Origin of the sequence: Mesorhizobium sp. B2-4-14, from assembly GCF_006442155.1 — a bacterium.
In the GTDB taxonomy this organism is placed as follows: Bacteria; Pseudomonadota; Alphaproteobacteria; order Rhizobiales; family Rhizobiaceae; genus Mesorhizobium.
Genome location: NZ_VFVA01000001.1, coordinates 1 through 362,263, shown reverse-complemented (window position 1 = coordinate 362,263; position 362,263 = coordinate 1). Strand labels below are relative to the sequence as shown.

General features: G+C 63.2%; 339 protein-coding genes, 3 tRNA genes and 5 pseudogenes. 143 read left to right on the top strand and 204 right to left on the bottom strand.

Annotated features, from left to right (window positions below; translation table 11 throughout):
• A partial coding sequence (locus tag FJ938_RS01740; protein ID WP_246673129.1) for an invasion associated locus B family protein occupies nt 1–569 on the top strand: 569 nt, incomplete at its 5' end.
• Between the two features lie 90 nt (nt 570–659).
• On the opposite strand, the gene coaBC is transcribed toward FJ938_RS01740, so the two are convergent.
• The 3 genes from coaBC to ubiE form a co-directional block, all read right to left on the bottom strand.
• Complete coding sequence (gene coaBC, locus FJ938_RS01735; RefSeq protein ID WP_210241954.1) at nt 660–2,132, bottom strand: bifunctional phosphopantothenoylcysteine decarboxylase/phosphopantothenate--cysteine ligase CoaBC; 1,473 nt, start codon at nt 2,130–2,132, stop codon at nt 660–662.
• A gap of 87 nt (nt 2,133–2,219) precedes the next feature.
• The gene (gene ubiB, locus FJ938_RS01730; protein ID WP_140609572.1) at nt 2,220–3,794 is read right to left on the bottom strand and encodes a 2-polyprenylphenol 6-hydroxylase; all 1,575 of its coding nucleotides are present in this window, start codon (nt 3,792–3,794) and stop codon (nt 2,220–2,222) included.
• Between the two features lie 70 nt (nt 3,795–3,864).
• Nucleotides 3,865–4,641 (bottom strand): bifunctional demethylmenaquinone methyltransferase/2-methoxy-6-polyprenyl-1,4-benzoquinol methylase UbiE, encoded by a 777-nt coding sequence (gene ubiE / locus FJ938_RS01725; protein WP_140609574.1) that lies wholly within the window; start codon nt 4,639–4,641, stop codon nt 3,865–3,867.
• A 133-nt stretch (nt 4,642–4,774) separates the two neighbouring features.
• Between ubiE and FJ938_RS01720 the strand changes: the two genes are divergently transcribed.
• The 3 genes from FJ938_RS01720 (at nt 4,775) to FJ938_RS01710 (ending at nt 7,321) form a co-directional block, all read left to right on the top strand.
• Nucleotides 4,775–5,749, top strand: a complete 975-nt coding sequence (locus tag FJ938_RS01720) for an adenosine deaminase (RefSeq protein WP_140609576.1) — start codon at nt 4,775–4,777, stop codon at nt 5,747–5,749.
• Between the two features lie 163 nt (nt 5,750–5,912).
• Entirely contained in the window at nt 5,913–6,542 is a 630-nt protein-coding gene (upp, locus tag FJ938_RS01715) for a uracil phosphoribosyltransferase (protein ID WP_095199484.1), read from the top strand.
• 215 nt (nt 6,543–6,757) lie between these two features.
• A complete protein-coding gene (locus FJ938_RS01710; RefSeq protein ID WP_140609578.1) occupies nt 6,758–7,321 on the top strand; it encodes a TIGR02281 family clan AA aspartic protease in 564 nt (187 codons plus the stop codon).
• Here the strand turns inward: FJ938_RS01710 and deoA are convergent, their stop codons facing one another.
• The 6 genes from deoA to FJ938_RS01680 are packed head-to-tail and all read right to left on the bottom strand — an operon-like array spanning nt 7,322 to nt 13,586.
• The gene (gene deoA / locus FJ938_RS01705) at nt 7,322–8,641 is read right to left on the bottom strand and encodes a thymidine phosphorylase (RefSeq protein WP_140609580.1); all 1,320 of its coding nucleotides are present in this window, start codon (nt 8,639–8,641) and stop codon (nt 7,322–7,324) included.
• Nucleotides 8,641–9,450, bottom strand: a complete 810-nt coding sequence (locus tag FJ938_RS01700) for a purine-nucleoside phosphorylase (protein ID WP_140690638.1) — start codon at nt 9,448–9,450, stop codon at nt 8,641–8,643. The genes deoA and FJ938_RS01700 overlap by 1 nt, the downstream gene beginning before the upstream one ends.
• Nucleotides 9,451–9,496: 46 nt before the next feature.
• A complete protein-coding gene (gene cdd, locus FJ938_RS01695) occupies nt 9,497–9,889 on the bottom strand; it encodes a cytidine deaminase (protein ID WP_140690614.1) in 393 nt (130 codons plus the stop codon).
• A gap of 58 nt (nt 9,890–9,947) precedes the next feature.
• Nucleotides 9,948–10,919 (bottom strand): ABC transporter permease, encoded by a 972-nt coding sequence (locus FJ938_RS01690; protein ID WP_140609586.1) that lies wholly within the window; start codon nt 10,917–10,919, stop codon nt 9,948–9,950.
• A 1-nt stretch (nt 10,920) separates the two neighbouring features.
• A complete protein-coding gene (locus FJ938_RS01685; protein ID WP_140690612.1) occupies nt 10,921–12,060 on the bottom strand; it encodes an ABC transporter permease in 1,140 nt (379 codons plus the stop codon).
• Nucleotides 12,057–13,586 carry an ABC transporter ATP-binding protein gene (locus FJ938_RS01680; protein ID WP_140690610.1) on the bottom strand — a complete coding sequence of 510 codons (1,530 nt, stop codon included), beginning with the start codon at nt 13,584–13,586 and terminating at the stop codon, nt 12,057–12,059. The genes FJ938_RS01685 and FJ938_RS01680 overlap by 4 nt, the downstream gene beginning before the upstream one ends.
• A 212-nt stretch (nt 13,587–13,798) precedes the next feature.
• Between FJ938_RS01680 and FJ938_RS01675 the strand changes: the two genes are divergently transcribed.
• Nucleotides 13,799–14,008, top strand: coding sequence for a SlyX family protein (locus FJ938_RS01675; protein ID WP_140690608.1), 210 nt, complete (start codon nt 13,799–13,801; stop codon nt 14,006–14,008).
• Nucleotides 14,009–14,022: 14 nt separating this feature from the next.
• Entirely contained in the window at nt 14,023–14,409 is a 387-nt protein-coding gene (locus FJ938_RS01670; protein ID WP_140690605.1) for a hypothetical protein, read from the top strand.
• On the opposite strand, the gene FJ938_RS01665 is transcribed toward FJ938_RS01670, so the two are convergent.
• From FJ938_RS01665 to FJ938_RS29295, 4 genes are all read right to left on the bottom strand, one after another.
• Nucleotides 14,404–14,865: a GNAT family N-acetyltransferase gene (locus FJ938_RS01665; RefSeq protein ID WP_140690603.1), complete on the bottom strand. Its 462-nt coding sequence runs from the start codon at nt 14,863–14,865 to the stop codon at nt 14,404–14,406. The genes FJ938_RS01670 and FJ938_RS01665 overlap by 6 nt on opposite strands.
• Before the next feature lie 117 nt (nt 14,866–14,982).
• Nucleotides 14,983–15,972 carry a BMP family ABC transporter substrate-binding protein gene (locus FJ938_RS01660; protein ID WP_140609598.1) on the bottom strand — a complete coding sequence of 330 codons (990 nt, stop codon included), beginning with the start codon at nt 15,970–15,972 and terminating at the stop codon, nt 14,983–14,985.
• Nucleotides 15,973–16,178: 206 nt separating this feature from the next.
• The gene (locus FJ938_RS01655; RefSeq protein ID WP_140609600.1) at nt 16,179–16,502 is read right to left on the bottom strand and encodes a hypothetical protein; all 324 of its coding nucleotides are present in this window, start codon (nt 16,500–16,502) and stop codon (nt 16,179–16,181) included.
• Nucleotides 16,503–16,647: 145 nt separating this feature from the next.
• On the bottom strand, nt 16,648–16,803 hold the full coding sequence (locus tag FJ938_RS29295) for a hypothetical protein (RefSeq protein WP_181168739.1): 156 nt from the start codon (nt 16,801–16,803) through the stop codon (nt 16,648–16,650).
• A gap of 310 nt (nt 16,804–17,113) precedes the next feature.
• On the opposite strand from FJ938_RS29295, the gene FJ938_RS01650 reads away from it, so the two are divergent.
• From FJ938_RS01650 to FJ938_RS01645, 3 genes are all read left to right on the top strand, one after another.
• A tRNA-Ser gene (locus tag FJ938_RS01650) sits at nt 17,114–17,203 on the top strand.
• A gap of 673 nt (nt 17,204–17,876) precedes the next feature.
• A complete protein-coding gene (locus tag FJ938_RS29290; protein ID WP_181168979.1) occupies nt 17,877–18,047 on the top strand; it encodes a hypothetical protein in 171 nt (56 codons plus the stop codon).
• A gap of 18 nt (nt 18,048–18,065) precedes the next feature.
• On the top strand, nt 18,066–18,356 hold the full coding sequence (locus FJ938_RS01645; protein ID WP_140609602.1) for a hypothetical protein: 291 nt from the start codon (nt 18,066–18,068) through the stop codon (nt 18,354–18,356).
• A gap of 672 nt (nt 18,357–19,028) precedes the next feature.
• Here the strand turns inward: FJ938_RS01645 and FJ938_RS01640 are convergent.
• Nucleotides 19,029–19,226 (bottom strand): hypothetical protein, encoded by a 198-nt coding sequence (locus FJ938_RS01640; RefSeq protein WP_140609604.1) that lies wholly within the window; start codon nt 19,224–19,226, stop codon nt 19,029–19,031.
• Nucleotides 19,227–20,122: 896 nt separating this feature from the next.
• Here FJ938_RS01640 and kdpF point away from each other — a divergent pair.
• From kdpF to FJ938_RS01600, 7 genes are read left to right on the top strand one after another with little or no spacing between them, the layout of a single operon-like run.
• Nucleotides 20,123–20,212, top strand: a complete 90-nt coding sequence (gene kdpF, locus FJ938_RS01630) for a K(+)-transporting ATPase subunit F (RefSeq protein WP_140609606.1) — start codon at nt 20,123–20,125, stop codon at nt 20,210–20,212.
• Between the two features lie 20 nt (nt 20,213–20,232).
• Complete coding sequence (gene kdpA, locus FJ938_RS01625; protein WP_140690601.1) at nt 20,233–21,936, top strand: potassium-transporting ATPase subunit KdpA; 1,704 nt, start codon at nt 20,233–20,235, stop codon at nt 21,934–21,936.
• 7 nt (nt 21,937–21,943) lie between these two features.
• Nucleotides 21,944–22,165 carry a hypothetical protein gene (locus FJ938_RS01620; RefSeq protein WP_140609610.1) on the top strand — a complete coding sequence of 74 codons (222 nt, stop codon included), beginning with the start codon at nt 21,944–21,946 and terminating at the stop codon, nt 22,163–22,165.
• Entirely contained in the window at nt 22,162–24,255 is a 2,094-nt protein-coding gene (gene kdpB / locus FJ938_RS01615; RefSeq protein ID WP_140690599.1) for a potassium-transporting ATPase subunit KdpB, read from the top strand. The genes FJ938_RS01620 and kdpB overlap by 4 nt, the downstream gene beginning before the upstream one ends.
• Before the next feature lie 11 nt (nt 24,256–24,266).
• Nucleotides 24,267–24,830 carry a potassium-transporting ATPase subunit KdpC gene (gene kdpC / locus FJ938_RS01610; protein ID WP_140690597.1) on the top strand — a complete coding sequence of 188 codons (564 nt, stop codon included), beginning with the start codon at nt 24,267–24,269 and terminating at the stop codon, nt 24,828–24,830.
• Between the two features lie 56 nt (nt 24,831–24,886).
• Nucleotides 24,887–27,616, top strand: a complete 2,730-nt coding sequence (locus tag FJ938_RS01605) for a sensor histidine kinase KdpD (protein ID WP_140690594.1) — start codon at nt 24,887–24,889, stop codon at nt 27,614–27,616.
• On the top strand, nt 27,616–28,305 hold the full coding sequence (locus FJ938_RS01600) for a response regulator transcription factor (RefSeq protein WP_140690591.1): 690 nt from the start codon (nt 27,616–27,618) through the stop codon (nt 28,303–28,305). The genes FJ938_RS01605 and FJ938_RS01600 overlap by 1 nt, the downstream gene beginning before the upstream one ends.
• A gap of 24 nt (nt 28,306–28,329) precedes the next feature.
• On the opposite strand, the gene FJ938_RS01595 is transcribed toward FJ938_RS01600, so the two are convergent.
• The 6 genes from FJ938_RS01595 to FJ938_RS01570 all read right to left on the bottom strand — a co-directional run bounded on the left by FJ938_RS01595 (nt 28,330) and on the right by FJ938_RS01570 (nt 33,136).
• Nucleotides 28,330–29,766 (bottom strand): MFS transporter, encoded by a 1,437-nt coding sequence (locus tag FJ938_RS01595; RefSeq protein ID WP_140690589.1) that lies wholly within the window; start codon nt 29,764–29,766, stop codon nt 28,330–28,332.
• A 214-nt stretch (nt 29,767–29,980) separates the two neighbouring features.
• Nucleotides 29,981–30,463: a DUF992 domain-containing protein gene (locus FJ938_RS01590; protein WP_140690587.1), complete on the bottom strand. Its 483-nt coding sequence runs from the start codon at nt 30,461–30,463 to the stop codon at nt 29,981–29,983.
• Nucleotides 30,464–30,604: 141 nt separating this feature from the next.
• Nucleotides 30,605–31,081: a DUF992 domain-containing protein gene (locus FJ938_RS01585; protein ID WP_140690584.1), complete on the bottom strand. Its 477-nt coding sequence runs from the start codon at nt 31,079–31,081 to the stop codon at nt 30,605–30,607.
• A 193-nt stretch (nt 31,082–31,274) separates the two neighbouring features.
• Nucleotides 31,275–32,117 carry a tetratricopeptide repeat protein gene (locus FJ938_RS01580; RefSeq protein ID WP_140609626.1) on the bottom strand — a complete coding sequence of 281 codons (843 nt, stop codon included), beginning with the start codon at nt 32,115–32,117 and terminating at the stop codon, nt 31,275–31,277.
• 191 nt (nt 32,118–32,308) lie between these two features.
• The gene (gene rpsU, locus FJ938_RS01575; protein WP_008874389.1) at nt 32,309–32,572 is read right to left on the bottom strand and encodes a 30S ribosomal protein S21; all 264 of its coding nucleotides are present in this window, start codon (nt 32,570–32,572) and stop codon (nt 32,309–32,311) included.
• A gap of 177 nt (nt 32,573–32,749) precedes the next feature.
• Nucleotides 32,750–33,136: an SET domain-containing protein-lysine N-methyltransferase gene (locus tag FJ938_RS01570; protein WP_140609628.1), complete on the bottom strand. Its 387-nt coding sequence runs from the start codon at nt 33,134–33,136 to the stop codon at nt 32,750–32,752.
• Between the two features lie 414 nt (nt 33,137–33,550).
• Between FJ938_RS01570 and FJ938_RS01565 the strand changes: the two genes are divergently transcribed.
• The 8 genes from FJ938_RS01565 (at nt 33,551) to FJ938_RS01530 (ending at nt 41,370) form a co-directional block, all read left to right on the top strand.
• The gene (locus FJ938_RS01565; protein ID WP_140609630.1) at nt 33,551–34,804 is read left to right on the top strand and encodes a sarcosine oxidase subunit beta; all 1,254 of its coding nucleotides are present in this window, start codon (nt 33,551–33,553) and stop codon (nt 34,802–34,804) included.
• On the top strand, nt 34,804–35,226 hold the full coding sequence (locus tag FJ938_RS01560; protein WP_140609632.1) for a hypothetical protein: 423 nt from the start codon (nt 34,804–34,806) through the stop codon (nt 35,224–35,226). Before FJ938_RS01565 ends, FJ938_RS01560 begins: the two co-directional genes overlap by 1 nt.
• A 12-nt stretch (nt 35,227–35,238) precedes the next feature.
• Complete coding sequence (locus tag FJ938_RS01555) at nt 35,239–35,550, top strand: sarcosine oxidase subunit delta (protein ID WP_023810124.1); 312 nt, start codon at nt 35,239–35,241, stop codon at nt 35,548–35,550.
• Nucleotides 35,547–38,540 (top strand): sarcosine oxidase subunit alpha, encoded by a 2,994-nt coding sequence (locus FJ938_RS01550; protein ID WP_140690582.1) that lies wholly within the window; start codon nt 35,547–35,549, stop codon nt 38,538–38,540. Before FJ938_RS01555 ends, FJ938_RS01550 begins: the two co-directional genes overlap by 4 nt.
• Complete coding sequence (locus tag FJ938_RS01545) at nt 38,533–39,114, top strand: sarcosine oxidase subunit gamma (protein WP_140609636.1); 582 nt, start codon at nt 38,533–38,535, stop codon at nt 39,112–39,114. The genes FJ938_RS01550 and FJ938_RS01545 overlap by 8 nt, the downstream gene beginning before the upstream one ends.
• A gap of 59 nt (nt 39,115–39,173) precedes the next feature.
• Nucleotides 39,174–39,413, top strand: coding sequence for a hypothetical protein (locus FJ938_RS01540; protein ID WP_140609638.1), 240 nt, complete (start codon nt 39,174–39,176; stop codon nt 39,411–39,413).
• A 79-nt stretch (nt 39,414–39,492) separates the two neighbouring features.
• Nucleotides 39,493–40,272 (top strand): ThuA domain-containing protein, encoded by a 780-nt coding sequence (locus FJ938_RS01535; protein WP_140690580.1) that lies wholly within the window; start codon nt 39,493–39,495, stop codon nt 40,270–40,272.
• Between the two features lie 45 nt (nt 40,273–40,317).
• Nucleotides 40,318–41,370 carry a Gfo/Idh/MocA family oxidoreductase gene (locus FJ938_RS01530; protein WP_140609643.1) on the top strand — a complete coding sequence of 351 codons (1,053 nt, stop codon included), beginning with the start codon at nt 40,318–40,320 and terminating at the stop codon, nt 41,368–41,370.
• Nucleotides 41,371–41,436: 66 nt separating this feature from the next.
• Here the strand turns inward: FJ938_RS01530 and FJ938_RS01525 are convergent, their stop codons facing one another.
• The 6 genes from FJ938_RS01525 to FJ938_RS01505 form a co-directional block, all read right to left on the bottom strand.
• The gene (locus FJ938_RS01525; RefSeq protein ID WP_140609645.1) at nt 41,437–41,673 is read right to left on the bottom strand and encodes a DUF680 domain-containing protein; all 237 of its coding nucleotides are present in this window, start codon (nt 41,671–41,673) and stop codon (nt 41,437–41,439) included.
• A gap of 185 nt (nt 41,674–41,858) precedes the next feature.
• Nucleotides 41,859–42,503 carry a TetR/AcrR family transcriptional regulator gene (locus tag FJ938_RS01520; RefSeq protein ID WP_140609647.1) on the bottom strand — a complete coding sequence of 215 codons (645 nt, stop codon included), beginning with the start codon at nt 42,501–42,503 and terminating at the stop codon, nt 41,859–41,861.
• Between the two features lie 90 nt (nt 42,504–42,593).
• On the bottom strand, nt 42,594–42,725 hold the full coding sequence (locus FJ938_RS30230) for a hypothetical protein (RefSeq protein WP_281407056.1): 132 nt from the start codon (nt 42,723–42,725) through the stop codon (nt 42,594–42,596).
• On the bottom strand, nt 42,722–43,756 hold the full coding sequence (locus tag FJ938_RS01515) for a phosphotransferase (RefSeq protein ID WP_140690578.1): 1,035 nt from the start codon (nt 43,754–43,756) through the stop codon (nt 42,722–42,724). The genes FJ938_RS30230 and FJ938_RS01515 overlap by 4 nt, the downstream gene beginning before the upstream one ends.
• Entirely contained in the window at nt 43,753–44,238 is a 486-nt protein-coding gene (locus tag FJ938_RS01510; RefSeq protein ID WP_280175382.1) for a MaoC family dehydratase, read from the bottom strand. The genes FJ938_RS01515 and FJ938_RS01510 overlap by 4 nt, the downstream gene beginning before the upstream one ends.
• Before the next feature lie 39 nt (nt 44,239–44,277).
• Nucleotides 44,278–45,093 carry an SDR family oxidoreductase gene (locus tag FJ938_RS01505; RefSeq protein WP_140690576.1) on the bottom strand — a complete coding sequence of 272 codons (816 nt, stop codon included), beginning with the start codon at nt 45,091–45,093 and terminating at the stop codon, nt 44,278–44,280.
• A 114-nt stretch (nt 45,094–45,207) separates the two neighbouring features.
• Here FJ938_RS01505 and FJ938_RS01500 point away from each other — a divergent pair, with 114 nt between their 5' ends.
• From FJ938_RS01500 to FJ938_RS01475, 6 genes are all read left to right on the top strand, one after another.
• Nucleotides 45,208–46,449, top strand: coding sequence for an acyl-CoA dehydrogenase family protein (locus FJ938_RS01500; RefSeq protein ID WP_140690573.1), 1,242 nt, complete (start codon nt 45,208–45,210; stop codon nt 46,447–46,449).
• A gap of 59 nt (nt 46,450–46,508) precedes the next feature.
• The gene (locus FJ938_RS01495; protein WP_140690570.1) at nt 46,509–47,546 is read left to right on the top strand and encodes a zinc-binding dehydrogenase; all 1,038 of its coding nucleotides are present in this window, start codon (nt 46,509–46,511) and stop codon (nt 47,544–47,546) included.
• A 392-nt stretch (nt 47,547–47,938) separates the two neighbouring features.
• A complete protein-coding gene (locus FJ938_RS01490) occupies nt 47,939–48,928 on the top strand; it encodes a glycosyltransferase family 87 protein (protein ID WP_246673128.1) in 990 nt (329 codons plus the stop codon).
• On the top strand, nt 48,921–49,904 hold the full coding sequence (locus FJ938_RS01485) for a glycosyltransferase family 2 protein (RefSeq protein WP_140690567.1): 984 nt from the start codon (nt 48,921–48,923) through the stop codon (nt 49,902–49,904). The genes FJ938_RS01490 and FJ938_RS01485 overlap by 8 nt, the downstream gene beginning before the upstream one ends.
• A complete protein-coding gene (locus tag FJ938_RS01480) occupies nt 49,901–50,710 on the top strand; it encodes a ChbG/HpnK family deacetylase (RefSeq protein ID WP_140690564.1) in 810 nt (269 codons plus the stop codon). The genes FJ938_RS01485 and FJ938_RS01480 overlap by 4 nt, the downstream gene beginning before the upstream one ends.
• Nucleotides 50,707–51,117, top strand: coding sequence for a GtrA family protein (locus tag FJ938_RS01475; RefSeq protein ID WP_140690561.1), 411 nt, complete (start codon nt 50,707–50,709; stop codon nt 51,115–51,117). Before FJ938_RS01480 ends, FJ938_RS01475 begins: the two co-directional genes overlap by 4 nt.
• Nucleotides 51,118–51,129: 12 nt before the next feature.
• Here FJ938_RS01475 and FJ938_RS01470 read toward each other — a convergent pair whose 3' ends face one another.
• From FJ938_RS01470 to FJ938_RS01460, 3 genes are all read right to left on the bottom strand, one after another.
• Entirely contained in the window at nt 51,130–54,261 is a 3,132-nt protein-coding gene (locus FJ938_RS01470) for an efflux RND transporter permease subunit (RefSeq protein WP_140690558.1), read from the bottom strand.
• Nucleotides 54,258–55,418, bottom strand: a complete 1,161-nt coding sequence (locus FJ938_RS01465) for an efflux RND transporter periplasmic adaptor subunit (protein WP_140690555.1) — start codon at nt 55,416–55,418, stop codon at nt 54,258–54,260. The genes FJ938_RS01470 and FJ938_RS01465 overlap by 4 nt, the downstream gene beginning before the upstream one ends.
• Before the next feature lie 272 nt (nt 55,419–55,690).
• Nucleotides 55,691–56,518, bottom strand: coding sequence for a MurR/RpiR family transcriptional regulator (locus FJ938_RS01460; RefSeq protein WP_140690552.1), 828 nt, complete (start codon nt 56,516–56,518; stop codon nt 55,691–55,693).
• A 136-nt stretch (nt 56,519–56,654) separates the two neighbouring features.
• Here FJ938_RS01460 and FJ938_RS01455 point away from each other — a divergent pair, with 136 nt between their 5' ends.
• From FJ938_RS01455 to FJ938_RS01390, 14 genes are all read left to right on the top strand, one after another.
• Nucleotides 56,655–57,479, top strand: a complete 825-nt coding sequence (locus FJ938_RS01455) for an N-formylglutamate amidohydrolase (protein WP_140690549.1) — start codon at nt 56,655–56,657, stop codon at nt 57,477–57,479.
• Nucleotides 57,480–57,490: 11 nt separating this feature from the next.
• Nucleotides 57,491–59,047, top strand: a complete 1,557-nt coding sequence (locus FJ938_RS01450) for an amino acid permease (RefSeq protein ID WP_140690546.1) — start codon at nt 57,491–57,493, stop codon at nt 59,045–59,047.
• 88 nt (nt 59,048–59,135) lie between these two features.
• On the top strand, nt 59,136–60,506 hold the full coding sequence (locus FJ938_RS01445; RefSeq protein WP_140690543.1) for a glutamine synthetase family protein: 1,371 nt from the start codon (nt 59,136–59,138) through the stop codon (nt 60,504–60,506).
• A 90-nt stretch (nt 60,507–60,596) separates the two neighbouring features.
• Nucleotides 60,597–61,049, top strand: a complete 453-nt coding sequence (locus FJ938_RS01440) for a hypothetical protein (protein ID WP_140690540.1) — start codon at nt 60,597–60,599, stop codon at nt 61,047–61,049.
• Nucleotides 61,046–61,465: a type II toxin-antitoxin system VapC family toxin gene (locus tag FJ938_RS01435; RefSeq protein WP_140690537.1), complete on the top strand. Its 420-nt coding sequence runs from the start codon at nt 61,046–61,048 to the stop codon at nt 61,463–61,465. The genes FJ938_RS01440 and FJ938_RS01435 overlap by 4 nt, the downstream gene beginning before the upstream one ends.
• A gap of 13 nt (nt 61,466–61,478) precedes the next feature.
• Nucleotides 61,479–62,864, top strand: coding sequence for an aldehyde dehydrogenase family protein (locus FJ938_RS01430; RefSeq protein ID WP_140690534.1), 1,386 nt, complete (start codon nt 61,479–61,481; stop codon nt 62,862–62,864).
• 18 nt (nt 62,865–62,882) lie between these two features.
• Nucleotides 62,883–64,055, top strand: a complete 1,173-nt coding sequence (locus FJ938_RS01425; protein WP_140690531.1) for an iron-containing alcohol dehydrogenase — start codon at nt 62,883–62,885, stop codon at nt 64,053–64,055.
• Nucleotides 64,056–64,298: 243 nt separating this feature from the next.
• Nucleotides 64,299–65,405 carry an ABC transporter substrate-binding protein gene (locus FJ938_RS01420; protein WP_140690529.1) on the top strand — a complete coding sequence of 369 codons (1,107 nt, stop codon included), beginning with the start codon at nt 64,299–64,301 and terminating at the stop codon, nt 65,403–65,405.
• A 186-nt stretch (nt 65,406–65,591) separates the two neighbouring features.
• Nucleotides 65,592–66,386, top strand: coding sequence for an ABC transporter permease subunit (locus FJ938_RS01415; RefSeq protein ID WP_246673132.1), 795 nt, complete (start codon nt 65,592–65,594; stop codon nt 66,384–66,386).
• Nucleotides 66,383–67,174: an ABC transporter permease gene (locus tag FJ938_RS01410; protein ID WP_140609687.1), complete on the top strand. Its 792-nt coding sequence runs from the start codon at nt 66,383–66,385 to the stop codon at nt 67,172–67,174. The genes FJ938_RS01415 and FJ938_RS01410 overlap by 4 nt, the downstream gene beginning before the upstream one ends.
• A gap of 30 nt (nt 67,175–67,204) precedes the next feature.
• Nucleotides 67,205–68,269: an ABC transporter ATP-binding protein gene (locus tag FJ938_RS01405; protein WP_140690523.1), complete on the top strand. Its 1,065-nt coding sequence runs from the start codon at nt 67,205–67,207 to the stop codon at nt 68,267–68,269.
• A 343-nt stretch (nt 68,270–68,612) separates the two neighbouring features.
• Entirely contained in the window at nt 68,613–70,166 is a 1,554-nt protein-coding gene (locus FJ938_RS01400; RefSeq protein ID WP_140609691.1) for a sodium:proton antiporter, read from the top strand.
• A gap of 187 nt (nt 70,167–70,353) precedes the next feature.
• Nucleotides 70,354–71,268, top strand: a complete 915-nt coding sequence (locus FJ938_RS01395) for an endonuclease/exonuclease/phosphatase family protein (RefSeq protein ID WP_140690520.1) — start codon at nt 70,354–70,356, stop codon at nt 71,266–71,268.
• Nucleotide 71,269: 1 nt separating this feature from the next.
• Nucleotides 71,270–72,115 carry an EamA family transporter gene (locus FJ938_RS01390; protein WP_140690518.1) on the top strand — a complete coding sequence of 282 codons (846 nt, stop codon included), beginning with the start codon at nt 71,270–71,272 and terminating at the stop codon, nt 72,113–72,115.
• A gap of 7 nt (nt 72,116–72,122) precedes the next feature.
• On the opposite strand, the gene FJ938_RS01385 is transcribed toward FJ938_RS01390, so the two are convergent.
• The 14 genes from FJ938_RS01385 to FJ938_RS01320 form a co-directional block, all read right to left on the bottom strand.
• Nucleotides 72,123–73,340 (bottom strand): MFS transporter, encoded by a 1,218-nt coding sequence (locus tag FJ938_RS01385; protein ID WP_181165584.1) that lies wholly within the window; start codon nt 73,338–73,340, stop codon nt 72,123–72,125.
• A gap of 90 nt (nt 73,341–73,430) precedes the next feature.
• Nucleotides 73,431–73,748, bottom strand: a complete 318-nt coding sequence (locus FJ938_RS01380) for a Dabb family protein (protein WP_140609698.1) — start codon at nt 73,746–73,748, stop codon at nt 73,431–73,433.
• A 12-nt stretch (nt 73,749–73,760) separates the two neighbouring features.
• Entirely contained in the window at nt 73,761–75,389 is a 1,629-nt protein-coding gene (locus tag FJ938_RS01375) for a choline dehydrogenase (protein ID WP_140690515.1), read from the bottom strand.
• Between the two features lie 12 nt (nt 75,390–75,401).
• Entirely contained in the window at nt 75,402–76,163 is a 762-nt protein-coding gene (locus FJ938_RS01370) for a 3-ketoacyl-ACP reductase (protein WP_140690512.1), read from the bottom strand.
• Nucleotides 76,164–76,430: 267 nt separating this feature from the next.
• Nucleotides 76,431–77,942 carry a GMC family oxidoreductase gene (locus FJ938_RS01365; protein ID WP_140690509.1) on the bottom strand — a complete coding sequence of 504 codons (1,512 nt, stop codon included), beginning with the start codon at nt 77,940–77,942 and terminating at the stop codon, nt 76,431–76,433.
• 4 nt (nt 77,943–77,946) lie between these two features.
• Nucleotides 77,947–79,062: an ABC transporter ATP-binding protein gene (locus FJ938_RS01360; RefSeq protein WP_140609706.1), complete on the bottom strand. Its 1,116-nt coding sequence runs from the start codon at nt 79,060–79,062 to the stop codon at nt 77,947–77,949.
• A 4-nt stretch (nt 79,063–79,066) separates the two neighbouring features.
• Entirely contained in the window at nt 79,067–80,011 is a 945-nt protein-coding gene (locus tag FJ938_RS01355; protein ID WP_140690506.1) for a carbohydrate ABC transporter permease, read from the bottom strand.
• Nucleotides 80,008–80,964, bottom strand: a complete 957-nt coding sequence (locus tag FJ938_RS01350; RefSeq protein ID WP_140609710.1) for a sugar ABC transporter permease — start codon at nt 80,962–80,964, stop codon at nt 80,008–80,010. Before FJ938_RS01350 ends, FJ938_RS01355 begins: the two co-directional genes overlap by 4 nt.
• Before the next feature lie 69 nt (nt 80,965–81,033).
• Entirely contained in the window at nt 81,034–82,287 is a 1,254-nt protein-coding gene (locus FJ938_RS01345; protein WP_140690504.1) for an ABC transporter substrate-binding protein, read from the bottom strand.
• Nucleotides 82,288–82,346: 59 nt separating this feature from the next.
• Nucleotides 82,347–83,858, bottom strand: coding sequence for an aldehyde dehydrogenase family protein (locus FJ938_RS01340; protein WP_140690501.1), 1,512 nt, complete (start codon nt 83,856–83,858; stop codon nt 82,347–82,349).
• Between the two features lie 15 nt (nt 83,859–83,873).
• Entirely contained in the window at nt 83,874–84,650 is a 777-nt protein-coding gene (locus FJ938_RS01335) for an enoyl-CoA hydratase/isomerase family protein (protein ID WP_140690498.1), read from the bottom strand.
• A complete protein-coding gene (locus FJ938_RS01330) occupies nt 84,643–86,244 on the bottom strand; it encodes an acyl CoA:acetate/3-ketoacid CoA transferase (protein WP_140690495.1) in 1,602 nt (533 codons plus the stop codon). Before FJ938_RS01330 ends, FJ938_RS01335 begins: the two co-directional genes overlap by 8 nt.
• Nucleotides 86,241–87,257, bottom strand: coding sequence for a Gfo/Idh/MocA family oxidoreductase (locus tag FJ938_RS01325; RefSeq protein WP_140690492.1), 1,017 nt, complete (start codon nt 87,255–87,257; stop codon nt 86,241–86,243). Before FJ938_RS01325 ends, FJ938_RS01330 begins: the two co-directional genes overlap by 4 nt.
• A complete protein-coding gene (locus FJ938_RS01320) occupies nt 87,254–88,312 on the bottom strand; it encodes a LacI family DNA-binding transcriptional regulator (protein WP_140690489.1) in 1,059 nt (352 codons plus the stop codon). Before FJ938_RS01320 ends, FJ938_RS01325 begins: the two co-directional genes overlap by 4 nt.
• A gap of 236 nt (nt 88,313–88,548) precedes the next feature.
• Here FJ938_RS01320 and FJ938_RS01315 point away from each other — a divergent pair, with 236 nt between their 5' ends.
• The gene (locus FJ938_RS01315; protein WP_140690486.1) at nt 88,549–89,706 is read left to right on the top strand and encodes a dihydrodipicolinate synthase family protein; all 1,158 of its coding nucleotides are present in this window, start codon (nt 88,549–88,551) and stop codon (nt 89,704–89,706) included.
• Between the two features lie 1,435 nt (nt 89,707–91,141).
• On the opposite strand, the gene FJ938_RS01300 is transcribed toward FJ938_RS01315, so the two are convergent.
• The 3 genes from FJ938_RS01300 to FJ938_RS01290 form a co-directional block, all read right to left on the bottom strand.
• Entirely contained in the window at nt 91,142–91,960 is an 819-nt protein-coding gene (locus tag FJ938_RS01300) for a sterol desaturase family protein (RefSeq protein WP_140609724.1), read from the bottom strand.
• Nucleotides 91,961–92,540: 580 nt separating this feature from the next.
• Nucleotides 92,541–92,615 (bottom strand) — tRNA-Val (locus tag FJ938_RS01295).
• Between the two features lie 116 nt (nt 92,616–92,731).
• A complete protein-coding gene (locus tag FJ938_RS01290; RefSeq protein ID WP_006199474.1) occupies nt 92,732–93,094 on the bottom strand; it encodes a response regulator in 363 nt (120 codons plus the stop codon).
• Between the two features lie 163 nt (nt 93,095–93,257).
• On the opposite strand from FJ938_RS01290, the gene FJ938_RS01285 reads away from it, so the two are divergent.
• Both FJ938_RS01285 and hisN read left to right on the top strand, forming a co-directional pair.
• A complete protein-coding gene (locus FJ938_RS01285; RefSeq protein WP_140690481.1) occupies nt 93,258–94,199 on the top strand; it encodes an N-formylglutamate amidohydrolase in 942 nt (313 codons plus the stop codon).
• Between the two features lie 311 nt (nt 94,200–94,510).
• Entirely contained in the window at nt 94,511–95,284 is a 774-nt protein-coding gene (gene hisN, locus FJ938_RS01280) for a histidinol-phosphatase (protein ID WP_140690478.1), read from the top strand.
• Nucleotides 95,285–95,353: 69 nt separating this feature from the next.
• Here the strand turns inward: hisN and FJ938_RS01275 are convergent, their stop codons facing one another.
• Nucleotides 95,354–96,331, bottom strand: a complete 978-nt coding sequence (locus tag FJ938_RS01275; RefSeq protein ID WP_140690475.1) for an alpha/beta hydrolase — start codon at nt 96,329–96,331, stop codon at nt 95,354–95,356.
• A gap of 480 nt (nt 96,332–96,811) precedes the next feature.
• On the opposite strand from FJ938_RS01275, the gene FJ938_RS01270 reads away from it, so the two are divergent.
• A complete protein-coding gene (locus tag FJ938_RS01270; RefSeq protein WP_140690472.1) occupies nt 96,812–97,279 on the top strand; it encodes an Hsp20 family protein in 468 nt (155 codons plus the stop codon).
• A gap of 123 nt (nt 97,280–97,402) precedes the next feature.
• Here FJ938_RS01270 and FJ938_RS01265 read toward each other — a convergent pair whose 3' ends face one another.
• Nucleotides 97,403–98,455, bottom strand: coding sequence for a low specificity L-threonine aldolase (locus tag FJ938_RS01265; RefSeq protein WP_140690469.1), 1,053 nt, complete (start codon nt 98,453–98,455; stop codon nt 97,403–97,405).
• A 468-nt stretch (nt 98,456–98,923) separates the two neighbouring features.
• Here FJ938_RS01265 and gltB point away from each other — a divergent pair, with 468 nt between their 5' ends.
• Both gltB and FJ938_RS01255 read left to right on the top strand, forming a co-directional pair.
• Nucleotides 98,924–103,660, top strand: a complete 4,737-nt coding sequence (gene gltB / locus FJ938_RS01260) for a glutamate synthase large subunit (RefSeq protein ID WP_140690466.1) — start codon at nt 98,924–98,926, stop codon at nt 103,658–103,660.
• A 141-nt stretch (nt 103,661–103,801) separates the two neighbouring features.
• Nucleotides 103,802–105,256, top strand: a complete 1,455-nt coding sequence (locus tag FJ938_RS01255; RefSeq protein ID WP_140609735.1) for a glutamate synthase subunit beta — start codon at nt 103,802–103,804, stop codon at nt 105,254–105,256.
• A 66-nt stretch (nt 105,257–105,322) separates the two neighbouring features.
• Here FJ938_RS01255 and FJ938_RS01250 read toward each other — a convergent pair whose 3' ends face one another.
• Complete coding sequence (locus tag FJ938_RS01250) at nt 105,323–106,558, bottom strand: DUF459 domain-containing protein (protein ID WP_140690463.1); 1,236 nt, start codon at nt 106,556–106,558, stop codon at nt 105,323–105,325.
• 123 nt (nt 106,559–106,681) lie between these two features.
• Nucleotides 106,682–107,905: a lytic murein transglycosylase gene (locus tag FJ938_RS01245; RefSeq protein ID WP_140690460.1), complete on the bottom strand. Its 1,224-nt coding sequence runs from the start codon at nt 107,903–107,905 to the stop codon at nt 106,682–106,684.
• Between the two features lie 199 nt (nt 107,906–108,104).
• Between FJ938_RS01245 and galU the strand changes: the two genes are divergently transcribed.
• Nucleotides 108,105–109,019, top strand: a complete 915-nt coding sequence (galU, locus tag FJ938_RS01240; protein ID WP_181165503.1) for a UTP--glucose-1-phosphate uridylyltransferase GalU — start codon at nt 108,105–108,107, stop codon at nt 109,017–109,019.
• A 111-nt stretch (nt 109,020–109,130) separates the two neighbouring features.
• Here the strand turns inward: galU and FJ938_RS01235 are convergent, their stop codons facing one another.
• A complete protein-coding gene (locus FJ938_RS01235; RefSeq protein WP_181168978.1) occupies nt 109,131–110,915 on the bottom strand; it encodes an outer membrane beta-barrel protein in 1,785 nt (594 codons plus the stop codon).
• 207 nt (nt 110,916–111,122) lie between these two features.
• On the opposite strand from FJ938_RS01235, the gene FJ938_RS01230 reads away from it, so the two are divergent.
• Entirely contained in the window at nt 111,123–112,124 is a 1,002-nt protein-coding gene (locus FJ938_RS01230; protein WP_140690455.1) for a KpsF/GutQ family sugar-phosphate isomerase, read from the top strand.
• A 160-nt stretch (nt 112,125–112,284) separates the two neighbouring features.
• Here FJ938_RS01230 and FJ938_RS01225 read toward each other — a convergent pair whose 3' ends face one another.
• The 12 genes and pseudogenes from FJ938_RS01225 to FJ938_RS01170 all read right to left on the bottom strand — a co-directional run bounded on the left by FJ938_RS01225 (nt 112,285) and on the right by FJ938_RS01170 (nt 126,570).
• A complete protein-coding gene (locus FJ938_RS01225) occupies nt 112,285–112,749 on the bottom strand; it encodes an NfeD family protein (protein ID WP_140607267.1) in 465 nt (154 codons plus the stop codon).
• A 24-nt stretch (nt 112,750–112,773) separates the two neighbouring features.
• Nucleotides 112,774–113,724 carry an SPFH domain-containing protein gene (locus FJ938_RS01220; protein ID WP_140607266.1) on the bottom strand — a complete coding sequence of 317 codons (951 nt, stop codon included), beginning with the start codon at nt 113,722–113,724 and terminating at the stop codon, nt 112,774–112,776.
• A 120-nt stretch (nt 113,725–113,844) separates the two neighbouring features.
• Nucleotides 113,845–115,052: pseudogene (locus FJ938_RS01215) on the bottom strand (FAD-binding oxidoreductase).
• Nucleotides 115,053–115,104: 52 nt separating this feature from the next.
• Nucleotides 115,105–116,166, bottom strand: coding sequence for a ferrochelatase (hemH, locus tag FJ938_RS01210; protein WP_140690452.1), 1,062 nt, complete (start codon nt 116,164–116,166; stop codon nt 115,105–115,107).
• Between the two features lie 145 nt (nt 116,167–116,311).
• Nucleotides 116,312–118,366, bottom strand: a complete 2,055-nt coding sequence (locus FJ938_RS01205; RefSeq protein WP_140690449.1) for a bifunctional metallophosphatase/5'-nucleotidase — start codon at nt 118,364–118,366, stop codon at nt 116,312–116,314.
• Nucleotides 118,367–118,577: 211 nt separating this feature from the next.
• Entirely contained in the window at nt 118,578–118,955 is a 378-nt protein-coding gene (locus tag FJ938_RS01200) for a hypothetical protein (protein WP_140607262.1), read from the bottom strand.
• A gap of 181 nt (nt 118,956–119,136) precedes the next feature.
• Nucleotides 119,137–120,582 carry a homospermidine synthase gene (locus FJ938_RS01195; RefSeq protein ID WP_140690447.1) on the bottom strand — a complete coding sequence of 482 codons (1,446 nt, stop codon included), beginning with the start codon at nt 120,580–120,582 and terminating at the stop codon, nt 119,137–119,139.
• 112 nt (nt 120,583–120,694) lie between these two features.
• Nucleotides 120,695–121,627, bottom strand: a complete 933-nt coding sequence (locus tag FJ938_RS01190) for a DUF3445 domain-containing protein (RefSeq protein ID WP_140690444.1) — start codon at nt 121,625–121,627, stop codon at nt 120,695–120,697.
• 30 nt (nt 121,628–121,657) lie between these two features.
• The gene (locus FJ938_RS01185) at nt 121,658–122,320 is read right to left on the bottom strand and encodes an aminotransferase class IV family protein (protein ID WP_140690441.1); all 663 of its coding nucleotides are present in this window, start codon (nt 122,318–122,320) and stop codon (nt 121,658–121,660) included.
• Entirely contained in the window at nt 122,269–123,426 is a 1,158-nt protein-coding gene (locus tag FJ938_RS01180; protein WP_181168982.1) for an aminodeoxychorismate synthase component I, read from the bottom strand. Before FJ938_RS01180 ends, FJ938_RS01185 begins: the two co-directional genes overlap by 52 nt.
• A 169-nt stretch (nt 123,427–123,595) precedes the next feature.
• Entirely contained in the window at nt 123,596–124,369 is a 774-nt protein-coding gene (locus FJ938_RS01175) for a proton-conducting membrane transporter (RefSeq protein WP_140607257.1), read from the bottom strand.
• 362 nt (nt 124,370–124,731) lie between these two features.
• Nucleotides 124,732–126,570, bottom strand: coding sequence for a M3 family oligoendopeptidase (locus FJ938_RS01170; protein WP_181168977.1), 1,839 nt, complete (start codon nt 126,568–126,570; stop codon nt 124,732–124,734).
• Between the two features lie 173 nt (nt 126,571–126,743).
• Here FJ938_RS01170 and FJ938_RS01165 point away from each other — a divergent pair, with 173 nt between their 5' ends.
• The 3 genes from FJ938_RS01165 to FJ938_RS29285 all read left to right on the top strand — a co-directional run bounded on the left by FJ938_RS01165 (nt 126,744) and on the right by FJ938_RS29285 (nt 131,026).
• Nucleotides 126,744–128,279 carry a sigma-54 dependent transcriptional regulator gene (locus FJ938_RS01165; RefSeq protein ID WP_140607256.1) on the top strand — a complete coding sequence of 512 codons (1,536 nt, stop codon included), beginning with the start codon at nt 126,744–126,746 and terminating at the stop codon, nt 128,277–128,279.
• 495 nt (nt 128,280–128,774) lie between these two features.
• The gene (locus tag FJ938_RS01160) at nt 128,775–130,583 is read left to right on the top strand and encodes a DUF882 domain-containing protein (protein WP_181168976.1); all 1,809 of its coding nucleotides are present in this window, start codon (nt 128,775–128,777) and stop codon (nt 130,581–130,583) included.
• Nucleotides 130,584–130,849: 266 nt separating this feature from the next.
• Nucleotides 130,850–131,026 (top strand): hypothetical protein, encoded by a 177-nt coding sequence (locus FJ938_RS29285; protein ID WP_181165494.1) that lies wholly within the window; start codon nt 130,850–130,852, stop codon nt 131,024–131,026.
• A 153-nt stretch (nt 131,027–131,179) separates the two neighbouring features.
• On the opposite strand, the gene FJ938_RS01155 is transcribed toward FJ938_RS29285, so the two are convergent.
• Nucleotides 131,180–131,821 carry a 2-dehydro-3-deoxy-phosphogluconate aldolase gene (locus FJ938_RS01155; protein WP_140690433.1) on the bottom strand — a complete coding sequence of 214 codons (642 nt, stop codon included), beginning with the start codon at nt 131,819–131,821 and terminating at the stop codon, nt 131,180–131,182.
• 189 nt (nt 131,822–132,010) lie between these two features.
• On the opposite strand from FJ938_RS01155, the gene FJ938_RS01150 reads away from it, so the two are divergent.
• The 3 genes from FJ938_RS01150 to FJ938_RS01140 all read left to right on the top strand — a co-directional run bounded on the left by FJ938_RS01150 (nt 132,011) and on the right by FJ938_RS01140 (nt 134,861).
• Nucleotides 132,011–132,940 carry a rhodanese-related sulfurtransferase gene (locus FJ938_RS01150; RefSeq protein WP_140690634.1) on the top strand — a complete coding sequence of 310 codons (930 nt, stop codon included), beginning with the start codon at nt 132,011–132,013 and terminating at the stop codon, nt 132,938–132,940.
• A 102-nt stretch (nt 132,941–133,042) separates the two neighbouring features.
• The gene (locus FJ938_RS01145) at nt 133,043–133,783 is read left to right on the top strand and encodes a tellurite resistance TerB family protein (RefSeq protein WP_140690431.1); all 741 of its coding nucleotides are present in this window, start codon (nt 133,043–133,045) and stop codon (nt 133,781–133,783) included.
• A 322-nt stretch (nt 133,784–134,105) separates the two neighbouring features.
• Nucleotides 134,106–134,861 (top strand): SDR family oxidoreductase, encoded by a 756-nt coding sequence (locus FJ938_RS01140; RefSeq protein WP_140690428.1) that lies wholly within the window; start codon nt 134,106–134,108, stop codon nt 134,859–134,861.
• A gap of 33 nt (nt 134,862–134,894) precedes the next feature.
• Here FJ938_RS01140 and FJ938_RS01135 read toward each other — a convergent pair whose 3' ends face one another.
• Nucleotides 134,895–135,269: a YciI family protein gene (locus FJ938_RS01135; protein WP_140690426.1), complete on the bottom strand. Its 375-nt coding sequence runs from the start codon at nt 135,267–135,269 to the stop codon at nt 134,895–134,897.
• A gap of 152 nt (nt 135,270–135,421) precedes the next feature.
• Entirely contained in the window at nt 135,422–136,606 is a 1,185-nt protein-coding gene (locus FJ938_RS01130; RefSeq protein ID WP_140690423.1) for a pyridoxal phosphate-dependent aminotransferase, read from the bottom strand.
• An 82-nt stretch (nt 136,607–136,688) separates the two neighbouring features.
• On the opposite strand from FJ938_RS01130, the gene FJ938_RS01125 reads away from it, so the two are divergent.
• The 4 genes from FJ938_RS01125 (at nt 136,689) to denD (ending at nt 139,704) form a co-directional block, all read left to right on the top strand.
• Nucleotides 136,689–137,375 carry a GNAT family protein gene (locus tag FJ938_RS01125; protein ID WP_140690420.1) on the top strand — a complete coding sequence of 229 codons (687 nt, stop codon included), beginning with the start codon at nt 136,689–136,691 and terminating at the stop codon, nt 137,373–137,375.
• A 75-nt stretch (nt 137,376–137,450) separates the two neighbouring features.
• Entirely contained in the window at nt 137,451–138,419 is a 969-nt protein-coding gene (locus FJ938_RS01120; protein ID WP_140690417.1) for a cation diffusion facilitator family transporter, read from the top strand.
• 85 nt (nt 138,420–138,504) lie between these two features.
• Nucleotides 138,505–138,714: a hypothetical protein gene (locus FJ938_RS01115; RefSeq protein WP_140607247.1), complete on the top strand. Its 210-nt coding sequence runs from the start codon at nt 138,505–138,507 to the stop codon at nt 138,712–138,714.
• 12 nt (nt 138,715–138,726) lie between these two features.
• Complete coding sequence (gene denD / locus FJ938_RS01110; protein ID WP_140607246.1) at nt 138,727–139,704, top strand: D-erythronate dehydrogenase; 978 nt, start codon at nt 138,727–138,729, stop codon at nt 139,702–139,704.
• A 43-nt stretch (nt 139,705–139,747) separates the two neighbouring features.
• Here denD and FJ938_RS01105 read toward each other — a convergent pair whose 3' ends face one another.
• From FJ938_RS01105 to FJ938_RS01090, 4 genes are all read right to left on the bottom strand, one after another.
• A complete protein-coding gene (locus FJ938_RS01105; RefSeq protein ID WP_140607245.1) occupies nt 139,748–140,920 on the bottom strand; it encodes a nickel/cobalt transporter in 1,173 nt (390 codons plus the stop codon).
• Nucleotides 140,917–141,585, bottom strand: coding sequence for a DUF1007 family protein (locus FJ938_RS01100; RefSeq protein ID WP_140607244.1), 669 nt, complete (start codon nt 141,583–141,585; stop codon nt 140,917–140,919). The genes FJ938_RS01105 and FJ938_RS01100 overlap by 4 nt, the downstream gene beginning before the upstream one ends.
• 88 nt (nt 141,586–141,673) lie before the next feature.
• Nucleotides 141,674–142,573 carry a LysR family transcriptional regulator gene (locus tag FJ938_RS01095; RefSeq protein WP_140690414.1) on the bottom strand — a complete coding sequence of 300 codons (900 nt, stop codon included), beginning with the start codon at nt 142,571–142,573 and terminating at the stop codon, nt 141,674–141,676.
• Between the two features lie 105 nt (nt 142,574–142,678).
• Nucleotides 142,679–143,875, bottom strand: coding sequence for an amidase (locus FJ938_RS01090; protein WP_140690411.1), 1,197 nt, complete (start codon nt 143,873–143,875; stop codon nt 142,679–142,681).
• A gap of 540 nt (nt 143,876–144,415) precedes the next feature.
• Between FJ938_RS01090 and odc2 the strand changes: the two genes are divergently transcribed.
• On the top strand, nt 144,416–145,549 hold the full coding sequence (odc2, locus tag FJ938_RS01085) for an ornithine/lysine decarboxylase (protein WP_140607241.1): 1,134 nt from the start codon (nt 144,416–144,418) through the stop codon (nt 145,547–145,549).
• Between the two features lie 160 nt (nt 145,550–145,709).
• Nucleotides 145,710–146,378 (top strand): N-acetyltransferase, encoded by a 669-nt coding sequence (locus tag FJ938_RS01080; protein WP_246673127.1) that lies wholly within the window; start codon nt 145,710–145,712, stop codon nt 146,376–146,378.
• Between the two features lie 81 nt (nt 146,379–146,459).
• Here FJ938_RS01080 and FJ938_RS01075 read toward each other — a convergent pair whose 3' ends face one another.
• From FJ938_RS01075 to flhA, 7 genes are all read right to left on the bottom strand, one after another.
• A complete protein-coding gene (locus FJ938_RS01075; RefSeq protein ID WP_140690409.1) occupies nt 146,460–146,744 on the bottom strand; it encodes an SCP2 sterol-binding domain-containing protein in 285 nt (94 codons plus the stop codon).
• Nucleotides 146,745–146,963: 219 nt separating this feature from the next.
• Nucleotides 146,964–147,485: a hypothetical protein gene (locus tag FJ938_RS01070; protein WP_140607239.1), complete on the bottom strand. Its 522-nt coding sequence runs from the start codon at nt 147,483–147,485 to the stop codon at nt 146,964–146,966.
• Between the two features lie 29 nt (nt 147,486–147,514).
• Nucleotides 147,515–147,940 (bottom strand): hypothetical protein, encoded by a 426-nt coding sequence (locus FJ938_RS01065; RefSeq protein WP_140690406.1) that lies wholly within the window; start codon nt 147,938–147,940, stop codon nt 147,515–147,517.
• 12 nt (nt 147,941–147,952) lie between these two features.
• Nucleotides 147,953–148,492 (bottom strand): rod-binding protein, encoded by a 540-nt coding sequence (locus tag FJ938_RS01060; RefSeq protein ID WP_140690630.1) that lies wholly within the window; start codon nt 148,490–148,492, stop codon nt 147,953–147,955.
• A 112-nt stretch (nt 148,493–148,604) separates the two neighbouring features.
• On the bottom strand, nt 148,605–148,997 hold the full coding sequence (locus FJ938_RS01055) for a hypothetical protein (protein WP_140690403.1): 393 nt from the start codon (nt 148,995–148,997) through the stop codon (nt 148,605–148,607).
• A gap of 1 nt (nt 148,998) precedes the next feature.
• Nucleotides 148,999–149,751, bottom strand: coding sequence for a flagellar biosynthetic protein FliR (fliR, locus tag FJ938_RS01050; RefSeq protein ID WP_140690400.1), 753 nt, complete (start codon nt 149,749–149,751; stop codon nt 148,999–149,001).
• On the bottom strand, nt 149,748–151,835 hold the full coding sequence (gene flhA / locus FJ938_RS01045) for a flagellar biosynthesis protein FlhA (protein ID WP_140690397.1): 2,088 nt from the start codon (nt 151,833–151,835) through the stop codon (nt 149,748–149,750). The genes fliR and flhA overlap by 4 nt, the downstream gene beginning before the upstream one ends.
• Nucleotides 151,836–151,951: 116 nt before the next feature.
• Here flhA and FJ938_RS01040 point away from each other — a divergent pair, with 116 nt between their 5' ends.
• The 9 genes from FJ938_RS01040 to FJ938_RS01000 all read left to right on the top strand — a co-directional run bounded on the left by FJ938_RS01040 (nt 151,952) and on the right by FJ938_RS01000 (nt 160,853).
• Nucleotides 151,952–152,251 (top strand): putative quinol monooxygenase, encoded by a 300-nt coding sequence (locus FJ938_RS01040; protein ID WP_140690394.1) that lies wholly within the window; start codon nt 151,952–151,954, stop codon nt 152,249–152,251.
• A gap of 190 nt (nt 152,252–152,441) precedes the next feature.
• Complete coding sequence (locus FJ938_RS01035; protein ID WP_140607233.1) at nt 152,442–154,223, top strand: chloride channel protein; 1,782 nt, start codon at nt 152,442–152,444, stop codon at nt 154,221–154,223.
• Between the two features lie 170 nt (nt 154,224–154,393).
• Nucleotides 154,394–155,053, top strand: coding sequence for an XRE family transcriptional regulator (locus FJ938_RS01030; protein WP_140690391.1), 660 nt, complete (start codon nt 154,394–154,396; stop codon nt 155,051–155,053).
• Between the two features lie 39 nt (nt 155,054–155,092).
• Complete coding sequence (locus FJ938_RS01025; protein ID WP_140690388.1) at nt 155,093–156,169, top strand: PotD/PotF family extracellular solute-binding protein; 1,077 nt, start codon at nt 155,093–155,095, stop codon at nt 156,167–156,169.
• A 22-nt stretch (nt 156,170–156,191) separates the two neighbouring features.
• Complete coding sequence (locus FJ938_RS01020) at nt 156,192–157,061, top strand: ABC transporter permease (RefSeq protein ID WP_140690385.1); 870 nt, start codon at nt 156,192–156,194, stop codon at nt 157,059–157,061.
• The gene (locus tag FJ938_RS01015; protein WP_140690383.1) at nt 157,061–157,858 is read left to right on the top strand and encodes an ABC transporter permease; all 798 of its coding nucleotides are present in this window, start codon (nt 157,061–157,063) and stop codon (nt 157,856–157,858) included. Before FJ938_RS01020 ends, FJ938_RS01015 begins: the two co-directional genes overlap by 1 nt.
• The gene (locus FJ938_RS01010; RefSeq protein ID WP_140690380.1) at nt 157,855–158,970 is read left to right on the top strand and encodes an ABC transporter ATP-binding protein; all 1,116 of its coding nucleotides are present in this window, start codon (nt 157,855–157,857) and stop codon (nt 158,968–158,970) included. Before FJ938_RS01015 ends, FJ938_RS01010 begins: the two co-directional genes overlap by 4 nt.
• 25 nt (nt 158,971–158,995) lie before the next feature.
• Nucleotides 158,996–160,381, top strand: a complete 1,386-nt coding sequence (locus FJ938_RS01005; protein ID WP_140690377.1) for an FAD-binding oxidoreductase — start codon at nt 158,996–158,998, stop codon at nt 160,379–160,381.
• 103 nt (nt 160,382–160,484) lie between these two features.
• Entirely contained in the window at nt 160,485–160,853 is a 369-nt protein-coding gene (locus tag FJ938_RS01000; protein WP_140607227.1) for a cupin domain-containing protein, read from the top strand.
• 28 nt (nt 160,854–160,881) lie between these two features.
• On the opposite strand, the gene FJ938_RS00995 is transcribed toward FJ938_RS01000, so the two are convergent.
• From FJ938_RS00995 to FJ938_RS00840, 32 genes are all read right to left on the bottom strand, one after another.
• Nucleotides 160,882–162,525 (bottom strand): MFS transporter, encoded by a 1,644-nt coding sequence (locus FJ938_RS00995; RefSeq protein ID WP_140690374.1) that lies wholly within the window; start codon nt 162,523–162,525, stop codon nt 160,882–160,884.
• A gap of 191 nt (nt 162,526–162,716) precedes the next feature.
• Nucleotides 162,717–164,585: an asparagine synthase (glutamine-hydrolyzing) gene (asnB, locus tag FJ938_RS00990; RefSeq protein WP_140690371.1), complete on the bottom strand. Its 1,869-nt coding sequence runs from the start codon at nt 164,583–164,585 to the stop codon at nt 162,717–162,719.
• Nucleotides 164,586–164,758: 173 nt separating this feature from the next.
• Entirely contained in the window at nt 164,759–165,025 is a 267-nt protein-coding gene (gene fliQ, locus FJ938_RS00985; RefSeq protein WP_140690368.1) for a flagellar biosynthesis protein FliQ, read from the bottom strand.
• A 13-nt stretch (nt 165,026–165,038) separates the two neighbouring features.
• Nucleotides 165,039–165,446 carry a flagellar hook assembly protein FlgD gene (gene flgD / locus FJ938_RS00980; RefSeq protein WP_140607223.1) on the bottom strand — a complete coding sequence of 136 codons (408 nt, stop codon included), beginning with the start codon at nt 165,444–165,446 and terminating at the stop codon, nt 165,039–165,041.
• Nucleotides 165,446–165,889, bottom strand: a complete 444-nt coding sequence (flbT, locus tag FJ938_RS00975) for a flagellar biosynthesis repressor FlbT (protein WP_140690366.1) — start codon at nt 165,887–165,889, stop codon at nt 165,446–165,448. The genes flgD and flbT overlap by 1 nt, the downstream gene beginning before the upstream one ends.
• Nucleotides 165,886–166,233 (bottom strand): flagellar biosynthesis regulator FlaF, encoded by a 348-nt coding sequence (gene flaF / locus FJ938_RS00970; protein WP_140607221.1) that lies wholly within the window; start codon nt 166,231–166,233, stop codon nt 165,886–165,888. Before flaF ends, flbT begins: the two co-directional genes overlap by 4 nt.
• A gap of 29 nt (nt 166,234–166,262) precedes the next feature.
• On the bottom strand, nt 166,263–167,306 hold the full coding sequence (locus FJ938_RS00965; RefSeq protein WP_140690363.1) for a flagellar hook-associated family protein: 1,044 nt from the start codon (nt 167,304–167,306) through the stop codon (nt 166,263–166,265).
• Between the two features lie 3 nt (nt 167,307–167,309).
• Nucleotides 167,310–168,764 carry a flagellar hook-associated protein FlgK gene (gene flgK, locus FJ938_RS00960; protein WP_140690360.1) on the bottom strand — a complete coding sequence of 485 codons (1,455 nt, stop codon included), beginning with the start codon at nt 168,762–168,764 and terminating at the stop codon, nt 167,310–167,312.
• A gap of 27 nt (nt 168,765–168,791) precedes the next feature.
• On the bottom strand, nt 168,792–170,048 hold the full coding sequence (locus FJ938_RS00955) for a flagellar hook protein FlgE (RefSeq protein WP_140690358.1): 1,257 nt from the start codon (nt 170,046–170,048) through the stop codon (nt 168,792–168,794).
• 79 nt (nt 170,049–170,127) lie between these two features.
• Complete coding sequence (locus FJ938_RS00950) at nt 170,128–170,796, bottom strand: response regulator transcription factor (RefSeq protein WP_140607217.1); 669 nt, start codon at nt 170,794–170,796, stop codon at nt 170,128–170,130.
• Nucleotides 170,797–171,017: 221 nt separating this feature from the next.
• Nucleotides 171,018–171,605 carry a transglycosylase SLT domain-containing protein gene (locus FJ938_RS00945; protein WP_246671429.1) on the bottom strand — a complete coding sequence of 196 codons (588 nt, stop codon included), beginning with the start codon at nt 171,603–171,605 and terminating at the stop codon, nt 171,018–171,020.
• Nucleotides 171,535–172,623, bottom strand: coding sequence for a flagellar hook-length control protein FliK (locus FJ938_RS00940; protein WP_246673126.1), 1,089 nt, complete (start codon nt 172,621–172,623; stop codon nt 171,535–171,537). The genes FJ938_RS00945 and FJ938_RS00940 overlap by 71 nt, the downstream gene beginning before the upstream one ends.
• 281 nt (nt 172,624–172,904) lie before the next feature.
• Nucleotides 172,905–174,254 (bottom strand): chemotaxis protein MotC, encoded by a 1,350-nt coding sequence (locus FJ938_RS00935; RefSeq protein WP_140690355.1) that lies wholly within the window; start codon nt 174,252–174,254, stop codon nt 172,905–172,907.
• Nucleotides 174,251–175,591, bottom strand: a complete 1,341-nt coding sequence (locus tag FJ938_RS00930) for a MotB family protein (RefSeq protein WP_140690352.1) — start codon at nt 175,589–175,591, stop codon at nt 174,251–174,253. Before FJ938_RS00930 ends, FJ938_RS00935 begins: the two co-directional genes overlap by 4 nt.
• Nucleotides 175,588–176,208 carry a hypothetical protein gene (locus tag FJ938_RS00925; protein ID WP_140607213.1) on the bottom strand — a complete coding sequence of 207 codons (621 nt, stop codon included), beginning with the start codon at nt 176,206–176,208 and terminating at the stop codon, nt 175,588–175,590. The genes FJ938_RS00930 and FJ938_RS00925 overlap by 4 nt, the downstream gene beginning before the upstream one ends.
• A gap of 3 nt (nt 176,209–176,211) precedes the next feature.
• On the bottom strand, nt 176,212–177,861 hold the full coding sequence (gene fliF, locus FJ938_RS00920; RefSeq protein WP_140690349.1) for a flagellar basal-body MS-ring/collar protein FliF: 1,650 nt from the start codon (nt 177,859–177,861) through the stop codon (nt 176,212–176,214).
• A gap of 131 nt (nt 177,862–177,992) precedes the next feature.
• Nucleotides 177,993–179,063: a flagellin gene (locus FJ938_RS00915; RefSeq protein ID WP_140690347.1), complete on the bottom strand. Its 1,071-nt coding sequence runs from the start codon at nt 179,061–179,063 to the stop codon at nt 177,993–177,995.
• A gap of 281 nt (nt 179,064–179,344) precedes the next feature.
• Nucleotides 179,345–180,325 (bottom strand): flagellin, encoded by a 981-nt coding sequence (locus FJ938_RS00910; protein ID WP_140607210.1) that lies wholly within the window; start codon nt 180,323–180,325, stop codon nt 179,345–179,347.
• 252 nt (nt 180,326–180,577) lie between these two features.
• A complete protein-coding gene (gene fliP / locus FJ938_RS00905) occupies nt 180,578–181,309 on the bottom strand; it encodes a flagellar type III secretion system pore protein FliP (protein ID WP_140690344.1) in 732 nt (243 codons plus the stop codon).
• A complete protein-coding gene (locus tag FJ938_RS00900; protein WP_140690341.1) occupies nt 181,306–181,800 on the bottom strand; it encodes a flagellar basal body-associated FliL family protein in 495 nt (164 codons plus the stop codon). The genes fliP and FJ938_RS00900 overlap by 4 nt, the downstream gene beginning before the upstream one ends.
• A 14-nt stretch (nt 181,801–181,814) precedes the next feature.
• Nucleotides 181,815–182,522 carry a flagellar basal body L-ring protein FlgH gene (gene flgH / locus FJ938_RS00895; RefSeq protein ID WP_140690339.1) on the bottom strand — a complete coding sequence of 236 codons (708 nt, stop codon included), beginning with the start codon at nt 182,520–182,522 and terminating at the stop codon, nt 181,815–181,817.
• Nucleotides 182,519–183,103, bottom strand: a complete 585-nt coding sequence (locus FJ938_RS00890; protein WP_140690336.1) for a MotE family protein — start codon at nt 183,101–183,103, stop codon at nt 182,519–182,521. The genes flgH and FJ938_RS00890 overlap by 4 nt, the downstream gene beginning before the upstream one ends.
• A gap of 3 nt (nt 183,104–183,106) precedes the next feature.
• A complete protein-coding gene (locus tag FJ938_RS00885; RefSeq protein ID WP_226890705.1) occupies nt 183,107–184,195 on the bottom strand; it encodes a flagellar basal body P-ring protein FlgI in 1,089 nt (362 codons plus the stop codon).
• Between the two features lie 149 nt (nt 184,196–184,344).
• Entirely contained in the window at nt 184,345–184,881 is a 537-nt protein-coding gene (flgA, locus tag FJ938_RS00880) for a flagellar basal body P-ring formation chaperone FlgA (protein ID WP_140690330.1), read from the bottom strand.
• A 6-nt stretch (nt 184,882–184,887) separates the two neighbouring features.
• A complete protein-coding gene (flgG, locus tag FJ938_RS00875; protein ID WP_140607203.1) occupies nt 184,888–185,676 on the bottom strand; it encodes a flagellar basal-body rod protein FlgG in 789 nt (262 codons plus the stop codon).
• Between the two features lie 11 nt (nt 185,677–185,687).
• The gene (locus FJ938_RS00870; protein ID WP_181168975.1) at nt 185,688–186,011 is read right to left on the bottom strand and encodes a flagellar hook-basal body complex protein FliE; all 324 of its coding nucleotides are present in this window, start codon (nt 186,009–186,011) and stop codon (nt 185,688–185,690) included.
• Entirely contained in the window at nt 186,008–186,424 is a 417-nt protein-coding gene (gene flgC, locus FJ938_RS00865; protein ID WP_140607202.1) for a flagellar basal body rod protein FlgC, read from the bottom strand. Before flgC ends, FJ938_RS00870 begins: the two co-directional genes overlap by 4 nt.
• Before the next feature lies 1 nt (nt 186,425).
• A complete protein-coding gene (gene flgB / locus FJ938_RS00860; protein WP_140690327.1) occupies nt 186,426–186,806 on the bottom strand; it encodes a flagellar basal body rod protein FlgB in 381 nt (126 codons plus the stop codon).
• A 145-nt stretch (nt 186,807–186,951) separates the two neighbouring features.
• Nucleotides 186,952–187,683 carry a hypothetical protein gene (locus FJ938_RS00855; RefSeq protein ID WP_140690324.1) on the bottom strand — a complete coding sequence of 244 codons (732 nt, stop codon included), beginning with the start codon at nt 187,681–187,683 and terminating at the stop codon, nt 186,952–186,954.
• Nucleotides 187,664–189,064 (bottom strand): flagellar protein export ATPase FliI, encoded by a 1,401-nt coding sequence (gene fliI, locus FJ938_RS00850; RefSeq protein WP_140690322.1) that lies wholly within the window; start codon nt 189,062–189,064, stop codon nt 187,664–187,666. Before fliI ends, FJ938_RS00855 begins: the two co-directional genes overlap by 20 nt.
• Nucleotide 189,065: 1 nt before the next feature.
• Nucleotides 189,066–189,791: a flagellar basal-body rod protein FlgF gene (gene flgF / locus FJ938_RS00845; protein WP_140607198.1), complete on the bottom strand. Its 726-nt coding sequence runs from the start codon at nt 189,789–189,791 to the stop codon at nt 189,066–189,068.
• 2 nt (nt 189,792–189,793) lie between these two features.
• Nucleotides 189,794–190,915 (bottom strand): DUF1217 domain-containing protein, encoded by a 1,122-nt coding sequence (locus FJ938_RS00840; RefSeq protein ID WP_140607280.1) that lies wholly within the window; start codon nt 190,913–190,915, stop codon nt 189,794–189,796.
• A gap of 147 nt (nt 190,916–191,062) precedes the next feature.
• On the opposite strand from FJ938_RS00840, the gene motA reads away from it, so the two are divergent.
• Genes motA through FJ938_RS00810 form a run of 6 tightly spaced genes read left to right on the top strand, consistent with a single transcriptional unit; the run spans nt 191,063 to nt 195,896 of the window.
• Entirely contained in the window at nt 191,063–191,938 is an 876-nt protein-coding gene (gene motA / locus FJ938_RS00835) for a flagellar motor stator protein MotA (protein WP_140607197.1), read from the top strand.
• Nucleotides 191,939–191,970: 32 nt separating this feature from the next.
• Complete coding sequence (locus tag FJ938_RS00830) at nt 191,971–192,918, top strand: FliM/FliN family flagellar motor switch protein (RefSeq protein ID WP_140690626.1); 948 nt, start codon at nt 191,971–191,973, stop codon at nt 192,916–192,918.
• Nucleotides 192,919–192,935: 17 nt separating this feature from the next.
• Nucleotides 192,936–193,322: a flagellar motor switch protein FliN gene (fliN, locus tag FJ938_RS00825; RefSeq protein WP_140690319.1), complete on the top strand. Its 387-nt coding sequence runs from the start codon at nt 192,936–192,938 to the stop codon at nt 193,320–193,322.
• Between the two features lie 46 nt (nt 193,323–193,368).
• Nucleotides 193,369–194,379, top strand: a complete 1,011-nt coding sequence (locus FJ938_RS00820) for a flagellar motor switch protein FliG (RefSeq protein WP_140690316.1) — start codon at nt 193,369–193,371, stop codon at nt 194,377–194,379.
• A 3-nt stretch (nt 194,380–194,382) separates the two neighbouring features.
• The gene (flhB, locus tag FJ938_RS00815) at nt 194,383–195,465 is read left to right on the top strand and encodes a flagellar biosynthesis protein FlhB (protein WP_140690315.1); all 1,083 of its coding nucleotides are present in this window, start codon (nt 194,383–194,385) and stop codon (nt 195,463–195,465) included.
• A complete protein-coding gene (locus FJ938_RS00810) occupies nt 195,462–195,896 on the top strand; it encodes a hypothetical protein (protein WP_140607193.1) in 435 nt (144 codons plus the stop codon). The genes flhB and FJ938_RS00810 overlap by 4 nt, the downstream gene beginning before the upstream one ends.
• A 24-nt stretch (nt 195,897–195,920) precedes the next feature.
• On the opposite strand, the gene FJ938_RS00805 is transcribed toward FJ938_RS00810, so the two are convergent.
• Complete coding sequence (locus FJ938_RS00805; protein ID WP_140690312.1) at nt 195,921–196,691, bottom strand: helix-turn-helix transcriptional regulator; 771 nt, start codon at nt 196,689–196,691, stop codon at nt 195,921–195,923.
• Nucleotides 196,688–197,398 (bottom strand): helix-turn-helix transcriptional regulator, encoded by a 711-nt coding sequence (locus FJ938_RS00800; protein WP_140607191.1) that lies wholly within the window; start codon nt 197,396–197,398, stop codon nt 196,688–196,690. The genes FJ938_RS00805 and FJ938_RS00800 overlap by 4 nt, the downstream gene beginning before the upstream one ends.
• Before the next feature lie 504 nt (nt 197,399–197,902).
• Between FJ938_RS00800 and FJ938_RS00795 the strand changes: the two genes are divergently transcribed.
• Nucleotides 197,903–199,096 (top strand): TMEM43 family protein, encoded by a 1,194-nt coding sequence (locus tag FJ938_RS00795; protein ID WP_140690309.1) that lies wholly within the window; start codon nt 197,903–197,905, stop codon nt 199,094–199,096.
• Nucleotides 199,097–199,168: 72 nt separating this feature from the next.
• Here the strand turns inward: FJ938_RS00795 and FJ938_RS00790 are convergent, their stop codons facing one another.
• Complete coding sequence (locus FJ938_RS00790) at nt 199,169–200,200, bottom strand: histone deacetylase family protein (protein WP_140690307.1); 1,032 nt, start codon at nt 200,198–200,200, stop codon at nt 199,169–199,171.
• A 24-nt stretch (nt 200,201–200,224) separates the two neighbouring features.
• Entirely contained in the window at nt 200,225–200,878 is a 654-nt protein-coding gene (locus tag FJ938_RS00785) for a TetR/AcrR family transcriptional regulator (RefSeq protein ID WP_140690306.1), read from the bottom strand.
• A gap of 260 nt (nt 200,879–201,138) precedes the next feature.
• On the opposite strand from FJ938_RS00785, the gene FJ938_RS00780 reads away from it, so the two are divergent.
• From FJ938_RS00780 to FJ938_RS00745, 8 genes and pseudogenes are all read left to right on the top strand, one after another.
• Nucleotides 201,139–202,818, top strand: coding sequence for an amidohydrolase (locus tag FJ938_RS00780; RefSeq protein WP_140690303.1), 1,680 nt, complete (start codon nt 201,139–201,141; stop codon nt 202,816–202,818).
• A 142-nt stretch (nt 202,819–202,960) separates the two neighbouring features.
• Nucleotides 202,961–204,055 carry an ABC transporter ATP-binding protein gene (locus tag FJ938_RS00775; RefSeq protein ID WP_140690299.1) on the top strand — a complete coding sequence of 365 codons (1,095 nt, stop codon included), beginning with the start codon at nt 202,961–202,963 and terminating at the stop codon, nt 204,053–204,055.
• The gene (locus tag FJ938_RS00770) at nt 204,055–204,975 is read left to right on the top strand and encodes an ABC transporter permease (protein WP_140690296.1); all 921 of its coding nucleotides are present in this window, start codon (nt 204,055–204,057) and stop codon (nt 204,973–204,975) included. The genes FJ938_RS00775 and FJ938_RS00770 overlap by 1 nt, the downstream gene beginning before the upstream one ends.
• Nucleotides 204,968–205,768 carry an ABC transporter permease gene (locus tag FJ938_RS00765; protein ID WP_140690293.1) on the top strand — a complete coding sequence of 267 codons (801 nt, stop codon included), beginning with the start codon at nt 204,968–204,970 and terminating at the stop codon, nt 205,766–205,768. The genes FJ938_RS00770 and FJ938_RS00765 overlap by 8 nt, the downstream gene beginning before the upstream one ends.
• Before the next feature lie 20 nt (nt 205,769–205,788).
• Entirely contained in the window at nt 205,789–206,823 is a 1,035-nt protein-coding gene (locus tag FJ938_RS00760) for an extracellular solute-binding protein (RefSeq protein ID WP_140607183.1), read from the top strand.
• 63 nt (nt 206,824–206,886) lie between these two features.
• Nucleotides 206,887–208,083 (top strand): serine hydrolase, encoded by a 1,197-nt coding sequence (locus tag FJ938_RS00755; protein WP_140690290.1) that lies wholly within the window; start codon nt 206,887–206,889, stop codon nt 208,081–208,083.
• 34 nt (nt 208,084–208,117) lie between these two features.
• A complete protein-coding gene (locus FJ938_RS00750) occupies nt 208,118–209,299 on the top strand; it encodes a serine hydrolase (RefSeq protein ID WP_140690287.1) in 1,182 nt (393 codons plus the stop codon).
• A gap of 128 nt (nt 209,300–209,427) precedes the next feature.
• Nucleotides 209,428–211,751: pseudogene (locus tag FJ938_RS00745) on the top strand (Tex family protein).
• On the opposite strand, the gene FJ938_RS00740 reads toward FJ938_RS00745, so the two are convergent.
• A complete protein-coding gene (locus FJ938_RS00740) occupies nt 211,752–212,663 on the bottom strand; it encodes a LysR family transcriptional regulator (RefSeq protein WP_140607179.1) in 912 nt (303 codons plus the stop codon).
• A gap of 102 nt (nt 212,664–212,765) precedes the next feature.
• Between FJ938_RS00740 and FJ938_RS00735 the strand changes: the two genes are divergently transcribed.
• The 11 genes from FJ938_RS00735 to FJ938_RS00695 all read left to right on the top strand — a co-directional run bounded on the left by FJ938_RS00735 (nt 212,766) and on the right by FJ938_RS00695 (nt 226,745).
• The gene (locus FJ938_RS00735; protein ID WP_140690284.1) at nt 212,766–213,962 is read left to right on the top strand and encodes an acyl-CoA dehydrogenase; all 1,197 of its coding nucleotides are present in this window, start codon (nt 212,766–212,768) and stop codon (nt 213,960–213,962) included.
• Between the two features lie 344 nt (nt 213,963–214,306).
• Complete coding sequence (locus FJ938_RS00730) at nt 214,307–217,666, top strand: transglutaminase family protein (protein ID WP_140690282.1); 3,360 nt, start codon at nt 214,307–214,309, stop codon at nt 217,664–217,666.
• Between the two features lie 6 nt (nt 217,667–217,672).
• Nucleotides 217,673–220,078: a circularly permuted type 2 ATP-grasp protein gene (locus FJ938_RS00725; protein ID WP_140607176.1), complete on the top strand. Its 2,406-nt coding sequence runs from the start codon at nt 217,673–217,675 to the stop codon at nt 220,076–220,078.
• A 59-nt stretch (nt 220,079–220,137) separates the two neighbouring features.
• Nucleotides 220,138–221,022 carry a transglutaminase family protein gene (locus FJ938_RS00720; protein ID WP_140607175.1) on the top strand — a complete coding sequence of 295 codons (885 nt, stop codon included), beginning with the start codon at nt 220,138–220,140 and terminating at the stop codon, nt 221,020–221,022.
• Nucleotides 221,023–221,169: 147 nt separating this feature from the next.
• Nucleotides 221,170–221,460, top strand: coding sequence for a glycosyltransferase (locus FJ938_RS29755; RefSeq protein ID WP_246673124.1), 291 nt, complete (start codon nt 221,170–221,172; stop codon nt 221,458–221,460).
• A gap of 6 nt (nt 221,461–221,466) precedes the next feature.
• Complete coding sequence (locus tag FJ938_RS29750) at nt 221,467–221,709, top strand: hypothetical protein (protein WP_246673123.1); 243 nt, start codon at nt 221,467–221,469, stop codon at nt 221,707–221,709.
• A 28-nt stretch (nt 221,710–221,737) separates the two neighbouring features.
• Nucleotides 221,738–222,109 carry a hypothetical protein gene (locus tag FJ938_RS29745; protein ID WP_246673122.1) on the top strand — a complete coding sequence of 124 codons (372 nt, stop codon included), beginning with the start codon at nt 221,738–221,740 and terminating at the stop codon, nt 222,107–222,109.
• 102 nt (nt 222,110–222,211) lie between these two features.
• Complete coding sequence (locus FJ938_RS00710; RefSeq protein ID WP_140690279.1) at nt 222,212–223,303, top strand: DNA topoisomerase IB; 1,092 nt, start codon at nt 222,212–222,214, stop codon at nt 223,301–223,303.
• A 98-nt stretch (nt 223,304–223,401) separates the two neighbouring features.
• Nucleotides 223,402–223,776, top strand: a complete 375-nt coding sequence (locus FJ938_RS00705; protein WP_140607173.1) for a YciI family protein — start codon at nt 223,402–223,404, stop codon at nt 223,774–223,776.
• Complete coding sequence (locus tag FJ938_RS00700) at nt 223,773–225,047, top strand: RNA polymerase sigma factor (protein ID WP_140690276.1); 1,275 nt, start codon at nt 223,773–223,775, stop codon at nt 225,045–225,047. Before FJ938_RS00705 ends, FJ938_RS00700 begins: the two co-directional genes overlap by 4 nt.
• A gap of 183 nt (nt 225,048–225,230) precedes the next feature.
• Nucleotides 225,231–226,745 (top strand): aldehyde dehydrogenase family protein, encoded by a 1,515-nt coding sequence (locus FJ938_RS00695; RefSeq protein WP_140690273.1) that lies wholly within the window; start codon nt 225,231–225,233, stop codon nt 226,743–226,745.
• A gap of 272 nt (nt 226,746–227,017) precedes the next feature.
• On the opposite strand, the gene FJ938_RS00690 is transcribed toward FJ938_RS00695, so the two are convergent.
• The 4 genes from FJ938_RS00690 to FJ938_RS00675 form a co-directional block, all read right to left on the bottom strand.
• On the bottom strand, nt 227,018–227,914 hold the full coding sequence (locus FJ938_RS00690) for a hypothetical protein (protein ID WP_140690271.1): 897 nt from the start codon (nt 227,912–227,914) through the stop codon (nt 227,018–227,020).
• 125 nt (nt 227,915–228,039) lie between these two features.
• Complete coding sequence (locus FJ938_RS00685; RefSeq protein ID WP_140690268.1) at nt 228,040–228,357, bottom strand: hypothetical protein; 318 nt, start codon at nt 228,355–228,357, stop codon at nt 228,040–228,042.
• Nucleotides 228,358–228,474: 117 nt separating this feature from the next.
• Nucleotides 228,475–229,275 (bottom strand): endonuclease/exonuclease/phosphatase family protein, encoded by an 801-nt coding sequence (locus FJ938_RS00680; protein ID WP_140607168.1) that lies wholly within the window; start codon nt 229,273–229,275, stop codon nt 228,475–228,477.
• A 97-nt stretch (nt 229,276–229,372) separates the two neighbouring features.
• A complete protein-coding gene (locus FJ938_RS00675; RefSeq protein ID WP_140690265.1) occupies nt 229,373–230,821 on the bottom strand; it encodes a phosphatidylserine/phosphatidylglycerophosphate/cardiolipin synthase family protein in 1,449 nt (482 codons plus the stop codon).
• 349 nt (nt 230,822–231,170) lie between these two features.
• Between FJ938_RS00675 and FJ938_RS00670 the strand changes: the two genes are divergently transcribed.
• Entirely contained in the window at nt 231,171–231,659 is a 489-nt protein-coding gene (locus tag FJ938_RS00670; protein ID WP_246673130.1) for an invasion associated locus B family protein, read from the top strand.
• A gap of 739 nt (nt 231,660–232,398) precedes the next feature.
• Here FJ938_RS00670 and FJ938_RS00655 read toward each other — a convergent pair.
• The 3 genes from FJ938_RS00655 to FJ938_RS00645 all read right to left on the bottom strand — a co-directional run bounded on the left by FJ938_RS00655 (nt 232,399) and on the right by FJ938_RS00645 (nt 234,082).
• Nucleotides 232,399–232,695: a DUF1236 domain-containing protein gene (locus FJ938_RS00655; protein ID WP_140607164.1), complete on the bottom strand. Its 297-nt coding sequence runs from the start codon at nt 232,693–232,695 to the stop codon at nt 232,399–232,401.
• Between the two features lie 716 nt (nt 232,696–233,411).
• Nucleotides 233,412–233,630, bottom strand: coding sequence for a hypothetical protein (locus FJ938_RS00650; RefSeq protein WP_140607163.1), 219 nt, complete (start codon nt 233,628–233,630; stop codon nt 233,412–233,414).
• A gap of 218 nt (nt 233,631–233,848) precedes the next feature.
• A complete protein-coding gene (locus FJ938_RS00645) occupies nt 233,849–234,082 on the bottom strand; it encodes a hypothetical protein (RefSeq protein WP_140690254.1) in 234 nt (77 codons plus the stop codon).
• A 123-nt stretch (nt 234,083–234,205) separates the two neighbouring features.
• Here FJ938_RS00645 and FJ938_RS00640 point away from each other — a divergent pair, with 123 nt between their 5' ends.
• Entirely contained in the window at nt 234,206–234,757 is a 552-nt protein-coding gene (locus tag FJ938_RS00640; RefSeq protein WP_348642262.1) for an inorganic diphosphatase, read from the top strand.
• 710 nt (nt 234,758–235,467) lie between these two features.
• Nucleotides 235,468–235,686, top strand: coding sequence for a hypothetical protein (locus FJ938_RS00635; RefSeq protein ID WP_140607161.1), 219 nt, complete (start codon nt 235,468–235,470; stop codon nt 235,684–235,686).
• A gap of 482 nt (nt 235,687–236,168) precedes the next feature.
• Here the strand turns inward: FJ938_RS00635 and FJ938_RS00630 are convergent, their stop codons facing one another.
• The 5 genes from FJ938_RS00630 to FJ938_RS00610 all read right to left on the bottom strand — a co-directional run bounded on the left by FJ938_RS00630 (nt 236,169) and on the right by FJ938_RS00610 (nt 241,228).
• Nucleotides 236,169–236,450 carry a DUF982 domain-containing protein gene (locus FJ938_RS00630; protein ID WP_140607160.1) on the bottom strand — a complete coding sequence of 94 codons (282 nt, stop codon included), beginning with the start codon at nt 236,448–236,450 and terminating at the stop codon, nt 236,169–236,171.
• A gap of 21 nt (nt 236,451–236,471) precedes the next feature.
• Nucleotides 236,472–236,771 (bottom strand): DUF982 domain-containing protein, encoded by a 300-nt coding sequence (locus FJ938_RS00625; protein WP_140607159.1) that lies wholly within the window; start codon nt 236,769–236,771, stop codon nt 236,472–236,474.
• A gap of 276 nt (nt 236,772–237,047) precedes the next feature.
• A complete protein-coding gene (locus FJ938_RS00620) occupies nt 237,048–237,578 on the bottom strand; it encodes a DUF1003 domain-containing protein (protein WP_140690251.1) in 531 nt (176 codons plus the stop codon).
• 179 nt (nt 237,579–237,757) lie between these two features.
• Nucleotides 237,758–238,702 (bottom strand): alpha/beta hydrolase, encoded by a 945-nt coding sequence (locus tag FJ938_RS00615; protein WP_246671420.1) that lies wholly within the window; start codon nt 238,700–238,702, stop codon nt 237,758–237,760.
• Nucleotides 238,703–238,906: 204 nt separating this feature from the next.
• Nucleotides 238,907–241,228 carry an FdhF/YdeP family oxidoreductase gene (locus tag FJ938_RS00610; protein ID WP_140690622.1) on the bottom strand — a complete coding sequence of 774 codons (2,322 nt, stop codon included), beginning with the start codon at nt 241,226–241,228 and terminating at the stop codon, nt 238,907–238,909.
• 469 nt (nt 241,229–241,697) lie between these two features.
• Here FJ938_RS00610 and coxB point away from each other — a divergent pair, with 469 nt between their 5' ends.
• Genes coxB through FJ938_RS00590 form a run of 4 tightly spaced genes read left to right on the top strand, consistent with a single transcriptional unit; the run spans nt 241,698 to nt 245,767 of the window.
• A complete protein-coding gene (gene coxB, locus FJ938_RS00605) occupies nt 241,698–242,675 on the top strand; it encodes a cytochrome c oxidase subunit II (RefSeq protein WP_246673120.1) in 978 nt (325 codons plus the stop codon).
• A complete protein-coding gene (ctaD, locus tag FJ938_RS00600) occupies nt 242,672–244,603 on the top strand; it encodes a cytochrome c oxidase subunit I (protein ID WP_140690242.1) in 1,932 nt (643 codons plus the stop codon). The genes coxB and ctaD overlap by 4 nt, the downstream gene beginning before the upstream one ends.
• The gene (locus FJ938_RS00595; protein ID WP_140690239.1) at nt 244,600–245,202 is read left to right on the top strand and encodes a cytochrome c oxidase subunit 3; all 603 of its coding nucleotides are present in this window, start codon (nt 244,600–244,602) and stop codon (nt 245,200–245,202) included. Before ctaD ends, FJ938_RS00595 begins: the two co-directional genes overlap by 4 nt.
• Before the next feature lies 1 nt (nt 245,203).
• Nucleotides 245,204–245,767, top strand: coding sequence for a c-type cytochrome (locus FJ938_RS00590; protein ID WP_140690237.1), 564 nt, complete (start codon nt 245,204–245,206; stop codon nt 245,765–245,767).
• Here FJ938_RS00590 and FJ938_RS00585 read toward each other — a convergent pair.
• The gene (locus FJ938_RS00585; RefSeq protein WP_181168974.1) at nt 245,752–247,116 is read right to left on the bottom strand and encodes a cytochrome c; all 1,365 of its coding nucleotides are present in this window, start codon (nt 247,114–247,116) and stop codon (nt 245,752–245,754) included. The two genes, FJ938_RS00590 and FJ938_RS00585, sit on opposite strands and share 16 nt — an antisense overlap.
• A 357-nt stretch (nt 247,117–247,473) precedes the next feature.
• Between FJ938_RS00585 and FJ938_RS00580 the strand changes: the two genes are divergently transcribed.
• Nucleotides 247,474–247,689, top strand: a complete 216-nt coding sequence (locus FJ938_RS00580) for a hypothetical protein (protein WP_140690234.1) — start codon at nt 247,474–247,476, stop codon at nt 247,687–247,689.
• 18 nt (nt 247,690–247,707) lie between these two features.
• Here FJ938_RS00580 and FJ938_RS00575 read toward each other — a convergent pair whose 3' ends face one another.
• Nucleotides 247,708–248,061: a low affinity iron permease family protein gene (locus tag FJ938_RS00575; RefSeq protein ID WP_348642261.1), complete on the bottom strand. Its 354-nt coding sequence runs from the start codon at nt 248,059–248,061 to the stop codon at nt 247,708–247,710.
• Nucleotides 248,062–248,152: 91 nt separating this feature from the next.
• Here FJ938_RS00575 and FJ938_RS00570 point away from each other — a divergent pair, with 91 nt between their 5' ends.
• The 5 genes from FJ938_RS00570 (at nt 248,153) to FJ938_RS00550 (ending at nt 251,057) form a co-directional block, all read left to right on the top strand.
• The gene (locus FJ938_RS00570; RefSeq protein WP_140690232.1) at nt 248,153–248,506 is read left to right on the top strand and encodes a DUF768 domain-containing protein; all 354 of its coding nucleotides are present in this window, start codon (nt 248,153–248,155) and stop codon (nt 248,504–248,506) included.
• Nucleotides 248,507–248,657: 151 nt separating this feature from the next.
• Nucleotides 248,658–249,146 (top strand): hypothetical protein, encoded by a 489-nt coding sequence (locus FJ938_RS00565; protein ID WP_181168973.1) that lies wholly within the window; start codon nt 248,658–248,660, stop codon nt 249,144–249,146.
• Nucleotides 249,143–250,363 carry an Nramp family divalent metal transporter gene (locus FJ938_RS00560; protein WP_140607150.1) on the top strand — a complete coding sequence of 407 codons (1,221 nt, stop codon included), beginning with the start codon at nt 249,143–249,145 and terminating at the stop codon, nt 250,361–250,363. The genes FJ938_RS00565 and FJ938_RS00560 overlap by 4 nt, the downstream gene beginning before the upstream one ends.
• Nucleotides 250,363–250,722: a hypothetical protein gene (locus FJ938_RS00555; protein ID WP_140607149.1), complete on the top strand. Its 360-nt coding sequence runs from the start codon at nt 250,363–250,365 to the stop codon at nt 250,720–250,722. Before FJ938_RS00560 ends, FJ938_RS00555 begins: the two co-directional genes overlap by 1 nt.
• 2 nt (nt 250,723–250,724) lie before the next feature.
• Nucleotides 250,725–251,057 (top strand): hypothetical protein, encoded by a 333-nt coding sequence (locus FJ938_RS00550; RefSeq protein WP_140607148.1) that lies wholly within the window; start codon nt 250,725–250,727, stop codon nt 251,055–251,057.
• Between the two features lie 19 nt (nt 251,058–251,076).
• On the opposite strand, the gene FJ938_RS00545 is transcribed toward FJ938_RS00550, so the two are convergent.
• Entirely contained in the window at nt 251,077–251,955 is an 879-nt protein-coding gene (locus tag FJ938_RS00545) for a cytochrome c oxidase assembly protein (protein ID WP_140607147.1), read from the bottom strand.
• Nucleotides 251,952–252,332 carry a hypothetical protein gene (locus FJ938_RS00540; RefSeq protein ID WP_246673119.1) on the bottom strand — a complete coding sequence of 127 codons (381 nt, stop codon included), beginning with the start codon at nt 252,330–252,332 and terminating at the stop codon, nt 251,952–251,954. Before FJ938_RS00540 ends, FJ938_RS00545 begins: the two co-directional genes overlap by 4 nt.
• Before the next feature lie 292 nt (nt 252,333–252,624).
• Here FJ938_RS00540 and FJ938_RS00535 point away from each other — a divergent pair, with 292 nt between their 5' ends.
• Nucleotides 252,625–253,200 carry a sigma-70 family RNA polymerase sigma factor gene (locus FJ938_RS00535; protein ID WP_140607145.1) on the top strand — a complete coding sequence of 192 codons (576 nt, stop codon included), beginning with the start codon at nt 252,625–252,627 and terminating at the stop codon, nt 253,198–253,200.
• Here FJ938_RS00535 and FJ938_RS00530 read toward each other — a convergent pair whose 3' ends face one another.
• From FJ938_RS00530 to FJ938_RS00485, 10 genes are all read right to left on the bottom strand, one after another.
• Nucleotides 253,201–253,386, bottom strand: a complete 186-nt coding sequence (locus FJ938_RS00530) for a hypothetical protein (protein ID WP_140607144.1) — start codon at nt 253,384–253,386, stop codon at nt 253,201–253,203.
• A 280-nt stretch (nt 253,387–253,666) separates the two neighbouring features.
• Nucleotides 253,667–254,587 carry a class I SAM-dependent methyltransferase gene (locus FJ938_RS00525; RefSeq protein ID WP_140607143.1) on the bottom strand — a complete coding sequence of 307 codons (921 nt, stop codon included), beginning with the start codon at nt 254,585–254,587 and terminating at the stop codon, nt 253,667–253,669.
• Nucleotides 254,584–255,579, bottom strand: coding sequence for a GNAT family N-acetyltransferase (locus FJ938_RS00520; protein WP_140607142.1), 996 nt, complete (start codon nt 255,577–255,579; stop codon nt 254,584–254,586). Before FJ938_RS00520 ends, FJ938_RS00525 begins: the two co-directional genes overlap by 4 nt.
• Nucleotides 255,576–256,640, bottom strand: a complete 1,065-nt coding sequence (locus FJ938_RS00515; protein ID WP_140607141.1) for a glycosyltransferase — start codon at nt 256,638–256,640, stop codon at nt 255,576–255,578. Before FJ938_RS00515 ends, FJ938_RS00520 begins: the two co-directional genes overlap by 4 nt.
• A 12-nt stretch (nt 256,641–256,652) precedes the next feature.
• Nucleotides 256,653–257,585: a beta-xylosidase gene (locus FJ938_RS00510; RefSeq protein ID WP_140607140.1), complete on the bottom strand. Its 933-nt coding sequence runs from the start codon at nt 257,583–257,585 to the stop codon at nt 256,653–256,655.
• Nucleotides 257,578–258,339, bottom strand: a complete 762-nt coding sequence (locus FJ938_RS00505; RefSeq protein WP_140607139.1) for a TIGR04290 family methyltransferase — start codon at nt 258,337–258,339, stop codon at nt 257,578–257,580. The genes FJ938_RS00510 and FJ938_RS00505 overlap by 8 nt, the downstream gene beginning before the upstream one ends.
• A 1-nt stretch (nt 258,340) precedes the next feature.
• Nucleotides 258,341–259,144 carry a sugar phosphate nucleotidyltransferase gene (locus FJ938_RS00500; protein WP_140607138.1) on the bottom strand — a complete coding sequence of 268 codons (804 nt, stop codon included), beginning with the start codon at nt 259,142–259,144 and terminating at the stop codon, nt 258,341–258,343.
• The gene (locus FJ938_RS00495; RefSeq protein ID WP_140690229.1) at nt 259,144–260,244 is read right to left on the bottom strand and encodes a glycosyltransferase; all 1,101 of its coding nucleotides are present in this window, start codon (nt 260,242–260,244) and stop codon (nt 259,144–259,146) included. Before FJ938_RS00495 ends, FJ938_RS00500 begins: the two co-directional genes overlap by 1 nt.
• Before the next feature lie 13 nt (nt 260,245–260,257).
• On the bottom strand, nt 260,258–260,854 hold the full coding sequence (locus tag FJ938_RS00490) for a histidine phosphatase family protein (protein WP_140607136.1): 597 nt from the start codon (nt 260,852–260,854) through the stop codon (nt 260,258–260,260).
• Entirely contained in the window at nt 260,851–261,954 is a 1,104-nt protein-coding gene (locus FJ938_RS00485) for an inositol-3-phosphate synthase (RefSeq protein ID WP_140607135.1), read from the bottom strand. Before FJ938_RS00485 ends, FJ938_RS00490 begins: the two co-directional genes overlap by 4 nt.
• Before the next feature lie 239 nt (nt 261,955–262,193).
• Between FJ938_RS00485 and FJ938_RS00480 the strand changes: the two genes are divergently transcribed.
• Nucleotides 262,194–263,855, top strand: a complete 1,662-nt coding sequence (locus FJ938_RS00480; protein ID WP_246673118.1) for a hypothetical protein — start codon at nt 262,194–262,196, stop codon at nt 263,853–263,855.
• A 10-nt stretch (nt 263,856–263,865) separates the two neighbouring features.
• Here FJ938_RS00480 and FJ938_RS00475 read toward each other — a convergent pair whose 3' ends face one another.
• The 9 genes from FJ938_RS00475 to FJ938_RS00435 form a co-directional block, all read right to left on the bottom strand.
• The gene (locus FJ938_RS00475; protein WP_140690226.1) at nt 263,866–264,051 is read right to left on the bottom strand and encodes a hypothetical protein; all 186 of its coding nucleotides are present in this window, start codon (nt 264,049–264,051) and stop codon (nt 263,866–263,868) included.
• Nucleotides 264,052–264,261: 210 nt separating this feature from the next.
• Nucleotides 264,262–265,308, bottom strand: coding sequence for a UDP-glucuronic acid decarboxylase family protein (locus tag FJ938_RS00470; RefSeq protein WP_140690223.1), 1,047 nt, complete (start codon nt 265,306–265,308; stop codon nt 264,262–264,264).
• A gap of 23 nt (nt 265,309–265,331) precedes the next feature.
• A complete protein-coding gene (locus FJ938_RS00465) occupies nt 265,332–266,441 on the bottom strand; it encodes a glycosyltransferase (protein ID WP_140690220.1) in 1,110 nt (369 codons plus the stop codon).
• Complete coding sequence (locus FJ938_RS00460; protein ID WP_140690219.1) at nt 266,438–267,532, bottom strand: glycosyltransferase; 1,095 nt, start codon at nt 267,530–267,532, stop codon at nt 266,438–266,440. Before FJ938_RS00460 ends, FJ938_RS00465 begins: the two co-directional genes overlap by 4 nt.
• The gene (locus FJ938_RS00455; protein WP_140690217.1) at nt 267,529–268,659 is read right to left on the bottom strand and encodes a glycosyltransferase; all 1,131 of its coding nucleotides are present in this window, start codon (nt 268,657–268,659) and stop codon (nt 267,529–267,531) included. The genes FJ938_RS00460 and FJ938_RS00455 overlap by 4 nt, the downstream gene beginning before the upstream one ends.
• Nucleotides 268,660–268,661: 2 nt before the next feature.
• Nucleotides 268,662–269,723, bottom strand: coding sequence for a glycosyltransferase family 4 protein (locus tag FJ938_RS00450; RefSeq protein ID WP_246673117.1), 1,062 nt, complete (start codon nt 269,721–269,723; stop codon nt 268,662–268,664).
• Between the two features lie 23 nt (nt 269,724–269,746).
• Nucleotides 269,747–271,039, bottom strand: a complete 1,293-nt coding sequence (locus FJ938_RS00445; RefSeq protein WP_140690213.1) for a TIGR04295 family B12-binding domain-containing radical SAM protein — start codon at nt 271,037–271,039, stop codon at nt 269,747–269,749.
• Nucleotides 271,036–272,100: an NAD-dependent epimerase/dehydratase family protein gene (locus tag FJ938_RS00440; RefSeq protein WP_140690210.1), complete on the bottom strand. Its 1,065-nt coding sequence runs from the start codon at nt 272,098–272,100 to the stop codon at nt 271,036–271,038. The genes FJ938_RS00445 and FJ938_RS00440 overlap by 4 nt, the downstream gene beginning before the upstream one ends.
• Nucleotides 272,097–273,203, bottom strand: coding sequence for an SDR family NAD(P)-dependent oxidoreductase (locus FJ938_RS00435; RefSeq protein WP_140690208.1), 1,107 nt, complete (start codon nt 273,201–273,203; stop codon nt 272,097–272,099). Before FJ938_RS00435 ends, FJ938_RS00440 begins: the two co-directional genes overlap by 4 nt.
• A 188-nt stretch (nt 273,204–273,391) precedes the next feature.
• On the opposite strand from FJ938_RS00435, the gene FJ938_RS00430 reads away from it, so the two are divergent.
• From FJ938_RS00430 to FJ938_RS00420, 3 genes are all read left to right on the top strand, one after another.
• Complete coding sequence (locus tag FJ938_RS00430; protein ID WP_140607125.1) at nt 273,392–273,664, top strand: hypothetical protein; 273 nt, start codon at nt 273,392–273,394, stop codon at nt 273,662–273,664.
• Between the two features lie 60 nt (nt 273,665–273,724).
• Nucleotides 273,725–274,747, top strand: a complete 1,023-nt coding sequence (locus tag FJ938_RS00425) for an SDR family oxidoreductase (RefSeq protein WP_140690207.1) — start codon at nt 273,725–273,727, stop codon at nt 274,745–274,747.
• A 363-nt stretch (nt 274,748–275,110) separates the two neighbouring features.
• Nucleotides 275,111–275,482, top strand: coding sequence for a hypothetical protein (locus tag FJ938_RS00420; RefSeq protein ID WP_140690205.1), 372 nt, complete (start codon nt 275,111–275,113; stop codon nt 275,480–275,482).
• Between the two features lie 262 nt (nt 275,483–275,744).
• Here the strand turns inward: FJ938_RS00420 and FJ938_RS00410 are convergent, their stop codons facing one another.
• The 3 genes and pseudogenes from FJ938_RS00410 to FJ938_RS00395 form a co-directional block, all read right to left on the bottom strand.
• Complete coding sequence (locus tag FJ938_RS00410) at nt 275,745–275,984, bottom strand: hypothetical protein (protein ID WP_140690203.1); 240 nt, start codon at nt 275,982–275,984, stop codon at nt 275,745–275,747.
• Nucleotides 275,985–276,146: 162 nt separating this feature from the next.
• A pseudogene (locus FJ938_RS00400) lies at nt 276,147–276,311 on the bottom strand (glutathione-dependent formaldehyde dehydrogenase); the annotation flags it as partial.
• Nucleotides 276,312–276,370: 59 nt separating this feature from the next.
• Nucleotides 276,371–277,156, bottom strand: a complete 786-nt coding sequence (locus FJ938_RS00395; protein WP_140690201.1) for an SDR family NAD(P)-dependent oxidoreductase — start codon at nt 277,154–277,156, stop codon at nt 276,371–276,373.
• Between the two features lie 429 nt (nt 277,157–277,585).
• Here FJ938_RS00395 and FJ938_RS00390 point away from each other — a divergent pair, with 429 nt between their 5' ends.
• Nucleotides 277,586–278,017 (top strand): hypothetical protein, encoded by a 432-nt coding sequence (locus FJ938_RS00390; RefSeq protein WP_140607119.1) that lies wholly within the window; start codon nt 277,586–277,588, stop codon nt 278,015–278,017.
• Between the two features lie 54 nt (nt 278,018–278,071).
• Here FJ938_RS00390 and FJ938_RS00385 read toward each other — a convergent pair whose 3' ends face one another.
• Entirely contained in the window at nt 278,072–278,653 is a 582-nt protein-coding gene (locus FJ938_RS00385; RefSeq protein ID WP_140690199.1) for a response regulator, read from the bottom strand.
• 416 nt (nt 278,654–279,069) lie between these two features.
• Between FJ938_RS00385 and FJ938_RS00380 the strand changes: the two genes are divergently transcribed.
• Both FJ938_RS00380 and FJ938_RS00375 read left to right on the top strand, forming a co-directional pair.
• Nucleotides 279,070–282,180 carry a CheR family methyltransferase gene (locus tag FJ938_RS00380; protein WP_140690196.1) on the top strand — a complete coding sequence of 1,037 codons (3,111 nt, stop codon included), beginning with the start codon at nt 279,070–279,072 and terminating at the stop codon, nt 282,178–282,180.
• A 5-nt stretch (nt 282,181–282,185) separates the two neighbouring features.
• A complete protein-coding gene (locus FJ938_RS00375; protein ID WP_140690194.1) occupies nt 282,186–282,566 on the top strand; it encodes a response regulator in 381 nt (126 codons plus the stop codon).
• Between the two features lie 437 nt (nt 282,567–283,003).
• Here FJ938_RS00375 and FJ938_RS00370 read toward each other — a convergent pair whose 3' ends face one another.
• Nucleotides 283,004–283,309, bottom strand: coding sequence for a hypothetical protein (locus FJ938_RS00370; protein WP_140690192.1), 306 nt, complete (start codon nt 283,307–283,309; stop codon nt 283,004–283,006).
• A gap of 122 nt (nt 283,310–283,431) precedes the next feature.
• Nucleotides 283,432–283,596 (bottom strand): hypothetical protein, encoded by a 165-nt coding sequence (locus FJ938_RS29280; protein WP_181168915.1) that lies wholly within the window; start codon nt 283,594–283,596, stop codon nt 283,432–283,434.
• A 612-nt stretch (nt 283,597–284,208) separates the two neighbouring features.
• On the opposite strand from FJ938_RS29280, the gene FJ938_RS00360 reads away from it, so the two are divergent.
• Nucleotides 284,209–285,186, top strand: coding sequence for an ATP-binding cassette domain-containing protein (locus FJ938_RS00360; RefSeq protein WP_246673116.1), 978 nt, complete (start codon nt 284,209–284,211; stop codon nt 285,184–285,186).
• Between the two features lie 158 nt (nt 285,187–285,344).
• On the opposite strand, the gene FJ938_RS00355 is transcribed toward FJ938_RS00360, so the two are convergent.
• The 11 genes from FJ938_RS00355 to FJ938_RS00305 form a co-directional block, all read right to left on the bottom strand.
• Nucleotides 285,345–288,332 carry an NAD(P)-dependent oxidoreductase gene (locus FJ938_RS00355; RefSeq protein ID WP_140690174.1) on the bottom strand — a complete coding sequence of 996 codons (2,988 nt, stop codon included), beginning with the start codon at nt 288,330–288,332 and terminating at the stop codon, nt 285,345–285,347.
• Nucleotides 288,333–288,687: 355 nt separating this feature from the next.
• The gene (locus tag FJ938_RS00350; protein WP_140690172.1) at nt 288,688–289,686 is read right to left on the bottom strand and encodes a 4-hydroxyproline epimerase; all 999 of its coding nucleotides are present in this window, start codon (nt 289,684–289,686) and stop codon (nt 288,688–288,690) included.
• A gap of 19 nt (nt 289,687–289,705) precedes the next feature.
• On the bottom strand, nt 289,706–290,566 hold the full coding sequence (locus FJ938_RS00345; RefSeq protein ID WP_140690170.1) for an ABC transporter permease subunit: 861 nt from the start codon (nt 290,564–290,566) through the stop codon (nt 289,706–289,708).
• Nucleotides 290,563–291,411 (bottom strand): ABC transporter permease subunit, encoded by an 849-nt coding sequence (locus tag FJ938_RS00340; protein WP_140690167.1) that lies wholly within the window; start codon nt 291,409–291,411, stop codon nt 290,563–290,565. The genes FJ938_RS00345 and FJ938_RS00340 overlap by 4 nt, the downstream gene beginning before the upstream one ends.
• A gap of 15 nt (nt 291,412–291,426) precedes the next feature.
• On the bottom strand, nt 291,427–292,518 hold the full coding sequence (locus FJ938_RS00335; RefSeq protein WP_140690165.1) for a glycine betaine/L-proline ABC transporter ATP-binding protein: 1,092 nt from the start codon (nt 292,516–292,518) through the stop codon (nt 291,427–291,429).
• A 75-nt stretch (nt 292,519–292,593) separates the two neighbouring features.
• Nucleotides 292,594–293,445 (bottom strand): glycine betaine ABC transporter substrate-binding protein, encoded by an 852-nt coding sequence (locus FJ938_RS00330; protein WP_140690163.1) that lies wholly within the window; start codon nt 293,443–293,445, stop codon nt 292,594–292,596.
• An 82-nt stretch (nt 293,446–293,527) separates the two neighbouring features.
• The gene (locus tag FJ938_RS00325; protein ID WP_140690161.1) at nt 293,528–294,859 is read right to left on the bottom strand and encodes an FAD-binding oxidoreductase; all 1,332 of its coding nucleotides are present in this window, start codon (nt 294,857–294,859) and stop codon (nt 293,528–293,530) included.
• Nucleotides 294,856–296,373, bottom strand: coding sequence for an aldehyde dehydrogenase (locus tag FJ938_RS00320; RefSeq protein ID WP_140690159.1), 1,518 nt, complete (start codon nt 296,371–296,373; stop codon nt 294,856–294,858). Before FJ938_RS00320 ends, FJ938_RS00325 begins: the two co-directional genes overlap by 4 nt.
• Nucleotides 296,366–297,277 (bottom strand): dihydrodipicolinate synthase family protein, encoded by a 912-nt coding sequence (locus tag FJ938_RS00315; protein ID WP_140690156.1) that lies wholly within the window; start codon nt 297,275–297,277, stop codon nt 296,366–296,368. Before FJ938_RS00315 ends, FJ938_RS00320 begins: the two co-directional genes overlap by 8 nt.
• A gap of 476 nt (nt 297,278–297,753) precedes the next feature.
• Entirely contained in the window at nt 297,754–298,440 is a 687-nt protein-coding gene (locus tag FJ938_RS00310) for a GntR family transcriptional regulator (RefSeq protein ID WP_140690153.1), read from the bottom strand.
• A 153-nt stretch (nt 298,441–298,593) separates the two neighbouring features.
• Nucleotides 298,594–299,592 (bottom strand): helix-turn-helix domain-containing protein, encoded by a 999-nt coding sequence (locus tag FJ938_RS00305; RefSeq protein ID WP_140690150.1) that lies wholly within the window; start codon nt 299,590–299,592, stop codon nt 298,594–298,596.
• A gap of 130 nt (nt 299,593–299,722) precedes the next feature.
• Here FJ938_RS00305 and FJ938_RS00300 point away from each other — a divergent pair, with 130 nt between their 5' ends.
• A complete protein-coding gene (locus FJ938_RS00300; RefSeq protein ID WP_140690148.1) occupies nt 299,723–301,720 on the top strand; it encodes an FAD-dependent oxidoreductase in 1,998 nt (665 codons plus the stop codon).
• A 156-nt stretch (nt 301,721–301,876) separates the two neighbouring features.
• On the top strand, nt 301,877–303,529 hold the full coding sequence (locus tag FJ938_RS00295; RefSeq protein WP_140690145.1) for an ABC transporter substrate-binding protein: 1,653 nt from the start codon (nt 301,877–301,879) through the stop codon (nt 303,527–303,529).
• 211 nt (nt 303,530–303,740) lie between these two features.
• Here the strand turns inward: FJ938_RS00295 and FJ938_RS00290 are convergent.
• Nucleotides 303,741–304,020: pseudogene (locus tag FJ938_RS00290) on the bottom strand (leucine zipper domain-containing protein); the annotation flags it as partial.
• Nucleotides 304,021–304,225: 205 nt separating this feature from the next.
• Nucleotides 304,226–305,257 (bottom strand): LacI family DNA-binding transcriptional regulator, encoded by a 1,032-nt coding sequence (locus FJ938_RS00285; protein ID WP_140607107.1) that lies wholly within the window; start codon nt 305,255–305,257, stop codon nt 304,226–304,228.
• A gap of 362 nt (nt 305,258–305,619) precedes the next feature.
• Here FJ938_RS00285 and FJ938_RS00280 point away from each other — a divergent pair, with 362 nt between their 5' ends.
• From FJ938_RS00280 to FJ938_RS00260, 5 genes are all read left to right on the top strand, one after another.
• The gene (locus FJ938_RS00280; RefSeq protein ID WP_140607106.1) at nt 305,620–306,522 is read left to right on the top strand and encodes a substrate-binding domain-containing protein; all 903 of its coding nucleotides are present in this window, start codon (nt 305,620–305,622) and stop codon (nt 306,520–306,522) included.
• A gap of 160 nt (nt 306,523–306,682) precedes the next feature.
• Nucleotides 306,683–308,227 carry a sugar ABC transporter ATP-binding protein gene (locus tag FJ938_RS00275; protein ID WP_246673115.1) on the top strand — a complete coding sequence of 515 codons (1,545 nt, stop codon included), beginning with the start codon at nt 306,683–306,685 and terminating at the stop codon, nt 308,225–308,227.
• Complete coding sequence (locus FJ938_RS00270; protein WP_140690139.1) at nt 308,224–309,219, top strand: ribose ABC transporter permease; 996 nt, start codon at nt 308,224–308,226, stop codon at nt 309,217–309,219. The genes FJ938_RS00275 and FJ938_RS00270 overlap by 4 nt, the downstream gene beginning before the upstream one ends.
• 15 nt (nt 309,220–309,234) lie before the next feature.
• A complete protein-coding gene (locus FJ938_RS00265) occupies nt 309,235–310,182 on the top strand; it encodes a sugar kinase (protein WP_140690136.1) in 948 nt (315 codons plus the stop codon).
• Nucleotides 310,179–311,486, top strand: a complete 1,308-nt coding sequence (locus tag FJ938_RS00260) for a D-tagatose-bisphosphate aldolase, class II, non-catalytic subunit (protein ID WP_140690133.1) — start codon at nt 310,179–310,181, stop codon at nt 311,484–311,486. Before FJ938_RS00265 ends, FJ938_RS00260 begins: the two co-directional genes overlap by 4 nt.
• A gap of 505 nt (nt 311,487–311,991) precedes the next feature.
• Here FJ938_RS00260 and FJ938_RS00255 read toward each other — a convergent pair.
• From FJ938_RS00255 to FJ938_RS00225, 8 genes are all read right to left on the bottom strand, one after another.
• On the bottom strand, nt 311,992–314,658 hold the full coding sequence (locus FJ938_RS00255) for a nitrate reductase (protein WP_140690131.1): 2,667 nt from the start codon (nt 314,656–314,658) through the stop codon (nt 311,992–311,994).
• Nucleotides 314,659–314,662: 4 nt separating this feature from the next.
• The gene (gene nirD, locus FJ938_RS00250; RefSeq protein WP_140690129.1) at nt 314,663–314,992 is read right to left on the bottom strand and encodes a nitrite reductase small subunit NirD; all 330 of its coding nucleotides are present in this window, start codon (nt 314,990–314,992) and stop codon (nt 314,663–314,665) included.
• Nucleotides 314,993–314,997: 5 nt separating this feature from the next.
• Nucleotides 314,998–317,448 (bottom strand): nitrite reductase large subunit NirB, encoded by a 2,451-nt coding sequence (nirB, locus tag FJ938_RS00245; protein WP_140690126.1) that lies wholly within the window; start codon nt 317,446–317,448, stop codon nt 314,998–315,000.
• Nucleotides 317,449–317,467: 19 nt separating this feature from the next.
• The gene (locus tag FJ938_RS00240; RefSeq protein ID WP_140690123.1) at nt 317,468–318,769 is read right to left on the bottom strand and encodes a nitrate/nitrite transporter; all 1,302 of its coding nucleotides are present in this window, start codon (nt 318,767–318,769) and stop codon (nt 317,468–317,470) included.
• A 60-nt stretch (nt 318,770–318,829) separates the two neighbouring features.
• Nucleotides 318,830–319,000, bottom strand: a complete 171-nt coding sequence (locus tag FJ938_RS29275; RefSeq protein WP_181165486.1) for a hypothetical protein — start codon at nt 318,998–319,000, stop codon at nt 318,830–318,832.
• A 359-nt stretch (nt 319,001–319,359) separates the two neighbouring features.
• Nucleotides 319,360–320,598, bottom strand: a complete 1,239-nt coding sequence (locus FJ938_RS00235) for a CmpA/NrtA family ABC transporter substrate-binding protein (protein WP_181168981.1) — start codon at nt 320,596–320,598, stop codon at nt 319,360–319,362.
• Between the two features lie 2 nt (nt 320,599–320,600).
• Nucleotides 320,601–321,203, bottom strand: coding sequence for an ANTAR domain-containing response regulator (locus FJ938_RS00230; protein WP_140690119.1), 603 nt, complete (start codon nt 321,201–321,203; stop codon nt 320,601–320,603).
• Between the two features lie 455 nt (nt 321,204–321,658).
• Nucleotides 321,659–321,735: transfer RNA gene (locus tag FJ938_RS00225), tRNA-Met, on the bottom strand.
• A gap of 240 nt (nt 321,736–321,975) precedes the next feature.
• On the opposite strand from FJ938_RS00225, the gene FJ938_RS00220 reads away from it, so the two are divergent.
• A complete protein-coding gene (locus tag FJ938_RS00220) occupies nt 321,976–322,941 on the top strand; it encodes a Gfo/Idh/MocA family oxidoreductase (protein WP_140607095.1) in 966 nt (321 codons plus the stop codon).
• 66 nt (nt 322,942–323,007) lie between these two features.
• On the opposite strand, the gene mnmA is transcribed toward FJ938_RS00220, so the two are convergent.
• Nucleotides 323,008–324,198, bottom strand: a complete 1,191-nt coding sequence (gene mnmA / locus FJ938_RS00215) for a tRNA 2-thiouridine(34) synthase MnmA (RefSeq protein WP_140690117.1) — start codon at nt 324,196–324,198, stop codon at nt 323,008–323,010.
• 285 nt (nt 324,199–324,483) lie between these two features.
• On the opposite strand from mnmA, the gene FJ938_RS00210 reads away from it, so the two are divergent.
• Nucleotides 324,484–324,759: a DUF1153 domain-containing protein gene (locus FJ938_RS00210; protein ID WP_006203587.1), complete on the top strand. Its 276-nt coding sequence runs from the start codon at nt 324,484–324,486 to the stop codon at nt 324,757–324,759.
• 88 nt (nt 324,760–324,847) lie between these two features.
• Here the strand turns inward: FJ938_RS00210 and FJ938_RS00205 are convergent, their stop codons facing one another.
• On the bottom strand, nt 324,848–325,774 hold the full coding sequence (locus tag FJ938_RS00205; RefSeq protein WP_140690115.1) for an NADP-dependent oxidoreductase: 927 nt from the start codon (nt 325,772–325,774) through the stop codon (nt 324,848–324,850).
• An 89-nt stretch (nt 325,775–325,863) separates the two neighbouring features.
• On the opposite strand from FJ938_RS00205, the gene FJ938_RS00200 reads away from it, so the two are divergent.
• Nucleotides 325,864–326,262, top strand: a complete 399-nt coding sequence (locus FJ938_RS00200) for a helix-turn-helix domain-containing protein (RefSeq protein WP_140607092.1) — start codon at nt 325,864–325,866, stop codon at nt 326,260–326,262.
• 108 nt (nt 326,263–326,370) lie between these two features.
• On the opposite strand, the gene FJ938_RS00195 is transcribed toward FJ938_RS00200, so the two are convergent.
• Nucleotides 326,371–326,748, bottom strand: a complete 378-nt coding sequence (locus FJ938_RS00195; RefSeq protein WP_140607091.1) for a flagellar export protein FliJ — start codon at nt 326,746–326,748, stop codon at nt 326,371–326,373.
• Nucleotides 326,749–327,199: 451 nt separating this feature from the next.
• Here FJ938_RS00195 and ctrA point away from each other — a divergent pair, with 451 nt between their 5' ends.
• The gene (ctrA, locus tag FJ938_RS00190) at nt 327,200–327,895 is read left to right on the top strand and encodes a cell cycle two-component system response regulator CtrA (RefSeq protein ID WP_006203583.1); all 696 of its coding nucleotides are present in this window, start codon (nt 327,200–327,202) and stop codon (nt 327,893–327,895) included.
• A gap of 108 nt (nt 327,896–328,003) precedes the next feature.
• Here ctrA and FJ938_RS00185 read toward each other — a convergent pair whose 3' ends face one another.
• Both FJ938_RS00185 and FJ938_RS00180 read right to left on the bottom strand, forming a co-directional pair.
• The gene (locus tag FJ938_RS00185; RefSeq protein WP_140607090.1) at nt 328,004–328,372 is read right to left on the bottom strand and encodes a response regulator; all 369 of its coding nucleotides are present in this window, start codon (nt 328,370–328,372) and stop codon (nt 328,004–328,006) included.
• Nucleotides 328,373–328,621: 249 nt separating this feature from the next.
• On the bottom strand, nt 328,622–329,251 hold the full coding sequence (locus FJ938_RS00180; RefSeq protein ID WP_140690113.1) for a histidine phosphotransferase family protein: 630 nt from the start codon (nt 329,249–329,251) through the stop codon (nt 328,622–328,624).
• A 389-nt stretch (nt 329,252–329,640) separates the two neighbouring features.
• Here FJ938_RS00180 and FJ938_RS00175 point away from each other — a divergent pair, with 389 nt between their 5' ends.
• Nucleotides 329,641–330,177, top strand: coding sequence for an EipA family protein (locus FJ938_RS00175; protein WP_226890392.1), 537 nt, complete (start codon nt 329,641–329,643; stop codon nt 330,175–330,177).
• Nucleotides 330,178–330,333: 156 nt separating this feature from the next.
• Nucleotides 330,334–331,485, top strand: a complete 1,152-nt coding sequence (locus tag FJ938_RS00170) for a hypothetical protein (RefSeq protein WP_140690108.1) — start codon at nt 330,334–330,336, stop codon at nt 331,483–331,485.
• A 33-nt stretch (nt 331,486–331,518) separates the two neighbouring features.
• On the opposite strand, the gene FJ938_RS00165 is transcribed toward FJ938_RS00170, so the two are convergent.
• The 5 genes from FJ938_RS00165 to FJ938_RS00145 all read right to left on the bottom strand — a co-directional run bounded on the left by FJ938_RS00165 (nt 331,519) and on the right by FJ938_RS00145 (nt 335,185).
• Nucleotides 331,519–332,316, bottom strand: coding sequence for an RNA methyltransferase (locus FJ938_RS00165; protein WP_140607086.1), 798 nt, complete (start codon nt 332,314–332,316; stop codon nt 331,519–331,521).
• Nucleotides 332,317–332,423: 107 nt separating this feature from the next.
• Nucleotides 332,424–332,768, bottom strand: coding sequence for a metalloregulator ArsR/SmtB family transcription factor (locus tag FJ938_RS00160; RefSeq protein WP_140610792.1), 345 nt, complete (start codon nt 332,766–332,768; stop codon nt 332,424–332,426).
• A 156-nt stretch (nt 332,769–332,924) separates the two neighbouring features.
• Nucleotides 332,925–333,704: a HugZ family protein gene (locus tag FJ938_RS00155; protein WP_140610788.1), complete on the bottom strand. Its 780-nt coding sequence runs from the start codon at nt 333,702–333,704 to the stop codon at nt 332,925–332,927.
• 27 nt (nt 333,705–333,731) lie between these two features.
• A complete protein-coding gene (locus tag FJ938_RS00150) occupies nt 333,732–334,493 on the bottom strand; it encodes a 3-hydroxyacyl-CoA dehydrogenase (RefSeq protein WP_140610787.1) in 762 nt (253 codons plus the stop codon).
• Nucleotides 334,494–334,648: 155 nt separating this feature from the next.
• Nucleotides 334,649–335,185: an N-acetyltransferase gene (locus FJ938_RS00145; RefSeq protein ID WP_140610786.1), complete on the bottom strand. Its 537-nt coding sequence runs from the start codon at nt 335,183–335,185 to the stop codon at nt 334,649–334,651.
• Nucleotides 335,186–335,450: 265 nt separating this feature from the next.
• Here FJ938_RS00145 and FJ938_RS00140 point away from each other — a divergent pair, with 265 nt between their 5' ends.
• Nucleotides 335,451–336,440 carry a glutathione S-transferase family protein gene (locus FJ938_RS00140; protein WP_140610785.1) on the top strand — a complete coding sequence of 330 codons (990 nt, stop codon included), beginning with the start codon at nt 335,451–335,453 and terminating at the stop codon, nt 336,438–336,440.
• Nucleotide 336,441: 1 nt separating this feature from the next.
• On the opposite strand, the gene FJ938_RS00135 is transcribed toward FJ938_RS00140, so the two are convergent.
• Nucleotides 336,442–336,936, bottom strand: coding sequence for an NUDIX domain-containing protein (locus tag FJ938_RS00135; RefSeq protein WP_140610784.1), 495 nt, complete (start codon nt 336,934–336,936; stop codon nt 336,442–336,444).
• Nucleotides 336,937–337,007: 71 nt separating this feature from the next.
• Between FJ938_RS00135 and FJ938_RS00130 the strand changes: the two genes are divergently transcribed.
• Complete coding sequence (locus tag FJ938_RS00130; protein WP_140610783.1) at nt 337,008–337,937, top strand: metallophosphoesterase; 930 nt, start codon at nt 337,008–337,010, stop codon at nt 337,935–337,937.
• Here the strand turns inward: FJ938_RS00130 and FJ938_RS00125 are convergent.
• From FJ938_RS00125 to leuA, 4 genes are all read right to left on the bottom strand, one after another.
• Nucleotides 337,921–338,535 carry a hypothetical protein gene (locus FJ938_RS00125; protein WP_140610782.1) on the bottom strand — a complete coding sequence of 205 codons (615 nt, stop codon included), beginning with the start codon at nt 338,533–338,535 and terminating at the stop codon, nt 337,921–337,923. The two genes, FJ938_RS00130 and FJ938_RS00125, sit on opposite strands and share 17 nt — an antisense overlap.
• A gap of 112 nt (nt 338,536–338,647) precedes the next feature.
• Entirely contained in the window at nt 338,648–339,451 is an 804-nt protein-coding gene (locus FJ938_RS00120) for an alpha/beta fold hydrolase (RefSeq protein WP_140610781.1), read from the bottom strand.
• A gap of 322 nt (nt 339,452–339,773) precedes the next feature.
• Nucleotides 339,774–341,537 carry a hypothetical protein gene (locus FJ938_RS00115; RefSeq protein ID WP_140690106.1) on the bottom strand — a complete coding sequence of 588 codons (1,764 nt, stop codon included), beginning with the start codon at nt 341,535–341,537 and terminating at the stop codon, nt 339,774–339,776.
• Nucleotides 341,538–341,776: 239 nt separating this feature from the next.
• Nucleotides 341,777–343,453 (bottom strand): 2-isopropylmalate synthase, encoded by a 1,677-nt coding sequence (leuA, locus tag FJ938_RS00110; RefSeq protein ID WP_181168980.1) that lies wholly within the window; start codon nt 343,451–343,453, stop codon nt 341,777–341,779.
• Between the two features lie 511 nt (nt 343,454–343,964).
• On the opposite strand from leuA, the gene FJ938_RS00100 reads away from it, so the two are divergent.
• On the top strand, nt 343,965–345,131 hold the full coding sequence (locus tag FJ938_RS00100; RefSeq protein ID WP_140690103.1) for an ATP-grasp domain-containing protein: 1,167 nt from the start codon (nt 343,965–343,967) through the stop codon (nt 345,129–345,131).
• A 5-nt stretch (nt 345,132–345,136) separates the two neighbouring features.
• A complete protein-coding gene (locus FJ938_RS00095; protein ID WP_140610791.1) occupies nt 345,137–345,913 on the top strand; it encodes an alpha/beta hydrolase-fold protein in 777 nt (258 codons plus the stop codon).
• A gap of 23 nt (nt 345,914–345,936) precedes the next feature.
• On the opposite strand, the gene FJ938_RS00090 is transcribed toward FJ938_RS00095, so the two are convergent.
• The 6 genes from FJ938_RS00090 to FJ938_RS00065 form a co-directional block, all read right to left on the bottom strand.
• On the bottom strand, nt 345,937–347,040 hold the full coding sequence (locus FJ938_RS00090) for an AbrB family transcriptional regulator (RefSeq protein ID WP_140690101.1): 1,104 nt from the start codon (nt 347,038–347,040) through the stop codon (nt 345,937–345,939).
• A gap of 95 nt (nt 347,041–347,135) precedes the next feature.
• Nucleotides 347,136–347,522 carry a type II toxin-antitoxin system VapC family toxin gene (locus FJ938_RS00085; protein ID WP_140610776.1) on the bottom strand — a complete coding sequence of 129 codons (387 nt, stop codon included), beginning with the start codon at nt 347,520–347,522 and terminating at the stop codon, nt 347,136–347,138.
• On the bottom strand, nt 347,519–347,764 hold the full coding sequence (locus FJ938_RS00080) for a type II toxin-antitoxin system prevent-host-death family antitoxin (protein ID WP_140690616.1): 246 nt from the start codon (nt 347,762–347,764) through the stop codon (nt 347,519–347,521). The genes FJ938_RS00085 and FJ938_RS00080 overlap by 4 nt, the downstream gene beginning before the upstream one ends.
• Before the next feature lie 77 nt (nt 347,765–347,841).
• The gene (locus FJ938_RS00075) at nt 347,842–348,150 is read right to left on the bottom strand and encodes a putative quinol monooxygenase (RefSeq protein WP_140610774.1); all 309 of its coding nucleotides are present in this window, start codon (nt 348,148–348,150) and stop codon (nt 347,842–347,844) included.
• Between the two features lie 63 nt (nt 348,151–348,213).
• On the bottom strand, nt 348,214–348,996 hold the full coding sequence (locus FJ938_RS00070) for an SDR family oxidoreductase (RefSeq protein ID WP_140690099.1): 783 nt from the start codon (nt 348,994–348,996) through the stop codon (nt 348,214–348,216).
• Nucleotides 348,997–349,057: 61 nt separating this feature from the next.
• On the bottom strand, nt 349,058–349,495 hold the full coding sequence (locus tag FJ938_RS00065; RefSeq protein ID WP_140690097.1) for a DsrE family protein: 438 nt from the start codon (nt 349,493–349,495) through the stop codon (nt 349,058–349,060).
• Nucleotides 349,496–349,595: 100 nt separating this feature from the next.
• Here FJ938_RS00065 and FJ938_RS00060 point away from each other — a divergent pair, with 100 nt between their 5' ends.
• The 3 genes from FJ938_RS00060 (at nt 349,596) to FJ938_RS00050 (ending at nt 351,393) form a co-directional block, all read left to right on the top strand.
• On the top strand, nt 349,596–350,696 hold the full coding sequence (locus FJ938_RS00060) for a hypothetical protein (RefSeq protein WP_140690094.1): 1,101 nt from the start codon (nt 349,596–349,598) through the stop codon (nt 350,694–350,696).
• 68 nt (nt 350,697–350,764) lie between these two features.
• Complete coding sequence (gene vapB, locus FJ938_RS00055; RefSeq protein WP_140690092.1) at nt 350,765–351,010, top strand: type II toxin-antitoxin system VapB family antitoxin; 246 nt, start codon at nt 350,765–350,767, stop codon at nt 351,008–351,010.
• Complete coding sequence (locus tag FJ938_RS00050) at nt 351,007–351,393, top strand: type II toxin-antitoxin system VapC family toxin (protein ID WP_140690090.1); 387 nt, start codon at nt 351,007–351,009, stop codon at nt 351,391–351,393. The genes vapB and FJ938_RS00050 overlap by 4 nt, the downstream gene beginning before the upstream one ends.
• Before the next feature lie 2 nt (nt 351,394–351,395).
• On the opposite strand, the gene FJ938_RS00045 is transcribed toward FJ938_RS00050, so the two are convergent.
• From FJ938_RS00045 to FJ938_RS00020, 6 genes are all read right to left on the bottom strand, one after another.
• Nucleotides 351,396–352,343 carry a cation diffusion facilitator family transporter gene (locus tag FJ938_RS00045; RefSeq protein WP_140690088.1) on the bottom strand — a complete coding sequence of 316 codons (948 nt, stop codon included), beginning with the start codon at nt 352,341–352,343 and terminating at the stop codon, nt 351,396–351,398.
• Nucleotides 352,344–352,348: 5 nt separating this feature from the next.
• The gene (locus FJ938_RS00040) at nt 352,349–354,538 is read right to left on the bottom strand and encodes an anthranilate synthase (RefSeq protein WP_140610769.1); all 2,190 of its coding nucleotides are present in this window, start codon (nt 354,536–354,538) and stop codon (nt 352,349–352,351) included.
• A 231-nt stretch (nt 354,539–354,769) separates the two neighbouring features.
• The gene (locus FJ938_RS00035; RefSeq protein ID WP_140610768.1) at nt 354,770–355,825 is read right to left on the bottom strand and encodes a succinylglutamate desuccinylase/aspartoacylase family protein; all 1,056 of its coding nucleotides are present in this window, start codon (nt 355,823–355,825) and stop codon (nt 354,770–354,772) included.
• An 86-nt stretch (nt 355,826–355,911) separates the two neighbouring features.
• Nucleotides 355,912–357,090, bottom strand: coding sequence for an MFS transporter (locus FJ938_RS00030; protein WP_140610767.1), 1,179 nt, complete (start codon nt 357,088–357,090; stop codon nt 355,912–355,914).
• Between the two features lie 753 nt (nt 357,091–357,843).
• Nucleotides 357,844–359,220: an FAD-containing oxidoreductase gene (locus FJ938_RS00025; protein WP_140690086.1), complete on the bottom strand. Its 1,377-nt coding sequence runs from the start codon at nt 359,218–359,220 to the stop codon at nt 357,844–357,846.
• Nucleotides 359,217–359,678, bottom strand: coding sequence for a DUF4126 domain-containing protein (locus FJ938_RS00020; protein WP_140690084.1), 462 nt, complete (start codon nt 359,676–359,678; stop codon nt 359,217–359,219). Before FJ938_RS00020 ends, FJ938_RS00025 begins: the two co-directional genes overlap by 4 nt.
• Nucleotides 359,679–359,821: 143 nt before the next feature.
• Between FJ938_RS00020 and FJ938_RS00015 the strand changes: the two are divergent.
• Nucleotides 359,822–360,378 (top strand): annotated as a pseudogene (locus FJ938_RS00015) (sugar O-acetyltransferase).
• Nucleotides 360,379–360,392: 14 nt separating this feature from the next.
• Here the strand turns inward: FJ938_RS00015 and FJ938_RS00010 are convergent.
• A complete protein-coding gene (locus tag FJ938_RS00010; RefSeq protein WP_140610764.1) occupies nt 360,393–361,373 on the bottom strand; it encodes a helix-turn-helix domain-containing protein in 981 nt (326 codons plus the stop codon).
• A 126-nt stretch (nt 361,374–361,499) separates the two neighbouring features.
• Here FJ938_RS00010 and FJ938_RS00005 point away from each other — a divergent pair, with 126 nt between their 5' ends.
• A complete protein-coding gene (locus FJ938_RS00005; RefSeq protein WP_140690082.1) occupies nt 361,500–362,144 on the top strand; it encodes a cysteine hydrolase family protein in 645 nt (214 codons plus the stop codon).
• Nucleotides 362,145–362,263: the final 119 nt, after the last annotated feature.

Below are 362,263 nucleotides of genomic sequence, written 5' to 3'. Positions count from 1 at the left end.
ACGCGTATCTTGTGGCGATGCTGGGTGCGGCCTGCATCGCCGGTCTGCCGGCCATGGCGGCGCAAACGAAGGGCGACAAGGCAACTTCGGCTGCAAATGCCGCCGCCAGTGCGCCGCAACTGCCTGGCGGCGCGTCGGCCTTGTCTGAAACCCATGGCGACTGGACGGTCAATTGCCAGGTATCGGGCACTGCCAAGGTATGCAGCCTGTCGCATCAGCAGTTCAACAAGCAGAGCAACCAGCGTCTGCTGGCGATCGAGCTGTCGAGCAAGAGCGGCGACGACGCGAGCGAAACCCTTGCCCTGCCGTTTGGCCTCGCGCTCGCCAAGGGTGTCACCCTGACCGTCGACAACCAGAAACTCGATGGCAGCCTGCCGTTTAACACCTGTCAGGTGGTCGGCTGCCTCGTGCCGGTGGCATTCGATGCCAACGTCACGCCGCTGCTCAAGTCGGGCACGACCCTCAAGATCGACACTTTCGCGGCCGACACGGGACAGCAGGTGAGCTTTTCCATTCCGCTCAACGGCTTCGGGGGCGCGCTCGCCCGCACGGCGGAGCTTTTTGGCTAACTGACGGGGAGAGGGTCTCCGGACCGGCGAAGCTGAGGCATCGCCTTGCCGCCGTCGAGCGGCAGGCGGTGCGTGCGTCGCGCGCCTTGGTTAGACGACGATCGTTTTGAGGCGCTCGGCGATCAGGGTGGCGAGCCGTGCCGCCACCTCGTCCTTGGTCATTTCGGGCCACTCTTCGACGCCGGTCTTCGAGACGATCCGGACCCGGTTGCGATCGCCGCCCATGACGCCTGAAGGGCCGATGCCGCTTTCGTGCGAGACGTCGTTGGCGACGATAAAATCGGCGCCTTTCTTCTTCAGCTTGGCCTCGGCATTGCGCAAAAGGTCCTGCGTCTCGGCGGCGAAGCCCACGACCAGGCCGGGTCGCTGCTTGTGGTGGCCGACCCCGGCAAGGATGTCGGGGTTCTCCACCATACGAAGCACCGGTGGCCCTTCGCCCGCCACCTTCTTGATCTTTTCGCCGGCGGAATTTTCGGAGCGCCAGTCGGCAACGGCAGCGACGAAGACCGCGGCGTCGGCAGGCAAAAGCTGTTCCACAGCATCGCGCATCCCTTGCGCGCGCTCGACGTGAATGGTCTTCACGCCGGCCGGATCGGCAATGGCGACCGGGCCGGAGACCAGTCGCACATCGGCGCCCAATCTTGCCAGTGCCGCCGCGATGGCGTGGCCCTGCTTGCCGGACGAACGGTTGGCGATGTAGCGCACCGGGTCGATCGGCTCATGCGTCGGGCCGGAAGTGACGATGATTTTCTTGCCAGCCAAAGGTTTCGGACTGAGATCGAGCAGCGCCTCGATCGCGGCGACGATCTCCAGCGGTTCGGCCATGCGGCCTTCGCCCGCCTCATTGCTCTCAGCCATCTCGCCTTTGGCAGGGCCGACAAAGGCAACGCCGTCCTTGGCCAGCGTGGCGCGGTTGCGCCGCGTCGCAGGATGCGCCCACATCCTCGGGTTCATGGCCGGTGCCATCAGCACCGGTTTGTCGGTGGCGATCAGCACGGTGGATGCGAGGTCGTTGGCGTGGCCATTGGCAAGCTTGGCCATCAGGTCGGCGGTCGCAGGCGCCACCACCAGCAGGTCGGCCTCGCGTGACAGCCTGATGTGGCCGACATCATGCTCGTCATTGCGGTCGAACAGTTCGGTGAAGACATGATCTGCCGAAAGCGCGCCGACCGACAGCGTGGTGACGAACTCCCGCGCGGCTGACGTCATCACCACCCGCACCGCGGCACCGCGCTCGCGCAGCCGCCGGATCAGGTCCAGCGCCTTGTAGGCTGCAATGCCGCCGCCGATGATCAGCAGGATGCGCTTGCCGGAGAGACTGCCGCGGGCAGAAATCCTGGCTGCCGTTGCGATGGCCGGGGCCGTCGAGCCCTGTGAGGCGGCCAGGTCGTGCAGGGCTTTCTCAATCTGGTCGAGGCGACCGGTCGGCAGGGCCTGCCCGTCAACCGCGGCCCGGATCATGACTCGTGCCTGCTCTTCCATGGAACGGTCGTTTTCCGCCGCCAGTCGGCGCAGCAGTTCCTTGACCTCATCGCCGAGGTTGCGAATGGTGATGCTTGCCATGTGATTGCGCTCTGCTCATCTTCCGATAGCAATGATAGCAATGCAATCATATCGCAGCAAGCTACGGACAGTGCTGACGCGGCGGAGCTAAATCAGCTTCCAGGCAATATAGACCAGTGTCAGCGCGATTACCCACAGCGCGACGCGGCCCGAACGGCTGTACCGGGCCTCGGCCTTGCCGATGGCGCGGGCGGTGGTTTCGTCGAAGCGCAGCCCGTGCTCGGCCATCAGATCGATCTCTCGCGACAGCCGATCAGTGCGCGCCGCAAGCTCCGGCGCCTGGCGGGCGAGCGTCAGCAGCGCCTTGGCGCCATCACGCGCATCGATCATCATGCCGCGCGGGCCGAGATTCCCGGCGATCCAGCCGCTGACCACCGGCTCGGCCGTCTTCCACATGTTGAAGACCGGATCGAGCGTACGCGCCACGCCCTCGACCACCACCATGGTCTTCTGCAGCAGGATCAGTTCCGGTCTTGTCGCCATGTCGAAGAGTTCGGTCACCTCGAACAGCAGCGTCAAAAGCTTGGCCATCGAAATGGTCTCGGCCGGCTGGCCGTGGATCGGCTCGCCGATGGCGCGGATCGCCTGCGCGAAGGCCGCGACATTGTGCTGGCGCGGCACATAGCCGGCCTCGAAATGCACCTCGGCGACGCGCAGATAGTCGCGCGTGATGAAGCCGTAGAGGATCTCGGCGAGGAAGCGGCGCTCCTTCTTGCCGAGCCTGCCGGCAATGCCGAGATCGACGGCGACGATGGTGCCATTCGCTTCGACGAACAGATTGCCGGGATGCATGTCGGCATGGAAGAAGCCGTCGCGCAGCGTATGGCGCAGGAACGACTGGACGAGATTGGCGGCGATCGCCTTCAGGTCGTGGCCGGCGGCTTCGAGGCCGGCGATGTTGTTCATCTTGACGCCTTCGACCCATTCCATGGTCAACACGTCGCGGCCGGTGCGTTCCCAGTCGACATAGGGTACGCGAAAACCGGGATCATCCCTGGTGTTTTCGCCAAGTTCGGAGAGTGCCGCGGCTTCGAGGCGCAGGTCCATCTCGATCTTGGTGGTTTGCGCCAGCGTCTCGGTGACCTGAACCGGCCGCAGCCGGCGTGACGAGGGGATGTACCTTTCCTGCAGGCGGGCGGCGAGGAAATAGCTTTCCAAGTCGTGAAAAAAGCGGCGGCGCACACCCGGCCGGATCACCTTCACCGCCACCTTGCTGGCAGCACCTTCGTGGAGGGTTTCGGCGGCGTGGACCTGGGCGATGGAAGCGGCGGCGACCGGGTCGCCGAATTGCGCGTAGAGATCGGCCACCTTGCGCCCGAGCGACGCTTCGATGGCCGCGATCGCCTCGGCCCTCGGGAAGGTGTGCATCTTGTCTTGCAGCATGGCAAGATCGAGCGCCATGTCATTGCCGACGACGTCGGGCCGCGTCGCCAGGAACTGGCCAAGCTTCACATAGGACGGGCCGAGCCGGACCACGGCCTTGGCCAGCCGGTCGCTGCGCTGATAGGCGAGTGCGCGGCGACGGGTGAACAGCCGCGCCAGCCGCCAGCCGAATTTCGGCAGGCCGGACAACTCCTCGCCGGGCAAGGCGGCGACGACGCCCTCGCGCACCAGCACCCAGCCGGCCCGCATGAGCCGAAATCCTGCGCTGACCGTGCTCATGGCTGCGCTCGCCCCGCCGATCCGTTGAACCGGCACTGAGCGCATCGAGCGGGGTAGATATGCGACGGCCTCAAAGCTTCCAGCCCGAATGCAGGGCCGCTATGCCGCCGGAATAGTTGCGGAAGGAAACACGCTCGAAGCCAGCGCGGGAAATCATTGCCGCGAAGTTCGGCTGGTTGGGGAATTTCGCGATCGATTCGACCAGGTAGGAATAGGGCTCGCCGTCGCCGGTGACCATCTTGCCGATCCTGGGAATGGCGTTGAACGACCAGGCTTCGTAAGCCTTGTCGAGCAGCGGCATCTCGACCTCGGAAAATTCCAGGCACAGGAACCGGCCGCCAGGCTTCAGCACGCGGAACGCTTCGCCGAGGGCGACATCGATGCGCGGCACGTTGCGGATGCCGAAAGCAATGGTGTAGGCGTCGAACGTGGCATCCGCGAAGGGCAGTTCCTCGGCATTGGCCTCGACGAAATCGGTGTTGCCGGACAGGCCTTTCTTCTCGGCCCGGTCGCGGCCGACGGCGAGCATCGAACCGTTGATGTCGAGCACGGTGGCATGAGCGTGGCCGTGGCTGGTATCGACGATGCGGAAGGCAATGTCGCCGGTGCCGCCGGCAACGTCGAGCACGCGCCAGCCCGCCCGCTTGGGCGGATTGAGCCAAGTGACCATGGCATCCTTCCACAGCCGGTGCAGGCCACCCGACATAAGATCGTTCATCAGGTCGTAGCGGTTGGCGACCTTGTGGAAAACATCGTTGACCAGGGACTGCTTCTCGCTTTCCCCTACACGCTTGAAACCATAAGAGGTTTCCATGCCGCCGGCGGCCGTGGTTCTCTCACCAGACATTTTTTTGATCCGTCATAAAACCGGCGGGACCATAGCCGATCGATGGTGCGGGCGCTATTGTTTAAGGCGCGGTGTTCAGCCGCGCTTCCAGGTGGCGGTTTTCAAGACCTGGACTGACCGACGGGATGTTTGAATGCCATTGAAAGCGGAACTGCACTGCCACATTGAAGGGGCAGCGGCGCCCGAACTCGTCATCCGCCAGGCGCAGAAATACGGCAAGGATACCTCGCCCTATATCCAGAACGGTTCCTTCGTCTGGCACGATTTCACCTCCTTTCTCGCCGCCTATGATTTCTCCTCCGATCTGTTCCGGACCGAGGAGGACTATGCGCGGCTGGCCGACCATTATCTGACCAGCCTCGCCCGCGACGGGGCGATCTATTCCGAGGTCTTCACCTCGCCCGACCATGCGATCAAAGCCGGGCTGTCGCCCAAGGCCTATACCGACGCGCTCGGCGAAGGCATGCTGCGCGCCAAGGCCAAGACCGGCATAGAGGGCCGCATGATCGTCACGGGCGTGCGCCATGTTGGCGTCGAGTCGATCGAACAGGCAGCGCGTTTCGCGGCGCGCTGCGGGCATCCGCTGGTCACCGGCTTCGGCGTCGCCGGCGATGAGCGGATAGGCGACATGGAAGACTATGTCAGGGCTTTCGAGATCGCTCGCGAAGCCGGGCTCGGCATAACCGTCCATGCCGGCGAACTGACAGGCTGGGAAACCGTACAGGCCGCGCTCGACCACATCCGCCCCTCCCGCATCGGCCATGGCGTGCGCGCCATCGAGAACCCGGAGCTTGTCCGGCGCATCGCCGATGAGGGCGTCGTGCTGGAATGCTGCCCCGGTTCCAACATCGCGCTCAAGGTGTTCGACAGTTTCGCCGACCATCCGTTTCCCGCCCTGCGGGCCGCCGGCTGCAAGGTGACGCTCAATTCCGACGACCCGCCCTATTTCTGGACCTCGCTGAAGCGCGAATACGATATCGCCGCCGAGCATTTTTCAATGAGCGAAAAGGCGCTGGCGGCGGTCACCAGAACCGCTATCGAAGCGGCCTTCGTCGACAGGAAGACCAAGGCGATGCTGCTGGGCCGGTTGGACGCGAAGGTGCGGTGATCGCGATAGTGAGTAGTCAGTACTCAGTAGTGGGCAGTTTGGCCGTGCACGCATCGAGCGGTTGAAGGCCGGCGCTTTCCTCAGGCGGGGACTCGCAAATCGGCTCACTATTCACTACTCACTATTCAACCACCCACCGCGAACCACCACGTCGGAGCACATCATGAAGGGCGTCACCGTCGTCGATCATCCGCTTGTCCAGCACAAGCTGACCATCATGCGCAAGAAGGAGACCTCGACGGCCGGCTTCAGGCGGCTGCTGCGCGAGATATCGCTGCTGCTCGGCTACGAGGTCACCCGCAACCTTGAACTGACCACCACCACCATCGAGACCCCGATCGAGGAGATGGAAGCGCCGACGCTGGAGGGCAAGAAGCTGGTCTTTGCCTCGGTGCTGCGCGCCGGCAACGGCTTGCTGGAAGGCCTGCTCGACCTGGTGCCCGCGGCTCGCGTCGCCCATATCGGTCTCTACCGCGACCACGAGACGCTGGAAGCGGTCGAGTATTTCTTCAAGGCGCCGAGCGATCTCGCCGACCGGCTGGTGATCGTCGTCGATCCGATGCTGGCGACCGCCAATTCGGCGATCGCGGCGATCGACAAGTTGAAGGGGCGCGGCGCCACCAACATCCGCTTCCTGTGCCTGCTGGCGGCGCCCGAAGGCATCGAGCGTTTCACCAAGGCGCATCCGGACGTCCCGGTCTTCACCGCCTCCATCGACCGCCAGCTCAATGAGAAGGGCTATATCATGCCTGGGCTCGGCGACGCCGGCGACCGTATGTACGGGACGAAATAGCAGCTGTCGAAGCGGTTCAGCGTTCGATTGAATCGTTGACCCGCTTTTGTCTTTGATTTCTCAATTCCGGACGGAAAACCGCTGTGCCCTTTTCCTGGAATTGCTCAAAGCCGCAACCAGGTTTACCGATTGTTTACGCAAGGATGCGGTTTCGGAGAGCGTTAAAGCGCCAAACACCATATCCGGACTAAGGATCAGCCCTCAAAGGTTGACCCATGCTGCGAACACTTCTCATTCTTGGTGCGTCCGCCGGAATAGCCGCATCCATCCCGATGATCTATCAGTCAAATCCCCAGCTTATCGAGGGATTGCTGAGATCGGCGATTACCGCCAAGCCGGCCACGGAGACCCAGCCGGACCTGAAGCTGGCGGCGATGCCGGACAAGCCGGCTGCAGCGCAACCGCTGGGCCGCAAGTTCGTGGTCGAGGCGGACGCGCGCGGACACTTCACCTCGCAGTTCAAGCTCAACGGTCGTCAGGTCGACGGCATGATCGATACCGGTGCGACGCTGGTTGCCATCAACACCTCGACGGCCCGCAGGATCGGCCTGTCGCTGAGCCCTTCCGATTTCACGCGCCAGGTCAACACCGCCAACGGCACGATCAAGGCTGCCGTGGTCACGGTCGATCGGCTGCAGATCGGCGCCATCCAGGTGGAAGACGTCCAAGCGGTCGTGCTCGACGACAAGGCGCTTCAAACCAATCTCATAGGCATGAGTTTCCTCACGCGGCTCCAGAAGTACCAGGTCGAAAACGGCTCCCTGCTCCTCGTCCAGTAGTTAACCGCGAGGCAGGATCCGCCGGATGACGGTTTTGTCCGCCGGCGGTTTCGAAGCGCCGATCGCATAGGCCGAAAGCACGGCCGCTGCTGCCGCCTCGGCATCGGACGGGGAGCGGGCATGGATCAGCGCCAGCGCATCTCCGGCTTGTACTTCCGCGCCAATGGGCAGCAGCCTGGTGATGCCGACGGTGGGATCGATCCTGTCGTCGGGCCGGGTGCGCCCGCCGCCCAGACCAACCACCGCAAGGCCGATATCGCGGGCGGCTATGCTTGTGACGAAACCCTGCGTCGTCGCCTTGACCGCGAATTCCGTTGCCGCCTCCGGCAAATATTTTTCCGGCCTCTCGATGAAATCCGCGGGGCCGCCGAGCACCGTCACCATGCGGGCGAAGGTGGCGGCGGCGCGCCCGCTGGCGAGCGTCTCGGTGGCGCGCCGCATGCCATCCTGGTTGGACGACACCAGTCCCGCCGACTGCAGCATTTCGGCCGCCAGCGCCAGGGTCACGTCCTCCAGTCGCCGGTCGCGAAGACGGCCGGTCAGGAAGTCGACGGCGTTGCGCACCTCGACGGCGTTGCCGGCAGCCGAGGCCAGTGGCTCGTTCATGCCGGTGATCAGGGCGGACACTTTCAGCCCGGCGCCGCTGGCGACCTCGACCAGACTGTTGGCGAGCGCGGTCGCATCACGCGACTTCTCCATGAAGGCGCCATTGCCGACCTTGACGTCGAGCACCAGAGAGCCCAGGCCGGCGGCGAGCTTCTTCGAGAGGATCGAGGCGGTGATCAGCGGCACCGATTCCACAGTGGCGGTCACGTCGCGGATCGCGTAGAGTCGGCGGTCGGCAGGCGCGAGGTCGGCGGTCTGGCCGATGATGGCACAGCCCGTTTCCAGTACCGCCTGGCGAAACAATGCAATGTCGGGCTGGCTGATATAGCCGGGGATCGCATCCATCTTGTCCAGCGTGCCGCCGGTATGGCCAAGGCCACGCCCCGAGATCATCGGGACGTAGGCGCCGCAGGCGGCGACGATCGGCGCCAGCATCAGCGAGACATTGTCGCCGACACCTCCGGTCGAATGCTTGTCGGTGACCGGGCCGGGCAGGTCCGACCAGTCGAGCACATCGCCGGAATCGCGCATGGCCAGTGTCAATGCCACGGCCTCGTCCCGGTTCATGCCGTTGAAGAACACCGCCATGGCAAAAGCCGCGGCCTGGCCATCGGTGACGGCACCTGACGTCACGCCGTCGATGAAGGCGGCGATTTCGCGAGCCGAGAGCCTCTGGCCGTCTCGCTTGTGGCGGATGATTTCCTGCGGAAGCATCAGTTCTCCAGGAGCCTATCGCGGAACACGCGCTGAAGAACCGTTGCCAGCCGTGACCCGCCAACCGGCGCCATGTCCTTGGTCTCCTGGTGCGAAAGTTCGGCTCCGGTCATGCCGGCGGCAAGGTTGGTGATGACCGAGCAGGCGGCGACCCGCAGCCCAAGGAAACGGGCCAGAATGACTTCCGGCACGGTCGACATGCCGACCGCGTTGGCGCCCATGATGCGCGCCATGCGGATTTCGGCCGGCGTTTCGAAACACGGCCCGGAAAACCACATATAGACGCCCTTGTGCAGAGCGGTGCCGGTCGCGTCCGCCGCGCGCTCGATCGCCTTGCGGATGCCGGCATCATAGGCTTCGGTCAGGCCGACGAAGCGGCGGTCGCTCGGCTCGCCGATCAGCGGGTTGGTGCCGGAGAAGTTGATGTGGTCCGTGATCAGCATGACGGAGCCCGGCGGCATGTCCGGATCGAGCGAGCCGGCGGCATTGGTGAGGATCAGTTTTGTGATGCCGATGCCGGCAAGCACTTCCAGCACCGGACGCATCGCAGCCGCGTTGCCGTGCTCGTAGTAGTGGGCGCGGCCGGACAGCATCAGCACCGGCGTGCCGGCAAACAGTCCCGCCACCACCTCGCCGGCATGGCCGCTGACGTCGCTCCTGGGAAAGCCGGGCAGGTCGGCATAGGAGACGCGGATCGGGTTCTCGATCCGGTCGACAAGGACGCCGAGGCCTGATCCCAGCACCAGCGCGGTCGATGGCGCCAGCCCGTCCAGCTTCTCGATGAGATGATCCAGCGCCTTTTCCGTCATTTCAGCCAGCCCGTGGTTCAGCAGATGCTTCATTTCAGCCAGCGCTTCACTTCAAAATGTCGCCGCGGAAGCCGTAGGGGAACATGTCGCCCATGGTCACGGTCTCGGCCACACCCGTGTCGTCGCAGAGATAGAGCTTGGTTTCAGGGCGGCAGAATTCGGCCAGCCGCTGGCGGCAGCCACCGCAAGGCGTGCATTTGGCTATGCGTTCGGCAAGGACGGCGATTTCGACGATCTTGCCGCCGCCGCCCATGATGTAGTGGCCAAGCGCGGTCGTCTCGGCGCACCAGCCCTCCGGATAGGAGGCGACCTCGACGTTGGCGCCGGTGAAGATGCGTCCGTCCTCGGTACGCAAGGCGGCGCCCACGGGAAACTTGGAATAGGGCGCGTAGGCCTTGGCCATGGCGGTCTTGGCCGCTTCGAACAGATCATGCGACATTCAGTTGTTCTCTCCCACGATCTCGTTCAAAAGCCGCCCGCCAGTGGATTCCGTCCGCTCAGCGCTCCTTGACATAGGGCACGCCGCCGGCGCGGGGCGGGATCGCCTTGCCGATGAAGCCGGCGAGCAGGACGACGGTGAGGATATAGGGCAGGGCTTGCATGAACTGCACCGGCACCTTGCCGATGATGGGCAGCGGCGAGCCCTGCAAGCGGATCGACAGCGCGTCGAGGAAGCCGAACAGAAGGCAGGCGAACATGGCGTTGACCGGCTTCCACTTGGCGAAGATCAGCGCGGCCAGCGCGATGTAGCCCTTGCCGGCGGTCATGTCCTTCACGAAGCCGCCATTCTGCACCATCGACAGATAGGCGCCGGCGACGCCGGTGAGGATGCCGGTGCAGATGAGCGCTCTGTAGCGCAGCCAGGCGACGGAAATGCCGGCGGTGTCGACGGCGGCGGGATTTTCGCCGACGGCGCGCAGCCTGAGGCCGAAGCGGGTGCGAAACAGCACCCACCAGGTGAAGGGCACCATAAGGAAGGCGAGGTAGACCAGCAGCGAATGACCGGAGATCAACTCCGCATAGATCGGGCCGATGATCGGCACATCCCTGACGGCATCGGCGCCAGGCCAGATGATCGCTTCGAACCGTTCGCCCGGCTGCAGCGCCGGCGTGCGCCCGCCCTGCTGGAACCAGGCCTGGCCGAGGATGATGGTCGATCCGGCGGCGATGAAATTGATCGCCACGCCCGAAACGATCTGGTTGCCGCGATGGGTGATCGAGGCGAAGCCGTGCACCATGGCAAAGGCGACCGAGATCAGGATGGCCATGCCGAGGCCGAGCAAGGCCGAGTGGAAGACCGACGCCGCGGCCGCGCCCGCGAATGCGCCAACCAGCATCTTGCCTTCGAGCCCTATGTCGAAGATGCCGGCGCGTTCCGAATAGAGGCCGGCAAGGCACGCCAGCAGCAGCGGAACCGAGAGGCGGATGGTCGAGTCCAATGTCTGGACGATCGCGTTGAACACGTCCATCTCAGGCGCCCTTTCCCTTGACCGCTTCCATGCCGACCGACCGTGGGCTGAACGAGGCGAACAGCGCCTGGATGTAAGGCCTGAACATATGTTCGAGTGCGCCGGCGAACAGGATGACCAATCCCTGGATGATGACGATCATGTCGCGGCTGATCGCCGGCATCTCGAAGGCGAGTTCGGCGCCGCCCTGATAGAGCATGCCGAACAGGATCGCCGCCAGCACGATGCCGACTGGGTGCAGGCGCCCCATCAGCGCCACGGCGATGCCGACGAAGCCGGCGCCGGAGACGAAGTCGATCGCGACATTGTGCTGGTCGCCCATCACCGGATTGAGCGCCATCATGCCGGCGAGCGCGCCTGAGATCATCATCGCGGTGATGATGATGCGGGTTTCCGAAATGCCGGCGTAGCGCGCCGCCTTCGGGCTGTGACCATAGGTGCGCATCTCATAGCCGAGCCTGGTGCGCCAGATCAGCAGCCAGACCAGGAAGGCCATGACCAAGGCCAGCAGGAAGGTGACGTTGAGCGGGGCCGAACGGATCTTGGCGCCGAACAGCTCGATGATCCAGTTGAGTTTGGGCAGTTCGGCTCCGGCAAGGAAGTTCCGGGTTTGCGGGGCTTGCGACCCGGCCGGCTTCAACGGCCCCACCAAAAGGTAGACCATGATCGAGGCGGCGATGAAGTTGAACATGATGGTGGTGATGACGATGTGCGAGCCACGCTTGGCCTGCAGATAGGCCGGGATCAGCGCCCACAAGGCGCCCACAAGCGCCGAAGCGACGATGGCCAGCGGGAATGTCAACCACCAGGGCAGCACGCTGTCGAAGGACAGGCAGACGATGGCGATGCCGAGACCGGCGATGTAGGCCTGCCCCTCGGTGCCGATGTTGAACAGGCCGCAATGCGCGGCCACCGCCACCGAGAGCCCGGTGAAGATGAAGGTGGTGGCATAGAAGAGGGTGAAGGCGATGCCTGTTCCCTTGCCGAAGGCGCCCTGGACCAGGATGATTGCGGCGCGGAACGGATTTTCGCCGACCAATAGCACGACGAAGCCGGCGACGATGAAAGCCACGGCCAGATTGATCAGCGGGATCAGCCCATAGTCGGCCCAGGCCGGCAATTTGGCGTAAGGCGTGCTCATGCGGCGGCCTCCTGCTCGACCCCGGCCATCAGCAGGCCGAGCTCGCCTTCGGTCGCTTCGGGGCCGCGTTCGCCGACGATGCGGCCGGCAAACATCACCAGGATGCGGTCGGAGAGCGAGCGGATTTCGTCGAGCTCGACCGACACCACCAGCACGGCCTTGCCCTGGTCGCGCATGGCGATCAGGCGCTTGTGAATGAATTCGATGGCGCCGACATCGACGCCGCGCGTCGGCTGGCCGACGATCAGCACGCCGGGATCCTGTTCCATCTCCCGCGCCAGCACGATCTTCTGCTGGTTGCCGCCTGAAAAATTGGCGGTCTTCAGGCGCGGATTGCCGGGACGGATATCGTATTTCTCGATCTTGTCCTTCGCATCGGCCATGATGGCGTCGACATTGAGGAATGGCCCTTTGAGATAGCGGGGGTCGTCGTGATAGCCGAGGATGGAGTTCTCGTTCTCCTCGAAGGCCAGCACCAGCCCGACATGATGGCGGTCCTCCGGCACATGCGCGAGGCCGCGGTCGCGCAATTCGCCGGGATCGGCCTTGCCCGTCAGGTCGATCGGCTTGTCGTCGAGCATGACCGAGCCTGAAACGGCATGCCTGATGCCGGAAATCGCCTCGAGCAGCTCGGATTGGCCGTTGCCGGCGACGCCGGCGATGCCGACGATCTCGCCGGCGCGCACGTCGAAGGAGATGTCGTCGACCATGGTGACGCCACGGGAATCCCTGACCGTCAGGTTCTTGACCGCGAGCTTGACGGCGCCGGCTTCCGCTTCGCCCTTTTCGACCCGCAGAAGCACACGGCGCCCGACCATCAGTTCGGCCAGTTCCTCGACGGTGGTTTTCTTCGTCTCCCGGGTTGCTACCATCGTGCCCTGGCGCATGACCGACACGGTGTCGGTGATGGCCATGATCTCGCGCAGCTTGTGGGTGATCAGAACCACCGTCTTGCCCTGTTCCTTCAACTGCTTGAGGATGCGGAACAGATGGTCGGCCTCGGCCGGCGTCAGCACGCCCGTTGGCTCGTCGAGGATCAGGATCTCGGCGCCGCGATAGAGCGCCTTGAGAATTTCGACACGCTGCTGCAGGCCGACCGGCAGTTCCTCGATGATCGCGTCGGGATCGACTTCCAGCCCGTATTCGCGCTCCAGCCGCTCCAGCTCGGAACGCGCCTTGGCGATGCTGCTCTTCAAGAGCGCATCGTTTTCGGCGCCGAGAATAATGTTCTCCAGCACCGAGAAATTGTCGACCAGCATGAAATGCTGGTGCACCATGCCGATACCGAGTGCGATCGCGTCGTTGGGCGTCTTGATCGACGCCGGCTTGCCGCCGACGCGGATCTCGCCGCTGTCGGCCTGGTAGAAGCCATAGAGGATCGACATCAGCGTCGACTTGCCGGCACCATTTTCACCGACGATGCCGTGGATGGTGCCGCGCGCGATCTCCAGATTGATGTCGCGGTTGGCGCGAACGGCGCCAAAACTCTTGTTGATGCCGATCAGTTCGATTGCGGCTTGCGCCATGCAGCCTGTCCCACTCTTATTTTTTTATCGCTTGGTCAAAATGCCTAGCATGACGCTCCGCCCATGCCAATTGGCCGAAGCAGCGTCCACTCTCGACAAATCCCTGCGCGCTTGTCAATTTCGAACGTGGCCGAAGCTCTCACATTCGCTAATATGGCGAAGCCGAATTGAAACCGCGGCGCAAACATCGCGGTACAAACTGGGGACTTTGCATGACCACGCCCGACGACCGGCTGACAACGCTGGAAATCCGCGCCGCCGAGCAGGAAAAGACCATCGAGGAACTGTCGGGCCAGATCGCGGAGCAGTGGACAGTGATCGAGCGCATGCAGCGCAAGCTCGACGCGCTGACCGAGCGTTTCTTGGCGCTCGAGGAGCAAGCGGGGTCAGACGTGCCGGTGACCAAACCGCCTCACTGGTAGAGTGGAGGGGAGCCATGGCCGGGGAGGGCGATCGCATCGCAAGGGCCGGCGACTATGTGCTCGGCTTGATGAACGATACCGAGCGCGAACGGGCCGAGCATGATCTCGAAATCGATCCTGCCTTCCGAGACGCCGTGGTGCGGATCGCCGAACGTATGCATCTCTTCGATCGCGGTCGGCCAGCGGAAGAAGCGGACCGCTGGAAGCTGATCACCACACGCATTGCCGAACTGCCGCAGATGCGCTCCGCCGGCCTGGACGACGTCAAGCCGGTGGTCCATGGCCTTGCCCGGAAGCCACATGGGTTCGGTGTGCATTGTCTTGGCGGCCGGTGCGGGATGATCATTGCCGCTGCGCTGATTGCTGTGTTCGTGTTCGGCTATCTGATGGGAAGATTATAGGCCAAGTCCACGCGACATCAGCAGCATCGTCTCGCCATCCTGCTCGAATGTCTCCACCCAAGTCCAGCCAAGAGCCGCGTAGAAGTCGCGCGCTTCCCAGGTGTAGAGATAAAGCGTCTCGACACCGACGGAGACCGCATGCGCTTCGATCGCATTGACCAGCGCCGTGCCAATCCCTTTGCCTCGATACGGGGTGTCGACGACAAGGCCCGCCAGCCAAGGCGTCAGATCGTGCGCCGGTTCCAACTCGTCGCGCACAAACAGGCAGGTGCCGACCGGCACACCGTCAATCCGGACAACCAGGGCCGCCTCGAACCCGTCGCCTGCAAGCAATTTTCGAAGTCCTGCCGCATCGTCTTCAAGCGTCCTTCCCGTGCCTTCGAAAAAGGCCGCGAGGCGCAGCCGCGCCACGGTCTCGATGTCGTGGTCCTGCATAGGTTCGATTGTCAGCTGCATCGCTCTCTCGAATGTCATTCCCTCCGGACGGATTGAAGCGTCGCCCCATCCAGCAAGAACAAACCGCCGGGCTTTCACCCGGCGGTCTGCAAAATCATGGCTGAAGAGCGCTGCCGATCAATAGGGGCAGGCGTTGTCGGCCGTGTAGTCGTGCACCTGGATCTTGCCGGCGATAATGTCGGCCTTGGCCTTTTCGACAGCAGCCTTCATCGCGTCGGTCACCAGCGCCTTGTTGTTGTCGTCCATGGCGTAGTCGACGCCGCCTTCCTTGAGGCCGAGGTTTTCGACGCCGCCCTTGAAAGTGCCGTTCTTGCCGTCCATGAAGGCGGTGTAGACTGCCACGTCGACGCGCTTCATCATCGAAGTCAGCACCTTGCCGGGCTGCAGGCCGTTCTGGTTGGAATCAACGCCGATGCCGAGCTTGCCGGCATCAGCCGCCGCCTGCAGCACGCCGACGCCGGTGCCGCCGGCCGCGGCGTAGACCACGTCGGAGCCCTGGTCGATCTGCGTCTTGGCGATTTCGCCGCCCTTGGCCGGATCGTTCCAGGCGGCCGGCGTGTCGCCGGTCATATTCTGGATCACTTCCGTCGCACCGGCCGCCTTGGCGCCACCGACATAGCCGCATTCGAATTTGCGGATCAGCGGGATGTCCATGCCGCCGACGAAGGAGACCTTCTTCGACTTCGAGGCCATCGCCGCCATGATGCCGACGAGGTAGGAGCCTTCGTTCTCCTTGAACACCAGCGAGCGGACATTGGGCAGGTCGACGGCATCGTCGATGATGGCGAAGTTGAGATCGGGATATTCGGCCGCGACCTTCTTCAGCGCATCCTCCCAGGCGAAGCCGGCCATGACGATCGGGTTGTGGCCGTCCTCGGCGAAGCGGCGCAGCGCCTGCTCGCGCTGCGAGGCATTGGACACCTCGAATTCGACATAGGGCGTGCCGGTCTCGGTCTTGAACTTCTCGGCGCCGTGATAGGCCGCTTCGTTGAACGATTTGTCGAACTTGCCGCCCAGATCATAGAGGATGGCCGGCTGGACATCCGCGGCAAAAGCCGGAAGAACCATTGCGGTTGCGGCCAGAAGGCCGAGAACGATACGTTTCATGTGATCCACACCCTGTCGGTTATTTTTTCCGTTACGCCCCGCCCGCCTGTCCGGTTCTGCGGCAGGCATGCGACGTCAGCCAGGAGTGTACTGACCTCCCGCTCGGCGGCAATCTGGCACGGCCCGAAACAAAATTCACGCGGAATTTTGACCCTTTGGAAAAGCGTGCCAAGGGCAAGCCGTGCCGGCAGTTTGGTCCTTGCGGATCAGTTGGCGGCGAACTGACCTGCACGCCGCTGCCGCTTGTAGCCGATGGCGTAGAGCAGGAAGGCCAGCACCGCGAACACGGCAAATCCCGGCTGGTTGAGCACCCAGGCAATGGCGCCATCCCACAGCAGTGGACTGGCTTTGGCGCGGACGAAGGTTTCGAAGGCCGCCCTTGTGTCCGGCGAGACGGCCAGCCAGCTGGCGTTGAGCGGGGTGAGCACAAGGGCCGAAGCCGCCACCGTGCGGGTGGTGTCGAGCACCGCCATGATGACGGAAACCGACAGCGCGACCATGGCAGCAAGACGAAAGATGAAACGAAACATCAAGGCTCTCCCCCGGCCGATCCTGGACGCTTTCCAGGAACCTTCGGCACGTGTCCCGAAACGAGAAATAGAATGGGGATGGCTTGCCCGCAACCGCGATACGCGAATTTGAAGGCTCGGGCTTCCTCTTCCTACGCCACCGGCCCTATGCGGCCGGCCGACGCCTATGCCGGTGAGCGAGCCAGACGGCGAGAATGCCGCCGGCGATGGCGCCGACCACCAGTCCGGCCAGGCCGATGAAGGCGGCGAAATAGCCGCAATCGCCCTCGAAGCAGCTTATCCCGGCGACATCGGCGATCACCGAACCGGCGAAGAAGCCGCCCCTTGCCTGTGCACATCATTCGGGTGCCGTCGTCTCAAATTCGGGTACGACGGCGGCTTTGCGAAACGCTGTGTGGTCGGCAAAGCGAATAGACTGCCGTTATGGCTTGGCATTCGGCGCGGGATCGACTAGATGAGCCCCGCGCCTGTTGCTTTGACGGCTCAGGTGCCGGGGAAGGATGCCCGTTGGTTGGACGGCATCCATGGCGCGGAAGCTCCGCGCCGCAGGCCCAAGGAGATGCATCTCCCCAACCCGCACGGCGAAACCGGCCGGCGCGAAGGCAAAGGACGGAGAGGTGGCCGAGTGGTTGAAGGCGCACGCCTGGAAAGTGTGTTTACGGGAAACCGTAACGCGGGTTCGAATCCCGCTCTCTCCGCCATTCTCACGACTGTGGCATTTACGCCGGCAAAATCAAATGGTTAGTGGAATTGGTTATTATAGCTTCGACCAACTACTTAGACCAATCTGGAGCAATCGCCGGGCCCGTCAGCCAACCTTTCGCCTGTCCTCGTATCACTCAAGCTCCTGCCACAGGTCTCCTCGCACAGCCTCACCGCCTTGCCTCGAATCCAAAGTTAACTCTTGGCACCTAAAAAGCACCAATGATCAAGGCTGCGGTCTTTTCAATTGGGTGCGTGATCGCATTAGGTCTTTGGATCAGCGGTCTAAGAGCTTGGTCTTCCAGCATCGCCTCTCAAAAAGCCCGTCGCCACAGAGACAGCGGTATAACCCTTTGGCTGGCATTATGTTCATGGGCCGCCATGATAGGCGTGCTGTTTGCTACAATTTATGTAATTAAATCAACTTAATTTGGTCGGTCGCTTACTTGGGAAGAGCTTCGCGGTGCGCGTAGTGGATTGAACCCGGGGGGCGACAGCCGCTCCTCGGTCAAACCGCTGGGTGTTCTCTGCTTATTTGGAAAGCAGGTCCCGGGCAAGAATGTGGTGGGAGCTTGGGACGTCCCGCCTACCCTACACCTCGGCCCGGGCGCCTAGCGAATTCTTCCTCGTGGCAAAAGACGTCCTTTCAGGTTGGGCAAAAGGGCCGAGTGCATGATTACCGAGCAGCGGGGTAGCCGGCTGATGTGTCACCAGAAGAAAGAGGGCGGGCATCTGATCAACCCGGACGCGCTCAGCTCGAATCGCAAGTTTGTTTTGCAGCGCGCGGGAACCGACCCGAGTCAGTACACGTTCTTCCGTTACGGTCACAACCTTGGTGAATGACCTACGGAGGATATTCAAATGAACATCAAAGTGCTCAGTATGGGCGCAATTGCGCTCGCAATGATGGGTAGTACTGCAATAGCTGCTTCTACGAGCGGCGGCACGTCAGCACTCGATGACCCGGCCAAGATGTCGCCGTTCTTCACCGATGCCGGCATGAAGTCAATGAAATCCGAAAAGGATTTCAAGACCGCGTGGACGGCCATGAAACCCGATGAGCGTAAGGCGGTGCTGAAAGACTGCGGCGATGCCGCTGTTAACAAGTCGCACGCAGAGTTCTGCGCGATGGCAAAGAAGATGGGTGGCTAACGTTTGACGTTTGCGGGAAGGCCCGGTTCGATCATCCAGAGTGTCAGTCCAGATGGACGAGCCGGGCTCGCGCCTCATTAGAGTCGCGACCGCGACACGCCCTGGCGATCATCCGCACCCAGTTCATGGTGCCGTCCGCTTTTTTTCCCCCAGCCAAGGCATTTGATGATCGCTCCTAAGGTCCATCATGCCCACAGGCCGAACCGCCGCTGCCGTACCTCATGGTGATGTTTGTCGCACCGACGGTAATAGCAGCCATCCGCGAGGAACTAGTGTTGTCGGACGTTGTTCGAGGAATTTCGGCACACCGGCGCGTAGAGCGTATCGAAGTACGTCTTCAGGTACGCCTTGAACTGCGTTAGCGTGGTGTACTTGGGGATGTTCGAGGTCGTACTGTCACCGATCCAAATCCTGTCAGCGTCAATCGCGTGGCTTTGAATTAGCGAGGATGCCAGCCTTGATATTGCCGACCTTGTTGTCGAGAAGCCCGGCGTCTCGCTGGGAAACAGTGCGGCAAAGCTTCGCCTGTTTGCGAAGCGCCAGACAGCCGAGAATGAGACAGCCGGGAATGCGGCGCAGCCCTGGATGATGGCGAATTTCAGAACACAATCGGCGGATCGCTCATAGCAACCGCAACATAGCCCTTCCATAAGGCGGGCACGCGTCTTGCCGTCACCCTTTCGGATGCGCGTGTCGGGGTGCCGGCCTGGGGCTCGCCGCTTCAGGTCCGTTCGCCGCTCGCGCGGCAAGGCGCAGCGCTCTCAGCCTGGCTGTCTTTTCCTCGCGGGCTGCCCGCTCTGCATCGATCAAGATCTGCGATTCACGCTTGGCGCGCTCGTCACGCTGGGTGTCGACTTTTGCACGAACCATGTGCCGCTACTCCGTCCTGGGAGGCACCGTTTTCGGAACAATCGCCGCCTCCATCGTCCTCAAGCCCCATGGTGCAGCGTTGCGGGGGGGGCGACGATTACAAATGATAATTGGGAAACGTTTGTCATCGGTGCTCGGGCTGAAAGCTGTCAGTCACACCACCTGGAAGAGACGACAAGCGATGCCTCGAAGATATGGCGTCCGCCCTCGTCGCGTACCTTGACGGGGATGGCCGTATGATCATTCTCGGTCATCTCGTCGCGGACGAGGTGGGATGCGGATCGCTTCTCGCCGCATGCGCTCGCGGGTTTCGAAGACCTGGCCGTCACCGTCCATCGTCAGCCCGTCGCTATTGTAGAGATCGAGATAGTATCTGGGCATGATGCGGCTGGACCTCAGGCTGACGGGTTTATGAGATTCGACCGACAATTCGCGGGCCGGGTGGTTGTTCCATCAGCGGGGGTGTTTGTCAGCGAATAAGCGCACTCTAACGGATGTTAATGCCCGCCATCGCCCGAACGCCCAGTGCTTGCCGCAAGGCGTGGTTGCGCGCCGCAACCCACCAGATCCAAATCGAAACGCCGGTTCGCTGACGGCGACGAGGCGGCAAAACCTTTATGAAATTCCTATTTCTTTCCGCCTCGCGCCGTCTCGAACCTTTATGGCGATCGGGCCCATATTCCCTTGAGAAAAACGTCGGACGTGGCCGCCACTTGAAGTGCGGCGCACTGTTTCGACGTGGGTGCCGAGCTGGCCAGGCTAGGGCGAAGTAGAAAAGTGGAAGCAAGGAACAAGAACAATGGACATCGTTTTTCTGGGGATGGGGATTTTGTTTTTTGCCCTGTCCTTTGCCTACGTCAGAGCCTGCGATGGAATTTGAGCTGAAGGACCGGACCATGCTTTTCGATTACATCCTCGGTGGCGGCGTGACGGTGTTCCTGCTCGCCTACCTGACCTACGCGCTCGTTCGTCCAGAACGCTTCTGAAGGCACGGAAAGCCACAGCCATGACACTGAACGGTTGGATACAGATCCTGGTCTTTTGCGGGATCATCGTTTTGCTTGTGAAGCCGCTTGGCTTCTATATGCACCGCGTCTTCAACGGTGAGCGCACGCCGCTTTCACCCATCTTCGGCCCGCTGGAGCGCGGGCTCTACCGCATTTGCGGAACCAGCGAGCGAGAAGAACAACACTGGGCCGCCTATGCGGTGGCCCTGCTGCTCTTCAATCTTGCCGGCTTCCTGGTGCTCTATCTCCTGCAGCGCCTGCAAGGCAGCCTGCCCTACAACCCCGCAGGCATGAGCGCGGTGGGCCCGGCGCTTGCGTTCAACACGGCCGCCAGCTTCGTAACCAACACCAACTGGCAGAACTACGGCGGCGAAAGCACGATGTCCTATCTCGTGCAGATGGCCGGCCTGACGGTCCAGAATTTCGTTTCGGCGGCAACCGGCGTCGCGATCGCGATCGCGCTGATCCGAGGCTTCGCCCGCGCCTCCGGCAGATCCATCGGCAACTTCTGGGTCGATATGACCCGATGCATCCTCTACGTGCTCTTGCCGCTCTGCATCGTGCTGACGCTGGTTTATGTCTGGCTCGGCATGCCGCAGACGCTTGGGCCCTATGTCGACGCCACCACGCTGGAGGGCGCCAAGCAGACGATCGCGCTTGGGCCGGTCGCTTCGCAGGTGGCCATCAAGATGCTTGGCACCAATGGTGGCGGTTTCTTCAACGCCAATGCGGCGCATCCGTTCGAAAATCCCGACGCGATTTCCAACCTGATCCAGATGGTGACGATCTTCGCGCTCGGCGCTGCTCTCACCAACGTCTTCGGCCGCATGGTCGGCAACCGGCGGCAGGGCTGGGCGATCCTGGCGTCGATGGGCGTTCTGTTCACCGCCGGCGTCGCCGTCTGTTACTGGGCGGAAGCCGCGGGCAATCCGCTGGTGCACGCGCTGGGCATTGACGGCGGCAATATGGAAGGCAAGGAGACCCGCTTCGGCATCGCGCTGTCGGCGCTGTTCGCGGTCATCACCACGGCCGCGTCCTGTGGCGCCGTCAATGCCATGCACGACAGTTTCACCGCACTCGGCGGCATGGTCCCGATCATCAACATGCAGCTCGGCGAAGTCATCGTCGGCGGCGTCGGTGCCGGTTTCTACGGCATCCTGATGTTCATCCTGATCGCGGTCTTCGTCGCCGGGCTGATGGTGGGACGCACGCCCGAATATCTCGGCAAGAAGATCGAGGCCAAGGAGGTCAAGATGGCGATGCTGGCGATCCTGTGCCTGCCGCTGGCGATGCTCGTCTTCACCGCCGCCGCGGTGATCCTGCCGAGTGCCGTCGCGTCCATCGCCAATGGCGGCCCGCATGGTTTCTCCGAAATGCTCTACGCCTACACGTCGGCGGCCGCCAACAACGGCTCGGCCTTCGCCGGCCTCAGCGGCAACACGCCCTGGTACAACGTCACGCTCGGCATCGGCATGCTGATGGGCCGTTTCCTGGTCATCGTCCCGGCGCTCGCCATCGCGGGTTCGTTGGCGGCGAAGAAAACCGTGCCGGCCTCGGCCGGCACCTTCCCCACCGACAGTCCGCTGTTCGTCGGGCTGCTGGTCGGCGTCATCGTCATCGTCGGCGGCCTGACCTTCTTCCCGGCGCTCGCCGTCGGCCCGATCGTCGAGCATCTGGCGATGATCCACGGGCAGACCTTCTGAGGCGGACATGTCCATGTTCAACATCAGACGTCCGAATGGCCGGCATCGGCCCGACGGTGAAGGTGAAAGGGGCGGCAAGCCTCCTCCCTTTCCGACGATGTCGACGTTCCTCGGACTTGCCATCGTCATGATCGCCCTTTGGTTGCTGGCCTACGGGCTTCCGCATCTTCTTCAGGCGCCCGATCGGTCGGTGCCGACCAACAACAGCGAAGCTGGAGCTTCAAGATGAGACACTCAAAATCCGCGAGCATCATGGATGCACGCATCCTGTGGCCCGCCATCGGCGGCGCCTTCCGCAAGCTCGATCCACGCACGCTGGCCCGCAATCCGGTGATGTTCGTCGTCGCGGTGGTCACGGCGCTGACATCAGTGCTGTTCGTCAAGGATCTCCTCACCGGCGGTGGCGATCCGCGCTTTACGCTGCAGATCATCATCTGGCTGTGGTTCACGGTGCTCTTCGCCAATTTCGCCGAAGCCGTCGCCGAGGGGCGCGGCAAGGCGCAGGCGGATTCGCTGCGCAAGGCGCGCACCGAGATGCAGGCCAAGCTGCTGACCGGCGAGGACCGCACCAAGTTCCAGACGGTGCCCGGCACCAGCTTGAAGGTCGGCGACGCCGTGCTGGTCGAAGCGGGCGACATCATCCCATCCGACGGCGAGGTGATCGAAGGCGTCGCCTCGGTCAACGAGGCGGCGATCACGGGCGAATCCGCGCCGGTGATCCGCGAATCCGGCGGCGACCGCTCGGCGGTCACCGGCGGCACCCAGGTGCTGTCCGACTGGATCCGCGTCCGCATCACCGCCGCCGCCGGACACACATTCCTTGACCGCATGATTTCGCTTGTCGAGGGCGCCGAGCGCCAGAAGACGCCGAACGAGATCGCGCTCAACATCCTGCTCGTCGGCATGACGCTGATCTTCGTGCTGGCCACGGCGACCATACCGAGTTTTGCTTCCTATTCGGGCGGCTATATTTCGGTCACCGTACTTGTCGCTTTGTTCGTGACCCTGATCCCGACCACGATCGGCGCGCTGCTGTCGGCCATCGGCATCGCCGGCATGGACCGGCTGGTGCGCTTCAACGTGCTGGCCATGTCGGGCCGCGCCGTGGAAGCGGCGGGCGATGTCGACACGCTGTTGCTCGACAAGACCGGCACCATCACGCTCGGCAACCGCCAGGCGACCGAGTTCCGTCCGGTCAAGGGCGTCACCGAGCAGGAACTGGCCGACGCGGCGCAGCTTGCCTCGCTCGCCGACGAAACGCCGGAGGGCCGCTCGATCGTCGTGCTGGCCAAGGAGAAATACGCCATCCGTGCCCGCGACATGGCGACGCTGCACGCGACCTTCGTGCCGTTCACCGCGCAGACCCGCATGAGCGGTGTCGACATTGACGGCTCCTCGGTGCGCAAGGGCGCGGTCGATTCCGTGCTCGCCCATGTCAACCGGTCGACCGTCGCTGCCCGTGGCGCGCGCCCCAGCAGCGACACCGTGCGCGACCTGCAGGCGATTGCCGACGAGGTCGCAAAATCCGGCGGCACGCCGCTGGCGGTCGAGCGGGACGGGCGCCTGCTCGGCATCGTTCACCTCAAGGATATCGTCAAGGGCGGCATCCGCGAGCGTTTCGCCGAGCTGCGCAAGATGGGCATCCGCACGGTGATGATCACCGGCGACAACCCGATGACGGCGGCGGCCATCGCGGCGGAAGCCGGCGTCGACGATTTCCTTGCCCAGGCGACGCCCGAGGACAAGCTGAAGCTGATCCGCGACGAGCAGGCCAGGGGCAAACTGGTCGCCATGTGCGGCGACGGCACCAATGATGCGCCGGCGCTCGCCCAAGCCGATGTCGGGGTCGCCATGAACACCGGCACGGTCGCCGCTCGCGAGGCCGGCAACATGGTCGATCTCGACAGCGACCCGACCAAGCTGATCGAGATCGTCGAGATCGGCAAGGCGCTGCTGATGACGCGCGGCTCGCTGACCACTTTCTCCATCGCCAACGATGTGGCCAAATACTTCGCCATCATCCCGGCCATGTTCGCCGTCTTCTACGTCGCGCCTGGCCAAACCGCCGGCCCGCTGCAAGCGCTCAACATCATGCATCTGGCGACACCGCAGAGCGCCATCCTGTCGGCCATCATCTTCAACGCGCTGATCATCATCGTTCTGATCCCGCTGTCGCTGCGCGGCGTCAAATACAGGGCGATCGGCGCCGGTGCGCTGCTCAGCCGCAACCTTCTCGTCTATGGCCTTGGCGGCATCGTCGTACCGTTCGTCGGCATCAAGATAATCGACCTGGCCGTCACGGCCCTTGGCCTCGCATAAGGACAATTCCGATGCTCAAGCAAATCAGACCCGCGATCGTCATGATCGTTTTCTTAACCGTGCTGACCGGCCTGGTCTATCCGCTGGGTATGACCGGAATCGCGCAGGCGCTGTTCCCGAAGCAGGCCAATGGCAGCCTGATCGAAAAGGATGGCAAGGTGATCGGCTCCGAACTGATCGGCCAGGCATTCGCCAGCGACAAGTATTTCCATGGCAGGCTTTCGGCCGCCGGCAATGGCTATGACGCCAGCGCCTCCGGCGGCTCCAATCTCGGCCCGACCAATCCCAAGCTGATCGAGCGCATCAAGGGCGATGCCGGGAAGCTGAAGGCGGAAAACCCGAACGCGCCGGTGCCGATGGATCTCGTCACGACGTCCGGCAGCGGCCTCGACCCGCAGATCAGCCCGGAGGCCGCCTATTTCCAGGTTCCCCGCGTGGCCAAGGCCAGGGGCATCGACGAAGCCAAGGTCAAGGCGCTCGTCGACGGCCGGGTCGAGAGCCGGGAACTCGGTTTCATGGGAGAGCCTGTGGTCAACGTGCTGGCGCTCAACATGGCGCTGGACGCCGCGAAATAGTTGATGGCAGGTGCAGGGATCGACAGCATCCCCGGCGCCATTCATGATCGGTTCCGATGCCGGAAGACAGCAGCAGCGAAAACAGACCTTCCCCCGATGCGCTGCTCGAGCATGCCGAGCGGGAGGGGCGCGGCCGTCTGCGTATATTCCTCGGTGCGGCACCAGGTGTCGGCAAGACTTACGAGATGCTGATGTCGGGCCGTGCCAGGCTGGCCGACGGCATCGACGTGGTGATCGGCGTCGTCGAGACGCATGGCCGTCGGGAAACCCAGGCCCTGGTCGAGGGTTATGAAGTCATTCCCCGCCGCAAGGTCCACTACAAGGGGCGTATTCTCGACGAGATGGACATCGATGCCATCCTCGCCCGGCGCCCGGCGCTGGTCCTCGTCGACGAGCTCGCCCACACCAACGCGCCCGGCAGCCGCCATCCCAAGCGCTACCTCGACGTCCAGGAAATCCTGGCGCGAGACATCGATGTCTACACGACGCTCAACATCCAGCATGTCGAAAGCCTGAACGACGTCGTCGCCCAGATCACGCGGGTCAGGGTTCGCGAGACGGTTCCCGATTCCATCATCGACCAGGCCGACGACGTCGAAATCATCGATCTGACCCCCGATGACCTGATCAAGCGACTGCAGGAAGGCAAGGTCTATTTCCCCAACACCGCGCAACGCGCCATCGAGAACTATTTCTCGCCGGGCAATCTGACGGCGCTGCGGGAGCTGGCGCTGCGCCGCACGGCCCAGCGCGTCGACGAGCAATTGCTCAACCACATGCAGGCGCACGCCATTTCGGGGCCGTGGGCTGCCGGGGAACGGGTTCTCGTCTGCGTCGACGCGCGTCCGGGCGGTGCTGCCCGCATCCGCTATGCCCGCAGGCTGGCCGACCGGCTTCGCGCGCCATGGACGGCGCTTCATGTGGATACGCCTCGCTCGGCCGGCATGTCCGAGGAAGACAAGGACCGCCTCGCCACGCTGCTGCGCCTTGCCGAGCAGCTCGGCGCCGAGGTGACGACCATTCCCGGCCAGAACGTCGCGCAGGATATCGTCCGCCACGCGACGGCGAACAACTTCACCCATATCGTGGTCGGCAGGCCGACCCGGTCGCGCTGGCGCGAACTGATCGAGGGATCGCTCACCCATGACCTGATCCGCAACGCCGGCGACATCAGCGTCCATGTCATTTCCGGAACCGAGCGTGATGCCGAGGCAAGTTCGAGAAGCGTCAAGGCGGCCGACGAGCAATTGCAATTCCAGATCCGGCCCTATCTCAAGGCTACCGCTTTTGTCGCCGGCTCGCTCGCTTTCGCCGTCCTGCTCGACCAGTTTCTCGACGTTCGCAACCTCGCGATCATCTTCCTCATCGGGGTGCTGACGTCGGCCGTCGCCGGTGGTCTCTGGCCGGCCCTGTATGCCTGCGTCGTCAGCGCCGTTGCCTTCAACTATTTCTTCCTGGAGCCGCGCTACACGCTGACGATCCGGGATCCGGAGAGCATTGTCGCGCTCGGCGTGTTTCTGGTCGTCGCCGTCATCGCCAGCGACCTGACGGCCCGCGTGCAGCGTCAGGCGGTCGCCGCACGCTCGCGGGCGCGGGCCACGGAAGACATCTATCTGTTCTCCAAGAAGCTCGCCGGCGCCGGTACGCTCGATGACGTTCTCTGGGCCACCGCCTTCCAGATCGCCTCGATGCTGAAGCTGCGCGTGGTGCTGCTTCTGCCCGAAGACGGCACCATAACCGTCAAGGCCGGTTATCCGCCCGACGACACGCTGGCCGAGGCCGACATCGCCGCCGCCCGCTGGGCCTGGGAGCACAACCGTGCCGCCGGGCGCGGCGCCGACACGCTGCCCGGCGCCAAACGCCTCTATCTTCCCTTGCGCACGGGGCGCACCGCGCTCGGTGTCGTCGGCCTCGACAATGACAAGCAGGGCCCGCTGCTGACGCCCGAGCAACAGCGCCTGCTCGACGCGCTGGCCGACCAGGCTGCGGTGGCGATCGAGCGCATCCAACTGGTCGCCGACGTCGACCGGGCCAAGCTCGCCGCCGAGGCCGACCGGCTGCGCTCGGCCCTGCTGACCTCGATTTCGCATGATCTGAAAACGCCGCTCTCGGCCATCATGGGGGCGGCCGGCACGCTCAAGGAATTCGCGCCTGATCTCCCCGAGCAGGACAGGGCGGAGCTTCTGTCGACGGTGATCGACGAGTCGGAACGGCTGAACCGCTTCATCGCCAATCTGCTCGACATGACCAAGATCGAATCCGGTGCGATGGAGCCGAACTGTGCCCTCCACTATGTCGGCGATATCGTCGGCACGGCGCTCGACCGCGCCCGCAAGATCACCAGCGAACACAAGATCACGGTCGATATTCCGCCTGACCTGCCGATGCTGAAGCTCGATCCCGTGCTGTTCGAACAGGTCCTGTTCAATCTTCTCGACAATGCGTCGAAATATTCGCCACCCGGCTCGACGATCGGTGTGCAGGGATGGACCGACAATGGGTCCGTCGTCGTGCGGATCATGGATGAGGGACCAGGCATTCCGGCGCAGGATCTGGAACGCGTGTTCGACACCTTCTATCGGGTGCGCAAGGGCGATCAGGTGCGCGCCGGCACCGGGCTCGGCCTGTCGATCTGCCGCGGCTTTGTCGAAGCGATGGGCGGCACGATCTCGGCCGCCAATCGCAGCGACCGTCCCGGTGCCGCTTTCACCATCAGGATGCCGGTGCCGGCCGAAGCGCCCGAGGCCGACAATCGCGGCAACGGGCCCAGCGTGGATCAGCTTTGATGACGAATTCGAATGTCAGGATACTGGTTGTCGATGACGAGCCGCCGATCCGCAAGCTGCTTCGGGTCGGCCTCGCCAGCCAGGGCTATGCGGTCAGCGAAGCGCCGAACGCCAAGGTGGCGATCGAGCTGATGGAACAGGAAAAGCCCGACCTGGTGTTGCTCGATCTCGGCCTGCCGGGCATGGGTGGCCATGAACTCTTGCGCAAATGGCGTGACGAGGGCGTCGACATTCCCGTCGTCATCCTCTCCAGCCGCACCGACGAGGCGGGCATCGTCAACGCGCTCGAACTCGGCGCTGACGACTATGTCACCAAGCCGTTCGGCATGAACGAACTGGTGGCGCGCATCCGCGTGGCGTTGCGGCACAAGTTCCAACAACAGGGCGAGAAGCCGGTTTTCCAGAGCGGCGACCTCTCGGTCGACCTGGTCAAGCGCATCGTCAAGGTCGAGGACAGGGAGATAAAGCTCTCGCCGAAGGAATACGACATCCTGCGCATCCTGGTGCAGCATGCCGGCAAGGTGCTGACCCACCACTTCATCCTCAAGCAGATCTGGGGAGATTCCACCGACGTGCAGTATCTCAGGGTCTATGTCCGGCAGCTCAGGCAGAAGATCGAGAAGACCCCCGACCAGCCGCGCTACATCACCACCGAGACCGGTGTCGGCTACCGCCTGCGTGTCGAATGAGACGGCGCTTCGATTGAACCCGCGTCAGCCGATGGCTCCCAGCGGCCGGTTCGCGGTCGCCGACGTCCGCATGGCGGCGAGACAGCCGAGCAGCCCAAGCGGCACGAAAGCAAGAAATAGCCAGCTCGCGACATTGGCCGCAGCGTCGTGGTTCAGTCCTTGCGAAAAACCGCTGGCATTGGCGACGATGCCGGCAAGGGCCGCACCCACGGCATAGCCGATCCGCTGCATGGTCGGCACCGCGGCCGAGGCGATGGTCTGCTCGTCGTCCGGGGCCGAGGCGACGATAACGCGGGTCAGGAACGGCCAGGCCACGCCGAAGCCGCCGCCTTGCAGCAGGGCGCAGACCAGGATCAGCGGGATCGAGCCCAGCGGTATCGTGTAGGCAAAGCCCGCAATGCCCGCGGCGATCATCAATGCGCCACAGACGATGATCAGCCGCTCACGCTGCGGCGGTGCGTTGGCGACGAGGATCGACAGGATAGACCAGGCGATCGATTCGGCGGCGATGATGTAGCCGGTGGTCAGCAGCGGAATGTCGTGCAGGCTGGTCAGCAGCAGGGGTCCGTAGACGCCGAAGGAGCAGGTCGCGATAGAAAAGGCGGCGACCATGGTCATGCCGGCGCCGACCGGTGTGCGCCACGAGAACAGCCGCGCCGGGAAAAGCCGCGAGCGCGGCTTCAGCCCGTCGATGTAGAAAAACAGCGCGAGACCCGCCAGGCCAAGCACGATCAGCAGCGAGGAGCGCAGCGGGGCGATATCGACGCCGGCCGAGGCGATCAGCACCACGGCGATGGCAAGGCAGCCGAGCGCCGCGAACGGAAAGGGCGGGGCCTTGCCGGCGCTTGTCGCTGGTTTCTTCGCCTCCGGCGTGTCGAGCACGAGGAAGCTCGCCAGCGCCATGGCGGTGCCGCCCAAGGTGAAGACGCCGAAGGCCCAGCGCCACGACAGGAGCTCGGTCATGATCGCGCCGAGCAGCGGGCCGCTGAACGCCGCGACGCCCCAGATCGCCGACATGATGCCGAAAAGCTGCGGCCAGATGGCGCGCGAAAACAGCCGCTCGACCGAGACGAAGGCCAGCGACACCAGCGCGCCGCCACCCAGCCCCTCGATCAGGCGGCCGGCAAGGAACAATTGCATGGACGGCGAGGTGGCGCAGATCAGCGCCCCGGCGGCGTAGAGCAGCGCCGCGACCACCATGGTGGTGCGCAGCGCTACATAGCTCACCAGCCGTCCGGCGGCAGCACCGGCGACGATGGCGCCAAGCTCGTAGATTGCCAGGGACCAGCCGACGAGCTGCACGCCGGCCAGTTCCCCGACCATGGCCGGCATGACGGTCGCCACCATCGTTTCATTGGTGGCGTGAAGCAGGATGCCGAGACTGATGAAGCAGAAGCGCGCCAGGTCGCCGCTCGCCCACAAGGCGCGCCAGTCGACCCTATTTGTGCTGATTTCAGCCATCTTCACCCCCGCCTCTGCATATCTCGACGCCGGCGCGTGGCACCAGAAGCCAGCAAGGCTTTCCGGCAGGACCATGCGCATCGGGATGGTGCGCCGCACCAGGCGTCGTTTGCCTGGGCGGGCTTGTAGAACCTCAACCGCGCTTGAGCTCAAGCGGTTTTTTGAGAGTGCGTTACGCGGCCGTCTCCCGCGATTGGCCGCGTTCGCGAAGCAATCAGTTCTCGGTGCTGCGCAGCTGGAACTGGCTGACGCCGATGGCGAGATTCATGCCGGTCTGGGTCTGCAGGCTGAGCGGCTGGAGGGTGAAGGCCTGCGAGGAGCCGCCGACCAAAAGATTGGCGCCGGCGCCGACGGCCGCCGTCACCTCGGCGCTGGGGCCGATATAGTCGCCCGCCAGCGCGCCGGGCGCGTAGATGTTCTTCAGCGGTGTCAGCACCAGCCATTGCATCACCGCCTGCTTCGTCGTGCCGATGTCGAGGCCGTATTTGTTGACGGCGCCGAAATAGGCTTCCGGCGCGAAGGTCTTGTCGGTCGGGGTGAAGGTGCAGCTCAGATCCTTGCTCGAGCCGAAAATGAAGCCGGTGCCGCCCCCGATGGCGCATTCGAGCGTGCCTAGCTCTATTCCGCCGTCCTGCGCTTGTGCCGCGCCGGCAAGCACAGTTGCGATCACGGCAGCGGCAATGGCTGTCTTCGGCATGGCGGTCCCCCAATCAAACGGCGCGGAACCATCCTATCCGGTTCCGCGCCGCAGGGTGAGGGTTAGTGGAGCCTGCAGCCGTCCTAACGCAATTCGGTAGGGAGACCCGTTTCACACTTCTCCTGGAGTTGCTCCGTCCATTCACTTGAGCGAATGGATCAGCTCAAGCGAGGTCACGGCCACGGCAAGATTGATGCCGGTCTGCGCCTGGACGCTGAGTGGCTCCAGCATGAAGGCGCTATCCAAGCCGCCGACCAGCAAATTGGCGCCGCCGCCAGTGACGACGCTGGCCTCGGCGTTCACGCCATAATAGCTGCCGGCAAGGTCGCCGGCGTCGCGGTCGTGGGTCGCGGCAAGAACCGCCCAGACGAGCTGGCCCTGATGCGTCTTGCCGAGGTCGACGCCGAGCTTGGAGATGACGCCGGTGTAGATCTCCGACGGCCCGTGATGGTGGGGACGGAAAACGCAGGACACACCCTTGTTGGACGTCACGATGTAGCCGGTGCCGCCATCAATGGTGCAGTCGAGCGTGCCGAGTTGCAGCTTTCCGGCACTGGCCGGAGCGGCAGCAAACACGGTCGTGGCGAGTGCCGCGGCGCAGACGAGTCTCTTGATCATGGGGGAGGGTCCTTTCGCAAAATGCTTCGAAATAACGGCTTGGGTGACCAGTCCGTTCCGCCGAAAACTTGGCGCGAACAAGGCAAGGGCTAACGGCTTGTTGCGGGGGTTAACGCGCGGTTGATTGGCGGCGATCCGCCGCGGTGCGTGTCCTTTCGGACACGCAACCTGACCCACAATACTTAGCCGGCTATCAGCTGACGCGAGCGAGGCCGTCCTTGGCCGGCTGGTAGCTGGGGTTGAGGCGCACGGCTTCGTGATAGGATTTCGCCGCCTTCGCCTTGTCGCCGCGCTTCTCATAGATCAGCGCCTGGTTGGCCCAGGCCTCGGCATTCTGGCCGTCGAGCTTGATGGCCATGTTGAAATCGGAGAAGGCATTGTCCTCGTCGCCCGTCGCCAGGTAGGAGAGGCCGCGCCCGTTGTAAGGCTCCGCGGCATCAGGGGCCAGCGAGATGGCGGTCGAGAAATCCTCGATGGCGAATTTGTGCTGGCCCTGGCTCTGATAGATCAGGCCGCGATTGTGATACGCGCGGGCGTCCGTGGTGTCGAGCTGGATCGCCTTCTGGAAATCGTTGAAGGCATCCTGGGTGCGGCCCGCCTTGCGATAGAGATTGCCGCGGCCGATATAGGCGGCATCATAGTTGCCGTTGATCTGGATCGAGCGGTTGTAGTCGGCAAGCGCTGCTTCCTGATTGCCGAGGAAGCGCTGGATGAGCGCGCGGTTCGAATAGGCCTGGTAGAAATTCGGATTGAGCTGGATAGCCTGGTTGAAGTCCTTGAGCGCCGCCTGGTACTGGCCGCCCCGGCCATAGGCCGAGCCTCGCACATTGTAGCCTTCGGGATCCTGGGGATTGCGCTGGATGACCGCCGACAGCGAGGAGATGTTCTCGCTCGACCCCTGCGCCTTGTCGATGTTGTTGAACTCGCCGGCGGGGCCCGACGTCTGGCAGGCGGCAAGCACCAATCCGGAAAGCAGGGCCGCTGTCAGGGCGAAACCACGCAATGCGGTCCCCCGCTCCACGCTTGTTGCGTTCATGTCTGCCCTGTCCTCACTTGCCGCGTCGTTCAGGTCCGGATCCCCCCTCCGGGCCGGTCACAATGTCATAAAGTGTCAGAGCGTATCCTGTGCGCCCAGGCGGGCGCATGTGGCTCTAAACAAAAAGGTGGCGGCGATTCCGCATCGCGCCACCTTGGTATCCTTCGAAAAGGACGAAATATTGGCGATAATCAGCGCGGCGGACGCGCTGCACCGGCAGCACCGGCAGCCACCGGACGCGGCGTCATCGGCAGCAGGCCTTCGCGCTGTGCGCGCTTACGGGCCAGCTTGCGGGCGCGGCGCACGGCTTCAGCCTTTTCGCGGGCGCGCTTCTCGGAAGGCTTCTCGTAGTGACCGCGCATCTTCATTTCGCGGAAAATGCCTTCGCGCTGCATCTTCTTCTTCAGCGCGCGAAGCGCCTGATCAACGTTATTGTCGCGGACGAGTACCTGCACGGGCAATCCTGTCTTTCGGGTTTGATATCAATAGGCAGGCGGCCATAGCCACTAGCCTCCGCAGCGGTCGACACCACGAATTGTGGCGGCTGATAGCAGAATCAGACCGCGCTGTCCACAGCCGAAATGAAGGACGGCGGCCTAATCGCCACGAATGGACAAGAGATAGGGGGCCGACTACGCCGTGGCCAGATGCAGCCGCTCAAAATCCTCGAAGAACTCGCCATAATCACAGGTGATCTCTTCGCCAATTGCAATGTCGCGGGTGGCGGTCGCGCCGCCATATTGCGAAAAGTCGGTGTTCGGCGTCGCCGAATGGTTCATGAAGCGGCCATTGTCGACCTCATAGACCATGAAACCCGGCCGATCGGGACTCGGATAGGCGTAGCGGTCGAGCAATTCCTTCAGAGGCGGCGGCGCCGCCTCGTATTTGTCCATCGGGATCAGCCGGTCGAAATCGGGATCGAGGCGCCAGATCGAGGCGCCTTTCCGGATCGGCTCGGCGGCGAACATGCCGACGCCCTCGATTGCGCTCGCGGCGACGTAGGTTCGGATCAGCATCATGGTTCCAGGACCTTTTTCGGCAAGAAGACCCGTTTCGACAGGAAACGAGATCGTCAAATCGCGCCAAAAAAGCAAGCCCGGCGGACTGGTAAAAGTGACGGACGGCCTCATCGCCTTGAAGCCCTTTTACGTCCGGCTGATCGAGATCGCCGTCGGCAAACAGCGCGATGCCCGTGGTGAAGCTCGAGGCATCGGATGGCCTGGCGGTAGCCGGGATCGGGCGGGCGACCCGAAACCGGCCAATGTGCCGATGCCTAGCGGGCGTCTTTTTCACCACGGCGCAAAACGGCAAGCGCCGTCGCAAACAGCGCAAGGGTGGCAGCGCTGTTTCGCTAGTGATACACCTCGCGCGCCGGGGCCGAGTGAATGCCCCTGCGCCATTTTGCGAGACCTTTTTGGCGAGAGGCTGGGACGTTGAAAAAATATTCGGTATTCGCCATCGCCCGCGAGGCCATGCGCGGCCATAAGGGCTGGGAGGAGCAATGGTCCTCGCCCGAGCCCAAGAAGGAATACGACGTCATCATCGTCGGCGCCGGCGGCCATGGCCTGGCCACCGCCTATTATCTCGCCACGGTGCACGGCATCACCAATGTCGCGGTGCTGGAAAAGGGCTGGCTGGGCGGCGGCAACACCGGCCGCAACACCACCATCATCCGCTCCAATTATCTCTATGACGAGAGCGCCGGCATCTATGACCACGCGCTGAAGCTGTGGGATGGACTGAGCCAGGAGCTCAACTACAACGTCATGTATTCGGCGCGCGGCGTCATGATGCTCGCCCACAATGTGCACGACATCCAGGTGCTGAAGCGCCATGTCCATGCCAACCGGCTGAACGGCATCGACAATGAATGGCTGACACCAGAGCAGGCCAAGGAATTCTGTCCGCCGCTCAACACCTCGAAAGATGCGCGCTACCCGGTGGTGGGTGCGGCGCTGCAGCGCCGTGGCGGCACCGCGCGTCATGATGCCGTCGCCTGGGGCTATGCGCGCGGCGCTTCGGCGCGCGGCGTCCACATCATCCAGAATTGCGAGGTGACCGGGGTCAAGCGGGCACCGAACGGCGCGGTCACCGGCGTCGAGACGACACGCGGCTTCATCGGCGCCAAGAAGGTCGGCGTCGTCGCCGCCGGACACTCCTCGGTGATCATGAACATGGCCGGTGTGCGTATGCCGCTGGAGAGCTATCCGCTGCAGGCGCTGGTGTCGGAGCCGATCAAGCCGGTGGTGCCCTGCGTGGTGATGTCGAACACCGTGCATGCCTACATCTCGCAGTCCGACAAGGGCGAACTGGTGATCGGCGCCGGCACCGACCAGTATGTCTCCTATTCGCAGACCGGCGGCCTGCACATATTGCAGCATACGCTCGACGCCATCTGCGAGATGTTCCCGATCTTCACGCGCATGAAGATGCTGCGCTCGTGGGGCGGCATCGTCGACGTGACGCCCGACCGCTCGCCGATCCTGGCCAAGACGCCGGTGCCCGGCCTCTACGTGAATTGCGGCTGGGGCACAGGCGGCTTCAAGGCGACGCCGGGCTCGGGCCATGTCTTCGCCCACACCATCGCCAAGGACGATCCGCATCCGATCAACGCGCCCTTCACCATCGAACGCTTCCGCACCGGCCGTCTTATCGACGAGGCGGCAGCGGCGGCGGTGGCGCACTGATGATGGCCGAAATGGCTGTCGCGATGCCGCTGATGCTGGCGGGGGAACAGGGGATGTTCCATTTTCCGACGCCGGAAGAAGTGCGGCTGCAGCCGATCAGCCGCGCCGGCAACGAGACCGCATGGCCGTTTTCGATCGACGAGGGAATGCTCGCCTGTGTGTGGAGCGCCGGCCAGAAAGTCGTGATGTTCTTTGAAGGCCGGCCGGAAGGCCTGGACGAGGACGAGAATTTGAAACCGCGCGGCGTCATCGTCACCACGGACCCGATGCAATTGACACTCGGCAACATGGCCAATCGCGACCTGTTTCGTGCCTCGGCTAGCGTCGAGGAGCGGCTGCGGCTCGTCGCTCCCTTCATGACAATGGGCCAGAAGCTTTGCGACCAACCCGCCGGCGCCCGCGTCGGCCATGGCGAATTGTAGGATCAACGAAAAATGCTTCTCATCCGCTGCCCCTATTGCGAGGAAGAGCGCCCGGAACTCGAGTTCCGCAACGCCGGCGAGGCGCATATAGCGCGTTCGGCCAACATGGCCGGCGAGAGCGACGACGATTTCGAGAAGTTCTTCTTCATCCGCTCGAACCCCAAGGGCATCATCTACGAGCGCTGGCGGCACATGCATGGCTGCGCCCGCTTCTTCAATGCCGTGCGTGACACCGTGACCGACAAGTTCGTCATGACCTACAAGGCCGGCGAGCCGAAACCCACCAAGCTGCCCAAAAACTCCAACGAAGTGGTTGCCAAATGAGCGGCGCATTCCGCATTCCGAGCGCCGGTCGCCTCAGCCAGGCCAAGACCGCGCGGTTCAGCTTCGACGGCCGGTCCTATAGCGGCATCGAGGGCGACACGCTGGCCTCGGCACTGCTTGCCAATGGCGTGCATCTGGTCGGTCGCTCGTTCAAATACCACCGGCCGCGCGGCGTGCTGTCCGCCGGCGCGGAAGAGCCCAACGCGCTGGTGCAGATCGTACGCGACGACGCGCGCAAGACGCCCAATGTGCGCGCGACCGTGCAGGAGCTCTATGACGGGCTCGCCGCCAACTCGCAGAACCGCTGGCCGTCGCTCGCCTTCGATGTCGGCGCGGTCAACGACATCGCGTCGCCGATGTTTTCGGCCGGCTTCTACTACAAGACCTTCATGTGGCCGAAGGCGGCCTGGAAGAGCCTCTACGAGCCCAAGATCCGCGAAGCCGCCGGCCTTGGCGTTTCTCCGAACAAGCCTGATCCCGATCATTATTCCTCGCGCTATGCTCATTGCGACGTGCTGGTGCTGGGCGGCGGTGCCGCCGGCATCGCGGCGGCACTTGCGGCGGCCGAGACCGGCGTACGCGTCATCCTGGCCGACGAGCAGGCCGAGTTCGGCGGCAGCCTGCGTTTCGAGAGTGGAGCGAAGATCGATGGCCAGGACGGTTTTGCCTGGGCGCAAGCGGCCATCGCCAAGCTGAGCGCGATGGACAATGTCCGCGTGCTGCCGCGCACCACGGCGTTCGGCTACTACGCACAGAATTTCGTCGCCCTGGTCGAGCGCGTCAGCGATCATTTGAAAGCCCCTGGCCATGATCTGCCACGCGAACGGCTCTGGCAGGTCCGCGCCAAGCGCGTCGTGCTGGCCTCCGGCGCCATCGAGCGCCATATGGTGTTCGCCAATAATGACCGGCCGGGCATCATGCTGGCGGGCGCGGCGCGCACCTTCCTCAACCACTATGGCGTGGCCGTTGGCAGGAATGTCGGCGTCTACACCGCCAATGACTCGGCTTACGCGGCGGCGATCGACCTGAAGAAGGCCGGCGTCAACGTCGCGGCGATCGTCGACCTGCGCGACAATCCGACCGGTCCGGTGATCGACGAGGCAAGGGCGCTCGGCATCGAGATCAATTTCGGCCGCGCGGTGATCCGCGCCGGCGGCAAACTGCGCGTGTCGTCGATGACGGTGCAGCCGAAGAATGGCGGCGGCGAGCGCACCATCCCCGTCGATGCAATCCTGATGTCGGCCGGCTGGACGCCGTCGGTCCATTTGTTCTCGCAGTCGCGCGGCAAGGTTGCCTTCAACGACGAGACCCAGCGCTTCGTGCCGGGCACTTATGCGCAGGACTGCGTCTCGGTCGGCGCTTGCAACGGCACCGACGGCTTGTCGGCCACGGTGGACGAGGCCTATGCGGCGGGCGCCAAGGCGGCCAAGGATGCCGGCGCCAAAACCGCCAAGGGCATGAAGCCGAAGGTCGATGCCTCGGAGAACTGGTCGCGCGGCATGCTGGGCGCCGCGCCGGGGGCCGGGCCGGACACGACGGTGAAAGCCTTTGTCGATTTCCAGAACGACGTTACCGCCAAGGACATCCGCCAGGCGGTGCATGAAGGCATGCGCTCGATCGAGCACGTCAAGCGCTTCACCACCAACGGCATGGCGACCGACCAGGGCAAGACCTCCAACATGCATGGACTGGCGATCGCGGCGGAAACGCTGGGCAAGCCGATCCCGGAGGTCGGCCTGACCACGTTCCGCGCGCCTTACACGCCTGTCACCTTCGGCGCGATCGTCAGCCATGCGCGCGGGCCGCTGTTCGATCCGACGCGCAAGACGGCGATCCATCCGTGGGCAGAGGCACATGGTGCCGTGTTCGAGGATGTCGGCCAGTGGAAGCGCGCCTGGTATTTCCCCAAGGCCGGCGAAGACATGCATGCCGCGGTCGACCGCGAATGCGTCGCCGTCCGTAACCAGGCAGGCCTGTTCGACGCCTCGACACTGGGCAAGATCGAAGTGGTCGGGCCGGATGCCGCCAAGTTCATGGAACTGCTCTACACCAACCCGTGGGAGAAGCTGGAGCCCGGCCGTTGCCGCTATGGCATCATGCTGCGCGAGGACGGCTTCATCTATGATGACGGCGTCGTCGGCAGGCTGGCGCCGGACCGTTTCCACGTGACGACGACGACTGGTGGCGCACCGCGCGTCATGAACCATATGGAGGACTATCTCCAGACCGAATTCCCGCATTTGAATGTCTGGCTGACCTCGATCACCGAGCAATGGGCGGTCATCGCCGTGCAGGGGCCGAGCGCGCGGAAGATTATCGAACCCTTGGTCGAAGGCATAGACATGTCCGACGAGGCGCTGCCGCATATGTCGGTGCGCGAAGGCAAGATCTGCGGCGTGCCGACCAGGTTGTTCCGCATGTCGTTCACCGGCGAGCGCGGCTTCGAAGTCAACGTGCCGGCCGATTACGGCCAGGCCGTCTGGGAGGCGCTGTGGGCCGAAGGCCAGAAGCATGGCGCCGCCGCCTACGGCACCGAGGCCATGCACGTGCTGCGCGCCGAGAAGGGCTATATCATCGTCGGCCAGGACACGGATGGCACGGTGACGCCGAACGACGCTGGGCTCGACTGGGCGGTCGGCAAGAAAAAGACCGACTTCGTCGGCATCAGGGGCATGATGCGGCCGGACCTGGTCGCCAAGGGCCGCAAGCAGCTTGTCGGCCTCAAGACCAAGGACCCGAAGGTGGTGCTGGAAGAGGGCGCGCAGATCGTCGAGGATCCCAAACAGGCAATCCCGATGAAGATGATCGGCCATGTCACCTCGAGCTACTGGTCGCAGAATTGCGGCCGTTCCATAGCGTTGGCGCTGGTCGCCGGCGGCCGTGACCGGATGGGCGACACGCTTTACGTGCCGATGCCGAACGGGGTGATCGAAGTGGAGGTTACCGGCATGGTGTTCTTCGACGAGACGGGAGGGCGCCTCAATGGCTAAGGCTGCTGCAAAGACCACCGCGACGGCTTCGCCTTCGGCCGAGCGGCGTCCGGCATTGGCCGGGCGCAGCGTCTCCGCGACAGGTGTCAAGGTCGAGGTCCTGCCGCCGGCGGAACGCATCTCGCTGCGCGCGCCGGAGGCTTCCGTCGCTGCCCTGTCAAAGGCGCTCGGCGTGACCTTGCCGAAGAAGCCGAAGACTTCAACGTCGAAAGCCGGGCGCACGGCGCTTTGGCTTGGGCCGGACGAATGGCTTGTCATTGACGAGGCCGGCAAAGACCCGCTCGCCGATTGCGCAGGGGTTTCCGCCTTGCATTCGTCGGTCGGCATCTCGCATCGCAACATTGCCATAGCCGTCACCGGTCCGGCGGCCGAAGCCGCGATCAATTCGGGCTGCCCGCAGGATCTGTCGCTCGACGCATTTCCGGTGGGCGCAGCCTCGCGCACCATTCTCGGCAAGGCAGAGATCGTGCTGTTGCGTACGGCCGACGACGCCTTCCGGGTCGAATGCTGGCGTTCCTTCTCGGACTATGTCTTTACTTTTCTGTCCGAGGGAGCCCGCGACGCCGCCGGCTGACCCCGGAACGTTTGCCGCCAGCATTCGTTGTGCGGCGACAGGTCGAGGGAGAAATACCGATGCCGTCGAAGTCCGCGCCGAAATCGCCCAGGAAAACCACAGCGAAAACGGCGGCGGTTCGCTCGCTTGAGCAGGAGCGGCATCACGAGGCCAACGCCGAAGAGGAACTCGAGGAGGGTCTCGAGGACACGTTCCCGGCCAGCGATCCGGTGTCCATCACCGGGTCGGCCATTCCGGGCGGGCCGGCGAAACCCGGCAAGGCCAAGACCGTCCCCGGACGCAAGGCTCGCCAGCCCTGATTTTGAGAAATTTTGGTTGAGAGGCATCTTCCCAGCACCTCAGTGGATGCGATATTCAAAGCGCTTTGGAGAGGGAAAGATGACGATAAGAGCCATTGTCTGGGGTGAGAACGTCCATGAGCAGACCAATGCCACCGTGCGCGGCCTCTATCCCCTTGGCATGCATGGCACCATCGCGGCCGCGCTCAACCAGGACAAGGGCATCGAGGCGACCGCTGCCACCTTGCAGGAACCGGAGCATGGCCTGAGCGAAAAGCGCCTTGCCGCCACCGACGTGCTTCTATGGTGGGGGCATGCAGCGCATGGCGAGGTCAAGGATGAGGTCGTCGAGCGCGTGCAGAAGCGGGTCTGGGAAGGCATGGGGCTGATCGTGCTCCATTCCGGCCACTACTCGAAGATATTCAAGCGGCTGATGGGCACGCCCTGCTCGCTGAAATGGCGCGAGGCGGGCGAGCGCGTCTGGGCGATCAACCGCGGTCACCCGATCGCGCAAGGCATCGGCGAATGCCTGGAGATCGGCGAGACCGAAATGTATGGCGAGCCGTTCGCGGTGCCGGAGCCGCTCGAGACAGTGTTCATCTCCTGGTATGAGGGCGGCGAGGTGTTCCGGTCGGGGCTGACCTATCAGCGCGGCGCCGGCCGCATCTTTTATTTCTCGCCCGGCCACGAGACCTATCCGATCTATCACAATGAGGGCGTGCAGCAGGTGCTGCGCAACGCCGTGCACTGGGCGCACAACCCGGCACCGGCATGGGCCGGCATCACTGATGCGCCCAACGTGCCGGCCGACAAGGCCAAGGAGAAGATTGTCCAAAAGGGCCTACGCCTGCATGCCGACGGCGATAAGGGCATGAGCTGATCGGGGCTGAGTTGCCTGGGGTGAGTTGATGAGGGGCTTGGGCCGATGACACACAGGCTGCTTCTGCTTGGCACCGGCGGCATTGCCGGGCATCACGTCGAGGAATTTGCCGCGATTCCCGGCTGCACGATCGTCGCTTGTGTCGATCAGGTGCCGGGCCGCGCGGCGGCGTTTGCCGCCGCCAACAGGATCGGCGATTTCTTCGAGAGCCTGGAGGCGGCGATCGCCTGGGGGCAGTTCGATGCCGCCATCAATGCGACGCCGGACGGCGTGCACAAGGCAACGACGCTGGCCCTGCTGGCTACGGAAAAGCACATTTTCTGCGAAAAGCCTCTGGCGCCGAACCACGCCGATGCGCTGGCCATGACGGAAGCGGCCGAGGCGGCCGGGGTCGTTAACATGGTCAACCTGACCTATCGCAACTCGCCCGCGATCCAGGAAGCGCGGCGCATGGTGCAGGCCGGCGAGATCGGCGATTTGCGCCATGTCGAGGCGAGCTACAAGCAGAGCTGGCTGGTCAGCAAATCCTGGGGCGACTGGCGGGTCGAGGACAAATGGCTGTGGCGCCTGTCGAGCCGGCATGGTTCGACAGGCGTGCTGGGCGATGTCGGTATCCACATACTGGACTTCGCCACCTACGGCGCGGCGGAGGATATCGTCAGTCTCCATGCCGATCTGGTGACGTTTCCCAAGGCCGACGGCGACCGGATCGGCGACTACGTGCTGGATGCCAATGACAGCGTGGTGATGACGGCGCGGCTGAAGTCGGGCGCCCTCGCCACGATCGTGGCGAGCCGCTACATGACCGGCAACACCAATGAGCTGTCGCTGGCCATGCACGGCACCAAGGGAGCCATCAAGGTCGAGACCGACGGCAAGGTATCAAGCCTGTCAGCTTGCCTCGGCAAGGATGTCGACCAGCAACGCTGGCGGACGCTGACGCCGCCGGATGTCAAGCGCAACGCCCGGCGCTTTGCCGACGCGCTGAACACCGGCCTCAACGGCGATCCGTCCTTCCGGCGCGCCGCCGACATGCAGAAGCTGATCGACGCGGCCTTTGAGAGTTCTGCTGCCAGGCGACCGCTGACGATCGCCTGATAGGGTCGTTCGGAGAGCCAGTTCCGGCCCCAAGGGCTCCGTGGCCCCTTTTTCGAGGGCCGTGGATCAGAAGTTCGGCACGATCCACGGATTGATGTCGATGCCGAGCCGCGGGCTCTTGCCTTCGGTCGAGCTGGTGGTCGTTTTTTCGATCGATCCCGTCGCGCTGCAGTCAAGCTTCGCATGGGTCTTGGTGTCAACGCAGGCGGCAGGCGCCTGCTTGACCGGCTGGGCGGCGCTGGCGGCGAAGGCCGAGCCCGAAAGTGCCAGCACGGCGGCTAGGGTGAGGAGGGTCTTTTTCATTGTCAGTCTCCGTTTTCGACGGGCGAATTCTGTTCGTACATGTACGATATGCCGTACAGATACGCCCGTCGATCCGGAAGTTCAAGCCAAAATCGTACGCGTACGATAAATTATTGTTAACCCAAGAATTGCCCCCGGTTCGGCCGGGATGACGGGAAGAGATCCGGGAATGAAACAAGCGACTATCAGCAGTTGACCGGCGTCTCGGTCAGCGGTGGCACGTCTTGCGTGCTCAGCGTGGCAAGGGTGAAATCGCACATCCGTTTCACGAAAGCCTGAGGGTCGCCAAAGGGATAGAAGGGAAAGGTGATCAGCAGCGAGATCGTGCCGTGGCCGACAGCCCACAGCATGGTGGCGATGGCGCGCGGATCGCCCTGCAATTTGCCGGCGGCGACACAGGCTTCGACCCGTTTGATGAGCACCTTCATCGCCGGGTTGCCTTCCTCCATGTCTTCATAGCTCCTGCCTTCCGGCAGTTTGGTCTTTTCGGTCATGAAGACGGTGCGGTATTCGTTGGGATTGCCGAGCCCGAACGCGGCATACTCGGTCATCACAGCCTGCAAGGCCTCGATCGGATCGTCGGACGGGTGCTCCTCGATACGGCGGGCAAGCGTCTCGAACGCATCTTCTGCCAGGGCGAACAGGATGTCCTGCTTGTCGGCGAAATAGGAATAGACCGACATCGGCGCATAGCCGACCCGCTTGGCCAGCTTGCGGATGGTCAGGCCTTCATAACCTTCTTCCTGGACGAGCTTGTGGGCGGCCTCGACGAGCTCGGAGCGCAGTTCGGCCTTTTGTTTTTCGCGGCGTTTCTGGACGCTCAGCGGCAAGTCTGGTGCCTCTTTTGGTTGGTGTACGTGGCTAATTATATACGCTGTACGGAAACGAACAAGGGCATCGCCTGTTCCCAAGCGGCAGGATCAGATGGCGCCGACGCCGCCATCGACGGCCAGTGCGTGCCCGGTCATGAAGGAGCCTTTCGCGGCACCGCGGCCGAGACCTCCGGCGGCACCCGTGATCAGCACCGTTGCTCCCTCAAAGCTGTCCGTCATGCCTTGTCCTCAATCAGTCTGGCGGCGAGATGCGAAAGCAGCTTCACCGCCTCGCCGTAGGTTTTGGCCTTTTCAGGATTGGAGGCGTTGCCGTCGAGCGCCCGCTTGTAGACGCCCTGGCAGATCGCGGCCAGCCTGAAGAAGGAGAAGGCGAGGAAGAAGGTCCAGTTGCCGATGCCGGAGAGCCCGCGCCGGCGACAGTAGGCCGCGACGTAGTCCTCTTCCGAGGGCAGCCCGAGGGCGGCGCGGTCGATACCGCCCAAGCCGCGAAAGCCGGAGGTGTGCGGCAGGCGCCATTGCATGCACTGATAGGCGATGTCGGCGAAGGGGTGGCCCAATGTCGACAGTTCCCAATCAAGCACCGCCAGCACCTTTGGCCGGTCCGGCGCGAAGATCAGATTGTCCAGCCGATAGTCGCCATGCACCAGCGATATCAGGCCATCATCGGCGGGCATATGCGTTTCCAGCCAGGCGATCAGCTGGTCCATTTCGGCGATGGTGCCGGTTTCCGAGGCACGGTACTGGCTGGTCCAACGTGCCAGCTGGCGCTCGAAATAATTGCCCGGCCGGCTGAAATCGGACAGGCCCACGGCCTCGACGTCGACATCGTGCAGGGCCGCGAGCGTGGCGTTCGTGGTATCGTAGATCGCGGCGCGCTCGTCATTGTCGCGCGCCTCCGGCAGTGCCGGATCCCAGAAGATGCGGCCGTCGAGGAAATCCATGACGTAGAACATGCGGCCGATCGGCGACTCCTCGGCCGACAGATGCAGCATTTTCGGCACCGGCACGGCGGTGCCGGAAAGCGCTTTCATCACGCGGAATTCGCGGTCGACCTGATGCGCCGATTTCAGCAACCGCCCCGGTGGCTTGGCGCGCAGCACATAGCGGCCGCTGGCCGCCTTAAAAAGATAGGTCGGGTTGGACTGGCCGGATTTGAATTTCTCGATCGTGGCGAGCCCCGAAAAGCCCGGTATTGCCGCCTCAAGGTAAGGCGCGAGCGCTGCCTGGTCGAGCGCGTTGGCGTCGTTCATGCGGTCTCGGGCTGGCGTTCGATCAGGGTCAGCGTCAGCCAGCGGGCGGTCAGCGCCGGTTTCTTCGATCCCTCGATCTCAATCGTCACATCGTGCGCTGTCTGCACCCAGCCCGACGGCCGGACCTTGACGTCGGCCAGCACGAAATGGGTGCGGATACGGGCGCCGGTCTTTACCGGGGCCAGAAAGCGCAGCGAATCGAAGCCGTGATTGACCCCCATCTTGCCATTTTCCAGCGGTGGCATGGTCTCGAAGGTCATCGCCGACAACAGCGACAGCGACAGAAAGCCATGCGCGATGGTGCCGCCGAACGGCGTCTCGCGCTTGGCCCGCTCCGGATCGCAGTGGATGAACTGATGGTCGTCCGTAGCGTCGGCGAACTGGTCGATCATGCGTTGCGTGACCACACGCCACGGTGAGACGCCGACTTCCTTGCCGACACTGGCCAGAAGCACATCGAGACTGATCGGTTCCACGCTCATGTCCTCCAGTTCATCTCCGGCTTCTGCGGCCGGAACATGTCATTCCTTGAACAGGGTCAATCCATGCTGCACCGACTGCCCGCCGTCGATCGGCAGGATGGCGCCGGTGACATAGTTGCCCGCACGGCTGCACAAATAGAGCGTTGCGCCGGCAATGTCATCTGGCGCGCCGATGCGGCCGATCGGGACGTGGCTGCCGACATGCCTGGCCTGTTCATCCGTGCCGGTGGCAAACGCCGTCATGCGACTCTGGAAAGGCCCCGGCGCGAAGGCGTTGACGGTGATGCGGCGGGCGGCGAACTCAAGCGCCAACGTGCGTGTCAGATGATGAACGGCGGCCTTGGAGGCGGCGTAGGAATAGGCATCGTCGGCCAAGGGCTGCGTGCCCATCACCGAACCCAGATTGATCACCCGGGCCGGATCGTCGTCGCTGGCGGCCGCTTCGAGCAGCGGCAGCAATTCGCGCGTCAGATGGAAGACCGCGGTGACATTGACGCCGAACACCTTGGCCCAGGCCGAGTAGGGAAAACTCTCCAGCGGCGCGCCCCAGGAAACGCCGGCATTGTTGACGAGGATATCGAGCCTGTCGGTCCGCGCCTTGACCTCGGCGACGAGCGCCGCAATGCCGGCTTCGCTGGAGACGTCGCCGGCAAAGCCTTCGGCGCGACCGGAGGCGCCGAGCCCGTTCAGCTCGCCGGCGACCTTAATGCAATCCTCGCCCTTGCGCGACGCGATCATCACGCTGGCGCCCGCCCTGACCAGCGCGGTCGCTACCATGCGGCCGATGCCGGTCGCCGCTCCCGTCACCAGCGCGGTCTTGCCGGCCACCGAAAACAGCTCGTCGAGATAGCCCATCACAATCCTCCGCGCTCGGCATGCGGGCAGCAGTTCGCGTTGACAAGGCTATCCGAAGTACGGTCATCCTTGCCACGGGTAAATTGCCCGGCCTCCATGAAGGATTAGCGACCGATGACGGAGATGAATCTCGGCATGACCGAGCGGCTGAAGCCGATCCACGCGCGCGTCGCGGCCATGGTGCGCGACGAGATCATGCCGCTCGACAAGGAATTTCTGGGCGAAGTCGGCAAGGCGGGCGACCGCTGGGTCTACAGCAAGCGCCAGAGCGAGATCCTCGAAGGGCTGAAGAAAACCGCGAAAGAGCGCGGCCTTTGGAATTTCTGGCTGACCGGGTCGGAACGCGGTTATGGCCTTTCCACTGTCGAATACGCCTATCTTGCAGAAGAAATGGGCAAGGCGCATCTCGGCGCCGAGACCTTCAACTGCTCGGCGCCCGACACCGGCAATATGGAGGTGCTGGAGCGCTACGGCTCGGCCGAGCACAAGAAGGCATGGCTCGAGCCGCTGCTCGACGGCAAGATCCGCTCGGCCTATCTGATGACCGAGCCGGATGTCGCCTCGTCCGACGCCACCAACATTTCGATGCGCTGCGAGCGGCAGGGCGACGACTATGTGCTCAACGGCGAGAAATGGTGGGCATCGGGCGCCGGCGATCCACGCTGCGCCATTTACATCGTCATGGTGCGGACCGGCGGCGGGGAAGAACCGCAGCACCGCCGCCATTCTATGATCCTGGTGCCCGCCGACACGAAAGGCGTGACCAAGGTCCGCGCCATGCAGGTCTATGGCGACGATGACGCGCCGCATGGCCACATGCACCTTCGCTTCGACAATGTGCGGATACCGGCCTCGAACCTGATCCTCGGCGAGGGCAGGGGGTTCGAGATCGCCCAGGGCCGGCTCGGCCCCGGCCGTATCCATCATTGCATGCGCGCCATCGGCCAGGCCGAGATGGCGCTGGAGATGCTGTGCCAGCGCTCGGTGCGCCGCGAGGCCTTCGGCCAGCCCCTGGCGAAACTCGGCGCCAATTTCGACATCATCGCCGAATGCCGCATGGAGATCGAGATGGCCCGGCTGCTGTGCCTCAAGGCGGCGTGGATGATCGACCAGGGCGATGCGCGCGCCGCGGCTCCCTGGATCAGCCAGATCAAGGTGATCGCACCGCGCGTCGCGCTGAAAGTCACCGACGAGGCAGTGCAGATGTTCGGGGCGCAAGGCATCAGCCAGGACACGCCGCTGGCCCGCTCGTGGACGCATCTGAGGACCCTGCGCCTTGCGGACGGGCCCGATGCCGTGCATCGCCGGCAAGTGGCGCGCACGGAGTTGAGGAAATACACGCAGGATAAGGTCTGAGCGCCCGGTCAATCCCGGCCCGTTGCGATCTTTCCGCCGGCAAGACAAGGAGTATTCCGATGACCGTCCCGCCCCAGATGAGGGCACTGCTGCTTGTCGGTGATGGTTACACCAAGACGCCGAGCGGCAGCATGCTTGAGGCATTGGAGCCTTATGTTCAGTCGGGCAGCATCGCGGTGCCAGCACCGGGACCGAGCCAGGTGCTGATCAAGGTCAGCCTGGCTTCGATCAATCCGTCCGACATTGCCTTCATCAAGGGCCAGTACGGTCAGCCGCGCGCCAAGGGCCGACCGGCCGGCTTCGAGGGCGTCGGCACCGTCGTGGCCGGTGGCGACGAGCCCTACCCCAAGAGCCTTGTCGGAAAGCGCGTGGCCTTCGCCACAGGCCTCAGCAACTGGGGCTCGTGGGCCGAGTATGCCGTTGCCGAGGCGGCGGCCTGCATTCCGCTCCTCGATACGGTGCGCGACGAGGACGGTGCGGCGATGATCGTCAATCCGCTTACCGCGATCGCCATGTTCGACATCGTCAAGCAGGAGGGCGAAAAGGCCTTCGTCATGACCGCCGGCGCCAGCCAGCTCTGCAAGCTGATCATCGGCCTGGCCAGGGAGGAGGGGTTCCGGCCTGTCGTCACCGTCCGCCGCGATGAGCAGATCGCGCTTCTGAAGGAGATCGGCGCTGCCCATGTGCTCAACGAGAAGGCGCCGGATTTCGAAGCCGCGCTGCGCGAGGTGATGAAGGCCGAACAGCCGCGCATCTTGCTGGACGCGGTCACCGGTCCGCTGGCGTCAGCCATCTTCAATGCGATGCCGAAACGGGCGCGCTGGATCATTTATGGCCGGCTCGATCCCGACGCCACCGTCATCCGTGAGCCCGGCCAGCTGATCTTCCAGCACAAGCATATCGAAGGCTTCTGGCTGAGCGAATGGATGCGGCAATCCAAGGATCGGCGCGGCCCGGCGATCCTGGAAGCGCAGAAGCGTTTCTCCGACGGACGCTGGTCGACCGACGTGACGGCTGTCGTGCCGCTCGCCGAGGCGGTGGTGCGGGTGCCGGGTGAACTGGCCAAGCCCAACGGCAAGGTTTTCATCCGGCCTTGAGGCCATTCGGAGCTGTGCCGGAAGTTTCAATGCGAGGCTTTCAGGGCTTTCCGAGCCGGGCCCCCACGATGCATGGCCATCCGCGGCAATCCGCGAAGTTGATGGCCGCGTCCTTCAGCCCCTATGCCAATTCGCTTTGTCCGTGATATGCCGCCGCCATCGAAATGCCGGACGGCGCGGGCAAGGGCCTGTTCTGAAGTGGTGTGGGGTGCGTTTATGACGATTTCCAAGCCGGTTTTCGACCGTTTGGGATTTGGCCTGTGGATCGGGGCGTTTCTGGTCGTTCTCGTCCTCGTGCTTTGGGCGCCCGACACGCGTACCGTGTTGCTGGCTACAGGTATGGCAGCGAGGAGTTTCTGGCCGGCCGTCCGCTCTACAATATCCAGTCCGAGATGGGATATCTCTACGCGCCCGCCTTTGCAGCGCTCTACGTCCCCCTGTTCAAGCTCGGCCCTCATCTTGGCGGCCTGGTGTGGCATATCATCGGTTTCGCGGTGCTGACCTTCGCCGCGATGCGGCAGGTGCGCAAGCTTGGCGGCGGCGAATTGACGTGGCTGCTTTCCTTCGGGCTCTTCCTTGCCCTGCCGATGGCGCTGGGCGCGATCCGCAATGGCCAGGCGACGATCCTTTTGACCGGCGCCTGCTGGCTCCTCACACTGTCGGCGCTCGAAGGGCGGCGCGCGGAGACCTTCTTCTGGGCTTCGGTTGCCATCATCGCCAAGCCGACCGCGGTCATCATGTTGTTGTTGGTGGGCGCCCTGCGCTTCCGATTGATACCGGTGCTGGAGCTGGCGGTGCTGTTCGTGATCGCGCTGCCTTATGCATTCGCTCCCGCCGGCTACCTGACCGAGCAGTACCGGGTTTTTGCGGGGATGCTGACCTCGATGGCTGTCGACAACACCAGCCATTTTGTTCCCACCGACTTCACGGCGCCCTTCACCAAAGTGGGGCTGCCGATCCCGGAATTCGGCGCCACGATCGTGCGCATCGTCATGGCCCTGTTCACGCTTTCCATGGTCGTCTGGTTCGACCGCAGGCTCGAACGTGGAACAGCAGATCTCGCCATCTTCCTGACGGCGGCGTTCTACATGTGTGTCTTCAACCCGCGCGTCGAGCCCAACACCTATGCCATGATCGCCGTGCCCGCCGGTCTGGCCATTGCCTTGCTGTGGCGCGAGGAGCGAGGCGGTGTGCTCGTCTCGATACTGTCCGTGATGCTGTTCGTGACAGGGTTGACGGGCATCGAGAGTCATATCCAAGATTTCACGTACCCTTGGTTCCGGCCGATCGCGGTCACCGTCATTGCCGGTTCCCTGATCTGGTGGTTCTGGGCCAGGGCGCGAGACAAGGTGATGAATGAGGGGCCTGTCGCAAATGGCTGAGTCGCGGTCTGTTCTCGATATCGTGGCGCCGTTCTTCAACGAGGCGCAATCCGCATCGGCTTTCGCCGCCTTGCTCGACAAGCTGGAGGCCGTGGTGTCGCAGCGTTTCGGCATGGCCGTCCACAAGATCCTGGTCGACGACGGCAGCCGCGATGACGGCGCGGAGCGATTTTCGCGGGCGCTGTCCGGTTCCTGGGAGATCGTGCGGCTCAGCCGCAATTTCGGCAAGGAGGTCGCGGTGCTCGCCGGCCTCGATTACGCGCGCGGTGACATGGTGCTGATCATGGATTCCGACCTTCAGCATTCCATGGATGTCAGCCTGCGAATGATTGGCGAGTTGGTGGAGCACCCCGACATCGACGTGGTCTACGCCCAGAACGACCGGCGCGAGGCGAGCTGGCGGCGCAGCCAGTTGGCGAAGCTGTTCTACAGCCTGATCAACAGCAGCCAGCGTTTCGACATTCCCGAGAATGCGGGCGATTTTCGCGTCATGCGCGGTACCGTGGCCCGCGCGCTGACAAGCTTGCGTGACAAAAGGCGCTTCAACAAGGGTCTGTTCGCCTGGGCGGGCTTTCGCCAGAAGGCCATACCTTATTCGCCGGAGAACCGCGCCAGCGGCACGTCGAAATGGAGCAGGCTCAACCTGCTTGCCTTTTCGCTGGAAGGTTTTACCTCGTTTTCCGTCATTCCCCTGCGCCTGATCAGCCTGAGCGGATTGCTGGCGGCGCTGGCGGGTGCGGCCTATGGCGCCAAGGTGTTCTTCGAAGTGTTGTTCTACGGCATTGCCGTTCCAGGCTACCCCAGCCTTCTGGTCGCCGTTGTGCTGCTTGGTGGTCTCAACCTCACCTTGCTTGGACTGATCGGCGAATATGTCTGGGTCACACTCAGCGAGAGCAAGGACCGGCCGATCTACATCGTACGCGATGTCGTGCGCGGCGACGTTTTGAACAGGCCGCCAGGCGCGTCCGGCGCATGACGCGGCGCATCCGCCTGATCGCCGATGACTATGGCCTGGCGCCCGGCGTCTCGGCAGGGATTCTCGACCTGCTCGATCGTGGACGCCTGACCGGCACTAGCTGCATGACCGGCTTTCCCGAATGGGCGGAGGCGGCGGCGCTTATCAAGCCGCTGCGCGGCCGCGTGGCGATCGGATTGCACCTGACCCTCACCGACCAGCCGGCCATCACCGGCCAGTCCAGCCTGGCGCCGGAGGGCCGGCTGCCGCCGCTCCGTTCGCTTGCACTGCCGGTCCTGCGCGGCCGTGTCGACGACCGGGACGTCCGTGCCGAGCTCGACGCGCAATACAGCCGTTTCATCGAGACGCTTGGCCGGCTGCCCGACTTCGTCGACGGGCACCAGCACGTGCATTTCCTGCCGGTCGTACGCAAATGGCTGCTGGCGCGCTTTCCTGCAGGTACGGGCAGGCCGATGCTGCGCGGCGCTCCTGCGCCGGCAGCGGTGCCGAAGATCGCGGCGATCGCAGCACTGGCCCGGGGCTTCAATCGGGCGATGCAAGGCGCCGGTTTTGAGGTCATGACGCCTCTGGCCGGCATCTACGATTGGCGGCAGCCGGAAAAGTTCGCGCCTGCCCTGCAGGCCGCCGTCGAGGCGTTGCCGCAAGAGGGGCTGTTCATGTGCCATCCCGGCCATGTCGACGAAACGCTACGCGCGCGAGATCCGATGCAAAGCGTGCGCACGGTCGAATTGGAGATCCTGGCCTCGGACGCTTTCGGCGCGAGCCTCGCCCGCGCCGGCGTCGAGATCATGGATGGCAGGGGATGAGCGGCGCCGACCAGCCCCGGCGTTCGACTGGCAACAAGATCGTCCGCTTTGCCATTGTCGGGCTCGCGAACACCGTCATCGACCTTGCCGGCTTTTTCCTGCTGCTCAAGTTGCATATCCCGCCGTTGCCCGCCAACGTCATCTCATGGTCGATCGCCGTCGTCTTCTCTTTCGTGGCAAATGGCTTCTGGTCGTTCGAGCGCAATCAAGCCATCCGGCTGCATGACGCTTTCCTGCGTTTCGTCTCGCTCGGCGCGCTGATTTCGCTCGGCGTCTCCAGCCTGTCGATCGCACTCTTCGCCGGCATCGCCGGCGTGTGGCCGGCAAAGATCGGCGGTGTCATTGTGGCGGCGGTGCTGAATTTCCTCGCCGCGCGCTGGTCGATTGAGGGCCGGGTGCTGAAATAGACCTGGATTTCCCTATTCCGCCGGTTCCACATTGGCGTAGGCGGCTTCCTCGAGCTCGCGCTTCAGCCGCGCTTCCTCGTGGGTCTTCGGCGTAACGAAACGGCCAAGCAGCAGATAGGCGACCGGCGTCAGGAAGAGCGTCGAGATGGTGGCCAGCCCCAGCCCGCCAACGATCACCCAGCCGAGCGCCACGCGCGCTTCGGCGCCCGCACCCGCGGCCAGCACCAGCGGCACGCCGCCGAGCACGGTGCAGATCATCGTCATCATCACCGGCCGCAAGCGGATGGTCGAGGCCTGCTCGATCGCCTCGCGCACGCCGAGCCCGCGATCGCGCAGCTGGTTGGCGAACTCGACGATCAGGATGCCGTTCTTGGCCATGACGCCGACCAGCAGCACCAGGCCGATCTGACTGTAGGCATTGAGGCTGGTGCCCGAAAGCAGAAGCGCGAAGATGGCACAGGCGAGGCCGAGCGGCACCGTGGCCATGATGATGACCGCGCTGACGAAGCTTTCGAACTGGGCGGCCAGCACCAGAAGGATGATGACCAGCGCGAAACCGAAGATGGTGACCATGGCGCTGTTGGTTTCGCCCAGCGTCGCGGCTTCGGCCAGCGGCAGGATGCGGCTGCCCGGTGGCAAGAGCGGCGTGGCGATTTCCTCGGCGCGGCTCAGCGCATCGCCAAGTGCGAAATCGCCACTGAGGTTGGAGGTGATGGCCACCGACGGCTGCTGCTGTTCGCGCGACAGCGACGGCGGCACGGCGCGTTCGGTCAGCGTGGCGATGGTCGACATCGGCACGAAGCGGCCGTCAGCCGTCTTCAGGAAGATGTTTTCCAGGTCGGTCGGATCGTTGATCGGGTTGGTGGTCGAGACCAACTTCACGCCATAGCTGCGGTCGGCGATGTAGACGTCGACGACGACGTTGCCGTCGAGCATGGCCTGCAAGGTGTTGGCGAGGCCCGTAATGTCGATGCCGAGATCGGAGGCGCGCTCGCGGTCGATGGCGACAGCCAACTGCGGCTGCGTCGGGTCTATCGAAAGGCGCGGTGTCTGGAAGCGGGAGTCCTTCTGCATCTCGGCGATGATCTTGACCGCCGCGTCGCCGAGCGCCTTGCGGTCATTGCCGACCAGCGCGAACTGCAGGCCGTTGCCGGCCCTGCGGATGCCGAGGCTGTTGGGCTGCACCGGGAAGATGCGCACGCTGGGCACCTGCTTCGTCAGCTGACCGATCTCGGCCATGATTTCCTGCTGGCTGCGGCTGCGCTCGTTCCATGGCGCCAGCGTCATCACCATGAAGCCGGAGTTGTAGGAGCCGTTCTGACCGGCGTTCTCGAAAGTGGAACGGATCTCGCCGGACTCGCGCATCGGCTGGATCAGCCTCTCGATCTTCTGCATCTGCTGCGTCGTGTAGTCGAGGCTGACGCCTTGCGGGGCATTGATGCGCAACAGCACCGCCGCGCGGTCCTCGGTCGGCGTCAGTTCCTGGCGGATGGTGCCGAACAGGGTGAAGGCGGTGCCGGCAAACAGCACCGCGACAAGCACCACGATCCAGGGCGCATCGAGGCAAGCGTGCAGGGCCCGCTTGTAGCCAGCGTTCAACGCGCCGCCGATACGGGCGCCGATGCCATGGCCGCCTTCATGATGCAGCGATGCGCTGGTCAGCATGCGCGAAGCGAGCATCGGGCAAAGCGTCAGCGCCACCACGCAGGACAGAAGCACCGACATGGCTAGCACGAAGCCGAATTCGCGGAACAGGCCGCCGGTCTGGCCGGGCAGGAACGAGATCGGCACGAAGACGGCGACCAGCGTCAGCGTCGTGGCGACGACGGCGAAGAACACTTCCTGCGTGCCGAGTACGGCCGCCGCGCGTGGCCCCATGCCCTCATTGCGCCGCCGCACGATGTTCTCCAGCACCACGATGGCATCGTCGACGACCAGGCCCGTCGCCAGCACAAGGGCGAGCAGCGTCAGGATGTTGACGGAGAAGCCGGCCAGATAGATGGCGGCGATGGTGCCGATCATGGCGACCGGCATCGACAGGCCCGGGATCAGCGTGGCGCGCCAGTCGAGCAGGAAGGCATAGATGACGATCAGCACCATTGTCACCGACAGGCCGAGCGCGATCTCGACCTCATGCACCGCGCCCTTGACGAACACGGCGTCGTCGCTGGTGATCTTGATCGCCATGCCCTTGGGCAGGTTCTGCTGCAGTTTGGCGACGGCGGCCTGGACGCCGGTCGAAATGTCCAACGTGTTCGATTCCGCCTGGCGGATGATGCCGATACCAATGCCGGTCTTGCCGTCGGAACGCAGCGTGGTCTGGCCGACATCGGGGCCGAGCGTGACGGTGGCGACATCGCGGATGCGCGTCGTGCCGCCGATGATGATGTTTTCGAATTCCTCGGGGGTGGTCACATCAGCCGTGGTGCGGACGATCAGGTCCTGGTTGGTCGTGGTGATCGACCCGGCCGGCGAATCGAAGGCGACCGAGGCAAGGGCTGCCCTGAGATCGGCGACCGTGAAGCCGAGGCTGGCGAGCTTGTTCTGGTCGACGTCGATACGAAAGATCTTGTCGCGGCCGCCATAGACCTGGACGTCGGCGACGCCGGGCACGGCGGCTAGCTCATCCTCGATCTGGTCCTGGACCACCACCGTCATGTCCTGGATCGACATGCTGTCCGAGGTCACCGCAAGCCGCATCACCGCGTCGGAATTGGCGTCGGCCTTGACGATGCGCGGCGGATCGGCGGTGTCCGGCATCTGGTTGGCGACGCGGCCGACGGCATCGCGCACATCGGAAGCGGCGACGTTGAGATCGACGCCGTCATTGAATTCGATGGTGACGCGGCTCTGGCCGAAGGAGGAGGAAGAAGAGATCGACTTGACGCCGGAGACGCGGGCGACCGCACCCTCGATCGTGTCGGTCAGCTCGCGGTCAACGGTTTCGGCGGCCGCCCCTTGGAAGATGGTCGAGACCGTGACCACGGCGCGATCGACATCGGGCAGCTCGCGGACCTCCACGCCATAAAAGGCGGCGAGGCCGGCAACCGCGACGAGCACGTTCAGCACAAAGGCCATGACCGGCCTGCGGATGAACAGGGCGGTGAAGCCGGTATCGCTGGCGGCGTTGACGGTACCGGTCATGAGCCTTCGGCGGTATTGGCGTTGCGCTGGTCCTGGCCGGCGATGCGGACCTCGCCGCCTTCGCTGACGCTCTGCGTGCCTTCGGTGACCACCATGTCGCCGCTGTCGATCTCCGCATCGACCAGCACGGTCTCGGTGTTGCGCTGGATGATGCGCACCGGCACGCGCCTCGCCTTGCCGTCTTCGATCTGCCAGACATAGGCGCCGTCCGATCCCCACAGGATCGCCAGCGGGCTGACGGCGGGATAGGTTTCGCCGGGGAATTTCATGGTGATGGAGAACGACATGCCGGCGCGCAGCGAATCGGCGGGATTGGCGATCGTTGCCTTGACCAGCAGCGTGCGGCTCTTCTCATCGATGTGGTTGTCGATGGCCGACACCGTGCCGGTATAGGCGTTGCTCGGATTGGCAATCGGCGTCGCCGTCAATTGCGCACCGACCTTGACGGCGGCTGCGAAGCGCTCGGGCACCAGGAAATCGATCAGGATCGAGGAGCGGTCGTCGAGCGTGGCGATCGCCGACTGGTTGGTGACATAGTTGCCGGCCGAGATCGGCAGGATGCCGACAGTGCCCGATATAGGCGCCAGAACGGAGCGGCGCCGCAGCGCGAGCTCCGCGTCCTGAAGCGCCAGTCTAGCGTTTGCCAGTGCCACTTCGGCATCGGCCACGGCGACCGGCGTCGCGGCATTGGAGGCGCGCAGCGACTTGACGCGATCGAGCTTGGACTGAGCATCCTGCAAAGCGAGCTTGGCCCGGTCCTGAGCGATGATTTCGGTCTCGGAATCGAGCGTGGCGATGATCTGCCCCTTGTCGACATGGCTGCCGGATTCGACCAGCAGTTCGGCAAGGCGGCCGGAACTGTAGGGATTGACGGTCACAGAAGCGTTGGCACGGCCGGTGCCGATCGCCTGCAGGCGATCGTTGATGATCGCCGAGGCGGCCGGTGATGCAACGATGGTGGCAATCCGGGCGCCGCCGCGTCCCGCCTGCCGGGAGCCGCCCGCCGCCGCATCCTTCGTTGGAGGTGTCGCGCCATAAGCCCAGTCGATGCCCCAGCGCGCCAGCACTTCGGGAGCGCCGGGATAGAAGCGCCCCCAGGCAGCCGCGGCGGCGACCACGATCACAAATGCAAGGGCAATCTGTTTCCGGCTCGGCATCGATACTCCAGCGGCAAGGATGTCGGCCGGTTCCAGGTGGAAGCGGAGGCAGCGACAATACGGGCTGGCGGCGAAACCGGCCAAGCCACATCCCGGTATCACTGGTTTATGGCAATTATCACGCAATCGTGCACATTAAATCTCGGTAACGTGAAGGCGCGATGGTCTTCGGCACGGCTGCGATTTGCCCGGGATCGGCGCCTGGGTCCGCTTCCCTTTGTCTGGCGCAATTCCAGACGGGAAACCGTTTCACAGGTTTTCCCGGGATCGGGCTAGCGCAGACCTTCCATCTCGCGGATGCGCCGGGCGCCGTCGGCCTCGAGTTGTCTCGTGACGGCGCCGATCAGCGTTTCGGCGACGACGAAAAGCGCGGCCGATGAATCCCATGCGGAAGGCACCGCCGTACGTCCGGCGATGACGTGGCGGGCAAAACGGGCGATCGGCGACAGCCACTGGTCCGTGAAGAGCACGATCTGAACGCCGCGCTGATGCGCCTTTTCGGCGAAGCGGACGAGGCTGTCCTGGTAGCGCCTGATATCGAAGATCACCAGCACGTCGCGCTTGCCCATGTCGATCAGCCGGTCGCGCCACATGCTCTCCTGCCCGGCGAGGTGAAAGACATCGGGCTGGATGACGGCGAGGTGGGCCGCCATGTAGCGCGCCAGCGGGTCGGTGAAGCGACCGCCGATCAGGAAGGTCTTGCCACGCCGGTCGGCAAGCCGCGCCGCGATATCGTCGAGCTGCCGGTCGGAGAGGTGCCGGAAGGTCTCGCGCATGTTATCGAGCGTCGCTTCCAGCATCGGGGATATGGCGCTGCCGCCGGGCGAGGGCGGGTTGAGCGTCCGTATCGCCGGCGATTGAAGTTGCGCCGCCAGTTCGTCCTGAAGGCTCGACTGGAATTCCGGGTAGTTCTGGAAACCGAGCCGGGCAACGAAGCGCAGGATCGTCGGCGAGGAGACGCCGGCGGCGGCCGAGAATTCGGCGACCGTCTTCAGGCCGATCATCGGATAGCTGGCGATCAGCGTCTGGGCGGCGCGCCGTTCGCCCGCCGGCATCGTGCCGACGCGGTCGGCGATCAGTTCGGCAATGCTGGAAATCATCTTTTCCCCCACGCAATGGCCTCGCCAACGAGATCGCATTTGACAAAGCCGGATAAACTGTATGAAATCATTCACAGGGACGCAATGAGACAAAATACGTAACATACGGTACAGCGCTCCCCGGGGACGGCAGACTATGGAGCAAGCACGGCCCGCCAGCCTTGCATCGTCTGATACCGTGAGGGTGACCAATCCCAGCGGATCAAGCCCTTTCGTGCTGACCTGCGATCACGCTTCCAACTTTCTGCCCGCCGAATTCGGCACGCTCGGCCTCGCCGCCGAGGACCTGTCCCGCCACATCGCCTGGGATCCCGGCGCGTTGCCGGTTGCGTTGCGCATGGCTCAGGCGCTGGATGCGACGCTGGTTGAAACCCGCATCTCGCGCCTCGTCATCGACTGCAACCGGCCGCTCGACGCGCCGGACCTTGTGCCGCCGGTCAGCGAGACGACAGCCATCCCAGGCAATACCGGCCTGTCGGAAAAACAGCGCGCGGCGCGGGTCGCCCTGTCATGGCAGCCTTTTCATGGTGCCATCGAGTGCATTGTCGACGAACGGCTGGCGCGCGGACAGGAGACGCGTCTGGTTTCCGTGCATTCCTTCACGCCGGTCTACAAGGGCCGCAACAGGCCCTGGCATATCGGCATCATCCATGACGAGGATCGCCGGCTGGCGTCGCCGCTGATATCGGCGCTGCGGCGGCTTGCCGGCGTCACCGTCGGCATCAACGAACCCTATTCGCCCGCCGACCGCGTCTATTTCACGCTCGAACGGCATGCGCGCTCGCGTGGGCTGCCCTGCGCGATGATCGAAATCCGCAACGATGAAATCTCCGGCGAGACCGGGCAGCGGAAATGGGCGGATCTGCTCACAGGCATTTTTTCGAATCTGGAGCCCGAGGAGGCCAGGGGCTCTCGATCAAGTGCAGTTGGAAAGTCAGTTCAATCGGCCAGCCAAGAATAAGGGGACTTCAGATGGCAGCACCGGGTTATACCGAAGTTGACAAGGCGGAGGACATAAAGGTCCTCCACAATATGGGCTACGCCCAAGAACTGGAGCGGCGGCTCAGCCGCTTTTCGAATTTCGCCGTTTCCTTCTCCATCATCTGCATCCTGTCGGGCGGCATCAACTCGCTGGCGCAGGCCACGTCCGGGGCCGGCGGCATCGGCATCGGCATCGGCTGGCTGGTTGGCTGCTTCATATCGCTGACCTTCGCGGTGGCCATGTCACAGATCAGCTCGGCCTATCCGACGGCCGGCGGCCTTTATCACTGGGGCTCGATCCTCGGCAATCGCGGCACCGGCTGGGTCACAGCCTGGCTCAACCTGCTCGGCCTCATCACCGTGCTCGGCGCCATCAATGTCGGCACCTGGACGTTTTTCGTCGGCGCCTTCGGACCTGCGCTCGGCATCGAGGGCACGCTGACCAACCAGATGATCTTCCTGGTCATCATCACCGGAGCCCAGGCGCTGATCAACCACCTTGGCATCAAGCTGACGGCGAAGCTGACCGACTTTTCGGGCTATCTGATCTTCTTCGGCGCCATCCTGATCGCGGTCGTCTGCCTGATTTCCGCCGAACACTGGGATTTCAGCCGGCTGTTCACATTCCACAACTATTCCGGCGATGCCGGCGGCGGCGTCTGGCCGTCGGTGTCGAATGCCTGGGTGTTCGCACTCGGCCTGCTGCTGCCGATCTATACGATCACCGGCTACGACGCTTCGGCACACACGTCAGAGGAAACCATCAAGGCGGCTTCCTCGGTGCCTCGCGCCATGGTGATGTCGGTTATCTGGTCGGCACTGTTCGGCTATCTTTTCCTTGTCGCCTTCGTGCTGATGATTCCCAATATGGACGACGCCGCCAAGCAGGGCTGGAACGTGTTCTTCTGGGCTTTCGACCAGCGCGTCAGTCCCGGCGTCAAGGAGTTCGTCTACCTCGTCGTGTTCGTTGCCCAGTTGCTCTGTGGCCTCGCCACCGTGACCTCGGCTTCGCGCATGATCTTCGCCTTCTCGCGTGATGGCGGCCTGCCCGGCTCGGCGGCACTCGCCAAGGTCAGCCCGACCTACCGCACGCCGGTGGCGGCGATCTGGACGGCGTCGATCCTGTCGGTGCTGTTCGTCTGGGGCTCGACGCTGGTTTCGGTCGCCGGCACCTCGGCCTACACGATCGTGGTGTCCTGCACCGTCATCTTCCTGTTCCTCTCCTTCATCGTGCCGATCGTGCTTGGCATGCTGGCCTGGGGAACGCCGAAGTGGGACAAGATGGGTCCGTGGAACATGGGCCGCGGCGTCTTCATGCTGTTCGGCTTCCTGTCGATCGTGTCGATGGTCCTGATCTTCGTCATCGGCATTCAGCCGCCGAACGACTGGGCTCTCTACATAACCGTCGGTTTCTTCATCCTGACGGCGATCGTCTGGTTCGCCTTCGAGCGCAACCGCTTCCAGGGTCCGCCGCTCGGAGACATCATCGCGGCACGCCAGGCGGCGATCAAGGCGGCCGAGATGGCTGTCGGCGAAACCGGCCACTGACACTTCGCCTCAAGCTCATGGCCGGCCTCGCGCCGGCCATGACCGCGTTTATCCCTTTCAACCGAAAAGCATTTGGAGTGCCAAAGGAATGGCCGGGAATTTCTCGTTCGATCAGTTGAAGAGAGCGGTCTCAAACGGCGAGATCGACACGGTGCTTGCATGCATCGTCGACATGCAGGGCCGGCTGGCGGGAAAGCGATTCCTGGCGCAGTATTTCGTCGATTCCGCTCATGACGAAACGCATGGCTGCAACTATCTGCTCGCCGCCGACATCGATATGGAGCCGGTGCCAGGCTACAAAGCGGCAAGCTGGTCGAAGGGTTATGGCGACTTCGTCATGAAGCCGGACCTTGCGACGCTGCGGCGCATTCCGTGGCTGGAAAAGACCGCCCTGGTGATCTGCGATGTGCTCGACCACCACACCCATGACGACCTGCCGCATTCGCCGCGCGCCATCCTGAAGAAGCAGGTCAAGCGGCTGACGGAGCGCGGCTATATCGGCTATTTCGCCTCTGAGCTCGAATTCTACCTTTTCAACGAGACCTACGATTCCGCCCGCAAGAAGCACTGGCAGGGTCTCGACACCGCCTCGCCCTATATCGGCGACTACCAGATCGGCATCACCACCAAGGAAGAGGGTGTCATGCGCCGGCTTCGCAACGAGATGGAAGCGGCCGGCATTCCGATCGAGAATTCCAAGGGCGAGTGGGGTCCCGGCCAGGAAGAGATCAATGTGCGCTATGCCGAAGCACTCGACATGGCCGACCGCCATGTCATCCTGAAGAACGGCGCCAAGGAGATCGCCGAGTCCGAGGGCAAGTCGATCTCGTTCATGGCCAAGTACAATTACGGGCTCGCCGGCAATTCCAGCCACATCCACAATTCGCTGTGGAGCGCCGACGGCAAGACGCCGCTGTTCTTCGATAAAAAGGCCGACTGGACGCTGTCGACGCTCGGCCAGCAATGGGCGGCCGGGCAGCTCAAATACGCCAAGGAGTTCACCTGGTTCCTGGCGCCCTACATCAATTCCTACAAGCGCTTCCAGGCCGGCACCTTCGCACCGACCAAGATCATGTGGAGCGAGGACAATCGCACCGCCGGCTTCCGCCTGTGCGGCGAGGGCACCAAGGGCATCCGCATGGAGTGCCGCATCGGCGGCGCCGACCTCAACCCTTATCTCGCCTTCGCAGCGCTAATCGCGTCAGGCCTTGCCGGCATCGACGAGAAACTGGAGCTGCAAAAACCGTTCGTCGGCGATGCCTATCAGGCATCTCGTTTGCCGGAGATCCCGAAGACCCTGCGCGATGCCACCGAGACGCTGGCCAAGTCGAAGATGCTGAAGCAGGCGCTCGGCGAGGATGTGCTTGAGCACTACGTCCATACCGCGAAGTGGGAGCAATTCGAATACGACCGCCGGATCACGGATTGGGAACTGCACAGAGGGTTCGAGCGATACTAAAACTTTATACAGCTTTAATATTGACAATGCAGTGAGACTGAGGCCATATGGACCTGTAAAATTGCAATGTGCTGCATTGAGGAGTTTGCAATGTCGAAATATGCGCCGCTCAAGGACTTTCTCGTTGCCCAAGATGTAGATCGTGTGCCGATGTCGTTTGCTGAAATCGAAAAAGTGCTCAATCTGCCACTGCCCGCATCGAAGCAATACCCTGCGTGGTGGAGCAACAATCCGAGCAACAATCCCATGACGAGGGAGTGGCTTGAGGCCGGATTCGAGACCGAATCCGTCAACGTAGGCAGTGGGAAACTGGTCTTTCGCCGCGTTCGCAAAGCGCCCATTTCGACGCCGCCCAACGGTAGCGCGGCTGCGCCAAAGGAGGCGCGTCCGGATCGCCACCCCGGTTTTGGTTTCATGAAGGGCTTGATAACAATTGAAGCCGGATTTGATGTCACCAAACCTTTCGATGATGAGCCTTGGGACCGGGGCTATTTGGGCGGCGAGGCTCAGGCACGCGGTGGCAAACGCACGGTGCGTAAATGAGTGAAGAGCCGAGCCTGCTTCTGGACACATGCGCGATGATCTTTATCGCGAACGACAGTCAAATTGATCCGCACGCAAGCCGGGAGATTTCGGAGGCGGCCTACGACGGTCGTCTCTATCTCTCCCCGATGTCGGCATGGGAAATCGGAATTGGTGTGGCCAAGGGCCGACTCAACCTGCCATTGGCGCCACTTGATTTCGTGGAGCGATTCATCGAGCGAATGTCAGCAAAGCTCAGCGCTATTTCACCAGCCATTCTGATTGCGTCTTCCAACTTGCCTGGCCCGCCTCATGGCGATCCCATGGATCGGATACTGATGGCAAGTGCGAGAGCCTTGGACATGGTTCTGGTGACGCGAGACGAGCCCATCCTTCGCTATGGCCGCAATGGCCATCTGCGTACACTAGCCTGCTAACTTGGAGCGTCCTTTGGAAACGGCAAGACTCAAATCCCCAATCGATGGCTCGATCTATGCCGAGCGACCGGTCGCGACGGACCAGGCGATCAATGCCGCGGTCGAGCGCGCCAAGGCGGCGCAGGAGAGGTGGGCCGAGACGCCGATCGTCGAGCGCGGCAAATACATGCTCGCCATGCTCGAAGCGCTGGTCTCGATGACCGACGAGATCGTGCCGGAGATCGCCTGGCAGATGGGGCGGCCTGTCCGCTATGGCGGCGAGTTCGGCGGTGTCAAGGAACGCACCAACTATATGGTCGAGATCGCCGAGGCGGCGCTGAGACCGGTGCCGGCCTCTAATCCCAAGGACGGGTTCCGCCGCTATGTGAAGAAAGATCCGCTCGGCGTGGTCATGGTGATCGCGCCGTGGAACTACCCTTATCTGACCGCCGTGAACACCATCGTGCCGGCGCTGATGGCCGGCAACGCCGTCATCTTGAAGCACGCGGCGCAGACGCTGCTGGTCGGTGAACGCTTCCAGCAGGCGTTCGACAAGGCCGGCCTGCCAAAGGGTGTGTTCCAGAATATCGTGCTGAACCATGCTCAAACGGAAAAGCTGCTCGGCTCCGGCAAGATCGATCATGTCAACTTCACCGGCTCGGTCGGCGGCGGCCGTGCCATCGAAAGGGCGGCTGCAGGCACCTTCATGACGCTCGGCCTCGAACTCGGCGGCAAGGATCCCGCCTATGTGCTGCCCGACGCCAAGATGGACCATGCGGTGGCCAATCTGGTCGATGGCGCTTTCTACAATTCCGGCCAGTGCTGCTGCGGCATCGAGCGTGTCTATGTGCACGAAAAGGTCTATGACGAATTCGTCGAAGGCTTTATCGCCGAGACCAGGAACTATGTCGTCGGCAATCCTCTGGAGCAGGCGACGACGATGGGACCGATGGCGCAGGCGCGCTTCGCCGACCTGATCCGCGAGCAGAAGGCCGAAGCGCTGCGCAAGGGCGCCAAGGCACACATCAACATGAAGGTCGCTAACGACAAGAGCGGCTCACCCTATCTGGCCCCGGAGGTGCTGACCGAGGTCGACCATCAGATGAGCGTCATGCGCGAGGAGAGCTTTGGCCCGATCGTCGGCATCATGAAGGTTCGCAACGACGAGGAAGCGATCGCGCTGATGAACGACAGTCCCTATGGGCTGACGGCCTCGATCTGGACGCGCGACACCGAGCATGCGGTGGCGATCGGCAACCGCGTCGAGACCGGCACGGTGTTCATGAACCGCTGCGACTACCTCGATCCGGCGCTGGTCTGGACCGGCGTCAAGAACACCGGCAAGGGCGCGGCACTGTCAGCCATCGGCTACGACAATCTGACCCGGCGGAAATCCTTCCACCTGCGCGAAGCCATCTGATTTTTCGAAAGACAAGCAATGACCAAACTGATCTCCAAATGGAACTACCCCACCACTGTCCGCTTCGGCGCCGGACGCATCAAGGAACTGCCCGAGGTGCTGGCGGCAACCGGCATCAAGCGGCCCTTGTTCGTCACCGATCCGGGCCTGGCGAAACTGCCTGTCGTCGCCTCGACGCTGAAGATCCTCGACGATGCCAAGGTTCCCTACGGCGTCTTCTCCGAGGTGAGGCCGAACCCGGTGGAATCCAATCTGACCGCCGGTATCGAAGTGTTCAAGAAGGGTAAGCATGACGGTGTTATCGCTTTCGGCGGCGGTTCGGCGCTCGACCTCGGCAAACTGATCGCCTTCCAGGCCGGCCAAACGCGGCCGGTGTGGGATTTCGAGGATGTCGGCGACTGGTGGACGCGCGCCAATTCGGACGCTATCGCTCCGATCGTCGCAGTACCGACCACCGCTGGCACCGGCTCGGAAGTCGGCCGTGCCGGTGTCATCACCAATGAGGCAACGCACACCAAGAAGGTCATCTTCCATCCCAAGCTGCTGCCGGCGATCGTGATCGCCGATCCGGAATTGTCGGTCGGCATGCCGGCCTTCATAACCGCCGGCACCGGCATGGACGCGCTCGCCCATTGCCTGGAAGCCTATTGCGCGCCGGGCTACCATCCGATGGCTGACGGCATCGCGGTCGAGGGTGTGCGCCTGGTGTTCGAGAACCTGCCAAAAGCCTTTGCCAACGGCAAGGACCTGGTTGCGCGCGCCCATATGATGAGCGCCGCCGCCATGGGCGCCACGGCCTTCCAGAAGGGGCTGGGCGCCATCCACTCGCTGTCGCATCCGATCGGCGCGCTCTACGACACCCATCATGGCATGACCAACGCCGTCTTCATGCCTTATGTGCTCGCCTTCAATCGCGACTCCATCGAGGAGCGCATTGCCCGCCTCGCCGCCTATTGCGGCATCAAGGGCGGCTTCGACGGCTTCGCCAAGGCGATCATCAGGCTGCGCAAGGACCTGAAGGTGCCGCACGCCCTGCCGGGCCTGATCAAGGGGCTCGACATGGACAAGAAGCGCAAGGCGCTGATCGCCGACATGGCGGTGGTCGATCCAACGGCCGGGGGCAACCCGGTCAAGCTGACCAAAAAGGCGGCGCTGACCTTGCTCGAAAACGCCATCGCGGGCACCGTCTGAAGCACTTTTCGCGCATCGAGTTGATCTGGAAACGGGGCAGGAAAACAAGGAGAGGCGATGCAGGACAAGGCAGAAACTAGTTAGCCGGAAAAAGATACGCCGGCCAATTGCTACATCAGGTTAAAAAGAGTTTACTTTTTCGTGCTGCGGGCTGCCTGTTTCACAAAGCTTTCATCTGGCTGTCACATGAAAACGATACCGCATCGCAGGCGTCCAACGGCGTCAGTTCAACGGAGAGAACACATGTTCAAATTCACGGGGAAGGTGCTTTCCCTTTCGGCCGCGACCCTCATGGTGTCGTCGGTGATTTCGTCCGCGGCTTCGCTGGACGATCTCGTCAAGGCTGCAAAGGCTGAAGGCCAGCTCACGACCATCGCCCTGCCGCATGACTGGTGTGGCTATGGCGACGTCATCGCCGGCTTCAAGGCGAAGTATCCGGGAATCACCATCAACGAACTCAATCCCGACGCCGGCTCCGGCGACGAAGTCGAGGCGATCAAGGCCAACAAGGATAACAAGGGCCCGCAGGCTCCCGACGTCATCGACGTTGGCCTGTCCTTCGGTCCGACCGCCAAGGCCGATGGCCTGTTGATGCCTTACAAGGTATCGACCTGGGACTCGATCCCGGACAGCGCCAAAGATGCCGATGGCGCCTGGTACGGCGACTATTACGGCGTTCTGTCGTTCATGGTGAACAAGGATCTGATCAAGGAATCGCCGAAGGACTGGGCCGATCTCCTGAAGCCGGAGTTCGCCAATGCGGTAGCCGTTGCCGGTGACCCGCGCGCCTCGAACCAGGCCATCCAGGCAGTGTATGCCGCTGGCCTGTCGTCGGGTGCCGCTGCTGGTCAAGCCGCCGGCACCGCTGGCCTCGACTTCTTCAAGAAGCTCAACGCCGCTGGCAATTTCGTCCCGGTCGTCGGCAAGCCCGCGACGCTGGCACAGGGCCAGACCCCGATCCTGATCAACTGGGATTATAACGCCCTTGCCGGCCGCGACACGCTGAAGGGCAACCCGCCCGTCGACGTCGTCGTGCCGAAGAGCGGCGTTGTCGCCGGTGTCTACGTGCAGGCGATCAGCGCTTTTGCTCCGCATCCGAATGCGGCCAAGCTCTGGATGGAATACCTCTATTCCGACGAAGGCCAGATCGGCTGGCTGAAGGGCTATTGCCACCCGATCCGCTTCAACGATCTCGCCAAGAACGGTAAGATCCCGGCTGACGTGCTGGCCAAGCTGCCTCCGGCTGAAGCCTACGCTTCCGCTGCCTTCCCGACGCTCGACGAGCAGGGCAAGGCCAAGGAAGCCATCAGCAAGAACTGGGACGCCGTTGTCGGCGCCAACGTCAAGTAAGACTTGAAATGACCGGGCGGCCGTGAGGCCGCCCGGCTTTCCCTCGAAGACGGTAGCCGGCGCATGACCGATCTTACGCTTTCAAATCAGTCGCTTGCCGCCAAGCCCGCGCCGCCGAACGAGGCGACTGCTTTCCGCTGGCCGACGCAATGGATCGGCGTGGCGCCCTTCTTTATCTTCGTCCTGATGTTCCTGATCCTGCCGACGATCTACCTCGTCGTGGGAGCCTTCCAGACCGGCGACGGCCGACTTACGCTGGACAACATCCTGCAGCTGGTCAGTGATCCGTCGATCAGCGCTTCCTACTGGGTTTCGATCAAGATCAGTTTCTGGTCGTCCATCATCGGCGCCTTTGCAGGGCTTGCGATAGCCATCGCGATCGTGCGCGGCGGACTTCCAAGCTGGACGCGCTCCGCGACCCTGACTTTTTCTGGCGTCGCGTCGAATTTCGCCGGTCTGCCGCTGGCCTTCGCCTTCCTGGCGACACTCGGCCGTGTCGGCATCGTCACGACGCTGCTGCGTGATGTCCTCAATATCAACATCTATGCGATGGGCTTCAATTTCCTCACCACGTCGGGGCTGATCGCCGTCTATCTGTTCTTCCAGATTCCCCTGATGGTGGTCATCATCGTGCCGGCCATCGACGGCTTGAAGAAAGAATGGGGGGAGGCGGCGGCCACGCTCGGCGCCACGCAGTCGCAATATTGGCGCATGGTGGTCATACCGGTGATGTGGCCGAGTTTCCTCGGCACCGTCATCCTTCTGTTCGCCAATGCCTTCGGCGCCATTGCCACCGCCTATGCGTTTGCCGGCCCGGCACTCAACATCGTTCCCATCAAGCTCTATTCGCAGATCAACGGCGATGTGCTGCACAACCCGCAGCTCGGATATGCCATCGCCTTCGGCATGATCGTCATCACGGGCTTGGCCAACGTCTTCTACATCTGGTTCCGGACTCGCTCCGAGAGGTGGCTCAAATGAAGTCGGGCAAATTCTGGGCCTGGGTCGTCTTTATCGTCGGCGCTGCCTACTTCTTCATTCCGCTGATGGCGACGGTCGAATTCTCGCTGCGCATGCGGCGCGGCGTCCATTCCTTCGACGCCTATCAGATCGTGTTGGGCGATGCGCGCTTCCAGTCGACCTTCCTGTATTCGGTGATCGCTGCCATCTTCACCATCATCCTCGGAATCCTGATCGTGGTGCCGGCTGCATACTGGATCCGGCTGCGTCTGCCTCAGCTCAGGCCGATCGTCGAATTCATCACATTGTTGCCGCTGGTCATACCTGCCATCGTCATCGTCTTCGGCTACATCAGGATGTACGGTTCGAATTCGCCGCTGCCGTTCCTGGGAAGCAATATGGGCGCGAACGCCTTGCTGGTGATCGGCTATGCGACGTTGTCGCTGCCTTATATGTATCGCGCAGTCGACACCGGGCTGCGCACAATCGACGTGCGGACGTTGACGGAAGCAGCACAGATCCTGGGCGCGGGCTGGTCGACGATCATCGGCCGGGTTATTCTGCCCAATGTGCTGATCGCGGTGTTGTCAGGGGCGTTCCTGACCTTCGCGATCGTTATTGGCGAGTTCACCATGGCGAGCCTGCTCAACCGGCCGGCCTTCGGCCCTTACCTGCAGAACATTGGCGCCAACCGCGCCTATGAGCCGGCAGCCCTTGCCATCATCGCTTTTGCCATCACCTGGGGCTGCATGTCGCTCATCCAGATCCTGTCCCGCTTCGCGCCGAAATCGGCGAACCGTCCGAATTGACCGAAAAGCACTGACCTGAGAGAAAAAGCCATGGCCGAGCCATTCCTGTCCATCCAGCATGTGCGAAAATCCTACGGTTCGAACACCGTGGTCCAGGATTTCAGCCTCGACGTCGAGCCGGGCGAATTCGTCTCGTTCCTCGGGCCGTCCGGTTGCGGCAAGACGACGGTGCTGCGCATGGTCGCCGGCTTCGAAGAGCCGTCGGCCGGCAAGATCGTCGTCGCCGGCAAGGACATTACGCGGCTGAAGCCCAACCAGCGCAATGTCGGCATGGTGTTCCAGGCCTACGCGCTGTTTCCGAACCTGACCGTGGCCCAGAACATCGCTTTCGGCCTGAAGGTTGCAGGCATGCCCAAGGCCGACGCCGACAAGCGCGTGGCCGAGATGCTCGACATGATCAAGCTGCCGCAGATGGCCGACCGTTATCCCTACCAGCTCTCGGGCGGCCAGCAGCAGCGTATCGCGCTGGCGCGTGCGATCGCGCCGAAGCCGAAGCTGCTGCTGCTCGACGAACCGCTGTCGGCGCTGGACGCCAAGGTGCGCGTTTCGCTGCGCGAGGAAATCCGCTCGATCCAGAAGAAGCTCGGCATCACCACCATTTTCGTCACGCATGACCAGGAAGAAGCGCTGTCGATCTCCGACCGCATCGCGGTCATGTATGGCGGCAAGGCCGAGCAGGTTGCCACGCCGTTTGAGATCTACAACCGGCCGGCGACCAAGTTCGTCGCCAACTTCGTCGGCACGCTCAACGTTCTCGAGGGCAAGGTTACCGATGCAGCGTCAGGCAAGGTGCAGGTCAACACGCAGGAAGTCGAGTTGAAGGGCAAGCTCAACGGCTCGAAGTCCGGCGATACGCTGGCGCTGGCGCTGCGGCCAGAGGCAATTTCGCTCGGCCGTCAGCCGGGCCGCGATTCCAGCCTGTCCGGCGAGATTTCCGAAGTGCATTTCCTCGGTTCGGTAATCCGGGTCCGCGTCGGTATCGGCGGCAACACGGTGTCGCTCGACACGTTCAACAACTCGGCGACGCCGCCGCCCGCCGTTGGCGAGAAGGCTGAGATTTCGTTCTCGTCGGGCGATATGCTGGTGTTGCATTAGCCCGATTGTATGAGCCTCAGCGAACGGGGTTAGCTCCAGATTTCGGCGGCAGCGTCGTCGGAAATTGTGATGCTGTTCAATCCAGCCGGGATTACGGCGGCAACGATGCCAACACATGGTTGGACGCATTCATTATTCCCGCCCCTCTCAGGCGTCGGCAAGCGGCATCCGGCAAGCGGCGTCAAGCCGATGCGATGAACCGGCTGGGATAATCTCCTGGACAGCGGGCAAGGCTCCATCCGCGGCGATTTCAGGCGCATTGCTGGAGGGCTTGAGTTTGATGGCCAATCCACCGCATGCTGCATGCATATCTGCGCCAGCAATCCCACGGATGTAACAGCCCATGGCTCTTTTCGAACTGACGCTAGTCCTGCTTTTGACGGCCGTTGCATTGACGGCGCTGTCGCGACGGCTGGAGATCCCCTATCCGTCCCTGCTGGCCCTAGCTGGGGTTGCTATTGCCTTCGTGCCTGGCACACCGACCATCGAAATCGATCCGGAACTGGCGCTTGCGCTGTTCATTGCGCCGGTGCTTCTGGATTCCGCCTATGACACCTCGCTGCGCGACCTGAAGCGCTACAGGCTGTCGTTGGTGATGCTGGCGCTCGGCGCTGTCGTCTTCACCACGGCCGTCGTCGCCTTCGTCGGCTGGAAGATGGCCGGTCTGCCGATCGCGGCGGCGATCGCGCTCGGCGCCATCGTTGCTCCGCCAGATGCGGTGGCGGCAAGCGCGGTTCTCGGACAATTCAAGGTGCCGCACCGCATCACCGCCATTCTCCAGGGCGAGAGCCTGCTCAACGACGCCACCGCGCTGCTGATCTACCGGCTGGCGGTTTCGGCGGCACTCGGCTCGATCACGCTGAGCAACGCCGTTCCAACGATCCTGCTGTCGACCATCGGCAGCCTCGTGGCGGGTTATCTGCTTGGCCGCTTCTCGCTGTTGACGCTGTCCCGGATCGAGGATGCGGCAAGCAGCACCGTGGTGCAGTTCGCCGGGACGTTCGGGGTGTGGATCCTGGCGGACAGGCTCGGGCTGTCCGCCATCATCACCATCGTCGTCTACGCCATCACCATCGCGCGCAGGGCGCCGCGCCATATGTCGGCGAGACGCCGCGTCAGCACCTATTCGGTCTGGGAGTCGGCGGTGTTCGTGCTCAACGTGCTGGCTTTCGTGCTGATGGGCCTGCAGGCACGATCGATCGTCGGCCGTCTCTCCGGCGATGGGCAAGGCGAAGCTTTTCTCTTTGCAGCGACGGTGCTGGCCGTTGTCATCGTGGCACGCCTTTTCTGGGTGGCGAGTTACGTTGCGATCATCCGATGGTTTGCCCGCTTCGGCGGCGAAGAGCGGAGGAGCGATGCGCCGACGTTTCGCGGCTCCGTGCTCGTCGGCTGGTGCGGCATGCGGGGGCTGGTGACGCTGGTGGTGGCCATTGCGCTGCCGGCCGGCTTTCCCGGTCGCGATCCGATCGTGCTTGCCGCCTTCGCGGTGGTCCTGGGCACGCTGGTATTGCAAGGGATGAGCCTGAAGCCGCTGCTGCGGATACTCGACTTCGAACGGGACACGACGATAGACCGCGAAGTGGCCCAGGCTCGCGTCGCCGTCATGCAGGCCGCGCTAGATGTGTTGAGCCGCAAGACATCGGTCGCGGCGGCCGTGGTGCGCGAGCAGTATGAGGCCCAACGCGTGATCGCGCAAAACCCTGATGACGCACAGGCGGCAACCGAATACGACCGGCTGCGCCTCTACGCCATCGACCGCCAACGCGACACGCTGGAGGAATTGCGCAGCAACGGCACGATCGGCGACGAAGCCTATCATCGCCTGGAAGAAGAGATCGACTGGTCGGAACTGGCGGCGTCTCCGGCTGGCCGTTTCCAGCCGTTGACGACGGATTAGGACGGTTCATCGCCAGAGGTGTCACACGCCGTTTCCGGCGTGTGGAGGATATCGGAACGGTCCGGAATCGGTGCATGATCGCACAACGGGCGGGAGGCTTCTGGCACAAGCCGCATCCATTCTCCTGCACATTGCAACCAATCCGCCGAACCGCTACTGCCATGATGGAAAATAAGCCGGATAAGCAATGAAGCTGGTCAGTTACAACATCCAGTACGGATTCGGCAGCGACGAGCGCTACGATCTTTCGCGCGCGGCACGCATCGTCGACGGCGCCGACATCATTGCCCTGCAGGAGGTGGAGCGGCACTGGCAACGCAGCAATTTCGACGACCAGCCGGAACTGCTTTCACGCCTGCTGCCAGACTATTACTGGGTCTACGGGCCGGCCTTCGACATGGATGCCAGCGAGCGGCGCGACGGGCGCCTGGTCAACCGGCGGCGGCAGTTCGGCACCATGGTGCTGTCGAAGCTGCCGATCGTGTGGTCGCGGCTGCATGCGCTGCCGATGCGCCGCACGCTGCGGCCGCTCAACACCCGCAATGCCGCGCTGGAATGCATGATCCGTACGCCGGCCGGCCCGGTGCGCGTGCTGTCGTTGCATCTCGCGCACATCGCGGCTGAAGAACGGCTGGAGCAGATCGACCACCTGCTCGCCGAACATTGCCGGGCGCCCACCGACGGCGGGCCGTGGAGCGGCGTCGATGACGAGCCTTCGCGCAACTGGACCAGCGGCGAAGCCGAGCCGGAAAATCCGCCGGCGGCGATCTGGATGGGCGATTTCAACATGGAGCCGGGCAGCGCCGAATATCGCCGCATCGTCGGCAGCACGCCCTACCATCGGGGTGCCGCCTATCTCGATGGTTTCGTCGATGCCGCCGCCGTGGCGATCGAAGCGGCGGCTGATTTCCACACGCATGAGAAGATCATCGACGGCAGGCTGGCAAAGCGCCGGCTCGACCATTGTTTCATCGGCGGCATGTTCGCCGAGCGGGTGCGTTCGGTCGAATCCGATATAGGCGAGGTGGCATCCGATCATTTCCCCGTCCGCGTCGACATCGATCTCGAAACGCCGCTTGGCTTGGGAGGTCGACAAGCCTGAAATGACGTTTTTCGTCTTCTTCGCGGTGCTTGCCGCGGCTGCCATGCACGCCATCTGGAATGCGCTGGTCAAGGTCCATCTCGATCGCTTTCTGTCGATCACGCTGATGACGCTCGGCATGGGTGCGGCCGCGCTCGTGGTGTTGCCCTTCGTCGAGGTGCCAAAGGCGGACGTCTGGCCCTACATCATCGCGTCGGTGATCTTCCACATGGGCTACCGCACCTCCCTGATCGGCGCCTACCAGGCCGGGGATTTCGCCCAGACCTACCCGCTGGCGCGCGGCACGGCACCTTTGCTGGCCGCGATCGGCGGCATGTTCGTCGTTGCCGAAGTGCCGGCACCGCTCGCCATTGTCGGCATCCTGCTCTTGTCGGCCGGTACGCTTGTGATGTCGTTTCGCGGCGGCGCGCATCTGGAAAAGCTCAACCTGCGCGCGGTCGGTTTTGCATTCGGCACTTCGCTGTTCATCGCCAGCTACACGCTGTCCGACGGCAGCGGCGCACGGCTGGCGGCAACCGCGCAAAGCTACGCCGCCTGGCTGTTCATCTGCGATGCGCTGGGAGCCCTGGTGCTGTGCCTCGTCTTCCGCGGGCCCAAGGCGCTTCCCGTTCTGGCGCGCGACTGGAAGACCGGGCTGTTCACCGGCGTGCTCAGCGGTGTGGCCTACTGGATCGTGATGTGGGCCATGACCAAGGCGCCGATCGCCTCGGTCGCGTCGCTGCGCGAGACCTCGATCCTGTTCGCCATGCTGATCTCGGTCTACGCGCTCGGCGAGAAGATGACGGGCTGGCGCGGGGCGGCCGCGCTCAGCATTGTTGCCGGGGTCATCGCACTCCGGCTGGGTTAAGCCTCACTCAACCTAGCACGGTCATCACCTGGCCGCGCCGTTCCGGACTGAAGCGGATGACGACGATGATGCAGACGGCGACCACGCCGGCAAAAAGCGCCAGCGCGTAGCCATAGCTGCTCCCCGGTGCCTCCGCGATTCCCGCCTGATACGGACCGCCATAGGACGCCGCGAGATTGCCGGCCTGATAGATGAAGCCGGGCAAGGTGGCGCGTACGGCGCCCGGCGAAAGTTCATTGAGGTGCACCGGGATGACGCCCCAGGCGCCCTGGACTGCGATCTGCATGACGAAGGCGCCCATGGCGAGCATGAACGGCGTGGAGCTATAGGCCCATAGTGGAATCGCCGGCAGGGCGATCAGGCAGGCCAGGGTGATGGCGTTGACGCGGCCGATCCTCTCGGACAGCGCGCCAAAAGCCAGGCCGCCAACGATGGCGCCGATATTGGCGACGATGGTGATCCAGCTCACCGTGTGCGGATCGAAGCCATGCTGCTTCTTCAGAAAGGTCGGGTAGAGATCCTGTGTGCCATGGCTGAAGAAGTTGAAGAACATCATCAGCACGACGGCATAGAGCGCGACGCCCCAATGCTTCTGCAGCGTTTCCAGCATGCCGGGCCTTACGGTCTTCTGCGCCTCGACGAAGGCCGGCGATTCCGGCACATGCGAGCGGATGAACAGGACAATCAGCGCCGGGGCAAAGGAGAGCAGGAACATGGCACGCCAGCCGATCGTGTAGCCACCGATCGTCTGCTGATAGAGCAGGCCATAGACTACCGCCGCCAGAAGGTAGCCTGCCGGATAGCCGCATTGCAGGATGCCCGAGACCATGCCGCGCGCGCTGGGTGGGATGGACTCCATGGCAAGCGAACTGCCGAGCCCCCATTCGCCGCCCATGGCGATGCCGAACAGAGCGCGCAGGGCCAGGAAGATGCCGAGATTGGGCGAGAAGGCGGCCAGCGCGCCGATCACCGAGTAGCTGACGATGTTGAGCATGAGGATGGGCTTGCGCCCGTATTTGTCGGCGAGCATGCCGAAGAAGAACGCGCCGATGAAGCGCGTCGCTAAAGTCAGGAACAGTGCCTTTGAGACCGCCGGGACGTCTGTGTGGAATTCACTTGCAATATCGGTGAGCAGGAATGTCAAAAGGAAGAAATCAAAAGCATCCAACGTCCAGCCCAGGAATGAAGCCAGGACGGTTTTCTTCTGCTCGGCATTGAGATTCAAGGCGTCCTCCTTTGGTTCCCCCAAAGGAACGATATGTCGCCTAGTAAGAAAAAGAGAACAGCGATCGGCCGGCTTTCGAAGAGCCGGCGGTCACTTTTTCGTAAGATCGAGGTCGAAGACCATCAATCCGTCGGTGCTGCCCTCAAGGGCAGCCACCAGCCGGGCGCCGGCGCGCTGATGCGCTTCATGCACCAGATAGGCGTCACGCGCGGAGGCGTCGCGAAAATCGATGGTGAAGCCATGGGTGAAGCCGCGCGCGAAAGGCTCCGGGCTGACATTGGCGCTGAAGTGCACCGTGTCCATGCCGTCGATCACCTGGCGCAGTGCCTCCAGGTCGGCATGGATTCCCCTGCGTTCGCCGTCGGGGACATCGTCGCGAAATCTGGCGAAGACACAGTGCCTGATCATTTTCTCTTTCCTTCAAGCAGCGCGATTTCCGGAGAATACAGCTGGCGGCAGCGGCTCGCGGCCAAGGACCAGATCGGCGCCCTTTTCGCCGACCATGATGGTCGGCGCATTGGTGTTGGAGGAGGGCACACGCGGCATCACCGAAGCGTCGCAGACACGCAAGCCTTCGATGCCGCGCAGCCGCAGGTCCGGCGTCACCACGGCCATCTCGTCAAGGCCCATGCGGCAGGTGCCGACCGGGTGATGGTCGGTCTTGGAGCTGCGGCAGGCATAGTCGATAAGCTCGTCGTCGCTGGCGAGCGACGGACCGGGCAGCACTTCGCGCAGCACGTAGGGCTGAAGTGCCTTCTGCCGCATGATCTCGCGCGCCAGCCGCAGCCCCTTGAGCGACATGGCGCGGTCATAGGGATCGGACCAGTAGTTCGGGTCGATCAGCGGATGGTCGGCCGGGTCGCCGCTCTTCAGCCGCACCGTGCCGCGCGAGCGCGGCCGCAGGAAGGCCGAGTTCAAGGTGACGCCGGGGTTATTCAGTTTTTCGACGCCGGCCTCGATGCCGGATCCCAAGCCGAGATGGAACTGGATGTCGGGCGAGGCGGCGGTCGGGTCGGCGTACCAGAAGCCGCCGGTCTCGAAGAGGCTTGAGGCCACCGGCCCCTTCTTCAAGAGCAGATATTGAAGGCCGGCCCATGCCGTGCGGTGCAGCTTGGCGTAGTTGTCGTAGGTGTGGTCGCCGGTGCATTCGGCGATGACGAACAGGTCGAGATGGTCCTGCATGTTGGAGCCGACGCCGGGCAGGTCATGCACCGGCGTGACGCCGACCGATTTGAGGTGGTCGGCCGGTCCGATGCCGGATTGCATCAGGAGCTTCGGCGAGCCGATAGCGCCGGACGAGACGATGACCTCGCGGTCGGCGCGCAGGATTGTCTTCTGGCCACCCGGTCTGTCGACGATCTCGACGCCGACGGCGCGATGTTTCTCGACGACGATGCGGGTGACGAGCACATCGGTCTTTACGGTCAGATTCTTGCGGTTGCGGATTGGCTTGAGATAGGCGACGGAGGCCGAGGAGCGCCGGGCGTCCTTCTGGGTCAGCTGGTAGTAACCGACGCCTTCTTGGGCAGCGCCGTTGAAGTCCGGGTTGAAGGGAATGCCCATCTGCTGGCCGGCGCGGAAATAGGCCTCGCAGATCGGCAGCGGCGAAATCGGGTTCGACACGCCGAGCGGGCCTTGGTCGCCGTGGAAATCGTTGGCGTAGCGCTGGTTGTTCTCGGCGCGCTTGAAATAGGGCAGCACGTCTCGATAGGCCCAGCCGGCAAGGCCTTCTTCCTTCTCCCAGGCGTCGTAGTCGCGGGCGTTGCCGCGCGTGTAGATCTGGGCATTGATGGAGGAGCCGCCGCCGACCACCTTGGCCTGCGTGTACCAGAACACACGGTCGTTCATGTGCCTCTGCGGCACGGTCGACCAGCCCCAGGAGGCGATGCCCTTGGTCATCTTGGCAAAGCCAGCCGGCATATGGATATAGGGATGCCAGTCCTTGCCGCCGGCCTCGAGCAGCAGCACCGAATTGGAGGGATCCTCGCTCAACCGGTTGGCCAGAACGCAGCCGGCCGGGCCGGCGCCCACGATGATGTAGTCGGTCATGACACTATCCACTTACAGCCGCGGAACGGAGAGCGCGCCGTCGACATTGATGATCGAGCCGGTCGAAAAGCCGAGCTTGCCGGCGGCTAACGTCGCCACCACGGCGCCGATGTCGGAGGCCTCGCCCCAACGCCTTGACGGCACCAGCCCGCCGTCGATCAAGGCGTCGTATTTGGCGGTCACGCCTGCCGTCATATCGGTGCGGATGATGCCCGGCCGGACCTCGAACACGCCGATATTTTCCGGGGCAAGCCTGAGCGCCAGGTTTTTCACCCACATGGAAAGGCCGGCCTTCGAGATGCAGTAGTCGGCGCGCTCCGGCGAGGCCATGTCGGCGCTGACCGAGGTGATGGTGGTGATCGATTTTGGGAGGTCGCCCGGTGTGGCCAGCATCGCCTTGGCCACGGCCTGGCTCAGGAACACGGTGCCGCGCAGATTGATGCCCAGTGCGCGGTCGAAATTCTCCGGCTTCAGCTCGAGAAGATCGCCGCGCACGACGGCACCGATGCCGGCATTGTTGACCAGGCAATCGATGCGGCCGAAGGCGCGCATTGCGGCATTGACCAACGCCGTATGGGCGGAAAGGTTGGCTATGTCACAGTTGACATAGGCGAATTTCGCCCCGCGTGCGGTGATATTTTCCGAAAGTCCGTCAGCCGGGCTGTCGGCCAGGTCCGCAACGAGAATGTCGAAGCCTGCGTCCGCAAGCGCCTCGGCGCACGCGAGGCCAATGCCACGCGCACCGCCGGTGACTATGGCGGCCGGGCGGGTCATGTGAGCCTTATCCCAAGAAGGTTGGTGCCGCCCCTCATCGCCCTGCCGGACGTTCGTCTTTCGAAAAGCCAAGCAATTGGCTTTTTCGTCCGCTGCGCGGACCACTCCTCACCTCCCCGTATAGAAACGGGGAGAAGGAGGCCGTCGCCGCCGCTTTCGCCAATGGCAATCGCTGCAGAAAGAGCGCCGGGGTTGCGGCCAAGTCCCTTCTCCCCGTTCCTCACGGGGAGAAGGTGCCGGCAGGCGGATGAGGGCGGCGCAAACCTGTCATTGCTCGCTCGTGCGAATATGCTCCGCCACCCGCAGCGCCTGCGCCGCGATCGACAGCGCCGGGTTCACCGCCGCCGAGTTCGGCAAGAAACTGCCATCGACGACGAACAGGTTGCGATGGTCGAACGACCGGCAGAACGGATCGAGCGGCGAGGTCGCCGGGTTGTCACCCATCTTCACCGTGCCGCACTGATGCGAGGGGGTGCGCTTGTCGAAGGGGCGCGACAGCACGATCGGATAACCGCAGGCGCGGAAGTTTTCGCGCATCACTTTGGTCAGGCCGTCGAGAGACTGCATGTTGGAACGCCGCCACTGCATGACGATATCCTTGCCGTCGACCGTGATGCGGCTTTCGGGATCGGGCAGGTCCTCGCACATCAGGTACCAGTCGACGGCGTGGCCGGCCATGAAATCGAGCGCAAATTTCGGCGCGAGCTTGACATTGGCTCTCAGCATGTTGCCGTCGATCTTGCCGAGCAGTTGCACATTGCCGAGCGGTTTGCCGCCCTTGCCGTCGGACAGGTAATAGTCGTTGAGCATCAACGTCTTCTGGTAGACGGCATCGTTGCGGCGGCGCGGGTCGATCGCCAGCATGGCGCTGGAATTGTGGTTCATGAAATTGCGGCCGACCTGGTCCGAACTGTTGGCGAGGCCCTTCCCGCTCCCTTTGCCGTTATTGGGCGAGGGTGAGCGCAGCAGGATGACCGCGGAGTTGACCGCGCCGGCGGAGAGGATGACCAGCTTCGGCGTGACCTTCCTTGCCTCGCCATTCTGCTGGTAGTGAACGGCCGATATGGTTTTGCCGTCAGGGGCTGTTTCGAGATATTCGACGTAGGCACCGGTCTCAAGCCGAATGTTGCTGTCCTCGAGTGCGGCCGCCAGTGGTGCCGTCTGGGCGTCCATCTTGCCCTGGCCGGTGTTCGGGAAAGCGTCCCAGCCGGTCCTGCCCTCCTTCAGCCATGTCTCGATATCGACGCCGAGCGGCAGCGACGCCGGGTGCAGGCCGAGGCTCTTGAGTTCGGCGCGGGCGCGCGCGATCGGCGCCTCGTCGGGCACCGGCCTGAAGGCATAGGGGATCGAGTGGAAGGGTTCGGTCGGGTCCTCGCCGAGCGTGCCGCGCACGCGAAACAGCTGCTCGGCCTTGGAATACCAGGGCTCGAATTCGTCATAGGAGAACGGCCATGCCGGCGAGACGCCGCCGAAGTGCTCCATGGCGGAAAAGTCTTCCTTGCGGTAGCGGATCAGCACCGCGCCGAAGAATTTCGAATTGCCGCCGACATAGTAGTAGTTGCCGGGGTTGAAAGCGGCGCCGCCGGCCTCGCGCCACATCTCCTTTGGCCGGTAATGGCCGTCGAGGAAGATGGCGCGCGTGTCGCGTGCATGCGGCGTTGCCGGCAGCGGCTCGCCGCGCTCCAGAATCAGGATCGAGGCGCCGCTGCCGGCCAGGCCGGAGGCGATCGTGGCGCCGCCGATGCCGGAGCCGATGATGACGATGTCCGGATTTGTCATGGTGTCAGCGGATGCGGTTCTCGGTCGCCGGATCGAAGAACACTGCCTTGGTAAGGTTGAAGGCGAGCGGCGTGCTGGTGCCCGGCTGGATGTTGGCGTCGGCCCGCAGCCGCGCCACGACGCCCTTGCCGCCGAGGTTGGTGACGGCGAAGGTATCGGAGCCGGCCGGCTCCACCACCTCGATATGGCAATCGGCGGTGGCAATCTGTGAAGCGTTGCGCTCGGCACCTTCCGGATCGGTGAGCGCCTCGGGGCGGACACCAAAGATGACAGGCTTGCCCTTGAAGGCCGCCAGCCCGACCGGCGCATTGGCCATCGGCAGAGCAATCGGCTGCCGCGCTTCGCGGTCGAGCATGACAGCCAGCCCGCTGCCATTGTCGCCAATGGTCGCCGGGATCAGGTTCATCGCCGGCGAGCCCATGAAGTCGGCGACGAAGACGTTGGCGGGGTTGTTATAAATTTCGGCCGGCGTGCCGAATTGCTGCACCTCGCCGTCGCGCATCACGGCAATCTTGGTCGCCAGTGTCATCGCCTCGATCTGGTCATGGGTGACGTAGACGATGGTGGTGCCGGTGGTGGCGTGAAGGCGCTTGATCTCGATGCGCATGTCGACGCGCAGCTTGGCGTCGAGGTTGGACAGCGGCTCGTCGAACAGGAACAGTTTGGGGTCGCGCACCAGCGCCCGGCCCATGGCAACGCGCTGGCGCTGGCCGCCCGAAAGTTGGCTTGGCTTGCGCTTCAGGAGATGACCGATCTGCAGCACCTTGGCCACCTTGTCGATCGCCTTCTGGCGTTCGTCCGCCGGCACGCCGCGCATTTCCATGCCGAAGGAGATGTTCCCGGCCACCGTCATATTCGGATACAACGCATAGCTCTGGAATACCATGGCGATATCGCGCTTGGAGGGATGCAGATCGTTGATTGCCCGACCGTCGACGCGGATCTCGCCCGAGGTGATCGTCTCCAGTCCGGCAATGGTGTTGAGCAACGTGGACTTGCCGCAGCCGGACGGGCCGACCAGCACCAGGAAGCCGCCTTTTTCCAGTTCCAGATTGATCCCTTTCAGGATCTCGACCTGGCCGAAACGCTTCCTCAGACCATCAATTTCAAGAAAAGCCATTGGATTATCCTTTGACCGCGCCCGCCATCAGGCCACGCACGAAATAGCGGCCGGCAAGCACATAGACGAGAAGGGTGGGGAGGGCCGCGATCATCGCGGCCGCCATGTTGACGTTGTATTCGACGACGCCGGTCGAGGTGTTGACGACATTGTTGAGCGCCACCGTCATCGGCATGGAGTCACCCGTGCCGGCATAGGCGGAAGCGAACAGGAAGTCGTTCCAGATGTTGGTGAACTGGTAGATCACGGTGACGACGAAGATCGGCATCGAGTTGGGCAGCATGATGCGCCGGAAGATCTGGAAGAAGGAGGCGCCGTCGACCTGGGCGGCTCTCACCAGTTCGGTCGGGAAGGCCTCGTAATAGTTGCGGAAGAACAGCGTGGTGAAGCCGATGCCGTAGACGACGTGGACGAAGACGAGGTTGACCGTCGAATTGCCGAGGCCGAAGCTGGTTCCGACCGAGTTCTGCAGTGACGCGCCGAAACGGCCGACGCTGCCGAGGATCGTCGCCATCGGCAGCAGCACCGACTGGAACGGGATGAAGCAGGCAAACAGCATCAGCCCGAACACCAGCGTGTGGCCGCGGAAGCGCCATTTGGTCAGCACGTAGCCATTCAAGGCGCCGAGCAAGGTCGAAATGATGACCGCAGGGACCACCATCTTGATGGAGTTCCAGAAATAGCCTTTGATGCCGGCGCAGGTGAGGCCGACGCAGGTCTCGCCCCAAGCCTTCAGCCACGGATCGAAGGTCGGTGCCTTGGGCAGCGAAAGCATGTTGCCGTTCTGGATCTCGTCCATGGTCTTGAACGAGGTAACCAGCATGACGAACAGCGGCATCAGGTAGAACAGCGCGAACAGCGCCAAAAGCGCGTAGATGACGACGCGGTTGATGGTCTTGACATTAACCCCGCTGGACGGCAGGCGGACGCGAGTGGCCGCGGTGCTCATCGCGACTTCTCCCTGAGTTCCGAATAGAGATAGGGCACGATTATGGCGACGATGGTCATCAGCATGATCACCGCACTGGCCGAGCCGACCGCCATCTCATTGCGCTTGAAGGTGTACTCATACATGAAGTTGGACGGCAGCCACGCCGATCCGCCGGGGCCGCCGCTGGTCAGCGCCACGACAAGATCGTAGGACTTGATGGCGAGGTGGGCGAGCACGATGAACGCCGACAGGAAGATCGGCCGCAGCAGCGGAATGACGATGCGGCGGTAGAGCTGGAAGGTTGTGGCGCCATCGATCTGCGCCGCCTTCATGATCTCGCCGTCGATGCCGCGCAGGCCGGCCAGGAACATGGCCATGATGAAGCCCGACGCCTGCCAGACGCCGGCGATGACCACGGTGTAGATGACGAAATCCTTGTTCTTGATCCAGTCGAAATGGAAGCTCGTCCAGCCCCATTGATGCAGGGTCTGCTCAAGACCGAGGCCCGGATCGAGGAACCATTTCCAGGCGACGCCGGTGACGATGAAGGACAGCGCCATCGGATACAGGTAGATCGGGCGCAACACGCCTTCGCCACGGATCTTCTGGTCGAGCAGGATGGCCAGGAACAGGCCGAGCGCCAGGCAGATCAGGATATAGAGAAAGCCGAATATGCCCATGTTGGTGATCGAGGTGTACCAGCTTGATGGCGGGTCGGTGTCGAAGGTCCAGCCCCACAGCCGCTGATAGGCGCGAGGCCCTGTTATGGCGTAGGACGGGAAGGTCTTGGAATTGGTGAAGGACAGATAGATCGTCCACAGGATGAAGCCGTAGACGAAGATGACAGTGATGGCGAAGCTCGGCGCCAGCACGATCTTCGGCAAGGCATCCTGCAGGCGCGAGCGCACTGAGGCACGCGGTCGGGCATGCTCCGGCGTCAGCTTGATCTGGCTTGTCGCAACTGTGCTCATGAGATTCCTCCCGTCAGCGTTCGGGAACCTTCCCCGCCGAAGCGGGGAAGGTGTTTTGACGCGTAACGCCTACTTGGCGTCGTCGATCGCCTTGACCAACTCGGTCACGGCCTCGTCCGAGGTCTTGATCTGGCCGTGGACGAATTTCGAGACCACATCCTTGTAGGCATTGGCGACGGCTGGAGGCGCGCCATAGCCCTGGGCCAGCGAGCCGAACAGCGTGCCGCCTTCATTGGCCTTCTTCAGGTCGGCGATGCCCTTCTTGCCGCAGGCGTCGAAGTCGGTGTCCGGCACGTCGGTGCGTGCGGGAACCGAACCCTTCACCACATTGAAGGCCGACTGGAAGCTCTTCGACAGGGTGGCGGTGGCCAATGCGACCTGGGCGGCCTTGCGGTCTTCCGGAACATTGAACATGCCGAACATGTCGGAGTTGTAGATCACCGAGCCGTCGGTGCCCGGGAAGCGATAGCACAGGAAGTCGGTGCCCGGGGTCTTCTTGGCGGCGTGGAACTCACCCTTGGCCCAGTCACCCATGACCTGCACAAGGGCATCGCCCTTGATGACCATGGCGGTGGCAAGGTTCCAATCGCGGCCCGAGAAGTTCGGGTCGACATAGGTGACCAGTTTGGCGAGGTTGTCGAACGACTTCTTCATCGTGTCGGACTTGAGCGAAGCGTCGTCGAGGTCGTTGAAGGCCTTCTTGTAGAAGTCAGGTCCGCCGGTCGAGAGCACGACCGAGTCGAACATGGTTGCTTCCTGCCAGTTCTGGCCGCCCAGCGCGAGCGGGATGACACCGGCAGCCTTGGCCTTATCGAGCAGCGCGACGAATTCGTCGAAGGTCTTCGGCTCGGTGCCGCCGATCTTGTCCATCACCGCCTTGTTGATCCACAGCCAGTTGACCGAGTGGACGTTGACCGGAGCCGCGACCCACTTGCCTTCATAGACCGAGAATTTCTGCAGCGCCGCCGGAACTGATTTGTCCCAGCCTTCCTTCTTGGCCGTCTCGGTCAGGTCGCCCATGACGCCGGCTGCGGCATAGTCGAGCACGGTGTAGCCGAGCATCTGCGAAGCGGTCGGGTAATTGCCGGCCGCGACCATCGCCTTCAGCGCGGTCATTGCGGCGTCGCCGCCGCCGCCGGCCACCGGCACGTCCTTCCAGGCATAGCCTTCCTTGGCCAGGTCCTGCTTGAGCACGTTCAGAGCAGCCGCTTCGCCGCCCGACGTCCACCAATGCAGCATCTGCACTTCCTTGACGTCCGCGGCATGCGCCGAAAACGCAAAGCTCGTCGCAAGAGCCGTTCCGATAAGCAGTTTGCGCAACATGTACTTCCTCCCTTGTTGCAGTCATAGGACCGACGGAAACCCGCCGGGTTCTTCCAAACTCAGCCGACCCACCATCCGGTGCGCTGGCCGCGATGAAACTGGATTGTCTTTTCCTCGGTATAGTCCTCGACGGCGCGTTTGCCGAGTTCGCGTCCAAGGCCGGACTGTTTATAGCCTCCAAAAGGCAGCTCGGGATAACCTTCCATGAATGTGTTCACCCAAACGGTTCCCGAACGCACCCCACGCGCCACCGACATGCATGTGTCGATGTTGGCGCTCCACACGCCTGCCGACAGACCATAGGGCGTGTTGTTGGCGATGTGCAACGCCTTTTCAATCGTTTCAAAAGTCAGCACCGAGAGCACGGGGCCGAAGACTTCCTCGCGTGCGATGGCCATGTCCTCGGTGACGCCGCGGATGATGGTGGGATCGAGATATTGACCGGCATTCGAAGCCAGTTGCTGGCCGCCGCTATAGACAGTGCTGCCCACGCTTGCCGCTGCCGTAACGTAATCCGTAACCTTGGCCAGATGGTCGGACGAGATCATCGCGCCGACCTTGGTGCTGTCGTCGAGCGGATCGCCGACAGTCACCCTGGCGGTGAGCGCCTTGACGGCGCTGAGAAAATCATCGGCGATCGCCTCGTGCACGATCAGTCGGCTGCCGGCATTGCAGCATTCGCCGGCATTGAAGAAGCCGCCGAACACCGCCGCGTCAGCCGCGGCCTCGAGATCGGCGTCGGGGAAGACGATCTGGCCGTTCTTGCCGCCGAGTTCCATCGAGACCTTCTTCAGCGATTGCGCGGCGGAAGCCATGGTCATCTTGCCAACGCGGGTCGAGCCGGTGAACGACACCATTTCGACCAGGGGGTGGCTGACCATCGGCGCGCCGACATCGGCGCCGAGGCCGGCGAGGATGTTGACGACGCCGGAGGGCAGGCCGGCCTCCATCAGGATGTCACCGAGGACGAAGGTGGAGGCCGATGTCATTTCGCTCGGCTTGACCACGGCGGTGCAACCGGCGGCCAGCGCGAAAGGAAGTTTCTGGCTGACGATCAGGAACGGGAAGTTCCATGGGGTGATGATCGAGACGACGCCGATCGGTTCGCGCACCACAACGCCCAGCATGGCGTCGCCGAGATTGGCATAGGATTCGCCATGCAGCGTGCGGGCAAGCGAGGCCGCATAACGCCAGATGTCGACAGCGCCGCCGATCTCGCCGCGCGCCTGGGCGACCGGCTTGCCGGATTCCAGGGCATCGAGCCGGGCGATGTCTTCCAGCCGCGCCTCGATCAGGTCTGCCGCCTTGAGCAGGATCGCGGCGCGTTCGGCTGCCTTCATGCGCGGCCAGGGACCGGTCTCGAACGCCTGGTGCGCGGCCTGCATCGCTGCTTCCACTTCGGCCGCGCCGGCTTGCGCATAGCGCGAGACGGTGAAGCCGTGGCCAGGGCTCTTGCGTTCCAGCATGCGGCCATCACGGGCATCGACATGTTTGCCATCGATCAGCAGCCGATAGGTTCTTGGCGCTGCGGACGCCTCGGCGGGCATGGCGATGTTGAGGGGGGCGTTCATCAGCTTCACTTTTCTCTATGATCTTGAAAATGCCGGCTTCTGCTTGGTCTTGAAAGCACCGACACCAGCCTTGAGGTCGCGGGTGAGCGCGATGAAGCCGCTGGCCAGTGCTTCGACGGCGGCAGCACTTTCCTCGCCTTCGGCGACCGCGATCATCAGCTTGGCCGCTTCCGTCGCCAAGGGGCCGCGCTCGGCGATCTTTCCGGCCCAGGCCTTGGCCTCCGCGAGCGCCTTGCCGGTTTCGACCATCCTGTCGACGACGCCAAGGGCGAGCGCTTCGGGCGCAAGGACGATCTCGCCACCAAGGGCCATGCGACGCACCGTCTGTGCGCCGAAGCGGCGCACGGCGCGTTGCGTGCCGGACCAGCCAGGCACGACGCCAATCGAGGTTTCTGGGAAGCCCAGTTTCACATGCGTCTCGGCGACGCGAAAATCACAAGCGACGGCCAGTTCCAGCCCGCCGCCCAGCGCGTGGCCGGACAGCACGGCGATGGTCGGTTGCCTGAGCCGCGCCAGCCGGTCGAAGACACGATGGCCATAGCGCACCCATTGCACCTGGAAATCGGCGGCGCTCATGGCACCCCAAGCCTCGATATCGCCGCCGGCACAAAAGCCCTTGCCTTCACCGCGGATGAGCACCACGCGCACGCCTTCGGCGATCTCCGCCTCATCAAGCGCGGTTTCCAGCGCCCGCAGCATCGGAATATCAAGCGCGTTGAATTTTTCAGGCCGGCGCAAGGTGACGATGCCGATGGCGCCTTCCGGCTCGAAGGTGACGAGGCGTTCAGCCATGCGCGCCTCCGAGCGAGGCGCCGCCGTTAAGCGACAGGCCGATCGGCTGGTCGTGATAGAGCGCGGATGGCGTCACCTTGAGGTCGTTGGCGACACCGAGCGGAATCTCGGCCTGCGCCAGCACGTCGCGCTCGAGGTCGATGCCCGGCGCCAGTTCCGTCACCATCAAGCCGTCGGGCGTCAGCTTCATCACGCAGCGCTCGGTAACATAGGTGATGTCCTGCCCTTGAGCGACCGCCCGCTTGCCCGAGAAGGAGATATGCTCGACCTCGCTGACGATTTTCTTGACCTTGCCCTCCTGGTCGATGCGGATGCCGCCGTCGGCCAATGAGAGTTTGGCGCCGGCATTGAAGAAGCCGGAGAAGACGATCTTCTTCGCCCGCGACGTGATGTCGACAAAACCGCCGGCGCCGGCGGTGACATGCGGCCGCGCCGACAGCTTCGATACGTTGACCGAGCCGTGGCGGTCGATCTGCAGGAAGGAGAGCAGCGAGGCGTCGAAACCGCCGGCCTGGAAATAGATGAACTGGTGCGGCGAGGGCATGATCGCCTCGGCGTTGGAGGCGCAGCCGAACTTGAAATCGAGCAGCGGCACGCCGCCGACCGCGCCCTGTTCGATCACCCAGGTGACCTTGCCGTGCTGGCCTTCTTCCAGAAGGATGCGCGGCACGTTGGCGGAGATGCCAAAGCCGATATTGACGGCCATGCCGTCGCGCAACTCCATGGCGACGCGGCGCGCGATCACCTTCTGGACGTTCATCTCGGCATTGCGGAAGGTCGACAGCGGCCGGAAGATCTCGCCGGAGATCGCCGGATCGTAAGGCGTCAGCGTGGTCTGCAACTGGTCCGGCGCCACGACGATGTGGTCGACCAGCACGCCCGGCACGCGCACATCGTGCGGCTTCAGCGTGCCGTTCTCGACGACGCGCTTGACCTGCGCGATGACGATGCCGCCATTGTTGCGGGCGGCGAGCGCCTGTTCGAGCCCGCCAAGATAGGCGCCCTCATGCTCGTAGGTGAGGTTGCCGCGCTCGTCCGCCGTGGTGGCGCGAATGATCGAAATGTTGGGCACGATCGAACGGAAATAGAGCCATTCCTCGCCGTCGAACTGCTGTACCGAAACAATCGGCTCGTTTGCCGCCGCGTTCATGGCGCAGCCCTGATGTCGCGGGTCGGCGAAGGTGTCGAGGCCAACCTTAGTCAGCACGCCCGGCCGCTTGGCGGCGGCTTCGCGGTGCATGTCGAACAGGATGCCGGACGGCACGTTGTAGGCGGCGACCGAATTGTCGCCGATCATCTTCCAGATCTGCGGCGGCTCGGCGGAGGAGGGGCCGGACGGATAGGAGCCGCACAGTGTGCGCTTCAACAGGCCCGGCTTGGCCAGATGATCGATGCCCTTGATGCCATACATGTCGCCGGCGGCGATCGGATGCAGCGTGGTGATCTCCTTCGGATGACCCTCGGCGTCGAAGCGCTCACCGATCGCGGCGAGCACGGCGTCCGGGCAGCCGAGACCGCTCGACGAGGACACGGAGACGACCATGCCGTCCTTGATCAAGCTGGCTGCCTGCGCCGCTGAAACGACCTTGCTCAATTCATGCTCCCGAGTTTGGGGTCGATCTTGACGGCCTTTCCGGAACTGGCCGATTGAAGTGCCGCCTCGGCTGATGCCAGCGACCAGACGCCGTCCTCTCCGGTGGCGGCAGGCTGGCCCTTGCCGCGGATCGCGGCATGGAATTGACGCACAGACCTGACGTAGAGATCCTCGCGGTCGAAGCTCAGTTGCTCCTCCCCCTTGGCGGTGCGCAGCAGCACCGAGCCGTCCGGCTTCTGGGTCATCACATTGCTGGCGATCAGCGAACCTTGCGAGCCGTGTACCTCAAAGCCGGTGCCGGCGAACCTGGTGGTGAAGCCTTCATGCGACTGGGCGATAAGGCCTGAGTTGAAGCGCCAGATGCACATGGCGCCGTCTTCCAATCCGCCGCCGGCCATGCCGGCCGACTGGGTGAAGGCCGAGACCTCGGCCGGATCGTCGCCAAGCACGAAGCGCAGCGTGTCGGCATCATGCACGGTGATGTCGAGCACCACCCCACCGCCGGCCTCGGGTTTGGTGATGCGCCAGCCCTGCAGGGTCTCCGGCAGATAGACGGAATGGAAGACCCGCGCGGCGATGGGCTTGCCGATGCGGCCGGCGGCGATCGCCTCACGCATGGCGCGATGGGCCCCTGCGTTGCGCAGATGATGGTTGGTGGCGAGCACGACACCCGCTGCCTTGGCCGCGGCGACCATGTTGCGCGCGTCGGCGCTGGTCAGCGCCAGCGGCTTTTCGCACAGCACATGCTTTCCCGCCTGGATGGCGGCGAGGGCCTGCTCGAGATGCAGTTCGTTGGTGGTCGAGATATAGACCGCGTCGATGCCGGATCCGAGCAGGGCATCGAGGCTCGACATGGCGGCTGGAATGTCATTTTCCCCGGCATAGGACGTGGCGCGTTCCGGGTTGGAACTCATCACCGCGACGATCTCGCCATCGGCTTGCGCGCGAATGGCATTGATCATGAATTGCCTGGCGATCGTGCTGGCGCCGATCAGTCCCCATTTGACGCTCATACGGTCACTCCTGTCCCTGCCGGCCTGTTTCGTGTGCGCCGATCCGGGCCGCAGCTTTCCCTGACCACGAGATTGACCGCGCCTATATGATCCTCCGCACGGGTGGTGCGCGACTGGATCATCTTGATCATGACATGGGCGGCGCGTTCGCCGAGACCGGCTGAGTCCACCGCGACGCTGGTCAGCGCCGGCATATAATGTTCTGCCTCGGCGACGTCGTCGAAGCCGACGACGGCGAAATCCGCGCCGGGTTCAAGCCCGCGCTTGCGCAGCGCCAGCAGGGCACCAAAGGCGACAGCATCATTGAAGCAGAGTGCGGCGGTCGGCGGTTCAGCCACTGCAAGGGCAGTCTCCAGGCAGGCAATGCCGCCACGACGGCTCGTCTCGCCCTCGATGACAAGGATATCGCGAGCGCTTATGCCAAGCGTCTCGCAGGCCTCGCGAAAGCCGCCCAGCCGTTCCTGGTAGACCACCAGGTCGGGCGAGCCGCCGAAGAAGACAAGCCGGCGATGCCCCTTGCCGATGAGATGGGCCGTGGCCAGGTAGGCGCCGCGATGATTGTCCGGAGCGATCACCGGGATACGGCTTTCAGGCAAGCGGCGCATGGCGAAGACGATCGGCACGCCCGCCGTCTCCAGCCGCCGGAACGCGCCCGGCGTGGTGCCGCGCGCCGGCGACACGATGAGGCCGGCGACGCCTTGTTCCATCAGCGACTTGAGTACCTCTTCCTGACGCACCGGATTCTCCGCCGTGTTGGCGATGAAGGGCACGATGCCGGCCGACTGGAAGACGCGCTCCATGCCGACCGCCAGTTCGGCGAAGAAGGGATTGGTGAGGTCGTTGATGACCATGCCGATGACATTGGAATGGGCCTTGCGCAGATTGGCGGCGCCTCGGTTGTAGACATAGCCGACATCCTCGATCGCCTTGCGAACCTTGACCGCGGTCTCAGGCCGGATCAGCCCGCTGCCCTGGAGCACGAGCGACACCGTCGATTTGGACACGCCCGCCTCGCGGGCGATGTCGAAGATCGTCGCCTTGGCCCGGCTGGCCATTCAGATATCTCCTCCGGTTCAGGTCAAGTTTTATTGGAACGTTCTAATCATTGCTCCAGCCGAGAGTCAATCGGGATTTTTCCCGGCGCGAAAAATCGGTAATTCGACGCTGTAGAGCGTGAGCTGGAAGGCATTGCGTGCTGCAATGCAGCATTTTAGGGAAGTCGCCTGCAAATCCTAAAGGTTCTTGATTTATTGGAACGTTCCATTTATAGGCGCAATGAAGGGAGAAATCGATGGATATTGCCTTGCCTGGTGAGGGTGGTGGCCGCAGCACCCGTTATGCGCTTGTCGGCCAGCCGGTGCAGCCGGTGAAGGGCGCGCGGTTTCCGCGCATCGCCTATGCCGCCGCGCATGTCGTCGCCGATCCTCTTGGAATGACCGATCCGTGGTCGCGGCCCGTGGTCGACTGGGACAGGACGATGGCGTTTCGTCATCATTTGTGGCGGCTCGGCTTCCGCATCGCCGAGGCGATGGACACGTCGCAGCGCGGCATGGGCTTCGATTGGGCAAGCGCGCAGGAGTTGATCCGCCGCTCGATCGCCGAGGCCCGCACCGTTGCCGGCGCCGATCTTGCATCGGGTGCCGGTACCGACCATCTGGCGCCGGGGTCGGCCAGGACGCTGGATGACGTGATCGGCGCCTATGAAGAGCAGTTTGCCTTCATCGAAGGGCAGGGCGGCAAGGCGATCATGATGGCCAGCCGCGCGCTCGCTGCAGTGGCGAAGGGGCCGGACGACTACGCCGCCGTCTATGACCGTATTCTGAGCCAGGCCTCCGGCAAGGTCATTCTGCACTGGCTGGGTGAGATGTTCGACCCGGCCTTGAAGGGCTATTGGGGCTGCGACGATTTCGAGACCGCGCTCGATACGGTGGTGGCCATCATCGAACGCCATGCCGGCAAGGTCGAAGGCATCAAGATATCGTTGCTCGATGCAGGCAAGGAGGTTGCACTGCGCGACCGGCTGCCGGACGACGTCGTGATGTTCACCGGCGACGACTTCAACTATCCCGAACTGATCGCCGGCGACGGCAAGAGGCACTCGCACGCGCTGCTTGGCATTTTCGATGCCATCGCGCCGGTCGCCAACGCGGCCTTGGCGAAACTGGCGGATGGCGACCGTGCCGGCTATGACGCGCTGATGGCGCCGACGGTGCCGCTATCGCGAAAAATCTTCGAGGCGCCGACCGAATACTACAAGGCCGGCATCGTCTTCATGGCCTGGCTGAACGGCCACCAGGACCATTTCACGATGGTCGGCGGCATGCAGTCGGCGCGCGGCATCCGCCACTATGCCGATATTTTCCGCCTTGCCGACCAGGCAGGATTGCTGGCCGATCCGGACCTTGCCATATCCAGGATGAAGAGCCTGTGCGCCGTCGCAGGCGTCTGAGCTGAATGAAATCGGGCTATAAGAATCCCCCAAGTGGGGGATTTGCGAGATGGAGTGGCGTTGGGGCCGGCTGAGGACGTCTCTAGCCATGCATCTGACCCGCGACAATTGCCGGACTGTCCCGGTTTCGTGCATGTCGCCAAAGACGCTTGGTGATTCAGGCGCGCCGCGCCGATCCGGGCATGATGCGGCTTCTGCCGGAATGGCCGCACCTTAGCGCCCTTGTCGACTTTGGACGGTTGGCCGCTTCGATGATGCGCAAGGCTTCTTCTGTGGTAATTCCGCACTTACGGTCCTAGTAGGCGGCTTCCGTTTGAATCTCGTCATCCAACGGTAGTGCAATAATCGCCTGCTTTGCCTTCCTGCCCATGTCACGAATCATGCGACATTTCTGATATGGACTATGAAAGTAGGGGTGGTCCATCAGATTTCAAATCTGAGAGGCGGATTTACTTACCGATGATCCAATCCACCAAGCCGGGCTCAACCCGCTCGCAGTGGCAAAACTCGTAAACCAGGCTCTGAGCTAGATTACGCCATTGACACTCCGGTGCCTTCATTTCCAAGACCAAATCTCGAAAAACAGACCGGAGAATGTCTGCATCGAACGCTGATACCGAGGGGTGCTCAACCTCCCATCGCGCCTCGTCTATCTTGCGTTGGCGAAACCGCTTGAGAAGCTCGCGTGATGCCGCGATTGCACGCCGGGTTTGAGCTATATCGGCGCGTAGTGAGGCAATGTCAGCCCTAGCGCGGTGCTGCGACAGAAAGATGGCGTCAATCGTCACCCGCGCCATGTCTGTATCGCCTAGAGGCACCGCCACCTCCCTTATGCCTAAGGAAGTATTTACTCCTTCAGCGGGGGGACATCAAAGGGATTCAACCGTCGGTTTGGTACAAAGCTAAGTCGGAAAGATGCGATCGCCGGGCAGACGAGCATTTGCTTTATCCCTCCCCGGGCGAGGGAGGAGTGTGCGGATAATACGCCCCATTCCCCATGTGCCATCAATCTCATTGTGGGTGCCGCTGATGGGCATAGCGTGAACCGGCGCCCCGCCCGCGACGTGTACCGCGCAAGATCGGATGGCAGCAGCCGGGGATAGCCGGGAAAAGGTGATAATCGGCGGGAAGAGCCGCCAGAAGCCCGGAAACCAAGGGGTTTGACGGGAGACGGCGGGGCCGGAAAGCCAGAAAGCCAGAAACCGGCCGCGCAACTTCATTTGGCACCAAACCGGCCGGCTGGCTGAGCCCGCGCAAGATCGGATGGCACTAAAACATTGAGGGCATATGGACCTGTTGGGCGTCATAACGCGAACTTTTGCCAGCAGCCTGCTGAAAATCGGCAGCCTCAATCCCTATTTTGGCGGCTACGATCTCAATGGTTGGGTAGACGAAATCCGCTTCACCAACGGTGTGGCGCGCTCGGATGGCGGCTTCACAGTTCCGACTGCGGCCTATCCGAGGTCGTAACCGGCTTGGCAGGCGATCCCGCCTTGTGCGGCGTCAACGGATAGCCGATCTGGCCAAAGAAGTTCGTGGGAATCGGGTCGTCAACGCCGTACTTGGCCGGCATCGATGCGCCGGGAATGCGGAACGTGCCGAATATGAGGTCGATGATTGAAAGCTGGCCGGCGAAATTCTTGTCATAGGCTGATCGCTCGCCGGCGTGGTGCCAGTGATGAAACTGAGGACTGGCGATCAGCCATTTGAGGGGGCCGAAGCTGATGCGAAGGTTGGCATGGATCAGCATGGCGTGCCCTGCATAGATGAGGAAATAGATGCCGAGCGCCTCGCCGTCGAAGCCGAGGAGAAACACCGGCACCAACGCGGCTGCCTTTGTGAGGATCTGATCGATCGGATGGACGTGAAAGGCAGCAAGGTAGTCCATCTCCTCGACGCCATGATGGATGGAATGGAAGCGCCAGAGGATCGGCACAGCGTGAAACGCACGATGTGCGGCATACACGCCAAGATCGGTCATGACGACGATCTCGATGACCTGAAGCCATGTCGCCTGCTGGGCCACGGCCTCCGTCAGGCCTGTCGGAACGAGCAGAGCGGCGGCGCTGATGACCGGCACAAAGAGCACGCCGCCGATGAAATTGACCGCGATGCCATTGAAGACGTAATAGGAAAGGTCGTTGAAAACCCCCTTTCGAAATATCTTTTGCTGCGGTCGAAGGGCAAGGATCCTCTCCAGGGGAATGAAGATCAGCGCCCAAATCAACAGCGGTTTGAGCCCAAAGACGTCCACCTTCTACTCCCCGGTAAATCCGGAGCCAGTGAAGCACCGGGCCGCGCGGCACGCAAGCGCAGTGCCGGGGACCGGCATTTAGACCAGCGCGTAAGCGTACTTGTTGGTCCACGCCTCGTCTCTTTGCCGCCTCAGCTCATACTCGGGGACCAGCACCGGATTTTCGACCGTGGTTCGCTTTGGTAAAAAGTAGTCACGTGCCTGCTGGGCGCCCCATAGAGCTACCAGCGCGACGGACATCAATCCGCAGATTTGCGCGAACGATAACCGTTCCATCGGCTCCCCCTTTTATCAGCCATGTCTGCCTATGACGATGATCTAATACTGCCAAGAAAGGATGAACGGCCTCAGCGGCACGGTAGAGACCAAGGACGATGGCGGTGTTCGAGCTGGACGGGCGTTCGCCGTTTTCATCGTCCAGGCACGTTTAAAATTAAAAGGTATGCAATCTGGTGCCAAATGAAGTTACGCACAGGTGCCAAGCGATCTTGCGCGCTACACGACGCCGCGTCATCGAGCGGCATTTCTGTGCCGTTTCTGTGCCAGCCGACTAAGGGAAACGGCTAAATTATTGAAAGGATGGTGGGCGTGACAAGGATTGAACTTGTGACCCCTGCAATGTCAATGCAGTGCTCTCCCGCTGAGCTACACGCCCATCCGACGACGCGCATACACCATTTTTGATCCGGCGCGTCAATAGCAGGAAAAAGGAAAGACGGCGTCGTCTCGCCGCACCGGCAAACAAGTGCCGATGCCTCAGCGGAAGGCGGCTCAGGCCGCCTGCAGCATCTTCTCGACCTCGTTGACGAGATCGCGCAGGTGGAAGGGCTTCGACAGCACCTTGGCGTCTTTCGGCGCCTTGGAATCCGGGTTCAGCGCGACGGCGGCGAAACCGGTGATGAACATGACCTTGAGGTCGGGATCGATCTCCGTGGCGCGGCGTGCCAGTTCGATACCGTCCATCTCCGGCATGACGATGTCGGTCAAGAGCAGCGAGAACGGTTCCTCGCGCAGACGCTCATAGGCGCTGGCGCCGTTGTCGAAATCGCTAACCTGATAACCGGCGCGTTCCAGCGCCTTGACGAGGAAACGACGCATATCGTCGTCGTCTTCCGCCAGAAGAATGCGTGCCATGATATCCCGTCCGAATCACCCGCCCGAGACTGCCGTGGGGCAGGGCCGTTAACCATCCTCTATATGAGGAGGCGAGGGTAAACATCAAGTGAACGCGCAGAGGGATGACCCCATATTTGCCGGGCGGCGCGACCGCTGAAATGCTGGACACGCGGCCTGCAAGGTGGCAGTTTCGTGTCATGATGCACTGGTGTTTTCGGGTACATTCAAATTGAAGACGGCAGCCGAGGATTTTTCGGTCTTTCCACCCTTCGAAATCCGGTCGGGCGCCGAGCAGCGCGTCCCTTTCCTCTTCAACTCACCGCATAGCGGCCGCTACTACCCGGAACGCTTCCTTGCCATGGCAAAGCTCGATCGCAACGCCATCCGCCGTTCGGAGGATTGCTATGTCGACGAGTTGTTCGGCGGCGCCGTGGCGCTGGGCGCGCCGATGCTGGCGGCGAATTTCCCGCGCGCCTATCTCGACGTCAATCGCGAGCCATGGGAACTCGACCCGCGCATGTTCGCCGAGCCGGTGCCGTCCTTCTGCAACATCCGGTCGGCGCGGGTCGCGGGCGGACTTGGCACCGTGCCGAAGCTGGTCGGCGAGGGCCTCGATATCTATTCGGGCCGCCTGCCGCTGGCCGAAGCCGTTGCCCGCATCGAGGCCGTCTACAAGCCTTATCACGAAACGCTGAAGCGGCTTTTGACCAGGACCCATGCCCGCTTCGGCTTTTCCGTGCTGATCGATTGCCATTCGATGCCAGCGAGCATCCGTGTCGGCGAGAGCGGCGTGCGGCCCGACTTCATCATCGGCGACCGTTTCGGCATCTCGGCCACCGCCGCCCTGACCGAAACCGCGATCGGCCTGCTGACCGCCATGGGCTATACCGTCGCCCACAACAAGCCTTATGCCGGCGGCTTCATCACGGAACATTATGGCCGCCCGGCGCGTCATCTGCATGCGCTGCAGATCGAGATCAATCGCGGGCTCTACATGAATGAGCGGACATTCGAGAAGGTCGCCGGCTTTGACGCGCTGGCCGACGATCTGACGCGATTTTCATCGGATCTGATGGCGATGCCCGACCATCACTTCATCGACCTGCCGCTGGCCGCGGAATGAGACTTGCAGCCGGATCGCGGCTTAAAAAAAGACCGCATCGTTTTCACGATACGGTCGAAGTCTAGGGAGGAAACGCCCAAGGAGGGCATGGACAGGAAAACCTGTCCATCATCAAGGGTATTGTGCGGTGCACAAATGTCAAGCGACCTTCAGGCTTTTTTAATTCAGAGTGATGTGGAAATTGCGTTTCGATGATGCCCATGTGACATTTGGGCAACAGTGAACGCAGGAATAATCGATAAACACCCTTGTTTTGGCGGAAAAGTCGCGGCAGAGCCGGGTTAGAGCATGCCGCAAGGCGGGAGAATCAGTTGGACATCAGCGTCGATTTCATGCGCCGTATCGCGCAAGCGGCAGCGGCCGAGACTTTGCCGAGGTTCCGCAGCCAGGGGGCGGTCGCCAACAAGGAAAAGGGCAGTTTCGATCCGGTCACGGAAGCCGACCGTGAGGCCGAGCGCGCCATCCGGGCGCTGATCTTGGCGCAGTATCCCGACCATGGCATTCTTGGCGAGGAGCACGGCAGCGAGAACACCGCCAGCAGGCACGTCTGGGTGATCGATCCGATCGACGGGACACGGGCCTTCATCTCCGGCCTGCCGGTATGGGGGACGTTGGTCGGGCTGACGGTCGACGGCGACGCCGTGGCCGGCATGATGTCGCAGCCCTTCACCGGCGAACTGTTCTACGCCAATGCCGCCGGCTCGCACTATGAGGGGCCGGGCGGGCCGCGCAAGCTTTCGACCCGCAAGACGACCAGCCTGGCGGACGCGACGCTGTTCACCACCACACCGGCGCTGTTCACGGGCGAGGCGCGCACGCGCTATGACGCGTTCGAGAAGCAGGTACAACTCGCCCGTTACGGCACCGATTGCTATGCCTTCGCAATGATCGCCTCGGGAAGCGTCGACATCGTTGCCGATCCCGGATTGAAGCCCTACGACATCGTGGCGCTGATCCCGATCATCGAGAAGGCGGGTGGCGTCGTCACCACTTTCGACGGCGGGCCGGCGGAAAAGGGCGGCGATGTGTTGGCGGCGGCGACGCCGGAGCTTCATGCCGCCGCCATGGCCGCCTTGCGCGGCTGATTGGCTTCCTTGTTGGGCCGCTGGATGATCCGAGGCGTATCGTTCAGCGGAGGCTGGCTGCGGTGCCGCTCAGGCCGTGGGGTCGTCCGAGCCGGGAATGAAGGCGTCGAAGGCGGCGAGGAATTGTTCGCGGTACAGGTCGACTTCCTGCAGGATTTCGTGCTTGGCGCCGTCGATCATCAGCAGCGAACCGAGCCTCAGACTTCTGGCGTATGCCTCCACCGCTTTGGTCGAAACGACCTGGTCGGCGCCAGCGGCGATGATCAGCAAGGGCACCTGAATGCGGGCCATGAAGTCGGGGTCGCTGATGGCTTCCGATGCCTTCGCAGCTGCCTGCAGCCAGCGGATCGTCGGGCCGCCAAGCGCCAGTTGCGGGAACGACTCGTAGATCCCTGTGTTGCGGCGATAGCGCTCTGGATCGGACGTTACCTTGTTGGTTTCGAAGGGCGCCGTTACCTTGGGCCGTGGACCCCAGGCGGCGTAGAGCCGGCCAAGACCCAGCAAACAAAAGAACGAACAGACGCGGCGGACGGTCGATATCGAGACCGGCAGATCCGGCAGCGTCAGGAACGGCGCGATCAGCACCATGCGGCGCACGCGGTTCACCATGGACGGCGCCGCAAGCAGCGTGATCACGGCGCCCGCGGAATGGGCGAGGATATAATACGGCCCGCGGCAATCGGGCAGCACGATCTCCTCGAAGAACTGCTCCAGATCGGCCGTATAGTTGCGGAAGGATCTGACATAGCCGCGCTGGCGATCACGGATCAGCCGGTCGGAACCGCCTTGGCCGCGCCAATCGAAGGTGGCGACGCCAAAGCCTCGCGCCGCAAGGTCGCGGATGGTCTCGAAATATTTCTCAATGCATTCGTTGCGGCCGGACAACAGCACCACGGTGCCCCGCATCGGACGCGCCACCGCCGCGAACAGGCCGTAGCGTATCTTCTTGCGATCGCGCGTGGTGAAGAAGCCACCGGTGGCGTTTCCCGGCCGCGGATTGTCCGGCGTTTCGTGAAAGAGGGAGGTGTCGTCGAAAATGTCCGTCATGCGGCGCTTTGTGCTCGGCGTCTTCGCGCCAGCCTGTCGCGGCTGACCTCGTCAAGGTGATAGACGCCAATACATCAAAAGCAAAGCAAATCCAGGTTACGCAGGACCCAATGGGGAAGGCCGGAAGCCGCTCGAGAGCATGCTTCCGGCCCCTGTCGATCCGGGAGGAAGGGACGTTGACACCCGGTTCGGCTTCGTTGCGGTACCTGCCATTCAAATTCGGCGCCGCCAGTCCTCGATCTTGAAATCACCTTAGCGGCGGCTGTCTGAACGCGCGCCGAAGCGCCGGTTCATCTGCCGTTCATCAAGCGCAAAGGCCCGCTTTTTTCCGACCGGCAAAAATCTTGAAATGCCTTGGGACGCTTCCCAAATGTCTGGAGCGGTCGCCAAGATTGGGACCGCTGGTCCATCCGGGACGCCAAAACCAAGGGTTCCGTACCGGCCATACGCAAACCATGTTGCTCAACAGGAGAACACATCATGCGTCACGTTGACTTTTCCCCGCTTTACCGTTCGACCGTCGGCTTCGACCGTCTCTTCACGATGCTCGATTCACTTGCGCAGCCCGATGGCGCGCAGACTTATCCGCCCTACAACATCGAGCGCACCGGCGAGGATTCCTACCGGATTTCGATGGCTGTTGCCGGATTCTCGGATGAGGAAATCTCCATCGAGGCTCACCGCAACGTGCTGACCGTGAAAGGCGAGCGCAAGGACGAGGGTACCGGTGAAGGATCCGAACTGCTTTATCGCGGCATTGCCTCCAGGGCCTTCGAGCGCCGCTTCCAGCTTGCCGACCATGTCGACGTCGTCGGCGCCACGCTGAAGAACGGCCTTCTCTTCGTGGACCTGAAGCGCAATATTCCGGAGGAGTTGAAGCCGCGCAGGATCGCGATCACTTCGGCTCCGGCCAACGCCAAGCAGATCGAGGCCAAGACTGCTGCCTAATATCGGTGGTAACGCAATTCCGGACGGAAAACCGCTTCACATTTTTCCTGGAATTGCTCCGAACTCTCCTCCCGAGACGGAGCGGCGCCGAAAGGCGCCGCTTTTTTATTCCGGGAGATTGATTTATCCGGCGATCAACTGGCCGAAGCGATCGACTTCCGCAGACGTCGTGGCAAAGCTGGTCACGAAGCGATAGAGCAGCTCGTCCTCGCCGATATGGCCGTCGAAGCCGTGCGGCTTATGCCAGTCGTAGAAGACCGCGCCCGCCGCCTGCAATTTGTCGGCCTCGGCCTTCTTGATCACGGCGAACACCTCGTTGGCCTGCGGCAGCCAGGCCAGCTTCGCCGTTTGCGAATCCTCGATCGCCGCGGCCAGGCGCGCCGCCATGGCGTTGGCATGCCTGGCGGTGTCGAGCCACAGTCCGTCCTTGAAATAGGCTTCGAACTGCGCCGCGATGAAACGCGACTTCGAAAACAGCTGCGCGGCACGCTTGCGCAGGAAGGACAATTCCTTGGCGCGATCAAGGTCGAACAGCACGACCGCCTCGGCACACCAGCAGCCATTCTTGGTGCCGCCAAAGGACAGGATGTCGACGCCGCGTTTCCAGGTCATCTCGGCCGGCGTGGTGTCGAGCGCGGCCAGCGCATTGGCAAAGCGGGCGCCGTCCATATGCAGCGGCACGGAATGCTGCCTGGCGATGGATGAGATCGCGGCGATATCGTTCAGGCCATAAACGGTGCCGACCTCCGTCGACTGGGTGATCGAAACAGCCATCGGCCGGCCCCAATGGACCACCTCGCCGGCGAAACGGCCGATCGCCCTTTCCAGATTGTGCGGGTCCATCCTACCCAGGGAGCCATCGACGGCATGCAGCCGCGAACCGCCCGAAAAATATTCCGGCGCGCCGCACTCGTCTTCGATGACATGCGATTCGCGGTGGGCGAAAGAAATGCCGCCGGGCTTGTTGAAGGTGGTCAGCGACAACGAATTGGCGGCCGTGCCGGTCGCCACGAAGAACACGGCGACCTCGCGTTCGAAAATCTCGCTAAAACGCTGGTAGACCGCCTGGTCGAGCGCGCCGTCGCCATAGGCCGTGGCGAAGCCGCCTGAAGCGGCCGACAGGCCGGCAGCGATATCGGGATGGGCGCCTGCCCAATTGTCGGAAGCGAAGAACATGCATCTGCCTGTGTTGGGGAAATCAGCGTCGAGTTGACCGGTTTCGGGAGCCGACCGCAAGGGGCCAGAGACTGGAAAACCATTAAACCCAGCCAGGCCGACTGGCGGGGATTGGCGACCGAAGCTTACGTTTCCTGGAGGCTTCACGTAATTTTATGTCGCGGAAGCTCCAAGTTTTTTGTGAATCGGTCTTGTGTGCATCGGGGAATTCTGCCATAAAAATTTAGGACAGTAGTGCTGTCTTATTTTGTCGCACAAAACTGGCCGGATTGGCGTAACATATTGGCCTCTCCGGCTGTTGCCGCGAGCGACAGGTGGACGGCCGGACGCTGGCCTGTACGAATGCGAACCATGCGGCATGCCGTCTGGTTCGGCAAGGATTTCGCAAGACGTGCCGCAAGGATCAGGGTGAGCCAAGCGCTTGCCGAGGCAAACCAGCGCCTGCAGGGCTGAAATGGAGACAGGACGATGACGGATATGACGCTCTCTGCGACGAACGGCCAGGCCGCGCAGACGAAAGCGGCTGCCGTCAAAAATATCTCCCGAACCGACATTGGCCGAACCACCAACGGTCTTGCCGCCCAGGGTCTTTACGATCCGCGCAACGAGCATGACGCCTGTGGCGTCGGATTCATCGTCAACATGAAGGGCGTGAAGTCGCACCAGATCGTCGAGGACGGCCTTGCCGTGCTCGAGAACCTGACGCATCGCGGCGCCGTCGGCGCCGATCCTCTGGTCGGCGACGGCGCCGGCGTGCTGGTGCAACTGCCTGACCAGTTCTTCCGCGAGGAGATGGCGGCCCAAGGCATCGAACTGCCAGCGGCCGGCCAGTACGGTGTCGGACACTGGTTCATGCCGCAGGACGCGGCCCTTCGCGCCCATATCGAGGACATCATCGCCGAATCGGCGCAATCCGAGGGGCTGCCGCTCATCGGCTTCCGCGACGTGCCCGTCGACAACTCGTCGCTATCGAAGGCGCCTGACATCGCGGCGTCCGAGCCATTCCATAGGCAAGTCTTCATCGGCCGTACAGCGGACATTCCCGACGACGAGGAATACGAGGCCCGGCTTTACCTGCTGCGCAAGGTCATTTCGGGCCGCATCTACGCCGAGAACGACAATAAGGATATTGGCGCCTATTGCGTGTCGCTGTCGGCACGCACCATCGTCTACAAGGGCATGTTCCTGGCCTATCAGGTCGGCGCCTACTACAGGGACCTGACCGATCCGCGCTTCGAAACGGCGCTGATCCTCGTTCACCAGCGTTTTTCGACCAACACCTTCCCGTCGTGGAAGCTGGCACATCCCTACCGCATGGTCGCGCACAATGGCGAGATCAACACGGTGCGCGGCAACAACAACTGGATGGCGGCCAGACAGGCATCGGTCGATTCCGAACTGTTCGGCAACAACATCTCGAAGCTCTGGCCGATCTCCTATGAAGGACAGTCGGACACCGCGTGCTTCGACAATGCGCTCGAGTTCCTGTTCCAGGGCGGCTACAGCCTCAGTCACGCCATGATGATGCTGATCCCGGAGGCCTGGGCCGGCAACAAGCTCATGGACGCCGACCGCAAGGCTTTCTACGAATACCATGCCGCATTGATGGAGCCATGGGACGGGCCGGCGGCGGTGGCCTTCACCGATGGCCGCCAGATCGGCGCCACGCTCGACCGTAACGGATTGCGCCCCGCACGCTACATCGTCACCGACGATGACCGCGTCATCATGGCCTCGGAAGCCGGCGTGCTGCCGGTGCCGGAGGAGAAGATCGTCCAGAAGTGGCGGCTGCAGCCCGGCCGCATGCTTTTGATCGACCTTGCCAAGGGCCGCATCGTCCCCGACGAGGAGATCAAGTCCGAGATCGCGACCAAGCACCCCTACAAGACCTGGCTCGCCAACACGCAGCTCATCCTGGAAGATTTGAAGCCGGTCGAGCCGCGCGCGCTGCGCAAGGATGTCAGCCTGCTCGATCGCCAGCAGGCGTTCGGTTACACCCAGGAAGACACCAAGCTGCTGATGTCGCCGATGGCCACCACCGGCCAGGAAGCGGTGGGATCGATGGGCACGGACACGCCGATCTCGGCGATGTCGGACAAGTCGAAGCTGCTCTACACCTATTTCAAGCAGAACTTCGCCCAGGTGACCAATCCGCCGATCGACCCGATCCGCGAGGAACTGGTGATGAGCCTGGTGTCCTTCATCGGGCCGCGGCCGAACATCTTCGACCTGGTGGGTAATTCGCGCCGCAAGCGGCTCGAAGTGCGCCAGCCGATCCTGACCAATGGCGATCTGGAAAAGATCCGTTCCATCGGCCACACCGAGGACCGTTTCGATACCAAGACGATCGACATCACCTACGGGTCGAGCGAAGGCGCGGCCGGCATGCAGGGCGCCATCGACCGCCTGTGCGAACGGGCGGAAGCGGCTGTCGCCGGCGGCTACAACATCATCATCCTGTCCGACCGCCAGGTCGGGCCGGACCGCATCGCCATTCCGGCATTGCTGGCGACGGCCGCGGTGCACCACCACCTGATCCGCAAGGGGCTGCGCACCGCGGTCGGTCTCGTCGTGGAATCCGGCGAGCCGCGCGAAGTGCATCATTTCTGCTGCCTGGCCGGCTATGGCGCCGAGGCGATCAATCCCTATCTCGCCTTTGACACGCTGCTCGACATGCATAAGCGCGGCGAGCTGCCGGAAGAAGTCGACGAATACGAGGTCGTGTCGCGCTACATCAAGTCGATCGGCAAGGGCATCCTCAAGGTGATGTCCAAGATGGGCATTTCGACCTACCAGTCCTATTGCGGCGCGCAGATATTCGACGCCATCGGGCTGAAGTCGGACTTCGTGCGGCAGTATTTCACCGGTACGGCGACCCTGATCGAAGGCGTCGGGCTGGACGAGATTTCGGCCGAGACGCTCAGCCGTCACACCGATGGTTTCGGCAACGATCCGGTGCTGCGCAACAGCCTGGAGGTCGGCGGCGAATATATGTTCCGCATGCGCGGCGAGGCGCATATGTGGTCGCCCGACGCGGTGGCCACCCTGCAGCATGCCGTGCGCCAGGGTTCATGGGAGACGTTCAAGGACTATTCGGCGCAGATCGACAGCGAGACGGCGCGCGCGCAGACCATCCGTGGCCTGTTCAAGATCAAGCTGGCCGACGAGACGGGGCGCAAGAAGCCCGCGCTCGACGACGTCATGCCGGCGGCCGAGATCGTCAAGCGCTTCTCCACCGGAGCGATGTCGTTCGGCTCGATTTCCAGGGAAGCGCACACCACGCTGGCGCGCGCCATGAACCAGATCGGCGGCAAGTCGAACACCGGCGAGGGCGGCGAAGAGGCGGATCGCTACTTGCCGCTGCCCGGCGGCGGCAAGAACCCGGAGCGCTCGGCGATCAAGCAGGTCGCTTCCGGCCGGTTCGGCGTGACCGCGGAGTATCTGGTCAACTCGGATGTGATGCAGATCAAGGTCGCACAGGGCGCCAAGCCCGGCGAGGGCGGGCAATTGCCCGGCCACAAGGTCGACGCGACCATCGCCAAGGTCCGGCATTCGACGCCGGGCGTCGGCCTGATCTCGCCGCCGCCGCACCACGACATCTATTCGATCGAGGATCTGGCGCAGCTGATCTACGATCTGAAGAACGTCAACCCGGCGGCCGACGTGTCGGTCAAGCTGGTGTCGGAAGTCGGCGTCGGCACGGTCGCGGCGGGCGTCGCCAAGGCGCGTGCCGATCACATCACCATCTCCGGCTATGATGGCGGCACGGGAGCGTCGCCGCTGACCTCGCTCAAGCATGCCGGCAGCCCGTGGGAAATGGGCCTCGCCGAGACGCACCAGACGCTGGTGCTGAACGGTCTGCGTTCGCGCGTGGCCCTGCAGGTCGACGGTGGCCTGCGCACCGGGCGCGACGTCATCATCGGCGCGCTGCTCGGCGCCGACGAGTTCGGCTTCTCGACCGCACCATTGATCGCGGCGGGCTGCATCATGATGCGCAAGTGCCACCTCAACACCTGTCCGGTCGGTGTGGCGACGCAGGACCCGGTGCTGCGCAAGCGCTTCAAGGGCACGCCCGAGCATGTCGTCAACTTCTTCTTCTATGTGGCGGAAGAGGTGAGGGGGCTGCTCGCCGAAATGGGCTACACCCATCTCGACCAGATCATCGGCGACAGCGACCTTCTGGAAAAGCGCGACGTGATCCAGCATTGGAAGGCGCGCGGGCTCGACTTCTCGAAGATGTTCTACAAGCCCGATGCGCCGCATGAGGCGGTGCACTGGACCGAACGGCAGAAGCACCCGATCCATGACGTGCTCGACCGCAAGCTGATCGAACTCGCCAAGCCGGCGCTGGAGGCCAAGCAGCCGGTCAAGATCGAGGTGGACATCCGCAATGTCGACCGTTCGACTGGCGCCATGCTGTCGGGTGAAGTCGCCAAGCGTTTCAAGCACAAGGGCCTGCGCGAGGACACGATCCAGGTGAAGCTGACCGGCACCGCCGGCCAGTCGTTCGGCGCCTTCCTGGCGCGCGGCATCTCGTTCGAGCTCGTCGGCGCCGGCAACGACTATGTCGGCAAGGGCCTGTCGGGTGGACGCATCGTCATCCGCCCGCCCGAAGAGGCCAAGATCGTCGCGGCGGACTCCATTATCGTCGGCAATACGGTGCTCTATGGCGCGACCGAGGGTGAGGCCTATTTCGCCGGCGTCGCAGGCGAGCGTTTCGCGGTGCGCAATTCGGGCGTCGCCGCCGTCGTTGAGGGCGTCGGCGACCATGGCTGCGAATACATGACCGGCGGTGTCGTCGTCGTCATCGGCAAGACCGGCCGCAACTTCGCCGCTGGCATGTCGGGCGGCGTCGCCTATGTGCTGGACGAGGCAGGCGATTTCGCCGAGCGCTGCAACATGGCGATGGTCGAGCTGGAGCCGGTTCCGGAAGAAGACGACCTGATGGAGAAGCTGCTGCACCATGGCGGCGACCTCGACCACAAGGGGCGCGTCGACGTCTCCGGCGACATGACCAGCCATGACGAGGAGCGGCTCTATCAGCTGATCTCGAACCACGTCCACTTTACGGGTTCGGTGCGCGGCCGTGAGATCCTCGACGACTGGGCGACGTTCCGGCCGAAATTCCGCAAGATCATGCCGGTCGAATACCGCCGCGCGCTGATCGAGATGGAACGCATGCGCATGGGCGTCGCGGCGGAATAGACTTTTGCAATTGCCGGGGAGCTCAGGCTTCCCGGCCACCTTCATCGACAGTTTGACCTCTGGCGCAAGGTTGCCATGGCTGCCTCAAGAGGTTAACGGGTGCGGCGAAAACCGCACCATCTGGACAGCAGGAACTGGACTATGGGCAAGGTAACAGGCTTTCTCGAAATCGACCGGCAGGTGCACAAGTACCAGCCTGCCTCCGACCGCATCCGGCATTTCCGTGAATTCACGCTGCCGATGTCGGACAAGGAGGTCGAGAAACAGGCCGCGCGCTGCATGGATTGCGGCATTCCGTACTGTCACGGACCGACCGGCTGCCCGATCCACAACCAGATCCCCGATTGGAACGATCTCGTCTATAACAGGGATTGGGACAACGCGATCCGCAACCTGCATTCGACGAACAATTTCCCCGAGTTCACCGGCCGCATCTGCCCTGCGCCCTGCGAGGAAGCCTGCACGCTGAACCTCGAGGACATTCCGGTCGCCATCAAGACGGTGGAACAGGCGATCGCCGACAAGGCCTATGAGACCGGCCATATCAGGCCCTATCCGCCGGAAAAAAAGACCGGCAAGCGGGTCGCCATCATCGGCTCCGGCCCCGCCGGCATGGCGGCCGCCCAGCAGTTGGGCCGGGCCGGCCACGACGTGCATGTCTATGAGCGCGAGAGCCGGCCGGGCGGGCTGATGCGCTATGGCATTCCCGACTTCAAGATCGAGAAGCACTATATCGACCGGCGTATCGAACAGATGCAGGGCGAGGGCGTGACCTTCCATTGCGGTGTCAATGTCGGTGTCGACAAGCCCGTCGCCGAACTGCTGGCCGAGCATGACGCCGTGCTCTATTGCGGCGGATCGGAAACGCCGCGCGCGGCCAATATTCCGGGCGACGATCTCGGCGGCGTGCACGACGCGATGCCCTATCTGGTGCAGCAGAACCGCCGCGTCGGCGGCGAGCCGATCCAGTCGGTTGCGTGGCCGTCGCATCCGATCATCGCCGGCGGTCAGCATGTCGTTGTCGTCGGTGGCGGCGATACCGCCTCCGACTGCGTCGGCACCGCTTTCCGCCAGGGCGCGGTGCGCGTCACCCAGCTCGACATCCGCCCACAGCCGCCCGAGAAGGAAGACAAGCTCGCGGTCTGGCCCTACTGGGCGACCAAGATGCGCACCTCGTCTTCGCAGGCGGAGGGCGCCGAGCGCGAGTTCCAGGTGGCAACGCTCGAATTCATCGGTGAGGAAGGCCAACTCACGGGCGTCAAGTGCTGCGAGGTCGACGAGAAGCGCAAGCCGATCCCCGGCACCGAATTCGTCATCCGCGCTGATCTCGCCTTCATCGCCATCGGCTTTGCCGGCCCGGCGGCGGCCGGCGTGGCGAAGGAACTGGAGGGTGAGATGAAGATCGTCACCGACAGCCGCCGCTCCAGGAATGTCGAAGCCAATGACCGCGACTACAGGACCAGTGTCGACCGGCTCTACGCGGCGGGCGACGTGCGCCGTGGCCAGTCGCTGGTCGTCTGGGCAATCCGCGAAGGCCGTCAGGCGGCGCGCTCGATCGACGAAGCGCTGATGGGGTCGAGCGTCCTGCCTCGCTGAGGCGTCTGCTTCGAATGGAAAAGGCGCCGATCCGGCGCCTGTTTTCGTCCACGAAACCCAAACTGCCTAACGATTGATCGCTGTCGTCGTATCGGTGGCGGCCGCCGTGGCCGGCGGATTTGTCCGTGGCGGCCAGGAGAAATCATCGGCGCGCCCCGGCGAAGCCTCCGGCGCCTTGCCCTCGATCATCAGTCTTTCACCGGGGAGAGCCGGATCGGCTTTCGGCTGAGGAGCCGCGCCGAGCAGTTCGGTGCCGCCGTCGAACGCCGGGTCGCTGAGCAGCATCGGTGGCGTGCGGTCTATTACGATCGGCGCGGCCGCTGGGCCAGGTGCCTCGACGGGCGCGCCCGCCGGTGCGGCGGCAGGGGCGACGCCGCCGGGCGCGGCCAGGCCCAGGATCTTCATCAGCGGTTTTTCAGTATAGAAGGCGAGCTTGCGTTTGCCGGCCTTCGACACGTTGATGCCGTCATCGGCACGCAGCCGCACGGGCTGGCCGTTCATGTCGGGACCGCTGGTGACGAAGGCACCGTTCTCGTCGACGAACCCGTCCCAGACGTCGACGAATTCGCCGCCATGATTTTCGGCCGCCTTGCGGTAAATGTCGTTGAAGGCCAGCATGTCCGAGGTCATCTTCGGCAGCCGGAAAGCCGGCATGCCGACCCACAGGAAGGGCACCTTGGCAGTGGCGATGGCCGTGCCGAACGAATCGGTGCGGCGCTCGTATTCCTTGGTCCAGTTCTCCGACCGAGGCTGCTCGCGCACGTCCCCCACCTTCATCTGCTGGCGGTCGTTGGAGCCGAGCATGACGACAATGGCGGAAGGTTTTTCGGTCTCGATCAGCGATTTGATCTGTTCAGGCCAGTTGTAGAAATCCTCGCGCACGAAGCCGGATGAACCATTGCTGCGCGTAACGATCCTGACAGCGGCATTGTCGGTAAAGGCGGCGTCCAGGCCCTCGGCGAGGCCCGCCGCCATGAAGTCGCCGACCACCAGCACGGTGCGGGCGTCCGGCGCTTTTTCGACCACAGGGGTTTCAGGCTCCGTGGGCGGGCGAGGCGCGCGCGGTTTCTTGGCTTTGGGCTTTGGCCTTGCCTTCTCGATGTCCAGTGGTGGCTCGACCCATTCGCTGCGGCGCGGGAACAGCAGGTCGCGCAACGACCAGCCACGGTTTTGCTGCGGTTGCTCCTGTGCCAGGGCCGGCGTGCGGAAGGCGCCGGCGGCGCCGATCGTCAGCAGAACGATCGCCAGAATCAGGATCGGCGTGCGACGAACAAGGATCGCGATACGCGCAGCCGAAACCAATCACTCCTCCATCCCCTTGCGCCTGGTCCCGCAAACCGGAGCCGGTTTTGGGGCGTGGCGCAAGTTCAAAGTGCCATGGCACCAAGTGCCAGCGCCAAAAAAAACGCGGCGCCGCGGCCGGCTCTATTTCTGCCTGAGCCATTTGAGCACTTCCATGCTCGGATAGCCGTCCTGGGTCAAGCCGACCTTTGCCTGATAGGCCATGATGGCGGTCTTGGAACCGTCCCCGATCTTGCCGTCGAATTTGCCGTCGTAAAGCCCGTGCTGCGAAAGCCGCTTCTGCAACTCCTGTCTTTCCTCGAAGGTAAGCTTGGTGAAAGGCCGCTTCCAATCCTGGACCAGGCCGCTGCCACCGGCGATCTCGTCGGCCAGAAGGCCGACGGCGAGGGCATACTTGTCGGCGTTGTTGTAGGCCTTGATGACCGAAAAATTCCTGATCATCAGGAAGGCCGGCCCGCCACGGCCATCCGGCACCTTCAGTGTCGCCTTGTCCGTGAGGTTCCTGAACGGCTTGCCGCTGGCCCTGACGACGCCGAGCGTCTCCCACTGCGCCAGCGTTTTCGCTCCGCCGGGCAATTTGCCGGCCGGCAGCGTGACTTCGTAGCCCCAGGTCTTGCCGGCTTGCCAGCCGTTCTTCTTCAACAGATTGGCGGCGGTCGCCAGCGCATCGGGGATGGAATTCCAGATGTCGCGCTTGCCGTTGCCGTCCATGTCTACGGCATAGTGCTGGTAGCTGGTGGGGATGAACTGGGTCTGGCCCATGGCGCCGGCCCATGAGCCCATCAAATGGCTTTCGTCGATGTCGCCGGTCTGCAGGATTTTCAGTGCCGCGACCAACTGCGTGCGGGCAAATTTCGATCGTTTCGGGTCGCCATAGCCCAAAGTCGCCAGCGAGCGGATGACATTGCGCATGATGTCGTCGCGCTTCAGGATCTCGCCATAGTTCGATTCCATCGACCATATCGCCAGGAGGACGTAGCGGTCGACACCAAACCTCGCCTCGATCCTGTCCAGCCACGGCTTCCATTTTTTCGCCATCGCCTGGCCGTTGGCCACCGATTGGTCATGCACGCGATTGTCGAAATAATCCCAGGCGGGCGCGGTGAATTCCGGCTGCGTGCGCGCCTTTTCCAGCACCACCGGATCGGGCTCGTTGATGCCCCGGAAGGCTTGGTCATAGACAGACCCGGAAACGCCGCCCGCCACAGCGGTGGCACGGAAACTGGCGACCCACTGCCGGAAACCGGCGTCGGCGAAGGCTGGCCCGGCGGGCATCAACAGAGCAAGCGAGAGGCTGGCCGCCGTCATGACGCTGGTGAAACGTTTTGCGGCATTGCGAACGGACATGTTTTCCTCCTTCTCTGTCTCAGGAAAGACCATTCATCGCCGAACCGGGTTAGGAATTGGTTTACCATAGGCGTCGTCTGGAACGAAAAGACACCTGATGCTTTACCGGTGGAAGCTCCCCTCGGTTGTGCAGGTAATCCTCAATTCCGGCGTGAAAATGTCGACTGACGGGATTGCGGAGCCGGCCATCACATGGATAATTGAAAGCATGAAGAGAGTTCGCAAGGCAGTTTTCCCAGTCGCCGGCCTCGGTACGCGGTTTCTCCCAGCCACCAAGGCTGTTCCCAAGGAGATGCTGACCGTCGTCGACAGGCCGGTCATCCAGTATGTTGTCGATGAGGCCCGTGAAGCCGGCATCGAGCATTTCATCTTCGTGACCGGCCGCAACAAGGCGGTCATCGAGGATCATTTCGATATCCAGTTCGAGCTCTATGACACGCTGGCCCAGCGCGGCAAGGACGAGCAGCTTGCCCGCTTGCAGCGGCTGCAGCCAGCGCCGGGGCAGACCAGCTTCACCCGCCAGCAGGTGCCGCTCGGCCTTGGCCATGCGGTCTGGTGCGCGCGCGAGCTGGTCGGCGACGAGCCGTTCGCGCTGTTGTTGCCCGACATGATCATGCAGTCGGAAAAGAGCTGCATGAAGTCGATGGTCGAGCTCTACGAGGAAACCGGCAACAACATCATCGCCGTGCAGGAATGTGACCCGGCGGAGACCCACAAATACGGCATTGTCGGCCGCGGCGAGGATAAGCATCACGGCTTCCGCATCACCGAGATGGTGGAGAAGCCGAAGACCGGCACCGCGCCGTCCAACCTTTACATCAACGGCCGCTACATCCTGCAGCCGGAGATTTTCAAGATTCTCGAAGGCCAGGAAAAGGGCGCCGGCAACGAAATCCAGCTCACCGACGCGATGCTGAAGCTGGAGAAGCAGCAGTCCTTCTATGGCTATCACTATCAGGGCCGCACTTTCGACTGCGGCTCGCCGGAAGGTTTTGTGGAGGCCAATGTCGCTTTCGCGCTGTGGCGCAGCGACATGAACCATAGCATGGCCGGTGTCATCCGCACACTTCTCGACGAGATGAAGCCCTCGGAGCGGCGCGGCGCTGCTTTCTAGGTCGCGGGGCGAGTTTGGCCGACCGCAGGCCCCGCGCCTTCGTCATCCTTGGGTCTGCGCCGCGTCGCTTCGCTCCTTGGCACGCCCCAGGATGATGAACCTCAGACGTCCTCAGCGTTGCACTTTCACGCCGAGATAGATGCTGTTGGCGGTGTAGTCGCGGCCGGGCAGGTTGCTGGTCAGCTTTTCGGTTCTCACCCGGCTGGTGAGGCCGGCATAGCGGTTCAGCCACCAGGTCAGGCCGGCCTCGGCGCTCAGGATCCTGTCATGACCATCGATGCCGATATAGTCTCGCCAATCGAGGCCGAGTGCCGCATTGCCGGTAAGGTTGGCGCGGATCTGCCGCTCGGCCGTCAGGCGGCCGGAGTAGAGGATATCGCCGCTTTCCCCAGCGGTGGTCGTGGTCTCGACGGTGGTCTTGCCGGTCAGGCCGATCGTGGTTCCGCGCTCCGGCGACCATTTGAGATCGGCGTTGACGGTCGCGCCTGAAATAGGCTCCAGGCTCTTGTCATCAAGCGCTTCCCTCAGCCACCCGGCCGAGAATTCACCCGATAGCTTCTCACCCATGTCGAGTTGCAGGCCGGCGCGGGCGCCGAAGCGCGTCGAGGAGCGCTCGAAGCCTTCATTGTCGATGCGCTGATCATAGAGGCGACGGCCGAGCTCGACTTCCGTGAACGGGGTAATGGCCGGGGAGATTTCGTAGCCGGTGCGCAGGGTCGCCGTGTAGAGCGTCGAGTCCTGATCCTTCTGCGACAGCGAGGTGCCGTCCGAAAGTTTCGCGTCGCCATAGAAGTCGTGCGAGACCGCGCCGGTCAACGTGTACTGCATCTTGCCGACGGCCTTCTCGACGCCGAGGCTGCCGTCGATCGTCTGCCGCAGCGGCTGGGTGCTGACGCCGGCAATGGCGTTGGGTGATGAGGCCGTTTCCGGCACGGCTTCGTAGCCGAGCTTGGCGATAGCGCGCAGTTCATTGTCGAGGTCCATATTGAACTGGCCTTCGATGCGGCCTTGCCCATCGTGAACCGGGTAACCTGACACGGTCTCGCGGAACAGGCCGTAGCCGTCGATAGTGGCGGAGTTTTCGCGCCAGTCGGAAACCGCTGAAAAGCGCAGCGCCGTCTCCGACAGCAGCGCCGATGTGCCGGCACTGCTCGAATCGCCATTGGTCGTGGCGGTCACGCCCTGTTCGATCGTTGGCCGGATGGTGAAGGACCCCCATTTGACGCCGGTAGCGGCGAACGGATCGTCCTCGGCCTTCTTGGTCAGGCCTTCGATGGCGGCGGTGCGCTCGGCGCCGGGGTCGAGCTTCTGCCGCTCGGCGCTGTCGATGGTGAGGGCACGCCGGTTGGCCGCTTCCTGGTCCGTCGCGGCGGTGTCGCTGCCATCGGTCACGGCCCCGGTGGTGTCAGTGGTCGCGGCGGTTGTCTTCTTTTTCTTCACCTTGTCGGCCGCCTTAGCCTCGGCCTTGGTCTTGTCCTGATCCGCTGCGGTCTGCCCGCCAGTCGATGGGCGGCGGCGGGGCTTGGGCGTCGTCGGATCGGCGGTTGACGTGTCGTCGTACGCCTGCGGCGGATCGAAAATACTGCCTGTGGCGGCATCGGTGCCCGTGCCGTCAGGAACGGCGCCGGCGCTGGCCGGCAAATAGGTACGCGGCTGCGTGTCGTCTTGCGCGGCATCAGCCGGTTGTTGCTGGCCCTGGGCAGCGAGGACCAACTGCCTTGCCTTGCGTTGCTGATCGGACAGGATCGCCGATTCGGAAACCTCGCCGCGCAGCTCCGTTTCCTGGGCATGGAGCGGAGCCGGGCGCAGCAAGGCGAGCATGCTGGTCGCCAGCAACAAGGCACATGCCGCCTTGCCCTGTCGTCCTTTTGGTTTTTCTGGCTGGGCCCCGGACATCGCCACCACTGCTTGCGCGGCGCCCGCGCGCCATACTTACCGAACCGTAAATGGGGATGGTTAACGGAGGGTTGAGGTAGCGGTTGTTCGGGCGGCTAAAGCGCCGCTGTTCGTAGACTCGCGCGTTGCGCGCGAGGCCTCTGCGGTCTGGGTGTCACCGCCATTTCTGTTGGACAGGCGGACGGCAAAGCGCTAATCGCATCATCCATGCATGCGAGATCCCTCGATAAGAAGCCCCTGGACAGGCAAGCGTCGATCGATTCGGCGCTGAGAACGGTGGCAACCGAGCAGGCGGGAATCGCCGCTCTGGCCGAAGCGCTCGAGAACGGACTGGCCGCGCCTTTCGCGCAGGCCGTAGACATGATCTCGAAGATCGATGGCCGACTGATCGTCACCGGTATCGGCAAAAGCGGCCATATCGGCTCCAAGATCGCGGCGACGCTGGCTTCGACCGGCACGCCGGCCTTCTTCGTACATCCCGTCGAGGCCAACCATGGCGATCTCGGCATGATCGCCAAGGACGACGCGATCATCGCCATATCATGGTCGGGCGAGAGCAAGGAGATGATGGGCATCGTCACCTATTCCAGGCGGTTCTCCATCCCGCTCATCGCTATCACCTCCGGCGAGACATCGGCGCTGGCGCGCGCGGCCGACATCGTGCTGCTTTTGCCGCGTACGCCCGAGGCCTGTCCGCACGGATTGGCGCCGACGACGTCGACGTTGCTGCAACTGGTCACAGGCGATGCACTGGCGATCGCGCTGCTCGAGGCGCGCGGATTCACGCCGGATCATTTCCGCACCTTCCACCCCGGCGGCCAGCTCGGCGCCAACCTGACCACGGTCTCCGAGATCATGCGGGTCGGCGAGCAGATGCCGCTCGCTGTACTCGGTACAAAGATGCCGGAGGCGGTGATGACGCTGTCGCAAAAGAAGGTCGGCTGCGTCCTGATCGTCGACGCGAACGGCGAGCTGGCCGGGATCATCACCGACGGTGACGTCGCGCGCAACCTGCATCGCAACCTGGCCGATGTCATCGTGGACGAGGTGATGACCCGCACGCCTAAGACGGTCGATCCGCAGACGCTTGCCGGGACGGCGATCGCGCTGCTCAACGAGCACAATATCGGTGCGCTGGTGGTGACCAGGAACAACATGCCGCTGGGCGTGGTTCATTTCCACGACCTACTGCGCATCGGCGCAGCTTAAGGTATTGATATTCAGGTGATGCCGGCCTGCGAAAGACGGCTTTCTGCGCTTCCGGTGCTCACGTACTTAAGTACGCTCCGCTCCGGTTCTCGAAAGCCATCCTTCTCGACTCGGCCTAACCTGAATCTCAACACCTTAGGGCGTTGGCGCTGTCTGAAACTCAGACCTGCTCCACCGTCAATTCCAGATCGGTATCGGCGGCGGCGGTGACGCGCACCTGCGTGCCGGCCGGCAGATCCGGGCCGGAAACCCGCCACAACGTATCGCCGAGCTTGATACGGCCGCGGCCGTCCCGGATCGGTTCGGCGAGCGTCGCCATCTTGCCGATCAATTGCGCGCCGCGACGGTTGAGTAGTGGCTGGTCGCTCGGCTGGTCGCGGCCGCCCATCAGTTTCTTGCCGATGAAAGCCGAAACCAGCGACAGCACGAGGAAGACGAGCACCTGGACCTGCCAACTCCAGATGGCGGCATTCCAGATCAGCAGCGATGCCGCGCCAACGATCAAGGCGGCGATGCCGATCCACAGCATGAAGAAGCCCGGCGCGATGACCTCCACCACCAGCAGCACGAAGCCCAGAACCATCCAGTTCCACGGGCCGAGTTCGGAAATAATGCGGTCGATCATGATCTTGACCCACTCACAATGACATCAGTTATCACTTGGCTTGACGACCGGCGGGCGTGAAACCTGCCGTTGCGTGCCAGCCGGGCCATCGCCCTTGAAGACTTCCCGGGCGATCTCGCCGATGCCGCCCAGCGAGCCGATCAGCGACGACGCCTCGAAAGGCATCAGCACGATCTTGCTGTTGGTGGCGGAGCCGATCTTGCCGAGCGCCTCGGTGTATTTCTGGGCGACGAAGTAATTCAACGCCTGCACGTCGCCCTTGGCGATGGCTTCCGACACCACTTGCGTGGCGCGGGCTTCGGCCTCGGCGGAGCGTTCGCGCGCCTCGGCGTCGCGGAACGCGGCTTCCTTGCGGCCTTCGGCCTCGAGGATCTGCGACTGCTTGAGGCCCTCGGCGGCGAGGATCTGCGCGCGCTTGTTGCGCTCGGCCGTCATCTGGCGGCCCATCGATTCGATCAGGTTGGCCGGCGGATTGATGTCCTTGATCTCGACGCGGGTGATTTTGATGCCCCACGGATGCGCGGCTTCGTCGACGACACGCAGCAGGCGCTCGTTGATGGCGTCCCGGTTGGACAGCAGCTCGTCGAGGTCCATCGAGCCCATGACGGTACGGATGTTGGTCATCGTCAGGTTGAGGATGGCGTTCTGCAGGCCGGCGACCTGATAGGCGGCCTGCGCCGCATTGAGTATCTGATAGAAGGCGATGCCGTCAACGCCGACTATGGCGTTGTCGCGGGTGATGATTTCCTGGCTCGGAACGTCGAGCACCTGCTCCATCATGTTCATCTTGGCGCCGATGCGATCGACGAAGGGCGTGATCAGGTTGAGGCCCGGGCTCAGTGTCTTTGTGTAACGGCCAAAGCGTTCGACGGTATAGTTGTAGCCTTGTGGAATTGTCTTGATGCCCTTGAACAGCACCAGCACGACAAGCGCGACCAAAACAACGACCGCAATATCGAAACCACTGAAATCCATTTGGCTCTCCCTCAGAGGCAGGCCGCGAGAGCCATTCCCGCGCAGCCGGCTTCACCAAAGACTTAAGTGCGTTTCAGCAACGTTACAATCAGGTGATGAGGGATTGTTTGCGGGCTGCGCTCAACGGTTGAAGGCAAACAGTCCTGCATCCGTGTCGTCCAGCCCGCCGATCGAGGCGGAGACGATCTCGGAAGCGATGCGCGAGAAGGTGATGCCGTTGCCGCCATAGCCCATCACCGCATGAATGCGCGGGTGCCTCGGAATGGCGCCGATATAGGGCAGGCCGGTGGTCGTGGTGCCGAAGGAGCCGGTCCAGGCAAATTCAGGCCTGACGTCGAGATGCGGAAACAGCTGGCTTTTGCGGCGATGCGCGCGCTCTTGTCGGCGATCTGCTCGTCACGCCGTGTTTCGTCGACGAAATCCTCGTCCTCGCCGCCGCAGATGACCCTGCCGTCGGCCGTCGTCCTGACATAGAGGTATGGGTCGGACGCTTCCCAGACGAAGGTTGCCCGGGGCCAGAGCTTTCGCGGTTGCGGGCAGGTCGCGATCGCCCAGGTCGAGATGATCCGGTGGGCCGCCGCCGGCACGATGTCGATCAGTTCATAGCCGGTGGCCAGCACCATTTGCCGTGCCGTGATGGTCGGGCCGTCTTTCGTGGCCACGACCACCTTGTTGGCGCCGTCCTCGATCCTTGTCGCTTCGACGGGAGCGTGGAAGCGCGCCTTGCGTTCCAGTGCCTTGAGAAACAGCCCGGCCGTCAGTTTGCATGGATCGAGCGCGATGTTGCCGTGGCTGTGGATGGCGCCATCGCGATCGATGCCAAATGTCTGCGCCAACGGCGCTGATGTGAGGTAGGTCGCGTCGATGCCGGCCTCCCGCCGCGCCTGGGCTTCGCCCCGGAGTTGCGAAGGGCCGAGCATGGTGCCGGCCAGATAGAGCGATTGGCTGCGGCTCAGAGCGCAGTTGATGCCGAGTTCGGCGATGCGGGCGGCAAGATTGGAAACGGCGAGCCGTGAGCGCCGCCAGGCCTGCTGGGCGGAGGCCTTGCCGATCATCTTCGATAGAGTTGAAAGCGGCTGGTCGATTTCGAACTGCACCAGTGCGGTGGTTGCCGCAGTCGAACCTTTCAGCGGTCCGCGCCGGTCAATGCAGATGACGGAGTGGCCGTCCGCCGTCAGCGCTTCGGCCATCATGGCGCCGCTGATGCCCATGCCGACGATGAGCACATCCGCTTTGGCGTCGCGGGTCAGCGCTGAAGCCGGCACGCTGGGTGCCCGATAGGCGGACCAGACAGGCCGGCCAGTTCTGAGGTCGAGTTTGCGGGGCATCGAATTCTCCGGAAGCGCGGCTCAACGCTGCGGAGGGGCCGTTGTTCCGGTCTCAGACCCAGCCGGACAGTTCGCGCCGCACCATCGCCTCGATCACCGCCATGCCTTCGGCGCTGTCGTTGAGGCAAGGGATATGGGCGAAATTCTTGCCGCCGGCGTGGTGGAAGGTCTCGGCGGCCTCGCGGCCGATTTCATCCAGCGTCTCGATGCAGTCGACGGAAAAGCCAGGATTGACGATAGCGATCGACTTGACGCCGTCCTTGCCCAGTTTCTCCACGGTCTGGTCGGTATAGGGCTGCAGCCATTCCTGGGCGCCGAAGCGGGACTGGAAGGTGGTGATCAGCCTGCTCTCGCTCCAGCCGAGCTTCTCGCGCAGCAGCCGCGTCGTTTCCAGGCAATGCGCCTGATAGGGGTCGCCCTTGTCAGAATAAGGTTTCGGGATGCCGTGATAGGAGGTGATGACGACGTCCGGTTCGAAATCGAGTGTTGCCAGATGCCGTTCGATCGAGGAGGCGAGCGCCTCGATGTAGACAGGCTCGGCATAATAGGGCGGCACGCTGCGGATGGCCGGTGCCGCCCGCATCTTCATCAAGGCGCGAAACAACTGGTCATTGGCGGTCGCCGTCGTCGTCGCCGAATATTGCGGATAGAGCGGAAAGGTCAGGATGCGGTCGCAGCCTTGCACGAGCAGATTTTGGGCGACGCTCGCAGTCGAGGGGTTGCCATAGCGCATCGCCCAATCGACGACGACATCGGGAAGGTCGCGCAGTGCCTCGGCCAGCTTTTCGGATTGGGCGCGCGTGTAGGTGCGCAGCGGCGACTCGTTCTTCTCCTGGTTCCAGATCCGAGCATAATTGGCGCCTGATTTCGTCGGCCGCGTGGTGAGCACCAGGCCGTAGAGGATCGGATACCAGACCGCCCTGTTGAGCTCGATAACGCGCGGATCGGACAGGAATTCCCTGAGATAGCGCCACATCGGCTTGAAGCCGGTGCCGTCGGGCGTGCCAAGATTGATCAGCATGACGCCGACCTTGCCCGCTCCGGCAGGCGCGTGACCCGCCGTCAGGCCAACCGGCTTGGCGGCTTTGGGATCGACAGCGGTGGTTAGCGTCATAAGGGTTCTCCGGACACGGCGTGAAACTAGCGATGGCACGCCGGTTTTCAATGCCGCGTCTGGCCGCACCTTATCGCGTTTCCAGCCGAAAACAGAACACCCGCCCGGTTTCCCGCGCGGGTGTTTGTGAGAAGGCGAAGTGACGTTACTTTGCCGGGATGGTCAGCGTGGCGCCGGGCATAAGCCGATGCGGCCTTTGACCCTGGTTGGCTTCATAGATGACTTTCCATTTGGTCGCGTCGCCATAGGCCTTTTTGGCCAGATCCCAATAGGTGTCGCCGGTTACGATGACATGGCTGCTCCCGGAAGGTGCGGCCTCGGCCGGCTTTGCCGGTTCTGATGACGCCGGGGTTGCGGGGGCAGCAGCCGGCGGAGCGGGCGGGGGCGGTGCTCCTTCCGTCGGAATGGCCGGCGGCGTGTTGGCGATATTGCCTGAATTGCTGGGCAACTCCGGCATCGCAGGCGCGGCGTCGGCGGGTTTCGCCGGTTCTGCCGGCTTGGCGGCATCGGCTGGTGCCGGGGCCGCCGGAGCCGCCTCGGCCGGCTTGGCTGGTGCGGCTGCCGGGGCAGCGGGAGCTGCAGCTGTTGTCGCGGCGATCTCGGTGATGCGGCCGTCGAGCTTGGGCGTGTAGGGCCGGTGGGCGCCGAGATAATCGGCGACAACCGTTTCCAGGCCGGGACCATAATCATAGGCGTTCCTGGCCTTGTCGGCGAAGACCTTGTAGCCATCGCCGCCCTGGCGCACGTAATTGTTGGTGGCGACCAGATAGTCCTTGTCGGGATTGATCGGCGCCCAGGCGCCGTTTTCCATCACTTCCACCGATTTGACGCGGCCGGCGTTGGGCGCGACCGACTTGTCGAAGGAATATTTGAGACCCGCCACCTGGGGGAAACGTCCGGCGCCGTCCTCGATCTGGCTGAGGCCGTTCTCCAGCCCGGCAACTAGGTCCTTGCCGGAAATCTGGAAGGTCGCCAGCGTGTTCTGGAACGGCAGCACCGTCAGCACCTCGCCCATGGTGATGGTGCCTTTGTCGATCGAGGCGCGCAGGCCACCGCCATTGGAGATCGCTATCTCGACGCCCTGTCCCTTGACGCGGTCCAGGATGGCGTCGGAGACGAGATTGCCCATCGCGCATTCGCGCGCGCGGCAACTCTTGCGGCTGCCGTCGATGACATCGGTGGTCTCGGCCACTTCCTTGTTCTTCAAAGCCTCGATCGGCGCGCCGAGTTCCTTGATGCGGGCGAGTACGGCGGGATCCGGCGTGATCGACTTGTCGAGATAGATCGGATCGCCGCTGGCCGATTTGACCACGCCATTGTCGTCGAACACGACCTTGAACTCGCCGAGATATTTCGAATAGGACGCCGCCTGCACCACCGGCACCTTGTAGCCGCCGGGATTGTCGACCATCGTCGGATAGGGGCCTGCCGCCTTCGGATCGGTGTTGGACAAAAGCGTGTGGCTGTGGCCGCCGACAACGACATCGATGCCAGGGATCTTGGCAATGACGTCGCGCTCCCTGTTGTAGCCGATATGGGTGATGGCGATGATCTTGTTGATGCCTTGCGCCTGCAGTTTCTCGACCTCCGCCGTGATCGACTTGACGTCGTTTTCTATTGCGATGTTCGGGCCGGGGGAAGCGAGTTCGGGCGTGTCGTTGGTGACGGCGCCGATGATGCCGATCTTCTGGCCGCCGACTTCCACGACGATCGATGGCTTGACGCGGTCGCCGAGCTTGGACTGCGCGTTGGCTTTCACGTTGGCGCCAAGCACGGGGAATTTGATCATGTCGAGGAACGGCGCCAGCGCCGCTTCGCCGTCGTCGAACTCGTGGTTGCCGAGCGCCATGGCGTCGAACTTCATATCGTTGAGAAACTCGCCTTCGACCTTGCCCTTGTAGGTCGTATAGAACAGTGAGCCCTGGAAATTGTCGCCGGCGCTGAGCAACAGCATGTTCTGGCCCTGGAGCTTCTTGCGTTCCTGGGCGATCGCGGTGATCAGCCGGCCCGCGCCGCCGATGCACTCGCCCTTGGTCTCTTCGTCGGCCGAGCAGGTCGTTTCATATTTGTTGTTGCCTTCGATGCGGCTGTGCCAGTCGTTGATGTGCAGGATGTTCAATGTGTAGTCGGCAAATGATGTTCCGGCCGACAGGCCAAGCGTCGATGCGGAAAGAGCGGCAATGGCGGCAAGCTTCTTCATCTTCGTCTCCCGACAGGCTGATCAGAGGCGTTTAGCGCGCTTGCTTGACTGGGGTATAACAGCCAGCCTTTTGACCATGTTCCCATCGTGTTCCGGCTGAGGCAAGCGCAAAACCCGGGGTATTTGCAAGCGCAAAACCCGGGGTATTTGCCGGCGCAAAAAAGGACGGCGGCCAGTGGCGCCGTCCCTGATGAGCTCGATGTCTGCTGGTTCAGACGCGCCGTGTCAGCACGAAGTTCTGGCCGGCTGAACTGGTGCAGTTCAGCTGGCTGGTGGACACCAGCAGGCAGTTGAAGCTGACGCCGGTCTGGCGGATCAGCGAGGTGCCGTTGATCTGCACCGACGTTGGGCCGGTCATCGTGTAGCTGCCATCGGCAAGCTTCTGGCCGGTATCGGTGGCGACGGTCGTGAACTTTCCGCCATTGAAGGTCGACAAGCCGGTGCCCTTGGCATCGATCCACGACCCTTCGACGCCTTTCGGCGCGGCTGCCATCGGCGGCGCGTCCGGACCGCTGGTGGTACAGGCCGCGAGCATCGTGGAAATGGCGCCCGCCACGCCCATCGAAAGAACTTTGCGCGCAATAGTCATGTGAAATCCTCTCCAAACGCATCAGCCCAAAGATCGGATCCGATTTTGGAAGGCATGATGCGAACGTCCAAAGTGCTGGAGCGGGCATGCGTCCCACAAGACGCACGCTGCTCAGGCCGCATCTCTTCAATCGCCCGATTTCCGGGCGATTGCAAGGCAATAGGGCAGGGTGCGCGCGATGCTATCGGACCAGGATGTTGCGGAATTGCCACGGGTCGCTACGGTCGAGGTCCTCGGGGAAGAGGCCCGGGCGCCGGTCGAGCGGCGTCCAGTCGGTGTAGTAACCCTTGACAGGCCCGAGATAAGGCAACTGCACGTCGAGGCAGCGCCTGTAATCCATCTCGTCGGCCTCGACGATGCCGGCCTGAGGATTTTCCAGCGCCCAGACCATGCCGGCCAGAACCGCCGAGGTGACCTGCATGCCGGTGGCATTCTGATAGGGCGCCAGCTTGCGCGCCTCGGCGAGCGACAGTTGCGAGCCGTACCAGTAGGCGTTCTTGTCGTGGCCGTAGAGTAGGACGCCGAGCTCGTCGACGCCGTCGACCAGTTCGTTCTCGTCAAGCACGTGGTGCACCGGCTGAGGCTTGCCGGCGGCGCCGAACATCTCGTCCAGCGACAGCATCGCGTCGTTGCAGGGATGGTAGGCATAGTGGCAGGTCGGCCGGTACTGAACCTTGCCCTTCTTCGAGCGGACGGTGAAGAAATCGGCGATCGAGATCGCCTCGTTATGCGTCACCAGCAGGCCGTATTGGGCGCCCGGGGTCGGGCACCAGGAGCGCACGCGCGTGTTGGCGCCCGGCTGCTCGAGATAGATCGCGGCCTTGGAGCCGTGCTTGTGCTTCTTGCCGTTCTTCGGCATCCACTTCTCATGTGTGCCCCAGCCGAGTTCGGCGGGCTGCAATCCTTCCGAGATGAAGCCCTCCACCGACCAGGTGTTCCAGAACACATCCATCGGCTTCGGCTTCTTGGTGCGCTGGGTGTCGCGCTCGGCGATGTGAATGCCCTTGACGCCGGCCTTCTTCATCAGCTTGGCCCAGCCTTCACGGTCGTCCTGTGCCGGCTCCGAGAAGTCCATGCCAAGGTCGGTGGCGAGGTTGACCAGCGCCTGCTTGACGAACCACGAGACCATGCCCGGGTTGGCACCGCAGGTGGAGACGGCGGTGGCGCCGCCCGGCTTGTCGTGCTTTTCCTTGATCAGCGCTTCGCGCAGCGCATAGTTGGTGCGGCTGGCATTGTCGGCCTTGGCATCGAAATAGAAGCCCAACCACGGCTCGACGACGGTGTCGATGTAGAGCATGCCAAGCTTGCGGCAGAGCCGCATCAGGTCCACCGAACCGGTATCGACCGACAGGTTGACGCAAAAGCCCTGGCCGCCGCCATTGGTCAAAAGCGGCGTCAAAAGCTTCTTATAGTTCTTCTCGGTCACCGCTTCCTGGACGAAGGCGATGCCGCGCTCGTCGAGCAGCTTGCGGTCGGTATCGCGCGGGTCGATGACAGTCATGCGCGACTTGTCGAACTTGAAATGGCGTTCGATGAGAGGCAGCGTTCCCCGTCCGATCGAACCGAAGCCGATCATCACCACAGGGCCGGTGATCTCACCGTAAACAGGCCAGTTTTCATTCGCCATTTTATCGAGCACTCCTTCAGACACGTGCAAAAAAAGCCGGGCATTTTCGCCAACGGCCATGCGCTACATCACAGATCATTGTCATAAACCAGCGAAAAGCGCCAACCCGTGGCTAGCCGTCCTTGGCCATGTGGTTAAGGACCGACACCAGCCGATCGCGGTCCGATGTCAGGCCCTTGTAGTCGAGCTGGGCAAGATCGAGCTCTTTAAGCTGGGCGGCAAAGGACATTGCGAGCGTCGCCCGGTCGGGGTGCCGCGCCAGTACGGCGAGCGGATCGAGATGGATTCGGATGGTGAACAGGATGTCGCGCGAAGAGGGCAGCTTGCGCAGCGTCTGGCGCTCGACGCGGATGAAGGCGTGCGCCTTGACGTCACCGTCGGGAAAGCGTGTCGGCCGGTTCGTGGCGCGGTCGATGCGCTCGACGTTGGACAGCGGATGGTAGAGCGCACCGCCCGACTGGATCGACCAGTTGTAGCGTTCGACGGCTTGTCCCTGCAGGCCGTCGAACATGCGATTGATCAATTCGGCCGGCCTGGTGCCCGGGCCGAAGCCCGGCACCGGCGCGTGGATCTGCTGCAGCGGCTTGCCGAATTTTTCATTGAGCGACCAGGACGAAGGGAAGCACAGCGAAGCCGCGGCGAGCCGCCAGCCGCTGTCGTCGCGGCGCATCAGGATCAAGTCTTCCTGAACCAGCAGGGAGGCTTCGACGAGCGGTGCGCTGCAGATACCGGAAGACAGGGCAGGTTGCTTCGTGGCGCCCACAATTTCGATGCCCGCATCGGTGCGCCTATAGGTGCCCGGAAATCTCTGAGGCAGGTATGCGCCGAGCAGGTCGAGCACTTCCTGCTGGGCGTCGCGCGTGTCGTCCTCCTCGACGAAGACCCGCTCCGGAATTTCGGCGTAGAGCCGGCGTTTCTCGGCGAGATACGCAGGCAGATGGTCGTCGATCTCGATCCAGTCCGCGGGGTCGAGCGGCTTCAGCCCGATGGTGAAGAGTTTCGAGGAGCCGTCATAGGGCGTATGGGTGGGCTGGCGAAGACTCATTTTCGACTGTCGCATTCTCCGGGCCGCCTGTCAGGCCAGCCTCGCCGGGATCAGGCCGCGCAGCGAATTGCCGACGAACACCGCCTTGGCCAACATCAGATCATCGTAGCTGTAGATTGCTTCCTCGGCCCGGCCTTCATCCAGAAGCGCCTCGCGTAGTACGCCAGGCAGCAAGCCACAGTCGAGCCGGGGTGTTGCCAGCACGCCGTCGCCGAAATCGGCGAAGATATTGGTGATGGTGCCCTCGCAGATTTCGCCTCGCTCATTGGCCAGGATCACCTCGTCGGCCTGGGTGACGAGATATTCGCAGCGGGCATGGGTGTAGAGCTGGCGCCGGCTGGTCTTGTGGCGCAGCAGCTTGTTGTTCGAATCGAGCCTCGTTCGCGCCAGCCGCAGCATCCAGACCTTGTCGGCGGCGAGCGGTTCATAAGGCTGCGCCGAGGCGGTCGCGTCGCCGTTGCGCGACAAGGCAAGCCGGGTGCGCATGGCGCCACGGGCGCCATCGAGGGCGTCGCTCAACACCTCCGCGATCCTTCGCGAATCGCAGGCAAAGCCGAGCTCCGCCGCCGAACCATAGAGCCGCGCAAGGTGGCGATCGAAGCGCAGGAAGCCCGTCCCCGGCTCCCAGCGCATGGTCTCGATCAGCTCGAAATCGGCGGTGTCCCCATCGCGAAGCGGGCTTTGAGCAGACACTCCTGATACTCCTCTTCGGCGACCGAATCGAAAACGATGCCGCCGCCGACATTGTAGGCGGCCTCGCCATTGGCAAAGAGCGAGATGGTGCGGATCGCCACCGAAAAGCGCATGGTGCCTCCGGGAGCGATCCAGCCGATGGCGCCGCAATAAACGTCGCGCGGCATGCCTTCCAGATCGTGCAGGATTTCCATGGTGCGGATTTTTGGCGCCCCGGTGATCGAGCCGCACGGGAACAGCGCCGCGAATATCTGGCGAATCGACAGCCCCGGCAGCAGCTTCGCCCTGACGTCGCTGACCATCTGGTGAACAGTCGGGTAGCTCTCGATGCGGAACAGTTCCGGCACCTCCAGCGTGCCGACCTCGCTGATCAGCGAGATATCGTTGCGCAGGAGATCGACGATCATCCGATTCTCGGCCTGGTTCTTTTCGTCGTTGCGCAGGAAGTTCTTCTGCCGCTCGTCTTCTGCTTTGGTCGCACCGCGCGGCGCGGTGCCCTTCATCGGATGGGTCTCGATCATGCCTTGCGCGTCGATTTCGAAGAAGAGTTCGGGCGAGCGCGACAGCACGATCGGGTTCCCCATTGCGACCAGCGCGCCATATTTCACCGGTTGACGTTCGGTCAGCGCGTCGAAGGCTGCCAGCGGATCGCCCGACCATTGCGCCTGCACCGGAAAGGTCAGATTGCCCTGGTAGCAATCGCCTTGTCTGATGTGCTGGTGCAGCCGCTTAAAGCGCTTCTCATAGTCGTCGAACGACCAGGCCGCCCTTGCATCGAAGATCGGACCATTGGTCGCCGCTGCCGTGCGTTCAGGTACCGCCTCCTCCACCGGCGCATCGAAGACGCCAAGGCAGACCAGCGGCGCCCGGCGCCCCCCCGGCAGCAGGGGCACAAGTTTCGGCTCGAGCAGGTAACCCGCCTCATACGAGAAATAGCCGGCCAGCCATTTGCCGGCGTCGTGCGCGGCTTGCGCGGCTTGCAGCGCCGGCGCGAAATCCCGGGCGCCATGCGCCACGATGATGTCGGCCGGCCGGTCGAAAACGAGCTGGCGCGCGCTGTCGTCGTTGCGGAAAATGGCGGCGGGCAGGGACATGGGAACCGAGATCGATAAGGCCGACGATCGCTCTATATGGGAGGTCGGCCGCGCGCAATCGAGGGAACGGCACCCTGTCCCTCAAAGCCGACCTATGGGCCGACCTTAGGCGACCTGCCCTGCGGCAAAGAAAACCGGCGGCGCCCGTGGCGTCGCCGGTTGTTGCCCTTGCCTTGGCCGTTCAGCTATTGCTGGAAGTTCCCGCGCTGGGGAAGCGCCGGGCGAATTCCCTCTCGTCGCCGGCGGCCAGCAGCTTGGCCTGTTCGACCCAGCGCTCGCGTTCGACGCGACCGCCGAATTGCAGGGCGTGTTCGATCCGCTCGATGTCGTCGGCCGTCCAGGCTGCGATCTGGGCGAAGCTGGTCACGCCTTGTCCCCTGAGCAGCTTCTCGTTGACCGGGCCGATGCCGATCAACCGGCGCAGATTGTCGGGCTTTGCCGCTGCCGGCTTGACTGCCGCCGGTGCAGCCTTCTTGGCGGCTACCGGCCTGGACGCGGCCGAACTCTTTGTTGCCGAAGCTGGGGAGACTGCGGGCTTGCTCGCGGCCGGTTTGGCTGGAGCGGATGGCTTCGGCGCGGCCGATTTGGCTGTGGTCGCTGGCGCGGCCTTCGCGGCTGGTTTGGCAGGCGCAGCCTTGGCCGCCGCCGGAGCGGATTTGGCAGCAGCCGGCGCCGACACCGGGGCTGCCGGCGACTGACTGGCCTTTGCCGCGCCGGTTCCCGAGGAAGCCTGCGCCTCGCGCAACTGGCGCTCGAGATCGGCGCGGGTCTTGCCACATGCATTGAGTTCGCCGGTCAGGCGGTCGCTGTCGGCACGCAGCCTGTCGCGCTCGCCACGGGTGCGGTCGAGGTCGCCGCGCAGGCTGTCGAGCTCACCGCGCAGCCGGCCCCAGAGGAACCAGCCAACCAGTACACCCACAAGGAACGCCAGGAGCATGTAGAAAAAAGTGCCCATTGTCTCTCTCTCCAGTCAGGTCCGTCTGCCGTGGCATGAGGCCATGACTTTCGGCGGGACTACTCGATGGTGGTTCCACGGCTCGCGGAACAGCCTGCTTCGGTCGAGCTGTCGGCGATCGGCTTTGCCTGCCTGTGGCCAACGGCCGTTATCGCGTTCGCCTGAGCGCCACGGCCGGCTGAGATTTTCCCGCCGATCCGCACGCGCTCCGGCTGAACTTGCAGCGAAGGCTATCATAGAGCTTACGGAAAGCTATCCGAAAACTTTCGCGGAGAGTTCTTCAAGAACAAATATTTAGGACAAGAATAATGTGGTTCCAGCACGTTTTCCGGCGAAACTGTTCTTCGCGGACGAGAGACATATCAGCCGTCCAGTGCTTCCAGTTCGTCGATCAGGCCGCCGATCACGCCAAGTCCGATCTGCCAGAAGGCGGGATCGGTGGCGTCGAGCCCGAAAGGCGCCAGAAGCTCGGAGTGATGCTTGGTGCCGCCGGCGCGCAACATCTCGAAATACTTGTCTTGGAAGCCCCGCTCGGCATTCTGGTAGACGGCGTAGAGCGAGTTCACCAGGCAGTCGCCGAAAGCATAGGCGTAGACGTAGAAGGGCGAGTGGATGAAGTGCGGAATGTAGGTCCAGAAGACCTCGTAGCCCTCGCGCAACTTGATCGCGGGCCCCAGGCTCTCGGCCTGCACCTCCAGCCAGAACTGGCCGAGCCTGTCGGATGTCAGTTCGCCGTTGCGGCGCTCGGCATGCACCTTGCGCTCGAATTCGTAGAAGGCGATCTGGCGCACCACCGTGTTGATCATGTCCTCGACCTTCTGGGCGAGCATGGCCTTGCGCTCACGCCTGTCTGTGGTCCGCTCGAGCAGCGAACGAAAGGTCAGCATCTCGCCGAAGACGGAGGCCGTCTCGGCCAGCGTCAGCGGTGTCGAGGCCATCAGTGCCCCCTGGCCGGCGGCCAGCACCTGGTGCACGCCGTGACCAAGCTCATGCGCCAGCGTCATCACGTCGCGCGGCTTGCCCATGTAGTTGAGCAACACATAGGGGTGCGCGGAGGGCACGGTCGGGTGCGCGAAGGCGCCTGGCGACTTGCCCGGGCGCACCGGGGCGTCGATCCAGTTGCGGTCGAAGAAGGTGCGTGCGATCTCGGCCATTTCGGGCGAGAAGCGATGGTAAGCCGAGAGTACCGTGTTCCGGGCCTCATCCCAGCCGATCACCGCCTGCGGCGTCTCCGACAGAGGCGCGTTGCGGTCCCAATGGTTCATCACCTCCATGCCAAGCCAGCGCGCTTTCATCGCGTAATAGCGATGCGACAGGCGCGGATAGGCCTCGCGCACCGCGGTGGCGAGCGCGTCGACCACGCCACGCTCGACCCGGTTGGCAAGGTGCCGTGAATCGGCGATGTCCTCGAAGCCGCGCCAGCGGTCGGAGATTTCCTTGTCCTTGGCCAGCGTGTTGGTGATCAGCGTGAAGGTGCGCAGATTCTTGCGGAAGGTCGCGGCCAGCGCCTCGGAGGCTCGGCGGCGCACCTCACCATCGGCATCCTGCAGGCGGTTCAGCGCTGGCTCCAGTGTCAGCTCCTCGCCATCGACGTCGAAACGGAGGTCGGTCATCGTCTCGTCGAACAGGCGGTTCCAGGCGCCGCGCCCGGTGATCGACTTCTCGTGGAAAACCTGCTCGACGCGATCCTCGAGCTGGTAAGGTTTGTCCATGCGAAGGTCGAGCACCCAGGGCCGGTAGTGGCCGAACACCGGGTCGGCAACGAGCGCTCCTTCGATCGCGGCGTCGTCGATCAGGTTCAGTTCGAGCGCGAAGAACAAAAGATGCGCGCTGGCGTCGGTCATCTTCTCCTGGACGTCGCCATAGAGCTTGGCGCGCTGCGGGTCGGCGGTGTTGCCGGCATAGATCAGGCCGGCATAGGAGACGATGCGGCCGATCAGCTCTTCCAGTGCTTCATAGGCAACCAGCGCCTCGCCCAGCCTGCCGGCGCCGCCGCGCCCGGCCTCGGTGGCGAGCGTGCCCTTCCAGCGCGTTTCGAACGCAATCGCGTCGGCGGCGGCCCTGGCGATGTCACGCTTCAGTTCCGGCGCGTCCATGCCGGCATAGAGGTCGGCAAGGTTCCATTCCGGCAGATCGCCAAGCTCGGCCGCGCCCTGACCGGACGCCGGTGCCGCAAGCCGCCGACCAAACATCATGCGCATCGACAATACCTTTTGTGAATTACGAGGTCAGAATCAAGGGGCCAGAATCGGGGAGAATGGAGAAGCCGGTCAAATCCTAAGGAATTCGTTCACCGGGTTTTTTGAAACCTTCTTTAGAACCCTGTGCCAAGATGATCCATGGGGATATCGGGCGCGGGCAAGCCAAGACAGTCATGACAGGTTCCATACTCATAGTCGATGACGATCCCGTGCAGCGCCGGCTGCTCGAAGCCGCGGTGACGCGCTTCGGCCACACGGCCACCGTGGTCAACAGCGGCGCCGCCGGGCTCGACGTGCTTGACGGGCCCGGTGCCCGCGACGTCTCGGTGGTTATTCTCGACCTGGTCATGCCCGGACTCGACGGCATCGGCGTGCTGAAGGCGATGCGCGAACGCGACATCAGCGTGCCAGTCATCGTCCAGACCGCGCAGGGCGGCATCGAAACCGTGGTTTCGGCGATGCGCCACGGCGCCTTCGACTTCGTCGTCAAGCCGGCTTCGCCCGACCGGCTGCAAGCTTCGATCTCCAATGCGCTCAAGGTCGAGGCGGTCGAGGGCGAGGTCAAGCGCACGTCGCGCAAACGCGGCGGGCTGCTGACCTTCAGGGACATGATCACCCACAGTCCGGCCATGGACCGGGTGATACGCCTCGGCCAGAAAGCGGCTGCCTCAAACATCCCGATCCTGATCGAAGGCGAATCCGGCGTCGGCAAGGAATTGGTGGCCCGTGCCATCCAGGGCAGCGGCGACCGCCGCTCGAAACCATTCGTCACCGTCAATTGCGGCGCCATCCCCGATAATCTGGTCGAGAGCATCCTGTTCGGCCACGAAAAAGGCTCGTTCACCGGCGCCACCGACAAGCACACCGGCAAATTCGTCGAGGCGCATTCCGGCACGCTGTTTCTCGACGAGATCGGCGACCTGCCGCTCGATGTGCAGGTGAAGCTGTTGCGCGCCGTCCAGGACGGCGAGGTCGACCCGGTCGGCGGCCGCTCGACCGTCAAGGTCGACATAAGGCTGATTTCAGCGACGCACCGCAACCTGCTGCAGCAGGTCAAGGACGGTAAGTTCCGCGAGGACCTCTTTTACCGACTGAACGTCTATCCGATCTTCGTGCCGCCCCTGCGCGACCGCCGCGACGACATTCCCCACCTGGTCACGCATTTCATGGAGAAGGTGGCGCCGGCCGACCCTCGGCGTCGCCTGCAAGGCATTTCGGCGGCAGCGCTTGCCGTGCTGCAGGCCTATGATTGGCCTGGCAACATCCGGCAGCTGGAGAACGCCGTCTTCCGCGCCTCGGTGCTGTGTGAAGGCGACGTGCTGACGATCGATGATTTTCCGCAGATCCGCGCGCAGGTTGAAGGCATCGTCAATCTCGAAACGGACGATGCGGCGCCTCACGTTTCGTCGCCCGCGGGGCCGTGCGATGAGGAGGTGCTGGTCGGCGACGACGTTCCGGCGGCAGAGTCCGATCCGCCGGCCATGTTTCAGCCCAGATTCGGCACGCTGCGGGCACTCGACGAACGCGGCAATGTGCGGGCGCTGGCCGACGTCGAATTCGAGATGATCAGGCTCGCCATCGATCACTATAACGGCCAGATGAGCGAGGTCGCCCGGCGTCTCGGCATCGGCCGCTCGACGCTTTACCGCAAGCTAAAGGAATACGGCATCGATCCGGAAACAGGCCGTATCGACCGGCTCGCGTCCTAGATCATCGGTTCACGGAAGCAGAACCGCTCTCCTTGGTTATGAAGCAATTCCAGGAAAATGGCTTCGCGCTTTCCTGAAATTGCTCTCGCGCAAGGCCGGGACAAGTTTTCCCCGTCACGATATCGCTTGATGGAGTGTCGCTGCCGCATCAGGGCGGGTTGGGGCGACGCTCGATGGGACATTGTTCACGCATTAAGGCTAACGGTAACAGATCGTGTTTCGGCCAAAGCCGGAAACGTGATGTAAACCAGCGGTTTACCAAGAGACCTCGTGAATAATTTTTGACGGGAAATCGCCATGGTGTTACCGCATTTCGACTTCAATAAGCGATGATTAACCACTAGGATCGATATTCGGATGTGAAAACGACACGTCCGTTTGGGCAAATCCGGGGACAAACGGCAGCCTGCAAGGCCTTTTGATTTGAACAGAATCGAACGACTCACAAACGGGCGTCATAATCATTTGAGCGTCTGGCCGGCATGGCTGGCTGTGATGATTGTCGCATTTGGGTTTGTTGCCGCGGCTGCCACCGGCGCCCAGGCCGAAGTTCGCTCGCTGAAGCTCTATCATCTCCACACGCACGAGAAGGCCGAGATCGTCTACAAGCGCAATGGCCGCTACGATCCGGAAGGCCTGAGGAAGATCAACATCATCCTGCGCGACTGGCGTCGCAACGAGCCGACCAAGATGGACCCGCGTCTGCTGGACCTGGTCTGGGAGGCGTATCGGGAAAGCGGCGCCACCGACTATATCCAGGTCGTCTGCGGCTATCGTTCGCCATCGACAAATTCGATGCTGCGCAGCCGCAGCAAGGGCGTCGCCGAGAAGAGCCAGCATATGCTCGGCAAGGCAATGGATTTCTACATTCCCGGCGTGCCGCTGAAGAAGTTGCGCAACATCGGCCTGAAGATGCAGGGCGGTGGCGTGGGCTATTATCCGACCTCGGGTTCGCCGTTCGTCCATATGGATGTCGGCAATGTGCGCCACTGGCCCGGCATCAGCCGCCAGGAACTGGTCAGCCTGTTTCCGAACGGCAAGACGCTGCACGTGCCGAGCGATGGCCGGCCGCTGCCTGGCTATGAACAGGCGCTGGCCTCCTACAAGGCACGCAAAGGTGCTGGTACGCCCAACGTCGAGCTTGCGAGTGCCGGCGGCAAGAGGTCCGGTGGGTTCCTCTCTGCCTTGTTTGGCGGCGGCGGCTCCGATGAAGCCGACGATAGCGCCGATGTCGAGACCGCTTCGGCTGCCCCTGCGCCCAAAGCTAGAGACCTGAAGCCGGCCGCGACTGCCAAGAGCAGCAACCTCCCGGGCATTGCCATCGTGGCGCCTGAGAATGCACAGCGCGCCAACATTCCGCAGGCCGCCGACGAGCAGGCTCCGGAGCCGGAGAAGGATACGCCGGAAACGATCATTGCCGCGCTGCCGGCCAAGGAGATTCCGCTGCCCGATTTCGCGCCGCGGCCGAAGGCCGATATCGGTGCGCAGCCGCCTGCGAATGTTCCGTTCGCCATGGCGGATGCGACGGCGACCACCGAACAGGCCGTGGCGACCGCGCAGGCGCCGGCGAACATGCCTTTCGGCAAGGCCGACCCTGCTGCCATGGCGGCTGCGGCAGCAGCCGATCCGGCGCAGGTTGCGGCCAACAACATCCCCTTGCCGACATGGCGTCCCGAACACTCGCTGCCGGCGGACCTCGCACCGCCGCCCGGCAAGGACGTACTGATGGCGCTGGCTGAAACCGCTGATCGCGGCAAGACGGCGACCGATGCGTTCTCGGTGCTGCCGACGGCGCGGCCTGAGCCGAGCAAGCCGGATGCCGTCAAGGCCGTGCTGGACGAGGCCAATGCCCAGGTCGGCAATGCTGACGAATATCAGGTTGCGTCGCTGTCCGAAGAGCCGCGCTCGGCCTTCAACGATCCGTCTGACGTCAACACCGCATCGCCGCGCCAGGCTATCGTCGCCCGCCCGGCCGGTTCCGACCCGGTCGCCGCGATCGGCGCCGGCGTGAAGACGACCCGCAAGGAAGCCAGGGCCACCGCCCGCGACCAGAAGCCCGGCCCCAAGGCTGTGGTGGTCGCCGCCGCGCCGCAGGCCGCCCGCTGGGCGCTGACCAGCGGCGAGAACGTCACCACCGTTTCCAGCGCGACGACGGCGCCGGGCTATGCGTACAACATCGTGCATACACCGCCGAGCGAGGTCTATACAGCCGGCTTCCAGTCGGGCAACCAGATGGCCGATGCCAATCGCTTCACCGGCAACGCCGTCAAGTTCCTGTCGGTCGCTCGCTTCCAGACGAAGTAACGAACGGGCCGGAATCGGAAGCCGCGCTGGGCGACCCGCGCGGCTTTTTGCCGTCCAAAAGCGCGATGCATATGGAGTTTCGAAGCGCTTGCGGCCGCTCATCGGCGACGGCGCCGATGGGTGCGCCAGGGGTTGAAGCGATGACCAGCTACGACAGGACGTCGACCGCACTCAGTGGGAATCACGTGCGCCTGAACTTCTCGTGAACCCGGAACGGCCTCTCTGTTTACAGGTTAGAACGCGTACGTTCTAACCTGGGGATATTCATGAAGAAGATTCTATTGGCATCGGTTCTGGCCCTGGCGGCCGCGTCAGCCGCGATCGTTCCGTCGCAGGCTGAAACAGTGATCGTCAAGAACGGCAAGCATCACTGCCGGACCAGGGTGGTCACGCATTGGCGGCATCACCACAAGGTGGTCGAGAAGGTCAGGGTCTGTAACTGACCATGTCCAAACAACTGACCCGGTCGGCGAAAGCCGGCCGGTTTTTTCATGCGCCTAAAACGCGGCGCGTCGAACTGGATTCATGCGACGCGCTTAGGGTCCCTTTATGCACGTCGTCGTCCCAAAAGCGATGTCACGTTTGGGCGGCATGCATTAGCTATTCCCGAGCTTGCTCGCTGCGCGCGCCAGCGCTTCGATCTCATCCCACTTGCCCGCCTTGACCATATCGTCGGGCGCGACCCAGGAGCCGCCGACGCAGATGACATTAGGCAGGCTGAGGTAGTCGGCCGCGTTCTTGCCGGTGATGCCGCCGGTCGGGCAGAATTTGACATCCGCCAGCGGCGAGGCGAAGGCCTTCAGCGAAGCGATGCCGCCGGACTGCTCGGCCGGGAAGAATTTCAGGAAGCGCAGGCCCGCCTCGCGCGCGGCCATGATCTCGCCGGGCGTGATGGCGCCGGGCAGCAGAGGGACCTCGCTGTCAGCGGCCGCAGCCAGAAGCTCGCGCGTGATGCCGGGGCTGACGATGAAGCGCGAGCCTGCGGACGCGGCTTCGTTGAATTGCCTGGCGTCCAGAATGGTGCCGGCGCCGACGATGGCCTCTTCGACCTCAGCCGCCACCTGCCGGATCGCTTCCAGAGCGTCGGCGGTTCTCAGGGTAATCTCGATCGCCGGCAGGCCGCCACGCGCCAGGGCGCGGGCCAGCGGCACGGCGTCGGCCACATCGGCGATCTTGAGGACCGGAATGACCGGCTGGCCATTGAGGAGCGACAGGAGTTTCTCGGTCTTGCTGGGCATTTGTCTCTCCATATCGTGGGCAATTCAACCGATTAGCAGACGCGTGTTTTTCTGTCCATGAAACGAAGCGTGTCGCGGTGTCACGCGTCCTGGGATGATCAAGCCGGCCATTACCATCACACACAATGACGGGCTGATGAACGGTGTCGCCTTGAATCGGTTGCCATGAGCGTCTAGTTGCTGCGGACAATGACACCGTCCGCGCCATCCCAGCCTGCCCGCGTCGCCGCGCTTTACCGGTTTGCCCGGCTGGACGCGTTCGGCGAGCTGCGCGTGCCGCTCGCGGCCTTCTGCCGCGGACGCGGTATCAAGGGCACGCTGCTCCTGGCGCATGAAGGGATCAACGGCACCGTTGCCGGCAGCGAAGCCGCGATCGCCGATCTCATCGAGCATATCGAAACTATCGATGGACTGGCTGGCCTCGAGGTCAAGTACAGCATGGCTGCGGCAATGCCGTTCCACCGCATGAAGGTGCGGTTGAAGCGCGAGATCGTCACCATGGGCGTCGAGGATATCGACCCGGCGACGAGTGCGGGGACCTATGTGGCGCCCGCCGATTGGAACGCGCTGATTTCCGAGCCCGGCACGATCGTCGTCGACACGCGCAACGCCTATGAGGTCTCGATCGGCACCTTCAAGGGCGCGGTCGATCCGGCGACCGCGAGCTTTCGCGATTTTCCGGCCTGGGTGGAAGCGCACAAGGCGGATTTCGAAGGGCGCAAGGTGGCGATGTTCTGTACCGGCGGCATACGCTGCGAAAAGGCGACCGCCTATGTCAGGTCGCTCGGCTTCGAGGACGTCTTCCACCTCAAGGGCGGTATCCTCAAATATCTCGAGGAGGTTCCGGCGGAGCAGAGCCTGTGGCAGGGCGAGTGCTTCGTCTTCGACGAGCGGGTTTCCGTATCGCACGGCCTCGCCGAGGGCGAAGCGGAACTGTGTCGAGCCTGCCGCCACCCGGTGACGGCCAGCGAGCTGACGTCGCCGAAATATGCCACGGGCGTTTCCTGCCCGCATTGCTTCGACGTCCGTTCGGACGAAGACCGCAAGCGCTATGCGGAGCGCCAGCGGCAGGTGGCGCTGGCCGAGGCGCGCGGCAAGGGACCGCATATCGGATCGTGATCGAGCATCCGGGCCGGCTGTCATTGCAATGTCAAGCTTCGGGACCTACGTCTTCGGCGTCGAAACCTGCCCGTTCGGCCGGGCTCATGCTGGAGGCATTGAATGTTCGATCCCAAGAAGCTTCTCGACGATCTGCTCGGCTCGCAAATTCCCGGCACCAGCGGCACTGTCCGCGACAAGGCCGGGCAGGCGGTGCAGATGGCCAAGGACAACCCGTTGGCCGCGGGCGCGCTGGCGGCGGTGCTGCTTGGAACGGGTGCCGGCCGCGAAGTGACGGGTGCAGCCGTGAAGCTCGGCGGGCTCGCCGCGATCGGCGGCCTCGCCTACAAGGCCTACCAGAATTACAAGGCCGGCAACGCGCCGGAGCAAGCGCCAGCCGCCGGCGAACCGGAATTGCTGCCGCCGCCCAAGGACACGGCCTTCCATCCGTCGCAGGCGCCGCAAGGCGAGGATGAATTCACGCTGACGCTGGTGCGGGCGATGATCTCGGCCGCCAAGGCCGATGGCCATGTCGACGACGACGAGCGCAAGAAGATCGCCGGCAAGCTCAGCCTTGCAGGGATTGGCGCCGAGGCCGAGAAATTCCTGATGGCCGAACTGGAGAAGCCGCTCGATCTCGACACGCTGGTGGCCGGCGCCCATACCGACGCACAGAAGCTCGAACTTTACACCGCCTCGCGCCTGACCATCGATCCGGACACACGCGCCGAGCGCGGCTATCTCGACCTGCTCGCCGGACGGCTGGGCCTGCCGGACGCGCTGGTCGACCATGTCGAGGCGACGGTTTCAGCGGCCAAGGTGCCGGCGGCCAAGGCGGGCACCTCGCCCAATCCGCGCTGGTAGGCCAAAACGGCACAGGCCACGTTTCCAGCGTTAACCTTTCATTAACTCAGGAAGCGCATCATTCTACACAGTCGGATCGGCTTTTCCTCCTCCCAAGCCCGATTCAGATCAGGGCGGTCGCCAATGACCGCCCTTTTTGTCGGCGGGTAGCTGCGCCGAAAACTGGCCCCGATCATCCCCCGAAGTCCGTTCCCAAACAGCAAAACCGGCACCTTTTTGGGTGCTTCAGGGAACGCGCCGCACGCTTTGCTATTGTCTTACGCATGCCATTGTCCCAAAACCGCTACGCGCTTTTTGGTCGACGTACATTCGGAGGACAGCCATGACCGAGCAGAAAACCGCCATCGTCACTGGCGCCGGCACGGGCATCGGCAAAAGCGTCGCTACGGCGCTGCTCAAGGCGGGCTGGAACACGGTGTTCTGCGGTCGGCGCAAATCGGTGCTGGACGCGGCGGTCGCCGAGGCCGGGCCGACGGAGGCCAAGGCGCTGGCGGTTGCATGCGACATCAGCAAGGCCGGCGAAGTCGATGACCTCTTCGAGACGGTGGCGGAGGCTTTTGGCCGCGTCGACCTGCTCTTCAACAATGCCGGTATGGGCTACAAGTCGACGCCGATCGACGAGATCCCGGTCGCGGTGTGGGACGAGATCGTCGGGGTCAACCTCACAGGTTCGTTCCTGTGCGCGCGCGCCGCCTTCGGCGCCATGCGCAAGCAGCGGCCGATGGGCGGCCGCATCATCAACAACGGCTCGGTGTCGGCCTATGCGCCGCGCCCGGGCTCGGCGCCCTATACGGCCACCAAGCATGCTATCACCGGGCTGACCAAGACGCTGGCGCTCGACGGCCGCCCCTATGACATCGCCTGTGGCCAGATCGACATCGGCAACGCGCTGACCGACATGGCGCAGCCGATGACCGTCGGCGTGCCGCAGGCCAACGGCTCCATCGCCGCCGAAGCGGTGATGGATGTCCAGCATGTCGCGAATGCCGTCCTCCACATGGCCAGCCTGCCGCTCGACGCCAATGTGCTGTTCATGACCGTGATGGCGACCAAGATGCCGTTTGTCGGGCGCGGCTGAGCAGCGGATGCCGGCGGGGCTTTCGCCGCCGGTTCATTTGCCCGCCAGCGGCACGCCGGGCTTGAAGAGCAAAATCGGCCTGATCTCGTAAACGGCTGTAGGATTGACGCGGCGAAGGTCGCGGGCGATCACGATGGCGTCGTCTCTCGTGGCGCAGTCGACGACATAGAGGCCGAGCAACTGTTCCTTGGTCTCGGCGAAAGGGCCGTCGAGGATCACGCCGTCGCCCGGGCCGCGCAGCGTGCACGCATCCTGTGTCGCTCCCAGACGCGCGGAGGGTCCAAGCGTACCTTCCTCGTGAAGCCGGGTGTTTATCTTCAGCAACTCGGCCATCAGCGCCGCATCTTCCTGCGGCGTCAGCGCCTTGATCGCGTCTTCGACGTGATAGGCAAGGATTGCATAGAACATCCGGGGTCCCTCATCTTTTCTGATCCGCGGAAGTCGTAGCCGTTTTCGGCATGCCCGCCCAGCCTTGGCCAAGCGCCTCCGGACGGCTCATGACACCGCCGTGGCGGCCGGCCGTAACCTATCTCGACGAGGAGACCGGCCCGCCTTGAGCCTCACTTCGCCAGGAACGCTCCGATCCTGTCCAGCGCGCGCAAAATGTTTTCCTCGGAGTTGGCGTAGGAGAGCCTGACATAGCCTTCGCCGAGAATGCCGAAATCGGGACCGCCGATCAGCGCCACGCCGGCATCGTCAAGCAAGGCGGAGGCGAGCTTCTTGGCCTTCCAGCCGGTCTTCGACACGTTGGGGAAGGCATAGAACGCGCCCTTCGGCGTGATGCAGGAGATGTTAGGCAAGGCGTTCAACCCTTCGACGACGACCTTCCGGCGCCGGTCGAAAGCACGCATCATCTTGTCGACGTCGTCCTGCGGGCCGTCGATGGCCGCGATGCCGGCGAACTGGCTCGGCGCGTTGACGCAGGACCAGCAATTGACCGCCAGCTTGCGCACCTTGTCATAGAGATGGGCACCCTTGTCGCCGTTGGGCCAGATCGACCAGCCCATGCGCCAGCCGGTCATCGCCCAGGTCTTGGACCAGCCGTTGAGCACGATCAGGCGGTCGCGGATCTCGGGGTAGCGGAGCAGCGAACAATGCGTCTCGCCGTCATAGGTCATCACGTCGTAGATCTCGTCGGAGAGGACGGCGACGTCGGGGTGCTTTTCCAGCCCCTTGACCAACTTTTCGATCTCGGCGCGCGGCGTCACGCCGCCGGTCGGGTTGGCCGGCGAGTTGAGGATCAGCAGCCTGGTCTTTTTGGTGATCAGCGCCAGCGTCTCCTCGGCGGAGAAGGCAAAGCCGTTCTCCTCGCGCATCGGCACAGGAATGGGGGCCGCACCGGTGAACTCGATCATCGAGCGGTAGATGGGAAAGCCGGGGTCCGGATAGAGGATCTCGGCGCCGGGTTCGCCGAACATCAGGATGGCGGTGAACATGGTCGGCTTGCCGCCGGGCAGGATCATCACCGCTTCGGGCGAGACCTCGACGCCGGTGGTGGTCAGCGTGCGCCGCACCACCGCTTCGCGCGTCGCCAGAAGCCCGTTGGCCGGCGTGTAGCCGTGATGGCCGTCACGCAGCGCCTTGATCGCGGCTTCGACGATGTGCTGCGGCGTCTTGAAGTCGGGCTGGCCGATACCGAGGTTGACGATGTCGCGGCCTTGGCCCGCCAGCGCCGTCGCCCGCGCCAGCACGGCAAAGGCGTTTTCCTCGCCGAGACGATCGAAGGCCGAAATCGTGTGGAGCATTTTTCCCGTCCGTGTGGTTCTTACTGTGGGGTCGCGTTTTTGTGAGCCTAGCCAGGCAAAAGTCAAATGATTGGAGCTTTCAGTGTCGGAAAATCTCAAGGATTGGCAACCGCGTCCGCGACCCGCGCGCAAGGTGATCGACGGTCAATATGTCCGGCTCGAACCGCTGAGTGCCGCAAAGCACGGCGATGGCCTCTATGAAGCGTCCTCGGTTTCCGACATCGACGGCCGCTTCGCCTGGCTGCCGGACTATCCACCGGAAACCCGCGCCGCCTTCCAGCCTTGGCTGGACAAGGTCGAAGCCAGTGAGGATCCGCTGTTCTTCACCGTCATCGACAAGGCCAGCGGCAAGGTCGCAGGCCGCCAGACGCTGATGCGCATCGATCCCGCCTACGGCGTTATCGAGATCGGCAATATCTATTGGGGCCCACTGATTTCACGAAAGCCGGCGGCGACGGAAGCGCAGTTCCTGTTCATGAAATACATCTTCGACGAGCTCGGCTATCGGCGCTACGAATGGAAATGCAACAACCGCAACGAGCCGTCGAAGCGGGCGGCGGAACGCTTCGGTTTCAAGTTCGAGGGCATTTTCCGCCAGCATCTCATCGTCAAGGGTGAAAACCGCGATACCGCGTGGTATTCGATCATCGACAAGGAGTGGCCGGCCCTTCGCAAAGCCTATGAGGCGTGGCTCGATCCGGCCAATTTCGACGGCGCCGGCCAGCAAAAGCGACGGCTCGAGGATTTTCGAGCGGAGTTCGGGGCGTAATGCACTTCCAGGAAAAGTGCGTGGCGGTTTTCCGTCCGGAATTGCGTGGTAACAAAGCGCTTCAGGAGTCTGCCATTGGCGCATGCCCATTCCCACGACCATAGCGGGCATGATCACGGGGCCCGCCATGTGCAAGGCTCGACCGACAAGAAGCGCGTTCTGATCGCGGCCTGCCTGACGGCGGGCTTCATGGTGGCGGAAGCGTTTGGCGGTCTTTTCACCGGGTCGCTGGCGCTGCTGGCGGACGCCGGCCACATGCTTGCCGACGCCATCGCGCTCGGCCTTGCCTGGTATGCGTTTCATCTCGTGGACCGGCCGGGGACGGGCCGTCTCACCTACGGCTTCGGCCGGGTGAAGACGCTGGTCGCCTATACCAACGGCATCGCCATCTTCGTTATCGCGCTCTGGATCGTCTATGAGGCGTGGGAGCGCCTGCAGAGGCCGCCGCCGGTGCTGGGCGGACCGATGCTGGTCGTGGCGGTGCTCGGTCTGCTGGTCAATATAGGCTCCTTCCTGGCGCTGCATGGCGGCGATCGCGAGAGCCTCAACATGCGCGGCGCCATATTGCATGTGCTTGGCGACCTGCTGGGCTCGGCCGCGGCGATCGTGGCGGCGGTTGTCATCCTTGCGACCGGCTGGACGCCGATCGACCCGATCCTGTCGGTGCTCGTCGCGTTGCTGATCCTGTCGACGGCATGGTCGCTGATGCGTGCCGCGGCCCATGTGCTGCTCGAAGGCGTGCCGGAGAGCCTTGACCGGGATCTCATCGCCAGGGACCTCGAAAAGACCATCCAGGGCGTGCGTGAAGTGCACCATATGCACATCTGGTCGCTCGACGGCGCCAGCAACATGGCGACGCTGCATGCCTGCCTGGACGAAGGCGTCGACGCGCACCAGGCGGTCAGCGCCATCAAGAAGCGGCTTGCCAGCGAGCACGCCATCAGCCATGCCACCGTGGAACCGGAGTTCGGCCAATGCGCCGACGACGGCGACGGTCATGAGTATGAGCCCGATGCGGCCGCGCCTCACGGCCACCACCACTAGGCCCGGTCAATGACCGGCCCTGTCTCAGGAGTTCCACTGCCTTGGAAGCCAGCTTGACCAACGCCCGCCGCCCTGGTGCAGCCTAATGGACCGAGATACCAGGAATTCGGCCATCGCTGCGCTGTTGATCATACTTCTGTTCGGCACGGCGGCCTTTTATCTGCCGACCGTGATGCTGGCACTCGGCAGCCTTTCGACAGTGCTCGCGGGCATTTTCGGCGTCGTCTTCGTGCTGGCGTTTTTTACGGTTTTCTGGCTGCGGGCCCGCAGCCAGCGCAAGAACCAGGACAAATAAGGGAAGTTTGACATGCGCATTCTGATCACCGGCGCCGCGGGCATGGTCGGCCGCAAACTCATCGCCCGGCTGGCCAAGGACGGCACGCTGCGCGGCAAGAAGATCACCGCACTCGAACTGCACGACATCGTGCCGCCGCAGGCGCCGACCCTCGACGGTGTCAGCATCCATACCCATACCGGCGATCTCGCCGAGGCGGGCGCCGCCGAAAGCCTGGTCGCGTCGCGTCCCGACGTCATTTTCCACCTCGCCGGCATCGTGTCCGGCGAGGCGGAAGCCAATTTCGATCTCGGCTACCGCGTCAATCTCGACGGGACGCGGGCGCTGTTCGATGCCATCCGGTTGGGGGGCTTTGCGCCGCGCATCGTCTTCACCTCATCGATCGCCGTGTTCGGCGCGCCGTTCCCGGATGTCATCCCCGATGACTTCCACCCGACGCCGCTGACCTCCTACGGCACGCAGAAACAGATGAGCGAGGCGCTGCTGGCCGACTATACCAGGCGCGGTTTCTTCGACGGCATCGGCATCCGGCTGCCGACGATCTGCGTGCGGCCAGGCAAGCCCAACAAGGCGGCCTCCAGCTTCTTCTCCGGCATCATCCGCGAGCCGCTGAGCGGCCACGAGGCGATCCTGCCGGTGCCGCGCTCGGTCGTGCACACCCATGCCAGCCCGCGCTCGGCCGTGAACTTCCTGATCCATGCGGCTGAAATCGATGGTGCGGCTGTCGGGCCGCGCCGTAACCTGACGATGCCGGGCGTCGCCGTCACCGTCGGCGAGCAGATCGAGGCGCTGGAACGCATTGCCGGCGCGAAGGCAGTGAAGTTGATCCGCGAGGAGCCAGATGAGACGATCTGGGCGATCGTCAAGGGCTGGCCGACGCGGTTCGAGGCGCGGCGGTCACGAGAACTCGGTTTTGTGGCCGAGAAGAGTTTCGACGAGATCATCCGCGCCCATATCGAGGATGAACTCGGCGGCAAGATTCCCGGTTAACCGTCTGCGGGCCCCCATCACGTTCGATCGGGATGGGACAGGCCTAGACGCTGCCCGTCAGGCTCGCTGAAAGCAACAACAGTCCGAACAGGAAGACGAAGGCGGCGCCGCCGATCTCGACGACCGAATGGATGCGGTTGCCCATGCGGCCGTCGCCGGCGAAATAGACCGCCCAGTTCTTGGCGGTCACCGCGACCGTCGCCAGCGCGGACACAGTGATCGCGGTTCCGATCGACATCGCCAGCACTGACAGCAGCCCACCGAGCCAGAGCCCGTTGAGCAGTGCGAAGCTCAGCACGATCAGCGCGCCGGAGCAGGGGCGGATGCCAACCGCCGCCACCGCCGTCCAGGCCGTGCGCCAGTCGAAGCGGTCGCCCGACAGCAGCGCCGGATCGGGCGCATGCGAGTGGCCGCAGGTTTCGCAGACTTCGCCGGCCGCATGGCCATGATGCGCATGATCGCGCGCGCCATGGTCATGGTGGTGGTCATGCGCGCCGTGATGGTCGTGCGAATGGCCATGTGCATGGTCGTGGTCTTCATGAACGTGCAGCGCATGCGAATGAGCATGCGCCGAATGAGCAGCATGCGAATGGCTGGCGTGGGAATGCCCGGCATGAGCCGCCGACAGGCTGTAAGCGGGCGCCCCGCCGAACAGGCGCGTGATGGAAGGACCGAGCTTGCGCCACAGCAGCCAGGCGCCGAACAGCGTGACAAAGACAAAGCTCATGATCTCCATGAACCAGGCCGCGTCGGTCATCGAGACGGCCGTGCCGCGCAGCACGAAATAAGCGAGCGCCATCACCGCTACCGCGGTCAGACCCTGCAGCAGGGCCGAGACGAAGGACAACAGGATGCCGCGCCGCAGCGCCACTTCATTGGCCACCATGTAGGACGAGATCACCGCCTTGCCGTGGCCGGGGCCGGCGGCGTGGAAGATGCCGTAGGCGAAGGACAGGCCGACGAGTATCCAGATCTTGCTGCCGTCCTGGCGCATCGCCTTCATGGCCGTCGCCAGCGCACGATAGAATTCCTGTTGCCTCAGATTGATCCACATCAGGACGTGGGCGAACGGACCAGTGCTGGGCGCCATGCCGTCATTGACGCCGATGCCCAGCGAACTCTGGGCGTGCGCGGCGTTGGCGAAATGCATCGTGACAAAGGTGAGGGCCAACAGGCCGAATGCCAAACGCAGGGACGGTTTCGTCACCGGGTTCATCCTTCTGGCTGACAGTTCAGTTCGAGCTTGGTGGCAAAGATCTTGCTCATGTTGGTGCCTGTGGGGTCGTTGAAGAAGGCATCCGTCAGGGTTTTCTGGTTTTCCTTGATGGCTTCGTCCGGATCCGGCCGGATGACCTTGCTGGCGCAGTTCGGCGGCAGGCCTTCGACCGTGATGTTGGAATCCTCGGTGAAATCGATCGCCGTATAGAAGGTCGGATCGTAGACGCCGATGTCGACCTTGCCGGTCAGCTTGATCGGCACCTTGGGTTCGGACTCGAACAGGATGATCAATTGGTCGTTGTCGAAATTGGCCATCAGATGTGGAGGCGGCACCATCGTCACGTCCTTGCCGTTCTGCGTGACGAGTTGGAAATAATTGAATTCGGCCAGAGAGGCATGAACGGTGTCGGCGACCTCCTTCAGCTCCTTGTCATCAAGCTTCAGGTCGGAGTTCTTGTCGAACTCCATCATCACCGTACTCGAAAACAGGTCGTCGAAGCGCCAGAGATGGCGTAGCGCTTTCACGCTTTGGTGATCCGGAGACAGGATCACGTCGAGCCGCGCCTCGGCGAAAACATGCGGATGCACATAAGCCGGCCCCGTGGCGGCAAGAGTCGCCGCCAAGCCCGAAGCCAACATGATTGCGTGCCGTTTCAGGTGCATTCCCGGTCGCGATTCCCTTGGCTTCGGAGAAAGCCCGACAGTTACCACAAAGGGGGCGAAATTGGGACCGCGAGACGATTGAAACGGATCAAGCAATCTCACGCGTCCTGAACCACTGCACCAGGAAGTCGACGAAAACGCGGACCTTGGCCGGCAAATAGCGGCGGTGCGGGTAGACGGCGAAGATGCCGCCGCCGGACAGGATGCGGTCGTCAAGCACCGTCACCAACTGGCCGCTCTTGAGATCGGGCGCGGCGATGAAATCCGGCAGGATGCAAAACCCGAGCCCCGACATGGCGGCGGCGCGCGCCGCCATCGGGCTGTTGACCTCGATAGGGCCGGACACGGCGACGCTCAACTGATCGTTGTTGTCGCCCTTGAACGCCCAGTTGTTCAATCCGCGGCCATTGGTGTCGACGATGCAAGGCATGTGGCCGAGATCCTGCGGCCGTGTCGGCATGCCATGCTTGGCGATCAGCTCCGGCGACGCGCAGAGCTTTACGGAGAATGGCGCCAGCCGTCTGGCGATCAGCGACGAGTTCTCCAGACGCGATATGCGCACCGCGAGATCGAAGCCTTCCTCGACCAGGTCGACGAAGCGGTCGTCGAGCTGGATGTCGAGCACGATGTCGGGGTGCTGCTTGGCGAAATCGATCAGCGACTGGCCGACCGGCGCGTCGGCGAAGGTGCGCGGCGCCGACAGCTTGATCCGGCCGCGCACATCGCCGGAGGATTCGCGCACCGCGTCGGCCAGGCTATCGACTTCGCGCACGATCTCCGAGGCGCGCCGGTAATAGGTATGACCGGCCTCGGTCATCGAAAACTGGCGCGTGGTGCGGTTCAAGAGCAGCGCGCCGAGCTCGTCCTCCAGCTCGCGTACATATTTCGACAACAGCGCCTTGGAGCGGCCGATCTTGCGCGCCGCCGCCGAAAAGCCCTCGGCCTCGACCACATCGATGAAGGCACGCATGCGGGTCAGTGTGTCCATGGATCAGGCCTTTCGTGCGGCGTCCAAAGCGCGTCGCGTCGAAGCGGATTCATGCGACGCGCTTTGAGTTTTTGTTTGATGCATGTCGTCATCGCAAAACCGAGGTCACTTTTGCGCGACATGCATTAGAAGTTTTCGGCCGAGCCGTATCAGGGCAATGTCGCTGCCGGAAGGGCCCAGCAGCGACAGGCCGAACGGAGCGCCGGCGACCGAGCCGATGGGCAGGGTGATCTGTGGAAAGCCCGACAGGCCGGCAAGGCACAGAAGATGCAGCGCCCGCTCGCGATAGGCCTGGAACTGCTCGGGTGTGCTGTCCACATAGGGCGCCGGCCCCGGCACCGTCGGCAGGATGAGGAATCCGTCCTCGCCGAGCAGGGCGCCGAGTTCGCCGCGGAAGGTCAGCCGGCGCACCCTCTCGGCCTGTGCCGTGCGGTCATCGACGGCACGGCCAAAGCCGAATCGCTCCTCGACGCCGGGGCCGAGGTCGCGCTCGCCGCTGGTGATCCATTCGCCATGCACCGCCCAGGCCTCCCTGGCCTGCAGCCGGCGAAAGCACCAGTAGAGTTCATCCGGGGAAGAGCTGAAGCGCGTCGTCGGCGTCGCCGGCGCGCCGAAGACCGCGCTCGCCAGCGCCGTCATCCCGGCATATTCGTCGAGCGCCGGCCGGGCGACCATCTCGTCCAGCCAGGCGAGCGTCAGCGGACGGTCCAGCGTGTGCTGGTGCGGGTCGCGGCTGAGCAGAAGCTTGCCGACGGCTTCGTTGGTATCGATGTAATTCGCGAACCAGCCGAATGTGTCGAAGCTCGGCGCCAGCTTCATGGTGCCGTCGAGAGAGATGCGGCCATGTGTGGTGCGCAGCCCGATCAGCCCGCAAAAACTCGCCGGCGCGCGGATCGAGCCGCCGGTGTCGGAGCCGGTGGCGATATCGGCCAGCCCACCCGCGACCGCCGCCGCCGACCCCGACGACGAGCCGCCGGTGACGCGGTCGGGCGCGGCAGGGTTTACCGGAAACGGGAAATGCGCGTTCTGGCCGAACAGCGCGAAGGCAAGCTCGTCGGTCTGGGTCTTGCCGACAAAGCGCGCGCCGGCATCAAGAATCATCTGGATGGCGGGGGCGGTGCGCGAGGCGGCAGGGCTTTCAGCGAATTTCCGCAAATTTCCGCAGCCGGTGCGGTAGCCGGCAACGTCGTAGATGTCCTTGACGGCCAGCCGCAGTCCGGCGAGCGGGCCGAGCTTGGCATGCGCCACCGGCACTTGGCGAAGATCGAGAAAGGCGTTGAGAGGGCCGTGCGTGCCTGTCATTGTTCGATATCCGGATACGTTTGCGCCAACATTGTTCGGTGCCGGAAATTTTACAACCTGAGATACGATTTTTATTGATTGTGACGGCCACCGGCCATATATCGCGCTTGCCCAAAGTCGCACGTGCCTGTGGGTGTCCGCCGATCCTCGAATGGTGAGGGCAATCGGTAAGGTAACTGGAGCTAACCCCTCCAGTCGGTTTAGCGGCCAACCGCCAGACCGAGGACACCTTGAAGCAACGACGGTGCGGGCCTTTCTGGTTCTCTGCCGGTTGTCCAAAGACCGGGGTTACTGAAGAGGCACACCTTCATTGCCGGCAGTGCGGAACGGGGTTCTCCCAATCCAAGCCAAGGCAGACAAAGCGAACCGAAGCCGGGCAAGGCTAGGTTCATCGCCGCGAGACGGCGTTTCATGGTTCCGGGGTCTCCACCGGCTGGTTCCATGGATTTTCCGTCCCGCCTTTGTTTGACCGCGTGTTCGCGAGGCCGACAGCCCGCGTCCGCACCCTTGCGCGCGCCGAAAGGCGTGATGGAGATACCGATGGCTACCCAGCGCATCCTCGACTTTCTCGCCACCCGACGTCCGACCGGCCCGTGCCTCGTCGTCGATCTCGATGTCGTGCGCGACAATTTCCGCGCCTTCGAGAAGGCGCTGCCCGATTCCAAGATCTACTATGCGGTGAAAGCAAACCCGGCGCCGGAGATCCTGCGCCTGCTTGCTGCGATGGGCTCGTCCTTCGACACCGCATCCGTTGCCGAAGTCGAGATGGCGATGGACGCCGGTGCGCCGGCCGACCGCATCTCCTTCGGCAACACCATCAAGAAGGAGCGTGACATCGCCCGCGCTTACCAGCTCGGCATCCGGCTGTTCGCGGTCGACTGCGTCGAGGAGGTCGAGAAGATCGCCCGCGCCGCTCCCGGCGCGCGCGTGTTCTGCCGCGTGCTGACCGATGGCGAGGGTGCCGAATGGCCGCTGTCGCGCAAGTTCGGCTGCGTGCCGGCCATGGCCGTCGACGTGCTGCGCCATGCCAAGGGCCTCGGCCTCGACGCCTATGGCGTGTCGTTCCATGTCGGCTCGCAGCAGACCGACCTGACCGCCTGGGACCGTGCGCTCGCCGACGCCAAGACGGTGTTTTCGACGCTGGCCGAGGAAGGCATCGTACTCAAGATGGTCAATATGGGCGGCGGTTTCCCGACCCGTTATCTGAAGGACGTGCCGGTGGCGCAAGCCTATGGCCAGGCGATCTTCTCGGCGCTGCGCAAGCATTTCGGCAATGCGCTGCCCGAGACCATCATCGAGCCGGGCCGCGGCATGGTCGGCAATGCCGGCGTCATCAAGTCGGAAGTCGTGCTGATCTCGAAGAAGGCCGACAACGACAATGTGCGCTGGGTGTTCCTCGACATCGGCAAGTTCGGCGGTCTGGCCGAGACGATGGACGAGGCGATCCGCTACCCGATCGTCACCGCGCATGACGGCGGCGAGACCGCGCCTTGCGTGCTCGCCGGCCCGACCTGCGATTCGGCCGATGTGATGTACGAGAAGACGCCGTACCCGCTGCCTCTGTCGCTGACCATCGGCGACGAGGTGCTGATCGAAGGCACCGGCGCTTACACGACCACCTATTCGGCGGTCGCTTTCAACGGCTTCGAGCCTCTCCGATCCTACGTGATCTGACGGTTCGAAAGAGCCGGTCAGATCATCCCAGGTGGGCGCCTGTCGCCCGCCCGGGTTCGCTTGTGGAACAGATCTCCGCTCGTGAAGGATTGCGGAAATGGACATTGCAAATTTCGTTGTTGAGGACGCCGCGCACGGAATCTCCCCCCTTGAGAGGGAGATGGCCACGAAGTGGCCAGAGGGGGTCGGTTCGACCGGATGCGACCTCCTGCGGCGTATGGATGTTGGCGCTTCACGCGCGACCCCCTCTGTCGCCTTTGGCGACATCTCCCCCTCAAGGGGGGAGAGTGCCCGCGCCATTGTCGTCATTGCCGAAACCGCTGGTGACGTCGCGGCCCGCGAGGCGCTGCTCGACGACGCCATGGGGCCGAAGCGCAAGACAAAGTCATCCGAAAAACTGCGGCGCGGCCGCCGGCCTTCCGAAGGCCTGGCTTTCGTTGCGCGCGATGCATCCGGCTCCGTCATGGGCACGGTGCGGCTGTGGGATGTGACGCTCGGCGAGGCCGGTCCGGCAGCACTTCTGCTTGGCCCGCTTGCCGTCGATCCGTCGATCAAGAATGCCGGCATCGGCTCGGTGCTGATGCGCCATGCCATCGCCGAGGCGGCGCGGCTGGGCCACGCGGCGATCCTGCTGGTCGGCGATGCGCCTTACTACGGACGCTTCGGCTTTTCGGCCACCAAGACCGGCTCGCTTGCCATGCCGGGGCCGTACGAGCGGCACCGCTTGTTGGCGCTGGAGCTGGTGGAGGGCGCGCTTGACGGCGCGCGGGGTACGCTGAAGGCATCCGGCCGCAAGCTGAAGGCGCAGGCGCCGACTCTGGCGGCCTGAATCATCCACCCGAACCCGAACAAAAACGCCGCCCGATAAGGCGGCGTTTTTCGTGATCGGTGAAGCGATCGGCGGCTGTGCTCAGCCGATCAACTGGCTGAGCGCCATGGCGACCGTCATGTCGCCCTCGACCTTTATCTTGCCGGTCATGAACGCCATGGTCGGGTTCAGATCGCCTGATATCAGCGAATCGAGATCGTCGAGCGAGAGCTTGATGGTGCAGTCGGTGGAGGCGTCGGTGGTCGAAACAGTTGCGCCGTCGATGACGATGACGCCGTCGCTGCCGGTGTCGAACTTCACGGAACGATCGAACCCGCTGCTGGCCACGCGCGACTTGATCTTCTCGGCAATCTCCTGAACGCTCACGCTGTTCTCCTGTCTGGTTGCATCTGCTTGTCTGGTTGCACCTGTCGCGCAACGGCGCTTCGGTCCGGCCGAAGCCCATGCCGCATCTGTGGCGATCACAATCGCTGCCGCATATAGCTTTGGATTGACGTTTACGTCAACGCGAATTGCAGCGGCTGGTTCCTATCGCCGCACCGGCGAACAGCCGGGACCATCGGTGCGTGGCCGTGCCGGGTGGCGTCAATGCGCGCTGACCGGCTTGGCCGTCTCGGGTGCGGTTGTGCCGGATTCCTGCCGGCGGCGCAGCCAGTTGTCGCGGATCTCGTCCTTGCTCAGGAAATTGACCTGGTCGACCAGAACCTCATGCACGAGGTCCGCGCCGACACGGGTATTGACAGTGTCGCGGATGGCGGCGCGAAAGGCATCGAGGTCGATCGTCGCCCTCTTGGTGAAGTCGATCTGGGGATTGGCGTAGAGGTAGGTGTAGACCTGGTCGGTGATCAATGCCTCGGCCGGGACCGAGAGCTTTTTTATCTGCTCGGGCTCGACGGTGTAGACGAGCTTGGCCAGGAAGTAGCCGTCGATCCTGGAATCGCGGATCAGCGGCACCGAAATGATGTCGGTCTTGACGTAGTCCAGCCCGCCCAGCATCGGCTTGGGTTTCTCGCCGACGCCGCGTTCGCCGGCGGCCTGGAACGAATAAAATACCGCGCCCAGCGTGGCGGCGCACACCCAGACCGCGATGGCGATGACCTTGATCATTCGGAGACCGAGCCCGACATTGTCGCGCTCTAACCTTTCAGCCTGCCGAACTCGCCGGCGGAATAGGTACCGTCGGTTTCGGCGCGCTGGATAGCGCTGCGCAGCAGGCTGGCGACTTCGTTGACGGCGCTCAGATGCGCCAGGATCGCCGCCTCGTTGCGGGCCAGCTTCTGCCGCAGCCGGGTCAGGCCCTCGCGGTGCTGTTCGAGGAATTCGGCTTCGCTGCCGCCCTTCATGGCGCGCGTCAATTCGTAGAGATAGCGGCTCTTGCGGGCATTCGAGGCCTTGAGGTCATAGCTGGTGTCGCTGCGGATGCCGGCGGTCTCTTCCTCGACCACCTCCTCGATGCGGCCGATGATGGCGGCAAGATTTCCGGGGCGCGCGAACGGAATCGACGCTTCCGACGCAGTCGCGCGCGCTGGCAGATTGGCGGTGAATTCGGATGAGTCGGCCATGGTGTTTCCAGTCTAGATCTTGATGTCTGTTTTTATGGTTGTCTCGTCGCCGGTCATCGACCTGGCGGCCTTGCGCTGCAATTCCTGGACGAGCGAGGTGGACAGACGGGTTTGCCGATCGATCTCGGTCTTTTCCGGTCCATTTGAAACCGGGCCGATCGGCACCTTGCGCTTGCCGTCGAGATAGTGGTCGGCGAGCAGCGACTTGGCGATGCCGATGCCGCCGCGATCGGCCATGATGTCGGCGACGCGCTCGGCAAGCTGTGATTTCCACATGTCGCCGGCGAGACCCGTGCCATACACGCCCTCGGTGTCCTTGGGTAGCATGTTCTGGATGAAGGTCTGCAGCACCATGGCCTCGAACTTCTTGAACTTCTTGGCCGGATCGGTCCCGGCGGCGTGTTCGGCGGAGGCGCGCGACAGGATCGAGCCGGCGTCGACCGATGCGGCGGCGTCGACCGAGAACGTGCCTGCGGCACCGCCGGCACGCTTGGTCAGCGCGGCACGGGCAGCCTCGATGTCCGCCGGCTCCGCGGCTCGGGCGACATCCATAACGATGTCGCTGGGTGGAGAAATCGCCAAGAAAGTCCGCCTTTTGCCGGTTTTCCTTTAGCCAGACCATGCCTCAACAAGCTTGTGGCAGGCTTGCGGGCCATGGCCCGGCCTATTCGTCGGCTTCGTGGGTCTGCTTCTGCGCGATTAGGTCGAGACGTTCGCGATCGGAGCGCTCGCGCTCGTCTCGGTCGCGCACATCCTTGTAGGCGCGTTCGACCATGTTGGTGCGGGCGGTTGCCGCGGCGATGAGGCCGGCTTCCTGCCTGGCGCCCTCCAGGCTCTTCTCCTGGCGCACCACCGCCTGGGCGATGCGGCGATGATAGAGATCAGGGAACAGGCCGGAAAGCGAATTGTCCTGGTCGAAGTGTCCGATCAATTCCCTGGCCTCTGCCTCGGCAGCGTTGGCGGCGGCCAGGAAGGTGGCGTGACGGGTTTCATGGAGCGCCTTCAGCTGTTCCTGCACCTTGACCAGTTTCTTGAGGCGATCCTTGCGCGTGCTCATGTCACCTCGCCAGCGTCAGGTCGACGAAGCCATTGACGAACAGCGACAGCATGGTGCCGACGGCGAAATAGAAGATGATCATCCCGCCGGCGATGACGAAGGGCTGTGAGATGAAATAGATCGGGATCTGCGGGGTCAGCTTGTTGACGAAGCCGATCGTCAGATTGACCAGAATGGCATAGGCGACAAACGGGCTGCCGAGCCGGATGACCAGGAAGAAGGTGTCCGACACCGTGTCGGTGATGTCGACGAGGGCTGCCTGCGGATTGAAGAAGACGTTGACGGGCGCCACCGTATAGGAGGCAACCAGCGCACGCACGATCTCATGATCAAAATCGAAGACGAACAGCATCAAGAGCGCCGAGAACGAGATGACGGCGGCAAGGGCGGCCTGCGGTTCCGGCTCCTCGATCGCCGGTCCGCCCGAGCCGCCATAGCCGATCAGCATGGCGATGGCCGAACCCATGAAGCGCAGCGCTTCCATGTAGAGCCTGGTCATGGCGCCGATCAGACCGCCGACCAGGAGTTCCGAAATGATCATCGGCACCAGGATCTGAGGGCGCGGATCGACAAAGGGAAAGATGCGGTCCCACAGGAAGGCGAGCAGGCCGCCGGTCGCGGCCACCGCCACGAACAGCCTGACCTGCATCGGGACGCGCGCGCTGGACAGGCCCGGCATCAGCATGAAGCAGGCGCCGATGCGGCAGAAGGCGAGGAATGCCGCGATGACGACCGCTTGCGAGAGAACGCTCACGATATGGTTCCAAGCACCCTGATCTCGACGCCCTTGGCGATTTCGACGTGGGAGAGCACCGGCAGCGTGGTGAACAGGCGCTCGATGATCATGCGCACATAGGGGCGGGCGTCCGGCGCGGTGACCAAGACGAAACGTTCGCCGGCTTCCAGGTGCTTCTTGATCGCCTTGGTGGCGTCCTGGCCGAATTCTTCCAGCTGGCGCGGATCGATGTCGAATTCGCGCACCTCGCCCTTGGCGTCGCGCTTGAGGCTCTGGTGGAAAGCAAGGTCCCAGCGGTTGCCGAGGCGCAGCACCTTGAGCACGCCGCCCTCGGACAGGTCGCCGCAGATCTGCTGGGCCATGCGGATGCGGACATGCTCGACGATCTGCTCGGTGCGGCGCACATGCGGCGCGATCTCGGCGATCGCCTCGATGATCAGGTGCAGGTTGCGGATCGAGACGCGCTCGGCAAGAAGCAGCTTCAGCACCGCCTGCAGCCCTGGGTAGGAGATGTGCGTGGTGCAGATCTCGTCGGCGAGCTTGCGGTATTCCTGGTCCTGGCGTTCGAGCAGCGCCTTCATGTCCTTGTAGGATAGAAGCTGCGGCAGGTTGTTGCGGATGACTTCCGAGAGATGGGTGAGCAGCACCGACATGTTGTCGGCGAAGGTGAAGTTCTCGCGCTTCAAATCCTCGGCGAAGGTTTCCATGACGGAATAGGCGCGCATGCCGAAGGCGGGCTCGCGGATTTCTTCGCCCGGGATTTCGGGCAGCTCGCGGTTGCCGAGCAGCACCATGATCTCGCCGACACGCATCGAATATTCGGCGACCACCGTGCCGTGCACCTTGATCTGGTAGCTCTTCGGCGGGATGGCGAAATCGTCGGCAACGCGCACTTCCGGCACGACGAAACCGTATTGCTGGGCGAATTTCTTGCGCATCTTGGCCATGCGGAAGACCAGTTCCTGATGCGAGACCAGCAGCCGGGTCGAAAGCTGCTTGCCGATCAGCAACTCGATCTCGGCGGTGGCGAGCGAGGCCTTGACCGAGTTCTTCTCTTCCTCGGCCTTGGTCGCCTTCTCTTGGCTCTTCAGCGCCTCGGCTTCGGCGACGGCGCGGTTGTGGCGCATCGGGATGACGTAGCCGAGGCCGGCCATGCCGCCGGCGAGCGCGAAGAAGGGAAACAATGGCAGGCCAGGCATGAGGCCGAGCAGCACCAGCAGCGCCGCCGCCACATAGAGGGCGCGCGGATGGGCGCCGAGCTGGCCGAACACGGCCTGGTTGGTGGAGCCGCGGGTGCCGCCCTTGGAGACCAGCAGACCGGCGGCGAGCGACACGATCAGCGCCGGGATCTGGGTGACCAGGCCGTCGCCGACGGACAGCTTGATGAACACGTCGGCGGCTTCGCCCATGCCCATGCCGTGCCTGATATAGCCGATGGCGATGCCGCCGACGATGTTGATGGCGGTGATGATGAGGCCGGCAATGGCGTCGCCGCGGACGAATTTCGAAGCGCCGTCCATCGAGCCGAAGAAAGACGATTCCTCCTCCAGTTCGCGGCGGCGCAACTGCGCCGTCTTTTCGTCGATCATGCCGGCGGAGAGATCGGCGTCGATCGACATCTGCTTGCCGGGGATGGCATCGAGGGTGAAGCGGGCGCCGACTTCGGCGATACGGGTGGCGCCCTTGGTAATGACGATGAAGTTCACCACGATCAGGATCATGAAGACGATCAGGCCGATGACGAAGTCGCTGGCCATGACCAGCTTTGAGAAGCCGGCGATGACATAGCCGGCGGCGTGCGTGCCCTCATTGCCATGCGACAGGATCATCCGCGTGGTGGCGATGTTGAGCGATAGCCGCAGCATGGTGGCGATGAGCAGCACGGTGGGAAAGGAAGAGAAATCGAGGGGCCGCTGGATCCACAGCGCCACCATCAGAATCAGCACCGAAAGCGCGATCGAGAAGGCGAGGCCGATGTCGATGAGGAAGGCGGGGATCGGCAGGAACAGCACCGCCAGGATGACGACGATGCCGAGCGCGAAGAAGATGTCGCGGCCGTTCTTGGCCACCGCGCCGGGCTGGATGCTTTCGCTGATCGCCATTCTCGTCCTCGAACCATGGGCCGCCAAGCATGCGACAGCCCGGCGAGGGTAGCTGGCCAAGCTTGCGCGAGGGTGGGAGAGTGGCCGAACCGGATGCAACGCAAGAAGGAAGACCCATGCTCCTGATCATCGGTACGATCCGTTTGCCTCCCAATATGTTCGAGGAGGCAAGGCCCGCGATGGAGCGCATGATCTCGGGCAGCCGTGGCGAGGACGGCTGCCTTGAATATTCCTATGCGCGGGATGTGCTTGACGCGGGGCTGATCCGGGTCACCGAGGTATGGCGCGACAAGGCGGCACTCGATGCGCATTTCCGCTCGCCGCACATCGCCGAGTGGCGTTCAAGCTGGCCGGCACTCAGCATTGGTGAGCGTAGCCTCGTGCTCTATGAGGCCGGCGAGCCTATGCCGACCTGATCGAATAACAATCAGGATACCGACTGACGGCGGAACCGGTGGCTTCACGACCAAGGGGCGGGAAAGATCGAAATCAGCCGGTCTCTCGGCCATAATGGCGCCTTTGATGTCGGCATTGTGGTTGTCTTGCCGAGCCGCCCGGCGTATCAGGCGGGTCTTCCATTGCCTTTCATTTCGGCGAGCCGCCCCGGTGCTTTCCAGAACCCACAGCGAAGTCTACGCCCGCCGGATGCGCGCGGTGCTCCTGAGGTCAATTCCTCTGCTCGAGGCGCGCGGCATCGCCGTGGTCATCCTGGCTGGCGTTGTCGGCGTCATGGCGGGCATTCTGGTCACCGCGATGAGCCAGATCGTGCAGGACCTGCACGGCTTGCTGTTCGGCGTTCAACCTGGCGGCCGGCTTTCCGGCATGTTCTCGCTCGCCAATCCGATGCAGGCGCTGGTCCCGGCAATAGGCGGTATCCTGCTCGGTCTGAGCGTGATCTGGCTGAGAAAGCGCAAGTTCCGCACACCCGTCGATCCGATCGAAGCCAATGCGCTCTATGGCGGGCGCATGTCGCTCACCGATACTTTCGTCATCGTCTGCCAGACGATGATCTCGAGCGGCTTTGGCGCCTCGGTCGGGCTGGAAGCCGGCTATACACAGGTCGGCTCCGGCCTGGCATCGCGGCTGGCGCGCATCTTCAGGCTGCGCCGCAACGATGTCCGCATCCTGGTCGGCTGCGGCGCGGCCGGGGCCATCGCCGCCGCCTTCGACGCGCCGCTGACTGGCGCGTTCTATGGCTTCGAACTGGTCATCGGCATCTATTCGGTCGCCAACGTCGCGCCTGTCATGACCGCCGCTATCTCGGCCTCGCTGACAGCGGAAGTGTTCGGCGGCGTGCCGTTCCCGCTGGAGCTCGCCGGCCTGCCGGCACTGACGCCCAGCCAATATGTGCCGTTCCTGCTGCTCGGCCTGCTCGGCGGTGCCGCTTCGATCGCCATCATGCAGTTGGTGACGCTGATCGAACGCGGCTTTGCCAAACTGTCGATCGATGCCTCGGTGCGGCCCGTCATCGGCGGTGTCATTGTCGGCCTGCTGGGCCTGGTTACGCCGCAGGTCCTGTCCAGCGGCCATGGCGCGCTGCATCGCGAATTCGCCATGAATTACGGGCTGGCGGCGGTGGCCAGCGTCTTCGTGCTGAAGCTGGCAGCGTCGGCCATTTCCCTAGGCTCCGGCTTTCGTGGCGGCCTGTTCTTCGCCTCGCTGTTCCTCGGCGCGCTGCTCGGCAAGGCGTTCGCCGGCGTGATGGCGCTCGTCTCACCGGCGACCGGCATCGACCCTGCCGTCGCCGCCGTCGTCGGCATGACTTCGCTTGCCGTCGGTGTTGTCGGCGGCCCGCTGACGATGACCTTCCTGGCGCTGGAATCGACCCGCGACCTGACGCTCACCGGCGTGGTGCTGGCGGCCTCGATCATGGCGGCGATCCTGGTGCGCGAAACCTTCGGCTATTCGTTCTCGACATGGCGCTTCCATCTGCGCGGCGAGACCATCCGCAGCGCCCACGACGTCGGCTGGATGCGCAGCCTCACCGTCGGCTCGATGATGCGCGAAGACATCAAGACCATCGATGCCTCGACGAAGCTTGCCGCCTTCCGCAAGGAAATCCCGCTCGGCTCTGCCCAGCGCGTTATCGCCGTCGACCCGGGTGATGAGTATGTCGGCGTGCTGATCGTGGCCGAACTGCACAGCGACCCCTCCGATGACGATGTGCCGGTGCGCGATCTGGCCCAGTACAAGGATGCCGTTCTGGTGCCAAGCATGAACGTGCAGGCGGCCGCCGAGACGTTCCAGCGCGCCGGCGCCGAAGAACTGGCCGTGGTCGAGGACTTCACCGATCACATCGTGCTCGGCCTGCTGACCGAGGGCCATTTGATGCGGCGCTATGCCGAGGAGCTCGAAAAGGCGCGCCGGGACCTTTCCGGCGAAGGGTAGGGGATTCTCCTGCCCGTCCTCGTGTCGTCCGGCAGACACATCCTGCTCCGGCGCAAATATCCTCCTGGCTGCAAGCCTGGCCCGAATAGTGCCGCGGTCCTGGCCTCATGCGCGGCTTGCCAGCTGTACAGTGGTACTGTACATTTCGTTAAGTGAGGTGAGGAGACGGCATGGGCAGGGCTTCCGGCCAGGCTTCAGTGAAGACGCTCGACGCATCAGCCGCGACCCATGCCCATCAGGTGCTGGGCATGCGGCTCAAGGGCCTTCGCCTCGCCCGCAGGCTGTCATTACGCGACCTCGCGGAGGCGACCGGGACCAGCGCCAGCTTCATCAGCCAGCTCGAACGCGGCCTGACCGGCGCCAGCACCGCTTCGCTCAACCAGATGGCTTCGGCGCTTGGCGTCAGCGTCGCGATGCTGTTCGAGGAAAGTGCCGCGCGGAACCACGGCGTGCTTCGGCGCAGCGAGCGGCCGAGCCTGCCGCCCAGCGACGGCTGCCGCAAGATGCTGCTCTCGCGCCCGCCGCTGAGCGACATGGAGGTCTATGTCGGCGAATTCGACATAGGCGGCTCGACCGGGCACGACCAATACACGCATGGCGACGCGCACGAGATGCTCGTCGTGCTGCGCGGCATCGTCGAGGTCTCGCTCGGCGAGGCGCGCCATGTCCTGGAAGAGGGCGACAGCATCGAATACACGACATCGACGCCGCATCGCAGCGAGAACATCGGCGGTGGCCGAGCCGAAGTGATGTGGATCATCGCGCCGCCGACCTCGGCGCGCGCCGAACTCGATCAATACACGGCCTGGAAACCGCTCGCGGCCAGGTAGTCCGATCAAAACGCGGGCATGAATGGGAGAGTTAGTGTCATGTTGAAATCGAGATATGCAAGGTTTGGCGCCGTTCTGGCGCTCGGTGTCCTGACAGGCGCGGCCTTTGCGCAGGACAAGCCGGTGGCAGGCGAGGTGAAGGAGGGGTCGCTCAAGGGCAAGACCCTGACGTTCGTCTCCTACGGCGGCATCTACCAGGACGGCCAGGCGGCGGCGCTGAAGGAGTTCGTCGACAAGTCCGGGGTCAAGCTGCTCAATGACGGGCCGACCGAGATCGCCAAGCTGCAGGCGCAGGTCGAGTCCGGCAATGTCACCTGGGATGTCGTCGACACCGACGACCTGCCGCCTTACGTTTATTGCGGCAAGCTGTTCCAGAAGCTGGATCTGACGAAGCTCGACGTCTCGAAGATTCCGGCAGGCCAGGTCGGCGAATGCTCGGTGCCGGCGATGAACTATGGCGTCGTGCTGATGTACAACAAGGAAAAGTACAAGGATAACCCGCCCAAGAGCTGGGCGGACTTCTTCGATACCCAGAAATTCCCCGGCGTGCGCGGGATCGACGGCTCCGGCAGCCCGACCGGCGGCTTGCTGGAACAGGCGTTCAAGGTTGCCGGCGGCGACCCGAAGGCCATGACCGTGGCCGATATCGACAAGGCCATCGACGTGGTCCGCAAGCTCGGCCCCGATACCATTTTCTGGAAGACGGGGGCTGAATCGCAGCAGCTGGCGGAGTCCGGCGAGGCCGACATGCTGATGATGTGGACCGGCCGCGCCATGACCGCCGTCAAGAACGGCGCCAAATATGCGCCGGCCTGGCAGGACTGGCTGGTGGTGATGGACCAGATGACGATCCCGGTCGGCGTCAAGGATACGGACGCATCCTACGCGCTGCTCAATGCCTATCTCGGCAAGCATGCCCAGGAGGTCCTGACCGAGCAGACTTCCTATACGCCGATCAACAGCGACGCGCAGCCCAAGGTCGACGCTTCCGTCGCCGCCTTCCTGACCAACACGCCCGAGCGCCAGAAGCAGGGCTACAAGCAGAACTTCAAGTTCTGGGTCCCGAACTTCGCGGTGGCGCAGGAGAAGTGGTCCGCGCTGATGGCCGGCAACTGACCGGCTGAGTGAGGCAAATCCCGTGAGCGCGCTCGAACCGACGACGCCTTCCGCCCCGAACCGGGCGGGCTGGGCATGGAGGCCGTACGCGCTCACGCTGCCGGCACTGCTCCTGCTGGTGGCCGTGATCGGCTACCCGCTGCTCACCATCGTGCTGCGCAGCCTGTCGGAGCCGCAATGGGGCGTGCAGAACTACATCTGGTTCTTCGGCGCGCCCGTCAATCTGACGGTGCTGCAGCGCACCTTTGTCATCTCGGCCTGGGTCACGGTGGTCTGTGTGGCCTGTGCTTATCCCTATGCCTATCTGATGACCGCCGTCGGGCCGCGCGTGCGGCTGATCCTGGTGCTGTGCGTGCTGATCCCGTTCTGGGTGAGCGGCGTGGTGCGCACGCTCTCCTGGGTGATCCTGCTGCAGGATTCGGGCGTCATCAATTCGTTGCTGAGGTCGGCCGGTTTTGACGGCATCCGACTGATCCGCACGCAGGCCGGCGTCGTGATCGGCATGGCGCAGGTGCTTTTGCCCTTCATGATCCTGCCGCTCTATTCGGTGATGAAAGGCATCGACCTCAGGCTGATGCGGGCGGCGCAGAGTCTTGGCGCGCGACCTTCCCGCGCCTTCTTCACCGTCTATCTGCCGCTGTCGCTGCCGGGCGTCTATGCCGGGGCGATCATCGTCTTCATACTGGCGCTGGGCTTCTATATCACGCCGGCGCTGCTCGGCGGGCCGCGCTCAACCATGCTGTCGACGCTGGTCCAGACCCAGGTGCTCAGCCTGCTGCAATGGGGCCGGGGCGGCGCCATGGGCGTGGTGCTTCTGGTCACCACCTTCGTGCTTCTGGCGCTGGCGGCACCGGTGATGCGCTCGCGCTATCGGGAAGCGGAGCGACGCTGATGGAAATGAAGCCGCTCACCCGTGTGATTCTCGGCCTCGTCTGCCTGCTGGTGGCGATCTGGCTGGTGGCGCCGACGCTGGTCGTCGTGCCGATGTCGTTCAACGGGAACAAGTCGCTTGCTTTCCCGCCGCAGGGTTTCTCCTGGCAGTGGTACCAGAATTTCCTCACCAATCCAGACTGGTCCTCCAGCTTCCTGAATTCGCTGAAGGTTGCCTCGATCGTGGCGGTGCTGGCTACGGTGCTCGGCACGCTTGCCGCCTTCGGCCTGGATCGCATGAAGGCGCGGCCCGCCAATCTCCTGCGGATGCTGATGCTGACCCCGATGGTGGTGCCGGGCGTCGTCCTGGCCATCGGCATCTATGCCGTCTATCTCGATGCCCAGCTGGTCGGGACGCTGGTGGGGTTCGTGCTCGCCCATACCATCCTTGCGCTTCCCTTCGTGCTGATCGCGGTCTCGGCCAGTCTCGAAGTGTTCGACAGGCGCCTGGAAACGGCCGCCGCAAGCCTTGGCGCCGGTGCGCTCGCCACGTTCCGCACCGTGACGATGCCGCTGATCCTGCCCGGCATGCTGTCCGGCCTGCTCTTCGCCTTCGCCACGTCCTTCGACGAGATCGTCGTATCGCTGTTCATCACCAACCCCTATCTCAAGACCTTGCCCGTGCAGATATTCTCCTCCATCACCCGCGACGCCGACCCGACGGTCGCGGCCGTCGGCACCATCCTGCTGTGCGCCACCACGATCCTGATCGGTGGCGGCATGCTCCTTCTTGGCCGTGAGCCGAAGGGACGCCAATGAAGCGGGAACAGGAGAGCAAGGGTGCGGCGATCGATCTGGAGTCGATCAGCAAGGCCTATGGCGGCTTCAAGGCGCTGGACGGCATTTCGCTTCGAATCGAGCCCGGCGAGTTCATGACGCTGCTCGGCCCGAGCGGTTCGGGCAAGACCACGACGCTCAATGTGGTCGCCGGCTTCACCGATGTGACTAGCGGCAAGCTGATGGTCGGAGGAAAAAGCGTGGTCGGCGTGCCGGCGCACAAGCGCAATATCGGCGTCGTCTTCCAGCATTATGCGCTGTTCCCGCATATGAGCGTCGGCCGTAACGTCGCCTATCCGTTGACGCTGCGCGGCATCGACCAGGCACAGCGCAAGGCGCGCGTGGCAAGGGCGCTCGACATGGTCAAGATGGGCGATTTCGCGCATCGCTACCCCAGCGAACTGTCGGGCGGCCAGCAGCAGCGCGTGGCGCTGGCGCGCGCCATCGTCTTCGACCCGCCGCTGTTGCTGATGGACGAGCCGCTCGGCGCGCTCGACAAGAAGCTGCGCGAATGGCTCCAGCTCGAGATCAAGCGCATCCACCGCGAGCTCGGCACCACTTTCGTCTATGTGACGCATGACCAGGAAGAGGCGCTGGTCCTGTCCGACCGCATCGCCGTGTTCAATCGGGGACGGATCGAGCAGGTCGGTACCGGGCGCGAGCTCTACGATGAACCGAAGACGCTGTTCGTCGGCCGCTTCATCGGCGACTCCACCGTGCTGCGCGGAGAGGCGCGAAGCGACGGCGCCAGCACGGCGCTACGCATCGCCGGCGAGACGGTGACAACGCCGCGGCGGATCGGCGGGGAGGCCAGCCCGGTCATGCTGCTGCGCCCCGAAAAGCTCGCTATCCGCCGGCCTGGCCAGAGCGCGGCGGGCACCACCAACCGGCTGCCGGGGACGATCGCGGAAGCCATCTATCTCGGCTCGGGATCGAAATACGAAGTCAGGCTCGCCGACGGCTCCACGGCGATCGTGCGCTCGCCGCTGACCGGCGAGAGCTTTGGCCTCGGCGAGACGGTGGAGCTCTGCTTCGACGGTGCCGACGCCAAGCTTCTGGCCGACGACAGCACGGCCGACACAACGCTGACCTGATCCCAACCAATCCGAAAGTCATCCCATGCAAGCCAAGCGCAACGGCGACATATCGTTCTGGTATGCGGATCTGGGCGGGGTTCCCACGCCCCGGCCACCCTTGCCCGGCGATATCGAGGCGGATGTCGCGATTGTCGGTGCCGGCTATACCGGGCTGTGGACGGCCTATTACCTGAAGAAAGCGAAGCCCTCGCTGCGCATCGTGCTTATCGAACGCGAGTTCGCCGGCTTCGGCGCATCGGGGCGCAATGGCGGCTGGCTGTCGGGCGGCTTCGGCTGGTCGCGCGAGAAATATCTGAAGACCTCGACCCGGCAAGGCGTCACCGCCATGCAGAAGGCGATGGCGGGCTGCGTCGACGAGGTGATCCGGGTGGCGACGGAAGAGGGCATCGATGCCGATATCCGTCGCGTCGACAATCTGACGGTCGCCACCAATCCGGCGCAGCTGGAACGCGTGCGTGAGGAATGCGAGACGATCCGCTTGTGGGACGCAGACCCTGAACGCATCGAGCTGCTCGACGCCGAGGCGACCCGGGCGCGCATCAACATCCGTAATCTCATGGGCGGCTTCGTCATCCATGGCCAGGCGCGCGTGCAGCCGGCCAAGCTGGTGCGCGGGCTTGCCGCCGCCGTCGAGCGGCTGGGCGTGCCGATCTACGAACAGACAACGGTTACCGCCATCACCAAGGGCAGCGTGACAACCGACCGGGGCACGGTGCGCGCGGAAACCATCATCCGGGCGACGGAGGGGTTCACGGCCGGCATTCCCGGCGAGGAGCGGACCTGGCTGGCGCTCAACAGCGCGCAGATCGTGACCGAGCCGCTGTCCGAGGAGCTTTGGCGCCAGATCGGCTGGGAAGGCCACGAGCTTCTCGGCAATGCCGCACACGCCTATTGCTATGCCCAGCGCACGCGCGAGGGCCGCATCACCATGGGCGGGCGCGGCGTGCCCTATCGCTACGGCTCGCGCACCGATATCAAGGGGCAGACGCAGCAGGCCACGATCGATCAGCTGCACCAGATCCTGATGACGCTCCTGCCGCAGACTGGGGGCTGCCGCATCGAGCACGCCTGGTGCGGTGTGCTCGGCGTGCCGCGCGACTGGTGCACGACCGTCGGCCTCGATCCCGCGACCCGCATCGGCTGGGCCGGCGGCTATGTCGGGCTTGGCGTGTCGAGCTCCAATCTCTCGGGGCGCACGCTTGCCGACCTGATCCTCGGCCAAGACACGGAGCTGACGCGCCTGCCCTGGGTCAACCGCACCGTGCGGCGCTGGGAGCCGGAGCCATTCCGCTGGCTCGGCGTGCATTCGATGTACCAGCTCTATCATCTCGCCGATCGCCACGAAGCCGCCGGCCTGGCACATACTTCCAGGCTTGCCGCCCTGGCCGACAGCATCACAGGCCATTAGGGCGGTTCAGCGTTGGGTGGAATCGTTGACCCACTCTAAGTCTTTGTTATTTCGCAATTCCGGGCGGAAAACCGTTGCATTTTTCCCGGAATTGCTCTGATCCATGGAGTCCGACTTGATCGATCTTTCGACCTTCCACGACCTTGCCAAGGCTGACATCGGCGCGTTCTCCCCAAAGCCCACCTCCATCGAGGGCAATCAGGTCGAGGCGGTGCGCTCGCTCTTCCAATCCCCGGACGGGACCGTCGATGTCGGGATCTGGGAGTGCACGCCCGGCCGCTTCACCGCCGATCGGTCGGGTTCGTCGGAAATATGCCACATCATTTCAGGGCGGGTGGAGGTGAGCCGCGCCGACGGTGAGGCGCGCGAGCTGGGGCCGGGCGACCTTCTCGTGCTGCCGCGGGGATGGAAGGGCGAATGGCGGATCCGGGAGACCACGCGCAAGCTCTACATGATCCAGTCGGCCGGCTGACCGGCGGACACCAGCTCTTCGCAGCGGATCAGTGCTCGATCGGCCCCTTGGCCATCACCAGCGCGGTGCCGGCGGTTGTCGGGCGCTCGATCACGCGACGCACGCGCGGCGGCTCGCTGCCGCTGTGCAGCGCCCGCAGGCGTTCGCCGACAGTGGCGTCGGCTTGGGTTATGCGGCCATTGTGGCGCACATATTCGAGCCAGGTCGGCGTGTGGTAGTGCTCGATCCAGATCATCGGGTTTTCGAGATCTCGCGCCAGCGTCCAGTTGCGGGCGCCGTCACGGCGGCGGATGCGGCCGCGTTCGGCCATGGTGGCGAGGAATTCCGCCTCGTCCTCATGGCGGATCACATATTCGATCATGATGGCGATGGGACCGCTGCGCGGCTTCAGGTCGAGCGCCAGATGCGGCTCCTTGAAGCGGTTGAGCGGATCGAGGTTCAGCACCTGCTGCTGCGGCAGCGGCAGCACAAGGCCGATGGCGCCCCCGGCCAGCATGGCGATGGCGGCCGCGATCAGCGCGGTTTCAGCGCCATGCGCATCGGCGACGACGCCCCAGATCCAGCTGCCGAGCGCGATGCCGCCAAAGGTCGCGGTCTGGTAGACCGACAGCACCCGGCCGACCACCCAGCGCGGCGTCGCCATCTGCACGGTGACGTTGAAATGCGAAAGCGCGATCACCCAGCAGGCACCGCCAACCAGCAAGCCGAGCGACGTCTGCCAGGCATGCTGGCTGATCGCCGCATTGAAGGCGCAGACGGCGAAGCCGGCGAAGGCGCAGCGCACCATCGTCTCGCTGGAGAGCAACTGCCGTAGCCGCACGCTGATCAAGGCCCCGCCGACGGCGCCGATGCCGAAGGCGCCCAGCATGATACCATAGGTAAGCGCATCGCCCTTGACGACGTCGCGCGCCACCAGCGGCAGCAGCGCCAGAACCGCGCCGGCGCTGAAGCCGAAGGCGGCGCCCCTGACCAGCACCTTGCCGATATTGGGCGACATGGCGACATAGCGCAGGCCGGCGCCCATGGCCGCGCCCAGCGACTCGCGCGGCAAGGTCGATACCGGCACATCCGGCTTCCAGCGCGCCATCACGACGATGAGGCCGATATAGCTCACCGCGTTCGCCGCGAAGGCGGCCGCGGCGCCGGCGGCCGCGACGATGATGCCGCCGATCGCCGGACCGACACTGCGCGTCAGGTTGAAGCCCATGGAGTTCAGCGCCACCGCGGCGGGGACCTTGTTGCGGGGCACCATGTCGCCGACCGAGGCCTGCCAGGATGGACTGTTCAATGCCGTGCCGCTGTCGATCAGGAAGGTGAAGGCAAGCAACGTCCACGGCGTGATCAGGTTGCAATAGGTGAACACGGTCAGTAGCAGCGAGACAACCAGCATGAAGGTCTGGGCAACCAGCATCACCTTGCGCCGGTCGAAGCTGTCGGCGATGGCGCCGGCGACAAGCGCAAACAGCATGATCGGCAAGGTGGTCGAGGCCTGGACCAGGGCGACCTGATAGGGCGAGGTGGCGATGGTGGTCATCATCCAGGCCGCGCCGACACCCTGGATCAGACCACCGAAATTCGAGACGAGGCTTGCGGCCCAGACGGCGCGGAAAATGCCATGCCGAAAGGGCGCCAGCGCCGAGACGCTTTCGCTTTCCGGCTTTTCGTCAATCATGGATGGGTCCCTGCCACGGCCTGCGGATCCTTGCGGTGATCCCTTTCCCCGGATCGTTAGCCGAAACTATGGCATCACGCAGCAAAGGGCGAATGTCTTGCGTGGAAGATCATGGTCCAACAAGGGGATAGCGAGGGGCCACGCAGCCGTCAGCCTCGCAAAGGTATCGTTGGCGTCTGCGATCAGGCTTTTCAACCCGCCTCATTGACGGCGGCCTGCAGTGCTTCGGTGAGATGGCCGGCAGTCTGGCCGCCGGCATGCAGGCGCAGGAAAAGCTCCATACCCACCAGCCGCATCCGCGATGCCTGGTCGCGCCTTGCCAGATCGATCAGGTCGTCCACAGAAGCTGCCGGCCATTTCATGGCATCGCGCAGCAAGCCGCCGCGCAACAGCCCTTGCGTGCCGGTGGTAAAATTCGCGGAAACCTGGAACCCGTTCTTGCGGGCATGAACATTCTCACGCGGAATGTGTTTTTCCGCCACCTTCTTCAAGAGCCATTTGCCCTGCTTGTGGCGGTATTTGTGCCGTCTCGGCAGATGGATCGCGAAGTCGATCAGCCGGTTTTCGATGAACGGCACCCTGAGCTCGACCGAGGCCGCCATGCTGAGCCGGTCATGCCGGTTCAGCAGATCCTGCATGTGTCCATACAGGTCGTGCAGGCAGCAGCCCAGGAAAGCGCGATCGCTGAGCGACGGCAACGGCTCCAACCGATCGAAGATCTTGGCCTGAAGGAAATTCAGTTCCGGCGACAGCGCCCTGAGCACGATGTTGCGATCCCAGCCATGGGCATTCGCGATCGATGTCCGGAAAGGGGCGTATCTCTGGCGTTCGAATCGCCGGGCTAAGTAACGCTTCGAACGAAACAGGCGTCCCGGCCATGACCAGGGCCGCCACAGCCTCATGCTGGCCTCCTGCCAATCATAACCGCCAAAGAGTTCGTCGGCGCCTTCGCCGGTCAGCAGCACCTTGACGCCATCGGCCCGGCATTGCTCGGCAAGCGCCAGCAGGCAGGCATGGCTTGCATGCCAGCCGTCGCTTTCCAGGTGCCAGATCGTCCTTGGCCAGAGTTCTAGAAAGCGGTCCTTATCGATAGGGATCCTGTGCAAGGTCACGCCGGCATGGCTGGCGGTGCGTTCGGCATCGTCGGCTTCGCTGTGGCCGATGCGTGGGTCAACGACATAGGCCGACATTTCCGGCCTGAACCGTTTCGCCAGTGTCGTGACGAGGCCGGAATCGACGCCGCCGCTGCAGGCCGCGGCCAGGCTGGTGTCGGCAATGCAATGGAGCCCGACACTGTCCTGGATCAATTTTTCCAGCGTCGTCATATGCTCGGCGTCCGTGGCGTCGTCGTCGACGATGCGGGCCGCGTCGAGCACATCGAGGACGTGCCAGAAGCAGCGCTTCTCGATGCCGGCGTCGGTGATCTTCCACAGGCCTGCTGGCGGCAGCCGCTCTATGCCCTCGAACAGGCTGGAGCGGGAGTCACGGCTCTGCCAGGCAAGGCGCAGGGTGATCTCACGCGCATCGATGGCGCGGGCGACGTCGTCACAGGCAAGGATCGCCTTGTCCTCGGAAGCGAAGAGGATTCGCTCGGCGGTCTCGGCCACCGACATCGGCTTGATGCCGAGACGGTCGCGCGCCAGCCAGAGCGTGGTGGCCCGCCCATCGAAATAGGCAAGGGAAAACATGCCGTCGAACAGCGGAATGGCCTTGTCCGGCCCCCAGTGGTGCAGGGCCTCGAGAACCACCTCGGCGTCCGAGACCGTCCGGAACCGCCTGCCTTCGGCTTCAAGTGTCCCGCGCAAGGATCGGTAGTTGTAGACCTCGCCATTGTAGACCAGCACACCCTGGCCACAGGCCGTGAGCATCGGCTCACGCGCATGCTCGGAGAGATCGATGATCGAGAGCCGCCGGTGCCCCAGCGCCAGCCGGCTGTCGTTCCACGTGGCATGGTCGTCAGGACCGCGATGCGCCAGCGCCTGCATCATGCGGCCGACGGCGGCGAGATCGCCGCCAGAGACAGGGCTCCGCTTGCGCCATACGCCGGCTATGCCGCACATGGTCCGTCGGTCGGTCCTGGCTGCTCCAGGGATTTGCGAGAAGTCATCGGGACAAAATGATCGCCTGGCCGGGAATGGCTATACGGCAATCTAGCCAGAACGGGCGCCGCCGCAAGCGGACCGCTGTTTTCAAGCATTCCGAGTTGAAGCCGCCGCACCCTTCCCGAGGGGTTTCAGAATCCGTTCTGGATGCGCTCGAAGATGACGTTGGCGAAGGCCGATATCTGGCCACCGATGAACGGGCCGGTGAGCGCCACCACGAGCATGATGGCGACGATCTTCGGCACGAAGGTCAAGGTGATCTCCTGGACCTGAGTCAGCGCCTGGATAAGCGCGATGCCAATGCCGACCGCCATGGCGACCAGCACCACGGGCGCGGAGGCGGTCAGCACCGTCCACACCGCATACTGGACGATGTCGAGAGCGTCGGCCTCGTTCATGTGGGCGGTTGGCCTAGCTCGCCGGCTTGATCGATACGCCCGCGCCGACCGGCACCGTGGTGCCATCCTGGAGCACTGCGATCAGTCCGTTGCTGCCAAGCGTCACCGAAGCCACCGTGCCTGACGTCTTGCCGTCGGCCGAGGTGATGTTGCGGCCTATGAGAGCGTCGGCCTGCGACAGCGCCGAAGACTGCATGATCTGGTCGAGCTTGGTGTTGGTCTGCACCGACTGCTCGACTTGCGAGAAGGTGGCGAGCTGGGCGACGTACTGCGTCGAATCCATCGGCTTGGTCGGATCCTGGTTCTTCATCTCGGCGATCAGAAGCTTCAGGAACGAGTTGTAGTCGACAGCTGTCTTGGATGCCTGCGTGGTGGTCTGGTTGGCGCCAACCGGTATCGTCGTCGTCATGTCCACGGTCATCAGTAGCGTGCTCCCACGGCCAGCGGGCGCGAGGCGCCCGGAACATCGTCATTGCCGCCAAGCGCGCGGCGTTCGAGAGGATAAAGCGAACGTATCGCCTTCAATGCCTCGTAGATATGATCCTCGCCGACCATGCGATCGATCTGTTTCAAGGCGCTGCAGATCTCGGCATCCTCGAAACTTGCAATGAGCAGCGGCAGCGAGCGGCGGAACATCTCGCGTGCTTCGCCAGCGCCGGCAGGGTTGATGAGCATGACCTGCACGATGAAATAAAGCTGCCTGAGCGGCGTCGATGCCTGGTCGGCCTGGATCACATGGCTCTCGAGCAGGAACTGGACGTCGTTCATCAGCTCGACGGTGACCTTGCGGTCGACACGGATGACGGCGCCATTGATGTAGATCTTCTCGTTGGGCTTCAGCGAGATCTTCAGCGTGTTGGTCATTGAATGCCGTCGCGGATGATCTGGGATACTTCGATCAGCCCTTCGAAATTGTTGGTGCGTCCCTGGCGGATGTCCTCCGCTTCGCGCAGCAGCCACAGGCCGATGGAGATCAGGTTGGCGCGCAATTCCTTGGGAAGCGCGTTGTCGCTGGAGCCGAGGTCCTCGACGAAGGCGGTCCAGACGCGGTTGGTGAAATGCAGCGCCTCCACCGCCTCCATCGAATCCTGGCCGGCCACCGCTGCCGCCGACAGCATGTCGATCGAGCGGGTCAGCAGCTCACGCTCGCGGTCCTTGGCGTCCGCGACAGAGGTGCTCTGGATGTCGGCGTAGGAAAATTGGTACATCGTCGGCTCTACCGTTCCGCTGGGAGTTGTCAGGTCAGGTAATTCAACAGGCTGAGCTGCTGCAGGCGCGCTGTCAGGGCAAAGGACGTCTCGATATGCTGCGTCAGATCGGCGACGCGGGTCGCGGCTTCGGCGGGATCGACGGCCTCGAGATCAAGAATGTGGCGTTCAAACAGGTCGACCTGCGTCTTCATGCGGTCGCTGGCGTCGGAGACGCGCTTCTGAACAATGCCGGTTTCTGACTGGACCTGGCCGATGCCGCTCAGCGCCTCGCCGACCAGCGACTGCGAGCGGGTGATGATCGTGTCCTTCGCCGCCTGGCTGATGTTGGTGGACATCAGGCTCGAGACCATTGCGGCCGCCATGGCGAGCTTCTTGACGCCATCGCTGTTGGCGCTGGTCGAGGTCGCGGTGGTTTCGTTGAGCGCGATGCGGCTGACGATCTGCTGGTCGGTGGCGTTCGACATGTTGGCCTGCCAGCCCGGGCCGAGGAACTGCGGCGTGACATCGTTGGTGATGAAATCGTCCATCTGGGCGGCGGTGATGGTGGCCGCGGCCGGATCATCGGGCGTGAAACCGAACTTGGCGACGAAGGACGCGTCGAAAGCGGCCTTGGCCGGCGAGCCGGCTGCTGTGAAATCGTTGATCGGCTTGACGTCGGTGTTGGTGCCGGCGAACAGGTATTCGCCATTGACGCTGGTGTTGAGGATCGAGGCAAGCTGCTGGATCGTCGTCTGGCCGGTCGATTGGGTCAGGCTGTCGGAATTGTCCCCAGACGATGCGGTGGTCAGGCTGGACAGGAAGGTCTGCGCCACGCCGGAGAGCTGGCCGAGCGAGGTCTGCGTCGATGAAAGACGAGCAGCGACCAGCCCGTTGGAATCGATGATCACGTTCAGCCGGTCGAGGTCGCGCGAGAAGGTGACGGACTGAGCGGTGCGTCCGCCCAATGCCAGACCGACATCGGCGACCTTGCCTGTCGAGGATTCCTTCGTTGCCTTGACGAGGTCCGCCTGCATGCGCATCTGCTGATAGCGCATGGCATTGGAGATGGCGGCCGAGGAAACTGAGGTCATGGATTATCCCACCGCGTTCAACAGGGCCGTCATCATATCGTCGACGGTTTTCATCATTCGGGCTGACGCCTGATAGGTGTGTTCGAGGTCGAGCATCAGCGACATTTCCTGGTCGACATTGACGCCGGTCGCATTGGACAGAGCCTCGGCGCTGCGCTGTGCCAGCGCTTGCTTGGCATCAGCGGCGGTGGAGGCCTGCTGGCGCATGCCCTGGAGCCAGCCGATCGAATTGGCGGCATAGTCGGAAACGCTGGACGTCGCCGAAATCCCGGCGGCGGGGTCGAACGTCATCGGCTGGTCGAGCCGGTCGCCATAGGCAACCAGAAGGCTGGAATAGGAAGCGCCGCCACTGGTGTTGGCGACATAGGCCGCGCCGTTGGCGCCGCCGTCGCGCAGCAAGGTCGGGTTGCCACCAGCGCTCGGATCCATCGCGGCATTGATGCTGATCGTGCCGGCAAGGCCGTTGACCAGAGTGCCCGCGGCCGGCACGGCGGGCGCGCCAGACCAGGTGAACAGACCAGCGGCGTCGGGTATGGAAGGCACGGTCTCGGCAAAGGCCGTGATCAGGCCGCGCGCGGTCTCGTCGAGCTGGCCCTGCATGGCCGAGGCGACGCCGTCACGCAACTGCAGCAGGCCGGCAAGCTTGCCGCTGGCGCTGGTGTTGCCGCCGGTTCCCGCCGAGACCGGCACGTTGTCGATATAGACGGTGTTGCCGGCGGCCCCGGCGGCATAGCCGGCCGATGGCGTGAAGCTCACCGTGCGCGGTATCGTCTCGAACAGCGTCGTGCCGTCACCCGTGGTGATGACCATGTCATTGTCGCCGCGGGTGAAGGTCGAGACCGGAACATAGTCCGCGATCTTCTTCAGCAGCGCGTCACGCTGGTCCAGCGCGTCGGAAACATCTGTGCCGGAACGGGTTCCCGAAATGACCGCCTGGTTGGCGTCCTGGAACTGGCTGAGCAGCGAGTTGAGGTCCTTGACCGCCGTATCGATCTGGCCGTCCGTCTGGGTGCGGAATGTCTGAATGGCCTGGGAGCCCTCATTGAGAGAGCGCACGACCTGCCTGGCCGCGTCGATGACTGCGGAGCCAAGATTCTGGTTGGACGGCGAGGTGGCGTAGAGCTGCAGCGCCTGCTGCAGGTTGGCGATGGCGGTCGAGGGTGAGGAGGCGTTGTCGACGCCATTGACCGACACGTCGAGCTGATCCATGCCGCTGTAGAGCGCGTTCTGGCCGCTATAGGCCGACAAGGCGCCGAGGTTCTGCCGGAACAGCAGGTCATTGGTGACGCGCTGGATATCAACCGAACGGGCGCCGGGCGCCGTGCTGGTGATGGCGGCGATGCGGCGCGTATAGTCCGGATTGGAAGCGTCCGAGACGTTGCGCGTGACAACGCTGGTCTGCCGCGCGGTATTCATAAGCGCCGATTGGGCGATGCTCAATGCGGAGGATAGCGACATGCTGGTCTTTCACGGGCGGCGCCCGGTTTATCTCTTCAGGTTGACAAGGACGTCCATCAGGTCGGAACCGGTCTGGAAGACTTTCGAATTGGCGGTGTAGCTGCGCTGCGCCGCGATCATGTCGGTCAGTTCCTCGGCGATATCGACGTTGGAATTCTCGAGCGCGCCGGAGATGATGGAGCCGAGTTTGCCTTCGTTGGCAAAGCCGACGCGGACCGCGCCGGAATCGGTGCCCTGCGCGTAGACGTTGCCGGGAAGGGCCTTGAGCTGGTCCGGGCTCTGCACGTCGGCCAGCGGAATCTTGTAGAGCGGCTTGGTGGAGCCGTCCTTGTACTGCGCGTAGATGGTGCCTTCCTTGCTGATCTGAACCTTGTCGATGGTGCTCGGCGCGTTGCCGTTGACCTGGGCGTCGGAAACCGTGAAGCCGGTGCCGAGCTGGGTCAGCTTCGACAGATCGAGATTGAGGCTGCCGCCGTTCGGCACGGTGAATGAAACGCCGGTGGTCGCGCCGGTCATCTTGCCGGTGGTGGTGTCGAAGGTCAGGTTGGCCGAGCCCAGCGCGCCGCCAGTATAGGGGAAGGATGTTCCAGGCGTGGCCTTCGACTGGTCGAAGACCGACACTTCCCAGGTGCCGGGGCTGGTATTGGTGAAATAGACGTCGACCAGCACCTTGTTGCCGACATTGTCGTAGGCGACCATCGAGGACTTCGAGGTGTACTGTGCGCCTGCCGAGTTGGTGGAGGGCAGGTTACCGGCCGCGACCGGGGTCGCACCCGCCGGCAGATTGCCGCTGTAGCTGCCCAGGGTGCTTGGCGTCGCCGTCATCCCCTGGTCGGAAATGACGACAGGGACCAGCCCTTCGAAGCCGTTGACCGTCGCCGCCGGCACGCCGTTGGCGTAGCTGTAGGCCATCAACTGGAAGCCGGCCGCGTTGACCAGCCTGCCCTGCGCATCGGGAACGAAGGCGCCGGCGCGGGTCAGGAAAGGCGTGCCGCCGGGATCCTGGACGACAAAGAAACCATCGCCGCTGACGGCAAGGTCGGAGACCGAGGTCGTGTATTGAAGCACGCCCGGATCGCTGACCGCCTGCCGGATCGTCGTGGTGACGCCGCCGGAATTATAGGCGCCGCCCGTGGACGGCATGATCAGCGTCGAAAACTCGGCGGAGGAGCGCTTGTAGCCGGTGGTGTCGGAGTTGGCGATGTTGTCGGCCGTCGTCGACAGGCGGTTTGCCTGGGCGTTCATGCCGGAAACGCCGGTCCGCATCATTCCGTAGAGGCTCATCGAGATGTCTCCGCAATATCCATGCCACTGGCGGCGAGGCTACGCGTCCTGTCTTGCGCGAGGCTGGCGCGGTGCTGCTTCAAAACACGAGCCGGTAGCCGAGGAAGCGTTTGGAATCGATCGGGTCGGTGCCCAGCTTCTCACGCAGTTTCTTGCGCAGTTTGCTGATGTGGCTTTCGACCACGTTCTCCTCGACCTCCTCGTCGAAGATGCCGTAAATGGCATTGAAGACCTGGGTCTTGGTGACGCGGCGGCCACGGTTGCTCGCCAGATATTCCAGGATGCGGCGTTCGCGGCGCGGCAAGGGCAGCGGCTGGCCGTTGATCTCCGGATCGCGGCCGTCCATGAAGATGCGCATGGCGCCGATCTCGGTGTAGGCGACATCCTCATTCGCGCGACGGCGAATGGCGGTTATGCGGGCGAGAATCTCGCGGATGTGGACGGGCTTGCGGATAACGTCGTCGACGCCGCTCTCGAACAACCGCAGCGTGTTTTCGAGCGAATGCTGCTCGCTGAGCGCAATCACCGGGGCGCCGGTGCGGTCGCGGATCTGGCGTGGAGAAATGGCGCCGTCACGGCAGTCGCCGATCAGGAAGGCCCGCACCGAACGCAGGTCGGAATCGGCGGCCGAGTTCACCCACTCGCCGAATTCATTGGGCGCGAAACCGGCGCAGGCAACGCCTTCGCGGTCAAAAAGTGAATTGTACCCCTCTGTTACGAGCTCTCGCTCGTCAACGATAACGATCATCGGCCCCGCCTCCGAATCAGCTCATCTGCCCCGTGAGGAAAGGCGTAACGGCTGGCGGGAATCCTGAACACCATCATTTCTTGTAACTAGTTTCTTGGGAGTCTGGAATCGCAGCGGTTGCATTAGCGTGCAGCCAGATATGCCTGGGGTGGCAAGTCTTGATCAAATCAAAGCGCAGGCCCGAAGAAGTAAGTTCGGCCCATTAGAAGCAGAAAATGCGCTTATGGGTTGCAGAAGGCGCGGGCGTTGGCGGTCCATTTTCCAAAGCCGGTGGCAACCATGTTGGCGATCACCCGGCAGACATAGACCTTCTGCGCAGGGTCGTTGTCGGGACCGGCATGATAGCGGGCGACGGCCATCGACCAGGTCTCGTGGCGGGCATGGAGACTGGCCAGGAAGCGCGCCGCGTAGTCGACATTCTGGCGCGGATCGAGCATGTCCTCGACGCTGCGGAAATGCGCGGCATGGTAGTGGTGATTGATCTGCATGCAGCCGAGATCGATCAGCGTCTTGCCCTCGCGCTGCGCATTGGCGAAGGTGGCAAGCGCCTCGGCGCGGCTTCCCGGGAAGACCGCTTTTCCTTCTACATTCAACGCGTTAGGCTGAAGGCTGCCTTTCTTGCCGGTTTCGGTCAGGCCGACGGCATAGAGGATGCCGGCGGGCACGCCATAGCGGTCGGCGGCGCGCAGGATCTCGGGCTCGCAAGGGTTGGTGGCGGCGATGGCGCCGTTCACGAGACTAGATAAAAATATCGCCGCCAGCGCGCTCGCGAGAAGGCGAAGCGGCACGGCCGTAATCCTGCGCGTCATCATGACTACCCCTTGCGGATTGCTGACCCGGTTGCTGGCCGCCGGTCCCACTGCCGCCGCCGGAGTTTCCGGGCTGAAACGATGACTGGTCGCGGCCAGGTGTCGTGGTCAGGGAGGCGGTTGCATCCGTCCGAGTTGCCGCCGGGACAGCCACCGATGGTTGCATGATGGTGACCTTATCCACCTCGAATCCCAGGCCGCGCAGCGATTTCACGATCGCCTCGCTGTCGCTGGAAAGGCGGCGGTAGGCATCATGCGTTTCGGGCTTCAGTTCAATCGAAAGTTGTTCTCCCGAGAGGCGAAGATGGGCCGTCACCATGCCCAGCTCGGCCGGGTGAAGTTCTATCTTCAAGACATGTGTCGGAACGGCAACAGAGCCGGCCAGATGGCTGGTCGCCGACGCCATTGAAAGCGCTTGGCGCGGGCCGCCATCGGCCGCTATTGCATTGATTACGTTGAGGGCTGCCTGGCTCATCGGAGCCTGCGGCGGAGCAGGGAAGCTGCGCTCGGAAACCACGTCGATGCGCGCCGATGCCGGGAGCTGTTTTCCTGGATCTGACCGCAGCGATGACTGAACGTCGGCGATGGACTTCGGTTGCGGCGCCGCCTGTTTCGGCTCCGCGCCCGGCACCTCGGCCGGCGCCGCCTCGGGAAGCGGGCCAGCGGCGATCGCATTCTCACGCCCTGGCGCGCCAGCGGCGGTATCGCGGACGGACTGGCCGTCGAGCTTCGTCAGCGGCCCATCGACGAGCGATGCCCGCTCGGGCTTCGACATGGGTTCGAGATCGTCATGCCCGGCTGCGGATTTCGCCCGATAGGCCTTAGGCGCGACTTGCCCCCCGGGCGGCGGCTCCTGCCCGGTTTCGTCTGCATCGGCCGACGTGGCAGATGTCGAGAAGTGGCGCAGCTCATGAAACGCCATCAGCAGCGGCAGATGGTCGTCGAGCGGTGCGGCGCCAGTCGCCGGCGTTTCGGCGTCTGCGTCCTTGTCCGTCCCAACGTCCTTGCCGTCTTTCATCGATTTCGCGGCTGGGAAGCCGGCGGACGCGGCTCTCGTCTTGCCGACTGGCATCGGTTCGTCCTCGCCGGCTTGCGCCGCAAGGTCGGAGGCAAGCTTGCTCCAGCGCGGATCGCGCGAGATGGCCTCGGCCGCCGGCTGCTTTTCCGAGTGGGCCCGGCTTGCGCCGGCACGCACCATCTTGCCGAAACCAGCATCATCCGTATTTCCGGGCGTGGCCGACTGCTCCGCCGTCGTACGCGCGGCGGTAAATCCTGGCAGGGCCGGGCCGAGGTTGGGGGTCATTTCGGGGCGGCTCCAAGCATCTGGTCGATCAGGTCGAGCTGTCGACGGGTTCTCATCATGGCGGCGTCGGTCGGATCGGTTGTGCCGGGACCGGCAGAGGTGGCTGGCGCCGATGCAGGCAGGACCGTCGCTGAATCGGCTGCAGGCGCCGAAGCCGGCGCGGCGGCCTTTGTGCCGGATGGCGCAATGGCGGGCTGTTCGGAGACGGCACCTTCGACAGGCGGCAACCCGGCAGCGTCGTCGGCCTGTGCGGCGGCGGCCTCGGGTTCGGGCGGCGGGGCTACCCTGGTGGCTGGAAGGGAAGCCGGTGGCGCCACCACCTCACCGGCGATGGTCTGCGCGGCGTCGAGCAGGGCGCGATCACCGTCCGACAGCCTGCTGCGGTCGATCTTGCCAAGCTTGGCGCGAACATCCCCGATGGTGCCCGAGGTCACGGTGGACAGGCTGGAGTAGAGCAGGGCGCGCGGATCGCCCTGGTTGCTGTTGCCGTCGCGGCCCTGCACGGCCCGCGCCGAGGCGAAGGCCGACAATTCGCCAAGGCCGTCGATCGCGGCACGGCGGGCGATGCGCAGATAGATCACCTTCTCGCGCTCGGGATCCATCATCGAGGTGATGTCGGCCAGCTTGTCCTGGCCGATCGACATGTGCAGCGCGATGACGCCGGACACGAAAGAATCCGCGAACTGGCTGGCATAGGGCGAATAGAGATAGCGCTCGACATACTGGGTGGAGGCAAGCGCGAAACGCGCCGCATCGCCCTGCGCTGCGGCAATGCCGACCGAACGCCGCAAGGCGGCTTCCTCGACCAGCGTGCCGGGGCTGAGAAGTCTGGCCTCGTCGAGCAGTGTGAGCGCCACCGCCGGTTGATCTCCGGCAAGCAGCGACCCTTTGACCAGGGCAAGGAATGCGCCGAGATCGCCGGAGAGCATCATCGGATCGATCGGCGTCAGCGCTTCGATCGCCTCGCCGGGGCGGCCATTGAGATAGTCGATGACGCCCCTGGCGATGGCAAGGCTCGGCGGATCAGCGGCGGCGCGCGAGACGGCCGTCTCGACGGTCACCGGATTGCCGCCGCTCATGCCGTAGACCAGGAGCGCGCGAAAATTCCTGGCGTCCTTGAAGTCCTCCGCATCCGCTTCGCGCAGGCGCGCATCGGTCATTTCGAGCAGCTTGGCCTGCATCGGCATCGCGGCGTGATCGCCGGCGGCGATGCGGTCCTGGATGAGTTGCAGCGAGCGCACGAGCTGGTAAGGCTGCAGCGTGTCCTGGGCGAAGCCGGCGGACGGATATCCGGCGGCCAGCAGCAACAGGCCCATCAAGCGGCTGATGACGGCCGCCCGCTTCATCCGCCGGTCGCCATCAGGATCTCGATGCGGCGATTGACCGCCGACATCGGATCGGCGCGATCTTTCGGCTGGCGGTCCGCGAAGCCGGCAACCTCGGTAATGCGGCGTTCGTCGACGCCGCCGCGCACGAGCATGTAGTAAGCGGAATGCGCCCGCGCCGTCGACAGCCGCCAATTGTCGTAGCTGGCGCTGCGGAAGGGCCGCGCATCGGTGTGGCCATTGATACTGATCGTCCCCTTCTGGCTGTTGACGATGCGGCCGATCTTTTCCATCGCCAGCACCAGCTCGCGGCGCGGCAGCGCCGATCCGATTTCGAACATGCCGAAGTCGAGCTGGTCGGTGATCGATATGACGACTCCTTTATCGGTGGCTTCGACGGAGACGCCGTCATGCAGCTTGTCGCCAGGCTTGAAGGCGTCGGCCAGCTGGCGCTTGACCTCGGCGGCGGCTTTCAGCGCAGCGGCTGTCGGTGCCTTTTCCGCGGCCTCGGGCTTTGCAGCCTCTTGCTGCGCAACGGTCGCATCCATCGCCTTGCCGTCGGCCGCCATGGCGTCGCTGGCCTTGGTGGCGCCGGCCTTGGCCATGGCGGCGTCCTCGCCGTCCTGTGCCAGCGGCTCGAGCGGTGCGTCCTCGACCAGTGGTGCCGGCGGCACGGCCTTGACCTTGGCGACCTGTGTCTCGGCGGCCTTGTCGCCGGGCTTGAGCGGGTCGCCCTCGATCCTGGGGCGCTGGGCGCTTGCCTCGGCGACGGGCGCGGCGACCTGCTGCGACCAGAAATCCGGCTCGAAGGGATCACGGTAGGACGCGCCGCCGGAGGCGCCGGTCGCGGGACCCGCATTTTGCGCGCCGCCGTCGCCCTTCTGGCTGACATTCTGCATGACGCCGGTGTCGGTGGCGATCTCGGAGAGCACCGCGTAAGGGTCGGCGAAGAGGTGATCGTCGGACTGTTGCGGCTGCTGTGCCTGCTTGTCCTGCTTGCGGTTGGACGAGCCCACGGCGCCGATGCCATCCTGTCCGGTCTTGATGGTCGCGTCCTGCGGCTCGTCGGCCGTCAGCCCGACCGAGCGCGGCCCATTGCCGAGATCCTTAAGGCCCTTGCGGCTCGACTCACGGTCGACGAGCTTGACGGGATTGAAGTAGCTGGCCACGGCCGTCTTGGTCTGCTCGTTGGCGGCGTTGATCAGCCACATGACCAGGAAGAAGCACATCATCGCGGTCATGAAGTCGGCGAAGGCGATCTTCCAGACGCCGCCGTGGTGGCCCTCGTCGTGGTCGTCATGACCCCGGCGCACGATGATGATCTCGTGCCTGCCATGATCGGCTTCGGCGACGCTCATGACAGCACCTCGGAGAGGGTTGCCGACCATTCGGCCATGCGTGTCTCGAACACGGCTTCGTCAACGGTGACCGTCAGGTCGAAGCCGGGCGCCTCGACGAAGTCGAGATTTGCAGCGCGGGCGCCAAGCGATGCCTTGAGCGTTTCGAACAGCGACAGCGGCCCACGAACGGCGATGCGCACCGCTTCGCCGTCGCCGACGGCTTCGCGAACCGCGCTGGCGAGCGCTTCAAGCGAGCGCCGCTGCAGATCGTCACTGACGACGCCGCCAATGATGCGGGCGACCGTTGCGGCGACAAGATCCGTCACACGCGCCTCCATGGCATCGATGCGCGACGAGACCGCCTTGCCGATATCGCCGCCGAAGCTTTCGAGAAAAATCCTTGCTTCCTCGGCATGCGCCTGGCGCTCGGTTTCCAGCGCTGCGTGATGGGCGGCCGAGAGCCGCTCTGCGAGCGTCGCCTCCGCCTGGGCGACCGCCTCGGCGATCAGCGTGCCGATATCGGCCTGCGGCTCGGCTGCTTCCGGCCTGTGCTCGGTCGCAGCCTGAACCTTGCTGACGCGCGGCGCACGCGGACCGAAATCGGGGAGAAGATCGAAAAGGGCTGCGGAGGGCATGGTTTAGGCCGCGACTTCCTGGGCGGCCCATTTGCGCAGGATCTGCGCGGTGCGCTCCTCGTTGATGTCGACCATGCGGGCAAGCCGCTCCTGCGGTGCCGGCCTGATCTTCTGGCGAAGATCATCGAGCGGGGTGGCGCCCGGCCGCGCGCCCGGCAAGGCGCCGATGGCGACACCTGCGTCGGCGGAAGCGGCCGCCTCCGGAGTCGGCAGCGAACGCTGGACCTCGTCGAAATTGGGGCCGGCTATGGCAGGCGTCGCCCTTGCCGTCAGTGCCGCCGCCATCGGGCGCAGGCCGAAGAAGGCCACCAGGAATACGACAACGATGAAGGCGCCGGCGTTGATCAGCGTGCCGGCATGTTGGCCGATCGAATCGAGCATTCCAGCCTGCGGGATCGCCTCGCCGTCCAGCCCATCGATGAACTCGACCGCCGAGACGTCGACGACATCGCCGCGCTTGTCGTCGAAACCGGTGGCCGACGCCACCATTTTCTGGATATCGGCGACGCGCTTGGCGATCTGGTCCGGCGTCGCGTCCTTGCCCAGGATCGCCTTCAGCCGGTCCTGGTTGACAACGACGGCGATCGACATCTTGGTGACTGTGTAGCCGTTGGAGACGGTGGCGATCTTCTTGGAGTTGATCTCGTAGTTGGTGATCTCTTCCTTGCGGTCGTTCTGCGAGGAGGATTGCGGGCCTTCGGTCGCCGTCGCCTGGGTCTCGGGCAGGTTCTGCTCGACGCTGGCGGGGGTGGAGGCCTGCCTCTGGTTGTTGTTCTCATTGGCGCGCACCGACTGCACCGAACGCTCGACGCGGGAATTCGGATCGAAGATGGTCTCTTCCGTCTGGCGGGTGTCGGTGTTGATCTCGGCCTTGACGCTGGCGCGGAAGTTGTCGGGCCCGAGATAGGGGGTGAGTGCGCGGCGGATATTGTCGCCGATCTGTACCTCGACAGTCTGCTCGACACCGAGCGTGCGGGCGGCACTGGTGTTGGAGGGATCATCCCCGGCGGCCAGCAGGTTGCCGTTGGAATCGAGCACCGTCACCTTGTCGGCCGACAGGCCAGGCACGGCGGCGGCGACGAGATGGCGGATCGACTGGGCGCTTTTCTCGGCATCGATGCCGGCATAGCGGATGACGACCGATGCGGAAGGCTGCTGCTCGTCGCGGCGGAAATTGGCGCGCTCGGACATGACGATGTGGACACGTGCCGCCTTGATGCCCGATATCGACTGGATGGTGCGAGCGATCTCGCCTTCCAGCGCACGCACGCGGGTGATCTGCTGCATGAAGGAGGTGAGGCCGAGCGAGCCGACATTGTCGAACAGTTCGTAGCCGGCATTGGCGCTGGTCGGCAGGCCCTTTTCGGCGAGCAGCATGCGCGCCTGCGCCGTGGTGCCGGCCGGCACCAGCACCGAGGTCCCGTCGGCGCCGACATCGAAGCCGATGCCGGCCTCGCCCAGCACCAGGCCGATCTGGTTCACGTCGGAGCGATCGAGCCCGACATAGAGCGTGTCGTAGGCGGGGCGGTTGAGGTAGACCGAGGCGATGCCGATGACGCCCATCACCAGAACGGCGATGCCCGCCAGCATAGCGAGGCGCCTCACACCAAAACCGCGGAGATTCGAGATGATGCTCTGGATCTGTTCCGGCACGATTCAGCGACTCCCAGCATGACTGTCCGCCGGAACACTAGCCTCCGAAGCTTGTGCGAAAATGAAATCGGGCCGCGCTTGCGGCGCAGCCCCTTGATTGGAAATGGAAGAAGCCGCCAGCTATGGCGGAACTAGCCGTTCTTGAACAGCGACAGGATCGATTGCGAGGAACTGTTGGCGATCGACAGCGACTGGATGCCGAGCTGCTGCTGCACCTGCAGGGCCTGGAGGCGGGTCGATTCCTTGTTCATGTCGGCATCGACGAGCTGACCGACGCCGCGGTCGATGGAATCCATCAGGCTCTGCGTGAAGGTCTTCTGCAGGTCGATCGAGCTCTTGGCCGAACCGAGGATCGTGGCGGAGTCGGTCAACTGGCTCATCACCTTGTCGATCTTGCCGATCATCTGGGTGATGATGTCGTCGGTAACGCCGGCCGCCGTGATGTCGAGATTATAGGCGGAGACGTTGTCGATCTTGGCGGGGGTGCCTGTCACCGCGGCCTGGCCGGCGGTGTTTGCGGCGATGTCCATGGCTCCGCCCGCGATCGCGGTGGCATAGGCTGTATCGTACTGGCTCTGGGCGGCCGCGGTGGAATAGACCGAAGTCTGGCGGTCGAGCGTGCCGTAGTTCTTGACGTCGGTGGCGAGACCGGAATCGAACAGCTTGGTGCTCTCGACATCGATGTCGATCGTTCCGAGCGAAATGGCGCCGGATGAGGAGCGATTGAAGGACGAGACGATCTTGGCGTCGGGCTGCACGCCATCATTGGGCGCGGCGACCTGCTTCGACGTCACTGAAAGGAAATTCGAACCCGAAAAGGTGGCGGCATCGGCAAAGGACTTCATCTGCGCCTGGAGCGCCGTGATTTCAGTCTGCGTCTTTACCTTGGCGGCGTCGGCCTGGCCGACGGTGGAAAGCAGCTTGGTCTTGATCTGGCCGATCGTCGTCAGGACATTGTTCATGCCGGTGTAGGCGGTGTCGACCTTCGAGGCGCCGAGGCCGAGCGCATCCTGGACAGTCGAGAGCGCCTGGTTGTCCGAGCGCATCGTCGTGGCGATCGACCAGTAGGCGGCGTTGTCGGAGGCCTCCGAGACCTTGTAACCGGTGGAGATCCGGGCCTGTGTCTGCTCGAGCGATTTGTTGGTGGCGTTGAGGCTTTGAAGTGCGGTCAAGGCCGCGGCGTTTGTCATGATGCTCGCCAAGAAATTCGCTCCTTTTCCCACCCGGTCTTTCTCAAAAAACCGGCATTGCCCTCGCGAGTGTTCGCTCGCCCATGGATTGCCGTCGCGGCCACGGGCCGATTCGCCAATCCTTTGTAAGCTATTGGTTAACCATGACTAGCGCGTTATGGTTAACGGCCTGTTAAAGGCTCGCTTTTGAGGGTTAAGGACCGAGGGTTGCGCGGGGCTGGAGCAAACACAAAACGGGCCGCGCTTTTGGCGCGGCCCGTTGTTTACTACGCTCTAAGGTTGAGCGAAGTGGATTAGCGGAACAGCGACAGGATCGACTGCGAGGAGCCGTTGGCGATCGACAGCGCCTGGACGCCGAGCTGCTGCTGAACCTGCAGGGCCTGGAGGCGGGTCGATTCCTTGTTCATGTCGGCATCGACGAGCTGACCAACGCCGCGGTCGATGGAGTCCATCAGGCTTGACGTGAAGGTCTTCTGCAGGTCGATGGAGCTCTTGGCCGCGCCGAGCTTGGTGGCGGCGGTCGTCATGTCCTTGAGCGCGGCGTCGACGACGGTCATCATCTGCGAGATCTGGCTATCGCTGGCGGCCGTGCCACCCGAGAAGATGGCCAGGCTGGCGACCGAATAGGTGTCGGTAGCCGCTGCGGCAGCGCCGAGCGTCGGGGCCGAGGCTGCTGCCGCAGCGCCGGTGGCGCCGAGGCGATCCGTGTCCAGAATGCCCTTGGCCGTCGGGGCCGCGCCGGCGTCATAGAGCTTGATGCTTTCCACGTTGACGTCGATCGTCGAGATCGAAACAGCACCGCTGGCGTCGCGGTTGAAGGCCGAAACGATCTTCACGTCGGCCGCTGTGCCCGAAGCGGTGGACAGCGAAAGCATGTTGGTGCCGGAGAAGGTGGCGCCATCGGCGTAGGCCTTCAACTGATCCTGAAGCGCCTTGATTTCGACCTGGGTCTTTTCCTTGGAGGCGTCGGTCTGGCCGTAGGACGCGGTCAGCTTCTGCTGGATCGAGTTGATGGTGGTGATCGCACTGTTCATGCCGGTGTAGGCGGTGTCAACCTTCGAGGCGCCGAGGCCGAGCGAGTCCGAAACGGTGGACATCGCCTGGTTGTCGGAGCGCATCGTGGTCGCGATCGACCAGTAGGCGGCGTTGTCGGAAGCCTGGGAGACGCGATAGCCCGTCGAGATGCGGGCCTGGGTGTCCTGAAGCGATTTGCTGGTGGCGTTGAGGCTCTGCAGCGCCGTCAATGCGGCGGTGTTCGTCATGATGCTGGACATGGCTACTCGTACCTTGATTTTACAGGTGTTTTTTTGACATACCGGCTTGTCCGGTATGACGGAGCGGCATCATGCCAATGATCGTCGAAAGAGATCACCCGCCATCTGCGAGCGACTATGGCGGCGAGTTCCTACCAAAGACCTAAATCCGACGGTTAATCGAAAATAATCTGGGAATTCGATGATGGTTCCCGCACCGCCCACCCTTGTCGGCAGACGGTGCCTTTTGCCGGGGCCGTGCGACGGAAACGATCAGGTGAAGGAGCGCACCAGGCTGCCGACAAGCAGGTTCCAGCCGTCGATCAGGACGAAGAACAGGATCTTGAATGGCAGCGACACCACGGTGGGCGGCAGCATCATCATGCCCATCGCCATCGTGATGGTGGCGACGATCAGGTCGATGACCAGGAAAGGCAGCACGATCAGGAAGCCGATTTCGAAGCCGCGCCGGATCTCGGAGATCATGAAGGCCGGCACCAGGATGCGCAGGTCGACCGTGTCGCGCGAGACGGTCTGGCCGCGCTCGCGGGCGAGGTCGGCGAAAAGGTCGAAGTCCTTGTCGCGCACATTGTGCAGCATGAAAGTGCGGAACGGATCCGAGATCTTCTCGAATGCCTCGGTCTGGCTGATCTGGTTGTCCATCAGCGGCTTGACGCCGGTGTTCCAGGCCTGATCGAAGGTCGGCGCCATGACATAGAAGGTCATGAACAGCGACAGCGAAATGAGGATGAGGTTAGCCGGCGTCGACTGCAGGCCGATGCCGGCGCGCAGGATCGAGAAAGCGATGACGAAGCGGGTGAAGCTCGTCACCATGATCAGCAGGCCCGGCGCCACCGACAGCACCGTCAGCAGGCCGAACATCTGGATGATGTAGCCGACGGTGGTGCCATCGGCCTTGCCGATGCCGCCGAGGTCCAGTTGCTGGGCCGCCGCGACGGATGTGGCAGCGCCGATCAGCGCCGCTGCAAGAAGGAATTTCCTCATTCGACCAGCAATGTCCTGATGAGTACCTGTTTGGCATGGCCCTGGCTGCGGATCGAGGCGCGTTCCTCGAGATCGGCTTTCAGGTGCTGGTAACCGCTGGCGCCTTCGATCTGGTGCATCTTCAAGGTGCGCACGAAGGCCAGAAGGTCCTGCTGGATGTCCTCCGCCATCGCCGGCGGCTGCGGCGCGTCATAGACCACGAATGCCTCCATCCTGAACCAGGTGTCGGCAGGCGAGGCGATGTTGGTGGTGATCGGCGCCAGCGCCACGAGCGTCGGCCCCGTGCCCGGCTGTTGCGCGGCGGCGGGCTGGGCAGCCTTGCCCTCGTTCTCCGGCGCGACCGGAACCGACGCCGGTCCTCCGACGCCCTTGAGATAGCCGCCGGACAGCCAGCCCATGCCGATGGCTGCGGCCGTCACCACCAGCAGCATGGCGCCCTGGACGGCAAGGGAAGGTCCCTTGCGAGGCTGAAGCTGTTCGACATTGGCCACGTTGTTCTCCAATCCTAGAACGGAAGAACCTGGTCGAGAACCTGCTGGCCGTAGGCCGGCTGCTGGATCTCGGTGATGCGGCCGCGTCCGCCATATGAAATGCGCGCCTCGGCGATGCGTTCGTAGGGGATCGTATTCTCGGCGCCGATATCGGCCGGCCGCACGATGCCGGCGATGGTCAGCACCCTGAGTTCGGCGTTGACGCGTACCTCCTGCGAACCGGTGATCATCAGATTGCCGTTGGGCAGGACGTCGGTGACGATGGCCGCGACATTGAGCTCCAGCGTTTCCGATCGTTTGATCTCGCCGTCAGCCGTTGTATCCGTGGCCGAGTTGAGCGCGCCGGAACCCTTGCCGGCTGTGCTGAGCTTGTCCCATTGCGCGCTGATGTCGAAACCGAGCTTGCGGTTGGCGGTGCGGCTTCTGTCGTTCTGGTTCTTGAAGTTGGCGCGGTCGTTGATGCTGATCTTGACAGTCAGGATGTCGCCCTGCGACAGCGCCCGGGGATCGGTGAACAGCCGGCTCTGGCGATCGTTCCAAAGCGAGAATTTCTTGACCGGTGCGCGTGGCGACTCCGGGTATTTGTAGAGGGAGCCGGTGTTGCCGCCATCGATGCCGGAGCCGACCGGCGACAGCGCAGGTTCCTTGCCGACCTCCCTGAGATTGGTTCCGCAGCCGGACAGCGCTGCAACCGCGCACAGGATGAGCATTCTGCGGATCATGACGGATCTTCCCTTCGGGCTGCGCTGGCCATGATGCCGGTGAGCGTCGCCGCCGCCTTCTGGTCCATTTCGTTGAGAATGACACTGGCCTTGCGAGAATCGAGCTTCATCAGGATGGCCGCGGCCAGATCTGCGTTGACGATCGCCAGGCGTTCGGCCGCGGCATCGGGCTTCATGCCGGCGTAGATCTTGACGACGCCGTCCTCTGCCCGGGCCAGGAAGACCTCGCGCCGCTTGAGCCACGTCTCGTATTCGGCCTTCTTCTCGTCCAGCGCCTTCATGCGCTGGTCGATGCCGGCCTGGAGCTGCTTCAGTTCTTCCGCCTGCAAGGCATAGCGGCGGTCGCGGGCGGCGTCGGCGATGTTGGAGCAGAAGCGCTCGATCTCGCTTTGGTCAGGCGCCTTTTCCCGCGTCAATTGCCGCGGCGCCATCGCGGGCTGCGCTCCGGGCAGAACCTGGCGAACGGTGTCCTCGGCGTCCGCGCCGCCGGAAAAGGACATGGCCGCGACAGCTGCTGCCGCGAACAGAATTGTGCGGGAGCGGCGCCTTTCATGAGATGAGAGGCGAGGGATCATCGGCATCGCCTATTGGAGAACCAGATCGGCTTGCAGGGCGCCGGCCGACTTGATGCCTTGCAGGATGGCAATGATGCCGTCCGGCTTGACGCCGAGACGGTTGAGGCCGGAAACGAGGGTTTGCAGGTCAGGCCCGTCGAGCACGGCGACGCGGCCGTTGGGCCGGCTGGCGTCGATGGCGGTGAACGGCTCGACGGCGGTTTCGCCCTTGGAGAAGGGTTCAGGCTGCACGACACGCGGCGCCTCGGTGATGCGCACCGTCAGTGTGCCGTGACTGATGGCGACGCGCGAGATCTTGACGTCGTTGCCGATGACGATGGTGCCGGTGCGCTCGTCGATGACGACGCGGGCCGGCGTGTCGGACTCGACCACCAGATTCTCGATCTCGGCATAGAAGCGGGCCGCCGATATGCTCTTCGGCCTCCTGATCTGGACGGTGCGGGAGTCGCGCTCGGCCGCCACGCGCATGCCAAAGCGCTGGCTGGTGTAATCGTTGATCGCGTCGGCGATACGGATGGCGGTCGAAAAATCGGGATTGCGCAATTGCAGCGTTAGCGTCGGCTGGTCATCGAATTCGGCCTTCACCGACCGCTCGACAATTGCGCCGTTCGGGACCCGGCCGGCGGTTGGCACGCCCTGCGTCACTTGCTGGGCCTGACCCTGGGCGGTGAACCCGGAAACGATGACCGCGCCCTGGCCGACGGCATAGATCTCGCCGTCCGCCGCCTTCAGCGGCGTCATGATCAGTGTGCCGCCTGATAGCGAGGTGGCGTCGCCCATCGAGGAGACGTCGATGTCGATGCGGGCGCCCGATTGCACATAGGGGGGCATATTGGCGGTGACGATGACGGCGGCGACGTTCTTGGCGCGCGCGCTGCCGCCCTCGGTGGCGATGCCGAGATTTTCGAGCATGGCGCGGATCGACTGCTCGGTGAACGGCGAATTGCGCAGGCTGTCGCCAGACCCGGCGAGCCCGATGACGAGGCCGTAGCCGACGAGCTGGTTGTCGCGCGAACTCTGCAGCTGGGCGATGTCCTTGATGCGCGAGGCGACCTGGCCCGGCGGCAGCGAGCTTGGCCCGGACGACACGCGGAACATGCGGGTGGTGGTGGCCGGATCATATTCCGGATCGTCGTAAACGCCGCCATTCCTGGCGGCGAGTTCGCGCTTGGCCTTGGGCGTCAGGCCGTCGGCCAGCGCCGGCTGCAGGCCGAGCGTAGCCGCAAGCAGAAGGGTAAATGCGCGCATCATGAAGCGCTGACCTGGATGGTTCCGTCGGCCATCACAGTGCCGGAAAGGATCTTGCCGCTGTCGGTGTTGCGAACCTTGATGAGGTCGCCGGCCGAACCTGGCTGCAAGGTCACGGCGGTCGCCGATATCGTCAGTCCGCCGGCGATGAAGAAGACCTGCACGGCGGCGCCCTGTTCGACCAGCCAGGCCTCGCGGATGGCGGTCGAAGGAATGTAGCGGCCGGGCAGCAGCGTGCGCTTGGCGATCTTGCCCTGCAACTCCTCGGCGCGGGTTGCCACCGCATCGGGCTTGTGCTTGCCCGGGATGAGGGTCACCTGCTTCAGCGCGGTGATCTCGATGGTCTCGCCGGGATAGATGACCCGGTTGGGGATCAGCACGACCTCGCCGGCAGGCTGACTTCTGGCGATCCGCGTTGCCGCTTGGCCTGTCGACTGGCCTGTCGACTCCTGGGCGAAAGCCGGCAAACCACCGACCACCAACGCAAAGGCAAGCGCGGCGCGGCGGAGTGCGGAGCAGGAGATCGGCATGGCCATCGTCCGTTACCTGATGTTCTTGGAGACAACCGAGGCCATGTCGTCGGCGGCCTGGATGACCTTGGAGTTCATTTCATAGGCACGCTGCGCCGAGATCAGTTCGGTGATTTCCTTGACCGGGTCGACGTTGGAAGCCTCGAGATAACCTTGCTGGACGGTGGCGAAGCCGGGGTCGCCGGGCACGCCGACATTGGCCGGGCCTGACGCCGTCGTTTCCTGGAACAGATTGTCGCCGAGCGGCGCCAGCCCCGCCTCGTTGGCGAAGTTGACGATCTGGAGCTGGCCGAGCGTCTGCAGGTTGGTCTGGCCGTCGATGCGGGCGAAGACCTGGCCGGTCTTGTTGACGATGACTTCGACGGCGTTGACCGGCACGGTGATGGCCGGGATGACACTGGCGCCGTCCGCGGTCACCAGCTGACCGGTGGCGTTGGTGTTGAAGGCGCCGGCGCGGGTATAGAGCGTGCCGCCATCTGCGCCCTCGATCTGAAACCAGCCGCGGCCGGTGAGCGCCATGTCGAAACTGTTGCCGGTGCTGGTCAGTTCGCCCTGTGTGTGGACGTTGCGCACCGCGGTCGTCTTGACGCCGAGGCCGATCGAAACGCCCTCCGGCACCAGCGAGGCGTTGGAGCGGTTGGGCACGCCTTGCGTGCGGTCGACCTGGTAGAGCAGATCGGAGAATTCGGCCCGCGCCCGCTTGTAGCCGGTGGTGTTGATGTTGGCGATGTTGTTGGCGATGACTTCCAGATTTGTCTGCTGGGCATTCATGCCGGTGGCGGCAATGGCGAGCGCTTTCATGGCCTAACTCCTCAGATACCCATGCGACTGACTTCGAGATAGGCCGAAACGACCTTGTCGCGGATGGCGACGGCGGTCTGGAGCGCCTGTTGCGCGCTCATCACGGCATCGACGACCTGGCGGGTGTCGGCATCGCCCTTGAGCGCCTGCAGCGACACCTGTTCGGCATTCTGCAGCGTATTTACGGTCTTCGACGCCGCCTGGCTCAGCGCCTCGGTGAAGGAGGTGCCAAGATTGCCCGATGTCGCGGGCGCGACACCGCCTTGAAGCAGGTCGGTCGCCGTGTCGCCCAGCCCAGGCTTCAGGTTAAGCGCGCCGATGCCGTTCACGATCATTGGTTCCTCATCAGGTCGATGGTCATTGAGATGAGGTCGCGCGCCTGCTTCACGACTTGCAGGTTGGCCTCGTAGGAGCGGTTGGCCTCGGTCATGTCGGCCATTTCGATCAGCACGTTGACATTGGGCAACTTGACGTAGCCCTTCGCGTCGGCGGCCTCGTTGCCAGGTTGGAATTCGACGGGAAAGTCACTCGGATCGCGGTCGATCGAGTTCACCGCGACCGTCGAGCTGCCGGAAGCCCGGTCGAGCTCCGAGACGAAGCTGATGGTCTTGCGGCGATAGGGGTCGGCGCCGGGCGTAGTGCCGGTCGACTGGGCATTGGCGAGGTTCTCGGAAACCACGCGCAGGCGCTCGGACTGGGCGCCGAGGCCGGATGCTGCGACTTTCAGGGCTGAGGTCAACGCGTCCATGTCAGCTCTTCACCGCCATCATCATCATCGAGTGGAAAGCCTTGACGATGGCCGTGTTGAGTTCGAAGGAGCGGCGCACTTCGCCGGCCTTGAGAAGCTGGTCTTCAAGCACGACGCTGTTCTTGGACGGCATGACCACGCCGTCGTCTTCCTGCGGCTTGATGGTGAAGCCGGCATTGGTCGCGGCGTTGCCGAGATGGCCGGCCTCGGTGGCCTGCAGCGACACCGCCGTGCGGTCGAGCACCTTTTCGAACGGCTCGACATCGTTTGCCATGTAGCCTGGCGTGTTGGCATTGGCGATGTTGCCGGCGATCGCCGACTGACGCACGGAAAGCCACTGCGCTTGCTTGGCGGCGAGATCGAAAAGGGAAACGGGCTCCATGGGAATCTCCGGGCATGTGCCCAAAGACTAGGCCGTCAGTCTTGCGCGGACCTTGCGGACGGCCGCCAGAAACGTGTGAAGCGGTTTTCGCACGACATCATGCCCCGTTTCTTGATCGGAGCCGGATGGGCAGAATCACGGCGGATTATCTGGAAAGCTCGATCATCTGGTTGGTGCTGGTGAGCATGACCCACTTGCCGTTGCGCTGCTCGATCGAGGACACCTTGCTGGAATCGGGCAGCGTCGAACCGCGCTGGACGATCCACAGGCCGGTGTCGTCCTCGATCATGGCGCGGCCGTTGGCTACATGGACCATGCGGAATTTCGCCACGTCGGCTGGAAAGGGCTGCTCACCGGGCGCCCGGGCCGGCGTGGCGTCGTCCTGCACCGTTCCGGTGGCAAGCAGGTCGATATCGGCGTTGGGAACGTCCTTGGCCGTCAGTGGTGCACTGCGTTGGGCGACCACGCCGCCGCCCTCACGCCCTGAATTGGTGCCGGTGCCGCCAAACTTGATCGCCTGGACGCCGAACTGTTCCTGGTTGAAGAAGATGTACCAGGGAAACAGCGCGCAGATCAGGCCAAGCGTGATGCCGAGCGCGGCGATGACGAAGTCGCTGCGCCGGTCCGCCTTCCTGCCCAGCTTGGGAAACTGCGGCTTGGGAGGCTGCGGCCATTCGGTGACCGGGAACAGGCCGTCGATGAGCGAGTCCCGGCTGGCCTGCGTCAGGTCGGCGGTCTCGGCCCGGGAGGTCCTGGGCGAGGGCGGCTTGGCAGCCCTGTCTTCTTCAGCCCTGGCTTGCTCGGCGGCGTTCGCCTCGGCGATCATCTCGCGCAGGAGGCGCTCGGCGTACTGACCTTCAGTCTCCTGGTTCGGCATTCTGCTTTCCCTTGAGATGGCGGGCGAGATCGGAGAACGGATCGGCCGACGGGCGGTCCCTGGGCGATTGCGCCAACGCCTCGTAGATCAGGGGTACCTGGCGCACGGCCATGTCGAGCTCGGCGTCAACGCCGCCCTGGTAGGCGCCGAGCAGGCGGATGTCGCGCGTGTCCTCGAAGCGGGAGATCATCGACTTCAGCCGTGCCACCAAAGCGCGCTGTTCGGCGCTCCAGGCCTTGCCCGCCAGTCGCGAAATGGACGACAGCGGGTTGACCGGCGGATAGCGGCCTTGCTCTGCGATCGCACGGTCGAGCACGACATGGCCGTCGAGAATGCCGCGTACGGAATCGGCGACCGGATCGTTGTGATCGTCGCCGTCGACCAGCACGGAAATGATGGCGGTGATCGAACCTTTACCTTCCGCCCCCGGTCCAGCGCGCTCGAGCAGCTTGGGCAGTTCGGTGAAAACCGAGGCGGGATAGCCGCGCGCGACCGGCGGCTCACCGGTTCCCGTCGCCACCTCGCGCAGCGCATGGGCGAAGCGGGTGATCGAATCCAGTACCAGAAGCACTCGGTGGCCCTGGTCGCGAAAGTGTTCCGCGACGCGCATGGCGGTGTCGGGCGCACGCCGGCGCATCATGGCACTCTCGTCGCTGGTGGCGACGACGGCCACGGTCTTGGCCATGCTGTCGCCGATCGTGTCCTCGAGGAATTCGCGCACCTCGCGGCCGCGTTCGCCGATCAGCGCCACGACGACGGTGTCGAACGCGTCGGCGCCGGCGAGCATGGCGAGCAGCGTCGACTTGCCGACGCCGGAACCCGCGAAGACGCCCATGCGCTGGCCGAAACACAGCGGCGTGAAGATGTCGATGACCTTGACGCCGGTCATGAAGGCGGTGCCGACGCGCTGCCGCGCCATGGCACCTGGCGTCGTGGCGCTGCCCGCATTGTCGTCGCCCCTGATCAGCGGCGGACCGCCATCGATCGCCCGGGTGAGCGCATCGATGGCGCGGCCGCGCCATGAGCCGTGCGGCTGCACCACGAGCGGCCCCCTGCGGAACACGGCATCGCCGATACCGGCATCGGCGCTGCGTTCGAAGGGAGCAACGACAACCTCGTCGCGGCTGATCTTGACGATCTCGCCGCGGCGCGCGCCGGTCTGGCCGCGCTGTTCGACGATGTCGCCCAGCCTGGCGAAATCGGAAAGGCCGCGCACTTTGTAATGCGTGGGCGTGACTTCGGTGACGAGACCGCCACGCTTGACCAGTCCATCGGCGTTGCCGAAGCGCCGCCATATTCTCTCCAACGCGGCAAGCCGATCCTGCGGCGCCGGCTGGAACTGTCTTTCGGGTGCGCGGATCGATGGCTGGCCTGACGACATGCTACGACTTCGAGCCGAGTGTCTTGATCGCCTCGTCGGTGGAGGAATCCGTCTGCCGCATCAGCGCGGCGGTGTTCTCGAAGGCACGCTGGACCATGATCAGCCGGGTCATCTCCAGCACCGGATTGACGTTGGATTCCTCGACGAAACCCTGCGCGACGCCGACGTCGGAGCGGTCGGTGACCGGCTCGGGCGTGCGCGCCGGCACGATGCCTGAATTGCCGTAGCGTACGAAGTTCTCGCCGGGGTCGAAATTGTAGAGGCCGATCGAGCCGACAAGCTGGTCGTTCTGGCGCAGCGACCCGTCGGCGCCGGCCTTGGGCGGACCGTTGCGGGGATCGAGCTGGATCGGCGCGCCGCCTGCGTCGAGCACCGGGTGGCCTTCGATCGACATCAGCTCGCCATTCTCGTTCATCGAGAAGCGGCCGTCGCGGGTCATGACGGTGCCGGCCGGCGTATCGATGGCGAACCAGGCATCGCCCTGGATCGCGAAATCGAACGGATTGCCGGTCTCGGTCAAGGAGCCATGGGCGCCTGAAAGATAGGTCTTGCCCGACGAGGCGAAGGACACCGATTTCTGGCCGGTGCCCGACACCACGTCCTCGAATTTCACACCGGTGGCACGAAAGCCGACGGTTCCGGCATTGGCGACATTGTCGGCTATCGTGTCGAGCCGGCGCTCGAGCGCCATCTGCGAAGAAAGGGCGACGTAGAGACTGTCCCGCATGATCAGAACTTCAGTTTCTGCATGGCCATCATCAGGTCGGTGGAGATGCCAGCCGTGACCGGCTGTGCAAACAACACGCTGACCGACGTCACGGCCGGCGAGGTCGGGTTGTTGATCTCGTACATGCTGGTGAAGCGGGTCAGGAACTTGCCGAGTTTCTCGGGGTCGGAGAAATCCGAGATGCTGAGCTTCTGTTCGAAGAGCTGCGCCTGCTTGTCGATATCGGCGGCGGCGAAGGAATCGGGCAGCCCGAGCGCGGTGCGCACCACGCTCGCAAGCGCCGTGTCGGCCAGCACGTCGTACCAGCTGGTGATGGTGGGCGCCTTGCGCTGGAAATAGAGCGCCAGCCGCACGCCTTGATTGGTCTGGCCGGCATCCTCCTCCAGCGTCTGGCGCATGTATTTGTCGACGGTCGGCTGCTGCGCCGGATTGATGGTGGTGGCGTTTTCGCCGTACTGTTCGAAGTTGAAGGCCGAGGCCAATGCCGCGTAAACCGGGTTCGTCTGCTTGTTGGCGACGCTGTTGGGGTCGCGCACGCCACCCTGCAGAACCTGCTTGATAAGGTCCTTGTCCTCCGTCGCCGAATCGAGGCCGAACGCGGCCAGCGCGTAGGTGTAGAGCCGGCTGTTCGACATCAAATCGTCGACCGACTTCACCTTGGTGATGTTGGCGAGATAGTAGGTCGTCTCGCCTTTCACATAGTCCGAATTCGGGTCGAGACCGGCGATTTGCGCCTGTATGGCGTAGTTCTTCGTCACCAGCTGCTGCGCCTTGTTGTAGATGGTCGCATCGGCGCCATTGGCGGCGAAGTTGAAGGCGCTGACGAACTCGGCGTAGCGCTTGTCGGTCAGCTTGTTGGCGAAACTGTCGGGGTCGGAAACGCCTTCCTTGAGCGCCTTGACCATGAAGGCCTTGGCGTAGTCCATGTCCTCCAGTCCGTAGGCCTTCATGGCATATTTGAACAGCCGGTCATTGTTGACGAAATCGTCGATCGATTTCACCTTGGTGATGTTGGCGAGATAATATTGCGTATCGCGGTCAACCGTCGGCTGTTGCTCGATGCGGGCGATGGATTTGCCGATGTCCTTGGTGATCAACTGGTAGCTGGTAAAGGTATTGAGCAACGTCATGCCTCCGGCCGAAGCTTAATATCGCGACAATAATCTCGCTTCCTTGCGCGAAACTGAATCGGTCCGGCCGTTCGGATTCAAGCCTCACACAAGGCACGGGGACTATCCCTTGCGCTGACGTGAAATGCGGAAGGACCTGCCGTGGGCATTCTGATTGGACTGGTGGTGACGCTCGGCTGCGTCCTTGGCGGCTTCATGGCCATGGGCGGACATCTGCACGTGCTGGTCCAGCCATGGGAAGCGGTGGTCATCTGCGGCGCTGCCTTGGGCACCTTCCTGGTCGCCAACCCGATGAAGACGGTCAAGGATACCGGCAAGGGCATCCTCGAAGCCTTCAAGCAGGCCGTGCCGAAGGAACAGGATTACCTGGAGACGCTCGGCGTGCTGCACAGCCTGATGCGCGAATTGCGCTCGAAATCGCGCAGCGAGGTCGAGGCGCATATCGACAATCCGGAAGAATCGGCGATCTTCCAGGCCTTTCCGACCGTCCTCAAGAACCATGACCTGATGAATTTCATCTGCGACTACTGCCGCATCATCATCATCGGCAATGCCCGCTCGCATGAGATCGAGGCGCTGATGGACGAGGAAATCCAGACCATCAAGTCCGACAAGATGAAGGCCTATCATGCGCTGGTCGCGGTCGGCGACGGCCTGCCGGCGCTCGGCATCGTCGCCGCAGTGCTCGGCGTGGTCAAGGCGATGGGTGCCCTTGATCAATCGCCGGAAATCCTCGGCGGCCTGATCGGTGCCGCCCTGGTCGGCACCTTCCTCGGCATCTTCCTGTCCTATGCCGTGGTGGGGCCTGTCGCCACCAAGATCAAGACGGTGCGCGAGAAGAAGAACCGCCTCTACATCATCGTCAAGCAGACGCTGCTCGCCTACATGAACGGCGCGCTGCCGCAGGTGGCGATCGAGTTCGGCCGCAAGACCATCTCGTCCTATGAGCGGCCGACCATCGACGCGGTCGAACAGAGCACGATGGCCACCGGCGCCGCCGAGAAGAAAGCCGCTTGAGCAATGCACGACAGATCGGTGCCGATACGGTCATGACCAGCCCAGGCAGCCCCGTGCAAGCGCGCTCGCTGATCATCGAGCGTCTGGTCGGCGATAGCGGCGAGGCCGATCAGGTGATCGATGCCGGCCGCACCATGGCCGAACGCGCCGTACCGCTCTTGCAAAAGGGCCTCTCGGGCGAACTCGGCATTCCGGTGATCGTCGACCTCAGGGCCGTCGAGGTCAGTCGCGTCCCGGAGGCGCGCTCACGCGCCGGCGAAAACTTCGCCATGACCGTCGTCGGATCGCCTGCATCCTCGGACGCGATGACGCTCGTCATCGATGCTCCCGCGATCGCGATCATGGTGTCCATGCTGTTTGGCGGCGATCCGGATATGCCGGCATCGTCGATCGAGCGCGACCTGTCGCCGATCGAGGCCGATGTCTCGACCATGGTGTTCCAGGAGGTGGCGCAGGCGCTGAACGGTTCGGGGCGGCGTTCGCTCGACCTGCGGCTGCCCGCGCCGCGTGCCATGTCCGGTATCGAGGCCAGAAAGCATGTGCTGCGCGACGGCGCCGCGATCCGCATCGTCCTTGGCATTTCGACGCCAGTCGACAGCGGCTCCATCACGGTGACGATGCCGCAGCGCGTCGTGCTGGTCGGCCGCGACGGCACCGCCCCCGTCGCCGAGGACGATCACGGCGGCAGTTGGCGTGCACGCTTTTCGGAAGAGGTGATGCGCTCGACAGTGGCGCTGGAAGCCACCATGCCGCTGGCGCGGCTGACGCTTGGCGACCTCGCCGGTCTCGAAAAGGGGCAGGTCATCGACTTCGACGAGACAGCGCAGTCACGGGCCCGCCTCAGCGCGCGCGGCAAGACGCTGTTCGTATGCGAGTTCGGCAAACTGGGGCAGAATTACACCGTCCGAATCAGGCATCCCTTCGATGCCGGGCAGGATTTCATTGATGGGCTCATGCCGGCTGGCGCCGGCCGCGCCTGAGCTTTTGGAGACGACGCATGGGCAAGACCAAGGTAGAAGCAGAGCTCGACCAGCCGGACGAGCAGCTCGACCGCGCCATCGAGGAATTGCGCGGGGTTCTGCATGAAGAGGAGCAGCGCCCCGACGCGGCGTTCAGGGCCGCCGCTGGCGCCAATTCCAATGTCATCATGAACATCCCCGTCGATGTCCAGATCATCCTCGGCAGCACCGAGATGGCGGTTGCCGACCTGATGGCCCTGCAGAAGGGATCGACGGTGGCACTCAACCGCCGCATCGGCGAACCCGTCGACGTCGTCGTCAACGGCCGCAAGATCGCGCGCGGCGAGATCACGGTGCTTGAAAGCGACCCCTCGCGCTTCGGCATCAGGCTGACCGAAATCATCGCCGGCACGAAGGGCGCCTAGACATGGCTGATGGGGCTTGGCGGTTGCGGCGGAGGCGAGAGGCAGCATGACGCCGCTGACGACGCTCACGCGCGCGCAGAAGGCGGCCGCCATATTGGTGGCGATGGGCAAGCCATCCGCCAGCCGCCTGCTGAAATTCTTCAAGCAGGAAGAGCTGAAGGCGCTGATCGAGGGCGCCCGGCTGCTCAGGACCATTCCGCAGAGCGATCTCGAGCGCATTGTCGCCGAGTTCGAGGCGGAGTTCACGGAAGGCGCGGGACTGCTCGATTCCGCCGACAGGATGGACACCATCCTCAACGAGTCGCTGTCGCCCGAAGAGATGAGCGCCATAATGGGCAACAAGAAACCGGAGGCGGCACCCGAAGGGCCGCCGCCGATCTGGCCCGATCTCGAAAAACTCGAAGCCTCGCGGCTGGGCACCTTCCTGGCCGGCGAACATCCGCAGACGGCGGCCATGGTGCTGTCGAAGCTGGCGCCGCAAGCGGCCGCAGGCGTGCTTTTGACGCTGACGAAGCCGATGCGCGGCGAAATCATCAAGCGCATGGTGACCATGGCCAATGTTCCGCCCGCCGCCACCAGGATCGTCGAGAACCGGCTGCGCGCCGGCGTGCTGTCGGACACCTCGACCAAGGACACTTCGGCAGGGCAGGCGCGCGTCGCCAGCGTGCTCAATGAGCTGGAAAAGCCGCAACTTGAGGAGGTCATGCAGGATCTGGAGGCCGCCGGCACGCCCGATCTCGACGGTGTGCGGGCACGGCTTTTCGCTTTCGACGACCTGCCGCTGCTGACCCAGAAAGCGCGTGTGCTTTTGTTCGACGGATTGTCGACCGAGCTTGTCACGCTGGCGCTGCGCGGAACCTCGGCGGCGCTCGCCGAAGCGGTGCTGTCGGCGATCGGCGCGCGGTCGCGGCGCATGATCGAAGCCGAGCTCGGACAGGGTTCGGACGGCGTCCCTGCCGCCGACATCCTGGCGGCGCGCAAGACCATCGTGACGACCACCATCCGGCTGTCGCGCGAGGGCGCTTTCGAACTTCCCTCGACCCAGAACGCCGCGTAAGGCATGTCCGACGCCACCGACAAGGACTCGAAAACCGAAGAGGCGACGGAAAAGAAGATCCGCGACACGATCGAACAGGGCAAGCTGCCCCATTCGCGGGAAACCGTGCTCCTCGCCTCTTACGTCGCGATACTGGTGTTCACCGTCTTCTATGCCAAGGACGCGGTCATCAATCTCGGCATGTTCCTGTCGATGTTCCTTGAGAAGCCCGAGGCCTGGCCGATGGACACCGAGACCGACATCATCGCGCTCTACAAGATCGTCTTGCTGGAAGTGGGCCGCGCCCTCGTCAGCCTGCTGGTGCTTTTGACCGTCGCCGGCATCGGCGCCTCGGTGCTCCAGAACATGCCGCAATTCGTCGGCGAGCGGATCAGGCCGCAGATGTCGCGCATCTCGATCGTCAAGGGCTGGAACCGGATGTTCGGCGCCCAGGGCTGGGTCGAGTTCCTGAAATCCCTCGCCAAGGTGGGCTTCGCCATCGCGGTGCTCGTCTTCACGCTGTCGGAGGATCACCGCAAACTGCTCGACGGGATGATCACCAATCCCATCGCCTTCGGTCTCGTCATCCGCGGCATCGCGGTCGACATCCTGGTTGCGATCGTCTTCGTCATGGGTCTGATCGCGGCGATCGACCTCGTCTGGTCGCGCTTCCATTGGAAACAGGACCTGCGCATGAGCAAGCAGGAGGTCAAGGACGAATTCAAACAGTCCGAGGGCGATCCGATCGTAAAGTCGCGGCTGCGCTCGCTGGCGCGCGACCGGGCGCGCAAGCGGATGATGACGGCGGTGCCGCGCGCGACGCTGATCATCGCCAATCCGACACACTATTCGATCGCGCTGAAATATGTGCGCGACGAGGATTCGGCGCCGCTTGTGGTGGCCAAGGGGCAGGATCTGGTGGCTCTGAAAATCCGCGAGATCGCAAGGGAAAACAACATCCCGATCTTCGAGGACGTAGCGCTCGCCCGCTCCATGTACAAGCAAGTTTCGGTCGATAATGTGATCCCGTCGCAATTCTACCAGGCCGTCGCCGAACTGGTGCGGATCGTCTACTCGAAAAAGGCTGAGCGCAGACAGATTTCATGAACCGCCAACCGCACGCAAAATCCCGCGAGATCATCGTCGCCAACGCTATCGAGCAAGTCGTGGCCGAGTTGCGCCTGATCGATGTCGCCGACTATATCGCCTTCATCCGGCTGGAGCACTTCGCCTGCCTGTCGGATCTGGTCGATTCAGCAGCGGAGTTGTTCTTCAATCCGCGCACGCTCAGGCTAGGCCATGGCGGCGAGGCGCATGTCGACTGGAGCGGCAGCCCGCGCATCGTGCTCGATCTGGAACTCAGGCCACCGGGGGTAACCGTCTATTTCCAGCTGACGCTGAGCGAGACCGGCAACTCGGTCGCGGTCAACTACGTGTCGTTCGAAAAACCTGGCGAGGACCCCGAGCACAATACGGCGCTGCTGGAGGCTGTGATCGAACAGGCTCGTATCCGCAGGGTCGAGCCGCTGGCCTTCTGAACCGGCTCTATCAGACAGCAAACGCTATTCGATCAGGCCAAGCCGCAGTGCCTTGGCGACGGCCTGATTGCGGTTGACGGCGTTGAGCTTCTGGGTTGACTGGGTCAGATACTGGTTGGCGGTGTGCACCGACAGTTTCAGGAGCCGCGCGATCTCCTCGCTGGTATTGCCGTTGGCGGTCAGCTTCAGGCATTCGAGTTCGCGCTTGGATATGGCGCGCATCCTGCCGGCGTCGCCCGGGCGAATGCGGGCGACGGCTGCGAACAGCGAGAAGCAGCGGGCGTGGATATCGTAGAGCGTATCCTGCGTCATCGCGATCTCCGATCCCAGGAAGACGACGAGGCCGCATTGGCCGCGATCGGCGTGGACGGGGAACGCGATGCCGCTGGTGCCGGGCGTCAGCGGCGCCATTTGTCCGGTCCAGGCGAGATTGCCGAACATGTCGACCATCGCCGCGACACCGTCATCCGACCACCAGCGCGGTTCGGTCGAAAGGCGGGTGTGGCGCACGATCTCCTCGCCATTGGCCCCTGAAATGAACTTCGTAGCCACCGCGATGCCAGGATAGTCGGAATCAAAACAGGGGACCAGCCGCGCCCGTTCCGGCGACGGGCTGACGAAGAACAGGCCGAAGGCCGAGGCGTTGATGTCGACTGATATCCAGCGGCAGCGGCGCACGGCATCGGGAATGGTGACGGCGTGATGCGTTTCGGAGCCGAGCGTGAAGGCGCCGAACGGGCTGTGCTGCTCGTTGAAAAGGGCTTCAGCGGCATCCTTGATGTCGGCGTGTTTCAAATGATGCCACTCCTGATCGCCGTGGCGATGGCCATCGCACGGTTGCTGGCCGCGAATTTCTGGATGGCGTGGGTGATGTAGCTGTTGACGGTGTTGGAGGAGACGCCAAGGATGACGGCCACCTCGTCGGTGGTCTTGCCTTCCGAGACCCAGAAGAGGCATTCGCGCTCGCGGTCCGACAGGGGATCCTGCATCGCCGCGGCGGCGATCAGTTGCGGAATATGCGAGAGCGCATAGCAGCATTTCAGCTGCGCCTTCATCAGCGCCGGCTCGTCGATCTGGCCGACCGTCGCCGCCGAGAACAAGGCGAACAGGCGCTGGCGGCCGACATTCAGCCGCAGCGAATAGATCTCGGCATGGCCGAGCACGTCGAGAAGGCGGGCCTCTTCGCCGGAGACCAGTCCGTCGGCATCCGGCGCTTTGGCCGCCACCAGCGGCTTCGGACGGAAACCGGGCGCGACGGTGAGGGCACCCTGGGCGAGGCTGGCGATCAGCCGCTTGCCGATCAGCTCGATGGCATCGAAGATCCAGTTCGAAGAGACGATGCGCGCATCGTTGCGGTCCTGGTCGTGGACGATGGCGACCAGCATGTAGCTGTCGGCGCCGATCTCGGCGGTCAGCTCCATGAAGAAACTGGTGAGATCACCGCGCGACGTCAGGCGCGAGCCCAATGTGTCGGATTGAAGAGGCGCGGCGGGACTGCTCATCTGCTGCTTTTGGCCGGAATCGATTCTGATGTCCGGATGCTGGAGAGCCAGCCGCCGAACCCCTAAAACGCGTTACTTTTACGAGGCACACGAGGCGCGGGGCCGCGCCCAACCAGACGGAATCCATTCAGGGAACGCGAAGCCGTCCGCATCTGGCGCCGGAAAATTCCGGAACTTGAGACTTTGGGTGGTCGCCGCGCCCCCCGAGGACCGGCTGATTCGGGTCTAATCTACCCGCAGATGAATCCGACATCAAACGCGATTTGACAAAATCGAATCCGGCGGACTCTGCCTGCGACTCAGGGGGGATTTTCCCGGCTCTCAATGTGCGAAAATCGCCGGAACCGTGCAAGCCGGCCATATCGGCGGCGGCTCCGTTGCGATAGATTCGCGACTGTCGAAGGGGAGGGCACCTTCGACTGTCGCGCGTGCAACCGGCAGGACGGACATGGTTATCCGTGGCGGTTCCGTTCGGCGCCTGGCGAGGTTTGTTTCGGGGGAACGATGAGCGATTCATTTCGGGAAGTTACATCCGTCTCGCGGTTCGGGCGGATCAAGCGCGCGGTCGGCGGGGTCATCATCGGCCTGCTGCTGATCGTGCTGATGGTGGTCGGGTTGTTCTGGAACGAGGGCCGCGCGGTGCAGACGGCGCGCTCGCTGGCCGAAGGCGCCGGCGCCGTCGTCTCGGTGAACGCCGACAGCGTCGATGCCGGTAATGACGGCAAGCTTGTGCATGTCAGTGGTCCGGTGACCGCGGACGGCGGTCTGGCGGACCCGGATTTCGGCATTGCCGCGCAGGGGCTACGCCTGTCGCGCACCGTCCAGATGTATCAGTGGAAGGAACAGTCCAAATCCGAGACCACCAAGAAGCTTGGCGGTGGCGAGGAGACGCAAACCACCTACAGCTATTCGCGGGTGTGGGACGACAGCCAGATCGATTCGTCGGATTTCAAGAAGCCGGACGGCCACCAGAATCCGCCGATGGCGATCCACAGCCGCGCCTTCCAGATTCCACAGGGCAAGCTCGTTGCCTTCGATCTGGACAAGCCGGTGCTCGATCGTATCGAAGGTGACACGGACTATTCGCTGTCGGCCAATCAGGCGGCGGCGATCAAGGCCGCCTATACCGGGACGAAGCCGCTCAGCATCGTCGATGGCAAGATCTATCTCGGCAGCGACAACACATCGCCAGCGCTGGGCGATTACCGCATCGGCTATCAATTGGCGTCGCTTGGCGCGGTCAGCATCGTGGCGCGTCAGGCCGGCAGCCGGTTCGAGCCGTACCAGACGCAGGCGGGCGATGCGTTGCTGATGGTCGACACCGGGACGGTGCCGGCCGACAAGATGTTCGCCGAAGCGGTCAGCGTCAACACGCTGATCACCTGGCTGCTGCGTGGTGCCGGCCTGCTGCTGCTGACCATCGGCTTTGCCCTGTTCCTCGGCCCGATCGGCGTGATCCTCGACGTCATTCCGTTCCTCGGCAGCATGGCGCGGATGGGAACCGGTATCATCGCCTTCTTCCTGGCGATCCTGGTCGGCGCGACGACGATCGCGATCGCCTGGTTCTGGTACCGGCCGCTTCTGGCGGCGGGCATCCTGGCCGCCGGCGTCATCGCGGCGGCGGCGGTCTATTATCTCGGACGGTCGCGCAAGGCGGCCGCGCAGATGGCGACGCCGAGCGCCGGCATCGCAATGTAGCTCGCGAAAAAAGGGCGGACCCACCGCCCTTTCCTGCCTCACCCGTCATTGTCAGCCGATCAGCCGGCAGGCTTACCGGTCCTCGAAGCCGGTCAGCACGCCGACGGCGTTGATTCCGATCTCCTCGACCGCATAGCCGCCTTCCATGACGAACAGCGTCGGCAGGCCGAGTTTGGCGATGCGCTGGCCGATCTTGGGATAGTCCGGGCTCTTCAGCTTGAACTGGCTGATCGGGTCTTTCTCGAAAGTGTCGACACCGAGCGAGACGACGACGATGTCGGGCGCATAGGCCGCAAGCCTCGCGCAGGCATCCTCCAGCGACACGTTCCATGCGTCCCAGCCGGTGCCGAAGGGCATGGGATAGTTGATGTTGAAGCCTTCGCCCGCGCCCGCGCCGCGTTCATCGGCATGGCCGAGGAAGAACGGATATTCGACCATCGGATCGCCATGCAGGTTGAGAACCTGCACGTCGGCCCGGTCATAGAAGATCTCCTGGGTGCCGTTGCCATGGTGGTAATCGACGTCGAGGATGGAGACGCGCTTGGCGCCCTGATCAAGGAACCATTGCGCGGCGACGGCGGCGTTGTTGATGTAGCAATAGCCGCCCATGAAGCCGGCGCCGGCATGGTGACCGGGCGGGCGGCAAAGCGCGAAGGCCGACCTCTCGCCGTCCTTGACCAGACCGGCAGCGGTCAGCGCCACGTCGTAGGAGGATTTGATCGCGGCCCAGGTCCCCGCGACGAAGGTGGCGCCGCCGTCGAAGGAATAGTAGCCGAGCAGGGCGTCGATGCGCTTTGGCGGCACGTCGCCACGCAGGCCGCGCGTCGGCCATGTGAAGGGCATTGCCGTGCCCGTGTGGCCCTCAGCCGTCCATTGCGGCCAAACCGTCGGCAGGAAATCGATGTAGTCGGCCCTGTGGACGCGCTTGGCGGCGGCAAGATCGTGCTCGACCGGCGCGATGATCGGCCCGAGCCTCTCGCTTTCGACCCGCGCCTTGATGAACTCGGCGCGTGAGGGCTTTTCAAAGCCCGGCACGATGGCCGAGGTGACCAGCTCCATCTGGCCGGAATGGCCGGCATGAAGCGGCGAATAGACAGTCTTCATAAAATTCCTCTCGAAGTGCGAAATTCAGTCAAGGTTGAGATAGGGGTTCACCAAAGCGAGCCACATGGTTTCCACATCGTCCTCGATGAGGTCGAATGTCCGGCGATCCTTTTTCAGCCCGACGAGCCGGCAGACGTGCCCGACCTCCATCATCACCACGCCGAGCCGGCTGGCGATCTTGCCTTCGAGAGCCGGGTTCATATGCTGCAGCCATGCGGCGTAGAGGGCGATGATCTGGTCGTCATATTCGTTCTGGATCGGCCTGAGGTCGGCATTGCCCGAGATGGCCTCGATCACTGGCATCAGGGTGGCATTGTCGAGATAGAGCCTGGACGTGTCGGCGAAGAGCTTGCGCACTTCGCGCCGAAACTCTTCGCGGTTGGTGGGCGGGGGGACCTTGATGCGTTTCGCGATCACCTCGGGAAAAGAGGAAAGCCAGCGCCGCGCGAGGTCCAGAAGAATGGCTTCCTTGTTGGGAAAGTATTGGTAGACCGAACCGACCGACAAGCCCGCGCGCTGCGCAATGGCGAGCGTCGTCGGCGTCTTGGTTCCTTGCTCCCGCGTCAAGATCAGCGCCGCGTCGAGTATCCTGTCGACGACCTTGCTCGACCGTTGTTGCCGCGGCTGCTTGCGTGGTTCGAGCGCTATCCTGGTTTTGCGGTCGAGACTGCGCTTCACTGCTTGATATCCCCGTTCCCCGCCCGGTCTCAACACAAGCGGAGGATGCTGTCCACAAGACATTCCAAATTCCGCATGTTGACAAACGCGAATAATTAGTCGCATTCTTTTATCCACGCTGTCTTCAGGGATAACAAGGGGAATTTCGAGGACAGCGCGCTGGCATCATTCTTTGTCCCATGGCACTGCTCCAACGGAGCGGCAGGTGGTTGGACGCGGAGTTGCCGGTCTCAGTCAGTCGTCAAAAGCGCGGAGTCGCGATGTCTGTCACGGATGCGGGTCACAATGCGGATCTGATCGTCATCAATGGTCATGTGCTGACCATGGACGATGACAATCCCGCCGCCGAAGCCGTCGCGGTCAAGGACGGCGCCATAATCGCCATCGGCAGCCGCGCCTCCGTCGAACAGCTCAAGGGACCGACCACCAAGGTCATCGACGCCAAGGGCGGTTCGGTGCTCCCGGGTTTCATCGAAGCCCATATGCATCTTTTCTCGGGTGCGGCCGAGCTCGCCCATCTTCAGCTTTCGGGCGTCCACGGATTCGAGGCGCTGCAAAAGGCGATCCGTGACTACGCATCGACACATCCCGAAGCGAAAATGCTGGTCGGGCAGGGCGTCGACTATACCGTGCTCGGTGACGAGCGGGTGACGCGCCATCACCTCGACACCATCCTGCCGGACCGGCCCTTCGTCATGGCCGCGCCCGACCACCACACGATGTGGGCCAACACCAAGGCGCTGGACATGGCCGGCATTCTGCATGGGCGCGCGCTTGGCCCGGGCAATGAGATCGTCATGGGCGACGATGGCCTGGCCAATGGCGAACTGCGCGAGGGCGAAGCCTTCGGCCCGGTGCTCGACCTTGCCGGCGAGGGCCGGGTGCGGCTGGGGCTGGCGACCGGCGGCGAGCCGGACCCGATGCCCTCGGCGGAAGAGCGCGCCGCCGACCGTGACATCATCCGGCGTGGGCTGGCCTGGTGCGCGCGCCACGGCATCACCTCGATCCAGAACATGGACGGCAATCTCTACCAGCTCGAACTGCTGGCCGAGATCGAGGCCGAGGAAGGCTTGCCCTGCCGCGTGCAGATACCGTTCCACTACAAGAATTTCATGACGCTCGACATGCTCGACAAGGCATCCGAGATGGCCGAACGCTTCGACAGCGAGTGGCTGTCGTCGGGCATGGTCAAAGTGTTCTACGACGGGGTGCTGGATTCCTGGACGGCTGTCATGATCGAGCCTTATGCCGACCGTCCCGACTGGATCGGCGAGCCGCTGTTCACGCCGCAACAGTTTATTGACCTCGCCGCCGCCATCGACAAGCGCGGGCTGCAGATCGCGGTACATTCGATCGGCGATGGCGCGGTGCGTGCCGTGCTCGACGGCTACGAGGCGGCGCAAAAGGCCAATGGCAAGCGCGATAGCCGGCATCGCATCGAACACATCGAGGTCACCACCACATCGGACGTGCCACGCTTCGCCGAACTCGGCGTCATCGCTTCCATGCAGCCGCCGCATCCGCCCGGCGCCATGGATTTCCCGCTGGAGCCGACCGTGTCGCGTATCGGCCCGGCTCGCTGGCCGCTGAGCTATGCCTGGCGTACCTTGAAGAACGCCGGCGCGCATGTCGTCTTCGCCTCGGACTGGCCGGTGTCGCCGGTCGACCCGATCCTGGGCATTCAGGCGGCAGTGCTGCGCAAACCATGGGCAGAAAGCGACCCGGACCAGAGCTTCTCGCTGCACGAAGCGCTCGCCGCCTACACGGTAGAAGGCGCCTATGCCGAATTCGCCGAGCATCGCAAGGGCATGCTCAAGCCCGGCTACATGGCGGATCTGGTCGTCCTGTCGGCCGATATCGAGAAGGCCGCGCCGGCAGACCTGCACAAGGTGCGGCCGGCAACGACGATCTGCGGCGGGAAGGTTACCTATCAAGCCTGACATTGGCATGGGGCCTGCCAAGCCAGAAATGACTGACTGAACTGTGATTCAATGCCGGGCTTGCCAACCTACCGGCCATGTGTTCACATCCAACAGGGGAAAGCTCCGCCAGCAAGAGCGGGGTCAACAGTGAGGCGTAATCGTGCCGGACAAACCGGATCGGAATGCGATTGAAGTAGTAAACGTCAGCAAAATTTTCGGATCGGGTGAGGGGCAGGTCGCTGCCCTCGACAAGGTCTCGGTATCCATCCGCGAGAACGAGTTCTTCACGCTGCTGGGACCGTCTGGCTGCGGCAAGACGACCTTGCTGCGGCTGATCGCCGGCTTCGACTTTCCAACCGCCGGCGAGATCCTGCTCTACGGGCAGGACATCGCGCCGCTGCCGCCCTTCAAGCGGCCGGTCAACACCGTCTTCCAGTCCTATGCGCTGTTCCCGCACATGACGGTGGCCGACAATATCGGCTTCGGCCTGGAGATGCTGGGCAAGCCCAGGGCCGAGATCAAGGCGCGCGTCGCCGAGATGCTCAAGCTGGTCAAGATGGAGGCCCTGGCGGGCCGCCGCACAGGCCAGATTTCCGGCGGCCAGCAGCAGCGCGTGGCGCTGGCCCGGGCGCTTGCGCCGCAGCCGAAAGTGCTGTTGCTCGACGAACCGCTCTCGGCACTCGACTACAAGCTGCGCAAGGAGATGCAGATCGAGTTGAAGCGGCTGCAGCATGAGACCGGCATCACCTTCATCTTCGTCACCCATGACCAGGAAGAAGCGCTGACGATGTCGGACCGCATCGCTGTGATGTCGTCGGGCAAGATCCTGCAGGTCGGCTCGCCCTGGGACATTTACGACAAGCCGGCGGAACGTTTCGTCGCCGACTTCATCGGTGAAACCAACTTCCTCACCGCCGCCATATCGGGCATCGGCAATGGCAAGGCACGCGCGACGCTCAAATCGGGCACGACGATCGAAGCAACCGTTGCCGAAGGCTTCCAGCCCAAGGACAATGCCACCGTGGTGGTACGGCCCGAGCACGCCAAGCTGACGAAGGACAAGGGTGAGTTGTCGGGCATGGTCGAAAACATCGTCTATTTCGGCACCGATACGCATATTCATGTCCAGCTCGACAGCGGCGAGGCCTTCACCGTGCGCCAGCAGAATACGCGCAGCGCCGGCTGCGGTTTCGAGCGCGGCGACAAGGTCGGCATCATGATCGGCAACGACGCCGCGCAAGTGCTGAGGGACTGATGGCCACCGCGGAAGAAGTCGCCAAGGCGGCGGAACGGCGCGATGTCCGTGACCGCTGGCTCTTGTCAGCGCCAGCACTGCTGGTCATTTTCCTGGCCGCGACCGGCCCGTTGCTGATCGTTCTCGTCTATTCCTTCCTGACGCCCGGCGCCTATGGCGACGTGAAATGGCAGTTCTCGTCCGACGCCTGGACGTCGGTGCTCCTGGAACGCGACATTTTCGACGATACGCTTTCGCTCGCGGCGGCGCATGTCACCATCTTCCTGCGCTCCATCAAGCTTGCCGTCGTGACAACGATCGCCACCTTGGCGCTTGGGTTCCCGACCGCCTATTTCATGGCGACACGCAGCGAAAAGACCCGAGACCTCTGGCTGTTCCTGATCACCATTCCGTTCTGGACCAACCTTCTGATCCGCACCTTCGCCGTGCTGCAGATCATCCGCAACGAAGGCATCATCAACACGATCCTTTTGAAGCTTGGCATCATCTCGGCGCCGATCCAGATACTCTACACCGACACGGCGATCCTGATCGGCATGGCCTATGTCTACCTGCCGCTGATGGTGCTGCCGATCTATGCCAGCATGGAGAAGCTCGATTTCCGGCTGGTCGAAGCCGGTTACGACCTTTATGCGACGCGTTTCCGGGTGCTTTGGCGCATTATCTTCCCGCTGGTCAAACCGGGGGTCATCGCCGGCTCCATCCTTGTCTTCATTCCCGCACTTGGCGCCTACGTGACGCCGAGCGTGCTTGGCGGCGGCAAGAACATGATGCTGTCCAACCTGATCGAATTGCAGTTCGGGCAGGGCCGCAACTGGCCGCTCGGCTCGGCGCTGTCGATCACCGTGATGATCATCGTCATGGTGGCGCTGCTAGCCTATGTGCGCAATGCCAGCAAGTCGGGGGTGCGTCATGGCTAGCAACTTCTCCATCAAGCACCAGCCTGGCTTCACATCGATCGCGGCGACCTGTTTCGTGGTTCTCTATCTGCCGATCATCGTGCTGGTGATCTATGCCTTCAATGCGGCAAGCTCGACGTCGGAATGGGGCGGCTTTTCGCTGAAGTGGTTCCAGTCGGCATACCAGAACACGCAGGTCATCGACGCGACACTGCGATCCTTCCAGATCGGCGCCATCGCTGCGGTGCTGTCGACCATATTCGCCACCATGGCGGCGCTTGCCACCACACGCACCGCCTCCTATCCCGGCCTCACCTTCAAATATGCGGCGATCAACCAGCCGTTGATGGTGCCCGAGATCGTCACCGGCGTGGCGCTGCTGATCTTCTTTTCCCGCATCAAGATATTCACCGGCTATTCCGGCCTCGGCTACCTGATCGCCGCGCATACGGCGTTCTGCATTCCCTTCGCCTACCTGCCGATCCGGGCGCGGCTGGAGAATATGGACCTGACGCTGGAGCGTGCCGCCGCCGATCTCTACGCGACGCCGTGGAAGACCTTCCGCCGCATCACACTGCCGCTGTTGTGGCCTGGCATCCTTGCTGGACTGATGCTGGCCTTCGTCATCTCGCTCGACGACGTCGTCATCACCGAGTTCGTCAAATCGGGCGGCCAGGACACGCTGCCAACCTACATGCTCGGCCAGATCCGGCGCGGCATCACACCCGAGATCAACGCGATATCGACCGCCTTCCTGCTGCTTTCGGTCGCGATCGTCACGTTGTTTTTCTTTGTCAGCAGGAAACGAGACTGAACCTAATGGGAGTTAGAACCATGAACTGGAAGACCACAGCGAGCGCCATAGGGTTGGCGTTGCTCGCCTCGACGGGGCTTGCCCGCGCCGACGGCGTGCTCAACATCTACAATTGGGGCAACTACACCAGCCCTGACGTGATCAAGAAGTTCGAGCAGAAATACAACATCAAGGTCACGATCACAGACTACGATTCCAACGACACCGCGCTCGCCAAGGTCCGCCAGGGCGGCACCGGCTTCGACATCGCCGTGCCCTCGCAGACCTACGTGCCGATCTGGATCAAGGAAGGGCTTGTGCTCGAAACCGACCCGGGCAAGATGGAGAACTTCAAGAACGTGGCGCCGGAATGGGCCAATCCAGATTTCGATCCCGGCCGCAAATATTCGGTGCCGTGGGCGCTGGGCACGGTGGGCGTCGTCGTCAACACCGATGCCTACAAGGGACCGGCCGACAGCTGGGGCATCATCTTCAACACGCCCGACGAGCTGAAGGGCAAGGTCAACGTCGTTCCCGAGATGAATGACGTCATCTTCGCCGCGATCAAATATGTCGGTGGCCAGCAGTGCACCGACGACAAGGCGGTGCTGAAGAAGGTGCGTGACACGCTCGTCGCGGCCAAGCCGAACTGGATCGCCATGGAATACAACACCATCGAGAAGATGGGCGCCGGCGACTTCAAGGCCACCAGCGACTGGAACGGCTCTGCGCTACGCCAGCGGCTGGCCAATCCGGCCATCCACTACAATTATCCGAAGGAAGGCTACGGCCTGTGGAGCGACAACGTCGTCGTTCTCAAGGAAGCCAAGAATGTCGACAACGCCAAGCTGTTCCAGAACTTCATCATGGATCCGGAAAACGCAGCCGGCCTCTCGGCCTTCCACCGCTACGCCAACGCCATCACCGGCTCGGACAAATACATGCCGGCCGACATGAAGGATGCGCCGGAAGTCGTCATTCCGGCCGCCGCGAAGCCACAGGGCGAATTCCAGAAGATGTGTGCGCCTGAAATCCAGGACATCTACACCAAGATCTGGACCGAGCTGCAGAAGTAATCGCTGCATGACGGACCCGGCGGCACACGCCGCCGGGTCTTTTCTTTCCGGGAATGGCCTTTCATGAATTCCTACCGCAACAGCGATCCGCGGCCGCCGGTCATGCAGGGCTCGCCGCCCGCCATGGTGCCGACAAAGCTCGACTGGGATCGGCCGCCATGGAACCGCTGGGCGTTTCAGCACATCAGGGAAATCCTGCCGACCGCCGAAGTCTGGCGTGGCAATGGCCATCGCCATCGTCTCGAACGCGCCGAGGTCGATCTCGACGGACTGCCGGTCAAGGACAGCGAGGGCAGGCCTTCGACGCTCGCGGGGTTGCTCGACGAGACCTATACGGACGGGTTCCTGGTGCTCAAGGACGGCAAGATCGCCTATGAGCGCTATTTCAACGGCATGGACGAGCGCACGCTGCATCTCTCGCAGTCGATGGCCAAATCGATCACTGGTGCGGTGTTCGGCATATTGGCCGGGCGCGGGCTGATCGATCCCACCCGGCCGGTCACCGATTACCTGCCGGAACTCGGCGCCACAGGCTGGGCCGGCGCTAGCGTCCAGCATGTGCTCGACATGACGACGGGCGTGCGCTTTTGCGAGGAATATACCGACCGCTATTCCGATATCGGCCAGGTCGATGTCGCCACGGGCTGGAAGCCGGTGCCGCCGGGCAGTGATCCGGACTTTCGCTGGCCCTCGCACATGTTCGAGCTGATCCTCAGCTTGAAAGACACGGTCCGTCCGCACGGAGTAAAGTTCGAGTACCGCTCGATAGAGACCGACGTGCTCGCCTTCATCATGGAACGGGTGACCGGCAAGCGGCTGGCGCAACTGGTTTCCGAAGAGCTCTGGCAGAAGCTCGGTGCCGACGAAAGCGCCTGCTTCACCGTCGACAGCGCCGGCTATGCGCTCGCCGACGGCGGCTTCAACGCGACGCTCCGCGACTATGGCCGATTTGGCCAGATGATCCTCGACAATGGCGGCGGCATCGTGCCGGCGGCCTGGATCGAGGCGACACGCAACGGCAGGCACGGCCCGGATTTCTCCGCCAGCATGCCCGAGGGCAGTTACCGCAACCAGTTCTGGATCGAGAATCCCAGCTCGCGCGCGCTGATGTGCCGGGGCGTGTTCGGGCAGATCATCCACATCGACTGGAACACAGGAATGGTCGTGGTGAAGCTTTCGACGTGGCCGGATTTCAGCAATCTCGCCTATTCCATGGCAACGCTGAAGGCCGTGCACGCCATCGCCGCCGCCCTGCGCTGAGCCCCTCAAGAGACGACCTGGAAGGAAAAACGCCATGACCGGCAAGACCGCGTTCGAGACCCGCTACGGCTTCCGCCGCAATGAGGTGCTGCTCGCCAACTGGCGCGAAAATCCATTCAACCGATGGTCCTTCCAGAACCTCGGCGAACTGGTGCCGACAGCGCGGGTGATGGCAGCGCCGGGCGGCGGCGAAGAGCCCGTGCGAGACCTGGGTGGCCTGCTCGGCGAAAAGGTTTCGCTTGCCAGTGCGCCGGAGACGGTGGCCGAATTCCTCCTGCGTTCCAGCACCGACGCGCTGACGGTGATGAAAGGCGGCAAGGTGATCGGCGACTGGTTCGCGCCGCATATGAATTTCGGTGCCCGCCACATCATCTTCTCGATCAGCAAGTCGGTGACCGCCATCGTCGCCGGCATACTCGAGGGCGAGGGCGCGTTCGATCCGGAGGCGCCGGTGACGCAATACATCCCGGAGGCGGTGGGCACGGCCTATGGCGAGGCCAGCGTGCGGCATGTGCTCGACATGAGCGTCAGCCTCGATTTCGAGGAGGCCTATCTCGATCCGGAAAGCGCCTTCGCACGTTATCGCCGCGCCACGCTATGGAACCCGGGCGGCGGGACGGAAAGCCTGCGCGAATTCATCCTGACCCTGCAGCGGCTTGCCGAGCCGCATGGTCAGACCTTCCGCTACCGGTCGCCCAATTCCGACCTGCTCGGCCTGCTGCTCGAACGCGCTACCGGCCAGCGCTTCACCGACCTGATGCGCGACAGGCTGTGGCTGCCGCTGGGGGCCGTCAGCGAAGCGTCAATCGGCGTCGACATGGAAGGCACGGCGCGCACCGCCGGCGGCATTTCGGTGACGCCGCGCGACCTGGCGCGCATCGGCGAGATGATGCGGCAGAGCGGCATGGCCAATGGCCGGCGGGTCGTGCCGGAGGCGTGGGTGCGCGATACTGTGGCGACCGGAGGCAGTTCGGAGGCCTGGCAGCGCGGCGCGATGCTTCCGCTGTTTCCACAGGGCCGTTATCGCAACAAATGGTACCAGTCGGGCAAGCCGAGCGGCGCCTATTGCGGCATCGGCATCCATGGCCAGTGGCTCTATGTCGACCCGAAGGCGGAAGTGGTCATTGCCAAGATGTCGTCGCAGCCGGAACCGGTCGATGACCAGCTTGATCTCGAAATCGTCGCTTTCTTCGAGACACTGACGCGACTGGTCTGAGCCGTCAGGCGCGGTCAGCTGCCGCATGGTTTCTTGTGGACCGCCTGCGAAGGTTGAAAACGTCGCGGTTGGCGGGGCATGCATCTGCGCCTATGGTCGCCGCTCTTTTCGACGACAGCAGGAACGACATGGCATCCGACATCAAGCGCATCGCAGCCATCATCGCGGCCGAGATCAAGGCGCGGCCCGAACAGGCGGCCGCGGCGATCGAACTGCTCGACGAGGGCGCGACGGTGCCGTTCGTGGCGCGCTACCGCAAGGAGGTGACCGGCGGGCTGGACGACACCCAACTGCGCGACCTTGCCGAGCGGCTCGCCTACCTGCGCGAGCTCGACGCCCGCCGCGACACCATCCTTGGCTCGATACGCGAACAGGGCAAGCTGACCGAAGAGCTCGAGGCCAAGATTGCCGCCGCCTCCACCAAGGCGGAACTGGAAGACATCTACCTGCCCTACAAGCCCAAGCGCCGCACCAAGGCCGAGATCGCCCGCGAGCGCGGGCTGGGGCCGTTGGCGCAGGCTATTCTTGCCGACCGCTCGCTGGTGCCCGCCGAGGTGGCGCTGGCCTATGTCACCGGGGAGGTGGCCGGCGCCAAGGCCGCACTCGAGGGCGCCCGCGACATCCTCTCGGAGCAGTTCGCCGAGAATGCCGATCTGGTCGGCAAGCTGCGCGGCTACATGAAGGAACGCGCCTTCCTGCGGGCCAGGGTGGTCGACGGCAAGCAGGAGGCTGGCGCGAAATTCTCCGACTATTTCGACCATGTCGAACGCTGGGCAAATGTGCCAAGCCACCGCGCGCTGGCCATGCTGCGCGGCCGCAACGAAGAGGTACTGTCCCTCGACATCGAAGTCGATGCCGACGACACTTCGCCGGTGAAGCCGGTCGAACGGATGATCGCCAATGCCTACGCGATCGGAGTCTGCCTGCCGGGTGACCGCTGGCTGATGGAGGTCGCCAGCTGGACCTGGCGGATCAAGCTGTCGCTGCACCTGACGCTCGATTTGATGCGTGACCTGCGCGAGCGGGCCGAGGAAGAGGCGATCCATGTCTTTGCCCGCAATCTTAAGGATTTGCTGCTGGCGGCTCCGGCCGGCTCGCGGCCGACGATGGGGCTCGATCCCGGCATCCGCACCGGCGTCAAGGTGGCGGTGGTCGACGGCACCGGCAAGCTGGTGGCGACGACGACGGTCTATCCGTTCCCGCCGAGGAACGATGTGCGCGGCACGCAGACGGAACTCGCAGCGCTGGTCCGCCAGCACAAGGTGGAGCTGATTTCGATCGGCAACGGTACCGGCAGCCGCGAAACCGAAAAGCTGGTGGCGGACATGCTCTCCGACATGCCCGCCGGCTCAGGCCCCAAGCCGCTCAGGTGATCGTCAGTGAGGCAGGAGCCTCGGTCTATTCGGCCTCGGCGGCGGCGGCGGCCGAATTCCCTGGCCTCGACGTGTCGTTGCGCGGCGCGGTGTCGATCGCGCGGCGGCTGCAGGATCCGCTGGCCGAACTGGTCAAGATCGAACCGAAGTCGATCGGCGTCGGCCAGTACCAGCACGATGTCGACCAGTACCGGCTTGGCCGCTCGCTGGAAGCAGTGGTCGAGGACGCGGTCAATGCCGTCGGCGTCGATCTCAACACCGCCTCGGCGCCACTCCTGGCGCGCGTTTCAGGTCTTGGCGCGTCGCTGGCCGACGCCATCGTCGCGCATCGCGACGCGACGGGACCGTTCGCCAGCCGCAAGGACCTGCTCAAGGTCTCCCGGCTCGGACCGCGCGCTTTCGAGCAATGCGCCGGCTTCCTGCGCATTCCGAACGGCAGCGAGCCGCTCGACGCCTCGGCGGTGCATCCCGAAGCCTATGGCGTGGCCAAGAAGATCGTGGCCGCCTGCGGGCGCGACGTGCGCGCGCTGATGGGCGACAGCGCCGCACTCAAGGCGCTCGATCCTCGCGTCTTCGTCGATGAGCGCTTCGGCTTGCCGACGGTGCGCGACATCCTGGCGGAGCTGGAAAAGCCCGGCCGCGACCCGCGCCCCGGCTTCAAGACGGCGACCTTCGCCGACGGCATCGACGACATCAAGGATTTAAAACCCGGCATGCAGCTCGAAGGCACGGTGACCAATGTCGCGGCCTTTGGCGCCTTCGTCGATATCGGCGTGCACCAGGACGGGCTGGTGCACGTCTCGCAGCTGGCCGATCGGTTCATCAAGGACGCGCATGAGGTGGTCAAGGCCGGCGACGTGGTCAAGGTGCGCGTCGTCGACGTCGACATCAAGCGCAAGCGCATCGGGCTCTCCATGCGCAAGGACGGCGGCGAGGGCGGCGGATCGAAAGGCGGGCCGCGCGACAATGGCGGCGGCAGGCCGGCGCCACGCTCGCCAGCACCCCAGCGCCAGCCGGAGCGGCCGGCCCAGCAAGGCGCATTCGGCGCGGCGCTGGCGGACGCGCTGAAGCGCAAGTAGCTACCAGGCCAGAACAGCCGGCTCCTTCTCAAGCTGGCCTAGCAGCCAGTCTCGAAAACTGGCAGCCGGTGGATAGCCGCGCTTGTCATGGGGAACGACGAGGTAATAGGCGCTGCGGCTTTGCATCGGTTGGCCGGGCGCCGTCACAAGCTGGCCGCGCTGCAATTCGCCGGCGATGAGCAGTAGGGGCAACAGCGCCACGCCGAGCCCCGCCATGCAGGCCTGGGCGGCGGTGCCGAACTGCTCGAACTGCATGCCTGGTCCGGTCGGCGCGCTCAGACCCTGGTGCTCGAACCATTCGGTCCAGGCGCCGGGGCGCGTCGCCATGTGCAGCAGCGGCAGGCGACCGATATCGGCCGGCGTGGCGATGGCGCGACCGGCGAGGAATTCGGGCGATACCACCGGCGCCACCGTTTCGCGCACCAGGAGCGTGGAGTCGGCCTCCGGCCAGTCAGGCAGGCCGTAGTGGATGGCGGCATCCAGCCTCTCCCGGGCGAAGTCGAAGCGGCCGACACGGGTGACGAAGTTGATGGTGATGTCGGGATTGTTTTCCACGAAATCGGGGATCATCGGCATCAGCCAGCGCGTGCCGAAGGTCGGCAATATGGCAAGGTTCAGGATGCCGCTATGCCGATTGCTCATCAATCCAAGCGCGGCATCCCGCAATTGGCCAAGTGCGGCACGTACCGCCTCGGCATAGATTTCGCCCGCAGCCGAGAGCTGGACATTGCGGCTGTCGCGTTCGAACAGTTGGCGCCCGAACTGATCTTCCAAGAGCCTGATCTGCCGGCTGACAGCGCCCTGGGTCAGGTCCAACTCCTGAGCGGCGGCGGTGAAACTGCCAAGCCGCGCCACCGCCTCGAAGGCGGCAAGGGCGCTGATGTTGGGCAAAAGGCGGCGCTGGACACTCATGATCCATTCCTAATGCTCATTGATCGGAGAAGCAATTTCGTTTGATTTTTTCATGCCGCGGGTCGATAAGCCGGGCTTCAGCCGTTTTGAGGATCGAGAGCCATGGCCGCCGACAAGAATGCATTCGTCTGGGAAGACCCGTTCCTGATCGAGGACCAGCTTTCGGAAGACGAGCGCATGGTGCGCGACGGCGCGGCGGTCTTCGCCGCCGACAAGCTGGCGCCGCGCATCGAGGACGCCTACCTCAACGAGACCTTCGACACGGCGATCTTCCGGGAGATGGGTGAGGCCGGCCTTCTTGGCATCACCATTCCGGAGGAATTCGGCGGGCTCGGCGCCAACTATGTCACGTACGGACTGGTCGCGCGCGAAGTCGAGCGTGTCGATTCCGGCTATCGCTCGATGATGTCGGTGCAGTCGTCGCTGGTGATGTATCCGATCCATGCCTATGGCTCGGACGCACAGCACAGGAAGTACCTGCCCAAGCTCGCCAGCGGCGAGTGGATCGGCTGTTTCGGCCTGACCGAGCCGGATGCCGGCTCCGACCCTGGCGGCATGAAGACCCGCGCCGAGAAGACCGCCAGCGGCTACAGGATTTCCGGGTCCAAGATGTGGATTTCCAATGCGCCGGTCGCCGACGTGTTCGTCGTCTGGGCGAAGTTGAAGGGCGAGAACGGCAAGGACGAGATCCGTGGCTTCGTGCTGGAAAAGGGCATCAAGGGGCTTTCGGCGCCGAAGATCGGCGGTAAGCTGTCGCTGCGGGCATCGATCACCGGCGAGGTGGTGATGGAAGGCGTCGAGGTCGGCGAAGACGCGCTGCTGCCCAATGTCTCCGGGCTGAAGGGCCCGTTCGGCTGTCTCAACCGCGCCCGCTTCGGCATTTCCTGGGGCTCGATGGGTGCGGCGGAAGATTGCTGGCATCGCGCCCGCCAGTATGGCCTGGACCGCAAGCAGTTCGGCAAGCCGCTCGCCGGCACGCAGCTTTACCAGAAGAAACTCGCCGACATGCAGACCGAGATCGCGCTCGGGCTGCAGGCATCGCTGCGCGTCGGGCGTCTGCTCGATGGAGGCAAGATGGCGCCGGAGATGATCTCGATCGTCAAGCGCAACAATTGCGGCAAGGCCCTCGACATCGCCCGTCAGGCCCGCGACATGCATGGCGGCAACGGCATCCAGATCGGCTATCACGTGATGCGCCACGCGCAGAACCTGGAAACGGTCAACACCTATGAAGGCACGCATGACGTGCACGCGCTGATCCTCGGGCGGGCGCAAACAGGGATACAGGCCTTTTTCTGAGCCAGGCAGTGCCATAAGGCAATTCGCCCCTGAATGGATTACTGATCGGGTTACTACAATGCCTGCGCGATTGAGAACCGCCTTCCCCCACTCCGTCTCGGCTTCGCCGAGCCACCTCTCCCCCCTCCGGAGGGAGAGGAAAGGAGCCAGTTTGGGATAGGTTCACGCCCTTCCTCTACCCCGTCGATCGGGGGAGAGGTGGCTCGGCGAAGCCGAGACGGAGTGGGGGTCGACCTGCTCGGGAGAAGGCGTTCGACTGGGTGCACCGCAACATCCGCTTGGAGATCGGCTACCATCTGTGTCAGGGTCTAGTGTTCGTTTGAAACGCCGACCTCCGGGGCCCCATGGCAATTCTGGCAGCCGTCTACCACCTGACCCACTACAAATACGACCGGCCGGTGGTTCTCGGCCCTCAAATCATCAGGCTGCAGCCGGCGCCGCATTCCCGCACCAAGGTGCTCAGCCATTCGCTCAAGGTCGAGCCGGCGAACCATTTCGTCAATCTGCAGCAGGATCCCTACGGCAACTTCCTCGCCCGCTTCGTCTTTCCCGAGCCGGTGAGCGAGCTGAAGATCGAGGTCGATCTCGTTGCCGACATGACGGTCTACAATCCGTTCGATTTCTTCGTCGAGCCTGCGGCCGAGACATTTCCGTTCGAGTATTCGGAAGAGATCAGGGACGACCTCGCCATCTACCGGACACCGGAGCCGGCGGGGCCGCTGCTCTCGGCCTTCCTGAAAACCGTCGATCGCAGTGCGCCCAATACGGTCAATTTCCTCGTCGACCTCAACGCCCGCCTGCAGCGCGAGATCGCCTACATCGTGCGCATGGAAACCGGCGTGTTCTCGCCGGAGGAAACGCTGGCCGCCGCAAAGGGCTCCTGCCGCGATTCAAGTTGGCTGCTGGTGCAGATCCTCAGGAATCTGGGCATCGCCGCACGTTTCGTCTCCGGCTATCTGATCCAGCTCAAGCCAGATCTTGTCGCGCTTGACGGTCCGGCCGGAACCGCTGTCGACTTCATCGATCTGCACGCCTGGTGCGAGGTCTATCTTCCGGGCGCCGGCTGGATCGGCTTCGACCCGACCTCCGGCCTGCTGACCGGCGAAAGCCATGTGCCGCTGGCGGCAACACCGCATTTCCGCAACGCCGCCCCGATTTCGGGCATGGCGAGCTTCGCCAATGTCGAGTTCGGCTTCGACATGCGGGTCGACCGCATCGCCGAACATCCTCGCATCACCAAGCCGTTCTCGGACGAAAGCTGGCAGGCGCTCGACGCGCTAGGCAACCAGGTCGATGCGGCACTCGAGGCCGGGGATGTGCGGCTGACCATGGGGGGCGAGCCGACCTTCGTGTCCATCGACGATTTCGAGGCGGCCGAGTGGAACACTGCCGCCGTCGGTCCGACCAAGCGCGAAAAGGCCGATGCGCTGATCCGACGCTTGCGCGAACGTTTCGCGCCGGGTGGCTTTCTCCACTACGGCCAGGGCAAGTGGTATCCCGGCGAGAGCCTGCCGCGCTGGACCTTTTCGCTCTACTGGCGCGCCGATGGCCAACCGGTGTGGAGCGATCCGTCGCTGATCGCGCGCGAGACGAGCAACGCCGAGGTCGGGCCGCAGCAGGCGGAAAGCCTGCTCACGGCAATCGCCGATGAACTCGGCATCGACAGGTCGATGGTCAGCGAAGCCTATGAGGATCCGGCCGAATGGCTGCTCAAGGAAGGCAAGCTGCCCGACAATGTCGATCCGTCCAACTCAAGGCTGGAGGATCCGGAGGAACGCAGCCGCATGGCGCGTGTGTTCGAGCGCGGGTTGACCAAACCGTCGGGCTATGTCCTGCCGGTGCAGCGCTGGAACAGCCAGGCATCGGAACCGCGCTGGCGTTCTGAGAGATGGACGACGCGGCGCGGCCGCCTGTTCCTGGTGCCGGGCGATTCCCCGGTCGGCTATCGCTTGCCGCTGGGCACACTGCCCTATGTGCCGCCGGCACAGTTTCCCTACATCGTGCCGGTCGATCCGTCACTGCCGCGCGGGCCGCTGCCGGCGCGCGAGGCGATTCTGCCCGCAGCGGCCCCGGCCGAACGCGAAGGCGCCGACGAAATGGCCCGCCGCCAGCAGGCGGCATCCTTCACGGCGGCGACCGGGCAGCAGGACCGGGTCGAGCAGGAGCTCACCGAGATCGGCGGCGCGGTGCGCACAGCGCTTTCGGTCGAACCGCGCGACGGGCGTCTGTGCGTGTTCATGCCGCCCGTCGAGGCGCTGGAAGACTATCTCGAACTGGTTGCGGCGGCCGAGAATGCGGCAAAGGCAATAGGGCTTCCCGTGCATATCGAGGGCTATGGCCCGCCTCATGATCCGCGCCTCAACGTCATCCGCGTCGCGCCCGATCCGGGAGTCATAGAGGTCAATATCCACCCGGCTTCCAACTGGCAGGATTGCGTGGCGACGACGACGGCGATCTATGAGGAGGCGCGGCAGACGCGGCTTGGTGCCGACAAGTTCATGATCGATGGCCGCCACACCGGCACTGGCGGCGGCAACCATGTCGTTGTCGGCGGCGCGACGCCGAACGACAGCCCGTTCCTGCGCCGGCCAGACCTGTTGAAGAGCCTGGTTCTGCAATGGCAGCGGCATCCCTCGCTGTCGTACCTGTTCTCGGGCCTGTTCATCGGGCCGACCAGCCAGGCGCCGCGCTTTGACGAGGCGCGCCATGACTCTCTGTACGAGCTCGAGATCGCGATGGCGCAGGTGCCGCATCCGGACCAGGGTGCGGCACCCTTGCCGTGGCTGGTCGACCGGTTGTTCCGCAATCTTCTGACCGATGTCACGGGGAACACGCACCGCTCGGAAATTTGCATCGACAAACTATTCTCACCGGATGGGCCGACCGGGCGGCTGGGGCTGGTGGAGTTCCGCGGCTTCGAGATGCCGCCCAATGCGCGCATGTCGCTGGCGCAGCAATTGCTGGTGCGCGCCATCATCGCACGGGCCTGGAAGGCGCCGCTCGACGGCCGCTTCGTGCGTTGGGGCACCTCTCTGCATGACCGGTTTATGCTGCCGCACTATGTCTGGGCCGATTTCCTCGACGTGCTCGACGACCTCAAGCTCAACGGCTTCGAGTTCCGGCCTGAATGGTTCGACGCCCAGCTCGAATTCCGCTTCCCGTTCTGCGGCGAGGTCCGGCATGCTGGCATCAAGCTGGAACTGCGCCAGGCGCTGGAGCCTTGGCATGTCATGGGCGAACAGGGCGCCATCGGCGGCACCGTACGCTTCGTCGATTCCTCGGTGGAAAGGCTGCAGGTCAAGACCGAAGGGCTCAATCCGGAGCGTCACGCGATCGTCTGCAACGGCCGCGTCGTACCGATGAAGGTGACCGACAACAGGGAGGTCGCGGTGGCCGGCGTGCGCTTCAAGGCTTGGCAGCCGGCTTCTGGCCTGCATCCGGCGCTGCCGGTCAACACGCCCCTGGTCTTCGACATTTACGACCGCTGGTCGGGCAGGGCGATTGGCGGTTGCGTCTACCATGTCGCGCATCCGGGCGGGCGTAACTACGACACGTTCCCGGTCAACGGCAACGAGGCCGAGGCCCGGCGGCTCGCCCGCTTCGAACCGCGCGGCCACACGCCATCCGGCTATGTGATGCGCGAGGAACAACCGGCACAAGATTTCCCGATGACCCTTGACCTTCGGCGCCCGCCAAGACTGTGATCCGACATGGCAAAGGGGAATCACAAGAGGGTACGCGGCAAGCCGCAGACCCACAGCCTGCTGGAGCACTACCAGCCGATCGACGGCGTTGTCGACGAGATGGTCGACGCGTCAGGCAATCCCCGCCCGGCCTGGAAGGATTTCATCGAGGCGCTCGACGAATTGGGGCCTGAAAAGCTCGGTCAGCGCTTTGCCCGCGCCGACCAGTATCTGCGCGATGCCGGCGTCTACTACCGCGTCTACGACAAGGCAGGCGCCAATGAGCGCGAATGGCCGCTGGCGCATGTGCCCCTGCTCATCGAAGATACCCAATGGGCCGCGATCAGCGCCGGCCTCGTCCAGCGCGCCGAGCTGTTCGAGGAAACCGTCGCCGATATCTATGGCCGCAACCGGCTGATCGAAAAGGGCGTCCTGCCGGCAGGGCTCATCGCCGCCAGCCCTGAATATTTGCGGCCCGTCGTCGGCACCAGGCCGGCCGAGGGACATTTCCTGCATTTCTGCGCCTTCGAGCTTGGCCGCGGGCCCGACGGCCGCTGGTGGGTGCTGGGTGACCGAACGCAGGCGCCGTCCGGCGCCGGCTTCGCGCTGGAGAACCGCGTCGCCACCACGCGCGCGCTGTCGGACATCTATGGCGAGATGCATGTGCACCGGCTCGCCGGCTTCTTCCGCCGCTTCCGCGATGCGCTGCTCGGCATGGCCACCGACGGCCGCGTCGCGATCCTGACGCCGGGACCGCTCAACGAGACCTATTACGAGCACGCCTACATCGCCCGCTATCTCGGCATCATGCTGCTGGAGGGCGAGGATCTGACCGTTTCCGGCGGCAGGCTTATGGTGCGGACCGTTTCCGGCCTGATGCCGATCAGCGTGCTCTGGCGGCGCCTCGATGCCGCCTTCGCCGATCCGCTCGAACTGCGCTCGGATTCGCAGATCGGCACGCCGGGTCTGGTCGAGGCGATCCGGCAGGGCTCCGTGTCCACCGTCAATGCGCTGGGGTCGGGCCTGATGGAAACGCGGGCGCTGCTCGCCTTCCTGCCCAAGATCGCGCGCGAGCTGCATGGCGAGGAATTGTTGCTGCCGAGCGTCGCGACATGGTGGTGCGGGCAGGAGGCCGAGCGCGCCCATGTGCTTGCCAACATCGACCGTATGGTGATCGGCCCGGCGCTGTCGACCAGGCTCGCCTTCGAGGATGACGGCCAGACCAAGCTCGGCTCGGCGCTGTCGGCCGGGGAGCGGGCGGAGCTGGTGGCGCGGATCGAGCGCGATGGCGACGCCTTCGTCGGCCAGGAAGCAGTGACGTTGTCGACGACGCCCGTCTATGTCGATGGCTGGCTGGAACCAAGGCCAGCGAGCCTGCGCGTCTATCTGGCGCGTACGCCTGAGGGCTGGACGGTGATGCCGGGCGGGTTCGCCCGCGTCGGCCTGTCCCTAGACCCGACCGCGATCGCCATGCAGCGCGGCGGCCAGGCAGCTGACGTCTGGGTGGTCAGCGACAGGCCGGTGGAGCGCGAGACGCTGCTGCCGCAAGAGGGCGACAGCTTCAGCCGCACCAGGCCGGGCAGCCTGCCCAGCCGTGCGGCTGAGAACCTGACATGGCTCGGCCGCTACATCGAACGCTCGGAAGACACGGTGCGTATATTGCGCGCCTATCACGTGCGGCTGGCCGAAACGTCGGACCCGGACATGCCGCTGCTGGCCGACGTCAGAGACTATCTCGAACCGTTCGGCATCGATGTCGGCACGGCGATCCCGTTGGGGCTGATCGGTACGCTGGACAGCGCGGTTTACAGCGCGGGCCAGATCCGCGACCGTTTCTCGCCCGACGGCTGGCTCGCGCTCAAGGACCTGTCGAAGACCATCCACCAGTTCGCCACGACGGTGGCGCCGGGGGATGACGCGACACGGGCAATGACCGTCATCCTGCGCAAGCTCGCCGGGTTTTCCGGCCTGCTGCACGAGAACATGTATCGTTTTGCCGGGTGGCGGTTCCTCGAGATCGGCCGGCGGCTGGAGCGCGGCATCCAGATCGCCCGCACGCTCGCGCGGCTGACCGGCGCCCAGGCGCCGGAAGGGGCTCTAGACATGATGCTGGAGATCGGGGACAGCGTGATGACCCACCGCCGGCAATATCCGGTGCAGGCCGGCCGGCGCACGGTGATCGATCTTCTGGCGCTCGATCCGCTCAATCCGCGCTCCATCCTGTTCCAGCTCGAAAGGCTGAAAGCCGAGATCGGCCTCTTGCCGTCGATCGGCGGCGAGGGGCACATGTCGCCGGCGGCGAAGGAGATCCTGCAGCTCAATACGGCCATCGCCATCAAGGAGCCTTCGGACATGACTGCCGCCGCACTTGACGATCTCGCCAACGAGATAGGCGGTCTCTACAACAGCCTCGCCAAGGCCTATTTCGGCTAGGCAGGTTCCGCAAAGCCTCGCGCGGTCAGAAACCTGCTCCAGGACAAGAAAAATAGCGCATGCTTTACGACATCAGGCTTCATCTCCACTACGACTATGCAGCCGCGGCCGGCGGCGGCCGCCACCAGATCCGCGTCCTGCCGTCGACGATTTCCGGTGTGCAGCGCGTCATCGCGGCATCCCTGTCCTGTGTGCCGGCGCCCAACGAACGTTCCGATTTTTCGGACTTTTTCGGCAACAACGTCACCTCGATCGCATTTCGCGATGCGCATGACGCGCTCGACATCAGGATGAGCGCGCGTGTGTCGGTGTCGCGGCCTGAGCCGGGGCTCGACGTGTCGCCGGATATCGGGCGGCTGAGGCAGGAACTGGCGGCGGTACGGTCGCTGGCGCCGGATGCACCGCATCACTTTCTGTCCGCCAGCAGCCATGCCGGCATCGACGCGGCGATCACTTCATATGCGCACGATAGCGTCGGCAACTCGGCCGCCGGCACGGCCATGAACCTGTGCAACCGCATTCACCGCGATTTCACCTATGATGGCGAGGCGACCACGGTGCGCACCCGGGCCAGCGATGCTTTTAGGCTGAAGCGCGGTGTCTGCCAGGATTTTTCGCACATCATGATCGCCGGGCTGCGTGGACTGGGCATACCGGCCGGCTATGTCAGCGGCTTCCTGCGCACCATCCCGCCGAAGGGAAAGCCCCGGCTGGAAGGCGCCGACGCCATGCATGCCTGGGTCAAGGTCTGGTGCGGACGCGATGCCGGCTGGCAGGAGTTCGACCCGACCAACGGCATGCGGGCCAGCAACGACCACATCACCGTCGGCTACGGCCGCGACTATTCCGACGTCGCACCGATCGTCGGCGTGCTGAAGACCACCGGCGGGCAGGTCGGCGAGCAGGCCGTCGACGTCATCCCGGTCGCGCTCGAAAAGGCGTGAAAGCGGGCCTGTAAGTGCAAGGCGCCCCGTTGCTGCAATTCAAGGTGAACAAGGCGACTTCTCAAACATCGACGAGGCCGTTACTCTATGCTCGTTTTGAGGCGACAGTCATTGTATTGCTAAAGCGCGCAGGCGCGGGGTTCGTAATTGAGAGCAGTCAGCATCGTCATCCCTGCCCACAATGCGGCCGCAACTATCGCGACAACGCTGGCGTCGCTCAGCAGTGAGGCCGAAGTCATCGGCCAGATCCTGCTGATCGACGATGCCTCGACGGACGACACGGCTGATGTGGCACGGCAGGCGACGGCACAACTGTCTCTGCCGTTGCGTGTGCTGCCGGCCGTTTGCGGCGACGCCGGTGCTGCGCGCAATGTCGCCCTGGCTCAGGCGCTCCATCCCTGGGTGTACCTGATCGACGCCGACGATCTGCATCTTTAGGGCGGATTGCGCGCGCTGCTGCGGCAGGCGGACAACCAGCCGAAAGCCGACATGGTGGTTGGCGCCTACCGGCGACGCGTGAACGGCCAGGATCGGCAGATCAAGGTGCCGAACGGCTACCAGGCCGCGTGCCTGGCAAACGCTTCGGCCTATGTGAAGGGCGATATACGCTCGGTCGCGGTGGGCAGCGTGCTGGCATCCCGGCGCCTGATCGGGGGAGACGCGGTTCCCGGTCGGGCTGGCCTATGACGAGGACACGCTGTTCTGGGCAAGGCTGATGAGCAAGGCATCGCTGGCCATGATTCCGCAACCCGTGATGGTTTACGAGGTTTCGCCGGCCCGTTCCGACGACCGCTTTACGATCAACCCGGCGCGGCGCTTCCTCGAGTGGCGCCGGGAATTGCGCACGCTCGCCGATTGCGACATCCCGATATCGGCACTCAAGACCAGGGAAGGGCTCGTCGCCCTCAAGATTGCCCGCGTCCACTATGGACGCGGCGACCTGAACACGGCCGCGCGCTTCCTGGCGGTGGCCGCCGCCGCACCAAAGCGGCGGTCGGAGGCTTGGCGCTGCCTGCGCTACAGGCTCAAGCTCGCTGCAAGGCGCCGCCTGTCGGCTCCGCAGATAGAACTGCAAGGCGCCCTTTAGGCAATATCCCATCATCGGCGGACGATATCGCGCAGCTTTCGGGCAGCAGTGGAACCAGCTGTCAACCAGCGGCTTATTTACGGATACCTCCGTGGAGCCCTCATGCTGCAAAGATCCGTATCGTCGCCCAGCCGGCCAGCTGACGGTGAGGCTGTCCCAAGGAAGAGTGGGCAAAGCTCGGCCGACCACACCGCGCTGACCTATGTCAGCGATGCCGAGCCCGGTATCCGCCGGCTGAGGGCAGGCAAGCGATTTTCCTACAAGGGACCGGACGGGCGGCCTGTCTCGGATACCACTAGGGCGCGTATCGAGGCGATCGCCATTCCGCCAGCCTGGACGGACGTCTGGATTTCGCCCGACGCCGATGGCCACATCCAGGCGACCGGTAGGGATCAGCGGGGACGCAAGCAATACCGCTACCATCCGCAATGGGCGCAAGAACGCGACAGCGCCAAATATTCGAGCCTCGTTGCCTTTGCCGAAAGCCTGCCGGACCTGCGGCGCACGATAGACAGCGACCTGCGCCGTCACGGCCTGCCGTTCGAGCGTGTCGTCGCCGCGGTCGTCTGGCTGCTCGACAACACGATGATCCGTGTCGGCAATACCGCCTATGCACGCGACAACAAGAGCTTCGGCCTGACGACATTGCGCGACCGCCATGTCGACATCAGGGGATCGAGCTTGCGGTTCGCCTTCAAGGGCAAGTCCGGCAAGGAGTGGAGCCTAAAGCTGGTCGATCGGCGCATCGCCGGGATTGTGCGGGGCGCGCAGGACCTGCCGGGTCAGAAACTGTTCCAGTATCTCGACGAGCAGGACAATAGGCGCCCGGTCCGCTCCGAGGACGTCAACCGCTATATCCGGGACGCCGCCGGCGATGCGTTCAGTTCGAAGCATTTCCGCACCTGGGGCGGCACCATCCATGCCGCGTCGCTGTTTGCGCAAACGGAGCTGCCCGAAAGCCAGGCTCAGCAGAAGCGGGTGATGAACAGCATCATCGACGAGGTGGCCAAGCGGCTGGGCAACACGCGCGCCGTCTGCCGCAAATGCTATATCCACCCGCAGGTTTTCGAAGCCTGGTCGCAGGGGCGGCTGCTTGCCGAAATGACGGAGGCCAACAAGCGCAAGCGATCAATAGACGGTCTCGACGACGAGGAGGCGCTCGTGTTGAGATGGTTGAAAATCCACGAAGGTTGACTCGTGGCGGCTGGCGGAAGCGGCGTCGGGATTTTTTTATCGACGCCGTGTCGGGATCGGTCCTACTGTTTCGTCCTTTGATACAGAAAGGACCGACCATGCTCTACGCCATCCTCTGCTATGCCTCCGAAGACGTCGTCAGCTCCTGGAGCAAGGCGCAGGACGATGAAGTCATGGCCAATCTCCTCAACGTTCAGGAGAAATACGCCCAGGCTGGGCGGCTTGGCCCGGTGGCGCGTCTCTTGCCCACGACAGCGGCGACGACGCTGAGGAAAGTCAAGGGCGAGCCGGTCGTCATCGACGGGCCGTTCGCCGAGACCAAGGAACAATTCCTCGGCTTCTACACGCTCGAATGCGCAGACCTCGATGAGGCAGTCGAGTTCGCCCGCGAGCTTTCCGAGGTCAACCCGAGCGGCGGCTCTTACGAGATCCGGCCGGTCTCCATCTTCAATCCTGCCAGGATTCCCGCATGACCGAACTCGCCTGGATCAGCTCCGCCATCAGCGCCGCCCGCCCGCAGGCGATGGGCGCGCTGCTGCGCTATTTCCGCGATCTCGACACGGCGGAGGAAGCTTTCCAGGATGCGTGTCTCAGGGCGCTGAAGAACTGGCCTCAGAACGGGCCGCCACGCGATCCGGCGGCCTGGCTGATCTTCGTCGGCCGCAACAGCGGCATCGATGCGGTGCGCAAGCGCGCCAAGCAGGCGCCGATGCCGGAAGAAGACCAGATCTCCGATCTGGAAGATGCTGAAAGCGATATTGCCGAGCGGCTGGACGGGGCGCATTACCGTGACGACATATTGCGGCTGCTGTTCATCTGCTGTCATCCTGATCTGCCTGCAACGCAGCAGATCGCGGTCGCGCTGCGCATTGTCTCCGGCCTCACCGTCAGGCAGATCGCGCGCGCCTTCCTGGTCGGCGAAAGCGCCATGGAGCAGCGTATCACCCGTGCCAAGGCGCGCATCGCGGACGCCGGCGTGCCGTTCGAGACGCCAGGCGCGGTCGAGCGATCGGAACGGCTCGCGGCGGTGGCGGCCATGGTCTACCTGATCTTCAACGAGGGATACTCGACCAACAGCGGCGAGGCACCGGCCCGTGCGCCGCTGTGCGAGGAGGCGATCCGGCTGGCCCGGCTGCTGCTCAGGTTGTTCCAGACCGAGCCGGAAATCATGGGGCTGACGGCGCTGCTTCTGCTGCAGCATGCGCGCGCACCGGCCCGCTTCGACTCTGACGGCGAAATCGTGCTGCTCGAAGACCAGGATCGCGGCTTGTGGAGCCGCAAGATGATCGACGAGGGGTTGGCTCTGGTCGATAAGGCGTTGCGCCATCGCAAGCCCGGCCCCTACCAGGTGCAGGCGGCCATCGCCGCCCTGCATGCCCGGGCTGACAAGGCCGAGGACACAGACTGGGTGGAGATCGACCTGCTTTATGGCCTGCTCGAGCAGATGCAGCCGTCGCCGGTGATCACGCTCAACCGCGCGGTGGCGGTCTCCAAGGTGCGCGGGCCTGAAGCGGCGCTTGCCATGATCGAACCGCTGGAGTCGAGGCTTTCCGGCTATTTCCACTTCTTTGGCCTCAAGGGTGGGCTGTTGATGCAACTCGACCGGGGTGAGGAGGCGCGTATCGCCTTTGACCGCGCCATCGCGCTTGCCAACACGGCGGCGGAAGCGGCCCATATCCGCATGCATATCGACCGGCTGATGAAGGATGGCGCCGTGCGGACGTTGGTGAAAAAGGCCAACTGACCACCATCGCCTGGCTGGCTCAATCGTGCAGCTTGGGCTTGGACCATGCCGGGGTGGCGATTTTCCCCTGAAACAGGTAATGGCACGCCATGACAGCGCCTCCTGTGCCTGACGGCACCGGGAAGGCATGGCGGCAGGCCGTGGCCGACGCCATATGAGCGATCGGATCTGAAAGGGATAAATATGACCATAGCGAAGGAAACGGCCGAACTGCTGGCGAAACTGGGCGTGGCCAAGGACGCGTTTGCCGGCGGCGATCTCATCGTGCGCAGTCCGGTGACTGGTGAGCAGATCGCGGCGCTGAAGACGATCTCGCCGGCCGACGCAGCCAAGACCATCGATGCCGCGCACAAGGCGTTCCAGTCCTGGCGGCTGGTGCCAGGCCCGAAGCGCGGCGAACTGGTGCGTCTGCTCGGCGAGGAATTGCGCACTCACAAGGCCGAGCTTGGCCGGCTGGTGTCGATCGAGGTCGGCAAGATCCCGTCCGAAGGACTGGGCGAAGTGCAGGAGATGATCGACATTTGCGATTTCGCCGTCGGTTTGTCCCGGCAGTTGTACGGCCTGACCATCGCCACCGAGCGTCCGGGCCACCGCATGATGGAAACCTGGCATCCGCTCGGCGTGGTCGGTGTCATCTCGGCCTTCAACTTCCCGGTCGCGGTGTGGTCGTGGAACGCAGCCCTTGCCCTGGTCTGCGGCGACGCGGTGGTGTGGAAGCCGTCGGAAAAGACGCCGCTGACAGCACTTGCCTGTGAGGCGATCTTCAAGCGTGCCGCCAAGCGGTTCGGCACTGACGCGCCGGAAGGGCTGGCGCCGGTGCTGATCGGCGACCGCGCCGTTGGCGAAATCCTGGTCGACCATCCCAAGGTGCCGCTGGTTTCGGCCACCGGCTCGACCCGCATGGGCAGGGATGTCGGGCCGCGCCTGGCCAAGCGCTTCGCGCGCGCCGTGCTGGAACTCGGCGGCAACAATGCCGGCATCGTCTGCCCGACCGCCGACCTCGACATGGCGCTGCGCGCTATTGCGTTTGGCGCCATGGGCACGGCCGGGCAGCGCTGCACGACGCTGCGGCGCCTGTTCGTGCATGACAGCGTCTACGACGCCCTGGTTCCGCGCCTGAAGAAGGCCTATCAGAGCGTTTCGGTCGGCAATCCGCTGGAGACCTCGTCGCTGGTCGGTCCGCTGATCGACAAGGCCGCCTTCGACGCCATGCAGAAGGCGCTGCAGGAAGCCACCGCCCATGGCGGCAAGGTGACCGGCGGCACGCGGGTCGAGAACGGCCACCCGGATGCCTATTATGTGCATCCGGCGCTGGTCGAGATGCCGAAGCAGGTTTCGCCGGTGACCGAAGAGACCTTCGCGCCGATCCTCTATGTGATGAAATACTCGGATTTCGACGCCGTGCTCGACGAACACAATGCGGTCGGCGCCGGCCTGTCGTCGTCGATCTTCACCCGCGACCTGCAGGAATCCGAGCGCTTCCTCGGCGTCGACGGTTCGGACTGCGGCATCGCCAATGTCAACATCGGCACATCGGGAGCCGAGATCGGCGGTGCTTTCGGCGGTGAAAAGGAAACCGGCGGCGGCCGCGAAAGCGGCTCCGACGCGTGGAAGGCCTACATGCGGCGCGCCACCAACACAGTAAACTATTCCAAGGCGCTGCCGCTTGCCCAGGGTGTCTCGTTCGACATCGATTGAGAGCGTCGGGCTCAGCCAAAGTCAGTGTCGTTCAGGCTCGGCGAGCATCAATCGACACAGGTGGAAGGCGTACACGCCACTGTAACGCTGGACAGCTTCTGACGTTTGTCCAGCGTCGGCTTTGCCACGCTGGCCGAGCCAGCCAACACTGCCGAGATCCCCGGCATCGCGCAGCTTGCGTGCCAGCTTCAGCCGTCATGCGAAATCACCGATCGAGGCGATGCCGGTCGGGATTCGGTCGAGGCCGGCATGCTCGGGGTCGACGCCCGATATCAGCCAAAGCAGGCTTCGAAGGCGCTGTCGACGACGGCAAGCTTGGCCGCCTGGACGGTCATGTATTCCTCATAGAACCGGTGCGATACCCACATCACTGAATGGCCGCGCTGACCAAGCCAGCCAATACTGCCGAGTTCCTCGGCCATGCGCAGTTTGCGGCCGAGATGGGTCCGCGACAATTTAAGCCATTTGGCGAAGTCGCCGATCGAAACCACACTGGTTGGAATCCGGTCGAGGCCAGCATGATCGGGATCGATGCCCGACATCAGCCAGTCCATGACGATGCCGCCATTGTTGAGCCAGATGAACAGGGAAAAGGTCTGGTTGGGCTCGCGCACCGGCTTTGAAGCGAGCAGGCCGTCGGCGACCAGGGGCTGCAGCGTGGCAAGCATGTCGGGCCGCTCCAGGTATCTGGCCAACCGGCCGCCGCCGTCGATATGGTCAAGCGTGCGCAGATGGGCGATGACCCAGCCGGTGAACCTCTCAATGGTGGCCGCCGTCGGTTGCAGCGGGTGGGTGCGGCCGTCCCCGCCCGCCACATACTCGGCGATGTTGTAGTGCAGCATCTCCTTGATGAAAGCGTCGGCCGTATTGCGGCTGGCCACCGCGTTGCGGTGCACGACCTCGATGAAACGCGATACCGTCAGTTCCTTGCGGCGGTCGTTCGGGTCGCGCCTGAAATGCATGGCAAGGCCGACATGACCCATCAGCCAGCGCTGCTGCGTGGCAAAGATGGAAGCCAGTCGGGGGCTTTCCTCATAGATGCGGATCAGGGACTGCGACTGTTCCTGAACGTAGCGGTGCAAGGCCGGATGGGCGGCTATGTCTTCCAGATGCAGGGCTATTCTCCCGATGCTTTGAACCACCCCGGATGGCGAGGTTGCGTTCCCCATTTTCCAGCCTTCAACATTTGTGTCCAGACATAGCAAAAGCGGAGTACAGGGCCAGGCAAGCACATAAGGCCCATCCCGACTGATACGGGACAGGCCTCATGTCTTCGAGATGAGTTCCTAAGCGGTCAGCCGCAGACGCGAACGTCTTCGATCACCCTGTGATGGTGGCGCCAGTGCACGACCGTTTCGATATGGCAGCGGTGGCGCCGATGATAGCGGCGATAATCGCCATTGCCATAGTCGTCATATTGCACATTCTCGTCACCATACTGATTATAGTGCCGGTGATGGTGGCGGCGAATGACGATTCCACTATCGGATTGGTCATCCGAATATTGGTTGTCGTCGTCGGATTGGATAACCAGACTTGCGGCTTGCGTCGGCGCGATGACTGCGGCTGTTGCGGCCAAAGTCAGCACGGAAGCCAAAATGAATTTTTTCATGTTTCGTCCTCCTGCGGTTCTAAGCCATATCAACTCGTGGAAAGACTTAGCGTTCCAATACCAATCGGTAAGCTACTCGTCGCCGCGGACGCCAAGCCGGTCGTAGCGGCCGGGACCTTACAGCCGAACAAAGGCCGTCAACGGCAGGTGGTCGGAGGCCACACGCGAAAGCGGCGTGTCATGCGCTTCCACAGCCGAGATCATGCCGTGCCGGTTACCCATGATGCGATCGAGTGCCAAGAGCGGCAGGTTCGACGGGAAGGTGGGAACGGCCGGCGGCAGCGGTCCAAAGGTCAAGTGCAGCGTGTTCAGCGCGGAGCGGTTGCCGAGCCGCCATTCGTTCAGGTCGCCAAGCAGCAGCGTCGGCGTTTCGTCGGGGCTGTTCATGATATCCAGCACGACCTGGGCCTGCTGCGAACGTGAGCGGCGCAGCAGGCCGAGATGGGCGGCGATGACGCGCAATGTCCGGTTTCCGTCGAGATCGATCTCGGCCACCACCGCGCCGCGCGGCTCCAGGCCCGGAAGCCTGATCTGATGCACGTCGCGAACGACGCCCTTCTTGAAAAGCAGGACGTTGCCATGCCAGCCATGGCCTTTGCCATTGGCTGCGATCGGCACCGGCACCAGGCCTGTTTCCCGTTCGAGGTGGGGCAGGTCGAGGAGTCCGTCACGGTCGCCGAAACGGTTGTCCGCCTCCTGCAGCGCAATGACGTCGGGGTCGATTTCGCGAATGACGCGGCTGGTGCGGTCGGGATCGAACCTGCGGTCGACGCCGATGCATTTGTGGACGTTGTAGGAAGCGACCAGCGTCCCGGTGGCGCCGGCCTTTTTGGGCGACGCGGCATTGGCCTTGCGCATCCGCCGGTCACGGATAGACAAAAGCATGCTCGCCGGCAGGCTGCGCCCGTTCATCCGCATGGCATGCCTGTCCCTGCTTTTCTCACCATGCACCTCAAATAGAGTCTTCCGGCCGATGTTCCATGGGTGCACGCTATCCGCCAAACACGTCGTTTTGTTAAAGATAGGGTGAACCGAGCCACAATATACGATCGAAGAGGCGGATGATGAACGGGCGGGCCTGCAACGCTTCCAGCGTCACGGGTGTGGCCGTTTCGATCGCTGCTTCAATGCGAGCCTCGATCTCCTCGGCAAAGCCGGCATCGAGAACCTCGAGATCGATCTCGAAATTCAGCCGCAACGAGCGGGCGTCCAGGTTGGACGACCCGACATAGGCCCACAGCCCGTCGATCGAAAGCAGCTTGGAATGATCGAACGGCCCTGCGGTACGCCAGATCCGGCAATAATTCTTGAGCATCTGGTCGAATTGCGCGGTCATGGCGCGATCGACGAGGAAGAGATTGTTCTTCGCCGGCACCACGATGTCGATCTCGACGCCGCGCCTGGCAGCGGTGATCAGCGCACTGATCAACTCGCGGTCCGGCAGGAAATAGGGCGACATGATGCGGATCGACTTGCGGGCGATGGAGAAGGCGCCGATCAGCAATTTGTGGTTGGTTTCGTTGCTTGCATCAGGCCCCGAGGCGACCGCGCGCACCATCATCGACTGGCCGGCGGTGGACGAAAATGGTGTGATCCGCCAGGCATCGCCTTTCAGCCTCTCATTGCCGGCGAAACGCCAATCCTCGGCAGCGACCGAGAACAGGTCGGTCACAACAGGCCCGCTGACCTGAAAATGCGTGTCCCTGGCGCTGCCAAGGCCGGCGAACTCGGCCGAGAATCCCTTGCGTATGTTCATGCCGCCGGTAAAGGCGATCGCGCCGTCGATGACCAGGATCTTCCTGTGGGTCCTCAGATTGGCGTAGGGCAGGCGCAGGCCCATGACGATGTTGCCGTTGAAGAGATCGGCGGTGATGTTGGCGCGGCGCAGATGGCCAAGGATACTGGGCACGGAATAACGGGCGCCGACGGCATCGATCAGCACGCGGACGGTGACGCCGCGCTTCACGGCTTGTGCCAGCGACTCGACGAAGAGCAGGCCGACGGCGTCATTGTCGAAGATATAGGTTTCCAGAAGGATGCTGTGCCTGGCCCTGTCTATGGCCAGACACATCGCCGCATAGGCCTCGTCGCCGGTTCTAAGCAGGGTGATCGTGTTGCCGGAGGTGAGCGCGCGCCGTGCCACCCGGTCGCCCAGCGTCTTCAGGCCGGTGAAGCGCTGGCCATATTGCTTGCCGATCAACTCCTCGACGGCGGCGTCGCGAACGGAGGCGTCACCGGCAAGTGGCCGCTGCGCGCTGATCGAGGCGCGGCGAATGCGGTTTATGCCGGCCACGGCATAGATCAGCACACCGATGATCGGCGACAGCAGCATGACGCCGACCCAGCCGGTGGCGGCACGAACATCCTCCTTGGTCATGACGGCGTGGGCAATGCCGACGGTCGCCATGATCACCGAGATGATCGCCAGGATTCGGGGCCAGTGAGTCGCCAGGGTCTCGAACATTTTGCGGACTATCCAGCGGGTGGTCGCAGAAGGCAATGCAGGCCCTCATGCCTGGGCTTCTGCCGGATGACGGTCGCGACACTCAGCCGAAGAATTCCGTTTCCTGAGACAGATTGAGCGAATCAAGCGCCGATAGAACTCCATCCAGGAGAGCGGAGCGTGACCTCAAGCATATGGCCGACGGATCGACGACCAAGACCAATAAGATAACGCTGCAAGGCGGCGAACTGACGGGGGATTTGAGGGGGGAATGGACAGGCGAACAGGCCATGCCGGCCTAGATGCAATTGCCGTGGCCGTGCTGACCTGCCTGGCGCTTGCCGGCAGGCCGGCACCGGTTGCCGCGCAGATGGCTCCGCCCTACAGGATCAAGCCTTCGGATGTGGTCGTGCCTCCCGACGTGAAGCTCGGGCAATACCAGCGCACCATCCGTCCCTTCGAGAACTGGACGCTGATCTGCGACGAGAACCTGAAGGCCCGCAAGAAGGTATGCAATGTCTCGCAGGTGATCGAGGACGGAGCCGGCAAGATGGCCTTCAGCTGGTCGCTTGCCGCCACCCAGGACGGCAAGCCGTACATGATCGTGCGCACCGCGCCGAACGCCAGGAGAGACGGCCCGGTGTCGCTGAAGTTCGATGGCAAACAGCCGATCGACGTGCATCTCGACGGCTGCAACGAAATGGTCTGTGTCGGCATGCTGCCGATGGGGCCGCTGATGCGCCAGCAGATAGCGCAGAAGGCAACGCCGGCGATCTCCTATTCAACCGTCGACGGCCAGACCATCACCGTGACCGCAATGCTCAAAGGGTTGTCGGAAGCCCTTGCGCCAATCAAGTAACGAGGCATCGCCATGAGCCAGCAACAGGATCCGTTCATATCCGCGACACCCGGCAGTCCGAATGTCGAGGCGGATCGGCGAAGGGTGGTCGAGCCCGTGCGCGCGCCGCGGCGGTGGCCGCGCGTCATTGGCGCGAGGCGGCCTTCGATGGCGGACCAGAGCCGCTCGCTGGCCTTCCGCATAGGCGCGGGCACAAGACTCGAATCCGAAAACCAGGATGTAACTTTCCCGCCGCGTACAAGGCGGACAAATCATTCGCCCATGTTTCCGGTAACTTCGACGGAGCGGGGACCGAGATTGACGGCATTTTCAGAAGTCAAAGCGTCCTGCCAGGGTTGGGCGAAACCTCGACGCACCCCCAGGCGTCGGTTTGCGATGCAAATTGCGCAAAAGCCGGTTCGTCATTCACTTCATCGGGTAGTTGCCACGTCCATTCTGTGCCGCAGCCGGGGACGCTCTGTCGTCGGGCCCGGCGCCTGCTGATACCTGGCGAAGAGTTTGAGCTTGTCGGGATAGGTGATCCGGATCCGGCGTCGACAACCCTCGCACTCATACCACGAAACACTCTGAAACCAGCTACCGTGCTTTACGAATGCGAAACCGCATTCGGGACATTGGAATGTCATTTTGCAAGTCAACAATGCTGCGGAGAGCGGCATCCAAGTTCTCACACCATGTTAAGATTTTTGTGGTTTCGGTCCGCCGCCTCGCGGCGGCGGGCCAAATGCTGCGATCGCGCCTACTGGATGACCTTGACGATCTTGCGGGTGCCCGGATCCACGACAACCGTCCGATTGTCGATCACGGTGTAGCGATATTTGACATTGGGAACTTCGTGGAGTTCGACGGTATCGGGCAAAGCCGTGCCGACGTTGAGTTCCACACCGGGAACCTTCACTGAGGCCAGCGGCTGCTTCTTCACGTATTCCTTGATGACTGTTTCCTGCTCGGGCTGGATGACGACGTCCTCCGCCGCGGCTGCGCCAATACCCGCAAGCAACAGAGCCGCAGCGGCGGCGGCAAGATGCATTCTCATGAGTTCCTCCTTCGCAAAAATAAGCGCGGTATGACTTCCATTGCCGCGCCCGGACCGAACTTGGCCCGAGGTCAAACGTTCCCGAATTAGGGCTTCGGTCGGGCGGATACTGGACTTAGGTCCGATCGCGAAACGCAAAAGTCCTGCCAAACCCCTTAGCGGGAACAGCCGCCTTTTGCGGTCGTTGTTCGCTGCAAGTTTGTGGGAGGAAGGTGATGGATAGGAGTGTCGGACAAGCGCGCTGGTTGCTCGCACCAATATTCGCGGTGGCCATCACCTTCTTGGTGGTTGGCATTGCCCTCAGTTGACCCTCCAGGAGAATCGACCACGAAGGTTTTGCAGATTGGCGCAGCTAACGTCCCTTCCTGCGCCGATAGGGTTCGCACGCCGCTCCGATGCGGCGGCGAGCGAACCCTCAATTCCCCGGGCGTACGGCACCGAGATGTGAGGTTTGGCCTAATGTTCAGAGACAAGGAAACCCGTTTTCTGGAGGCAGCACTGTTCATGGCGGTGCCGTTATCGATCTTGGTGGCCGTGTTGCTCGTTAGCCTTACGGCAGGCTGAAAATGGATGAGCGCTCACTCACACGAGCGAGCGGAGATTGCTCTTTCTGGGTTAATGTATGTCGCCCAAAGTGACCTCGGTTCTGGGCGAACGACGTGCGTAAAAACAAAGACCTAAAGCGTCGCATGAAATCCGTTTCGACGCGACGCGCTTTAGTCGAGCTTCTTGATGCGCCCCTTGTCGAGACGGAACACCCCATCGGTGCCGCCTTGCAGCTCGAAATCGGTTTGCAACTCATCCCATGTGCCGAGATATTTGCCGCAATCGGCGCAAGTGATCGGCGTCAACGGCTGGGCGTCGCTGGGAATCCGCAACCGGATAGTGCCGCAAAAGGGGCACTCCAAAAGGTGGTTCAGATATTCGCTGGCCATGGCTACTTTCAGAGCGTCCCGAAGAGACTATCGGGCGGGCGAGATGCAAACACAAGGGCGTCGTGGGGCCTATCGTCTGCGGGCGCCCCGGCAATCAATCAAACCATTCATGCCGTTGTCGGCGAGGTATTTTCAGGCGCTTTGGCATCTTTGGATCACGGGCACGGCAGCGGCAACTGGCTGCGCCGGCGGGCGGAGTCATTGAGGTCGACCAACGGTCATAAGCTCCCCAAAGCATCCCTTTGCATGCGCTTCTGGCGCTTTTCGATCGCATAGGAAGTCCAGCGGCAACACATGCCAGCTATCGAGGTTACGGCACCACCAAACAGGCATGCGGCAAGCATCGGATCTTGCGAGGCACTTTTCCAGCTGACCACCGCCAGCAATATGACGCTTATGGTTGAAATCCCGTAGCCGGCGCCTTTCAGCGCATGCGGTGAAATCTTAGCCATCAAACTCTCCCTTTTCGCTGCAATGTTGAACATTCGCTTCCAAAGCTGGTTCCATTTGTCGGCTGGCAAAACGGGAACCTTTTGCTTCGTCGCGCGTGCTACTGCGATGGCGCTTTCGGATGTATGGCTATGACAAACTTCTTGAAACTACCGACGAAGTCCCGAAACCTGTTTCGCGTCGTGATCGAAACGCCAAGGGGAGCAGCGGCAAAGCTCGCCTACGAGCCGAAGATGGGTGTCTTTCAATATTCAAGGCCGCTGCCGGTCGGCAACACATACCCGTATGATTGGGGTTTCGTACCCTCCACCCTCGGCGATGACGGTGATCCGCTTGACGGCATGGTGATCCACCAGGCGGCGACGGCCCCAGGCGTGGTCATTCAATGCGACCTGCTCGGTGCGCTGCGGGTGCAGCAGAAGGATCCGCACGGAACCGTGCTCAGGAATGATCGCTATATTTTCTGCCCGCGCAGGGAGGACGCCCTTGACGAGCCCACCGCCGCCGACCACGTGCCGCAGGATTTGCGCAAGGAGATAGAGCAGTTCTTCTTGTCGTCCGTGCTGGGCACGGGCAAGATAGTCAAGCTGAAGGGCTGGCAGGACGCCGGCGAGGCGGCCAAATCACTCATCAAGGGTGCCAAGGCCTTTCAGCGAAAACAAAAGGTATTGAAGTGATCTCTGGGTCTATGACGCGTCGGTCATTCCGAGGTGTTTTTGCCGGCTCGGATACGGCACAATTCAAGCGTTCAGTCCCGTGATTGTCCGTCTCATTGCAATGGCAGGGCTTGACGTGGGATAATCCGACGGTCAGCTGCCGAATAGCCGCCGATGGGGTGCGAATATGTCCACCGATCCGGATACGGTCCCTCGCAATTTCAGGCTGGTGGATGTTGAATCGGGTGCCGACTACACCGATGAAGGCATCGCGATAATTGTCGTTGACAATCGAGGAGAGCGCCTGCGCCTTCACCTAAATGTAGCAACGGGGGAGTTGCTTTGCGAGCGAATAGCTGACGCTCTTGAAGTCAGATACGGTACCTGACGTTACGGCGAATAACTTCCAGATCCCGTGCCCCTGCTGTTGTCGCCCAGCGGTTCGAAAGAACCAGGCCAGCTAGGAGCACGGATATGCCGGGACTGCCAAAGGCGTCCCTGCGGCGGCGGCGCCGGCACTTGGTCTTATCGCCCGCATGTCCAGCGGCAGACGGAAATCGAGAAGGCGACAGCGCTGAAGACGACCGAGGCAAGGCCTGGCAGGAGTGAGTTGCATCAGACGCAGCGATCTGTTGAGATGCTGGTCAACCTTTCCATTCCACAACCCCAATTTAGCGGATCTTCCCGAAAGCGGTTGATACGCGGGGTCTGATAGCGAGGAGGGCTGAGCGATGTCGCAAGAATTTCTCGACCACCGGCTGGAGTGCCCTTATTGCCTCACTATCCGGCTGAGAATACCGCGTGATGCGCGACCCGAGACACGGATCCTGTGTGCCGACTGTGGGGAGCACCTTGGCACCTGGGATGAATTGCAGACCGATTTTGAGAAACAAGGCGGCAATGCCGGAGTATTCCGCCTCGAGAAGGGCCGCATCAAGCGCCTCGATTAGGCACCCTCACGCTGGATTCTGCTGGAGATTGAAATTGGCGATTCCGCGAGCGATGAGGCTGATCAAGGGCCACGGATTACCGCTTAGGGTCCCGAATCTTCTCGGCTTTGTTAGCTCGGGCGATGAGAGCCGACGCCTCGTCGGTGGTGATCCCACATTTTCGAGCAAAAAATGTGGCTTCGACGATGAGCTCGGGCGAAGGCAGGGATAGAACCCTGATTCGCTTTGATTTGCGCTTTGCCATCTGCGCTTCCGCGCACTCTTCTCCTCAAATCCGCGGTCAATGATTAACAATATTCAACGCAAGATTTACTTGGGCGGCTCAGTCTTCTGGGGAGCTAGCAACCTCAAGGTCGAACAGACGCGCAACGGCGTCGCTCGGCGAGCGCGAGGACTAGTCCCCTCCTGGCCCGTGTCCTGTGCCGGGGCCGCGGTGTCCCGAAGCAGGCGAGGCGGCCGCGTGAGAACGACCGCCCCAATTATCAGGCGTGGTTGCGCCTTTCGTTCTTGATGGGCAGTGGCACCCACTCGTCGGCCACCAAGCCTTTTTTCTCGGCAAACGCCACGAAAACGCCGCGCGCCGTCTCCGCATCGATATCACCGGTTAATGCCGCCTTGCAGGCTCGAATTGCAGCTCTCTGTTCAGGACTGTTGCCGCAATAGTCCATGGCGAACTGGTAGGCATCGACAACGGTGTTCAGTTGACGAGGAAAGCCGAGACCAACCCATACACGGATTGGCTTTTTGAAAGGCTTCGAAAGCATCGTAACCTCCCATCAGCACTGCTAAGCCGCCACGCCGCCTTGGCTGGCCCGGCCGGTCATCCACGCCAGCGGCGCGCTGACCTCTTCGATAATTTTGGCCGACTTGGCAAAACCCGCGAAAGCGTTGCGCGCGGCAGACAACGGATAGTCCCGATCAAACGCTCGCTGACAGGCGCGAAGCGCCGTGTCGTAAATCGGGCCGCGTCTATTCTTCGGCCACTCGTACATAAATTCCAGGGCGTCTTCGAGGCACGCAATCTCTTGAATGGTGTTTTCCCCGCCCTTCACGAATACGGGGCTATCGAACATCCGATCGTTCATCAGATCCTCCAAGTTGAACGAGTTTTGAGTTTTTCGGGTTGGTGCAGGCCGGGCTGGCTCGCACCACAAAACGATATGTGTTCGAGCTTTTCAGGTGTCAAGACAGCCGGACATCTGGCAGGACTGATGAAGGGGGCAGGACACGCGGACTTCTCAGACGGCCCCGATGCGCGGCTGTTGTTGCCGCTCGTTTCAGCGGAGCAAGGCTCGAACAGCTAACCGCAGAGTTCGACCGACGGACAAGCTCGAATTGCCATTTGGATGCGAAACATTTGTTCAAGGTTTCTGCCGATCTCGAGAGGCTTCCTGGATTTGGGTCATTACCTTTCGCGGATCGACGTTCTCGGCCAATTGGGGCAGCTCCTCGTCGGCCGGCGTCGCGACGTTCAAGCGCGCCGTCAAAGCAGCCACCATTTCAATCAGCCGCGTGGTTTCATGCTCGTTTAGAAGGCTGATCTGCAAATCCAGTTCGGCTCGGCGTTCGCTCTGTTCAGTCATCCTGTTCTGATTGATCAGCACGAAAGTGGACAGGAAAATCGCCTCGACTGACGCGACCATGGCCAGGATCACGAAAGTCGGGTCCCAGGCCGGGATGCCTGGGATTGCTCCCACGTTCGCGAGGATCCAGCCAACCAGCGCCGCAAGATGCAGATACACAAAGGTCATGCTTCCCGCGAAACGCGAAACGGCGCCAGCAATCCGCATCTGGATTCCGCGATGCTCCTCCTGTTGCTGCCTGTGGTCGACCAAGGCCTGTATGTTCTGGTGAAGGATCGGCTGCATGTCGGCAAAGTGTCGAGCGGTCATGGTGCCACCCCCGGCGACGTTGCTCGCCCCCCGCTTGATACGTCCGGCGCTAGCTTAGGTTCCATCGACGGTTCCCATCAGTTCCCAAGGTTCGGACCATCTGGACGGCACCGTGGCCGATGCTGTCGGCCCGGGCCCGATCGGCAATACCCGCCGAACTGCCTGATCTCGTCGCCTACTCAAGCCTCGCAGGAGGGACCTGGTAGCGACCAGGAATGCATTTGTGCAATCCTGTCGACCATGGCGAGGACTGATTGCGGCGCACTTTGATGAACCATGTGGCCGGCGCCCGGAACGATATCGAGGAGAGAGCCGCCGATCTCCGCGTGCAGTTGTCGCGCATTTCGTTCCGCATCGAACAGCCGGTCAGCCGCGCCCGCCACGATCCCGGTGGGAACGGCAATGTCCTCGTAGGTGGCTTTCGCAAACAGGGCCGCGGTCAACATGAAAGCCGTCTCCGAACAGACTGCGCGTAGCTGTGAAGGGCGGCTGGCGACTTCTTTGGCGAGTGCGGCAAACTCGCTGGCGACCATCGCCGGGAAGAAGATCTCCTTCATCGCCCAAGGCCAGGCCGATCTCACAAGCAATGGCAGCAGGGTGTGCCGAAACGCGGTGCCGACCAACGGTAGGGCCGGGAGTGCGGCCAGTGCAAGATCCAGCCGTGGCTGCGGGTAGTAGTAGCCGGACACCAGAATGATACCGGCGACCGATGCGGAATGCCTGCGCGCCAATTCGATTGCGATCCATGCTCCCCAGGAATGCCCGAGCACCAGATATTCCTCGATGCCAAGCTTGGCGGCGGCGGCATGTATGAGGTCGGCCTGATCGCAAGCCGACCAGCGCCGGCCCCGCGATCGTGAGCTTCTGCCAAACCCCGGACGATCGAATGCCAGCACCCGGTAGGTCCTTGCCGCCTGCTCGAAGATGCCGCTCGACGTGAAATCCTCCGCTATCGACCCGTTGCCATGCAGCAGAAGCAACGGCACGCCAGTGCCGGCTTCCAAAAAATGCAGGCGTGCACCATCGATCTCCACCACATGTCCGTGGGCTCGGCTGGCAAGCGCCCGATTGGCGCGGGCATGATTATATCCAGCCAGCGCCGCGAATGCCGCGGCCACCAGCACTGGCGCGAGTTTCGGTCGATCTCTGCCCAAAAGCATCCCTGTGACTGAACCTGTTTCGCGAGCAACCCTCATGGTAACGTTCGACTGTGCGCCTGGTCTGAGCCTTGGCTCGCTCCGCCAGCCGACGGCAATGCTGCACAGCCGGCTCGAGCGTGGGTGCGTGCCCAGGACCGGTTTGACGAGCGGAAGAGCTCGCGAGGCTCGTTACTTCGATGCCTGACCGGAGACAGGAACCAACCTTACCGGCACCGATTTGGCCGCGGGCACATGCGCCTTCTCCGCCCGATGCCACAAGGGAATCAAAGGATTGAGCTCCGGGTAGTAGCCTGCGCAATTTCCGGGAGGGATCGCGTAAGGTGTGACCCTCAGGCCTCGGACACGTCGCTCGACCCCATCCTCGGCTGCCGATTGCAGATCGATCTCGTCCCCGTCGGAAACCCCAAGCCGTTGCATATCGCGTTTGTTCATCAGCAGAACCATGCGCGTTCCATTGATGCCGCGCAATCTGTCGCGATAACCATAAATCGTGGTGTTGAACTGATCGTTTGAACGGATCGTAATGAGCGTCAGCACATCAGACTGAGAGACGTCGATGTCCGGATCGGTCTCCAACATGGTCGGCGCCTTGAAGTTGGCTTTCTTGTTGGGCGTCTGCCATACCCGCTTCGACGCCTTGATGTCGCGGTGGAACCCTCCCGGCGCCAAAAAACGTTTGTTGAAGTCCTTGAAGTGGTCCGGGTAGCAACGCTCGATCTCGTTCCTGATAAGGCTGTAGTCGCCGACCCATTCGTCCCACGGGACAGCGCTTTTGCCGCCCACCGTAGCCTTGGCGAGTTCGGCGACGATCCTTGGCTCGGAAAGCAGATCGGGACCCGCCGGCGGCCGGTAGCCGAACGAACCGTGAATGCAGGCCGTCGAGTCCTCCATCGAGACATGTTGCTCGCCGCCCGCCTGGCTGTCCCGCTCGATCCGTGACAAGCACGGAAGCAGATAGGTGACCGTGCCGGGGATGAGATGGCTGCGGTTGAGCTTCGTTGCGATCTGTACGTGCAGTCGCAGACGCCGCCACGCCTCCTCGATGAGACCCGTCTCCGGAACCGCGCGCACGAAATTACCGCCGAGGCCGATGAAGGCCTTCACGGATCCGTCGATGACGCCTTCGCACGTCTCCACCGTATCGCGGCCCTTTTCTCGGGGTGGCTCGAATTGGTAGAACGCGGCGAACTTATCGAGCGGCACCAACTCGGGTTTTTCGGAAATGCCCACCGTGCGCTGGCCCTGCACATTGGAATGACCACGTAGCGGCGAAACGCCGGCGCCCGGTTTGCCGACATTGCCGCGCATCAGCAACAGATTGCACAGCATGTGGACGTTTTCGGTGCCGTGCCGATGCTGTGTCAGGCCCATGCCGTAATTGCCGATCACCGCGGAAGCCTCGCTGTAGATCCTGGCGACACGTTCCAGATCCGCGCGCGCGATGCCCGAACGTGCAACGATCTTGTCCCATGGCGTGCGCCGCAGATAGGCTTCGAATTCTTCGAAGCCGGACGTGTGTTCCGCGATGAAGCCCGTATCGAGAACGCGCCGGCCGCCGTTTTGCACGGCGGCATCATCCAGCGCGAGAAGGGATTTCGCGATTCCGGTCATGGCCGCGATATCGCCACCGCCGCGCACCTGGAAGAACTCGCTCGACATCTTGGTACCCGGTCCGGGCGACAGCATTTCGACAGGGTTTTGCGGGTTCTTGAATCGCTCGAGACCGCGCTCGGGGAGGGGATTGAAGGTAATCACGGGAATACCGCGCTGACGCGCCTCTTCGATCGGATGCAGCAGTCGCGGCGCGGTGACCCCGGTGTTGTGCCCGAAGAAGAACATGAGGTCACAATGTGCGAAATCTTCCAGCTGCACGGTGCCGACGGGCGAGCCGATGGACTCCGGCAGTCCCACGGACGTCGACTCGTGACACATGTTCGAGGAATCCGGCAGGTTGCTCGAACCGTAAATGCGGGCGAAGAGCTGATACATGAACGACGCTTCGAGCGACGCCCGCCCGGAGGTGTAGAAGACGACGGATCGCGGATCGAGCTTTCTCAATTCCTTGCCGATTTGACGGAAAGCCGCGTCCCATGACACTGGCTCGTATTTGTCGGTAGCCTCGTTGTAGCGCATTGGCTCGACCAGCCGGCCCTGCTTTTCGAGGTCATGATCGGGCCAGTCGAGCAGCTCATTCACCCGGTGAGCGGCGAAGAATTCCGGCCCGCAGCGACGTTTGGTCTGGTCCCAGAGCGTGGCCTTGGCGCCGTTCTCGCAGAACTCGAAAGGCCGTGGCTCCGCTGGCTTGGCCCAGGAGCAGGACACACACATGTAACCGTCGGACTTGTTCTGCCGCATCAGCGTGCTCCAGATGCCCGACACGAGAAGACCTTCGCCGTGTGCCTTGCGTATGAGCGACTTCAGCGATCCCCAACCGCCGGTTGGGTGATTATATCGTTTGATTTTGACGTGGTCGGTGACGGATGGTTTCATGTGGGTGCTCGGCTGTTTGATGACGAACATCAACCTGCCTTGGTCAGCTAGGTTCCCGCGTCCGGACCTCCGTTGCCGCGCCAACAGTTCACGGATTGGTGAAGTGCTTAGGAAACCAAGCCGGCATTCCTCCACATTGCGCCCCGTTCGGGAGGATGCCTGCAGCCAATTCCTTGCCACCGCGGCGTGATAAGCACGTTTGTGAGAAACGAGGCGTCCTGCCCAAACCACGCGACCGGAACTTATTTTCGGGCCCGTCGTTGCAGCTGGCATCACCGAGCAGTGTTTCCTCAGGCTGACTGACGATGTCTTCTATCCGCTATCTCCAGATGGCCTCCGAAGTCCTGTCGAAGCGGATGCGTTTCGAGAGACCCCGTCACGCGGGTAGTGATCGAGAGTGACACATCACCATCGCGGAACGGCGGTGTCGGACATGGGCAAACTGCGCTGCGCAGGGGGGATAGGGGCGTTGGCAGTCCTGCTTTCAGGGTGCAGCCAGTGGCAGTCGGCATTGCATCCTCAAGGCGGCGGCGCGCGAGCCATCCTCGGGCTGATCTGGCTTTTTACGGCCGTCTCCGTGGTGGTGTGGGTCCTTGTCGTGATGGCTCTGACGATGGCTGTCCTTCACCGTCGGCGGGGTCGGCAAACAGGAGAGCCGCTTGCGACCGATCGGAGACGTGAGCAGAACTTTTTCCGTGTCGTTGCCACAGCCGTTGCAGTAACCATTGCTGTCCTCATCGGACTGACCTTCGCCAGCTTCCTGACCGGAAAATCCAACGCCGCTCTCAACGGAGAGGCGCTCACCATCCATCTCACCGGTCATCAATGGTGGTGGGAGGCGCGGTATCACCTCGATGGTCAATCCGACATTGTCACCGCCAACGAAATCCATCTGCCCGTGGACCTGCCGATCCGGGTCGAACTCGACTCCGCCGATGTCATCCACAGCTTCTGGGTCCCGAGCCTCGCGGGGAAACGCGATCTCATCCCGGGCCGGCCGGGCGCGATCACGCTGCTGGTGGAAAAGGCGGGGACTTACCGTGGCCAATGCGCGGAATTCTGCGGCTATCAGCATGCGCATATGGCAATGACGGTCGTGGCCGAAGGCCGCTCTGCCTTCGACGCCTGGGTTGCGCGGCAGCGGCTCGATGCCGTGCCGCCGAAGGAAGAGGAAGCCCGTCGCGGGCAGGCAGCTTTCCTCGGAACCGGATGTGCGCTCTGTCACAGGATCCGTGGCACACCGGCGGTCGGCGTCGTCGGGCCGGATTTGACGCATCTTGCAAGCCGCGGCTCTCTTGCCGCCGACACCTTGCCGCTGACCCGAGGCGCCCTCGCGGCGTGGATCGCCGACCCGCAGTCGATCAAGCCCGGCGCCAAAATGCCGAGCATCGATCTCAGTGCCAATGACCTCAATGCGGTGGTCGCCTATCTGGAGGGGCTGCAATGAGCGCAGCCGAGGTCGAGCTCAACGCGGAGGAGCTCAAGGGCATACGCGACACGGGCCTCGACGACGCCACGCTTCATGCATCTCTGTCCGAGACCTGGAAGACACCCGATGGCCTCTACGGTTGGCTGGCGACCGTAGACCACAAGCGCATCGCCCAACGCTACGTCGTCACGGCCTTCCTGTTCCTTATCCTGGCCGGGATTTCCGCGCTCGTGATGCGCTTGCAGCTTGCTTCGCCCGAAGCGGGCCGCGTCGGCCCGGATCTCTACAATCAGCTTTTCACCATGCATGGCACGACGATGATGTTTCTCTTCGCCGTGCCGATGATGGAAGGCTTCGCCATCTACCTGGTGCCGTTGATGATCGGCTCGCGCAACGTCGCGTTTCCGCGCCTCAATGCCTTCAGCTATTGGGTCTATGTGTCGGGCGGATTGATGATCTGGGTGGCGTTTGCCTTCAACACCGGTGCCGATGCTGGGTGGTTTTCCTACGTACCGTTGGCGGGTCCCGAATACGGCACCGGCAAGCGCCCGGATTTCTGGGCACAGATGGTCACCTACACGGAGGTTTCGGCCCTTGCCGTCGCCGTGGAGGTCATTGCCACCGTCTTCAAGCAAAGAGCGCCGGGCATGACGCTGGACCGCATGCCGATCTATGTCTGGTCGGCTTTGGTGATGGCATTCATCATTCTCTTTGCGATGCCGGCGGTGATGGTGTCGAGCACGATGCTCATTCTCGACCGGCTCGTCGGGACGCAGTTCTTCAACCCGGCAAGCGGAGGCGACGTGCTTTTGTGGCAGCACCTCTTCTGGTTCTTCGGCCATCCGGAAGTCTACATCATCTTTATCCCGGCGACGGGCTTCGTTTCGGCTATCCTGTCTGCCTTCGTCCGCAGGCCGGTATTCGGCTACCTGGGCATCGTGCTGTCGCTGATAGGCATCGGGCTGCTGTCTTTCGGCCTGTGGGTGCATCACATGTTCGCCACCGGCCTGCCGCAGCTTGGCGAAAGCTTCTTCACCGCTTCCTCCATGATGATTGCCATCCCGAGCGGGATCCAGATCTTCTGCTGGATCGCCACGATTTGGGGCGGGCGGCCGATCCTGGCAACGCCGCTCCTGTTCGTGCTCGGCTTTATCGTGACCTTCGTCATCGGCGGCTTGACCGGCGTCATGGTCGCGTCGGTGCCGCTCGATCTGCAGGTGCATGACACCTATTTCGTCGTCGCCCATTTGCACTACGTGCTGGTGGGCGGGGCGGTGTTTCCGCTGCTCGGCGCGGTCTACTATTGGTTTCCCAAGATCACCGGGCGCATGCTTGGCGAACAGCTCGGGAAATGGAACTTCTGGCTGGTCTTCATTGGCTTCAATGCCACTTTTTTTCCCATGCACATTCTTGGCCTGCAAGGAATGCCGCGACGGGTCTACACCTATCCGCTCGAAAGCGGCTGGGGAGGCACGAACCTCTTCGTCAGCCTGTGCAGCCTCGTCCTGGCTGCCGGGTTCGGAGTTCTCTTCCTCAACGTCGTCCTTAGTCTCAGGCGCGGGCGCCTCGCCGGGGACAACCCCTGGGGCGCGAGCACGCTGGAATGGGCAACCGCCTCGCCGCCGCCGTCGTACAATTTCCCGCGCATTCCGGTGGTCGACCATCGCGAGCCGCTCTGGAAGGATGCCGAAGTACTTCCTGTCGCGGAGGGGCTGCGCATCGACGCACGCGAGGTGATAGCCGGCACCGTCGCCGATGCGGTGCCGCAAATCCGCCAACCCTCGGCCGACAATTCCATCTGGCCGTTTCTCGCCGCCATTGCGGTCGGCGTGGCTTTTCTGGCCTCGATCTATACGCCTTGGGCCGTGGTTTGGGGCTCCTTGCCGGTGGCGGTGACCTTCATCGGCTGGTTCTGGCCCAAGGCTATTCCGGAGGACGAGGAATGAAGCACCGCACCGTTGCCGATATCAGCCGGCTGCCGACCTATGATTTCGGCGCGAGCACTCCCATGTGGTGGGGAACGCTGGCCTTCATCGCGCTCGAGGCGACCGGTTTTGCCCTCGCGATCGGCGCCTATCTCTATTTGGCGTCGGTCAGTCCGCAGTGGCCGATCGCCGCGCCGCCACCGGACCTGTTCCCGGGCACGGCCATACTGGTCGTTCTCCTCATCAGCGTCGTTCCCAATCACATGGTCGAGCAATTGGCAAAGAGGCAGGATCTGGCGAAGGTGCGCGTCGGCATGATCGTGATGTCAGCCGTTGGTTTCTTGCCTTTGCTGCTGCGCATCTGGGAGTTCGCGGCACTAGAGATCCGCTGGGACCAGAACGCCTACGGCTCGATAATCTGGTTCATCATCGGATTGCATACGACCCACCTGCTTACGGATGTCGGCGATACGGTCGTGCTTGCGGTCCTCATGTTTACGGACAAGGGCAACACGGGCCGACGTTTCAGCGATGTGGCCGACAATGCCTTCTACTGGGATTTCGTGGTCGCTTCCTGGGTCGTGCTCTATTTCATAATCTACTGGTTCCCGAGGATGTGAGATGCAGGCCATCAGGCACCGGCAGCGTTTCTCGCGCCACCACACTGCGTTGCGTGGTCTGGCCGGGCTTCTGCTGTTTGCCGGAGGCCTCGTTTTTCTGCTGCGCGTGCGTCCACGCGAAGCCATTCCATCGAGCGCCTTGGACGTTGCCTCGTTGCCGCGAGACAAAATCGTGACATGGAGCGCCGCCTTTCTCGTGGGTGCCGTTTTCGTGACCGGTGCCTATCTCGCGCAGGCATGGCGCGCGGAGTTCCTGAGCGAGGCGCAGATCAATCAGCAGACCGGCGGCGAGGCTGCCCGGGCCATCCCCTCTATGATCCGCAACGGTTGCGGCGGATGCCATGAAATTCCCGGCGTGCCCGGAGCCAGAGGGACGGTCGGCCCGTCGCTGGCCGGCGTCTCCCGGCGGTTCTATATCGGCGGCACGGCGCGAACCTCCTCCGATGTGATGATACGCTGGATCAGCCGTGCACGGGACGTGGACCCGAAAACGGCCATGCCCAACACCAACCTGTCGCCGCAGGAGGCACGCGACATCGCCGCCTATCTCTATGCACGAACGTAACCTGAAAGGAGCCGTCCCAGGTAGCGTCGGACAAGCAGCCACACACAAAGCAAAAGGAGCGCGGCGCAGGCGGCGACGAGCGCCTCCACGCAGATCAGCATCAGTGTTTCCGGGGTTTGCGCGCCCGCCCGCATCTGGCGCACATCGGACGCCGCGACGTTGACCTCGGGATTGCCGAAATGGGCGAAAACATAGTTGGCAAGGCTTGCGACCTGGCCATCGTCGAGCCAATCGGCGAACGCGGCCATGGAAGGGCGGCCCGCGACGCCTCCGGCCTGGACGCCATAGAGGATCGTCATCACCACGTTTTGCGATGTCGGCGCCCCCGTCGTCGTGTTGTGGACGAGCGAGGGGAAGCCGCCGTCGGCTGACCCACGCCCATCGGGTCCATGGCAATCGGCGCAGAGCGAGGCATAGAGTCCGGCTCCGTCGGAGGTGATGTTGCCGTGCGGCACGTTTTGGCCGTCCGGCCCGGCACTGGCGGCGATGCCTTGCCGCGAGGACCGCGGCTGCTTCTCCTCGCCGGCTTGGGCCGGTACGCTGCGCAGATAGGCGACGATTGCACGGATGTCGCCGTCAGGTAGATGGCTCAGGCTGTTGGTCACCGTTTCGGCCATCGGCCCACCGGCGTAGGACTTGCCGGGCAGAGCGCCGGTCTTGAGAAAACGCCCGAGTTCGGCGTCGCTCCAGCCGCCGACGCCGGCTGTCGGGTCGGACGTGATGTTGTAGGCCTGCCAGATGCCCGCCGAGCCGCCGGCGAGGTTCTTTTGCCTGTCCATCCCCAGCGTCATGTTGCGCGGCGTATGGCATGCGCCGCAATGGCCAAGCACTTCGACGAGGTAGGCGCCCCTGTTCCATTCGTCGTCGCGGGACGGGTCCGGAGCGAACCCGCCGCCGCGCCAGTTCGCGATCTTCCAGAACTTCACGATGGCACGCTGGCTGAAAGGAAAGGGCAGGATGTTATCGGGACGGGGTTGATGCATCGGTGGCTGCGCGAAGAGATAGCCCTTGATGGCAAGAACGTCGGCGCGGCTCATCTGCGCGAAGCTGTCGTAAGGCATGGCCGGATAGAGGTCGGCGCCGTCCCGCCGCTTGCCTCCCCGTACCGCGCGGACGAACTCGTCATCCGAATAGAGTCCGATGCCGGTGTCGCGGTCGGGCGTGATATTCGTCGAATAGACCTCCCCGAACGGCGTCGGCACCCGGTAGCCGCCAGCCAGCGGCCGGCTTGGTTCCGAGGTGTGGCAGCCGATGCAATCGGCGGCGCGCGCAAGATATTCGCCCCGATCGATCTCGGAGGCCCAAAGCGGCGGGACGCCTGCCAGCAGCAGCACCAAGAGGAAAGCCATGGACTTCGCAAGGAACAATGCCGTCCGGATGCACCAATCCTGCGGCGCAAAATGGGGTCGACCCAACTTGATATGCAGCATGGTCGAAAACCTGAAGCAGATGGCTCCGGCCTAACCACGGGCGGCGAGCTATGTTCCTGAGCCTCGGCCAGCATGCAATGGCCACGAACGAGACAGCGGTGCCGCGGCATCGGCAGCAACGGCCTTACGACCGCAAGTGAACCGAAATCCGGTCGACCTCGTCACGGTGGCGCCCGCTGCCGTGCAGGCGGTTCGTTCTCGGCTGAGGAACAGAAGCTTCATGCCAATGGAACGGGTTGCGACGCCTCACGTTGCTGTTGCGAAGAGGAGATCACGATGAGACAAGCGGTCATGGCTGTTGTCGCGATGGTTTTGCTCGCAGCGTGCAGCAACAGCGATCCGGTGCAATCCAAGAGCGATCCCAACACCCAGCCAGTCGATCAAAACCCCAAGGTCGACAAGGACCCGACGCCTCAGACCTCCACTGGAGGGGATCAGCAGGGAACCCAGCCGGCTCAGGGGACCTTGCCGGCGAAGCCTGCTTCTCCCTAGATTCACGAAGAGGTCCGATCAGCTAGCGGACCGCTCATGCTCGTCGTTGCGCCCGTCGACCGAGCGTTTTCGCTCGATTTCCTCCGGCTCTTTCTTGTCGATTTGGGTGAGATCGTTGCGCGCGTTACCGGTCGCGCGGATCAACTCGTCCAGCTTGGCCTGCAAGGCTTGGGTATCGCGGTGCTCCGCCCGCTGGATGAGAAGCGTCATGGCCCAGGTCACGAGGGTGGCGACGCCATGCCAGTCGAGTGTTTCATGCTCGAAGACAATCCACGCGACGGTGTAGCCGATAAGGATCAGAAAAGCCCAGGGCTTCGCCGTCAGCGTGCCGGTTGTGGTCAGAATTTCTCGGACGGGGTGAACAGCCATCATCACGAACGTGGTCGGCGATTTTGAGTTCCAGGCTGCGTGCGGAATGGAACACCCGTCCTTTGTGCAAGTTGTCCGGTCGAGGAGACCAGATATGAGTGCAACCGTAGAGTTCTTTCGAAGCTGGCTACAGGAGAATGTCGGTAAACTGCCTGCCGACACGCAGGTCAGTATTGCGGTGCTGGCGCAACAGTTCGAACAAGATGCCGATGCCGCCGGATACGGACGCGAAATCCGTGAGGAGGAAATCGGTCATATCGAAGACGCCATCCAGCGCGCGCTCGATCAGGCGAGCGAGAATGATCCTGAAGAGGCAAGGATTCCACCTGAAGAGAGCCCCCTGGCGCCGGTCATCGAAGCCTTGGAGACCTCCGAAGGGGCGGGCGCTCCGGGCTCGACCGCAGACGAGAAGAGTGCGGAACATAATGGTAAGCAACCGGCGAGCTGAGGCCCGCAGATCGGTCTGCCATCTGCGCGTCGCAGGCGAGTTCGCGAGGCAATCTTTGGCCCGTACGGAACTTTCCGCCTTAGCCCGTTTTTTAGCTTCATCAACTTGTCGAGGGGCGAAAGATGACGCCGAAACTCGACCGGCATTGTGCGTGGCCGAGGGAGGATGGCGTTCGGCAGTGAGGCAGTGGAGTTTGAAGCTTTTTAAGAATTGCGTTGAGCGGCTTTTTTGCCGCGCCTGCCTGGTGATGACCGCAGTGGCCCTGGCTGCTTGTACGTCCTCCGACCCCGTCCAACAGCAATCCAGGACGGTCGCATCAGCCGCGCAGACGGCAGCCCTGGTAACCGACGCCTGGATGGCAGGAGCCGCCCCTGCACGCTATACAGCGGCCACATTGCAATCGCTTGCCGAAACCGTCACCGAGGCCGATCGGCAGTTGCGGTCGGACGCCTCGCCCGAACCCGGAAGGAGAAGTGAAGTTTCGGCGGCGATGACACGGCTGTCAACGGCGATGAAAGATGCCGAAGCCGCCGTGAAGACCGGCAGCCGGCCGCAGGCTGACAAGGCGCGGCAGGATCTTAACGGCGCGATGGCGGATCTGACTGTCGCCGCTGCCAGATACGATCAGCCGAAGTCATGAAAAAGCTGCTCGAGATTTCGCTTGGGGTCGTTACCAGTGTTGGCGGCTTTCTGGAGATCGGCTCGATGGCGACGGCCGCTCAGGCCGGCGCATTGTTCGGATTCCAGCTGATCTGGTCGGTCGTTCTTGGCACCGTCTGCATCATCTTCCTGGTCGAGATGGCCGGCCGCTTCGCTGCCGTGAGCCGCCACACGATAGCGGACGGCATCCGCGAGCGGTTCGGCTTCAATGCCTTCCTGTGGCCGCTCCTGACCACGGTGCTGGTCAATTTCATGGTGCTGTCGGCGGAGATCGGCGGCGTTGCCATTGCCGGCGAACTTGCCACGGGCATCAGCTTCCAATGGTGGGCGCTGCCTGTCGCTTTCGTAGCGTGGCTGTTGTTGTGGAAAGGCACGTTCGGCCTAATCGAGAAGGGCGTCTCGACGCTCGGCCTTGTCACGCTCTGTTTCGTCGTCGCGGCGGTGATGCTCAAGCCGGACTGGAAACAGGTTGCTGACGGCGCCGCGCCGAGCCTGCCCAGTCACGATACGGCAAACTACTGGTTCATGGCCGTCAGCATTCTTGGCGCCTCGATATCACCTTATCTCTTCATGTTTTACTCTTCGGGGGCGATCGAGGACCGGTGGGACAAGAGCTATCTCGGCACCAATCGCGCCATTGCCGGCCTGGGTATGAGCTTTGGCGGGACAATTTCCGTCGGCGTTCTGATCGTGGCCGCGCTCGTGCTCGGCGCGCATGGCATAAGTCAGGTGGACGACTACAATCAGCTGCCGCTGATGCTCATCCCTATCTTCGGGTTCTGGGGTTTCGTGCTGTTTGTCGCTTCACTCGGCATCGCCTGCTTCGGCGCCGTGCTCGAAATTGCGCTGCAACAGGCTTACCTGATCGCGCAGGGCTTTGGCTGGACATGGGGCGAGGACAGCAAGCCGCGTGACAATCCGGGCTTCGCCAGCGTCTATTCGGTGTCGATTTTCCTTGCCGCGATCCCGATCGCGCTTGGCCTCGATCCGCTCAGGCTGACGGTCTTTTCCATGGCGATTACCGCTGCCAGCCTGCCGCTGACCGTGGTGCCTTTTCTCTTCCTGCTGAACGACAAGCATTACGTCGGCGAGCATCGCAACGGGATCATCTCGAATATCGCGGTGATCTTCATCATCACGCTGGGCTTTGTGCTTGCTGTGGTGACCATCCCCCTGCAGATATTCGGAGGCACCTGATGAAGCTGCTGCGCGATGTGCTGGACAAACAGGTTGTCGATCGTGAGCAGGTCAAGATCGGCAAGCTGGACGGCTTGGTCGCCGAACTGAGGCCAGGCAAGCCGCCCAGGATCATTGCCATAGAAGTTGGATCGGTTACGCTGGCGCGCCGCCTTGGAAGGCTGCCAGGGCGCTGGATGGCGCGCCTTGCGGCAAAACTCGGTGGCGAACGGCACGCCCGGCCGCATCGGATCCCCTGGAGCAAGGTGCGCGACATCGGCGTCGACATCGAATTCGACATCGACGTGCGCGAGACGGTAATCTTCGACTGGCAGGATTGGTTGCGCGATCATGTCATCGGCCGAATTCCGGGAGCCTGAAGGTGGCGATCGTGAACGTCGACCATCTGGCTGGCCGGAGGGTCCTGTCCCAAAATGGCGAAAGCATAGGCCACATAGAGGAGATCGTCGCGGAATCGCAAGGCGACGACTTCGTCGTCACCGAATTCCACATCGGCATTTTCGCCGCTTTTGAACGCCTGTCCGCTTCCTCCGTAGGTACCGCCGTTCTCGACCTTTTTGGACTTCGCCGCCGCGAGGGGCTCTATCGAATTCCGTGGGACAAGTTGGATATTTCGGATCCGATGAAGCCCAAGCTCCTTTGCACGAAGGAAGAACTTGGTGGCATGAAGGCGGAGCCCGAGAGCGGGACATGAAGCTATCATGCGGGCCGACCTAACTTGGCCGAAGCGCATCGGCGCCTGCTCTGGTTTCGCTTGATCGAATCCAAAGGCCGGCCATGAGAAGCGCTGCTCCGCCATAGACAAGGCCAGCCGGAATCCACATCACCAATCCCGCGAGCTGCTGGTCTTCGATAGGGCTCAGGTTCCACAACGCCGCGCCGACAGCGTTTTGCGGATACCAGAGCTTCGGCGACAAAAGCAGCAGAACGCCAAGCAGACCGGTGTGCAGCGAGGTGACGAACAGATGCATCACGGCGTTGCCATAATTCTGCTGGCGGCCTGGACGTGGCAGCAAGGTCCACCAGAAGAGCAGGCCAGTGCCGAAGAAGCTTGCGTGCTGCGCGTAGTGCAGCACGCCCTGCTGAAGTGCTATCTCGAACAGGGCCGGGATGTGCCAGACCCATATCGCGATGCCGTGGATGACGGTCGCGTTGAGCGGACGGGCGACGAAGGCCCAGGTCATCCGCAGCAGTTTCCCATGCCCGATCGTTCCAAGATTGCGCCGAAACCCGGCGGGCAATGCCCACAGCAAGGCCGCGGCAGGACATGCTGCAACCAGCAAGGGCGCCGCCATGGCCATTAGCAGTTCATGTTCGATCATGTGCGCAGCAAAGACCCGTTGGCCAAGCGCATGGATCGGACTGACCAAAGCCGCCGTCAAGACAATCCAGCCCATGGCGAACCACAGTGCCTGCCGTGCCCGTATAGGCCTGCCGTGGCCACTGCGGCGCCACAGCCGCGTCGCGCCGGTCGCATAGGCAATGGCCACCGCCATCAGCGGCAGGGTAATCGGCAGCGCCAAGGTCCATCCCGCTGCCGGCGCGCCCGCGCCGTAGCAAATCGAACTGGAGAAGAATGCATCGAAGCTCATCGCAGGCAGCCATCGACGATGAGTGCGGCGCTGGCTTGCATGAGGATGACCAGCGCAAACAACAAAGCCGTCCCCATGCCGAGATCGGCAATGAAGCGTTCAGTGTTTTGCTTGCGCCCGGAGGCGCCGTGTAGCCGCCTTGCCCGCCATGATAGCGCACCTCCGACGAGCGAAAGCAGCGTAAGCGTCAAAGCCAAGGGCAGCACGACTGGCACTTGATGGGCGCATTGCCAAGGCACCAGAACGTAGTTCACTTGCGTCGCGATAGCCCAACTCAGCGGTCCTGACAGGAGCCGCACCAGGAAGAACCCGATAGAACCGTGCGCATCCGAACTCGGTGTCCGCTTCACCAACGTGGGAACCCGCAAAGCGACCATGCTGAAGAATTCCGGCTGTCGCGCGAGCTGCCACTTCCAGCTATGTTGCCACAGCCGCCGCGGATCTAACGACGGTGCGAAAGCAATGTTCCGACAAGGAACAAATGGCCTCGCGGGATCACGTGGACCATTCGAAACGAACCCGGCTTCGGCGGCCCAGTTGACCGGGAGCACGATGGGTCGAAAGTTGGCGGCAGGGATCCTGGAACGAGTTTACGTCCAGACAGGAACGATCCTCATTCTCCTGCATTCTTCCTAGTCTCCGTTAACATTTTTTGCCGAGGGCCGACCATTGTTACTCCAGGACCGCGCGAACCAGGCGGATAGCATTTCCATCGTCGATCTGATCCCGGCGCTGAGGGCTTTCGCGCGCACTTTTTGCCGCGCCCCCGGGGACGCCGACGATCTGGTGCAGGAGACCCTGACCAAGGGTCTTGCCAATCTGGACAAATTCGAGCCGGGAACGCGAATGAAATCCTGGCTCTTCACCATCATGCGCAACACCCACTATACCCGCGTCAGAGCGGCAGCCAGGGAGGCGCCCGGGCTGCTTGACTGCGCCTCCAGCCGCCCGATTTCCGAAGCGTCCCAGGACTGGTCGATGCAGAGCAAGGAAGTACACGGTGCCATCCAGGCGCTTCCCGCGCATCAGCGCGAAGTGCTGATGCTGATCGGGGTGCTGGGGGTCAGCTACGAGGAAACGGCAGAGATATGCGGGTGCGCGGTGGGAACCGTGAAAAGCCGCCTGAACCGCGCACGCGCGGGCGTGCTGGAAGCGCTTGGCGAGACCTCGTCGCAATCACTGGTCGAAAGGCGCAGTTATTTGTCCGAAGACCATTACGATACCGGCGCCGAACGCCACCGATAATCAGCTCAACTTGATCGTCGTCTCGCGTAGGCGCTTTTCGACCAGCGCATTCTGCAGCTCCATCGCAAGCGCGGTCAGGCGATCAGGAACTTTCTCCTGTTCGATGGCTGACAGCAGTGACGCAATCTCCTGGTCCATGCCTAGACTTGCCTGGGGGCCAAGGTTGCGCTGGCTCATGCGAGACATCGCATTCTCTTAACAAATGATATTCCTGTAAAACAGTGTGCACAGGCGGCCGGCGTTTGCAAGGCAATCCCGGCCTGCAATCCGGCCGGCCTCCGGCTCTGCACAACATTGTTCGGCAATCCGAAATTTTCCCTTCGAGCCGTCACGGTAAGGCGACGATTCAGCTCAGCGCGGTCGTCCACCGACGGTCCCTCGATCGGTTGCCATCGAGCCGGCGTTGCAGGGCATGCCGATTCCAACTGGACATCGCTGCGATTCCTCTCGAACACGGGTTGAGGCACTATGTTCCTCCGGCTCGAAGAAGAAATGCAGTTCCGTCCCAGCGGCTGAATGGCATTTCCGCGTCGACGATGATCCGCATGCCGGACGCGTTTGCGAACCGATGGATATCGTAGCGGTCAAGGGCGACCGCCCCCCGGTAGGAGTAGTTCAAAACCGCTGCCATGCCGCCGGGCCTGAGCACCCGCGCCATCTCGCTCAAGTGCCGCTGGGCAAGCCCGGCTAGCACCAGATAGGGAAAACTGTCGATAGCCAGTATGCCGTCGAAACTCTTGTCGGCGAAGTCGGTGAGGTCCAAGCCTGATGTCTGCCGCAGTTCCACATTGGCAAACGAGCATTGCCCGCCTGCGATCGCCAGCATGGTCGAGGAAATGTCGATGCCAACCAAACGGCCGACCATGGCGTGAAGGGCCCTTTCGAACCGACCAATGCCGCACCCGATATCCAGTATGTCCTTGCCGGATCCGGTAAAGCCGTGACCTTCCAGCCAGCCGACAATTTCGGCCGTCGTTGCCGCCAGGATTTCCTCGTCGCCGAGCGAGGACAATTGTACACTCGCGGCAGGCGAAATGGCGGCCGCGCCGTCAAAGCCGCTCGCCAGCCGCTGCACGGTCGCTGCCGCCATTTCACTCTCGTCAATGTCATGGCAAACCGCCGCGGCCGCTGCGCGAAGGTCTTCGAAATCATCCAGCTTACGCAAAAGCAGCGCAGCAACGGATTTAAGCCAATATCGTTCGGCACTGTCGTTTGACCGCATGGTCAAGGCGATATCCGCCAAATCCGCCGCGTCAATTCCTGTGTCCACATGAACCGCCAGCCTGGCGAGGGCGACTTCGGGGGAAACGCCGTCGATCATGCAAATCTCGAGCGTGCGCATTGCCGCTGCCGCCTCATGGACCGATCCGGGACGCGGCGCCGTCATGCCGGCGTGCTCCGCGTCCACATCCTTTGTCTGGTCCAGCGGTCGAGCGCGCCCCAGCCATATTTGTAGCTTTCCTGGCCACGCAGGAAATCGAATTCCCGCGCGCCTTCACGGAGAGCCTCGCCAATGGCGTGACCGATCAGGATCGCTCCCGGGCTCTCGCCGGCATAGGCTGGATCGAAGCCGCCGAGATAGGCATAGGCGCGGCGGCCATGATGGAACCCGTAATAGGCGCCGACAACCGAGCCGCCGATCTCGATCAGCCAGCATCGGGCCAAGCCCTCCGCCGCAAGGCGGGGGAGGGCATTCCGGTGAAATTCCCGCGTGGCGGCGTCAGCCAGCACGCCACCGCCTTGCCCATCCCAACGCGCGCCATGCAACCGGATCAGCTGGCCGAGGAATGTTTCGGGATCGGCCTCGGCGCGCCGGATGTCGACACGGTCTCTGCGGCGTGCGGCTTGGTGGGCGCGGCGCAACTGACGCCTGCGCCGGGCGGGGACGCAACCCGTCAGCGACGCATCGCCAGCTAGCGAGAGTACCGGGCATGCGGCATGGCCCGAATGGCAATTCTCCCGCACGGCCGGCAGTGTCAGGGCCAGCGCGGCCGCCTCGGTCGCGAGATCGGGCAGGATCCATTGCGACCATTCGAGCGAGAGTACAGCCTCGGCGATTGCCGCGTTGACCGCTGATTGTTGTTCCGGTGCGCTCAAAATGTCGAGATAGTCGCTGAGTGAAATGCCGATCGGCAACAATCGCGGACCGGAAGCGTGCGCTTGCTGATAGAGCGGCGCCAGGCCGGCAAGATCGTGTCCGTTCCATACGGCGATCGCCGTCAATTCACCCGGCGCGAATGTCTGCCACCATGGCAGGAGCCAGGCGGGAGACTGGAAAGGCGTCGCGGCGGGACATCGCGACCAGAGCCGCCGCCAGCTCGGTCCAAGCGCCTCCAATGCTCCCTCGTCGCGGATGATCTCGGCGTGGAGACCACTCACTGCTCGGTCTCCAGCGCCGGCTGCCGAGCGCCAAGCCGCGCCAGGCCTTCATATGCATCCATGTAAGACGAGATCATACGCTCGAGGGAGAAGCGGCGGCGCGCCTCGGTCCGGCATGTTTCGTTGTCGAGACCGGCCGAGGCCATGATGGCTCGCGCCATCTCGTCGACGTCGTCGACCAGAAAGCCGGTCTTGCCATGCTCGACGACGTCGGGCAGCGCGCCATTCGGAAAGGCAACGACCGGCGTGCCGCAAGCGAGCGCCTCCATCGCGACAAGCGAGCTTGTTTCGGCGGCGAGGCTGGGGACGACCAGGCAGCGGGCCGCATTGAGAAAACGCCGTTTGGCGAAAAAGCCGAGCGGTCCGAGGAAGCGCCTGTGCCTGTCGAGACGCGGCGCGACTTCATCGTCGAAGTATTGGATATGCGTCTGGTAGGGATAGAGCCTGCCGCCGACGGCCAGCGGCACTTCCGCCTGTTTGGCCGCTTCGAGTGCGAGGTGAATGCCTTTCTCGGGGCATATTCGACTGAGCACCAGCGCGAAATTGCGCCGCGATCGGTTTTCGCTCAAAGCATCGATGTCGACGCCGTTCGGAATCGGCGGCACCAGAATGGAGCCGGCCGGAGCTGTTTCCTGCTGCGCCGCCGATACCGCGTGGAGCCAGAGGTCCTCGCGCACCGGTCGTAGCACCGCCGGCGGGTACCATTGGAGCGGCAGGTGCAGTGTTACCAGCGTCGGGCCAGTGTCCGGCAGGTAAGCATCGAAGTCGATGCCATGCAGATGAACCACATCGACCGGCCAGCGTGCGCGGGCTTCAGCGATTGCCGCACGATGCGCATCCTGAGCCCGCCTCTTGGCTGCTTCATCGAGTACGCCCGTTTCGGCAGGCGTCTCGATCAGGGTACCGGTCGTATCTGAACCCTGGCAAGCGACGACAAGGGAACGATGGCCCATCCGCACCAGCGTCCGGTCCAGCATGGACAGCACTTGTTCCGCGCCGCCGACGGCGTCAGGCCCGACCGGGGCCAGGGGATAGGCTACATTGAGGACCGTGAGGGTCACAGCACGAAGCCCTCATGCGGCCGAGGCCCGGCGCGCCGGAACCGCGCCGGCGCTGATCCCGGGCGCATAGCGCTGGATCATAGCGGCGCAAAATTCAGCGAATTCCTCCGGCACCAAAGGCGGGCTGGTGTGGTGGGGTTGCAGGCCACGATGTTCGGGCGTGAAGCAGAACGTGACCGTAACATTGAAATCCTCAAGCGCCTGCATCTGGCGGTCGAACCAGTCGAGCGCGTTCGGCCTGAAACTGTCGGCCCAGGACAGGCCTGTACGCATATGGGTGACGCCGAGCCGTTTCATCCAGGCAACGGCATCGTCCAGCCGATGGTCTTGGTAGTGGAACCACTGGACCAATCCGATCTGCGGAGCGTAGCGAAGGAATTCCTCGAGTGCCGGCTTCGGCGTGCCGTCTTCGCGCAGCAGGCCCATGTAGAAGTGGCGGTAATAGGAAGATCCTTCCGCTTCGCGGTGGCGCGTGGTGGCTTCCCAGGCACGGGGGAGGTCGTAGAGGCTGTACCATTGGATGCGCGGCGCATTGCCGATCAGCAGTTCGGCCGTACGGCGCAAGCCCCATACCTGGACCTCTTCCGCGCCAAAGGTCGAGATACCAACTTCGCTGACCCAGACCGGGAGGTCGATGACCGCGGAAATCTCGCCGAGCTTTTGCGGCCACTCCTGGATTTGCCAAAGGTTCCAGTCCAGCGGGAAACCGTGCACGGCGACAGCGTCGAGGTGATCGAGCACGCCGAATTCCTTCATCCGGGTCATGAACCCCGCATCGATCGGCGAGATACCGCCGAGGACCTTGGTCACTGCCGGATTTTCCCGCTTTATCGCATCCGCGGCCAGGATCGCCATGGTGGCGAAGCGGCTCCAGTCGGGATCAAGCTCGGGATCCCAATGGGACTTGTTGTTGGGCTCGTTCCAGATCATGGCGGCTTCAATCATCTTGTCTCCCTTTCACCGGATAGACGGCACCGCCGCCGGCCGGCTCGCCGGCCACGCGGCAAAAATAAACCTCCGTTTCAGGATGCCGCACGATCTCGAATCCGGCGCTGCGCAGCATGGCCTCGGCGCAGGCGCGGTTCGGAATCCACCAATTTGTCGGATCGTCGGCGTAGCGGTGCTCGATGAAGTGAAGTTTCGGGAATTCCGGCTGGTCAAACAGCTCATGGCTCCAGAAATGGTAGTTCTGTTCGAGCTCGGGCAAATCGGTGCTGCCGCGCTGCATCGACTGGAAGATCAACAGATCGGCCACGACGTGCTCGCGGATCAGATCGAGCGCCAGCAGCGGATGACGCAGATGGTAGAGCACCCCCATGAACAGCACGATGTCGAAGCTTTCGCCCAGACCGCCGACGTCATAGACCGACAATTGCCGGAATTCGATCTCGCAATCCGCGACTTCGGCGGCAAAACGGGCCTGTGCCAGATAGGCCTCGTCGAAGTCGATGCCGAGCACACGGTCGGCGCCACGCCTTTTCATTTCGATCGAATAGAAGCCGGCGTTGCAGCCGATATCGAGCACGGACTTGCCCGTCAGGTCGGCAGGGATCGCGTCCGCGAACTTGCGCCATTTGATCAGCGGATAATTGCCGAGGAAATGATCGGGCGCGGTCTCGACGCCGGCCAATTCCATATTGTGGAACCACGGCCCGAGCGCATCGATGCGACGACGTATATCGGCATTGGAATGCAGCATTCTAACCTCCTTCGCCTGGAAAGGACGGTACGTGCGAGCGGCCCTGGGCCGTGAACAGGTGCGAGCCTGCGTCCGCGGGGACATCGTTGTTTTCGAGCAGGCGCAGCGCCGTGCGGTAGCCGTTGAAGGTCCCGACATCGACGTAGGCGGTGCCTGCCTTGACACCATAAGCCTCACCTCCAGAAGCCAGGTAGGCATTGATCAGCGTGCCCAGATATTCGTCGTAACGGTCCCGCTCGCGCCACAGCGCGGCAAGCTGGTGGAAGATACGGCCCGGCATCTTGAACGCGCCCCAGATCCAATTGGTCGCGGCGTCGCGCTGCTTGACCTGAATTTCCCTCACCCGGTCGCCCTCGTCGACAACCACGGCGTCGAAGAGTTCGGGACGATCAACGGGGAACAGCAGGAAGGACAGCCGGTCGTCGGCAAGCCGGCAGAAACCATCCTCGGGAAACCAGATGGTGTCAGGGAGACCGACGAGAACCGTCTCCTGTGGCGAGACCAGCGGCTCCGCGCGGAAGATCGCGTCGCAAAGACCGACCGGGGAGGGCTGGGCCACGAAGATGGCGGTCGCGTTGTCGTAGCCCGCCGCGTAATATTCCAGGATGTCCGATTTGCCCGACCCGATGACGAAGCAGATCCTGTCGACGCCATTGAGCACCATGCGCCGCACGAGATATTCGCTCACCGCGCAAGGACGTTCGGTCTGTCCGTCCAACCTGCTGCCGACCGGCAGCAACTCTTTCGAGAAGCCGAGCGGTTGAATACGGCTGCCGCGTCCGGCGGCCGGCACTATGCCCAGCATCAAACGGCTTCCTTCATCTGTTCGCGCGCCGGCGCATGCAATGCGTCGTTCAGCATCTGGTCCAGATCCGCGGCGCGCCGCACGGATGTGTGTTCGTCAAGCACACGCTCGCGGGCGCGCATGCGCAGGGTGTCAAGCTCCCGGTCCGACAGGCTCAAGGCGGCGACCACGTCGTCAGTGGTGTCGGCGAGCAGGATCTCGCTGCCGGGTTCAAAGAAACTGTCCAGGCCCGGCCATCTGTCGCTGATGATTGCGGCGCCACAGGCTGCCGCCTCGAACAGCCGGCCCGAGGGGCACCAGCCCTTTTTCGCCATCGCCTCGCGGGTGACATTCAGCGTCAGCCGCGATGAGCAGAAGAAGGCCGGATGATCGGCTGGCGGCAGGTGTCTGACAAAGAAGATGTTGTCGCTCCACGGGAATTCCTGCGGATACTGCGCGCCGCCGATGATGAAGCGGCGATCGGGGAGCCGGACCGCGGGCTGCACCAGCAGCTTCTCGACGCCGGCCTGACGGTCCGCGGCATAAGTGCCGAGATAGGACAGGTCGCCGGCAAAATCGGCTCTTGCCTGAGCCGGCCGGTGGCGTTTCGGATCGACATGGCCGTAAAGCGGAGCGACGAAACCCGCGCCGAGCACCGTCTTCAGCGCATCGAGCGCCGGCCCGCCCGTATAGCTCAGCACCAGATCGAAATCGCGCAGGCCTTCCGGACCGAAATAGGGCGGCCATTCGCCTTGCTCGATCCTTGTCAACGTGACGGGCGTGTCGAGATCATAGAACACCTTCAGTCCACGGCAGGCTTGCTGCGCAAGCCGCGAGGCTTCGACGGCGTCGGGGCAATAGGAGGTGACGATGACCACATCGGCATGCTGGATCGTGGCCTCGGCGACACGGCGGATATTGTCCCAGTCGGGATACAGGACGAGGTGACCGCCATCGAGATGGTCGAGATCCCGGGTTCCGGCATAGTAGGGCGTATCATGTTCGAAGAAGCTGACAGACCAGCCCAGCCGCGCCAGCGCCCGTATAAGCCCGCGCCATAGCGTGGCATGGCCGTTTCCCCATGAAGAGGTAACGGTGAGGCCGAAAATGACCATCCGCATTTCATAACTCCTGTCAGGCGCTTTCATTGAGGCGAATGAGTTTCGAGCCCCAGTCGCCATGCACGATCGTGGTGATCGACGCCGGCTCGATGTCGAAGCGGAAGCAGTCGCCGAGCTGGAGACCGAGCACCTTGCATACCGCTGCCTTGATGACGTCGGCGTGGCTGACAAGCGCAACGCACTGGCCCTGGGTATTTTGGCGCAGAGCGTCCATCAGGCCGACGATGCGCTGCTGGACATCCAGCATCGTTTCACCGCTCGGCGTGCGCGCCTGTTGGCGTTGATCATTCCACAGGCGCCAGCTGGCGTCCGCATTCAGCTCGTCGAAAGTCTTGCCCGACCAGACGCCGAAGTCGATTTCGTCCAACTCCTGGCAGATCGCGATGTGGTTGACGCCGCAGGCAAGCGCGATCGGTTTCGCGGTTTCCAGCGTGCGCTCGCGCGGACTGCTGCAGATGGCGGCAAGGGGTTCGCGGGCCATGCGACCGGCGAGATGCTGAGCCTGTGCCTTGCCGGCTTCGCCGAGGCGGATGCCTTCCATTCGGCCCGCCAGATAGCCGCCGACATTGTCGTGCGCCGCATGCCGGATCAGAAAAAACGTCGTTGTCATTCGGCGGCGTCGAGCATCGGCTCGTCCTTGCCGGAGATGAAGGCGAGGGTGCGCAGGCGTGCCTCGGCGTCCGTGAACTGCTCCGGCGGCGATTTCATGAAATAGCTGCAAGGCCCGGTCAGGGCGCCTGCAATGCCGCGGTCGAGCGCGAGTTTGGCGCAACGCACCGCATCGATCACCACGCCGGCGGAGTTGGGCGAGTCCCACACTTCGAGCTTGAGTTCAGCGTTCAGCGGCACGCCGCCGAAGGTCGTGCCTTCGACACGAATATAGGCCCATTTGCGGTCGGTCAGCCAAGGCACGTGGTCGCTTGGGCCGACATGGATGTTGCCCGCCTCGAGCGGAACGTCGAGTTGGCTGGCAACGGACTGGGTCTTGGAGATCTTCTTCGATTCCAGCCGCTCGCGTTCCAGCATGTTGAGGAAGTCTGTGTTGCCGCCGAAATTGAGCTGGTAGGTGCGGTCGATGCGCACCCCGCGCTCACGGAAAAGATTGGCCAGCAACCGGTGCACGATGGTCGCGCCGACCTGGCTCTTGATATCGTCCCCGACCAGGGGAAGGCCACGCTGCTCGAACCGCCGCCGCCATTCAGGACGCGAAGCAATGAAGACGGGGATGCAGTTGACGAATGCGCAGCCGGCATCCAGCGCGCATTCGGCGTAAAAACGCGTCGCCTCTTCGGAACCGACCGGCAGATACGATACCAGCACCTCGCAACCACTGTCGCGAAGCGCCCCACAGATGTCGGCGACCGGCTCCTTCGACTCCTCGATTTCGTCTCGCAGATATTTGCCGATGCCGTCGAGCGTGGGACCACGCTCGACCCGAACGCCGGTCGGCGCCACATCGGCGAAGCGGAAGGTGTTGTTGGGCGCGCTGTAAATCGCTTCGGCGACGTCGCGCCCCACCTTGGTCGTTGCGACGTCGAACGCGCAGACGACCTCGACGTCATCGACATGATAGCCGCCGAGGTCGGCATGCATCAGTCCGGGTATCGGCTCGTTGCTCTTTGCGTCGCGATAATAGGTCAGCCCTTGCACCAGGGAGGATGCGCAATTGCCGACACCGACGATGCCGATACGAACTTTCTTCGATGCCACGAAACCGACGCCTCTGTTGGTTGGAGGTAAGTTCCTCGCTGCCGAACCGGGAGCGGCCACGAATGTTCCTTCAAATCGTGAAAAATTGCGGCGCCCGGCACGGATCAAACAGGGCTAGTCGGCGTTGGCGGCGGGATAGTCCGGCAGGAACGATGATCGTCTTTGGTGACCACAAGCAGGTGCACAGCGCGTCGCGGCTCAGAGAAGCCGCCTGCGAAGCAGCGGCGGACATCGGCTCGATGCCGGCCGGCATCGAGCGGCATGCTGCCCTGGTGGGCCTGTTCATAAGCGTTTCGGAGCTGGCCCAGGGCCTTGCCGACATCGAGTTCCGGGCCTCTGGGCTCGACAGCAATTCACTGCGTCAACGGCAAGGCGCAAAAATCCTTTTCGGGCTGGCGCAGGAAGTTGCGTGGTCCTGGCAATGCGGCTTTGTCGCTAGCGGAGCGCTGAACGATGATATTCTCGTTATGCTTCGGGACCTGGATTGCCAGAGCGAAGTCGTCACCGGGGCCGCCGAAGGCTATGCCTTTTACGCGCTCTACCCCGAAACCTATCTTGTCGCCGCCCGACGTTCCGGGCTTGCCGCGAACACCTGCGTCATCGGCATTCGCAGCATCGGTCTCGGGCTCGCCGCGATGGTCGCGGCCGCCATCGGCGCCCCACCGCCAGTCAGCGTGCGGCCCATTGGGCATCCTTTCCGCCGCGGCATCGCTGCCGATCCCGAATTGATTGGCGGTTGGCGCCACGATCCGGCCGCCCGATTTGCCATCGTTGACGAGGGGCCTGGCCTTTCCGGCAGTTCGTTCCATGCGGTGATAGCGTGGCTGCTTCACCTTGGCATCGACATCGAGCGCATCCATTTGTTTCCCAGTCATTCTGGCGAGCCGGGTGCCCAGGCGTCGCCCGACATACGTGCGCTCTGGCTCCGCTGCCGCCGCCATGTTGCGGATTTCGAGCACGCTTTCGACCGTTCGACGGCGCCGTCGCTGCGAGACTGGGTCGCCGAGCTTTTGGGCAGGCCAGACATCCGGCTGCGCGAGATCTCCGGCGGAGCCTGGCGCGAGTGCCTCCGAACGCAGCCTGAGTGCTGGCCTCCGGTTTTCGGCGGTTTCGAGCGGCGCAAGTTCATGGCCTCGGAAGGCGCGAAGCGATGGCTGGTCAAGTTCGCCGGAATTGGCGAAACCGGCCGAAGCAAGCTGCAGTCCGCAAAGTCGCTCCAAGAGGCCGGCTTCGGTCCGCCGGTCGTGGGGCTCCGCCACGGTTTTCTGATCGAGCGCTGGGTCGACCCGGAAACTGCTGATGAGGCTCATATATCCAGGGACAGGCTCATCGAGCATCTGGGGCGGTACCTCGCCTGGCGCGACGCCAATTTGCAAACCACGCAAGCCGGCGCTTCATTGGCAGAACTCGCAGGCATGGCAGTCTTCAATTGCGCCCGGGCGCTGGGGGAGAGTCATGGGACGCGATTGCGCGATTGGTTCGCCAGCCGGCAGCTGCCACAAACCCAACGCAAGGTCGAGATCGATGGGCGGCTGCATCGCTGGGAATTCTTGGCGCGCGCCGATGGCACGCTCATCAAGACAGATGCTGTCGATCATTGCCGCTCGCATGACCTCGTGGGCTGCCAGGCTATAGAATGGGACGTCGCCGGAGCCTGCATCGAACATGGCCTGACCAACCTGGAGGTTTCGAAGCTCGTCAGTTGCATGGAAACCGGAACACGGTCTCTCATCGACCTTGACCTGGTTGCCTACATGGAGCCCTGCTACCTGGCTTTTCAGCTCGGCTTGTGGACCATGGCGACCCAATCCTGCAACGAGCGGGAGCGCACCCGGCTGGCCGATACCGTCCGGCGTTACCAGGCGGGGCTGCTGCGTTTCGTCGAACTGGCAAGGGCCTGAAGCCGCGAGCTCAATCCAAATTGCGCAGCATGTCGGCTTCTCGTTCCAGAATCGAGGCAACCTCCTCGCGCTGCAGATGCGTCATCATCAAGCTGATGCAACATTCGAGATAGGTGATGGAGGCCCGCCGCAAATAGGCGGCCGTTTCGCTGGCGGCGATCTGATCGATGTCTCTGGCGGATCGTTTCGGTTGCACGGGTCCTTCTCCATCCGGGCTTCCCAGAGCGGTTCAGCGTATGATCGAACCGTCGACCGGCTAGGTTGCTGTTTCGCGCAATTCCGGACGGAAAACCGCTTCGCACCTTTCCCGGAATTGCTACAGCCCAACCCCGAGAGCCCGTGGATGTTCCCGGCCGTGGCAGAATTGAACACCGCGAACCATGTCATTGCGCCAGCCCGGCAGTCTTCAAACCGGCAGGTTCTGCGCCTTGCCTGCCCTTGAACCGCCAGTGGCGGCAATCGGGGTCAGGGAGGCATCCATCCGATCCGTGTCGAGCTCGGCGAAGTAACCGATCGTCTGCAGCAGGCCCTGTCTGAGAGGCACCTTGGGCGCCCAGCCGAGCAGCGTTTTCGCACGCGTTATATCGGGCCGGCGCCGGCGCGGATCGTCTTGCGGCAAGGGCAGGAACGTCACGGCCGACCGCGTGCCTGTGATCTCGCGTACCAGGCTTGCCAATTGCAGGATGGTGAATTCCCCAGGGTTGCCCAGATTGACCGGCTGGCGTGGATTTGGATCGATGTCCATCAGGCGCAGCAGCCCGTCGACAAGGTCGGTGACATAGCAGAACGACCTGGTTTGACGTCCGTCGCCGAATATCGTCAGCGGCCGTTTCTCGATGGCTTGCATGACCAGGTTGGAGACGATGCGGCCGTCGGCCGGATCCATCCTCGGCCCGTAGGTGTTGAAGATGCGCGCAACGCGGATATCGGCTTTGTCGGCACGCAGGTAATCGAAACAAAGGGTCTCGGCCGTCCGTTTGCCTTCATCATAGCAGGCCCGCGGCCCCGTGCAGTTGACATGGCCGACATAGTCCTCCTTTTGCGGGTGCTGTTCGGGATCGCCATAGACTTCGCTGGTTGAAGCCTGCAGGAACCGGGCGCCGTTGTCCGCCGCGAGTTCAAGCAGATTGAATGTGCCGATGACGCATGTGCGCGTCGTGTGAACCGGGTCTGCCTGATAGCGCGGCGGGGACGCCGCGCAAGCCATGTTGAAGATGCGGTCGACCGGTTCGCCGAGTTCCAGCGGGGTGCAGATGTCCTGTTCGATCAGCCGGAAGCGCGGTCGGCAGACAAGTGGCCTGATATTGTCCATTCGCCCGGTGAGGAAATTGTCGACACAGATCACCCGGTGACCATCCCGGAGCAATGTTTCGCAAAGGTGCGAACCGAGGAAACCCGCGCCGCCGGCGATAAGCACCGTCTGCGTCCGTTGCGCCTTTCTTGATTGCCGCATCTGTATCTTCTCCTGTCTGCCAGTCATGCCGCACTTCCAACGTCCAGGCCGAGGCCTGAACGTATCCGGGCCGGTGGTGCCAGCCGGGATATGAATTCACGGGCCCGGGCGATGCCGGTGTGTCTCGTCAGAACAAGCTTGCGAGCCCGGTCCGCCATGGCGAGCCTTGCACGATCGTTCTGTCCGCTCAGGATCGCGATCACGTCGTCGGGTTTGTCGGCGGTTTGAATGGTCGATTCGGGAAAAAAGCTGTCGAGGCCCGGCCACCGGTCGCTGATGATCGGCGTGCCGCAGGCGGCGGCCTCGAACAGCCGCACGCTCGGCGACCATCCGGCCGCGATCATCGATGCGCGGGTGACATTCAGCGTGCAGCGCTGGCGGCTGTAGAAGGCAGCATGCTCGGCCGGAGGCAAATGTTCTATACGCTCGACATTGCCGGGCCAGGCGATATTAGACGGGTATTGCGAGCCGGCGACCACGAAGCGCCGCCGCGGCAGCCGGCGCGCTGGCTCCAGCAGCAGCGCTTCAAGAGCCGGCTGCCGGTCCGAACTGTAGGTGCCGAGATAGCCGAGATCCCATTGGATGGCATTGTCCGTCCGATGATGCCGCTCCGGATCGACGGAACAGTAGAGCGGCTCGGCTCTTTGCGCGCCGAATTCGGACTGCAACCGGTCGAGCGTCGGCCCGCCGGTAAACGAGAAATAGACGTCGAAATACGGGATCTGTCGCCTTGCCAGATAATCGCAGTCGTCTTCGGCGATCTGCGCCAGCGTCACCGGCGTGTCGATGTCGTAGAAACACAGTTGCCCGCCGCAGAGCGACGCCACAGTGTCGATCACTGCCTTCCCCTCGGGCACAAAGGATCCGACCACCACAATATGGGCTCGCCGCAGGCGCGGCTCGTGGGCACGACGCAGTTCATCGAGCGTTTCGTAGTAGAACAAGGTGCAGAAATCGGGCTCCCGCAGATCACGATGGCGCGCGTACCAGGGCACGTCGCGTTCGAGGAACGTGATGCGGTGGCCCAGGTCATGAAGGCCTCTCAGCAGCCCGCGGAAAGTCGTTGCATGACCGTTCCCCCAGGACGAGGACAGCGAAAGGCCGAGGAAGACGATGTCGAGTTGCTTCGTCATTCCGCCGCCTCCACGGTAGGGCGTCCGACGTGCTCCCTGAAGACGGTATCGACCAGAGCTCCCCTCAGAGTGTAGGTGTGCTCGCCAAGAACACGTCGCAGTGCTGCCTCGCCGATCGCCTTTGCCCGGGCGGGTGTCAGCGTCCGCACGATCTCCGCGACGTCGGTTCCGTCTCTCGCGACCAGTATTTCCTCGCCGGGGGTCAGGAACATCTCGACACCGAGCCAGGCATCGGTGACGATGCAGGCACCTGCCCCTGCCGCTTCGAAAATCCGGGTCGCTGGCGAAAAACCGTTCGCGGCCATGCTGTCGCGGCTGATGTTCAGCACCGCCTTCGGTGTGACGTTGAAGGCATTATGATCCCGGGTCCCGACATGGCCGAGCCAGGAGACGTTGCCAGGCAGAGGTTTGTCTCCCCACCCGGATCCGCCGAGCAGGAAACGCTTGCCGTCCAGCGCTCGGGCCGGTTCGAGGAAAAAGGCGTCGACGCGCGCCTCGCGGTCGGGCAGGCGGTTGCCGAGAAAGGCAAGATCGCAAGCAAAACGCCGGTCGCCGGCGACCGGATGGTGTGTCTCGGGATCGAGCGCGTTGTAGATCGGCACGCATTCGGCCGCGCCGAGGGCGCGATATTCCCACACCACGGGGTCACCGCCGCCATAGGTCAGCACGAGGTCGATCCTGCGCAAGGCATCGTGCAGCGGATGGTCGGCGTCGGCGCGCAACTGGCTGATCGTTGCAGGGGCGTCGACGTCCCAGAATACGGTGATCGCGTCGGCGCGGGCATGCTCGAGCACCGCGCTCAGCAATGCGTCATCCTCGAAGCCGACGCCACTTGCCTTGACGACGATGTCGGCCTGCGCCGCACAAGCCGCAACCTGCATCAGCGCATGCGGCGTCGGCTCGTAGACCACGACGGTGCACCAGTCGGGGGCCTCGATGTCGCGGTTCTTCTGCCGGTCGTAGACGTCGGGTTCGTAGAAGGTGATGTCGTAGCCGCGGCGCGACAACGCCTTGAGCAGCCCGCGATAGTAAGTCGCCGCCCCATTCCAGTACGACGACAACAGGCTTGATCCGTAAAAGGCGATTTTCATGCGGCGGCCTCCTTTGCGGGCATTCGAGTGGCTACATGACGGTTGCCACATGCGGCCAGTATGTCGAACAGTTCGTCGGCTCGGTGCCGGCATGTGTGTCGCGCCAGGATGGTTTCGAGCCCGGATGCGGCAAGCGTCAGCGCAAGCTCTCCATCATGCAGCACGTCGCTGAGGTGGCGGCGCATCTCGTCACCGTCCCGCGCGAAAAGGAAATCCTGTCCGGGACGGAACAGGCCTTCGGCGTCGGACCAGGGCGCCGACACAAGGGGAATGCCGCAGGCCAGCGCCTCGAACATGCGGATCGTGGGGATACCCGGCAGACCCTGCCGATAAGGCCGGCGGGGAATGTGCACGGTGACGCGATGCTGCGCGAATATTTTCGGCACATCGGCATTGGCGACCCAGCCCTCATAGTGCAGGCCCGCATCGGCGAGCGCGTTGAGCGCGGCAGGCGGGTAGCGCACGCCGTGCACCGTTCCCGACAAGATAAGCTCGCGTGCCGGATCGATCAGGAATTCGTGGATTTCGGCGCTGCGCTCGTCATCCCCCCAATTTCCGACCCAAACCAGATCCGCGATGGGCTTCATGCGCCGGCAGGGTTTGAACAACCGCACATCCGCCGCCTCGTGCCAAGTGAAGGCACGCTTGCCCCAGCCGGCCCGAAGATAGCTCTCTCGCAAGGCTTCGCCAAAGGCGAGCACGCCGTCATAATGCTCCAGCGTGAGGGCCGAGATGGCTTCGGTCGCAGACACAGCCCGGTGGTGGGTATCGTGGAACAGGAGTGTGAAATCGCCTCCATTGGCCCGCGCGCGTCCAACGCGCGCGATGAGGTCCGGCGCCGTCCATTCATGGACGATCACGACATCCGCGTCGGTGATCCAGGCCTCATGATCGAACGACGCATCATAGGTTACCGGCATCAGCTCCGGGAAATCGTTCCTGAAGCGCTCCACCGCGAAGGACCCTTTCTCCGCCAGCAGGTTGCAGCGGCTCCAGCCGTCCGCCGGCTCGAGCGCGATCACATAATGTCCGCGCGCGATGAGTTCGCGCATGATGCCGCGCTGGAAATGCGCATTGCCGTGGTTCCAGTCCGAGACGGCGGAATGGGTGTAGAACAGGAAGTGCATGGCTACCGTTCCGTGGCGGCCATCGCCGCCTGCTCGTGGATTTCCCGCATGGCCGTCGCTTGCGAGCGCGGCGAGAATTTGCGCGCCCGCCGGGCCGCGCGCTGGCCGAGTTGTCTCCGCAGGACGTCGTCGTGGACAAGGCGGGCGATGCAGCCGGCAAGGGCGTGCTGATCACGCGCGTCGAAGAACAGCGCCGCGCCGTTCCAGATCTCGCGATAGGTGCCGATGTCGGCCAGGACCAGGGGGGTGCCCGCCATCGCCGCTTCCAGGGCCGCAAGTCCGAAAGGTTCATAGTGAGACGTCGACACGAAGATTCCGGCGCGTGCCATCAGCCGCCTGACCTCTTCGTGAGGGATCGGCCCGAGCGACACGCAATGCTGGAGACGCGCGTTCTGTCCTTCAGGCCCGTCGAGCGGACCGGCGGCAAAGAAGGGCCATTCCGCGATCGCGGCCGCGCCATCCAGCACCGCGGCATTTTTTCCCTCGTCCCACCAACGGGCTGCTGCAAAGACGAATGTCTCGCGATGCTCGGTCGCCGGGCCTGGTGCCGCACTGTTGTAGACGACGCTCAGGCGGGGGATCGGGCCATAGCAGATCTCGAGCATATCGGCGTGGCTCCGGCTCGGGGCCACGACCGCATCGGCCCGATCCAGGCCCGCTCTGTTGCGATCCCTTTGCCAGGCCCAATCGTTCGCGACCGCCTCGCCGCGCACCGCGTGCAGCCATGTGACGACACAGGAGTGCGATACGGCGACCACCGGGCAGGGCAGGTCGAGCCCGGCCGCCTGTGCCGGGGCGTTCAGGTGAATGAGATCAATGGCGTAGACCCTCGCAAGCTCCCGCAATTCCTCGGGAAGCTGATCAAGGTCGCATTGATCGTGCGTCATCCAGTCCGGCGGGGTCTTGAGCCATTCCAGGGCAGCGAAGGATCGTGCCTCTTCCGCCTGTTCGGCAGAAGGCGGTGGCCCCAGGCCGGCAAGCACGACGCTGTTGCCCGCGGCAGCGAGCTCGCGTGAAAGATCGAGCGAATATTGCCACACGCCGCCGACGGCATCGGTGGTCATCAAGATACGCCTTGGACGGTTGATCAATGACTGCAGCATGAGGCTTCCAACTCGGCCAGCGGGCGCGGCCGCTTGTCCTGGATGTCGCTGAACGAGGCGAAAGAGGCGAGGTAATGTTCATGGGCCCGCTCCCAGGCGAGGTCGTCGGGCTCGCCCCACAGCGCGCGATAGCTGGGCGAACTGGGGTAGGGGTAGAGCGGCACCGGTTCGTTGGCCCACACGCCGTTGTCGATGAGGTGCCCGCGCCAGTGGTCCACCAGCGCGGGATCATCCTCGACCACGCCGATCAGGTTGGCCTGAACGAACGGAACGTGGCGGCGGGCATTGACCAGCAGCGCGGCCAATTCCTCGGTACCCAGCCGGCAGCGCTTTGCCAGCATCTCGCGGCCTTCGACGGTGAGGCTTTCGAGGCCTGCTTCGATCGACACGCAGCCGGCGGCGCCCAGGAGTTCCAGCAATTCCGGCTTCCACAAGTCGATGCGGGTCTGAACGCCGAACTGGACATCGCGGCCGACCAACGCCTCCAGCAGCGCCTTCTGCGGCAGGAAGATCTCGTCGATGAAGTAGATGTAGCGGACGCCTTGTGCGATCAGGCCGTCGATTTCGGCAATGACAGCCTCATGGTTCCTGCGGCGGTAGGCGTCGCGGAAATCGATCTTGGCGCAGAAGCTGCAATTGTAGGGACAGCCTCGCGACGCTTCCACCTCTGCTCCAGCACCGTGTTGTGGGGAGTCGAAACGGTGATGGTGGTGCGTGTGGGCGGCGATCCAATCGGTCGGCCAGAGCAGGGCCGGATGGTCGGTGAAACGGCTGGCATGTACGCCTCCGTTGGTCGCCAACGCGCCGTCCTCAAGCCGGGCAGTGTAGGACACCGTGCCCCAGTCGCCCTCCCGGGCAAGCTCGGCCACCACTTCCTCACACTCGCCCCGAACGACCAGGTCGACGCCGAGCTTGCGCAGGGTCGGCGCCGGCGTGGCCGAGCCGTGCGGTCCGACCGCCACCGTTCGGCCGCCGCGTCCCGCGAGGTGAGCCAGGAACTCCGCTGGCACGCGAAGTTCGGGCGGAGCGCATCGCCAGAACAGGTAGGTGGGCGCCGTCGTCACCACCGACATGTCAGGAGCGAAGGCGGCGACCCGCTCCGCCAGCAGCGCGTTGTCGAGGTTCTGCAACTGCCCGTCGAGCATCAGGACCTCGTGACCATCTGCCTCCAGCAGCGCTTTGGAGTAGCCGAGTTCCAGTGGCAGATGCGGCTGCCGGCAGCCGAAATAGATGCTGTGCTCGTATGTCCAGTGCGGATTGACCAAGGCGACTTTCATGCGACGTACCTCGTGACTTCCGCTTGCGGCGTGAGACGATGCTGACGCAGCCAATCGGCAAGATCGCGAATGCCATCGCGCCACGACACATCGGCCTTCCAGCCCAGCGCGGCTTCTATCTTGCGGGTGTCGGCGACGAAGAACGGTTGGTCGCCGGTGCGCTCCTGGTCGTAGCGGAGTGTGACCTCGTGGCCGGTCATGCCGGCGATCTCCGCCAGAAGCGTACGCAGGCTTACGGCGTTTCGTGGCCCGCCGCCCAGGTTGAATGCCTGGCCCTTGAACTCGCCGATCCTGGCCAGCACGCCGCGATAGGCGGCCACGGCATCGGCAACGTGCAGGATGTCGCGCACCTGCCTGCCATTGCCGTAAATGGTGATCGGCCAGCCGCGGAGCGCACTCAGCAGGAAATGAGCAACCCAGCCCTGGTCCTCGGTGCCGAACTGGCGCGGACCGTAGATGCAGCTCATGCGCAGCACGGCGGTGGGCAGGTCGTAGGACTTGGCGTAGTCGAGCACATACTGGTCCGCGGCACCCTTGGAGCAGCCGTAGGGCGTGCAGAAATCAAGGCCGATCGTCTCGTCGACACCGTTGGCGCCGATCGTCTCGTCGCAAGGCTCGTAGCGATCGTCCACTTCCCTCACTGCAATCTGCGGCAGGCCGCCATAGACCTTGTTGGTGCTGGCGAAGATGACTGGGGCGCCAGTGCGGCGGGCCGCTTCGAGCACATGGAATGTGCCCCGCAGATTAATGTCGAGGTCTTCTCCAGGCTGCACCAGGCTCGTGGTGACCGCCGTCTGCGCGGCCAGATGGAAGATCGCCTTGGCCGGGGCCAGAGCCGCCTGCATGGCGACGGCGTCGCGCACGTCCACCGTCTTAACCGTGAGGCGGCTACCATGTTTACCTGCAAGCCATTCGAGGTTCTTTTCGACGCCCGGCCGGCTTAGATTGTCGACAACCAGCACCGGCTCGCCATCCGACAAAAGGCTGGCGGCAAGGTTCGAACCGATGAAGCCGCTGCCGCCGACTATGGCCACCGGCGTCCTGCGCGGATGCTGCGTCATGACACCAGTCCCCGCTCTTCCAACTCCCGCTTCATGTCGGCGCCGCGGTCGACTGCGCCGGTGTTGCGAACCCAGATAACGAACTCGTCGAGTGCGTTTTCCAACCGGTGCCGGGGCTCGAAGCCGAGCAGCTCACGTGCCTTGGAAATGTCGGCGAAGCAGTTGCGGATGTCGCCGGAGCGCGCCTTGCCGAGAATCTCGGGCGAGCGCCCTGGCTGTCCCATCGCTTCGGCAAGCAGGCGCGCGACCTCGCTGATCGGGTAGGCGTGGCCGCTGCCGATGTTGATCGCGTGCCCGGCCGCCTGGCGCTGTTCCAACGCCAGGCGGAAGGCTCGGGCGACATCGAGCACATGGACAAAGTCGCGCTTCTGGCGGCCGTCCTCGAAAATCATCGGCCGCTTGCCGTTGGCGAGCCGCGAAGCGAAATTGGCGAGCACCCCGGTATATGGATTGGACAGCGCCTGCCCGGCGCCGAAGACGTTGAACAGGCGCAGCGCCACCGCGTCGATGCCGTAGGCTTGGCCGAAGATGAGCACGGCGCGTTCCTGCGCATATTTGGTCAATGCGTATATCGACGCGAGATCGGCCTGTTTTTCCTCGTCGGTGGGGATCGGTGAAAGCCTTTCGCCTTCGGCCGACAAGGGGTCCCACTGGCCGCTCTTGATCTCGTCCGGCCTGCGACGTGCATTGTCGATGCGCCGTCCGTCCGGCGTTTCGTAAAGGCCCTCGCCATAGATGCTCATCGAAGACGCCACGACGATGCGTTGGACCGGCCGCTTGATCAATGCCTCGAGCAGGGTTGCGGTGCCGAGATCGTTGGTGCCGACATAGCGCGCGATCTCGTACATGGATTGCCCGACGCCGACCTCCGCCGCCAGGTGGATAACGGCATCGACGTCGGAAACAGCCTCGGCCACCGCCTCCCGGTCGCGGACGTCACCCTTTATCAATTCGCTGCCGGCGGGCAGGCTGATCGCCTCGGCGCCATGCACCTGTTCCAGAAGGACATCCAGAACACGCACCGTATAGCCATGTTCGACGAGTTCCTGGGCGACGTGGCGGCCAATGAAGCCGCAGCCTCCCGTAACCAATACACGTTTCACGATAGCTCCCTTGCAGAGTAGGCGTTGGCGCCCCGAACTGCCGGGCAAAAGGTTTGTTCCCTGACTTCAACAAAGTTCCTTCCCGTTGAGGGCCGAAATGGGCGCCGTCTTCCCTTCCGGCACCGGGAACAATGCCGCATTTGCGCTGTTAGGCCGCCAATCAACCTGCACCGAGAAAGGGAACCGGCATGTCCGAGGCCAAGACGACCACCAATCACGATGAGATCCGCAAATGGGTGGAGGAGCGCGACGGCCATCCGGCCGTGGTGCGGACCGGAGGCAAGGGCGGCATCCTAAGGATTGACTTCGGCGAGCCCGAGGAGACGCTTGAGCCCGTGGAGTGGGACGAGTTCTTCCGGATATTCGACGAGAATGACCTCGCCTTCCTGCACCAGGACAGAGCGGGCAGCGGCGGAACCAGCCGCTTCAACAAGTTCGTCGAGCGCGGCTCCAAGGGCTGAGCCCAAGGCCGGCCCGACAGTTTCGGAAGCCCGGGTCCGGCAACACGTCAGGAGTGAGACATGACGGAGAAATCCAGGACAGCCGGTGCATCCCGGCGCCGCGTGGTTGGCGGCATGGCCGGCGGCGTGCTCGCGGCGATCACAAATCCGGTCCAGGCACAGCAGGCGAGCGCCGCCGCGGCTTCGGCTCCGGCGGGCCCGGTTTCGAAACAGGATCCGACCAAGCAATATCCCCAGCCGCCGTTCAAGGCGCAGCAGCAGGAATGGCCGGGCCTCGCCGGCAAGATGGAGCCGCGTCCAGATCATGGCGAAAAGAGCTACAAGGGATCCGGCCGGCTTGCCGGACGCAAGGCGCTGATCACCGGTGGCGATTCCGGCATGGGGCGAGCCGCGGCGATCGCCTTTGCGCGCGAGGGCGCCGACGTCGCCTTCGGCTATCTGCCGCCGGAGGAGCCGGATGCGAGGGAGGTCGTGCAGTTGATCGAAGCCGAGGGCCGCAAAGCGGTGCCGCTGCCCGGCGACATTCGCGACGAAGCTTTTTGCGAAAAGCTGGTGGAAGACGCCGTTGGCCGGCTCGGCGGGCTCGACATTCTGGTCAGCAATGCCGCGCGCCAGCATCCGCAGAAAGAACTCGCGGAGATAACGACAGAAGCATTTGACTGGACGTTCAAGACCAATGTCTATGCCATGTTCTGGATCACCAAGGCGGCGTTGAAGCACATGGAGCCGGGCTCCTCGATCATCATCACCAGTTCGGTGAATGCCTATGATCCAGACGAGTCCCTGGTCGACTACGCCATGACCAAGGCGTGCGGGATGAACTTCGCCAAGAGCCTTGCCAAGCAGGTCGCCAAAAAGGGCATCCGTGTCAACGCGGTCGCCCCGGGGCCGATCTGGACCCCGCTGCAGCCAAGCGGCGGCCAGTTTCCGGAGAAGCTTCCGCAGTTCGGTTCCGATACGCCGATGGGACGGCCGGGTCAGCCTGGCGAGCTCGCGTCCATCTACGTGCTCCTCGCTTCTCAGGAAGACAGCTATGCGACAGGCCAGGTTTACGGTGCCGTCGGCGGGAGAGGCGGCCCTTGAGCACGGCTTCCGCCGACCAAGGGCCGAAGCACTCGCAGTTCTGAATTCGCGGTCTTATGTAGCAAACGCACCAAGTTCCAGGCTGCTCTTGCCACAACTTCCAGATCGGCCAGCTCGCCCGGCCCCAAATCTAGATATAAATTTATGTGCTAATCCATGCGGTTCCCCCTCGCAGTTGAATACTAGAATGAGGGCGGTTTTAATTGCAACTGTCGGTGAAAAACTCGGCTAAATTGTTCCCGGAGGTTATCTAACACCATTTCGGACGATCCTGCGGAATGGCCCGCGCGCCCTTGGCATAAAACCGACGTTGAATCCCGTTGCTAAAGGAGTAAATAGAACCTGAGCTGCGGGGAGGTAGCGATGGTTGAAGGCCATACCGATTTGGCCCAGACGACGATGGACGCCAGCATCGTGTTGCAGCGCCGATCTCGGGGTGAAATTGCCTCACTGCGCGTCGATATAGCTCAAACCCGGCGAGCAATCGCGGCATCACGCGAGCTTCTAAAGCGGTTTCGCCAGCGCAAGTTAGATGAGGCGATAACGGAGGTTGAGCAACACCCCTCGGTATCAGCGTTCGATGCAGACATTCTCCGGTCTGTTTTTCGAGATTTGGTCTTGGAAATGAAGGCACCGGAGTGCCAATGGCGCGCGCTCGCTCAGAGCCTGATTTACGAGTTTTGCCACTGCGAGCGGGTTGAGCCCGGCTTGGTGGACTGGATCATCAGTAAATAAGTATCCATGAAGGGGCTATGATTCGCGTCATGGCCAAGAAGGCGAAGCACAAAGCAAAGCAGGCGATCATTGCACTGCCGTTGGATGACGAAGTGCAAACGAAGCGACCTACTATGCCCGCAAGTGCGGGATTACCCTGGAAGAAGCCGCCAAGATCATTCGGGAAACCCGCGCACCGAACCTTTGGATAGTTCCCAAGGACAAGGCGAGGTAGCGCCACCTTTGGTGCGTTTGCTCCATAAGACCGTGAATTCGAGCCCGCTTATTCCAGCGGCTCGTCGGTCGGTCGTGGCGTGGTACCAGCCTGACGCCGGCGCCCGGCATTGCGGTTGGCGACCCGGTTGTCGAGCGGCGACGCGTCCGGCTGCGCGGCGCCCGCGGTCTTGGGAACCGTCGGCGCCGCGCCCGCGTCGGTGTCTTGAGCATCGCGGCCTGGGTGCGGAAGGCCTTCTGTTTCAGGCGTTCTCGGTGCGGGCTTGGACGTGTTCCTGGGTGTCGACATTTCGGGGCCTCCATGGCTTTGGTTGGATTGGCGCCAGGTTTCACAGCGACCTGCATCACCCGTGCGGACGCATCACCGTTTTGATGCAGCCGTCCTGTTTGTCGGGGAAAGTCTTGTAGAGATCAGGCCCGTCTTCCAGGCCGGCACGGTGGGTGATGACGCATCGCCTGATTGCATGGTGGGCATGTGGCCGTCCATCAGGTGCAGGTCAGAACCGCGGGTGGCGCAGGAGGTGACCTTGATGATGTCGCGATCGTCCTCGATGGCCGGATCGGCGACCTGATTGCAACGTATGTCGCCCTTTCCATGCCATGTCAGCGCTTTCATGGGATGCTCCTTCAACCGAACCTGCGCTTTTCAGAAATGTCATTGGCGTGTCGCCGGGCTCAGCTTCTGCTGGCTGAGCCGGGTTCGGCCACGCGGCGATGCCGCTCGGCCAATATCCCTGCCGGCATGAAGCGGGAGCCGGCGACCTGCATCCTGTTGGTCCAGCCGCTAATGACCTGTTCTTCGCCGGCCATCAGGGCGTCGTAGCCGTCCCTGGCCACGTCGGCGGGATTGTCTTTCTCATCGGTTCCGATTTTCGTATCCATCATGTCGGCGCGTTCAAAAAAACGGGTCTGTGTGGCGCCTGGCATCAGCAGCGTGACCGTGACGCCGCTGTGCTTCAGCTCGTGACGAAGCGCGATCGCGAACGAATCGATGAGTGCCTTGGTGCCGTTGTAGATGGCCTGGAAGGTGCCGGGCATGAAGCCCGCGATTGACCCGGTGAACAGGATCCGGCCGCGGCCCCGCCTCACCATCCGGGGGGTAAGTCGGTGCGCGAGGTGGACCGTGCCGGTGACGTTGGTGTCGATGACGTGGCGCACCTTGGCCCAATCCTGATCCACGAAGCCTCGGCCCAGCCCGCGTCCCGCGTTGAGGAACAGCAGGTCAATGTCACGGTCGCCGATCCTCGAGATCAGCTGGTCAATGCCGTCCTCGGTGGCAAGGTCCGCTTCCACCGCGTCGACGGCGACACCTCGAGATCGAAGCGCCTCGCCGACCTCCTCGATCGCCGGTTCATCGGCGACAATGACGAGATCATAGCCGTCTTTCGCGCACAGTTTCGCAAGTTCCTTGCCGATGCCGCTCGAGGCGCCTGTGACGACGGCGAGTTTCGCGTTTCGCATTCTGTCCTCTCGATTTGGAGTGTTGGCCAACCTGAAGTGTTTGGCCGAACAAGCAGCTGGCTCGAATGTTCCAAGCAACTGGAAGAGACACGCGGATCGTCTATGTGACGGAACCAATTTGGCCACGGCTGTCCCCGCGTCGGTGGGGAGCGCGGCCGTGGGGCTCTTTTCCGACCTGAAACAAGAAACTGAGCGAGGGCCGGTCAGGAGCCCGGCACAAAATCTTCCTGCCGGTGGAACATCGATCGGTGTCGACAGTTTTGTCCCGCCTCAGACACCGCGTCCCGATGTCTGTTGACATCTGTGGGCCACAGCCGACGGCCAGGTGCCACCGATATTCTCGCTGCGGTTTCAGGGCGGCTTGGGGCCGCCTTTCGCCGCGACAACTCTTGATGAGCGTGCGCCGACAAACGACGACAGGAGCCAGTCATGAAACACCAGACACTCGAACAACTGGAATCAATAGCCGACATCACACCGCTTGCCCCGGTCCCGCTGACGACCAGAGCGCAGCGAATGGAGCGTTGGGCGGAAGTGCTCGACCAGCATCCGTCCCGTTGCCTCGCCGCGCTCTCCGGGACCGAACATCTGCACCCGGCGGTGCGGGAAGAGGCGCGGGCGGCTGGATCGCCGCTTACCGTCGCCTTCGAGGACCCGCTGCTGCGTGCATCCGGCTTGAAATCCGACACGTACGGAGAAGCCAAGCGTTTCTTCGAACTGTCGGATTGGGAATTGCACGACATCGTCTGCAGCTGCCATGTAGGTACAATGATGCAGGCAAACTGGGTTGCAGGCCGGGTCCGCAGGATTGTTGGCGGGAACAGGATTGTCGCTTGGCTGAGACGGCTGATGGTGAATTGACGTTTTCATGCGCCGCATGATTGAGGCTGCAACGGCACAGGTGACAGGCATGGGCTAATTGAGCAGGTCGGCGGCTTTATCGGCGGATATTTGCAGCAGGTAATTCAACCATCGTTCCGTCGAGATATCAGCAGGACGATCCCCGACTTCGCGGATGGCGAGTTCCAGTGTCGTTTCCACCAGCCGGTCCGCGGCACTGGCATCGCCAAGCATCAGGCGCGCTGCCAATCGAAGTTTGGGCAGCAGCGACAGGACATCGGCAGGTTCGTCGATTTGATCCTGTCGGGTCCCTGCGGGGAAAAGCGCCGCGATGATCTTTCTGCGATCGGCTGACTTCAAAAGATTGGCGGCGTGCTCAAGGCGGGAAGGGATGACGTTGCGGTCGTGGGCACTGAAGAAGACGAAGGGAACGCCACGTTCGACCAGGCGGTCGGCGATGGGAAAGACGGGGGTTCCATTCAAGTCTATGTCCAGTACGGCGGCATCCGCCTGCTCGGCATAAGGCCGGGCCTGCACAACGCTTCGGGCTGGCCCCAGGATGGTGGCCCCGAGCCCGGAGAAGTAACGCGCGAGGTCGTCGGCGACGACGAATTCGTCCTCGACGATGAGAACCTTCGCGCCGATAAGAAACTGCACCTTGGCCCTCCCGTTTAGGTCTCAACAGGCCTCGCCGGGACATCCAGCAGGCGTGTCACCGGATGACGGCACTGTAAGGACGGTAGCTTGCTGCACGAGGCCTGAACGTTGATACCCTCGGTCGATTCAACGCCGCGCACCATGCGAGGTTCCAATCCTGTTGCAACGCTTCGGCTCAACCCGGCCTCCCTCGAACCCTGTGGCCCGCATGGGGAAAGCTGTGGCCGGACTTCAATCGTATGGACCACCGCGGGACCAGTCGCACGCAATGCTGTCGCCCGACATGGCTAAGGTGAGCTACGGCTTATGAAAAATCTTGCGCCTAAATTTCTGGCAGGCGCGAGAAAAAACGCATAGGGTAGCCTGCTGTCGCTGCCGCCTTATCTACCTTGGGCTGCTCAGAGAAAGACGGCCTTATGTCGCAAAAACCGAGACACCCCATTGTCGGCATTGGCGCGTCCGCTGGTGGCGTCCCCGCCATGGAAAGCTTCTTCCGAGGCCTGCCCGAGGGTTCCGGCATGGCTTTCATAATCATCACCCATCTCAGTCCCGAACGGGAAAGCCTGCTCCACGAGGTGCTGGGGCGATACACCAGCATGCCGGTGGCGGTCGCGAAAGACGGGGCGGGAGCGGAGCCGGATCACGTCTATGTCATGCCGCAGAACGCCGTCCTGTCGATCAAGGACGGCACGTTGAAGCTCCATCAAACCAATGTGAGCAATCGGGAGCGCAAGCCCATCGACGTCTTCTTCAGCGCCCTGGCCGAGGACCAGGGCGAATACGCGGTCGGCGTTATTCTGTCAGGTGGCGACGGCGATGGAACCCTGGGCGCCAAGATGATCAAGGAGCACGGCGGCTTTGTGCTGGCTCAGGCCGGCGACGGCTCTGGCCCCCGCAACCCCGACATGCCGCAAAGCGCCATTTCCAGCGGCGTCGTCGATATTGCCGTTCCGGCGGAAGAGATGGGTGAGAAGCTCGTCGATTTTACACGCGGCTTCGGCGTGCTCGATCTGTTGAGCGAAGGCGACGGCAAGGTCCCGGCGGAGCACACCGACCGCGCCCGCGAGGAAATCTACGGCATACTGCGCGACCGCTCCGGCCACGATTTCTCCGGATACAAGACCAAGACCTTCATTCGTCGGGTCAAGCGGCGCATGCAGATCAACCAGATGAAGTCCATGAATGGCTACATTGACCTGCTGCGAAAGGATCCGCGCGAGGTCACGTCGCTGTTTCGCGACCTGCTCATCAACGTCACCAATTTCTTTCGCGACGCGGAAGCCTTCGATTCGCTGGAGCAGAAGGTCATTCCGACCTTGTTCGAGGGCAAAACCGCTTCCGACACGGTCAGGGTCTGGGTTCCGGGTTGCGCCACCGGCGAGGAGGTCTATTCGCTCGGCATCCTGCTGCGCGAGCATATGGACAAACTCTCGATGGTGCCCAAAATTCAATTGTTCGCGACCGACATCGATGAACCGGCGCTCACCGTTGCGCGCGCGGCACGCTATCCGGCCAACCTGCTCGAGGGCGTCTCGGAACAAAGAAGAGACCGCTTCTTCGTCCATGAAGGAGGCAGCTTCGTGCTGACCAGCGAAGTGCGTGAACTCTGCATCTTTTCGCCGCACAGCGTCGTCAAGGATCCGCCGTTTTCGCGCATGGATCTGGTTTCATGCCGCAATCTTCTGATCTATTTCGGGCCCGACGTTCAGAATCGGGTTCTCCCCATCTTCCATTACGCCTTGAAACCCGGCGGCTATCTTTTTCTTGGTACGTCGGAGAGCGTAGGCCAACACTCAGACCTCTTCTCCACCGTCGACAAGAAGCAGCGCATTTTCAGGGCCCGCAAGGACGTCGTGCCGAAATCGCGCCTTCCGCTGCTGGTAGGCGAGAACGTCAAAGGCGCTCACCTCTTCTCGGACGGAAGGATGGGGAAGGGCAGCGAGATCGGCAATGGCGCGTTCCGCCAGTCCGTTGAAGCGCAGGTCTTGGACCGCTATGCGCCGCCGCATGTGGTCGTCAACGCCGAAGGTGACGTGGCCTACTATTCCGCGCGGACCGGAAAATATCTCGAAGCCGCTCAAGGCATACCCAGCCGCCAATTGCTGAGCATGGCGCGGCGGGGGCTCCGGCTCGATCTGCGGGCGGCCTTGCGCGAGGCCGCCGCAGGCCGTCAAATCGTCATGCGCGAACACATCGCCATGGATGGCGAGGACGAGCGGGTGCAACTGGTCAACATCATCGTCGAGCCGCTGTCCGAACAGGGCTCAGGCGAGACGTTTTTTCTTGTCCTGTTCCAGCCGGTCGGTCCGTCTCGCGACAAGGCCGAAGCCCAGCACGGGAGTCAGAGCCCAGACGAAATCGCACATATCGAGCGCGACCTGCGCGACACCCGCGAACGGCTGCAATCGACGATTGAAGAGTACGAAACGGCCTTGGAGGAGGTGAAGTCCTCCAACGAGGAACTGGTCTCGGTCAACGAAGAAGCCCAGTCGACCAACGAGGAGTTGGAGGCCTCGAAGGAGGAGATGCAGTCCCTCAACGAGGAGCTGAACACCATAAATGCTGAGCTGACGAACAAGATCGAGGAGCTCGACCACGCAAACAGCGACCTGAAGAACCTGTTCGAGAGCACGGAGATCGCAACCGTGTTTCTCGACCGCGATCTGGTGATCCGTACCTTCACGCCCGCGGCGTCTGCCTATTTCAACCTGCGCGCCTCCGACGTCGGGCGTCCGCTTACCGATCTGTCCAGCCAGTTGGATTATCCGGAAATGCACAACCAGATCCGGCGCGTGTTCCAGACGGGCGAGCCGATCGTTCATCACCTTGCGCGCGACACGCAGGGCCGCTTTCACATGGTCCGGCTTGTTCCCTATCGTGACAAAGGCGGCCGCATCCAGGGCGTCGTGGTGACCCTAGTAGACGTCACGACGCTGGCCGAGGCAGAGGAGCATCAGAAGGTGCTGATCTCCGAACTCAACCACCGCGTGAAGAATATGCTGGCGGTCATTACCAGCATCGCAAACCGCACGGTCGAGAGTTCCACCACCAAGGAAGGTTTCGCCACAGCCCTGCTCGGCCGACTCAACGCGATGGCACGCGCCTATGGCGTGCTCTCGCGGGAGAACTGGACGGAGGTTTCGCTCGGCGAACTGCTCGCTCAGGAAGCCGCGGCCTTCGATCCGGAACGCTTCTCGCTCCATGGCCCGGCGCTTAAATTGAAGCCCCAGCAGGCTTTATCGATCGGCATGGTAATGCACGAACTCGCCACCAATGCGACGAAATACGGCGCGCTGAACAAGGAAGGCGGTGGGGTTGAGGTCGAATGGTCGGTGCATGAGCAGACACTTCAGCTCATCTGGCGCGAGATCGGAGGGCCGCCCGTCACGGAGCCGAAGGAAGGGGGCTTCGGCCTCTCCCTGGTTAGGGGCGAGATAGGCTATCGATTGGGCGGCACGGCTGAAACATTTTTCCATCCGCAGGGTTTGGAGGTGAGGATCTCGTTTCCGCTCGACGAAAAGGCCTGAACGCGATGACCCAATTGCGCATTCTTATTGTCGAGGACGAGTGGCTGATCGCCGAGGACCATGCGGCGATGATTAGAGCCGCCGGACACCGAGTCGTGGGACCGGCCGCTTCGGTCAAGGCTGCGATCGATTGCATGAAAGGAGAAGAATTCGATGCCGCGCTTTTGGACGTTCAACTGAGCGGCGAGGTAAGCTATGGGCTGGCGGACACACTGCGTGAGAAAGTCATACCGTTCGCATTTGTGACCGGTTATTCCCCCTCCGAGATGCCGGCCCGATTTGCCGGGGTTCAGGTGCTGCAAAAACCTGTCGTACCGGCAGTGCTGATCGCAGCGATCATGACACTCTTCGACCAGCAGTCCGCGGGAAAGCAGGAGGCTGGCTAGATGGATGGGAATTCCTGACGGCCAAACGTCCTTGCTCCCGTCCTTCGGTACGACCTTCCCGCTCCGGATTTCACGAGCGCGTCATTTGACGCGCTCTGTCCTTATTTCCTGCCTGGGCCGCTGCCCAATCCGGCCCGCGGCGGTCCGTTCGACGGCAACCGACTGCCATTCCAGCGACAGAGAAGACCCGGAGCAGGTCCTTCGATCGCCAAACATTCCAAGGACGCCAGGGCGACGAAGGGTGGTCGGCAACCTGGAGCTGAGGGACCGACGCGAAGTCGATCCGGTCGTCCGGCACGCTTCCGGCTCGCCGCGCGACATCTCATGCCTCGACACCTCATCAAGAGATGGAGCAGGGTTCAATTGAGGCCCGCCTGATCCCGGCGGGCCTTGCTCGCGCGTATCAGTTCCTGCCCTGGCCGGCATTGGCACACGGGCTACTTATTGCAATTCTGCATGTCCGACGTGGTATTGCCGCTGGCGGTGTTGTTGTCGGTGTCGCTGGCGCCGGTGTCCTTGCAACGGTCGGTCATTCCGTTGGAATTCGTCGTCGAATTGGTGGCATTTGTATCCGTAGTGCCGTTGCCGGTTCCGGCGCCAGTCGCGGTGCCGGTTCCGCTGCCCGCGGTGGTGCCGCCGGAACCAGTGCTTGTTCCGGTGCCACTCCCGGTGCCGTTGGATTGCGCCATGGCCGAAGTCGCAAGGATGATGGCAAATACAGATGCTGAGAGAAGTTTGATCATTGGGGTAGCTCCTACGTTGATCGCTCGATTGCGACATCGACCCAACCTTGATCCATCGGGGATGTTCCAGACAAAATTGGGATCGACATCGGGCCGTTACTCTGCCGGATGCCTCAGAACCATCAACGCCTGCTGTCTTCGTCGTACAGGCGTTCCGTGGCCTGCTTGCTCGCCTGACGCTCGGCGGGTCCCCGCCGCCGCCGCATGAGCAACACAAAGGCCAGCAGGATTGCCAGCAAAACGGGGCCACCAGCTACGACGACCAGCCAAAGGTTACTCTCCAACATCGGGGGATCTCCTTACATTCCGGCCATGGCGGTTTGCATACCGGCCATGGCGGCGAGACGTGACACGCTCATCGAGCGCTATTCGTCGGCCCGCTGCCGGGGCTTATTGGCGGCTGTCGATCCGCGCTCGATGCGGCCTCATCCCTGAAGCGCGCCTTTCCCAACAGGCTGGGGCGTCGAATGTTCCAATTCCGACAACGGGCGCGCCCTCCGCAGCTGTTTTACGGCATTGTTCAGCCTGATCTCAGCCGAAGCAACATGGATCGAAGCGCTCAACGCCGTGCTGACCGGTGAGCCTGACGCGCCGTGGCATGAGCGCGAAGGCGCGTACCCAAGTTCTGTAAATTGAGCGGACATCCACAGAGCCAGTCGGGACGCGTGAGCTTGGACAGGAAGTCTACACATCGCTCGCCCGGGGTGAGACGGGCCCGGGAATTGTTGCGGGCCTCTGCGTCGCATGCATCGCTCTCGTCGCCGATGCACTGCTGAAATCCGGTGCGGCTCGCGCCGCCAGACACGAGGGAGGGATGCATGTCTGAAGTCCGTCGCCTTTCGGCTAACGGCACTGCCCGCCAAGCGCCTGTTGCGCTGGAAGCAAAGGGGGTTTGGAAGGTGTTCGGCTCCGGCGCCAAGACCTTTGGTCGGCTCCCTGCGGCCGAACGCACCCCAGACGCGCTGGCGGCGGCCGACGTGATCGGCGCGGTGCAGGATGCATCTTTCCGCATTGTCCGCGGCGAGGTATTCGTCATCATGGGGCTATCGGGATCGGGAAAATCCACCCTTCTTCGTTGTCCCACCCGGCTGATCGAGTCCACCGAGGGCGAAATCCGCTATGATGGCGAGAATATCCTGGGGCTTGACGAGAAGTCGCTGGTGGAGCTTCGCCGTCGCCGCATGGGAATGGTGTTCCAGCATTTCGCGCTGCTGCCCAACCGGACCGTGCTCGGCAATGTCGCGTTTCCGCTGGAGGTCCAGGGAATGCCGCGGGTCAATGCCGAAGCCCGCGCGGCCGAACTGATCGAAACTGTCGGGCTCAAGGGCCGGGGGGATCGTTTTCCCTCGGAACTTTCAGGCGGCCAGCAGCAGCGCGTCGGCATTGCCCGATCGCTGACCACCAATCCGGAATTCTGGTTCCTGGACGAGCCGTTTTCAGCGCTCGATCCGCTGATCCGAGCGGACCTCCAGGGCGAGGTGCAGCGGCTTCAGCAGACCCAGACACGCACCGTGGTCTTCGTCACCCACGATCTCGACGAAGCGATTCTCTTGGCGGACCGGATCGCGATCATGGAGGGCGGGAGGATCGTCCAGATCGGCACCCCGGAAGAACTGGTGATCCGGCCAGCGACCGACTATGTCCGCCGTTTCGTCGCCAAGGTGTCGCCTGCGCGGGTGGTTCGCGTGTCCTCTCTGATGGCACCCGCCGATGGAGGCAATGCCACCGCAGGTGTCAGGGCCGATGCGACGATCTTCGAGATAGCGCGTGAACTCGTCGCAGCAGAGGGGCCATTGCCTGTCCTGAATGTCGGCGGCAGTCAGGTCGGATATTTGGACCGACAGCGGGCGCTCGCAACACTTGCCGCAGGTGCCTGACTGTTTGCTCTGGCCGTAGGGTGCGTCGCCGATCAGAGCGTGCTTCGGAAGGGGTATATAAAGTTGGCGCGCATGCCTGCGGAAGGGCAGGGCCAAGACCATTAATCATAAGCTGTGCGATAACCGGAATCCGGTTATCGCACAGGTCAGCAAACCACTTATTCTGCCGAGGCCTTTGCAGCCGGGGCGAAGAGCCCGGCTTCGTCAAGGATTCGACGGTGCTTTAGGAGATCGAGCGCGAAGTCGCTGCGATATCTGATGATCAAGGCCGCGCGCCGCTCCGGATCCGATGTCGCATCGATCCCGCCAACTACAGCCGCAATCCTCTCAGAGAGCTGACGGAGCGCTTTCAACTCGTCGGCTTGATCCGCGAGGGCGCGAAGGTTGGCTGAGGTCGATTGGCCGATGCCTACCGGGACGGTTGGGCCAAGGTCAACGTACCCTTCGGGCAATGTGCCCTTCAAGTTTCGCACGGCCTTGAACTGGATGGCGTCGTAGATCTGGTCAACCGCCTGCTTGGCTCCGGCGACACGAGTTGGATGATCGGTGTCGGCCGCGACGTGCGGAAGAAGCTCGAGCTTGCCAGGAAACCGCTCGCTCAGCGGCAGATAGGGTACGAGAGGCCCCCGCAATGTGCCGTTGTCCGCATTGCTGAAGATGTCCGCATCTATCGAAGCATAGCTCACCTTGCCCGCCACAAACGCTGCATCGAGGGCATCGATATCCACGAGTTCGCCGCGATCGTAGTTGATGAGCACCGCCCCGTCGGCGAGCCCGGAGAGCACTTCATGGTTGACCAGACCGGCATTGCTGAACTTGCCAGTTGACGCATCGAGGCGGCCAAGGCCGACATGCACCGAGAGGACGTTGGCATCGATCGCTGCCTTCACCGGGCTGTCGGCGTATTCGAAACCCTCCGCTTCGATCCAGTCTCTGTGAGCTTCACGGGCGTATACGCAAACGCGCATGCCAAACGCCTTCGCCAGCTTGGCCACCTCCCTGCCGATGTTGCCGTATCCCAGGACGGCAAGTTTCTGCCCTTCGAGTTTTGCTGTCGGGAAGTCCTTCAGGTCGCGCCCCGTGTCGAAATTCCCGGCCACCGTCCTGCCATGCAGTTCATCGACCGGAAGATTGGGAACGACCTTGATAAGGGCCTTCATGACCATCTGGGCCGTGGCGCGGCTGTTGATGCCCGGGGTGTTCATCAGCGGCGCGACACCGCCGACACCGTCAGGGCCGCCCCACGAGGCGGAGCCCATGTTTCCCGTTCCGGCGCCAATCCTCACGCCGCCAAGCGGAAACACCGACTGCCTGGGAATGAAAGTGGCCGCCGTGATCAGGGCATCGTACTCTTCCTGGGCCGTGCATCCCAGAAGCTCGGCTTCCGTGCTTAGCCCCGGCTGATAGAAGAAGTGGATCCTCCCTCCTTCCAGTGCGCTTCGGTCCTGGAGCGGACCAAAGTGGAATTCGCCTCCCTTCTTACGGATGTATGCGGCGATCTCACTGCAGTCGGGCGAGCCGTCCTTCCCCATTCGCAGGCCGAGCAAATCGGCGATCAGGACCGTGTAGGCGCGCTTCGGATCATCTTTCCTGGCCAAGCCGTCGGCGGAGGCGGCGCGGTCGAACCGCTCGCCTTGCGCCGCGAGTTCCTCTTCGAGGACGGCGATCTTCGCCCTGCGGTAGGCATAGGCGAGGTTGTCGAGGAGAAGGCGGATATCCTCGGCATCGCGGATGCCCCCGATCCATGCCCGGTAGTCGCCAGGCATGCCAGGGAATGCGTTCACATACCGGGCAGCATCCAGACCTTTCTCGTGTTCGCCATTCACGTGCGTAATGCCCTCGTAGCCAAGAAGCTGCTTCGAGCGTGCAATGATCCGGGCGTGGATCTGCTTGTCGGCGATATCGGGGTCGTTGACTTTCAGAAGAACGACGGCCGCCCCGCGCTTTTCGGGCTCTTTGACGGTGAAGCTCAGGAGCGAGCTGTTGTCGATCCAATCGGAGATTACTCGGCGGTTTTCTACCGAGCGGCGGTTCATGTCGCTTGCCGATCCGACACGCTTGGCAGTTTGAAGAAGGCCGAACGTGGTTTCGGCGAATGCGAGCGCGCTGTATGTGTTGATGACTCCGCCGAGCATGCGGTGCTGGCCCGCGTCGTAGAAGGGGCCGATCGCCCACGACCTCTTTCCGCTGATCGGGAGCTTCGCGTCGACGGGCGGTGCCAGCTTCAACTGGCGGGGGATAGCCCATGCAGGGTCGTTCAGGTTGTCCTCGATGAGCTTCAATGCCTGGGGGGTGAATGAAATGACGAAGTACCCTGAGATGCCGCCGATCGCTTTCTGGAACGGCATGAACACGCAGCACTTCGCGAGGACTTCCCGCACGAGATCTTCGCCCCAAGGCATCGCCCCGAGCATGGACGTTGCGTCGAACACGGCGTGGCGGTTTTCAGGATCGCCATCGAGCCACTTCAGAAGTTCCTCAACCTCGGATCGGCTATAGGAGTTCGCGCCCGTGGTCTCGTGCCCGACGCCGACGAAGAGAGTCGTCCCGAGAGCCTCGAGCTCGGCCGCAGCAGGGATCGACCCTTCGACGGTCGCGAACTGAACTCTGTCGGCGCTGCCGTTCTTCGCAAACTTCTGGAGTTCGAGAACCTGCGTCGCCCAGGACTGCCTGAAGAATCCAGCGCCGTCGGACTCGGCGGCTTCCGGCTTCGTAGTGTCGACATAGACGCGCTGCTTGGCGTCGTTCGGGTTCATGAGATGCAAGACCGCGACCGTAAAGCCGCTGTGCCCTCCACCTAGTCCCACGGCCATCGGATTCTGCTTCGGAAATTCGAAGTATTGATGGATGGAGCGCATCATGTCGGTTAGAATCTTGTCTGCCGGATAGCCTCGATGCATGCTGCGGCCAATCTCAGCCGTCGTGAACGGACCAAGGTCGTTGCCCTTGTCGTCGAGCTTGCGGTAGTTGGCCTCCAACCAGGCATCGAACTCGACCCGACGCAGCCTTCCCGCAACCTCGTCGATGGTCGCGTCCGTAATAGGACCCACTCCGAAGAAGGGATTCGACGGGGCCTTTGGAGGGCCTGAGCGAGTGATGTTCCTCTCGCGGTCAAGTTGTTCCTTCATCTCAGCAATAGTCGACATGCGGGAGCTATCCTCTCTGTGAGACACTGTTTGTGCTCGCAAATGCGCGGTTCGTGCCGGGTATTACCGTGCCAACAGCGCACCACGTTTCGCGGCGGCATGGATACCCGTCTGCTGGCGGATGCGAGCTAGATCGTAAATGTCCGTTTGTGGCTGCGATGCTTGCGACAATCACACCACCAGTTTGAGACATCTGCCCGGATTCTTTCGCCGGGTCGCCTGATCTGTGATCAGCGACCGCCCATCCGCTGGGCCTCGCCTCAGCTCGAACCCGCTGACCTGTACTTGCTGGGAGGCTGGCCGAACGTCTTGCCCCAGCTTTGCGTCCGCCACTGCATCATGCGTCGGTCCCAATCTATTTGAGCTGGAAACCGTGGGCCAGGGGATCACGATCATCCACGAATATGATGTTGTGGCCGATGATCCGTGCCCAGCCGCCGACGCTCGGCCGAATCCCTTTGAAAGGTCCAACACCAATCTCTGCCTCAACACGGCCCTCGAACACCGTGCCGATCAGACTTTCCTGGCGGAAGCTATTGCCAACTTTCAGGCCTCCCTTGCCATGGAGCTGCGCCATGCGCGCCGAGGTCCCTGTGCCGCCCGGCGAACGGTCGATCGCCTTGTCGCCATAGAACACCGCGCCGCGGCCGTCGGCATCGCTGCCCGAAGGCCTGTCGCACCAGATGGCGTGATGCACGCCGCTGATCCTCTCGTCCTCGGGATGGACCGGATTGCAGACGGGTGCCAAGGCGTCGCGCAGACGCCGACTGAGGTCGATGATGTCGCTCGCCGACATGCCGTCCAACCCCTGCCAAAATTCCTGCGGCTCGATAACCGCGTAGAAATTGCCGCCGTAAGCAATGTCGACGACGAGCGGGCCGAGCCCTGGAACATCGACGCTGACATCGGCCGCATGGAGATAGCTCGCGACGTTGAACATCCGCACGGACTCTACGAACTCGCCTGGCTTCTCATACTGGATATCCACTCTTCCCGCCGGTGTCTCGATCGAGAGCCTGCCCGGGACACGCGGCGTTACGAGGCCCTCTTCGATGGCTGCCGTTACCAGTCCGATCGTGCCGGCGCCGCACATCGGCAGGCAGCCGCTGACTTCGATGAAGATGACGGCGAAATCACAGTCCTCGCGATATGCGGGGTAGATGATGGCGCCCGACATGATGTCGTGCCCGCGCGGCTCGAACATGAGAGCCTGGCGGATCCAGTCATGCTCGCGCATGAACAGCTCGCGGCGCTCGGCGATCGGGGCGCGTGGCAGCAAGGGACCGCCGCCGACGACGAGCCGAACCGGATTGCCGCATGTGTGGGCATCTATGCAGAAGAAGCTGCGGCGCATGATCTTACAATTCCTCCCTTCAGGCGGTCTTTGCCGCGCCGGGTGCGCGGCTGCGCTGCAGAGCGCCCCTCGAAAACCTGTCAAGGAAGATGGCGATTGCGACGATCGATAGACCGGCCCGCAGGCCGAGGCCCATCTCCATACGGGTCAAACCACGGGTCACTTCCGCGCCGAGGCCACCCGCGCCGACCAGTCCGGCCAGCACCACCATCGCCAACGAGAGGAGGATGCATTGGTTGAGGCCGACAATGAGGGTCGGAGTTGCGGATGGGATTTCGATCTTGAAGAGAATGGATCGCGGCGAAGCGCCCGTGGCCTGCCCAAGTTCCAGCAGGTCTTTCGGAACCTGGTTGAAGGCGAGCGTCGTCAGGCGCAGCATCGGCGGAATGCCGTAGATGATCGTGGCGATGATCGCCGGAACGCGGCCGAGGCTGAAGATCATGACCGCCGGGATGAGATAGACCCATGGCGGCACGGTCTGCATGATGTCGAGCACCGGCCGGATCGCGGCCTCGAACTTCTTGTAGCGCGAGGCCATGATGCCGAGCGGGAAGGCGGCCGAGACTGAGATGATCACCGCCACCGTCACCAGCGCCAGCGTCTGCATCGACGCGGCCCAGAAGCCGGCTAGCAGGCAGAAGGCAAGTGCGATGACAGTGACGATCGCAACCCGGATGCCAACGAGAAAGAAAGCAAGCGCCACGGCCACCACGATCGTCACATAGGCAGGCGGATAGAGCAGGGCGGCCTCGATTCCGCTTAAGACAGCCTCGATCAATCTGGCCACGGCATCGAAGAACGGATGGAAATTGGTGTTCAGCCAATCCACGGCGGGGGCGAGGTAAGCCCCCGGCGAAAAGCTGGGCAGAGCGAAATTCATCTTGTGACTCCCTTGGCTCGGCGGGCTGCGCTCTGCGTGAGCCTGTCGAGCACCATGGTCAGGATGACGATGGCGATCGCGGCATTGATCGACGTGGCGATGTCGAGCGTGCGCACGGCCGAATAGATTGTCTCGCCGAGACCGCCCGAACCGACGATGCCTGCGATGACGACCATGCCGAATGCCATCATCAGGCTCTGGTTGATGCCCGCCATCACGCTTGGAATGGCGAAAGGAAGCCTGATCTTCACGAACATCTGCCACGGGGTCAGGCCGGTCGCGTGTCCCAACTCCACGAATTCGCGCGGCGTCATGCGGATGCCGAGCGCGGTGAGCCGGATGGCCGGCGGCATGGCGACGATGAAGGTGGCGACGAGCGCGGTCGCCGGCCCGTAGCCCAGCAGCGCGATCGCCGGCAGAAGGTAGATGTAAGGCGGCAGGGTCTGGATCAGGTCGAGTATCGGCTCGAGGAAGCGATCGAATGCACGCACGAATCCTGCCACGATGCCAATCGGAATGCCGAACAGCAGCGCCAGCATGGTGGCGGTGATCACCAGGGCGAGCGTGCTCATTGTTTCGGCCCAGAGACCCATCACCGCGCATAAGACGAGGGCAAGACCGGCGAGTACGCCGGCGAAGCTGTTGATCAACCGCCACGCGACCAGCGCCGCGACGATCGCGATCACATAAAACGGTGCGAGCTGCAGCAGCCAGAGGACACCGTTATAGGTTCCTTCAAGCACTGCCCTCAGCGTTTCGAACAGCCAGTCGCCATTGTCGCTGATCCAGCCGAGAGCCGTGTCCGTCCAGCTGTCGAACGTGTCGGTTATGGTCGAGATGTCCATGACGCTCCTCCTGAGCTATGCAGCGACCAGCTCTCCGGTGGGCTTGCCGGCGACACCACGCAATAAGCCGCGGATAGTGACGATGCCGACGACAGTCCCGTCCTCGACCACAGCTACCGCATCGCGATCGGACTGCGTGGTCAGATCGATGAGCTCACCGATGTCGGCTTCGGGTGAAGTCCGGGGAAGCGCGTTCACGTCGCATTGCGGCTGCGAATTCTTGAACTCGCCGACGGGGCGCATTACTGAATGGGCCTTGACCAGATGAATCCTGGAAATGCCCGCGACGAAATCGGAGACGTAGTCGTCCGCGGGTTTGGTCACGATGTCCTCGGCCGTCCCGATCTGGACGATGACGCCGTCCTTCATGATGGCGATGCGGTCGCCGATGCGGATGGCTTCCTCGAGATCGTGCGTGATGAAGACCGCGGACTTGCCGAGCGACTTGGTCAACTCGCGGAACTCGTCCTGCAATTGGCGGCGGATGAGCGGGTCGAGCGCGCTGAACGGCTCGTCCATGAGGATGATTTCCGGGTCGGCCGCCAGCGCCCGGGCGAGGCCTACGCGCTGCTGCATGCCGCCGGACAGTTCCGAGGGATAGCGCGAGGTCCAATCGGCAAGCCCAACCTTTTCCAGCGCCGCGCGGGCGATTTTGTTTCGCTCTTCCTTGGCAATGCCTCGCACCTCTAGGCCGAAGCCGGCGTTCTCAAGGACCGTGCGGTTAGGCAGAAGCGCGACGCTCTGGAACACCATGCCGATGTTCCGGGCACGCATGTCGCGCAGCTCGGCGGCATTGAGCTTCGCAATCTCCTTTCCCTTGACGGTGATATTGCCGAGGCTCGGCTCGATCAGGCGATTGAGCAGTCGGATCAGCGTCGACTTGCCGCTTCCCGAGAGGCCCATGACGCAGAAGATCTCGCCGCGGCCGACCTGGAACGTGGCATCGGCGACGCCGACCACGCAGTCGAATTCCTGCAGCACCTGCTTCTTGGAAAGCCCGCGCTCCAAGATGGCTTTGACGGCGGCTGGCGCGCGGCTCCCGAAAACCTTCCACACGGATTTGCAGTCGACGAGAACTTCGTTGGGGGCATTCAAGGCAGTGTTCATTGCATTCCCCATCGGCCACCAATGGCCATCGTGTTTGAAGGCGGGCAGCCGGTTCGGCGGCCCGCCATGCCAGCGTCACTCGCTCTTGATGTTTTCCCAGCGCTTCAGGAGATCGGCATGAGCTTCAGTCCAGGCCTTGACGGCTTCATCCATCTTCTTGCCGTCGCTGACCGCTCCGTTGATCGCGGTGATATCGGCGAGCGGCACATAGACTGAGGCGATGACCTCGCGAGCATGCGGATGGTCAGCCGAGAAACCCTTCCTGGCGATCCAGTAATAGCTCTGCGGCGGCGGGAAGACACCCTTGGGGTCCTTCAGGAACTTCACCGGAAATTTTTGCATCATCCAGGACGGCTCCCAGATCGTGACGGCGATCCATTCCTTGCGATCGATGGCCGATTTCAGGGCGGCCGTCATGGCGGCCGTGCTGCCTTCGACCAGCTGCAGCTTCAGGCCGTAGTCCTTCACCGCCTTGGCAGCGTCGCGCATCAGGCCCGAGCCAGGTTCGATGCCCACGATCTTGCCGCCGAACTTGTCGGCGTTGTCGTTCAGCTGATCCGTCGAATCGATTGTCACGTAGTTCGGCACCGCAATGGCCTGGTACAGGCCGTGCGAAACCGGGGAGACCTTCTCGAGACGCTTCTTGTTCTTGTCCCAATAATCCTGGGCGACATAGTCGGTCTGCGAGGCGAGCAGTTGAATGTCGCCCTTGGTCAGCGCGGCGTAGGCGATGCCCCATTCGGAGAAGTCGACCACCTTGACAGTGTAGCCTGCGTCTTCCAGCACCTTCTTGGTGATGCCGGTGATGGGAGTGAGATCCTCCCACGACATCGTTCCCATGGTGATGGTCTTTTCCTCGGCCTGGGCCGAAAACATGGTCATCCCGACCATCGCGGCAGCGCAGAGCGCTTTCCACAACGTCTTCATGTTCCTCACTCCTTAGTTTTCGTTTCCATTCCCATTTTGAAGACTTTGCGCCTGCTCAGCCTTCACATTGCGCGGCCAGGGCTCATCCCTCGCGGCCAGCACGCAATTCCTGCAGTCGGATCACCGTGTTCACGCCCAGCCACGTAAGCGGCTCGGGGGGAAGCCGTGCGGGCTGAGGCTGATCCGAATATCTGTCGAGCATGCCCGAGCGGGTGCCGGTCGCGAGGTCCGCGGCCATGACGCCAGCGAGCGTGCTTTTGACGGTGCCAAGGCCGTTCTCGCAGCACGCCGAATAGAGGCCTTCTTCGATCTCGCCGAAGGCGGGCACGTGATTGCGGCTGAGGCAAAGCCTCCCGGCCCAGACATATTCGAACGGCACGTCCTTGAGGTCCGGGAACCTGGCATTGAGCGATGCCCGTTGCTCGGACGCGATCCCGTCCATGCGTTTTTCGCTGACCCGGACGGGCCAGTCATAGGTGAACCGGGTGCGGATCACGATCCGCGAGAGGCCGTCGCTGCTTATCTTCCTGACGGTGGCGCCCATCGGGTCGGCGGGAAGCAACGCCCACCGGTCCTTTCCCGTCGACTTCGCGGTGAAAGGGGCAGTCATCGACGCATAGGTGAAGATGTGCATCAGGCGGCCGCGGAAGTAACCGAAATCATCGATATGGCCGTTGACGCCGAGGATCACTTTCGGCGCGGTGACGCTTCCGGTGCGCGACACCGCCTTCCAGGCCCCCGCAGCCCGGGTGAGCTTGAGCACCGGCGAATGCTCGAATATGTCGACTTTCGAGGCCAGTCCGGCGGCGAGCCCGCGGATGTAGTCGGCGGGCTGGATCATCACGGCGCCGGGCGTGTAGAGGCCGCCGAGGTAGTAGGACGATCCGGTGATCTGCCGCATCTCATCCGAACTCAGCAAGCGATGCTCTTCGCCGATCGCCTTGAGCGAGCGGCCGTAATTGGCATTGAGCGTCATGCCGCGCTCGGTCGCCGCCGCATTGATCTTGCCCGACGGATCGAAGGTGCGCGCGGACATGCCGTATTCCGCCGCCGCCTCGGCGGCGAAGGCGATCGCGAAACGGTTCTCGGCGATCTCCGCCTTTGTTTCGGCCTCGCCGGCGACGGAATATTCGCCCGACGACAAATTGTGCGGGGTGTCGATCATATAGCCGGAATTCCGGCCGGCGGGGCCTTTGGCGATCTCTCCGGCTTCCATGAGCACGATCCTGTCGCCGGGCCGCAGTTGAGCCAGCCGCCGCGCGGCGGAAAGGCCGGCGAAGCCGCCACCGATGATCAGCCAGTCCGCCTTGATATCGCCGTCAAGCGTGCGGACAGGGAAGCAGCGCCTGCTGATCGCCTCCCAGCCCGAGGTTCCCGATTCAGCCGGAAGCCGCTTGACGACGAGATCGCTCACCGGATGGTCTCGTCGACGGAACGGTCGGAGAGATCGATCCAGACCGTCTTCAGCTCACAGTAATTGTCATGCGCGAAGACCGACTTGTCGCGCCCGCCGAAGCCGGATTCCTTGTAGCCGCCGAACGGCGTGGTTGCGTCGCCTTCACCGAAGCAGTTGACCGTGACCACGCCGGCCCGAATTTCGCGCGAAAGCTTGATCGCCTTGCGCAAGCTTGCTGTGTAGACGGATGCGGTGAGCCCGTAATTCGTATCGTTGGCAAGCGCGATCGCCTCGGCCAGCGAATTGAAGGTCGTGACCGAAAGGATCGGCCCGAATATTTCCTCCTGGAAGAGGCGGCTCGCAGGCGTCACCCCGTCGACGACGGTCGGCTCTATGTACGCGCCCTTGTGCGTGGCACCGCCATGGGCGATCGAGAGCTTCTCGGCCTTCACGTCGGCGAGGAAGGACTTCACCTTCTCGAAATGGGTCTTGCTGACCAGCGCACCGATGCGATTTTCCGGGTCGAGCGGATCGCCCATCTTCCATTCCCGCATGTAGGCGCCGATGCGCTGCAGCAGCTCGTCCTTGACCTTGGCGTGGACGATGAGCCGCGACGTCGCCGAGCAGTTCTCGCCCATGTTCCAGAACGCGCCGTTGACCACCTGCTCGGCGACGAGGTCGAGGTCCTCGGCATCCTCGAGAACCACTGCAGGGTTTTTGCCGCCGCATTCCAGCACGACGCGCTTGAGGTTGGAGTCGGCGGCGTAGCGCAGGAAACGGCGGCCTGTCGGCGTCGATCCGGTGAACGCCACCATGTCGACGCCCATATGCATACCGATCGGTTCGCCCACGTCCTTGCCGCCGCCGGGGACGACATTGAAGACGCCAGGCGGGACGCCGGCCTCATGGGCGAGCTCGGCGACACGCAGCGTGGTCAGCGTTGTCTCCTGCGCCGGCTTGACGATCACCGAGCAGCCGGCGGCCAGCGCCGGGCCGATCTTCCAGGCCAGCATCAAGAGCGGAAAATTCCAGGGCAGGACACAGCCGACGACGCCGACCGGCTCGCGCACCACCATGGTCAGCGCCTTAGAGCCGACGGGCGCGGTGTTGTCATAGAGCTTGTCGATCAGCTCGGCGTGCCAGCGGATGGTATGAATGGTGTCGGGAACATCGACCGTCTGGCATTCGCGGATCGGCTTGCCGCTGTCGAGGCTTTCCATGACCGCCAGCTCGTGGCGGTTGCGTTCGAGCAGCTTGGCGAACTTCAGCAGCGCGGCCTTGCGCTCGCCTGGCGCGAGGTGCTGCCAGCGCCCGTCGTCGAAAGCCTCCCTGGCTTTTGCCACGGCAAAGTCGACGTCACTGGCATCGCACGCGGCGATCTCGGCGAGAACCTCGCCCGTTGCCGGATTGGTCGTCTTGAAGGTCTTGCCGGAATTCGCCGGACGAAACGCCCCGTCGATGAAGGCGTTGGTCGGGAATTGCAGCTCCGCGGCGAGTGCCTTGTATTCGGCGGCGGTCAAAGGCTCATGCATGGTTGGCTCCCGACGTGATCTGGGCGACCGTGCGCTTCAGCGTGGCGACGACAGTCTGCAGGGATCGCTTTTCTTCAGAATTCAAAGGCCGCAGCGGCGCGCGCACGCCGCCTGTCTTCAGGCCGATCAGCTCGCATCCGTGCTTGATCGACTGGACGAACTTTCCGCATTCGAGGAAGTCCATCAGCGGCAGCATCGCGCTCATGATGGCGCGGCCCTTGTCGAAGTTCTTTTCGAGCACGCAGGCCTCGTAGAGCGCGACATGCTCGCGCGGCAGGAAGTTCGAGCCGGCGCAGACCCAGCTCCTGGCCCCCCAGGCGAAGAATTCCAGCGCCTGGTCGTCCCAGCCGCAGGAAAGCGCGATGTGCGGAAACTTGCGGGCTAGCCGGTGGAGGTTGCCCATGTCGCCGGAGCTTTCCTTGATGGCGACGACGTTCCGGGACTTCCCAACGCGGGAGAAATACTCCTCGCCCATCATCACGCCCATACGAGCAGGATAGTTGTAGAGCATGATCGGAAGGTTGGCCGCGCGGTCGACGGTGAGCGCATGCACCGCATTTTCGCGCTCCGTCGGCAGGGCGTATGGCGGTGAGGATACAAGGATCGCGTCGGCGCCGATCTCCTTCGCCGACTTGGCGTATTCGACCGAGTCCTCGGTCCTGATGGCGCCCGTGCCGATGATCAGCGGAAGGCGGGTGCCGATCACTTGCTTGGCGTAAGCGCCGAGATCGAAGCGCTCCTGCGCGGTTTGGGCATAATATTCACCGGTCGATCCGCCGACGATGATGCCGTGCACCTTGGCTTCGATGAGTGACTCCAGAACGTCCGCGAAAGCGGCGTGATCGATTTGACCGTCCGGGCCGAGCGGAGTGACCGCCGGCGTGTAGATGCCCTCGAATTTCAAGACAAATCTCCATCGTGGAGTGGCCATTTCCGACCAAAGCGTCATTCAGCCAAGGGGGAACTGTCTGCGAACTCTCCGGTGAGAATCCCCAGCGCCCGAAACCGGTCGATCGCATTTGATGCCGCGCAGGATTGCACAGCGGAGAGCCGGAGTCAACGGATTGTATTATTTGAGTACACAAATTTTATACGGATAAAACACACGCGACAGAAGGTGTGAACCGGAGCGCCGTCCGGAGAAATGCGACAGCGGTCCTGCCGCTGGCAAAGCCGACCAGCCCGCGAGGAGAGAACCGCTCGCGACCGAGCCGGCGTGTCAGATCAGAACTGAAGCGCGAGGTGCGCCTTTAGGGACCGGCAGACGTGCCTTGTGGATGCTGAGGCAACCTTCGCGAGCAAGGCCTGCCATACCCCGACCGACAGGCCAGACGAGCTATGAAGCGGCAAAGGGCCGATCTGAAAATCGCGGCGATGCCGTCAGTTATCGCCGACCAAGGCATCTGCCTTCATGCCCTGTGGCGCGATGAACATCTCCATGTTCTCGCGTGACAATTCCCAGTGTTCGAACACCAAGTCGACGACGGCATCCTCGTCATGACCGCTGATGGCCGAGATGAAACAATCGTGGTGTTCGACTGCAATTTTGAGGCGCTTGCGCATGTCATCATTGCGCGGGCGGAAGAAGGTATGGCCGATACGGGCATGATCGATCAGCAGGCGGCCGAGGCTGGGCTGCAGATAGACGTTGCCGGACATCTCGCCGATGATCTCATGAAACCTGTTGTTCTCGACCACCATGGAAAGTGGGTCGCCTGACTTGCTCGCGTCGCGGAAACGCTCCTGCGTGTCCTTCAAGTCCGACATCTGTGAAGGCTTGAAATTCTGCACCGCCAGCCGGCCGATAGCGGCGTAGACCATAGGGGCTACCAAGAAGAATTGTCGAAGGGTCGAATGGTTCATAGGGACGACCCGGGCGCCCCGGTTCGCGCGGATTTCGATGTAGCCTTCGCCTTCCAGCCGACGAAAGATTTCCCTCACCGGGGTGCGCGACAAGCCATAGCGCTCGCTCAGCGCCACCTCATCCAGGTCCTCGTCCGGATCGAGTTCCATCGTCAGGATGCGGCGCTTCAGATCGTCGTAGAGACTGCCCTTGCTTCCCTTCATCGCGCACCTTCGGAATCATCTCTGCCAGTCGATCATGCTCGCACAGAGTCGCATGGGCTCCTGCGTGAGTCAACGGATTGTATTTTCCTCGTACACAATATGGCCGGAGAGCGAGGTCTGTTCCGATGCGCCGACGTTTGCATCCGCATCATCTTATTTCCCTATCCGCCTGAATTGCTGGGGTGTCATCGAAAAGTGCTTCTTGAAACAGCTGCAGAAATGCGCCGTATCGCTGAAGCCGGTCTCATATGCAATTTCGGTGACGCTGCGCCGTCGGCTCGCCAGCAGCTCACGCGCGGCGAGAAGACGTATCCGCCGCCAGAATATGGCTGGTGCGGTTTGCAGATCTGCCAGGAAAGCCCGATTCAGGCGTGTCTTAGAGGTGTTCAGAGAACGCGCGAGCTCGTCGATCGAGCACGGCGCGTCGATACGCGTCTCCATCACCTTCACGGCCTCCACAGTCAGCCGCGACGCCGCCCCGAGCGCCTCCTCGTAAGGTTTCGTTCTGAGGGCGATGCGAGGCTCCTCGGGTTTGAAGAGGAGATAGTTGAGGGCCTTTTGAGCTCTGCCGACATTGCTGTAGTGCGCAATGAGGAAGGCCGCGACCTCAATGGCCACGATGCTCCCCGGACAGGTGAGGATGTTGCCATCAATAACATAGTTCTGGTTGGTGACGGGGCTGACATTCGGAAACCTGGCCACGAATTCGCCCAGGGTATCGAAGTGCAAAGCGCATTCCCGATTGTTGAGAAGGCCCGCCTGTGCCAGAACGAAGCTGCCTGTGCACAAACCGATGATGGGGATGCCACGTTGGTCCGCAGCCTGCAGATAGTCATACGTCCTTTGCGGGATTCCCCCCATGTCTCGCACGAGGCCGCCGCATACGGCAACGCAGTCATATCTGCCTGGATCATCCAGATTTCCGCTCGGAACCATCTGCAGGCCGCAGCTCGCACGTACCGGATGCTGCCCTGCTGAAATGAAGTCCCACGAAAAATAAACCTGGCGGCTCTGATCCTCCCGGTCGGCAGCCAGTCGAATGGCATCCACGAAGCTCGCCATCGGGGTCAGCGTGAAGCTCGGGCATAGGATGATGCCGATCTTCAGGTAGGGAAGTCCTACGCGATCAGGTGCCTTCAGCGCGGTCGTCAAAGCTAGCCCCTCCTTGCGGATCCGTCCAATTCTTATGAAAAACGTATCGAAATCACAATTCGTGAATTTCGCGAACCGCTAATGTTCGGTCATCCCAATCAGGTGAGCGCTCACGGCGCGGAAACCAAAGATGACGCTGAAGTCGGCATTCCCGAAAATTCTCGAGCCGCTCCAGCTGCGCCACAAGACGCTGCGCAACCGGATCAATTTTGGTGCCCATACCGCCAACATGGCCGACGACGGTCTGCCTGGAGCGCGGCACCTGGGCTACTACCTGGAGCGGGCCAGGGGAGGCGCGGCAATGATCGTGGTCGAGCCGATGCCGGTCCACCGCACGGCTCGGTTGACTCGGGGCAATTTTCGCCACGACGACGATGCGGTGGTCCCCGGCTTCAGGGCGATCACCGATGCATGCAAGGCCGAAGGCGCGGTTATGGTCCACCAGCTTTACCATGTCGGCCAGCATGGGGATTACGACAATTCCTACTCGGCGAACTGGTCACCATCGGGCCTGCCGTCCTACCACGATGGAGACGGCAGCCATCGGATGCGGGAAGCCGAGATCGAGGAGATAATCGAGAGCTTCGTTCGCGCCGCTGTCCGAGCCAGGGAGTGCGGCTTCGACGGCGTGGAATTGTTCGGCCCCTATAATTCGCTCATCGAACAATTCTGGTTGCCATGGTCGAACCGGCGCGAAGACCGCTGGGGCGGCTCCTTCGAAAACAGGATGCGTTTCTCGACCGAGATTACCTCGCGCATTCGTGCGGCGGTTGGTGACGAGTTCATCATCGGTCTCGCCTCGAGCATCGATGCCTCGGTCGATGTCGGGATGAATACGGAACTGCTCCAGGAGATCGCCGCCTACCATGATACGCGCGCCCTGATCGATTACATCAGTTGCGGCACGGGCAGCTACTTCGACCACTCCTCCGTCATGCCGACCTTCTTGTTTGCCGACAAACTGGGCGCCCCCAACGCCCAGGCGTTGAAAGAGGTCTGCAAACACACTCGCGTCCAGGCGGAAAGTCACATCCGCACGCCGGAAAACGCCAACGAGGTTATCTCGTCGCGTCAGGCCGACATGATCAGCATTGTGCGCGGCCAGATCGCGGATCCGCACTGGGTGAACAAAGTGGCGAGTGGCCGCGACACTGACATTCGCGGCTGCATCTCATGCAACCAGATGTGCTGGGGCAGACGCTCGAGGGACTACTGGATCTCGTGCCTCGTCAATCCTTCAGCTGGCCGCGAATTCGAATGGGGTGGCGACAGCTTCGCAAGGGTCGAGACACCTAAGCGCGTGCTGGTGGTGGGAGGCGGCCCGGCCGGTCTCGAAGCGGCTCGCGTCGCCGCCGAGCGCGGTCATAGCGTGACGCTCGCCGAGGCAGGCCCGCAACTCGGCGGGCAGTTCAGGCTCGCTGGCCTGCAAGCGCGCCGGTCTCAAATCCTGGAACTGATTGACTGGTACGAACGACAGTTGACCAGGCTGGGCGTAAGCCTGCTCTTCAATACCCCGCTTGATGCCCACGAGATTACCGGCCGCGACTTCGAGGAAATCGTCATCGCAACGGGCTCGCAGCCTTCGGGCACGGGGTTCCAGCGTGGCCTGCCTGGGCAAGACCGCCTTCCGGGTGTTGACTTGCCCAATGTCTGGTCAGTCGAGGACGTGATGACGAGGACAGCACGCTTGGGCGATCATGTGCTGCTCATCGACGACACAGGTGACTGGCGAGGTCTCGGCACCGCTCTCGAAATCGTGGCGCGTGGCCATCGCGTCACCGTCGTCACGTCCTGGCCTGTGCTCGGACGTTACCTGCAGCGGACGGAAAGCGACGGCGTCGCTCGCGCACGCCTGAAAAATGCAGGTGGCCGCTGGATAACTGACGCTGTGGTCAAGCAATGGCACGGGGACGGAGCGACTGTCAGGAGCCATCTCGATGGGACCGAAACGGTCATAAAGGCCGATACCCTGGTCCTTGCAACCACCAACGTCTCAGATACGTGGGTGCTGGATGAACTTGAAGAGCAGGTACCCGCGCTGAGACCGAAGGTCATCGGCGACGCATTGGCGCCGCGGCTCGCCGTGGCGGCAATCTACGAGGGGAGGGTGCTCGGCCAATCCATCTAGACTGCCAGACACTGACCATCTTCAACTGGCCATTCGCGGAAGTTGAGGAGACGCAACCGTCCCGAATCGGAGGCCCGCTCGCCGATGCCCAGGGATCCCACGGTTGGTTGGGCAAATGCGTGAGAGACAAGAAATCAACAACAGGGAGCACTCGAAATGAAGTTTTTCAAAAGCGGAGGAACCCGCGTGCCAAAGGCGATCACGCGCATGGCGAAGGACGTTCGTGATGGCCACATGGACCGGCGCGAATTCCTTGCGATGGCTAGTGCGTTCGGCGCATCGACCGCGGTCGCTTACGGCATGGTCGGCCTGGCCGCGCCGGTGCCCGCGTTCGCCGCAGAAGGCAAGAAGGGCGGAACGCTCCGCGTTGCCATGGTGGTAAAGCAGCAGAAGGACCCGCGTACCTATGATTGGGTCGAGATGGCCAATATCAGTCGCACCTGGCTGGAGCCGCTGGTCCGCTACACCCGCGAATTCACTTTCGAACCGGTGCTTCTGGAGAGTTGGGAAGTCAACAGCGACGCCACCGAATACCTGCTTCATGTCCGCAAGGGGGTGACCTGGAACAACGGCGACCCATTCAATGCCGACGATGTCGTCCACAATTTCAGCCGCTGGTGCGACAAGAAGGCTGAGGGCAATTCGATGGCGGCACGTGTCAACAGCCTGGTTGACCCGAATACGGGCAAGGTGCGCGAGGGCGCCGTTACCAAGGTCGATGACTATACGGTCAAGCTCTCGCCGAGCGACCCGGATATCGCGCTCATTGCCGGTCTCACCGACTACCCGGCCTTGGTCGTGCACAGGAATTTCGACGCAGATGGCGCCAATCCGATCACGAAGCCGATTGGAACCGGTGCATTCGAGCTCGTCTCCTACGACGTGGGCCAGAAGGCAGTGCTGAAGCGGCGCGAGAGCGGAAAATGGTGGGGCGGAGAAGCACTGCTGGACGGGGTCGAGTTCATCGACTACGGGACCGATCCAAATGCAATGGTGAGTGCGTTCGAGTCCGGTGAGGTTGACCTCAATAATGAAACCGGAGCGGACTATGTCGAGATTTTAGACAAGCTTGGACTTCACCAGACGGAGATCCAGACCGCGACCACACTGGTTGCCCGCACCAACGTCACGCAGAAGCCGTATGACGATAAGCGCGTGCGCAACGCGCTCCAGATGGCCGTTGACAACAACGTTGTGCTTCAACTCGGCTATGCCGGGCGCGGCACGGTGGGCGAGAACCATTTTGTCAGCCCGATTCACCCCGAATACTACCCTCTGCCCAAGAAAGCGCGCGACGCGGCTGGCGCGAAAAAACTCATATCGGAGGCGGGTCAGGCGGATTTCGAGCACGAATTGATCACCGTCGACGATGATTGGAACAAGAGCACTGGGGATGCGATCGCCGCCCAGCTTCGCGACGCGGGCATTAAGGTCAAGCGCAGGGTAATGCCCGGGTCGACCTTCTGGAACGATTGGACGAAGTATCCTTACTCCGTGACCGTTTGGTACATGCGTCCGCTTGGCGTCCAGGTTCTGGCACTGGCCTTCCGTACCGGCGAGGCGTGGAACGAGACGGGTTACTCCAATCCGGAGTTCGACAAGAAGCTCAAGGAGGCCCTGTCGGTGAGCGCCCCCGAGAAGCGGCGTGAGGTGATGAAGGACATCGAGACCATGATTCAGGACTCGGGGATCATCATCCAACCCTATTGGCAGAAGCTCTACAATCACATGAGCAAGAAGGTGAAGAACTATTCCATTCACCCGACCTTCCAGATGGATCTGCAGAAGGTCTGGCTAGAACAGGCCTGACGCATTCAAGCCTCAGCCCAAACGGCCAGCTGGCGGCCGCGGAATTTGCCTCTTCGGATGGAGATTTTCGCGGTCGTCACGGATGTTTCCCTCCGAGGAACATCCAAACCATCGGAGCCGTCATTTTTTGGCCGGCCGAACTGACCACTCCAACTATGCCAGCCACCACAGCCGTGGGTCTCAACTGCGGCCACGCTGATCGAGCATGAAGCATAGCGATGTGCTTGCCGGTCACGCGCTGCCGGCGCAGCGCCATGATCGCATCCGCCACCGCGGCTTCGGTTCGCCCTGGGCTTGTCTTGGGCCGCGAGGAACGGTCGAGCGTGCCGGCGCTTCCCTCGATCCGGAAGCACTCCACCCAGCGCGCCACCACCTTCGCCGTCACCCCGTATGTCCGCGCCGCATCGGCTTTGGAAGGACGGCCTCCAATAACGTCACGGGCCATTTCCTCGACGCAGCGGCTTCGGACGGGCATTCTTGTGGATGTTCAGTCGGTCCTCCGAGAATCACTGAAGCTTCCTCAGTTTTCTTGGTCGGGGCCGAACAGACAACCTCCTGAAGGCTCACAGCTAGTACGAGGTGGGCGACGCCGACATGCCGACCTTGATCGCGCGGTCTCTGAGCGACAGATGCCGACAACACGAATGGAGCAGAAGGTTTGTACGAGACTGGTGGAGTATGCGACACCCGATCGGTCTATGCGGAACCGCGCATGATCAACTTGGCTTCGAGTCGTATGACTTCCGATCCGCCATCAAGCGCTTGAGGGTCATCCCCGATCCGCGCGAAAAGCATGTCAACCCCGGCGGCGGCGATGCCCCGATAGTCCTGCGCCACTGTCGTCAGCGGCGGGCATGTGAAGCGGCTCAGTGGATGGTCGTCATGACCCGCGACGCGCAATCCGCCGTCCTCTTCACGTCCGACCGGCCGCTTGCGCTCGTAGGCAGCGGCGATGACGCCGAAAGCGAGGCGGTCGTTGGCGCATAGAACCGTCCGGGTGGGGAAGCCGCCACTGTCAAGGATACGGCCGGCTTCCCGGTAGCCTAGTTCCTCGAAATCCCAGCCCCCGGCTCGGATCGGCAGCATGATGGGCTCAATCTTGAGCCGCTCCATGGTTGCGATATACGCCGCCCGGCGCTCCAGCGCGTTCTGATTGACCGCCGGCATTTCCAGGAAACAGGGATGCTCTCCCGTGCGGCACAGATACTCGGTAATGTCGCCGATGCTCTGTCGGTTGTCGGTTCCGACGAACGGTTGATCGGCATTGACGCGATTGTCGAGGAACACGATCGGCACTGAATTCACGAGGCTGGCCAATAGGGTCGCGTCCGTCTCGAAACCCAGCGGCGCCATAAGCACACCAGCAATATTGAGCGACATCAGCGTGCGCATCGCGCGGGCTTCCAGCTTGCGTTCCCCATGTGAGGACAGAACGATCGCCCAGTACCCTTCGGCAAGGCAGCGCATTTCGATCTGGCGAACGACCTCCGCGTAGAACGGATCGGAAATGTGGGGAACGATGACGCCAATATTCTTCGGCTGCTTCCGGTTCATGCTGACAGCGAAGATGTTCGGTCGATAGTCGTAATCCTTCAGCGCCTTTTCGATCCGCGCCCGGGTCGACGGCTTCACGCTATCGGGATTGTCGAAATATTTCGAGACCGTCGGCCGCGACAGACCACTGGCGGTCGCAAACTCTTCCATGGTCCTGATCTTCGGCTCGCTCATGTTCGACTTCCCGCGCTTGAGACGCCCGCAATGGGCGAACAGGATTTTTCATGCGTAAATTTATTTTTTTACCAAGACAACCCATAAAAGCGGTCGGGAAGCGATCATTCCCGCTCATGGCAGATCGAGAACGGCAAAGGCCGTGTAATCCCTCGTGCATCTATCAATTTATTTTTTATCGCGTGTAAAGAAATAAATTGACACGAAGAAGGAGGCATGACATTTAAAGCCGCAGCTCGGGTTCCGGGCTGAATTCTCGCCATGGAGGTTGCCGCCTGGCGGCGGCAAGCAGGCGGGAAACGCATCGTTCATGTTCAGATCAACAACGAGCCGGCCAGCACCGGCTCCATTCGGAGGAAATCATGTTTCGTAAAACGCTCGGCCGCATTCTTCTGTCCGCGACAGCCCTCGCCGTGATGGCGGGCGTCGCTTCCGCTGACGGCATCGGCGCATCGCTTCTGACCCAGCAGCACCCGTTCTACATTTCACTCGCCAACGCGATGAAGAAGGAGGCCGATGCGGAGAAGGTGCCGCTCGAAATCGCCATCGCCAATCAGGATCTCAGCAAGCAGCTTGCCGATGTCGAGGACTTCATCACCAAGGGCGTCAGTGTCATCATCATCTCCCCGGTGGACAGCAAAGGCGTACGCGCGGCCATCACCAAGGCCGAGAAGGCAGGCATCAAGGTCATCACCGTGGACATCCCGGCCAATGCCGCGGAAGTGACTTCCTTCGTCGGCACCGACAATTTCGCCGGCGGCGAAAAGGCGGCCGAGCTGATGGCGAAGTCCATTGGCGACAAGGGCAATGTCGCCATCATCGACTATCCGACGGTCCAATCGGTGGTGGACCGCGTCGAGGGCTTCAAGAAGGGCCTCGAGAAGCACCCTGACGTCAAGATCGTCGCGATCCAGCCAGGCATCACCCGTCCGGAAGCGCTGGCCGCCGCGCAGAACATGCTGCAGGCCAATCCCGACATCGTCGGCATCTTCGGCTTCGGCGACGATGCGGCCCTCGCCGCGGCGGCAGCCGTCAAGGCGGCCAAGCTCGAGGCCCAGGTCAAGGTCATCGGCTTTGACGGCATGGAAGAGGCCCGCAACGCTGTGAAGAACGACCCGGTGATGGTAGGCGTCATCGCCCAATATCCGGACGAGATGGGCAAGGTCGCGGTCGAGACCGCGGCCAAGGTGATCAAGGGCGAGACCGTTCCGGCCAAGCAGCCGATCGTTCCGGGCGTCGTCACCAAGGATGGTGAAACCAAGTAGCCAGTTCGACGGCGGCGGCTGGGAGGTTTGTCGCCGTTACCTTCTCCGAGCGATGGTCCGGTCAGCCAATTGCCGGCACCATCGCGCCTGGAGAAAGGAAAAGTGGTTCCGCTCGCCATGTCACCGGCGGGCGAGCCGCAAGGCAGAGGAGGAACAACTCGTGACAGTCATCAACCCAAATGCCGATGCCGACACGTCGCGTGCCGCCGACACGGTGCTCGAAATTCGCGATATCGCGAAATCATTCGGCCCGATCGTGGCGCTCAAGCGTATGAACCTGACCGTGCGGCGTGGGCGCGTGCACACGTTGCTCGGTGAAAACGGTGCCGGCAAGTCCACCCTGATGAAGATCCTTGCCGGCGTCTTCAAGCCCACGTCAGGCAGCATCGTCCTGAACGGAAAACCCTATGTGCCGCAAAATCCCCGCGACGCCCGCGCGCACGGCATTTCCATCGTGTTCCAGGAACTCAGCCTTTGCCGCAACTTGTCGGTAGCGGAGAATATTTTCGCCAGCCACGAGCCGAGCCATTTCGGCTTCATCCGCGACCGCGAGTTGAATGCGGCCGCCCAACAGCTCATCCGCGACCTCGGCCTGCCGGTCGACGTGCGAGCCAAGCTCGGCGACCTTTCGATCGCCCAGCGCCAGCTTGTGGAGATCGCCAAGGGCCTCAGCCTGCCCGCCGACGTGATCATCCTCGATGAGCCGACCTCGTCGCTTTCGGACAGCGAGGCCGAGATCCTGTTCACGATCATCGACCGGCTGAAGGCGCGCGGCAAGGCCGTCATCTACATCTCGCACCGCATGGAAGAGATCATGCGGCTGTCCGACGACATCACCGTCGTGCGCGACGGCGAGTATGTGACCACCACCGAGAAGAGCCAGACCAGCATCGACCGGCTGATCGCCCTGATGGTCGGACGCGAGATGAACAACATCTACCCACCGCGCCAGGTGCCGCGTCCCGCTGCTGAAACGCCTGCGATGCTGGCGACCAGGAATCTCACCGTTCCGGGCAAGTTTCGGGATGTCTCGATCGACGTCAAACCCGGCGAAGTCGTCGGTCTGTTCGGCCTCGTCGGCTCGGGCCGCTCCGATGTCATGAAGGCTCTGTTCGGCATGTACCAGCCGCAGGGCGAAATCGTCCTTGACGGCAAACCGCTGGCGCTTGCCTCTCCGACGGAGGCGATCCGCAACGGCATCGCTTTCGTGACCGAGAACCGCAAGGAAGAAGGCCTAGTGCTGCCTCATAGCGTGGAGCGCAACATCAACATGGTGGCGCTCGGCCAGCTTGCGGGGCCGCTCGGCCTGATGCGCAGTTCGGCCGAGCGCGAGGCCGCCAAGAGCGAGGTGCGACGCCTGGCCATCAAGACCGCATCGATCGACACCATTGCCGGCTCGCTGAGCGGTGGCAACCAGCAGAAGATCGTGCTGGCCAAATGGCTCTTGATCAAGCCGCGGGTGCTGATCCTGGACGAGCCGACCCGCGGCGTCGATGTCGGCGCCAAATTCGAGATCTACCGCATTATTCGCGAGCTTGCCGCCAACGGCGCCGCGATCCTGATGGTTTCCTCGGAGCTTCCTGAAGTTCTGGGCCTCAGCGACCGCGTCGTGGTGATGCATAACAAGCAAATGGCCGCCGTGCTCGAAGCCGATGGCCTCACACCGGAAACCGTCATGAACTACGCAGCGGGGATGCACGCATGAGCAACGTCCAAGACATTCAGAAGAAGGCCGCGGATGCCGAGGTCCGCCGCTCGTTTCTAAGGTCGCCGATGGTGCGCCAATATGGCGGCATCATCATTTCTCTAGCCGTGCTCTGCGTCGTCTTCTCGGTGCTGAACCCGCGCTTCCTGGCCTTCAACAATTTCATGAATATCGTGCAGCAGGTGGCCGTCATTGCGGTCGCGGCCTACGGCATGACCTATGTCATCCTGCTGGGCGACATCGACCTGTCCATCGGCTCCATCATCGCCGTCGCCGGCATGGTGGCCGCGCAAGCCTTCGGCATGGGCTTCGGTTTCCTGCCGACGGTGCTCCTGACCTTGGCTGCCGGCGCGCTGATGGGCGCGCTCAACGGCGCGTTGTCGGCCAAGCTTATGCTACCATCCTTCATCGTGACGGTAGCCACGATGGGCATCTACCGCGGCGCGGTCAGCCTGCCGACCAATGGCGCGCCGGCAATGATCGACAACGAGGCATGGCTCTCGATCGGCGCCGACAGCTGGCTGGGCATCCCGATCATCATCTGGATCATGGCCGTCCTGTTCGTGATCAACCACGTCGTGCTGTCCAAGTCGATCTTCGGGCGGCAGATCTACCTGACCGGCGGCAACAGAGAGGCGGCGATCTATTCCGGCATCCGCGTCGACCGCGTCAAGATCATCGTCTTCATGATCTCGGGCGTCATGGCCGCGATCAGCGGCATACTTCTCTCCTCGCGCCTGTCCTCGGCTCAGACCAACGCCGGCATGGGCTACGAGCTCGACGCCATCGCCGCCGTGGTCCTGGGTGGCACCTCGCTTGCCGGCGGCGTCGGCACGATGATCGGCACCATTCTCGGCGCTCTCATCATCGGGGTCATCAACAACGGCATGAACATGTTGTCGGTCCCTTACTTCTTCCAGCTCATCGTCAAGGGCGTTGTCATTCTCGTAGCCGTCTGGCTCGATGTGCGCAGCAAGTCCGTCAGAACGTGATCGGGTGAAACAAACATGAAGAAGATTATCACGATAGGCGAGATCCTCGTCGAGATCATGGCCGTCGAGTCGGGCCATGGCTTCACCGCCCCGATTCAGCTCGTCGGTCCCTTCGCCTCCGGCGCGCCGGCGATCTTCATCGATCAGGCGGCGAAGCTCGGCCAACCCTGCGGCATCGTCAGCACTGTCGGCAAGGACGATTTCGGCACGCTCAACGTCGAGCGTTTGCGCCGTGACGGCGTCGATGTCTCGGCCATCGGCATCCATCCAACCGCGGCCACCGGCAGCGCCTTCGTGCGCTACCGGCCGGACGGTAATCGCGACTTCATCTACAACATCCGCCACAGCGCCTGCAGCGCCATCGGCCTCACGTCGGAGGCGGAAAGGCTCATCGACAGCGCCGACCACCTGCATATCATGGGCTCGGCGCTGTTCTTCGACGGCATCGTCACCGCCATCTTCGAGACCACCTCGCGCATCAAGGCCAAGGGCGGCACGGTTTCCTTCGACCCCAACATCCGCAAGGAAATGCTCGAACTGCCCGGCATGCGTGAAGCACTCGCCCATGCGCTGGAGAATACCGACCTGTTCATGCCGAGCGGCCAGGAAATCTTCCTTTTTACCAAATCGACCGACGAGAAGGCCGCGGTCGCGGACCTGCTCGACCGCGGCATCAAGGCCGTGGTGGTCAAGCGTGGCGCGCAGGGCGCCAGCTACTTCGACAGATCTGGCGAAGCCTTCGCTCCGGCGTTCAAGGTGGAGGAAGTCGACCCGACCGGCGCCGGCGACAGTTTTGGCGCGGCCTTTGTGACGTGCTGGCTGCGCGGCATGGAACCGCGCAAGGCGTTGATCATCGCCAACGCCACCGGCGCGCGGGCGGTAAGTGTCAAAGGGCCGATGGAAGGCACGTCCACCATGGGCGAAATCGAAGCGTTTCTGAACGAGCATGGAGTTCCGGCATGAGCACCGACATCCTGAGCGGCCTGCCCGCACGCCACGCGAGCGGACAGCGTAGCGGCATCACCTCGATCTGTTCCGCGCATCCGCTCGTCGTGGAGGCCGCTCTCCTGGAGGGAATCGCGACCGGCTCACCGGTGCTGATCGAAGCCACCTGCAATCAGGTCAACCAGGAAGGCGGTTATACCGGCATGACGCCCGCCGACTTCCGCCGTTTCGTCGAGGCCATTGCCGCTCGGCTGGGATTTGACGCCGGGCGCCTGATTCTAGGAGGCGATCACCTGGGGCCTAACCCATGGAAGCATCTCCCGGCCGAGGAAGCGATGCAGCGCGCCGAAGTCATGATGGATGCCTTTGTGCGGGCAGGCTTTACGAAGATCCATCTCGACACGTCGATGGGTTGCGCGGGTGAGCCGGTGGCGCTGCCCGACGCCCTGACCGCCGTGCGCGCCGCGCGCCTGGCGAAGGTCGCCGAAAGGGCGGCGGCCGAAGCCGGCTACGACCTGCCGGTCTACATCGTCGGCACCGAGGTGCCGATCCCCGGTGGGGCGATGGAGGCGCTCGATCACCTGGAACTTACCAAGCCGGAAGCCGCGCTCGAAACCATCGAGGTTCACCGCAGGGCCTTCGCCGCGCTCGGGCTACAGGATGCCTTCTCGCGCGCCATCGGCGCGGTGGTGCAGCCGGGCGTCGAATTCGGCAACGAGAATGTCGTCGTCTACGACGGTGCCAAGGCTGTCGCCTTGCGCGGCGTCCTCAAGCAGATGCCGCAATTCGTCTTCGAGGCACATTCGACCGATTATCAGCCGCAGGAGGCGCTTTCCGCTTTGGTTCGCGACGGCTTCGCGATCCTCAAGGTTGGCCCCGGCCTGACCTTTGCGCTGCGCGAGGCGCTCTATGGCCTCGACCAGATCGCGGCCTTCCTGGACCGTCTGCCGGAGGAGGAAACTCTGCGCGGCAAGATGGAACGGCTGTTGCTGGCCGAGCCCAGGAACTGGGATAAATACTATCATGGCGATGCGCAGGAACAGCGCCTGCAGCGCCATTTCTCCTACAGCGACCGCATCCGCTATTACTGGCCCCATCCGCAGGCATTGGCCGCGGTCGACGCCCTGCTTCAGCGGCTGGACGGCCGCCCAATCCCCGAGACGCTGATCAGCCAGTATCTCGGCACGCTCTATCCCGCGGTTGCGGCGGGCAAGGTGAAAGCGACTCCAAAAGCGCTAATGGTGGAAGCGGTGCGCAACGTTGTGCGCAGTTACAACCACGCGTCATCACCAACTGCAAAGGTCTTATCTAGTCGGCCATAGCCGGAGGGACATCAAAGGTCGAATGCCTCGCTTGCGGATATCGGCGAAGCGTTGATAGCGGAGCGCGCATAGGATGCGCGATCAAGCGACAGACTTCGTCGGCCCGTGTCGTGACAATGGCGCGTATCTGACGGTAGTTGCCTCGATGCCCGGCTGTCCCAGCGCGCAGAGGCTACAAGGCTGTGCGGAGGCTTCACTGAGCGGTCCATCCGTGTCCACCGCGTCGCCTAACGGGGGCGGTCACGCCATCGCCGACATCAGCCGCAAACTAAAATCCCCATAGCCATCAACTGTGGCCCGCGGGTTCCTGCATGAGAGGCTTTCGTACGCCTGACGGCACCCGAAACCCTTCAGCATGTCGGTCGTAAGGGCGACTGTGCCTATTGCCCAAAGCAGACAATTTTGGTGGCCACTCTGGAGGTCGAGATGTCGCAGGAGCAGCATTTGCCTAACTTGCTTCGCAACCGACCACTCGCCACCGACAGTTGGCAGCATCCAGCAACTCTCACTCCGCTGCCTGAAATCTTGCTGCCCCGAGGATGACACGAATCTCTGCACGGCAGGAGCCGCAATTGGTGCCGGCCTTCAGCGCCCCGCCGATGGCTTCGACGGTGGTGCAACCGGCCGCCACCGCTGCAACGATCTGGTTGGCTCCGATGTTGAAACAGGAGCAGACGGTGGCACCGGCATCGGGCCGTTCGACACCGGCGCGGCCGGCGACGATCGTGAAGCGGTCGCGCTGGCTGGCGTGGGTCGCTTCCAATTGTTCAACAGCCCAGCTGCGCGACACCGCGACCGGAGCGGGCGCGACGAAAAAGGCGCCCACGAGGCGCTCACCGTCGAAGGCGGCGATGCGGTGCTGGCCGGCGTCCCGGTCGTGATAGGCGAGCATTTCGGCCAAGGGGGCATCGAAGAGTGACCCGGCGAAGGCAGTCCAGTCGGCAGCGGCGTCGGCAAAGGCCAGCTCGACCCGCCATCCGCCCTTGCAGCGGGCTGCTGCCCAATAGTCGGCACTGATCGCTTCGGGTCGTTGCCGTGTCACGGCAAAACCAAAGACCTTGGCGGCAAATTTCTCGATGCGGGCCGCGACGTGTTTTAGCGCCGGCTGGCCTGAGATTGGGTCAGTGAGCGGCGCGATGAGTGCGTCGAGCCGGCCCCTAGCAGCGAACTGGTCGGTCCAGTGCATCGGCGCGAAGACGCTGCCCTGGCGCTGGCGGGGCGTGATCAGGGCACGGACCAGCACTTCGCCGCGCGGGCTGGAAATCCGCACGATATCGGCGTCGCCGAAGCCGTGGTGCAGCGCATCCGCGGGATGGATTTCGACAAACGGCTCGGCGATGTGCTGTGACAGGCGCGGGCTTTTACCCGTCCGCGTCATGGTGTGCCAGTGGTCGCGGATGCGGCCAGTGTTGAGGATGAGCGGGTAGTCGGCGGTGGTGCGGACTTCCGTCGCGGCGCGAATAGCGATGAAGCGCGCTTTGCGGTCGGGGGTGTAGAAATTGCCGTTGGTGAAGAAACGTGTGCTGGTTTGAGTGCTTTGGCGCGGCGTTGGCCATTGAAATGGCGCTAGCGCATCGTAGTCCTCAACATCGATCGCAGCATAAGCGCCGATATCGAAATCACGCTCGCCATCATTTTCGAACCCCGACAGCGCGGCATGTTCGACAAAAACTTCCGCCGGGGTCTCATGCGAAAACGCCTCGTCAAAACCCATCCGTTTCGCCACCTCGACGATAATCCGCCAATCCGACCGCGCCTCGCCGGGCGCGGCTAAAAAAGCGCGCTGGCGCGAGATGCGGCGTTCGGAATTGGTGACCGTACCGTCCTTTTCGCCCCAGGCGGTGGCCGGCAGGGATACATGGGCGTGACGCACTGTGTCGGTCTCTGCCAACACATCCGAAACCACGACGAATGGGCATGCCTTGATCGCGGCTTCGACGGCATCGGCATCCGGCATGGAATCGACCGGGTTGGTGGCCATGATCCACAGTGCCTTGATGCGCCCGTCGGCCACCGCCTCGAACATGTCGACCGCCTTCAGGCCGGGTTTGTGGGCGACGGCGGGCGCCTTCCAGAAACGCCGCACCCGCTCACGATGCTCGGGGTTTTCGATCTCCATATGAGCAGCGAGCATATTGGCCAGGCCGCCAACTTCGCGGCCGCCCATGGCATTGGGCTGGCCGGTCACCGAGAACGGTCCTGTCCCCGGCTTGCCGATGCGGCCGGTGGCAAGATGGCAGTTGATGATGGCGTTGACCTTGTCGGTGCCCGACGTCGACTGATTGACGCCCTGGCTGTAGACAGTGACGGTCTTCTGCGTCGCGGCGAACAGGCTGTAGAAACGGACGAGCTCTTCCTCGCTCAGGCCCGTGGCGGCGGCGACGGCGGCAAGGTCGAGCGCCGAGGCCGCGAAAAGCGCCTGCCCGAAGCCGGTCGTGTGCGTGGTGATGTAGGCGCGGTCCAGCGAATTTTGCTGGCCGAGATGAGCAAGCAGCCCGGTGAACAACGCGACGTCACCATCCGGCGCGATGGCCAGATGCATGTCGGCGATATCGGAGGTCATGGTGCGGCGCGGATCGACCAGCACGATCTTCATGTCAGGCCGCTTTTCCCGCGCCGCGGCAATGCGCTGGTAGAGCACGGGATGGCACCAGGCGAGGTTGGAGCCGACCAGAACGATCAGGTCGGCGAGTTCGAGATCCTCGTAGGTGCCGGGCACGGTGTCGGCGCCGAAGGCGCGGCGGTGGCCGGCGACGGAGGAGGCCATGCAGAGGCGTGAATTGGTGTCGATGTTGGCCGAGCCGATGAAGCCTTTCATCAGCTTGTTGGCGAGGTAATAATCCTCGGTCAGCAACTGGCCCGAGACATAGAAGGCGACCGCATCAGGACCATGCTCAGCGACAGTTTGCGAAAAGGTCGAGGCGACAAGGTTGAGTGCTTCATCCCAGCCCGCGCGCCGGCCGTGGATTTCGGGATGGAGCAGCCTGTCGTCGAGGCCAATGGTCTCGGCCAGTGCGGAGCCCTTGGAACAGAGCCTGCCGAAATTAGCGGGATGGTCGGGGTCGCCACGGACGGTGACTTGTCCATCCGTGGCGACCTTCGCCAGCACGCCGCAACCCACCCCGCAATAGGGGCAAGTGGTACTCACCTCGCGCGCTGCGTCGATTTCCATGGGTTCAGGCCGCGCGGCTCGCCAGCGCTGCCAGCGCGATGAACAACTGTCCGTCCTCGGTCTTCACCTGGATAGTGCGCACCGCGCCCTCGTCGGCGCCGAGCGCCTTGCCTGTCTCCAGCGAGATCACCCAATTGTGCAAGGGACAGGTTACCGCCGCGCCATGCACGATGCCTTGGCTCAGCGGCCCGCCCTTGTGTGGGCAATGGTCGTCGATGGCGAAGACCGCGTCGTCTGCGGTGCGAAAGACGGCAATCTTGCCTTGTGGCGTCGCGACACAGCGCGCGCCGCGGCGCGGGATGTCGGAGAGCGTGCCGATAGCGATCCACTCCATGATTGTCACTCCGCCGCCTGGGCAAATCCAACCGAAGCCATCGGCCGGAATTCGTGCTTGTCCTTGCCGGAGACGCGCTCCGACCACGGATCGACCTGGGCGAATTTCTGGGAAAAGACGAAGCGCTCGTAGAAGGCCTGGCGCTTGTCCGCATCGTCCATGATCTGGCGCTTGATCTCGGCGATGCCGATGCGCTTGGCCCATTTGTAGATGCGCTCGAGATAGCGGCCCTGCTCGCGGTACATCTGCGTCAGCGCCACGATATGCTGCAGCGCTTCGTCCTCGGTCCTGACCAGGCCGAGCACTTCGGTGCCCTTGATGTCGAGGCCGGCCGCACCAGCAAAATGGATCTCGTAGCCACTGTCGACGCAGATGACGCCGACATCCTTGCAGGTCGCCTCGGCGCAATTCCTCGGACAGCCCGACACCGCCATCTTGACCTTGGCCGGCGTCCACGAACCCCACATGAATTTTTCGATGCGGATGCCGAGCCCTGTCGAATCCTGCGTGCCGAAACGGCACCAGTCGGAACCGACGCAGGTCTTCACCGTGCGCAGGCCCTTGGCATAGGCATGACCGGACACGAAGCCAGCCTGGCCGAGATCGGCCCATACCGCCGGCAGGTCCTCCTTGCGGATGCCCAGTATGTCGATGCGTTGGCCGCCCGTGACCTTGACCATAGGGATCTCGAATTTGTCGACGACATCGGCGATGGCGCGCAGTTCCGCAGCATTGGTCACACCGCCCCACATGCGCGGCACGACCGAATAGGTGCCGTCCTTCTGGATGTTGGCGTGGACGCGCTCGTTGATGAAGCGCGACTGGTAGTCGTCGGCATAGTCGCTTGGCCAGTCACAGACGAGATAGTAGTTGAGCGCCGGCCGACACTTGGCGCAGCCGCAGGAGGTCTGCCACTCCAGCTCCTGCATGACGGCCGGAATGGTCTTGAGGTGCTTTGCCTTGATCAGCCGACGCACTTCGTCGTGACCGAGCGTGGTGCAGGAGCACATGGGCTGCACGGCTGCCGGGTTGTATTTGTCGCCGATGGTCAGCACCATCAGCTTCTCGACCAGCCCGGTGCAGGAGCCGCAGGACGCCGACGCCTTGGTGTGGGCGCGCACATCGTCGAGCGAGGTCAGGCCCTTGGCCATAATCGCTGTGGTGATCTTGCTTTTACAAACGCCGTTGCAGCCGCAGATTTCCGCATCATCCGGCAAGGCTGCAACGGCCGCCATAGGGTCCAGCGGGGCACCCCCCTGGTAGGACTGGCCGAAGATCAACGTGTCGCGCATCTCCGATATGTCGGTCTGCTTCTTCTTGAGATCGTTGAACCAGGCGCCATCGGCTGTCTCACCGTAAAGCACTGTGCCGATGATGCGGTCATCCTTCAGCACCAGGCGTTTGTAGACGCCGGCCGATGCATCGCGCAGCACGATCTCCTGGCGGTCGTCGCCGTCGGCGAAGTCGCCGAGCGAGAACAGCTCGATGCCGGTGACCTTGAGCTTGGTCGGCGTGTCCATGTGGACGAAGGCGGCGGTCTCGTCGCCGGCAAGCTGGGAGGCTGCGACGCGCGCCATCTCATAGAGCGGCGCCACCAGCCCGTAGACCATGCCGTTGACCTCGGCGCATTCGCCGATGGCGTAGATGTCGGGGTCGTTGCTGCGCATCCCGGCATCGACGACGATGCCGCGATTGATGGCAATGCCCGCCTCCTTGGCGATCGCCGCATTCGGCCGGATGCCGACAGCCATCACCACCAATGTCGCCGGAATGATGGTGCCGTCGGCGAGCTCGACCTGCTCGACCTTGCCGTTGCCCGTGATCGATTGCGTGTTGGCCTTGGTGATGACCTTGATGCCGCGCTCTTCGACCGCGCGCTGCAGGAGATAGCCGGCGGCGGGATCGAGCTGGCGCTCCATCAGCGTCGGCATGACATGCAGCACTGTGACATCCATGCCCTGTGCGTTGAGGCCGGCTGCTGCCTCCAGCCCCAGCAGGCCGCCGCCGATAACCACCGCCTTGGCCCGCGACTGTGCGGCCAGCATCATCGCCCGGACATCGTCGAGGTCGCGATAGGTCAGCACGCCCGGTAGGTTGTGCCCGGGCACCGGAATGATGAACGGCACCGAGCCGGTGGCGATGACGAGCTTGTCATAGGGCTCGATGACGCCATGGTCCGAAGTGACGGTCCTCGCCGGGCGGTCGATGGTGACGATTCGGTGGCCCTTGTAGAGGGTGATGCCGTTCTTGATGTACCAGCCGTCGCCATGGATGATGATTTCCTCATAGGCCTTTTCGCCCGACAGAACCGGCGACAGCATGATGCGATCGTAGTTCACCCGGGGCTCGGCGTTGAAGATGGTGACCTGGTAACGGCCCTGGGCCTTTTCCAGGAGGTGCTCCAGCATGCGCCCGGGGGCCATGCCGTTGCCGATGATGACGAGTTTCTCGGTCATGTCCTGATCCGCTCCGCTGTCACTCTGCCGCGTAGGAAAGGTCTGGAGCGTTGGCGGCCGCCGCGCGCTCCATGCGCCGGATGCTGACGTGCATCCAGGCCAGGCAGGAGACGACGATCACGAAGAGCAGCATGAAGCAGCTCGACCAGACACCGGTAAGATCGTTCAGCGCACCGAAGGCGATCGGCAGGATGAAGCCGCCGAGCCCGCCGATCATGCCGACAACGCCGCCGACCGCGCCGACACTCTGCGGATAGTAGGCGGGGATGTGCTTGTAGACTGCGGCCTTGCCGAGGCTCATGAAGAAGCCGAGCACGCTGGCGACGGCGATGAAGGCGAGCGGGCCGATCTCGAAATGGAAGGTGATCGGCCCGCTGATGCCGCGCACCACATAGTCTGCCGAGGGGAGAGACAGAACGAGGGTGGCGACGGCACACACGGTAAAGGTCCAGTAGAGCACGGTGCGCGCGCCGATGCGGTCGGAGAGCACGCCGCCATAGGCGCGGAAGACGCTCGCAGGGATGGAATAGGCTGCGCCGATCATGCCGGCGGTGGCGATGCCGAAGCCGTAGACGCCGATCAGATAACGCGGCAGCCACAGCGACAGCGCGACGAACGCGCCGAAGGAGAAGAAGTAGTAGAAGGCGAAGCGCCAGACCTGCAGGTTCTTCAGCGGGGCAAATTCCTGCCAGAAACCTCTCACAGCTGCTGCCTTGCCGGCACGGCGCTCACGGATGACCGGATCGTCGCCGGTCGTGAACCAGAAGATGGCCGCCATGACGACGAGTGCCGCCGCCCAGATCAGCGCCACCGACTGCCAACCCCAGGCGAGCAGGACGAACGGCGCTAGGAATTTGGTGACTGCGGCGCCGACGTTGCCGACACCGAAAATGCCGAGCGCGGTGCCCTGCTTGCCGGACGGGAAGAACCGCGAGACATAGGCGACACCGACGGCAAAAGACCCGCCCGCGAGCCCGACGCCGAGCGCCGCGACCAGCATCTGCCCATAAGTATGCGCAAAGGCGAGCAGGAAGGTTGCAACCGCCGCCGCAAGCATGGTTGCGGTATAGACAAGCCGCCCGCCAAAGCGGTCGGTCCACACGCCGAGCACCATGCGCACCAGCGAGCCGGTGAGGATCGGCGTACCGACCAGCAGGCCGAATTCCGTCTCGTTCAGTCCGAGCTCCTGTTTTATGCGCACGCCGATGATGGAAAAGATCGTCCACACCGCGAAGCAGACGGTGAAGGCGATGGTGGACATCACGAGTGCTTGCCGCGGGGTGTTGTCCTGGCTGGAGGTGGCTGGGAGATTTGCGGTCATCGTCGGCTCCGGTTTGCGGCGTGGGAGGCGCCGCGCATTGCGTTGATGAGAAGCGCGCGGTCAGCGCGACGGGGCTTGTGCAGTCACTACGGGGCGCGTGACCGTGGTTTTGGGCTCATTGGGAAACAGAAACAGCGCCGCGGCAACGAGCGCGGCCGTCAGCGCGCTGCTCAGCAGGAAGTCGCGGCGGGCGAAATCCTTGAAAGATGTTATTCCGATCCGTTTGGTCATCATTGTCTCCGGCCGGCCGCCGCTTGGGTCGGCACCGTCGATTGCGTGTTCGGGTCCAAAACAAAGAAGCTGCCGGCCAGGCCTCGCGCGTCCGTACATCCGGGATCGCGTCGTGACCTGAGCGGCAGCTTTGCCTGTGGCGCCCGCCATTGGACGCCGATTACTTTGCCCAAGAAGGGCTCGGCTACTTCAAAGCAGGAACCGTGCCAGTTTCTGTTGGGATGAAAAAACTCTGTAGAATCAATGACAATCGGTCACGGCTAACGTTTCTGCCGACGCGGTATGCAGTTCAAACATTGGTCAATGGCGCAATCAAGCGCACAATTTTTGTGCAATGCATAAGAATGCCACGGAAATGATCAGGGTTCAGCATGGGCAGATTTCTGGCGAGCGATGTAGTCTTCGATCTCGTCGGGATCGAAGATCTGGCCATCGAAGAAACCGTCGGGGCCGAGCACGAGGCTCGCCCCTGCCGAACCGACCGGCGTCGCGGCCTTCAGCGCGCCCTCGACCTTGGCGTTGGCGCCAGGCAGCGCCACGCCGAGCGGCTTCAGCGCCGCGCGGTAGAGGTCGGGCCGGTAGCAGTCGCGGGCAATGGCCAGGTTTTGCGGCGTATGCGCCAACTGCCCCCAGCGCACCATCTGCGTGTAAAACCACAGCGCATGGCTCTTCCAGGGAAAGTTCGCCGCCTTGTCGAAGGGCACGAAGAAGTCCTCGACACGCCGCTCGGCGCCGCCGCCCAACGGGAGATGGCCGGTCAGAACCGGCATCTGCACCGCCGGCGGCAGGCCGAGGAAGCCCGGCTGCGCCATCACAGCGGCCAATTCGCCATGGTTTGCCGGGTCCTGGCACCAGCGCGCCGCGTGATGCAGCGCGCGCAAAAGTGCGGCCAGTGCCTCGGGATTTTGCTCCGCCCAGGCCTTGCGCGCGCCAAGCACCTTTTCCGGGCTGTTACGCCATATCTGCGCCTTGACGGTGACGATATGGCCGGTGCCGGCGGCAACCGCGGCGCTGTTCCAGGGCTCACCGACGCAGTAGCCGTCAATGCGCCCAGTGGCCAACGCGTCGGCCATGAAAGGCGGTGGCACGATGACGATTTCGATCTCGCGCCGGGGATCGACGCCACAGGCGGCAAGCCAGTAGCGCAGTTCGTAATTATGTCCCGAATGCGGGTGCACGACGGCGAAGCGAAGCGGCTCGCGGCCAGCGGCCGCGCGCTCGCGGATAAAGGCGCCGAGTGCTGCTCCGGCGCGTGCCGGATCGAGATCCGATACGGCGCCATGCGCCGCCATGCCGGCCCAGACGGCGTTGGCAATGGTGACGCAATTGCCGCCAAGCCCCAGCGAGAAGGGCACTATGGTCTCGGAAGCGAGCGGGCTCAGTCCGAGATTGCAGGCGAGCGGCATCGGCCCCAGCATATGGGCGACATCGAAATGGCCGATGGCGATGCGGTCACGGATGTTGGCCCAGGAGGTCTCGCGATGCAGCGTCAGGTCTATGCCCTCGCGCGCGGCAAAGCCGAGCTCGCCGGCTGCCACCAGCACGGCGCTGTCGAAAAGCGGCATGAGGCCGGCGGTGATCTGGTACGCAGCGCCCATGCTCATTCGTCCTCCGCCGGTCCCAGCAGCCCTGCGGCTGTCACCAGGCTCTGGGCGATCTCGCTGATCTTGCGGTTCTGGTTCATCGCTGTCTTGCGAAGCAGCGTGTAGGCGGCCTCTTCCGTCAGGCCGCGCGACTTCATCAATATGCCCTTGGCGCGGTCGATCAGCTTGCGGTTCTCGAGTTCGCTGCGCGCTTCTTCCAGCTCGCGCGCCATGCGCGAGAAGGCGTTGAAGCGGCTCACCGCCATGTCGAGGATCGGCTTGACGCGCTCCTGCCTGAGGCCATCGACGACATAGGCCGATACGCCGGCCTCGACCGCCGCTTCGATCGAGGCCTGGTCGGAACGGTCGACGAACATGGCGATCGGCCGCTTCACCGCGCGCGACAGCTGGAACATGTTCTCCAGCATGTCACGGTTCGGGTTTTCGAGGTCGATGACGATGACATCCGGCTCGATCTCGGCGATGTGCCGCGCAATGCCGACGACATCATGGATGACGGTGACCCGCTCATGCCCGGCCTCGCGCAAGCCGGCCTCAATGATCGAGGCTCGGATGCGGTTTTCGTCGATGACCAGGACGGTGAGGGGGGATCGGACCATGCCTCAATATCGCCAAGCTGCGAAATTGTGCAATGCGGGATAGCGCGATGTCAGCAATGCGCCGAAGCGGTCTCTCGTTGTTGCCTTTCGAGAACGACGGCTCTTGGCGCTGCTTGCTCGTTCCGTGCGTGCTATTGAACGCGGGGACTCAACGCCTTGTACGACGGTCAGCCTCGCTGAGGGGCGGCGGCCGCTCTGGGTCAATTCACGTCGACGCTCCAAGGGTACATGAAGGTCCGCTTTCGACATTCCGAGCTTTGAAGCTGCAAGTCCGCTTCCGGCCCAAAGGCGACATCAGAACATCTGCTCTGCAAAGACCGCTTCGGGCGCATTTGCGACGTTCGTTGGCACCACAAGGTAGCAGGCTCGGCCCTGAAATCATTGAAGATTTTTCGGACAGGGCGCCACCAAAGGCTCATGTTTTTATTGTGGTTTCAAATAGCTTATAAGTAGGTTGGTAGCGGGAGAGGGACTTGAACCCCCGACCCCAGGATTATGATTCCCGTGCTCTAACCAACTGAGCTACCCCGCCAGGGCGGCAGAAGGCCTGAAATCCGCCTTCAATCTAAAGGCAGTTCGAGGCGTTCGCCAAGGTCGCGCGGATATAAGGTTGCGAGGGCGAGCCTGTCAAGCTTCGAAGCATTCTATATCGGCGCATATTCTCATTGCCGAAAAAGCTTTGCCGCGTGGCCATTTGGTTGCAACCGCCGGGGTTGAGTTCGAAGAGGCACGTCGCTATGTCTCGGCCACGAGTTTTTAGAGTTTGAAACAGATGAAGCCGCGCATTGCAGTCCTCGGTTGCGGATACTGGGGCAGCAACCACATCCGCACCCTCAAGGCGCTCGGCGCGCTGCATGCGGTTTCCGACGCCAACCGGGCCCGCGCCGAAGGCTTTGCCAGCGAACAGGACTGCCTGGCGATCCAGCCCGACCAGCTGTTCGTCCGCGACGATATCGACGCCATCGTCATGGCCTTGCCGCCGCAGTTCCATGCCGATCTTTCCGTGCGCGCCGTCGAGAGCGGCAAGGACGTGCTGGTGGAAAAGCCGATCGCGCTGACGGTGCCGGACGCGGAGCGCTCGGTGCAAGCGGCCAAGGACAACGGCCGCGTCTTCATGGTCGGCCATGTCCTACGTTTCCACCCCGCCTTCGAGACGCTGAAGGGGCTGATCGACAAAGGCGAGCTCGGCGAGGTCCGCTACATCCATTCGCATAGGCTCGGCCTCGGCAAGTTTCATACCGAGAACGATGCGCTTTGGGACCTGGCGCCGCACGATCTGTCGATGATCCTCGCCATCACCGGCACGGAGCCGATCGAGGTGCGCGGCGAGGGCGCGGCGCTGCTCGATAGCCTCAGCGATTTCGCGCATCTGCACATGCGCTTTCCCAACGGCTTGCGCAGCCATCTTTTCACGTCGCGGCTCAACCCCTATCGCGAGCGGCGGCTGACCGTGGTCGGCACCAAGGCGATGGCGGTGTTCGACGATGTCGAGCCGTGGGAACGCAAGCTTGCCGTCTATCGCCACGCGGTCTGGCAGGACAGCGGCCAATGGGCGTTCACCACCAACGAGCCCTCCTATGTCGCGGTCGCGCAAGGCATGCCGCTGACGCGCGAGCTGGAGCATTTCATCCAGTGCATCGAGACGCGGGCCGAACCGCGCACCAGCGGCGAGGAAGCGATCAGGGTGCTGCGCATCCTGACGGCGGGCACGGTCACCCACACCAAGTCCAGATCCTGAGACCGTTTGGAAATTCTACCCTGGCGGCCAGAGCGGATTTCGCACGGCCTTTGAGAGGATAGAATCCTATTCGGCGGGAACCTGCGCAGGCTGCGCGGCAAGCCGGCTCAGCATGGCTTCGGCCTCTGCGCCGCGCTCGGAACGCTCGATGAAGCCGCCGCCGAAGACGCGGGCCTCGTTGCCGTCGTCGGAATAGAGCACGCAAGCCTGTCCGGGCGCGATGCCGGACTCGCCATCGGCCAGTTCGACCGAGGTCACGCCGGCCTCATGGCGCAGCACCGCGGGGCGTGGCGGCCTGGTCGAGCGCACCTTGGCGAACAGCTCGAGGCCGCCGGCGGGGACATCGGCCAGAGGTCCGTCGCCAAGCCAGTTCATGTTGCGCAGGTAGATCTTGTGCGTCTCCAGCGCCTCGCGCGAACCGACCACGACGCGCGCCCGTTCGGCGTCGAGATGGACGACATAGAGCGGCTCGCCGGACGCGATGCCGATGCCGCGGCGCTGGCCGATCGTGTAGCGCAGGATGCCTTCATGGCGGCCAAGCACGCGGCCGTCGATGTGGACGATGTCGCCCGGATTGGCGGCCGCCGGCTTCAGCTTGGCGATAATGTCGGAATATTTTCCCTGCGGCACGAAGCAGATGTCTTGGCTGTCCTGCTTGGCGGCCACCGTGAGCCCCATCTCCTCGGCAATGGCGCGGACCTGCGGCTTCGACAGGCCACCGAGCGGAAAGCGCAGATAGTCGATCTGCGCCTGCGTGGTGGCGAACAGGAAATAACTCTGGTCGCGGTCGGCATCGACCGGCCGGAACAGCGCACGGTGTGCGCCATTGGCGCCGGAGCGGATATAGTGGCCAGTGGCGAGCGCATCGGCGCCCAGCTCCTTGGCGGTGGCCAGGAGATCGGCGAACTTCACCGTCTGGTTGCAGGAGACGCAAGGTATCGGGGTCTCGCCGGCGACATAGCTTTCGGCAAAGGGATCGATGACGGCCTTGCGGAAGCGCTCCTCGTAATCGAGCACATAGTGGGGAATGCCCAGTGTCTCGGAGACGCGGCGGGCATCGTCGATGTCCTGCCCGGCGCAGCAGGAGCCGGCCCGGTGGGTCGCAGCACCATGATCGTAAAGCTGCAAGGTGACGCCGACGACATCATAGCCCTCGCGCTTCAACAGGCCGGCGACCACGGACGAATCCACGCCGCCCGACATGGCGACGACGATGCGGGTGTTTTCGGGACGTCCGGGAAGATCGAGACTGTTCATGTTGCTTTCATTCTGCGCGGCGCCTGAATGCCAATGTCGAGAATATAGGTCAAGCTTTCCCACGGCGCCAGCTGCGGGGCGATTCACTGGACTGGCCAATGCCGAGAGCGGACAGGTTTCCCCAGCCGATTCAAGGCTTGCAGCCGGATATTTCAAATGCTTGCGAAAAGACTAACGCCGCGTTCACGATCCTTACCTAGTCATTACGGACTGCTTAGGCAATTTTTAAAGCTGTGGCGGTAACGTGGCGGGGATTGGGTCTTTGATGTTTTTGTAGAGAGTACGATGACCGATCTGGTTAGACCTAGAGTTAAATATGTTATCGGGCCCGACGGCAGCCCACTTACGATCGCCGATCTCCCGCCGACGAACACGCGTCGCTGGGTTATCCGGCGCAAGGCGGAAGTGGTTGCGGCGGTGCGCGGCGGGCTTTTGAGCCTCGAAGAGGCATGCCAGCGTTACAAGCTGACCACCGAGGAATTCCTGTCCTGGCAGGCGTCGATCGACGAATACGGCCTCGCCGGGCTGCGCACCACGCGCATCCAGCAATACCGGCACTGACTGTAGAGAGTTTGAAAAAAGGGCGCGGACTCCGCGCTCTTTGTTTTCCATCGCGATTCTTCATTCCTGGAAGCGCGCCTTCTGGCGGTCAGACCGCCAGCACCACCTTGCCAATCGGCTTGGTGGCCAGGAAAGCGTGGGCGGCACCGGCCTGCTCAAGCGGAAAGCGCTTCGCCACATGGACGGTGAGCTTTCCGGCATCGATCAACCGGCCGAGTTCCAGGAGGGCTTCGCGGTCGGGCACGACCGACATGCGCTCGACCCGGATGCCCTCAGCGCTGGCCTTCGCCTTCGCGGCATCGCTGACATTGAGCAGCGACACCAGCACGCCGCCGCGCCTGAGCACTTTCAACGAGCGCTCGGTCTGGTCACCGCCCACCGTCTCCAGCACCAGGTCGACGTCACGAACTTTCTCAGTGAAATCACCGCTGGTGTAGTCGATCACCTCGTCGGCGCCGAGCTTGCGGACAAAGTCGAGCTTGTCAGGGCTGGCCGTCGAGGCGACCCAGGCGCCGCGCGCCTTGGCGATCTGCACCGCCAGATGGCCGACGCCGCCGGCACCCGCATGCACCAGCACGCGCTGGCCGGATTTCAGCCCACCATGGCGGACAAGGCCTTGCCAGGCGGTGAGGCCGGCCAGCGGCAATGCGCCGGCCTGGGGGTGGTCGGCGCTCTTCGGCTTCAACGCTATCTCATTGGCGGGCACGGCCGCCAGCTCGGCATAAGCCGCCGCCTGCTTGGGGAAGCGCGGCATGCCGAACACCTCGTCGCCGACCTTAAGGCCGATGACACCAGGCCCCAGTGTCTCGACCGTTCCGGAAATATCCCAGCCGAGGATGAAGGGCGGTTCGCCAAGCAGCTTATAACGGCCGGCGCGCACGGCGCCATCGACCGGATTGATGCCGGCTGCCCGGACGCGGACCAGCACTTCGCCCGCCTTCGGCGTCGGATCTGGCTGATCGGCAGTGACGAGCACGTCGGGTCCGCCAACGGAATTCTGGATAACGGCACGCATGGGATGTCTCCTGCTGGTATGGTGCCACTATCATTTGGAAAGTAATGTTCTCTTGTCCAGTATGCACCTTTTCGATATATAGGCACCTCATGGATAGTGACCTTGACACCCCCTTCGGCTATGACGCGTTCCGGCGGACTTGTCCTTCGCACACCGTGCTCGAAATGCTGGCCAGCAAATGGGTGTATCTGGTGGTCTGCGCGCTGCGCAAAGGCCGTCACCGTAATGGCGAGCTTGCCCGCAAGCTCGAAGGCATTACGCCCAAGATGCTGACGCAGACGCTGCGCGTGCTGGAGCGTGACGGCCTTGTGCGGCGCGAGGTTTTTGCCGTCATTCCGCCGCGCGTCGAATATGAATTGACCGAGCTTGGCCAGAACCTGGCGGGGCTGCTCACCCAGATCAGGTCATGGGCCGAACAGCACACGCCGGACATCAAGGATGCCCGTGCAAAGGCGATTGCCGCGAATGAAGGGGAATGGGCCGCTTAGATCGGAAATCTTCCGCGGCAATTCGGCCGGAGCCGGTTCGAAGTCGCCGCTCGAGAACCGCGCGGAGCCGCGCGCCGGCGGGCGCGCTCGACGATACGGTCGGCCGTTTCAGCCGATCATCGCGCTGCGGCCGCCGGTCTCGGCGTCGCGGATCTTGGTGTCGCGCGATTCCAGCATTTCAGCCTTGGAAAGCTCCGCTTCAGCTTCGCCGAGTAATGATTCGGCAGTGCTTCGCTGTTGGGCGAGGTCGCTCTGCGAGTTTCTGAGGTTGTCGCGGCGCAAGCGCGCCGCCTTGGCGAAGGTCGGATAGGCGAAATGATTGATGTCGGTGATGCCGGCTTTCTTTTCCTCGGCGGTGATCTGAAGCTCCAGTTCGACAGCCATGCGCTCGAACTCGGCGATCATCATGTCGAGCTGCAGCAGCTGCCGCCGCTTCTCATTCACCTGAAACTGTTTCAGCCGAACGAGGTTTTCACGTGACTTCATGATTCGGTACTCCCGGAAACGCACACCCGCACATATCGTCCAAACCACTTGGAAAGGCCCAAGCTCTGCCCGTGTCCACCGGCTTTCCCCGCACTATGGGAAACAAAACCCTAAAGTTTTTTGCCGACGGTAACCATTCGTTTACGGGCATTGTTAATCATACGGGTCAGGGCTTAAGGCCGGGTAAAAATTCCGGCCGCCGAAGCGAAGGCGCGTCGATGAGTCCCTGGAGTCGCTTAGTCCAGGTTGTTAATGTGTTGCATTAGGAATTTGGGTCCGTGATTCATTATTGGATTCAAGAGGGTGTAGCAAGAGGTTAAAAAATCTGATACCGTCATGGACGAGAAATTAGGTTTTGTTAACCATTCGATGGCAGCCTCTGCAAAGGCAACCACTGCTCCGGGTTCAAGACGGGTCGTGAAATGGTCCGGCGGCAGAAAAGGGGAATGAAATGCGTGTTCTGCTGATAGAAGATGACAGTGCAACCGCACAAAGCATCGAGCTGATGCTGAAATCGGAAAGTTTCAACGTCTATACGACCGACCTCGGTGAAGAGGGCGTCGATCTGGGCAAGCTCTACGACTATGACATCATCCTTCTCGACCTCAACCTGCCCGACATGTCCGGTTACGAGGTCTTGAGAACGCTCCGCCTCTCCAAGGTGAAGACGCCCATCCTCATCCTTTCCGGTATGGCCGGCATCGAGGACAAGGTGCGCGGCCTCGGTTTCGGCGCCGACGACTATATGACCAAGCCGTTCCACAAGGACGAGCTGGTGGCGCGCATCCACGCCATCGTGCGGCGCTCCAAGGGTCACGCCCAGTCGGTCATCACCACCGGTGACCTGGTGGTCAACCTCGACGCCAAGACCGTCGAAGTCGGCGGCCAGCGCGTGCACCTCACCGGCAAGGAATACCAGATGCTGGAGCTGCTCTCGCTGCGCAAGGGCACCACGCTCACCAAGGAAATGTTCCTCAACCACCTCTATGGCGGCATGGACGAGCCGGAACTGAAGATCATCGACGTCTTCATCTGCAAGCTGCGCAAGAAGCTCGATGCCGCGTCCGGTGGCCAGAACTACATCGAGACGGTCTGGGGCCGCGGCTATGTGCTGCGCGAGCCCGAAGACATCCGCGTCAGCGCCTGAGCGGCGAGCGGCGTCCGAATATCCAATTCGACAAAAACCCGGCTCCGGCCGGGTTTTTTTGCGTCCTGAGCCGGTGATAAGGTGGGGTGAGGGTGGGCTGCAGGCGTATCAGGCAGCGATCTTCAGCGTGCGGAAGCGCTCGAGCAGCTGCGGGCGATTGAAGGGCTTCAGCAGATAGCCCTGGGCCCCGGCGCGCTTGGCCCGCATGATCGACGCGATATCGAGCTCGACCAGCGAGATCAGGATCTGCGGCTTTATCGGGCTTTCCATGGCGCGCACGCGGCGGATGAGGTCAACCGCCTGCACATCCGGCAGGGCGCCGTCGACGACGATGATGTCGGGCATGTCGGCGGCGCACATCTCCAGCGCGTCAAGCCCGCTGGCTGCCTCGATGACCACCATGTCGGAACCGCCCAGGATGCGTTTTGCAACTTTCCTGATGACGCTTGAATCGTCGACGAACATGCAGCGTTTCATTTTTCCGGGTCCTCTTTGCCCTGGGGCAATCCGGTCGTGTCGGGGCACCTGGCATGCACTCTAGACCGATCCGGTAAAGAAGCCGAAAAGCCTTTGGGTAAAATTTTTGCAAAGATGCCATCCGGCTGGCTTTTCTTTGCGGATGCTTCGACGCCGCCGCTTAGGAAAAGCTTAACGCTTCCGGTCGAGCTGTCACGGCAATATTTCGCCGCTGAAATACTTTGCGCTCCCGTCAAACCGGCCGGGTACTCAGGTTACCGAAAGCACGATTTCTTCCGCCGTCGCATGGATCGATATCGTCATGCCGGCCTCACGAGCCAGAAGCAGCGTGTAATAGGGCTGCACCGAATGCGCATCGATCGGCTCTTCCGGCTTGTGCCCGGAATGCAATTCGAGGAATTTGGGCGGCACGCGCAGCATCGGCCCGCTTGCCGAGAGGGAAAAGCGCGGCTCGGTTTCGAGATTCTCGAGGGTCACGACCAGCTTGCCGCCGCGCGGAATGGCGGCATTGGCAACCAGAATCAGGTTGAGCAGAAGCTTGACCTTGTTCTTGGGCAGCAGCGCGCGGGTCCCTTTCCAGGTCAGCTCCGGCTTTTCATTCTTGAGGAAAGCAATGGCAACCGCTTCGGCGTCGCCGGTGTCGATCAGCATTCCAGCAGAACCGGCCGCGCCGAAGGCGATGCGGGCGAACTGCAGGCGGGCCGAGGCATTCCTGGCGCTCTGGCGGATGAGCCGCATGGCATCTTCGTCGGCGCCGCCTTCGTCGAGCAGTTCAAGCCCGTTGTTGATCGCGCCGACCGGCGAGATGATGTCGTGGCAGACGCGGCTGCACAGAAGCGCCGCCAGGTCAGGGGCGGAAAGGGTAAACAGATCGGCCATCGGTGAAAATCCCTGCAAAATTCCACAATTCGTGGCCGAGCGATCGATTGTCGCGCCTGCCCACACGAATCACGCTCCAACCCGAGGCTTTCTGAATACACAGCACTCGTATGTACAGCAACAAATCCAAAATTGTCGTCGGGCCAAATGGCGTGTTCGCGCCGGCTGCCAGCGCCGGGCGCGCCTCAAAGTCAGCCTTCGAACCGCCATCTTCCTGTGGGAGTTAATGGTTGAAAAAGAATTACGGCATAGTTTGCCCCTAACAGTCATCCTTAACGGCCGCCTAAAGAGCCGGACCGGGTGCGAGGCGTCGGCGAAAGTGCTCCATGACGGAGATTGGAAGCATGTTTTCCCGATTCTATGACCGGAGTTTCCTCCGCGTCCTTACAATGGCGGTCACGCTCATGGGCGTTCTCGTCTTCTCGACTTCAGCCCTGCGAGCCCAGGAATACACCGCTCAGGAGATTATCGATTCCGGCCACAAGTTCTTCGGCGCGACATCGGGCGGGCTCGCCACGGTCATCGAGAAAATCTTCGCTTCTTACGGGCTGCCCAATGGCTATCTGCTTGGTGAGGAAGGGTCGGGCGCTCTGATCGGCGGCCTGACCTATGGCGAAGGCACGCTCTACACCAAGAATGCCGGCGATCACAAAGTGTTCTGGCAGGGCCCGTCGTTGGGCTGGGATTTCGGCGGCGAGGGGTCCCGGGTGATGATGCTGGTCTACAATCTCGACGATGTCGGCAACCTCTACAACCGCTATGGCGGTGTGGCCGGTTCGGCCTATGTGGTGGCGGGTATCGGCTTCAACGTGCTGAAAAACAACAATGTGCTTCTGGTGCCGATCCGCACCGGTGTCGGCGCCAGGCTCGGCGTCAATCTCGGCTACCTGAAGCTGACCGAGCGGGCGACTTGGAACCCCTTCTGATCCCAACTCGTCGTGATCGCAAAGCCGGCTTTTCGATGGGATTTGTAGGCCCGTGCCCAATGCGCTGTGGCAAGACCTTGCCGCAGCGCCGGATTTCCGCCATGCCAGTATGATGCGGTCCAGTTCAGGCGGTTGCCGCCAATAGCGGGTGGTCCTTTGGTTCAGTCAGTCCTGTTCTTCGCCCTCGGCTTTCTCTGTGCCGGCTTTCTGGCGCTGATCGTGGCTCCGGCCGTCTGGCGGCGCGCCGTCACGCTGACCCGCAGGCGCATCGAAGCCTCGATCCCGTTGACGAAATCCGAGATCCAGGCCGACAAGGACCGGATCCGCGCCGAGTATGCCATGACCACGCGCCGCCTCGAAATGAACGTCAAGGCGCTACGCGAGAAGGCGGCCGAACAACTCGTCGAGATCAATCGCGGCCGCGAGGCGTTGAAGGGGCTGGCGGTCGAGCGCACGGACAAGAATCAGGCGCTCGCCGAACTCGGCGCCAAGAACGAGGCGCTGCGCCAGCGCGAGGAGGAATTGCATCAGCTTTCGGAGCGGCTCAAGGAGACCGAACGCAAGCTGGAGAAGCGGGCGCTCGAGTTCGAAAAGCTGGAGCTCATGTATGATGACGCCAGCTTCTCCTCCAGCAGCCGCCAGATCGAACTCGTGGCGCGCGAATCCGAGTTGCAGAAGCTCGCCAGCGACATTGCGCTGCTGCGCGGCCAGCGCAAGGAAGCAGACCGGCGCCATCAGGAGATCGCGGCTGAAAGCAAAGCTGTGCGCGATGCCCTGAAGGCCGAGAAGAAGAGGGCGGCGGAACTCGACAAGAAGGTTGAACGGCTGCTCGCGACACTCGCCGACCGCGAAGACAAGCTCGATCGCCGCGAAAAGGAATTGGCCCGGCTGCGTGAAAAAACGAAGACCGAGGACGGCGCGCCGGCCTTGCGGCTGGTCGGCAAGCCGGATGAAGCGGACCGGCATGACGAGGCCAGCAGGCGCGACGACGTGGACCGGGCGATCGCCAAGCTCGACAGTGATCGCGAACGGCTGGAGGCCAGGCTGACGGCGCTGGCGCGTGAGAACAAGCGGCTGAAGGCGGATCTCGCTGCCACGGCATCGTCAGGGTCGACGAATGGCAGCGCCGCGCTGCGCGAGCAGATGAACGAGCTGGCGGCCGAAGTCGTCCACCTGACGGCGAAGCTCGAAGGACCTGACTCGCCGATCGCCAAGGCGCTGGCAGCGCCGACGGACAGCCGGTCCGATAGCGGCGACCGCAGCCTCGCCGACCGTGTGCGGGCCTTGCAGAAAGCGGCCGCGAACTGAGGCGGTAGTGCGGCTATCGGCGTTGTGGCCTGCCTAACGACGCGAGAAATGATCCAGCGCAATAGCTGAGGCCGCCGCGACATTCAGGCTATCGAAGCCTTCCGACATGGTGATCCGCACGGTCCGCAGGCGCTCAAGCAGGCTTTCGGGCAGGCCTTCGCCCTCGGTGCCGAGATAAAGCGCCAGGCGTGCGGCTGGCCTTGCATCGCGTATATCGGTCTTTCCGCGGGGCGAGAGCGCGAATTGTTCAAAGCCCCGTTCGGCGAGCGTCGCCGTGAACCCCGCCGTGTCGGTGAAGGAGGCGAATGGGATCTTGAGCGCGGCGCCGACCGAAACGCGGATCGCCTTGCGATAAAGCGGATCGCAGCATGTCGCATCCATCAATACCGCATCGGCGCCGAAAGCGGCGGCGTTGCGGAAGATCGAGCCCATATTGTCGTGATTGGCAATGCCGACGAGCACCACGACCAAGGCTTGAGCCGGCAAGGCGTCCAGCAATATCCCGGCCGGCTGCGGCGTTCCCTTGCGGCCGATGGCCAGGATGCCGCGATGCATGTGAAAGCCGGCGATCACGTCCATGACCGCGCCGGCGACGACGTAGACCGGCAGGTCCGAAGGCGCCTTGTGCAATATGTCCTTCAGGCCGCCGAACCGGTTTTCCAGAACCAGCACGGATTCCGCCCCGAAGCGACCGGACGACAAAAGCAGGTCGAGCACCACCTTGCCTTCGGCGACGAAACGGCCTTGCCGGCCCGCGAGATCGCGTTCGCGGATATCGAGATAGGCTGTGACGCGTGGATCCCGTGGATCGTCGATGCGGATTGGGTCCAAAGATGTCCTCTGCTCAAAGATCGAGAGCGCGGTTGGTGCGTCGGGAAAGACGCACCAACCGCGCTCCGGAAATCGTCAGCGAGGTAAAAGGCCGCGGCAGCGTCCGGTCAAGTGCCGGCGCGGCGCAATCTCTGCGCCATCTGGGACAAGTCCTCCTTGCCGCTGCCGAAAATACCGTCCAGCATGACAAGCAGTTCGCGCACCGCATCGGATTTGCAGGAATAGTAGATCATCTGACGGTCGCGGCGGGTGTCCACGAGGTCGAGAGCCCGCAACTTGGCCAGATGCTGCGAGAGCGCGGATTGGCTGAGCATCACCTTTTCGGCGATAGCGCCGACCGACATCTCACCGTCGATCAGATAGCTCATGATCAACAGCCGTTTTTCGTTGCCCATCAGCATAAGAAATTCGGCCGCCGATTCGGCGTTGGCGATTAGCTTTGTCGAGACCATGAATGCCCCATGCTGTTTGCTCATCGAGGCACCATGGGGGCAATGGTGCCTGAATCCATAAATTCACTCGCGAAAGGCCGCCGACGAGTCAGCGCCATAGCTAAAGCCTAGAACATTTCTTTCAAATCTCAAGCGTTGCTTTCGATCAAATGCAATTTAAATCTCGCTCTGTGGCCGTGCTGCCGCCCTGCCGCTCCTGGCCATATCGACCAGAACGGGCCGCAATTCCCGTGCCGCCGCCAAAGGTTGCGGGAAGAATACCCGGCAAACATTGTCCCCGGACACCAGATCCATGCCATCGGCGTCCAAACCGGCGATGGTCCAGCCGTCACCGGTTGCCCCGGCAAAATGATGTGCATAAACGGCGACCGCGTCGAGATGATCGGCATTCATGTGCTCGACGGCGGATTGTTCACTCGCCGCAAGCTCTTCGACGATCGATCCGCCGGTGACAAGATCGGGCCGATCGAGCAGATAGGCCTTGCCGAAGCCGCCGTTGAGGCTGGCGCGTTGCGGCTCAAGGCGAAAGATAGAGAAGTCGCCAAGTCCGGCATAGAGCCTCGCCTTGGGATTGCGGTTGAGATAGCGGCGCTCGGCTCGAGCGTGCGCGTCCGACCCACGCTCGAGCCGTGACGCCTGGCAGATTAGCGCCAGGCGCGGATGTGCCAGCGGGTCGCCCTTGCCAGGCTCGCCGAGCAGCAGGGAACAGCGCGGATCGGCAAGCAAAGCAGGCGTATGCGCCGACAGCATCGACACCAGGATCAGCGGCGCGCCGTCAATGTCGGTGGCCACGCCGACCCGGCTCGCCAGCGGCGATCCGGTTTGCGGCTCCAGCACGGCCAATGCGCCGAAGCGGGCAGTGCGCAGAAGTGTCTTCGCCAACCGGATCGCCTCGGCGTCGGTCTCGCGGATCACGTCCTTCTTTTTGTCGTCCACGTCCTCCCCCTGCTACCACTTATCAGATTACTTCGGCGCCATGCGGATGGCGCCATCGAGGCGGATGGTCTCGCCGTTGAGCATCTGGTTCTCGATGATGTGCAGGGCAAGGGCGGCATATTCGGATGGTTCGCCGAGGCGGGGCGGGAAGGGTACGGCGGCACCGAGCGAATCCTGCACGTCCTGCGGCATGCCGGCCATCATCGGTGTCTTGAAGATGCCTGGTGCGATGGTGCAGACCCGAATGCCCGAACGGGCAAGGTCGCGTGCGACTGGCAGCGTCATGCCGACCACGCCGCCCTTGGAGGCGGAATAGGCCGCCTGGCCGATCTGGCCGTCATAGGCGGCGACCGAGGCGGTGTTGACGATGACGCCGCGCTCGCCGCCTTGCAGCGGCTCGAGCCTGGCGGCGCGGTCGGCGACAAGGCGGATCATGTTGAAGGTGCCGATCAGATTGACCTCGATCACCTTGCGGTACTGGTCGAGCGGATGAGGCCCATCCTTGCCGATCGTCTTCACCCCAATGGCGATGCCGGCGCAGTTGACCAGGATGCGCGGCTCGCCAAGCTTGCCGGTCACCTCGGCGAGGGCGGCGGCGCCACTGTCGGCGCTGCTGACGTCGCATTGGACGGCAATACCGCCGATCTCGGCCGCCACTTTTGCGGCGCGGTCGATGCCGACATCGAAAATGGCGACGCGGGCACCCTTGGCGGCAAGCGCACGCGCCGTGGCTTCGCCAAGGCCGGAGCCGCCGCCGGTCACGATTGCGATCTGGCCGTTCGGGTTCATGGCGTCATCCTTTCCAAGGGCGGTTCATCGTTTCACGGAAGCGCCGAACCGCTCGATTTTTGTTGCCGCAATTCCGGTCGGAAAACCGTTTCACATTTTTCCTGGAATTGCTCTAAGAGAACAGGGATGGATCAGGCGCGGATCAACGGGCAAGGTCAAGCCACTGCCGACATATGCTCGGCGACCCTGGCCTGACTGGCATGACAGACCTCGCCCGTGAGCCTGGCAACCGCGCCCGGCGTGATCTCGTGTGACAGCAGGCGGTCGAGATCGACAGGACGGGGCATCGAAATCTGGCCGCGCGGAATGCGCTTGAAGCCGAGCGGCCCGTAATAGGGCTCGTCGCCGACCAGCATGACGGCCGGGGCGCCGACTTTGGCGGCGGCTTCCAGCGCGATCGCCACGAGGCGGCGGCCAATGCCGAGATTCTTGAAGGCAGGCCGCACCGCGAGCGGTCCGAGCATCAGGGCGCGGCCGGCACCGGCCGCGATGCGGGTCATGCGCACCGAAGCGACGACAAGATCGCCATCGACGGCGACAAAGGACAGCGCGCGCTCGTGGCCGCCGGCCTCGCGGATCTTGTAGGCGGCCAGCACGAAACGGCCAGGCCCGAAGGCCTCGTCATTGATGTCTTCAATTTCAGGGTCGTGCGCCGGAGTTTCTGGCAGGTATTTAACGTCGGCAAGGCTCATGGTCTTTGCGATCCGGTCAGGAGGAAAGATTGCTGCAAACGGCAGCATTCGCCAGTCAGCGCTTCATCAAGCGCGGGCGCCCTTTCGTCGTCGGTCGAACCGGATCAAAGCAAAGTCGAACATGCGGAGTGTCCGCTAGCATCAATTTCCGGCCGCCGCAATCGACCCTTTGCGTGGCCCTATCGATTGACGATCTGTTCAGCCTGGATGATTTCCACCTGGGCCTGTCACGCTCTACATGAGGCGAAAGGCGAAAGGACACCCCATGGGATTGCTGGTCGAAGGCAAATGGCAGGACCGCTGGTACGACACCAAGAGCAGCGGCGGCAAGTTCGTGCGGACGCAATCGCAATGGCGCGACTGGATCACCCGCGACGGCAAGCCCGCCGGAGGCCGCAGCCGCGGTTTCAAGGCGGAGCCCGGCCGCTATCACCTCTATGTTTCGCTCGCTTGCCCTTGGGCGCACCGGACGCTGATCTTCCGCGCACTGAAGAGACTCGACAGCATCATATCGATGTCGGTCGTGCATCATTTCATGGGCGCCAATGGCTGGACATTCTTGGCCGAGGACGGCGCGACCGGCGACACGCTCTACGGCCTCGATTTCCTGCACCAGATCTACACCAAGGCTGATCCCATCTATTCGGGGCGGGTGACGGTGCCGGTGCTGTGGGACAAAAAGGATGAGACCATCGTCTCCAACGAATCCTCCGAAATCATCCGGATGCTGAATTCAGTCTTCGATGAGTGGGGCGATGCCAGCCTCGATTTCTATCCGCAGGCGCTTCGCGGCGAGATCGGCGCGATCAACGCGCTGGTCTATCCCGCCGTCAACAACGGTGTCTACCGCGCCGGCTTCGCCACCACGCAAGACGCCTATGAGGAAGCGCTCGGCGAGCTGTTCGCGGCGCTCGACACGCTGGAGGATCGGCTATCGACGCAACGCTGTCTCGTCGGCGGCCGCATCACCGAGGCCGACTGGCGGCTGTTCACCACGCTGGTGCGTTTCGACCCGGTCTATGTCGGCCATTTCAAGTGCAATTTGCGCCGCATCGCCGACTATCCAAACCTGTCGAACTATCTGCGCGACCTCTATCAGGTGCCCGGTGTCGCCGACACGGTGAACCTACATCACATCAAGGCGCATTATTATGGTAGCCACGAAACGATAAACCCGACGCGGATCGTGCCGCTGGGGCCGGAACTGGACTATGGTGCGCCGCATGACCGGGCGCGGTTTAACGAAGCGTCCTGATTTACCAGTAGACCGATACGACTTCACCTCCAAAAACCTCTGCGATCCGCCGCAAAGTCGCCGGCGTCGTGTCTTGCGGCAGGCGGTCGAGTGGGAAAAAGCCAGCCTCGGCGATTTCATGATCAGGCAGCTTCGGCGTCGTTTGGCTGAACTGCTCGATCAGATAAAAGCCGACATGGTCGCGGCGGCTGGCGCGGCGGTTGAAATGCATCGATTTGAAAACCGGCGGCGTGGTCAGCGCGATGTTGCCTTCCTCGGCCAGTTCGCGGGCCAGTGCCTCGGCCATCGTCTCGCCGACCTCGACGCCGCCGCCGGGAAGCTGCCAGCCGGGCACATAGGTGTGGCGGATGAGAAAGACGGAGTTGGAGGCGGTGTCGAAAACGAGACCGCGCACACCGAGCGTCATCGGCCTCCGCAGCACAAAATAGAGATGGAACAGCCTTGCCCTGAACCCCGCCCAACCTGTCTGGCGGAAGGCGTCTTCCGGGTCCGTCATCAGGTGCGAAACCGTGGGTGGAAAGACAAGCTTTTGTGGAAAGGGGGGCGCCGGTCGCCTATGAAGGATGCATGTTCAGGCTCGCGCATATTTCCGATGTCCATCTGGGGCCGCTCCCCGATGTATCCTATCGCGATCTCGCCTCCAAGCGCGTGCTGGGCTACGTCAACTGGCAACGCAATCGCCGCCGCCATATGCATGATGCCGTCATCGACAGCATCGTCGCCGACATCAAGGCGCAAAATCCGGACCATCTCGCCGTCACCGGCGACCTCGTCAATCTGGCGCTCGATGGCGAGATCGAGATGGCCAAGCATTGGCTGGAGACGCTGGGACCGCCGCACGACGTTTCGGTGGTTCCAGGAAACCACGATGCCTACGTGCCCGGCGCCTTCGACAAGATCTGCCGGTCGTGGGCCGCCTGGATGAGCGGCGACGGCGTCAACACACCGGTCGATCGCAATGCATTCCCTTATCTGCGCGTGCGGGACAATGTCGCGCTGATCGGGGTCTCGACGGCGCGCGCCACGGCCCCCTTCATGGCCAACGGCTTCTTCATGGAACGGCAGGCGGAGCGGCTCGGCAAGATCCTTCGCGACACCGGCGGGCAAGGCCTGTTTCGCGCCATTATGATCCACCATCCGCCGGTGCGCGGCGCCGTCTCCCAGCACAAGCGGCTGTTCGGCATCGCGCGCTTCCACAAGATCATCCGCCGGCAGGGCGCCGAACTCGTCCTGCACGGCCATTCGCATCTGCCGTCGCTGTTCCAGATCGGGACCCGCAGTGCCAAGGTTCCGGTGGTCGGTGTCGCCGCGGCCGGCCAGGCGCCGGGCGGCAAGGATCCGGCAGCGCAATACAATCTGTTCGATATCGATGGCGAAAAAGGCGATTGGCGCATCCGCCTGACGCGGCGCGGGCTGACCGGACCCGCAATACCGCCCGCCGACCTGCAGACGCTGGAGATTGGCGTCGAGGCTGCGGCGGCTACCGCCGCAGGCTGAGCCCCATCGCCACGAGGCGGTCCCAGAACAGGGCGATCGACACAGCCAGGCCGACCAGGGCGCCGGCGGCGATCAGGCCAACGCCAGACAGGAAGGCCGACCAGCCCTTGCCGTGCTGCGGCGATCGCAGCGGCGGCTCGGCTTCCGCCACCTCGGCCCGCCTGATGCCGGCCACGGCCGGTTCGACCCCGCCTTCCATCATCCTCTGGCGTTCGACGATGCGCTCGGCGACGTAGCGTGTGACGGAATCGGCAACCGGCTTCATCTCGGTCGATTCAGCCAGCACCACGCGGCCGATCCGGGTGTCCTTGAGGAAGCGGTAGGTTCGGCGGTCGCGCCCCATGGCGACATGGCTGACGGCGTCGATCCACAGGCGCGGCTGCAGTCCGGAGGAAACGACGAAGTCGAAATTGTCCATGTCGGCCGGAACATCGGCGAAGACGGGCGCGAGTTCGGCGGCCAGCAGATCGAGGCGCATGCGATGCGCCTCGCGCATGTCGACGACGACATCGTCGCGATCGGCGAAGGCATTCTTCACATCACGGATGGCATCGGAGAGTTTCCCTGACGGATCGATCTTTTCGCCTGCGTCCTTCATCGGCGTCTGCCTCGCGGGTTTGGTTAAGAGCGAGTTAACACAGACGCCGGCAAAATGCACTGGCGAGATCACAGGGATCGGGGGCGCCCAGCGGATGCCGGATGCGAAAAAGTCAGCCGGTCGCGGCGATGAGTTTCGGGCGCGGCGGCCTGGCGCGGCGGCTCGTATTGCGCCGAATGATGCTTGCAACCAGATCAGGCGCTTCCTCGATCAGCATATGGCCGGCCTCCAGCACGTGATGCACATGAAAGTGCGCCGGCAGGTCATCCGACTGGGCAATGGGCAGCACCGCGTCGTCACTTCCCCACGCCACCATGACCGGCATGGTCAGCCTGTCCAACTGGTCGCGCGGGATGACACCCTGCCGGTCGTCCCTGGTCATGGCGGCAGCGATCTCGACGAGTTTCCGCAACTGGCCGGGTCGCCCGCGCATGTCGCGGAGGACGTCGATGGTGTGATCGAATGGCCGGGTCAGTGGACCCGACATGGCGGCGAGGCACGCCCGGATCTCGGACAGGTCCTTTGCGGCGGCAAAGCGGCGCAACAGCGGGCCGTTGATCTCGGGGCCGAAGCCGCCGGGCGCCAGAAGTGTCAGCGAGGCGACTCTTTCAGGCTCTGCCAGCGCCATCAGCGCCGCCACCGCGCCGCCCATCGAGTGGCCGACCAGATGAACGCGCTTCAGTGCCCGTGCGGACAGATCGGCGAGAATGGCCCTTGCCGCCACTCTGGCCGGGCCGGCACCCGGGAAATCGAGCGAGAGCCCGTGGCCCGGCAAATCATAGGCAAGCGTGCGCGCGGGAGGCGCAAGCAACGAGATCACCTCGCGCCAGACATCGTGGCAGCCGCCGAAACCATGCAGCAGGACGATGGCCTTCGAGCCAACACCCTGTTCGGCGGCATGAAGCGATGCGACCATGAAATCTGAAAGCTTTATTGCGGGACTGCGCGTTGGGAATGCAGCTGGATTGCTCCTTGTCCAGCGCGATGGCCAGTAAAATTTTCGCGATTGGCGAGAGCTGCCGACAGTAAGCCGGCTTTTTTGCTAGAGCCTGTTGCGCCTGGGCAAGTATATGCGGCGCGGCTTAAGTTCTTGTCCCCGCATGTCGCTGTCCCACCCGTCGGCCCCTCGACGCGACGCTAGAGCGGTTCAGCGTTTGATAGAATCGTTGACCCGCTCTACTCTTTGTTCTTACGCAATCCCGGACGGAAAACCGCTACGCACTTTTCCTGGAATTGCTCTAGCTCGCGTTGCCGAGCCCGGCCGCGCGCAAGGCGCCAACCAGCCGTTCGATCAGATCGGCCGGGTATTTTCGGTCGATGAAGGTCGCGCGTGGATTGGCGGCGAATTTCGGGAATTTGACGGTCAGCTCATCGAGCAGCTTGTGCGCCAGCTTGTCCTGACCGGTGATGCTGGCGCCGATCAGCCGGGCGGCGAGATAATGTGATTTCGTTGCGGTTGTTCTCAGCGAGGAGCTGGCGATCGCGGCCTTGTTCGTGTCGCCAAGCATGAGTTCGCCGGCGAAAAGTCCGAAATCCCACCATGTCGGATGACCGCTTGAGGCATCGACCGCATGGGCCAGGATCGGCGTGCCCTCGGCGTATCGCCCGGCGAAAATCAGCCCGTAGCCATATGCGGCGGCCATGGCGAGATCGTAGGGGTTGAGGTCATAGGCCTTGCGCGTCCAGCGCAGCGCTTCGTCGGCATTGCCAAGACGCGAATTGATGTAGCCGTAGGAGCGATGCGCATAGGGGCTGGTCGGTCCCATCTGCACGGCGCGATGAGCGAATGTCATCGCCTTCTCGACAGTCGCATCCGGCGGATAGGCGTAGTGGTCGTTCACTGCTTCCAGGTGCAGCGAGGCCAGCTCCGAATAGACCAGCGGTGATTTGGCGCCATTATCGGCAAGGGTTTCGAGGCAGCGATAGGCAGCCTCGTGGGTCTTGGCGTTCTGGTCGAGGTAATATTTGTCGTTGAGCAACAGGCATTGCGTCAGCGCGGTCTGAATGCCGCTCTGCTCGATATAGCTGTAGATCGTGCCAGACGCAGGCAGCGCCGAACTCAGGATGCCGGCGATACGGTCCTCGATGGCGGATGGCGCGCTGTCGGTGGCCGCCAGGTTGCGCGACATAAGCACCCGTCCGGTCGCCACGCTCTGCAGTTCGATGGTGATATCGCCCGCGTCCGGTCCAGGCAGGACGTCGAAGATGAAGCTCGTCGCGCTGGCGACCGGATCAGTCTCGTCGACGGTGTCGCGACCGATGAAGTCGATCGTGTCGAAGCCGCTCAGGCCGGCGCGCAGCGAAGCGGCGACACGGCTGGCGTCAGGGCCATCGGCCTTGACGGCGATGTAGACGAGCGGCAAGGCCTCACGCGTGGAGGACGGCGCGATGCTGCTGGTCAGGCCGGTGGCCTCGAACGTAGCGGGGATCTCGCCGCCTGCCAGCAGGGCCCCGCTGCCCTGACGCAGGATCAGAACACCGAGCATGGCGATGACCAGGGCGATCGCCATCCAGAAGAACCTGAGGTGGCGCGCCACCGAGGGCGCCGGTGCCAGCAATGCAGCGGCCGCAATGGCGTCGTCGGCAGCGCCGGAGCGCTCGGCCGGTGCCGTTGCCGCGTCCGGCCGCCCGGCGGGTTTCGCCGTTTCCGGCAGACGGATCGCGTTGAGCTCATAAGCGGGGACGTAGCCGCCGCGCGGGATGGCGATGCGGACGGGGTCGGCGATGCCCTCATTGGCGAAATACTGCTGCAGCAACTCGCGCAGCCTGCCAGCCTGCACCCGCACGACGGCGTCGGTCGACGGATCGAAATCGCCATCCTTGCCGAAGACATCCATGGCAATGGAAAAGCCCTTGAGCCTATCGGCCTCGCCGGCCTGTTCGCGTTCGACAAGATAACGGAGCAGTTTGCGCGCACGCTCGGACCTTCCGAACGTTTCGCTGGCAAGCAGTCGCTCTAATGTCTCGCGCACTGCGGGGGCGGCAGGCGTGGCATGCTGCAAGTGTCGATCCTTTCGAAGTCGGCACAGGTTAAGGCACGATCATATAGTGCCCGCATCGCCGCACAAGTATGCACCCATTATGCGATCGCGTACCTAACCGGATAATTTTCCGGTGGTTAATGGCCGGGGCCGCTGCTGGCTCCAGAACAACAACCAAGGGGCAGCCAAAGCCTTGTTTGGGCTTGGAAAACAGCGGCGAGAGGCCGGGTTCGGCTTCTCGCGCCGCTCATTGGCGGACGCTATCCTGCCTTGCGGCTCACGATACGGTTGGCGGCCGACATCACCGCTTCCAGCGAGGCTGCGACAATGTTGGTGTTGATGCCTGCGCCGAACAATTTGCCCCCGGGATATTCCATCTCGACATAGGAGATGGCCGAGGCATTGGAGCCGCGCTGCATCGAGTGTTCGGAATAGTCGAGCACCGACATTTCGACGCCGACATGGCGCGACAGCGCGTCGACGAAGCCATCGATCGGGCCGGTGCCGGTGCCGGTGATGGTCACCTCCTTGCCGTTGTCGAGGATGACCGCCTCGACCACCCGCCGGCCCTTCACCTCGGTGTCGGGATAGGTGTGGTGGTCGAGGAATTTCAGGCGCGCGCCCGGCTGGTCGACATAGGTCTCGAGGAAGCGCTCATAAATGCGCTTGGCCGGAACCTCCTTGCCCTCGGCATCGGTGATCGCCTGGATCGCCTGACTGAACTCGATCTGCAGGTTACGCGGCAGGTTGAGGCCGTAATCGGCCTGCAGCACATAGGCGATGCCGCCCTTGCCGGACTGCGAGTTGATGCGAATGATGGCCTCGTAGCTGCGGCCGACATCGGCCGGGTCGATCGGCAGGTAAGGCACTTCCCACAGGCTGGTGTTGGCCTTCTTCAGGGCCTTCATGCCCTTGTTGATGGCGTCCTGGTGCGAGCCGGAAAACGCCGTGTAGACGAGTTCGCCGACATAGGGATGGCGCTCGGGGATCTTCAGCTGGTTCGAATATTCATAGACGTCCTTCATCCGGTTGATGTCGGAACAGTCGATGCCCGGATCGACGCCTTGCGTGTACATGTTGAGCGCCAGCGTGACGATGTCGACATTGCCGGTGCGCTCGCCATTGCCGAACAGCGTGCCTTCGACGCGGTCGGCGCCGGCCATCAGGCCGAGTTCGGTGGTGGCGATGCCGGTGCCGCGATCATTGTGCGGATGCAGCGAGATGATCAGGTTTTCGCGGTTGTCGAGATTGCGGCACATCCATTCGATGCGGTCGGCATAGACATTGGGCGTCGACATCTCGACCGTCGACGGCAGGTTGACGATCAGCTTGTTGTCTGGTGTCGGCCTGACGATCTCGGTGACGGCGTTGCAGATCTCCAGCGCGACCTCGAGTTCGGTGCCGGTGAAGCTCTCCGGCGAATATTCGAAGCGATAGCCGCCGCCGGCCTTGGCCGCCATGTCGGTGATCATCTTGGCCGCATCGGTGGCGATGCGCTTGATGCCGCCGACGTCCTTCTCGAAGACTACGCGGCGCTGCAATTCGCTGGTCGCATTGTAGAAATGCACGATCGGGTTGGTGGCGCCCTTGAGCGCTTCGAAAGTACGGGTGATCAGCTCGGGCCGGCATTGCACCAGCACCTGCAGCGACACGTCGGCGGGGACGTTGCCTTCCTCGATGCACCAGCGCGCGAAGTCGAAATCGGTCTGCGAGGCCGAGGGGAAGCCGATCTCGATCTCCTTGAAACCCATGTCGAGCAGCAGCGCGAACATGCGCGCCTTGCGCTCATGACCCATCGGGTCGATCAGCGCCTGGTTGCCGTCGCGCAGGTCGACCGAACACCAGATAGGCGCCTTGTCGATGACCTTCGAAGGCCAGGTCCGGTCGGTGAGGCCGACAGTCGGATAGGGTTGGTATTTGTGGGCCGCGTCCGACATGCCCCGGGCTGATTCGGTCATGCCCCGGGCTGACTCGTTGCCGGCTACCGCGGCATCGGAGCGGATCTCTTCTCGTGCGTTCATCGTCTTGTTCTCCCGGCGGCCCTCGGATCCGCCTCGGGCGGATTGATGGCGAGTGGCGCCTTTACCAGATTTTCGTTCGCTTGATGTGACTGCCAATTTTGAGACTGGCTAAGGAGCATGCGCTTGCGCGGCGGTTCGACCGCCGGGCGCTCCTTCAGCGAACCCGGCGATCGCCGATAAGGCCGAGAAGAAGCAGCGTCGAGGCCAGCGCGCGCACGGTCTCGCCGGCAAAGCCGGTCTGACGGGAAGCGGTGGTGGCGCGCGTGTTCATGGCGGTTCTCATACAGGAGTGGTCTGTGGGAGGCAAGCGGGCCGGCATCCGTCGCATATTATTCCTAATGCGGATGCTCTTCCCCGCGCGCCGCAAATGCGCCAGACTTGAGCGCCGGCGGGGCTGCGGTGCTCTGCCGTCGAGAGGGGGGTGTCCATGAATTTCGTGTTCTTCTCGCCGCATTTTCCCGCCAACGGCGCCGATTTTTGCGACCGGCTGAAGAAGGCCGGCGCCACGGTGCTCGGCATCGGCGACGCGCCCTACGAGGCGCTGGACAGCAAGCTCAAAGCGGCGCTTTCGGAATATTATCGCCTCCCCGACATGGAGGACTACGATCCGGTGTTCCGGGCGATGGGGCATTTCATCCACAAATGGGGCCGCATCGACCGGTTCGAATCGCTCAACGAGCATTGGCTGGAGCTGGAAGCCAACATTCGCACCGATTTCAACATCTATGGCACCAAGCTCGATTTCGTGAAGAATTTGAAGCGCAAGAGCCGCATGCGCGCCTTCTTCCGCAAAAGCGGCGTCGAGACCATCGCGCAGCGCAAATGCTCCGACAGGGCGGGGGCCATGACCTTCATCCGCCGCGTCGGCTATCCCGTGGTGGTAAAGCCGGATTCGGGCTCCGGCGCCTCGAACACCTTCAAGATCTCCAATGCCAGGGAGCTCGACCAGTTCTTCCGGGACAAGCCCGAGGATGTGACCTTCGTCATGGAGCAGTTCATCGAGGGGCTGGTGGTGACCTATGACGGGCTGGTCAACCGCGATGGCGAAGTGGTGCTGGCGGCCAGCCACCGCTACGACCAGAGCGTCATGGACGTGGTCAACAAGGACCGGCACATGAGCTACACCTGCTTTCCCCACATCAGGCCCGTGGTCGAGGAAGCCGGCCGCAAGATCCTGAAGGCGTTCGATGTGCGCGAGCGCTTTTTCCACATAGAGCTGTTCGAAACCCGGGATGATCGGATCATCGCGCTGGAGGTCAACATGCGGCCGCCCGGCGCCTGGATGACGGACGCGATCAACTATACGTTCGATATCGATGTCTATGCGGCATGGGCCGACATGGTGGTCAAGGACGCCGCTGGCGGGCCCTATGAGGGCAAGTATTTCACCGCCTATGCCAGCCGCAAGCGGCATCTCCACTATTTGCACAGCCATGAGGACGTGTTAGCCGCCCACAAGGACAAGATCGTCCATCATCAACCGATAGAAGAGGTTTTCAGCCGCGCCATGGGAAATTACGCCTACCAGATGCGCTCGAAGGATCAGGTGGCGCTGCGCGAGGCGGTTGCCTTCATCCACGCGGAAAAGGCTTGAAGCCAATGGACATCTCCTATCACAAGGCTTTCGCCCGCAATCTCGGCCGCGACATGGAATACAAGCGCTACGGCCATGCCGGCCGGCCGGTGGTGGTGTTTCCGACCTCGCAGGGGCGGTTCTACCAATTCGAGGATTCCGGCGGGGTGGGCGCGCTGGCCGAGTTCATCGACACCGGTCGCATCCAGCTGTTTACAGTCGACGGCATCGATTCGGAATCCTTCTTCGACAGGCATGCCGATAAGGCGCATCGCATCGGCCGCCATGAGGCCTATTTCCGCTATGTGCGCGAGGAGGCACTGCCGGAGTTCCTCGCCACGGCGGCGCAGGCCAATGGTGGGCGCAAGCTGAAGCCACTGTTTTCAGGCTGTTCAATGGGCGGCTATCATTCCTCGAACTTCGTCTTCCGCTTTCCGGAACTGGCCAGCGGCGTCATCGCGCTGTCGGGCGTCTATTCGGCCCGCGATTTCTTCGGCAAGGCGCTGGAGGGCGACATCTTCTACAACTCGCCGCTCGACTACCTGCCCGGGATCGTCGACCCGAAGCTGCTGGCCCGGCTGAAGGCGCTCAGGCTGATCTTCTGCTGCGGGCAGGGCGCCTGGGAAGAGCGCATGCTGGTGGAGACGCGCCAGCTCGAACAGATCCTGCGCCACAAATCCATTCCCGCCTGGGTCGACTATTGGGGCGGCGACGTCAGTCATGACTGGCCGTGGTGGCACAAGCAGCTGGTCTATTTCTTCGGCCGCTGGCTGGATGAGGATCTGATGCACAGGCTGGATTGAACTCCAGGCCGGCTCGAAGGTACCTATTCCCGGATGCTTCTGGCCACCAGCCGCGCGACGCTCGGGCCGACGAGCAGCACGATCAGGAAGCGCGCCGACTGCAGCGCCATGACGAAGGAGATGTCGACATGCTGTGCCGCGGCGGCGATGATGGCCACGCTGTCCATGCCGCCGGGGCTGGTCGCCAGATAGGCTGTGAGCGGATCGATCCCGAGCAGATGGCTGATGATGAAGGCGAGCCCGCCGCAAAAGGCGATCAGCGCCACGATCGAGGCGATGATCTGTGGCAGCGCGCGTGTCGCGTGGCGCAGGATCGGCCTGGTGAAGTTCAGCCCGATCGACCAGCCGACCATGGCGTAGCTGATTGCCAGCAGCCAGGGCGGCAACTGCATCCCGACGCCGAGGCCGAGATGGATGACGGCCCCGAAGATGAAGGTGCCGAGGAAAAACGGCGAGGGCAGCCGGCACAGCTTTCCCGCCAGCCCGCCGACCAGCGCGATGCCGATGGTGGCGGCGAAGGCCTGCCCATCGATCGGCGGAAACCAGACGACTGGGGGCATTTCGACGCCCGACGTGTCGACCCACATCTTGGCGACGAGAGCCGCCGTCATCGACACGAAGATGACACGCAGATACTGCATGAAGGCGACGAGCCGCTGGTCGGCACCGAAGGCCCCGGCCATCAGCACCATGGCGGTGGCGGCACCCGGCGAGGAGCCCCAGACGGCGGTGGTTCCGGGCAGAATGCGCCAACGGCTGATCAGCCAGCCAAGCAGGCTGGAGGCCGCGACCGTGGCGATCACCACGCCGAGAAACAGCGGCCACTCGGCGTAGAAGACGGGAAAGATGTCGGCCGAGATCGAGGCGGCCACGAGGCAGCCGACAACTGCCTGGGCGGAGCCGAACAAAAGGCGCGGCACGCGCACCGTGGCACCATTGGTGCCGGTGACGATGGCCGCCAGCATTGGCCCGATCAGCAGCGCCGCCGGCAAGGCGGCGAATTCGAGCGCGCCGGCGAGCAGGGTCGAGATGACGAGGAGGATCAGCCATTGCCAAGGCCTGCGCAAACGCGCCATGCGCTCGATGGCGGGCTGGTCCGGGATTGGCTGCTCGGGCGAGGAATCCATCGTCTGGTCTTAGACCGAGGCACAAAAAATGCGAACCCCGTATACCTAAAAGAGTATGTTTCCGCGCTTCAGCCTTGCTGCCTAGGGGCTCCGGGTCAGAGCTTTCGAATAGGGCCCGGGTAGCGGGCTACAATATTGTCCGTCGTCAACAAGGTAATGCCTTCTATATTAGCCTGAGCTACAAGGATTCGATCGAAGGGGTCTCTGTGGATCGGCGGAAGTCCATCGACGGCAACGGCGTGCTCGCTGGTGACGGGCACCTCATGATAGCCGTTGTCGAAAAGGCCTCGCCTCAGTAAGCGCGGGTCCACAGTGAAGTCGTCTCGCCCAAGCCCTCGTTTGATCGCCACTTCCCACAGGCTGGCAGCGCTGAACAGCAATTCGTTCGACGGGTCTTCAATCTCTGCGAGGGCAGCAAGGGGCAGTCGGTCCGGTTCGCTGGCCGCCCACAACAGCAAATGGGTGTCGAGCAGCAGCTTCACGTCTTGATGCCGAACAGTTGCTCGATCTCCTCACTGCCCATGCGGTCGAAATCGTCGGGGACAGAAAACCGGCCGGCCATGAAGCCGACCCGCCGTATCTGCGCCGAAGCCGGCTGATCGATGGGCACGACTTTAACCAACGGCTTGCCTGCCTTGGCGATAATAAACGGCTCACCTTTGGCGGCCTGGTCAACGAGACGCGACAAATTGGTCTTCGCATTGTGGATGTTCACGGTCTGCATCACGGTCTGCTCCCAACAGACTTAGTCCACAGAACTTAGTCTTTTCTGTGCGTGCTGCAAGTAGCCTCCCCTTAAGATCAGCCCGTCTTGCCGTCGACCAACCCGAAGCCGCCGACGGGGTGGGTCTCCACCTGGAACTCGAAGCCGGCGATGAAGGGGCGCGCCTTGGCGATGGCCGCCTGGACCTCGGGCAGTTGCAGCGAGGCCTTGTGGCTTGTCTGATCCGTCCACACTTCGGTGACCCAGATCGCATCGGCATCGGCCGGGTCGGTGGCGATGATATAACTCAGGCAGCCGGGCAGGGCGCCGGTGCTGGCACGCAGGACCTCCATGACCGCGTCGCGCTTGCCGCGCGACGCCCGCATCTTGCCGATCAGTCCGTACATTCTGTTGCCTCCCTTTGAAGTCTCCGACAAGAGTATGCGGGTCGCCAGTATGCAGATAGCCGGTCACGGCATCAACTGGCCGCCATTCACCTCGATCACCTGGCCGGTGATGTAGCCGCTCAGGAGATCGGATGAGAGGAACAGATAGGCGCCGACGCAGTCCTCCGCGGTGCCGGCGCGTCCTTGCGGAATGGTGGCCACCATGCCCTTCATCTGCTCGCCGGTCGAATAGCGCTCATGGAAGGGTGTGAGGATCGTGCCCGGCGCCACAGCGTTGACCCGGATGCCGAAACCGATCAGTTCCTTGGCCATGCCGCGCGTCACGTTGGAGACGAAGGCCTTGGCCGAGCCGTAGAGGCCGGCGCCGCCGCCCGCTCCATTGCGCGCCGCGATCGACGAGGTGTTGATGATGAAGCCACCTTGCTTCTTCAGCCATGGCATAGCCTTGCGCGAGGCGGTCAGCACCGAACGCGCGTTGAGGTCCATGACCGCATCGTAATGCGCCTCGGTCTGCTCGGCGTAGGGCACGCGGCCGAGCATGCCACCGGCATTGTTGACCAGCCCGTCAAGGCGCCCGAAGTGCCGCGCGCTGTCCTCGACGACGCGCTCGACGTCGGCGGCAACGGAGAAATCGCCCTGGGCGAGGAAGACCTCGCCGCCATTCCCGGTGATTGTCTTGGCAAGCTTTTCGGCCGCCTCATGGCTCGAATTGTAATGCAGCGCTACCCGGCACTTCTGAGCGGCGTAGGCCAGCACCAAAGCCGCGCCTATGCCGGTCGAGGCACCGGTGACCAGCACCGCCTTGCCGGCGAGATCGGGGATGGTGAGCGCGGTCGTGGCGGGCAATGCCGGTCCTCCGGAGGTTCAACGGGACCAGTCGTTCCCGGCCCATGGTCAAGACTGTGCACTATGGCCTGAGATAGGCATAGCCCTGGCTTTGCAATTCCGCGAGCTTGACGACGCCACCCTTGTCGGCGGCATGGAAGCCTTCGAGGAGGTCGGTCAGAGAAATATCCATGCCATGCATGGTGTTGGCGCAGGCCTGCGGCTCCAGCCCCTGCTGCACGAGACCGGCGAAGCGGCCGGAGACCGCGGCCGATATGCCTTTCGATTTGAAGGCGGCAAGAGCTGGGCCATGCACGACCAGCACGATGTCGACCTTGCCGCCCGTGCCCTCATAGTGGTTCTTGATGTTGCCGAGCACGAAATTGACCTTGTCGAGGTCGCTCAGGTGATAGGCGACCTTGAGCCTTGTGGGCTCGGTCGCCGCCGCCCGCACCACGCGCAGGCCAAGGAACGTTCCGGTTCCGGCAAGAACCGCGCGGAACATGTCGCGCCGGCGCATGGCATCCTCCTCCGCTTGGCGGCCCACCGCAAAATCCGTGGCTCCCGGGGCGATACTAGCATAAAATGACGCAGCGTCTTGTCGAGGCGAGGGGGATCACATGGCGTTCAAGGGGCTGGATTGGAGGGCCGTCTTCACCGCCGGATTGAGCGTAGCGCTGCTTGGCGCGCTTTCCGGTCCGGCTTGCGCCGATGATGCCCTCAAGCTCACCGAACTCAGCCCGAACGGGGCGGATGCCTGCTTCGGCCATGTCTATGACGCGGCACACCTGAAGGCGCACCCGAAGCAGAAGGTGGCGCGGATCTTCTTCTACTACGGGCACGATCCGGTCAGCCGTCCGAACGAGGAACCGGCGCACTCCGACACCTCCTACAATGGCTTCGTCACCACCACCGTGCGCGGCGCCAAGGCGCCTCAATGGGCGGGCGGCTGGTGCAACCACCAGTCCGAGGACGGCAAATCGGGCCCTATCCATTGCGGCATGGACTGCGACCGGACGCTGGCGTCGCTGAAGGTCGACGACAAAGGCCGGCTGATCCTCTCGGACCTGCAACCCGACATCTATCTCGACGCCGATTCGGAGGAGGAACTCGGCACGGCGGAATACAACAGGCAGGCGCTCGGCTCGGAGGACGACAATTTCCGCCTCGACCCGATGCCGGCCGCGACCTGCAAGGCCGAGTTCGCGCGCATAGATCCGATCGATCCGGCGCTCGGGTCGCCGTTGCGCGAGCGGCTGAAGCCCGATCAGGCCTTCTGCTACGGGCACGACTACGATGCGGCGCACCTAGCCTCGCATCCCAACCAGCTGACGCAATCGATCCGGGTGTTTCGCGGGCCGGTGGAACTGGCATCCTTCGCTTCGGGCGGGGACGCGGCCAACTGGCCGGATGGCGCCGACATCGCGGTTTCTGTCACGACAAGGGAGAAGTCGGGCAAGGTCACACAGACCTATTCCTGCCAGGGCGAGGCCAACCAGTGGCGTTGTGCCGCGAGCTCGAAGATGAGTAATTTCTCCTGCGACATCGCGCAAAAGGAAATCTTCCTCAAGCGCGGCGCCAACGGCACGATGATGCTGGCCAATCCCAATAGCAGCCTGGCGGTCGTCGATCTTTGCTCGAAGGCCGCCGACGGCAAGACGAAATCGGACGACAAGGTCTACCGGCTGGAGGCAATGCCGCAATCGGCCTGTGCGCCATAACCGCCCATCTTGTCTACGGTGCTCCGATGGCATATATCTTTGCTATATCTCATCTGAGGAATAGAGTGATGGAAAAGGCAAAGGTATTCTGGTCGGGTCGTTCGCAAGCGATACGCTTGCCGAAGGAATTCCGTTTCGAAACCGACGAGGTTTCAATTCGGCGCCACGGGAAAACTGTTATTCTCGAACCGCTGGCGCAAGACTGGGCATGGCTCGACCAACTCACCGGACCGGTGGACGACGATTTTGTCGAGGCTGTTTCGGAGCAACCTGCTGAACAGGTGCGGCCGGCTCTCGACGATGTATTCAAGTGATCTATTTGCTCGACACCAACGCTATTATTGCGGTCGTAAAACGAGACGCGGATTTGTTGAAGCGGCTCAAGCGGCACGGGCCGCAGGACTACGCGCTTTCAACGATTGTCGCCCATGAACTGTACTATGGCGCTTACAAGAGTCAGCAACAAGCTGGCAATCTGGAGCGAATTGAAGCGCTTCGGTTTCCGGTAATTGAGTTCGACCATGAAGACGCAAGACATGCCGGTGAAATTCGCGCGATGCTAGCGGCTTTCGGAACCCCCATTGGGCCCTATGATGTTTTGATCGCGGGCCAGGCGCGCGCCAGAGGACTAACCCTGATAACCCGCAATGTCCGGGAATTCGAGCGGATCAAGGCTCTCTCACTGGAGACGTGGTGAATTTAGGCGAAGGGCACCGCCGTCGTGCCCTTCGGCAGCTTGGCTTCGTCGTCGGGCTCGACATGGATGGTCACCCGCACGGAGGGGATCTCGGCCTTCAGCGCATCCTCGATGCGGTCGCAGATGACATGGCTGGCGCCGACCGACATGTCGGCGTCGACAACCAGATGGAATTCGATGAAGGTGGCACGGCCGGCGATGCGGGTCTTGAGATCATGCACCTCCAGCGCGCCCTTGCAATTGGACGAGATGATGTCGCGGATGCGCATGTTTTCCGTTGTGTCGACGGCGCGGTCCATCAGGCCGTTCATCGACGAGCCGATGACATGCCAGCCCTGCCACAGGATATTGAGCGCGACGATGACGGCCAGCGCCGGATCGAGGATCCGCCAACCGGTCAGGATCGCCCCGACCAGGCCGCCGAAGACGCCGATCGAGGTCACCACGTCGGTCATGATGTGATTGCCGTCGGCGACCAGCGCTGGCGACTTCTCGGTCCTGCCGGCACGGATCAGCGTCCAGGCCCAGAAGGCATTGATGACAGTGGCGACGCCGTTGACGGCAAGACCTTCCCAGGGCTGTTCGAGCGGCGCGGGTGCCTGCCAGGAGCGCCAGACTTCGTTGAGGATCAGAAGCGCGGCCAGCACGATCAGCACGCCTTCCAGCACGGCCGAGAAATATTCGGCCTTGTGATGGCCGAACGGATGGTCCTGGTCGGCCGGCTTGTAGCTGACCTGGATCGCCCAGAAGGCGGCGACCGAAGCAATGACGTTGACGATGGATTCCAGCGCGTCGGAATAGAGCGCGACGGAGCCGGTGATGTACCAGGCGGCTGCTTTCAGCGCGAGCACGACAAAGGCGACCACGATCGACCAGAAGGCAAGGTTTGCGACCTTGCGCTTCGCGGCCTCCCTGGCAGCGATCGCCACCGAGTTCTCGGCTTCGGCCATCGAGGTCAGGCTGCCTTTTCCTTGGCTTTGCGCGGCAGGTGGGCGACGATGTTCTCGATGATGCGCATGCCGGCATTGTGGCCGAGCGTCATGATCGATTCCGGGTGGAACTGCACCGCGGCGATCGGCTCCTTGCGGTGCTCGAAGGCCATGATGACGCCATCCTCCGTTTCGGCCGTGACCATGAAGTCATCGGGCAGGCGCACCGGATCGGCGAAGATCGAGTGATAGCGGCCGACGGTGACTTCCTTGGGCAGGCCGGAGAAGATGATGCCCGGCTTGGAGACGCGGATGCGCGACGGCTTGCCGTGCATGGGAATATGCAACTGCCGCAGTTCGCCGCCATAGGCTTCGGCCAACGCCTGCAGGCCAAGGCAGACGCCGAAGATCGGCAGGTCGCGGGCTCTGGCCTTCTTGATGGTCGCGGCGCAATCGAAGTCCTTCGGCGTGCCGGGACCGGGCGACAGCACCACAAGGTCGGGCTTCAGCCGCTCGAACACTTCCTCCGGCACCGGCGAGCGGACGGTCGAGACGTTGGCGCCGGTCTGGCGGAAGTAGTTGGCCAGCGTGTGGACGAAGCTATCCTCGTGGTCGACGAGCAGGATGTTGACGCCGTCGCCGACGCGCGCGGTGGTGCGCTCGGTGCTGGTCGAATTGCCCGATTTGGCGTCGCGGATGGCGGAGAGCATGGCGGATGCCTTCAGTTCGGTTTCGGCTTCTTCTTCCTCGGGAATGCTGTCGAAAAGCAGCGTGGCGCCGGCACGCACCTCGGCGATGCCGTCCTTGATGCGGATGGTGCGCAGCGTGAGCCCCGTGTTCATGTCGCCGTTGAAGTTGACCATGCCGATCGCACCGCCATACCAGGCGCGCGGGCTCTTCTCGTTCTGCTCAATGAAGCGCATGGCCCACAATTTCGGCGCGCCGGTGACAGTGACCGCCCAGGCGTGCGAGAGAAACGCGTCAAAGGCGTCCATGCCTTCGCGCAGGCGCCCTTCGATATGATCCACGGTATGGATCAGGCGCGAATACATCTCGATCTGGCGCCGGCCGATGACGCGCACCGAGCCTGGGTCGCAGACGCGCGACTTGTCGTTGCGGTCGACATCCGAGCACATTGTCAGCTCGGATTCGTCCTTCTTGGAATTGAGCAGCTTGATGATCTGCTCGGAGTCCGAGATGGCGTCGTCGCCGCGCTTGATGGTGCCGGAGATCGGGCAGGTCTCGACGCGGCGGCCGTTGACGCGCACGAACATCTCCGGCGAGGCGCCGATCAGATATTCGCCTTCGCCCAGATTGATGAAGAAGGAATAGGGCGAGGGGTTGATCGACTTCAGCTTGCGCGAAATCTCGGACGGCTGCGTCTCACAGCGCTCGTAGAACATCTGGCCGGGCACCACCTCGAACAGGTCGCCGCGCTTGAAGCTCTCCATCGCGCGGCGGACCAGATTGGCGTATTCGCCCGGCTCATGATCGCCACGCGGCGGGATGCGGTCGGCGGTCTTGAACGGCTCGGCCACCGCATCGCGCGGCAGGCCTTCGGTCGAAAAGCCTTCGCCCGAATAATCGTAGCGGTCGGTCCAGGCCTTGGCCGAATAATGGTCGACGACCAGGATCTCGTCAGGCAGGAACAGCACCAGGTCGCGCTGGCTTTCCTTGCGGACGAGGGTGTGGTCGACCGGGTCGAACTGAAAGGCGAGGTCGTAGCCGAAGGCACCGTAGAGGCCGAGATTGGCGTCCTCGGCGGTCTTGAACAAGGCCGTGATGGCGCGCAGCACGGTGAAGACGGAGGGAACGCGGCTGCGCTCTTCCTCGGTGAAGACACGGCCGGGCTTGGCAACGTCGAGGCGGATCAGCCTTTTCGAAGTCTCGGCAATCGTGACCTCGGAGAGAGCGCCGAGCGTCTTGCCGATGACCGGCAGCAGCGCCTCGCCACGGCTGTTCAGCGCCTCGATGCGCATGGCGCGGCCGCGGGCGGAGATCACCAAAGGCGGATCGATAATGGCGGTGTCCCAGCGCGTGTAGCGGCCGGGATATTCGTAATTGGAGGAGAACACCGCGCCGCGGCGCGCATTCAGCCCGTCGACATAGGCGTCGATCGCACCTTCATAAGGTCGGTCGTGGCGTTCGCGGGTAATGGTGACGCCACCCGCGGTTACGAAGCGTTCAGCGCCGTTTTCCAGAACCTGCATCGTCATTGCCGTCTCCATCAGCTACTTGGGGCAACGGACCCGGGAATGGCTTTAAAAAACAAATGGCCGCCCGGACATTCCGTTGCGGCCACCCTCTCTTTTCACGCGCACGCGTTCGAACAGGCCGCTGTCAGCAGGCCCACCACCAAATGGTCTTGGTCGAACGCATGTTCATGGGATTCCCATAGCGGCGATTGAGTGGCCACGCAACTGGATTCGGTGCGAAGGCGCCCGGCCTTAATCCTCCAGAGTGCCCGACCTTGCGTCGGCGCTCTTTCTGTCGCCGACCAATTTCAGCAGATCCTCGCCAGCGCGGATGATGCGGCGCGAGCGGCGGGTCAGGATGATGCCGTCCTGCGGCGCGAAGACTTCCGTGCGGCCATCGGCTTCGCCCGGCGCATGGATGATGGTGGCGAGACGTGCTCCCCTAGCCACGCGGTCGCCGGGCTTGACGTCGTAGAGGACGGCACCGGAGCGGGGCGCCGGCATCATGTCGATGTTTTCAAGCGGAGCGACGGCACCTTTGAAGGAAGCTGGAGCGGGCAGGGCCTTGTCGGCGACCACGCCGCGCGCGACGAGCAGGCGGTAGAGCCCTTCGGCGTCGGCTGCGGCGAGCGCGCCATCGACATCGAGGATGCCGCGATATTCGACCGTGGTGGCGACGCGGCGGTCGAATTTCGCCACGCCGGCGGGCGCGTTCTGGTAAGGCATGATGGAGGCGCCCTCGAAGGTGCCGTCAGTGTCCTCGCTCCACAGCACCACCGCGTCGACGCCCATGGCGGCGGCGCAATCGGCCATGGCTGGCCATAGGCTGGTGTGGATGTAGAGATAGGCAAGACCCTCGTCGTCGCAATGCAGGTCGAGCACGATGTCGTGGCCGAGCGATAGCTGCACCAGGCGTGACTTCAGCCGCTGGTCGGCGCCGCCAAGGATGGTGTTGGGCAAGAGGGCGGCATCCGGTGCCGGGAGCAGCGGAAAGCCGCGGTTGAAGTTGGTGCGGGTGCCCAGGTGAAAGCGGCCCTGGTGCTCGCCGAAATGATATTGCGCGCGGCCGATCGGGTTGGCCCAGGGGACGATGGTAATGTTGCCCCTGATGCGGCCTTCGGCCTCGGCCTTGTTCAGCGCCGGCATCAAGGCGTCGATGGCGACGACGCCCGGCAGTTCGCCGGCATGGAGGGCTGCCTGCAGATAGGCCGAAGGTGCGGCCCTGTCGGATCCGGCGAAGCGGAACACCGGGAATTCGTAGGAAACGCCCTCGCTGTCGCCGGCGATGCGTTCGATCGATCTCTGCATGACGTCCTCCATCAGAGTGAGAAGACATGCCCATTGAAGGTGCCGATGTCGATTGGTCCAGCCCGCCGCGCTATGGGCGCAAGTGGTTATTCGGCGGCAGGCTGAAGGGCGGCGACCGGCGCGCGCCGGTCCAGTGCCTGCGAAAGCACCGCCACGGCGACCGCCAGCAGAGCGAGCACCGCGCCGACCAGCGGCAGATTGGCATAGGACACGCCGGCGGAAAGAGCCACGCCGCCGATCCAGGCGCCGCCGGCATTGCCGACATTGAAGGCGCCCTGGTTCAGGGTGGCGGCAAGGTTTGGTCCCTCTGATGCCGCCTCGACGACGCGGATCTGCAGCGGCGGCACCACGACGAAGATGAGCAGGCCCCACAGGAAGACAATGCCGATGGCAACAGAGGCGATCGCGCCGAACTGCATGAAGCAGACGAAGAGCAGCGCCATTAAAAGCAGCGTGCCGATCACGGTCGGCATCAGCTTCCAGTCGGCCAGCCTGCCGCCGATGATGTTGCCGATGGTCATTCCGGCGCCGAACAGCAGCAGTACCCAGGTGACCGCCGAGGTCGACAGGCCCGACACATCGGTGAGGTAGGGTTTGATATAGGTGAAGACGGCAAAAAGGCTGGCCGAGGTCAACGCCGCGATCAGCATCGCCAGCCACACCTGCAGCTTGCCCAGCACACGGACTTCAGCGCGCAGGCCGCCGCCGCTCGGTTCAGTGACGTCTGACGGCACCAGCAAGGCGATGGCAGCGACCGAGATCAGGCCGATGCCGACCACGGCCAGGAAGGTGGCGCGCCAGCCGAAGGCCTCGCCCAGCGCCGTGCCGGCCGGAACGCCGAGGATGTTGGCGAGCGTCAGCCCCGCAAACATCAGCGCAATGGCGCTGGCTCGCTTGTTGCGCGGCACCAGGCTTGCGGCGACGACAGAGCCGATGCCGAAGAAGGCGCCGTGGCCGAAGGCGGTGAAGACGCGTGCCGCCATCAGCAGCCAGTAATTGGGCGCTATGGCGCAGAACAGATTGCCGAGGACGAACAAAGCGGCCAGCCCGACCAGCACCGGCTTGCGCGGCAGATGCGCGGTGGCCATCGCCACGATGGGCGCGCCGAAGACGACGCCCAGCGCATAGCCGGTGACCAGCAGTCCGGCGGCCGGGATCGTCACGCCAAGGTCGGCGGCGACCTCCGGCAGCAGGCCCATGATGACGAATTCGGTGGTGCCGATGCAGAAGGACGCAATGGCAAGCGCAAGGATCGGCAACGGCATGTGGCGTCCAGACTGAATCGGTTCAATTTCAGATTGCGCGAGGATCGCTGGGGGACGCAACAGACATTGCCGCAATGCAGCAATGCAGAAAGCCGACAGCTCGCCGCATTTTCGGCCGGAGTCGTACCGTCAGGCTATTCCTCAGCACGTTGCAAAAAATCAACGGAACTCTTGGTTGCTCCCTCTCCAGATGAAAAGCATATCTACAAAAAATGAATAGCTAATCAGACATAAAGAAACCATAATAAATCCACACGTCATATTAACGTAGGTTTTCATGGAAATGTATATTAACGCCGAAAACGAACATATAAAGGAAAATGAAATTAAAAACATCATTTTGTTTGGCATTTTTAAAGGCATGTATTGTCTAGAATTGTAGTGTTTCGAACTAACATACGCAAGGTAATACCCGACTAGCGCATACACGACTATGATTCTGCGAAATAAATTTTTATTATCGATCGTTCCTCCTAGCAATACTAAAAAAATTAACGATATCAAGCCGAATATCGCTATAAAACCCCGTAAGTTCGTTCTGCATTTAAATTGGATTTCCTTAAAATGAAGAACATACATAAAGCCCTTTATAGAAAATCTACCGTGTAAATCACATTAACAACATCGGGGGTGCCAATTTGATATATGGAGCCCCTTACGAAGAGCATGGGTCGTGACCGTTGCGACTCTTCAGCTTACCGCACTTGGTCCAATGATGCTCAACTAGATAGAATTGATGCCTGTAGAGGATTGTCAGACCAGCGGTTTCAGCTCCTGCGCTATCGTCGGCAGCAGTTCCGAGACATTGGGATGGATGTGCACGGCGCGCGCCAAGGTGTCGACGGGCGCTTTGGCGTACATCAGGTCGAGCACGCAATGCACCGCTTCGTCGCCGCCGGGGCCAAGCACCGAACAGCCGAGAATCTGCCTGGTGTCAGCATCGACCAGGATCTTCATGAACCCTTGCGTCTCGCCCTTTTCGACGGCGCGGCCGACGCGGGTCATCGGCCGCTGGCCGACCAGCGCGCGGCGTCCGGATTTCTTCACGGCTGCTTCGGTCATGCCGCAGCGGCCGAGCGGCGGGTCGATGTAGAGCGCATAGGCCTCGATGCGGTCGCTGACCTTACGTGGGTCGTTGTCCAATAGGTTGGCGGCGACGATCTCATAGTCGTTGTAGGAGGTGTGGGTGAAGGCGCCCTTGCCGTTGCAGTCGCCCATCGCCCAGATGCCGGGCACGCTGGTGCGCAACTGGTCGTCGACGATGACGAAGCCACGTGTGTCGACCGCGACGCCGGCTTTGTCCAAGCCGAGATCGTCGGTGTTGGGCACGCGTCCGATCGCCAGCAGCACATGCGAGCCGACAGCAGGTGGCTTGCCGGCCGAGAAGGTCACGGCGATATCCTTGCCTTGCTTGGCAAAGGCGATTTCGTCGGCGCCGAGATGAACCTCGATCTCCTCGTTTTCGAGGATCGACAGGATGGCGGCCGAGACGTCCTCGTCCTCGCGGCCGGTCAACCGGGAGGCCTTTTCGATCACCGTCACTTCGGAGCCAAAGCGGCGGAACATCTGCGCGAATTCGAGCGAGATGTAGCTGCCGCCGACGACGATGAGATGGCGCGGGAGCACATCGAGGTCCATCATCGACGAATTGGTCAGATAGTCGATGTCATGGACACCGGGCAGGTCGGGCACCGCGGCGCGGCCGCCGGTGTTGAGGAAGATCTTTTCGGCGGTCAGAAGGTCGTCGCCGACGCGCACCGTGTTGGCGGATTCGAAACGCGCATGGCCACGATAGAGCGTACAGCCCTTCATGCCGGCGATCCACGTCTCCAGATTGGTGCGGGCGTCGATCGTCACCTTGTCCTTGCGCGCCTTGATTCTGGCATAATCGACCGCGACGGGGCCGGAGAGCGTCACGCCGTAATCGGCGGCGCGGCGGGCGAGATGCGCGGCATAGGCGCTGGCCACCATGGTCTTGGTCGGCATGCAGCCGGTGTTCACGCAGGTGCCGCCGATCAGCTTGCGCTCGATCAGCGCGACGCTCATGCCCGCCGCGTTCAGCCGGCCGGCTAGCGAAGGGCCTGCCTGTCCTGCGCCGATGACAATGGCGTCGAAGGTTTTCGTCGTCATGCCACCGCCGCCACGATCAGCAGGCCGCCGATGATCGCCACCGCGTCCTCGATGAAGGCGGCGGGCGGATCCTTGCCGAAGGCGGCGACCAGCCGGCCACGCGCCTCGGCACCGCCCAGCGTACCGATGACCGCGCCAATGACGCCGGCGAACAGGCAGACGATGGTGGCGCCGCCGGTCGCGCCGATCACCGAGCCGCTGAAGGCGCCAAGCAAAATACGGGCGCCGAATTGCTGCGGCACCTTGCGGCTCGGCGTCGACGGCAACTGGTCGGTGATGAGCTCGACAATGGCCAGGATGGTGAAGATGCCGACGGCGGCCCAATGGCTCATGAAGCTGGCCCACGTGCCGGCGACCGGCAGCCAGCCGAGATACGCGCCCCAAGCAACAGTGGCCGGCGCGGTCATGGCGCGAAGACCGGCAATGACGCCGATCAGAAGTGCAAGTATGTACAGCATGATTCCCCCTCAAATGCCGGACAGGCTGTCCGGCAAAGACACGCCACCATAGCCGGGTATTTGACCAGCTGCGATATAGACCTTGGTGTTTTCCCGTCGGAACCGACTGTGCTTTGGCTGCAATTCGAAGAGGAGATATCGCCATGTCCGAAAGTGAGCGCGGCAAGATGGCCGATGGCGAATGGTACACCTGCCTGGATGGCGAACTGGAGAGTCTGCGCGTCACGGCGCGTGACGCATTGTTCGAGCACAATTCGCTGCCGCCGCGACTGCGCGGCAATCTCGGGCCGGGCTTGATGGCACTGCTCGGCGGCGTGGGCGAGGGTGCCCGCGTCGAGGCGCCGTTCCACTGCGCCTACGGCTTCAACATCTTCCTCGGCAATGGCGTCTTCCTCAATGCCGGCTGCACTATCCTCGACACGGCAAGCGTGCGCATCGGCAAGGGAACGCTGCTTGGCCCCAATGTGCAGATCTATTGCGCCGAGCATCACAGGCACGCGGCCGGGCGGCGAGCCGGGCTGGAGATCGCCAGGCCGGTCGAGATCGGCGCCGAGCCTGGATCGGCGGCAGCGCCGTCATCCTCGGCGGCGTCAGTATCGGCGAAGGCGCCATCGTCGGCGCGGGCGCTGTGGTGACGCGCTACGTGCCTGCCAATGCGACCGTCGTTGGCAACCCGGCGCGACCGGTCGAGCGTGGCTGAATCTCCTCAACCAATCAGGCATGCGATATCTGCCCGTCAGCCCGCCTTGAGAATTCCCGCCGGTATTGCGCTGGCGACGTCCTGAGCCTTGCAGCAAAGTGCTGGCGCAGCGATGTGGCGCTGCCGAAGCCGGCCTCGAAGGCCACCATGTCCATCGATTTTTCCGTGGCTTCCAGCAACCGCTGCGCCAGTTCGATGCGCTGGCTGGTCAGCCAGTCGCCGAAGCTGGTGCCGGTCGATTTCTGGAAGCGGCGGGTGAAGGTGCGCCGGGTCAAGCCGGCGGCTTCGGCGACGCTGTCGAGACTGTGCGCCTCGCCGAGCGTGGCGCGCACCGCGTCGAGAGCCCCGGTGAAGCGGTCGGCGTTCGCGCTTCTTGCCACGGGGCGTTCGATAAACTGCGCCTGCCCGCCCTGCCGGTGCGGGGAGAGGACGACGTGCCGGGCGAGCCGCAGCGCCGCCTCGGCGCCGTAACGGGCGCGCACGATATGCAGACAGCAGTCCAGCCCAGCGGCGACGCCGGCGGAGGTGACAATGTCGCCTTCATCCACATAGAGCACATCCGCATCGACTGAAATGTCGGGGTGCAGGTCCCGCAGCTGGTCCGTATAGGCCCAGTGCGTGGTTGCTTTCCGTCCCGAAAGCAGGCCGGCGGCGGCGATGGCAAAGGTGCCGAGACAGAGGCCGACAATCAGCGCCCTGCGCCGGTGCGCGCGGCCGAGCGCTTCGTGGAGCTGCCTGGCCAGCGGGGCTTCCAGATCCTTCCAGCTTGGGATGACGATGATATCGGCATCGTCGAGCGCGGACAGCCCGTGCGGCACAACAATGCTCAGCCCGGCATCGGTCCGGATCAACCCGTCCTCGACCCCGCAGACGCGGAAGTCGAAGCGCGGCAGGCCGAGCCTGGTGCGGTCGGCGCCGAACACCAGGCATGGCACGGAGAGATGGAACGGGCTGATGCCATCGAAGGCAAGCACGGCAATGATCGGGGCGGTCATGCGCAATTCCGACAGTTGAATGCAGATTGTCCCAATTCTTTCGGATGATGTCAATTGGGCCACTTTTGGCAGCTCGGCGACCTGCCTATTTTCGGTCATCGCATTCAAGCCGGAAAGGAAAACACCATGTCTGACCCTGCCACCGCAACGCCGCGCCGCGCGCTCGTCGTCATCGACGTCCAGAACGACTATGATGGTGGCAATCTCGCCATCCAGCATCCGCCATTCCCTGACAGCGTCGTCAATGTGGCGCGTGCGATGGACGCGGCGGCAGCGGCCGGTATCAAGGTGGTCGTCGTCAAGCAGATGGCGCCCGAGACGTCACCGGTCTTCGCCAAGGGCAGCCATGGCGGCGAACTGCATCCCGAAATCGCACGGCGCGGCCGTGACCACTATGTCGAGAAGATGCTGCCATCGGCCTTCACCGGCACCGACCTTGAGGAATGGCTAAGGGCCAATGTCATCGATACGATCACGGTCGTCGGCTACATGACGCACAATTGCGACCTGTCGACCATCATCCATGCCGTGCATATGGGCTTTGCGGTCGAGTTCCTGTCCGATGCGGCCGGTTCGGTGTCCTACGCCAACAGCGCCGGCTATGCCTCGGCCGAGGAGATCCACCGCGTGATCACGATCATCCTGCAGTCGCGCTTCGCGGCGGTGCTGAAGACCGCCGAATGGATCGAATGCCTGAAGACGGGCGCTTTGCCGGAGCGTGATACGATCTATGCATCGAACCAGCGGGCACTGGCGCGCAACGCCGCGTAGACGGGTCGTCCCGAATGAAAAAAGGGCGCCACCCGGCGCCCTCAGACTGCTGACAAACCCCTGGCATTTGCCGGGGGTTTTTGATTCACTGGGTCATGTTGAAGCGACCCGCCCCTGAA

Bases quoted from the DNA above. Each gene is read 5' to 3' on its own strand.
- FJ938_RS00480 (WP_246673118.1), top strand. From the start codon at position 262,194: ATGCCGGCCGGCATCGAGCGGCATGCTGCCCTGGTGGGCCTGTTCATA.
- FJ938_RS01175 (WP_140607257.1), bottom strand. From the start codon at position 124,369: ATGGGCACTTTTTTCTACATGCTCCTGGCGTTCCTTGTGGGTGTACTG.
- FJ938_RS00465 (WP_140690220.1), bottom strand. From the start codon at position 266,441: ATGACGAAGCAACTCGACATCGTCTTCCTCGGCCTTTCGCTGTCCTCG.
- FJ938_RS01585 (WP_140690584.1), bottom strand. From the start codon at position 31,081: ATGATCAAGAGACTCGTCTGCGCCGCGGCACTCGCCACGACCGTGTTT.
- FJ938_RS00080 (WP_140690616.1), bottom strand. From the start codon at position 347,764: ATGCAGACCGTGAACATCCACAATGCGAAGACCAATTTGTCGCGTCTC.
- FJ938_RS00940 (WP_246673126.1), bottom strand. From the start codon at position 172,623: ATGAAAGACGGCAAGGACGTTGGGACGGACAAGGACGCAGACGCCGAA.
- FJ938_RS00300 (WP_140690148.1), top strand. From the start codon at position 299,723: ATGACGCTGAAGTCGGCATTCCCGAAAATTCTCGAGCCGCTCCAGCTG.
- FJ938_RS00430 (WP_140607125.1), top strand. From the start codon at position 273,392: ATGTCCGAGGCCAAGACGACCACCAATCACGATGAGATCCGCAAATGG.
- FJ938_RS01675 (WP_140690608.1), top strand. From the start codon at position 13,799: ATGACCACGCCCGACGACCGGCTGACAACGCTGGAAATCCGCGCCGCC.
- ctaD (WP_140690242.1), top strand. From the start codon at position 242,672: ATGAGCGCAGCCGAGGTCGAGCTCAACGCGGAGGAGCTCAAGGGCATA.
- FJ938_RS00570 (WP_140690232.1), top strand. From the start codon at position 248,153: ATGAGTGCAACCGTAGAGTTCTTTCGAAGCTGGCTACAGGAGAATGTC.
- FJ938_RS30230 (WP_281407056.1), bottom strand. From the start codon at position 42,725: ATGACGGACAGCTTTGAGGGAGCAACGGTGCTGATCACGGGTGCCGCC.
- FJ938_RS00065 (WP_140690097.1), bottom strand. From the start codon at position 349,495: ATGCGCCGGCGCGACATGTTCCGCGCGGTTCTTGCCGGAACCGGAACG.
- FJ938_RS01095 (WP_140690414.1), bottom strand. From the start codon at position 142,573: ATGGACACACTGACCCGCATGCGTGCCTTCATCGATGTGGTCGAGGCC.
- flbT (WP_140690366.1), bottom strand. From the start codon at position 165,889: ATGACCAACACGCTGAAGATCTCGCTGAAGCCCAACGAGAAGATCTAC.
- FJ938_RS01580 (WP_140609626.1), bottom strand. From the start codon at position 32,117: ATGAACGCAACAAGCGTGGAGCGGGGGACCGCATTGCGTGGTTTCGCC.
- FJ938_RS00445 (WP_140690213.1), bottom strand. From the start codon at position 271,039: ATGAAAGTCGCCTTGGTCAATCCGCACTGGACATACGAGCACAGCATC.
- FJ938_RS00540 (WP_246673119.1), bottom strand. From the start codon at position 252,332: ATGGTCGCTTTGCGGGTTCCCACGTTGGTGAAGCGGACACCGAGTTCG.
- FJ938_RS00595 (WP_140690239.1), top strand. From the start codon at position 244,600: ATGAAGCACCGCACCGTTGCCGATATCAGCCGGCTGCCGACCTATGAT.
- FJ938_RS00210 (WP_006203587.1), top strand. From the start codon at position 324,484: ATGACCGATCTGGTTAGACCTAGAGTTAAATATGTTATCGGGCCCGAC.
- flgK (WP_140690360.1), bottom strand. From the start codon at position 168,764: ATGTCGCTATCCTCCGCATTGAGCATCGCCCAATCGGCGCTTATGAAT.
- FJ938_RS00555 (WP_140607149.1), top strand. From the start codon at position 250,363: ATGAAGCTGCTGCGCGATGTGCTGGACAAACAGGTTGTCGATCGTGAG.
- FJ938_RS01375 (WP_140690515.1), bottom strand. From the start codon at position 75,389: ATGACCGACTACATCATCGTGGGCGCCGGCCCGGCCGGCTGCGTTCTG.
- FJ938_RS01410 (WP_140609687.1), top strand. From the start codon at position 66,383: ATGAAGTCGGGCAAATTCTGGGCCTGGGTCGTCTTTATCGTCGGCGCT.
- FJ938_RS00045 (WP_140690088.1), bottom strand. From the start codon at position 352,343: ATGGCCGAAGCCGAGAACTCGGTGGCGATCGCTGCCAGGGAGGCCGCG.
- FJ938_RS01160 (WP_181168976.1), top strand. From the start codon at position 128,775: ATGATTGTCGCATTTGGGTTTGTTGCCGCGGCTGCCACCGGCGCCCAG.
- FJ938_RS00020 (WP_140690084.1), bottom strand. From the start codon at position 359,678: ATGCTGTACATACTTGCACTTCTGATCGGCGTCATTGCCGGTCTTCGC.
- nirB (WP_140690126.1), bottom strand. From the start codon at position 317,448: ATGACCGAGAAACTCGTCATCATCGGCAACGGCATGGCCCCCGGGCGC.
- leuA (WP_181168980.1), bottom strand. From the start codon at position 343,453: ATGTCGGACGCGGCCCACAAATACCAACCCTATCCGACTGTCGGCCTC.
- FJ938_RS01555 (WP_023810124.1), top strand. From the start codon at position 35,239: ATGCTTCTCATCCGCTGCCCCTATTGCGAGGAAGAGCGCCCGGAACTC.
- FJ938_RS01670 (WP_140690605.1), top strand. From the start codon at position 14,023: ATGGCCGGGGAGGGCGATCGCATCGCAAGGGCCGGCGACTATGTGCTC.
- FJ938_RS01025 (WP_140690388.1), top strand. From the start codon at position 155,093: ATGTTGAAATCGAGATATGCAAGGTTTGGCGCCGTTCTGGCGCTCGGT.
- FJ938_RS00355 (WP_140690174.1), bottom strand. From the start codon at position 288,332: ATGTCGACTATTGCTGAGATGAAGGAACAACTTGACCGCGAGAGGAAC.
- FJ938_RS01540 (WP_140609638.1), top strand. From the start codon at position 39,174: ATGCCGTCGAAGTCCGCGCCGAAATCGCCCAGGAAAACCACAGCGAAA.
- FJ938_RS00870 (WP_181168975.1), bottom strand. From the start codon at position 186,011: ATGATCGTGAACGGCATCGGCGCGCTTAACCTGAAGCCTGGGCTGGGC.
- FJ938_RS00125 (WP_140610782.1), bottom strand. From the start codon at position 338,535: ATGAAGGACGCAGGCGAAAAGATCGATCCGTCAGGGAAACTCTCCGAT.
- FJ938_RS00675 (WP_140690265.1), bottom strand. From the start codon at position 230,821: ATGTTCGAGACCCTGGCGACTCACTGGCCCCGAATCCTGGCGATCATC.
- FJ938_RS01605 (WP_140690594.1), top strand. From the start codon at position 24,887: ATGCCGGAAGACAGCAGCAGCGAAAACAGACCTTCCCCCGATGCGCTG.
- FJ938_RS00655 (WP_140607164.1), bottom strand. From the start codon at position 232,695: ATGAGAATGCATCTTGCCGCCGCCGCTGCGGCTCTGTTGCTTGCGGGT.
- FJ938_RS00200 (WP_140607092.1), top strand. From the start codon at position 325,864: ATGGATAGTGACCTTGACACCCCCTTCGGCTATGACGCGTTCCGGCGG.
- FJ938_RS01340 (WP_140690501.1), bottom strand. From the start codon at position 83,858: ATGAACGCCCCCCTCAACATCGCCATGCCCGCCGAGGCGTCCGCAGCG.
- FJ938_RS00150 (WP_140610787.1), bottom strand. From the start codon at position 334,493: ATGAACCCGAACGGCCAGATCGCAATCGTGACCGGCGGCGGCTCCGGC.
- FJ938_RS01265 (WP_140690469.1), bottom strand. From the start codon at position 98,455: ATGTTCTTCGCTTCCGACAATTGGGCAGGCGCCCATCCCGATATCGCT.
- FJ938_RS01155 (WP_140690433.1), bottom strand. From the start codon at position 131,821: ATGCCCAGCAAGACCGAGAAACTCCTGTCGCTCCTCAATGGCCAGCCG.
- FJ938_RS01190 (WP_140690444.1), bottom strand. From the start codon at position 121,627: ATGAGTCTTCGCCAGCCCACCCATACGCCCTATGACGGCTCCTCGAAA.
- FJ938_RS00390 (WP_140607119.1), top strand. From the start codon at position 277,586: ATGAAACACCAGACACTCGAACAACTGGAATCAATAGCCGACATCACA.
- FJ938_RS00645 (WP_140690254.1), bottom strand. From the start codon at position 234,082: ATGGCTAAGATTTCACCGCATGCGCTGAAAGGCGCCGGCTACGGGATT.
- FJ938_RS01370 (WP_140690512.1), bottom strand. From the start codon at position 76,163: ATGACCCGCCCGGCCGCCATAGTCACCGGCGGTGCGCGTGGCATTGGC.
- FJ938_RS01405 (WP_140690523.1), top strand. From the start codon at position 67,205: ATGGCCGAGCCATTCCTGTCCATCCAGCATGTGCGAAAATCCTACGGT.
- fliP (WP_140690344.1), bottom strand. From the start codon at position 181,309: ATGAGGAAATTCCTTCTTGCAGCGGCGCTGATCGGCGCTGCCACATCC.
- FJ938_RS00950 (WP_140607217.1), bottom strand. From the start codon at position 170,796: ATGATCGTTATCGTTGACGAGCGAGAGCTCGTAACAGAGGGGTACAAT.
- FJ938_RS00160 (WP_140610792.1), bottom strand. From the start codon at position 332,768: ATGGTCTCGACAAAGCTAATCGCCAACGCCGAATCGGCGGCCGAATTT.
- FJ938_RS00935 (WP_140690355.1), bottom strand. From the start codon at position 174,254: ATGAAGCGGGCGGCCGTCATCAGCCGCTTGATGGGCCTGTTGCTGCTG.
- FJ938_RS01600 (WP_140690591.1), top strand. From the start codon at position 27,616: ATGACGAATTCGAATGTCAGGATACTGGTTGTCGATGACGAGCCGCCG.
- FJ938_RS00690 (WP_140690271.1), bottom strand. From the start codon at position 227,914: ATGGGGAACGCAACCTCGCCATCCGGGGTGGTTCAAAGCATCGGGAGA.
- denD (WP_140607246.1), top strand. From the start codon at position 138,727: ATGCGCATTCTGATCACCGGCGCCGCGGGCATGGTCGGCCGCAAACTC.
- FJ938_RS01270 (WP_140690472.1), top strand. From the start codon at position 96,812: ATGCGTCACGTTGACTTTTCCCCGCTTTACCGTTCGACCGTCGGCTTC.
- vapB (WP_140690092.1), top strand. From the start codon at position 350,765: ATGGAAAAGGCAAAGGTATTCTGGTCGGGTCGTTCGCAAGCGATACGC.
- FJ938_RS00585 (WP_181168974.1), bottom strand. From the start codon at position 247,116: ATGGCTTTCCTCTTGGTGCTGCTGCTGGCAGGCGTCCCGCCGCTTTGG.
- asnB (WP_140690371.1), bottom strand. From the start codon at position 164,585: ATGTGCGGCATAGCCGGCGTATGGCGCAAGCGGAGCCCTGTCTCTGGC.
- FJ938_RS01480 (WP_140690564.1), top strand. From the start codon at position 49,901: ATGACGCGGCGCATCCGCCTGATCGCCGATGACTATGGCCTGGCGCCC.
- FJ938_RS00075 (WP_140610774.1), bottom strand. From the start codon at position 348,150: ATGTACGGACTGATCGGCAAGATGCGGGCGTCGCGCGGCAAGCGCGAC.
- FJ938_RS00720 (WP_140607175.1), top strand. From the start codon at position 220,138: ATGCTTTACGACATCAGGCTTCATCTCCACTACGACTATGCAGCCGCG.
- FJ938_RS01495 (WP_140690570.1), top strand. From the start codon at position 46,509: ATGACCGTCCCGCCCCAGATGAGGGCACTGCTGCTTGTCGGTGATGGT.
- FJ938_RS00790 (WP_140690307.1), bottom strand. From the start codon at position 200,200: ATGAAGACTGTCTATTCGCCGCTTCATGCCGGCCATTCCGGCCAGATG.
- FJ938_RS00695 (WP_140690273.1), top strand. From the start codon at position 225,231: ATGACCATAGCGAAGGAAACGGCCGAACTGCTGGCGAAACTGGGCGTG.
- FJ938_RS00705 (WP_140607173.1), top strand. From the start codon at position 223,402: ATGCTCTACGCCATCCTCTGCTATGCCTCCGAAGACGTCGTCAGCTCC.
- FJ938_RS01545 (WP_140609636.1), top strand. From the start codon at position 38,533: ATGGCTAAGGCTGCTGCAAAGACCACCGCGACGGCTTCGCCTTCGGCC.
- FJ938_RS01165 (WP_140607256.1), top strand. From the start codon at position 126,744: ATGACAGGTTCCATACTCATAGTCGATGACGATCCCGTGCAGCGCCGG.
- FJ938_RS00450 (WP_246673117.1), bottom strand. From the start codon at position 269,723: ATGACCACCGATGCCGTCGGCGGCGTGTGGCAATATTCGCTCGATCTT.
- FJ938_RS01570 (WP_140609628.1), bottom strand. From the start codon at position 33,136: ATGATGCTGATCCGAACCTACGTCGCCGCGAGCGCAATCGAGGGCGTC.
- FJ938_RS00760 (WP_140607183.1), top strand. From the start codon at position 205,789: ATGAACTGGAAGACCACAGCGAGCGCCATAGGGTTGGCGTTGCTCGCC.
- FJ938_RS01440 (WP_140690540.1), top strand. From the start codon at position 60,597: ATGTCGAAATATGCGCCGCTCAAGGACTTTCTCGTTGCCCAAGATGTA.
- FJ938_RS01640 (WP_140609604.1), bottom strand. From the start codon at position 19,226: ATGGTTCGTGCAAAAGTCGACACCCAGCGTGACGAGCGCGCCAAGCGT.
- FJ938_RS00770 (WP_140690296.1), top strand. From the start codon at position 204,055: ATGGCCACCGCGGAAGAAGTCGCCAAGGCGGCGGAACGGCGCGATGTC.
- FJ938_RS00795 (WP_140690309.1), top strand. From the start codon at position 197,903: ATGAGCGATTCATTTCGGGAAGTTACATCCGTCTCGCGGTTCGGGCGG.
- FJ938_RS01400 (WP_140609691.1), top strand. From the start codon at position 68,613: ATGGCTCTTTTCGAACTGACGCTAGTCCTGCTTTTGACGGCCGTTGCA.
- kdpA (WP_140690601.1), top strand. From the start codon at position 20,233: ATGACACTGAACGGTTGGATACAGATCCTGGTCTTTTGCGGGATCATC.
- FJ938_RS00345 (WP_140690170.1), bottom strand. From the start codon at position 290,566: ATGAATTTCGCTCTGCCCAGCTTTTCGCCGGGGGCTTACCTCGCCCCC.
- FJ938_RS00140 (WP_140610785.1), top strand. From the start codon at position 335,451: ATGGGATTGCTGGTCGAAGGCAAATGGCAGGACCGCTGGTACGACACC.
- FJ938_RS00575 (WP_348642261.1), bottom strand. From the start codon at position 248,061: ATGATGGCTGTTCACCCCGTCCGAGAAATTCTGACCACAACCGGCACG.
- FJ938_RS01070 (WP_140607239.1), bottom strand. From the start codon at position 147,485: ATGATCAAGGTCATCGCCATCGCGGTCTGGGTGTGCGCCGCCACGCTG.
- FJ938_RS00410 (WP_140690203.1), bottom strand. From the start codon at position 275,984: ATGTCGACACCCAGGAACACGTCCAAGCCCGCACCGAGAACGCCTGAA.
- FJ938_RS01560 (WP_140609632.1), top strand. From the start codon at position 34,804: ATGATGGCCGAAATGGCTGTCGCGATGCCGCTGATGCTGGCGGGGGAA.
- FJ938_RS01065 (WP_140690406.1), bottom strand. From the start codon at position 147,940: ATGGCCGACTCATCCGAATTCACCGCCAATCTGCCAGCGCGCGCGACT.
- FJ938_RS00060 (WP_140690094.1), top strand. From the start codon at position 349,596: ATGGCGTTCAAGGGGCTGGATTGGAGGGCCGTCTTCACCGCCGGATTG.
- fliQ (WP_140690368.1), bottom strand. From the start codon at position 165,025: ATGAACGAGGCCGACGCTCTCGACATCGTCCAGTATGCGGTGTGGACG.
- FJ938_RS00855 (WP_140690324.1), bottom strand. From the start codon at position 187,683: ATGCCGAACCAGGAGACTGAAGGTCAGTACGCCGAGCGCCTCCTGCGC.
- FJ938_RS00910 (WP_140607210.1), bottom strand. From the start codon at position 180,325: ATGTCCAGCATCATGACGAACACCGCCGCATTGACGGCGCTGCAGAGC.
- FJ938_RS01145 (WP_140690431.1), top strand. From the start codon at position 133,043: ATGTTCGATCCCAAGAAGCTTCTCGACGATCTGCTCGGCTCGCAAATT.
- FJ938_RS01465 (WP_140690555.1), bottom strand. From the start codon at position 55,418: ATGCCGAGCCGGAAACAGATTGCCCTTGCATTTGTGATCGTGGTCGCC.
- FJ938_RS00130 (WP_140610783.1), top strand. From the start codon at position 337,008: ATGTTCAGGCTCGCGCATATTTCCGATGTCCATCTGGGGCCGCTCCCC.
- FJ938_RS01425 (WP_140690531.1), top strand. From the start codon at position 62,883: ATGACCAAACTGATCTCCAAATGGAACTACCCCACCACTGTCCGCTTC.
- fliN (WP_140690319.1), top strand. From the start codon at position 192,936: ATGGGCAAGACCAAGGTAGAAGCAGAGCTCGACCAGCCGGACGAGCAG.
- FJ938_RS01530 (WP_140609643.1), top strand. From the start codon at position 40,318: ATGACACACAGGCTGCTTCTGCTTGGCACCGGCGGCATTGCCGGGCAT.
- FJ938_RS01660 (WP_140609598.1), bottom strand. From the start codon at position 15,972: ATGAAACGTATCGTTCTCGGCCTTCTGGCCGCAACCGCAATGGTTCTT.
- FJ938_RS00500 (WP_140607138.1), bottom strand. From the start codon at position 259,144: ATGCTGGGCATAGTGCCGGCCGCCGGACGCGGCAGCCGTATTCAACCG.
- FJ938_RS00530 (WP_140607144.1), bottom strand. From the start codon at position 253,386: ATGTCTCGCATGAGCCAGCGCAACCTTGGCCCCCAGGCAAGTCTAGGC.
- FJ938_RS00180 (WP_140690113.1), bottom strand. From the start codon at position 329,251: ATGGCCGATCTGTTTACCCTTTCCGCCCCTGACCTGGCGGCGCTTCTG.
- FJ938_RS00680 (WP_140607168.1), bottom strand. From the start codon at position 229,275: ATGCGGATGAACGGGCGCAGCCTGCCGGCGAGCATGCTTTTGTCTATC.
- ctrA (WP_006203583.1), top strand. From the start codon at position 327,200: ATGCGTGTTCTGCTGATAGAAGATGACAGTGCAACCGCACAAAGCATC.
- kdpC (WP_140690597.1), top strand. From the start codon at position 24,267: ATGCTCAAGCAAATCAGACCCGCGATCGTCATGATCGTTTTCTTAACC.
- FJ938_RS00730 (WP_140690282.1), top strand. From the start codon at position 214,307: ATGGCAATTCTGGCAGCCGTCTACCACCTGACCCACTACAAATACGAC.
- FJ938_RS00220 (WP_140607095.1), top strand. From the start codon at position 321,976: ATGAAGCCGCGCATTGCAGTCCTCGGTTGCGGATACTGGGGCAGCAAC.
- FJ938_RS00040 (WP_140610769.1), bottom strand. From the start codon at position 354,538: ATGACGATGCAGGTTCTGGAAAACGGCGCTGAACGCTTCGTAACCGCG.
- FJ938_RS01010 (WP_140690380.1), top strand. From the start codon at position 157,855: ATGAAGCGGGAACAGGAGAGCAAGGGTGCGGCGATCGATCTGGAGTCG.
- FJ938_RS01500 (WP_140690573.1), top strand. From the start codon at position 45,208: ATGACGGAGATGAATCTCGGCATGACCGAGCGGCTGAAGCCGATCCAC.
- FJ938_RS00740 (WP_140607179.1), bottom strand. From the start codon at position 212,663: ATGAGTGTCCAGCGCCGCCTTTTGCCCAACATCAGCGCCCTTGCCGCC.
- FJ938_RS00310 (WP_140690153.1), bottom strand. From the start codon at position 298,440: ATGAAGGGAAGCAAGGGCAGTCTCTACGACGATCTGAAGCGCCGCATC.
- FJ938_RS29285 (WP_181165494.1), top strand. From the start codon at position 130,850: ATGAAGAAGATTCTATTGGCATCGGTTCTGGCCCTGGCGGCCGCGTCA.
- FJ938_RS00630 (WP_140607160.1), bottom strand. From the start codon at position 236,450: ATGCTTTCGAAGCCTTTCAAAAAGCCAATCCGTGTATGGGTTGGTCTC.
- FJ938_RS00625 (WP_140607159.1), bottom strand. From the start codon at position 236,771: ATGAACGATCGGATGTTCGATAGCCCCGTATTCGTGAAGGGCGGGGAA.
- FJ938_RS01690 (WP_140609586.1), bottom strand. From the start codon at position 10,919: ATGGACGTGTTCAACGCGATCGTCCAGACATTGGACTCGACCATCCGC.
- FJ938_RS00395 (WP_140690201.1), bottom strand. From the start codon at position 277,156: ATGCGAAACGCGAAACTCGCCGTCGTCACAGGCGCCTCGAGCGGCATC.
- FJ938_RS00830 (WP_140690626.1), top strand. From the start codon at position 191,971: ATGACCAGCCCAGGCAGCCCCGTGCAAGCGCGCTCGCTGATCATCGAG.
- FJ938_RS00295 (WP_140690145.1), top strand. From the start codon at position 301,877: ATGAAGTTTTTCAAAAGCGGAGGAACCCGCGTGCCAAAGGCGATCACG.
- FJ938_RS01015 (WP_140690383.1), top strand. From the start codon at position 157,061: ATGGAAATGAAGCCGCTCACCCGTGTGATTCTCGGCCTCGTCTGCCTG.
- FJ938_RS00650 (WP_140607163.1), bottom strand. From the start codon at position 233,630: ATGGCCAGCGAATATCTGAACCACCTTTTGGAGTGCCCCTTTTGCGGC.
- FJ938_RS00635 (WP_140607161.1), top strand. From the start codon at position 235,468: ATGTCGCAAGAATTTCTCGACCACCGGCTGGAGTGCCCTTATTGCCTC.
- FJ938_RS00460 (WP_140690219.1), bottom strand. From the start codon at position 267,532: ATGAAAATCGCCTTTTACGGATCAAGCCTGTTGTCGTCGTACTGGAAT.
- FJ938_RS01455 (WP_140690549.1), top strand. From the start codon at position 56,655: ATGGAGCAAGCACGGCCCGCCAGCCTTGCATCGTCTGATACCGTGAGG.
- FJ938_RS00750 (WP_140690287.1), top strand. From the start codon at position 208,118: ATGACCGGCAAGACCGCGTTCGAGACCCGCTACGGCTTCCGCCGCAAT.
- FJ938_RS00780 (WP_140690303.1), top strand. From the start codon at position 201,139: ATGTCTGTCACGGATGCGGGTCACAATGCGGATCTGATCGTCATCAAT.
- odc2 (WP_140607241.1), top strand. From the start codon at position 144,416: ATGGCTACCCAGCGCATCCTCGACTTTCTCGCCACCCGACGTCCGACC.
- FJ938_RS00700 (WP_140690276.1), top strand. From the start codon at position 223,773: ATGACCGAACTCGCCTGGATCAGCTCCGCCATCAGCGCCGCCCGCCCG.
- FJ938_RS00765 (WP_140690293.1), top strand. From the start codon at position 204,968: ATGGCTAGCAACTTCTCCATCAAGCACCAGCCTGGCTTCACATCGATC.
- FJ938_RS01395 (WP_140690520.1), top strand. From the start codon at position 70,354: ATGAAGCTGGTCAGTTACAACATCCAGTACGGATTCGGCAGCGACGAG.
- FJ938_RS00335 (WP_140690165.1), bottom strand. From the start codon at position 292,518: ATGAACACTGCCTTGAATGCCCCCAACGAAGTTCTCGTCGACTGCAAA.
- FJ938_RS00100 (WP_140690103.1), top strand. From the start codon at position 343,965: ATGAATTTCGTGTTCTTCTCGCCGCATTTTCCCGCCAACGGCGCCGAT.
- flgH (WP_140690339.1), bottom strand. From the start codon at position 182,522: ATGATCCGCAGAATGCTCATCCTGTGCGCGGTTGCAGCGCTGTCCGGC.
- FJ938_RS01150 (WP_140690634.1), top strand. From the start codon at position 132,011: ATGACACCGTCCGCGCCATCCCAGCCTGCCCGCGTCGCCGCGCTTTAC.
- FJ938_RS00135 (WP_140610784.1), bottom strand. From the start codon at position 336,936: ATGACGGACCCGGAAGACGCCTTCCGCCAGACAGGTTGGGCGGGGTTC.
- FJ938_RS01275 (WP_140690475.1), bottom strand. From the start codon at position 96,331: ATGACGGACATTTTCGACGACACCTCCCTCTTTCACGAAACGCCGGAC.
- FJ938_RS00370 (WP_140690192.1), bottom strand. From the start codon at position 283,309: ATGATCAAACTTCTCTCAGCATCTGTATTTGCCATCATCCTTGCGACT.
- FJ938_RS01225 (WP_140607267.1), bottom strand. From the start codon at position 112,749: ATGATCGACCGCATTATTTCCGAACTCGGCCCGTGGAACTGGATGGTT.
- FJ938_RS01350 (WP_140609710.1), bottom strand. From the start codon at position 80,964: ATGAGCACAGTTGCGACAAGCCAGATCAAGCTGACGCCGGAGCATGCC.
- FJ938_RS01535 (WP_140690580.1), top strand. From the start codon at position 39,493: ATGACGATAAGAGCCATTGTCTGGGGTGAGAACGTCCATGAGCAGACC.
- FJ938_RS01515 (WP_140690578.1), bottom strand. From the start codon at position 43,756: ATGAACGACGCCAACGCGCTCGACCAGGCAGCGCTCGCGCCTTACCTT.
- FJ938_RS01685 (WP_140690612.1), bottom strand. From the start codon at position 12,060: ATGAGCACGCCTTACGCCAAATTGCCGGCCTGGGCCGACTATGGGCTG.
- FJ938_RS01590 (WP_140690587.1), bottom strand. From the start codon at position 30,463: ATGCCGAAGACAGCCATTGCCGCTGCCGTGATCGCAACTGTGCTTGCC.
- FJ938_RS00095 (WP_140610791.1), top strand. From the start codon at position 345,137: ATGGACATCTCCTATCACAAGGCTTTCGCCCGCAATCTCGGCCGCGAC.
- FJ938_RS00035 (WP_140610768.1), bottom strand. From the start codon at position 355,825: ATGCAGAGATCGATCGAACGCATCGCCGGCGACAGCGAGGGCGTTTCC.
- kdpF (WP_140609606.1), top strand. From the start codon at position 20,123: ATGCTTTTCGATTACATCCTCGGTGGCGGCGTGACGGTGTTCCTGCTC.
- FJ938_RS01700 (WP_140690638.1), bottom strand. From the start codon at position 9,450: ATGACGGAAAAGGCGCTGGATCATCTCATCGAGAAGCTGGACGGGCTG.
- FJ938_RS00755 (WP_140690290.1), top strand. From the start codon at position 206,887: ATGAATTCCTACCGCAACAGCGATCCGCGGCCGCCGGTCATGCAGGGC.
- FJ938_RS01335 (WP_140690498.1), bottom strand. From the start codon at position 84,650: ATGGCTGAACGCCTCGTCACCTTCGAGCCGGAAGGCGCCATCGGCATC.
- FJ938_RS01195 (WP_140690447.1), bottom strand. From the start codon at position 120,582: ATGGCGAATGAAAACTGGCCTGTTTACGGTGAGATCACCGGCCCTGTG.
- FJ938_RS01100 (WP_140607244.1), bottom strand. From the start codon at position 141,585: ATGCACCTGAAACGGCACGCAATCATGTTGGCTTCGGGCTTGGCGGCG.
- FJ938_RS01380 (WP_140609698.1), bottom strand. From the start codon at position 73,748: ATGATCAGGCACTGTGTCTTCGCCAGATTTCGCGACGATGTCCCCGAC.
- FJ938_RS01345 (WP_140690504.1), bottom strand. From the start codon at position 82,287: ATGTTGCGCAAACTGCTTATCGGAACGGCTCTTGCGACGAGCTTTGCG.
- FJ938_RS00280 (WP_140607106.1), top strand. From the start codon at position 305,620: ATGTTTCGTAAAACGCTCGGCCGCATTCTTCTGTCCGCGACAGCCCTC.
- FJ938_RS01595 (WP_140690589.1), bottom strand. From the start codon at position 29,766: ATGGCTGAAATCAGCACAAATAGGGTCGACTGGCGCGCCTTGTGGGCG.
- FJ938_RS01130 (WP_140690423.1), bottom strand. From the start codon at position 136,606: ATGCTCCACACGATTTCGGCCTTCGATCGTCTCGGCGAGGAAAACGCC.
- FJ938_RS00175 (WP_226890392.1), top strand. From the start codon at position 329,641: ATGGCGGTCACGCTCATGGGCGTTCTCGTCTTCTCGACTTCAGCCCTG.
- FJ938_RS01140 (WP_140690428.1), top strand. From the start codon at position 134,106: ATGACCGAGCAGAAAACCGCCATCGTCACTGGCGCCGGCACGGGCATC.
- FJ938_RS01680 (WP_140690610.1), bottom strand. From the start codon at position 13,586: ATGGCGCAAGCCGCAATCGAACTGATCGGCATCAACAAGAGTTTTGGC.
- FJ938_RS00380 (WP_140690196.1), top strand. From the start codon at position 279,070: ATGTCGCAAAAACCGAGACACCCCATTGTCGGCATTGGCGCGTCCGCT.
- FJ938_RS00810 (WP_140607193.1), top strand. From the start codon at position 195,462: ATGAACCGCCAACCGCACGCAAAATCCCGCGAGATCATCGTCGCCAAC.
- nirD (WP_140690129.1), bottom strand. From the start codon at position 314,992: ATGGAGTGGATCGCTATCGGCACGCTCTCCGACATCCCGCGCCGCGGC.
- FJ938_RS01355 (WP_140690506.1), bottom strand. From the start codon at position 80,011: ATGAGCACCGCGGCCACTCGCGTCCGCCTGCCGTCCAGCGGGGTTAAT.
- FJ938_RS00710 (WP_140690279.1), top strand. From the start codon at position 222,212: ATGCTGCAAAGATCCGTATCGTCGCCCAGCCGGCCAGCTGACGGTGAG.
- FJ938_RS00620 (WP_140690251.1), bottom strand. From the start codon at position 237,578: ATGACCGCTCGACACTTTGCCGACATGCAGCCGATCCTTCACCAGAAC.
- flgG (WP_140607203.1), bottom strand. From the start codon at position 185,676: ATGAAAGCGCTCGCCATTGCCGCCACCGGCATGAATGCCCAGCAGACA.
- FJ938_RS01620 (WP_140609610.1), top strand. From the start codon at position 21,944: ATGTCCATGTTCAACATCAGACGTCCGAATGGCCGGCATCGGCCCGAC.
- FJ938_RS01435 (WP_140690537.1), top strand. From the start codon at position 61,046: ATGAGTGAAGAGCCGAGCCTGCTTCTGGACACATGCGCGATGATCTTT.
- FJ938_RS01005 (WP_140690377.1), top strand. From the start codon at position 158,996: ATGCAAGCCAAGCGCAACGGCGACATATCGTTCTGGTATGCGGATCTG.
- hemH (WP_140690452.1), bottom strand. From the start codon at position 116,166: ATGACGCTAACCACCGCTGTCGATCCCAAAGCCGCCAAGCCGGTTGGC.
- FJ938_RS00375 (WP_140690194.1), top strand. From the start codon at position 282,186: ATGACCCAATTGCGCATTCTTATTGTCGAGGACGAGTGGCTGATCGCC.
- FJ938_RS00270 (WP_140690139.1), top strand. From the start codon at position 308,224: ATGAGCAACGTCCAAGACATTCAGAAGAAGGCCGCGGATGCCGAGGTC.
- deoA (WP_140609580.1), bottom strand. From the start codon at position 8,641: ATGCTTCCGCAGGAAATCATCCGCCACAAGCGAGACGGCCAGAGGCTC.
- FJ938_RS00260 (WP_140690133.1), top strand. From the start codon at position 310,179: ATGAGCACCGACATCCTGAGCGGCCTGCCCGCACGCCACGCGAGCGGA.
- FJ938_RS00235 (WP_181168981.1), bottom strand. From the start codon at position 320,598: ATGGGCGCTGCGTACCAGATCACCGCCGGCCTCATGCCGCTTTTCGAC.
- upp (WP_095199484.1), top strand. From the start codon at position 5,913: ATGAAGGGCGTCACCGTCGTCGATCATCCGCTTGTCCAGCACAAGCTG.
- FJ938_RS00590 (WP_140690237.1), top strand. From the start codon at position 245,204: ATGCAGGCCATCAGGCACCGGCAGCGTTTCTCGCGCCACCACACTGCG.
- FJ938_RS00240 (WP_140690123.1), bottom strand. From the start codon at position 318,769: ATGACCGCAAATCTCCCAGCCACCTCCAGCCAGGACAACACCCCGCGG.
- FJ938_RS00470 (WP_140690223.1), bottom strand. From the start codon at position 265,308: ATGCGGCAATCAAGAAAGGCGCAACGGACGCAGACGGTGCTTATCGCC.
- FJ938_RS00945 (WP_246671429.1), bottom strand. From the start codon at position 171,605: ATGACGCGCAGGATTACGGCCGTGCCGCTTCGCCTTCTCGCGAGCGCG.
- flaF (WP_140607221.1), bottom strand. From the start codon at position 166,233: ATGTACCAATTTTCCTACGCCGACATCCAGAGCACCTCTGTCGCGGAC.
- flhA (WP_140690397.1), bottom strand. From the start codon at position 151,835: ATGGCGATCAGCGAAAGCATCCAGCCCGGCGCGGTGGCCAAGAACGGC.
- FJ938_RS00425 (WP_140690207.1), top strand. From the start codon at position 273,725: ATGACGGAGAAATCCAGGACAGCCGGTGCATCCCGGCGCCGCGTGGTT.
- cdd (WP_140690614.1), bottom strand. From the start codon at position 9,889: ATGTCGCATGATCTGTTCGAAGCGGCCAAGACCGCCATGGCCAAGGCC.
- FJ938_RS00205 (WP_140690115.1), bottom strand. From the start codon at position 325,774: ATGCGTGCCGTTATCCAGAATTCCGTTGGCGGACCCGACGTGCTCGTC.
- FJ938_RS01040 (WP_140690394.1), top strand. From the start codon at position 151,952: ATGCTCCTGATCATCGGTACGATCCGTTTGCCTCCCAATATGTTCGAG.
- FJ938_RS29745 (WP_246673122.1), top strand. From the start codon at position 221,738: ATGAGCAAGGCATCGCTGGCCATGATTCCGCAACCCGTGATGGTTTAC.
- gltB (WP_140690466.1), top strand. From the start codon at position 98,924: ATGACGGATATGACGCTCTCTGCGACGAACGGCCAGGCCGCGCAGACG.
- FJ938_RS01235 (WP_181168978.1), bottom strand. From the start codon at position 110,915: ATGTCCGGGGCCCAGCCAGAAAAACCAAAAGGACGACAGGGCAAGGCG.
- FJ938_RS00545 (WP_140607147.1), bottom strand. From the start codon at position 251,955: ATGAGCTTCGATGCATTCTTCTCCAGTTCGATTTGCTACGGCGCGGGC.
- FJ938_RS00965 (WP_140690363.1), bottom strand. From the start codon at position 167,306: ATGACCTCAGTTTCCTCGGCCGCCATCTCCAATGCCATGCGCTATCAG.
- FJ938_RS01470 (WP_140690558.1), bottom strand. From the start codon at position 54,261: ATGACCGGTACCGTCAACGCCGCCAGCGATACCGGCTTCACCGCCCTG.
- FJ938_RS00350 (WP_140690172.1), bottom strand. From the start codon at position 289,686: ATGCGCCGCAGCTTCTTCTGCATAGATGCCCACACATGCGGCAATCCG.
- FJ938_RS01665 (WP_140690603.1), bottom strand. From the start codon at position 14,865: ATGCAGCTGACAATCGAACCTATGCAGGACCACGACATCGAGACCGTG.
- FJ938_RS01060 (WP_140690630.1), bottom strand. From the start codon at position 148,492: ATGGATGTCGCCCGAGCCGCGGAGCCGGCGGACATCGAGGCTGCCCGT.
- FJ938_RS01030 (WP_140690391.1), top strand. From the start codon at position 154,394: ATGGGCAGGGCTTCCGGCCAGGCTTCAGTGAAGACGCTCGACGCATCA.
- FJ938_RS01055 (WP_140690403.1), bottom strand. From the start codon at position 148,997: ATGAGCACGCGCAAGGATCGCCTCAAGAAACTGGTCAAGGTGCAGGAA.
- FJ938_RS00735 (WP_140690284.1), top strand. From the start codon at position 212,766: ATGGCCGCCGACAAGAATGCATTCGTCTGGGAAGACCCGTTCCTGATC.
- FJ938_RS00010 (WP_140610764.1), bottom strand. From the start codon at position 361,373: ATGACCGCCCCGATCATTGCCGTGCTTGCCTTCGATGGCATCAGCCCG.
- FJ938_RS00525 (WP_140607143.1), bottom strand. From the start codon at position 254,587: ATGACGGCGCCGCGTCCCGGATCGGTCCATGAGGCGGCAGCGGCAATG.
- FJ938_RS00195 (WP_140607091.1), bottom strand. From the start codon at position 326,748: ATGAAGTCACGTGAAAACCTCGTTCGGCTGAAACAGTTTCAGGTGAAT.
- flgF (WP_140607198.1), bottom strand. From the start codon at position 189,791: ATGCGGGACAGTCTCTACGTCGCCCTTTCTTCGCAGATGGCGCTCGAG.
- FJ938_RS00640 (WP_348642262.1), top strand. From the start codon at position 234,206: ATGGCTATGACAAACTTCTTGAAACTACCGACGAAGTCCCGAAACCTG.
- FJ938_RS01720 (WP_140609576.1), top strand. From the start codon at position 4,775: ATGCCATTGAAAGCGGAACTGCACTGCCACATTGAAGGGGCAGCGGCG.
- FJ938_RS00025 (WP_140690086.1), bottom strand. From the start codon at position 359,220: ATGACGACGAAAACCTTCGACGCCATTGTCATCGGCGCAGGACAGGCA.
- FJ938_RS00230 (WP_140690119.1), bottom strand. From the start codon at position 321,203: ATGGTCCGATCCCCCCTCACCGTCCTGGTCATCGACGAAAACCGCATC.
- FJ938_RS01200 (WP_140607262.1), bottom strand. From the start codon at position 118,955: ATGACTATTGCGCGCAAAGTTCTTTCGATGGGCGTGGCGGGCGCCATT.
- FJ938_RS00030 (WP_140610767.1), bottom strand. From the start codon at position 357,090: ATGCCGTTGCCGATCCTTGCGCTTGCCATTGCGTCCTTCTGCATCGGC.
- FJ938_RS00265 (WP_140690136.1), top strand. From the start codon at position 309,235: ATGAAGAAGATTATCACGATAGGCGAGATCCTCGTCGAGATCATGGCC.
- mnmA (WP_140690117.1), bottom strand. From the start codon at position 324,198: ATGAACAGTCTCGATCTTCCCGGACGTCCCGAAAACACCCGCATCGTC.
- FJ938_RS00995 (WP_140690374.1), bottom strand. From the start codon at position 162,525: ATGATTGACGAAAAGCCGGAAAGCGAAAGCGTCTCGGCGCTGGCGCCC.
- FJ938_RS01000 (WP_140607227.1), top strand. From the start codon at position 160,485: ATGGAGTCCGACTTGATCGATCTTTCGACCTTCCACGACCTTGCCAAG.
- FJ938_RS00580 (WP_140690234.1), top strand. From the start codon at position 247,474: ATGAGACAAGCGGTCATGGCTGTTGTCGCGATGGTTTTGCTCGCAGCG.
- FJ938_RS00185 (WP_140607090.1), bottom strand. From the start codon at position 328,372: ATGAAACGCTGCATGTTCGTCGACGATTCAAGCGTCATCAGGAAAGTT.
- FJ938_RS00495 (WP_140690229.1), bottom strand. From the start codon at position 260,244: ATGCGGATGGTCATTTTCGGCCTCACCGTTACCTCTTCATGGGGAAAC.
- FJ938_RS29280 (WP_181168915.1), bottom strand. From the start codon at position 283,596: ATGTTGGAGAGTAACCTTTGGCTGGTCGTCGTAGCTGGTGGCCCCGTT.
- FJ938_RS00330 (WP_140690163.1), bottom strand. From the start codon at position 293,445: ATGAAGACGTTGTGGAAAGCGCTCTGCGCTGCCGCGATGGTCGGGATG.
- FJ938_RS01220 (WP_140607266.1), bottom strand. From the start codon at position 113,724: ATGGATTTCAGTGGTTTCGATATTGCGGTCGTTGTTTTGGTCGCGCTT.
- flgB (WP_140690327.1), bottom strand. From the start codon at position 186,806: ATGGAGCCCGTTTCCCTTTTCGATCTCGCCGCCAAGCAAGCGCAGTGG.
- FJ938_RS00955 (WP_140690358.1), bottom strand. From the start codon at position 170,048: ATGAGCCTCTACGGAATGATGCGGACCGGCGTTTCCGGCATGAACGCC.
- FJ938_RS01450 (WP_140690546.1), top strand. From the start codon at position 57,491: ATGGCAGCACCGGGTTATACCGAAGTTGACAAGGCGGAGGACATAAAG.
- FJ938_RS01510 (WP_280175382.1), bottom strand. From the start codon at position 44,238: ATGAGCGTGGAACCGATCAGTCTCGATGTGCTTCTGGCCAGTGTCGGC.
- FJ938_RS01255 (WP_140609735.1), top strand. From the start codon at position 103,802: ATGGGCAAGGTAACAGGCTTTCTCGAAATCGACCGGCAGGTGCACAAG.
- FJ938_RS01115 (WP_140607247.1), top strand. From the start codon at position 138,505: ATGGACCGAGATACCAGGAATTCGGCCATCGCTGCGCTGTTGATCATA.
- ubiE (WP_140609574.1), bottom strand. From the start codon at position 4,641: ATGTCTGGTGAGAGAACCACGGCCGCCGGCGGCATGGAAACCTCTTAT.
- FJ938_RS00510 (WP_140607140.1), bottom strand. From the start codon at position 257,585: ATGATTGAAGCCGCCATGATCTGGAACGAGCCCAACAACAAGTCCCAT.
- FJ938_RS00490 (WP_140607136.1), bottom strand. From the start codon at position 260,854: ATGACAACGACGTTTTTTCTGATCCGGCATGCGGCGCACGACAATGTC.
- FJ938_RS00925 (WP_140607213.1), bottom strand. From the start codon at position 176,208: ATGCCCTCCGCAGCCCTTTTCGATCTTCTCCCCGATTTCGGTCCGCGT.
- FJ938_RS01645 (WP_140609602.1), top strand. From the start codon at position 18,066: ATGAACATCAAAGTGCTCAGTATGGGCGCAATTGCGCTCGCAATGATG.
- FJ938_RS01445 (WP_140690543.1), top strand. From the start codon at position 59,136: ATGGCCGGGAATTTCTCGTTCGATCAGTTGAAGAGAGCGGTCTCAAAC.
- FJ938_RS01135 (WP_140690426.1), bottom strand. From the start codon at position 135,269: ATGTTCTATGCAATCCTTGCCTATCACGTCGAAGACGCGATCAAGGCG.
- ubiB (WP_140609572.1), bottom strand. From the start codon at position 3,794: ATGAGCACGGTCAGCGCAGGATTTCGGCTCATGCGGGCCGGCTGGGTG.
- FJ938_RS00505 (WP_140607139.1), bottom strand. From the start codon at position 258,339: ATGCTGCATTCCAATGCCGATATACGTCGTCGCATCGATGCGCTCGGG.
- FJ938_RS01320 (WP_140690489.1), bottom strand. From the start codon at position 88,312: ATGGCCAGCCGGGCCAAGGCGACGATCTTCGACATCGCCCGCGAGGCG.
- FJ938_RS01460 (WP_140690552.1), bottom strand. From the start codon at position 56,518: ATGATTTCCAGCATTGCCGAACTGATCGCCGACCGCGTCGGCACGATG.
- flgA (WP_140690330.1), bottom strand. From the start codon at position 184,881: ATGGCCATGCCGATCTCCTGCTCCGCACTCCGCCGCGCCGCGCTTGCC.
- FJ938_RS01290 (WP_006199474.1), bottom strand. From the start codon at position 93,094: ATGGCACGCATTCTTCTGGCGGAAGACGACGACGATATGCGTCGTTTC.
- FJ938_RS00285 (WP_140607107.1), bottom strand. From the start codon at position 305,257: ATGAGCGAGCCGAAGATCAGGACCATGGAAGAGTTTGCGACCGCCAGT.
- FJ938_RS00320 (WP_140690159.1), bottom strand. From the start codon at position 296,373: ATGCATGAGCCTTTGACCGCCGCCGAATACAAGGCACTCGCCGCGGAG.
- FJ938_RS00820 (WP_140690316.1), top strand. From the start codon at position 193,369: ATGACGCCGCTGACGACGCTCACGCGCGCGCAGAAGGCGGCCGCCATA.
- FJ938_RS00670 (WP_246673130.1), top strand. From the start codon at position 231,171: ATGGCTCCGCCCTACAGGATCAAGCCTTCGGATGTGGTCGTGCCTCCC.
- FJ938_RS01315 (WP_140690486.1), top strand. From the start codon at position 88,549: ATGGATATTGCCTTGCCTGGTGAGGGTGGTGGCCGCAGCACCCGTTAT.
- FJ938_RS00120 (WP_140610781.1), bottom strand. From the start codon at position 339,451: ATGGTCGCATCGCTTCATGCCGCCGAACAGGGTGTTGGCTCGAAGGCC.
- FJ938_RS00930 (WP_140690352.1), bottom strand. From the start codon at position 175,591: ATGAGCGTCGCCGAAGCCGATCATGGCAGGCACGAGATCATCATCGTG.
- FJ938_RS29290 (WP_181168979.1), top strand. From the start codon at position 17,877: ATGATTACCGAGCAGCGGGGTAGCCGGCTGATGTGTCACCAGAAGAAA.
- flhB (WP_140690315.1), top strand. From the start codon at position 194,383: ATGTCCGACGCCACCGACAAGGACTCGAAAACCGAAGAGGCGACGGAA.
- flgD (WP_140607223.1), bottom strand. From the start codon at position 165,446: ATGACCGTGGACATGACGACGACGATACCGGTTGGCGCCAACCAGACC.
- FJ938_RS01415 (WP_246673132.1), top strand. From the start codon at position 65,592: ATGTTCCTGATCCTGCCGACGATCTACCTCGTCGTGGGAGCCTTCCAG.
- FJ938_RS01090 (WP_140690411.1), bottom strand. From the start codon at position 143,875: ATGACAGGCACGCACGGCCCTCTCAACGCCTTTCTCGATCTTCGCCAA.
- FJ938_RS01490 (WP_246673128.1), top strand. From the start codon at position 47,939: ATGGGATATCTCTACGCGCCCGCCTTTGCAGCGCTCTACGTCCCCCTG.
- kdpB (WP_140690599.1), top strand. From the start codon at position 22,162: ATGAGACACTCAAAATCCGCGAGCATCATGGATGCACGCATCCTGTGG.
- FJ938_RS01655 (WP_140609600.1), bottom strand. From the start codon at position 16,502: ATGTTTCGTTTCATCTTTCGTCTTGCTGCCATGGTCGCGCTGTCGGTT.
- FJ938_RS00685 (WP_140690268.1), bottom strand. From the start codon at position 228,357: ATGAAAAAATTCATTTTGGCTTCCGTGCTGACTTTGGCCGCAACAGCC.
- FJ938_RS01550 (WP_140690582.1), top strand. From the start codon at position 35,547: ATGAGCGGCGCATTCCGCATTCCGAGCGCCGGTCGCCTCAGCCAGGCC.
- FJ938_RS00800 (WP_140607191.1), bottom strand. From the start codon at position 197,398: ATGAGCAGTCCCGCCGCGCCTCTTCAATCCGACACATTGGGCTCGCGC.
- coaBC (WP_210241954.1), bottom strand. From the start codon at position 2,132: ATGGCAAGCATCACCATTCGCAACCTCGGCGATGAGGTCAAGGAACTG.
- FJ938_RS00005 (WP_140690082.1), top strand. From the start codon at position 361,500: ATGTCTGACCCTGCCACCGCAACGCCGCGCCGCGCGCTCGTCGTCATC.
- FJ938_RS00255 (WP_140690131.1), bottom strand. From the start codon at position 314,658: ATGGAAATCGACGCAGCGCGCGAGGTGAGTACCACTTGCCCCTATTGC.
- FJ938_RS29275 (WP_181165486.1), bottom strand. From the start codon at position 319,000: ATGACCAAACGGATCGGAATAACATCTTTCAAGGATTTCGCCCGCCGC.
- FJ938_RS00145 (WP_140610786.1), bottom strand. From the start codon at position 335,185: ATGAGCCTTGCCGACGTTAAATACCTGCCAGAAACTCCGGCGCACGAC.
- FJ938_RS00420 (WP_140690205.1), top strand. From the start codon at position 275,111: ATGGTTGAAGGCCATACCGATTTGGCCCAGACGACGATGGACGCCAGC.
- FJ938_RS01105 (WP_140607245.1), bottom strand. From the start codon at position 140,920: ATGAACCCGGTGACGAAACCGTCCCTGCGTTTGGCATTCGGCCTGTTG.
- FJ938_RS01505 (WP_140690576.1), bottom strand. From the start codon at position 45,093: ATGGGCTATCTCGACGAGCTGTTTTCGGTGGCCGGCAAGACCGCGCTG.
- FJ938_RS00455 (WP_140690217.1), bottom strand. From the start codon at position 268,659: ATGCACTTCCTGTTCTACACCCATTCCGCCGTCTCGGACTGGAACCAC.
- flgC (WP_140607202.1), bottom strand. From the start codon at position 186,424: ATGGACGCGTTGACCTCAGCCCTGAAAGTCGCAGCATCCGGCCTCGGC.
- FJ938_RS00885 (WP_226890705.1), bottom strand. From the start codon at position 184,195: ATGTTCCGCGTGTCGTCCGGGCCAAGCTCGCTGCCGCCGGGCCAGGTC.
- FJ938_RS00610 (WP_140690622.1), bottom strand. From the start codon at position 241,228: ATGAAACCATCCGTCACCGACCACGTCAAAATCAAACGATATAATCAC.
- FJ938_RS00440 (WP_140690210.1), bottom strand. From the start codon at position 272,100: ATGACGCAGCATCCGCGCAGGACGCCGGTGGCCATAGTCGGCGGCAGC.
- FJ938_RS01205 (WP_140690449.1), bottom strand. From the start codon at position 118,366: ATGAAGAAGCTTGCCGCCATTGCCGCTCTTTCCGCATCGACGCTTGGC.
- FJ938_RS00725 (WP_140607176.1), top strand. From the start codon at position 217,673: ATGGCAAAGGGGAATCACAAGAGGGTACGCGGCAAGCCGCAGACCCAC.
- FJ938_RS00340 (WP_140690167.1), bottom strand. From the start codon at position 291,411: ATGGACATCTCGACCATAACCGACACGTTCGACAGCTGGACGGACACG.
- FJ938_RS01485 (WP_140690567.1), top strand. From the start codon at position 48,921: ATGGCTGAGTCGCGGTCTGTTCTCGATATCGTGGCGCCGTTCTTCAAC.
- FJ938_RS01080 (WP_246673127.1), top strand. From the start codon at position 145,710: ATGGCCACGAAGTGGCCAGAGGGGGTCGGTTCGACCGGATGCGACCTC.
- FJ938_RS01420 (WP_140690529.1), top strand. From the start codon at position 64,299: ATGTTCAAATTCACGGGGAAGGTGCTTTCCCTTTCGGCCGCGACCCTC.
- FJ938_RS01170 (WP_181168977.1), bottom strand. From the start codon at position 126,570: ATGCGCATGATGTTTGGTCGGCGGCTTGCGGCACCGGCGTCCGGTCAG.
- FJ938_RS00090 (WP_140690101.1), bottom strand. From the start codon at position 347,040: ATGGATTCCTCGCCCGAGCAGCCAATCCCGGACCAGCCCGCCATCGAG.
- FJ938_RS01710 (WP_140609578.1), top strand. From the start codon at position 6,758: ATGCTGCGAACACTTCTCATTCTTGGTGCGTCCGCCGGAATAGCCGCA.
- FJ938_RS01325 (WP_140690492.1), bottom strand. From the start codon at position 87,257: ATGAGCGTCAAATGGGGACTGATCGGCGCCAGCACGATCGCCAGGCAA.
- FJ938_RS00560 (WP_140607150.1), top strand. From the start codon at position 249,143: ATGAAAAAGCTGCTCGAGATTTCGCTTGGGGTCGTTACCAGTGTTGGC.
- fliI (WP_140690322.1), bottom strand. From the start codon at position 189,064: ATGTCGTCAGGCCAGCCATCGATCCGCGCACCCGAAAGACAGTTCCAG.
- FJ938_RS01390 (WP_140690518.1), top strand. From the start codon at position 71,270: ATGACGTTTTTCGTCTTCTTCGCGGTGCTTGCCGCGGCTGCCATGCAC.
- FJ938_RS01525 (WP_140609645.1), bottom strand. From the start codon at position 41,673: ATGAAAAAGACCCTCCTCACCCTAGCCGCCGTGCTGGCACTTTCGGGC.
- FJ938_RS01230 (WP_140690455.1), top strand. From the start codon at position 111,123: ATGCATGCGAGATCCCTCGATAAGAAGCCCCTGGACAGGCAAGCGTCG.
- FJ938_RS01245 (WP_140690460.1), bottom strand. From the start codon at position 107,905: ATGTCCGTTCGCAATGCCGCAAAACGTTTCACCAGCGTCATGACGGCG.
- FJ938_RS01360 (WP_140609706.1), bottom strand. From the start codon at position 79,062: ATGGCTTTTCTTGAAATTGATGGTCTGAGGAAGCGTTTCGGCCAGGTC.
- FJ938_RS00890 (WP_140690336.1), bottom strand. From the start codon at position 183,103: ATGCCGATGATCCCTCGCCTCTCATCTCATGAAAGGCGCCGCTCCCGC.
- FJ938_RS01475 (WP_140690561.1), top strand. From the start codon at position 50,707: ATGAGCGGCGCCGACCAGCCCCGGCGTTCGACTGGCAACAAGATCGTC.
- FJ938_RS01365 (WP_140690509.1), bottom strand. From the start codon at position 77,942: ATGACAAATCCGGACATCGTCATCATCGGCTCCGGCATCGGCGGCGCC.